General features: G+C 67.4%; 280 protein-coding genes, 2 tRNA genes, 2 pseudogenes and 1 riboswitch (1 of these 285 only partly in view). Of the genes and pseudogenes, 163 read left to right on the forward strand and 121 right to left on the reverse strand.

Annotated elements, in window-relative coordinates; all coding sequences use genetic code 11:
• Both BLP88_RS00985 and BLP88_RS00990 read left to right on the forward strand, forming a co-directional pair.
• Positions 1 to 895, forward strand: partial view of a PucR family transcriptional regulator gene (locus BLP88_RS00985; RefSeq protein WP_074586591.1) — the 3' portion only. The gene continues 851 nt to the left of window position 1, outside the view; only the last 895 of its 1,746 coding nucleotides appear in the window; its start codon lies beyond the left edge, outside the window; its stop codon occupies positions 893 to 895.
• Positions 896 to 1,076: 181 nt separating this feature from the next.
• Positions 1,077 to 1,781, forward strand: a complete 705-nt coding sequence (locus BLP88_RS00990; protein ID WP_245679725.1) for a hypothetical protein — start codon at positions 1,077 to 1,079, stop codon at positions 1,779 to 1,781.
• Here BLP88_RS00990 and BLP88_RS00995 read toward each other — a convergent pair.
• Positions 1,778 to 2,608 carry a GntR family transcriptional regulator gene (locus BLP88_RS00995; protein ID WP_074586205.1) on the reverse strand — a complete coding sequence of 277 codons (831 nt, stop codon included), beginning with the start codon at positions 2,606 to 2,608 and terminating at the stop codon, positions 1,778 to 1,780. The two genes, BLP88_RS00990 and BLP88_RS00995, sit on opposite strands and share 4 nt — an antisense overlap.
• Positions 2,609 to 2,878: 270 nt before the next feature.
• Here BLP88_RS00995 and BLP88_RS01000 point away from each other — a divergent pair, with 270 nt between their 5' ends.
• Positions 2,879 to 3,484, forward strand: a complete 606-nt coding sequence (locus tag BLP88_RS01000; protein ID WP_245679736.1) for a DUF1326 domain-containing protein — start codon at positions 2,879 to 2,881, stop codon at positions 3,482 to 3,484.
• 117 nt (positions 3,485 to 3,601) lie between these two features.
• Positions 3,602 to 4,327 (forward strand): DUF2182 domain-containing protein, encoded by a 726-nt coding sequence (locus tag BLP88_RS01005; protein WP_245679726.1) that lies wholly within the window; start codon positions 3,602 to 3,604, stop codon positions 4,325 to 4,327.
• Between the two features lie 49 nt (positions 4,328 to 4,376).
• Here the strand turns inward: BLP88_RS01005 and BLP88_RS18555 are convergent, their stop codons facing one another.
• Both BLP88_RS18555 and BLP88_RS01015 read right to left on the reverse strand, forming a co-directional pair.
• Positions 4,377 to 4,769 carry a hypothetical protein gene (locus tag BLP88_RS18555; protein WP_084110668.1) on the reverse strand — a complete coding sequence of 131 codons (393 nt, stop codon included), beginning with the start codon at positions 4,767 to 4,769 and terminating at the stop codon, positions 4,377 to 4,379.
• A gap of 45 nt (positions 4,770 to 4,814) precedes the next feature.
• Positions 4,815 to 5,246, reverse strand: coding sequence for a VOC family protein (locus BLP88_RS01015; protein ID WP_074586208.1), 432 nt, complete (start codon positions 5,244 to 5,246; stop codon positions 4,815 to 4,817).
• 122 nt (positions 5,247 to 5,368) lie between these two features.
• Here BLP88_RS01015 and BLP88_RS01020 point away from each other — a divergent pair, with 122 nt between their 5' ends.
• A complete protein-coding gene (locus BLP88_RS01020) occupies positions 5,369 to 6,052 on the forward strand; it encodes a P-loop NTPase family protein (protein ID WP_074586210.1) in 684 nt (227 codons plus the stop codon).
• Positions 6,053 to 6,066: 14 nt separating this feature from the next.
• Positions 6,067 to 6,438, forward strand: a complete 372-nt coding sequence (locus BLP88_RS01025; protein ID WP_074586211.1) for a GNAT family N-acetyltransferase — start codon at positions 6,067 to 6,069, stop codon at positions 6,436 to 6,438.
• Positions 6,439 to 6,527: 89 nt separating this feature from the next.
• On the opposite strand, the gene BLP88_RS01030 is transcribed toward BLP88_RS01025, so the two are convergent.
• The 3 genes from BLP88_RS01030 to sigK all read right to left on the reverse strand — a co-directional run bounded on the left by BLP88_RS01030 (position 6,528) and on the right by sigK (position 8,669).
• The gene (locus BLP88_RS01030; protein WP_074586212.1) at positions 6,528 to 6,980 is read right to left on the reverse strand and encodes a DUF4383 domain-containing protein; all 453 of its coding nucleotides are present in this window, start codon (positions 6,978 to 6,980) and stop codon (positions 6,528 to 6,530) included.
• A 173-nt stretch (positions 6,981 to 7,153) separates the two neighbouring features.
• Entirely contained in the window at positions 7,154 to 8,023 is an 870-nt protein-coding gene (locus BLP88_RS01035; RefSeq protein ID WP_139163259.1) for an anti-sigma factor, read from the reverse strand.
• A 1-nt stretch (position 8,024) separates the two neighbouring features.
• Positions 8,025 to 8,669: an ECF RNA polymerase sigma factor SigK gene (gene sigK / locus BLP88_RS01040; RefSeq protein WP_074586214.1), complete on the reverse strand. Its 645-nt coding sequence runs from the start codon at positions 8,667 to 8,669 to the stop codon at positions 8,025 to 8,027.
• Between the two features lie 294 nt (positions 8,670 to 8,963).
• Between sigK and BLP88_RS01045 the strand changes: the two genes are divergently transcribed.
• The 3 genes from BLP88_RS01045 to BLP88_RS01055 all read left to right on the forward strand — a co-directional run bounded on the left by BLP88_RS01045 (position 8,964) and on the right by BLP88_RS01055 (position 11,494).
• A complete protein-coding gene (locus tag BLP88_RS01045; RefSeq protein ID WP_084110669.1) occupies positions 8,964 to 9,275 on the forward strand; it encodes a hypothetical protein in 312 nt (103 codons plus the stop codon).
• Between the two features lie 154 nt (positions 9,276 to 9,429).
• Positions 9,430 to 10,245 (forward strand): glycoside hydrolase family 25 domain-containing protein, encoded by an 816-nt coding sequence (locus tag BLP88_RS01050; protein WP_074586215.1) that lies wholly within the window; start codon positions 9,430 to 9,432, stop codon positions 10,243 to 10,245.
• A 196-nt stretch (positions 10,246 to 10,441) separates the two neighbouring features.
• On the forward strand, positions 10,442 to 11,494 hold the full coding sequence (locus BLP88_RS01055) for a restriction endonuclease (RefSeq protein ID WP_074586216.1): 1,053 nt from the start codon (positions 10,442 to 10,444) through the stop codon (positions 11,492 to 11,494).
• 254 nt (positions 11,495 to 11,748) lie between these two features.
• Here BLP88_RS01055 and BLP88_RS18650 read toward each other — a convergent pair whose 3' ends face one another.
• On the reverse strand, positions 11,749 to 12,354 hold the full coding sequence (locus tag BLP88_RS18650; protein ID WP_139163260.1) for a hypothetical protein: 606 nt from the start codon (positions 12,352 to 12,354) through the stop codon (positions 11,749 to 11,751).
• A gap of 146 nt (positions 12,355 to 12,500) precedes the next feature.
• Positions 12,501 to 13,013, reverse strand: a complete 513-nt coding sequence (locus BLP88_RS01060) for a mismatch-specific DNA-glycosylase (protein ID WP_074586218.1) — start codon at positions 13,011 to 13,013, stop codon at positions 12,501 to 12,503.
• A 343-nt stretch (positions 13,014 to 13,356) separates the two neighbouring features.
• Between BLP88_RS01060 and BLP88_RS01065 the strand changes: the two genes are divergently transcribed.
• Both BLP88_RS01065 and BLP88_RS18655 read left to right on the forward strand, forming a co-directional pair.
• On the forward strand, positions 13,357 to 16,512 hold the full coding sequence (locus BLP88_RS01065) for a DEAD/DEAH box helicase (RefSeq protein ID WP_074586219.1): 3,156 nt from the start codon (positions 13,357 to 13,359) through the stop codon (positions 16,510 to 16,512).
• 316 nt (positions 16,513 to 16,828) lie between these two features.
• Entirely contained in the window at positions 16,829 to 17,506 is a 678-nt protein-coding gene (locus BLP88_RS18655) for a hypothetical protein (RefSeq protein ID WP_139163261.1), read from the forward strand.
• 98 nt (positions 17,507 to 17,604) lie between these two features.
• Here the strand turns inward: BLP88_RS18655 and BLP88_RS01075 are convergent, their stop codons facing one another.
• The 5 genes from BLP88_RS01075 to BLP88_RS01095 form a co-directional block, all read right to left on the reverse strand.
• Entirely contained in the window at positions 17,605 to 18,813 is a 1,209-nt protein-coding gene (locus BLP88_RS01075; RefSeq protein ID WP_084110670.1) for a DNA adenine methylase, read from the reverse strand.
• On the reverse strand, positions 18,810 to 20,210 hold the full coding sequence (locus BLP88_RS01080; protein ID WP_139163262.1) for a hypothetical protein: 1,401 nt from the start codon (positions 20,208 to 20,210) through the stop codon (positions 18,810 to 18,812). The genes BLP88_RS01075 and BLP88_RS01080 overlap by 4 nt, the downstream gene beginning before the upstream one ends.
• Complete coding sequence (locus BLP88_RS01085; RefSeq protein ID WP_084110671.1) at positions 20,210 to 22,252, reverse strand: helicase HerA domain-containing protein; 2,043 nt, start codon at positions 22,250 to 22,252, stop codon at positions 20,210 to 20,212. Before BLP88_RS01085 ends, BLP88_RS01080 begins: the two co-directional genes overlap by 1 nt.
• 305 nt (positions 22,253 to 22,557) lie before the next feature.
• The gene (locus tag BLP88_RS01090; RefSeq protein WP_074586226.1) at positions 22,558 to 23,829 is read right to left on the reverse strand and encodes a flavin-containing monooxygenase; all 1,272 of its coding nucleotides are present in this window, start codon (positions 23,827 to 23,829) and stop codon (positions 22,558 to 22,560) included.
• Positions 23,816 to 24,592: an alpha/beta fold hydrolase gene (locus BLP88_RS01095; RefSeq protein ID WP_074586227.1), complete on the reverse strand. Its 777-nt coding sequence runs from the start codon at positions 24,590 to 24,592 to the stop codon at positions 23,816 to 23,818. The genes BLP88_RS01090 and BLP88_RS01095 overlap by 14 nt, the downstream gene beginning before the upstream one ends.
• Before the next feature lie 134 nt (positions 24,593 to 24,726).
• Between BLP88_RS01095 and BLP88_RS01100 the strand changes: the two genes are divergently transcribed.
• The gene (locus BLP88_RS01100; protein ID WP_074586229.1) at positions 24,727 to 25,365 is read left to right on the forward strand and encodes a DUF6318 family protein; all 639 of its coding nucleotides are present in this window, start codon (positions 24,727 to 24,729) and stop codon (positions 25,363 to 25,365) included.
• Positions 25,366 to 25,381: 16 nt separating this feature from the next.
• A complete protein-coding gene (locus BLP88_RS01105) occupies positions 25,382 to 26,293 on the forward strand; it encodes a PKD domain-containing protein (RefSeq protein ID WP_245679727.1) in 912 nt (303 codons plus the stop codon).
• A gap of 5 nt (positions 26,294 to 26,298) precedes the next feature.
• Here BLP88_RS01105 and BLP88_RS01110 read toward each other — a convergent pair whose 3' ends face one another.
• A complete protein-coding gene (locus tag BLP88_RS01110; RefSeq protein WP_074586230.1) occupies positions 26,299 to 27,072 on the reverse strand; it encodes an alpha/beta fold hydrolase in 774 nt (257 codons plus the stop codon).
• 176 nt (positions 27,073 to 27,248) lie between these two features.
• Here BLP88_RS01110 and BLP88_RS01115 point away from each other — a divergent pair, with 176 nt between their 5' ends.
• From BLP88_RS01115 to BLP88_RS01130, 4 genes are all read left to right on the forward strand, one after another.
• Positions 27,249 to 28,097 carry a trypsin-like serine protease gene (locus tag BLP88_RS01115; RefSeq protein ID WP_074586231.1) on the forward strand — a complete coding sequence of 283 codons (849 nt, stop codon included), beginning with the start codon at positions 27,249 to 27,251 and terminating at the stop codon, positions 28,095 to 28,097.
• A 218-nt stretch (positions 28,098 to 28,315) separates the two neighbouring features.
• Positions 28,316 to 28,519 (forward strand): transcription antiterminator/RNA stability regulator CspE, encoded by a 204-nt coding sequence (gene cspE / locus BLP88_RS01120; RefSeq protein ID WP_074586232.1) that lies wholly within the window; start codon positions 28,316 to 28,318, stop codon positions 28,517 to 28,519.
• 160 nt (positions 28,520 to 28,679) lie between these two features.
• Positions 28,680 to 29,144 (forward strand): hypothetical protein, encoded by a 465-nt coding sequence (locus BLP88_RS18660; RefSeq protein ID WP_139163263.1) that lies wholly within the window; start codon positions 28,680 to 28,682, stop codon positions 29,142 to 29,144.
• 40 nt (positions 29,145 to 29,184) lie between these two features.
• Positions 29,185 to 29,445, forward strand: a complete 261-nt coding sequence (locus tag BLP88_RS01130) for an IS1096 element passenger TnpR family protein (protein ID WP_074586235.1) — start codon at positions 29,185 to 29,187, stop codon at positions 29,443 to 29,445.
• Between the two features lie 13 nt (positions 29,446 to 29,458).
• Here the strand turns inward: BLP88_RS01130 and BLP88_RS01135 are convergent, their stop codons facing one another.
• From BLP88_RS01135 to BLP88_RS01155, 5 genes are all read right to left on the reverse strand, one after another.
• On the reverse strand, positions 29,459 to 29,926 hold the full coding sequence (locus BLP88_RS01135; protein ID WP_139163264.1) for a hypothetical protein: 468 nt from the start codon (positions 29,924 to 29,926) through the stop codon (positions 29,459 to 29,461).
• 452 nt (positions 29,927 to 30,378) lie between these two features.
• A complete protein-coding gene (locus tag BLP88_RS01140) occupies positions 30,379 to 31,008 on the reverse strand; it encodes a DUF6318 family protein (RefSeq protein ID WP_139163265.1) in 630 nt (209 codons plus the stop codon).
• A gap of 56 nt (positions 31,009 to 31,064) precedes the next feature.
• Positions 31,065 to 32,459 (reverse strand): UDP-glucose dehydrogenase family protein, encoded by a 1,395-nt coding sequence (locus BLP88_RS01145; protein ID WP_074586238.1) that lies wholly within the window; start codon positions 32,457 to 32,459, stop codon positions 31,065 to 31,067.
• Positions 32,456 to 33,721: a glycosyltransferase family 4 protein gene (locus BLP88_RS01150; RefSeq protein WP_074586605.1), complete on the reverse strand. Its 1,266-nt coding sequence runs from the start codon at positions 33,719 to 33,721 to the stop codon at positions 32,456 to 32,458. Before BLP88_RS01150 ends, BLP88_RS01145 begins: the two co-directional genes overlap by 4 nt.
• Before the next feature lie 115 nt (positions 33,722 to 33,836).
• The gene (locus BLP88_RS01155) at positions 33,837 to 34,280 is read right to left on the reverse strand and encodes a MerR family transcriptional regulator (RefSeq protein ID WP_074586239.1); all 444 of its coding nucleotides are present in this window, start codon (positions 34,278 to 34,280) and stop codon (positions 33,837 to 33,839) included.
• 130 nt (positions 34,281 to 34,410) lie between these two features.
• Here BLP88_RS01155 and BLP88_RS01160 point away from each other — a divergent pair, with 130 nt between their 5' ends.
• The 3 genes from BLP88_RS01160 to BLP88_RS01170 all read left to right on the forward strand — a co-directional run bounded on the left by BLP88_RS01160 (position 34,411) and on the right by BLP88_RS01170 (position 35,811).
• Entirely contained in the window at positions 34,411 to 34,833 is a 423-nt protein-coding gene (locus BLP88_RS01160; RefSeq protein ID WP_074586241.1) for an Hsp20/alpha crystallin family protein, read from the forward strand.
• A 223-nt stretch (positions 34,834 to 35,056) separates the two neighbouring features.
• Entirely contained in the window at positions 35,057 to 35,437 is a 381-nt protein-coding gene (locus tag BLP88_RS01165) for a J domain-containing protein (protein WP_074586242.1), read from the forward strand.
• A complete protein-coding gene (locus tag BLP88_RS01170) occupies positions 35,434 to 35,811 on the forward strand; it encodes a hypothetical protein (RefSeq protein WP_074586244.1) in 378 nt (125 codons plus the stop codon). The genes BLP88_RS01165 and BLP88_RS01170 overlap by 4 nt, the downstream gene beginning before the upstream one ends.
• A 7-nt stretch (positions 35,812 to 35,818) precedes the next feature.
• On the opposite strand, the gene BLP88_RS01175 is transcribed toward BLP88_RS01170, so the two are convergent.
• The 3 genes from BLP88_RS01175 to BLP88_RS01185 all read right to left on the reverse strand — a co-directional run bounded on the left by BLP88_RS01175 (position 35,819) and on the right by BLP88_RS01185 (position 38,236).
• Entirely contained in the window at positions 35,819 to 36,061 is a 243-nt protein-coding gene (locus tag BLP88_RS01175) for a hypothetical protein (protein WP_074586246.1), read from the reverse strand.
• 6 nt (positions 36,062 to 36,067) lie between these two features.
• Positions 36,068 to 37,495 carry a flotillin family protein gene (locus BLP88_RS19205; RefSeq protein ID WP_074586247.1) on the reverse strand — a complete coding sequence of 476 codons (1,428 nt, stop codon included), beginning with the start codon at positions 37,493 to 37,495 and terminating at the stop codon, positions 36,068 to 36,070.
• Between the two features lie 279 nt (positions 37,496 to 37,774).
• The gene (locus tag BLP88_RS01185; protein ID WP_074586249.1) at positions 37,775 to 38,236 is read right to left on the reverse strand and encodes a DUF4383 domain-containing protein; all 462 of its coding nucleotides are present in this window, start codon (positions 38,234 to 38,236) and stop codon (positions 37,775 to 37,777) included.
• A 188-nt stretch (positions 38,237 to 38,424) separates the two neighbouring features.
• Here BLP88_RS01185 and BLP88_RS01190 point away from each other — a divergent pair, with 188 nt between their 5' ends.
• Positions 38,425 to 39,741 (forward strand): cell division protein PerM, encoded by a 1,317-nt coding sequence (locus tag BLP88_RS01190; protein WP_074586251.1) that lies wholly within the window; start codon positions 38,425 to 38,427, stop codon positions 39,739 to 39,741.
• On the opposite strand, the gene BLP88_RS01195 is transcribed toward BLP88_RS01190, so the two are convergent.
• A complete protein-coding gene (locus BLP88_RS01195) occupies positions 39,738 to 40,166 on the reverse strand; it encodes a hypothetical protein (protein WP_245679728.1) in 429 nt (142 codons plus the stop codon). The genes BLP88_RS01190 and BLP88_RS01195 overlap by 4 nt on opposite strands.
• Positions 40,167 to 40,204: 38 nt before the next feature.
• Here BLP88_RS01195 and purN point away from each other — a divergent pair, with 38 nt between their 5' ends.
• Both purN and BLP88_RS01205 read left to right on the forward strand, forming a co-directional pair.
• A complete protein-coding gene (purN, locus tag BLP88_RS01200) occupies positions 40,205 to 40,786 on the forward strand; it encodes a phosphoribosylglycinamide formyltransferase (RefSeq protein ID WP_074586254.1) in 582 nt (193 codons plus the stop codon).
• A 119-nt stretch (positions 40,787 to 40,905) separates the two neighbouring features.
• Complete coding sequence (locus tag BLP88_RS01205) at positions 40,906 to 41,844, forward strand: endonuclease domain-containing protein (protein ID WP_074586256.1); 939 nt, start codon at positions 40,906 to 40,908, stop codon at positions 41,842 to 41,844.
• Between the two features lie 98 nt (positions 41,845 to 41,942).
• Here the strand turns inward: BLP88_RS01205 and BLP88_RS01210 are convergent.
• The 3 genes and pseudogenes from BLP88_RS01210 to BLP88_RS01220 form a co-directional block, all read right to left on the reverse strand.
• A pseudogene (locus tag BLP88_RS01210) lies at positions 41,943 to 43,294 on the reverse strand (MFS transporter).
• 21 nt (positions 43,295 to 43,315) lie between these two features.
• Complete coding sequence (murQ, locus tag BLP88_RS01215; RefSeq protein ID WP_074586258.1) at positions 43,316 to 44,290, reverse strand: N-acetylmuramic acid 6-phosphate etherase; 975 nt, start codon at positions 44,288 to 44,290, stop codon at positions 43,316 to 43,318.
• Positions 44,265 to 45,215 (reverse strand): N-acetylglucosamine kinase, encoded by a 951-nt coding sequence (locus tag BLP88_RS01220; protein ID WP_074586260.1) that lies wholly within the window; start codon positions 45,213 to 45,215, stop codon positions 44,265 to 44,267. The genes murQ and BLP88_RS01220 overlap by 26 nt, the downstream gene beginning before the upstream one ends.
• 158 nt (positions 45,216 to 45,373) lie before the next feature.
• Between BLP88_RS01220 and purH the strand changes: the two genes are divergently transcribed.
• The gene (gene purH / locus BLP88_RS01225; protein WP_074586261.1) at positions 45,374 to 47,044 is read left to right on the forward strand and encodes a bifunctional phosphoribosylaminoimidazolecarboxamide formyltransferase/IMP cyclohydrolase; all 1,671 of its coding nucleotides are present in this window, start codon (positions 45,374 to 45,376) and stop codon (positions 47,042 to 47,044) included.
• A gap of 142 nt (positions 47,045 to 47,186) precedes the next feature.
• Here purH and BLP88_RS01230 read toward each other — a convergent pair whose 3' ends face one another.
• Positions 47,187 to 48,164, reverse strand: coding sequence for a trypsin-like serine peptidase (locus BLP88_RS01230; RefSeq protein ID WP_074586263.1), 978 nt, complete (start codon positions 48,162 to 48,164; stop codon positions 47,187 to 47,189).
• 382 nt (positions 48,165 to 48,546) lie between these two features.
• Here BLP88_RS01230 and BLP88_RS01235 point away from each other — a divergent pair, with 382 nt between their 5' ends.
• On the forward strand, positions 48,547 to 50,766 hold the full coding sequence (locus BLP88_RS01235; protein WP_074586265.1) for an NADP-dependent isocitrate dehydrogenase: 2,220 nt from the start codon (positions 48,547 to 48,549) through the stop codon (positions 50,764 to 50,766).
• A 91-nt stretch (positions 50,767 to 50,857) separates the two neighbouring features.
• On the opposite strand, the gene BLP88_RS01240 is transcribed toward BLP88_RS01235, so the two are convergent.
• On the reverse strand, positions 50,858 to 51,961 hold the full coding sequence (locus BLP88_RS01240) for an FAD-dependent oxidoreductase (RefSeq protein WP_074586266.1): 1,104 nt from the start codon (positions 51,959 to 51,961) through the stop codon (positions 50,858 to 50,860).
• A 110-nt stretch (positions 51,962 to 52,071) separates the two neighbouring features.
• Between BLP88_RS01240 and BLP88_RS01245 the strand changes: the two genes are divergently transcribed.
• Positions 52,072 to 52,539, forward strand: a complete 468-nt coding sequence (locus tag BLP88_RS01245) for a DoxX family protein (protein WP_074586268.1) — start codon at positions 52,072 to 52,074, stop codon at positions 52,537 to 52,539.
• Positions 52,540 to 52,861: 322 nt separating this feature from the next.
• Here BLP88_RS01245 and BLP88_RS01250 read toward each other — a convergent pair whose 3' ends face one another.
• Positions 52,862 to 53,941, reverse strand: a complete 1,080-nt coding sequence (locus BLP88_RS01250) for a Gfo/Idh/MocA family protein (RefSeq protein ID WP_074586607.1) — start codon at positions 53,939 to 53,941, stop codon at positions 52,862 to 52,864.
• A gap of 155 nt (positions 53,942 to 54,096) precedes the next feature.
• Between BLP88_RS01250 and BLP88_RS01255 the strand changes: the two genes are divergently transcribed.
• The 3 genes from BLP88_RS01255 to BLP88_RS01265 are packed head-to-tail and all read left to right on the forward strand — an operon-like array spanning position 54,097 to position 57,181.
• Positions 54,097 to 55,302 (forward strand): efflux RND transporter periplasmic adaptor subunit, encoded by a 1,206-nt coding sequence (locus BLP88_RS01255; protein ID WP_139163266.1) that lies wholly within the window; start codon positions 54,097 to 54,099, stop codon positions 55,300 to 55,302.
• A 2-nt stretch (positions 55,303 to 55,304) separates the two neighbouring features.
• Positions 55,305 to 56,003 (forward strand): ABC transporter ATP-binding protein, encoded by a 699-nt coding sequence (locus BLP88_RS01260; protein ID WP_074586271.1) that lies wholly within the window; start codon positions 55,305 to 55,307, stop codon positions 56,001 to 56,003.
• Positions 56,000 to 57,181 carry an ABC transporter permease gene (locus tag BLP88_RS01265; RefSeq protein WP_074586273.1) on the forward strand — a complete coding sequence of 394 codons (1,182 nt, stop codon included), beginning with the start codon at positions 56,000 to 56,002 and terminating at the stop codon, positions 57,179 to 57,181. The genes BLP88_RS01260 and BLP88_RS01265 overlap by 4 nt, the downstream gene beginning before the upstream one ends.
• Positions 57,182 to 57,225: 44 nt before the next feature.
• Here BLP88_RS01265 and BLP88_RS01270 read toward each other — a convergent pair whose 3' ends face one another.
• From BLP88_RS01270 to BLP88_RS01295, 6 genes are all read right to left on the reverse strand, one after another.
• On the reverse strand, positions 57,226 to 57,912 hold the full coding sequence (locus tag BLP88_RS01270; protein WP_074586274.1) for an ABC transporter ATP-binding protein: 687 nt from the start codon (positions 57,910 to 57,912) through the stop codon (positions 57,226 to 57,228).
• Between the two features lie 2 nt (positions 57,913 to 57,914).
• The gene (locus BLP88_RS01275; protein WP_074586276.1) at positions 57,915 to 59,342 is read right to left on the reverse strand and encodes an ABC transporter permease; all 1,428 of its coding nucleotides are present in this window, start codon (positions 59,340 to 59,342) and stop codon (positions 57,915 to 57,917) included.
• Positions 59,343 to 59,507: 165 nt separating this feature from the next.
• Positions 59,508 to 60,605: a substrate-binding domain-containing protein gene (locus BLP88_RS01280; RefSeq protein ID WP_074586278.1), complete on the reverse strand. Its 1,098-nt coding sequence runs from the start codon at positions 60,603 to 60,605 to the stop codon at positions 59,508 to 59,510.
• Positions 60,606 to 60,654: 49 nt separating this feature from the next.
• Positions 60,655 to 61,938, reverse strand: coding sequence for a multiple monosaccharide ABC transporter permease (gene mmsB / locus BLP88_RS01285; RefSeq protein ID WP_074586280.1), 1,284 nt, complete (start codon positions 61,936 to 61,938; stop codon positions 60,655 to 60,657).
• A gap of 45 nt (positions 61,939 to 61,983) precedes the next feature.
• On the reverse strand, positions 61,984 to 63,540 hold the full coding sequence (gene mmsA, locus BLP88_RS01290) for a multiple monosaccharide ABC transporter ATP-binding protein (protein ID WP_074586281.1): 1,557 nt from the start codon (positions 63,538 to 63,540) through the stop codon (positions 61,984 to 61,986).
• A gap of 210 nt (positions 63,541 to 63,750) precedes the next feature.
• Positions 63,751 to 64,941, reverse strand: a complete 1,191-nt coding sequence (locus BLP88_RS01295) for an ROK family transcriptional regulator (protein WP_074586283.1) — start codon at positions 64,939 to 64,941, stop codon at positions 63,751 to 63,753.
• Positions 64,942 to 65,126: 185 nt separating this feature from the next.
• Between BLP88_RS01295 and BLP88_RS01300 the strand changes: the two genes are divergently transcribed.
• Together BLP88_RS01300 and BLP88_RS01305 are read left to right on the forward strand one after the other, a co-directional pair.
• On the forward strand, positions 65,127 to 65,930 hold the full coding sequence (locus BLP88_RS01300) for a nitrilase-related carbon-nitrogen hydrolase (RefSeq protein WP_074586284.1): 804 nt from the start codon (positions 65,127 to 65,129) through the stop codon (positions 65,928 to 65,930).
• A 59-nt stretch (positions 65,931 to 65,989) separates the two neighbouring features.
• Positions 65,990 to 66,967, forward strand: coding sequence for a squalene cyclase (locus BLP88_RS01305; protein ID WP_074586285.1), 978 nt, complete (start codon positions 65,990 to 65,992; stop codon positions 66,965 to 66,967).
• Here the strand turns inward: BLP88_RS01305 and BLP88_RS01310 are convergent.
• Positions 66,964 to 68,703 carry a PucR family transcriptional regulator gene (locus tag BLP88_RS01310; RefSeq protein ID WP_084110674.1) on the reverse strand — a complete coding sequence of 580 codons (1,740 nt, stop codon included), beginning with the start codon at positions 68,701 to 68,703 and terminating at the stop codon, positions 66,964 to 66,966. The genes BLP88_RS01305 and BLP88_RS01310 overlap by 4 nt on opposite strands.
• A 187-nt stretch (positions 68,704 to 68,890) precedes the next feature.
• Between BLP88_RS01310 and BLP88_RS01315 the strand changes: the two genes are divergently transcribed.
• Both BLP88_RS01315 and BLP88_RS01320 read left to right on the forward strand, forming a co-directional pair.
• Positions 68,891 to 70,327: an amino acid permease gene (locus BLP88_RS01315; protein ID WP_084110697.1), complete on the forward strand. Its 1,437-nt coding sequence runs from the start codon at positions 68,891 to 68,893 to the stop codon at positions 70,325 to 70,327.
• The gene (locus BLP88_RS01320) at positions 70,327 to 72,045 is read left to right on the forward strand and encodes a flavin monoamine oxidase family protein (RefSeq protein WP_175453463.1); all 1,719 of its coding nucleotides are present in this window, start codon (positions 70,327 to 70,329) and stop codon (positions 72,043 to 72,045) included. Before BLP88_RS01315 ends, BLP88_RS01320 begins: the two co-directional genes overlap by 1 nt.
• 204 nt (positions 72,046 to 72,249) lie before the next feature.
• On the opposite strand, the gene BLP88_RS01325 is transcribed toward BLP88_RS01320, so the two are convergent.
• From BLP88_RS01325 to purU, 3 genes are all read right to left on the reverse strand, one after another.
• A complete protein-coding gene (locus BLP88_RS01325; RefSeq protein WP_074586287.1) occupies positions 72,250 to 72,768 on the reverse strand; it encodes a gamma carbonic anhydrase family protein in 519 nt (172 codons plus the stop codon).
• Between the two features lie 84 nt (positions 72,769 to 72,852).
• Positions 72,853 to 73,539, reverse strand: coding sequence for a class I SAM-dependent methyltransferase (locus BLP88_RS01330; RefSeq protein ID WP_074586288.1), 687 nt, complete (start codon positions 73,537 to 73,539; stop codon positions 72,853 to 72,855).
• 150 nt (positions 73,540 to 73,689) lie between these two features.
• Positions 73,690 to 74,553, reverse strand: coding sequence for a formyltetrahydrofolate deformylase (gene purU / locus BLP88_RS01335; RefSeq protein ID WP_218872618.1), 864 nt, complete (start codon positions 74,551 to 74,553; stop codon positions 73,690 to 73,692).
• Between the two features lie 31 nt (positions 74,554 to 74,584).
• A riboswitch (ZMP/ZTP riboswitch) is annotated at positions 74,585 to 74,670 on the forward strand.
• Between the two features lie 125 nt (positions 74,671 to 74,795).
• Between purU and glyA the strand changes: the two genes are divergently transcribed.
• Positions 74,796 to 76,091, forward strand: a complete 1,296-nt coding sequence (gene glyA / locus BLP88_RS01340) for a serine hydroxymethyltransferase (protein ID WP_074586291.1) — start codon at positions 74,796 to 74,798, stop codon at positions 76,089 to 76,091.
• 8 nt (positions 76,092 to 76,099) lie between these two features.
• Positions 76,100 to 76,996 (forward strand): bifunctional methylenetetrahydrofolate dehydrogenase/methenyltetrahydrofolate cyclohydrolase, encoded by an 897-nt coding sequence (locus BLP88_RS01345; RefSeq protein WP_074586613.1) that lies wholly within the window; start codon positions 76,100 to 76,102, stop codon positions 76,994 to 76,996.
• Positions 76,997 to 77,100: 104 nt separating this feature from the next.
• Here the strand turns inward: BLP88_RS01345 and BLP88_RS01350 are convergent, their stop codons facing one another.
• Positions 77,101 to 77,547: a CHRD domain-containing protein gene (locus BLP88_RS01350; protein ID WP_074586292.1), complete on the reverse strand. Its 447-nt coding sequence runs from the start codon at positions 77,545 to 77,547 to the stop codon at positions 77,101 to 77,103.
• Positions 77,548 to 77,714: 167 nt separating this feature from the next.
• Between BLP88_RS01350 and BLP88_RS01355 the strand changes: the two genes are divergently transcribed.
• The 11 genes from BLP88_RS01355 (at position 77,715) to BLP88_RS01405 (ending at position 87,281) form a co-directional block, all read left to right on the forward strand.
• Positions 77,715 to 78,878, forward strand: a complete 1,164-nt coding sequence (locus tag BLP88_RS01355) for a sensor histidine kinase (RefSeq protein ID WP_074586293.1) — start codon at positions 77,715 to 77,717, stop codon at positions 78,876 to 78,878.
• Positions 78,875 to 79,540, forward strand: coding sequence for a response regulator (locus tag BLP88_RS01360; RefSeq protein WP_074586294.1), 666 nt, complete (start codon positions 78,875 to 78,877; stop codon positions 79,538 to 79,540). The genes BLP88_RS01355 and BLP88_RS01360 overlap by 4 nt, the downstream gene beginning before the upstream one ends.
• 160 nt (positions 79,541 to 79,700) lie before the next feature.
• Positions 79,701 to 80,003 (forward strand): SHOCT domain-containing protein, encoded by a 303-nt coding sequence (locus BLP88_RS01365; protein ID WP_084110698.1) that lies wholly within the window; start codon positions 79,701 to 79,703, stop codon positions 80,001 to 80,003.
• A 245-nt stretch (positions 80,004 to 80,248) separates the two neighbouring features.
• Complete coding sequence (locus BLP88_RS01370; protein WP_074586296.1) at positions 80,249 to 81,178, forward strand: ABC transporter ATP-binding protein; 930 nt, start codon at positions 80,249 to 80,251, stop codon at positions 81,176 to 81,178.
• 28 nt (positions 81,179 to 81,206) lie between these two features.
• The gene (locus BLP88_RS01375; RefSeq protein ID WP_074586616.1) at positions 81,207 to 82,034 is read left to right on the forward strand and encodes an ABC transporter permease; all 828 of its coding nucleotides are present in this window, start codon (positions 81,207 to 81,209) and stop codon (positions 82,032 to 82,034) included.
• Positions 82,031 to 82,888 carry an ABC transporter permease gene (locus tag BLP88_RS01380; RefSeq protein ID WP_074586297.1) on the forward strand — a complete coding sequence of 286 codons (858 nt, stop codon included), beginning with the start codon at positions 82,031 to 82,033 and terminating at the stop codon, positions 82,886 to 82,888. Before BLP88_RS01375 ends, BLP88_RS01380 begins: the two co-directional genes overlap by 4 nt.
• A 137-nt stretch (positions 82,889 to 83,025) precedes the next feature.
• Complete coding sequence (locus BLP88_RS01385) at positions 83,026 to 83,598, forward strand: hypothetical protein (RefSeq protein WP_074586298.1); 573 nt, start codon at positions 83,026 to 83,028, stop codon at positions 83,596 to 83,598.
• A gap of 9 nt (positions 83,599 to 83,607) precedes the next feature.
• A complete protein-coding gene (locus BLP88_RS01390; RefSeq protein WP_074586300.1) occupies positions 83,608 to 84,441 on the forward strand; it encodes an exodeoxyribonuclease III in 834 nt (277 codons plus the stop codon).
• Positions 84,442 to 84,459: 18 nt separating this feature from the next.
• Entirely contained in the window at positions 84,460 to 85,542 is a 1,083-nt protein-coding gene (trpS, locus tag BLP88_RS01395) for a tryptophan--tRNA ligase (protein WP_074586301.1), read from the forward strand.
• 4 nt (positions 85,543 to 85,546) lie between these two features.
• Positions 85,547 to 86,251, forward strand: coding sequence for a 2'-5' RNA ligase family protein (locus BLP88_RS01400; RefSeq protein WP_084110675.1), 705 nt, complete (start codon positions 85,547 to 85,549; stop codon positions 86,249 to 86,251).
• Entirely contained in the window at positions 86,223 to 87,281 is a 1,059-nt protein-coding gene (locus BLP88_RS01405) for a YihY/virulence factor BrkB family protein (RefSeq protein WP_074586302.1), read from the forward strand. The genes BLP88_RS01400 and BLP88_RS01405 overlap by 29 nt, the downstream gene beginning before the upstream one ends.
• 65 nt (positions 87,282 to 87,346) lie before the next feature.
• Here the strand turns inward: BLP88_RS01405 and BLP88_RS01410 are convergent, their stop codons facing one another.
• The 5 genes from BLP88_RS01410 to sdhC form a co-directional block, all read right to left on the reverse strand.
• Positions 87,347 to 88,111, reverse strand: coding sequence for an alpha/beta hydrolase family protein (locus tag BLP88_RS01410; protein ID WP_074586303.1), 765 nt, complete (start codon positions 88,109 to 88,111; stop codon positions 87,347 to 87,349).
• Positions 88,112 to 88,224: 113 nt separating this feature from the next.
• On the reverse strand, positions 88,225 to 89,007 hold the full coding sequence (locus BLP88_RS01415) for a succinate dehydrogenase iron-sulfur subunit (protein ID WP_074586305.1): 783 nt from the start codon (positions 89,005 to 89,007) through the stop codon (positions 88,225 to 88,227).
• Complete coding sequence (gene sdhA / locus BLP88_RS01420) at positions 89,007 to 90,806, reverse strand: succinate dehydrogenase flavoprotein subunit (RefSeq protein WP_074586306.1); 1,800 nt, start codon at positions 90,804 to 90,806, stop codon at positions 89,007 to 89,009. Before sdhA ends, BLP88_RS01415 begins: the two co-directional genes overlap by 1 nt.
• 87 nt (positions 90,807 to 90,893) lie before the next feature.
• Positions 90,894 to 91,355 (reverse strand): succinate dehydrogenase hydrophobic membrane anchor subunit, encoded by a 462-nt coding sequence (locus BLP88_RS01425; RefSeq protein ID WP_074586307.1) that lies wholly within the window; start codon positions 91,353 to 91,355, stop codon positions 90,894 to 90,896.
• Between the two features lie 3 nt (positions 91,356 to 91,358).
• Complete coding sequence (gene sdhC, locus BLP88_RS01430; protein WP_074586309.1) at positions 91,359 to 91,739, reverse strand: succinate dehydrogenase, cytochrome b556 subunit; 381 nt, start codon at positions 91,737 to 91,739, stop codon at positions 91,359 to 91,361.
• A 240-nt stretch (positions 91,740 to 91,979) separates the two neighbouring features.
• Here sdhC and BLP88_RS01435 point away from each other — a divergent pair, with 240 nt between their 5' ends.
• The 24 genes from BLP88_RS01435 to BLP88_RS01550 all read left to right on the forward strand — a co-directional run bounded on the left by BLP88_RS01435 (position 91,980) and on the right by BLP88_RS01550 (position 117,045).
• Complete coding sequence (locus tag BLP88_RS01435; RefSeq protein WP_074586310.1) at positions 91,980 to 93,113, forward strand: mannose-1-phosphate guanylyltransferase; 1,134 nt, start codon at positions 91,980 to 91,982, stop codon at positions 93,111 to 93,113.
• 89 nt (positions 93,114 to 93,202) lie between these two features.
• Positions 93,203 to 94,402 (forward strand): amidohydrolase, encoded by a 1,200-nt coding sequence (locus BLP88_RS01440; RefSeq protein WP_074586311.1) that lies wholly within the window; start codon positions 93,203 to 93,205, stop codon positions 94,400 to 94,402.
• 126 nt (positions 94,403 to 94,528) lie between these two features.
• Positions 94,529 to 94,969, forward strand: a complete 441-nt coding sequence (locus BLP88_RS01445; RefSeq protein ID WP_074586618.1) for a MarR family winged helix-turn-helix transcriptional regulator — start codon at positions 94,529 to 94,531, stop codon at positions 94,967 to 94,969.
• Positions 94,970 to 95,013: 44 nt separating this feature from the next.
• Entirely contained in the window at positions 95,014 to 95,445 is a 432-nt protein-coding gene (locus BLP88_RS01450; protein WP_074586313.1) for an organic hydroperoxide resistance protein, read from the forward strand.
• Positions 95,442 to 96,458, forward strand: coding sequence for an NADP-dependent oxidoreductase (locus BLP88_RS01455; protein ID WP_074586314.1), 1,017 nt, complete (start codon positions 95,442 to 95,444; stop codon positions 96,456 to 96,458). Before BLP88_RS01450 ends, BLP88_RS01455 begins: the two co-directional genes overlap by 4 nt.
• 228 nt (positions 96,459 to 96,686) lie before the next feature.
• The gene (locus BLP88_RS01460) at positions 96,687 to 97,793 is read left to right on the forward strand and encodes a BMP family lipoprotein (protein WP_245679729.1); all 1,107 of its coding nucleotides are present in this window, start codon (positions 96,687 to 96,689) and stop codon (positions 97,791 to 97,793) included.
• A gap of 189 nt (positions 97,794 to 97,982) precedes the next feature.
• Positions 97,983 to 99,503: an ABC transporter ATP-binding protein gene (locus BLP88_RS01465; protein WP_074586317.1), complete on the forward strand. Its 1,521-nt coding sequence runs from the start codon at positions 97,983 to 97,985 to the stop codon at positions 99,501 to 99,503.
• Positions 99,493 to 100,824, forward strand: a complete 1,332-nt coding sequence (locus tag BLP88_RS01470; protein WP_074586318.1) for an ABC transporter permease — start codon at positions 99,493 to 99,495, stop codon at positions 100,822 to 100,824. Before BLP88_RS01465 ends, BLP88_RS01470 begins: the two co-directional genes overlap by 11 nt.
• Positions 100,821 to 102,110 (forward strand): ABC transporter permease, encoded by a 1,290-nt coding sequence (locus BLP88_RS01475; RefSeq protein ID WP_074586319.1) that lies wholly within the window; start codon positions 100,821 to 100,823, stop codon positions 102,108 to 102,110. Before BLP88_RS01470 ends, BLP88_RS01475 begins: the two co-directional genes overlap by 4 nt.
• A 2-nt stretch (positions 102,111 to 102,112) precedes the next feature.
• Positions 102,113 to 102,541 carry a cytidine deaminase gene (locus BLP88_RS01480; RefSeq protein ID WP_373366895.1) on the forward strand — a complete coding sequence of 143 codons (429 nt, stop codon included), beginning with the start codon at positions 102,113 to 102,115 and terminating at the stop codon, positions 102,539 to 102,541.
• Complete coding sequence (locus tag BLP88_RS01485) at positions 102,538 to 103,863, forward strand: thymidine phosphorylase (protein WP_074586321.1); 1,326 nt, start codon at positions 102,538 to 102,540, stop codon at positions 103,861 to 103,863. The genes BLP88_RS01480 and BLP88_RS01485 overlap by 4 nt, the downstream gene beginning before the upstream one ends.
• 22 nt (positions 103,864 to 103,885) lie before the next feature.
• On the forward strand, positions 103,886 to 104,503 hold the full coding sequence (locus BLP88_RS01490; protein WP_074586322.1) for a DedA family protein: 618 nt from the start codon (positions 103,886 to 103,888) through the stop codon (positions 104,501 to 104,503).
• Positions 104,504 to 104,737: 234 nt separating this feature from the next.
• Positions 104,738 to 105,397, forward strand: coding sequence for a DedA family protein (locus tag BLP88_RS01495; protein ID WP_074586620.1), 660 nt, complete (start codon positions 104,738 to 104,740; stop codon positions 105,395 to 105,397).
• Between the two features lie 130 nt (positions 105,398 to 105,527).
• On the forward strand, positions 105,528 to 106,673 hold the full coding sequence (locus tag BLP88_RS01500; RefSeq protein WP_074586323.1) for an adenosine deaminase: 1,146 nt from the start codon (positions 105,528 to 105,530) through the stop codon (positions 106,671 to 106,673).
• A gap of 106 nt (positions 106,674 to 106,779) precedes the next feature.
• Complete coding sequence (locus BLP88_RS01505; protein ID WP_074586621.1) at positions 106,780 to 107,367, forward strand: MazG nucleotide pyrophosphohydrolase domain-containing protein; 588 nt, start codon at positions 106,780 to 106,782, stop codon at positions 107,365 to 107,367.
• A gap of 120 nt (positions 107,368 to 107,487) precedes the next feature.
• On the forward strand, positions 107,488 to 108,768 hold the full coding sequence (eno, locus tag BLP88_RS01510) for a phosphopyruvate hydratase (protein WP_074586325.1): 1,281 nt from the start codon (positions 107,488 to 107,490) through the stop codon (positions 108,766 to 108,768).
• 158 nt (positions 108,769 to 108,926) lie between these two features.
• Positions 108,927 to 109,652, forward strand: a complete 726-nt coding sequence (locus tag BLP88_RS01515) for an FtsB family cell division protein (protein WP_074586326.1) — start codon at positions 108,927 to 108,929, stop codon at positions 109,650 to 109,652.
• A gap of 67 nt (positions 109,653 to 109,719) precedes the next feature.
• Positions 109,720 to 110,403, forward strand: a complete 684-nt coding sequence (locus BLP88_RS01520; protein ID WP_074586328.1) for a DUF501 domain-containing protein — start codon at positions 109,720 to 109,722, stop codon at positions 110,401 to 110,403.
• Positions 110,400 to 111,341 (forward strand): Ppx/GppA phosphatase family protein, encoded by a 942-nt coding sequence (locus tag BLP88_RS01525; protein WP_074586329.1) that lies wholly within the window; start codon positions 110,400 to 110,402, stop codon positions 111,339 to 111,341. The genes BLP88_RS01520 and BLP88_RS01525 overlap by 4 nt, the downstream gene beginning before the upstream one ends.
• Positions 111,341 to 112,738 carry a S8 family serine peptidase gene (locus BLP88_RS01530; RefSeq protein WP_074586331.1) on the forward strand — a complete coding sequence of 466 codons (1,398 nt, stop codon included), beginning with the start codon at positions 111,341 to 111,343 and terminating at the stop codon, positions 112,736 to 112,738. The genes BLP88_RS01525 and BLP88_RS01530 overlap by 1 nt, the downstream gene beginning before the upstream one ends.
• A gap of 73 nt (positions 112,739 to 112,811) precedes the next feature.
• Positions 112,812 to 114,260 (forward strand): NAD(P)/FAD-dependent oxidoreductase, encoded by a 1,449-nt coding sequence (locus tag BLP88_RS01535; protein WP_074586332.1) that lies wholly within the window; start codon positions 112,812 to 112,814, stop codon positions 114,258 to 114,260.
• A gap of 152 nt (positions 114,261 to 114,412) precedes the next feature.
• Complete coding sequence (locus BLP88_RS01540; protein WP_074586334.1) at positions 114,413 to 115,348, forward strand: N-acetyltransferase; 936 nt, start codon at positions 114,413 to 114,415, stop codon at positions 115,346 to 115,348.
• Positions 115,349 to 115,392: 44 nt separating this feature from the next.
• Positions 115,393 to 115,466 (forward strand) — tRNA-Leu (locus BLP88_RS01545).
• A gap of 226 nt (positions 115,467 to 115,692) precedes the next feature.
• The gene (locus BLP88_RS01550) at positions 115,693 to 117,045 is read left to right on the forward strand and encodes an ABC transporter substrate-binding protein (protein WP_074586335.1); all 1,353 of its coding nucleotides are present in this window, start codon (positions 115,693 to 115,695) and stop codon (positions 117,043 to 117,045) included.
• Between the two features lie 85 nt (positions 117,046 to 117,130).
• On the opposite strand, the gene BLP88_RS01555 is transcribed toward BLP88_RS01550, so the two are convergent.
• The 4 genes from BLP88_RS01555 to BLP88_RS01570 are packed head-to-tail and all read right to left on the reverse strand — an operon-like array spanning position 117,131 to position 121,172.
• Positions 117,131 to 117,916, reverse strand: coding sequence for an ABC transporter ATP-binding protein (locus BLP88_RS01555; RefSeq protein WP_074586337.1), 786 nt, complete (start codon positions 117,914 to 117,916; stop codon positions 117,131 to 117,133).
• The gene (locus BLP88_RS01560) at positions 117,913 to 118,914 is read right to left on the reverse strand and encodes an ABC transporter ATP-binding protein (protein ID WP_074586339.1); all 1,002 of its coding nucleotides are present in this window, start codon (positions 118,912 to 118,914) and stop codon (positions 117,913 to 117,915) included. Before BLP88_RS01560 ends, BLP88_RS01555 begins: the two co-directional genes overlap by 4 nt.
• Positions 118,911 to 119,882 carry a branched-chain amino acid ABC transporter permease gene (locus BLP88_RS01565; protein WP_074586341.1) on the reverse strand — a complete coding sequence of 324 codons (972 nt, stop codon included), beginning with the start codon at positions 119,880 to 119,882 and terminating at the stop codon, positions 118,911 to 118,913. Before BLP88_RS01565 ends, BLP88_RS01560 begins: the two co-directional genes overlap by 4 nt.
• Before the next feature lie 9 nt (positions 119,883 to 119,891).
• Positions 119,892 to 121,172 (reverse strand): branched-chain amino acid ABC transporter permease, encoded by a 1,281-nt coding sequence (locus tag BLP88_RS01570; protein WP_074586343.1) that lies wholly within the window; start codon positions 121,170 to 121,172, stop codon positions 119,892 to 119,894.
• 412 nt (positions 121,173 to 121,584) lie between these two features.
• Between BLP88_RS01570 and BLP88_RS01575 the strand changes: the two genes are divergently transcribed.
• Positions 121,585 to 122,550 carry a Bax inhibitor-1/YccA family protein gene (locus BLP88_RS01575; RefSeq protein WP_074586345.1) on the forward strand — a complete coding sequence of 322 codons (966 nt, stop codon included), beginning with the start codon at positions 121,585 to 121,587 and terminating at the stop codon, positions 122,548 to 122,550.
• Positions 122,551 to 122,616: 66 nt separating this feature from the next.
• On the opposite strand, the gene BLP88_RS01580 is transcribed toward BLP88_RS01575, so the two are convergent.
• Genes BLP88_RS01580 through galT form a run of 3 tightly spaced genes read right to left on the reverse strand, consistent with a single transcriptional unit; the run spans position 122,617 to position 126,228 of the window.
• On the reverse strand, positions 122,617 to 123,855 hold the full coding sequence (locus tag BLP88_RS01580) for an acetyl-CoA C-acetyltransferase (RefSeq protein ID WP_074586346.1): 1,239 nt from the start codon (positions 123,853 to 123,855) through the stop codon (positions 122,617 to 122,619).
• 43 nt (positions 123,856 to 123,898) lie between these two features.
• On the reverse strand, positions 123,899 to 125,086 hold the full coding sequence (gene galK / locus BLP88_RS01585) for a galactokinase (protein WP_074586348.1): 1,188 nt from the start codon (positions 125,084 to 125,086) through the stop codon (positions 123,899 to 123,901).
• A complete protein-coding gene (gene galT / locus BLP88_RS01590; RefSeq protein ID WP_074586350.1) occupies positions 125,083 to 126,228 on the reverse strand; it encodes a galactose-1-phosphate uridylyltransferase in 1,146 nt (381 codons plus the stop codon). The genes galK and galT overlap by 4 nt, the downstream gene beginning before the upstream one ends.
• An 80-nt stretch (positions 126,229 to 126,308) precedes the next feature.
• Here galT and BLP88_RS01595 point away from each other — a divergent pair, with 80 nt between their 5' ends.
• The 4 genes from BLP88_RS01595 to BLP88_RS01610 all read left to right on the forward strand — a co-directional run bounded on the left by BLP88_RS01595 (position 126,309) and on the right by BLP88_RS01610 (position 130,511).
• Positions 126,309 to 127,247, forward strand: coding sequence for an aldose 1-epimerase family protein (locus BLP88_RS01595; RefSeq protein ID WP_245679730.1), 939 nt, complete (start codon positions 126,309 to 126,311; stop codon positions 127,245 to 127,247).
• 62 nt (positions 127,248 to 127,309) lie between these two features.
• Positions 127,310 to 128,647, forward strand: coding sequence for an AI-2E family transporter (locus BLP88_RS01600; protein ID WP_084110677.1), 1,338 nt, complete (start codon positions 127,310 to 127,312; stop codon positions 128,645 to 128,647).
• Positions 128,648 to 128,650: 3 nt separating this feature from the next.
• Positions 128,651 to 129,889 carry a threonine ammonia-lyase gene (gene ilvA, locus BLP88_RS01605; RefSeq protein WP_074586353.1) on the forward strand — a complete coding sequence of 413 codons (1,239 nt, stop codon included), beginning with the start codon at positions 128,651 to 128,653 and terminating at the stop codon, positions 129,887 to 129,889.
• 13 nt (positions 129,890 to 129,902) lie between these two features.
• Entirely contained in the window at positions 129,903 to 130,511 is a 609-nt protein-coding gene (locus BLP88_RS01610) for a rhomboid family intramembrane serine protease (RefSeq protein WP_074586355.1), read from the forward strand.
• Between the two features lie 57 nt (positions 130,512 to 130,568).
• On the opposite strand, the gene greA is transcribed toward BLP88_RS01610, so the two are convergent.
• Together greA and BLP88_RS01620 are read right to left on the reverse strand one after the other, a co-directional pair.
• Positions 130,569 to 131,063, reverse strand: coding sequence for a transcription elongation factor GreA (gene greA / locus BLP88_RS01615; protein WP_074586357.1), 495 nt, complete (start codon positions 131,061 to 131,063; stop codon positions 130,569 to 130,571).
• A gap of 152 nt (positions 131,064 to 131,215) precedes the next feature.
• Positions 131,216 to 131,578, reverse strand: a complete 363-nt coding sequence (locus BLP88_RS01620) for a DUF4307 domain-containing protein (protein ID WP_245679731.1) — start codon at positions 131,576 to 131,578, stop codon at positions 131,216 to 131,218.
• Positions 131,579 to 131,799: 221 nt separating this feature from the next.
• Here BLP88_RS01620 and mca point away from each other — a divergent pair, with 221 nt between their 5' ends.
• The 4 genes from mca to BLP88_RS01640 all read left to right on the forward strand — a co-directional run bounded on the left by mca (position 131,800) and on the right by BLP88_RS01640 (position 135,777).
• Positions 131,800 to 132,705: a mycothiol conjugate amidase Mca gene (mca, locus tag BLP88_RS01625; protein ID WP_074586360.1), complete on the forward strand. Its 906-nt coding sequence runs from the start codon at positions 131,800 to 131,802 to the stop codon at positions 132,703 to 132,705.
• Between the two features lie 96 nt (positions 132,706 to 132,801).
• Positions 132,802 to 133,065 carry a hypothetical protein gene (locus BLP88_RS01630; protein WP_218872647.1) on the forward strand — a complete coding sequence of 88 codons (264 nt, stop codon included), beginning with the start codon at positions 132,802 to 132,804 and terminating at the stop codon, positions 133,063 to 133,065.
• On the forward strand, positions 133,037 to 135,271 hold the full coding sequence (locus BLP88_RS01635) for a thioredoxin domain-containing protein (RefSeq protein WP_074586624.1): 2,235 nt from the start codon (positions 133,037 to 133,039) through the stop codon (positions 135,269 to 135,271). The genes BLP88_RS01630 and BLP88_RS01635 overlap by 29 nt, the downstream gene beginning before the upstream one ends.
• A gap of 5 nt (positions 135,272 to 135,276) precedes the next feature.
• Complete coding sequence (locus BLP88_RS01640; protein WP_175453464.1) at positions 135,277 to 135,777, forward strand: DUF2087 domain-containing protein; 501 nt, start codon at positions 135,277 to 135,279, stop codon at positions 135,775 to 135,777.
• Here the strand turns inward: BLP88_RS01640 and trhA are convergent.
• Positions 135,774 to 136,412: a PAQR family membrane homeostasis protein TrhA gene (gene trhA / locus BLP88_RS01645; protein ID WP_074586364.1), complete on the reverse strand. Its 639-nt coding sequence runs from the start codon at positions 136,410 to 136,412 to the stop codon at positions 135,774 to 135,776. The genes BLP88_RS01640 and trhA overlap by 4 nt on opposite strands.
• 171 nt (positions 136,413 to 136,583) lie before the next feature.
• Here trhA and BLP88_RS01650 point away from each other — a divergent pair, with 171 nt between their 5' ends.
• Entirely contained in the window at positions 136,584 to 137,345 is a 762-nt protein-coding gene (locus tag BLP88_RS01650) for an isoprenyl transferase (RefSeq protein ID WP_074586626.1), read from the forward strand.
• Between the two features lie 378 nt (positions 137,346 to 137,723).
• Entirely contained in the window at positions 137,724 to 138,995 is a 1,272-nt protein-coding gene (gene phoH2, locus BLP88_RS01655) for an RNA 5'-3' helicase PhoH2 (RefSeq protein WP_373366910.1), read from the forward strand.
• A 268-nt stretch (positions 138,996 to 139,263) separates the two neighbouring features.
• On the opposite strand, the pseudogene BLP88_RS01660 reads toward phoH2, so the two are convergent.
• Together BLP88_RS01660 and BLP88_RS01665 are read right to left on the reverse strand one after the other, a co-directional pair.
• Positions 139,264 to 139,911: pseudogene (locus BLP88_RS01660) on the reverse strand (GNAT family N-acetyltransferase).
• Positions 139,912 to 139,941: 30 nt separating this feature from the next.
• Positions 139,942 to 140,661: a hypothetical protein gene (locus BLP88_RS01665; RefSeq protein ID WP_084110678.1), complete on the reverse strand. Its 720-nt coding sequence runs from the start codon at positions 140,659 to 140,661 to the stop codon at positions 139,942 to 139,944.
• A gap of 104 nt (positions 140,662 to 140,765) precedes the next feature.
• On the opposite strand from BLP88_RS01665, the gene BLP88_RS01670 reads away from it, so the two are divergent.
• Both BLP88_RS01670 and BLP88_RS01675 read left to right on the forward strand, forming a co-directional pair.
• Entirely contained in the window at positions 140,766 to 141,320 is a 555-nt protein-coding gene (locus BLP88_RS01670) for a prepilin peptidase (RefSeq protein WP_074586368.1), read from the forward strand.
• Between the two features lie 36 nt (positions 141,321 to 141,356).
• The gene (locus tag BLP88_RS01675; protein WP_074586370.1) at positions 141,357 to 141,833 is read left to right on the forward strand and encodes an NUDIX hydrolase; all 477 of its coding nucleotides are present in this window, start codon (positions 141,357 to 141,359) and stop codon (positions 141,831 to 141,833) included.
• A gap of 29 nt (positions 141,834 to 141,862) precedes the next feature.
• Here BLP88_RS01675 and BLP88_RS01680 read toward each other — a convergent pair whose 3' ends face one another.
• Positions 141,863 to 142,066: a hypothetical protein gene (locus BLP88_RS01680; protein ID WP_074586372.1), complete on the reverse strand. Its 204-nt coding sequence runs from the start codon at positions 142,064 to 142,066 to the stop codon at positions 141,863 to 141,865.
• A 143-nt stretch (positions 142,067 to 142,209) separates the two neighbouring features.
• On the opposite strand from BLP88_RS01680, the gene BLP88_RS01685 reads away from it, so the two are divergent.
• Positions 142,210 to 142,791: an META domain-containing protein gene (locus BLP88_RS01685; protein WP_084110679.1), complete on the forward strand. Its 582-nt coding sequence runs from the start codon at positions 142,210 to 142,212 to the stop codon at positions 142,789 to 142,791.
• Between the two features lie 129 nt (positions 142,792 to 142,920).
• On the opposite strand, the gene BLP88_RS01690 is transcribed toward BLP88_RS01685, so the two are convergent.
• The 3 genes from BLP88_RS01690 to BLP88_RS01700 all read right to left on the reverse strand — a co-directional run bounded on the left by BLP88_RS01690 (position 142,921) and on the right by BLP88_RS01700 (position 145,736).
• Complete coding sequence (locus BLP88_RS01690; RefSeq protein WP_074586375.1) at positions 142,921 to 144,360, reverse strand: class II fumarate hydratase; 1,440 nt, start codon at positions 144,358 to 144,360, stop codon at positions 142,921 to 142,923.
• An 86-nt stretch (positions 144,361 to 144,446) separates the two neighbouring features.
• Entirely contained in the window at positions 144,447 to 145,061 is a 615-nt protein-coding gene (locus BLP88_RS01695) for a carbonic anhydrase (protein WP_074586376.1), read from the reverse strand.
• A gap of 9 nt (positions 145,062 to 145,070) precedes the next feature.
• Positions 145,071 to 145,736: a DUF4245 domain-containing protein gene (locus tag BLP88_RS01700; RefSeq protein WP_308807298.1), complete on the reverse strand. Its 666-nt coding sequence runs from the start codon at positions 145,734 to 145,736 to the stop codon at positions 145,071 to 145,073.
• A gap of 212 nt (positions 145,737 to 145,948) precedes the next feature.
• Here BLP88_RS01700 and glpX point away from each other — a divergent pair, with 212 nt between their 5' ends.
• Together glpX and BLP88_RS01710 are read left to right on the forward strand one after the other, a co-directional pair.
• Positions 145,949 to 146,971, forward strand: coding sequence for a class II fructose-bisphosphatase (gene glpX, locus BLP88_RS01705; RefSeq protein WP_074586378.1), 1,023 nt, complete (start codon positions 145,949 to 145,951; stop codon positions 146,969 to 146,971).
• A gap of 148 nt (positions 146,972 to 147,119) precedes the next feature.
• Positions 147,120 to 148,124: an endonuclease domain-containing protein gene (locus BLP88_RS01710; RefSeq protein ID WP_175453465.1), complete on the forward strand. Its 1,005-nt coding sequence runs from the start codon at positions 147,120 to 147,122 to the stop codon at positions 148,122 to 148,124.
• Here BLP88_RS01710 and BLP88_RS01715 read toward each other — a convergent pair.
• The 5 genes from BLP88_RS01715 to BLP88_RS01735 are packed head-to-tail and all read right to left on the reverse strand — an operon-like array spanning position 148,121 to position 153,754.
• On the reverse strand, positions 148,121 to 149,056 hold the full coding sequence (locus BLP88_RS01715) for a lipid II:glycine glycyltransferase FemX (protein ID WP_074586381.1): 936 nt from the start codon (positions 149,054 to 149,056) through the stop codon (positions 148,121 to 148,123). The two genes, BLP88_RS01710 and BLP88_RS01715, sit on opposite strands and share 4 nt — an antisense overlap.
• Positions 149,057 to 149,059: 3 nt before the next feature.
• A complete protein-coding gene (gene manA, locus BLP88_RS01720) occupies positions 149,060 to 150,313 on the reverse strand; it encodes a mannose-6-phosphate isomerase, class I (RefSeq protein ID WP_074586382.1) in 1,254 nt (417 codons plus the stop codon).
• 32 nt (positions 150,314 to 150,345) lie between these two features.
• The gene (locus BLP88_RS01725) at positions 150,346 to 151,995 is read right to left on the reverse strand and encodes an LCP family protein (RefSeq protein WP_074586384.1); all 1,650 of its coding nucleotides are present in this window, start codon (positions 151,993 to 151,995) and stop codon (positions 150,346 to 150,348) included.
• Positions 151,996 to 152,009: 14 nt separating this feature from the next.
• Positions 152,010 to 152,573 carry a 5-(carboxyamino)imidazole ribonucleotide mutase gene (purE, locus tag BLP88_RS01730; protein ID WP_074586385.1) on the reverse strand — a complete coding sequence of 188 codons (564 nt, stop codon included), beginning with the start codon at positions 152,571 to 152,573 and terminating at the stop codon, positions 152,010 to 152,012.
• Positions 152,570 to 153,754, reverse strand: coding sequence for a 5-(carboxyamino)imidazole ribonucleotide synthase (locus BLP88_RS01735; RefSeq protein WP_074586386.1), 1,185 nt, complete (start codon positions 153,752 to 153,754; stop codon positions 152,570 to 152,572). The genes purE and BLP88_RS01735 overlap by 4 nt, the downstream gene beginning before the upstream one ends.
• 172 nt (positions 153,755 to 153,926) lie before the next feature.
• Between BLP88_RS01735 and BLP88_RS01740 the strand changes: the two genes are divergently transcribed.
• The gene (locus BLP88_RS01740; RefSeq protein ID WP_074586387.1) at positions 153,927 to 154,475 is read left to right on the forward strand and encodes a GtrA family protein; all 549 of its coding nucleotides are present in this window, start codon (positions 153,927 to 153,929) and stop codon (positions 154,473 to 154,475) included.
• Here BLP88_RS01740 and BLP88_RS01745 read toward each other — a convergent pair.
• Positions 154,462 to 155,229 (reverse strand): TIGR03089 family protein, encoded by a 768-nt coding sequence (locus BLP88_RS01745; RefSeq protein WP_074586389.1) that lies wholly within the window; start codon positions 155,227 to 155,229, stop codon positions 154,462 to 154,464. The genes BLP88_RS01740 and BLP88_RS01745 overlap by 14 nt on opposite strands.
• Before the next feature lie 369 nt (positions 155,230 to 155,598).
• Here BLP88_RS01745 and BLP88_RS19060 point away from each other — a divergent pair, with 369 nt between their 5' ends.
• The 3 genes from BLP88_RS19060 to BLP88_RS01760 are packed head-to-tail and all read left to right on the forward strand — an operon-like array spanning position 155,599 to position 161,172.
• A complete protein-coding gene (locus tag BLP88_RS19060; RefSeq protein ID WP_074586390.1) occupies positions 155,599 to 156,153 on the forward strand; it encodes a WhiB family transcriptional regulator in 555 nt (184 codons plus the stop codon).
• 29 nt (positions 156,154 to 156,182) lie between these two features.
• Positions 156,183 to 159,554 carry a glycosyltransferase gene (locus BLP88_RS01755; RefSeq protein ID WP_074586391.1) on the forward strand — a complete coding sequence of 1,124 codons (3,372 nt, stop codon included), beginning with the start codon at positions 156,183 to 156,185 and terminating at the stop codon, positions 159,552 to 159,554.
• On the forward strand, positions 159,547 to 161,172 hold the full coding sequence (locus BLP88_RS01760; protein WP_074586393.1) for a DUF5719 family protein: 1,626 nt from the start codon (positions 159,547 to 159,549) through the stop codon (positions 161,170 to 161,172). Before BLP88_RS01755 ends, BLP88_RS01760 begins: the two co-directional genes overlap by 8 nt.
• A gap of 21 nt (positions 161,173 to 161,193) precedes the next feature.
• On the opposite strand, the gene BLP88_RS01765 is transcribed toward BLP88_RS01760, so the two are convergent.
• Entirely contained in the window at positions 161,194 to 161,700 is a 507-nt protein-coding gene (locus tag BLP88_RS01765) for a metallopeptidase family protein (RefSeq protein WP_074586394.1), read from the reverse strand.
• Positions 161,701 to 161,906: 206 nt separating this feature from the next.
• Here BLP88_RS01765 and BLP88_RS01770 point away from each other — a divergent pair, with 206 nt between their 5' ends.
• From BLP88_RS01770 to BLP88_RS01785, 4 genes are all read left to right on the forward strand, one after another.
• Positions 161,907 to 162,281 (forward strand): DUF3499 domain-containing protein, encoded by a 375-nt coding sequence (locus tag BLP88_RS01770; protein WP_139163267.1) that lies wholly within the window; start codon positions 161,907 to 161,909, stop codon positions 162,279 to 162,281.
• A 106-nt stretch (positions 162,282 to 162,387) separates the two neighbouring features.
• A complete protein-coding gene (locus tag BLP88_RS01775) occupies positions 162,388 to 162,612 on the forward strand; it encodes a hypothetical protein (RefSeq protein ID WP_074586397.1) in 225 nt (74 codons plus the stop codon).
• Positions 162,613 to 162,661: 49 nt separating this feature from the next.
• On the forward strand, positions 162,662 to 164,140 hold the full coding sequence (ahcY, locus tag BLP88_RS01780) for an adenosylhomocysteinase (protein ID WP_074586398.1): 1,479 nt from the start codon (positions 162,662 to 162,664) through the stop codon (positions 164,138 to 164,140).
• A gap of 136 nt (positions 164,141 to 164,276) precedes the next feature.
• Positions 164,277 to 165,509: a L,D-transpeptidase gene (locus tag BLP88_RS01785; protein ID WP_074586399.1), complete on the forward strand. Its 1,233-nt coding sequence runs from the start codon at positions 164,277 to 164,279 to the stop codon at positions 165,507 to 165,509.
• A 4-nt stretch (positions 165,510 to 165,513) separates the two neighbouring features.
• Here the strand turns inward: BLP88_RS01785 and BLP88_RS01790 are convergent, their stop codons facing one another.
• On the reverse strand, positions 165,514 to 166,314 hold the full coding sequence (locus BLP88_RS01790) for an RDD family protein (protein ID WP_074586628.1): 801 nt from the start codon (positions 166,312 to 166,314) through the stop codon (positions 165,514 to 165,516).
• Between the two features lie 74 nt (positions 166,315 to 166,388).
• Here BLP88_RS01790 and BLP88_RS01795 point away from each other — a divergent pair, with 74 nt between their 5' ends.
• Together BLP88_RS01795 and BLP88_RS01800 are read left to right on the forward strand one after the other, a co-directional pair.
• Positions 166,389 to 167,381 (forward strand): stage II sporulation protein M, encoded by a 993-nt coding sequence (locus BLP88_RS01795; RefSeq protein ID WP_175453466.1) that lies wholly within the window; start codon positions 166,389 to 166,391, stop codon positions 167,379 to 167,381.
• A 135-nt stretch (positions 167,382 to 167,516) separates the two neighbouring features.
• Complete coding sequence (locus BLP88_RS01800) at positions 167,517 to 168,725, forward strand: TIGR01906 family membrane protein (RefSeq protein ID WP_074586400.1); 1,209 nt, start codon at positions 167,517 to 167,519, stop codon at positions 168,723 to 168,725.
• A 6-nt stretch (positions 168,726 to 168,731) separates the two neighbouring features.
• Here BLP88_RS01800 and BLP88_RS01805 read toward each other — a convergent pair whose 3' ends face one another.
• Positions 168,732 to 170,378, reverse strand: a complete 1,647-nt coding sequence (locus tag BLP88_RS01805) for a dolichyl-phosphate-mannose--protein mannosyltransferase (RefSeq protein ID WP_084110681.1) — start codon at positions 170,376 to 170,378, stop codon at positions 168,732 to 168,734.
• 75 nt (positions 170,379 to 170,453) lie between these two features.
• Here BLP88_RS01805 and BLP88_RS01810 point away from each other — a divergent pair, with 75 nt between their 5' ends.
• The 3 genes from BLP88_RS01810 (at position 170,454) to BLP88_RS01820 (ending at position 174,632) form a co-directional block, all read left to right on the forward strand.
• On the forward strand, positions 170,454 to 171,920 hold the full coding sequence (locus BLP88_RS01810; protein ID WP_084110682.1) for a peptidase M16 family protein: 1,467 nt from the start codon (positions 170,454 to 170,456) through the stop codon (positions 171,918 to 171,920).
• A gap of 153 nt (positions 171,921 to 172,073) precedes the next feature.
• Entirely contained in the window at positions 172,074 to 172,937 is an 864-nt protein-coding gene (gene rsmI / locus BLP88_RS01815; protein ID WP_139163278.1) for a 16S rRNA (cytidine(1402)-2'-O)-methyltransferase, read from the forward strand.
• A 213-nt stretch (positions 172,938 to 173,150) separates the two neighbouring features.
• Positions 173,151 to 174,632, forward strand: coding sequence for an NAD-dependent succinate-semialdehyde dehydrogenase (locus BLP88_RS01820; RefSeq protein ID WP_074586403.1), 1,482 nt, complete (start codon positions 173,151 to 173,153; stop codon positions 174,630 to 174,632).
• A 101-nt stretch (positions 174,633 to 174,733) separates the two neighbouring features.
• Here the strand turns inward: BLP88_RS01820 and BLP88_RS01825 are convergent, their stop codons facing one another.
• The 3 genes from BLP88_RS01825 to BLP88_RS01835 all read right to left on the reverse strand — a co-directional run bounded on the left by BLP88_RS01825 (position 174,734) and on the right by BLP88_RS01835 (position 179,807).
• Positions 174,734 to 177,109, reverse strand: coding sequence for a transglutaminase TgpA family protein (locus BLP88_RS01825; protein WP_084110683.1), 2,376 nt, complete (start codon positions 177,107 to 177,109; stop codon positions 174,734 to 174,736).
• Between the two features lie 139 nt (positions 177,110 to 177,248).
• A complete protein-coding gene (locus BLP88_RS01830; RefSeq protein ID WP_074586407.1) occupies positions 177,249 to 178,712 on the reverse strand; it encodes a DUF58 domain-containing protein in 1,464 nt (487 codons plus the stop codon).
• Between the two features lie 9 nt (positions 178,713 to 178,721).
• Positions 178,722 to 179,807, reverse strand: coding sequence for an AAA family ATPase (locus tag BLP88_RS01835; RefSeq protein ID WP_084110684.1), 1,086 nt, complete (start codon positions 179,805 to 179,807; stop codon positions 178,722 to 178,724).
• A gap of 150 nt (positions 179,808 to 179,957) precedes the next feature.
• On the opposite strand from BLP88_RS01835, the gene BLP88_RS01840 reads away from it, so the two are divergent.
• The 5 genes from BLP88_RS01840 to BLP88_RS01860 all read left to right on the forward strand — a co-directional run bounded on the left by BLP88_RS01840 (position 179,958) and on the right by BLP88_RS01860 (position 186,122).
• Entirely contained in the window at positions 179,958 to 180,872 is a 915-nt protein-coding gene (locus BLP88_RS01840) for a TatD family hydrolase (RefSeq protein ID WP_074586409.1), read from the forward strand.
• A gap of 280 nt (positions 180,873 to 181,152) precedes the next feature.
• Positions 181,153 to 182,286, forward strand: coding sequence for a resuscitation-promoting factor (locus BLP88_RS01845; protein ID WP_074586410.1), 1,134 nt, complete (start codon positions 181,153 to 181,155; stop codon positions 182,284 to 182,286).
• A 122-nt stretch (positions 182,287 to 182,408) separates the two neighbouring features.
• Positions 182,409 to 183,290 (forward strand): 16S rRNA (adenine(1518)-N(6)/adenine(1519)-N(6))-dimethyltransferase RsmA, encoded by an 882-nt coding sequence (gene rsmA / locus BLP88_RS01850; RefSeq protein WP_074586412.1) that lies wholly within the window; start codon positions 182,409 to 182,411, stop codon positions 183,288 to 183,290.
• On the forward strand, positions 183,287 to 184,261 hold the full coding sequence (locus BLP88_RS01855; RefSeq protein ID WP_074586414.1) for a 4-(cytidine 5'-diphospho)-2-C-methyl-D-erythritol kinase: 975 nt from the start codon (positions 183,287 to 183,289) through the stop codon (positions 184,259 to 184,261). The genes rsmA and BLP88_RS01855 overlap by 4 nt, the downstream gene beginning before the upstream one ends.
• 28 nt (positions 184,262 to 184,289) lie before the next feature.
• On the forward strand, positions 184,290 to 186,122 hold the full coding sequence (locus BLP88_RS01860) for an ABC-F family ATP-binding cassette domain-containing protein (RefSeq protein ID WP_074586416.1): 1,833 nt from the start codon (positions 184,290 to 184,292) through the stop codon (positions 186,120 to 186,122).
• A 400-nt stretch (positions 186,123 to 186,522) separates the two neighbouring features.
• Here BLP88_RS01860 and BLP88_RS01865 read toward each other — a convergent pair whose 3' ends face one another.
• On the reverse strand, positions 186,523 to 187,122 hold the full coding sequence (locus tag BLP88_RS01865) for a TetR/AcrR family transcriptional regulator (protein ID WP_074586635.1): 600 nt from the start codon (positions 187,120 to 187,122) through the stop codon (positions 186,523 to 186,525).
• A gap of 279 nt (positions 187,123 to 187,401) precedes the next feature.
• Here BLP88_RS01865 and BLP88_RS01870 point away from each other — a divergent pair.
• The 15 genes from BLP88_RS01870 (at position 187,402) to BLP88_RS01940 (ending at position 210,994) form a co-directional block, all read left to right on the forward strand.
• Positions 187,402 to 187,473 (forward strand) — tRNA-Gln (locus BLP88_RS01870).
• 143 nt (positions 187,474 to 187,616) lie between these two features.
• Positions 187,617 to 189,119, forward strand: a complete 1,503-nt coding sequence (gene glmU, locus BLP88_RS01875) for a bifunctional UDP-N-acetylglucosamine diphosphorylase/glucosamine-1-phosphate N-acetyltransferase GlmU (protein ID WP_074586417.1) — start codon at positions 187,617 to 187,619, stop codon at positions 189,117 to 189,119.
• Entirely contained in the window at positions 189,116 to 190,096 is a 981-nt protein-coding gene (locus BLP88_RS01880) for a ribose-phosphate diphosphokinase (RefSeq protein WP_074586418.1), read from the forward strand. The genes glmU and BLP88_RS01880 overlap by 4 nt, the downstream gene beginning before the upstream one ends.
• A gap of 246 nt (positions 190,097 to 190,342) precedes the next feature.
• Positions 190,343 to 190,942: a 50S ribosomal protein L25/general stress protein Ctc gene (locus tag BLP88_RS01885; protein ID WP_074586419.1), complete on the forward strand. Its 600-nt coding sequence runs from the start codon at positions 190,343 to 190,345 to the stop codon at positions 190,940 to 190,942.
• A 119-nt stretch (positions 190,943 to 191,061) separates the two neighbouring features.
• Positions 191,062 to 191,646 (forward strand): aminoacyl-tRNA hydrolase, encoded by a 585-nt coding sequence (gene pth, locus BLP88_RS01890; protein WP_074586420.1) that lies wholly within the window; start codon positions 191,062 to 191,064, stop codon positions 191,644 to 191,646.
• 148 nt (positions 191,647 to 191,794) lie between these two features.
• Complete coding sequence (locus tag BLP88_RS01895; protein ID WP_074586421.1) at positions 191,795 to 194,536, forward strand: helix-turn-helix transcriptional regulator; 2,742 nt, start codon at positions 191,795 to 191,797, stop codon at positions 194,534 to 194,536.
• On the forward strand, positions 194,523 to 197,231 hold the full coding sequence (locus BLP88_RS01900) for an AAA family ATPase (protein ID WP_074586636.1): 2,709 nt from the start codon (positions 194,523 to 194,525) through the stop codon (positions 197,229 to 197,231). Before BLP88_RS01895 ends, BLP88_RS01900 begins: the two co-directional genes overlap by 14 nt.
• A gap of 538 nt (positions 197,232 to 197,769) precedes the next feature.
• Positions 197,770 to 199,341 (forward strand): sugar transferase, encoded by a 1,572-nt coding sequence (locus BLP88_RS01905; RefSeq protein WP_139163268.1) that lies wholly within the window; start codon positions 197,770 to 197,772, stop codon positions 199,339 to 199,341.
• A 33-nt stretch (positions 199,342 to 199,374) separates the two neighbouring features.
• Entirely contained in the window at positions 199,375 to 199,830 is a 456-nt protein-coding gene (locus tag BLP88_RS01910; RefSeq protein WP_074586422.1) for an FAD synthase family protein, read from the forward strand.
• The gene (locus tag BLP88_RS01915; RefSeq protein WP_074586423.1) at positions 199,827 to 201,029 is read left to right on the forward strand and encodes a DUF1972 domain-containing protein; all 1,203 of its coding nucleotides are present in this window, start codon (positions 199,827 to 199,829) and stop codon (positions 201,027 to 201,029) included. Before BLP88_RS01910 ends, BLP88_RS01915 begins: the two co-directional genes overlap by 4 nt.
• A complete protein-coding gene (locus BLP88_RS01920; protein WP_074586424.1) occupies positions 201,026 to 201,847 on the forward strand; it encodes a CDP-alcohol phosphatidyltransferase family protein in 822 nt (273 codons plus the stop codon). The genes BLP88_RS01915 and BLP88_RS01920 overlap by 4 nt, the downstream gene beginning before the upstream one ends.
• Positions 201,844 to 202,617, forward strand: coding sequence for a hypothetical protein (locus BLP88_RS01925; RefSeq protein ID WP_074586425.1), 774 nt, complete (start codon positions 201,844 to 201,846; stop codon positions 202,615 to 202,617). The genes BLP88_RS01920 and BLP88_RS01925 overlap by 4 nt, the downstream gene beginning before the upstream one ends.
• Positions 202,614 to 203,579 carry a hypothetical protein gene (locus BLP88_RS01930; RefSeq protein WP_074586426.1) on the forward strand — a complete coding sequence of 322 codons (966 nt, stop codon included), beginning with the start codon at positions 202,614 to 202,616 and terminating at the stop codon, positions 203,577 to 203,579. Before BLP88_RS01925 ends, BLP88_RS01930 begins: the two co-directional genes overlap by 4 nt.
• Entirely contained in the window at positions 203,569 to 208,041 is a 4,473-nt protein-coding gene (locus BLP88_RS01935) for a PKD domain-containing protein (RefSeq protein WP_084110702.1), read from the forward strand. Before BLP88_RS01930 ends, BLP88_RS01935 begins: the two co-directional genes overlap by 11 nt.
• Positions 208,042 to 208,201: 160 nt before the next feature.
• Positions 208,202 to 210,994: a PKD domain-containing protein gene (locus BLP88_RS01940; protein WP_074586427.1), complete on the forward strand. Its 2,793-nt coding sequence runs from the start codon at positions 208,202 to 208,204 to the stop codon at positions 210,992 to 210,994.
• A gap of 84 nt (positions 210,995 to 211,078) precedes the next feature.
• On the opposite strand, the gene BLP88_RS01945 is transcribed toward BLP88_RS01940, so the two are convergent.
• From BLP88_RS01945 to BLP88_RS01960, 4 genes are all read right to left on the reverse strand, one after another.
• A complete protein-coding gene (locus BLP88_RS01945) occupies positions 211,079 to 212,113 on the reverse strand; it encodes a right-handed parallel beta-helix repeat-containing protein (protein WP_074586428.1) in 1,035 nt (344 codons plus the stop codon).
• Positions 212,114 to 212,851: 738 nt separating this feature from the next.
• Positions 212,852 to 213,784 carry a glycosyltransferase family 2 protein gene (locus BLP88_RS01950; protein ID WP_074586429.1) on the reverse strand — a complete coding sequence of 311 codons (933 nt, stop codon included), beginning with the start codon at positions 213,782 to 213,784 and terminating at the stop codon, positions 212,852 to 212,854.
• Entirely contained in the window at positions 213,781 to 215,328 is a 1,548-nt protein-coding gene (locus BLP88_RS01955; protein ID WP_074586430.1) for a lipopolysaccharide biosynthesis protein, read from the reverse strand. Before BLP88_RS01955 ends, BLP88_RS01950 begins: the two co-directional genes overlap by 4 nt.
• Before the next feature lie 6 nt (positions 215,329 to 215,334).
• A complete protein-coding gene (locus tag BLP88_RS01960; RefSeq protein ID WP_074586431.1) occupies positions 215,335 to 216,504 on the reverse strand; it encodes a glycosyltransferase in 1,170 nt (389 codons plus the stop codon).
• 144 nt (positions 216,505 to 216,648) lie between these two features.
• On the opposite strand from BLP88_RS01960, the gene BLP88_RS01965 reads away from it, so the two are divergent.
• The 5 genes from BLP88_RS01965 to sufU all read left to right on the forward strand — a co-directional run bounded on the left by BLP88_RS01965 (position 216,649) and on the right by sufU (position 223,096).
• A complete protein-coding gene (locus BLP88_RS01965; protein WP_084110686.1) occupies positions 216,649 to 218,250 on the forward strand; it encodes a tyrosine-protein kinase domain-containing protein in 1,602 nt (533 codons plus the stop codon).
• Positions 218,251 to 218,259: 9 nt separating this feature from the next.
• Positions 218,260 to 219,597: an O-antigen ligase family protein gene (locus BLP88_RS01970; protein ID WP_074586433.1), complete on the forward strand. Its 1,338-nt coding sequence runs from the start codon at positions 218,260 to 218,262 to the stop codon at positions 219,595 to 219,597.
• The gene (locus BLP88_RS01975; protein ID WP_074586435.1) at positions 219,594 to 221,171 is read left to right on the forward strand and encodes a glycerophosphodiester phosphodiesterase; all 1,578 of its coding nucleotides are present in this window, start codon (positions 219,594 to 219,596) and stop codon (positions 221,169 to 221,171) included. Before BLP88_RS01970 ends, BLP88_RS01975 begins: the two co-directional genes overlap by 4 nt.
• A 157-nt stretch (positions 221,172 to 221,328) precedes the next feature.
• Entirely contained in the window at positions 221,329 to 222,636 is a 1,308-nt protein-coding gene (locus BLP88_RS01980) for a SufS family cysteine desulfurase (RefSeq protein ID WP_074586437.1), read from the forward strand.
• Between the two features lie 7 nt (positions 222,637 to 222,643).
• Complete coding sequence (gene sufU, locus BLP88_RS01985) at positions 222,644 to 223,096, forward strand: Fe-S cluster assembly sulfur transfer protein SufU (protein ID WP_074586438.1); 453 nt, start codon at positions 222,644 to 222,646, stop codon at positions 223,094 to 223,096.
• Positions 223,097 to 223,114: 18 nt separating this feature from the next.
• Here the strand turns inward: sufU and BLP88_RS01990 are convergent, their stop codons facing one another.
• From BLP88_RS01990 to BLP88_RS02010, 5 genes are all read right to left on the reverse strand, one after another.
• On the reverse strand, positions 223,115 to 224,428 hold the full coding sequence (locus BLP88_RS01990; protein WP_074586440.1) for a UDP-glucose dehydrogenase family protein: 1,314 nt from the start codon (positions 224,426 to 224,428) through the stop codon (positions 223,115 to 223,117).
• 93 nt (positions 224,429 to 224,521) lie between these two features.
• A complete protein-coding gene (gene nhaA / locus BLP88_RS01995) occupies positions 224,522 to 225,859 on the reverse strand; it encodes a Na+/H+ antiporter NhaA (protein WP_074586442.1) in 1,338 nt (445 codons plus the stop codon).
• Between the two features lie 151 nt (positions 225,860 to 226,010).
• On the reverse strand, positions 226,011 to 226,232 hold the full coding sequence (locus tag BLP88_RS02000; RefSeq protein WP_074586443.1) for an SCO4848 family membrane protein: 222 nt from the start codon (positions 226,230 to 226,232) through the stop codon (positions 226,011 to 226,013).
• A 1-nt stretch (position 226,233) separates the two neighbouring features.
• Positions 226,234 to 226,731, reverse strand: coding sequence for a DUF2505 domain-containing protein (locus tag BLP88_RS02005; RefSeq protein ID WP_074586445.1), 498 nt, complete (start codon positions 226,729 to 226,731; stop codon positions 226,234 to 226,236).
• Between the two features lie 53 nt (positions 226,732 to 226,784).
• Positions 226,785 to 228,308, reverse strand: a complete 1,524-nt coding sequence (locus BLP88_RS02010) for an SDR family oxidoreductase (RefSeq protein ID WP_218871942.1) — start codon at positions 228,306 to 228,308, stop codon at positions 226,785 to 226,787.
• 111 nt (positions 228,309 to 228,419) lie between these two features.
• On the opposite strand from BLP88_RS02010, the gene mfd reads away from it, so the two are divergent.
• Together mfd and BLP88_RS02020 are read left to right on the forward strand one after the other, a co-directional pair.
• Entirely contained in the window at positions 228,420 to 232,049 is a 3,630-nt protein-coding gene (gene mfd, locus BLP88_RS02015; RefSeq protein ID WP_074586447.1) for a transcription-repair coupling factor, read from the forward strand.
• Between the two features lie 5 nt (positions 232,050 to 232,054).
• Positions 232,055 to 232,864: a metal-dependent hydrolase gene (locus tag BLP88_RS02020; RefSeq protein ID WP_084110688.1), complete on the forward strand. Its 810-nt coding sequence runs from the start codon at positions 232,055 to 232,057 to the stop codon at positions 232,862 to 232,864.
• Positions 232,865 to 232,925: 61 nt separating this feature from the next.
• Here BLP88_RS02020 and BLP88_RS02025 read toward each other — a convergent pair whose 3' ends face one another.
• From BLP88_RS02025 to BLP88_RS02035, 3 genes are all read right to left on the reverse strand, one after another.
• Positions 232,926 to 233,153 (reverse strand): hypothetical protein, encoded by a 228-nt coding sequence (locus BLP88_RS02025; RefSeq protein WP_074586449.1) that lies wholly within the window; start codon positions 233,151 to 233,153, stop codon positions 232,926 to 232,928.
• Between the two features lie 53 nt (positions 233,154 to 233,206).
• Positions 233,207 to 233,899, reverse strand: coding sequence for a deoxyribose-phosphate aldolase (gene deoC, locus BLP88_RS02030; RefSeq protein ID WP_074586451.1), 693 nt, complete (start codon positions 233,897 to 233,899; stop codon positions 233,207 to 233,209).
• 89 nt (positions 233,900 to 233,988) lie between these two features.
• A complete protein-coding gene (locus tag BLP88_RS02035; protein WP_074586452.1) occupies positions 233,989 to 234,885 on the reverse strand; it encodes an FAD-dependent oxidoreductase in 897 nt (298 codons plus the stop codon).
• A 349-nt stretch (positions 234,886 to 235,234) separates the two neighbouring features.
• On the opposite strand from BLP88_RS02035, the gene BLP88_RS02040 reads away from it, so the two are divergent.
• A complete protein-coding gene (locus BLP88_RS02040; protein WP_074586455.1) occupies positions 235,235 to 236,695 on the forward strand; it encodes an HNH endonuclease signature motif containing protein in 1,461 nt (486 codons plus the stop codon).
• Between the two features lie 365 nt (positions 236,696 to 237,060).
• On the opposite strand, the gene BLP88_RS02045 is transcribed toward BLP88_RS02040, so the two are convergent.
• The 10 genes from BLP88_RS02045 to nirB all read right to left on the reverse strand — a co-directional run bounded on the left by BLP88_RS02045 (position 237,061) and on the right by nirB (position 250,994).
• A complete protein-coding gene (locus BLP88_RS02045) occupies positions 237,061 to 238,404 on the reverse strand; it encodes a patatin-like phospholipase family protein (RefSeq protein ID WP_074586456.1) in 1,344 nt (447 codons plus the stop codon).
• A complete protein-coding gene (locus BLP88_RS02050) occupies positions 238,401 to 238,847 on the reverse strand; it encodes a hypothetical protein (RefSeq protein WP_139163269.1) in 447 nt (148 codons plus the stop codon). The genes BLP88_RS02045 and BLP88_RS02050 overlap by 4 nt, the downstream gene beginning before the upstream one ends.
• Complete coding sequence (locus BLP88_RS02055; RefSeq protein WP_074586457.1) at positions 238,844 to 239,326, reverse strand: DUF1772 domain-containing protein; 483 nt, start codon at positions 239,324 to 239,326, stop codon at positions 238,844 to 238,846. Before BLP88_RS02055 ends, BLP88_RS02050 begins: the two co-directional genes overlap by 4 nt.
• Complete coding sequence (locus tag BLP88_RS02060) at positions 239,323 to 240,276, reverse strand: acetoacetate decarboxylase family protein (RefSeq protein WP_245679732.1); 954 nt, start codon at positions 240,274 to 240,276, stop codon at positions 239,323 to 239,325. Before BLP88_RS02060 ends, BLP88_RS02055 begins: the two co-directional genes overlap by 4 nt.
• Entirely contained in the window at positions 240,273 to 241,316 is a 1,044-nt protein-coding gene (locus BLP88_RS02065) for an alpha/beta hydrolase (RefSeq protein WP_074586458.1), read from the reverse strand. The genes BLP88_RS02060 and BLP88_RS02065 overlap by 4 nt, the downstream gene beginning before the upstream one ends.
• Entirely contained in the window at positions 241,313 to 243,364 is a 2,052-nt protein-coding gene (locus BLP88_RS02070) for a hypothetical protein (protein ID WP_074586459.1), read from the reverse strand. The genes BLP88_RS02065 and BLP88_RS02070 overlap by 4 nt, the downstream gene beginning before the upstream one ends.
• A 10-nt stretch (positions 243,365 to 243,374) precedes the next feature.
• Complete coding sequence (locus BLP88_RS02075) at positions 243,375 to 246,026, reverse strand: GMC family oxidoreductase (RefSeq protein ID WP_084110689.1); 2,652 nt, start codon at positions 246,024 to 246,026, stop codon at positions 243,375 to 243,377.
• Positions 246,027 to 246,119: 93 nt separating this feature from the next.
• Positions 246,120 to 247,286 (reverse strand): uroporphyrinogen-III synthase, encoded by a 1,167-nt coding sequence (locus BLP88_RS02080; protein ID WP_074586649.1) that lies wholly within the window; start codon positions 247,284 to 247,286, stop codon positions 246,120 to 246,122.
• A gap of 28 nt (positions 247,287 to 247,314) precedes the next feature.
• Positions 247,315 to 248,349, reverse strand: coding sequence for a uroporphyrinogen-III C-methyltransferase (gene cobA, locus BLP88_RS02085; RefSeq protein ID WP_074586460.1), 1,035 nt, complete (start codon positions 248,347 to 248,349; stop codon positions 247,315 to 247,317).
• A 2-nt stretch (positions 248,350 to 248,351) separates the two neighbouring features.
• Positions 248,352 to 250,994, reverse strand: coding sequence for a nitrite reductase large subunit NirB (gene nirB, locus BLP88_RS02090; protein ID WP_074586461.1), 2,643 nt, complete (start codon positions 250,992 to 250,994; stop codon positions 248,352 to 248,354).
• A gap of 245 nt (positions 250,995 to 251,239) precedes the next feature.
• On the opposite strand from nirB, the gene nirD reads away from it, so the two are divergent.
• Entirely contained in the window at positions 251,240 to 251,602 is a 363-nt protein-coding gene (gene nirD, locus BLP88_RS02095) for a nitrite reductase small subunit NirD (protein ID WP_074586462.1), read from the forward strand.
• Here the strand turns inward: nirD and BLP88_RS02100 are convergent, their stop codons facing one another.
• From BLP88_RS02100 to BLP88_RS02110, 3 genes are all read right to left on the reverse strand, one after another.
• On the reverse strand, positions 251,603 to 253,372 hold the full coding sequence (locus tag BLP88_RS02100) for a phospho-sugar mutase (RefSeq protein WP_074586463.1): 1,770 nt from the start codon (positions 253,370 to 253,372) through the stop codon (positions 251,603 to 251,605).
• Positions 253,373 to 253,417: 45 nt separating this feature from the next.
• Positions 253,418 to 255,049, reverse strand: a complete 1,632-nt coding sequence (locus BLP88_RS02105; protein WP_074586464.1) for a glycoside hydrolase family 32 protein — start codon at positions 255,047 to 255,049, stop codon at positions 253,418 to 253,420.
• A 110-nt stretch (positions 255,050 to 255,159) separates the two neighbouring features.
• Positions 255,160 to 256,761, reverse strand: a complete 1,602-nt coding sequence (locus tag BLP88_RS02110; RefSeq protein WP_139163270.1) for a glycoside hydrolase family 68 protein — start codon at positions 256,759 to 256,761, stop codon at positions 255,160 to 255,162.
• A 778-nt stretch (positions 256,762 to 257,539) separates the two neighbouring features.
• Here BLP88_RS02110 and BLP88_RS02115 point away from each other — a divergent pair.
• Both BLP88_RS02115 and BLP88_RS02120 read left to right on the forward strand, forming a co-directional pair.
• The gene (locus tag BLP88_RS02115) at positions 257,540 to 258,208 is read left to right on the forward strand and encodes a hypothetical protein (RefSeq protein ID WP_074586465.1); all 669 of its coding nucleotides are present in this window, start codon (positions 257,540 to 257,542) and stop codon (positions 258,206 to 258,208) included.
• Positions 258,205 to 259,479, forward strand: coding sequence for an Ig-like domain-containing protein (locus tag BLP88_RS02120; protein ID WP_074586466.1), 1,275 nt, complete (start codon positions 258,205 to 258,207; stop codon positions 259,477 to 259,479). Before BLP88_RS02115 ends, BLP88_RS02120 begins: the two co-directional genes overlap by 4 nt.
• 30 nt (positions 259,480 to 259,509) lie before the next feature.
• On the opposite strand, the gene BLP88_RS02125 is transcribed toward BLP88_RS02120, so the two are convergent.
• Positions 259,510 to 260,328, reverse strand: coding sequence for a purine-nucleoside phosphorylase (locus tag BLP88_RS02125; protein ID WP_074586469.1), 819 nt, complete (start codon positions 260,326 to 260,328; stop codon positions 259,510 to 259,512).
• A 134-nt stretch (positions 260,329 to 260,462) separates the two neighbouring features.
• On the opposite strand from BLP88_RS02125, the gene BLP88_RS02130 reads away from it, so the two are divergent.
• On the forward strand, positions 260,463 to 261,878 hold the full coding sequence (locus BLP88_RS02130) for an NAD(P)H-quinone dehydrogenase (protein ID WP_074586652.1): 1,416 nt from the start codon (positions 260,463 to 260,465) through the stop codon (positions 261,876 to 261,878).
• A 27-nt stretch (positions 261,879 to 261,905) separates the two neighbouring features.
• Here BLP88_RS02130 and BLP88_RS02135 read toward each other — a convergent pair whose 3' ends face one another.
• From BLP88_RS02135 to BLP88_RS02150, 4 genes are read right to left on the reverse strand one after another with little or no spacing between them, the layout of a single operon-like run.
• Entirely contained in the window at positions 261,906 to 262,655 is a 750-nt protein-coding gene (locus tag BLP88_RS02135; protein ID WP_074586470.1) for an MBL fold metallo-hydrolase, read from the reverse strand.
• 19 nt (positions 262,656 to 262,674) lie between these two features.
• On the reverse strand, positions 262,675 to 264,243 hold the full coding sequence (locus BLP88_RS02140; protein WP_074586471.1) for an FAD-dependent oxidoreductase: 1,569 nt from the start codon (positions 264,241 to 264,243) through the stop codon (positions 262,675 to 262,677).
• Positions 264,240 to 266,495, reverse strand: coding sequence for a molybdopterin oxidoreductase family protein (locus BLP88_RS02145; protein ID WP_074586472.1), 2,256 nt, complete (start codon positions 266,493 to 266,495; stop codon positions 264,240 to 264,242). Before BLP88_RS02145 ends, BLP88_RS02140 begins: the two co-directional genes overlap by 4 nt.
• Position 266,496: 1 nt before the next feature.
• Positions 266,497 to 267,903 carry an MFS transporter gene (locus tag BLP88_RS02150; RefSeq protein ID WP_074586473.1) on the reverse strand — a complete coding sequence of 469 codons (1,407 nt, stop codon included), beginning with the start codon at positions 267,901 to 267,903 and terminating at the stop codon, positions 266,497 to 266,499.
• Between the two features lie 289 nt (positions 267,904 to 268,192).
• Between BLP88_RS02150 and BLP88_RS02155 the strand changes: the two genes are divergently transcribed.
• Positions 268,193 to 269,602: an MFS transporter gene (locus BLP88_RS02155; protein ID WP_074586654.1), complete on the forward strand. Its 1,410-nt coding sequence runs from the start codon at positions 268,193 to 268,195 to the stop codon at positions 269,600 to 269,602.
• Between the two features lie 113 nt (positions 269,603 to 269,715).
• Here the strand turns inward: BLP88_RS02155 and BLP88_RS02160 are convergent, their stop codons facing one another.
• The 10 genes from BLP88_RS02160 to BLP88_RS02205 form a co-directional block, all read right to left on the reverse strand.
• The gene (locus tag BLP88_RS02160) at positions 269,716 to 271,527 is read right to left on the reverse strand and encodes an acetyl/propionyl/methylcrotonyl-CoA carboxylase subunit alpha (RefSeq protein WP_074586474.1); all 1,812 of its coding nucleotides are present in this window, start codon (positions 271,525 to 271,527) and stop codon (positions 269,716 to 269,718) included.
• Between the two features lie 99 nt (positions 271,528 to 271,626).
• The gene (locus BLP88_RS02165) at positions 271,627 to 272,298 is read right to left on the reverse strand and encodes a Maf family protein (RefSeq protein ID WP_074586476.1); all 672 of its coding nucleotides are present in this window, start codon (positions 272,296 to 272,298) and stop codon (positions 271,627 to 271,629) included.
• A gap of 120 nt (positions 272,299 to 272,418) precedes the next feature.
• Positions 272,419 to 272,601 (reverse strand): hypothetical protein, encoded by a 183-nt coding sequence (locus BLP88_RS02170; RefSeq protein WP_074586478.1) that lies wholly within the window; start codon positions 272,599 to 272,601, stop codon positions 272,419 to 272,421.
• A 76-nt stretch (positions 272,602 to 272,677) separates the two neighbouring features.
• The gene (locus BLP88_RS02175) at positions 272,678 to 275,236 is read right to left on the reverse strand and encodes an MMPL family transporter (RefSeq protein WP_074586480.1); all 2,559 of its coding nucleotides are present in this window, start codon (positions 275,234 to 275,236) and stop codon (positions 272,678 to 272,680) included.
• Between the two features lie 25 nt (positions 275,237 to 275,261).
• Positions 275,262 to 275,918, reverse strand: coding sequence for a TetR/AcrR family transcriptional regulator (locus BLP88_RS02180; protein ID WP_074586482.1), 657 nt, complete (start codon positions 275,916 to 275,918; stop codon positions 275,262 to 275,264).
• 58 nt (positions 275,919 to 275,976) lie between these two features.
• Complete coding sequence (locus tag BLP88_RS02185; RefSeq protein WP_074586483.1) at positions 275,977 to 276,369, reverse strand: YbjQ family protein; 393 nt, start codon at positions 276,367 to 276,369, stop codon at positions 275,977 to 275,979.
• 110 nt (positions 276,370 to 276,479) lie between these two features.
• Entirely contained in the window at positions 276,480 to 277,907 is a 1,428-nt protein-coding gene (locus BLP88_RS02190; RefSeq protein ID WP_074586485.1) for a dicarboxylate/amino acid:cation symporter, read from the reverse strand.
• A 153-nt stretch (positions 277,908 to 278,060) separates the two neighbouring features.
• Positions 278,061 to 279,746 carry a DUF885 domain-containing protein gene (locus BLP88_RS02195; RefSeq protein ID WP_074586494.1) on the reverse strand — a complete coding sequence of 562 codons (1,686 nt, stop codon included), beginning with the start codon at positions 279,744 to 279,746 and terminating at the stop codon, positions 278,061 to 278,063.
• Between the two features lie 127 nt (positions 279,747 to 279,873).
• Complete coding sequence (locus tag BLP88_RS02200; RefSeq protein ID WP_074586655.1) at positions 279,874 to 280,104, reverse strand: acyl-CoA carboxylase subunit epsilon; 231 nt, start codon at positions 280,102 to 280,104, stop codon at positions 279,874 to 279,876.
• A gap of 11 nt (positions 280,105 to 280,115) precedes the next feature.
• The gene (locus BLP88_RS02205) at positions 280,116 to 281,699 is read right to left on the reverse strand and encodes an acyl-CoA carboxylase subunit beta (RefSeq protein ID WP_074586495.1); all 1,584 of its coding nucleotides are present in this window, start codon (positions 281,697 to 281,699) and stop codon (positions 280,116 to 280,118) included.
• 210 nt (positions 281,700 to 281,909) lie between these two features.
• Here BLP88_RS02205 and BLP88_RS02210 point away from each other — a divergent pair, with 210 nt between their 5' ends.
• The 17 genes from BLP88_RS02210 to BLP88_RS02290 all read left to right on the forward strand — a co-directional run bounded on the left by BLP88_RS02210 (position 281,910) and on the right by BLP88_RS02290 (position 312,143).
• On the forward strand, positions 281,910 to 282,812 hold the full coding sequence (locus tag BLP88_RS02210; RefSeq protein ID WP_074586496.1) for an SDR family oxidoreductase: 903 nt from the start codon (positions 281,910 to 281,912) through the stop codon (positions 282,810 to 282,812).
• A 47-nt stretch (positions 282,813 to 282,859) separates the two neighbouring features.
• Positions 282,860 to 283,732, forward strand: a complete 873-nt coding sequence (locus BLP88_RS02215) for a biotin--[acetyl-CoA-carboxylase] ligase (RefSeq protein WP_074586497.1) — start codon at positions 282,860 to 282,862, stop codon at positions 283,730 to 283,732.
• Complete coding sequence (locus tag BLP88_RS02220) at positions 283,725 to 284,300, forward strand: PH domain-containing protein (protein WP_074586498.1); 576 nt, start codon at positions 283,725 to 283,727, stop codon at positions 284,298 to 284,300. Before BLP88_RS02215 ends, BLP88_RS02220 begins: the two co-directional genes overlap by 8 nt.
• A 61-nt stretch (positions 284,301 to 284,361) precedes the next feature.
• Positions 284,362 to 285,456, forward strand: coding sequence for an adenylate/guanylate cyclase domain-containing protein (locus BLP88_RS02225; protein ID WP_373366911.1), 1,095 nt, complete (start codon positions 284,362 to 284,364; stop codon positions 285,454 to 285,456).
• 327 nt (positions 285,457 to 285,783) lie between these two features.
• The gene (locus BLP88_RS02230) at positions 285,784 to 291,912 is read left to right on the forward strand and encodes an Ig-like domain-containing protein (RefSeq protein ID WP_074586506.1); all 6,129 of its coding nucleotides are present in this window, start codon (positions 285,784 to 285,786) and stop codon (positions 291,910 to 291,912) included.
• Between the two features lie 123 nt (positions 291,913 to 292,035).
• The gene (locus tag BLP88_RS02235) at positions 292,036 to 293,007 is read left to right on the forward strand and encodes an AAA family ATPase (RefSeq protein WP_074586508.1); all 972 of its coding nucleotides are present in this window, start codon (positions 292,036 to 292,038) and stop codon (positions 293,005 to 293,007) included.
• 33 nt (positions 293,008 to 293,040) lie between these two features.
• Positions 293,041 to 294,420 carry a DUF58 domain-containing protein gene (locus BLP88_RS02240; protein WP_074586509.1) on the forward strand — a complete coding sequence of 460 codons (1,380 nt, stop codon included), beginning with the start codon at positions 293,041 to 293,043 and terminating at the stop codon, positions 294,418 to 294,420.
• Positions 294,417 to 296,885 (forward strand): transglutaminase TgpA family protein, encoded by a 2,469-nt coding sequence (locus BLP88_RS02245; protein ID WP_084110690.1) that lies wholly within the window; start codon positions 294,417 to 294,419, stop codon positions 296,883 to 296,885. The genes BLP88_RS02240 and BLP88_RS02245 overlap by 4 nt, the downstream gene beginning before the upstream one ends.
• Positions 296,886 to 297,154: 269 nt before the next feature.
• On the forward strand, positions 297,155 to 298,396 hold the full coding sequence (locus BLP88_RS02250) for an RDD family protein (protein WP_074586511.1): 1,242 nt from the start codon (positions 297,155 to 297,157) through the stop codon (positions 298,394 to 298,396).
• Positions 298,393 to 299,322: a PP2C family protein-serine/threonine phosphatase gene (locus BLP88_RS02255; RefSeq protein WP_074586513.1), complete on the forward strand. Its 930-nt coding sequence runs from the start codon at positions 298,393 to 298,395 to the stop codon at positions 299,320 to 299,322. The genes BLP88_RS02250 and BLP88_RS02255 overlap by 4 nt, the downstream gene beginning before the upstream one ends.
• Positions 299,309 to 301,252, forward strand: coding sequence for a hypothetical protein (locus BLP88_RS02260; RefSeq protein ID WP_074586514.1), 1,944 nt, complete (start codon positions 299,309 to 299,311; stop codon positions 301,250 to 301,252). The genes BLP88_RS02255 and BLP88_RS02260 overlap by 14 nt, the downstream gene beginning before the upstream one ends.
• The gene (locus BLP88_RS02265) at positions 301,249 to 302,994 is read left to right on the forward strand and encodes a serine/threonine-protein kinase (RefSeq protein ID WP_074586515.1); all 1,746 of its coding nucleotides are present in this window, start codon (positions 301,249 to 301,251) and stop codon (positions 302,992 to 302,994) included. The genes BLP88_RS02260 and BLP88_RS02265 overlap by 4 nt, the downstream gene beginning before the upstream one ends.
• Before the next feature lie 35 nt (positions 302,995 to 303,029).
• The gene (locus tag BLP88_RS02270) at positions 303,030 to 303,737 is read left to right on the forward strand and encodes an FHA domain-containing protein (RefSeq protein ID WP_074586516.1); all 708 of its coding nucleotides are present in this window, start codon (positions 303,030 to 303,032) and stop codon (positions 303,735 to 303,737) included.
• Positions 303,734 to 308,179: a type VII secretion EssC family protein gene (locus BLP88_RS02275; RefSeq protein ID WP_074586518.1), complete on the forward strand. Its 4,446-nt coding sequence runs from the start codon at positions 303,734 to 303,736 to the stop codon at positions 308,177 to 308,179. Before BLP88_RS02270 ends, BLP88_RS02275 begins: the two co-directional genes overlap by 4 nt.
• A gap of 132 nt (positions 308,180 to 308,311) precedes the next feature.
• A complete protein-coding gene (locus BLP88_RS02280) occupies positions 308,312 to 308,926 on the forward strand; it encodes a hypothetical protein (protein ID WP_074586519.1) in 615 nt (204 codons plus the stop codon).
• Positions 308,927 to 309,000: 74 nt separating this feature from the next.
• The gene (gene ligA, locus BLP88_RS02285; protein ID WP_074586520.1) at positions 309,001 to 311,322 is read left to right on the forward strand and encodes an NAD-dependent DNA ligase LigA; all 2,322 of its coding nucleotides are present in this window, start codon (positions 309,001 to 309,003) and stop codon (positions 311,320 to 311,322) included.
• Positions 311,319 to 312,143 carry an inositol monophosphatase family protein gene (locus BLP88_RS02290; protein ID WP_074586521.1) on the forward strand — a complete coding sequence of 275 codons (825 nt, stop codon included), beginning with the start codon at positions 311,319 to 311,321 and terminating at the stop codon, positions 312,141 to 312,143. Before ligA ends, BLP88_RS02290 begins: the two co-directional genes overlap by 4 nt.
• On the opposite strand, the gene BLP88_RS02295 is transcribed toward BLP88_RS02290, so the two are convergent.
• Complete coding sequence (locus BLP88_RS02295; protein ID WP_074586523.1) at positions 312,140 to 313,504, reverse strand: LLM class flavin-dependent oxidoreductase; 1,365 nt, start codon at positions 313,502 to 313,504, stop codon at positions 312,140 to 312,142. The genes BLP88_RS02290 and BLP88_RS02295 overlap by 4 nt on opposite strands.
• Positions 313,505 to 313,778: 274 nt before the next feature.
• Between BLP88_RS02295 and BLP88_RS02300 the strand changes: the two genes are divergently transcribed.
• Positions 313,779 to 314,291, forward strand: coding sequence for a GNAT family N-acetyltransferase (locus BLP88_RS02300; RefSeq protein ID WP_074586524.1), 513 nt, complete (start codon positions 313,779 to 313,781; stop codon positions 314,289 to 314,291).
• A 56-nt stretch (positions 314,292 to 314,347) separates the two neighbouring features.
• The gene (locus BLP88_RS02305) at positions 314,348 to 314,731 is read left to right on the forward strand and encodes a RidA family protein (RefSeq protein WP_074586525.1); all 384 of its coding nucleotides are present in this window, start codon (positions 314,348 to 314,350) and stop codon (positions 314,729 to 314,731) included.
• Positions 314,732 to 314,834: 103 nt separating this feature from the next.
• Here the strand turns inward: BLP88_RS02305 and BLP88_RS02310 are convergent, their stop codons facing one another.
• Complete coding sequence (locus BLP88_RS02310; protein WP_074586526.1) at positions 314,835 to 315,500, reverse strand: response regulator; 666 nt, start codon at positions 315,498 to 315,500, stop codon at positions 314,835 to 314,837.
• Positions 315,497 to 317,251, reverse strand: a complete 1,755-nt coding sequence (locus BLP88_RS02315; protein ID WP_245679734.1) for a sensor histidine kinase — start codon at positions 317,249 to 317,251, stop codon at positions 315,497 to 315,499. Before BLP88_RS02315 ends, BLP88_RS02310 begins: the two co-directional genes overlap by 4 nt.
• A 231-nt stretch (positions 317,252 to 317,482) precedes the next feature.
• Here BLP88_RS02315 and BLP88_RS02320 point away from each other — a divergent pair, with 231 nt between their 5' ends.
• Positions 317,483 to 318,946, forward strand: coding sequence for a CitMHS family transporter (locus BLP88_RS02320; protein ID WP_074586527.1), 1,464 nt, complete (start codon positions 317,483 to 317,485; stop codon positions 318,944 to 318,946).
• Between the two features lie 65 nt (positions 318,947 to 319,011).
• Here the strand turns inward: BLP88_RS02320 and BLP88_RS02325 are convergent, their stop codons facing one another.
• On the reverse strand, positions 319,012 to 319,638 hold the full coding sequence (locus tag BLP88_RS02325) for a GyrI-like domain-containing protein (RefSeq protein ID WP_074586529.1): 627 nt from the start codon (positions 319,636 to 319,638) through the stop codon (positions 319,012 to 319,014).
• A 144-nt stretch (positions 319,639 to 319,782) separates the two neighbouring features.
• Here BLP88_RS02325 and BLP88_RS02330 point away from each other — a divergent pair, with 144 nt between their 5' ends.
• The 5 genes from BLP88_RS02330 (at position 319,783) to BLP88_RS02350 (ending at position 325,145) form a co-directional block, all read left to right on the forward strand.
• Positions 319,783 to 320,628: a 5'-nucleotidase, lipoprotein e(P4) family gene (locus tag BLP88_RS02330; protein WP_217635126.1), complete on the forward strand. Its 846-nt coding sequence runs from the start codon at positions 319,783 to 319,785 to the stop codon at positions 320,626 to 320,628.
• Positions 320,629 to 320,940: 312 nt separating this feature from the next.
• Positions 320,941 to 321,237 carry an Asp-tRNA(Asn)/Glu-tRNA(Gln) amidotransferase subunit GatC gene (gene gatC, locus BLP88_RS02335; protein WP_070350810.1) on the forward strand — a complete coding sequence of 99 codons (297 nt, stop codon included), beginning with the start codon at positions 320,941 to 320,943 and terminating at the stop codon, positions 321,235 to 321,237.
• Positions 321,238 to 321,241: 4 nt separating this feature from the next.
• Entirely contained in the window at positions 321,242 to 322,804 is a 1,563-nt protein-coding gene (gatA, locus tag BLP88_RS02340) for an Asp-tRNA(Asn)/Glu-tRNA(Gln) amidotransferase subunit GatA (protein ID WP_074586530.1), read from the forward strand.
• On the forward strand, positions 322,804 to 324,312 hold the full coding sequence (gene gatB / locus BLP88_RS02345) for an Asp-tRNA(Asn)/Glu-tRNA(Gln) amidotransferase subunit GatB (RefSeq protein ID WP_074586531.1): 1,509 nt from the start codon (positions 322,804 to 322,806) through the stop codon (positions 324,310 to 324,312). The genes gatA and gatB overlap by 1 nt, the downstream gene beginning before the upstream one ends.
• A gap of 185 nt (positions 324,313 to 324,497) precedes the next feature.
• Complete coding sequence (locus BLP88_RS02350; RefSeq protein WP_074586533.1) at positions 324,498 to 325,145, forward strand: hypothetical protein; 648 nt, start codon at positions 324,498 to 324,500, stop codon at positions 325,143 to 325,145.
• On the opposite strand, the gene BLP88_RS02355 is transcribed toward BLP88_RS02350, so the two are convergent.
• Positions 325,142 to 326,407 (reverse strand): beta-ketoacyl-[acyl-carrier-protein] synthase family protein, encoded by a 1,266-nt coding sequence (locus tag BLP88_RS02355; protein ID WP_074586534.1) that lies wholly within the window; start codon positions 326,405 to 326,407, stop codon positions 325,142 to 325,144. The two genes, BLP88_RS02350 and BLP88_RS02355, sit on opposite strands and share 4 nt — an antisense overlap.
• 65 nt (positions 326,408 to 326,472) lie before the next feature.
• Between BLP88_RS02355 and BLP88_RS02360 the strand changes: the two genes are divergently transcribed.
• From BLP88_RS02360 to BLP88_RS02385, 6 genes are all read left to right on the forward strand, one after another.
• A complete protein-coding gene (locus tag BLP88_RS02360; RefSeq protein ID WP_074586535.1) occupies positions 326,473 to 327,087 on the forward strand; it encodes a TetR/AcrR family transcriptional regulator in 615 nt (204 codons plus the stop codon).
• Positions 327,088 to 327,321: 234 nt separating this feature from the next.
• On the forward strand, positions 327,322 to 328,389 hold the full coding sequence (locus tag BLP88_RS02365) for an ABC transporter permease (protein WP_074586536.1): 1,068 nt from the start codon (positions 327,322 to 327,324) through the stop codon (positions 328,387 to 328,389).
• A gap of 4 nt (positions 328,390 to 328,393) precedes the next feature.
• A complete protein-coding gene (locus BLP88_RS02370; protein ID WP_074586538.1) occupies positions 328,394 to 329,335 on the forward strand; it encodes a carbohydrate ABC transporter permease in 942 nt (313 codons plus the stop codon).
• Between the two features lie 42 nt (positions 329,336 to 329,377).
• Positions 329,378 to 331,039, forward strand: coding sequence for a type 2 periplasmic-binding domain-containing protein (locus BLP88_RS02375; RefSeq protein WP_074586539.1), 1,662 nt, complete (start codon positions 329,378 to 329,380; stop codon positions 331,037 to 331,039).
• Between the two features lie 51 nt (positions 331,040 to 331,090).
• On the forward strand, positions 331,091 to 332,131 hold the full coding sequence (locus tag BLP88_RS02380; RefSeq protein ID WP_074586540.1) for a LacI family DNA-binding transcriptional regulator: 1,041 nt from the start codon (positions 331,091 to 331,093) through the stop codon (positions 332,129 to 332,131).
• 24 nt (positions 332,132 to 332,155) lie between these two features.
• Positions 332,156 to 333,346: a Gfo/Idh/MocA family protein gene (locus BLP88_RS02385; RefSeq protein ID WP_074586542.1), complete on the forward strand. Its 1,191-nt coding sequence runs from the start codon at positions 332,156 to 332,158 to the stop codon at positions 333,344 to 333,346.
• Positions 333,347 to 333,353: 7 nt separating this feature from the next.
• Here BLP88_RS02385 and BLP88_RS18560 read toward each other — a convergent pair whose 3' ends face one another.
• Positions 333,354 to 334,436: a LysR family transcriptional regulator gene (locus BLP88_RS18560; protein ID WP_084110692.1), complete on the reverse strand. Its 1,083-nt coding sequence runs from the start codon at positions 334,434 to 334,436 to the stop codon at positions 333,354 to 333,356.
• 134 nt (positions 334,437 to 334,570) lie between these two features.
• The coding region (locus BLP88_RS02400) for an integrase core domain-containing protein (protein ID WP_139163271.1) at positions 334,571 to 334,919 on the reverse strand (349 nt) is incomplete at its 5' end.

A 334,919-nucleotide genomic window follows, 5' to 3' on the forward strand; every position in this document is an offset into this window, starting at 1 on the left:
GCTGCACATGCTCCGCGCCCGCAGCAGTTACGACCTCGCCCGCCAGCAACGCGCCGAACTCCTGCGCCGCCTCCTGGAGAGCGACAGCGACGCCCAGCTCGTGGCGGAGCAGCTGGCGCTCGGACGCCAAGGCCCGTTCGCCGTCGTCGCCTTCCAGGCGGAGGTGGTGCCCGGCTCGGAGGAGATTGCGCTGGCCCGCGTGCTGGACCTGGTGACCACGCAATGCGAGGCGTACCGGCAAGGAACCCAGTGCGTGATGATTGGCACCACCATCTACGCCCTGTTCACCGAGGCGGGGGCGGCAGCGCTGCCGCAGATCGGGACCCTGGCGCGGCGGCTGATCGATCGGGCCGCCGCGTCGCTGCGGCTGGAGCTGCGGGTCGCGCTGGGCACGCCGGTCGCCGCGGTGAACGAGATCAGCCGCTCAAAGTACGACGCCGACCTGGTGCTTCTGATGCTGGCCGACGGCGGGCGCGGGGCCGGGGCTGTTGGGGCAGGGCCTGCTTCCGGCGGCGGGACCGGCAGCGGGTTTGCCAGCGCGGCGGAGCTGCGCAGCCGCCTCACCCTGCTGGATGTGGCGGCGCTGTTCCGCAGCAAGCCCCGGCTGATGTCTCCGGCCGCGGCCGCCATGCTGGAACACGACGCCCGCTCCGGCACCGACTACGCGAAGACCCTGCGCACGTACCTGGCCTTCTCCTGCGACTCGGCCAAGACCGCGCACGCCCTGTCGCTGCACCAGAACACCCTGCGTTACCGGCTGCGGAGGATGGAGGAAATCTTCGGCATCGACCCCGCCCAGCCGGACGACATGCTGGTCCTGTGGCTGAGCCTGGCCGTGCAGGAACTCGATGGGCCCTGGTCCGCGGACATTCTGCTGGATCACACGGCTGGTTAGACCCGGCAGGCCCGGAACGGCGCGGCGTGCGCCGGGGTAGGCGCAGGGTGATCCAGCAGAATCGATTCGTGACCAGCCACAACGTTCGGATACCGATTGGATTTATGGCTTCTTCCGGCCCCATAACCGCCTCACAATTGAGGCATCTATTCGCTGGTCTCACGTGTCCAAGGAGACTGCCGTGCGCCACACGACCCGTTCCGTCGTAGCTTTGTCCCTCGTGCTCTTCCTGGGGGCGTGCGTCCAACCGTCGCCCGGGCCCAGCCCGTCGGGCGCTGACGGTGCCACGCCGGGAGGCTCGGCATCGGAGACTCCCACCACAGCGCCGTCGTCAGGTACGCCGGGGAACTCGGCGGAGACCTGGGCCGCTTACAAGACCAAGGACGACACGCTTACTTTCGAGCATCCCGCACGCTGGACGATCACGGACCCGGCAGGGCAAGCCGCAGCCGGTGGTATCTTCCTCAGCGTGGCGAACGAGGCCGGAAAGCAGTTGGCGACGCTGCGGACCAACATGGTTGCGGGCGCGGAGTGCACCACGCGGTCGCCGTACTCGCTGCTTGATTCGCAACCGCTCCCGGCGCTGGCGCAGAAGGGAACCACGCCCCGCTTCGTCTTCGAGGGCCGGCAGGGCACGGACCCGGCAACGCCTGGTCCCTTTGCCTACGGAATCACCTCGTCCCCCGCGCCGAGCGGTCCCGATGCCTGCCCCATCTTCCATTTCTTCACCTGGCCACCCAGCGGTGCCGCCTTTGGCGGAGCGTACAACCCGATGGAAGCCGTAGAGGGTGCGACGCCGGGACCGGATACACCCGAGGCCTACATGGAGACCCAGGAATACAAGGACATCAAGAGGATGATCACGTCCCTGCGGCCGGTCTCCTAGGAGGACTGCATGACCGACAAGTGCCCGGCCTTCGCTGCCACCAGGCACTTGGCCAGGTAGAAGGGTTTGCCCGCGCGGCGCACGTACTGGGTGAGGACCAGGACCGGGTCCGAAGGGCGCAGCGCCAGCAGCTTGGCACGGCTGGGGCCGGCGGTGCTGAGGCTGATTTGGCATTCGCCCGGGCCAAGGCTCATGCCGGGACGCTCGGCGAGGATCTCAAGGAGGGTCTTGGGAGCCAGGCTGGTGCGGCCGGCGGGGTCGGCCGCGGCGGCCAGCCAGTCGCCGTCGTCGGCTGTCTCGCCGGAACCGGCTTTCTTGCCGGAATCGGGCTCCCGGCCCGCGCTGATCGGTACGTTCTCCTGCAGGTGCCCGATCGCCTCGCCGTTGCGGATCAGCACGCTTTCCCAGAGCCAGCAGTCCTCGTTGGGTTCGACGCCGATGCCCGGGGCGACGAACTCTGAGGCCGGCTGGAACTCGGCCAGGGTGCGCTTGACCTGGACGTCCAGTTCGGAGCCGCCCAGGAGCTGGTCGAAGGGGCGGATCTTTTCGATGCCGATGCGGGGGAGCGAGTCCGCCACGAAGCGTCCGACGCCGCGGCGCGCCCGGGTGAGTCCGTCTTCCTCGAGCAGCATGAGGGCCTCGCGGATCACCGTGCGGCTGACGTCCATCATGACGCCGAGCTCGGTTTCGGTGGGCAGCAGCGAGCCGGGCTGGAGCAGCTTGGTGCGGATGGCTTCGGCGATGCGGGAGTACGCCGCCACGCGCAGGGGCTGGCCGGGCTGGGCAGTCAAAGGTCGGGACAGGAACTGGACGGCGGTGTCGCTCACGGGGCCTCGCTTGGATGGGGTATCGCCACTGTATCGGGGTTGTATAACTAATCAAATCCAGCCCTCGGACCGGGCAGGAAAGACGGTCGGATGCCGTCCAAATCGCGCCTTCGATTGACCCGCGGCGGCATATTGACTCGGTCTTGGGGCAGGCCTACCCTCTGCCTTAACGGGGGCTTGTGACCCCGTTTCTTCAGTGTTCGGCGCTGCGTCTGGGGGCGCTCCGGTCGGCGATAGAGCCAGCGAGGAGGGTCCTAAATGTCTTGGGAAATGTCGGGAAAGTATGTTGCAAGTTGCAGTTGCTCGTTGATTTGCCCGTGCCCGGTCGACGGCGAGCCCACCGGCCCGAACAGGGAATGTCGAGGCGTTGCCGTGTTCCATATTGAGGGCGGCAAACTCGACGACACAGATCTCTCGGGAGTCGATTTCGCTTTCGCCAACTGGTTCCCCTCGAACCTGTCGGCCGGCGGCTGGAAGGTCGGGGTGGTGGTTGATCAAGGGGCGGCCGATGGCCAGGCAACTGCCCTAGAGCGGATCCTGCACGGTGACGAGGGAGGCCCGTTCGCGGACTTTGCGGCGCTGTATGGGGAATGGCTGGGTGTCCAGCGGGCGAGCATCAGCTTCTCCGACAGCGACACACCGTCTGCTTCGGTGGAAGGGAGTGTGAGTTACACCTTCGAGCCGCTGCCCGGAATCGACGGCGGTGTCACAACAGTCAAGAACGCGATGTACGGTTTCGCTCCCGAGTTCATGATCGGGAAGGCACCTGCATCATCCACCCTGTTTGGCCTTGATTTCGAAGGCGTCTACGGCGAGAGCGCTGACTTCAGCTTCGCCAGCGAGATGCCCGAAGGCGCCGCCAAGGGCCGGGCCTGAAGGCCGGCCGCGGGTGAACGGGAAAGAACTGTGAACAGGAAAGGAATACCCGGAACCGGGGCGCGCACACCGCACGCCCCGGTTTTCCGGTTTGACCCACGCGCCATCGATTCCCGGGTGGCAGGCCTCGTCGCTCTCCTTCTGGCGCTCGCCGCCGCGAGCTGGGTTTTCTCGGCCGTGCAGATGAATGGCATGGACATGGGGCGTTGGACGGACCCCGGTCCGCTGGGCTTCTTCCTCACCACGTGGGTGGTGATGCTGGCCGCGATGATGTTTCCGTCCGTTGCCCCGATGGTGGTGGCCTATGACAGAATCCAACGCCACCGCCGCGGCTCCGGACGGTATGCTCCGCGGGGTTCCACGGCCCTATTCGTGGCCGGCTATCTCCTGGCGTGGACGGTCTTCGGCCTGGCGGCCTACGGGGCCTACGCCTTGCTTGTGGCAATCGTTCCCGGCGCGCTCACATCGGAACCGGGAGGCCGTTACGTGGCGGCAGTCGTGATCCTCGCGGCAGCCGCCTACCAGTTCACGCCAGCGAAGAACATCGCCCTGATGAAATGCCGGACGCCCATGGATTTCATCCTGCGCCGGGTGCGGTACGGCTTCGTGGGCGCGTTGCGCCTGGGGGTGGAACACGGTACGTGGTGCGTCAGCTGTTGCTGGGCGCTGATGATTGCATTGTTCGCGCTCGGCGTTATGAACCTTGGCTGGATGGCAGTAGTTGGAGCATTCATCGCCCTCGAGAAAATGCTCCCGTGGAGGCGCTTCGCGAACCGGGCCGTGGCCGTCGCCCTGGCCCTCATTGCGATTGGTGTTGCCCTCGTGCCGGGAATGGCGTCTTGACTACAGCACGCCGGTCTACCCGTACTTGACCGAGCCGGGGGCGTGAGGGCTAAGCGAGACCGAGGTCGCTGTCCGTGTAGGCCCCGGCGCGGAGTGCCGGCTCCGCCTGGCAGGTGCAGTTGCTTTCGACTTCGATTCGGATGTTCACCGTTTCACCACCCACAACACTGAGGATGACGGGCTCCTTTCCGGCGCTGGAAACTCGCAGGACGGTACTTTCTGGAGACGCTGTAGACATAGCGGAATTCTTTCGGATGAACGGGATGGCGGGGATCAGCCAGTCGCGTCGAGCACGCCGCGCACGGTGGTCGGCGCCCGCGCCCGCAGAGGCGAGGAGGGTGAGCAGAAGCTGGGCGGCGCGGGTGGGCACGAACCCGGCGGCAATGTCGCCCGGCACCAGCCCGGTAAGGCGGGCTCCGGCAGCGGTCAGCCACGTGGTCAATGGTAGCTCCGGGAGGACACCGGCGTTGTGTCGGACGTCATAATGTCAGCCGAGCGACACCTTCCCGTCCACGCCGACGGTCCAGCCGGGGTTGTGCGCGATCTCCCAGATGATGCCGTTGGGGTCCTGGACATGGCCGTGGAAGATCCCGCCGAACTCCCCGGCCTGTGCCGGTTTCAGCACCGTGGCCCCGGCCGCTTCGAGCCTGGCAATCGTGCTGGACACCTCGGCTGCGCTGGCCACGTTGTGGGAAAGGGTCACGCCGCTGACGCCTTCGTGTGTCCCGGGCCTGCCCAGGTCCTGGTTGAACTTCACGGAGTCGAACAGGCCCAGCACCAGGCCGGGCGCCACTTGGAAGAAGATGATTTCCCCGGGTACATCCAGCAAGGGTTCCCAGCCGAGGCCGTCCGTGTAAAACCCGCGGGCGCGGTCCAGGTCCTCGGTGGCGAAGGTGATGAAATGCAGTTTCTGCTCCATAGGGGGATCGTAACCGAGGGGCCGGACAGCCACGCCGGCGGCGCAAACCAAAGCCAAACCAAAGCCAAACCACGCCAATCCAGGACCTTGGAGGCGCGTCGGCGCGATGCGAGGATGAACGGGTGGAACCCTTCTTCGACTTCCTCGGAAACTACTGGTGGCTCGTTTTCCCCCTCGGCGGAATGGCCGGCGGGTGGGCGCGCCAGTGGTCCAAGGCGAGCGAGCGGCGGCACCGGCGCAAGGTCGAACTGCTCAAGCTGAAGAACCAGAACGCCGCGGCAGATCAAGCCAATAAAGCCGAGGTGGCCGCGTTGATCGCAGCCCACGATTCCGTGAACCACAAGTGGCTGGACTACGAGCTGGACGTCGGCAAGCTCATTGACTTTCCGCTGATGACGGACGTCCGCGAGCCCCTCACCGTCGCGTTCCTGCGGGCCAAGAAGGAGGCCGACGCCTTGCGACCGGCGGCCCCGGAAGACATCACGACGGCGGCCCGCCTGGCCGAATACCGCGCCGCCGTGCACGGCTTCGAGCTGGCGTTCGACGTCGCCGAACGCGAAGGCAAGCGCATCAAGGACAGCAATTTCACGGGCCCCGAGCGCCAACGCCTGGCGACCGCCCGGAAGCTCCTGCGGATCGCCGGGGACAGTGCCGCCACACCGGCCGAACGGCAGACGGCGTACAGGCGCGCCCGCAAGGAACTGGACGGGCTGATCGTCCTGCCGGAAGCGGCTGTCGCGGCGCTCGAAGAGAAAATCGCCGGCAGGCTCGAGGCCCGGAAGGACCCGGCCGGACCCTCGGCATGACGTAGATTCGGGGGATGACTATAGACATCCACCACAACCCCGATCGGGAACGCTTCGAACTGCAGGACGCCGGCCGCGTTATCGGCAAGGCCGCGTACAAGGATTACGAAGGCGGCGCCGGCACGGATTCGGAAGCCGCAGCCAAGCAGCGGATTTTCTACCACACGGTCGTCAACGAGGAATACGGCGGGCAGGGCCTGGCCGGGAAGCTTGCCACTGAAGCGCTGGACCAGACGGTCGCCGCGGGCCTGCGGATTGTTCCGGTGTGCCCGTTCATCAAAAAGTTCCTGGTCAAGCACACCGAGTACGAGGCCCACGTGACCAGGCCGACCCCGGCCCACCTCGGCTTCCTCGAGGACGCGCTCGCGCAACGGGTAAAGGCGTAAGATCCCAAAACAAAAGTCAGGGCTCCCGGAATTCCGGGAGCCCTGACTTTTTCTCCCCGGGCTTCGCGCCGGGAGCCTGTGAGTACGGGTTACGAACGCACGCTGTTGCGGCCGCGGGTGAGGATCAGGGCCAGGCCCACCATGCCTACACCCAGGAGCAGGTGCAGCACGTTGTCGAAGGCGTTCAGCGGCACGAAGTTACCGGGGGAATCCTGCGGGACCACCAGGCCGTAGATGAACAGGACGAGGTAGATGACGCCGCCGTAAAGCAGAAAGGAGCGGGAACCTGCGGCGCTGCGGGCCAGGAACAGCCCGGCTGCGCCGAAGAGCAAGTGGACGATGTTGTGCAGGGCCGAGACTTGGAAGAGGCCCAGCAGCATGGCTTCAGAGTGGTGTCCTGCGAAGTGCATCTGATCCATGCCGGCCGTGATGCCCGGAACAAAGCCAAGCACACCGACTAGCAGGAACACGGCGCCCACGGCCAGGGACGCCTTCTGGACATTGGTGCGGGCTGCGGTACTGGTAAGCGGATGAGTTGCCATGATGATCTCTCCTGTATGCAGTTGCTGCCTAAGGAGCAGCGGTTCTGATTCCCCCCAAAAGGGTTACGCCCGTTATTCGGGGCCGATCCCGGACCGGATGGGTGCATCAGGAAAAAACTTTGGGGCGCCCCGCTGAACGCGGGACGCCCCAGGAGACAAGGCTGGAAAACAGGCTAGGAATGCAGTGGGGCCGAGGCAACGGTCGGTGAGGTCGGCCGGGCGGATCCGCCTACGGGTTCCACCGTGACCCCCAGCGACGCGGCCCTCGCGATTCCCTTCACCACGGCGGGCTGGGACAGCGTCTGGGCATCCATGAGGCCCTGCGACTCCGGTGCCGACCCGTCCTGCGGGATCAGCCACATCTGGTACACCTTGCCCGCGGGCGGCGGAGGAACATCCTTCATCCGCACCACCACGGCATCCTTCGACTCCGAGATGGCAACGGTCGCCGTGCCGCCGCCGGTGACGCCCACCGTGGCTTCGCGGACATCCTGCGCCTGCAGGATCTGGGTGACCGGATCGTTCTGGCTGGCCACATAGCCGCCGATCCCCACCCCGCCCACGGCCAGGACAATCGCCGCCGCAGCGGCGAGCAGCCAGTTCCGGACGGCGGAAGGCCGGCGTCGTTCCTCACGCTTTTGCCGCGCGGCTGCCAGTTCATCGCCCGACGCCGGGAGGCCAGCGGGTGCCGCCGCCTCCGACGGCGTTGCTTCCGGCAGCTGTGCGGGCGTCTGTGCCGACGGTTGTACGGGCAGTTGACTCAGTGTCCGCTCGAGCAGCCCGGCGGGCGGTTCTTCCTCCGCGGTGAAGGCCAGGGCCAGGGTTTCCCGGGCCTGGCGGACGCGTTCGTTGAAGGCTGTGCGTTCTGCTTCGGGGGCGGTGGAGATGTACGAGTCGATGGCGGCGCGTTCGTCATCGCTGACGGCGTCCAGGGCGTAGATCTCCGCCAGCTCCACGGCGCGGCCGGCCTTCAGGTCGGTGGCAATATCGGCGGCGAAGCCGCGGGGCTGCGTGCCGCCGTCGTTCGTGTCCATGCTGTTCATCTCAACTCACCTCCAAACAGGTCTTCAGGCGGATCAGTCCGTCGCGGATCCGGGATTTGATGGTCGGTAGCGCGGAATTCAGTTGCTCGGCGACTTCCCGGTAGCTCAGGCCGCCGTAGTACGCCAGCCGGACGGATTCCTGTTGCGTTTCGGTGAGTGTCTTCAGGCACCGCACTACGGCTTCGGCTTCGAGGCGGCTGCCCACCTCGTCGGACACGGAGTCGTGGTCGATCTCCTGGCTGTCGGCGCCGTACCTGGCTTCGCGGTCGGTAGCTGCCTGCACGGAGCGGACCTTGTCCACGGCCCGGCGGTGCGCGATGGTCATCAGCCAGGCCAGCGGGCTCCCGGCCGCGGTGTTGAAGCTCGCGGCGTTCTGCCAGACCTGCAGGAAGACTTCCTGGGTGGCGTCCTCGCTGAGCTCCAGGTCCACCAGGATCCGCCGCGCCATGCCGAACACCCGGCGCGAGGTGAGGCGGTAGAAGTCCGCGAAGGCGGCGCGGTCGCCGTCGGCGATCTGTCCGAGGAGCGCGCCCAGTTGGGCGTTCAGCTCCTGCGCCGTGGCGACGCCGGGCTCAGCGGCACCAGGCGCGTCTGAAGCGGGCCCGGCGGCAGTCTCCGCCGTTTCGGAAGCATGGGGATTGTCCATTGCATTCCAGCATAGGCGTCCCAGCTGCGCCGTAGTCACGCAACCCACCTCCTGCCCTGTTTCCGTCTATGAACACAAAGCATTCGGTGCCGCGGGGGCTTTGGACGGGTCGCATTTCGTAGCTGTGAGCGTGCGGGACACAGGGTCGCAGCAGGATTTACCCAAGATTGGCCCAGTTTGCACCGTGGGCGTGAACTGCTGCGTATCTTCGTTTCGGGGGATTGCACGGCGGACCGAGAAAGCGGCGGCGGGAGTCACCCAAAATCACCGACACCGTCGTCGAAAGGTCTCAGAATGTCCCAGTCAAACTACAGCCAGTCCTACCAGTACCCGAATTACCCGACCGTGCAGCTGAGCAATTCGCTGGAGCACTTCCAGGGAAGCAAATTCAAGGAAAAGTCGATCATCTTCGGGGTCATCGGATTCTTCGTCCTGGGAATTGTCTTCGGTCCTCTGGCGATTTCCAACGCACGGAAGGCTGAGGCTCTTCATCATTCGGCGACCGTGGGCAAGGTCCTCGGCTGGATTGACACCATCTGCGCCGCGCTGGGAATTCTCGTGGTCCTATTCATCATGATCTCGGCGGCGTCTAACGCGGGGAGTTAGACGCCGTCGTTCCTGGGGGGAGCGTCGCCGTCGCGCGCCGGCAGGTCCGGTGCACGACGGCGGCCGCCCGGGAATTGCCGCGGATACGGCGGGTGCGCTGCCGAGAGTCAGCAAGTCTCGGTCCCGCAGCGTTCGGCGGGGACTACCATGGGTCATGGCCCGTTTCCCGATGAAGATGGCGTGCACGTTCCTGGCCCTTCTTGGGCTGCTGACCGCTGGGGCGGCCCCGGCGACGGCGGCACCGCCACCCCGTAGCCCGGAACCGGTGGGCAACGACGTTTCCTGGCCGCAGTGCGGCAAGACCCTTCCCACGGGGCAGGCCTTCGCGATCGTGGGAGTGACCGGCGGCCTGGCCAACAACACCAACCCCTGCCTGGCTGAGCAACTCGCTTGGGCGGCAGGCTCCACCGGGGGAACGGCCCAGCCCAAGGTGGCCTTGTATGTGAACACGGCCAACCCGGGGCATGCGGGCACGTGGTGGCCGACGTCTAACAGCTACGCAGGCCAGCAGGTTACCAATCCCTACGGGAGCTGCGGTGGCGCCGTCGATGCCGCCTGCTCCTACATGTACGGCTACGCGAAGGCCTACGACGACGCCACAATCCGCGGGGTCAGCAACCCCGGGAGCTATTTCTGGTGGCTGGACGTGGAAACCGGCAACAGCTGGCAGGCCAACACGGCCCTGAACAGGGCCGACCTCGAAGGCATGGTGGCCTACTTCAAGAGCATCACATCCGGCGTCAGCGGTGCCGGCGTGGGGATCTATTCGACCGGGTACCAGTGGGGGACCATCGCCGGGACCGTGCCTTCAAGCAGCTCGCTCACCGGGCTGCCGAGCTGGCTTGCCGGCGCCAAGACTTTGCGCGGAGCGATGTCGAACTGTTCCTTGCCCGGTCTGACGACCGGAAGCCGGGTGTCGGTAACCCAGTACGTGTCGGCGGGACTTGATTACGACTACTCCTGCCCCTGAGTGCGTCTTCGGGATTCATCGGTGTCGGAGGCTTGGGCACCCGAAGGTGCTTCGGTGAACTTTTGAAGACCTCGTCCATTAGTCGCGAGTCGGAAGACTCCTCATGCACGAAGGCTTATGAAGTTGGCAGAATGGCGCTGAGTGTACTGGCAGACCCTATTAAGAGCATGGCGAGCTTCGAAAGGCACGTGAGTAGATGACGGCATGGCTGATTCGGGCGGGAAGCACGGGGGAGCGGGAACAATGGGCTCTCAGTAAGTCGGTCACGGGCGCGGGGTATGGCGACGTGGAATCACTCCAAGACTCAGACACCAGGGAAAAGGTCTTTGCGAGAGTCGAAGCCGGAATTCCGGGCCAGAAGCTTGGCGCTGTCCGGAACTTCGCGGCGCAACTGTGGGCATTGCGCGGGCGGATGGAGATTGGGGACCTCGTGGTGATGCCTCTCAAACGCTCGGCCGTGGTCGCGATTGGAACCATCGAAGGTCCATATGAGTACGACTCCAACGAACCGGATCCAGAACGTCGCCATGTCCGCCGCGTGCGATGGGACGCTCCTGACATTGCGCGTTCGCGGATCAATCAGGATTTGCTTTACTCTCTCGGAGCGTTTTCAACGATCTGTCGTATCGAACGCAACGACGCGGAGTTCCGGTTACGCACTGCGATGTCGACCGGCAAGGACCCGGGAGCCCGGTTGGAGATGCAAGAAGCGCCTTCCAAAGATGGCGGCTTTTCGGTCGATGAAACAGAGCAAGAGAACGTGCCTGTAGACATATCACGTTATGCAGCTGATTCGATAGCAAGCCGTCTCATCGAAACTTTTGCAGGGCACAAGATGGAAGCAATGGTTGCCGAAATCCTCAAAGCCGATGGTTTTGTGTGTACCGAACATGGGCAAGGAACTGACGACGGCATCGATCTCGTAGCCGGGAAGGGACTCCTGGGCTTGGATAGCCCGCGTGTCATCGTTCAGGTGAAGAGTCAAGCCAGCCCAGTGGATTCTCCGACCGTATCCCAGCTGCACGGGTCGCTATCGATCCACAAGGCTGACCAGGGCCTCCTCGTAGCCTGGGGAGGACTTACCAGGGCGGCCCGAAAACTGGTGGACTCGCAGAGATTCGCCATTCGCGTCTGGGACGCGGACGAACTGGTGAATCAAGTCCAGAATCACTATGCGGAATTTCCTGCACGCGTCCGACAGGAACTACCGCTGAAACAAATTTGGACGCTAGCCGATGAAGCGGGCTGATATAGGGAGCAGAGATTTTGAGAACTCAAGAACCTGTCCGGCGCGCGAGCGGCAATGCTACGCGCAGCAAAGTTCTGCCTAACATAGAGTTTGAGCTATAGAAAGCGATGAAACAGTATTCCTGGATTTTTGGAATGCCACATCCGGTTTGCCCCAGAGAGGTCTGGAACATTCCGCTAAGAGAGTTTGAGCGAGACTCGCCGTGCGCGCCGGCAGCAGCCGCCGAAGTTTGGCCTTCTCCTGCGTGCTGTTATCTAGTCGGGCATTCTTTCCTTAGCCCACTGGAACAGTTCCCGATTTATTTCGAGAAGCGTATCGATATAATTCCGCGCTGCTTGTTCATTCACTTGAATTGAGTTCCCTCGAACATCGGTGGCAAAGGTTCGCGCTTCGTGGACAAGCTCAATCAACCCGGCCGGCGCCCCAATGCGTTTCAAAGCCACATGAGGTGCGACATGCCTAAGTTCTTTTCCTGATACGGCGGCTTTTCCTCCCAAGTGATATGCCACAGTACGAATGCCCAATCGTAGATCTGTATATGTTGAGCGGATCAGTTCAACCAGTGCGCCTGACGAAGCTGCTTGCGAGTTCTGCCTAGCCCACCTTAGGTTGGCCTCAACCTGCTTTCCAATGAAGTCCAGTAAGGAGGAACTATTCCGGCCTGAGGAGGATTCTTCGTATCCCTTGGGTGCATCGGTTTCTGTTGCGTCGGATTCTTCCTCCAACTCCTGGGTCCTGTCCTTGAGATCTTCAGAACGAAGAGTCCCTGCACGCTTTGCATTGGCGCCGAATCCAGTAACTTCTGAGACTTCGTCAATGAAGCGGCCGATCTGGTGGCGAAAGATGATTGCAATAGCCACCAGAACCAAGGGCCAGGCAATCGCGGCTATGGAGCTAAGGGTCGGGGTGAACCAATCTTCAGGCAATGTATCCCCACCCCTGTTTACTTGCTAGCGGTAGACGCTGTGCGGATAGTTGCGGTTCTCTCGGCGTTGCCGCCTGTAACTCACCCTTGAACAAGGTCGCCCAATTCTGCCCACCACGCCAGGCGCGTGTCACGCCCTTCGTAGCTAGACCGTCTGTTGGCGCCTGAGGAGCTCGGTAAGATGAACACCTTGCTCGTCGCTACTTTCCAGGTTTGGAGGCCCAGCATAGGTTTGCTGAATCCCTGTCCCTTTGCATATGCCGCCCCTGCAGTCTTCCCATTGAAAGCCACGTAGTTGGGCGAGAACTCCGATATCTTAGCTTCGAATTCACTAATGCCCTTGTTCAAGTCAAGATTTAGATCGTTTGATTGGACCACGTCTTTATTGAGATCCGTCATTCCGATCCCGTAGTCAGTCAGAAGACCATCTTGCTCCGCGGCAAGTAGGATCGGTGTGAAGCCGGCATTGAACAGCAAGAGCCAGAATTCGTTACCGACTCCCGAATAGTAGTGATGTCGGATTGCAGATCTGTTTCCTACCGCCGTGCCGACAAACACAACCCTCAGATTCGGTACGATGAGGTCTGGCAGCATTACTCCTCCAGAAACTCTGGCCCGGAGCCAGCGTCGTGGCTAGGGCGGAACCGGACGCTGGATGGTCATCCTTGACCAAAGGTTAGTGGGAACCAAGGAGGGTTACTAGGCTTCCAGCTGGTTCGCTTTCGCAGGGTTCTGGCTGTCGCCCCACGTATCTGGCAACTCAAGCTGACGAAGAGACGATTTTCCGTATTGATGCCCAGAGACGCTATCGACGCCGGGCTTTAGGAAGACTTCACCGTCGCGTCGACACCTGGGTGTCGGACTCTACGAATGGCTTTCGACTGAACCAATTGACCGGGCATTCGCCAACAGCATCCCGAACAAATACCCTGGCGCAATGGACACATTCGACGGGGGTACGGCCACGGAACAGTTGCCTGAAGGTTTGTACGAGCTGCTGAAGACAGCCTCGCTTGAGAGGCACCTAAGGACGGCACCGGACCTTCAACCCGGTTTCCTGGAAATCGGGGAGGAAGACGCCCCAGACATCCTCTCGCGGCACGTGGCCGATGTCGTCCGAGATGCGTTGATAGCAGCAAAACCCGCCGAGCGCGTGGCCCTGGCCAATCGACTGCTCCAAGCGCTGAGCCATGAAGACCGGGTCGCCGACGGCCCGAGCCAGCTCCTTTCCCTCCATCGTCCCGACGCACTAAAGAGACGCCAACTCCGCCGCCCCACCACGAGGCTGAGCGACTCGGCTCTACTGACCAACAGCAAGGACGATCCCAATCTCGCCGCAGAGCTCAGAGCTGAGATCGAGTCAGCGAACACAGTGGATCTCCTCTGCGCGTTCGTCCGCTGGACAGGCCTCAGGCTTCTTCAGCCGGCCCTTGAACAGCTGACCGACCGCGGCGTGAAGCTGCGGGTCATCACCACCACCTACATGGGGGCAACCGAGCGCCGCGCCATCGACGAACTCGTCAACCGTTACGGCGCTGAAGTCAAGATCAACTATGAAACCCAGGCCACCCGCCTTCACGCCAAAGCCTGGCTGTTCGGCCGGCACTCGGGATTCGACACGGCCTATGTTGGCAGCTCCAACCTGAGCCAGGCTGCTCTGTTGGACGGTCTGGAATGGAACGTCCGCCTGAGCTCCGTCTCCACTCCCGCTCTCTTGAAGAAATTTGAGGTCACTTTCGACAGCTACTGGGAACAGCGCGCCTTCCAGAGCTATGACCCAGAACGCGACGCAGCCAAGCTCGACGCTGCACTGGAGCGCAACGGCGGCAAACGCACGGCAGCTCCCGACGCTACAACTGGACTCGAGGTTCAACCGTTTTTGCACCAAGAGGAAATGCTCGAAGATCTTGAGGCGGAGCGCTCCAAGGGCTTCAACAGGAATCTGCTGGTCGCAGCAACCGGTACCGGGAAAACCATCACTGCGGCTCTGGACTACAAACGCCTGTGCGAGGCCGCTGGGCGGGATCTCAAGTTGCTCTTCGTCGCGCACCGTCAGGAGATCCTCGCGCAGTCCATGCGCACTTACCGGGATGTCATGCAGAACGGTGCCTTTGGTGAGCTCTACGTCGGTGCCCACAAGCCGTCCGAGTGGAGGCACATCTTCGCATCGGTGCAGTCTCTCAACGCCCGCGGCGTCCGGGAACTGGACCCGGAACTCTTCGACGTCGTGGTCATCGACGAGTTCCACCACGCCATGGCCCCGACGTATCGGTCCCTGATGGATCACCTGAAGCCACAACAACTGCTGGGGCTGACCGCGACGCCGGAACGCGGTGACGGCGTCGACGTCGCCCAGCAGTTCTTTGACGGACGTACAGCCAGCGAGCTCCGCCTTTGGGATGCACTGGACGCCGACCTTCTGGTGCCCTTCCACTACTTCGGTGTGTCCGACGACGTCGACCTCAGCCAGGTCGAATGGAAGCGCGGCAACTACGACACCGCTCAGCTGGACCGCCTGTACACGGGCAACGATGCACGTGCCGCGAAGGTTATCCGCGAGCTGCGGGAAAAGGTCACTAGCACCGAGGATATGCGCGCCATCGGCTTCTGCGTGTCGGTTCAGCACGCGCACTACATGGCTGAGGTTTTCAACCGGGCCGGCATTGCCTCGGTGGCCGTCGACGGCACAACCGATGACGCCGTCCGCGCTCAGGCTCTCCGACGGCTCCGTGACCGGGAGATCAACTGCATCTTCGCGGTAGATCTCTTCAACGAAGGCCTGGACTTGCCGCAGGTAGACACGATCCTGATGCTGCGGCCCACCCAGAGCTCCACCGTCTTCCTGCAGCAGCTCGGCCGCGGCCTCCGCCGTGCGGATGACAAGGCAGTGCTGACGGTACTCGACTTCATCGGCCAGCAGCGGCGCGAATTCCGCTTTGACCTCAGGTACCGTGCGCTGACCGGGTACGGCAGGAAGCAACTGGAAAAGGCCGTGGAGGAGGAATTCCCGTTCCTTCAGTCGGGATCGCAGATCGTGCTCGACCGGGTTGCGCAGAAGGTCGTCCTGGACAACCTCCAAGCTCAACTGAAATTCACGAAAAAGCAGTTGGTCCAGGACATTGCATCGCATGGGGAGACGGATCTCGAAACGTACCTTCGGGCTTCCGGCAATGAGCTGAAGACCATCTACCGCTCCACCAGGGATTCGTGGACCGGCTATCTGCGCCAGGCGAATCTCATCGACGGATTCTCGCCTCTCGAAGCCGTACTGAAGGATCAGCACTTCACGCTTTCCGATGCCGCGGAGAAGAAGCTACTCGGCCGCATGGCTGCGTTGATCCATGTGGATGATCCCGAACGCGCGGACGCCTACGCGATGCTTGTCGCCGCGGACTCTCCCCGCTACGCGGAGCTCGCTCCGCGCGAGCAGGTGTTCGCGCGCATGCTGTTCTACACGCTGTGGGATGACGCCAGCGGTTTCGCCTCGTACGACGCCGGGCTGGACCACCTTCGCGGCTACCAGTTTGTGTGCGCCGAGATTCAGCAGTTGGTGAGGCTGGGTGCGTCGTCGTCCAGGCATGCCGCCAAGGGTCTCGGCGCGGGACTTCAGCACATTCCGTTGCTTTCCCATGCCACATACCGGCGTGAGGAGATCCTTGCGGCACTCGGTTACGGTTCGCTCGAAATGGGCAAGAACGTCCAGCACCGTGAGGGCGTGGCGTGGTGCCCGGCTACCTCCACGAACGCCTTCTTCGTCACCCTGAACAAGGACGACAAGAAGCACTCGGCCACCACGATGTACCGGGACTACGCCATCAGCCCGGACCTGTTCCACTGGGAATCCCAGAACAACACATCACCAGCCAGCTCCGTCGGCAAGCGCTACCTGGACAGGACCAGCCATGGCTCGCAAATTGTGCTGTTCACACGGGACACAGCCGACGACGAGACCGGGTTGACGGTCCCATACACCTGCCTCGGCCAGGTCGATTACGTCCAGCACTCGGGCGAGAAACCGATCGCAATTACGTGGAAGCTGCACCGGCCGATGCCGGCAGATGTTTACGCAACCGCGGCTGCGGTGTCGCAATGACAGCCGTATTCTTTCCATCTTCGTGGAACGGAGTTGGTCCTAAATCTAGTCGTCAAGAATCCGAAGAAAAGTTCGCTCCATTCCTTGCAAAAATATATGTCATCAGCCAACAGCAGGACGCCTGGGCCTTTCGACCTTGTTGGCATAGGTGACTGCGGGTTGTATCTCGCCACCGCAAGCGAAGAAGCCGGATTTAGGACTTGGCGTGTAGTCGGCCGCACCGATGGAACTAGGATCGAGCTACCGGGCTCTATTTGAGTCGTAGTGGGTACTGTGTTTTCGGAGCTGCAGAGCTGCGACGAGACTAGGAGGGGTCTTGAGCCGAGAACTTGATTCCGTGTATCATCCGCCAGCCGACGAATACATTCGACCTGCAAAGAAGATGCTGCTTCGACCGGAGGGACGGGTTGATAGCCACTATGTTCGGGGAGCGCGTTTCCATCCGTCGGCCTTTTCGCGGCTTCACCATGGTCAGCGGGTGGAAGTTGAGCTTGTTCCGGAACCTGGAAATCCGCATGACCGATGGGCGGTTGCACTATATATCGATTCTGACCGCATAGGTTATATCGCATCCGAAATGGCGGGTCCGTGGCAAGACTTTGTCGTCACTTGTAATAGAAGAGGTACGGCAGTGTGTGCCCTTGGCGTGATCGATAAGGAACGAGGTAATGTGGCCGCCACCATCTTCCTGCCCTGGGAAAAAGAACTTGGGTCATTAGCCATGGAGGAAGGAGTTGTCCTCCAATGCGATCGATTGATCGCGGTCCTAGCTCCCGAAGAACGTCGAGAAATTGTCGCGACGGGCGGATGGAATGGCCTCACATCGAAGCACGCAAAGATTCTCCACAGGGCGAAGACCATGGCGCCAGATCTCAACTGGAAATCGAATAGCAAAGGCCATAAGTGGGACAGTATACCTAGTCAAATCGTCTGGCGAATTGAGTCGTTAAAGGACGGTGAAGAGAATTCTCGGCGACACTCAAAGGGTAAGTAAAGCTCATTCTTCTCGCATATGGGCATCCTGCACGGTCAAATCTTGAAGAATTTCTGCATATTTCTTTGGTTGTTTACCGCCGTAGCCGGGAAAACTCTCTAAGCCGGCAGCCTCCTCAGCTGATGGTCTACAGGGACTCTCGACGGTGGAAGTGTCGTGATGAGGAGTTCGTCGGCATTACGCTTGCCGGTCTTGCCACTAGCGGTATAGCGCACAGTCACTAAGCGTTTTGTCAAAGACCAGGAGCGAACACCAAGCGTCTCACGGTCCTCAGCACTAGGAGTCATGCGAGAGTGTGCATAGAGCCAAGGGCTATCGGTCAAGAGCGAATTGTTGTCATAGCTAAGCAGCCAACGGAACTGGGCTTTAGTGCGCAAATATTCGGCGAGCTGCATATGGAGCATGTGGTCGACTAGCCGCGCTTTTCCTGCCCCATCTCGCCCATATCCTCCACTGGGATCGAAGGAGGCACGGTAAAGGTGGGAGGCTTTCTCGAGGTATGGCGGATCGAGGTAGGCGATGACACGAGATGGGATCAGTTGAGGGTATTGTTCAGGTACATCGTCAAGCGTTTTTCTCCAATCCTTGCGCCAGACATCGACAAGGCGGCCGGTGTCATACAAGTGGCCGATGTATCGGAGCCGTTGCTCGATCGAGTCGGGATTCCAGCGGCATCCAATTCCGTAAGGGCTTTCTTGCTTGCGTCCCCCAATTGGACCGGCCTTGCCATGCAGGATCCCCGAAAATGTCGTGCGGTTCAGGAACAAACATTGCATTGCCAGACCGAGCCTGATTGTATTGGGCGATGCGCTACGTGCGGGCGTCCATGAACGCCAGTAGTCCCAGCGTTCAACTCCCGTGGCTCCGCCGGGCTTTACGTATCGGTTCCACTCATCGCGCATTCGGTCGATCAGCGTTTCCGTATCGGCGGCCGCAACCTGCCAGAATGCGGTCACCAATGGATCAACATCGGCGAGCAGCACTCGATCCACGATCCCCTGTCCGACGAGTCGCAAGGAGGCTGACGCCCCGCCTGCGAATGGCTCAACAAGTAGGCTGATCTTCGGCACCTCACGCGAGCCTTGGGCAGTATCCAAGACCCGGGCGATCACCGGGGCAAGGGAAGACTTTGCCCCTGGATAGCGCAATGGCGACTGATATCGGCCAGACGTCAGTGCGTGATTGAGGGTGCCGAGTGGCGAAATGAGTTGTCGGGCGTTGTCGAGGATGTGCGTCGGAATCGCGGGAGTGGCGGCAGGATTACCGCGAGTGATTGCGACCGCCGAAGTATCTAGATTCTGGCTCATGGGGTGGGCCGAGCCTGACCCGGTTCCCCTGCGGGCGAATCGAGGCCGAGGCGTTTGGTGGCCACAAGGCGGAGCACGTCTGTTCCCACACCGATCGGAAACGCAGCCTTCCCGTGGGCGGCCGCCACCGGGATGATTCCATCGACATACATAGAGGATCCTGTGCGGTCGATCACGTCGAGTATTGCTGACAGGGTCGGGTAGGACGCCGGGTCGGCCTGGCCACCGCTAGCGTCGTATGGTGCGCCTGTTGGTGGCGGTACGGTTGGGACGACAACGCGGCCATCGGGGGCGCGGTATACGAACTTACGGCCCCAGTAAGTTTCCTTGCCATAAGCACGTGCGTTGTTCGCGTTAACGACGCGGGCAATGATTTCTTCATCGCATACCAGCAGCTCGCCAGGCTGGAGAATATCGTGACGGGCAAGTTGGCGAGCGTAGTCCACGAGAGCTCCAGACTTCTCGATCCCACAAATGTACGGCGCCCGACCGGGAGCAGAACTTCCCATATTCTGGAAGTATTCCAAGGCCCGGCCGCGAAGCTTGGCTGGAGTGCCGAACACGGCCAGTGGACCATCGACGATAAACAAAGTCGTGGGAAGGGCCTTCTGCCGCGACTGCTCCCATAACAGAGTTGTCAGACCTACGAGTACGAGCAACTCTACGACAGACATCAGGCGCCCGAGCGCGGACTGGTTCGAGCCCTCCTCGCCCACCTCTTCGTGGATGCGAAGTACATCCGTTGGAAATAGATCAATACCGCATGCATCGCATATGAGGCCAGCGGGCGGCACCGGCACGTCCTTACTGCAGTTGGGAGTGGGGCAATTGACCGGAACTGTGGCTGCCGGCGTGCCGGGCACACCATGGAGCATGAAGAGTAAGTCGAGTAACGGCTGGTCGAGGCGGTTTACGTCGATCTTCTTTTGCCGAAATAGCGCGTTGATCGCCTCGCGCCACGAGGTTGCTATGTCAACGCCAGGGCGCGTATAAGCGCCCGCAACGGGTAGATCGAGGGTTACAAGCGCCGTGTTGACGGCGCGCTCTATTTGGTACGGGTCGACGAACTGCTCTGCTCGTTGAGATTCCAGAACGTTGAGGTCTAGGAACGCGGCGGCGGCTTGGGCGAAGCCATACATCACCGATGGCAGGCCGTCGCGTACCTGCTCGACGACGTAGGAACCGTCAATAGCCAGAGCTGACAGGAGACGCTCCTGCGAGGACGAGACCCCAAGGTCACTCCGTTGACGGATTCGCTTGCGGATTGCATCTGGGTCGTGGATCGTCTCCGCAGGAACGTGAAAGGTGCGTTGATCCGCGATAGCTTTTACGGCAGCCATTGAGTGGCTCAGTCGCGAGGCCAGTTCGTGAGCCCCGCCGATGGTCTCATATGGCATCAGGAACGTGTCCCGTCCAGCGTCAGCGGAGGGTCCCCAGCCGCGGCCCGTGCCTCATTCACCAGGGCGACGTCGTAGCGATCGATCTGAACAGGGACGATGTATGGCGATGACAGAGTCTTAAGTCGAACGTACCCACGGTCTTCGGACGCGATGATCGCGTCCGAAAACGACCCGAAGTCGTAGAACTTAGCCAACTCGTGCACTTCCGTCGTGTTGTTCAAATGCGCAACGACCCAATTAGCGGTGTTTGCCTTGACCTGGTGCGCGACGCCGGAGACCTCCTGGGTCGCGTACGTCATGCCGAGATTGAGTTTGCTGGCCTCTTTGGCGAGCTTGACCCACACATCGAGGTCGTCCTTGTACCGGTCGGATGAGAACAGGTTGTGCGCCTCCTCGAGCATCACCTGGATGTGCGGTGGCTCCTGCCCGGACGTGAACACCTCAGTCTGCCTGGAAAGGAGCCGACGCGTGATCGACTCGCTCAGCGCTTTAGTCACAGCCTCGGCGCCGACGTGCAAGTCAACGATCACAATGCGCCCACGGACCAACTCCTCGTAGATCTCGATCGCGGGGTCGTTCCGCGTCAGCGGACTGTGAAATGGACGTAGCGGGTTCAAGTTTCGCCAGCCTCGGACGTTTCGGTTACCGCTGCGAGTCGTGAAGATCGGCTCGACACTCTTCCACCGAACGTCCTTCGCGAAGTCATTCGCTTCTCTGTCGCCGGCGTCGCGCAGCCCCACGATCTTGTCGACGACGTCTTCGATATCGGCGGCCGCGATGGTGACGATGTTCGCAGTGGATCCAGCTTGCGTAAACGGATTTCGCCCGAGTTCAGCGACAACCTTCTGTTGAAACGTGCCAGCAATACTGATTCGCACGCGAAAGTTGGTCGGCACTGCGAACCCCGCTCGCATGAGGGCACCGTAGAGTACGAGCCGGGCGCGCTGTGCGTGTGTGGTGGCGGAGCGGTCGTCAGCGACGTCCGCGTAGGAGGTACCCGCGAAGTCCTTTACATAGCCGGCCTCGTCACTACTGAGGGTGTCGGAGATCAATCCCTGAACCGCGTCGATCTGGTTCTCGGAGAAGAAATTGATGTTGAGCGGCTTCACATGTGCCTGTGCACCGTCCGCCCCGAACTTGAAAATTCGGACGTGGTTCGCGCCGATAGCTGCGATCTCGGTGCCGTCCTGCGTGTTCGGGTTTGCATATTCTCCCTGTGGGTCGAAGATCAACTGGCCGATGGGGCTCCCGCCCGTTGCACGCTGCCGCTCGGAGACTGCGAATGTGCGCGCGATGATGATCTTCGCGGTATTCGACTTCCCCATCCGAGTCATGCCCAGTAGGGCGGTCTTATTGCCGATAAAGTCGCGGATGTTGACTTCGACCGCGGCGTTGGCTTGTTGGGAAGTCTTGGCGCGGCGGCGCGTCGCGGAGTACCGAACCGCCCCGATGCGCACGCGTTCGACAGGGCGCCCCGTCGGCTTGAGGTAGGAGGCAATCGTGGCGAGGCCGTCGCCGATCGGTTTCAGGACTCGATACGTGGACGTGGCATAGAAGTTGTCCACGTCAGCACCGAACTCAAGCACTCTCTGCCCGTCCACCTCGTCCTCGTAAAAGGTCCCGAGGATCTTGCACCGCACCCCAGTGAACGAAACTCGATTCTTGGTGAATGGATCAAGCTCCGCATCTAGTACGACAGATGGGGCCGGGTCCTGGTTGTTCGAAAGGGCCGTGCGCAGCGACTCCTCACGAACGGCATGCAAGTCGCGTTCTAGTGACAGTGGCGCCGTCCCCTCGACACGCAGGAGCAGTACTTCGTCGTCGTCAACGCGAGGGTCATTTACGTCCTGCGGGGTTGCCAGCAGAAAGGAGAATTGTGGGATACCGCCGGCGTCGAATTTCCAACGGTCGTGGGTCAGCACAACAGCTTGGCCATAGTCGATCTGCTGGATCGCGCCGATTCGCGTTGATCGATCGTCGGCGAGCAGTTCAGATCGCAAGAGTGACCCGGCTCCTACGCCAGGGATAAGTTCGTTCATGTTCTCCCCCTTAGGACGCGTTCGGTGCGCCCTTAGTCTATTGCAATGGGTGTCCGTACCAGCCCGTACTACCAGAGGCGCCGCGTGTCGGCTTTTGGCAGGGCCACCCCGAGATCTTCGGCAGCGCAGTCGTACCGCAGGCTGGGCTGCCTGGTTTCTTACTGTGCCCGGCCAGTATCGAGGTCGCCGCCTTCGAGTAGCGGCCGGCGCGTGCGTCCTTTGTTGTTCGTCTCATCATTTCAGTTGTCCACACGGAACAACCTAAGTGCACGCTCGGACATTCTTCGCGCGTCAGAAGAGATTTTCTAATTTCCCCCAGCAGCCCTTTCAGCAATCCGCCCCGCCAGATACTCCGCGTCCAGCCCCACGCCACCCAGCAGCGGAGAATAATGCCCTGTCAGCCACGGCAAGCCCACGGCAAACAGGCCCGGATACTCCGTAACCCCACGCGTATGCCGCGGGTAGTCCCACTCATCCAGGACTGGAATGTCCACGATGCTCATGTCGAGCTTGTAGCCGGTGGCCCACAGGACCGTAGTGATGTTCTCCGCCGCCAGATCCACGCGCGGCGAGGAAGTCTCAGGCAGCCAGTCATCCACCCTCGCCGGTTCGGCCGGCGGCGCAGAAATCCCCGCCGCCGCGATGTACGCATCAAACAGCGGCTGCATCCGCTGGCCGAACCCGGCCTCGACAGCAGCGAGGCGTTCGGGGAGGTCGTCCGTGAAGACGAGTCCGCCGTCGTGGACTGCTTCAAAGTGACCGTGCAACCGCATGCCTTGGCGGCCGAGGTCGCGCAGGTGGATGGCGTGGCCGCCGTCGGTGCCGGAGAGCAGCGGGTTGCAGGCGAAGCGGGCCGCGGGGGAGGGCAGCTGCTCCGTCCTGAAGGCGTTCAGCCCGTACTCGGGCCCGTGGATGCCGAGGTTCAGGATCCAGTGGATGAGGTCGTGCCCGCGGTAGCGGCGGGGCGCCTCCGGGCAGCTGGACACGGCCAGGTGGACCTGCCGGCCGGCCGCGTGCAGTTCTTCTGCGATCTGCCCGCCCGACTGCGCGGTCCCCACAATCAGGACCGCACCGTCGGGCAGCTGGCCGGGGTTGCGGTACTCGTGGGAGTGCAGCTGAAAGATGTGCGCGGGAATCTCCACGGCGAGGGTAGGGATCCTGGGTACTTGGAACGCGCCGGTGGCCAGCACGACGTTGCGTGCCCGCCAGCCGCCGTCGTTGGTCTCGACGGCGAAACCGTCGTCCGCGGGCGAGACTCGGGTGACGTCGGTGCCCGTGCGGACAGGTGCGCCGATCAGTTGGGCGTAGCGGCGGAAGAGGCTCACGACGTCGTCGCGCGGCATGAACGCCTCCGGCTCGGGGCCGTCGTACGGCATGCCGGGCAGGTCGATCGAGAAGTTCGGCGTGTTCAGGTAGAAGCCGTCCCAGCGGTCCTGCCAGGCGCCGCCGAGTTCCGTGCGCCGGTCCAGGAGCACGTGTTCGACGCCGGCCCGGCTGAGCCAGTAGCTCATGGCCAGTCCGGCCTGGCCGGCACCGATGATGAGGGTGTCGGTTTGCTGTGCGTCAGAATTCTGCATGGCTGATTCCTTCGGCCCGTTCCCAATGTTGGCGCAGCGATGCCGCGAGGCGCTCGGGCTCGATGCGGTGCGGCGGGTCAAAGTGGTGGCGATCTGCGAACACTTCGGTCCGGGTGTCGGGGAAGACCGTCGACAGGCGCTCGATGATTTCGCCGAAGTCGTCCGGGTTGCTCAGGCCGCCGAGGACCAGGAGCACCGGCTGCCGGAACTCTGCCAGTTTCTGGCGGTCCAGATCGTAGTTTCGGAACGTCTCGATGAAGGCACGGATGCCGGCCGGTCGCTTGGCCATCCACGGCGGCGGGTCACCGGTGAGCGGCGGCGGAAGGACGACGTCGGCCCTGACGGCCAGCTTCATGAACCCGGCCATGAATTGGTCTTGCGGTAGTTGGTTCAGGGCGTCGTATTGTTGCCACAGCCGTGCGTGCGCGGGACTCCAGTCCCAGCTGCCGGCCCAGGCCGGTTCGAGCAGGGCCAGGCTGGTGAGGCGTTCGGGGTGCTTCGCCGCGAAGGCGATGGCTGCCGCTCCGCCTCCCGAATAGCCCACGAGGTGAAAGGTATCCCAGTGGCGGGCGTCGGCCTCGCGAAGGAGGCCATCGACCTCGGTGTCCAGGCTCCAGCCCGGGGGAGGGGCGTCGCCGGCGTAGAGTTCAAGGTCTTTGGCGATGGCGCGCACCTCCGGTCCCAAGGCTTCGATGAGTGCGCCGTAGGCCGGCTGGGCAGGAAGGACGCTGCCGGGCAAGAGGATGGAACGGGTGGGCTCCATGGCAGAACTGTACGCCTGGTTCGTTGCGCTGGTGAGGGGAGCTGCTGTGGATAACTTTTTTCGAACGTGTGACAAATCCGTTATTCTCGAATTGACGCTTTTCCACTGTCTAGATGAATTCGTTGGGGATCTCGATGACTGAACGCTCCTTTTCCTTTGCCCGCGGCCGTGTTGTCGCCGCCCTTGTAGGAGCCGGTCTCTTGCTCTCCGCGTGCCAAGGAGGAAGCCCGACGCCGGGCAACTCGCCTAGCGCTTCGAGCGCCTCCGCATCGCCTTCGGCGACTCCGTCGCCGTCTCCGTCCGCGAAGTACGTTCCAGCTTCGGCCAAGGGTAAAGCCCAGAACGTCCCGGTTCCCGTGAAGCCCGCTCTGGCCGATCAGAACTCGAAGGCGGGGCTCGAGGCGTTCACGAAGTACTGGTTCGCGCTGCTGGATTACGGGTATGCAACCGGGGACCTCAAGACTTGGATTTCACTTACTGGTCCCAACTGCGAATTCTGCTCGGAGCTCAAAGAAGCCATTGATTCTGTGTACTCCTCCAAGGAGTGGATGACAGGTGGGAAGCTGACGACCCCGAGCGTCGAAGCAAAATGGAAGGCAGGAGCGGCAACACAGGGCGTGGCTGTCCAGGTCATACAAGCGGAGATCAAATACTTCAACGCAAAAGGCCCCGTGGATCGTGAACTTACGCCGGAATCTAACAGCGGAGTGGCATTGATCGCAGAGTTCCGCGGTGGGGCTTGGAAGGCGATAAGTCTTGGCCACCTGGGGTAATGCAGGGATAGCCTGCTTGGCACTTCTCTTGGGCCTAATCGGCTCGGCAGAAAGGGCTGATGCGGATTCGCACAAATCGTCTGCCGGTTTCAAGAAGTCGACGGCAGATGTCGAGCTGACCTACGTTTTCGATCCGGCCACTGGCACCATGATCGAGGCTCCCATTGGCTACGTCGACACCGATCCTTACAAATACGACTACTTACCGCTGTGCGACATCGAACGCGATGGTCTGGACAGCGGCTGTGAATCACTTGCGGTGAACTGCGAGCCGCGCACGCCCGGAGGTAAACGAGGTACTCCGGTTCAATGGCGCTTCGCCCCGAAAGCAATTGCCAATCCGACGTGGTCGGACTGGCAGTCGCAAGGCGGACCTACATGCCTCTACGACCCCGATCCCCAAGCAGTCCTGCGCGCTATTGCCGCGCGCATCGCGAACGACTTCAAGCAACTGCCGATCCAATCCGCGAAGGTGACCGTCCAGCCCGGGCCGCACACCCTCAAGGGAATGGAAACGAACGTCTTCGCCGCGGCAACCGAGCAGGCGTTCGACGTCGTGATCCTGGGACAGAATGTCCACCTGGAGGCGACGCCGGTCGAGTACACCTACAACTACGGTGACGGGACGAGCTTCGGCCCAACCATGTTCGCCGGCGGGTCGATTTCCGAAGACGAATGGGGCACCAAGACCCGGACGAGCCACATCTACAAGCAGACCGGCGACTTCCGACTCACCGTGACCACCGGGTTCCGCGGAACATACTCGGTCAACGGCGGACCGCCGCTTCCCATCACCGGAAACGGTCAGTTCGCCTCGCCCGCGCAGCTCGTCAGCGTGTGGCGAAGCGAGACACGCCAGGTCGCCGACAACTGCATCGAGAACCCCACCGGCTGGGCCTGCCCCAGCAGCGCCGGCAGCAACAAATAGGGCCCTTAACCCAGCCGCGCCCGGTTTTCCGACCTCTCCCAATGGGACAGCAACATTCCCGCCAGGCGCGCCGGTTCGATGCGGTGGGGCGGGTCGAAATGATGCCGTTCCTCGAACACTTCGAGGCGGAAGTCGCGGAAGACTTTCGAAAGCCGCTCGGCCACTTCGCCGTAATCCACCGGGTTGCTGAGCCCGCCGAGGGCCAGGAACACGGGGCGCGGGAACGACGCCAGCCTTTCACGCTCAAGGGCATAGTCCTTGAACGTTTGCATGAACGCCCTGACGCCGGCAGGCCGCTTGCCCATCCACGGCGGCGGGTCACCAGACGGCGGAGGCGGCAGGACGACGTCGGGCTTCACGCCTAAGCGCATGAACGCAGTCATGAACTCATCCGGCTGAAGCAGGTCCAGCTCGTCGTACTCTTCCCACAGTTGGGTGTGCTCCGGGCTCCAGTCCCAACTGCCGGCCCACGCAGGTTCCAACAATGCCAGGCTCTGCACGCTGTCCGGGTGTTTAGCGGTGAAAGCCAGGGCTACGGCGCCCCCGCCGGAGTATCCGAGCAAATGGAACGTATTCCACCTCCGGGCATCGGCTTCGCGCAGGATGCCATCGATCTCGGTATCCAGGGTCCAACCCGGCGGGGGAGCGTCGCCCGAGTAAAGCTCAAGGTCCTTGGCGACGGCATTGACGTCCGGACCCAGCGCTTTAACCAGTGCGTCATATGCCGGTTCGGCGGGGAGGACGGCGCCAGGCAGAAGGATGACCCGCTTCGGTTCCATGGCAGAACTGTACGCCCGCGGCAGCCTGCCCGGGAGGCATCGCAAACCCCGCCTGCCGGGCCCGTCCCACCAGCCCCAGCAATAGCTGATAGTCACATCTAGCCAACGCGCACCAGCAGGAGGAAACTTTCATCCAGCGGGTTCCGATCCGGAACTCTCAGTAGAAGGGTTGATTGATGTTCAAGAGACTTGTTGCCTCTTTGGCGGTCATGGGAACTGCCCTCTCCGCGCTCCTGATAGGCGTCCCCGCCGCCCAGGCCAGCACGGGCGGAACTCCCGACGGCGAGCTGCATCCCAGCGTCGGCATGATCGTCTTCTACCAGCCGGACGGACGCTTCCGGTGCAGCGCCACCCTGGTGTCCCCGACGGTCCTGCTTACCGCCGCACACTGCACCGAAGGAACTCTGGGCAAGACCTTGGTGACTTTCGAATCGGTGGTAGCGGAAGCGCCGCCGTCGGGCCTTCCTGTTGCCGCTGACCCGACCGTCGGCTACACCGCAGCGGACCTCGCCGGCCACATCTACGGCACCGCTTATGCGCACCCGAACTACTCGAACTTCACGGACCTGAAGAACTGGAACGACGTCGGCGTCGTGGTCCTGAGCGAACCGATCAGCAACCCGACGTCGGACCTCGCAGACCTCAACCGGCTTGACCAGATCCCGTCCGGCAGCCTGAGCAGGACGATCTTCACCGGCGTCGGCTACGGCACCGAAGTCCGCAAGCCGGACAGCGGCCCGCAGAAGCCTCAGCCGATGACCTACCCGCTCATCCGCCGCTACTGGGAGGTTCCCGGACAGAAGCTCACCCCGCAGATCCTGCAGGTCAACGGCAACCCCAACGACGTCCGCGGCACCGGTGGCAGCTGCTTCGGCGACTCCGGCGGCCCGCTGTTCCTGGATGGCCAGATCGTCGGCGTGACCAGCTACGGTTACACGGCCAACTGCCGCTACCTCGACGGCTACCAGCGCGTGGACATCCCGGTGGTGCAGGACTGGCTGGCAACCTTCGGGGTCACACCCTGAGTGGCACGGGACGAGTGGTTGCGGAACTGTCGGAAATTTCCTCTGGCCATCTGCGGAAACCTCTGTAGACTGGACGGTGTTGTTGTGTTTGGCATTTGGTAGTTCAGGCAGTTCCCGCGGCTCATCGCCCGCGACTTCTGAAGTAACGGTGGAGAACACCCCACACCGGAGGCCCGACAGTCGGGACAACCCTCCACCTTCAGTAAGGAACTGAAAAAATGGCTACAGGTATCGTCAAGTGGTTCAACGCCGAAAAGGGCTTCGGCTTCATCTCTCCCGAAGATGGCAGCCAGGACGTTTTCGCCCACTACTCCGCAATTAACTCCTCGGGCTACCGCTCCCTCGAAGAGAACCAGAAGGTTTCCTTCGACGTCGAGCAGGGCCCCAAGGGTCCCCAGGCAGTGAACATCCAGGCCATCTAGGTTTCGGATTCACTAAAAAGCAGGGCCGGTCGTTTCGACCGGCCCTGCTTTTTGTTTGCCTGCTTTTCGGGGTGGTTATCCACATAGCATCATTTGTCGGTGTTGCCCGGGGGCGGGCACTCCTACCGTGGTGGGAAAGCCGCCTTCCGAAGGAGCCCCGATGAACAGGATTCTCGCCCCCTTTGTACTACTCTGCTGCTTGGCGCTTGGCGGTTGCGTCTTCCCAGCCGGACCGCCGGAGGTGGGGCATGCGAGCGCCTCACCGACGGGCGAAGTCCCCGCCGCTGTGGAGGCAGAGGCCACGTCTAGCAATCCGCCGTCCGCGAGTGCCGAGGAAGGCCAAGCGAAAATCATGACGGCGGCCGAAACCTGCCGCGAATGGCGGAACCTTATGGGCTTCATCGCCTTTGGTGCGCCGACCGCCGAGGATGTTCTGATTCGTGCAACCAAGGTTTCGGCGGGAGCCCCGGCGGAGTTGAAGGCCGAGTCCGCTACCGCTGCAGAGGCAATTACTTACACGACGCTCAACAAGCACCTTGGCCGCGACATGGGCAACGCCGAACAGGCACTGGTGGAGCTACGGGCTGCCTGCAAAGCCGAAGCAAGCATCGACATCATTCCCTGACATTGCTTGGCGGCGCACTTCTGCTGGAAGCATTGACCCCATGGACGCACCCGCCAACATTCCCGGCATCGAACTTCGCATCAGCATTGCCGGCACCGATCCCCTCATTTGGCGTCAGTTGATACTGCCGGCGATTGCCACGGTCGCCGACTTCCATAGCGCGGTCCAGCGGGCCTTCGAATGGGAGGACCGCCACCTCCACGGCGTCCGCGCCGTCGACCGCGCTGGCCAGCCAGGGCTCACCGACTCCGGTATCAAGTTCCTGCTCGAAGTCCAACGCCGCATGGGCGACCGGAAGTAGGACTGGGATTTGCCTACTTTCCGGCAGTGCCCGGGCATCCGGCGCCGTTCGGGTTCTCCAGGCAGTTCTCCGCGTAGAGGTGCGTTTCCGTGCGCCAGACGCTAATGGGGACGGCGGGGCTGTTGACTTGGGCGGTTCCGATGATGGGGACCCAGGGTCCGCCGTCGACGGAGTATTCGCCGGTGTAGGTGGTGGAGACGGAGATGTGGTAATCTCCGGTCGCGGTATAGACGTGGCTCGTGCGGGTCTCGGAGTCGAGCTCGGCCTGGTCCGGCCGGAGTGGTCCGCCCTGGATGGTGAAGGTTTTCGTAGTGCCGTCGCCGTAGTTCCAAGCGAACGACGACGGGTGGGCCCTAACGCTAATGACCTTGCCGGCGAGCCGGGGTGAGAAACCTTGGTCGCTAACCTCGGCGTAGACGTTGGTGTACGCGCCTTTGAGGGTATGCCGGCCGGGCTGCGTGACGATCTTCGCAGGCTTCAATGCCAGGGAGCGGAACTCGGTGATGCTGAAGGCCGGACGGGAAGGGCCTACCGGGCGGTCGACTGGGTCACTCGGATAAGAACAGGCCTGTGTCTGAAAGGTTTCCCAATTTGAGATACCGTCATTCCGCTTGTAGTCCCAGTCCACCATCGTGCCGCCTGGTTTCTCATTGCATTTGGCATCCAGAAGTGTGCATTCGGCGATGGAGAGGGTGTCTTGACCGACCGCGCAGGTGGGAGTCTTCCTAAACAGGAAGGCGGGCTTTCCAGCAATATCCACCGTGTTCAGAACTGCCGTTTGTTCTGTCTTCGGCAATCCATTGCCAGCCTGGGCTACCGCTTTTCCTCCGTGGAGACTACCCGACTCATTCCTCGCGAGAGCTGCCGACGCTGGGGCGAATAGCAAGAAGACAACGAGGGCAATGACGCCTGTTTTGCGGACACGCTTGTTCATCATGACCCACTCGGAACACCGAAGTCTGCCACGATCCATGAGCCGTTCTTGAACCGTGAGTACATGACGAAGACGTCGTCGCCAGCGGCGTGCCCTTCGTTTTGGCTCACCTGCTTTCCTGTGGAGTCATACTCACGCATCGCGCCCTGCGACACGGTCATCAACGGTGAATAGGTGCCATTGATGTCAGCTTGGAACTTGTCAGAGTACTTCTCAATCTTTAGTTCTCCTCCAACAAACCACCCGTTCTTCTTGTAAGTCTCGGGAATGCCCTCCTGCACGTTCTTGCACGTTTTGCAGCCCGGGACGGTGAGCTTGTTGACGGGACCGTAATCTCCCGTGATGAAGCCGTAGTTCATCAAACTCAACCAGTAGTCCGCAAAGGCGCGGAGGCCTTCCTTCGTCTCCTTCGTCGCAGCCTCCGGCAGCTCCGGCACCGGGATGTTCCGGGCAGGGCCGTTGGACGACGCCGGAGTCGGCTTCGAGGCGTCCGGAGTCGGGGATGCGGAAGTCGCGCTCGGGCTTGCCGACGAAGACGGCGCTGGAGAACCCTGGCACGCGGTCAGCGCCAGCAGGGCAGCAAGAGAAGCGGCCGCAATGGGCGCAAGACGGTGCAGTTTGAGAGTCACGTGGACATCCCCCGAGTCGGTGTGGCTGTGGCGTAAAAGCCCGTTCCCACCCGATTTTACAGAATTGTCACACCGCGCTTTGAGTTATCCACAGAGATGACAGGCGCGGTCACCGTTGAAGCTTCAGCAGTGGCGCCGGTCCCTAGCCCCCGCACGGTCCACCCTGCGGCTTCCCAAGCCGCAGCGTCCAGCACGTTCCGCGCGTCCAGCACCGTCCGGCGTCGTACGAGAGCTCCAACAGCTTCAGGCGAGAGGGAGCGGTATTCCTCCCACTCGGTCAGCAGCAGCACCAGCTCGGCGCCCTCCAGCGCCCGGGTGGTGGAGGACTCGAAGCGCAGCTGCGGGTAGCGCATCCAGGCGTTGTTGATCGCCTTCGGGTCCGTGACGGTGACGTGGGCGCCGGCAGCGGCGAGCTGCAGGGCGACGTCCAGGGCGGGGGAGTCGCGGATGTCGTCCGTGTCCGGCTTGAACGCCGCGCCGAGCACCGTGACGGTGCGGCCGGAGAGGTGCCCGCGGCACAGTTCCCGGGCGACCTCGACGGTGCGGGCGCGCTGGCCCAGGTTGACCGAATCGACGACGCCCATCCATTCCTCCACAGAGGAAACGTCCAGGGCACGGGCCTGTGCTCGGAAGGAACGGATGTCCTTGGGCAGGCAGCCGCCGCCGAAGCCGAGCCCGGCGTGCAGGTAGCGGTTGCCGATCCGCGGGTCCAGGCCCATCGCCTCGCTGAGCTCGGACACGTCGGCACCGGAGGCGTCGCAGAGCTCGGCCATGGCGTTGATGAAGCTGACCTTGGTGGCCAGGAAGGCGTTGGCGGCGGACTTGATGAGCTCCGCCGTCGCGAAGTTGCAGACCAGCCGGGGGATGCCCGCGCTGATCAGGGGCTCGTACACGGCATCCAGTGCCTTCGTCACCGGAACCCCGGCTGCGGAGGAGTTGCCGCCGGGCACGCCGTACACCAGCCGGTCCGGCACGAGGGAGTCCTTCACGGCGGTGCCCTGCCGCAGGAACTCGGGGTTCCAGCCGAGCAGCACGTCGGGCCGGCGGGCCAGGACGCCGCGGAGCATGTCCACCGTGCCGACCGGAACCGTGGACTTGCCTACCAGGACGGCGCCCTTCGCCAGGTGCGGCAGCAGGCTCTTCGTGGCCGCGATCAGGTAGGACAGGTCAGCGGTGTCCGAGGTCTTGGACTGCGGGGTGCCCACGCAGAGGAAATGCAACGAAGCAGAGGCCGCGTCCTCGAACTCCGCGGAGAAGCTCAGCCGCCCGGTGGCGAAGCCGTCCTTCAGGAGCTCGTCCAGGCCGGGTTCGTGGAAGGGCGCGAAGCCCTTGTTCAAATGGGCCACCTTCTGGGCATCCACGTCGATGCCCACCACGGTGTGGCCCATCGAGGCGAGGGTGGCCGCGTGCACGGCACCGAGGTAGCCGCAGCCGATGACGGAAATCTTCATGAGGCAAGTCCTTTGCTGGAAGTCAGGGGCGAGGCCGGGAGGACAGGAACCGGAGGAGCGGGCAGTTCCGCGAGCTCCTCGCCGTCGATCACGGCTTGGTACTGGCGCACCAGTTCGGCGCTGAGGGCGGGCCACGTCCGGCCCTGGACCGAAGCGAGGGCCGCCGTTCCGAACGCGCGGCGCTTGGCGTCGTCGCCCATCAGGTCCTGGACGTAACCGCGCAGCTGGGCGAGGTTCCCCGGCTCGTACAGCCAGCCGGTGCGCGAATTCTCCACGAGGTCCAGGGGGCCGCCGCGGCCGGTGGCCACCACGGGAACGCCGGAGGCCATGGCTTCCTGGATGGTCTGGCAGAAGGTCTCGAATTCGCCCGGATGGACGAAAAGATCAAAGGAGGCCACGGCCTCGGCCAGGGCGTCGCCGCCCAGGAAGCCGGTGAACACCGCGCCGGGCAGGGCAGCCTCGAGGGCCGCGCGCTGCGGCCCGTCGCCCACCACCACAAGCCTGGTGCCGGGCAGGTCGGCGAGGACGGCCAGGTCTTCCACCTGTTTTTCGACGGCGAGCCGGCCGACGTAGCCGATGATCCGCTCGCGGCCGGGGGCCGGGGAGCCGCCGGGAGCTGCGGAGCCGCCGGGAGCCACGGAGCCGCCGGGAGCTGCGGAGCCGCCGGAAAGCACGGAGGTGCGCCACGCCGTCGACCGCTTCGCGGGATTGAAACGCGCGGTATCCACACCGCGCCGCCACATGTCCACGCGCAGGATCCCGCGGCCGCGCAACTGATTCAGCGCGAACGTGGACGGGACCAGGGTCCGGTCAGCCAGGAGGTGGATGTTGTCCACCCGGTTCCAGGCCCAGTTCTCCAGGAACGGCACGCCGTAGCGGCCGGCGTAGCTGGGAACCTCGGTCTGGTAGATGGCCACCGTGGGGATGCCGAGCTGGTGCGCGGCCTGCACGGCCCGCCAGCCGAGCACGAACGGGGAGGCGAGGTGAACGACGTCGGGGGCGAAATCGGCAAGGATGCGCTTGACCCGATTCACACCACCCAACGCAACCCGCACGTTCGTGTACCCGGCGAGCGGCACCGACGGCAGCCGGTGCACGTACGCGCCCTTCACGACGCTCGAAACATCGGTGTCCGACGTCGACGGCGCAATCACCATCACCTCGTCCCCGCGCTCCTGCAGATGCTCCAGCACCCGCAGGATGGAATGCGTTACCCCGTTCATCAGCGGCAGGAATGATTCGGCGACGATTGCGATCCTCACGCTGTCCACGCTCGTGGCGGCGGTTGGCGGCGCGGCGGAAACGGCGTGACGGTGCAGGAAAACTTTGGTGAACAGATGCCCGACGGCGGCGGGCACCGGGGCGGGCCGGCCGGTCTCAGTCCGGCTGGCTGCTGCCCCGCGCCCGCTTCAGATCCTTCCGGAGCCCGCGGTTGTCCGCCCGCAGTTCGCGGTTGTCTTCGGTCAGGCCGCGGTTGTCCTCGGCCAGCCCGCGGTTCGCGGCTTCGAGTTCCAGCACCAGCTTCACCCCGGCCAGGTTCAGTCCTTCATCCAGGAGCACGCCGATCCTGCGCAGCGTGACGAGATTGGCCTCGCTGTAGCGGCGCGTGCCGCCGTCCGTCCGTTCCGGTGTGAGCAGCCCCTTGCGCTCGTACAGCCGAAGGTTCTGCTGGCCCGTGCCGACGAGTTCGGCCGCGACGGAGATGGCGTAGAGGCCGAGCTCGTTGCGTCCGCCGGCCCAGCGGGCCGCACCGCCGTCCGCCCCGGCGGCCGTACCGCCGTCGTGCTCTCCGGCGGAAAACCCGCCACCCAAACCCGCCATGAAAACCCTCCAAAAATCCTCTTGCACCACCTTCTCACCAGTGCTATAAAAAATCTATACCAGCCACCACAGATATGGGGGCTGGGGAACCAACAGAATCAGCATCAAGATGTGAAGGAGTGAGAACCAAATGCTGATGCGCACTGACCCGTTCCGCGAATTCGACAGGCTCGCCCAACAGGTTTTTGGCACAACAGCACGCCCCGCCGGCATGCCCATGGACGCGTGGCAGGAGGGCGAGAAATTCATTGTTGCCCTCGACCTGCCGGGGGTGGCTCCTGATTCCATCGAGCTGGACGTCGAACGCAACGTCCTCACTGTCAAGGCAGAGCGGAAGTCGCCGGCGGGCGAAGACACCGAGATGATCGCCGCTGAACGCCCGCAGGGTGTCTTCAGCAGGCAGCTCATCCTCGGCGACACCCTGGATACTGAAGGGGTGCAGGCCAGTTACGACGCAGGCGTCCTGACGCTCCGCATCCCGGTGGCCGAAAAGGCCAAGCCGCGGCGCATCGAGATCACCTCCAACGAACAACGCCAGGAGATTAGCGCCTGACCCTGCCGCTCCGCCGGAGTTCGCCCGGGGGTGGCCCCGGCGGAGCACACGAACGGGAGCATCGGACCGGCCGCATCGGAAGAAGGGGTGCAGGCTTCGCGCCACACCACAGCGCTTGTTGCGCAGAGGAAACGCGGCCCCCGACGGTGTCTCCCAACGGGCGGCCCCTGGTGCCCTCCGGGGGCCGTCCCCAATTCCGTACCATTCTCACCGGGGGTCTGCCTTGGATAACGGCCACGCCGACTATTACGCAATCCTTGGTGTCCCGCCTGCGGCCACCGCCCGCGAGATCGCCCGGGCGTACCGCGGTTTGCTGCGCCGGCTCCATCCGGACACCCGCCAAAAAACCCACGACGGCGGCACCTCCGGGGCGGTCGACCTCCAGCAATTGCACGCCATTATGCAGGCGTACGTCGTCCTGTCCGACCCGGAGAAGCGGGCGGCGTACGATCGGGAGCTCCCACCGACCCGCCCGGCCGGGACACCCGTCAAGGTGCGGGTCCACCGGGATCCGGTACCGCGGGGTCCCGCCGGGCCGCTCAACTTCGGGCCAACCCGCTGGTCGCCCCCGCCCGGCAACACCTTTCCAAGGAGACCTACATGAGTGCTTGGCGCTCCTACGACAGCCACCTGATGCCCGCGTTTTACGAACGCTTCGAGCAGCGCTGGGGGAAAGGAACGGCGCCGTTCCTGGACCCGGAAGTGCACGAGCAACCCATGCCGCGGGCACAGTGGATCAACGTGGACACAGGCGCAGCCGTGGCCGTGGTGCCGATCTGGACCGACGATCCCGAGCATCGTTCCTTCGGCGTTTTCTACCTTCCACCGGCCGGCGACATCTGGATACTCCGCCCCGGGCCGACGACATTCACCGAACCGGGCAAGGGTGCCTCGCGCGAACAGGTCTCCCTCCGCAACGACGCCTTCAAGAAAGCCGTGAACCACGCCAAGGCGTTCATTTACGGCCCGCAACCGTAGGCGTCTCTCAGCTGTCGTGCCTGAGTTCCTCCGGCAGCTCATCCACGAAGACCGTCTGCGGCGGCTCGAAGTAGATCACCAGGACCTTCTCGCCCACAGGGAACTCGCTGCTCTTGTCGAAGGGGTGGGCGTGGAAGGCGCTGAGCCCGCCCCGGTACGGCAGCATCACCTCGCCGATGGTCCCGGGGCCGATCCGTCCCGTGACGCGGCCGATCCTGCCGGTGAGGCTGTGGTCGACGTTCTTATACATGGCGGCTCAGGACTTGGGCGTGGCCGGGGGACGCTTGGTGCCGTCCTTGCCGTTCTTCAACGCGGATGCCAGCGACGGCAGGAAGTTCCCCACCTGGGACAGGATCCCGCCAACCATGCTGTTCAGGCCCTCGCCGCCGTTCAGCACCGTCAGCTGCCCCACGTGCGCGAACGGCTCGGCGGCCGCGGCGACGATGGCCGGCATGTTCTCCGCCAGCTGCTGGGAAATGACCGCGTCCTGGTTCGTCTCCAGCGCCTCGCCGCGGGCCTTGATGCCCTCGGCCTCGGCGAGGGCCTTGGCCTTCACTGCGGAGGCGGCGGCGTCGCCCCGGGCCTTGGTGGCGGCGGCTTCGGCCTCGCCGGTGACCCGGGTGGCGCCGGCCATGGCGGCAGCGGCCGCCGCGCTCGCCTGCGCCTCCACTTCGAGCCTCCGGGCGTTGGCCTGCGCCTCGAGTTCGGTGCGCTTGGCGCGGGCCTCGGCGGCGCTGATGTCGGCCGCCTTCTGGGCCTCGGCCTCGGTGCGCTGGGCGTAGGCCTTGGCGTCGGCGGGCTTGCGGATGGTGGTCTGCAGCTTCTGCTCCTCGCGGTCGGCCTCGAGTTTCGCCACCTCGGTTTCCTGCACCACCACCTGCTGGCGGGCGGTGGCGTCGGCGAGCGGGCCGGCTTGTGCGGCGTTGGCGCGTGCCCTTTCGGCATTGGCCTGCGCGGCGGATTGCTTGATGGCCGAGAGGCTTTGCGCGTCGGCGATCATTGCCGCGGCCTCGGCTTCCTTCTCGGCGGCTTCCCGGTTCCTGGTGGCCTCGGCGATGCGGGCCTCCATCTTGACCTGGGCGATGTGCGGCTTGGCCAGGTTCTGGATGTAGCCGGTGGGGTCCTGCAGGTCCTTGATCTGCAGGGAGTCCACCACGAGGCCGAGCTTCTCCATCTCCACGCCGCTGGCGCTGCGGACCTGGGAGGCGAGCTTGTCGCGTTCGCGGATGATTTCCTCCACCGTCATGGACCCGATGATCGAGCGCAGGTGGCCTTCGAAGACGTTGTAGACCTGGCTCTCCATCTTGGGCTGCTGGCCCAGGAAGCGCCGGGCGGCGTTGGCGATGAACGCGGGGGAGTCGCCGATCTTGTAGATCACCACGCCTTCCACCACCACCTGGATGCCTTGTGACGTGACGCAGTTGACCTTCAGTTCGGTTTCGTTCAGCGTCAGCGCGAGGGTGCGCACCGTCTGCAGGCCGGGGACCACCAGGGCGCCCTTGCCGGTGACGATCTTGAAGTCCATGCCGTCCGTGTTTTCCAGTGTCCCGCGGGTCAGGCCGGAGATGATGAGGGCCTCGTTCGGCTCGGCCACTTTCCACATCGCCTTGGTCACGCCCCAGATGACGCCGACGGCGATCAGGACGAGAGCAATGACGATGATTACCGGAAGGAAAGCTTCCATGACCTGTCCTCTCAGGGTCAGTGAACAGGCATCGTGGTGGACCCCCATAGGCCGGGCTGCCGGTTCTGTAGACAGTCTGTGCAAGCAGATGCGTGGAAGTCCAGTGATTTTCGACGGGGACTGTGCGGTGCGCGCCGCACTACGCAAACGAGAAGGCTGGCACAGCCCCCGGCAGCTTCGCCGGACCAGCTGTGCCAGCCCTTTTGATGACTCGTTAGATTGAGCTGTGCTCGCTATTCATTGGCCACTCCTCATCGTCCCGGGATTGCCATGTCCGGGCTACTTTCTCCCATCGGTTTGACTGGGCCAGAACATCCAGCCGGCGGTCATCATCAGGATGCCGAGCACCAGGTGCGTCCAGTTGTCCAGGAGGTTCACCGAGAGGAAGTTCGCAGCCGATTCCTCCCCGACGCCCAGCCCGTACGCGCTGATCAGCACATACAGGGCGCCGAAGCCATACAGGAACGCCCGTGCCCCGGACGCCGTGCGGGACAGGAACCAGCCGGCCGTCCCGATGCCCAGCTGCATCAGGTTCAGCAGCATCGACACCTGGAACAGGCCCAGGAGCATGGCATGGGAGTCCGGCCCGAGGAACTGCATCTGCGCGTACTGGGTGGTGATGCCCGGGATGAATCCCAGCACTCCCACCAGCGCCACGAGCAGGGCCACGCCGATGCCTGCGATCTGGATGTCCTGGCGTCCGAAATGGACTCCTGTTGCATGTGACGCCGCGCTGCTCATATGCCCTCCAACCATTCCGTGGGAACTACTCCCCATCTTACGTCCGGGTGCCTGAAAAGGCGCCCGACGGCGGCCCGCGCCTCCCGCGGCAGGCTGCCGGTCCGCGCCGCGAGGGTGAGCGTCAAAACAGCCGTGCGCCAGCGCGCCCGACCGGCCCGGGCAGGGCCTTCGTGGCACGATGGATCACGATGAAATTGCGTGCTGACCAGACCGGAAACCGTGGCCTCCCGATGCCCCTGTGGCTGCAGGGCGCGCTCGAATCGGCGCAGGCCGCCATCATCTCCGCCCTGGTGGTGGTGCTGCCCCTCGCCGGGGTCTGGGCCACTGACGGATTCGAGAACCGCAAGGTCGATTTCCTGGCCCGGTTGGCGGGCCAGGCTTGGCTGCTGATCCACGGCGTCCCGCTCCAGCTGGCGTCCGTGAATGTCGGCACCGCGGCGCAGCCCGGCAGCGGAGTCCTCTCGCTTTTCCCCCTGGGCCTGACCCTCATTCCGTTCCTGCTGGCCTGGCGCGCAGGCCGCCGCCTCGCCCGGGCCTCGTACACGGACCAGCTGTGGCAGGCCTTCCTTGGCGCGCTCCTGGTCTACGGTGCCTTCGGCGCCGCCACCGCCTTCGTGTGCCGCACGCAGGAAGTGGTGATCAACATCTGGTTCGCCATGCTCCTGCCGCTGATTCCGTTCGGCCTGGGCATGGTGGTGGGCTCCCGCCGGGAAGCAGGCTCGTGGAGCAGGCTCATCGGCGTGGACGCGGTGGACTGGATCGCCCGGACCAGCCAGCACTCCCGTTGGGCGGGGTCCTACTTCGCCTCCGCCATCAAGGCCGGGTCCGTGGCCCTCATGACCTCCCTCGCCCTGGCCGCGGTGCTGCTCGCGGTGGACCTGGGCATCCACTGGACGGAGATCATCGCCGTCTACGAAGGGCTGAAGGCCGGCGCGCTCGGCGGCGCGGTGCTCACCATCGCCCAGCTGGGCTATCTGCCGAACCTGGTGCTCTTCACGCTGGCCTGGAGCTCGGGCGCAGGTTTCTCGCTGGGAGTCGGCTCGCACGCCGGACCGCTGGGGACCGCCGTCGGGCCCTTGCCGGCCATCCCGGTGTTCGGCGCGCTGCCCACCGGACAGCTGGATTTCGGGGCAGCCGCCCTGGTGCTCCCCGTGCTGGCCGGGCTGCTGGCCGGGTGGTGGTTCCTGCGCGAAGGCGAGAACCACTTCGACGAATGGCTCTCCATCAAGATCCGGGCCCGCTGGTTCACCGCCGCCGTGTCCACGCTGGTGCTCGGTGCGCTGATCGGCGCCGTCGCGGGAGTCCTCGCCGGGGCGCTGGCCTGGATGGCGCGGGGTTCGGCCGGGATCGGCCGCCTCACCGAAATCGGGCCCGACCCGCTGTGGACGGCGGCCTGGCTGGCCGCGGAGGTGGGGATCGGCGTCGTGATCGGCTACGCGGCCGGGCCGTGGCTGGAACGCCGGCAGAAGCTGCGCGAGGCGGACCTGGAAGCCGCCAAATACTAGAGTCCCGAGCGCAGGACTGGCGGCAGGGACCGGTCGAAGTCCGCCGTGCAGCTGCTCCGGGCCTGTTCGGTGAGGGCGTCGCGGGAGCATTCCTGGAAGGCGCTCACCTGCTTGAAGAACAGGGCCGAGAACACCACCAGCAGTCCCAGCACCGCGGACACCACCAGCCCGGAAATGGTGCCGAACAGCAGGATCCGGCCCTGCCGGAAACGCACCGCGCGGACCACCACCACAATCCCGAGCACCCAGGCGGCCAGGGTGAGGATGCCGCTCAGCCACACGTAGCTGACGTTCAGCGAGTAGATGAACGCCGCGCCCAGCACGGTGAGCAGGAAGCTGCGGAACAGGAGCTGGGTGCGGGACTGCGCGGCCTCCGCCTCCCCGTGAGCTGGCAGCTGGGGGCGGGGTCCGGCGTCGGAATTCATGTTTTCCAGCCTACGCGAGGCGGCCATAAGCTAGTGCAATGCGCATTGTTGTCCTCGTCTCAGGCACCGGTTCCAATCTCCAGGCGGTCATCGACGCCGTGAAAGCGGGGGAGCTCGACGTCGAGATCGCCGCCGTGGGTGCCGATCGCGAAGACACCTTCGGTGTGCAGCGCTCCGCCGACGCCGGCCTGGAAACCTTCGTGGTGAACTTCAACTCCTTCGAGACCCGCGCCGAATGGGACGCGGCCCTCACCGCCAAGGTGGCCTCCTACCAGCCGGACGTGGTGGTGTCCTCCGGCTTCATGCGGATCGTCAGCCCCGAGTTCATCGACACCTTCGGCGGCAAGTACCTCAACACCCACCCCGCCCTGCTGCCCGCCTTCCCCGGCGCCCACGGCGTGCGGGACGCGCTGGCCTACGGCGTGAAGGTCACCGGCTGCACGGTGCACTGGGCCGACGCCGGCGTGGACACCGGCCCCATCATCGCCCAGGAAGCCGTGACCGTGCTCCCGGAGGATGACCAGGATTCCCTCCACGAACGCATCAAGGTGGTGGAGCGCAGGCTTCTTGTGCAGACCCTCGGCGAGCTCGCCTCCCGGACGATTCCTTCCCCCAACTAGATCGCAGTTAATGTCCTTTTGAGGCCTGTAAAGGACATTAACTGCGATCCAGTTGGGGTGGCCGGGCGTCTGCCTGTGGATAACCCGTTGCGGGGCCGCAAGGTTTGCAACCATGGGGCATGAGGACCCCGCAACCCCTGCCGCAACCGTTTGCTGCTTTGCCGTTCACCTTCCAGGAAGCCCTCGACGCCGGAGTGACCCCCGGGCGCCTGCGGCACCGCGCGCTCCACAAGCCCAGCCGCGGCATCCGGATCCCGGATGCCTCCGATGCATCCGGGGCCGCGCCTCCGCTGCTCCGGGCCCTTACCGCGGTCACCGAATTCTCTGCTGTGTCCCATGCCTCGGCCTTCGTGCTTTGGGATCTCCCGGGGTTCCTCCCGGGCAGCGACGAACCGGGCATCCATATTTCGCGTCCGGATACCATGGCGATTCCCCGGCGGCGCGGGGTGGTGGGACACTACGGCCAATTCTTTCCGGACGAGATCACCAACCTGAACGGCCTTTTGGTCACCACCCGGGTGCGGACCTGGTTGGACGTGTCCCGAAAAATGAGCATCGATGAGCTGACCGTGGTGGCGGACCATTTGCTGCGGATCCCGCGTCCGGTGTTCGAGGGACGAAGCGAGCCATACGCAACCATCAGGCAGCTGGGCGACATGCTGGACCGGCACAAAGGAACGCCGGGGATCCGGAAAGCGCGGCTTGCCCTGGAACAAGCCAGGGTCGGCGCGGACTCTGCCCCTGAAACCAGGCTTCGGCTGGCACTGGAGCGGGGCGGACTGCCGGAACCGGAACTCAACGCTCCCGTGGACCTCGGGTCCGGCGTCGTACGCCATCCTGACCTGGCGTACCGCGAGTACCTCGTTGCGGTGGAATACGACGGCGAGCAGCATGCGGATCCTGCCCAGATTGTCCGGGACATTGCCCGCGAAGAGGACTTTGCGAGGGCAGGCTGGTCATCTGTCCGGATTTCCAAACGCCACATGGAGAACGGCGCAAGGGCAGCCGTGGCAAAGGTCCGGACGGCGCTGGCAGAGCGCGGATGGCGTCCCCGCTGACATCGCCTGCAGGGAACAGCCCAACTGGATCGCAGTTGATGTCGGAATAGCCCCTCAAAAGGACATTAACTGCGATCCAGTTGGGAAAAGGAGAGGCGTCAGCTCAGCGAACGCTGCTTGGTTTCCGGGGCGAAGAGACCCATCCAGATGACGGCCAGCAGCACCAGTCCGCCGGCCAGCGCGAACGAGGTGGCCAGCCCGAAGGTGGCCAGAAGAACGAGGCGAACACCAGCGGCCCGAAGCCGGCGCCGATCCGGGAAAACGTCGAGGCCCAGCCAAAGCCGGAGCCGCGCAGCTCCGTGGGGTACAGCTCGGACACGTAGGCGTACAGCACCGGAATTGCCACCTGCACCACGAAGCCAAACACCAGCAGCCAGAACACCGCGGCGGACGGAATGTCCACCACCAGCGCCACCACCACCAGCGTCAGTGCGGACAGCGGGCCGGTGACCGCCAGGATCCACTTGCGGCCCAGCCGCTCCACCAGCAGTGCTGCGGCCACCACGCCCAGGAGCCCGACGGCGGCCATTCCCGCCGTCGTCACGAACGCCTTGTACTCCTCGAACCCGGCTCCGATCAGGATGCGCGGCATCCAGGTCAGGCTCAGGTAGTACACGAGAAGGACGGTGAAGAACAAAGCCCAGGCCGCCGTCGTGATCTTCCAGCTGAACTGCCACAGTCCGCGCAGCTGGGTCCAGGCGCTCCCGGCGGAAAGCCGTGGCACGTCCTGCGGATCGGGCAGGCTGTAGGCGCGCTGCTCCGCTCCGGTGGCGGCCACGAGGGCGTCGATGACTTCCGCGGCTTCCTTGCGGCGGCCCTTGCGGATGAGGAAGAGCGGGGATTCGGGGACGCTGCGCCGCACCCAGAACACCAGCAGGGCCGGCAGCACCATCACCAGCATGGTCAGGCGCCAGTCCGCGAACGCGGCCACGAGCCCGGCGGACACGAAACCGCACAGGGCGGCGCCGACGGGCCACCAGCCGTCCATGGCGGTGAGCACCCTGCCGCGTTGCTTGCGCGGGGTGAACTCGCCCACCAGGGCGTAGTCCACCGGGATGCAGCCGCCCAGCCCGAAGCCGGCCAGGAAGCGGAAGAGGCAGAACCAGAGGAAGTCCGGCGCGAACGCACCCAGCACCGTGAAGATGGAGAAGATCAGCAGGGTGGCGGTGAAGGCCTTCCGGCGGCCGATGGTGTCCGCGATGGTTCCCCACGCGAAGGCGCCCAGGGCCATGCCGATCAGGTTGGCCGTGCCGATCCAGGCGGCGTCGGCGGCCTGCAGGGACCAGTGCTTGGAGAGCAGGGGAATGAGGATGCCGTTGAGCGTCACGTCCCAGGCGTCGAACATGAAGCCCAGGCCGCCGATCAGGAAAATCCGGCCCTGGACGCGCCAGCGCCACGGCAGTTCCTGGACCACCTGCTCGCCGCTGGGCACTGACGTGTACGTGTTCATGTTCCCCTCCTGGGGAAAACTTTAGCGGTGGTTTTCGACCGCTTTTCGCAGGAAGCCGCCCGCCTCGTCCAGGGCACCCTTCGCCTGCGCCGGATCGATCCCGGTGAGCAGCACGAGGATGGCCGCCTTGACGGATCCGCCCACCGAATCGAGGGCACGGATCGCGGTGTCCGCGTCCGCCCCGGTGGCGTGCTGGATGGTCCGCTGGGAGCGGGCAAGCAGCTTTTCGTTGGTGGCTTTCAGGTCCACCATAAGGTTCCCGTAGGTCTTGCCGAGTTTGACCATGGTGAGCGTGCTGATCGCGTTCAGCACCAGTTTCTGCGCGGTTCCGGCCTTGAGCCGGGTGGAGCCGGCCACGAATTCCGGGCCCACCACCACGTCGATCGCCACGTCCGCGAGCCTGCCGATGGCCGAGCCGTGGTTGCAGGCGATGGCCGCCGTGAACGCGCCCCGGCTGCGGGCTTCCTCAAGGGCCCCGATCACGTATGGGGTGCGGCCCGAGGCAGAGATGCCAATCACAGCATCTTTTTCCGTCACGTTGATGTCATGAAGGTCCCGGGCACCTGCCGTCGCGTTGTCCTCCGCGTACTCCACCGGTTTCTGGATGGCCTGCGTGCCGCCGGCGATGATGCCCACCACGAGGCCCGGGGGCGTGCCGAAGGTGGGCGGGCATTCGCTGGCGTCCAGCACACCCAGGCGCCCGGCCGTGCCAGCGCCCACGTAAAGCAGGCGGCCGCCGCGCGCCAGCCGTTCCGTCACGGCGTCGACGGTCTGTTCGATGGCGGGCGCGGCTTCCTCGACGGCGGCCGGGACGGTGCGGTTGACCTCGTTCATCGCCGCCACGAGTGCGGCGGTGTCCATGGTGTCGATGCTGTCCAGCCCGGGGGCCGGCTGTTCGGTCTGCAGGCCGGCGAGTTCGGAGCGGAGCCCCGCCAGCGGGTCGCCGTGCGGCGGAGTTGCGGCGGTGGGATCAGTCGGGCCAGTTTGTTCCGTCACGGTGGATGTACCTTTCCTGCAGGAGCCCGCGGCGCGTCGCAGCGAGGGCCGCCCCGTCCATGCCGTCACCGAGGGGCTCGACCACCTCCATCCCAGCCGAAGCCAGGGTCTTGTGCAAGAGGCCCGCGAAGAACACCGAGCTCGCCAGGCCGCCCAGGACAGCCACCCGGCCATGGCCGCCGTTGGCCCGTGTGACCGTGCCGGCGAGGATCCGGCAGGCCTCGTCCACGATGCCGCGGGCGACGGCGTCCCCCGCCTGTGCGGCGTGCAGCACCAGGGGAGCGAAACGGGCCATGCTCCGGTACGGATTCTCGGACCCGCCCAGCCAGGCGGGGAGCAGGAGCGGGTCCTCAACCAAAGCGCCCGCCGCGGCGCTCAGCGAAGTCTCCGGGCCGCCGTCGAACGCCTGCACTACCGCTTCCAGGCCGCGCTGGCCGATCCACCGGCCGCTTCCCCGGTCTCCCAGCAACGGACCCCAGCCGTCGGCGCGGTGCAGCTGACCGCCGTCGTCGAAACGGAACGCCACGGCGCCGGTGCCCACCACCAGGACGGTGCCCGGGGCTCCTTGCATGGCGCCGAGCTGGGCGGCGGTGGCGTCGGAGAGGACCGCGGCGGGGACGCCGAAGCGGCCGGAGAGCAGGCTGGCGAGTTTGCGTGAGCTTTCGGCGGAAGCCTCGACGCCTGCCACGGCCGCCCCGAAAGCGCTCAGCGGGGACCCGGAGGGGCCCGCCGCAGTCAGCTCCCGGGGCAGCATCGCGGCAGTGTCTTCAAGGAGTTCGAAGGCCAGGCGGGCGCCGTCCGTGACACCGAGTCCGGGGAAGCCATGCTGGTCCGCCCTGGCGAGCACCTCGTCCCCGGAGCGCAGTTCCAGCCGGCACCTGCTCTTGCCGAGATCGGCCACCAGTACCATCCCCAACGCATCCATGGTCCAACCCTATCCGCGTTGCGGGGCCCGCTCTACGTCCTTTCGAGCGCGGAAAACTGCCCCGCAACGCAATGAAACCGGGGGGCCAGCGCCGACGCGATAAACTGTGGCGTATCCCCACCATCTGCGAACCAACGCGATCCAAGACGGAGATTTTTGTGAGCTTCACGCAGCTTGACCGTGTCCCTATCCGCCGTGCACTCATCTCGGTATACGACAAGACAGGACTGGAGGAGCTCGCGAAGGGCCTGCACGCAGCCGGCGTCGCCATCGTCTCCACCGGTTCCACCGCCAAGAAGATCGCCGCGGCCGGCATCCCGGTCAAGGAAGTCGAAGAAGTCACCGGCTCGCCGGAAATGCTGGACGGCCGCGTGAAGACCCTGCACCCGCGCGTGCACGGCGGCATCCTCGCCGACCGCCGCGTCCAGGCCCACATGGACACGCTCGCCGCCATGGAGATCGAACCCTTCGACCTCGTGGTGGTCAACCTGTACCCCTTCGTTGAGACGGTCCGCTCGGGCGCCGGCCAGGACGACGTCGTCGAGCAGATCGACATCGGAGGCCCGGCCATGGTGCGCTCGGCCGCGAAGAACCACGCCGCCGTCTCCATCGTCACGGATCCGTCCTTCTACGCCTCCGTGGTGGAGGCCGCGGCCTCCGGCGGTTTCGACCTGAAGACCCGCCGCCGTCTGGCCGCCAAGGCCTTCGCGCACACCGCCGCCTACGACACCGCCGTGGCAACCTGGACGGCCTCCCAGTTCCTGGACGAAGACGGCGACGGCGTCATCGACTGGCCCGCCTACGCCGGCCTGGCCCTGGAACGCTCCGAGGTGCTGCGCTACGGCGAAAACCCGCACCAGCAGGCCGCCCTGTACGTGGACAAGGCTGCCCCGGCTGGCATCGCCCAGGCCGACCAGCTGCACGGCAAAGCCATGAGCTACAACAACTTCGTGGACGCCGACGCCGCCCTGCGCGCCGCCTTCGACTTCGCCGAGCCCGCCGTCGCGATCATCAAGCACGCCAACCCCTGCGGCGTGGCCGTCGGTTCCGCTTCCGCGGCGGACCCGATCGCCGACGCCCACGCCAAGGCCCACGCCTGCGACCCCGTCTCCGCGTTCGGCGGCGTGATCGCTGCCAACCGCACCGTGACCGCCGGCATGGCCGCCACGGTTGCCGGCATCTTCACCGAGGTCGTCATCGCGCCGGATTTCGAGCCCGAGGCCGTGGAGATCCTTTCCAAGAAGAAGAACATCCGCCTTCTCGCCCTGCCTGAAGGCTACGGCCGCTACCCGGCGGAAATGCGCCAGGTCTCCGGCGGTGTGCTGGTCCAGATGAGCGACAAGGTGGACGCCGACGGCGACAACCCCGCCAACTGGACCCTCGCCGCCGGCGACGCCGCCGACGACGCCACCCTGGCCGACCTCGCCTTCGCCTGGACCGCCTGCCGCGCCGCCAAGTCCAACGCCATCCTGCTGGCCGACAACGGTGCGGCCGTGGGCATCGGCATGGGCCAGGTCAACCGCCTGGACTCCTGCAAGCTGGCCGTCGAGCGCGCCAACACGCTGGGCGTCACGGTGGAGTCCGACGTCGACGGCGCCGGCGGTGCCTCCAACGCCTCCGGTGCCAACGCACCTGAGCGCGCCCGCGGTGCCGTGGCAGCGTCCGACGCGTTCTTCCCGTTCGCCGACGGCCTGCAGATCCTGATCGACGCCGGCGTCCGCGCCGTGGTCCAGCCCGGCGGTTCCGTCCGGGACGAGGAAGTCGTCGCCGCGGCCAACGCTGCCGGCATCACGATGTACTTCACCGGCTCCCGCCACTTCTTCCACTAGGAAACACACCTTCCTCGACTGCTGAGACACCGTCGTTTTGAGCCCTCAAAACGACATCTGCGCAGCAGCCGATGGAGAAGAACAGCGAAACGGCGGCCGCCCCCTCACGTAGGGGACGGCCGCCGTCGTTCGTTAAGCCAGCCTAGTTGGCGGAGGCGTTGTTGTAGGCCTGCTGGATGACCGAACCCCAGTACGGGCCGTACATGGTGGTGGAGCGGCTGCCGTAACCGTAGCTGTTGATCGAGTTCTGGTAGCCGCCGGAGCCGGTGCCGATGAACCAGGGGCCGCCGGAGGAACCGCCGGTCATGTCGCAGGGGATCCCCTGGGTGGTGCCGCCGGGGTTGATGGTGTCGTTGACGGCGGTGCCGCTGCAGGCCTTGAGGGACTGTCCGTCGAAGGGGCTCGCGGCGGGGTAGCCGAAGGCCTTGTAGGTCAGGCCGCGGGCGGCGTTGAACTCGACGCCGGAGGCGCCCACCGTGTCGGCGAGGGTCTGGCCGTTCAGGGGCGAGACGACGGCGAAGCCGGTGTCGTACTGGATGTCCCCGCCGGAGCTCCACTGGGTGGTGGTGTACAGGGCGCGTGCCGTCCACTTCCCGTACGGAGCCGCGCCGTTGAGGTACGCCGGGACGAAGACGAAGTTGGTGGCGAAGGCGCCCGGGCCTTCGTTGAGGCAGTGGCCGGCCGTGGAGACCGTGCTCTCGTTGGCCGAGGTGACGGAGTTACCGGAGCAGACGTAGTTGGCCCCGCCGAGGGTGAAGAAGACCTTGCCGATGTGCGACACGGGCGCTTCGTCGGTGTGCAGGGACGGCTTGCCCTTCCCGGCCTTGCCGGCGATCTTCGTGGCCAGGCCCTGCACGACGTCGGCACGCGAGGTGGTCCTGCCGCCGCGTTCCAGCGCCTTCTGCGCCAGGACATCGCCCGGGATTGCCGAGCGCATGCGTTCTGGGGTCCAGTAGTCCGCGACGCCGCTGGTCTGGAGTGTGGCGCTGACTGTCTGGGGCACCTCCTTGGTGTCGGGGGAGGCCGACGTCGCGGACGCCCCTCCCGCGGACGTGAAGGCGAACAGTGCGGCGGCGGAGAGACCGAGAAGGCTTGTGGCCAGGGTCTTGGTTCTTGTCACGATTGTCCTGACTTTCGATGGGAAAGTGGCCCGGGCGGAGAGGCCGCCGCGGGATAACGCAATGAAAATTACCCGCGCTGTGACAGCTTTGTAAAGAGATGTTTCACAATTTGTGATAGCTCTCTATGAAATACGACGGCGGCTGGCGCCTCGCGCGGGACAGCGCCTGCGGCGCGCCGCGCGGGACCGCGCCTGCGGCGCGTCATGCAAGCCCGGGAACCCCCGCAATTTAGGGGCGAAATGGCCCGCTGTGGCATAGTTGGAATGTTCCGCCGGGCATCATCCGGCAAACAACGCAAGGGGTTTGTGGTTCGTCCTGCGTGCCGACAGGAGCAACGGCGAAGTTGCAGCCCCGGGAGACCTTCAGGGAGACGCCCGAGCAATGGCCAAGATTATCTACACCCACACCGATGAAGCGCCGATGCTGGCCACGTATTCGTTCCTGCCGATCATCGAGGCCTTCGCTTCGACGGCGGGTGTGGACGTGGAAACCCGCGACATCTCGCTGGCCGGCCGCATCATCGCTGTCTTCGGTGACTACCTCACTGAAGACCAGCGCACCGGTGACGCCCTGGCCGAGCTCGGCGAACTGGCGAAGAAGCCCGAAGCCAACATCATCAAGCTGCCCAACATCAGTGCCTCCGTCCCGCAGCTGAAGGCGGCCATCGCCGAACTGCAGGGCCAGGGCTACGCCCTGCCGGACTACCCGGACAACCCCTCCTCGGACGAAGAGACGGACATCCGTTCCCGCTACGACAAGATCAAGGGTTCCGCCGTGAACCCGGTGCTGCGCGAAGGGAACTCGGACCGCCGCGCCCCGCTGTCGGTCAAGAACTACGCCCGCCAGAACCCGCACTCCATGGGCGCCTGGAGCAGCGACTCCAAGACCAACGTCGCCACTATGGGCGCCAACGACTTCCGTTCCAACGAAAAGTCCGTGGTCATCCCGGCCGACGACACCCTGCGCATCCAGCTGGTCCACGAGGACGGCACGGTCAAGACCCTCAAGCAGTCCATCCCTGTGCTTGCCGGCGAAGTGGTGGACGGAACCGTCATGCGCGCCGCCGCGCTGGATGAATTCCTCGCCGCCCAGGTCGCCCGCGCCAAGGAAGAAGGCGTGCTGTTCTCCGCACACCTGAAGGCCACCATGATGAAGGTCTCGGACCCCATCATCTTCGGCCACGTGGTCAAGGCCTACTTTGCCGACCTCTTCGCCAAGTACGGCAAGCAGCTCGAAGCCGCCGGCCTGAGCGCCAACAACGGCCTGGCCTCCATCCTCAACGGCCTCGACGAGCTCCCGGAAGACATCCGCGAAGAGGTTGCCGCCGCCATCAAGCAGGGCCTGGAAAACGGCCCGGCACTGGCCATGGTGGACTCCGACAAGGGCATCACCAACCTGCACGTTCCCTCCGACGTGATCGTGGACGCCTCCATGCCGGCCATGATCCGCACCTCCGGCCACATGTGGGGACCGGACGGCCAGGAAGCCGACACCCTGGCGGTCCTGCCGGACAGCTCCTACGCCGGCGTCTACCAGGTGGTGATCGACGACTGCCGCGCCAACGGCGCTTTCGACCCCACCACCATGGGCACCGTGCCGAACGTCGGCCTCATGGCCCAGGCCGCCGAGGAATACGGCAGCCACGACAAGACCTTCGAGATCCAGGGCGCCGGCAAGGTGCAGCTGGTTGACGGTTCCGGCAAGGTCCTGATCGAGCATGAGGTTGCCCCCGGCGACATCTGGCGCGCCTGCCAGACCAAGGACCTGCCCATCCGCGACTGGGTCAAGCTGGCCGTCACCCGTGCCCGCGCCTCCAAGACCCCTGCCGTGTTCTGGCTGGACGAAGAGCGCGCCCACGACGCCCAGCTCATCGCCAAGGTCAAGGAATACCTGAAGGACCACGACACCGAGGGCCTGCAGATCGAGATCATGTCCCCGGTCAAGGCCACAGCCTTCACCCTGGACCGCATCCGCAAGGGCGAAGACACCATCTCGGTGACCGGCAACGTGCTCCGCGACTACCTCACGGACCTGTTCCCCATCCTGGAACTGGGTACCAGCGCCAAGATGCTCTCCGTGGTTCCGCTGATCAACGGCGGCGGCCTCTTCGAAACCGGCGCCGGCGGCTCCGCCCCGAAGCATGTCCAGCAGCTGCTCAAGGAGAACTACCTGCGCTGGGACAGCCTGGGCGAGTTCCTGGCCCTGGCCGTCAGCTTCGAGCACCTGGCCACCACCGAAGGCAACGCCCGGGCCCAGGTCCTGGCCGACACCTTGGACCGCGCCACCGGCACCTTCCTGCTGGAGAACAAGTCCCCGGGCCGCAAGCTGGGCACCATCGACAACCGCGGCAGCCACTTCTACCTGGCCTCCTACTGGGCCCAGGAACTGGCCAAGCAGACCGCCGACGCCGAGCTGGCCGCCTCCTTCGCGAAGGTCGCCGAGGCGCTGACCTCCGGTGAGGAAACCATCGTGGGCGAGCTGCTCGCCGTCCAGGGTTCCCCGGTGGAGATCGGCGGCTACTACCGCCCGGACGCCGACAAGGCCTCCGCCGTCATGCGCCCGTCCGAGACCTTCAACACGGTGCTCGCCGGCCTGAAGTAGCCACGGCTTAACCCAACTGACTCGCAGTTAACGTCGTTCTGAGTCCTCAAAACGACAACAACTGCGAGTCATTTGGGTTTAAGCGCCACACTCAGCGGGACGCGGAAAAGCGCGGTGCCGCCACGCCGCCGTCGGCGATGTCCGCCAGGACCCGGCCGATCGCCGGGGTGAACTTGAAACCGTGCCCGGAGAAACCCGCGCCGACCACCAGCGGGCCGAAGGCATCGAGCACAAAGTCCTCGTTCGGCGTCGTGGTGTAGGTGCAGCTGATCGGCACCGCGGAGGAGGGGTCGACGCCGGGAAGCCACTCGCGCGCGTAGCGCACCAAAGCTTCGAGCTGCCGGGGTTCGGGCTGGAAGGTGCGGGCGTCCGGATCCGTCACGGGGCCCACGCCGTGCCAGCCGGCCTTGATGCCTTCGCCCGGCGTCATCATGCCGTAGACGGGGCTGTACCAGTAGGCGTCCCGGGGGTCGTCCGGATCCGGGTTGTGGTTGAAGCTGGGCCATTCCAGCGAGCCGTCCAGCGGGGTGAAGTGCGCGGGCTGTTCCTGGGTCACCACGAGCGGAGGCAGGGCGGCGAGCCCGTCGAGGACCTTGTCCGTCCAGGCTCCGGCCGTGACCACCACGCGGCGGGCCGTGAACTCGCTGTGGTCCGTCGCCACCAGGACGGAGTCCGGGCCGAGGACCCGGATGCTGCGGACCGGCGTCGAATATTCAAAACGGGCGCCACGGGCCTCAGCGGCCGCCCGCAGCGCACGCAGCGCCTCGGCTGCCCGCACCCGGCCGGAGCCGGGCACGAAGAGCACGTCGCCGCGGAAATTCATGCCCTGCCACCGTTCCCCGGCCTCGGCGGCGGAGATGAAGTGGCTTTCGATTCCGCGTTCCCTGTGGGCCTCGCGGACGGTGCGGAGCCTGGCCGCATTTCCATGGTTGGCCAGCCCGACGAGGTCCAGCAGCTGCGTCCCGGACTCGTCGGACAGTTCGTCCCACAGGGTGCGGGATTCGGCCAGGAGGTCCAGGTAGTCGGACTCGGCGTAGGCGGTGTTGAAGTTCCGGGTGGCGCCGTGCGAGGCGCCGGCATGGTGGCCTTCTTCGAACCGTTCCAACAGGACCACTGACTTGCCGGTCCGGGCCAGCTGCCAGGCGGCGGCCGATCCCATTGCGCCGCCGCCTACCACCACTACGTCAACATTCATGGCTTCCATTCTGCCGTTTCACCCCCAGGTAGCTCGCAGTTGTTGCCGTTTTGAGGGCTCAAAACGGCAACAACTGCGAGTCAGTTGGGCGGGGGCATAGATTGGGGTGCGTGAGTTTCCTCAATCCTTCCCCCGCGGCCGCTGCCCACGGGACCGCGTTGCTCCGAATCTGCGCCGGCGCCCTCATGCTCCTGCACGGTGTCCAGAAGCTCCTGGCCGGTCAGGAAGCGTTCGAAGCCTCCATCGCCGGCATGGGCGTGCAGAAGGCCGAGATGCTGTCCTGGCTGGTGATCGCCGGTGAAACAGGCCTGGGCGCGATGCTCCTGGTGGGGGCGCTCACGCGGCTGGCCGGCTTCCTGGCCGCGATGATGTTCGCCGCCATCTGGTTCGTCACCGAATCGGGTAAGCCCCTGCTGGCCGCCACGGGCGGGATCGCCGGGGAACTGCTCATCGTCTACGTCGTGGTGTCCCTGGCCTTCGTCTTCCTCGGTGCGGGCTCAGCCTCGCTGGACCGGAAGATGTCCGGCGTACGCTTCTCCGGCCTGAAGACGCCTGCTGGACAACGGGGCAGGCGCTAGCCCGCGTGCCAGGCCGCCGGGAGGTTCAGTATGGTGGCCCCGGCTTTAACAGGGACCGCACCGGGGCCACCACCTGAGCTCCGGCAGGACGCCACCCACCGGAGTAGTAGCCGTGGTTTCCGAAGCAGCAATGCGGCTTGCGCAGCTAATCTGACGCCCCCAGCCTCTGACTCAGATTCAACGGTTGCGTTCATGGTATGGCCAGGGAAATACCCGGTCCAGAAAAAGGGGAAATCTCTACGCCGATTGTCACGACTGGGACTGTGAATGACGGGAAGAGGGCGCCGGTACGGAATCCTTCAACGCCGTGTGACGCGTCCTGTCACACGCCCCTGGGCTGATCGTTGGCGTACCGGACCCCCAGCTGGGAACGGACGCCGTCGAACAGGCGCATGGTGTCCAGCGAATCGTCCCATGGCATCACCGGGCTCTCGGTGAGCCCCTGCTGGATGCACCGGGTCACCTCGCGCAGTTCGTAGCAGTAGCCCACGCCCACGACGTCGAAGCGCTCCACCCGCGGCTCGTCCCACCCCGTGCGGATATGCAGTTCGCGCGGATTGTTGATGGAGCCGTGCGTCTGCAGGAACCCTCCGGTGCCTGCCACCGACGCGCACCGCGGACCGTGCGCGAGCAGGGAGGACGTCAGCTGCGCGATGGCGCCGTTGTCATAGCCGAGAGTCAGGGCGTTCTGGGAATCCACGCCGTCGCTGTTCAGGGTGCCCACGGCGCTGACAGACTGCGGCGCCCCCAAAGTTCCCCAGGCCCAGAGCAGCGGATAGATGGTCAGGTCCAGCAGCGCACCACCGCCGTCGGCCGGCGACCAGATCCGTGCGGTGGGGTCGTACGGTGCCGGGAATCCGAGGTCCGCGCTGACCCATTTGACCTCGCCGAGTTCGCCGGAGGCCGCGATCGCGAAGGCCCGCTGCATGCTCGGCAGGAAGCGGCTCCACATGGCCTCCATCAGGAAGAGCTTGCGCTCGCGTGCCAGCCCCACCAGCTCGGTGGCTTCGCGCGCGTTGATGGTGAGGGCCTTCTCGCAGAGCACGTGCTTGCCGGCCTCGAGCGCCGCCTTGGCCACCTCGTAATGCTGCGCATGCGGGGTGGCGACATAGACGACGTCCACCGCGTCGTCGGCGAGCAGTCGCTGGTAGCCGTGCATTCCGCCGTCGTCCCCGTACGCCTTCCTGGCCCCGTGCGTCGCGGCGAACGCGTCCGCCGTCTCCTGGCGGCGCGAACTGACCGCGTAGAGTTCGGCGTCCTTGAGCTGGACCAGGTCCCCGGCGACGGTGTTCGCGATCCCGCCGGTAGCGATAAAGCCCCAGCGCAGGGTCTTCCCGGTGGCGGCCCGCGGGTCCTGGTCTTCCTGGCTGAACAGCCATGGCCTGGCGATGTGCTTGCTCATGCTGCCCATCCTCTCACTCCATTCCGGCGGCTTTCCTCCTCTTGGGCAGGGAACTCATCCTCCCGGCTAAACATACTTGGCGGTCGGTACGTTTAGGCTGGGTTAGTTCATCCCTCGCAGAGCGTTTCTGTGGGGAGTTACCGAATGGAGCAGGGATGAGTGTCTTTCGACGTGTCGTTTTGCCGGTGGCATGGCTGCTGGTCTTTGCAGTCATAGCTTTGGCCTTGGTCAAGATCGCGTTCATCGACGGCCTGCGGGCCGAAGAATCCGGGCCGGCCCCGATGGCGCAGGTGGGGACGCCGGCAGTACCCGCGGTCCGGGCCACTGTGACGAACACCGTGCAGATCAAAGCGACGGTCCAGAGTGATCCCGCACAGCCTGTCCGGAGCACCGCCGCCGGAACCGTGGTGCACATCTACCGGGACGCCGGGACCACCGTTGCCAAGGGCGAGGCGGTGATCCAGGTGCGGACCGAGCAGCCCCGCGAACCCGCGCAGGCCCCCGCACCGGGTGAAGAAGCAACCGAAGGGCAGAGCAGCGAACCGGTGTACGTTTACACGGATGTTCCGGCTCCGGCAGGCGGCAAGGTCAGCGAACTCGGTGTGCTGATCGACCAGCAGGTGACTGTTGGCGAAACCGTGGGCAAGGTGGACCCGGGGAGCTACACCGTGTCCGGCCCCGTGACCGCCGCACAGCAGTTCCGGCTGCTCGGCAGGCCGGGCTCGGCGGAGGTCGCACTGACCGGCGGCCCGGCGCCCTTCACTTGCCCGGCAGTCACGGTGAAGACCAACGCCTCCGACGCCGGTGCTTCCGGCGGCGGGACGGGTGGCGGCACCGGGGCCGCTGGCCTGGTTGTGCCTGCGGGCGGCCTGCAGCCGGCCGCCGTCGCGATTCCCGGCGGGGGAGGGGAAGCACCCCAGGACGGCGGACCGGCCACGGGGACCTTGAGTTGCGCCATCCCCTCCGGAACGGAGGTCTTCGCAGGCCTGGGCGCCACCATGACCGTCACGGCGGGAGAGTCGAAGAACGTCATTACTGTTCCGCTGAGCTCGGTGAAGGGCAGCGTCAAGGAAGGCATCGTGTGGCTGGCCGGGGAAGCTGTACCGGGCGCCGGGGCCGTGCCGGGTGCCGCGCCCGGAGCCCCCGCCCGGGAAGCCCAGGAAGTCCCCGCCCGGGAAGCCCAGGAAGTCCGTGAACCGGAGCAGCGCCGTGTGAAGCTTGGCCTGAACGACGGCTCCAAGGTGGAGGTCACGTCCGGCCTGGCCGAGGGGGAAATGGTCCTGGAGTTCGTGCCGGGTGCGGCCGCGCCTCCGGCGATGCCCGGCCCGGGCCAGATGGTTTACGGCCCGGCGGGCGGCTAGGCATGGAGACTTTGCTGAGCCTGCGCGGGGTCACCCGCTCGGTGGTCCTGCCCGATGACCAGGAACTGCACATCCTGCGGGGCATCGACCTTGAAGTTTTCAGCGGCGACCACACCGCGATCGTTGGCCGCTCGGGCTGCGGGAAGTCCACGCTCCTGAACCTGCTCGGCCTGTTGGACGTTCCCAGCAGCGGCGAACTGGAATTCCTGGGAACACCGGTGCAGCACATCGGCGGCAACGCCCGGGCCCGGTTGCGTGGCTCCACGGTGGGCTTCGTGTTCCAGCAGTTCAACCTGCTGCAGGGCCGCAGCGCCCTGGACAATGTCATGACCCCGCTGTACTACGCCAAAGGCAGGGACTTCTGGCGGCGCCGCGAACTGGCCATGGAAATGCTGGACCGCGTGGGCCTTGCCGCCCGGGCGGGAGCCAAGCCGAACATGATGTCCGGAGGCGAGCAGCAGCGGATCGCCATTGCGCGGGCGCTCGTGCGGCGGCCCCGGCTGATCCTGGCCGATGAGCCCACCGGAGCGCTCGACGTCGAAACCGGGCAGACCGTGATGGCGCTCCTCGATTCGATCGCCACCGAGTCTGCCGCGGCCCTGGTGACCATCACCCACGACCACAATGTGGCGGCACTGGCCAGGTCCCGGTACCGTCTCGACGCCGGCGTGCTGCAGGCAGTTGCGGAGGTTCCCGCATGAGCGGCGTCGTATCGGCCTTTGTGGAGGCCTGGCAGGAACTGCGCATCAACAAGGTCCGGATCCTGCTGGCATTGGTGGGCGTTGCGGTTTCTGTGACCGCCCTGACGTCCGTGGTCGGCGTGGGAGACCTCGCCCGCGAAGGCTTCAAAGTCCAGGCAGAACGCAGCCAGGGGCGCACGGCCACGGTCGCCTTGAGCGTCAACGGACCCACCACGCCGGATCCCGTACGGCTCGAGAAGGCCTACCAGGGGATCGTGGAGCGCTACGGGATCAGCTATTGGACCCACACCGGGCAGGCCCAGGCGCGCTTCCAGTTCCCGGGAGGCGTCCAGGACGTGCAAATGACGCTGGTGGATCCCGGCTACGGGGTCATCCACCGCACGGACGTCACCCAGGGCTCCTGGTTCGCAGACGACGACGAGCAGCGGCTGGCACCCGCCGTCGTTGTTTCGGAGGCGTTCTACAACACGGCCGGCAGGCCGGACCTCGTGCGGAAACCGCTGGCGAAGCTCATCGGGGAACAGGAGACGACGGCGGTGATCATCGGCGTCGTCCCCGATCTTTTCCCCCAGGCGCCGCCGTCGGCGTTCATGCTGAACGGGGCGGCACAATCCGCGGGGATCGCGAAGGGCTATGGCCAGTTCAAGGTGTGGGTGCAGGACGGGCAGGCCGCGGCGTTGATGCCCGCCATGCAGGCGGACCTGCAGATGCAGTTCCCGGACATGTACATCGACGCCACCCGCATGGACTACGCCGCCCACGGGGACCCGATCGCCGTCGCGCAGGTGGCGGTGGGCGCGGTGGCCGGGCTGGTGCTCCTCCTCGGAGCCATGGGGATGCTGAACATCTCGATGGTGACCATCCGCTACCGCGTCCGGGAGATCGGCATCCGCCGCAGCTTCGGCGCTACCTCGGGCCGGATCTTCGTGGGCGTCATGATGGAATCGCTGGTGGCCACCGCGGTGGCGGGGATCGTCGGCGTCATGCTGGCGGTGGCCGTCGTGAAGAATCCGTGGATCCAGCAGAAGGTGGCGCCGGCGCTGAGCGAATACCCGCCGTTTCCGCTCGAAGCGGCGATGCTGGGCTTTGGCGCGGCCGTGCTCGTCGGTGCGCTGGCGGGTGCGATTCCCGCCCTGGTCGCCGTCCGGATCAAGGTGATCGACGCGATCCGGTTCTGATGGATGCCAGCCGGCCGGCGGCATCCAGCAGAACGTTCCCGGCCTCAGTTCCGGGCTGCGGCCTCCTCGTTCAGCGCGCCCTGCAGCAGGCGGAACCTGCGGTCGGCCCTGCGGGCCAGGCTGCGGTCGTGGGTGACCACCAGGATGGTGGTGTTGTGGTCGCGGCTGAGCGAGCTCAGCAGTTCGATGATGTGCTCGCCGGTCTGCTCGTCCAGGTTGCCGGTGGGTTCATCGGCGAGGATCAGCTTGGGTTCGTTGGCCAAGGCGCGGGCGATCGCCACACGCTGCTGCTCCCCACCGGAGAGCCGGTTGATCCTGCGCTGGTGCTTCCCGGAATCCAGCTGCACCTGCGCCAGGAGTTCCCTGGCGCGCTGGGCCCGGGCCGCCTTGCGGAGGCCGGCAAACTCCATGGGGAGCATGACGTTGTCCAATGCGCTGAGGTTCGGGATCAGGTTGAACTGCTGGAACACGAAGCCGATGTCCCGGCGGCGGTACTCGGTCAGCTTGCTGTCGGGCAGGCCCGCCAGGCTGACCCCATCGACGACGACGTCGCCGCTGGTGGGCTTGTCCAGCGCGCCCAGGAGGGACAACAGCGTGCTCTTGCCGCTGCCGCTCTTGCCCACGATGGAGGCCAGGGAGCCCCTTTCGAGTTCGAAGCTGACGCCGTTGACCGGCTTGATGGTGCGGTCACCGGATTTGAACTGGCGGACCAGGTCCTTGACTTCAATCATGGCTATTCTCCTCGGAGGACTTCGATGGGGCGGATGCGTGCGGTGAGCAGGGCCGGCACCAGGGACCCGACGACGGCGACCGCGAACACCGCGGCGATACCGGCGGCGATCACGCCGGGGGAGGCGCTCGCCGTGACGGAACTGAGCAACTGGGTGGCGCCGCCGAAGGGACCGCCCTGGCCGCCGAAGCCGCCGCCGAACCCGCCCGGGCCGCCCTGGGCGGTGGCAGCCGTGGAACTGTTGGAGCTGATCAGTGCCGAGGCGATCCCGCCGCTGGCGAACGAAGCAATCGCTGCGCCGACGACGCTGCCGAGGGCCACCAGGACGAGCGCCTCGAGGACGAACTGCACCCCGATGGTGCGGTTCCGTGCGCCGATGGCCTTCAGGACGCCGATCTCGCGGCGGCGCTCGCGGACCAGCATGACCATGATGAGCAGGATGATGAGCCCCGCCGTAGCCAGCGCCGCGATGTAGGCCACCAGGGAGATGCCCTTGACGCTGTTGAGGGAGCTGACGGCGGTTTCAAGGTTCCGCTGGCCCTGGGTGACGTCGGCCTTGTCGGTCCCGAGTGCCGTCTGCAGGGCCGCCTTGGTGCTGTCCACGTTCTCCATGCTGTTGACCGTGACCACCATGCTGGAGAGTTCGCCGGGGGTCCCGGCGAGGGCCTGCGCCTCGGCCAGGGTCAGGTAGATGGCGTTGTTGCCGAAGGTGGTGCCGGCGTCGAAGGTGCCGGCCACGGTGAAGGTCTTACCGGCGATGGTGAAGCTGGAGCCGACCTTGAGGCTGTTCTTCTCCGCGAGTGTGGTTCCCACGAGGGCCTTGGTGCTCGCCGCGGCGTAGTCACCGAGGCCGGTGCCGCTGGTGATGTCCAGGGCCTTGCCGGTGCTATCCACTTCGGCGGCGGTGCCGGTGGCGGTGATCGGCAGCGAGAAGGCCGGTGCCTGCGCTGTGCCATTTGTAGCGGTGCCGTTCATGGTGCCGGAGTTGTTCCGGTTGCCGAGCGTGCCGGCGTCGACGGCGGCCGTCAGGCTGGTGGTGACGCTCGCACCCTGCCCGCCGGGACCGCCGGCGCCGGGCTGCGTGGCTCCGCCGGCAGCACCGGTGCTGTCCGTCGTCGTCGTGGTTTCCGTCCTCAGCCGGAGCGCCTTGGTTCCCACCACGGAGGTGACGTTGGGGACGGCCGCCGCGGCGGCCGCTTCCCCGGCCGTGAGTGGCTCGCCGCCGCCTTCGAAGCCCTGCCCGCCGGCGGGATTGACCGTCAGCGTGGTGCCTACGGAGGCATTCAGCTCCTCGATCCTGGCGCCCACGGCCTGGTTGGCGACGAGCATGGACAAGGCCAGGCCGATGGCCACGGCCAGAACCGCCACCACGGCTGCTGTTCTGATTTTGTTGCGGAAGGCGTTGCCGACGCTGCGGGCAAGGACGCTCACGGTTCTCCTCGGGATCAGGTGCCGGCAGGGAGTGCCGGCGTCGGATCCAACATTCGCGTCAGTGCCTGTGCGGGAAGAAGCACGGAGCTATGTTTGCGCGGTGAGGCTTAAACCAATGATGCCCGGCCCCTGTAGGGGCGGGGCATCATTCGTGTCAGTTGACGCTTACTTGGTGAGCGGGCCGAGCACCGGATCGTCCACGTAGGCCGTCTTGACGTTCTCCTTGGTGACGATCACCGGCGGCAGGAGGAAGGCGGGAACGGTCTTCACCGTGTTGTTGTAGGACTTGTCGTCATTGATCTCAGGCGTCTTGCCAGCCTGCAGGTCCTTGACCATAACGATGGCGTGCTCAACAAGCTTTCGGGTGTCCTTGTTGATCGTGGAGTACTGCTCGCCCGCCATGATCGACTTCACGGACTGAACTTCAGAGTCCTGCCCGGTGACAACCGGAAGCGGCTTGCCGGCCGCCTTGACGGAGGTCAGGACTGCACGGGCCAGGGTGTCGTTCGGGGACAGGACGCCGTCCAGGGATGCAGTGCCGTAGCTGCCGGTGAGCAGGGTGTCCATCCGGCGCTGGGCGTTCTCAGCCTTCCAGTCCTGGGTTACGGCCTTTTCAAACGTGGTCTGGCCTGAGAGGACCTTCAGCGTGCCGTCGTCGATCTTCGGCTTGAGGACCTTCATGGCGCCATCGAAGAAGACCTTCGCGTTGGCGTCATCCGGGGATCCAGCCAGAAGCTCGATGTTGTACGGACCGGCAGGCTTCTTGGCCTTCATGCCGTCCAGCAGCGCCTGGCCTTGGAGCTCGCCAACCTTGAAGTTGTCGTAGGCCACGTAGTAGTCCACATTCTCGGTGTTCAACAGCAGGCGGTCATAGGCAATGATCGTGGCGCCGGAATCCTTGGCCTGCTGAAGCTGGGTGCCGAGCTGGGAGCCGTCGAGGGCACCGACGATAATGACCTTGGCGCCCTTGGCGATCATGGCACTGATCTGGTTCTGCTGCTCCGCGACGCCATTGTTGGCGAACTGGACAGTTGGTTTGAAGCCGGCGCTGGTGAGGCCGTCGTTGAACAGCTTCTCCGCCAGGACCCAGTTTTCGCTGGTCTTCTTCGGAAGTGCGACGCCGATCGCGGCGTCCTGCGCGAAGCCGGCCGCGCCGGTGGTGCCGCCTGTTGTGCCCGGCTCGGTGCGCCCGCAGGCCGTCAGCGCCAGTGCCGCGATCGCAGCGATCGCTGCTGCCTTTCCTGCTTTACCAATCATTCGCATTTCTTGGTTCACTTTCTTTAGGGGTATTGGCTCCGGGAAACAGAGTGACTCAGGCTTCCCTGGAAATGGTTTCTTTGGTGGACGTGACCTCGTCCGGCTGGAGCGGTGTGCCGGGCCCGCCGGATGGACGGTTGAAGTTCTTCATCATCAGGCCGATGATCGATGCCCGGCCCTGCGTCTTGTTGTAGACGTCGATGGCCACGGCCACCAGGAGCACCAGACCCTTGATCATGGACTGCCAGTCGGCACCGACGCTAAGGAGCTGCAGGCCGTTATTCAGCACCGCCATCACCAAGCCACCGACGATCGAGCCGATCACTGTGCCCACGCCGCCGGTCACCGCTGCGCCGCCAATAAAGACTGCGGCGATGGCGTCCAGTTCCCAGCCGGTTCCGTCGGACGGGCCTGCTGAGGTTGAGCGGGCCACGAAGATCATTCCAGCCAAGCCGGCGATGATGGACATGTTCATCATGACCAGGAAGTTGATCTTTTTTGACTTCACGCCGGACAGCTCGGCCGCGTGGCGGTTACCGCCCACTGCGTAAACGTGGCGGCCCACAATGGTCTTTGAGGAGATGAAACCGTAGATCAGCACCATGACGGCGAGAATTAGGCCCGGAACCGGGAATGAGGTGCCCGGGCGGCCGGTGGCAAAAAGGTAGGTGGCGTACAGGATGGCCGCGCAGATCAGCACCAGCTTCAGGACAACCACCCAGGTTTCCGGCACCTCAGCGCCCAGGGCCTTGGCTGTACGGCGGCGCCGCACTTCGCCGTAGACAACGAAGGCGACCGCCGCGAGACCGATCAGCAGGGTCAGGTTGTTATAGCCGATATTCGGTCCGACCTCCGGGAGGTAGCCGGCGCCAATGTACTGGAACTCCCTCGGGACGGGAATCGAGTTTGACTGACCCACAAACTGCTGCGCCCCACGGAAAATGAGCATGCCGGCCAGGGTAACGATAAACGCCGGGATGCCGACGTACGCGGTCCACCAGCCATGCCAAGCGCCAATGAGGGCACCCAGGCCCAGGCCGAGCAGGATGGCCAGATACCAGGGAATGTTCCAGTCCCGCATCGCGATGGCCACCACCATGCCCACAAACGCGGCCACGGAACCCACGGACAGGTCGATATGACCGGCGATGATGACCAGCACCATGCCGATGGCAAGGATCAAGATGTAGGAGTTGCCATTGAAGAGGTTGATAACGTTGCCTGGAGTGAGCGTGATGCCGCCTGTGAGCCACTGGAAGAGAACTATCAGAGCCACCAAGGCAAATATCATGCCGAACTGGCGGGTATCGCCACCGAAGAGTTTCTTGAGCGCGTTCATTGTTTTCAGTCCTTGTATCTTGAAGGTTCTGGAAGGCTGCAGCGGTTAGGCGGCTTTGCGGGCGGAAGTCATGAGCTTCATCAGGCTTTCCTGGCTCGCTTCCTCCTTGTTCAGGACGCCGGTGATGGCACCTTCGAAGATGGTGTAGATCCGGTCTGAGAGCCCCAGCAACTCGGGCAGCTCGGAGGAAATCACAATGACTCCCTTGCCTTCGTTGGCGAGCCGCTGAATGATGCCATAGATTTCGTACTTGGCGCCGACGTCGATGCCGCGGGTGGGTTCGTCCAGTATCAGCAGTTCCGGTTCCGTGAACATCCACTTGGCCAGGACCACCTTTTGCTGGTTGCCGCCGGAGAGTTTGGCGACTCCTTCCTGGACCGAAGGGGCCTTTGTCCGCAAAGACTTCCGGTACTGTTCGGCGACCGCGAACTCCTTGTTGGTGTCCACCACACTGCGCTTGCTGATCTTCTCCAGGCTGGCCGAGACGGTGGTGGTCTTGATGTCATCCAGGAGGTTCAGTCCCAACGACTTCCGGTCCTCTGTGACGTAGCCGAGGCCGGCTTCGATCGCCTGGTGCACATTCCTGAGTGTTACTTCCTTGCCGTCCATGTAGACCTGGCCGGACACGAAGTGGCCGTAGGACCGGCCGAAGACGGAACGGGCCAGCTCCGTCCGGCCGGCGCCCATCAGCCCGGCGAAGCCCACAATCTCGCCGCGCCGCACAAAGAAGTTCGAGTTCTTGCAGACCAACCGGTCCTGGATCTGCGGGTGGCCGACAGTCCAGTTCCTGACCTCGAAGAAGACTTCACCGATCTTCGGAACGTGGTCCGGGAAGCGGGACTCAAGCGTCCTGCCCACCATCCCCTTGATGATCCGGTCCTCGTCCACGCCGTCGCGCTTGACGTTGAGCGTCTCGATCGACTTGCCGTCGCGGATGATGGTGATCTCGTCGGCGATCTGTTCGATCTCGTTGAGCTTGTGGGAAATGATGATCGAGGTGATGCCCTTGCCCTTGAGGCCGAGGATCAGGTCCAGCAGGTGCTGGGAATCCGATTCGTTCAGGGCTGCCGTGGGCTCGTCCAGGATGAGCAGCTTGACCGACTTGTTCAGGGCTTTGGCGATTTCGACGAGTTGCTGCTTGCCGACGCCGATTTCCTTGATGGGGGTGTCCGGGTCTTCGCGCAGGCCAACCCGGGCGAGCAGCTCAACGGAGCGCTTCCGGGCCTCTGCCCAGTCGATCACACCCCATTTGGTGGGCTCGTTGCCCAGGAAGATGTTCTCGGTGATGGACAGTTCCGGGATCAGCGCCAGTTCCTGGTGGATGATCACGATGCCCGCGTGCTCGCTGGCCCGGATGTCCTTGAACTGCTGCACCTCGGCCTGGTAGACGATGTCGCCCTCGTAGCTGCCGTACGGGTAGACGCCCGAGAGGACCTTCATGAGGGTGGACTTGCCGGCGCCGTTTTCGCCGCAGATGGCGTGGATTTCGCCCGCCTTGACCCGGAGGCTCACGTTCGACAGGGCTTTCACTCCGGGGAATTCCTTGGTGATCGAGCGCATTTCGAGGATTACGGGTTCCTCTTGCGTGGTGGGGATCGTCATAGGCCCTACGCCTCCAATGCCTGACGTCGTTGTCTCCCGGAAGAACTCCGGGCTGTCTGATGAAAAAGTAAACTGGATCACAGGTCTTGTAGTCAAGAGTTGAACGCAAGACTTTCGGGATCGTTGCCTAATTGCTGCTTTTCCGTGACCGGCCTGCGGGCGGGTGCGGCTGTTCCCGGAGCCCGGATGCGGGCGGCTCCGCGCCCGCGGTCAGCCGCTGCTGATGCCGGCGTGCTGGAACACCAGCGCGGCAGCGCCCAGGGCCTCTGCGCGGGCACCCAGCGAGGACATCGTCAGGGTAGTCGTCTCGCCGACCACCGGGACGGCGTGGCGGACCAGGCCGCGCCGGATCGGGCCCAGCAAGGTTTCGCCGAGCCCGGCGAGCGGGCCGCCCACCACGATCACTTCGGGGCCGATCAGGTTGGCCACGTTGCCCAGCGCGCGGCCGACCGCGAGGCCGGCGTCGTCGATCACCCGCAGGGTTGCGGGGTCCTTGGCGAGGGCGTTGCGCACGATGTCCTGCGGCTCCAGGCTCCGGCCCGCGGACTTGCCAAGGAGTTCGAGCATGGTGCTGGTGGAGGCCACCGTTTCCAGGCAGCCGCGGTTGCCGCAGCGGCAGATGGCGCCATACTCGTGGATGGTGGCGTGGCCGATCTCGCCGGTGATCCCCACCGCTCCGTAGTATGGTGCCCCGTTGACGATCAGCCCGGCGCCGATGCCCGAGCCGATCTTCAGGAACATGAGGTCGCTGACACCGCTGTGCGGCCCCCAGGTGACTTCGGACAGGGCGCCGAGGTTGGCGTCGTTGTCCACGTACACGGGCAGTTCCAGCGCCCGCTCCAGGCGTTCGAGGATCTGGAAACCGACCCATTCGGGCAGGATTGCGCCCTGCGCCACGGTGCCGCTCCGGCGGTCGATCGGCCCGGCGATGCCGGCTCCCGCGCCCACCACCGCCCGCCGTTCCACACCGTTTTGGCGGAGCAGTTTGTCGAGCAGTTCGACGGCGGCCGCGATGCCTTCCTCGGCATGGTGGCCCAGCGGCAGGGTGACGGTTTCCTCCGCGATTACCTGGTAGCCAAGCGAGGCCAGGACCACCCTGAGGTGGCGGCGGCCGAAGTCGATGCCGACGGCGACGGCGCCCTGGCTGTTGAGCCGCACGCTCAGCGCCCGGCGGCCCGAGCTGGTCACCGGTTCCGTGGACACGAGCCCGGCGCCTTGCATGATTTTCACGATGTTGGACACCGTGGCGGTGGAGAGGCCGGTCTGGCGGGAGAGCTCGGCCTGCGTGGCCGGGCCGCTGAGCAGGCACTCGATGAGGCGCTGTTGGTTGAGGTGGCGCAGAGCTGATTGCGAGCCGGGATTCTTGCTGTGGCTCGCGGCCGGGCGCGTCGTTGCGGGCATTTAAGAAGCGTGCACCAAAGAGACATTTGTAGTCAAGAAGTTAACACAAGCGGATGCTCTGCGGCGCCGCCAGTCCTGGTGCGTTCCGTCCTCTTGTGGGCGGCGCCGGGTCCAATCATCCCACGCTGCCGGCGGGCTTGCTGCGTATCGTGGGAGGACAACCGAGAGCCATTGAAGGGGTAAAGATGCTGCTGGCAGTGCTGCAGGCAAACGCCGCTGTCCTGGACACCGACGCCAACCTGGCGGCCATCGACGATGCAGCCCGGCGTGCTGCCGCGGCGGGTGCCGCCCTGCTGCTCACCCCGGAACTCTTCCCGGTGGGCTACGCACCCCTGCGCATCGATGCGGAATTCGACTATTCGGCACTGCCGGAACTCCGGCAGCGCCTCGCCGCGACGGCACGCAAGCACGGTATCGGCCTTGTTTACAGCCTTCCCGCCCGGGACGACTCCGGCGCGCACCGCATCACCGCCACGCTCCTGGACCGGAACGGCGCAACCCTGCTCGACTACGGCAAGGTCCACCTCTTCGGTGCCGACGAACGCAAGGCATTCAGCCCGGCGTCGGAGGCGCCCGCCGTCGTCGACTTCGAGGGACTGCGTGCCTCCCTGCTGATCTGCTATGACGTGGAGTTCCCGGAAACCGCGCGGGCGGCTGCCGTCCGCGGGGCCGAACTGCTCCTGGTGCCCACGGCGCTGTCCGCCGGGTTCGACGCCGTCCCGCAGGTGCTTTTGCGGGCCCGTGCCCTCGAAAGCCAGCTCACCGTTGCGTACGCCAACCACAGCGGGCACGAGGACGGCTGCGACTTCGCCGGCGGCAGCGTGGTGGCCGGACCCGACGGCGCGCTGCTGGCCGCCGCGGGCGAAGCTCCCGCCGTGCTGTTCGCCGAGGTGTCCGGGGAAGCCGCCCGGTCCGCCCGGGAGAAAGTTCCGTACCTGCGGGAGCGGCGCCCGGAGCTCTATGCGGAATGGGAAGCCGGCGCGCCCTGACCGTCACTTGATGTGTCCGGCCATGGACCGCCGCAGCGGCTGCTGGTAGCCTCCCCGCCATGGCCATCGACCCCGCCCTGCTTGACTGGCTCCTGGATTCGGACCCTGCCCTGCGCTGGCAGGTGGAGCGGGACCTCGCCGGTGCCCCGCCCGAAGTGTGGCAGGAGACCCGCAGCCGCGTTGCCACCGAGGGATTCGGAGCCCGCTTGCTCGCCCGGCAGGATCCGGACGGGCAATGGGCCGGCGGGGCGTACTTCCCGGCCGGCCATGATTTCGAATCCGAAGAACCAGGCCAGCCCTGGACCGCCACCACCTGGTCCCTCAATTCCCTGCGGGACTGGGGCCTGGACGCCGGGGCCCTGGCAGGCACGGCGGAGCTGCTGAAGGCCAACAGTCGCTGGGAATACGACAACCTGCCCTATTGGGACGGCGAAGTGGACTGCTGCATCAACGCCTACACGCTGGCCAACGGAGCGTGGCTTGGGGCCGATGTTTCCGGCCTCGCCCGCTGGTTCGTGGAACACCGGCTGCCCGACGGCGGCTGGAACTGCGACTGGGTGGAAGGCTCCAAGCGCTCGTCCTTCCACTCCACGCTCAATTCCCTGAAGGGCCTGCTGTACTACGAGCAGGCCGGTCTCGGCAGCGCGGAATTGACTGCGGCCCGCCGGGCAGGGGAGGAGTACCTCCTGGAGCGCCGCCTGCTCTACCGGCTGGCGACCGGGGAGCAGGTGGCCTACTGGGCCAGCCGCTTCGTGTACCCGTTCCGCTGGTTCTACAGCGTGCTGAACGCGACGGACTACTTCCGCTCTGCCGCGCTGTTTGACGGCACGACGCCGGACCCGCGCCTTTCCGATGCGATCGACGCCGTCCGCGACGCCCGCGGCCCGGACGGACGCTGGATCCAGGAGCGCCGCCACCCCGGTGCGGTGTGGTTCGAAGTGGACGTGCCGGCGGGAGAGCCATCCAAATGGCTCACCTTTTATGGCACGCGTGTGCTGGAGTGGTGGGACGGTGCCGTGGTGGGCCGAACCACTTAGTCCGCCATCCCGTCCACGTACTGCAGCGCGATCCAAAGTTCGGCACGCACTTGCGCGTCATTAAGGTCCCTGCCCAGGAGTTCGCCCACTTGGCCGATCTGCCGGCGAACGCTGTTGCGGTGCAACCCCAAACGCTTGGCAGAGCCGTCCCAGCTCCCGTTCTCCGCCAGCCAGCCGCGAAGGACGGCCAACAGCGGGTCCCGTTTCCCGGCGTCGAGCGCCAGCAAAGGTTCCAACAGGCGGGAGGCGAGCATGGTCCCTGCCTCGCGGCCGAGCAACCCCGTGACGCTCCAACTGACCTCGTCCACGCGGGCGCTGCGGCCGCTGGACTGAACCTTCGAGCGCAGCGAGGACACCCGCTGGTACGCGGCGGGCAGGCTGCCAAGCTCCGCCGCATCGCCGATCACCAGGCGCCAGCCCAGCTTCTCGACCTCGGCCACCAGGGCGTCGTCCACCTTCAGCCGGGTGACGGCCGCGAAGCCGTAGTCCGTGATCTCCACGAGCTTGGTGTCGAACAGCCGCCGCCATTGCAGCAGTTCGCGCACCGGGCTGTCCCCGGCGGGCCAGCCGGGCTGGTCCGCCTTGATGCCCTGCACCACGCGGACGGCGGCGGAGCGGCTGGAGGACAGGCTCTGCGCGAGGAGGTCCTTGAGGCCGTTGACGTGCCGGGTGCCGCCTGAAGCCAGGCTGTCCGGGTGCAGCAACAGTGCCGTGGCGAGCTGGCTGGGTGCGAGCGAACCGCTGGTGCGCTGCCGGACCAGCAGTTCCAGCAGGCCCACCACCGACTGCACCACGTTGTTCTGCGCCGGGGTGAGGGCCTCGTCCGAGCCCAGGATCAGCGCCCCCAGGTTGGCGTCCTTGGTGCTGCGCAGCGGGTGGCCGAACACCATGGCCGAGCCCGGCTGCTCGAAGCCGTCCATCTCCACCCGGGGTCCGCTGCCGGACAACAGCCGCTGCAGCATGGGTTCCAGCAGTGAAAGCTCGACGCCGGTGCTGCCGCCGGCGCTGCCCCTTTCGCTGGAGCTGTGCCTTTCGCTGGAGCTGTGCCTTTCGCCGGAGCTGTGCGCCCGCGCCCGGACCCGTCCGTCCGCGCCGAACAGCAGGGCCCACACCGGCACCCGCTGGACCAACGCGGCCAGCAGTTCGTGTTCGGGCCTGGGGGAGAGGACCGCCCGCATCAGCTGCCGGTTGATGTCCGCGAGCTGGCGGAACACGCGGGCGTTGTCCGATTCCAGCAGCTGGGAAAACTCCAGGCCGATCGCTGCGAACGGGATGGATTCCGGGACTTCGATCAGGGTGAGGCCGTGCCGGCGGCAGGCTTCCAGCAGCCCGTCCGGGACCTCATCGAAATACGGCCGGACGCCGAACCCCAGGGCCCGCACCTTTGCGTCCACCAGGCGCCGGACGTAGGCGTCGATGCGTTCCGGGGTGCCGCCGTCGCCCCGGAAGGGCAGGCCGGCGGTGAGCAGGAACTCACCCTCCGGGACGTACGGCGTGGGGTCCTCGAGTTCGCTCGGTTCCACCCAGCGCAGCGGCTCGGCCCCGCTGGTGCCTTTGCCGCCCCGGCCTGGACTGCCGCCGTCGTGCAGGACCCGTATGCCCGGAGGCAACTGGGCGAGGAGTTGCTCCAGCGTGACGGCACCCAGCGAGCCCTGGGGCTGCGCCGGGGAAGTGGCTCCGGACGCCCCGCCGGACGCCGGGGCAGCAGTCGCATCGTGGGGTGCATTACGTCTCATGCCAGTTGACTATAGGTCACTTTGCACCATCCTGAGAGGTGGCTCACAAGATACCGTTGACGGAGGAAAGCGCAATTACTTCGAAGGGACGTCAACGGTGACTGTGTCCGCCACCCCCGTAACAAAGGCCGGAGCCGGCAGGCCCGGCCTCGGCGCGCAGTTGCTGCGCCGCAAGCCGATCAGCCAGATGGTCGAGGAGGCCGGCAACGGCGAAGGCGGCGCCCCGCTGCGCCGCAGCTTCGGCGTCCTGCAATTGACGATGATCAGCGTCGGCGCCACCCTGGGCACCGGCATCCTGGTGATCCTCGGTGAATCCGTGCCCCTGGCCGGGCCCGCCATCTGGATCTCGTTCGTGATCGCCGGATTCGCAGCACTTCTTTCTGCCGTGTCCTACGCCGAGATGGCCGGCCTCGTCCCGGTGGCCGGCTCCAGCTACTCCTACTCCTACGCCACCATGGGCGAAGGGATGGCTTGGATCTGCGGTTGGTGCCTGGTCCTTGAATACGCCGTCTCCGTCGCCGCCGTCGCGGTGGGTGCGGGCCAATACGTCAACGAAACGCTCGGCGTCTTCGGCCTGGCCCTGCCGGACGGCCTGGCGCTGTCCCCGGCCGAGGGCGGCACGGTGAACCTCTCCGCCGTCGTGATCGTCCTGCTTGCCATGGTGCTGCTGGTGCGGGGCGCCCGCGAGAGCGCCTGGATCAACACGGCGATCGTCGCCGTGAAGGTGGGCATCCTGGTCTTCTTCTGCGCCGTGGCCTTCACCGCCTTCAACGCCGGCAACTTCGAACCCCTCCTGCCCATGGGCGCCGCCGGCGTCTCCGCCGCCGCGTCCCGCGTGTTCTTCTCCTACATCGGCTTCGACGCCGCCTCCACCGCCGGGGAGGAAGCGAAAAACCCCAAGCGGGACCTGCCCCGGGCCATCATGCTCTCCATGCTGATCGTCACCAGCATCTACGTCCTGGTGGCCGTGGCAGCCATCGGCGCCCGCCCCTGGGGCTGGTTCGACGGTACCGAAGCCGCCTTGGTGCAGATCCTCGAAGAGACCACCCACCAGCCATGGATCGCCTTGGTGTTCGCAGTCGGCGCCGTGCTGGCCATCGCCAGCATCGTGCTCACCGTCCTCTACGGCCAGACCCGCATCCTGCTCTCGATGTCCCGCGACGGACTGGTCCCGGCAATCTTCGGGCGTGTTTCCCGCCGCACCGGCACCCCGGTGGCCGGAACCCTGATCGTGGGCACCGCCGTCGCGCTCACCGCCGGCTTCATCCCGCTCGGCGCGCTCGCGGACGCCACCAGCATCGGCACACTCTTCGCCTTCGCGCTGGTCAACGTGGCCGTGATCTACCTGCGCCGCAACCGCCCGGACCTCAAGCGCAACTTCCGTGTCCCGCTGTACCCGCTCACCCCGGTCCTCGGCACCCTGATGTGCGCCTACCTGATGGCCAACCTCGGCGCCGAAACCTGGCTGGTGTTCGGGGCATGGATGCTCGTGGGGATTGCCCTCTACTTCGGCTATGGACGCCGCAACTCGAAGGTAGCTGCCCTCAGCGAGCAGGACTACCGTGAACTATCCGCCAGGGTCGGCGACGAAACCGACCCGGAAACCGTGAAGGCAGGACTCTGATGACCACCGCCACCGAACTGCCCGCAGACGCACGCCTCGCGTCCGTTCCCGGGGATGCCCCCATCACCATGCTGAACCCGGATTTCCCGTTCAGCTACGACCACTACCTCCAGCACCCCGCAGGGCTGGGCAGCGTCCCGGAAGAGCTGTACGGGACCGAAGTGGCCGTCGTCGGGGCCGGCGTGTCCGGGCTGGTCACCGCCTACGAACTGATGAAGCTCGGCCTCAAGCCCGTGGTCTACGAGGCCGACCAGATCGGCGGACGCCTGCGCACCGCCTCCTTCCCGGCCGCCCCGGGCGTGGTGGCGGACCTGGGCGGCATGCGCTTCCCGGTCTCCAGCAAGGCCCTCTACCACTACATCGACAAGCTCGGACTGGAAACCCAGGACTTCCCCAACCCGCTCGCCCCGCCCACCTCCAGCACCGTGATCGAGCTCAAGGGCGAGAAGTTCTACGCCGAAACCTCCGATGACCTGCCCGCCTTCTTCCACGAAGTGGCCGAGGCCTGGCGTGCCGCCCTGCGCGAGGACGCCCGCTTCGAGGAAATGCAGGAAGCCATCAAGGCCCGCGACACCGGCCGCATCAAGGAACTGTGGAACGGGCTGCTGGAGGACTTCGACGAGGAAACCTTCTCCGGCTTCGTCGCCAAGAGCCGCGCCTTCAAGGAAGCCGGCTTCGCGCACCGCGAGGCCTTCGGCCAGGTGGGCTTCGGCACCGGCGGCTGGGACACCGACTTTCCCAACTCCATCCTCGAAATCCTCCGCGTGGTCTACACCGACGCCGACGACCACCACCGCGGCATCGCCGGAGGAGCGCAGCGGCTGCCCGAGGCACTCTGGAACCACGCGCCGTCGGGCATGGCCCACTGGCCGGACGGCACCTCCCTGGCGTCCCTGCACTCCGGTTCGCCGCGCGGCGCCGTGGCGGGAATCGCCCGCGTGAAGGACGACGACGGCGTCCCCACCGCCCGTCTCGCCGTCACCGAACGCTGGGGGCGCACGAGCGAGTACGCCGCAGTCGTGACCACCTGCCAGTCCTGGCTGCTCTCCACCCGGATCAAGACCGAGGAGGCTTTGTTCCCGGCGGAGCTGTGGACCGCGATCGAGCGCTCGCACTACATGCAGTCGTCCAAGACCTTCGTGATGGTGGACCGGCCGTTCTGGAAGGACCGCGACCCGCAGACCGGGCAGGAGGTCATGTCCATGACCCTGACCGACCGCCTTACCCGTGGCACCTACCTGCTGGACAACGGCCCCGACCAGCCCGCGGTCATCCTTCTTTCGTACACCTGGAACGACGACGCCCTGAAGTGGCTGAGCCTGGACGCCGAACAGCGCGCCGACCTCATGATCCACTCCCTGGAGCAGATCTACCCGGGCCTGGACATCCGCAGCCACATCGTGGGCCAGCCGATCACGGTGTCCTGGGAATCCGACCCGAATTTCATGGGCGCCTTCAAGGCCAACCTGCCGGGTCACTACCGCTACCAGCAGCGCCTGTACACGCACTTCGAGCAGTCCACGCTGGACGACGCGCACCGCGGCATCTTCCTGGCCGGCGACGACGTCTCCTGGACCGCAGGCTGGGCTGAGGGTGCCGTGACCACGGGCCTGAATGCCGTGTGGGGCGTGGTGAACCACCTGGGCGGCTCGTCGGCGCCGGGCAACCCCGGCCCGGGTGAGCTATTGGCAGAGTACGGTCCGGTGAGCCTGGACTAGGGGCGGGGGCGCCGGGAACGGCCCTTCGCCGTCGCTTAGCGCGTAGGTCCCTTCCCAACACTCGCAAGCTCGCGTCGGGGCCCTCGGGACGACGCTTCGCCGCAAAGGGGCGCCTGCGGTCGCTGGGCGACCTTCAGCGCCCGTTGCGTCGCGATGCGCTCCTCTGCGAAGGCCCGCCGCCCGGCTGGTGCCTCGCCGATGGCTTTAGCCGTGCATCTCCCGGTGGGCCGCTGCCAGCTCCACGTAGTGGGCTGCGTTGTGCTTGACGCCGTCGAATTCCTCGTCGCTGAGTTCCCGGCGGACCTTCGCCGGGACGCCGGCCACGAGGGAGCGGGGCGGGATGACGGTGCCTTCGAGCACCACGGCGCCGGCGGCCACGAGCGAGCCGCGGCCGATCACTGCGCCGTTGAGGATGGTGGCGCTCATGCCGATCAGGCAGTCGTCCTCCACCGTGCAGCCGTGCACGACGGCGGAATGGCCCACGCTGACGCGCTCGCCCACGGTGCACGGGAAGCCGGGGTCGGCGTGCAGTACCACGTTGTCCTGCAGGTTCGAGCCTGCGCCCACGCTGATCGCGGCGGTGTCGGCGCGCACGGAGACGCCGTAGAAGGCGCTCGCGTTCTCGCCCAGGCTGGCCTTGCCGATGATCGAGGCGCTCGGGGCCACGAAGGCCGTTTCATGGATCTCGGGGGTGTCCCCGGCGAAGGTGTAAATGGGAGCCATGGTGGCAAGCCTAGTGGACGGCGCTGACCCAACTAGGTCGCATTTGATGTCGTTATGAGCGCTTATTCCGACATCTGCTGCGATCTAGTTGGGCGGGGCGGGAGTCCGCAACACCAGGAACTGGTAATGCTGCACCCACTGCCCGGCGCCGGGCCCGGATTCGGGGCCGACACCCTCCGGCCAGGTCTCGAAATGCTCCACCTTGCCGTGCCGCCCGAAAATCTCCTGCACGGCAGCGTCGCTCCGGCGGCTGAAGAAGCGCCGCGGTTCGATGTCGTCCTCCGGATTCAGGACCTCTTCGTCATCGCCTGACCAGAGCCCGACGGCGATCGGCGCACCCGGCGCGGTGACCCGCACGAGTTCGCGGACGACGTCGTCGATTGCGCTGTTGGGCACGTGCAGCAAGGTGCTCATCGTCCAGGCCGCCGGGAACGCGGCGTCGGCGAACGGAAGGGAGCGGCCGCTCGCGACTGAGGCCTCCAGGCTTTTGGCCCGGGCCAGGCGCACGCTTTCCTCCGAAAGGTCCACGCCGCAGTAATGCAGCCCGGCCTGCACGAACCCTAGTCCGTCGATGCCGGAGCCGCAGCCGAGTTCCAGCAGGGAGTGCCGGTGTTCGGACTTGAGGAAGCTGATGAACCAGTCCCGGCACGCCACCCGCCGAGGGGTGAGGGGCCGCGCGTCCCGGGCTGCGGCCTCGCGGTTGTAGTACGTCGCCAGGTCGGCCTCATAGTTGCCTGTTTCATGGCCAACAGGCCGTGGTTCCCCCTCCATGGTCCAAGGGTAGACCCAAGGCGGGAAGGGATGGCCTCGGTTTCGCCTCCCGAAATGCTGATGACCCGCCCAAATTTGGGCGTGCCCAAATTTGGGCGGGTCATCAATATTTCCCCGGGCGGGAACTCCGGGAACTGGGAATGCCGGGGGCTAGTTGAAGACGACCGTCCGGGTGCCGTCCAGCAACACGCGGTGCTCGGCATGCCACTGCACCGCCTGCGCCAGGGTGCGGCCTTCCACGTCCCGGCCCATCTGCACGAACTGGGCGGCGGTGCGGGCGTGGTCCACCCGGATGACTTCCTGTTCGATGATCGGCCCTTCGTCCAGGTCCGCAGTGACGTAGTGGGCGGTGGCACCGATCAGCTTCACGCCGCGCGCGTGGGCCTGGTGGTATGGCTTGGCGCCCTTGAAGGACGGCAGGAACGAGTGGTGGATGTTGATGGCCTTGCCGCTGAGCTGGGTGCACAGCTCGTTGGATAGCACCTGCATGTAGCGGGCCAGCACGGTCAGCTCGATGTCGTGCTCCTTGATCAGACCGAGCAGCTGCGCCTCCGCCTGTGGCTTGGTGTCCGCGGTAACGGGAATGTGGTGGAACGGGATGCCGTAGAACTCGGCGAGGCCTTCGAGGTCCCGGTGGTTGGAGACGATGGCCGGCACCTCGATGGGAAGGGTTCCGCTGCGCTGTTGGAAGAGGAGGTCGTTGAGGCAGTGGGCGTCCTTGGAGCCCATGATCAGGGTGCGCAGCTTCCGGTCCACGGGGTTGATTTCCCAGTTCATGCCGAACTCGGCCGCCACCGGCTCCAGCGCCGCTGCCAGCCCGTCCTGCGTGGACGACGTGGTGGCTTCCACCCGCATGAAGAAGTTCCCTGTGGTGGGGCTGCCGTACTGCTGGGAATCGGCAATGTTGCAACCGGCCTCGAGCAGGGCACCGGCCACGGCGTGCACGATTCCGGGCCGGTCAGGACAGGACAGGGTTACAACAAAAGACGCGGGAAGGGTGGAGTCAATCACCAGACAAGCCTACCGTCGCCCGCTGCTGTACTGTTAAGGCCGTCGCGACTGGCGTTGGGTGGTGAACCACCAGGGAGCGGCACGGATGAAGACCACGGATCGTACGCCTGGGCCGAGGGTCATGTTTTGCCCCTGGCTTGCCGCGCCTCATTACTTACAAGCTGCGTAATTATGAGGCACTCGGGATATGCCAGGCGGTAGCCTGACCTGTGAGTAGTACCAAGTTGCCTAGCCAGGAGATCTTTGTGTCGACCAACATCACCTCCGCGACCATCAGCAACCAGCCGCTAGCCGAACTCGACCCCGAGATCGCCGCCGTCCTGGAACAGGAACTCGGCCGCCAGCGCGGCACCCTGGAAATGATCGCCTCCGAAAACTTCGCCCCGCGCGCCGTCATGGAAGCACAGGGTTCCGTCCTGACCAACAAGTACGCCGAGGGCTACCCGGGCAAGCGCTACTACGGCGGCTGTGAATACGTCGACGTCGCCGAACAGCTGGCCATCGACCGCGTCAAGGCACTGTTCGGTGCCGAGTTCGCCAACGTCCAGCCGCACTCCGGCGCCCAGGCGAACGCCGCAGCCCTCTCCGCCCTGATCAACCCGGGCGACAAGATCCTTGGACTCTCCCTGGCCCACGGCGGCCACCTGACCCACGGCATGAAGCTGAACTTCTCCGGCAAGCTGTACCAGGTTGCCGCCTACCAGGTGGAAGAAGACACCTTCCGCGTGGACATGGACAAGCTCCGCGAGCAGGCCATCGCCGAAAAGCCGCAGGTCATCATCGCCGGCTGGTCCGCCTACCCGCGCCACCTGGACTTCGCCGCCTTCCGTTCCATCGCTGACGAGGTCGGCGCGCTGCTCTGGACAGACATGGCGCACTTCGCCGGCCTGGTCGCCGCCGGCCTGCACCCGAGCCCGGTACCGCACTCCGACGTCGTCACCTCCACCGTGCACAAGACCCTTGCCGGTCCGCGGTCCGGCGTGATCCTTGCCAAGGAAGAATTCGGCAAGAAGATCAACTCCAACGTCTTCCCGGGCCAGCAGGGCGGCCCGCTGATGCACGTCATCGCAGCCAAGGCCGTGGCCTTCAAGATCGCCGGCAGCGCGGAATTCAAGGAGCGCCAGGAGCGCGTCCTGGAAGGCGCCAAGATCATCGCCGACCGCCTCACCCAGGCCGATGTCGCCGAAGCCGGCGTCTCGGTCCTCACCGGCGGCACCGATGTGCACCTGGTCCTGGTGGACCTGCGCAACTCCCAGCTGGACGGCCAGCAAGCCGAAGACCTCCTGCACTCCGTGGGCATCACGGTCAACCGCAACGCCGTGCCGTTCGACCCGCGCCCGCCGATGGTCACCTCCGGCCTGCGCATCGGCACCCCCGCCCTGGCCACCCGTGGCTTCGGCGCTGCCGAATTCACCGAGGTCGCGGACATCATCGCCACCGCCCTCAAGGCAGGCTCCGCCACCGACGTCGAGGCCCTGCAGGCCCGCGTCGACAAGCTGGCTGCCGACTTCCCCCTCTACCCCGAGCACGAACAGTGGTGAACGCATCGATGGCACAGACCGCCAAGATCCTCGACGGCAAGGCAGCTTCGGCCTCCATCAAAGCCGAATTGACCGAGCGCGTCGCCGCGCTCAAGGCCCGGGGCGTCACCCCGGGCATCGCCACGGTGCTGGTCGGCGCCGACCCGGCCTCGCAGCTGTACGTCGGCATGAAGCACAAGCAGTCCAAGGCGATCGGGATGAACTCGATCCAGAAGGAGCTGCCGGCGGACGCGACCCAGGAGCAGGTTGAGGCCGTCATCGACGAGCTCAACGCGGACCCGGCCTGCCACGGGTACATCGTGCAGCTGCCGCTGCCGAAGCACCTGGACACGGACGCCATCCTCGAGCGCATCGACCCCGCCAAGGACGCCGACGGCCTGCACCCGACCAACCTCGGCAAGCTCGTGCTCAACGTCAACGGGCAGATCGACACGCCGCTGCCGTGCACGCCCCGTGGCGTGATCGAGCTGCTCCTGCGCAACGGTTACGACCTCAAGGGCAAGCACGTCGTCGTCGTCGGCCGCGGTGTGACCATCGGTCGGCCGATGCCGCTCCTGCTCACGCGCCGCGAGGTCAACGCGACCGTGACGGTTGTCCACACGGGTACCCCCAACATGTCCGAACTGCTGAAGCAGGCTGATGTGATCGTGGGCGCCGCGGGGGCGAAGCACATCGTCAAGGCCGCGGACGTCAAGCCCGGTGCCGCCGTGCTGGACGTGGGTGTGACGCGTGAGACGGATCCGGAGACCGGGAAGAGCAGGATCTACGGCGACATCGAGCCGGCCGCGGCCGAGGTCGCGGGCTACATTTCCCCGAACCCGGGCGGCGTCGGACCGATGACCGTCGCGCTGCTCATGACCAACGTGGTGGAAGCCGCGGAACGGGCAGCCGCCGCCAAGGCCTGAGCACCAGAGCAACCGGACGCACCGCTGTGCGTCCGTCCGCCCCGGCGACGGCGGCAGCCAGCCCGGCTGCCGCCGTCGCCGTTTAAGGGAACTTTGCGTCAGCCTTACTTCAGTTGCCCGCGGATCTCACCACCCGGGAAGGTGGGGGTGTGCACGTTGACGTAGTAGCTGCGGGGGCTGGCCGCGATCTCCGCGAGGAGTGCGGGGTCGGCTGTGGTGCAGGCGTCGAGCGTCCACGTGGTTCCGCTGCCCACGGCAAGGGGCACCACCACGGGTCCGGCCACGCCGCGCGGAGCCACATGGATGTGGGCCGCGACCGCCGGGAGCGAAAGATCGCGCGCCGTGAGCGTGTAGCAGAGCTCCCCGCCGTCGATCGTGTAGCTAAAGAAGCCGCTCGCCCCGGTGTTCGAGCCTGTGACTTCCTGTTCGGTGTTCAGCGGGATCGCGGGGACACCTCCCGGCTTTGCGGTGGCTGCGCCGGCACCGGCGGCCGCAAGCGCGGCGGCGATACCCAGCACGGCGAGTGGTTTGAGTGTGCGAGTGGCTGGCATATCTGGTCCTCCTTGTAGACAAGCTGTTTTACCGGAAGCCCCCATTGCTGATCACGGTACGCCCGGGCCGGGCCGTACAACAGGGGCGGCAGCTACTCCCGCGGGAGTACGCAGGCTGCTCCCTGGACCGGACGACGCCGCGGGCTCGGGGGACTAGGCTCGGAATCATGCAGCGACCGTACGGCTTCAGGCGCAAGGGGCCGCCGACGTCCTTCATTGCCATTGCGGTGGCCCTGGTCCAGGTGCTTGGGACGGTTTTCGCGGCCAGCCGCCAGGACGGCGCCCGGTCCCTGGATGCCCTCGCCTTCCTGCTGCTCCTCGCCGGTCCTGCCGTGCTGCTCCTGCGCCGCCGGATGCCGGTGCTGATGGTGCCCCTGACGTTCGCCGCCGCCCTCGCCTACCTCCTGGCCGGCTACCCTTGGGGCCCCGTGGTGGTCTCCTTCGCGGTATCGCTCCTGCTGAGCGCGGCCGCGGGTCTGCGCTGGCTCGCCTGGCTCGGCGCCGGCAGCGCCGCGGTCACCGTGCTGCTCTGGTCCCTCCTGGGTAGTGACGAGTCGTGGCCGCTGCGTGTCTCCGCCGCCGCGGCCTGGGCGGCCATCTTCGTGCTCCTGGGCGAAGGGTTCCGGCGGCGGAAGGAACGGGTGGCCGAATACCGGCGCCGCCGCGCCGCCGCGGAACAGGCCGAACGGGACGAATACCGTCTCACCCTGGCCCGCGACATCCACGACGTGGTGGCCCATTCCCTGTCCATGATCAACGTCCAGGCCTCCGTGGCGCTGCACCTTGGCACGAACGAACCCGAGCGGCTCCGCCCTGCACTGGAGGCCATCAAAGCGGCCAGCAAGGAATCCCTCGCGGAGGTCCGGCAATTGCTTGGCGTGCTGCGCGACGACGCTCCGCTGCATCCCGGAGCGCGGCCCGGGCTGGCCCGGATTCCTGAACTGGTGGAACACGCCCGCCTGGCCGGCCTGCGGGTCGAGCTGGCCAACCCGGTGGATCCGGCGGGGGTGGGCGAACAGCAGCAGGAAGCGGCCTACCGGGTGGTCCAGGAAGCGCTGAGCAACGTCCGTCGGCACTCCGGTGCGGCGGCCGCCGTCGTCCGCCTTGCGGTTGTGGGGAACACGCTGCAGGTGACGGTCGACGACGACGGCGCGGGGCTGGGCGGCTCGGAACCCGGCAACGGACTCACCGGGATGCGGGAGCGGGTGGAAGCCCTCGGCGGCAGCCTCGCCCTGCTGCCGCCGGACGGTCCTCGGCCGAACAAAGGCCCGAATAGGGGCCTGCGCGTGGAGGCCCGGATCCCCCTGGGCACAGAAGGGACCGGACCATGATCCGCATCCTCCTGGCCGACGACCAGACCCTCATCCGCGCCGGGTTCCGGGCCCTGCTGGACGCGGAGCCGGACATGCAGGTGGTGGGCGAGGCCGGAACCGGAAGGGACGCCGTCGGGCTGGCGCTGCGCGAGGCGCCGGACGTAGTGCTCATGGACATCCGCATGCCCGACGGCGACGGCCTGGACGCCACCCGCCGGATCATGGCGGAGCCGCGCCTGGCCGGCACCAGGATCATCATCCTCACCACCTTCGAACTGGATGACTACATCGCCGAGGCCGTCCGCGCCGGTGCGGCGGGCTTCCTGCTCAAGGACACCGAACCAGCGGAGCTGATCCGTGCCGTGCGCGTGGTGCACGACGGCGACGCCCTCCTTTCGCCCTCGGTGACCCGCCGGATAATGGCCCAACTCGCCGTGCACAGCCGGGCGGCCGTGGAACCGCTGGCGCTGGAACAGATCACCGCGCGGGAGCGGGAAGTGCTGGCCCTGGTGGGCGAAGGGCTGAATAATGCCGAGATCGCGGAACGGCTCTTTATCACCCCGCTCACCGCGAAGACCCACGTTTCGCGGATCATGAGCAAGCTCATGGTGCGGGACCGGGCCCAGCTGGTCGTGCTGGCCTACGAGTCCGGCCTGGTACGGCCCGGCTGGAGCAGTTGAGGCTTGCCGGGGGCCTCCCGGGGGAGTAGGCGCCCAATCCGGATTGCCTCCCGGTGGCAGACGCGTCCGGGCGCCCGGAAAAACAGACTGGATGCAGAGCCGCAAGAGCTCGGACGGCCCGGATGCACCGGGCCCGACCGCCAAGAGTTTGGACCCTGACATGTTCACAACACTGAGCACCACTGTCGGCGCATTGGCAGCCAACGTGCCCGCCGCTGTCGCCGCCCACGGGCCGTGGGACGGAGGAGGAGGCTTCTGGCCGTTGTTCCTGCTGATCCCGCTCTTCTGGATCCTGGTGATCGGTTTCTTCATCTTCTTCGCCCGCCGCACCTGGCGGCACAACCACCACTGGGCTGCCGCCCAGGGAGCCGAAGGCGTGCTGCGCGAACGCTACGCCCGGGGCGAGATCGACGAGACCGAGTACCGCCAGCGTCTCGAAGTGTTGCGCGCGAACCCGAAGTAGCCGGCACATTCTGCCGGATCACCCGGCAAACAGGCCACCGGGACCCCCGGAACCGCGCCGTTCCGGGGGCCCGGCTCGTGTGGTGATCCAGCAGAATATGCGCCCCGGAGGTGACCGGGCGAAAAACGGGAGAATTGTTCCAGAAATTTGTGCAATAGCTCTTTCACGTTTTTCAAGGCTCAACTAAGGTGCTGAGGGTGCACAATGAAGCAACCCGCTCCGCAACCACTCCAGCTAGTGCCCACATGAACCCTGATGCAGTGATCCGTGCCGAGCAGCTGCGCAAGCACTATGGCGACGTCGCCGCCGTCGACGGCATCTCCTTTGAGGTGCCCCCGGGGGAGTCGTTCGGCCTCCTCGGACCCAACGGTGCGGGCAAGTCCACCACCATGAAGATGATCGGCGGCGTCTCGCAGCGCAGCTCCGGGAAGCTGAGCATTATGGGCCTTGACCCGGACGTGAACGGCCCTGAGGTCCGGGCACACCTGGGCGTCGTCCCGCAGCAGGACAACCTGGACGAAGAGCTCAAGGTCCGCGAAAACCTGATCGTCTACGGGCGCTACTTCGGCCTGCCGCTGAGCTACCTGCGCCCCAAGGCGGACGAGCTGCTGGAGTTCGCGCAACTGACGGACAAGGCGAAGTCCCGCGTGGATGCCCTCTCCGGCGGGATGAAGCGGCGGCTCACCATCGCGCGCTCACTGATCAACGAGCCCAAGATCCTGCTCCTGGACGAGCCCACCACGGGTTTGGACCCGCAGGCCAGGCACATCCTCTGGGACAGGCTCTTCCGGCTCAAGGAACAGGGCGTCACCTTGATCCTCACAACCCATTACATGGACGAGGCCGAGCAACTGTGCGACCGGCTCATCGTCGTGGACAAGGGCCGGATCATGGCCGAGGGCTCGCCGGCCTCCCTGATCCGGGAACACTCCACCCGCGAGGTCCTGGAGTTGCGATTCGGATCCGAACGCAACGCCACCATCGGCGCCGAACTCCAAGGTGTCGGCGAACGGCTGGAAACCCTGCCGGACCGCGTACTGATCTACGCCGACGACGGCGAAACCGCCCTCGAGCAGGTCTCCGCCCGCGGCCTGCACCCGCTGACCTCGCTGGTGCGCCGCTCCTCGCTGGAGGACGTGTTCCTCCGGCTGACCGGACGGAGCCTCGTTGACTAGCGGAACGGACAAGCAGTTCCCGACGGCGGTGCCCGCCCTGCGCGCGCACCCACCTTCCGTCTCGGCCGCCCGGGCCCGCCGCTGGGGCGCCTTCTTCTACGCCGAACAGGTGCTGCGGGTGATGCGCGGCTACTCGTGGTCCTTCATCATGTACAGCATCGCGCAGCCCGCAGCGTACCTTTTCGCGATGGGCGTGGGCCTGGCAACGCTCGTGGACGCCAACGGGGCGGCGGCGTTCGGCGGGGTGACCTACCTTCAGTTCATCGCGCCGGCCCTGATCGTCTCGGCGGCGGTGATGACGGCGTCGGGGGAGTTCTCCTACCCGATCATGGACGGCTTCAAATGGCGCCGGGTTTTCTACGGCCCGCACGCCTCGCCCCTGGTGCCGCAGCAGATCGCCGCGGGCCACGTGCTCGCCGTGACCCTGAAGTTCCTGATCCAGTCCGTGGCCTATTTCGTGATCGTGGCCCTGTTCGGCGGCTCACCCGGGGCCTGGGGCTGGATATCCGCACTGGTCGCAACGTTGGCCGGGCTTTCCTTCGGGCTTCCGCTCATGGCCTACGCCTCCAGCATTACCAAGGACAGCGGTCAGTTCGCCTTGGTGCAGCGCTTCATCGTGGTGCCGCTGTTCCTGTTCTCCGGGACGTTCTTCCCGCTGGACTCCCTGCCCGTGGCCGTGCGCTGGATCGGCTGGATCTCCCCGGTGTGGCACGGCACGGAACTGGGACGGGTCTTCACCTACGGCATGGAGGAAAACCCGGTGCTCACCATCGTCCACGTGGCCTATCTGCTGGGCGCGGCCGCGGCCGGCTGGATCCTCACCCGCCGGCAGTTCGTGAAAAGGATGGGCCAATGAGCACGGTCGCCGCAGGCCAAGGCGGTACTGCGAGCGGGCCGCACAGCGTCACCGAGGCTGCCCGGCAGCGGAACTTCGGTGCCCTCTATTCACGCAACGTCCAGGCCGTCGTCGCGCGCGGCCTCATGGCCGCCAAGAGCAGCACCTGGCTCATCCTTGTCTCCGGCTTCTTCGAGCCGGTGCTGTACCTGATCGCCATGGGCGTGGGACTGGGCACGATCGTGGGCGACGTGGAGGGCCCCGGCGGGCAGATGATCAGTTATGCGGCGTATATCGCACCCGCCCTGCTGGCGGTCTCGGCCATGAACGGAGCTGTCTACGATTCCACCTGGAACGTCTTCTTCAAGATGAACTTCGCCAAGTTGTACCAGGGCATGCTCTACACCTCGCTCGGCCCGCTGGATGTGGCCATGGGCGAGATCTTCCTGGCCCTGCTGCGCGGGCTCCTCTACGCCACCGGGTTCACCGCCGTGATGGGCGTGATGGGACTGCTCACCACGTTCTGGGCCGTGTTGATGATCCCGGCCTCGCTGCTGATCGCCTTTGGTTTCGCGAGCCTGGGCATGGGCATCACCAGCTTCATGAAGACCTTCCAGCAGATGGACTGGATCAACTTCTTCATGCTGCCCATGTTCCTGTTCAGTGCCACGTTCTACCCGCTGAGCGTCTACCCGGGGGGCATCCAGTGGCTCATCCAGGCCATGCCGCTTTGGCATGGCGTGGAACTGCTGCGGCAGATCAGCGTGGGCGCCTTCAGTCCTGCCACCGCGGTCCACATCGGCTACTACCTGGTAATGATCGTGGTCGGTGTCGCCCTCACCACGGGCCGCCTGCGCAAACTGTTCCTGAAGTAGCACCGGCAAGGGAGGCCGGGCCCGTCGTGGCGGGTGCCGGGAGCCCGTCCGGCGGCCGTGCGCAGCCTGCTCCGGCACCGTGTTCGCCGGAGGTGGAAGCGGCCCGGACCGCCCGCGGAGTTTGCGACAATAGGGGAATGCGATCTCTTGGCGATTCTCCCTCCTCCGTTCCGTCCCAGTCCCCGGGTCAGGGCCTGTTCCAGGGCTTCCGCATCGGCGGACTCGGCATGACCGTGGTGCTCATCGCCTTCCTGGTGGCCGTCATCTTCGCGGCCAACCAGAACGACGTGGTGGGTTGGATTGTGGCGGTGGTTTCCCTCGGGTGGCTGCTGCTCGCCGGTTTCGTGGTGTTCAGCATCCAGAAAGCCGCACGCCGGGCCGGCCAGAAGTTCACGGAAGCACAAAACGCCTTCAACGCCGCTGCCGGCCGTGCGCCGTCGTCGTCGAGCGCTGACCACGGCGGCACGCGCGTGGTCTCCGAACGCAGCGAAGCGGAGGAGATCCGGGACCTCAAGCTGGACCACTCCTTCAAGATCGTCCAGGTCCAGGTCCGCGTGATCGAGGATGAGCGCGCCAAGGGCGGGGCCGCCAACCAGGACACCATCAACCGGGCGCTGGAGACCATCGCCATCACCTCCGCCAACGCACGGGACATGATCAAGGCCTCCGGTGACTCCGGCGAGCCCGTGACCGGCACCATCATCGATTAGAGTAGGCGGGTGAGTTCGGCATTGAAGAAGGATTTCCTTCGCATCGCAACGGTCAACGTCAACGGCCTCCGCGCCGCCTACCGCAAGGGCATGGCCGAATGGTTGGAGCCCCGCGAGGTGGACATCCTGTGCATGCAGGAAGTCCGGGCACCTGACGCCATTGTCCGCGAGCTGATCGGCGAAGGCTGGCACATCCTGCACGCCGAAGCCGAGGCAAAGGGCCGCGCAGGCGTGGCCATCGCCTCCCGGCAGGAGCCCGTGGCCACCCGTGTGGGCATCGGTGACGACTACTTCGCCACCGCGGGCCGCTGGGTCGAGGCCGACTTCGCGGTGAAGACCGCTGCCGGCGAAGACACCACCCTCAGCGTGGTCAGCGCCTACGTGCATTCCGGCGAAGTGGATACCCCCAAGCAGGTGGACAAGTACCGCTTCCTGGATGTCATGATCAGCCGCCTGCCGGAGCTGGCCAAGCACAGCGACCACGCCCTGGTGGTGGGCGACCTCAATGTGGGCCACACCGAGTTCGACATCAAGAACTGGAAGGGCAATACGAAGCGGGCTGGCTTCCTCCTCGAGGAACGCGCCTACTTCGACCGCTTCTTCGGCGAGGAAATCGGGTGGAGGGATGTGCACAGGGGCCTGTCGGGAGCGATTGACGGCCCCTACACCTGGTGGTCCCAGCGCGGCAAGGCCTTCGACACCGACACAGGCTGGCGCATCGACTACCACATGGCCACTCCGGGACTCGCCGACGCCGCAATCGTGGCGGTTGTGGACCGGGCTGCGTCATGGGACACCCGCTTCTCCGACCATGCCCCGCTGGTAGTGGACTACCGGCTCTAAGCTCCCGAAAGTTCTTTCATGACAAGCTCCACGACTGAAACCGTTGCCGTGCCCGCAACGTCCACCAAACTCGCCGCAGGCCAGAAGCACCGCGTGCTCTCGGGCATGCAGCCCTCCGCCGACTCCCTGCACCTGGGCAACTACATCGGTGCCTTGGTGAACTGGGTCCGGATGCAGGACGAGTACGACGCCATCTTCTTCATCCCGGACCTGCACGCAATCACCGTGCCGCAGGACCCGGCGGAGTTGGCCAAGCGCACCCGGGTGACCGCGGCGCAGTACATCGCCGGTGGCGTGGACGTGGACAAGTGCACCCTGTTCGTCCAGTCCCAGGTGCCCGAACACGCCCAGCTGGCGTGGGTGCTGAACTGCATCACGGGCTTCGGGGAGGCCTCCCGGATGACCCAGTTCAAGGACAAGGCCCAGAAGCAGGGCACGGACCAGGCCAGCGTCGGGCTCTTCACCTATCCGATCCTGCAGGCCGCGGACATCCTGCTCTACCAGCCGCACGGGGTTCCCGTGGGCGAAGACCAGCGCCAGCACGTCGAGCTCAGCCGGGACCTGGCGAACCGGTTCAACTCCCGCTTCGGCGAGACCTTCCAGGTGCCGGAGGCCTTCATTCAGAAGGAATCGGCCAAGATCTACGACCTGCAGAACCCCACGGCGAAGATGTCCAAGTCCGCCGAATCCCCAGCGGGCCTGATCAACCTGCTCGATGATCCCAAGACCACCGCCAAGCGCATCAAGTCCGCGGTGACGGACACCGAAACGGAAATCCGGTTCGACCGTGAGGCCAAGCCCGGGATCTCCAACCTGCTCACCATCTACTCCACCATCAGCGGACGGCCGGTGGAGAAAATCGTGGCGGACTACGAAGGCAGGATGTACGGCCACCTGAAGGTGGACCTCGCCGAACTGGTCACCAACCACCTCACCCCGATCCGGGAACGGGCCCACGAGCTCCTCGCCGACCCGGCCGAACTGGACCGCCTCCTGGCCCACGGCGCGGACAAGGCCCGCGAGATCGCCTCGGCCACCCTCGCGGACGTCTACGCCAAGGTCGGCTTCCTGCCCTACGGCAGCCAGCAGGGAGCCCGCTAAACCGATGTACCCTGCCAGCAAGCTCACGGCCGAGGCCGGCTCCCACACCACGGGAACCGGCCCCGCCAGCGGCGCCCTGGCGGATACAGTGGCCGGGGACTGGGACGAGAACCCCAGCGTCGGCGTCATCCTCGGGTTCCCGCCGCACATCGCCGCCGAACTGCAGCAGTGGCGCGCATCCTTCGGTGACCCCATGGCGGGCGTCATCCCGGCGCACATCACCCTGGTCACCACCACCCCCGCGAAGGACTGGGACGCCACCACCCGGCACGTCCGCAGCATCGCGGGCCGCCAGGCACCCTTCACGGTCACGATCTCCGGCACCGGTTCCTTCCGGCCGGTCTCCCCGGTGGTCTTCCTCAAGGTCGAAGACGGCTTCGGCGAATGCGTCAACCTGCACGAACAACTGCAAAGCGGCCCGCTGGAACGCGAGCTCCCCTTCCCCTACCACCCGCACGTCACGGTCGCCCACGACGTCGCCCCCGAAAACCTGGACGAAGCCGAAACGGTGCTGAAGGACTACAGGGCCACCTTTGCTGTGGCTAGCATGGGACTCTACGAGCACGACAGCAACGGAATCTGGCAGCTACGGGAAGAATTCGACTTTGGTGGCGATACTGACGAAGCAGAAGAGGACCAAGCGGCGACTGTCCAAGCAACCCACGCCGCACACGAGGAGCGTGCACCGGGCAGCCCCGAACGGGGCTGAGGAAACGCCGCTGCCCACCGAGCTTGCCAAGCTCAAGGTAGTCCTGATCCGCCGCAAGGTTGAGTGGGGCAAGGCCCGGCGCTCCGGGCAGGGGATCACGGCCCGCCCGCTCGCGCTCCTGCAACTCCTCCTGGCCCGGCTCAATGTGTTCCGGCCCATGCGCGCCTGGCAGCACTACAGCCTCGCCCACGGCCCGCTGATGAGCGCGGGAATCGGCTTCACCATGTTCTTCTCGATCACCGGCCTGTTGGCCACCGGATTCTCGGTCGTCGGCCTGGTGCTCACCGGGCAGCCTGCCCTCGTGGACGCCATCATCGCGAACATCGCCGAAAGCGCCCCGGGTCTGCTGAAAACCGACGGCGGCGAAGGACTCGTGGACCCGAGGGACCTGCTCAATCCGGGCGGGCTCGGCCTGACCGCGGTAATCGCCGCGGCCGTCACGCTGTTCACCTCACTCGGCTGGATCGCGGGCATGCGCGACGGCCTGCGGGGAGTCGCGGACGTGCCCCCGCTGAAGCGGAACCCGCTGCTGTTGAAACTGTCCGACGCCGGCACCCTGCTGCTGCTGGGCGTGGCACTTGTTGCCAGCTCGGGTGTTTCGATCGTCTTCGGTACGGCGGCCACCTGGCTGATCGGTCAGTTGGGCCTGGACGAGCGCGTCGCGGAACCCGCGGCGGCGGCCGTGAAGCTCGTGGTGCCGCTGCTGCTGAACTGGGCCACGGCCGTGGTGATGTTCCGGCTGGCCGGCGGGCTGAAGCTCGTGAAACGGGCCTTCCTCGAGGGCACGATCCTGGCAGCCGTGGGAACCACGGTGCTCCAGGTGTTCAGCACCGAACTGCTGGCCCGCGCCGGCCAGAACCCCATCCTGGCCCCGTTCGCGATCATCATCGGCCTGCTGATCTGGTTCAACCTGGTCAGCCAGGTCTACCTGTTCTCCGCGGCGTGGTCCGCCATCCGCGAGGCTGATCTTGGCGCGGCGGAGCACAAGAAGACCCAGACGACGCTCGGCTCCCGGCCCGTCCCCCTGTAGCTCTGGGCCCACGCCGCCCGGGTTCCCTGGCCGCAGCGAAGCGGAGGTTAGGGAGGCGGTGGGGATTAGCCGTCCAGGTACTGGCCCGCCCAAGCAGAGATGATCCGCGCCACCCGGGCCGCCTGCCCCTTGCCCGTGAGCAGGTGCTCGGTGCCTTCCAAGGACACGAAACTGCGCGGGTGCCGGGCGGTCTGGAAGATCTCACTGGCGTTCTCGATCCCCACGGTGTTGTCCGTGGGGGAGTGGAGCACCATCAGGGGCCGGTGGAGGGTGCGGATGCAGTCCCGCAGGTCAGCCTTTTCAATGTCCTCCACAAAGTGCCGCCGGATCTCCCTGCGCCGGCCACCCAGGTTCACCTCGGCACTGCCTTCGCTGAGGATGGTGTCCACCTCGGCGTCGAACATGTGCTCCACATGCTTCGGCTGGAACGGCGCGGCCACGGTGGCCACCGCCGCGACCTCAGGCAGGCTGCCCGCGGCCGCCAGCACGGCCGCACCGCCGAAGGAGTGCCCCACCAGGAGCGAGATTTGCTTGTCCTGGCTGCGCATGAATTCCGCGGCCTTGATGGTGTCCGCCACTTTCACGCTGAAGGAACCGTCCGACCAGTCACCGGCCGAGCCTCCCAACCCCAGGTTGTCGAAGCGGAGCATGCCCACTCCCTGTTCGGCGAGGCCCTTGCAGATGCGCGAGGCGGACGGGCTGTCCTTGCCGAGGGTCAGCCCGTGCGAGAAGAGGCCCCAGCCGCGCACCGGGCCTTCGGGGACGTCCAGGATGCCGGCCAGCAGGGCGCCGGTGCTGCCTTCGAAACTGACCTTCACGGATGTGGACACCTGTCCGCCTTTCCTTGTGTTTATCGCCCCGGGCAGGGGCTTGGGTGATTAAACGCCGACGACGGCGGACCACCGGAGGGTGGGACGCCGTCGTCGGGCTGTACTGCTGTCCGCTAGATCTTGCGGCCGAGGATGGCCTGCTTGACCTCGGCGATCGCCTGGGTGACCTGGATGCCACGGGGGCACGCCTCGGAGCAGTTGAAGGTGGTGCGGCAGCGCCACACGCCTTCCTTGTCGTTGAGGATCTCCAGGCGCATGTCGCCGGCGTCGTCACGGGAGTCGAAGATGAAGCGGTGTGCGTTCACGATCGCTGCCGGGCCGAAGTACTGGCCGTCGGTCCAGAAGACCGGGCAGGAGGAGGTGCAGGCCGCGCAGAGGATGCACTTGGTGGTGTCATCGAAGCGCTCACGGTCCTCGATGGACTGCAGGCGTTCCTTGGTGGGCTCGTGGCCCTTGTTGATCAGGAACGGCATGACCTCGCGGAAGGACTGGAAGAACGGCTCCATGTCCACGATCAGGTCCTTCTCGACCGGCAGGCCCTTGATGGGCTCGACCGTGATGGGCTTGGACGTGTCCAGGTCCTTGAGCAGGGTCTTGCAGGCCAGACGGTTGCGGCCGTTGATGCGCATGGCGTCGGAACCGCAGATGCCGTGGGCGCAGGAGCGGCGGAAGGACAGCGAACCGTCGATCTCCCACTTGACCTTGTGCAGGGCGTCCAGCACGCGGTCCGTGCCGTACATGGTCAGCTGGTGGTCTTCCCAGGCGGCCTCTTCGGAGACCTCAGGGTTGTAACGGCGGACCCGCAGGGTGATGTGGAAGGTGGGGATTTCCCCGCCCCCGCCAACGCCCGCGGGAAGTTCGATCTTGGAGGCCGGCTCAGCCATTTCGGTCGTCATTAGTACTTACGCTCCATAGGCTCGTAACGGGTGAAGACAACGGGCTTGGTCTCCAGACGGATGCCCGCGACGGACTCGGCCGAGGACTCGGTGGTCACCGAGGAATCCTTGTAGGCCATGGAGTGCTTCATGAACTTCTCGTCGTCACGGTCCGGGAAGTCTTCGCGGTAGTGGCCGCCGCGGGATTCCTCGCGGTGCAGGGCACCCACGGTCATGACCTTCGCCATGTCCAGGAGGAACCCGAGCTCAACGGCTTCCAGCAGGTCCAGGTTGAAACGCTTGCCCTTGTCCTGGACAACCACGTTCTTGTAGCGCTCCTCGAAGGAGGCGATGTCGCTGAGGACCTTCTCCAGGGATTCCTTGGTGCGGAACACCTGCATGTTGGCGTCCATGGTGTCCTGCAGTTCCTTGCGGATCTGGGCCACGCGCTCGGTGCCGGTGCCGCCCAGCAGGCCGTCAAGCATGCCGCGGGTCTGGGCTTCGGGGTCCTCTGGGAGTTCCACGAAGTCCGCGGTCTTGGAGTATTCCGCGGCAGCGATGCCGGCGCGCTTGCCGAACACGTTGATGTCCAGCAGGGAGTTGGTACCGAGGCGGTTGGAGCCGTGGACCGAAACACACGCAACCTCACCGGCGGCGAACAGGCCCGGAACAACGGTGTCGTTGTCCTGCAGGACTTCGGTGGCGATGTTGGTGGGGATGCCGCCCATGGCGTAGTGCGCCGTCGGGAACACGGGGACCGGGTCCGTGAACGGTTCCACACCGAGGTAGGTGCGGGCGAACTCGGTGATGTCCGGAAGCTTGGCTTCGATGTGCTCCGGCTCCAGGTGGGTCAGGTCAAGGAGCACGTAGTCCTTGTCCGGGCCGCAGCCGCGGCCTTCCCGGACCTCGTTGGCCATGGCGCGGGCCACGATGTCACGGGGCGCCAGGTCCTTGATGGTGGGGGCGTAGCGCTCCATGAAGCGCTCACCCTCGGAGTTGCGCAGGATTGCGCCTTCGCCGCGCGCACCTTCGGTGAGCAGGATGCCCAGGCCGGCCAGGCCGGTCGGGTGGAACTGGAAGAACTCCATGTCCTCCAGCGGGATACCGCGGCGGAAGGCGATGCCCATGCCGTCACCGGTCAGGGTGTGGGCGTTGGAGGTGGTCTTGAAGACCTTGCCGGCGCCGCCGGACGCGAACACCACGGACTTGGCCTGGAAGACGTGCAGTTCGCCGGAGGCGAGGTCGTAGGACACCACACCGGCTACGCGCTTCTGCTTGTAGGGGGTGCCGTCCTCGCGGACCGCGTCCTCTTCGACCAGCAGGAGGTCCAGGACGTAGTACTCGTTGTAGAACTCCACGTTGTGCTTGACGCAGTTTTGGTAGAGCGTCTGCAGGATCATGTGGCCGGTGCGGTCGGCTGCGTAACATGCACGGCGCACGGGGGCCTTGCCGTGGTCGCGCGTGTGGCCACCGAAGCGGCGCTGGTCGATGCGGCCTTCGGGCGTGCGGTTGAACGGCAGGCCCATCTTTTCCAGGTCCAGCACGGCGTCGATGGCTTCCTTCGCCATGACCTCCGCCGCGTCCTGGTCAACCAGGTAGTCGCCACCCTTGATGGTGTCGAACGTGTGCCATTCCCAGTTGTCTTCTTCAACGTTTGCCAGAGCAGCACACATGCCGCCCTGTGCTGCACCCGTGTGGGAACGGGTGGGGTAAAGCTTGGTCAGTACCGCGGTGCGCGCACGCTGACCGGATTCGATCGCGGCGCGCATGCCGGCGCCACCGGCACCGACAATAACGACGTCGTACTTATGGACCTGCATACCAGATGCTCTTTCTCTCAAAGTCAGATGGTCGGCGGAGCAGCTCCGCCGATGTGGGCGCCGCCCAGGGGCAGCGCCGCAGGAGCGCTACGGCGCGGGGCAGAAACCGCCCGGCAGCTGGACGCCGTCCACCACGGGGCACGGGTTGAAGGTGAAGATCACCAGGGTGCCGAGGATGACGATGACTGCGCTGGCAGCGTAGAGGACCACCTTGAGCCAGAAGCGGGTGGCGTCCTTTTCGGCGTAGTCGTTGATGATGGTGCGGACACCGTTGGTGCCGTGCAGCATCGCGAGCCACAGCATGGCGAGGTCCCAGAACTGCCAGAACGGATCGGCCCACTTGCCGGCGACGAATCCGAAGTCGATGGCGTGGATGCCTTCGCCCACCAGCAGGTTCACGAAGAGGTGGCCGAAGATCAGCACCACCAGGACGACGCCGGAAAGCCGCATGAACAGCCAGGCGAGCATTTCGAAGTTGCCCTTGCTGCCGCCGCTGCGCTTGTACTGCGGCGCGATCTTGCCGGAACGGGGAGACTGGATGGCGGTCATGGCTTAGTGGCCTCCCAATGCGAGGGACAGGTGGCGGATGGCGAAGCCTGCGAAGGTGACCAGCCAGAGCGCGAGCACAACCCACAGCATCTGGCGCTGGTACTTCGCGCCCTTCTTCCAGAAGTCGACGGCGATCACGCGCAGGCCATTGAAGGCGTGGAAGATGATCGCTGCGACAAGGCCGGTTTCACCCAAGGCCATGAGGGGGTTCTTGTAGGCGCCGATGACGGCCGTGTAGGCCTCGGGGGACACGCGCACCAGTGAGGTGTCCAGGACATGGACCAACAAGAAGAAAAAGATCACAACACCGGTAATACGGTGTCCAACCCAGGACCACATGCCTTCACGGCCGCGGTACAAGGTGCCAGCTGGTTTTGTCGGCACTGAATAAACCTTCCTGCATCACAGCGGCGCTGGCACGGGACCATGCGGGGGAACGCCAGCTGCGAGAGCACTCGTAGCTCAGCCTAAATCTAGGCTTCGCTCACAGCTTATTCAATTCAGGTTTCCCTACCCCGCAGGCGGAATGGACAGTTTCGTGCCTTGTTTTCAGCCTTTTGCATGCCCCGATGAGACGAACACCACAAAGGCGTCGATGCGGGCATGGTCGGATAAGGTAAGGCGGTGAGTACAGACAATGCTTCCCGCCCCGCATCCCCGCTGAACCGCTTCCACGCGGTCATTCCGGCCGGTGGAGTCGGGACGCGCCTGTGGCCCCTTTCGCGGGCCGCCGCGCCGAAGTTCCTCCACGACCTGACCGGTTCCGGCAGCACCCTGCTGCGCTCCACCTACGACCGGCTCGAACCCCTGGCCGGCAACCGCGTCCTCGTGGTCACCGGCGTCGCGCACCGTGCAGCCGTCTGCCGCCAGCTCCCGGAGGTCGGCGAGGACGAACTGGTGCTCGAAAGCGAGCCCAAGGATTCCGGCGCCGCCATCGGCCTGGCCGCCGCGATCCTGCACCGCCGCGACCCGGACACCATCATGGGTTCCTTCGCCGCGGACCAGGTCATCAGCCCGGACCAGGTCTTCCAGGACAGCGTCCGGGAAGCCATCCACACCGCGGCCAGCGGCAAGATCGTCACCATCGGCATTAAGCCGACGCACCCGTCCACGGGCTTCGGCTACATCCGCACCGGTGAACTGCTCAAGATTGACGGCGCACCGAGCGCCCACGCTGTGGTCGAGTTCGTGGAGAAGCCCAGCGAGGACGTCGCCAGGAAGTACCTCGAGTCCGGCGAATACGTCTGGAACGCCGGCATGTTCGTCGCCCCGGTGGCGCTGATGCTCAAGCACCTCGAATCGAACCAGCCCGAACTATTCGCCGGGCTGCAGGAAATCGCCGCCGCCTGGGACACCCCGCAGCGCGCCGAGGTCACCGCCCGGGTCTGGCCGACCCTGCCCAAGATCGCCATCGACTACGCCGTGGCCGAACCGGCCGCGGCGGCGGGCGATGTCGCCGTCGTGCCCGGCGCCTTCCGCTGGGACGACGTCGGTGACTTTGCCGCCATCGGCCGGCTGAACAGCGCCGGCGACGTCGACGAGGTCACCGTGCTTGGTGAAGGCGCCCGCGTCTTCACCGAGAACGCCAGCGGCGTGGTGGTGTCCGACACGAAGCGCGTGATCGCCCTGATCGGCATCAAGGACGTGGTGATCGTGGATACCCCGGATGCCCTGCTGGTCACCACGAAGGAGCACGCCCAGCGGGTCAAGGGCGCCGTCGACGCGCTCAAGGCCAGCGGCGACACCGACGTCCTGTAGCCGGATAACGGCGGCCGGAGAACGGCACGATCCCGTAACCAAGAGACGCCTTTCGTTCCGCCGCCCGCCGGGATGGCTAGAGTTGTGAGGTGCGCAATTTCACTACTGAAACCGAGCCGACTCCCGTGGTGGGACCGTGGCTCGAGGAACTCCTGCCGGACTTGATCGAATTCCGAAGGGACCTGCACGCGCACCCGGAGCTTTCCTTCAAGGAATTCCGCACCACGGACAAGCTCGTGGAGCGGCTCGAGGCCGCGGGGCTCAAGCCCCGCCGGCTCGAGGGAACGGGCCTCACGGTGGACGTGGGGGAAGGGCCCATCTCCACGGCATTGCGCGGCGACATCGACGCGCTGCCGATCATCGAGGAAACCGGGCTTCCCTTCGCTTCCAAGAACCACGGCGTCACCCACGCCTGCGGCCACGATGTCCACACCACCACCATGCTGGGCGTGGCGCTGGTGCTGCACGGCATGCACCAGGCCAAGCCGCTCGGCGGCACAGTGCGGATCATCTTCCAGCCCGCTGAGGAGACCATGCCCGGCGGGGCCCTGTCCTGCATCGATCAGGGCGTGCTCGACGGCGTACCCCGCATCATGGCGCTGCACTGCGACCCGCGCATCAACGTGGGCCAGGTCGGTACCCGCATCGGCGCCATCACGTCGGCCTCGGACACCATCAAGATCGAGCTGACCGGCCGCGGCGGGCACACCTCGCGCCCGCACCTCACCGAAGACCTCGTGTTCGCGTTGTCCCAAATCGCCGTCAACGTTCCCGCGGTGCTGTCCCGCAGGGTGGATGTGCGCAGCGGCGTCTCCGTGGTCTGGGGCCAGATTTCGGCCGGTTCGGCGCCCAACGCGATTCCCGCGAACGGGTACATGGCCGGCACCATGCGCTGCCTGGACCGTGACGCCTGGCACGACGCCGGCGAACTGCTCGACGAGGTCGTGCGCGAAATCGCCGCGCCCTACGGAGTGGACGTCCACCTGGAACACACCCGCGGCGTTCCGCCCGTGGTCAACTCCGAGGACGAAACGGCCATCATCGAGGCCGCGGCACGCGCCGAACTCGGCGAGCACGCCGTGGTCCTGACTCCGCAGTCCATGGGCGGGGAGGACTTCGCCTGGTTCCTCGCCGACATCCCCGGCGCCATGATGCGCTTGGGCACCCACACTCCCGGCGGCGAGGAGTACGACCTGCACCGCGGCGACTTCATTGTGGACGAGCGTGCCCTCGGCTACGCCGTGCGGGTCCTCGCCGCGGCCGCCCTGCGCACCCTCCGCGACCTCTAGCCTTTCCAGCGCGAACGTACAGTTGGGGCCCTGAATCCGACGATTTTAGGGCCCCAACTGTACGTTCGCGCTTCTTTCGGGGCGATTGAGTTGTGCACAATTTAATTGTGGTCTATCGTTTTCTTCATGAGTGACGCACCCCGGCTGAACCACCAGGTCTGTTTCGCGCTGTACTCCGCCTCGAAGGCGGCGACGGCGGTCTACCGGCCCGTGCTCGAATCGCTCGGGCTGACCTACCCCCAGTACCTCGTGATGCTGGTGCTCTGGGAAGAGGAACCACGCACCGTCCGCGAACTGGGCGCCGCGCTGGGCCTGGATTCCGGCACGCTGTCCCCGCTGCTCAAGCGGCTCGAGGCGCTCGGCCTCGTGGACCGGCGTCGTGCGCTCGACGACGAACGGCGCGTCGAAGTCCATCTCACGGAGACCGGCCGAGGGCTCAGCGAAGGCGCCGGCGCCGTGCCCAAGAGGCTCGCGGACGCCGCGGGGCTGGACGCCGCCGAATTGGCCCAGCTGCACACAACCCTCCTGCGGCTCACCGCCGCCCTGCAGGCCGCGGACAAGTCTTAAGCCCCCACGCTCTCCGGAACCGGAACAAACAGAACGGAAGACCCATGAAGACCCTTTACACCGCGGAGGCACTGGCCTCCGGCGAAGGCCGCGACGGAAACGCGCGCAGCAAGGACGGCAAGCTGGACGTGGCGCTCGCCAGCCCCGTGGAACTGGGCGGCAACGGACAGGGCACCAACCCGGAACAGCTGTTCGCCGCCGGCTACGCCGCGTGCTTCCACTCGGCTCTGCGTCTGGTGGGCCGCAAGGCCCGCGCGGACCTCAGCGATTCCGCGGTGGCGGCGAAGATCCATTTCGGTGCCCTTGAGGACGGGGAAGGCTACGGCCTGGCCGCCGAACTCGAAATCGCCCTGCCCGCCCTCGACCGGGAAACGGCCGAGCAGTTGGTGGCCAAGGCGCACCGGATCTGCCCCTACTCCAACGCAACCCGCGGGAACATCGACGTCGACATCACCCTCGTGGAGGTGGCCGCATGAGCCGCGCCCTCCCATTCAGTGGCCGCGAGATCCGGCTCGCCTCCCGACCCCAGGGCCGGCCCGTTCCGGAAAACTTCCGCCTCGCCGAGGCGGGCGTCCCCGTGCTGGAAGAGGGGCAGATCCTGGTCCGGAACGAGTTCATTTCCGTGGACCCCTACATGCGCGGCCGCATGAACGACAGCAAGTCCTACTCCGCGCCCTTCCGCCTGGATGAAGCGCTCGACGGCGGCGCGGTGGGTGAGGTGATCGCGTCCCGTTCGGACGCGCACAAGCCGGGCGACGTCGTCGTGCACCAGCGCGGCTGGCGCGAGTACGCGGTGGTGGACGCCGCCGCCACGACGCCGGTACCGTCCGGGCTGGCACCGCATTCGGCGTTCCTCGGGGCGTTGGGCATGACCGGGCTGACCGCCTACGCCGGCCTGCTCAAGGTGGCCGAATTCAAGGCCGGGGACGTCGTGTTCGTCTCCGGTGCCGCAGGTGCGGTCGGTTCGATCGTGGGACAGATCGCCAAGGCCATGGGCGCCGCGAAGGTAATCGGCAGCGCCGGGACGGCGGAGAAGGTGGAACGCCTGCTGGAACTGGGCTTCGACGCCGCATTCAACTACCGCGATGCCCCGGTGCTGGAGCAGTTGGCGGCGGCCGCGGGGGAGGGCGGGATCGACGTCTACTTCGACAACGTCGGCGGCGAACACCTGGAGGCCGCCCTGGCGCTGATGAACACCGGAGGCAGGGTCGCCATGTGCGGGGCCATCGCCCAGTACAACTCCACCGAGCCGCCGGCAGCGCCCCGCAATCTTGCCGTCGCGATCGGCAAGCAGCTTACCCTGCGGGGCTTCCTCGTGGGCGGGCAGCGCCAGCACGCCGCAGAGTTCGCCGGCCGGATGGCGGGCTGGCTCGCGGACGGGACCGTGCGCTACGACGAGACCATCGTGGCAGGGCTGGAGAACGCGCCGCAGGCCTTCATCGACCTCCTGGACGGCGCCAACACCGGCAAGATGCTCGTGCGGATCTAAGTTCCCGCCCCGCCGGCTACTGCAAAGTAACAAAAGCCCAACAATCCGCGGATCGTTGGGCTTTTGTTATGCCCGGGTGTGGCCTGCGCCACTAGTGTTTGATGCATAAGTGCGCTCCGGCGCATGCTGCGAAGCATCAGTGAAAACAGAATTTCAGGCTCGAGTCTTCGAAACGGACACTCATTGACCCACCGTCGTAGCATCAATCACTTTCTTCCTGGAGGAACATTGAAGCAATCACTGCGTGCCACCCTCAAGCGCGGTTCAACGGCTGGCGTTGCCACAGCAGGCGCCGCCGCGCTCCTGCTCACAGGCTGCGGAGCGGCCCCGGAAGCCGGTACCGGCACGAACACGGCGAGTGACTACACCGCCTGCATCGTGTCCGACTCGGGCGGCTTCGACGACCAGTCCTTCAACCAGTCTTCCTATGACGGATTGAAGAAGGCCGAAAAGGACCTGGGCATCACGGTGAAGTCCGCGGAGTCCAAGGCCAACAGCGACTACGAGACCAACCTCAACGGCATGATGAGCGCCGGCTGCAAGCTGACGGTCACCGTCGGCTACCTCCTCGGCGACGCCACCAAGAAGGCCGCAGCGGACAACACGGACAAGCACTTCGCCATCATCGACTTTGCCTACCCGGCACCGATCGCCAACGTGAAGCCTGTCATCTATGACACCGCCCAGGCCGCCTACCTCGCCGGCTACGCTGCGGCCGCCACGTCCAAGACAGGAAAGGTCGGCACTTTCGGCGGGGCCAAGATCCCCACGGTCACTATTTTCATGGACGGTTTCTATGACGGCGTCCAGGCCTACAACGCTGCCAAGGGCAAGAAGGTCCAGGTAGTCGGTTGGGACAAGGCCTCGCAGAACGGCTCCTTTACCGGCGACTTCGAGAAGCAGGACACCGGCAAGCAGGTCACCAAGAACCTGCTGGACCAGGGCGCGGACATCATCCTGCCCGTGGCCGGACCGGTGGGCAAGGGCGCCGGCGCGGCACTGAAGGAAGCCAAGGCGGCAGGCAAGGACGTCAAGCTCATCTGGGTCGACTCGGACGGCTACCTGACGGCCCCTGAATACAAGGACCTGATGTTCACCTCCATCGTGAAGAAGATGGACGAGGCTGTGGAAGGCCTGGTCAAGGACGACAAGGACGGCAAGTTCTCGAACGAGGCCTTCGTCGGCACCCTTGAAAACGGCGGCGTCGCGATCGCTCCGTTCCATGACTTCGATTCGGCCGTCTCCGCTGAGACCAAGTCCGAACTGGACGCCCTGAAGGCGGACATCATTTCCGGCAAGCTGAAGGTTGAATCCAAGGCGAGCCCGAAGAAGTAGACACTCCACCGAACACGCCGCCGGTACCGTGCCCTCGGTACTGGCGGCGTGTTTTTGCCCAAACTAGCGCCTATCCCGCTCCCAAAGTTCGCTGCCCTCACTTCGGGGCCCTCGCGAGATAGGCTTGGCTCACGCGCCCCGGTACTGGCAGCGTGGCCGTCTTTCGGACTCAAAAGAACGGTGGGAGTTGTGAAACTCGAATTGAAAGGGATCTCGAAGGCCTTCGGATCCTTTTACGCCAACCAAGACATCGACCTTGTGGTCGAATCCGGCCAGATCCATTGCCTTCTCGGTGAAAACGGAGCCGGAAAATCCACCCTCATGAACGTGCTGTACGGGCTGTACGAGCCCACCGCGGGCAGGATCCTGGTGGACGGGAAGCCCATGAACTTCCGCGGCCCGGGCGACGCCATGGCCGCGGGAATCGGCATGGTCCACCAGCATTTCATGCTGATCCCCGTATTCACGGTTGCAGAAAACGTTGCCCTCGGCGCCGAACCGACAAGCCCTGGCGGCATCCTGAACCTGGAGAAGACCCGGAAGGAAATCCGCGAAATCTCCGAACGCTACGGCTTTGACGTCGACCCCGACGCCCTCGTGGAGGACCTGCCCGTCGGAGTGCAGCAAAGGGTGGAAATCATCAAGGCGTTGGTCCGGAACGCGAAAGTGCTGATCCTGGACGAACCCACCGCCGTGCTGACGCCGCAGGAAACCGACGAGTTGCTGGACATTATGCGCCAGCTCAAAGCGGCCGGAACATCGATCGTGTTCATCTCGCACAAGCTGCGAGAGGTCAAGGCTGTCTCCGACGTCATCACCGTAATCCGCCGCGGCAAAGTCGTGGGGGACGCTCCGCCCACGGCCTCGCCCACCGAGCTGGCGTCCATGATGGTCGGTCGGCCGGTCAGCCTGAGCCTCAACAAGGCCGCCGCCCAGCCGGGGGAAACCACCTTCGTCGTGCGCGACCTCACGGTACGCGCGGCCAACGGCACCAACGTCGTCGATGGCATCAGCTTCGAGATCGCCAAAGGCGAAATCCTCGCCGTGGCAGGAGTGCAGGGCAACGGCCAGACCGAGCTCACCGAAGCGATCCTCGGGGTCCAGGAGCATGTGGCCGGATCCGTCATGCTCGACGGCAAGGAATTGCTCGGCCTGCCGGTCAAGGAGGTGCTGCGCTCCGGCGTCGGATTCGTTCCGGAAGACCGCACCCATGACGGCCTGGTAGGGCCCTTCTCGGTGGCGGAAAACCTGGTGCTGGACCTCTACGACCAGGCGCCGTTCGCCAGGGGCGTGAGCATGAGTCCCGCCAAGGTCTCCGGCAACGCCGAAGCCAAGATCAAGGAATTCGATATCCGGACCCCCTCAGCGGGCTCGGCGGCGGGAACGCTGTCAGGCGGCAACCAGCAGAAAGTGGTCATGGCGCGGGAGCTGTCCCGGCCACTGCGGCTCTTCATCGCGAGCCAGCCGACACGCGGCGTCGACGTCGGGTCCATCGAGTTCCTGCACCGCAGGATCATCGCGGAACGCGACGCCGGAACCCCGGTGATGATCGTCTCCACGGAACTGGACGAGGTGGCCGAACTGGCCGACAGGATTGCCGTGCTGTACAAGGGCAAACTGGTGGGCATCGTGCCCGCCGGAACCCCGCGAGACACCCTCGGCCTGATGATGGCCGGCGTAGGCCCGGAAGGAGGCTCCAATGACAACTAAGGACAGCAACCCACCCGTGGATCCGGACAAGGAAACCGTCGAGGAGGTCCAGGCCGCCGACGTCGCACTCGACACGGCGGGCGGCACGCTCGAACCGTCGCTGGTCCCGGTCTCCACGCAAAGCGGGGACACCGGCCACCCGCAGGGCAGCGTGCTGCGCCGGATCGTCATGGGCAATGGCTTCGTGTCGCTCCTCGCGGTCTTCGTGGCCCTGGTGCTGGGCGGCATCCTGATCGCCAGCACCGATCCCGCCGTCGCCAGGACCGCCGGGTACTTCTTTGCCCGGCCCAGCGATTTCCTGTCGGCACTGTGGAGCGCCATGACGAGGAGCTACGTTGCCCTTTTCCAGGGCTCCGTGTTCAACCCGCGCCAGGGATTCTCGCCGCTGCTGGAAACCATGACGGTGGCCACGCCCCTGATCTGCGCCGGCCTCGGCGTGGCGCTCGCCTTCCGCGCGGGCCTGTTCAACATCGGCGCCCAGGGACAAATCATCATCAGCGCCACGCTGGGCGCCTACGCCGGCTTCGCCTGGCACCTGCCCCTCGTGCTGCACCTGCTGGTGGTGATCGTGATGGGCGTGATCGGCGGCGCCGCCTGGGGCGCGGTCGTCGGCCTCCTGAAGGCACGCACCGGCGCCCACGAAGTCATCGTGACCATCATGCTGAACTACGTGGCGCTGTTCCTGCTGGACTTCCTGCTCAATACCGAGGCTTTCCGGCGTCCGGGGGACGTCAGCCCCATCTCGCCGCGGCTGGATGAGTCCGCTGTGTACCCGCAACTGATCCCCGGCTCGCGGCTGCACCTGGGCTTCCTCGTGGCCGTCGCGCTGACCGCCGGTGTCTGGTGGCTGCTCAACCGCTCCACGATCGGCTTCGAATTCCGGGCCGTGGGCGCGAACCCCGCGGCCGCGCGGACCGCCGGCGTCAACGTCCAAACCGCCACCATCCTGGTGATGGCAATGGCCGGCGCCCTGGCCGGTTTCGGCGGCATCGCGCAGGTGGCCGGCACGGAGAAGGTCCTCACGGGCGGAGTCGCGGCACAGATAGGCTTTGATTCCATCACGGTTGCCCTCCTTGGCCGCAGCACGCCGTGGGGAACGTTCTTCGCCGGCCTGCTCTTCGGTGCCTTCCGCGCCGGGGCCGTGCAGATGCAGATCCAGACCGGAACGCCGATCGACATCGTCCTGGTGGTCCAGTCCCTTATCGTCCTGTTCATCGCCGCTCCTCCGCTGATTCGCTCGATCTTCGGGCTCAATCCCGGCAGGAAGAAGCGCGCCAAGGCTGCGGCGAAGGCCGCCGTCGCCACCGGAGGTGCCAAATGACCACCGCAACCAAACCGGCGCCGGTCCCCGCAGGGCCGACGACGGCGCTCCGCCCGTCACTGAAGGTTCCCGTTTCGCTTGGGGTGCTTTCCCTCGTGGCCCTGGTGTTTTTTGGCTTCCTCGGACCCTCCAAGACCGCGGAAATGAAGGTCAGCGAGCAGGGCGACGCCATGGAGCTCCCGGCCATCCTGATTCCCGGACAGGGCGGCGGAATCGCACTGGCCATCCTGCTGCTGGCGATGGCCGCCTACTCGGTGTACCTCTGGTCGAAGGGGGAGCGCTCGCCCAAATGGCTGCCCATCGCCTTCGCAGTAGTGTTCGTGTTCGCCCTGCTGGTGTGGATCGTGGCCGGCGCCCGTGAACCGTCCATCTCGTTGGCCGGGCTGATCGCCGGGTCGGTGACGCTCGCCGTGCCTCTGGTCTTCGGTTCCCTCTCAGGCGTGCTCTGCGAGCGGGTCGGCGTCGTCAACATCGCCATCGAAGGCCAGCTCCTGGGCGGCGCCTTCACCGCCGCACTCGTGGCGACCGTGACCCACAACGCCTACGTCGGGCTGCTGGCCGCCGCCGCGGCCGGAGCCCTCGTGTCGATGGTGCTGGCCGTATTCAGCATCAAGTACCTGGTCAACCAGATCATCGTGGGCGTGGTGCTGAACGTCCTGGTGTCCGGCTTGACGGGCTTCCTCTTCGGCACCGTCATGGCCCCGGACAAGGAACTGTTCAACACACCGGCCCGGCTGGACATCCTGCCCATCCCGTTCCTGTCCGACATCCCGATCATCGGACCGATCCTGTTCGAGCAGTCGGTGGCCGGCTACCTGATGTACGTGGCCGTTGCCGTCGTCTGGGTGGGGCTGTTCAAGACCCGCTGGGGCCTCCGCGTCCGGGCCGTCGGCGAGCACCCGCAGGCGGCCGACACGCTGGGCATCAACGTCAATGCCACCCGCTTCTGGAACGTGACCCTGGGCGGTGCGATCGCCGGCATCGGCGGCGCCATCTTCACCCTGGTGACCATCGATTCCTTCACCAAGGAGATCTCCGGCGGCCGCGGCTTCATCGCCCTGGCGGCCCTCATCTTCGGCCGGTGGAACCCGATCGGAGCCTTCCTGGCGTCCCTGCTCTTCGGCTTCGCCTACAACCTGCAGTCCATCCTGGGCATCATCGGCACCCCCGTACCCAGCCAGTTCATGGCGATGCTGCCCTACCTGGTGACGATCTTCGCCGTCGCCGGGCTGGTGGGCAGGTCCAGGCCACCGGCGGCCAGCGGCATACCGTACGTCAAGGGCTGAGCGTGGCGGACATCAACTGGAAGGCCCTGGAAGGCGCTGCCGTGGCCGCCATGCGGAAAGCCTACGCACCGTATTCGAAGTTCCCGGTGGGGGCCGCGGCCCTCACCGAGGACGGCAGGATCGTTAGCGGCTGCAACGTGGAGAACGCCAGCTACGGGCTGACGCTGTGCGCCGAATGCGCGCTGGTGGGGGAGCTGCACATGAGCGGCGGTGGACGCCTGGCGGCGTTCTACTGCGTTGACGCGAACGGTGCGGTGCTGATGCCCTGCGGCCGCTGCCGGCAGCTGCTGTATGAATTCCGGGCGCCCGGCATGCAGCTCATGACCAGCAAGGGCATCCGGAGCATGGACCAGGTGCTGCCCGACGCCTTCGGCCCCGAAAACCTGGAGCCCGAAAACCTGAAGAACAGCCGTTTGGAGGACACGCAGTGAACAGCAACGAGGCGTTCGACGCCGAACCGTTTGACGCCGTCCAGATCATCACCATCAAACGGGACAAGGGAACCCTGACCCCGGAACAGATCGACTGGACCATCGACGCCTACACGCGCGGCGTGATCGCCGACGAGCAGATGTCCGCCCTGAACATGGCCATCCTGCTCAACGGGATGAACCGGGAAGAAATCTCCCGTTGGACCGCGGCGATGATCGCCTCGGGCGAGCGGATGGACTTCTCCGGCCTGCGGCGGCCCGACGGCGGCGTGAAGGCCACCGTGGACAAGCACTCCACCGGGGGCGTGGGGGACAAGATCACCCTTCCGCTCGCGCCCCTGGTTGCGGTATTCGGGGTGGCCGTGCCGCAGCTCTCCGGCCGCGGCCTCGGCCACACCGGCGGAACCCTGGACAAGCTGGAGGCCATCCCCGGCTGGCGGGCCGCGCTGAGCAATGAGGAAATCCTGGCCCAGCTGCAGGACACGGGCGCCGTCATCTGTGCCGCGGGCAGCGGCCTGGCCCCGGCGGACAAGAAGCTCTACGCCCTGCGTGACGTCACCGGAACGGTGGAGGCGATCCCGCTTATCGCCTCCTCTATCATGAGCAAGAAAATCGCCGAAGGCACGGGCTCGCTGGTGCTGGACGTCAAGGTGGGCTCGGGCGCCTTCATGAAGGACGAGGCCCGCGCCCGGGAACTCGCCGAAACCATGGTCGCCCTGGGCAAGGACGCGGGGGTGAACACCGTGGCCCTGCTGACCAACATGGACACCCCGCTCGGCCTCACCGCGGGCAACGCCATCGAAGTGGCCGAATCCGTGGAGGTGCTGGCCGGCGGCGGCCCGGAAGACGTCGTCGAACTCACCGTCCGGCTCGCCGAGGAGATGCTCGCCTGCGCGGGAATCCACGACGCCGATCCCGCCGCCGCGCTCAACGACGGCCGGGCGATGGACGCGTGGAACCGGATGATCGAGGCGCAGGGCGGCGACCCGAAGGCCGCGCTTCCCGTGGCGAAGGAATCCGAAGTCGTCTACGCCCCGGCCGACGGGGTCCTCCTGGAACTGGACGCGCTGTCCGTGGGCGTCGCGGCGTGGCGTCTCGGGGCGGGCCGGGCCCGGAAGGAAGACGTCGTGCAGGCCGGGGCGGGGGTGCGGATGCACGCCAAGCCCGGCGCCTATGTCCGGGCCGGCGAACCGCTCATGACCCTGTTGACAGACACCCCGGAAAAGTTCGAACGCGCCAAGGAAGCGCTGCAGGACGCCGTAGTGATCGGGCCGGAGGGCTCCCGGCCGGCACAACAGTTGATCATCGACCGGATTGCCTGAGGACCGGATAGCCTAGGAAACCGTGCAGGCAATCAACGACTTCATCCTCGCGGCCGCGGGGCAACCCTGGGTCCTGTTCCTTGTCCTCGCCTGCTGCCTGATCGACGGCTTCTTCCCGCCGATCCCCAGCGAATCCGTGGTGGTGGGCCTGGCGGCAGTGGCCGCGACGGCGGGCGTGCCCAACCCCTGGCTGCTGATCGTGGTGGCTGCCATCGGGGCGTTCAGCGGCGACAACATCGCCTACCTCATCGGCCGCAGGATGGGCACCCGGCGCTGGCGGTGGATGCGGACCCAGCGGATGCAGGGGGCGTTCCGCTGGGCCGGGCGGGAGCTCCGCCGTCGGGCAGCCTCGCTGATCCTGGTGGCGCGGTTCATCCCGGTCGGCAGGGTGGCCGTCAACCTCACGGCCGGCGCCACGCATTTCCGGCACGGGGAGTTCATCTCGCTGACCGCTGTGTCCGCCGTGCTCTGGGCGGGGTACTCGGTGGCGATCGGCGTGTTCTTCGGCCAGTGGTTCGAGCACAACCACCTGCTGGGCGCCGTGATCGCGATCGTCGCCGCCGTCATCCTGGGCGTCATCGTGGACCGGATCATCAGCAAGGTGCGCGGCCCTCTGCCCGAGGATCTGGACAGCGCCTGATCCGCCCCCCGCTCAACCCAGGGTATGAGCCTCCCGACGCCGGAAAATCAGCCCGCGGGAGGACCATCGGAAGCAGCCGCCCGGGATACCGTTGAGACCGTGATTCCCGCGGTCGGGGCGTAGCGAACGACGCACCGGCCGTGGGACACTTGGACAAGCTGTCCAGCCCTTATTCCCCCGGTCAGATCGCCCGGTCAGTACTAGGAGCCGTCGTCCGTGGAATTCCTGAACCAGATGCTTGAGCACGCCGCCGGGCAACCGTGGATTTACCCCGTTCTCCTGGTGTTCTTTTTCATCGACGGCTTCGCCACGATCCTGCCCAGCGAAACGGCCATTGTGGGGCTGTCCGCGCTCTCCCTGCACCACGGGCAACCGAACCTTTGGATCCTGGGTATCACCGCCCTGATCGGCGCCATGGCCGGAGACAACATGGCCTACCTGCTGGGCCGCAAGATCGGCCTGGACCGCTGGAAATGGATGCGCCGGCCCAAGGTGAAGAAGATGTTCGCCTGGGCCCAGTACGAACTCGGCAAGCGCGGGGCCGTGCTCATCTTCACCGCCCGCTACATTCCCTGGGGCCGCGTCGCCGTCAACTACGTGGCGGGACAGACCGGGTTCCGGCACCGCACCTTCTTCTGGCTGGACGCCTTCGCCTGCGTCACCTGGGTGGGCTACTCCATCGGCGTCGGGCTGCTCGCCGGGCAGTGGGTGCACAACAACCCGCTGCTGGGCGTCGGCATCGCGGTGGCGTTCGCCGTCGTCCTCGGTTTCGTGGTGGACCACGCGCTGCGCTGGTGGCACAAGTACCTGGAACGGAAGGACGCCGCGGCGGCGGCCATGGAAGTGGACGCGCAGGACGAGAAGGAAACCGCCAGGATCCCGGACGCCGGCTGACCGCGTTAGCGACTAACGCGCCCCCCGGCCTCGCAAGTCCCCATTGGCTCCCGGACCTCGCTTCGCTCGGTCAGGGTCCCTCGCCGGTGTGGGCCCACGCCCGGGGACCCCTGCGCGTTACTCTTAGTCCGTGACTGAACCCATTGTTGATGCCGCCCCTGCCCTCGACTTCGATCTGAAGAACCTGCCCAAGGTTTCCCTCCACGACCACCTGGACGGCGGGCTGCGCCCGGCCACCATCATCGAGCTGGCCGAGGCCGTCGGCCACACCCTGCCTTCCACGGACGCTGTGGCACTGGGCGAATGGTTCCGAGAGTCCGCCGACTCCGGCTCCCTGGTCCGTTACCTCGAGACCTTCGACCACACCATCGCCGTGATGCAGACCAAGGAAGCCTTGGTGCGCGTCGCCAAGGAATTCGTCGAGGATCTCGCGGACGACGGCGTCGTCTACGGTGAGGTGCGCTGGGCGCCGGAACAGCACCTGCAGAAGGGCCTCACCCTGGACGAGGTCGTGGACGCGGTGCAGGAAGGCATCGACGCCGGCGTGGAGGCCGTGGCCGCCACCGGCCGCGACATCCAGGTGGGACAGCTCATCACCGCCATGCGCCACGCGGACCGCAGCCAGGAAATCGCCGAGCTCGCCGTCCGCCACCGGGAAAACGGCGCCGTGGGCTTCGACATCGCCGGCGCCGAGGACGGCTTCCCGCCGTCGCGCTTCAAGGACGCCTTCACCTACCTGGCCGAGCAGCACTTCCCGGCCACCGTGCACGCCGGCGAAGCCGCGGGCCTGGACAGCATCCGCTCCGCACTCCTCGACGGCCGCGCCCTGCGCCTGGGCCACGGCGTGCGGATCGCCGAGGACATCTCGGTGGAGTTCGAGGTGGATCCGGAGAACGACGGCGAGGAAGCAGTGGGCATGGTGACCCTCGGCGAACTGGCCGCCTGGGTCCGGGACCGCGGCATCGCCCTGGAAATTTGCCCGTCCTCCAACCTGCAGACCGGCGCGATCGCGGAATTCGGTGAAGGCATCGAAAGCCACCCGATCGACATGCTGTACCAGCTGGGCTTCAACGTCACGGTCAACACTGACAACCGGCTCATGAGCGGCGTGACCCTCACCAACGAATTCGAACTGCTGGTGGAAACCTTCGACTACGACCTCGACGACCTGCTGGAGCTCACCCTCAACGCCGCCGAAGCCTCCTTCCTGTCCCTGGACGAGAAGGAAGCACTGGTCGAGTACATCAACGACGCCTACGCGAACCTTGCCGGCTGACCATCCCGTAAGCAAGGAGCACGGCTCCTCCGGTGGCGCCGCCCCCGGAGGAGCCGTGTCCCGGCTCGTGGAAGTGATCGCCGCCCTGCGCGAGCACTGCCCCTGGATGGGTGCCCTCACCCACGAATCCCTCGTGGAGTACCTGATCGAGGAAGCCTACGAAGTGGTGGACTCGATCGAGGCGGGCACGGAGGCCGAACTCGCCGGGGAACTGGGCGACGTCCTCCTCCAGGTGGTGCTGCACGCCCGGCTCGCCGAAGAGCACGGCCGCTTCGACTTCGACGACGTCGCCTGGGCCATCACCGCAAAGATGGTCCGGCGTAACCCGCACGTCTTCCGGCCCGACGGCACGCTGCAGGATTCCTTCCCGGCCACCGTCGAGGAAATCGAGCAAAAGTGGGATGCGGTCAAAAGAGCCGAAAAGCCCGGCCGCAGTGATCCGTTCGAGGGCATTCCGCCGCACCTCCCGGCGCTCTCCCTCGCGCAGAAATCCCTCGACCGGGCCCACAGGGCAGGGCGCGCCGGAAAGCCGGATCCCGCCGTCGGGCCCGTCCCGGTCCACCCGACGGAAGCCGAACTCGGCGACTATCTGCTCGCCGTTGCCGCCGCAGCGCGGGAGCAGGGATTCGACGCCGAACGGGCCCTGCGCGGCGCCGTGCGCCGCTACCAGGGGCGGGAGGAAGGAAGCCGCTGAGGTGCCTTCCAGGAAACCGTTCCGTAACCTTGGCCACTCTCGACTAGGCTAGTGCCGACGAGGACGTCGAGACTTTCCCTCTAGATTCCCAGTAAATCGCTTCACCATAAGGAGCAATCCATGGCGCTTATCGATGCCATCCACGCCCGCGAGATCCTTGACTCCCGCGGAAACCCGACCGTAGAAGTAGAGGTCCTGCTCTCCGACGGCCAGATCGGCCGCGCCGCGGTTCCGTCCGGCGCTTCCACCGGTGAGCACGAGGCAGTCGAACTCCGTGACGGCGACAAGGGCCGTTACCTCGGCAAGGGTGTCCAGAAGGCCGTCGACGCCGTCATCGACGAGATCTCCCCGGCCCTGATCGGCTTCGACGCCACCGACCAGCGCAGCATCGACCAGGCCATGATCGACCTGGACGGCACCCCGAACAAGGGCAAGCTCGGCGCCAACGCCATCCTGGGTGTTTCCCTGGCCGTGGCCAACGCTGCCGCAGCCTCCGCCGACCTGCCGCTCTACAAGTACCTGGGCGGCCCGAACGCCCACGTCCTGCCGGTCCCGCTGATGAACATCCTCAACGGTGGCTCGCACGCCGACTCCGATGTGGACATCCAGGAATTCATGATCGCCCCGATCGGTGCCGAGACCTTCTCCGAGGGCCTGCGCTGGGGCGTCGAGGTGTACCACAACCTCAAGTCCGTGCTGAACGAAAAGGGCCTGGCCACGGGCCTGGGCGACGAGGGCGGCTTCGCCCCGAACCTGCCCTCCAACCGTGCTGCCTTGGACCTGATCCAGGAAGCCATCACCAAGGCCGGCTACACCCCGGGCAAGGACATCGCCCTGGCCCTGGACGTCGCTTCCTCCGAGTTCTACAAGGACGGCGCATACCAGTTCGAAGGCAAGGCCCTCAGCTCCGCCGACATGAGCGCGTACTACGCCGAGCTCGTCGCCGACTACCCGCTGGTCTCCATCGAAGACCCGCTGGACGAGAACGATTGGGACGGCTGGAAGATCCTCACCGACACCATCGGTGACAAGGTCCAGCTGGTGGGCGACGATCTCTTCGTCACCAACCCGGAGCGCCTGCAGCAGGGCATCGACGCCGCCACGGCCAACTCCCTGCTCGTCAAGGTCAACCAGATCGGTTCGCTGACCGAGACCCTCGACGCCGTGTCCCTGGCACAGCGCAGCGGCTACACCACCATCACCTCGCACCGCTCCGGCGAAACCGAGGACACCACCATCGCCGACATCTCCGTCGCCACCAACGCCGGCCAGATCAAGACCGGTGCCCCGGCACGCTCCGAGCGCGTTGCCAAGTACAACCAGCTGCTGCGCATCGAAGAGGAACTCGACGACGCCGCACGCTACGCCGGCCGCAGCGCGTTCCCGCGTTTCAAGGGCTAGCATCCGCGAAAACGGCTGACCGGTGGCTATGGTGGAAAGACCATGGCCACCGGTTCCGTTTAACGGAAACACCCGCTCCGTGCGGCCGTGCGGAACGTTGAACGCAGCAGGCCGCCGGGCATGCACCACGCAGTACAAGCAGGCAGTACAGGAGTGTCATGGCAACCCGCCGTCCCAAGGTCCCCCGCGCTGACGCCCTCGGCCGGCCCCAGCAGAAGGCCGACGGCGGCGACGTCATCCGGGCGGATTTCGGCGACTCCCGCAAAGCCCCCGCAGCTGCTGAAAACAGTGGTCCGGCAGCTCCGGCGTCACCCGCCGCTCCGTCCGCTGGGTCCCCCGGAACGAAGAGCCCGGCGGTAAAGGAGGGCGGTCCCACGGCCGCCAAGCCCAAAGGCGCCGTCCCGAAGGCGAACACCGCCAAGGCCGCACCGCAACCCGTGATCTCCAAGACGGGCGGCACCACCGGCGGCCCGGCGAAGGACGGCGAGGACCCGGTCCCGGCCAAGGCGTTTTCCGGGCGCATGCTGGCGCTGGCCGTCGTCATGATTGCCATCACGGTGCTGCTGGCCCCGACGGTGAAGATCTTCCTGGAAAAGCGCGCCGAAATCTCCGCCCTGGAGACCGAAATCGCCAACAAACAGGCCGAACAGGATGACCTGAAAAAGCAGCTTTCGCGTTGGCAGGACCCCAACTACGTCAAACAGCAGGCGCGCGACCGCATTAACATGGTTATGCCGGGTGAAACGGGCTACTGGGTATTTGGTGCGGATGTTCCCGCCGGAACCCCGGGTGGCCGCACCGGCAACGGAGCGTCCGGAACCCCGGGAAACCTGCCCTGGGTGGATGGCCTGTGGGAGTCGATCCGACGCTCGGCAACAGACTAGACGCGGTGCCCGCCGCCGTCGTGCCCTGGAGGGGACGGCAGAACAGGGCAGGAAGGTGGCAGCGCCAGTGCAAGAGAACACGGCCCCTGCGACGGAGGAATCCCGCACGCCCTCGGCACATGACCTGGACGTCCTGAGCCGCCAGCTCGGCCGGCCCGTGCGCGATGTGGTGGAAATTCCCGCCCGCTGCGTCTGCGGCAACCCCCTGGTGGCGGCAACCGCGCCGCGGCTGAGCAACGGCACTCCGTTCCCCACCACGTTCTACCTGACCCACCCGGTCATCACCTCCGCCGTCTCGCGCCTCGAAGCCGGCGGAACCATGAACGAGATGAACGACCGCCTCGCCGCCGATTCCGGACTGGCAGAGGCCTACCGCGGCGCGCACGAAGCCTACCTGCGCGCGCGGGACGAGATCGCCGGCCGCTCCGGCACCGGCGACGTCCCGGAAATCGCCGGGGTCTCCGCCGGCGGCATGCCCACCCGCGTCAAGTGCCTGCACGTGCTGGTGGGCCATTCCCTTGCCGCCGGCCCGGGCGTCAACCCCCTCGGCGACGAGGCCCTGGACGCCATCGCCGAGTGGTGGACCAAGGACCGCTGCTACTGCGCCGGCGCCTGGGAGACCGAAGGCGAGGCCCCGTCGAAGGACCTCAGCCGCCACGGGCCGCAGGGGCTGCCCGGCATCGTGGGCCGGCCTGCACCGGTCCGCAAGTCCCAAAGCACGTCCCCGACCACGGAAGAAGGCACTGCATGAAGCGCGTAGCTGCGATCGACTGCGGCACCAACTCCATCCGCCTGCTGATTGCCGACGTCAACGGCGGCGGCACCGGAGCCCCGCTGAACGACGTCGTGCGCGAGATGCGCGTGGTGCGCCTCGGCCAGGGGGTGGACGCCACGGGTGAACTCGCCCCCGAAGCCCTGGAACGCACGTTTGCGGCGAGCCGCGACTACGCCCGCCTGATCGAGGAACACGGCGCCGGCGGAGTCCGCTTCGTTGCCACCTCGGCCAGCCGTGACGCCCGCAACCGCCAGGTCTTCGTGGACGGCATCCGCGAGCTGTTCGGCGTGGAACCGGAAGTGGTGTCCGGCGATGAGGAAGCGGCGCTGTCCTTCGCCGGCGCCAGCAGCGTGCTCCCCTCGCGGGGCAAGGATCCCGTGCTGGTGGTTGACCTGGGCGGCGGCAGCACCGAGTTCGTCCTCGGCGACGCCGACGGCGTGATCGCGGCCAAGTCGGTGGACATCGGCTGCGTCCGGCTCACCGAACGCCACCTGCGCAGCGATCCGCCCACGGCGGCGGAAATCGCCGCGGCGGAGGCCGACGTCGACGCCGCCATCGACCTCGCGGCGCAGACGGTCCCTCTGGAACGCAGCACCGCCGTCGTTGGGGTGGCCGGCTCCATCACCACCATTACGGCACACGCCCTCGGCCTGGAACGCTACGAACCGGGCAGGATCCATGGTGCCACCCTTGATCTCGAACAGATCAGCAAGGCCGCCACGGAACTGCTGGAAATGAGCCGCGAAGAGCGGGCGAAGCTGCCGTACATGCACCCCGGACGGGTGGACGTCATCGGCGCGGGCGCCCTGGTCTGGCGGCGCATCCTGCAGCGGCTCGCGCAGGGCAGCTCCATCGCTGCTGCGACCTCGAGCGAACACGACATCCTCGACGGCATCGCGCTGAGTATCCGCTGATGGCGCGCCTGTTGACGGCCACCGGATTACGACGGCGCCACCGCACCTTTTCCGCCACCCTGACCGCCCTGCTCGCCACCACCGGGCTCGCTGCCGCCATGGCGGCGGGCGGCCTGGCCACGGCGAGCCCGGCCGCCGCCGACGCCTGGCGGGACAAGGAGTACTGGCTCAAGGAATCCGGGATCTCCGAAGCCTGGAAGGAATCCAAGGGCGCCGGAGTGAAGGTCGCGATCATCGACAGCGGCGTGGACGGACGGCATCCGGACCTCAGGGGGGCCGTGGTCGGCGGAACAGACGTCTCCGGCTCCGGAAACCCTGACGGCCAGAAGTCCATCGGTGCCAAGCCCGAACACGGCACCCTGGTGGCCACTCTGCTGGCCGGCCGCGGTCACCAGCGGACAAGTTCCTCCTCCCCGCCCGCCTCCGGAACCAGCAGCGGGGGACCGGACGGCATCATCGGTGTCGCCCCGGAGGCGGACATCCTCTCCGTCTCCACCTGGCTCGGCTCGCCGAACCCCGCCGGAAAGACTGACCAGGAACAGATCCCGGTGGCCGTGCGCTGGGCCGTGGACCATGGCGCGAAGGTCATCAACATCTCACTCGGCAGCACCTCTCCGGAGTGGCCGCAGAGCTGGGACGCGGCCTTCCTGTATGCCGAACAAAAAGACGTGGTGATCGTGGCAGCCGCAGGCAACCGCATCGGCGGGAACGTCCAGGTCGGTGCACCCGCCACGATCCCCGGTGTGCTGACAGTGGCCGGCCTCGACAGGGACGGCAAGGCCAGCGTGGACTCGTCCTCGCAAGGCATCAGCATCGGCGTGGCCGCCCCGGCGGAGGAACTGATCGGCGGCATGCCGGGCGGACGGTACGCCGAATGGGCGGGAACCTCCGGAGCCACGCCCATCGTCTCCGGCGTGGCCGCCCTGATCCGTTCCAAGTGGCCGGACATGAGCGCCAAGCAAGTGGTGAACCGGATCGTCACCACCGCCAAGGACGCCGGCGTCAAGGGCAAGGACCCGATCTACGGCTACGGTGTGCTGGACGCGAAGGCAGCGCTGTCCGCCACCGTTCCGGAAGCGAAGAGCAACCCGCTCGGCTCCATCAACGAGTGGATCCGCGTCCACCGGCGCGGCGATTTCAGCACCCCCACCCAGGAGCCGAGCCCCAGCAAGAAGGCAAGCGCCAAGCCGACCCTCCAGGATCCCACCGTTCCGGCCGCCAAGGCCCCGGCAGCGGCCGGAACAGCACTCCCCGGGGTGGTGATCATAGGCTTCGGGGCGATCTTCATCGGCATCGTGGCGGCGGCCGGTGTGCAGCTGCGCCGGGTGTACCGCAAGACGCCCGCCGAACCTGACACGGGCACCCTCGACAAGGTGGAACCAGGCACCGGAAAGTAGCCTCACACGCCCTGCGGGAGAGGCCTGGGAAGCAGTTAGTGAAGATTTTCACAAAGTGCGCTATTCTGGATTCATGGCACCCACCCCTGAGCTTATTGACCGTCCCCGAGTCCTCGTTGTCGGCGGCGGTTACGTCGGCCTCTACGTCGCACTGAAGTTGCAGAAGAAGATCGCAAACGCCGGTGGCATCGTCACCGTCGTCGATCCGCTGCCCTACATGACCTACCAGCCCTTCCTCCCCGAAGTGGCCGGCGGCAACATCGAGGCGCGCCACGCTGTCGTCTCCCACCGCCAGCACCTCAAGCAGACCGAGCTGATCCAGGGCCGCGTCACCAGCATCGACCACGCCAACCGCACCGCGGTTGTCGCTCCGGCCGACGGTGGCGCCCCGTTTGAGATCCCGTACTTCGACGTCGTCCTGGCCGCCGGTGCCATCACCCGCACCTTCCCGATCAAGGGCCTGGCGGACAAGGGCATCGGCCTGAAGACCATCGAGGAAGCCGTTGCGCTGCGCAACAAGGTCCTCGAGCGCATCGAAGCTGCTTCCACCATGACCGACGCCGCCGAGCGCGCCAAGGCCCTGACCTTCGTGGTCGTCGGCGGCGGCTTCGCCGGCATCGAGTGCATCACCGAAATGGAAGACCTCGCCCGCGCCGCGGTCCGGAACAACCCGCGCGTCAAGCAGGAGGAAGTCCGCTTCATCCTGGTCGAGGCCATGGGCCGCATCATGCCCGAGGTCACGGCCCCGCAGGCCGAGTGGGTTGTTGAGCACCTGCGCAGCCGCGGCATCGAGGTGCTGCTGAACACCTCCCTCGACAACGCCGAGGGCACCCTGAAGCTGATCAACATGCCGGACAAGTCCCCGGCCGAGGAAGTTGCCGCGGACACCCTGGTGTGGGCCGCCGGTGTGCAGGCCAACCCGATGGTCCGCTCCACCGACTTCCCGCTGGAACCGCGCGGCCGCGTCAAGGTCCTCCCGGACCTGCGCATCGGCGGCGACGAGGGCATCGTCGAGAACGCCTGGGCCGCCGGCGACATCGCCGCCGTCCCGGACCTCACCGGCAAGGGCCTGCCGGACGGCACCTGCGTGCCGAACGCCCAGCACGCGCTGCGCCAGGCCAAGAAGCTCGCCAAGAACCTCTGGGCTTCGCGCTGGGACAAGCCGCTGGCTGACTACAAGCACAAGAACCTCGGTGCGGTGGCCGGCTTCGGCGAGTGGAAGGGCGTTGCCAACATCAACCTCCTGGGCCGCATCGGCCTCAAGGGCGGCCTCGCCTGGCTGGCGCACCGTGGCTACCACGGCCTGGCCATGCCCACCGTCGAGCGCAAGGTCCGCGTGATCTTCGGCTGGATCCTGGCCTTCTTCGCGGGCCGCGACACCACCCAGCTCATCGACTTGGACAACCCGCGGGGTGCCTTCGTGGCCGCCGCCACTCCGGCCCCCAAGCCCGCTGCCGCTCCGGCGCCCGCGGCCCCGGCCGAGGACAAGGACAAGGCGCCGGTCACGGCCGACGCCAAGTAAATCCCCACCGCCTCCCTAACCTCGCTGGCGCTCGGCCAGGGAACCCGGGCGGCGTGGGCCCTGCAAACGCACGACGGCGGCCGTCTCCCACCCGGGAGGCGGCCGCCGTCGTCGTATCCGCTGCACACAAGCCCGGCCATAGACTGTCTGCCATGGCAGGCGAAACTGATCTGACGGCGCTCCTGGCGTCCATGAACCCGGTGCTCCGGGAGGGTGACTACGTCTACGCGCTGTGGCCGCACGGCAAACCGCTGGAAGGCGGCATCGAGGCCGCCGTACGCGAAGCAGAAGGCCTCACCGTGGTGCTGCACCGGGACGAGGCCGAGCGGCTGGGCCTGTCCTACGACTTCGTGGCCGCCTGGATCACCCTGCAGGTCCACTCCGCGCTCGAAGCGGTGGGCCTCACGGCCGCGGTCAGCTCCGCCCTCGGCGCGGCGGGCATCAGCTGCAACGTCCTGGCCGGCTTCCATCACGACCACCTCCTGGTCCCCACCGGGCAGGGAGCGCACGCACTGGAGGTCCTTTCCCGCCTGCAGCAGGGGCTGGTGCTGCGCGGCGAAGTTCCCGCGGACCGCGACGCGATCCTGTCCCTGACCGCGTCGGCCTTCTCGATCAGTCCAGTGACGGGCCTGCCGGTGGACGGGATCCCGGCCGAAGTGGGGCTCCTGGAGGAACTGTTCGACTGCGATGAATACCTGCCCGAGTTCAGCATCGTGGCCGAGCTGGGTGGCGAGATCGTGGGACATGTGATCAGCACCCGCGGCGCCGTGGACGGGCTCGCCTTCCTGGGGCTCGGTCCCATCAGCGTGGAGCCGCACCTGCAGCGGCGCGGGATCGGCTCGGCCCTGCTGCGCGAGACCGCCCGCCGTGCCGAGGCCGCAGGGGAGGCGGGCATCGCCCTGCTCGGCAGCACCGTGTTCTACCCGCGCTTCGGCTACGTGCCCGGCGACTCCGTCGGGGTCCAGTCCCCGGATCCGGCCTGGGGGGATCACTTCCAGGTGCTGCCGCTGTCCGGAATGCCGGACGGCGGCCGGCCCGACGGCGGCCGGGGAACCTTCCGCTACGCGGCGCCTTTCGAACGGCTCTAATTTCGCCCGGCGCCGCACGGGCGCTGGGTTACGATTGTGCGGGCGCCCCAGTAGCCCAATTGGCAGAGGCAGCGGACTTAAAATCCGCAAAGTCAGGGTTCGAGTCCCTGCTGGGGCACAATAGCCGCGGCATTTCCGCCGCCGTCGCATTCCCGGATTTCCGCAAAATTCAGACGATACTCCCGCGCCCTGAAAAGGATTCCCCACAGGCAACGAGTGTTATAGGGATGTGACCTGATTCACTTATCTTCCCGGTCTGATTGCACTAGTTTGAGTCGTATTCAGGACTACCTGATCTATCGCATCAAAGGCAGTTCGCACCTTTCGATCGAGGAGACAAACATATGTTTGACCTTTCCCACGCGGCTCCGCGTGCAGCCAAGCTCACAGTGCTTGGCATCGGTGTCGCGTTCCTGGCCACGGCCTGCGGTGGTTCGCCGAGCCCCAGCGCAACCTCGGCCACCACTCCGGCAGCAGGAGGCGTCTCCTGCCCGGCGCCGACCGCAAGCGCCAGCGCAAGTGCAAGTGCAGCACCCTCCACCGGGGCGGTGCCGCCGTCGAGCACAACCACCGACGTTCCCCTGAAGCTCGGCTCCCTGCTGCCCACTACCGGCAACCTGGCCTTCCTCGGCCCACCCGAAATCGCCGGCGTGAACCTTGCCGTCAAGGAGGTCAACGCCGCGGGCGGCGTGCTGGGCAAGCCGGTACAGGTGACCCACCGGGATTCCGGTGACACGAAGACCGACACCGCCACGCAGTCAGCCACCGCGCTGCTGGCAGGCGGTGCGCAGGCCATCATCGGTGCCGCCTCCTCGTCCGTGTCGAAGACCGTGATCAACCAGATCACCGGCGCCGGCGTCATCCAGTTCTCGCCCGCCAACACGTCCCCGGACTTCACCGCCTGGGATGACAAGGGCCTGTACTGGCGCACCGCACCGTCGGACGTCCTGCAGGGCAAGGTCCTCGGCAACTACATCGCAACCTGTGGGGTCCAGACCGTTGGCATGATCGTGCTTAACGACGCTTACGGAACCGGCCTGCAGAAGTACGTGAAGGAATCCTTCGAAGGTGCAGGCGGCAAGGTGGTGTCCGAGGAGCTCTACAATACGGGCGACTCGCAGTTCCAGGCCCAGGTGGACAAGGTGGTGGCAGCCAAGCCGGACGCCATCGTCCTGATCACCTTCGACGAAGCGAAGTCCATCATCCCGCTGCTGACGGCCAAGGGCATTCCCGGCAAGCAGCTGTTCCTGGTGGACGGCAACACCTCGGACTACAGCAAGGTCTTCAAGCCCGGCACCATGACCGGGGCCCACGGCACCTTCCCGGGTACCTTCACCAAGGATGAGTTCAAGAAGTCACTCCTGACGGCGGACCCGAAGCTGAAGGACTTCACCTATGGTGGCGAGTCATATGACGCCGTGAACCTGATCGCGTTGGCCTCCGAAGCCGCCAAGAGCACCAAGGGCGTGGACATCGCCAAGAAGCTCAAGGAAGTTTCCGAGGTCGGCGAGAAGTGCACCGACTACGCTTCCTGCGTCACCCTGCTGCGCAACGGCAAGGATATCGACTACGACGGCAAGTCCGGTCCGGTCACGTTCTCCGATGCGGGCGACCCCACGGAAGCCTACATCGGCATCTACGAGTACAAGGATGACAACACCTTGAGCCCGGTCCAGGAAGAGTTCGGCAAGCTGTAAGCCGGCCCCTCCAGCCAACAAGGAAGCCCCGGAGCGAATGCTCCGGGGCTTCCTTGCTCGTGTACGGGCTTCGTGTGCGGCGGCGTTACTGGCCTTCGCCCTCCACGGTGTCTGCCAGCGTACCGAGGTACAGCTGAATGACCTTGGGGTCCTTCATCAGTTCCCGTCCGGTGCCCGTGTACGCGTCCTTGCCCTGGTCCAGGACATAGCCGCGGTCGCAGATCTGCAGGCAGCGGCGGGCGTTCTGCTCCACCATGATCACGGACACGCCCGCGCGGTTGATCTCGTGGACCCGCAGGAACGTCTCGTCCTGCTTCACGGGGGAGAGGCCGGCCGAGGGTTCGTCCAGCAGCAGCACAGCCGGGTCCATCATCAGGGCCCGTCCCATGGCCACCATCTGGCGTTCCCCGCCCGAGAGCGAACCGGCGCGCTGGGCGCGGCGCCGGCCGAGTTCGGGGAACAGTTCGGTGACGAAGTTGAAGCGCTCGGCGAAGACCTTGGGCCGCTGGAACAGGCCCATCTGCAGGTTCTCCTCGATGGTCAGGGCCGCGAACACATTGTTGGTCTGCGGGACGAAGCCCAGGCCCTGCGAAACCAGCTTGTTGGCCTTGAGGCCCGTGAGGTCCTTGCCGTGCACCACCACCGAGCCCGAGTGCACTTTCACCAGGCCAAACATGGCCTTCAGCAGCGTGGATTTGCCGGCGCCGTTGGGTCCGATGATGCCAATCAGTTCGCCCTTGCGGGCCTCGATGCTACAGCCGTTGAGGATGTTGACGCCGGGCAGGTAGCCCGCCACGAGGTCGGTAACCTTGACGACGGCGTCCCCGGCGGGTGCGTTGCCCGCCGCCGGCATGGCGCTGGTGGCGCTCATTTGCCTTCCTCCTCTTCCAAGCGGGCTTCGATGGCCTCCGGCGCGATGATGCCGGCGTCCTCGGTGCCCACGATCGATTCTTCGTCCGCTTCCAGTTCGGCCTCGAGTTCCCGGATGCCTTCGGCGTCGCCGAGATCGACGTCGTGGTGGGCGCCCAGGTAGGCGTCGATCACGGCAGGGTCTTTCATGACCTCCGCGGGGGGACCTTCCGCGACGATCCGTCCTTCCGCCATCACCACCACCCAGTCGGCGATGTGCCGCACCATGTTCATGTCGTGTTCGACGAACAGCACGGTCATGCCTTCGGCCTTGAGGTTCTTGATGTGGTCCAGCAGCGACTGGGTGAGGGCCGGGTTGACGCCGGCCATCGGTTCGTCAAGCATCACCAGCTTGGGCCGCACCATCAGGGAGCGGGCCATTTCCAGCAGCTTCCGCTGTCCGCCGGAGAGCGAGGCGGCGTAGTCGTCCTTCTTGGTGTCCAGCTTGAACTTCTCCAGCAGGACATCGGCGTGCTTGGTGATCTCCCGTTCCCGGCCGCCCCAGATGTTCTTGAAGAGGGCCTTGGACAGCCTTTCCCCGGGCTGGTTGGCCGCGCCGAGCCGCATGTTTTCCATGACGGTCAGCTTGCCCATCACCTTGGTCAGCTGGAAGGTGCGCACCATGCCCATCCGGGCCACCTTGTAGGAGGAGACGCCGGCGATGTTGTTTCCTTCGAAGGTCCACGACCCGGAATTGGGGGTGTCGAAGCCGGTCAGCAGGTTGAACAGCGTGGTCTTGCCGGCGCCGTTGGGCCCGATGAGCGCGGTGATCTTGTGGCGCGGGATTTCCAGGTGTTCGACGTCGACGGCGCTGATGCCACCGAAGTTCCGGGTGACGTTGTCCGCCACCACGATCGGGTCGCGCTTCTTGCAGCCGGGCAGGTTTTCGCCGACGGCGATTGCCCGGGTGTCGGTCATGTAGTCGATGTTGTCAGGGTTCTGACCGTTGGTCCCGCTCATGCGAACGCCAGCTCCTTTTTGTTACCGAAGACGCCCTGCGGCCTGAAGATCATCAGGAGCATCAGCGCGATGCCGACCAGGATGAAGCGCAACTGGCCGGCCTGGACGATCGAGAGGAAGGTGATGGCCCCGGACTCGATGAGGCCTGCGAGCAGGTTTTGGGTCAGGGACAGCACCACCCAGAAGATCATGGCCCCGACAATCGGGCCCAGTACCGTGGACATGCCGCCGAGCAGAAGGACCGTCCACAGGAAGAACGTGAGTTCCGTAGCGTAGTTGGCGGGCTGCACCGATCCGCGGGGAAGGGTGAACAGCAGCCCGGCCAAGGCGCCAAGGATGCCGCCGATCACCAGCGCCTGCATCTTGTAGGCATAGACGTTCTTGCCCAGGGAACGGACAGCGTTCTCGTCCTCGCGGATGCCCTTGAGGACCCGGCCCCAGGGGCTGCGCATCAGCAGCCAGACAATCACTGCACAGAGGATGACGACCAGCCAGCTGACCACGCGGACGTAGAAATCCCGGTTGCTCCAGCCGAAGATGTAGGTCCCGGGCGGGAACGGGTTGAAGGAGTCGAATTCCCGCTGGAAGGTGGACAGACCGTCGGCGGAGCCGGTGATCCGGAACAGTGTATTGGTGGTGACGATGTACCGGATGATTTCCGCCGCGGCGATGGTGACGATGGCCAGGTAGTCGGCGCGCAGGCGCAGCGTAGGCACGCCGAGCAGGAGGCCGAAGATGACGGCGCTGAGCAGTGCGATCAGCAGACCGACCACGAACGGGACCTTGAAGGTGAGCGTCGAGATCGCGAAACCGTAGGCGCCCACCGCCATGAAACCGGCCTGGCCGAAGTTCAGCAGGCCCGAGTAGCCGAAGTGCACGGCGAGGCCGAGCGCGGCAAGCGCGTAGGCCGCCGTCGTCGGTGTGACGATTTCGCCGAGGGCGAGAGAGAGGATATTTCCGAAGTCCATTGCTTGTTCCTAACCCACACGCTCACGCCGGCCGAGGATGCCCTGCGGACGGAAGAGGAGGACAACGATCATGACGACGAGTGCGCCCACATACTTCAGGTCCGGCGGCAGCACGAGGCTGGTCAGTTCGATGAAGATGCCGACCACCAGGGAGCCGACCAGGGCGCCGAAGACGGTGCCGAGGCCGCCGAGGGTGACGCCGGCGAAGATGGCCAGGAGGATCTGCGTTCCCATGTCCCAGGTGACGCCGGGGCGGTAGTACGCCCAGAGGATGCCGCCCAGGGCGGCCAGGAAGCCGCCGACGACCCAGACGATCCGGATGACGCGGTCCACGTCGATGCCCGACGCCGCGGCGAGTGCCGGATTGTCCGCCACCGCACGGGTGGCTTTGCCTAGCCGGGTCTTGAGCAGCAGGAGACCCAAGGCAGCGATTACCACGGCGGCGATCAGCAGAGACCAGAGGGTATTCGGGGAAATGGAGATCGGCCCGAGCTGCACGTCCGTGACCTGCGAACCGGGGAGCTGCTGGGTGTCGCCGCCGAAGAAGAACTGGAACACATACCGGGCGGCGAGGGCCAGGCCGATCGAGACGATCATCATCGGCACGAGGCCCGTTCCGCGGCGCCGCAGCGGACGCCACAGTCCGGCGTCCTGGACGTACCCGAACGCGGCGCCCGCCACAAGGGCCAGCGTGATCGCGAGCCAGACCGGCAGACCCCACGCGTTGAAGGCGAAGACGCCGAGGGCGCCGATGGTCACCATCTCGCCGTGGGCGAAGTTGGTCAGGCCGGTAGTCCCGAAGATCAGCGACAGGCCCACGGACGCAAGGGCCAGCAGCATGCCGAAGCTCACCCCGGCTACGAGGCGGTTGAGCAGGTTCTGGCCGAAGTCCTGGCCTTGCACCACAATGCCCTTGCCGAAGGCGAAAATCACCGAGAGGTTTGAGGTCTGGCTGAAGGAGACGTCCCGGGGATTCTGCTGGCCGTCGGCCAGCTTGATGCCTTCCGGCAGGGTGGAGGTGTCCAGCTCAACGGTGTAGGTTCCCTTGGCCGGCACCGGGATGGTCCAGGCACCGTTGGCGCCTGAGGTTGCCGAGCCTTCGAAGTTGTTGCCTTTGACGGAAATCCGGACGCCGGGAATCGGAGCGCGGGCATCATCACGGAGGAATCCGCTGATGTTGTTCTGGAAACCTTGTTGAGCGGGCGACGGCGAAGGCGACGGGGTGGTTGCCTGCGCCGCGGGGGCTGCCAGCAGCAGTGCTGCCACGAGGGCCGCGAAGAACGCCCCCACAACTTGCTGCAGTCCCGCATGCGGTCTCTTGGACCGCTTTCTGCTTATGCTTCTCAAAATGGAAAACCTTCCACATTGGGGGTGGTCCCGGTGCGCCATTGCAGCCGGTGCGAACGGTCATGGGCTCGGCGCACAGCTTCCGTAGCCTCTGCTGTGTGACTTGCATCACCCATGCGTGCTTATGCTACCGCCGAGCGAGCGCGAATAATGCTGTGCGCAGGGCTCCGGAGGTAGCGATCAGATAACAACTGTGAAGCCTGAGGCAACAAACAAGGCCGGGACGCAGCCGGAAATCCACTGCCCAAAGACGTTTTCGAACCGTGATCATCGGCCGGAACTTTCTCTCCCCGCCGGGCGTGGGAATTGGTAGCGTAAATTATCACAACGCCCTTATTCAGGAGGACATCCCACCATGGCACTCGGCGGCAACCCGATCTTCAACGGAAAGAATTTCCGTGGGGCTACGCAGGCACCGCCTGTTCCCGCCCATCCGTACGGCCAAAACCCGTACGGCCAAAACCCGTACGGCCAAAATCCCTACGGACAGGCCCCATATGGCCAGAATCCCTATGGCCAGGCCCCGTACGGCCAGGCCCCGCAGGGCCAGCCCGGCTGGGGGACGCCGCCACAGGGCATGAGCCGCGAGCAGCTCGAGCAGATGTACAACCGGCCCGCCGCCGGTCCGGCTGACACCGGCCGCATGACGTTCGACGACGTCATCATCAAGACTGCGGCCTGCCTCGCCGTGGTGGTGCTCGGCGCAGCCGTGACGCTGTTCGTTCCGATGGGTACCGCCAGCCTCCTGATGATCGTCGGCGCGCTCGGCGGCTTCGTCCTGGCGCTGGTCAACACCTTCAAGAAGCAGCCCTCGCCGGCCCTGATCCTGGCGTATGCCGGCCTCGAAGGCTTCTTCCTGGGTGGTCTCACCCGGATCCTGGATGGCATGTTCCCCGGCGTCGGCCTGCAGGCCGTGATCGGCACCGTCGCGGTGACAGGTGTGACCCTCCTGCTTTTCAAGAGCGGCAAGGTGCGCGCCACACCCAAGGCCATGCGCTTCTTCATGATCGCCCTCATTGGTTACGCGGTCTTCGCGCTCATCAACATGGTGATGATGTGGACCGGCGCCGTGGATTCGCCCTTCGGCCTGCGCACGGAGGTGGAGATCCTTGGCATTCCGCTGGGTGTCTTCATCGGCCTGCTGGCCATCGGCCTGGCCGCGTTCTCCCTCATCATGGACTTCACCAGCATCGAGGAAGGCGTCCGCGCCGGCGCTCCGGAGCGCTATTCCTGGACCGCAGCCTTCGGCCTGACCGTCACCTTGGTGTGGCTGTACGTGGAAATCATCCGCCTGCTGGCCATCCTGCGCGGCGACGACTAGCTGTAGCTAACAGAAGATGAGGGCCCCGCTTCGGCGGGGCCCTCATCTTGTTAAGCGAAGCCCCGCTCAGCTCAGCCGCTCGAACACCACGGCCATGCCCTGCCCGCCGCCCACGCACAGGGTGGCCAGGCCGAATGTGCCGTCGCGTTCCTGCAGGCCGTTGAGCAGGGTGTTGGTCATCCGGGCCCCGGTCATGCCGAAGGGGTGGCCCAGGGCAATTGCGCCGCCGTGGACGTTGAGTTTCTCCGGATCAATTCCCAGCTCCCGGGCGCTCGCCACCACCTGCACGGCGAAGGCTTCGTTCAGCTCCACCAGGTCGATGTCCGCCATGGTCAGCCCGGCCAGGTCCAAAACGCGCCGGGTGGATTCCACCGGGCCCATGCCCATGATCTCGGGGGAGAGGGCGCTCGCGGCAGTGGCCACTATGCGCGCCAGCGGTGTCAGGCCAAGCTCCCGCGCGCGGGAGTCGCTCATGACCACGACGGCGGCCGCGCCGTCGTTCAGCGGGCAGGCGTTCCCGGCGGTGACGGTTCCGCCGCGGCGGAACACCGGCTCCAGGGCACTGACGGCCTCCATTGTGACTCCCGGCCGGGGCGAATCGTCCCGCTCCACCACGGAGCCGTCGCCCCGGGTGTACGGGGTGATCTCGCGGCTGAAGAATCCCGAGGCAATCGCGGCCTCGGCCCGGTTCTGGCTGAGCACGCCCCATTCGTCCTGTTCCGCGCGGCTGATCCCGTAGGTGGTGGCCACGTTCTCGGCCGTCTGGCCCATGGCGATGTAGATGTCCGGCAGGCGGTCCCCGAGCCGCGGATCCGTCCACGGCGTGTTCGACTCCGCCCGGACGGCGGTGCGCTGCTTTGCGGACTGGAAGCGCGGGTTGTGCACCCCGGCGTCGCTCTCGCCGGCGCCGGCCCAGTTCTGGTAGCGGGACACCGCCTCAACGCCCCCGGCTACGAAGGCGTGGCCTTCGCCGGCCCGGATGGCGTGGAAGGCCATGCGCAGGGTCTGCAGGCTGGAGGCACAGAAGCGGTTGACCGTGACCGCGGGAACGTAGTCCAGCCCGCTCAGCACCGCCACCACGCGGGCCATGTTCGAGCCAGCCTCGCCGCTGGGTTCGGCGCACCCCAGGTACAGGTCGTCCAGTCCGAGCCCAGGGCCCGCGCCGGCGTCGAACGCCGGGATTTTGCCCAGGGCGGCGGTGACCATGGCGGCGGCCAGGTCGTCCGGGCGTTCGTCCTTGAGGGAGCCTTTGAAGGCCCGGCCGATCGGGCTGCGGGCCATGGACACGATGACAGCCTCAGTCATGGGGCCAGCTTACGCCCGCGCCGGGCTCCCGGACCGCGGCCGTTCAGGCCAGGCGGGAGGCCCCGGCGGCCGGGGTCACGGTGAAGATGTCCGGTGCGGTGTGGCCGGCCTCGGCGAAGGAGCGCACGACGGCGTCCCTCACCTGCTGCCCGAGTCCCACCGGGGTCAGGGCGATGGCGGAGCCGCCGAAACCGCCGCCGGTCATGCGCGCGCCGATGGCGCCGTTGGCCCGGGCGGTATCGACGGCGAGGTCCAGCTCGGGGCAGGAAATTTCGAAGTCGTCGCGCATCGAAACGTGGCTGGCGTCCAGGAAGCCGCCGATGCTGCCGGCGCCGTCCGTCGCCAGCCGCTCCACTGTCTCAAGCACGCGCGCGTTCTCCGTCACCACGTGCCGGACCCGGCGGAAGGTGGTGTCGTCGAGAACCCGGGCGGCGTCGTCGAGCTGTTCCAGCGCGAGGTCACGCAGTGCCGGGACGCCCATGAGCCGGGCTCCCAGCTCGCAGGACGCGCGGCGCGAGGCGTAACCGCCGTCGGCGTGCGAGTGCGAGACCTTCGTGTCGATCACCAGCAGGACCAGGCCCGCGGCCTCGGCGTCGAAGGGGACCAGCTGCACGCTCTGGTCCCGGCAGTCCAGGAACACCGCCTTTCCCCTGCTGCCGCGCAGGGAGGCGGACTGGTCCATGATGCCGGTCGGCGCGCCGACGAAGCTGTTCTCGGCCTGCTGGGTGGCCAGCACCATCTCTTCGGCGGACAGCCCGGCGCCGAGGAGTTCGTTCAGGGCGCTGATGACGGCGCATTCGATCGCGTGGGAGGACGAGAGGCCGGCGCCCAGCGGGACGTCGGAGTCCAGGAGCAGCTCGAAGCCGGGCACCGTGATTTCCCGCTGCTGCAGGGCCCAGGCGACACCGAGGGGGTACTTGCCCCAGCCTTTTGTTCCCGAACCGGGCGCGAGGCCCGCCAGCTCCGCGTCCACCATGCCCTGGTCACCGAAGGTGGACAGCAGCCGCACGGTGGAATCGTCGCGCAGGCGGACGGCCACCTTGGCGGTCTTGTCGATCGCGAAAGGCAGCACGAACCCTTCGTTGTAGTCGGTGTGCTCGCCGATCAGGTTCACGCGCCCCGGTGCCTGCCAGACGCCGTCGGGCGCTGCTCCGAAAGCCTCCTCGAAGCGGGCGGTGAGCCCGCTGCGGAGCTGCCCGTCTGGGTGGTCAACGGCCCGGGTCCGGGTCATGCGCGTGCTCCTTCCGGGAGGGTGTCCTTGAGCGCGGGGCTGGCAACCGTCCTGAGCCTCTCGGCGACGGCTTCGGGGGTGGTGTCGTTGATGAATGCTCCCATGGCAGCCTCGGACCCGGCGAGGAACTTCAGCTTGTCGGCGGCCCGGCGCGGGGAGGTCAGCTGCAGGTGAAGCTGGCCGGACGCCCGCAGGGAGGGCTCAAGAGGTGCCTGGTACCAGGCCGAGATGTACGGCGTGGGAGTGGGGTAGAGGCGGTCCAGCCTCTTGAGCAGCTCCAGGTACACCGCGGCCAGTTCGTCGCGCTCGGAGCCGTTCAGGGCGGCGAGGTCCGGGACGTGCCGGTGCGGGACGAGGTGGATTTCCAGCGGCCAGCGCGCGGCGAAGGGGACGTAGGCGCTGAAGTGTTCGGCTTCCAGGACCATCCGGCTGCCGTCATTGCGTTCGGCGCCGAGGATGGATGCGGCCAGGGTCTCCGTGCCGCCGCTGCGTTCAAAATGTGCGGCGGCGGCGGAGGCCAGGACTTCCGCGCGCGGGGTGATGTAGGGGTAGGCGTAGATCTGCCCGTGCGGGTGGTGCAGCGTGACGCCGATCTCCGCGCCGCGGTTCTCGAAGGGAAACACCTGCTTGATGCCGGGCAGTGCGCTCAGGGCGTCGGTGCGCTGCGCCCAGGCCTCGATCACCGTGCGTGCCCGCTGCTCGCTGAGCTCGGCGAAGGAGCCCGTGTGCTGCGGAGTGAAGGACACCACCTCGCAGCGCCCGTAGGCTGGCGCGCTGTGGCCCCAGCCGCTGTGGCCGGCTGCCTCCGGCAGCTTCCCCGTGGCCGGGCCGAGCGAAGGGAAGCGGTTTTCGAAGACCACGACGTCGTAGTCCGGCGCCGGGATCTCCGAAGGGTTCTCCGGCGTGGTCGGACAGATGGGGCACTGGTCCGCCGGCGGGAGGTGGGTGCGGCTTTGCCGGTGGGCGGCGACCGCCACCCAGTCCCGGCTCAATGCGTCGAAGCGGACTTCGCCTGGCTCGGCGCGGGGCGGCAGCGCGCGGTGGTCCTCCAGGGAGGCTGGATCCCGCGGCGCGGTGCCGGCGTCGTCGAAATACATCAGCTCCCGGCCATCGGCGAGGAAAGTGCTGCTAAGGCGAGTCATGTGACAATCATCGCACAACTGACCAAAAGTGCAAATTAATTAACAAAACATCACATCCGGCGATGCAGTACGGTGGTGCCATGCCTTCCGAGTCCGCCGGTGAACAGACCGAATCCCGCCGCTTTGCCAGCGGCCGCCAGTACGAGCTCCGCCGCGGCGACGCGCTCGCCATCGTCACGGAACTGGCCGCCGGCCTGCGCCTGTTCAGCCGCGGCGGCGTGCAGCTGACCGAAAGCTATGACGGCGACGAACTCCCGCCCGGCGCCACCGGCATCACCCTGGCGCCGTGGGCCAACCGCGTGGAAGACGGCGTCTGGTACCTGGACGGCACCAAGCAGCAGCTGGACATCACCGAAGTGGGCCGCAATAACGCCAGCCACGGCCTGCTGCGCAACGCCTCCTACGCCCTGGTGGACGAGGACGAATTCTCGGTCACTCTCGAAGCCGTGATCTTCCCGCAGCACGGCTACCCGTTCCTGGCCCGGCACCGGGTGCGCTACGAAATCGACGCGGAGCTCGCGCTGCGCGTCTCCCAGACCCTGATCAACGATTCACAGGACGCGGCGCCCTTCGTGCTGGGCGCCCACCCGTACTTGCGCCTGGGCGACACCGCCCCGGAGGAACTGCGGCTGACCGTCCACGCGGCCACCCGGCTGGTTGCCGACGAACGGCTCATCCCGCGCGGCGCAGCGCCAGCGGACGGCGAATACGCCCTGGGCGGCGGCGCCGCGGTGGCGGAACTGGATATCGACGTCGCCTACACGGACCTGGAGTTCGACGGCGGTACGGCCCGCCACGTGCTCAGCGCCCCGGACGGGCGCAGCGTGACCCTGGAACAGGACGAGAACTGCGGCTACGTGCATGTCTTCGTCACGGGCAACTTCCCGGGCCGCAGCAAGGCCGTGGCGATCGAGCCGATGACCGGCCCGGCGAACGCCTTCAACTCCGGCGAGGGCCTGCGCTGGCTGGAACCCGGCGCGTCCTTCACCATGCGCTGGGGGATCTCGGCCGCGCTCTGAGTGGATTCCCGCCCCGGAACCGGCGGTTTCCCATCCGGGCCCGCCTGGGGAATTATGGGGGCATGACGCCCACACCAGACGCCACTCCCTCCCGTCCGTCCGCGCGCCCCGCGGAGGCTCCGCCCCGGTTTTCCGAGAAGCAGCTGGCGCAGGACATCCCCTACGGGGTGCGGATCGCGGCGGCTTGGGCCTGGCGGATCGGGCTGATCCTGCTGGTGGCCGGGGCCCTCATCTGGCTGCTGTCCAAGGTCAGCTTCCTCATCATCCCGCTGATGGTCGCGTCACTGCTCGCCGGCCTGCTGCATCCGGTGGTGGCCTGGCTGCGCAAGGCCATGCCGCAGGGCCTGGCCGTGGCGATCACGGTGCTGGGCTTCATCGGGCTGATCGCCGGCGCCCTCGCGCTGGTGGGCCGGCAGCTCGCCACCGGCTTCGGCGAACTGTGGCAGCAGGCGCTGACCGGGATCCAGCAGGTCCAGTCCTGGCTCGCCGACGGGCCGCTGCACATCACGGCAGACCAGATCGACAAGTACATCGAGGACGGCGTCAACGCTCTGCAGAACAACAGCAGCAGCATCCTCAGCGGCGCCCTGTCCTTCGGCAGCACTGCCGGCCACTTCGCCGCCGGACTGGTCCTGGCCCTGTTCATCCTGATCTTCTTCCTGCTGGAAGGCTCACGGATCTGGAGCTTCCTGGTGCGGCTCCTGCCCAAGCGGGCCCGGGCAGCCACCGACGGCGCCGGACGCCGCGGCTGGGCCTCGATGGTCAGCTACGTGCGCATCCAGATGTTCGTAGCCTTCGTGGACGCCGTGGGCATCGGCGCCGGTGCCGCGATCATCGGCGTTCCACTGGCGTTGCCGCTGGGCGTGCTGGTGTTCATCGCCTCCTTCATCCCCGTGGTGGGTGCACTCGTCACCGGCGCGATCGCCGTCCTGCTGGCCCTCGTGGCGAACGGCTGGGTCAACGCCCTGGTCATGCTCGGCATCGTGCTGCTGGTCCAGCAGTTGGAAAGCCACATCCTCCAGCCGATCGTCATGGGCAAGGCCGTTTCCCTGCACCCGGTGGCCGTGATCCTTTCCGTTGCCGCCGGTTCCTACCTCGCGGGGATCCCCGGCGCGCTCTTCGCCGTGCCGCTGCTGGCCGTAGCAAATACGGCGGTGCGCTATATTGCCGCCCGGACGTGGGAACATGATGAAGGACTGTCCGCCTCCTACAGGGAGGTCGGAGCCGAGATGCAGGACCCTGACGAGGACCCCAACATCAAGGACACCCGGCCTGCCGCCCTGCGGCCTGCGCACGGCGGCAAGCAGTCCCCGGGCGGCAAGGATGCCCCCACCCATGAAGCGGCCGCCCGGCCAGGCTACGGCCAGGCTCCGGCAGCCGAGACCGACAAAGGAGAGTAATCCGTGAACACCCTCGAAACCCTGCCCGTCACCCTGGACGATGTCCTTAAGGCGCAGGAACTGCTCGAGGGCATTATTACGAAGACTCCGATTGAAACGTCACGGGCACTGGGCACCATGGTGGGCGGCGAGGTGTTCTTCAAATGCGAGAACCTCCAGCGTGCCGGCTCCTTCAAGGTGCGCGGCGCCTACGTCCGGATGGCCCGGCTCTCACCCGAGGAAAAGGCCCGCGGCGTGGTGGCTGCCTCTGCCGGCAACCACGCCCAGGGCGTGGCCGTCGCCGCCAAGAGCCTGGGCATCAAGGCCCGCATCTACATGCCGCTCGGCGTCGCCCTCCCCAAGCTCGCCGCCACCCGCAGCCACGGCGCCGAAGTGGTGCTGCACGGGCACAACGTGGACGAAGCACTCGCCGAGGCCCAGCGCTACGCGGACGAAAGCGGCGCCGTCTTCGTGCACCCCTTCGACAACGTCGACGTCGTGGCCGGCCAGGGCACCATCGGCCTGGAGATCCTGGAGCAGGTTCCCGACGTCGATACCATCCTGATGGGGGTCGGCGGCGGCGGGCTGCTGGCCGGCGTCGCGGTGGCCATCAAGGCCAAGGCCAAGGAACTTGGCCGCGAGATCCGGATCATCGGAGTCCAGGCCGAGAACGCCGCGGCCTACCCGCCTTCCCTCGCCGCTGACGCCCTGGTGCCGCTCAAGAAGGTGTCCACCATGGCGGACGGCATCGCCGTCGGACGTCCCGGACAGCTGCCCTTCAGCATCATCCGCGAACTGGTCGACGACGTCGTGACCGTCAGCGAGGACTCCCTCGCCCGGGCACTGATCTTCCTGCTCGAACGGGCCAAAATGGTGGTTGAGCCAGCCGGCGCGGTGGGCGTGGCCGCGCTCATGGACGGCACCATCGAGAACCCGGGCAAGGTGGCCGTGGTGCTCTCCGGCGGCAACATCGACCCCATGCTCATGCTTAAGGTGATCCAGCGAGGCCTGTCGGCGGCGGGACGGTTCATGACGGTGCGCATGATGCTCGACGACCGTCCCGGCTCGCTGGCCACCATCGCCCGCATCATCGCCGAGAACGACGCCAACGTCACAGGCCTGGACCACACCCGGGTGGGCGGCGCCATCAGCATGGGCGACGTCTCCATCACCATCAACCTGGAAACCAAGGGCCACGAGCACGGCAAGCAGGTGCTCGAAGCGCTCCGCGCCGAAGGCTTCCAGCCGATCGTGGTCCACTGACGGCGGAGGCCTGATGGCTTACCTCGGCGGCAGGACCCCGGAACCGCCGGCGCCCGGGAAGGAATCACTCGCTGCGCGCGCCAAGGGCGGCCTGCTCCTCATGGGCGGATTCGTCGCACTCCTGGCCGTGATCGAGCTGATCAACACGCTGCTCCTGCACGGGCTCAACCGCACCTTCGGCCTCCGCCCCAGGAGTGCGGACGGCGTGTTGGACATCGTGACCTTCCCCTTGCTGCACGCCAACTTCGGACACCTGTTCTCCAACGCCCTGCCGCTGGTCATCTTCGGCTTCCTGGTGTTCCTGTCCGGGCTCCGGGTGTTCCTGACCACCATGGCGCTCAGCTGGCTCGGTTCCGGGCTGGCAGTCTGGCTGATCGGCGGCGGCGTGACGGTCGGCGCCTCGGGGCTCGTCTTCGGCCTGTTCGCCTTCCTCCTGGTGCGCGGCGTCCTGAACCGCAGCTGGTGGCAGCTCCTGCTCTCGGTGGTGCTGTTCCTGGCCTACGGCGGCATCCTCTTCGGCGTGCTGCCCAGCGTGATGGGCGTGGTGTCCTGGCAGGCGCACCTGGGCGGCGCCATTGGCGGAGTCCTGGCCGCGGTGCTGCTCCGGCCCAAGGCTGATTAACGCAATACGCCGGCCCTCCCGCAAAAGGGGAGGGCCGGCGTCGTGGGGTAAACGCTCCTAGCCGGTGAACGGCTTGGCGGAGACGATCTCCACCGGGATTTCCTTGCCGTTGGGGGCGGTGTAGCTGAGCTTGTCGCCCTCCTTGTGGCCCATGATGGCGACGCCGAGCGGGGACTTCTCGCTGAAGACGTCCAGGTCGGAATCGCCGGCGATTTCGCGGGAGCCGAGCAGGAAGGTTTCCTCATCACCGGCGATGCGGGCAACCACGAGCATCCCGGGTTCGACGATTCCGTCGTCTGCCGGGGCTTCGCCGACCTGGGCGTCGCGCAGCAGCACGGTCAGCTGGCGGATGCGGGCCTCGATCTTGCCCTGTTCCTCCTTGGCCGCGTGGTAGCCGCCGTTTTCCTTCAGGTCGCCTTCCTGGCGTGCAGCTTCGATCTTCTGGACGATCTCCGCACGGCCGGCCCCGGACAGGTGCTCCAGTTCGGCCTTCAGGCGGTCATATGCGTCCTGGGTAAGCCACGCTGCAGTTGCGCTGTTGGTGGTAGACACGGACTTCTCCTTATGGATCTGCAAGCAAAAGACCCCGCCGTGGCGGCCACTTATGGAACTCAGCAACCAGTTCAGCGGGGTAAAGGTATTGATTCAGTGTAGTCAATCCTGTGGACAAACCAAAAGCGAAAGGAGTCGCGGGTCACACCGCCTCAGTGGCCGCTGTCTGTGATCCAGCAATTGTCCACCACGCCGGAGACGGCTTCGGACTCGGTGCGCAGCGCCAGCCGGTGGATGGTGGTGCGGCCGCCGTCGGCTCCGACCTTGGGCTCGTTCGGGCCGATCTCCACGACCTTCCAGCCGACCACCGCGAACTTCGAATCCAGGGCCTTCACCGCGCATTTTGCCGTGGCCCCGGGGTATTTGGCGACCTGGAAATCCACTTCGATCTGCGTGGCGTCGGTGGTGTGGTAGCCGATGTCCTTGAAGGTGACAGGTGCGGTGGCGCTGGTGGTGGCGATCCAGGCCATGAACCCGATGCCCAGCAGCAACGCCACGATAACCAGGTTTCGCATCCCCTTGCGCCCCAGGCGGCGCTTTTGGCCGCCGTAGCGATTGGCTAGGCTGTTACTTGCCGGCAGCGCGGTAGCCGAGGGGTCGTCCGAAGTCACCCATCCAGTTTAGTGCGCTTTCGGTGGCTCCCTTGCATCAGTCCATCTCCTGCCACCCCGCGCGCAGGACAATGAATGCCGGCACCACCCCGGCCGGCAGCACCAGAAAGAGGAACGTCCGAAGGATGAGCACATCCACCAGCTCCGCCACTCCGCTCCGGCTGCTCGCTGTCCACGCGCACCCGGATGACGAATCCAGCAAGGGCGCGGCGACCATGGCGATGTACGCCGCGTCCGGCGTCGAAGTGATGGTGGCGACGTGCACCGACGGCTCCCGCGGTGACATCCAGAACCCCGGCATGGAGGACGCTCCGCACCCCAAGCGGGACATGGCCGGTGCGCGCCGGTTGGAGATGAACGCCGCCGCGAAGGTGCTGGGCATCCGCCAGCAGTGGCTCGGGTTTGTGGACTCCGGACTGCCTGAGGGCGATCCGCTGCCCCCGCTTCCGCCGGGCTGCTTTGCCCTGCAGCCGCTGGAACGCGCCGCGGCGCCGCTGGTGCGCCTGGTCCGGGACTTCAAGCCGCACGTCATCCTCAGCTACGACGAGAACGGCGGCTACCCGCATCCGGACCACATCATGGCGCATAAGGTGGCCGTCGAGGCCTACCATGCGGCAGGGGACCCGGAACGATACCCGGGAATCGGGGAAGCCTGGGCGCCGAGCAAGCTGTACTACGACCGCGCCTTCAGCCCCGAGCGGTTCCGTGCACTGCACTTCGCCCTTGAGGAGGCGGGCCTGCAGTCGCCGTACGCTGCCCGCCTGGCTGCCTGGCTGGAGGCCGACGCCGAAGGCCATACGGCGCCGGGGCCCGTCCACCAAACCACCACCCAGGTGGACTGCGGGGACTACTTCGACCTCAGGGACGACGCGTTGCGGGCCCACCGCACGCAGATCGATCCCGAGGGCTTCTTCTTCGCAGTCTCCCCGGAGCTGCAGCGCACGGTATGGCCCTGGGAGGACTACACCCTGGTGCACTCCCGGGTTGAGGCCGAGCTGCCCGAAAAGGACCTGTTCGCGGGGCTAAGATAGAAGGTGCCGGCGATTTCTATGACACGTAGAAATCAGGCGGGAACCATGCCGCCCGGCAGCCAGCACCTCCCACAGAAGGTTTGAACAGTGCACCACATGCTCCTCGTCCTGGCCACGACCCCGGCGCCTTCGCCGTCTCCGTCCCTGCGCCCGGGCCTGTCGGAGGACCAGGTGACGCCCGGAACCTGGGGCTTCATCCTGACCGCCTTCATCGTGGTGCTCACAACCTTCCTGATCGTGGACATGGTCCGCCGGATCCGCCGGGTCCGGTACCGCGCCCAGGCCGAGGAAGCCCGCCTTGCCGCCGAGGGCGGCCCCGATGCCGAGGCCGATGGTGATGGCGGCGCAGCAACCCGCTGAGCAGCACCCCGCCTCCGGCCCTGCTTCGACGGAGCAGGGGAGCTTCAACGCCCTCGGCTCCGAGCCTTCGGCCTACCTGCGCCAGCATGCCCACAACCCCGTGCACTGGCAGCCTTTCGGGGATGACGCCTTCGCGCTTGCAGCGGCCCGCGACGTTCCCGTGTTCCTCTCCATCGGCTACGCGGCCTGCCACTGGTGCCACGTCATGGCCCATGAATCCTTCGAAGACCAGGACACCGCCGACTACCTGAACGCACATTTTGTGGCCATCAAGGTGGACCGCGAGGAACGCCCGGACGTCGATTCCGTCTACATGGCCGCCACGCAGGCCATCAGCGGCGAAGGCGGCTGGCCCATGTCCGTCTTCCTCACCCCCGAGGGCCTGGCCTTCCACGCCGGGACGTACTTCCCGCCCACTCCGCTTCCGGGCCGCCCGTCGTTCCGGCAGGTGCTCGAAGCGGTCCGCGAGGCCTGGCTGGAACGCCGCGACGCCGTCGAACAGAACGCACGCAACCTCGCCGCCGGGATGGCCGACGCGCAGGCCGGCGCCGTCGTCGTCCTCGACGGCATGCCGCAGGCCGTTGACCCCGCGCTGCTGTCCACTGCGGTTCGGGGCCTTGCGCGCACTGAAGACCCCGACGGCGGCGGCTTCGGCCGGGCGCCCAAGTTCCCGCCGTCGGCGGTGCTGGAGTTCCTCATCCGGCATGCCGCGGTGCCGTCGGCGACGTCGGACGCCGCGCGGGACCTGGCTGGCCGCACCCTGGCGGCAATGGCCCGTTCCGCGCTCCGCGACCAGCTGGACGGCGGCTTTGCCCGCTACTCCGTGACGGCTGACTGGTCGGTGCCGCACTTCGAGAAAATGCTCTACGACAACGCCCAGCTGGTGCGGGTCTACGCCCACTGGGTCCGGCTGGGCGGCGACGCCGTGTTCCCTGCGGAGGAAGCCGCGGCGGTGGCCTCGGAAGCCGCGGCGTGGATGATCGACGCGCTGGGGATCGGCACTGCTGCGGCCGGCGGACTGGCCTCCTCGCTCGACGCCGATACCGTGGTGGACGGTGTCCATCACGAAGGCGCAGCCTACCTGTGGAGCCCTGCGCAGTTGCGGGAAGCCTTGGGCCCGGAAGATGGCCCGGCGGTGGCGCGGCTGATGAACGTGCGCGAGCGGGGCACGGTGTCCGCGCACGGGTCGCCGCTGCATCCCGGCCGGAGTTTCAGCGCGGCCGACGCGCTGCTGTGGGAGCGTTCGCGCCCTGTGCTGCTGGCCGAACGCGGAAGCCGCAACCAGCCCGCACGGGACGACAAGGTGGTGGCAGGCTGGAACGGACTGGCCGTCGCCGCCCTGGCCGAAACCGGGGCCATCCTCGGTGAGCCCCGGTTAGTGGAGGCGGCGGAGAACATCGCCGGCTACCTGGAGCGGGTGCATTGGGACGCCGGGGAGCCGCGCGACGGCGAACCCGGGCGGGCGCGGCTCACCCGGGTCTCCCATGACGGGACGGCCCGCGGAATCGGCGGCCTGCTGGAGGACTACGCTTTCTGCGCCGACGGCTTGCTGGCGCTGTACGCCGTCACGGGCCGCGTCCGCTGGTACACCTTCGCCCAGGAGCTGCTTGCGGAAGCCGCCGACCGCTTCGCCGCCGGCGGACGCCTGACCGATTCGGCGGGGGAGTCCGGGCAGGTGCTCCGCGCGTCCGGCGAGCAACCGTCCCTGGACCCCTTTGACAACGCCGCGCCCAGCGGTGCGGCCGCGTTCGCCGGCGCCCTGCTGACATCGTCCGCCTACTCGGGCTCGCACGACCAGCGGGCCATGGCCGGGAACATCCTGAACCTCCTGCCGCCCATCGCAAGCCGAGCGCCGCGGGTGGCCGGCTGGCTCCTGGCCACGGGGCAGGCAGCCCTTGCTGGCCCGCTCGAGGCCGCGGTGGCCGGGCCGGACGGACCCGCCCGACGGGAACTGCACCTGGCACTGCTGCGCTCGCCGAGCCCGGGAATGGTGGTCGCCGTACAGGAAAATCCCGACGGCGGCCGGCAGGGTCCGGAACAGGAACCGGTTGCGCTGTTGGAGCACCGCGGCGCCGCGTCGGACGGTTCGCCCCAGGTGTACTTGTGCCGGGGCATGGTCTGCCAGCGGCCGGTCACCTCGCCCGCGGAACTCGGGGAACAGCTCGCGGCCATGACTGGCAGCCGGGCGGACACGGGGGAGCGATGAGCGGCGTGGAATGGCGCGGTCTGATCGCCCTGCTGCTCAATGAAAAGACCAGGATTGCGTTGGCTGAAGTGGTCCTCGAAGAGGCCGAACGGGAGGGCAGGCGGCTCTCCGCCTTGGAGCGGAGCAAAGCGCGGGCGGCCCTGACGGACGCCGGAGTGCTTGCCGGTGCCGAACCCGCTCCGGGCGTCAGCCGGGATTACCTTCAGCGGTTTCTCCGGCGACCCGGACGTGCGGACGGGGCCGGACTTGAGAGGTTCCTGCGGAGCGACGGGCGGATCGACAGGTATCCGGCGAATCAGGAACAGCGGCGTCTGCTCCTGGCTTGGGTCGCAGGGCAGGTCCTCGCACCGGGCGAGGTGATCGATGAGCGGACGTTAAGCGCCCGGCTCGGGGAGTACAGCGACGACCCGGTCCTGCTGCGGCGCTACCTGGTCGACGTGGAGCTGGTGGAACGGGCGCCGGACGGCAGCGCGTACTTCCTGCCCGAGGGCGGGACGCGGGATTAGCGCAGAACCGCGAACATGATCGCGATGAAATGCGCCGCGAAGCCGAAAACCGTGAAGACGTGGAAGAGCTCGTGGAAGCCGAAGACCCCGGGCCGGAAGTTGGGCGCCTTCAGCCCATAGAACACGGCTCCCGCGATGTAGAACACACCGCCGGCGCAGATCAGCACCACCGCCGGGACGCTCGCCGCGAAGAACTGCGGCAGGAAGAATACCGCGGCACAGCCCAGCGCTACGTAGATCGGCACGTACAGCCAACGCGGTGCATGCGTCCACAGCACCCGGAACAGCACACCGAGGAGGGCGCCCGCCCAGATCAGCCACAAGAGCAGCACCGCCGTGGGGCGGTCCAGCAGGGACCAGGCCAAGGGGGTGTAGCTGCCGGCGATCACCAGCATGATGTTGCTGTGGTCGAGTCGCTTGAGGAGCAGCCGCCGCTTCTCTGGCCAAGTGCCCCGGTGGTAGACGGCGGAGACGCCGAACAGCAGCGCCCCGGTGACGGCATAGATCGCGGAGGCAATCTTGCGGTCCGGGCCGGGTGCCAGGGTCACGAGCACAATTCCTGCTGCGACGGCGAACGGGGCGGCGACGGCGTGGATCCAGCCGCGCCAGAGGGGTTTGGCCAAGAGCTCCGACATTGTTAAAGAATAGGCTACGATCCGGTAGGTTACCAACGAGTAACTTCTGGCAGCTTCGCTTCACGACTGTGCGTGCACGTCCATTCCGGCCCGGGGCGGTAGCCTAGGTGATGCGCCTGCGGCACCTCGCCCGGGTCTGTGGTGAGTGAAGGAAGTCAGGTGAAGATCCGGATGGAGCTGCCCGGGATTCTCTACGGCTTCTACGAACGCAAGCTGCTGCGCTCCCTTGAAACGGACAAGATTCCGCGCCACATCGGCGTGATGGTGGACGGCAACCGCCGCTGGGCACGGCAGTTCAACGCGCCCACCAGCGAGGGCCACCAGGCCGGCGCGGATAAGATCCACGAGTTCCTCGGCTGGTGCCAGGAACTCGGCGTCAAGGTCGTCACCCTCTACATGCTCTCCACGGACAACATGAGCCGTTCCGGCGAAGAGTTGGACCTGCTCATGGGCATCATCGCCAACACCATGGACCGCCTGGACGAGGCCCCCGATATTTCGGTCCACGCCATGGGCGCCCCCGAACTGCTGCCCGACTACCTCGCCGAACGGCTCAACAAGCTCACCGCCCGCACGCCGGTGCGCGAGAAGCTGCACGTGAATGTCGCCGTCGGGTACGGCGGACGCCGCGAAATCGTCGACGCCGTCCGCGAACTTTTGCATGACGCCGTCGCCAAGGGCCGCGACATGGCCGAGGTCGCTGACGAACTTGATGTGGACGACATCTCCCGCTTCCTCTACACCCGCGGCCAGCCGGACCCGGACCTTGTGATCCGCACCTCGGGCGAGCAACGGCTCTCCGGCTTCCTGATGTGGCAAAGCGCCTACAGTGAGTTCTACTTCTGCGAAGCCCTGTGGCCGGCCTTCCGCAAGATCGATTTCCTGCGGGCCCTGCGCGACTACGCCGGCCGGCAGCGGCGCTTCGGCACCTGAATGCGTGAATTTTCCGTGAGCTGCCGTTCACGGGAAATTCACGTCCCGTCGACGCGAATCGCCGTCAGTGGTCACCGGAAATGTAACTGCGCGGGAATACGTTAATCCCATCAGCAGGCAAAACCGCCCGCTGATCGGGGAGGCCAGTAGATGGAGCGAAACATCGCACCTTATACGTGGGGGGCCGAGCCCGGCCTTCCGGCCGAGCCGCCTCACGAATAAGCCGGGCGAACGCCCGGGGCTGGAGTCGATGTGGCTATTTCTGAGCAACTGCCCGTAATCGTTTCCGACGGGGAAGGTGCAGCTACCTCTCGCAGCAAGCGGAGCCCCCACGCCAAGGCTCCGCGGGCCGGCAAGGCAGCCGGCCGAAGCTATGTCATTGACACCTCCGTGTTGCTCTCCGATCCGCGGGCACTGCTGCGCTTCGCCGAGCACGAGGTGATCGTGCCGATTGTGGTCATCACCGAACTCGAAGGCAAGCGCCACGATCCCGAGCTTGGCTACTTCGCCCGCAAAGCCCTGCGGCTGCTCGACGAGCTGCGCGTGAAACACGGCGGACTCAACACGCCCATCCCGATCGGCAGCGACGGCGGCACCCTCCGCGTGGAGATGAACCACATTTCCACCGAGGTTCTCCCGGCCGGATTCCGCGGCGGCGACAACGACAGCCGCATCCTTGCCGTCGCAAAGAACCTGGCCAATGAAGGCCGGAACGTCACGGTGGTTTCCAAAGACCTGCCGATGCGCGTCAAAGCCTCCGCCATGGGCCTGCTCGCCGACGAGTACCGCAACGAACTCGTCAAGGACTCCGGCTGGACCGGCGTGGCCGAGGTGGAAGCCAGCGAAGAGGAAATCAGCACCCTCTACGGCCACGAACCCGTTTTCATCCCCGCGGCCGCCGAACTTCCCGTGAACACCGGGCTGGTGCTCCTGTCCAACCGCGGCTCTGCCTTGGGCCGGGTGGGCGCGGACAAGCAGGTGCGCCTCGTCAAGGGCGACCGCGACGTCTTCGGCCTGCACGGACGTTCCGCCGAACAGCGGCTCGCCATCGATATGCTCATGGACCCCTCCGTGGGCATTGTCTCCATCGGTGGCCGCGCCGGCACCGGCAAGTCCGCGCTCGCGCTCTGTGCAGGCCTTGAAGCCGTCCTGGAACGCCGCGAACACCGCAAGGTGATCGTCTTCCGGCCGCTGTACGCCGTCGGCGGACAGGAACTGGGCTACCTGCCCGGCTCCGAGTCGGAAAAAATGAACCCGTGGGCGCAGGCGGTCTTCGACACCTTGGGCGCGTTGGTGTCGCAGGAAGTAGTTGAGGAAGTCATGGACCGCGGCATGCTCGAAGTCCTGCCGCTCACCCACATCCGCGGACGCTCCCTGCACGACGCCTTCGTGATCGTGGACGAAGCCCAGTCGCTCGAGAAGAACGTCCTGCTGACCGTCATGAGCCGCATCGGACAGAACTCCAAGATCGTCCTCACCCACGACGTCGCCCAGCGCGACAACCTCCGGGTCGGACGGCACGACGGCGTTGCCGCCGTCGTCGAAACCCTCAAGGGCCACCCGCTGTTCGGCCACATCACTCTCACCCGCTCCGAACGCTCGCCAATCGCTGCGCTCGTTACGGAGCTGTTGGAAGGGGCGGAGATTTAACCCGGCTGTCCTAAAAACGGGAGCGGCACCCGCCTTGGGTGCCGCTCCCTTGCTTTTGGTGCCTGTTCGTGGCTGGGTTCACCGGGAGACGGCCCTTCGTCCTCGCTTAGACACGACGCATAGGCACCCCTTCGGTCGCTGGGCGACCTTCGGGGTCCGATGCGCCGCGATGCGCTCCTTTACGAAGGACCGCCGTCCCGTCTCGCAGGCAAGTCACCTTTGGAATCCATTCGCCGTCCCGTCTTGTGCGGCCGACGCTTTACGCTCGCTAATCGAGCCCGAGGAACCTTGCCCAGGGTTCGTGGCCTTCCACTTTCAGGGTCCAGTTGGGGCGCTTGAAGGTTTCCGGGGTGAGGCGGACGCGTTGGACTTCTTCGACCTTCGGCCCCCAGTTGGTGCGGTAGGTGCCGTTCAGTTCGTAGCCGAGGGCGCGGGAGACGCCCAGGGATTTCTCGTTCCAGGCGGCGGCCTCGGATTCGGCAATGTCGGCTCGGAGGTGGTCGAAGGCGTAGCTCACGACGGCGGCGCGCATCTCCTTGCCGAGGCCGAGGCCTTGGGCGGACTGCTTGAGCCAGGAGCCGGTGCTGACGGTCTTTAGGACGCTAAAGTCCTTGGCGCCGATGTCCTGGCAGCCGATGATTACGCCGTCATACCAGATGCCCAGCAGCAGGGTCCAAGCCTCCGGGGTGGTGATGGAACGGCAGCTCCAGTGCCAGCGGGCCATGTTCGGGCCGAGCTCCTCCGCGGGCACTTCGGTTCAGGGAGTGCTGAAGGGGCTGCGTCCTGGTTCGTGGATGCCGCTGCGGGCGGCGTCGAGCAGGGCCGGGAGGTCCATGTCCTGGACCGGTTTCAGCTGCAGGCGCGGCGTGCTGAGCACAAGGCCGAACGCCGGCCAGATGTCCGTGAGCGAGGTCATCGGCCCAGCCTAGTCTCCGGCTGCAACGGTCTAGGCACCGGGCTCCCAGGTAATGTGCTGGCGGACATCGCTCAGGTTCATCGATTCAGCCAGGAACAGGTCGTCCAGCATGTACTCGTCCACGCCCAAGATGCGGATCCAGTGCCCGGTGCCGGCGGCGCCGTCGTCGAGCGCCTCGCTCGCCACGCAGACGCCCGTGGCGGTGTCGATCCGGAGCCGGGTCCGACCCGGCAGGCACAGGGGAGAACCGGGGTCCGCGGGGGAGTAATTAGGGCCGGGGACCACCACGGATTCCAGGGCCGGGCGGCCCTCGTGGTCCACTTCCCGCACCGCGCCCAGCGCCACGGGATTGCTTTCCGGGAACTCGATCGGCACCGGCGCATTGCCGGCAAGTTCCACCGGATCCAGTGCCGCGGCCAAGCGGCCGTTCCCGAAGGACGGCTCCCCGTACGCGGCTTCCGGCCGGCGGCGGACCAGCCCGGCGCCGTCGTACACGGGAGTGACGAGGTGCGCCGGCAACAGCCAGGAACTGCGGCTGGACCGGACATAGAAACTGTCCCGCGAATCGTTGATCCCGGTGGTGCTGTGCAGCAGCACGCCGTCCGCGTTCTCGAGGCGCAACGCTCCGGGTCGGCGCAACCACGCCTTGAGCGGGCCGCTCCCGTCCCCGGGAAGATCGCGGTACTCAAAGCGGAGGCTGGTCCATTTCCAGGGCGAGGACCGGCAGAGATTGCGGAATGTGGAGGACATGTCGGGGGAAATTCCGGCCCCGGATTCTGCACTGTAGCGCCCCATATCCACATAATACGGCCAGCATCGAGCGGCCCCGCCGGCAAACCGGATAGCATCCGAGGGTGATCCGACGACTCAGCGAACTGTGGAGTGCCAGCCCCGTGGCCTTTTGGCTGGTTGTGGCCGCATGCCTCTACTTCGCCGTCATGGCGGTCCGGCTGACCATCATCGACGTCCGCCATCACCTGCTGCCCAACCGGATCGTGTTCCCGTCCTACGGGGTGGCCGGGGTGCTGCTGGCGGGGGCCGCGCTCGCCGTCGCCTTGTCCGGCGCCCTCGGGGACCTGCCCGACGCCGGTGCGGTCCTGTTTGGGGTGCCGGTCCTGGGGATCGTGGCCGGGGGAGCGGCGCTGTGGCTCTTCTACTTCGTCCTGCGGTTGATCCACCCGCCCGGCATGGGATTCGGGGACGTCAAGCTGGCCGGGGTGCTGGGTCTGTACCTGGGCTACCTCGGGTGGGGCCACATCTTCGCCGGGACCTTCCTGGCATTCCTCTTCGGTGGTCTGTGGAGCCTGTTCGTCCTGGCCGCCCGCCGGGGCACCCTCAGCTCCGCGATTCCCTTCGGGCCATTCATGCTCGCCGGCGCCGCCGCGGCCATGGCGGTGCTGCCCGCCTGAGCCGGGGAACACAGTACCGGGCCGTAGGCTGGTCCCATGCCGGCACCCGACTACGTCCTGAAACTGCGCGAGAAGATCGGCCACGACCCGCTGTGGCTCCCGGGCGTTCGGGGTGTGGTCGTCAACGATGCCGGCCAGATCCTGCTCGGCCGGCGCGCCGACAACGGGAACTGGGCGCTCATCACCGGCATCCTGGAACCGGGTGAGGAACCGGCGGCCGGGCTCGTCCGCGAAATCGAGGAGGAAACCGGGGTGGTCGTGGAGGTGGAGCGGCTCCTGGATGTGGTGGTCAACGGCCCCGTCACGTTCCCCAACGGCGATGTGTGCACCTTCCTCAGCGTGGAGTACCGGTGCCGCTACGTTTCAGGCGAAGCGAAAGTCAACGACGACGAAAACCTCGAGGTGGGCTGGTTCAGTCCCCGGGACCTCCCGGACCTCGGCCCGGGCCACCTGGCGTGCGTACGACTCGCTGTGTCCGAGGAGGCACCGGCTGACGCTGAAGATGACCGCTGAGGAGGAAACCGGCCAGGGCAGCAAAGGAACTAGGAACGGGCCCGTGCGGCGCTGACGGCGCGGTAGCCTGCGAAGCACGCGGCGGCCCCGCAGAGCACAGCGCCGGCGATCATCGCAGCGTTGCCCGCTGCTGTGAAGGTCATGGAAACCGCGAGGAGCGCACACAGGACGGCCCCCAGCCCCCAACGGACGGCGGGGCTGGTGGTTGTCGATTCATCGGGATCCGGGCTCACCGTTCAAGCCTAACAAGGCGCGGCATCCGTTTTCCGGCCGTGACCTTCCGCCGGAGAATGCAACGCGGCTGTGCTTCCGGTGCTGCGGCTCCCGGAGCAGACTGGTGCCCTGGCAAGGAACCAGCAGAACTTCGGGGGCTTTCATGAACGTGCGCACTCGACTGTCACGGCACGCGGTGCCGGTCCTCCTCGTGGCCCTGAGCGGAACGGTTGCCGCCTGCGGCAACGCCCCCGGGGCGCCCGACCCCGGCGGCCGCGGCACCACCAGCCCCACCCAGATGAGCCCGACGGCACCTGACGAAGCTCCCTCCGCCATCCCCACGAGAACCACCCCAGTGCCCGGGCCGGTGTGCAAGGGCAGCCCACTGGGCTGCCGGATCTACCGTTCAACCGGCGGGAGGGACGGCACCGGCGAACTGGCGTGGCTGAAAAGCAAGCCCCTGGAAGTCTCGATGTACTACGTCAATGAAACCTGGACCGTGGGGGTGAAGACGCCCTGCAATGGCCTCGGTGTCGAGGTCAAAACCGAGGCAGGAAAGTGGATTCCCGGAAACATCATCGCGACCGCAATGGGCTGCCCCGGCCCGGAAAGCGGCTACGAGAACTGGACGCACGAGCTCTTCAAGCAGCCGGTCACCTGGAAACTCGACGGCACGAAGCTGGTGCTGCACAACAGTCACGGCACCGTCGAACTCCGGGACGCGGGTCGCAACCCGCACATGTAGCGGACCGCTCCCCGGTACTTCGGTCCCGGAAAGTTTTTCGGGCCGGAAAGGCCGACGGCGGCCGGCGCCTTCCGTGCGGAAGGCGCCGGCCGCCGTCGTGCTCTTGCTGCCTCTGGGAGGCGGCGGGAGCTAGGCCTTGTGGGCCGGGGAGGTCATGGTGGTGACGTCCAGGGCCTTGTCGAGGTCGGCCTCGGAGACCTTGCCTTCGCCTTCGCCGACGAAGCCGAGCTTCTCGGTGGCCTGGCGGATGGTCAGGCCTTCCTTGACGGCGGTCTTGGCGATCTTGGCGGCGTTCTCGTACCCGATGTACTTGTTCAGCGGGGTGACGATGGACGGGGAGGCTTCGGCCAGGAAGCGGGCGCGCTCCACGTTGGCGGTGATGCCGTCGATCATCTTGTCGGCCATGACGCGGCTGGTGTTGGCGAGCAGGCGGATGGACTCGAGCAGGTTGGCGGCCATCACGGGGATGCCGACGTTCAGCTCGAAGGCGCCGTTGGTGCCGGACCAGGCGATGGCGGTGTCGTTGCCGATGACCTGGGCGCACACCATGATCGAGGCTTCGCAGATGACCGGGTTGACCTTGCCGGGCATGATCGAGGAGCCCGGCTGCAGGTCCGGGATGGCGATTTCGCCGAGGCCCGTGTTGGGGCCGGAGCCCATCCAGCGCAGGTCGTTATTGATCTTCATGAAGGAGATCGCGATGTTGCGCAGTTGGCTGGAGCCTTCGATCAGGCCGTCGCGGTTGGCCTGGGCTTCGAAGTGGTCGCGGGCCTCGGTCAACGGCAGGCCGGTGTCGGCCGCCAGCAGTTCGATGACGCGCTCCGGGAAACCTGCCGGGGTGTTGATGCCGGTGCCGACCGCGGTGCCGCCGAGCGGAACTTCGGCGACGCGGGGGAGGGCGGCATTGATGCGCTCGATGCCGTAGCGCACCTGGGCTGCATAGCCGCCGAATTCCTGTCCGAGGGTGACAGGGGTGGCGTCCATGAGGTGGGTGCGGCCGGACTTCACGATGTCCTTGAACTCCACGGCCTTGCGCTCCAGCGATGCCGCCAGGTACTCAAGTGCCGGGATGAGGTCGTTGATGAAGGCCGAGGTGGCGGCGACGTGCACCGAGGTGGGGAAGACGTCGTTGGAGGACTGCGAAGCGTTCACGTGGTCGTTCGGGTGGACAACCTTGTCGCTGCCCTTGGCGGCCAGTGCGCGGTTGGCGAGTTCCGCGATCACTTCGTTGGTGTTCATGTTCGAGGACGTGCCCGAACCGGTCTGGAAGACGTCGATGGGGAAGTCGCCGTCGTACTTGCCGGCAGCAACCTCGTCAGCGGCAGCGGCGATCGCCTGGGCGAGCTCATCGTCGAGCACACCGAGTTCGGCGTTGGCCAGTGCGGCAGCCTTCTTCACGCGGGCCAGCGCTTCGATGTGCGTGCGCTCGAGGGTCTTGCCGGAGATCGGGAAGTTCTCCACCGCGCGCTGCGTCTGGGCCTTGTACAGGGCGTTCACGGGAACGCGCACTTCACCCATGGTGTCGTGCTCGATGCGGAACTCAACGTTCGTTTCTTGAGTGGAAGTCATGGGGCTAGCTTATTGCGGGCAGCGGCTCCAGCCGAAACCCGAACGGAAGGCTACGGCGGCCCGTGACGGGCCGCCGTCGGGCGTTCCTAGAGCTGGCCGATTCCGGAAACCAGCGCCGCGCGGCCCTCGTCCAGCTTGTAGGAGAGGCCGATGACGGCGGTCCGGCCTTCCTCGATTGCGTCCGAGATCACACGCGAGCTGTCGGCCAGGCGGGCGGCCGTCTGCTTCACGTGCTCCACCACCATGTCGTTCACGTCGTGCTGCTCGTTGCGGATGGAGGTCAGCACCGAGGGGGTGATCCGCTCGACGAGGTCGCGGATGAAGCCGGCCGGCATCTCGCCGGTCTCGACGGCGGCCTTGGTGGCGTTCACCGCACCGCAGCTGTCATGGCCGAGGATCACGATGAGCGGGACGTGGAGCTGGGAGATGCTGTATTCGAGCGAGCCGAGCACGGCGTCGTCGATCACCTGGCCGGCGGTGCGCACCACGAAGGCGTCGCCGAGGCCGAGGTCGAAGATAATCTCCGCGGCGAGGCGCGAGTCGGAGCAGCCGAAGATCACCGCGAACGGGTGCTGGTCCTCCACCAGGGAAGCGCGGCGGGACGCGTCCTGGTTGGGGTGCTGGGATTCGCCTGAGACGAACCGTTCGTTTCCTTCGCGCAGACGGCGCCAGGCAAGTGCAGGAGTCAGATAGGTAGCCACGCGGCTACTTTACGGGGTGCTGGAGGGGGCGGGTGAAACTGTGTCGGCGGACTTTACGACGGCGGCGGCCAAGGTGGAGAGCTCATCGATCCCGGCCGGGCCGCTCAGGATGATCGTGGTGCCTTTGTATTCCAGGACCAGGCTGCGGTTGCCTTTTCCGGCGTCGCGCAGTTCCCATTCCCGGCCCCCGGCGTTCCGTTTTCCGGTCACGGGGGCGTTGTTCGTCTGCTGCAGCAGCCAGGTGGGGTTGGCCTTGCGGGTCTGGACCAGGCCGATGAACGATTCCTTCGGCGTCAGGAAGCCTACTTCCCAGGTGGGCACGCCGCTGGCGCTGCCGGATTCCCAGCGGGCGTAGTTCGGACGAAATGTGTCGCCGGGTTCGGGGGCCACCGGTGTGAATCCGGCCACATCCTTCGCGTTCGCGGCGATGGCGGCAACGTCGATGTCGGCACGGTAGCCGTCGCTCTTCGGCGTCGGGTTCATGAGCACGATCGGCAGGAAAGCCAGGACGCAGACCAGCAGCGCGATCACCATGCCGATCACCGAGGCGTTGGCCCGCTTGGCCGCTTTTGCGGCGATAACCGGCTTGACTGCGGGCTGGCCGGGGTTTTGGGGGTCGGTTGCCGTCGCGTCGGGTACAGACTCGGCAACCGGGGTGTCTTGCTTTTCGCTCACCCTTCCATAGTCCCTTATCCGCAGCATGAATACACATCCGGTCCGATGGGGGAAGTGGCGTTCCGGGGCGTGGACACATCGTGGCTGCTCCGTGGCGGCCAGACTATGATCGAACCCAGGGAAAGCATCGAAGTTGCCAAGCGGCTGCTCCTGGTCCCATGAGATCGGTCCCATGAATCGTCATCGAAGAAGAGGTTCACGTGTCAGCACCAATGTCCCAGCAGTATTCCACGATCTCCCCGGCCCTGGCCGTCGGGAGCGATGAGCCGGACCGCAACCTCGCACTGGAACTCGTCAGGGTCACCGAAGCCGCCGCCATCGCCGGTGGCCACTGGGTGGGTTTCGGCGACAAGAACAAGGCCGACGGCGCCGCCGTGGACGCCATGCGTTCCTTCCTTCACTCCGTCCACTTCAACGGCGTCGTGGTCATCGGTGAAGGTGAAAAGGACGAAGCACCAATGCTGTTCAACGGTGAACGCGTCGGTGACGGCACCGGCCCGGAGTGCGACGTCGCCGTCGACCCCATCGACGGAACCCGCCTCACCGCGCTCGGCATCAACAACGCCCTGGCCGTCCTGGCCGTGGCCGAACGCGGCTCCATGTTCGACCCCTCCGCCGTGTTCTACATGGAGAAGCTGGTCACGGGTCCGGAAGCCGCGGACATGGTCGACCTGCGCCTGCCGGTCAAGCAGAACCTGCACCTGATCGCCAAGGCCAAGGGCGTCAAGGTCAACCAGCTCAACGTCATGATCCTGGACCGTGACCGACACCGCCCGCTGGTGGAGGAAATCCGCGAGGCCGGTGCGCGCACCAAGTTCATCATGGACGGCGACGTCGCCGGCGCGATCGCAGCGGCCCGCTCCGGCACCGGCGTCGACGCCCTCATGGGCATCGGCGGCACCCCGGAAGGCATCGTGGCCGCCTGTGCCATCAAGTCCCTCGGCGGCGTGATCCAGGGCCGCCTGTGGCCCACCAGCGACGACGAGAAGCAGAAGGCCATCGACGCCGGCCACGACCTCGAGCGCGTGCTGTCCACCAACGACCTGGTCACCAGCGACAACTGCTACTTCGCCGCCACCGGCATCACGGACGGCGACCTGCTCCGCGGCGTGCGCTACCAGAAGGACCGCGTGGTCACCCAGTCGATCGTGATGCGTTCGAAGTCCGGCACCGTCCGCTTCGTCGATGCCGAGCACCACGCCAGCAAGTGGGAAGGCTACGCCCGCAAGAGCTAAGCTCTGCCCCGCTCTTCCTTGAGCGCGAACGTACAGTTGAGGCCCTGAATCTTCCGGATTTGGGGCCTCAAGTGTACGTTCGCGCGCCGGACTGGAAAGTGCCTGTGGATAACCGCGCAGCGTGTTCCCGCGTGGGTCAAACTAAGGCATGCCACGTAAGCCCCTACCGGACGGATTGCAGACCGGATCGTTCACTTCCGCCACCGCGAGCGAGCTCGGTGTCGGCCGAAAACGGCTTCGGCAGCCCGACGTTTTCATCCCCTCGCGTGGAATACGGTTGCCCTTGTATGGCGCCGCCGAGCCCTCCGCCAACCTTCGTGCGTACACCGCCCTCGACGGCTCCTCGGTGGTGACCCACCAGTCCGCTGCGCGGGTTTGGGATGGCGCCTTACCTGCCTGGATGCAGGGTGACTGGCGGATCCACGTGACGAGGAGCCGCGACGACGGCAAGCCCCGGCGTCGCAATGTGGTCGGTCACCGGTTGACCTTCCTGCCGGGGGAGGTGGTGATGCACGACGGCGTCCGTATCACCTCGCCCGCCCGCACCTGGCTGGACCTTGCAGCCTTCCTCCAGGTGGACGAGCTCATCGCGTTGGGTGACTCACTGGTTGTGTCCCATGACCAGGATTTTCCGTACCCAAGAACAGCAACCGCGACCATCGAAGAGCTTCGCAGAATGATTGCGGCGCATCCCGGCATGAGGGGAATGAAGACGGCGCGGCTGGCAATGGCGGGAATCAGGGTTGGTGCGGACTCAGCGCAGGAGACCAAGATGCGTTTGATTCTCGCGAGGACCCGCCTTGGAGAGCCCCTCCTGAACCACGTCATACGGAACGAGTGGGGCCAGGCCGCCGTGTGGCCGGACGCGGCCTATCCGGAGCAGAGGATTGCCCTTCAGTATGACGGCGGGCACCACGGAGATCCCCGACAGTACCTTCGCGACATCAGGCGGCAGGCGACGACAGAGCGCCTGGGGTGGCGGGAGATCCGGGTCTCCAAGGAAGACCTCGAAGGCGACAAGCCGTTTCTGGTGGAGAAGGTCCGCGCTGCGCTTGGTGGCATCCCGCGCGAACGTACACTTGGGGCCCCGAAAACGACGAAATCAGGGCCTCAACTGTACGTTCGCGCCGAGGAAACCGAAGCGACGGCCTAGTGGAGCTTGTCCCGCAACTTGCGCGCCAGCTGGTAGGCGCCGTAGCGCAGCTTGTTGACCGGTAGGTCCCACGTGCCCGGATACGCCACTTCGCGGCCGCCGAAGGACTTCTTGAACGCGGTGAAGCCCGCCCATTTGTGGTCGGGCTGGTCTTCGGGAGCGACGCCCCACAGGTCCACGTGCTTCAGGCCCTGGTCCTTGGCGTCGGCCATAAGGGTGACGAGCAGCGGAATGCCGGCGCTGAGCTTGCGGTGGGTGTCATCCAACGCGGCATGGGCGTAGGTGCGGGTGTCAGCGGAGTCGTAGGCGAATGCGGCGGCAATCGGCGTGCCCTCGAGTTCGGCGATGAACAAGGTGCCCGCCCCCGCCGGGAGCAGGGAGGCGGCCACGGTGCTCAGGTACTCATCGCTCTGGGGCTTGAAACCGTTGCGTGCCGCCGTCATGTGCAGGAAGTCCAGCAGCACCGAAATCTCGGCGGGATCCTGTGAGGATCGGAATGTCACGCCCTTTTTGTGGATATTCCGGTACAGGTTGCGGTTGGTGGGCTTCATGCTGGCCAGGACGTCCTTGAAGTCGCCCTCCAGGTCCACGATCCAGCTCAGTTCCGGCTGCTGGTTCGCAGGCGCGGGCTGCATGCCGCGGGCTGCCAGCAGGGCCGGCGCCTCGTCAACGCCGAAGCCCGCACTGACAGGTTCCAGCCGCACGAAGACGGCCCCGCTGCGGCGGGCGATGCCGCGCAAGGCGGCCAGGGCGGCGTCGAACGCTTCCACCGATTCGGCAACCGGGCCGTAGGGCGCGTAGAGCACCTTGCCCGCCGGGTTCTTCTCCTCCACGGCGAGGAAGTGCCAACCCGGCCCGGACTCCTCGTGGACGGTCCGGCCCAGGGCACGCTGGACGTCGGCCCACGCGGGGCTTTGCAGGAAAAACTCCATGGCTCAGCTTTCCAGGCTCGTGGTGATGGCAAACGCGACGCTGTCCTCCGACGCCCCGGACTCCGCGTGCACCATGACGGGGTTCTCCGCCGCCGGGATGAAGGCGCTGCCGCCGCGCACCAGCCGCAGTTCGCTCTTGGGGGAGTCCAGCAGCACGGCCCCGGAAACCACCACGACGACGGCGGGCCCGGACTGCGCGAGCGGCACCGGTTCCGCCCCGGGAGCCAGTTCGATGCGCTGGAGCCGGAACTCGCGGAACGGCGGCACATAGAGTTCCTGGCCGAGCACGGAGGTGCCGGCTTCGACCCGGGGAACGCCGATCGGAGCGAACTCCACGGTCTTCATCAGCTCCGGAATGTCGATGTGCTTGGGGGTGAGCCCGCCGCGCAGCACGTTGTCCGAGCTCGCCATGACCTCCACGCCCAGGCCCTTCAGGTAGGCGTGGATGTTGCCGGCGGGCAGGTAGATCGCCTCGCCCGGGGCCAGGGAGACGAGGTTCAGCATCAGCGAAATCAGCACGCCGGGATCGCCAGGGTATTCCCTGCCGATGCCAAGCATGGCGGAGAGTTCCGCCGCGTGCGGCTCGAGGGAACCGGAGGGGGCCCCGGCCACGGCTTTCACGGCAGCGGACACGGCCGCGGTTACCCCGCCGCCGCCGGCGATGAGAGTGCTGAAGGCACCGCGGAGGGCCGCGGATTCGTCCGGCGCGGAGAGTTCGCCCGCGACGTCCCGGAGCGCCGAAGCCTCGGCGCCGGAGGCCTCCACCAGCCCGGCCAGGTGCTCGAAGGCCGCCCGCGATTCCGCCGCCGGACGGAAGCCGCACAGTGCCTGGAACGGGGTGAGGGCGAAGATCATTTCGGGCTTGTGGTTGTCATCCCGGTAGTTGCGCTCGGGGGCATCCGGAGCGACCCCGGCGGCGTTCTCGAGCGCGAAGCCCGCCCTGGCCTGCTCCAGGCTCGGGTGGACCTGCAGCGAGAGCGGCCTGTCGGCGGCCAGCAGCTTGCCGAGGAAGGGCAGCCGCGGACCGAACGCCGCCACGGACTCTGCGCCCAGGAAATGCTCCGGGTCCTCGGAAATCAGCGCATCCAGGGCGAGCGGCGCGGCCCCGGCACGGCTGGCGACGGACGGTGCGCCGGGATGCGCGCCGATCCACAACTCGGCTTCCGGCCCGCCCGAGGCGGGGGTGCCCAACAGGGCGGAGATCGCCGTCGTCGATCCCCAGGCGTAGGGGCGCAGGACGTTCTCAAGCTGGTACACGGGCGATGATCCTTGTCGCTGAAAGAAGGAAGTTACAGGGGACGGCACTGGCCGTTGTTCGCCAGCAGGAGTTCAAGCGTCGCATAGTCCTGGATGTCGTAGAGCGAGTTCAGGTAAGCCGCCGTGATCGGCTGGCCGTCCGGGCGGGTGGTCACCGGGGTGAAATCCTCCGACGGCGTCTCGGCAGCCACCCGCGTTGAAACGGGCCCGCCGGCCTGGGGGCCGTTCCCCGGGGCGGACTGCCCGACGCCGGTCAGGGAGTCATCCTGCACGGCACCGGCCTTGGGGTCCGCCTTAGTCTGCAGCAGCTTGCGCACGCGCTCATGGATGACGGTGAAGTCCGGCACGGTGGAGAACCCGGGGTCGAAGTCCGGCGGGCCGATGGTCAGGCGCGACACGGGCTGGCTCTTGGACTTGATGGCCAGGTCCACGAAGCTGCCCAGCTGCGAGGAGGAAATGTTGGACTCCACCACCTTGGTGCCGGCGTCGGCGATGCCTTCGAACTTGGACAGCAGCGTGGCCGGATCCAGTTGTTTGAGCATGGCCTGCTGGACGCACTGCTGGCGCGAAATCCGGGCGAAGTCATCGACGTTCTCTCGGGACCGGCTGTACCACTGGGCCTGGAAACCGTTGAGCTTCTGCTCGCCGGCGGGAATCCACCCGTCGGGCTTGACGTGCCGGCTGTCGCTGCCCGGCAGCATGCCGCCGCTGATGGGGACCCAGCCGCCGGCTTTGATCCGGATGCCGCCCATGGCGTCGATCAGTTTGGAGAATCCGTCCATGTCCACCACCACGTAGGCCTGGATGGTGATGCCGAGGCTTCCGGAGACCGCCTCCATGGTGGCCTGTGCCCCGGGATCGGCGACGCCGGGGTAGAGGTCCGCGTACTTGGTGCTGACCTCGGTGTTGATGGCGTTGATGAGGCATTCGTTGCCGCAGTTGTAGCCCTCGGGGTAGATCTCCCGCATGGGGGAGTCCTCGCTGAACTGGGCGTTCTGGAGGTTGCGCGGCACCGAGATGATCGCGCTGGCGCCGGTTTCGGCGTCGACACTCATGACCGAAAGGCTGTCCGGGCGGCGGCCGGTGCGGCCGTCGCCGGCATCGCCGCCCATCATGAGGAAGTTGTACCGCCCGTCCACGGGCTCCAGCGCCGGACCGTTGGCGAAGATGCTGCCGATGGCGTTGCGGCCCACGTTCAGCACGTAGGCCAGGTAGCTGAGGCTGCCGCTGCCGATCACCAGGGACACCACCAGGGCGACGGCGACAATCGGCCGCATGCCCGGCGCCAGCAACACCGGGCGGATGATCCGGAACGTGTTCACGAAGAGCAGGGCCCAGCCGGCGGCGAGGGCCAACAGGAGCACGATCAGCACCAGGGACGCCACCGGGTGCGTGAACAGCGCCAGGAGCAGGGACCTGTTGAACAGGGCCAGTACCAGCAGCAGGAGCGCCACGGCCCAGACAGTAAACGTGACCCGGAGCGCGATGCGCCCGAGTTTCCGGTCACCGGCCACCACCTGCGCACTGCCCGGCAGGAGCAGTGTCATCAGGAGCAGGACGAAGGCGCGCTTGGTCCGCACCGGCGCACTCGCGGCGCCCGGGAAGCGGACCGGGTCGGTGAGCGTCGCGGTGCTCGTGTTTTGGCTCGGGCTGGACGGGCTGCCTGGGTGGCTCCTGGTCATCGGCACGGCCTCCCTTAGCGGCCGCTCCGGGCGGACACGTTGTCCTGGGAGAACACTTCGGCGACCTTGTCGCGCAGTTTCGCGCCCTTGGCAGAAGCCACGTTGTTGAGCTCCTGCGCGAAGTTGAGCAGCTCGCCCTGCAGGCGCGAGGCCAGTTCGTCGGAGCCGGAAGCCAGCATTCGCACGGCGAGCAGGCCGGCGTTGCGTGCGCCGCCAATCGAGACCGTGGCCACCGGAACGCCGGCGGGCATCTGCACGATGGAAAGCAGGGAGTCCATGCCGTCCAGGGTCTTCAGCGGCACGGGCACGCCGATCACCGGCAGGGGCGTGACGGAGGCAAGCATGCCCGGCAGGTGGGCCGCGCCGCCGGCACCGGCGATGATCACCCGGATGCCACGCTCATGGGCGGTCTGCCCGTAGCGGATCATTTCGGTGGGCATCCGGTGTGCCGAGACGACGTCGGCTTCGAAGGGGATGCCGAACTCGGCGAGGGCGTCCGCGGCGGCTTCCATGACCGGCCAGTCGGAATCCGAGCCCATCACGAGGCCTACGATCGGGGCGGCGTTCTGGGCGCTCATGCGGTCTCCTCGGGGAATTCAGCCGGCACACGGCCGTCGCGGATAATGCCGGCCACCACGGTGGCGCGGCGTCGGAGGGTGTCGATCTCGGCGACGGAATCGCCCACAAGGTTGACGTGGCCGATCTTGCGTCCGGCCCGCACGGACTTGCCGTAGCAGTGCACCTTGGCGGCGGGCTCGTAGGCCAGCGCCTGCGGGTAGGCGCTGAACAGGTCCTGGTTGTCCCCGCCCAGGAAGTTCTTCATCACGGCAACCGAGCCCAGGACGTCGGTGGCGCCAAGCGGAAGGTCCAGGACCGCACGCAGGTGCTGTTCGAACTGGCTGGTGACCGAGCCGTCCTGGGTCCAGTGGCCCGTGTTGTGCGGGCGCATGGCCAGCTCGTTGATCAGGAAGCCGACGCCGACTCCCGGGGTTTCGAAGAGTTCGGCGGCCATGACGCCGGTGACGCCGAGTTCTTCGGCGATCCGCAGTGCGGCTTCCTCCGCCGCGGCGGCGACTTCCAGCGGGATGTCCTGTGCGGGCGCGATCACTTCGTCGCAGACGCCGTCCACCTGGATGGTGTGGGCCACCGGCCAGGCGCGGGATTCGCCGCCGGGGGTCCTGGCCACCAGTGCGGAGAGTTCACGGCTGAAGTCCACCTTGGCTTCGGCGAGCAGCGGGCTCATCGATTCGAACCAGGCGCCGGTCTCCCCGGCCTCGGCGGGGGAGTGCACAATACGCACGCCCTTGCCGTCGTAACCGCCGCGCGGGGTCTTCAGCACCACAGGCCACCCGGTTTCGGTGCCGAAGTCCACGAGCTCGGCGATGGTGTGCACCGCGGCCCAGGCCGGGTTGGGCAGGCCGAGGCGGTCGATGGCGGCGCGCATGACCAGCTTGTCCTGGGCGTGGACCAGGGCGTCCGGGCCGGGCTGGACATTGACGCCGGCGTCGATGAGCGCACGCAGGTGGTCGGTGGGCACGTGTTCGTGGTCGAAGGTCATCACGTCCAGGCCCTTGGCGAACTCAAGGAGGGCGTCCAGGTCCTTGTAGTCACCCACCGGTGCCGTGGCAACCGCGCGGGCCGCGGAGACGTCCTCGCCTTCAGCGAGAACACGGAGCTCGAAACCGAGGGCAGTGGCTGCCGGGGCCATCATTCGTGCGAGCTGGCCGCCGCCAACAACGCCAATAACAGGAAAAGTCACAGGGTTCAGCCTACCGAACAGCAGGGCGGATACGGGATTCCTTGCCGTACGGGGCACGCTTTTGGCGGCGGAAAGCGGCCTGCCTCACTTTTCCTTGCAGCGGGCGCGCAGGAAACGGCGCTAAAATGGTGATTCGGCCCGTCGGCCCCAATTCACCAGGCCATGGAGGGTCATGATCAACACACTTGCAGATCGCATTCGCGGCTTTGCCTCGCTCTTCTGGCGCGAGGTGGCCAAGTTCGGCGCTGTCGGCGGTGTGGCGTTTGTCATCGACAACGGCTTGACCTACTACCTGATGCACGGGCCGATGTCCGACAGCCCGTCCAAGGCGCGCTTCGTCGGTGCACTCCTGGCCACCGTCTTCTCCTGGGTCGCCAACCGGTTCTGGACCTTCCGGCACCGCCGGCAGGACAACGTCCTGCGCGAATTCGTGATGTTCGCCATCATCAACGGCATCGGCATCGGCATCTCCACCGGGTTCACGTTCATCGCCAATTACTGGCTGCACATCACCGACAAGAACCTGCTGTTCGCCGCGGGCGTTGTCGGCATCCTGGTGGCCACCGTGGTCCGCTTCTTCGCCTACCGCTTCCTGGTATTCAACAACGAACTCGACGAAGAGCCCGAGTTCTCCCACGACCACGAGCTCATCGAGCTCCACCACAAGGCGAAGTCCGAGGCCGGCCAGGCCGGCGACCAGGAGGCCCTCAAGCGCCGCTGACGCGTTCGTTCTGGAGCAGGTGCTCCGTCACCTCGACCTCCGGGTGGACCAACACGATCGAGCCGCCGCGGTCCCAGCAGCCGAGGGCTTCGGCCAGGGCGGCATCCAGTCCGTCAGCGGCCCGCACCAGAATGCGTGCACCTTCCGCCGTTTCCGCTTGGCCGCCTGCCGAAGCGGGTCCCGCGGCGGCGAAGTCCGTGAGCAGTTCGGCATGGCTGAAGCCCCGGCCCGGCAGGCGCAGCGCGGACAGGCCAGGCTCCGCTTCCGCGTAGGGCATGAAGACGTCGCCGTGGGAGCGCACTTCCGCGGCGTAGTCCAGGACCCCGGGCGGTAGCGTCCCCGGCCAGCGCATCGCCAGCGCGGCAAGCGGGACCGCGACGACGGCGTCAAAACCGGCGGTGGCTCCCTCGCCGGCGGCTGTGCCTGACCCGCTACCCGGCCCGCCGTCCCCGGGAGCGGAGGTGGCGAGCAGATCCGCGGGGCCGCCGTCGAGCACCAGTTCCATGCCCAGCTGCCAGGCGGCCAGCGCCCACACCAGCGACTTCCAGTGGGCCGGCAGTTCAAGCCGCAGCGAAATGCCCGGCCCCGCGTCGAGTTCGTCCTGGAGGAGGTTGGCTGTTTTCGCCACCCAGTTGTCCAGCACCCGGCCGGACAGTTCGATCCGCTCGGAATCGGGGCCGTACCAGGTCAGGCGGGGAGACGTGGCGTGGCCGGAGCGAAGCGCAGTCATCAGATTCATTGCCGGGATGCTCATGGCTAAATCTTCCCACGGGGCACGCCGCCGCGCGCTGGCGGATCCCCCTTCACAAATGCTGTGATTTGCACCACGCGGTTTTGCGCCGCGGTGAACCGGGGACATTCCGCCATCCGCGGAAATTCAGCGAACACCCAGGTTAAATGGAATTCAGCTTCCGTTTTCCCGGCATGGTGCGGATCGGGGCGGAAAATTCCCGGGCGTGGCGCGCCGCACCAAGTGGAGGTGTGGTGATTATTATCCCGGCGCGGCTTGACGCCCCCGTAGTTACACGCGTGTAATTAGTAATCAATCGCCGCTGCGCAAATATCGCGTACATACCGAGTACCGGACCAATCAGGCAGCGGCTGCAACATCAGGAGGGACGCCATGGGGCAAGCGTTGAGAATCCAGGAAGATGCAGCCGTCGCAGAACTTGCGTCGGTGAAATACCGTTCAAGGGAAGTTCCCGGGGATTGGTACGTGGATCCTGCCGATCCTGCCGCGGCGGAACGGTACCTCGAAGCGACGCGGGAATCGTTGGAGGACCAAGCCACGGCGCTGCTGGCCGAACACGAAGCACACGACAACGAGGGACTGCTTGGCGGTGACGACGCCGCCGACGGTCTCGACGACCCGCCCATGGAGCTCCACCGGCCGTCCGGCACGCCGGGCCAGCCGCTGTGGATCGGACTCCCGGGCCTGGCCGACTTCGACGACGAGGGAGAACTGGGATGGCAGGGCGACGCGCTCTGCGCACAGACCGATCCCGAGGCGTTCTTCCCCGAAAAAGGCGGATCTACCCGCGATGCGAAGAAGGTCTGCGGGGCCTGCAACGTCCGCGCGCAGTGCCTTGAATACGCGCTGGCCAACGATGAACGGTTCGGCATCTGGGGCGGACTCTCGGAGCGGGAGCGCCGGCGGTTGAGGAAGCGAGCAGTCTGATTCTCCAAGCAGTACACGTTACTGCCGTTGTGGTCTCCCACAACGGTGCTAGCTATCTCCCCAGGACCTTGGCGGCTCTGCTGGACCAGACGCGTCCGGCAGATGCCGCCATTGGCATTGATGCAGGCTCGCGGGACAACTCGGCGGAGTTGCTGGAACAGGCGCTGGGCAAGGCCAACGTCACCTCATCCAGCCAGCCGAAGACCGGATTCGGGGGCGCCGTCAAGGCCGGCCTCGAGGCCCTCGCCCCGGAAAAGGGGCGGGCTTCGGAATGGATCTGGCTGCTGCACGACGACGCGGCCCCGGCACCGGACGCCCTCGCCGAACTGCTGCACGCCGTCGAACGCGCGCCGTCGGTGACGGTGGCAGGCTGCAAGCAGCTCGACTGGGACGCCGAACGCCGGCTGATCGACGCCGGCCTGTCCACCAGCCGCTGGGCCGAACGCCTGACCCTCATCGAAGCCGATGAACTCGACCAGGGCCAGTACGACGGGCGTACCGACACCTTTGCCGTGAACTCCGCAGGCATGCTGGTCCGCCGTGACGTCTGGGAACAACTGCAGGGCTTCGACCCTGCCCTGCCCGGAACCGGCGACGACGTGGACCTCTGCTGGCGCAACTGGCTGGCCGGCAACCGCGTGGTGGTGGTGCCCTCGGCCCGGATGTACCACATTGACGGCCGCCCGGGGGCCCTTGCCACTCCGATGGCCGCGCGCAAGGCCCAGGTCCACCTGCGGCTCAAGCACTGCCCGGCATGGGCGGTGCCCCTCCACGCGGCAGGCGCACTGCTCGGCAGCGTCCTCCAATTTGTCCTCAGCATCCTGGTCAAGGAACCGGGGCGCGGCCTGGCCGAGTTGGGAGCCACGCTTGCCGCCCTCATCCGGCCCGCGGCGCTGCTTCGTGGCCGCCGGACCGCCGCGCAGACCCGCAAGGTGCGCCGCTCCGTGATCCGAGGCCTCCAGACCTCCCGGCGGGAAGTCTGGGCGCACCGGCGCACCCTTGTCGAGGCCATGGGCATCGAGGAGGACGAAGACTCCTCGCCCGAGCGGCTGTCCACGAATCTGCTGAACAGCGAACCCACCGGCGACTCCGCCGACGACTTCGCAGCACTCGCCACCAAGGAGCGGGGCTGGATCGGCACGGGTGCCGTCTCCGCCGCCGCGCTTGCCCTGGTGGCGTCCGTGGCGGGACTGCTCGGCGTGTTCGGCGCCTCGGCCGTCACCGGGGGAGCCCTGCTTCCGCTGTCGCCGGATCCGGCCACTATCTGGCGCACCGCCGCCAGTTGGTGGACAAGCCTCGGCCCGGGCCTGCCCGGCCACGGCGACCCGTTCGCCTATGTGCTCTGGCTGCTGTCCGTCCTGGGCGGGGGCAACGGAAACGCGGCCATGTCCTGGCTGCTGCTGCTTGCCATGCCGCTGTCCGCGCTCGGCGCCTGGTTTGCCGCGGGTGCCCTCACCGGCCTGCGCCGCTTCCGCTTCATCGCCGCCCTGCTGTGGGCCGCCGCCCCGGCGCTGCAGGTGGCCCTGAACCAGGGCCGCGCGGGGGCGCTCCTCGCCCATGTCATGATGCCGTTGCTGCTCCTGGCCCTCCTGCGCGCCACGGGCTCCGCCCGGGGCCGCCGCACCCAGGGTGCGGCCGCCAAAGGCCGGGCACGGGGCAGCCGTCCCGCGAAGGAGCTGCCCGGTAAACCCGGCAGCAACGGAACGCCGTCCTGGACGGCCGCTGCTGCCGCCGGACTGGTCCTGGCGGTCGTGACCGCCTCGGCGCCCTCCCTGTTCCTGCCGCTCGCCTTCCTGATCGTCCTGTGCGGGATCCTGCTCGGCCGCCGCGGCCGGACGGTCTGGTGGGCCCTGCTCCCGGCGGTTGTACTGTTCCTGCCGTTCGGCATCTCCGTGCTGGACCGGCCCCGCGCCCTCCTGGCCGATCCCGGCGTGCCGCTGGGTTCGCAGGCGGCCCCGCTCTGGCAGCAGTTGCTTGGCCAGCCCTTGGAATTTTCGCCCGACGGCGGACTGGCCAACCTTCCGCTGTTCGGTCCCTCCGCAGTGCCCTGGTCGCTGCTGCTGGCGTTGCTGGTGGGCGCGCCGGTGCTCCTCATGGCCGTCGCTGCGCTGTTCGTGCCCGGCCGGCGCACCCGCGTCACCCGCATGCTCTGGCTCGCGGCCCTCCTGCTGCTGGCCTGGTCCTGGGCCGCAGGACACGTGGCCACCGCACTCGTCGGAAATACGCTCGTCACACCATTCAGCGGCCCCGCTGTTTCGGCGGCTGCCTGCGCGCTGCTGGGGGCGGCCCTGATCGGTGCCGGGAACCTGCTTCGGCTTTCCGAACGCCCCCGCCGCGGGTCCGGAAACCCACGGCCTGCGGTGCTTCCATGGCTGTCCGGCCTGGCAACCCTGCTGCTGGTAGCCGGCCCACTCGCGGGGATGACCGTGTGGGCCGCCCAGAACGCCATTCCTGACGTGGACGGCGGTTTCACCGCCGCGGCGCTCGGCACCGAACGGCTCCTTCAGGCTGCGCCCGAGCGCACCTTGCCGGCCACCGCCGTCGACCACGGGCAGGGGCCGGAGCGGAGCAACACCTTGGTCATTACGCCTGACGAGCAGGGCGGGTACGCCTCGGCCCTCATGCGTGGGGCCGGAACAACGCTCGATTCCCTCTCCACAATTGCCGCGGCCCGTCAGATCAGCGGCCCGCCCGGCAAGGAGCAGGTCCGCAAGGACGATGACGCCACAGCGTCCATCCGCACTGCCGTGGCGACCATCGTGGCCGGCGCCGGTGTTGACCCGCGGCCCGCGCTGGAGCAGCTCGGCGCAGGCTTCGTGGTCCTGAAGGCTACCGACGCCGCCGCACAGCTGACCGCGAACAGGATCGACGCAGTGCCAGGGCTCGTGGCCGTCGGCCAGACGGACTCCGGCTGGCTCTGGCGGATCACCCCGCTCAACGACGCCGCTGCCAAGGACGCCGAGACCGCGCACCGCGTCCGGATCATCGACTCCAAAGGCGCCGCAACGGTGCTGCTTCCGTCCTCGGGCAACAACGTGGGCGTGGCCATCCCGGACGGCGCGGCCGGCCGCAGGCTGGTCCTCTCCGAGCGATTCGACCCGGGGTGGACAGCCTGGCTTGACGGGCAGCGCCTGACCGCCACCGCATCCGGCTGGACGCAGTCCTTCACCCTGCCGGCCCGTGGCGGGGAACTCAAAGTGCGCTACGTCAGCCCCTGGGAGCCGTGGCTGGGAGCCCTGCAGGTGCTGGTGATCGGCCTTACCGCCCTCCTGGCCATCCCCATGCCCGCACGGCGCCCGAAGCCGGCCCGGTCCATCAACAACCGGACCGGCCAGAAACGGTCCAGCCAAAAGCGGGGCCCGGAAGAGCACCCCGCCCCCAAGGAGCGCAGCAGTGTCTAAGGACAACAGCACCGAAGCCCCCAAGGCCGCCCCGAAGCCCGGACGGAAGCGGCAAAGCCGCGGAATCGTGGGTGGAGTACTTTCCGCAGCCCTCCTGCTCGCCGGGGGAGCTGGTGTGGTGTCCGCTGCCTCGATCCTGCCTCCGGCGGCCGGGAGCCGGATCCTCCAAGCGGGACTGACAGATGTTCCCGCAGGCCGCAGCACCATGGTGTGCCCCGGCCCGGCGGTGCTGCCCGAAGGCACGGCCGCCGGCACCGACCCCCAGTTCAGCCCGGTTTCGCGCACGGCGAAGAACAGGCTGGATGCCCTGGTGCTCAGTGACGCGGCAGGGGTACTGCCCGCGAGCCGGGTGGCCGCCCTGGACGGCAGCGGGGCCAGGACCGTGTCGGAAGCACCGAAGGAAAGCCCGGCACCGGCCCCCGGCCCGCCGGCACTCAAGGCAGCAACGGTTGCGCAGGACGCAGGCAGGATTACGGTGCTGGGCGCCGAACCGACGGGCAAGCAGCAGGCCGCCCTGGCCGCCGTCGGAAGCTACTCCGCCACGGACGGCGACCTGCGCGGCCTCGCAGCGGCGCAATGCCAGCAGCCCTCCAACGACTTCTGGCTCCTCGGGGCGGACACCACGGTAGGGCGCACCGCCTTGCTGAACCTCAGCAATGCCTCCGGGACGCCGGCCACCGTCAACCTCGAACTTCTCGGCGCCAAGGGACGGATCCAGTCGCCCGGCAGCCGGGGCCTCCTGGTGCCGCCGGGTAGCAGCCGCACCATCAACCTGGCCGGCCTGGCCTCTGACGAGGAACATCTCTCCGTCCACGTGCGCAGCAGCGGCGGCCCGGTGGCCGCAACCGTCCAGCAGAGCGTGTTGCGCGGCCTCGTCTCCGGCGGCGTGGAGCATCTGGCGCCGGGTGCCGCGCCGGCGGACTCCCAGGTCATGACCGGCGTGGTCATCCAGGACCCCAAGACCATCAACGCCCTCAGTAGCCGGGACGGTTTCGCCGATGCCGTGCCCGCCGTGGAAGTCACGGTCCCGGGTGCCGCCGACGCGGTGCTGGATATCAGGCTTTTCGGACGAAACGGACAGCAGGCGCTGGCCGGCGGGGGAGCCGTCACGGTCAAGGCGGGTTCGGTTGCCGAAATTCCGCTGAACGGTGTCCCCGCAGGGACCTACACGGTCAGCGTCACTTCGGACGTGCCGTTCGCGGCGGCCGCCCGGCTGCTTGGCAGCCCCCGCGAATCGGCGCCCATGGACTTCGCCTGGTCTCCGGCCGCCGTCCGGCTGGGCAGCCAGCACGTGGTGGCGGTACCCAGGGACGGGCGCCGTTTCCTGAGTTTCGGTGTGCCGGACGGCAGGGCCACCGTGAACTACACCCCGGTGACGGTGAACGGCAAGCTCGGCAAGACCGAATCAGTGGACATCGCAGGGGGAACGACGACGGTCATCGGCGTTCCGGACACGGCCAAGGGGCCCGCGGTGATCGGCTACGTGGTGGCCGCCTCGGGCGATCCGGCCTACGGCGCGGTGCTCCTCGGCGAGCAGGAAGGCCCGGGGATCTCCACGGTGGCCGTCCAGCAAGGCGCGCTGGGGCATGAGAAAGTCGCGGTAACGCTGGGCTACTAGACCCGGCCCGCCACGAGGCAGCTACTGGTAGCGGCGGCGGTAGACAGGGTCCAGCGACTCGGGCGGGACGCCCAGGTACTCGGCGGTGTATTCCACCACCACGTCATGGATCAGGTCCTGGAGTTCGTCCCGTCCACCCGCCGTGTGCTCCACCACGCGCCGGTACACGGTGATGAGCGGGCCCTCACTGCCGCTGCCGCGGCTGCACGCACCCAAGGGGGCGGCTCCGCCTTCGGCGAGCAATTGCTCAAGGTTGGGCGGGATTTCCTCAACGGCAAAGGCGACGCCGTTCAACTGCTGGCCCCACATGTCCTGCAGGCGTTCCGCCGAATCCAGGACCAGATCATCAAAACGTTCGGCCCTGCTGCGGTACCCGGGAAGGGTGGGAAGCATGACTTCCCCGCGCTGTCCGCGGCCGTGCCGGTTCCGCCGGCGCTGCCTGAAGCTGCGCACCGGAGCCCCGGAAGTGCTGCCGCCGGTTTCGCCCAGGCTGACCGTGAAGCCCGGACTGTGGTGCTGTGACTGCATATACAGACTCTAGTCCCCAGCGGCTCCCAAATCTCGCTTCGCTTCGATTCGGGGCCCTCGCCGCTGTGGGCCCACCCATCTGCTCCTAAATCTCGCTTCGCTTCGATTCGGGGCCCTCGCCGCTGTGGGCCCACCCAGCGCGACATAATCCGCGCTGGGCGGCCAATGCGCCGCCTGCCGCCCTGCACCCGCTAATCTGGGATGTTGTGGGTGCTATTCGCCAATGTTCCAGGTCAGCCTGCCGCCAGTCCGCGGTGGCCACGTTGACGTACGTTTACGCCGAATCGACGGCCGTGCTGGGGCCGCTGGCGATGTACGCCGAACCGCACTCCTACGACCTCTGCACCCAGCATGCAGACTCCCTGACTGTGCCGCGCGGCTGGGAGGTCCTTCGCCTGGCGATGCCCTCCACCCCGCCGGAACCCGGCCCCGATGACCTGCTCGCCCTGGCCAACGCCGTCCGCGAAGCCGCCGCGGCTCCTGACGCTCCGGGACAGCGCACCTCCCGGCCCGCCGTCGAACCCCCGCTTGTGGAGGGGGCACGCCGGGGCCACCTGCGCATCCTGCGCGAGCCTTCCTGAGGCGTAAACACAATCGTTCCAGCTGTTGCCGGGCTGTACGCTGGAAGCTGCATATCCGGTCCGCCACCGGCACCCGTGCGACGGTGCCATCCAGGGAGCTACAACCATGCCAAAGGTCAGTCCTGAACTGTTGTCCATTCTGCGTTGCCCGGTCACCGGTTCAGCGCTGGTCCAGGAAGGCGAGGAACTGGTAGCTGCCGAGGCCGACGCCACGGGCAACAAGCCCCGCTACGCCATCCAGGACGGGATCCCCCTGCTGCTGCCGCCGGAACTGCTGGCCGCGGCAGACGCCGCTCCGTCCGGCCAGCACGACGGCCCCGCCAAAGCCTGACCCGCCCGCACCTGTTCCAGACGTACACCGGTTTTATCTAAGGACACCCATGACTTTCGACTTCAAGGTTGCCGACCTTTCCCTGGCCGAGGCAGGCCGCCACCAGATCCGCCTCGCCGAACACGAAATGCCGGGCCTGATGTCCCTGCGCGCCGAATTCGGCCCGAGCCAGCCGCTCAAGGGCGCCCGGATCGCAGGATCGCTGCACATGACCGTGCAGACCGCTGTTCTCATCGAGACCCTCACCGCCCTCGGCGCGGAAATCCGCTGGGCCTCCTGCAACATCTTCTCCACCCAGGACGAAGCCGCCGCAGCCGTCGTCGTTGGCAACGGCACCCCGGAAAACCCGCAGGGCGTTCCCGTCTTCGCCTGGAAGGGCGAAACCCTCGACGAATACTGGTGGACCGCTGAGCAGATCCTCACCTGGCCCGGTGCCGACAGCAACCCGGAGCTCGGCCCCAACATGATCCTCGACGACGGCGGCGACGCAACGCTGCTCCTGCACAAGGGTGTCGAGTTCGAGGCAGCCGGAGCCGTCCCGGAAGCCAGCGACGACGATCCCGAGGAATACGCCCTCATCCTGGGCGTGCTGCGTGCCTCGCTGGCCAAGGACCCGCAGAAGTGGACGCGCATCGCCGCCGGAATCCGCGGCGTCAGCGAAGAGACCACCACGGGCGTGCACCGCCTCTACCAACTCGCCGAACAGGGCAAGCTGCTGTTTCCGGCGATCAACGTCAATGACTCCGTCACCAAGAGCAAGTTCGACAACAAGTACGGCATCCGCCACTCCCTGCCCGACGGCATCAACCGTGCCACCGACGTGCTGATGGGCGGCAAGGTCGCCGTCGTCTGCGGCTACGGCGACGTCGGAAAGGGCGCGGCGGAAGCGCTCCGCGGCCAGGGCGCCCGCGTGATCGTCACCGAAATCGACCCCATCTGCGCACTGCAGGCCGCCATGGACGGCTATCAGGTGGCCCGCCTCGACACCGTGCTGGAACAGGGTGACATCTTCATCACCACCACCGGCAACAAGGACGTCATCATGGCCGAGGACATGGTGCGCATGAAGAACAAGGCGATCGTGGGCAACATCGGCCACTTCGACAACGAGATCGACATGGCCGGCCTGGCCAAGGTCGAGGGGGTAACGAAGGTCGAGATCAAGCCTCAGGTCCACGAATGGGTCTTCGACGCCGGCACCGGCACCGAACGCTCCATCATCGTGCTCTCCGAGGGACGTCTCCTGAACCTCGGCAACGCCACAGGCCACCCCTCCTTCGTGATGAGCAACTCGTTCGCGAACCAGACCATCGCCCAGATCGAGCTGTGGACCAAGCGCGACCAGCCCGAAGGCGAACGCGAATACGAAAACCAGGTCTACGTGCTGCCAAAGATCCTGGACGAGAAGGTGGCCCGGCTGCACCTGGACGCCCTCGGCGTCGAACTGACCGAGCTCAGCAAGGAACAGGCCGAATACCTGGACCTGGACGTAGCCGGCCCGTACAAGCCGGAGCACTACCGCTACTGACGGCCAGTTTGCGGCGCGGGTTGTCACATGCAGCCCGCGCCGCGCCGTTTGCCGCCCCGGCGCGGCTAGAATTGACTGGTTACTTTGACAGGCCCGTTTCGATGCCGGCCTGCACGTGGGGATGTGGAGACGGAACATGGGGAACAGGGCGAAACGCCGTACCGGAAAGATCCTGGTTGTGGCCGGAATCTGCGCAGCGGTCGCAGTCGGCGGAATCGGGGTCGCAACGGCGCCTTCATGGCTGGACCGCGCCCCGGAGTCTGAGGCGGGATCACCGCAACGCAGCGAAGTGGGGCTCGCCTCCGCCGTCGTCAAGGCAGTGGAACTGGGCATCACGCCCCTGGACGGTGCACGTGAAGTGAACCCCGCCGTCGGGCCGACCGTAAAGGCCGTCAACGGCACCCTGAAGGACGTCGTCCTGGCCCCGGCCGACGGTGGCACTGCCGTGAAGGGCAGCGTCAGCGCCGACGGCAGCACCTGGAGCACCCTGGAACCGCTGAAGTTCAACACGAAGTACAGCTACTCCTTCACCGTGGTGGACGGCGCCGGGCGGGAAACCAAGAAGACCCAGAGCTTCACCACGGTCTCCACACCCAACGAAGCCGACGCCTCGGTCTACCCCTTGGACGGATCGGTCATGGGCTCCGGCCAGCCGATCGAGATCAACTTCAGCGAGCCGGTCCTGAACAAGGCGGCGATGGAGAAGACCGTGAAGATCTCGGTCTCCTCCAAGCAGAAGGTCGCCTGGCGCTGGTACTCCGACCAGAAGGTCCGCATCCGCCCCGAAAAGTTCTGGGCGTCCGGCACCAAGGTCACCGTGGACCTGCCGCTTTTCGGCAAGGAATTCGGCAACGGCATGATCGGCAACTCCAACGTCAAGGTGTCCTTCACCACCGGGCCCCAGCGCGTGGCCGTGGTCGACGACCTCACCAAGACCATGAAGGTGTACTTCGACGGCGTCCTGGTCCGCACGGCTCCTGTGACGCTTGGCAGCCCGGACTGGCTCTCACCCACCGGCTACGCGGTGATCATGGAACAGCAGCGGTACTCGAAGTTCAACGCCGGCAGCATCGGCCTCAAACCGGGCGACAAGGGCTACTACCCGCCGCTGACCGTTGAACATGCCAACCGCCTCACCAACTCGGGCGTCTATGTGCACCAGGCACTGCCCTCCGCCTACGGGGCCGTGGGTGTGGCGAACGTGTCCCACGGCTGCGTAGGTCTGCTTCCGGCGGACGCCGCCTGGTTCTTCAACAACATGAAAACCGGCGACCTCGTCCAGGTGCTCAACACCGGGGCGCCCGCGGTGGAGCCGCTGGAGGGCTTCGGCGACTGGAACATCCCCTGGGCCTCCTACGCCCACCGCTGAACCGTCAGCCGCTGAACGGCACCCGGCCGAGGCGCTCCCCGACGCGCCGGCTGCGTTCCTCGGCGCGCGTCAGCCGCCGGAATTCGCGGTCCCGCCGCTCGCCGAGCACCGCCCACAGGTAGTCTTCCGGGAGGGTTCCCGGGGGCGGCGGCGGGGCCACATGCGCGGACATTTCCGCCGCCAGGGACAGGGCCATGTTGATGCGCGACGCCGGAGCCATCCTGGGTGCCTGCTGCACGAACTGGTTCGCCCGGCGGGCTGTCCCGTCCGGGATCCGGCCGATGTCGGCGAGGGCCGCCCAGCCCTGCAGATACGGAGGTGCGAAGGGGAAAACCTTCACTTCCTGCTGGACGCGCTGGCGCAGCGAGTACGTGCCGGCCACGATGTCGCCGAGCCTTTTCGACTTGTCGTTGAACAGGGCCACCGCCACGGCCAGGCCGCCGAAAGTCAGGAAAATTTCGAGGAACCCGATCAGCCCCCGGATCAGGGCGTGCCGGAAGCGGATGGACCCGCCGTCGTCGCGCACGATCCGCAGGCCCGCCGCGAACTTGCCGACGGAGCGGCCGCGGCTCAGGGTCTCGACGGCCACGGGGACCACCACCAGGCACAGCACCACGCTGCTGAGCATGACGGCCCGGGCGGCGGCGTCGTCGAGGTCCGGGAGCAGGCCGGTGACGAGCAGCATCATGAAGAACAGCAGCACGAAATACACCAGCAGGTCCAATGCCAGGCCGAGGGCCCGGGCGGCGAGCGATGCAGGCCGGAGTTCAAGGACCACTGCCTCGCCGGTAATGATTGAACTCACGGATGCCCCCAACTGTGATGGATTGTCCTCAAAGTTTAGGCCTTCCTGGGGGGAGCGGGGGTTAGGGTAGTGCCGTGGATATCGACGCCTTCACCGCGGTGCACGCTGCCAAATGGGCGCGCCTGCATGACCTGGCGCACCAGCGGCGCTTGAGTGGCGACGAGGCCGACGAACTCCTGAAGCTGTACCAGACGGCGTCCTCGCACCTCTCGCTGATCCGGTCCGTGGCGCCGGAAGGGGCGCTGTCCGCGTCCTTGTCCGCGGCGCTCGCGCAGGCACGGACCCGCTTCACCGGGGCACGCTCGAACTTCATGGAGGACCTGGCTGTATTCTTCGTGGTGTCCCTGCCGGCCGCGTTCTACCGGCTCCGGTGGATGACTTTGTGGTGCGGGGTCTTCTTCTGCCTCGTCGGCGCCGCCTACGCACTGTGGATCGGGACCTCGCCCGACGCCCTGCGCGCCCTGGGCAGCAACTCCAAGGTGCGGCAGTATGTGGACGAGGACTTCATCGACTACTACTCGGAGAACCCCGCAGCGTCCTTCGCCGGGGCCGTGTGGACCAACAACGCCTGGATAGGGGCGCAGGCCGTCGCCCTGGGCATCACGGGGTTCTGGGTGCCCATGATGCTGGTGGCCAACGCCCAGGGCGTCGGCATCGCCGCCGGGGTTTTCGCCGCCACCGGCAAGCTGGACGTATTCTTCAGCTACATCCTCCCGCACGGACTCATGGAGCTTACGGCGGTCTTCATTGCCTCGGCCGCGGGGCTGAAGATCTTCTGGGCCATGGTCTCGCCGGGTCCGCGGCGGCGCATCCAGGCCGTTGCCGACGAAGGCCGTTCGTTGATCACCGTGGCCCTGGGGCTGGTGCTGGTGCTCTTCATCTCGGGGCTCGTAGAAGCCTTCGTGACGCCCAGTCCGCTGCCGGTGTGGGGCAAATTGGTGATCGGCGGTCTGGTCCTTGCCGCCTACTGGGTGTACACGCTGGTGCTGGGCGGCCGGGCTGTCCGCGCTGGAGCGACCGGCGACCTGGGCAGCAACGACGCCGGGTACCGGGCGTTCGCGGCCTGACGGACGCTCCGGATTCCGGCGCTCGCCGGGGTGGCACGTCGCCCGGCACAAGGGCTGACGGTAGGCTCGAATACAGAGAATATTGCCGGTGACCTGTTTTACACCGGCATGCGAACCGAACGGAAGCGAAGCGACGTGAGTGACAAAACCCCGAACCCCAGTGAGCCGGACGTGGAAATCGACGACGACGGCGAGCCGGCTTTCGAGTGGATGAAACCTGCCGCCAAGGCTGAGTCCCGGCAGGCGCCGTCCGCTTCGCCCGCCGCCACTGCGGATTCCGCTACGCCCGCCAAACCTGCCGGAGCCGGTTCCGCGCCCGCCAAGGCGGCCGAACCCGCCAAGACTGCTGTGGCAGGCAAGTCTGCTGAACCAGGCAAGTCTGCTGAGCCAGGCAAGTCTGCTGAACCAGGCAAGGGCCCGGTGAAGCAGCCCGAAAGCCGGGCTGACCGCAAGGCCGCCGAGGCTGCCGGCGCCGCACCCGAACCGGCGCTTTTCGCAGAGCCGCTTCCGACGTCGGCCCTTCAGGTCCGGCCGCCGGAAGCGGAAGTGGAACGCCGCAACGCCGAGCGCGAGCTGGCAGCCAACGCCAAGCCCGTGGCCCCCCGTGTTTTCCAGGTGCTCCTGGGCGTGTTCTACCCGGTGGTGCTGCTGGTCCTGGCCATCCGGGCCGTCACCAGCCCGCTGTTCCTCTGGGTGGAATACAACCGTCCGGGCTTCCCGGGCGACGGGTACGGGTTCAGCACCGATGACCGGATGAGCTATGGCTCCTACGCCGTGGACTACCTCAGCAACTGGGCAGGCCCGCGGTACCTCGGCGACTTGGTCCACGAGGACGGCACGAAGTTGTTCAAGGACAGCGAAGTGGCGCACATGGCCGATGTAAAGCTCGTGATGCTTGCGTCGTTCGGCGCGGCCGCGCTGATGGTCGTCATCGGCATCATCGCGATGCTGTACCTGCGCAAGCGCAGCACCGGCGGCATTCGCCGCGGCCTCTTTGCCGGGTCCATTGCCACGCTGGTGGTGATCCTGGCCCTGGGCACGCTCGGGGTCCTCGGCTGGCAGCAGTTCTTCACCGAGTTCCACCGGATCTTCTTCGCCAGCGGGACCTGGACCTTCGCGATGGACGACACGCTCATCCGCTTGTTCCCCGGACAGTTCTGGATGGATGCCGGCATCGCCATTGCGGCGCTGGTCTTCCTGGCCGCCCTGCTCACCCTGATCCTGACCTGGCCTACGCGCCGCCGCCGCGGCCTGCCGCCCCGGAACGCGCCCAAGGACACCGGCACCGATGCTGACGAAAGCGGCGCCGCCACGAAGGACCGCGACGCCGGGGCCAAGGCCTAGAAGCCGCTAGATCCAGGACGGCATCCACATGCGCATCCGCCAGTCCTGGTAGCTGATGGTCTCGGCGGTCCAGACCGGGTAGAAGTACGCGGACACCAGGACCGCCAGGACCACGATCAGTGCCACGAGGTAGAGGCCTGACAGGCGCCGCCACTGCGGGTCGCCTGGCCGGCCCAGGATGCGGCCCAGTCCGTACACCAGGGCGAGGACGAGGAACGGCTCGAAGGACAGGGCGTAGAAGAAGAACATGGTCCGCTCGGGATACAGGAACCATGGCAGGTACCCTGCGGCGACTCCGGCGAGGATGGCGCCCGCCCGCCAGTCCCGGCGCCCGGCCCACCAGAACAGCAGCACCGCGAGGGCGATCGTGGCACCCCACCAGATCACCGGGTTGCCCACCGAAAGGATCGCGGTGGTGCAGGTGGGAAGCTCGCAGCCTGCGGTGCCCAGCTTGGGGGACTCGTAGAAGAAGGACGTGGGCCGGCCCATTACCAGCCAGCTCCATGGACTAGCCTCATAGGGGTGGTCCGCGCCCAGGCCCTGATGGAACTTGTAGGCCTCAAGGTGGTAGTGCGCCAGGGAACGCAGCGGTGCCGGAATCCAGTCCCAGCCCGACGCCGGCTGCTTCTCCGCCCACCCGCGGAAATAGGCGTCCTTGGAGAGGAACCAGCCAGTCCACGTTGACAGGTACACGGCGGCCGCCACCGGGATCATGCTGAAGAACGCCGGCACGCCGTCCTTGAGCACCGCGGCGCTGGCCCAGCTCCGGATGCCGGCGATCCGCCGCGCATTCATGTCCCACAGGACGGTCAGCAGGCCGAACACGGCAACGAAGGCCAGAGCCGACCATTTCACGCCCACGGCCAGGCCAAGGCACACGCCGGCAACGAGACGCCACCACCGCAGGCCAAGGAACGGCCCGGCCACCAAGGTCCTGGCCGGAGGCCGGCCGTCCCCAAAGGCTGTGGCAAGGCGCGCGGCAAGGCGGCGCCGGCCGTCGTCCCGGTCCATCAGCAGTGCGCCGAAAGCCGCGAGGACCCAGAACATCAGGAAAACGTCCAGGATGGCCGTGCGCGACATGACCAGGTGGTGGCCGTCGACGGCGAGCAGCAGCCCGGCCACCCCGCCCAGCACGTGCGAACGGAACAACTTCAGGGCGATCAGCGAAACCAGGAAGACGGACAGGGTCCCCGTCAGTGCCGCCGCGAAGCGCCACCCAAACGGATTGTCCGGGCCGAAGAGACCCATGCCCCAGGCAATCATCCACTTGCCGAACGGCGGATGCACCACGTACTCCGGGGTGTCCAGGGGCAACACCGGGTTCCCGGCCTTGAAGGAATCGTTGGCCTTCTGCGGCCAGTTCCTTTCGTAGCCGCTCAGCAGGTACGAGTACGCGTCCTTGACGTAGTAGGTCTCGTCGAACACCAGGCTATGCGGGGTGTCCAGCCGGACAAAGCGCAGGATCCCGGCGATCACCGCGGTGACCGTGGGAATCAGCCAGAACCACAGACGCAACGACGGCGGATAGTCCCGCCAGCTCTGGATCCCCCCGATCAGCCGCTCCCGGAGAGCCGGGGCGGTGAAGGCTCCCGCGGGCCGCACCAGCCAAGCAGGGGAGGCGGGGCGCACGGCGATCTCGGTCACCTGCCCCATGCTACCGCCGCGGGCTGTGGGCGCAGGCCGCGGGCTTGGCCCGGGAGCCGGGAGTTTTCTGGGAGACTGTCCGCCATGACGCAGAAGGTGCACAAAGGCCTCCACCATGGCATCCCCACGTATTCGCTCGACGATGGAGGCCCCTGCAACGGGAAGCTCCATGTCGGCGTTGGCATGCGGGATGAGCCTGCGGTGCTGGCCGGCATCACCCACCTGGTGGAACATCTCCTGCTCCGCATGGTCCAGCCGCAGACCGTGCTGCATGGCGGGACGACCGGCACGGAGTCCGTGGAGTTTTGGGCCAGCGGGGAGCCGGAGGACGTCGCTGCGTTCCTCAATGCCATCGCCGCGGCCGTGTGCCGGTTCCAGGACGTGTCCGGGGAGGACATCGGCCGGGAGAAGGCTGTGATCCAAGCGGAGGACCCGAACAAATTCCGGGCGGTATCGAGCGGGCTCTACGGCTATCGTTTTGGGGCCGCGGATCTCGGGAACGCTCATTTCGGTGCCCCGGCAACGGAAAGCCTCGGCATGTCTGAGTTGCTGTCCTGGGCGCGGCAGTGGTTCGTCGCGGAAAACGCTGCCCTGACCTTCACCGGCGAGGTCCCGGCGGCCTTGGACGTCAGCATGCCCCCGGGCAGTATCCCGGAGCGGAGCGTGGCAGTTCCGCTCATCACCGAGCCGACGCTGGTGGTCTCCCGGAAGGACGGCGTGGCTTTGTCCCTGCTGGTCCCGGACGCGGACGCCGAGCTGCTTGCTGAGGCACTGCGCTACGAACTGTGTGCTCGTCTCCGCCACGACTACGGTCTGGTCTACTCAGTGGTCGATTTCCAGGCTCCGATGGACGCCGACACGGTGCAGCTGGACCTCATCCTGGACCCGACGTCGTCGAACATCCCGGCAGCCTTCGACGCCGGAACCGCGGCTCTCCACGACATCGCCAGCACCGGTTTCAGCGTGGAAGCACTGGACTACACGCGCAAGGCTCGCGCCTCCGATCTGGAGTACGGACGGTCCGTGCCCGACTGGCACCTCGACCGGCTGGCCGTGCGCGGATTGCGCGGGTGGAGCACGCCCGGCCTGAAAACGGTCACCCGGCATACGGACTCGACGACGGCGGTCAGCCTCGCTGCGTCCCTGGCGGCAAGCATGGAAAGCCTCATGGTTGCCGTCGCCGGATACGCGAAGCCCCGCCGGAAACACGCGGCCGCCCAGGGACTCGCCTTCGAGAGTTTCCTGATCTGGCGGGACACAGCACCTGCAGTGCCGAACGGGCACAGGGCCTGGCAGGCGAAGGACTCGGAAGCCGTCCTTTGGCTCACTCCGGACCGCCTGCTGAAGCGCAGCGGCAAGAAAACCAAGGCGATCGAACTCGCGGACATCGCAGTCGCGGGCGACCGAAGCTGCGGCTGTGTTTGCCTCCTGGACCGCCACGGCCGGAGCCTGGACTTCGACGTCACCGAGTGGAGGAAGGGCAAGGAGCTGCGCAGCTCCTTGCTCGCGGCCGTCCCTGAGGATACGGTCCGCGTCTTCCCGGCGGACTAGTTCGCGAGGGCCCTGATCTGAGCGAAGCGAGGATTGGGATCGAACTGGGCGCTAGCCGCTCCGGGTACAAGTACGCTTGGTCGGGTGAGTGAACAAGCAGAGCCCCAAGCCGACGTCGACGATTCCGCCCCGGAAGCCCGCACGGAAGACGCCCTGACCCGCGACCTCCTGCCCGTGACCCCGGGTGGCGGCCGGATCGTGCTCGCCGCGACGCCGATCGGCAACGTCGGCGATGCCTCCAGCCGCTTGGTGGAGCTGCTGCAGACCGCACACATCATTGCCGCTGAAGACACCCGCCGGCTGCACCGGCTGGTGCACGCGCTCGGCATCGAAGTTTCCGGCCGGGTCATCAGCTACCACGAACACAACGAAGCCACCAAGACCGCGGACCTCCTGGAACAGGTCCAGGCAGGAAAAACCATCCTGATGGTGAGCGACGCCGGCATGCCCGCCGTCTCGGACCCCGGCTTCCGGCTTGTTGAGGGAGCCGTGGCGGCAGGCCTGTTCGTCACCGCCGTGCCGGGCCCGTCCGCTGTGCTGACGGCGCTCGCCCTCTCCGGACTGCCCACCGACCGCTTCTGCTTCGAGGGCTTCCTGCCCCGGAAGGCAGGGGAGCGCAGCTCCCGCCTGGCAGAGCTCGACGGCGAACGCCGCACCATGGTGTTCTTCGAAGCCCCGCACCGGCTCGAAGCCATGCTCCGGGCGCTGCACGACCGCTTCGGCGCTGAGCGCAGGGTCGCCGTGTGCCGGGAACTGACCAAGACCTACGAAGAAGTCCTTCGCGGTACGGTCCAGGAACTCCTCGAATGGGCGGAAAACAACGAAGTCCGCGGTGAAATCGCCGTGGTGGTGGAAGGTGCCCCGGAAAAGGCGCCCGGCACTCCCGAGGACCACGTGGCGGCCGTCAACGAACTGGTGGCGCAGGGAATCCGGCTCAAGGAAGCCGTGGCCGCGGTGGCCGAAGAAGCCCGGGTCAGCAAGCGCGAGCTCTACTCTGCCGTGCTCGCGGCGCGTTAAGGCCGTGCTCGCGGCGCGGAAGGCATGGCCCGCAGAGGCCCCGGCGCCGGCTGTGCAAGTGCACAGAGAGCGGCGGTGGCGGCAGTGCGCGAAGGCGTAGACACTCTTTTGATTCCGGCAGTACCGTGGCAGTTAATCCCCGCAATAATGCGACCCACGTAACACCAAGGGTTGGTGCATTTCCACAATGCACCGCCTGACGAAGGAGTCACTGTGACTGTCACCGCAGAACGCGAAGCAGAACTGCTCGCCAAGGTTCCCACCGGTCTGTTCATCAACGGTGAGTGGCGCGACGCCTCCACCGGCAAGACCTTCGATGTCGAAGACCCGGCCACCGGCAAGGTCCTTCTGAGCATCGCCGACGCCACCAGCGAAGACGCCCTCGCCGCCCTCGCCGCGGCCGACGCCGCCCAGGCCGCCTGGGCCCGCACCGCACCGCGCGAGCGTGCAGAGATCCTCCGCCGCGCTTTCGAACTCGTCACCGAACGTGCCGAAGATTTCGCCCTCCTCATGACCCTTGAAATGGGCAAGCCGCTGGCCGAGTCCCGCGGTGAGGTCACCTACGGTGCCGAGTTCCTGCGCTGGTTCTCCGAGGAGACCGTCCGCGACTACGGCCGCTACGTCACCACCCCCGAGGGCAAGAACAAGATCCTGGTCCAGCGCAAGCCCGTTGGCCCGTGCCTGCTGATCACCCCATGGAACTTCCCGCTGGCCATGGCCACCCGCAAGGTCGGCCCGGCCCTCGCCGCGGGCTGCACGGTGATTATCAAGCCCGCCAAGTTCACTCCGCTGACCACCCAGCTGTTCGTGGCCACCCTGGAAGAGGCCGGCGTGCCCGCCGGCGTGGTCAACGTGGTGTCCTCCTCGAGCGCGTCCTCGATCTCGGGTCCGATCATGAAGGACTCCCGCCTCCGCAAGGTTTCCTTCACCGGCTCCACCCCGGTGGGCAAGCGCCTGATCGCCGACGCCGCCAACAACGTCCTGCGCACCTCGATGGAGCTGGGCGGCAACGCACCGTTCATCGTGTTTGAAGACGCCGACCTGGACAAGGCCGTCGAAGGCGCCATGGCCGCCAAGATGCGCAACATGGGCGAGGCCTGCACCGCCGCCAACCGCTTCCTGGTCCACGAGTCCGTAGCTGCCGAATTCACCGCGAAGTTCGCAGCCGCCATGGGCGCCCTCACCACGGGCCGCGGCACCGAAGACACCACCAAGGTGGGTCCGCTGATCGACTCCGGCGCCCGCGACGACGTCCACGCACTGGTCACCGCTGCCGTGGCCCAGGGCGCAACGGTCGCCACCGGCGGTGGTCCCGTGGACGGCGACGGTTACTTCTACGCCCCCACGGTCCTCTCGAACGTCCCGAACGACGCCGACATCCTTGGCTCCGAGATCTTCGGACCGGTGGCCCCCGTGACCACCTTCGCCACCGAAGAGCAGGCCATCAAGCTGGCCAACGCGAGCGAATACGGCCTGGCATCCTACCTCTACACCCGCGACTACGCCCGCATGTTCCGCGTGGCCGAGCAGATCGAATTCGGCATGGTCGGCTTCAACGCCGGTGTCATCTCGAACGCCGCCGCACCGTTCGGCGGCGTGAAGCAGTCCGGCCTGGGCCGTGAAGGCGGCGCCGAAGGCATCGCCGAGTACACCACCACCCAGTACATCGGCATCGCCGACCCGTACGCCGGCTAGGCAGCCAGCTCCACGCAACAGGCGAGGGCCCGGCTCCGGAACACTCCGGAGCCGGGCCCTCGCCGTATGCGGGCTCGGCTTTGATCAGTTACTGCGTTTGTTCAGTTACCGCGACGCAGCGGGCGGACAGCCTTCCGCAAGTTCCCGATGAACGCGCCCGCGCGCACCGCGCCACGGCCGGCCCAGCGGAACGGCGCGGAAATCGTCCGGAACCACCGGGACAACAACGACGGCGGGAACCAGTCCGCGCGCAGGCGCACCAGCCATGACCTTCCGCGCCGCAGCATCGCCCGGACCGCGGACAGCCGGTCCGCGGTGAGCCGGGCCCCGGCGCCGGGTGCGCCGCCATCCGCGGGACGGCCGTAACGGTGCCGTTCGAAATCGGCGGTGAGCGCGTGCACCGCCCGCATGCCGGCGTCGTCGGCGAGGGCCGAAGGGATGGACCCCTGCAGGCCGGCCGCGAAATGCCGCGGCGTCTCGCTTGGCCGCGGGACGTGGCCGTAGTCCCGGGCCAGATCCTGGAGTTCATCCCACGCCAGCGCGGGGGGGACCGCGGGGCCGGCCTGTCCCGGCGGGCGGACCTCCCGCAGGCGGCGGGCCCGTATCCCGGCCCGGAGCAGGCGCGGTGACGCCAGCAAGGCTGCCGCAAGCAGGGCGCCGGCCAGGACGAAGACCGCCTGCGGAATCCCGGTTCCGGCACCCGTCCCGGTGCCCGGCAGCGGGGCTGGCGCAACGGCGCTGCTGCTGGGCAGCGGGGTCTGGTTGGGGACCGGGATGTCATCCTCGTCCAGGTTGCTGCCGCTACCGCCGGGGGTTACGGCATCGGCCGCGTAGTCCGGAACCGAACCCCGCGACGGGGTGGGCTCGAAAGGAACCCAGCCAAGCCCCTCGAAATAGAGCTCGGGCCAGGCGTGTGCGTCGCGGGCATCCACCGAAAACTCGGTGAGCGGATCGCGCCCGCCCACGGCGATGTTGTTCCCGGTGGGATGGCCCGGTGCGTACCCGACGGCGATCCTGCTGGGGATGCCCGTAACCCGGGCCATGACGGCCATGGCCGAGGCGAAGTGCACGCAGTACCCGCTCTTCTGCTGCAGGAAATCGGCCAGCACGGACAGGCCGTTGCCGTCGTAACCGCCCTGGACCGGGGCCTGCAGGGAGTACGTGAATTCCGCCGAACGCAGGTACCGCTGGATGGCAAGGGCCTTGGCGAAGTTGTTCCGGAGACCCGTGGTCAGGGTCCCGGCCGTGTTCCGGACGATTTCCGGAACGTTGCCCGGAACCTGGGTGAACTCCTCGGAAAGCTCGCCGTCAGCCGGGGATGCTGTTCCCGCCTGCGTCAGGGCGGCCGCCGTGATCCGGGGGGAGACCGAGACCACCGTGTAATGCTGGTTCCGGGACGTGCGGTCTTCGCCCCGGATACTCAAAGTCAGCGGATCCCAGGACCAGCGGCCGTTGAGCCCGTTGACGGCCGCGGGCGTATACGGGACGGGGAGGTAGGGGCTGGTGAACTGGCCGGTGTCGATGATCGTCAGGTCACGGACGAGCTCCTCGGGAAGCGTGTATCCGGGAACGATTTGCCCGGTGCCGAGCCTGCGGCTGGAGGCCCTGTCGTCGGGTGCCCAGCTTTCGCCCTCGAAGCGGTCGATAGTGACCGACCGCAGGTAGACCGGGGTGCTGGAACTCGTGGCGTAGGTGATCCTGCCGTCGCCAGTGGGCGTGCGCAGGCTGTTGCCCAGGGTGATCATGGGGTTCAGCCCGTTGGAAGGCCCCCAGGGATTCAGGCGTGACCCCACCGGGAACGTGCCCTGGTCGAAGCCGGGGACGGCCAGGGGGAGGACCAGGCCCACGGCGAGTGCGGCGCCGCCAAGCACCACGGAGCGCCGGAGCTGGCCCTGCCCGCGCCCCGTTCCGGACTGGAGCCGGGCGTCCGGGGCGAACCACTGCGCGCACCCCAGGAGCAGGATGAAACCGGCCGATGCCGCCAGGAATCCGGCCAGCCCGGCACCCTGCGGCTTGATCGTGGCCGGGACCACGAGCACCGCGAGCAGGCCCAGGCCCGAGGTGGCCGGCAAGGCCAGGGGGACGGCCAAGGTATCCATCAGGAGCACCACGAGGCCCAGGCACAGGCAAATCAGCAGCACGATTCCGGTGTTCGGGGCCACCGGCGCGGTTTCCGCATAGACGGTCTCGCCGGCCCGGTCGAACAGCACGAAAGCCTGCTTGAGGGTGTCCGGTCCCGGGATGAAGCCGGCGATGCTTTCCTTCCTGAGGAACGTGTTGCACAGGATGAACACGAGCGCGGCGAAACCGCCCAGGGTGACCAGGGCCGCCGGTGCCCGCAGGGCCCGCAGCACCGCCATGGCCAGGGCCACGACGCCGACGGTGATGATGACAGGGCTCAGCCAGGCCCAACCCCTCAGGACGCCATTGAGTGACAACGATGCGCCGATGACGGCGGCGGCGATAGCACCGGCCATGGCCCACGGATAAGGGCCGACGGGCCTCCTAACGGGCCCCGGACTGCGGGACGGCGCGGCTGCACTGCCCGCGGCCGCACCGCGGACCTGTCCGGGCACCGCGGCTCCGCCGCGCTGCCCGCTCATCGCCTCACCGCACTCATCGCTCCACCGCCGCACCGCGCCGCACGTCCATGGCGGCGGCGGCCGCCGCCATGATCTCGCCCTGGTCGAACGCGGACCAGGCAGCCGTCAGCTGCGTGCGCGGAGTGACGGCGAGTGCCCGCCAGCCGCCCAGGCGCAGCGCGTCCACCGCGGCCTGGGCGCTGCGGGGATGTTCGGTGACCAGCAGCGCGAAGGCATTCGCGCCGAAACCGGCAGCAGGGGCAAGGGCGCGGGCCTCGGCCTCGCCCAGCGTGCCCAGCAGGGCGAGCACCGGGCCGCGCAGCCGGTGCGCCGCGAGCTTGTCCATCAGCCGGTCATCAAAAGCCGCCTCGCCGCCGTCGGGATTGCCGCCGTCACCGCGCTTGCCCTCACCGCCCTTGGCGTCATTGCGCCGGATGTCACCGCGCCTGCCCTCGCCGTGCGGGTGCCGGGGGCCGTCCAATTGGATCGCGGCCAGGCTCTCGCCGATGGACTGCAGCCCGCCGCTGCCGCTGTATTCCTCGGCATCCGGGAACGGTGCCGAGCGGGAACCGTGGAACGCGGGGTTGCCGGCGGCGTCAAGGAACCGCAGCGAGTAGTTGCGTTCGGCGAGGTGCGCGCTGATGGACATCGCCGCCGTCACGGCCCACTCGAAGCTGTCGCTGCTCAGCAGTTCGAACGAATCGTCGTGGACAGCCGGGAAACGGGACCCCGGCCCGATGGCGAAGGAGGAATAGCGGTGGTCCATGATGATGGTGGCCTCGGGGGTGGTGACGGATTCCTCCTGCCTGACCATCAGTTCGCCGTGGTGGGCGGTCGCCGCCCAGTGGACCCGGCGCATCGGGTCGCCGTGCCGGTACTCGCGCGTCATCACGTCGTCGTCGCTCGGGTTGGCCCGGATCCGGGTGGCCGTGACGCCGTCGTTGCCGCGCGCGCCCGCCAGCCCGGTCGCCGGAAGCTCGACGGCGGCCGGCGTCACCGTGAGCAACTCGCCTTCGTCGATGGTGTGCCGGTGCAGCGACAAGCCGAACGGATCGCAGAACTCGGCGGTCACGGGGCCGATCTTGAACTGGCCGCGCCTGCCCGAGCGCAGGTGGTATTCGTAGCGGCTGGTGCCTCCGCTGGCGGACCGGGCGGGGAAGCGGAACGCCGGCGGCTCGCCGAAGCGCGGAGGCAACTGCTCTTCCATGATCACTGAGGCGTTCGAGCTGCCCGTGCGCGCCACGGCGAGGCGAACCGTCGCGGTGGACGAGGTTTCCACGGTGGGCGGGATGAATTCCCGGAACACCTGGAACTTCGGCTTCAGGACCCGCACCCCGGCCAGGGACACCAGCGGCAGCACAATAAGCAGGATGCCCAGGGCCAGCAGGTCACGGCGCCCCATGATCTGGGCGAGCAGGAGCGAAGCGGTGCCCGCGGCCAGCAGGCCCCAGCCCCGGGTGGTGAACAAATGCTTCGGAAGCAGTTCCAGCAGGGCCATGGCTGGCTCCTACGCGCGGCGGGCGTCGGCCGCGGAGTCCCGGCTCACCGGCAGGGAGGCCAGGATGGCGCGGATGACGCTCTGCGGGGTGTCGCCCGCACCGGCGGCCTTCCGCTCGAGGATGATGCGGTGCGCGAGGACCGGTTCGGCCACCGCGACCACGTCGTCCGGCAGCACGAAGTCGCGGCCGTCCAGGGCAGCGGTGGCCTTTGCCGCGCGCAGGAGCTGCAGCAGGGAGCGCGGGCTTGCGCCGAGCCGGAGCCGGGCACTGTCGCGGGTGGCGTGCCCGATCGCCACGGTGTACTCCTTCACGGCCTGGGACACGTACACCTGCTGCACTGCCGTGATCATGGCGGCGACGTCGGCAGCGGTTACCACCGGGGTGACCTTCGCCAGCGGGGACACGGCCTGGTGGGTTTCGAGCATCTCGATTTCGGAGGCCTGGTCCGGGTAACCCATGGAGATCCGGGCCATGAAACGGTCCCGCTGGGCCTCGGGGAGGGGATACGTCCCCTCCATTTCGATCGGATTCTGGGTGGCAACCACCATGAACGGTTCGGCCATCTTGTAGGAGGTGCCGTCCACGGTGACCTGGTGCTCCTCCATGCATTCCAGGAGCGCGGACTGCGTCTTCGCCGAAGCGCGGTTGATCTCGTCGCCGATGACGATGTTGGCGAATACCGCGCCCTTGCGGAACTCGAACTGCCGGGACGACTGGTTGTAGATGGACACGCCGGTCACGTCCGAGGGCAGCAGGTCAGGGGTGAACTGGATTCGGCTGACACCGCAGTCGATGCTCCGGGCGAGGGTCTTGGCGAGCATGGTCTTTCCCACGCCGGGAACGTCTTCCACCAGGAGGTGCCCCCGGGCGAGGAGCACGGTGAGGGCGAGCTTGGCGGCCTCTGCCTTGCCGTCGATCACCTGGTTGATGGCGGCCAGGATTTTTTCGCTGGCGGCGTGGAACTCCGCAGCGGGCATGGCGGCGTGCCTGTGCCCGTTGGGCGATCCCGGTTCGGCAGTGGACTCTTCCGCACGGACAACGCTTTCGCGGACGATGTCCTGGTGCCGAACCGTGCTCTGATGCTGTGAATCCATGGACAACCCTTCAGCCATGACGGAACCCCGCTGGCCTGCGCCGACGGGATGCTCCACCCCCTGATACCAAGACTACCCAGCCGGTGCCCGCCGCAGACAGGGGCCAGCGCCGCGTCCAATGCGCGGACCGCGGGCCGCTAGGGTTGACGCATGTGCAATTCCCTTCCGCCGCTTTCCTACCGCGCGCCCGAAGACGTTGCCGGCGACGCCGAAGAAACCCCGGGCAAGCGTGCCCGCAAGGAGTACCCGCCCGCCCCGGAGCCGCTGCCCGTCCCGGTGATGGACAACCACACGCACCTGGACTTCCGGCACGGCCTGCTGGAGGTCTCGGTGACCGATGCGCTGGACGCGGCGGCCGCCGTCGGGGTCCAGGGCGCGGTGCAGGTGGGCTGCGACCTGGAGTCCTCGCGCTTCACGGTGGAAGCCATCGAAGCGGACCGGCGGCTGCTGGGCGCGGTGGCCATCCACCCCAACGATGCGCCGGCCTATGCCGGGCGGGGCGAGCTGGAGTCCGCGCTCGCCGAGATCGAGGAGCTGGCCGGGCACCCGCGGGTGCGCGCGATCGGTGAAACCGGCCTGGATTTCTATCGCACGCACGGCGACGGCCTGGCCCACCAGCGCTATTCCTTCCGGCGGCACATCGACATCGCCAAGCGGCTGGGGCTGACCCTGCAGATCCACGACCGGGACGCGCACGACGACGTCGTCCAGGTGCTGCGCGAAGAAGGCGCTCCGGAGAAGGTGGTGTTCCACTGCTTCTCCGGGGGAGCGGAACTGGCGCGCATCTGCAACGAGAACGGTTGGTACATGTCCTTCGCGGGCACCTTCACCTTCAAGAATGCCGACAACCTCCGCGAAGCCCTGCTGATCGCCGAGCCCGAACTGATGCTGGTGGAGACCGATTCGCCGTTCCTGACTCCGCACCCGCACCGCGGCCGGCCGAACGCCAGCTACATGGTCCCGTACACGGTGCGGGCCATGGCGGACGTTGCGGAAAAAGACCTTGCGGGGCTGTGCGGACAGCTGGCCGGGAACACCCTCGCCGCCTATGGATCGTGGGACTGACCCGCCTGCGGACGGCCGCGGAGTACATACCGGGTATGCACAATTTCTTGGCCGTTTTATAACGCTTCGGTTACAGTGGGTAACCAGTAGCCGGGGTCGGGGAAGGCCAGCGGATACGAAAGCTCCGTTCGCACTGGAAATTTTCACGTAGATCGGCAGTGGCAGCGCAGTTGCTCCACCGCGGGATACCCCCGTGCCTTTGGCACTTGGGCCGTCCCCGCGGCAGGTAGGCAACTGCGTTTTTCCCCGTGCCCGGATGGTCCAACAGTTACGGGCAATCATGGTCAAGTTCTTCACCACGGACGGCAAATTCAGCTTTCCCAAGGTCGCTGCGCAGTTGCTGGTGCTTTCGGCACTGGTGCTCGGGATTGTCGCCTTCACCGGCAACAACAAGACAGTGACCCTCAACGTCGATGGAAAGGTGAGCTCCGTCCAGACCTTCGGCAGCACGGTTGACCAGGTGGTCAAGGCGGCGAAGGTCGAGCTCAAGCCGGCGGACCGGGTCAGCCCGGCGCTGGATGCTTCGGTGCAGAACGGCTCCATCATCAACGTGAACCTGGCCAAGTCGGTCTCGGTCACCCTCGACGGCACGCAGCGGACCGTCAACACCAACTCCCCGGACGTCGCGGGCCTCATCACCGAACTCGGCGTGGCCAGTTCCTCGGCTGTCTCCGCCGACAAGGACATGCAGCTTGCCGTCTCCGGCTCCGTCGTGTCGATCTCGACCCCCAAGAAGGTCACGCTGATCGCGGACGGCAAGAGCTCGGTGAAGACCACGACGGCGGCCGACGTCGCCACCGTGCTGAAGGACGCCGGCGTCAAGCTTGGCGCGAACGACCGCGTCTCCCAGCCCCGGCACGCCCCGGTCATCAAGAACATGGTGATCAAGGTGTCCCGCGTGGACCTCTCCAAGACCGCCACCGTCACCGAGAATGTTCCCTTCGAGACCATCACCACCAAGAGCTCCACGATGTACACCGACGAGGAAAAGGTCACCCAGGAAGGCGTATTGGGCCAGGTCAGCAAGAAGTTCAAGCTGGTCACGGTCGACGGCCGCGAAGCCTCCCGCACCCTGCTGTCCTCCACGGTGACCGTCAAGCCGGTGGCCGAGAAGGTCACTGTCGGCACCAAGGAACGCCCCGCCCCCGAGGCCTCGAGCGGCCCCACCGGCGCCCCGAACGAAGCCATGTGGGACCGCATCGCCCAGTGTGAGTCGGGCGGCAACTGGTCCATCAACACCGGCAACGGCTACTACGGCGGCCTGCAGTTCGACATCCAGACCTGGCTCGGCTCCGGCGGCGGCGCCTATGCACCGAATGCCAGCCTGGCCACCAAGGCCCAGCAGATCGACATCGCCAACCGCGTGTACGCGGAGCGCGGCCTGCAGCCCTGGGGCTGCGGCTGGGCAGCCTAGGCGGCACTGCGAAGCACGACATGAGGCCGGGTCCGGAATTTCCGGGCCCGGCCTTCGTCATGTGTGGCGCCCCGGCAGCCGCACGGAAAGTCCTGCCACCGGGCGGGCGATAGGATACCTAGGTGACTGACGCGAATTCCGAACCTGCCGCCGTCGCGCCCCTCCTGGGAGCCGCCGACATCCGACGGCTCGCCGAGGAAATCGGTGTCCGCCCAACCAAGACGCTGGGCCAGAACTTCGTCATCGACGGCAACACGATCCGCCGCATCGTCTCCGCCGCGGGCGTGGACCCGGAAGAAACCGTCCTCGAGGTCGGCCCCGGGCTGGGCTCCCTGACCCTGGGACTGCTCGACGCCGCCAAGCAGGTGGTGGCGGTGGAAATCGATCCGGTGCTGGCGGCCAAGCTGCCCGAAACCGTGCGCGCCTGGCGCCCCGACGCCGCGGACGATTTCCACCTGGTGCTCTCCGACGCCATGAAGGTCACCGACCTTCCCGTCCAGCCCACGGCCCTGGTGGCCAACCTGCCCTACAACGTCGCCGTGCCGGTGGTGCTGCACCTGCTGGAACACTTCCCGGGCCTGCGCCACGGCCTGGTCATGGTCCAGGACGAAGTGGCGGACCGGCTCGCGGCCACGCCGGGGTCCAAGATCTACGGCGTCCCCTCCGTCAAGGCCGCCTGGTACGGGCACATGCGCAAGGCCGGAGTGATCGGCATGAACGTGTTCTGGCCGGCGCCCAAGATCCACTCCGGACTGGTGGCCTTCACCCGGCAGGAAGCCCACAACACGCACGCCACCCGCGAGCAGGTGTTCGCCGTCATCGACGCCGCGTTCGCGCAGCGCCGCAAGACCCTCCGCGCCGCCCTGGCCGGCTGGGCCGGCAGCGCCGCCGAAGCCGAACGCTGCCTGGTGGCCGCCGGCGTGGACCCGACGGCCCGCGGCGAGGTGCTGGACATCGGCGCCTTCATCCGGATCGCCGAGGCACGCCACCCGCAGGCCGCATGAGCCGCCCCGTCTCCGCACACCAGGGCCGTTTCGTGCCGCGCACCGTGAAGGTCCGCGCCCCCGGCAAAGTCAACGTCTCCCTGAAGGTGGGCCCGCTGCGCCCGGACGGCTACCACTCCGTGGCCAGCGTGTACCTGGCCGTTTCCCTCTACGAGGAAGTGGCCGCCACCAGCACGCCGACGCCGGGCATCACCGTCAGCATCAGCCCGGACAGCACGCTGGAGCTCGACGGCGTCGACATCCCGCTGGACGAACGGAACCTGGCGTACAAGGCCGCCGCGATCATGGCCGAGGTGTCCGAGAACCCCACAGGTGTGCACCTGGAAATCACCAAGCGGGTGCCGGTGGCGGGGGGCATGGGCGGCGGCTCCGCCGACGCCGCGGCCACCTTGCTGGCCTGCGACGCCCTCTGGGACAGCGGCCTGTCCCGCGAAGAACTGGCCCACCTGGCGGCCGAGCTCGGCGCGGACGTGCCGTTCTCGCTGCTGGGCGGCACCGCCGTCGGACTGGGCGTGGGGGACAAGCTCTCGCCGGCGCTGGCGAAGGCGCAGATGGACTGGGTGCTGGTCTGCGCCGATTACGGCCTGTCCACCCCGGAGGTCTTCCACACGCTGGACCGGCTCCGCGACGCCGAAGGGGTGGACGCCGCCGAGCCGAGCGAAGTGGATGCCCAGATCCTGCAGGCCCTGCGCGGCGGCGACCCCGAAGCGCTGAGCCGCGTCCTGGTCAACGACCTCCAGCGCGCATCGATCGAACTCGCCCCGCAGCTGCGGGACACCATCGGCCTCGGCGAGTCCAAGGGTGCCCTGGCCGGCTTCGTGTCCGGCTCCGGGCCCACCGTGGCGCTGCTGGCACACAACCAGGCCGAGGCCCGACGGCTGGCCGAAGAACTCGGGCACCTGGGCCACACCGCACTGGCCGTCCACGGACCCGTTCCCGGCGCGCGGATCACCTCCGATACCCTGCACTAGTTCAATTTCCCCAAGAAAGTAGTACCCAGTGGCCCACCTGCTCGGCGGTGAGAACCTCACCGTTTCCTTTGCAACCCGCACCGTCCTCGACGGCGTCACGCTCGGATTGGAGGACGGCGACCGGATCGGCATGGTGGGCCGGAACGGCGACGGCAAGTCGACCCTGATGCGGCTGCTCGCGATGCGCTCCACCCCGGACTCCGGCCGGGTCACCAAGCGCGGCGACGTCAACATCGGCTACCTGGACCAGTCCGACGTCCTGGACGGGGACCTCACCGTCGGCGCCGCGATTGTCGGCGACCGCGCCGACCACGAATGGGCAGCCAACCCGAAGATCCGCGAGATCATGGGCGGACTGGTGGGCGACGTCGACTGGCACGCCAACGTCCACGCGCTCTCGGGCGGCCAGAAGCGCCGCGTGGCGCTGGCGAAGCTCCTCATCGAGGACCACGACGTCATCATGCTGGACGAACCCACCAACCACCTCGACGTCGAAGGCGTCGCCTGGCTGGCCCGGCACCTGAAGTCGCGCTGGCGCGCCAAGCAGGGCGCCTTCCTGGTGGTCACCCACGACCGCTGGTTCCTCGACGAAGTCTGCAACCGCACCTGGGAAGTGCACGACGCCATGGTGGACCCGTTCGACGGCGGGTACGCCGCCTACGTGCTGGCCCGCGCCGAACGCGACCGCATGGCCGCCGTCGTCGAGAACAAGCGCCAGCAACTGGTCAAGAAGGAACTGGCCTGGCTGCGCCGCGGTGCGCCCGCCCGCACCTCCAAGCCGAAGTTCCGCATCGAGGCGGCCAACGAAATCATCGCCGACGTCCCCGAGCCCCGGGACTCCGTGGCCCTGAACAAGATGGCCACCGCCCGCCTGGGCAAGGACGTACTGGACCTCGAAAACGTCTCGCTCGCCTTCCAGGGCGGCGACGCCGGGCAGAAGCTCTTCAACAACGTAACCCTCCGGCTGGCGCCGGGCCAGCGCCTGGGCCTCGTCGGCGTCAACGGCGCCGGCAAGTCAACCCTCCTGCGCCTGCTCAACGGCGACATCACCCCGGACGCCGGGAAGGTCAAGCGCGGCAAGACAGTGGTCACGGCCGTCCTCAGCCAGGACGTCAAGGAGCTCGACGAGGTCAAGGACCTGCGCGTCGTCGAGGTCATCGAACGCGAGAAGCGCTCCTTCAACGTGGCCGGCAAGGAACTCACCGCCGGGCAGCTCGTGGAGCAATTGGGCTTCACCAAGGAAAAGCAGTGGACCCCCGTGGCGGACCTCTCCGGCGGTGAACGGCGCCGCCTGCAGCTGCTGCGCCTGCTGGTGGGCGAACCCAACGTCCTGATGCTCGACGAACCCACCAACGACCTCGACACCGACACCCTCGCCGCCGTCGAAGACGTGCTGGACGGCTGGCCCGGCACTCTCGTGGTGGTCAGCCACGACCGCTACCTCCTGGAGCGCGTCACGGACTCCCAGATGGCGCTGCTCGGGGACGGCAAGCTGCGCGACCTGCCCGGCGGCGTCGACCAGTACCTGGAACTGCGCGAGGCAGCGCTCGCTTCCGGCAGCGTCAGCGGCGGATCCGGTTCGAGCCCGACGGCGGCCAGCGGCACTTCGGGCGCCGCACCGGCGTCGGGCCCCACCGAAGCCGAGAAACGCGAAGCCCGCAAGGAACTGAACCGGATCGACCGCCAGCTGGGCAAGATCGCCCAGCAGGAAGAAAAGCTGCACACCCAGATGGCGGCCAAGTCCGAATCCGGCGACTTCGACGCCCTGGCCGAACTCAACGCCAAGCTCCAGGACCTCCTCTCCGAAAAGGAGGGCCTCGAACTCGAATGGCTCGAAGCAGCCGAGGTCCTGGGGGAGTAGGGCTTCCTCTCCCCACCTTCCCAGTGGTCGCCTTGGGTGGCGGAGACGGCCCTTCCGCGTCGCTTAGACACGATGCAAAGGGGCGCCTGCGGTCGCTGAGCGACCTCCGGCACCCGATGCATCGCGATGCGCTCCTTTCGGAAGGACCGCCGTCCGCCATATTGCGCGCCTTGGGTGCCCGCTGACGTCAGTGGAAACGGGACGATCGGCAAGCAGACTGCGGGTCTCCGCAGAGGAGCGCATCGCGGTCGATCGCGTCGTGGAGGTCGCCCAGCGACCGGAGCGGCGCCTATCGGCTGTGTCTAAGCGACGGCGGAGAGCCGTTGTCTGCGTCTCAGGTGACCAGGATCAAGGTGAGCGACGCAGAAGGCGAGGGCACCGGTACGGCGGGACGGGACACTTACGCGTCGTCGCGGAGTTCCGGGTCTTTTTGGAGGCCGGTGAGGCCGTTCCAGGCGAGGTTGACCAGGTGGGCGGCGACTGCGCGCTTGTCCGGCGTGCGGCTGTCCAGCCACCACTGGCCCGTCATCGCTACCATGCCGACAAGCATCTGGGCGTACATGGCGCCGTCGGCGGAGCTGAAGCCGCGGCGGGAGAATTCGTCGGAGAGGATGTGCTCCACGCGGGCCGTCACGTGGGACAGCAGCGTGGAGAATGCGCCTTCGGGCTGCGACGGCGGGGCGTCGCGCATGAGGATCCGGAAGCCGTCGGTGCGGTCCTCGATGTAGCCGAGCAGGGCCAGGGCCGCGCGTTCGACGAGGACGCGCGGCTTGGCTTCGACAGCGAGCGAATCGTTGATGGAATCGAGCAGGATCCGGAATTCGCACTCCACCACTTTGGTGTAGAGGCCTTCCTTGGAGCCGAAATGTTCGTAGATGACCGGCTTGGAGACGCCCGCCGCGGCAGCGACTTCCTCGATGGTGGTGCCGTCCAGGCCGCGGGCGGCGAAGAGGCCCCGGCCGACGTTGATCAGCTGTGAGCGGCGCTGCGGACCGGTCATCCGGGAACGGACGGGGCGGCCGGTGGAGGCCTCCACGGCGCCTGCTGTTCCACCGTCCGGACCGGAAACCCCTGTGCTCTTGCTCACCCAACCATCATGCCTCATGGCACGGAGGCCGGATTCCATGGCGCCCGGCCCCGGCGGTTTGCCGGGAAGGGACGGGTCACTGGCGGAGCGAAGTCGCGCGGAAGCAAACGGTCATGGCAGACTTGATACCTGTGCGCGCCACCCGGTCAGCCGGGAAACCGCAGGCCACGGCCTGCCGGCAAGCGCGCACGGTCCGCTCTGGTGTAACGGCAGCACCCCGGCCTTTGGAGCCGTGGAGTATAGGTTCGAATCCTATGGGCGGAACTCGTCGGTTATCTGCCGGCACTGTTTTTCCGGAGCTGTACCGCTGAACCGCGGCGACGGCGCCATCCGGAGCCAGAGTACGATTGAGCAGATGCCGCAGCCGGGTCCACCCCGGTGGTTACCCGAACAAGGAGAGCGACTTAGTGAGCCCCGCCGCAACAGGCCCTGCCGCTGTAATCGTCCTGGCCGCTGGTGCGGGCACGCGCATGAAATCGCGCACCCCCAAGATCCTGCATCCCATTGGTGGAAAATCCATGGTGGGACATGCCCTCGACGCCGCCCGGGGCATCAGCCCCGACCGCCTGGCCGTGCTGGTCCGGCACCAGCGCGACCTCGTGGCCGCCCACCTGGCCGACATCGCCGCCGACGTCTTGGTCGTGGACCAGGACGAAGTTCCCGGCACCGGCCGCGCCGTTGAGCAGGGCCTCGAAGCGCTGGACAAGCAGGGCACCGTGGACGGCACCGTCGTGGTGACCTACGGCGACGTCCCGCTGCTCACCTCCACTCTGCTGGCGGAACTCGTCGCCGAACACGAAGCCGGCGGCAACGCCGTCACGGTGCTGACTACCGTCCTGGACGACGCCACCGGCTACGGCCGCATCCTGCGCGCCGAGGACGGTTCCGTCCTGGGCATCCGCGAGCACAAGGACGCCAGCGAAGACGAGCGCGCCATCCGCGAGATCAACTCCGGGATCTACGCCTTCGACGCCGCCGTGCTGCGGGACGCCCTGGCCCACGTCACCACCGACAACGCCCAAGGCGAGAAGTACCTCACCGATGTCCTCGCCATCGCCCGCAAGGACGGCGGCCACGTCGCGGCCGTCGTCACCGGCGACCGCTGGCAGGTGGAAGGCGCCAACGACCGCGTGCAGCTTGCCGCCCTCGGGGCCGAACACAACCGCCGCATCGTCGAGGCCTGGATGCGTGCCGGCGTCACCGTCGTCGATCCCGCCACCACCTGGATCGACTCCACCGTGACCCTCGACGAGGACGTCCGCCTGCTGCCCAACACGCAACTGCACGGCAGCACCACCGTGGCGCGCGACGCCGTCGTCGGCCCGGACACCACCCTCACCGACGTCCAGGTGGGCGAAGGCGCCAAGGTGACCCGCACCCACGGCTCGGGCTCCACGATCGGCGCCAGGGCAAGCGTTGGCCCCTTCACCTACCTGCGCCCGGGCACGGTCCTTGGGGAGACCGGCAAGATCGGCGCCTTCTACGAAACCAAGAACGTGACCATCGGCCGCGGTTCCAAGCTCTCCCACCTCGGCTACGCCGGTGACGCCGAAATCGGCGAGGACACCAACATCGGCTGCGGCAACATCACCGCCAACTACGACGGCGAGAAGAAGCACCGCACCGTGATCGGCTCCGGCGTGCGCACCGGGTCCAACACTGTGTTCGTTGCTCCCGTCAGCGTGGGCGACGGCGCGTACAGCGGCGCGGGCACCGTGATCCGCAAGGATGTTCCCGCCGGCGCCCTGGCCGTCAACGCGGCCGGGCAGCGGAACGCCGAAGGCTGGGTCATCGCCAACCGCCCCGGCAGCAACTCCGCCCTGCTGGCCGCCGCCCGCCTGGCGCAGGACGCCGGCACCCCAGACTCCTCAAGTACTCCGGCAACCACAGAAGAGGGCACACAGGCATGAGCGAAATTACGGCACACGGCGAGAAGAAACTGGTCCTTGCCGCCGGGCGGGCGCACCCCGAGCTCGCGCAGGAAATCGCCAAGGAGCTGGAGACCGAGCTCCTGCCCATTGATGCCTACGACTTCGCCAACGGAGAGATTTACGTCCGCTCCGCCGAAAGCGTGCGCGGCACCGACGCCTTCGTGATCCAGGCGCACCCGGCACCGCTGAACAACTGGCTGATGGAACAGCTGATCATGATCGATTCGCTCAAGCGTGCCTCGGCCAAGCGGATCACCGTTGTTTCCCCGTTCTACCCCTACGCCCGCCAGGACAAGAAGGGCCGCGGCCGCGAGCCGATCTCCGCCCGCCTGGTGGCCGACCTTTACAAGACCGCCGGCGCGGACCGCATCATGTCGGTCGACCTGCACACCTCCCAGATCCAGGGCTTCTTCGACGGCCCCGTGGACCACCTGATGGCCATCCCGCTGCTGGCCGACTACATCCGCACCAAGGTCGAGGCCGACAACATCACCGTGGTTTCGCCGGACACCGGCCGCGTCCGCGTCGCCGAGCAGTGGGCCGAGCGCCTGGGCGGCGCCCCGCTGGCCTTCGTGCACAAGATGCGTGACCTCACGGTGCCCAACCAGGCGGTGTCCAAGACCGTCGTCGGGCAGATCGAAGGCCGCACCTGCGTGCTCATCGACGACATGATCGACACCGGCGGAACCATCTCCGGCGCCGTGCAGGTGCTGAAGAACGCCGGCGCCAAGGACGTCATCATCGCCTGCACCCACGCCGTGTTCTCCGACCCCGCCGCGCAGCGCCTTGCCGAGTCCGGCGCCCGCGAAGTGGTGGTCACCAACACCCTGCCGATCCCGGCCGAGAAGCGCTTCCCGCAGCTGACCGTGCTGTCCATCGCGCCGCTGATCGCCCGCGCCATCCGCGAAGTGTTCGACGACGGTTCGGTCACCAGCCTCTTCGACGGCAAGGCCTGAGCCGCAGGCCCCAGCCGTTGAAGGACCCGCGGACTTGCTCCGCGGGTCCTTCCGTTTAAGCCCGACGGCGGCGGGTCTGCTAGGATGGAACGTCACCTTGGCGAGGGGACTGCTTTCCTGCGGTCCCGTTATCGACTGGGTCCTGGGCTCCCAAGCCGGCCTTACGGCCGCCGGGCGGCCGGACGAGTCCCGCCGCCCACCTGGCCCGGCCACGCGCCGTCGGCCATCAAACAAGAGGAGCCTCTTATGTCTGAGCAGAAGCTCGCAGCAGAACTGCGCACCGAATTCGGCAAGGGCTACGCCCGCCGCGCCCGCGCAGCCGGCCAGATCCCCGCCGTCATCTACGGCCACGGCGCAGAGCCGCTGCACGTCAACCTTCCGGGCCGCGCCACCACCCTGGCCGTCCGCGTCTCCAACGCACTGCTGTCCCTGGACATCAACGGCGAAGAGCACCTGGCCATCGTCAAGGACATCCAGCGCGACCCGATCAAGCAGATCATCGAGCACATCGACCTCCTGACCGTCCAGAAGGGCGAAAAGGTCACGGTTGACGTTCCCGTGCACGTTGTCGGCGAAGCCGCTTCCGGCGTTGTTGCCAACCAGGAAGCCACCACGGTTTCCCTCGAGGCCGAGGCCACCCACCTGCCCACCGCCATCGAGGTCAGCATCGAAGGCCGCGAAGCCGGTGCTCACGTCCACGCCTCCGACCTCGAACTGCCCAAGGGCGCTGCCCTGCTGAGCGACCCGGAGACCCTGGTTGTTAACCTCTCCGAAGCCGCTGCCCCGGCTGAGGAAGAGGCCGGCGAAGAAGCAGCTGCTAAGGAAGCCGCTCCCGCCGCCGAGTAGTCCTTGCCGGCTCCCGGAAACGCGGAGCCGGGGCAGGAATGCCTTGGAAGTGGCCGGAACCCGCACGGGTCCCGGCCACTTTCTTTTTCCTACCACCCCCTGATTCCTAGGATGAGTCCATGACAGAAACCTGGTTGGTCGTCGGCCTCGGCAACCCCGGCACCCAATACAGCAGCAACAGGCACAACGTGGGCCAGATGGTCCTCGACGAGCTCGCTTCCCGGATCGGGGGAGGCTTCAAGACCCACAAAGCCCGCGCCCAGGTGCTCGAAGGGCGGATCGGGATCGGCGGGCCCAAGCTCGTGCTCGCCAAGCCGATGTGCTACATGAACGTCTCCGGCGGCCCGGTCTCGGCGCTGACCAAGTTCTTCGGGATCGAAGCCGATCACGTCATCGCCGTCCACGATGAAATCGACATTCCCTTTAACACCGTCAAGCTCAAGATCGGTGGCGGCGAAGGCGGCCACAACGGCCTGCGCGACATCTCCAAGGCCCTTGCCACGAAGGACTACCTCCGGGTCCGGGTCGGGGTCGGCCGGCCGCCGGGCAGGATGGACACCGCTGACTTCGTGCTGCGCGATTTCGCCACCGCGGAGAAGAAGGAACTGCCGTTCCTCCTCGATGAGGCAGCGGACGCCGTCGAGATGCTGGTTTCGAGCGGGCTACTGGCGGCCCAGCAGAAGTTCCACCCGGCCAAGAACTGATTTCCGGCACCGGAACTACTCGCTCTACTCGTTCTGTCAGTGCCTCCTTCCAGACTCTACTTACTTGGAAAAGGAGGTAGTACGCTACTCGTTAAGTGGCGTCCGGGCACCGTTCGGCCCCCGCCACCTGACATTGAAGGACAGATAGATGTCAAGGGAGATGCAGCGCTGGGGCGATGCTTCGAAGGCATTCGACCCTGGCAAGAAGGATGCCGGGACGGGCAGCCACATGCAGTGGTCCGTCGCGGCGCGGGGGCGCGAGATGGCGCGGGTCAAGGACGCCCTTGGCCGGCCTGAGGTACTCGGCGTTGTGATCACGGGCGCCCAGGGCGTGGGAAAGAGCTCCATGGGCCGCCTGGTGGTTTCGTCACTCGACAACGACCCCTACGTCATCCACTTGCGGAGCGCCTCCACGGGAGAAGGCGCTCCGTACAGCTGTTTTAGCTTCATGCTCGCCAGGCTGCCGCAGAAATACCTGGCGTCGCCCACCGGAATCCTGCAGGGAATCACCTCGCTCATCCGGGAGGACGCCGGCGGACGCGACGTCATCCTGGTCCTGGACAACCCCGGCGGAACCGATGAAATGAGTACCGGTGTACTCATGAACATCCTGCTGACAGGTGCAGCCCGGATCATCGCCATCGCCCAGCAGCCCAGCGACCTGCCCGTGGACTTCCACTGGTTCCTGCAGGAAGGCCGGCTGGCGGAGGTCCAGCTCGAGACCCTGGGCCATGAACAAACCGCCGAAGTCCTCGCCACCATGCTCGGCCACAGGATGACCGCCGCCCTCGTCAGCCGCCTGCATACCGCCTCCGGCGGCAACCCGCTCCTGCTGGAGTCGCTTGTCGCCGAGCAGCGCGCGGCCGGCAACCTGGTGCTGCTGAATTCGGTCTGGACCCTGCGCGGCGACCTCATGGTGGAAAGCGCCCACGGCCTGGAAGAAGTCGTCAGGGCACGGTGGGCCAAAGAAAGCCCCGAAGCCCGCGAGATCGTCGAAATGCTGGCCTGCGCGCGCCAGGTGCCGCTTGGCCGGCTCGCGGCAGTTTACGACGCCAAGATCCTGGCCGACATGGAGGATTCCGGGCTCCTCGCCGTGGATGACACCCCGGAACGCTGGACGTCCCTGCGGCAGCAGTATGTGGCCGATATTGTGCGGTCGTGGTTGACAGTGCCCCGCCGCAGGCAGCTGCGGGCAACCCTGCTGGACGGGCGCGAACCCGATGCGGCCGATATGTCCGAACAGGAAGTCCTCAGCTATGCTGCCCTGTCCCAGGACGCCCAGGTGCCCCTCAGCCCTTCCCACGCCCTGGCGGCCGCCGGCGCGGCCGTCCGCCATTTCGACCCCATCTTTGCCCTGGACTGCGCCGAAGGAATCCGCCGGGACGATCCCCAGTGGGTGGCCGGGCAATGCCGGAAGGCCGAGGCCCTGATCCTGATGGCCGAATACGACAAGGCCCTCACGGTGGTCGAGGACGTCGCCCCGGAACAGATCGATGCTTTGCCCGCCCGCGGGCTGGCTGCGTACTTCGCCGCCCGCGGAAACGCCATGCGCTGGGCGCACGGCGGGGCAGAGGAGGCAGCGGCCGTCATGAAGGAAGCACGGGAACGCCTGGCCGCGATCCGGGACCGTGCGTCCGATGGCCCGGCCGTCCAGGAGGAACTCGCAGCGGCCGAACGCCGGCTGGACTTGGAGGAATTCGTCCACGCCGCCTACCTCGGAAACTACAAGGACGTCATCGAGGCCCTGGAAACCGCCTCGGCGGACCAGGACCCATCCCACCTTGAGCACAGCCTGGCCTGCGCGGTCATCCTCATCGAGGCCTACTCAGTCACGGGGCGGGAAACGGATGCGCTGCGGCTGGTCGACTTCGTCGGCCAGCGGATGGAGGCCCTTCCCGAAACGCACGGGCTGCGCAACTACTTCCGCCTGACGGCCTTCTGCGCGAACCTGCTGGCGGGCCAGTGGCGCAGTTGCCTTCGCATGCTGGGCTCCGGGCCCCTCGCGTCGCCGTCGGAACTGCAGTACCGGGGCGCGGCATTGGAACTCGCCGTCGGACTGGCGAATCTCTTCGCCGGCCGCGGAGCCAAAGCCCTGGATTTCCTGCTTCCCGCAGTTGCCCAGCTGGAGCACCGCTCCGTGATGGGACTGCTGCAGCTTGCCTATGCGGCCACCGCCTTCGCGTACGCCCAGCTGGGTGACTCGCCGAATGCTTACAGCTACCTGGCGATGGAGAACGACGCCGGAAAGTCCGGATCGTTCCTGTCGGACCGGGGCCGGGAGTTCTGCTCCGACATGGCAAGGCGCTGGCTGGGCGAACCCGAAGCCCGGGAGCGGCTGATCACCGCGGCCCGTGAGGATCTCGCCCATGGCCGCTACACCACCGCCGGACTGAACGTGGTGGGCGCAACAGTCAACGGCCGGGACGAAGACTTCCGGTTGATGGAGGAAATCGCCGGGCACAGGCAAGGCCCGCTCGCGCGGCTGTCGGCCCTGCTGGCGAAGGGCTGCCTGGCCCACAGCCCCCGGATCATGATGGAAGCCGCGGACCTCGCCGTGAGCCTGGAACTGGATGCGATGGAGGCGCGTTGCGTCGCCCTCGCCCTGGACTACTCCCGGTCCGTTTCAGACCACACCACGCTGCGCCAGGCACAGGCCAGGCTGGACAGGCTTTCCCAGCTGCTGGTTGAACTGCCTGTCGTACCGCAGGGCAATGCGCCCCTGCTCACCGAACGGGAGCGGCAGATTGCCAGGATGGCCGGCCACGGTGTGTCCAACCGGGACATCGCCAAGGACATCGGAGTCTCCGTCCGTACCGTTGAAGGCCATCTCTACCAGGTTTTTGCCAAGCTGAGTGTGTCCTCGCGACGTGATCTGCTTGGCCTCATTTAACAGGAGCAGCGAAGGCCCGGGCGGCCTCGCCGACGTCAACCCGGTACGGACCCGGCCCCTCGTCGGCCGGGCCCACGAACTTGACCTGGCAACCCAGGCCCTGCGCAGCGGGTCCACCGCGGCGGTGCTCCTCGTAGCCGAGGCCGGGGCAGGGAAGTCCACCCTGGCCGAGGCGATCGCCGCGGCGTTGTCCGAAGAATTCATCGTCATGCGGGTACATGGCAGCCCGTCCCTGTCCAACGTTCCCTACGGCGTGCTGGCGCCCTACCTCGTGGACCTTCCGGAAGATCCAACGAGCTCCCACATTGCCATCCTCCGCGCGTTCTGGGCGCAGTTCGAACGCCTCCGCGAAGGCCGCAAGCAGCCGCTGCTCCTGCTGGTGGACGACGCCCACGAACTGGACGAGGCCACCGCGAACGTGATCGTGGACCTGATCACAGCGAACTGGGCGAAAGTGGTGGCCTCGGCGCGCCCCCGCCCGGGCCTGCCGGCCCCCATGATGCAGCTTTGGTACGACAGCATGGCCGAACGCATCGACCTGGGGCACTTGGGGCGGGACGACGTCGGCGAAGTCTGCGAGAACCTGCTCGGCGCGCCCGTCCTGGCCAGCACGGTCCAGTTCCTGTGGGCGGCCTGCGAAGGAAACCCGTTGCTGCTTACCTGCCTTGTGGAGGACGCCCGCGCGGCCGGGATCCTGGCCAAGCGCAACGGGGTCTGGATCCTGAACGGCGCACTCGCAACCGACGGCCCGGCCCTGACCGGATTCGTGCGGAACCAGCTGCTGCGCAGAACGCCCCAGGAACGGGACGCCCTGACGATGATCGCCCTCGCCGAACCCGTCAGCATGGAGGCGCTGGAGGAGGACTTCGGGGTCGACCTGCTGCAGAACCTCGTGGAGAACCAGCTCCTGGCCGCCTCGGGCGGGGGAGACATGCTCCGGCTCCGGCACCCCATCTACGCCGAAGCCATCCGGAGCATGGTCTCGGCGTCCCGGAGCCTGCAACTGCACCAGCAATTGGCTTGGCGCCTGGAACAACACCCGAGCTCGGACGCGGCACTGCTGCGGCGGGTGACCTGGTCCCTGGAATCCGGCGTGAAGGTTCCGGAGCGGCAGCTGCTCCGGGCCTCGGTGCACGCGGCCCGGACGTTCCAGAACGATGCCGCGATCTCCCTCGCCACGCTGCTGGCGGAAGGCCCGGCCAGGGCCCACGCCCAGTTGGCCGCCTCCCGGGCGCACTTCAATGCCGGCCGCTATGCCGAAGCGGGCAAGGCCTATGCCGAAGCAGCCAAGGCCCTCTCGGAACCGGTCCGCGCCCCGGAGAACGGCAAGTCCAGCAGGCGGAAGTGGACCGGGGGCGCCGCGCTGCTGCATTCCCTGTTGGACCACGTCCTGGAATCAAGCAACGGCACCGGCAAGGGTTCCGGCCTGGCGCCGCAGGAGCGGGAGGCCGGGGAGGTGATGGCGAAGCTGCTGTCCCTGGACCTCGCCGGGGATTTCGAGGGCCTGGCGGGCCTGCTTGAAGCCCCCGAAACCGCCGCGGCGGTGCCCGACGACGGCGGCCCGGCACGGGCCTTCCTGCTCGCCCTGCGTGCCGATGTCCTGCGTGCCGGCGGTGATCCGGTACAGGCCCACGGCCTCGCGCAACAGGCTGCAGCCTACGCGGACATGGATCCGGAGGAACTGTTCTTCTATCCCGAGTTCGTGCTGTACCGGAAGGTCGCGGCGGCCCTGGACGCCGGCGACTGGCTCGGCGCGGAGGAGTACCTGGCCGCCTACGAGGCGGAGTCCGGTGCCGGGCTGATGACGTTCGGCGGCACCGTCCAATATTTCCGGGGATTGTCCCGGCTCCGCCAGGGGCACCACGGCGAAGCATTCAAGGTGCTGCGTCCCGCCGTCGAGATGCTTCGGCTGAATGACCCGCAGCAACTCCTTGAGCCGGCAACCGCGATGGCAGCCTACGCCGGCGTCCGCTCCGGTGAGACGGGCAGCGCGCGGGCCATGCTCGAAGGCTTCGGCGACCCGGCCAGGGGCGGGAGCGGCCCGGACGCCCTCCTCGCCCCGGTCTTCGCCGCTGCCGCGAAGGAAGCCCTGGACCGTGACGGCGCGGGAATCCAAAGCCTCCAGAACCTCGTGGTGGGGGAGTGCGGAAGGCTGCCGGCCGGCGTCGAACTCCAGGCATTGTCCCTGTGGCTGGAACTTGGCAGCGCGGCCGCCGCGCAGCGCACCGTGGAACACGGCGGCACGATGAGCGGCGCGTGGGCATCGGCCTGGACCCGCTTCGCCACGGCCCGCGGAAGCAAGGACGTGCGGACTGTGCTGTCCTCCGGGGATTACCTGCGGGCGCTTGGCCAGATGCGGCTCGCCCGCGACTGCTACTCGCTGGCCTTGTCCCTGTCCGAAAGCAGCGGGGACCGGGCGGCGGCGAGGCAGGCGGCGGCCGGCAAGGAAGCGTGTGACCACGCCCTGGGGGAGAAGAAGAGCACGCCCGCGGCGGAGGCGCCCAACCCGGGTACCGTCCAGCTGACGCGCCGCGAGCGGGACATCATCGCCCTGGCGGCATCGGGCCTGAGCGACCGGCAGATCGCGGACAAGCTGATGGTGTCCGTGCGCACTGTGGAGGGCCACTTGTACCGCAGCTACGCCAAGCTGGGCATCCGGAGCCGCGAGGAACTGTCCGCGGCAGGCAACCTCTAGCCAGATACTCAGCCTCCCTGAGACCTGAACTGAGTACTTGCAGAGCACCCGAGTGGTTATTCAAGTGAATTGACTAATTGGAGCGAGTACAGCCAAGTAATGCTCCTTCCATCCCGCCCTGAACTGAGTACCTGAGCCACATTCCGGGTGCCGCAGGCCCTTCGAAGTCGAGTAGTGGCTACGGATGTGCCGGGCCGCGCCAAACGGTTGACTGAATTCCAGCCACTGGAAAACAGCCAAAGGGTCTCACGATGCGCCAGCTACCAGCTCGACTCGACGATCATGTGTCGCCGAACACCGTGCTGGAAGCATTGGCGCTCCCAGGGGTTACGCACCGGAGTTTGCGGTGCGCTGACGATGGGGGGCAGCCGGCCGGAGTGTCCGGCCGGGTGTCCGGTTCATCGTATACTTCCGGTTTTCACTGGCGCCGCCGGCCTGGGTCTGGCGGCACCCCAAAGACGGAGCCGGCGGCGTTAGAGTCTTCTGAGACCAAGGCTCTACCCCCAGCCGCCGCCGGCTCCCTGAACTTGGTCTCGGCATGAGCGCTATCGACGACTTCCACGCGCGCACCGTTAGCCACTCCGCCTACTGGCGGCAGAGCGGCGCTGCGTCCCTGAGGGGGCACCTCCCCAACCGGATGTCATGGGATCCTGCGCTCCTCGCACCGGCGTCATCCGCGGATTCCGGGACGCCCTGGGCCAAGCGGTACCGCCGTTTCCTGCGCATCACCGACATCGCGATCGTGCTGCTCACGGTGGTGGCCGCCTACACGTTGCGCTTCGAGCCGGCCGATGCCCTGAACTCGGCACCGGATGCCTCCTACCTGATCGTCAGCGCGGTGATCCTGGTGCTCTGGGTGCTCGCCCTGGAGGTCTACCACACCCGTGACGACACGGTGCTGGGCATCGGCTCGGACGAATACAAGCGGGTGCTCGATGCCACCATCAGGGTTTTTGGCGGGATGGCGATCCTGATGATCGTGCTGGACGTGGACGTGGTCCGCAGCTATTTCGCGATTGCGATGCCCGCGGGCGCGTTCCTCCTTGTGCTCAGCCGCTGGCAATGGCGCGCGTGGCTGAGCCGGCAGCGGCACTTCGGCCACTACTTGTCCAAGGTCCTGGTGGTCGGTGAGCGCGGCGACGTGGAATACGTGATCCGGCAGTTCGGCAAAGTCTCCGGAGCCGCCTACGAGGTGGTGGGCGCGGCCCTCCCGGCGCCCGAGGCGGACAGCCGCCTCCAGCTTTCCGACAGGAACATCCCGGTCATGTGCGGGCTCGACGCCGAGGAAGTCGCCGCAACCGCCCAGCGCACCGGAGTGAACTCAGTGGTGGTGGCAGGCTCCCTGCCCGGGGGTACGAAGGCCATCCGGGAGCTGGCCTGGACTCTCGAATGCACCGACGCCGGGCTTGCCCTGGCCTCGAGCCTGACCAACGTTGCCGGGCCGCGGATCCACTGGCGGCCGGTGGAGGGGCTTCCGCTCATGCACGTGGAGCTTCCCCAGTTCACCGGCGGCAAGCATGTGCTCAAGCGGGCCGTGGACATCATGGTCGCCGGGCTGGCGCTGCTGCTGCTGTTTCCCCTCTTCGCGGTGCTCGCCCTGATTGTGATGCGTGACGGCCCTGGCCCCGTGTTCTTCAAGCAGGAAAGGGTGGGCCGCAACAGCGAGCGGTTCCTCATGTACAAGTTCCGCTCGATGGTGGCTACCGCCGAAGAGGACCTGGCCGGCCTGGCGGACCAGAACGAAGGTGCGGGACCGCTGTTCAAGATCAAAGAAGATCCACGGATCACCCGCTCCGGGCGCTGGCTGCGCAAGTACTCCCTCGACGAACTGCCGCAGCTTCTCAACGTGCTGCGCGGCGAAATGAGCCTGGTAGGGCCGCGACCCCCGCTGCCCCGCGAGGTGGACGGTTATGAAACCCACGCCCGACGGCGGCTCCTGATCAAACCGGGCATGACAGGCCTGTGGCAGATCAACGGGCGTTCGAACCTGGACTGGGACGAATCCGTCCGCCTCGATCTCTACTACGTCGAAAATTGGTCGCTGACCGGCGACATCATGATCCTTTGGCGGACGGCCAAGGTGGTCCTGAAACCGGTTGGTGCCTATTAGCGGGACTGCCGCACCGGAAGGGGTGTTTGCGTCATGAGTCTCAGAATCGGATATGCGCCCGGCGCCTTCGATCTATTCCACGTGGGCCACCTGAACATCCTCAAGCACGCCAAGAGCCGCTGCGACTACCTGATTGCCGGCGTTGTGTCCGACGAAATGCTGGAACTGGTCCGCGGCCGGGCCGCCGTGGTTCCACTCGCCGAACGGATCGAGATCGTACGGAACATCGGTTACGTGGATATGGCTTACGCCGAAACAGTGCCGGACAAGCTCCAAGTCTGGGAACAACTGCATTTCAACCTGTTCTTCAAGGGCGACGACTGGAAGGGGACGCCCGAAGGCATGCGGCTGGAGGAAGCCTTCGGAAAAGTGGGCGTCGAGGTGGTGTACTTCCCCTACACCGTGCACACCTCCAGCTCCGCCCTGCGTGCCGCCTTGGAACTGATCGGGGATCAACAGGACTTCCGCCACACAGGGAGCCGGCCATGATGCGGATCGCCATGCTGGGAACCCGCGGCGTTCCCGCCCGGTACGGCGGCTTCGAAACGGCCATCGAGGAGATCGGCCGGCGGCTGGCTGCACGCGGACACGAGGTCACCGTGTACTGCCGGCACAGCAACGGCAGCCAGGAGGCGGACCTGGGCGAGTACCTGGGCATGAAGCTGGTTTTCCTGCCGGCACTGCGCAAGCGGGCCCTGGAAACCCTGAGCCATAGCGGTCTTTCCGTCGCGCACCTGATGGCGCAGCAGCTGCACCGGCGCAGCGACGCCGCGATCGTCTTCAACGCCGCCAACGCCCCTTTCCTGCCGCTGATCCGCGCCGCCGGCATCCCGGTGGCCACCCACGTGGACGGGCTCGAATGGAAACGCGCCAAGTGGGGTCCCGCGGGGCAGAAGTACTACCTGCGGATGGAAGCGCTCGCGGTCCGCTGTTCGGACCTGCTGATCGCCGACGCGATCGGCATCCAGGACTACTACAGGGAAAAGTTCGACGCCGACACCGTGTACCTGGCGTACGGCGCCCCGATCCAGTCCAGGGGAGAGTCCGCGAAGCTGGCCGGGCTGGGCCTGGAACGGCACGGGTACCACCTGGTGGTGGCGCGCTTCGAACCCGAAAACCACGTGCACCTGATCGTGGACGGCTACGTTCGCAGTGCCGCGAAGACACCCCTGGTAGTGGTGGGATCGGCGCCATATTCGGACGAGTACACCCGGTCGGTCCATGCCCTGGGCGACGAGCGCGTGCGTTTTGTCGGCGGTGTGTGGGACCAGGACCTCCTGGACCAGCTCTACGCCAACGCGCGGATCTACTGGCACGGGCACTCAGTGGGCGGGACCAACCCGTCCCTGCTGCGCGCGATCGGATCCGGCACGGCGACCAACGCCTTCGACGTCGGCTTCAACCGCGAGGTGCTTTCCACCGCCGGGCGCTACTTCAGCAGCCCCGACGAGGTGTCCGCGCTGGCCGACGACGCCGAAAGCGGGGAAGGGCTCGCCGAACGCGGCAGGCTCGCCCGGGCCTTCGCCCGCCGCTACGACTGGGACCAGGTGGCAGACGGCTACGAGCAGCTGTGCCTGGACCTCGCCGCCAAACGCGGCAGCGCCAAACGCGGCGCGGGACGGCAGGTCAAGCAGCAAACAAGCAAACAGGGTTCCAGCAAGCACGGAACAGCGAGGGTGGTGCGGTGAGCGTCAGGGCGGCCTTCAATGCCGGGGGATTCCCGGCGTACCGAAGCGCACTCGTCCAACTGGGCGGCGCGCAGAAGAAGGCTGCGCGCAGCGCACCGGCCTACTCGCGTTACGTCAACCGGCGGCTCGGACGCTACCTCGCGGCCCTGTCCTTTGCGGCCGGCCTTTCGCCAAACGCCGTGACCGGGATCAGCGCCGTGTTCACCTTCGCGGGGATCGCGCTGCTCATGCTCTTCCCGCCGTCGCTGTGGCTCGGCGTGGCCGTGGCCCTCCTCCTGGCCACCGGCTACGCCCTGGATTCCGCCGATGGGCAGCTGGCCCGGCTGACGCGGACCGGTTCCCCGGCAGGGGAATGGCTTGACCACATCGTGGACGCGGTCAAGACCTCCCTGCTCCCGCTCGCCCTCGCGGTGGGCCTCTACCGCTTCGACGCCGTTCCGAAGCTCATGCTGCTGGTGCCCCTGCTCGCGGCATTGGTGTGCGCGGTCCTGTTCTTCAGCATGATGCTGACGGAACAACTGCGCCGGCAACGCGGCGTCGAATCATCGGCCGACGATTCCCGCCGGCCCTCCTGGGTGCGCTCCGTGCTGGTGGTGCCCATGGACTACGGATTGTTGTGCTGGGTCTTTGTGCTCTACGGGGCAGTGCCGGTGTTCATGACTGTGTACACCGTGATTCTTGCGGCGACGGCGGCCTTCCTGGTCTTGGCGTCGGTCAAATGGTTCCGGGAGCTCTCAGTGCTCCCCGACGCGCCGCGCGGCAGACACCTCCGGGAAAGTGGCCCGGAAACTCCATCGGATGCTGGGGGTCAGCAATGAAGAATTCCTCACGTTCCGGGCCGGCGCCCGGAAGCGGCGCAGCCCGCCGCGCCGGGCCTCGGCTGCGCGCGGCACTCCTGGTCGCCGCGCTCGCACTTCCCGGTGCCGGCCTCGTCGTCTGGGCAGCCACCCAGTCCGGCATGCCCGGCGGAACGCCGCAGGGCAGCCAGGGGGCGCCGTCCGCGGCAACCGTCCCCGGCGGAACAGGAAGCACGACGCCGGGCGGCACCGCGACTACGGCGGCACCGCCGTCGGGAACTGAATCACCGGCCCCGGCACCCACCGCGAAGGCGACCACCCCCGAAAAGGACCCCGCCCCGGTGGACCGCAAGGGCAAGACGGAGCAGGAACTGGCCACGATCGCCCAGCCCGTGGCGCCCGCGGTGCCGCTGACGGCGAAGAAGACCGTCAAGAGCGGAATCACCGCGACCATCACGGAACTGCAGGCTGTGGACGGGGAAGCCAGGGGCATCGGCGAGATCGCAGGGCCGGCCATCCGCTTCAAAGTCACGGTCGTCAACGGCACCACGGCCGCGGTGAAGCTCGGCACAGCGCTCGTCACCGTCACCTACGGCAACGACGAAACCCCGGCCAGCTCGCTGAGCGGCCCCGGAGCCACGGAGTTCCCACTGACGGTCGCCGCCGGGGCAAGCGCCTCCAGCACGCTGGTGTTCGGGGTGCCCAAGGACCAGCGGGCCGACGTCCGGATCTATTTCAGCCTCGACGCGCTCACCCCGATCGCAGCGTTTGAAGGGCAGGCCCCGCAATGACCGGCACCATCACCGGGCCGGCACAACGCGGACCGGCCCACCTCCCAGAACCCGCGCGCAAGGTTGCCCGCCGGGTCCGCAAGGCGTCCAAGCGCTTCGGCGCCCACACCGGGCTGGCCATGCTGCGGCTGCGCAACCTCCTGGTGCGCAGCAGCGCCACCGGCACCGCCGACGTCGTGGTGTCCATGACCACCTACGGGGAACGCATCCGCACGGTTGCCGTGGCCCTGGAGTCGATCGCCCGCGGCGAAATCAGGCCCCGGCGGATAATCCTCTGGCTGGACGACCCCCGGCTGATGGACACCGAACCGGCAGCCCTGCGCCGGCTTCGCCGCCGCGGCGTGGAAGTCCGGCTCAGCAGCAACTACGGTCCCCACACCAAATACTTCCCGTACGTCTCGGCACCGGAGCTGGAGGGCTACCCGCTGGTGACCGCCGACGACGACATCATCTACCCGGCCAACTGGCTCCGGGTCCTGTATGAGGCCAACCTGGCCCACCCGGACATGATCCACGGGCACTGGGTGAGCACCATCGGAGTCAACAACGGCAGCATCACCCACTACGAAGCCTGGGGGCGGCGGCGGGACACCCGGCCGGCCTTCAACAACTTCGCGCTCGGGGTCTCCGGGGTCATCTACCCGCCGGCCATGCTGCGGGAACTGCGCCACCGGGGAACGCTCTTCATGGACGTCTGCCCCGGCGCGGACGATATCTGGCTGCACTGGGTGGCCCTGCGCGCCGGGATCCCAATACGCCAGGTGGACAGGATCCCACGGCACTTCCCGATGATCCCCGGCAGCCAGTTCACACCGTTGAACGAACTCAACGTGGACCAGCACCGCAACGACCACTGGATCCGCGGACTGTATTCGACTGCAGACATAGACGTCCTGGCTGCGGGTCAGGAAAAAAAGACCACTACCGCAAATCTCTGGGATGGGGAAAACGATGCGCACTAAGAATCACCCGGATGGCACCGGCTTCTGGCCGCGGAGCAGGAACTTCCGGAAAGCGTTCCTGGCCGCCCTGCTCAGCACGGCGACGGCGGTATCGATAGCCGTGCTGGGAACTGTCCCTGCACGGGCGGACACCGCCCCCGTCAACCCCAACGACCCCGCGACTCCGGTGACGGTCGCCGCAGACGGCCTGCCTACCGCCCAGATCAACGGGGTCGCCTGGGCCCAGGTAATCATCGGCAACACCGTGTACGTGGGTGGCAACTTCACCGAAGCCAGGGCCTCTGGCGCCGCACCCGGCACCGGGGTGGCCCGCAGCAACCTGCTGGCTTACAACCTCACCACCGGCGTCCTGATCAACACCTTCGCGCCCACCACCAACGGCGAGGTCACTGCGCTGGCCGCTTCGCCCGACGGCTCCCGCCTCTACGTCGGCGGCTCCTTCACGAACGTGAACGGCTCCACCGTATGGCGGCTCGTGGCGCTGAATCCCAGCACCGGTGCCATCATCACCAGCTTCCTGCCCAAACCTTCGGCGTCGGTCCGCGCCATCGTCGCGACGGCGGACACGGTCTACTTCGGCGGCCTCTTCGACGCCGTCGGCTCGGTCAGCCGTGGCCGGCTCGCCGCGGTGACGGCAGCCAACGCCACCCTCCTGCCGTGGAACCCCATCGCGGCCGGCGGCCGGGTCAACGCCCTGGCCCTCGCGCCCGACGGTGCGAGCATGGTGGTGGGCGGCGCCTTCACCACCTTGAACGGCTCCTCCAACCCGGGCTTCGGCCTGGGCCGGGTGGATACCAACACTGGCCTGAACCAGGCGTTCCCCATCAACAACGTGGTCCGCAACGGCGGCACCACCGGCTCCATCACCACCCTGGCCACGGACGGCACCAACGTGTACGGGGCCGGTTACACCTTCGGCCGCGCCAGCACCCTGGAAGGCATGTTCTCGGTGAACTGGTCGGACAACACCACCAAGTGGATCGAGGACTGCCACGGTGACACCTACTCGATCACCCCGATGGGAGACGTCCTCTACCTTGCCGGACACGCCCACTACTGCGGCAACGCCGGCGGCTTCCCCCAAAAGCAGCCCTGGGAGTTCAACCGCGGCCTCGCCTTTAGCAAGGCGGCCACCGGCGTCCTGACCCAGGAAAGCCACGGCTACACGAACTTCGCGGGCACGCCCCGGCCGGAGCTGTTGAACTGGTTCCCGATCCTGGACGCCGGTTCCTTCACCGGGCAGGACCAGGGTCCCTGGACCATGGCGAGCAACGCGGACTACGTGGCGATGGCCGGAGAATTCACCATCGTCAACAACCAGCCCCAGCAGGGCCTGACCCGCTACGCAAAGAGCAGCATTGCGCCGAACCTCCGCGGGCCGCGGGTGGACGGCACCAACCTGAACCCCACCCTGTCCACCCCGGCGGCCGGCCAGGTGCGCGTGCGCTGGCAGGCCAACTGGGACCAGGACAACCAGAACCTGACCTACCAGGTGCTGCGGGACAGCAACGTCATCAGCACGGTCCAGCAGACCTCGACGTTCTGGGACCGCCCCGGCATGACCTTCCTGGACACCGGCCTCGTCCCCGGGCAGGAATACCGCTACCGGGTCTACACCCGCGATCCCTTCGGCAACGAGGCCCGCAGCGATTCGGTGACCATCACCGCCAGCGGTGACTCGCCGCCGTCGAGCGGCTATGCGGCATCCGTGCTGGCAGACAGCCCGTCCAACTTCTGGCGCCTCGGCGAGGCGACCGGCAGCACCGGCGTTGACCTGGCCGGCAAGGACGACCTCAAGCTCATGCCCGGCGTGACCTTCGGTGCCGCGGGCGCGGTGATCGGCGAGACCGACACCGCCGGCGCCTTCAACGGCACAACCTCCGGCGTGGCCTTCAACCCCACCCTGGCCAAGCGGCCCAACGTCTTCAGCACCGAAGCCTGGTTCCGCACCAACACCGGTAGCGGCGGCGAGATCATCGGCTACGGGAACTCGGAGAGCGGTGTGTCGGCCGACTACGACCGCGTGGTCTACATGTCCAATGTGGGCCGGCTCTACTTCGGCGTCCAACCGAATGGCGGCGCCCGGCAGACCATCAGCACGCTGGGCAGCTACAACAACAACCAGTGGCACCACGTGGTGGCCACCCTCGGAAGCAACGGCATGCAGCTGTTCGTGGACGGCGTGCTGCAGGCGAGCCGGACCGACGTCACCACCGCGTGGCCGATCGACGCCTACTGGCGGATCGGCGGCGACAACCTCGGCAACTGGACCCAACGTCCCAGCAGCCGCTACCTGAACGGCCAGATCGACGAGGTGGCCATCTACCCGACCGTGCTGCCGCTCTCGCGGGTGCAGGCGCACTACGTGGCGTCCGGGCGCACAGTGATCGCCCCGCCGGCACCGCCGGTGGCCCGGTTCACGTATACCACCGACGGGCTGACCGTGAATGTGGATGGCACCACCTCCTCGGACGCCAACGGGCCGATCAGCTCCTACGCCTGGAACTTTGGAGACGGCGGAACAGGCACAGGTGTGACGGCGCAGCACACGTACGCGGCCGGAGGCACCTACAACGTGCAGCTCACGGTCACGGACAACACCGGGTTCACCAACTCCGTAACCCACGCGGTGACCGTGACGGCGCCGCCGCCCAACCAACCGCCGGTCGCGGCCTTCACCTCGACGGTCACCAACCTCGCGGTCGCTTTCAACGGCTCCGGGTCCAACGACCCGGACGGCACCATCGCCTCCTACGCCTGGACCTTCGGCGACGGCGGCACGGCCGGCACGGTCTCGCCGAACCATTCCTATGCCGCGGCGGGCACCTACCCGGTGACCCTCACCGTCACCGATGACGACGGCGACACCGGCACCCTCACGCAGGACGTCACCGTGACGGAGCCGCCGGCCGACACGATCCTCGCTGCGGACGACTTCGGCCGGACTGCCACCGGGGCTTGGGGCAGCGCCGACACCGGCGGGGCCTGGACCATCGCCGGCGGCAACAGCAATTTCGCGGTCAACAATGGCAGCGGGGCCATGACGGTCGGCACCGCCGGCCAGAGCCGCAGCGCCCTGCTGAACTCCGTAACCACGGCTGACGTCGACGCGCGGGTGGAAGTGTCCGCGGACAAGGTCGCCAACGGCGGAGGCTACTTCGCCTCCCTGCTGGGCCGGCACGTGGGCAGTAACGACTACCGGGCCAAGGTCAAGGTAGCCAGCACCGGCGCCGTCTCGCTGTACCTCACCAGGGTGGTGGGCGGCGTGGAAACCACCATTGCCGGGCCGGTCAACATCGCCGGGCTGACCGCGGGGGCGAACGACCCGCTGGTCCTCCGGCTGAAGCTGGAAGGCATCAACAACACCGCCGTCAGCGGCAAGGTGTGGCGGGCAAGCGCCACTGAACCCGCGGCCTGGCAGCTCACCGCGAGCGACAATACTGACGCCCTGGAAGTTCCGGGCGGCGTGGGCCTGGTCAGCTACGTTTCCGGTTCCACGACGAATGTGCCGCTGGTGCTGCGCTACGACCGGCTGAACGCCACGGCCGGCGGCAACCCGACGCCCAACGTCGCGCCGGTGGCGGCCTTCACGTCCTCGGTCACCAACCTTTCGGCCTCGTTCAACGCCGGCGGTTCCTCGGACAACGACGGCAGCATCACCGGCTACGCCTGGACCTTCGGTGACTCGAGCACCGGAACCGGCCAGACGCCGTCGCACACTTACGCGGCGGCAGGCACCTACCAGGTGACACTGACCGTCACGGACGACGACGGCGCCACCAACGCGGTGACGCATCCGGTGACCGTGAACGACCCGCCGCCCGCCGCACCGCTGGCCGCCGACGCCTTCGGCCGGACAGTGTCCGGCGGCTGGGGCAGCGCGGACAGCGGCGGCGCCTGGACCATCGGCAGCGGTGCCACGAACTACAACGTGGCCGGCGGCGTCGGAACCATGCTGCTCGGGACGGCGGGTGCTTCCCGCTCAGCCAGCCTGAACGGGGTCAGCGCCCCGGACACGGATGTGCAGGTCAAGGCCTCCCTGGACAAGATCGGCGACGGCGGCGGCACGTTCGTGAGCATCACCGGCCGACGGGTGGGAACGGAGGACTACCGGGCCAAGCTGAAGATCGCGGCCAACGGTGCCACAACCCTCTACCTGACCAGGACGTCGGGCGGCACCGAAACCACCTTGGTGTCCGCCAACGTGGCGGGCCTCACCCTGGCCGCGGGCGACGCCGTGCAGATCAGGTTCCAGGTCACGGGGACAGGCCCCACCACCCTCCGCGCGAGGGTTTGGCGGGACGGCGCCGCGGAGCCGGCAAGCTGGAACCTGACGACGACCGACAGCACCGCCACACTGCAGGCAGCGGGCTCCACCGCGCTGATCGCCTACCTCTCCGGATCGGCTACAAATACGCCCGTGACAGTTCGCTTTGACGACTACCTCGTGCGTGTCCCGTGAGAGTAGCCTGAGGGGGACAGGTGTACGCAGGCAATAACAAATTCGCAGGCAATAATAACGAAGCCTCCGGCAGGGCATCCTGCCGGAGGGATACGTGAGCGGCTCAGCGCCCACTCCGCAGTCAGTATTGGGGGAGTGGATTTGGGGGAGGAACGCGCTGATGACCCCGGCGAAGCGGATGTTCCGCAGACTCATTGCATGTCTTGGACTGGCCGCCCTCTTCGGCGGCATCCTCACCGCGCCCGCCTTGGCGGACTCGGCGCCCGTGAACCCCAACGATCCCAAGACCCCCGTGACCGTGACGGCGGACAGCCTCCCCACGGCCCAGCACGACGGCGTCGCCTGGCAGGCCGTGACGGTGGGCAACACCGTGTACGTGGCCGGCAGGTTCAACAACGCCAGGCCCTACGGCGCGGCCGCCGGAACGCAACTCGTGGCACGCCGGAACATCCTGGCGTTCGACCTCGCCACTGGCGTCCTCAAATCCAACTTCGCGCCGAACCTGAACGGCCAGGCGCTCTCCATCGCCGCGTCACCGGACGGCTCGCGGATCTACGTGGGCGGCGACTTCACCACGGTCAACGGGGTGCAGCGGCTCCGGATCGCCGCGCTTGATCCCGATGACGGAAGCCTCATCTCTTCCTTCGCTCCCAAGGTCGCCGCCAGCGTGCGCGCGATCGTGGCCAGCAATTCCACGGTGTGGTTCGGCGGCACGTTCAACGCTGTGGGTTCCGTCGCAAGGAACCGCCTTGCTGCCGCCAGCGCCTCCACCGGCGCACTCCTGGCATGGAACCCCAGTGCCGACGATTCGCGCGTCAACGCCCTGGCCTTGTCACCCACGGCAGACCGTGTGGTGGTAGGTGGCGCCTTCACCACGCTGAACGGCTCCAACCGGCCCGGCTACGGGTTGGGCATGGTCAACTCCATGTCGGGCGCCACCCTTGCCATCCAGGTGAACGACGTGGTCCGCAACGCCGGCGACCAGTCGGCCATCCTGTCCCTCTCCACGGACGGCACGCAGTTCTACGGCACCGGCTACATCTTCGGCACCGGCGGCAACCTCGAAGGCGCCTTCGCCGCCAACTGGTCCGACGCCAGGATCAAGTGGATCGAGGACTGCCATGGCGATTCCTACAGCGCCTTCGCGAACAACACCGCCGTCTATGTGGCCGGGCACCCGCACTATTGCGGCAACCTGGGCGGCTTCCCGGAAACCAGTCCCCGCACCTGGCACCGGGCCGTTTCGTTCAGCCGCGCGGCTACCGGGTTCCTCACGCGGGACATTTATGGCTACCCCTCCTTCACGGGCCAGCCGGCGCCGTCGATGCTCAACTGGTTCCCGGACATGGACACCGGCACCGCCAGCGGCCAGAGCCAGGGGCCGTGGTATGTGACAGGCAACAACAGCTATGTGGTGATGGTGGGCGAATTCCGCAACGTCAACCAGAGCCCGCAGCAAGGCCTGTCCCGGTTTGCCGTCAAGGAGATTGCCCCGAACAACCAGGGCCCCAGGGTCTCCGGCTCCGCCTTCGTCCCCACGCTTAGCAGCCCCGGCGCAGGGCAGGTCCGCGTGCAGTGGCAGGCCAACTGGGACCGGGACAACTCGAACCTGACTTACACCGTGCTGCGCAACGGCAATCCCGTGTACAGCGTCTCCCAGCTGTCCACCTTCTGGCAGCGGCCCACCCTGGTCTTCAACGACTCCGGCCTGCAGGGCGGCACGCAAAACTACCGCATCCGGGTCGAAGATCCCTTCGGGAACACGGTCACGGGGGACACCAGGAGCATCACGATCACCGGCACCACGAATGACCCGCCGGTGGCGAGCTTCACCAGCAGCACCAGCCTGCTCACCGTCAGCGTGAACGCCTCCGCTTCCTCCGACCCGGACGGCAGCATCAGCAGCTATACCTGGGGATGGGGCGACGGGAGCACCAGCACCGGAGTCACCGCGCAGCACACCTATGCCGCGGCCGGCACCTACACGATCAACCTCACCGTGCGGGACAACAGCGGCGCCACGGACGTCGCCACGCGCTCGGTGACGGTGAGCGACGGCGCCAACCAGCCGCCGTCGGCCGTTTTCGCCGTCACGGCGAACCAGCTGAGCGTGACCGCCAACGCCTCCGGCAGTTCCGATCCGGACGGCACCATAGCGTCCTATGCATGGAACTTCGGCGACGGCGGCACCGGCAGCGGCGTAAGCGTCCAGCACGCCTACGCGGCGTCCGGTACCTACACGATCACCCTGACCGTCACGGACAACGACGGCGCCACCGACGTCGCTACGCAGACCGTCACCGTGGCGTCGGATCCGGGAGCGGCACTTGCCTCCGATGCCTTCGGCCGCACCGTGGCCTCGGGCTGGGGGACCGCCGACAGCGGCGGGACTTGGACCGTGGGGGGAACTGCGTCCTTCTACTCCGTGTCCGGCGGTGACGGACGGATGAACCTGGCGGCAAGCCGCGGGACGTCCGCCTACCTCGGCGGCGTGTTCAGCAGCGGCACCGACACCACCGTCACTGTGGCCCTGGACAGGATCGGCAACGGCGGCGGCACGTTCATGGGTGTGATCGCCCGCAAGGTGGGCACCGCCGAATACCGAGGCAAGATCAAGGTGGCTGCGGATGGGGCGGTCACGGTCCAACTGACCCGGCTCTCGGGGACCACCGAAACCACGATCGGACAGTTCGTCACCGCGCTGAGCGTGACGGCGGGCCAACAGCTGCAGCTGCGGGTCCAGGCCACCGGCACCTCGCCGACCACCTTGCGGGCCAAGGCCTGGCGCACGGGCACCGCCGAACCGGCCAACTGGCAGCTGAGCACCACGGACAACACCGTGGCGGCCCTGCAGGCTCGGGGGAATGTCGGCCTGTTGGCCTACCTGTCCGGCTCTGCGACGAATGCGCCCGTCAACGTGCTGTTCGATGATTTCGCGGTGCAGCCGCTGTAGCCCTGCCCGCGGGGCCCAAAACGCGGAGTGCCCCGCACCGCTTGAGGCGGTGACGGGGCACTCCGGTTGCGAAGCTGCTGCCGCTTAGCTGTCGAAGCGGATGCCGAGGTCGCGGCCTTCGGCGAGGTACACGTTGTTGTCTTCCCAACGGTTGATGTACAGGCCGGTGACCTTGCTCTTGGCACGGCTGATGATGCGGATGGGGTACTTGGAGCCATTGCCGTAGTCGTACTGGTTGCGGCCCAGGAAGTTGCGCTGCACCGTCACCACGATGTCCGCGTACTTGCTGCCAACGGCGATGTTGATGGACGTCTGGCCGTCATCCACCCAGTTGCGCTCCACGAGCACGTTGGCGAGCTTGGCGACGTTCTGCTGCAGCATGATGGTGCAGCCGCCGTGGGTGCCGCGCGGGCTGGGCGCACTGCCGGCACCGGTGACGATGGAGCCGACCACGGTGTTGCCGACGATCCGGATGTTCTGGCCGCCCTGGACCTGGATGCCGTCGTTGTGGGTGCCGTCGCTGTGGGCGGGGTCGTTGCTCCAGTAGGTGAGCTCGTTGATGTAGTTGCCTTCGATGACCACGTTGGCGTACACCGAGCCGCCCGGGCGGTTGAAGACGCCGATGCCGTCGTTGCTGCGCTTGATGCGGTTGCGGCGGGCGGTGAACTCGTGGCCCACGATGCCGTCACGGTAGTAGGACGGGCGGTCCGGGATGATGGTGCAGTCCTGGACGAGGAGGTTGTAGCAGTACGCGCTGTTGGCGTCCACGATTCCGGTGTTGGCGGACGGGATGTGCTTGCCGCCGCGGAGGCGGCAGTTGCGGATGACCACGTTGCGGGCCCGGACCTTGATGTCGCCGTAGATGTCCAGGTTTTCCAGGAGGGTGCCGTCCTTGGTGATGACCAAGTCGGCGTAGCTGGTGTTGTACGGGGTGAGGGCGGTGCCCGCGATGACGCCGGTATTCAGGCTGGTGGGCTTGTATGTGCCCGGGATGAGGTCCGAACGGCTTGCCGCCGAGGCGGGTGCAGCGACGGCGTAGCTCGCAGCAACGGCTCCCACGACACCTGCGGCGCCGAGACCGAGAGCTTTGCGGCGGGATAGTTCAGTGCTTGGCTTCAATGTTCATTCCTTGGTTGGGGTAGTGGGCGTCCTTCGGTACCGCGGCCCCCAGCGGCCGTGGAAAACCGGGACTGCCCATCGAAAAATGGAGCGCTAGCCGTTGCAGCGTATGGCGCTGCGATGGTCCTGGCGAGGCAATGCGAGCGTGTCGCATCGGCGGAATTCCCGGATGACCGCGGGGAGTGCTTCATGCACCCCGGGTGTCGGGACGAGACTCATGGAGCCGGTGTCGATGCCTTCGGACCCTCTCAGCACGGCGGCACAGGTTCCATTGAACCGGCCCCGATCGGGTGGACGGCAGGCATCGCGGCAGGCTTCGGCCGGGTGCTCGCTCGTGGCGTGTGGTGGATCGCCATGGTTGTTGCCCCTGCGTTTTCGGACTCCGGGCACGGGGAAACGCACCGTTGGCCCAGGCTGCAAAGCAACGCCGGTCCGGCGACATGTGCGGTGCCAGGCGTAGCGGAAGACTACGTCCGGCGTTTCCCGTAGGCATCCCCGACCCCGGCTAACGGACACCAACGCTAGTAGAGCCTCGACTTTTGTTGCAAATCGATAACGGCCCAAGATCGCCCCCCTCGCGATGATTTCGACTTGATAACGGTGCTTGGAAAAGTTGCGACACGCCGGGATAATCCGCGTGATTCCGGGAAAGTTGCGATAGGTGCGCGGGCGGCCCGAAAACTTTCCAAAAATTCTTTAACCGACGCCCCGGCAGGGCCCCCCTGCCTGTGTTCGGTGTCACTTCCGCTTGTATTCGCTGTACACATAACCGAACGCTCCTGACGCCATGCCGGTCCCGCGGGCGATCGTGCGCAGCCCCCGCGCCCGCAAGGACATGGACCCGGTGACCGTCCCGGCCAACAACCGGGCGCTGCCACCGGCGATCCGCACCGCTCCGGACACCAGGTGCCGGCCGCGCACGGCAGCCTTTTCGACGGCATTTTCCGCCAGTTCCAGGCTCACCCGCGCCGCCGAATTCCCGCTGCGCAGGGCCCTCCGGAGCACCCATTCGCGGCTCAGCCTGGACACCGGGACACGGTCGATGACGGCAGCCTCATCGCACCACAGCATCACACCGCCCAGCCTGACCAGCTTGCGGGTGAAGAGCGTGTCCGAGCCGCCGCTCAGGCCGAACCGCTCGTCGAAGCTGAGGCCGAATCGGCGTATCTGCGGCAGGTCCAGGAGGAGGTTGTTGGTTGCGGCCACCGTGAGCCGGGTTCCGGTCTTGAGCCGGCGGCGGTCAAAGAACCTGCCTTCCTGGATCCAGCGTTCCGGGGTCCTGGCGTACTCGCTCACCACGGGGCCCACGACGGCGGCCGCGCCGGTGGACCTGTGCAGGGACACCAGGGTGCGGAGCCAGTTCTCCGTGGGCACCTCATCGTCGTCGATGAACACCAGCACCGAATCGGCGGCGGACTCGGCAAGGGCCCGGTTCCGTGCGGCAGCGATCCCTGGCCGCGGTTCGTGGACGTAGCGCACCTGCGGGGAAGCGAAGGCTTCCACGGCGGTCCGTGCGCTGGCTGCGGGGTCGTTGTCCACCACCAGGATCGAAGCGTCACCGCCGGCGCCGTCCAACTGTTGTTGCAGGCGTGGGATGGCCAGCGCCAGGTCCTCCGGACGCTTGTAGGTCAGTACCGCCACGACGAGCGATCCTGCGGGGGCCTGGCTCATGGTTCCTCCTTCACGAGGGGTTCTTCCGTCATGGCCGGCCGCTCACCGTTGTGGCGGACAAAGAGCGACCTGGCCTGGGAAAAGAACAGCTTCAGATGCTTGCGGTGGAACAGGAACAATGCTGCGGCGCCGGCGATGATGAATGCCAGGAGCCCCGCGGCGGCGGTGGCCGGAGCCGACCAGCCGAGCACCCGAAGAGCCAAGTAGGCCGCAGCACCCCACAGCGAGGAATGAACCGCCGGCATCAGCACGCCCAGCAGCTCGCGGACCCTGCGGCCGCTGAGGCGGGACTGGATGGCCAGCAGGACCGGGACGAGGAGGAAGCCGAAACCCACAAGGCCTACAGCGACCCCCAGCAGGCCGAACTGCAGGCCCACCACGATGCCGCCCACCTGGACCATCGCTGCCAGGACCTCGTAGCGGACGATCAGGCGGCCCTTGCCCAGCCCTTTCATCAGGGACGGCGTGATGTAGAAGAGGGTTTCGCGGATGCCGCCGATTGCCAGCACCGTGACGATCGGGGCAGCCGGCGCCCACGCGTCGCCCAGGACCACATGCACCAGTTCCGGGGCCGCGCAGGCCACATAGGCCATTGGCGGGGCAGCAAGCATGGCCACAACCCTCGAAGCGGACAAGAGGTGCCCGGCAACCATCGCCGTGTCCCCGGCGGCCCGGGAGAACGCGGGGAACATGATCCGGTTGACGGTCTGCCCCACCAACTGCACCGGCACCACCATGATCCGGTAGGCCATGCTGTAGAGCGAGAGCGGGAGCACCCCCAGGAAGCGGCCCACCAGGATGTTGTCCACATTGCGCGAAAAGTAGGCGAGGAAGTCCGTGAAGAAGACGCTCATGCTGAAGGCCAGCAGCGGCCGTACTTCGCCGAGGTGGAAGTTGGGCCCCGGACCGCGCGATGCCAGGAGCAGCAGCAGGGCCGTGAGCAGGTCCGTGGTGATGACCTGGTAGGCGAGCGCGAAGTAACCGGCGCCCAGCAGGGCGGCGGTGATTCCCGCCGTCGCGCCCGCTGCCGCGGCGATGATGTCCGCGCGCGCCACCTGGCGCAGCAGGAGCTCCCGGGACAGCATGGCCCGCGGCGTGATGGCCAGGCCCTTGAGCGGAATGGCGGCGGCCAGTGGCAGGAGCAGGGCTGTCACGCCGGGGGCGTGGAAAAAGCTTCCCGCCCACGGCGCCAGGACGACAGTGACGGCGCCGATCAGGACGGCGAACATCAGGTTCACGGTGGCGGTGGCGCCGGCCGCGCGGCGGCTGACTTCGGGGCGCTGGATCAGGGCCGAGGAAAGGCCCTGGTCCAGGAAAAGGGCGGCGAACGTGGTGTAGACGGTGGCGGCGGAAATGATGCCGTAGCTTTCCGGGCCCAGCAGCCGGGCCAGGACCACAGCGCACAACATCTGGAAGCCCTGCCTCGCGAGCACGGCCGAAAGGCTCCACCGCACGCCGCTGACCGCGGTCCGTCCCGAGAACGCCGGGGTTCCGCCCTCCGGGGGGCCGGGCGCGGGGACCTTGGCGGCGGGACGGCGGTGCACGGCGGTTCAGGCCTTCCCGCTCCGGACGCCGACGGCGGCAGCCACCTGCCGGGCCATGTTGTCTCCGTAGCCTTCCGGACTGTGCCGTTCCCGGGCCAGTTGCGCGTCGGCAAGTGCCCGTTTGCGGTAGTGCGGCCAGCCGGCGTGCACCGCGGAGAGGGCGTCGGCCAGGGCAGTGGCTTCTCCGGGATCGACGAACTGCACTGAGCTGTACCCGCCGGCCGCCTCACGCAGACCCGAGGTGTTGCTGGCTACCACCGGCCGGGCCGCGAGCAGGGCCTCGACTGCCGTGTTGCCGAACGGCTCATCCAGCCGTGAGGGCACCACCGCGACGTCGGCCGCGGCCAGGAACGGCCAAACCGTGTCCTGGAAACCGTGGAAGGTGACGAAGTCCGCAGCCCCGCTCCGCGCCACCTGCTCCCGCAGTTGGTCCTCGTAGCTTTCATTGCCGGGGAACACGGCGCCCACCAGGGAGAGCGTGGCCGGGACGCCCCGGTCGCGGAGCCGCAGCACGGCGTCGATCGCCACGTCCACACCCTTGCGGTGCGACAGGCGCCCCAGGTACACCACCCGCAGGCCGCCCTCGAGCCCCTCCCTGGCCGGCACCACCGCGTCCGGACCCGGCACCCCGTTGTAGACCACCGTGGCCCGGCCCCGCAGCCGGGGGAGGGACGCGGCGAGGGTGTCGGCGCTGAAACTGCTGTTGGTGACGATGTCCGTGGAAAGAAGCAGGGGCAGCGCCAGGGCGGCCCGCAGCGGGCGGGGCGCGCTGGACTCGGCTTCGTGGACGTGGGTGAGGACCGGGATCCTGAGCAGCCGGGCCAGGACGGTCCACAGCGGCACGGTGATGGTGTTGGCGAGCACCAGGTCGGGGCGGCTGCCGCGCAGCAGGGCGACTCCGGCAAGGCCGCCGCGCACGGCGGCCACGGCAAGCTTGAGTACCCCCGCGGGGGAGAGGAAGCTCTTGCGGAGCACCGGCGTCGGGCAGAACACGACGTTGACGCCGCGTGCCCGCAAACCTGCCACCAGCGGTCCCGGGGCGGGAACGGTCACCAGCACCCTGGCGCCATGGCGCAGCAGGCCGTCGACCGTTTCCAGCAGGACACGGTCCGAGCCGTAGAGATCGGCGCTCGGATGGGCCACCAAAACCGAAGGCCGGGGTTGGGAAGTGCGCACGTTTCTCCTGTCCGCACGGGCCGCCCGTGGTAGCAGAAGCTTAGGACCGCCGGTAAGGCTTTGACCAGCACTTCGGGGCCCCTGGGGCACTCCCGGGAAAGGCCCGCCTCGGAATGCTTCCGCAGCGGCCCCGGGCGTTCAATAATGGTGCAACAAACAAGGCAAACGGGACCGGGCCAACGAGCGGAACAGCCCCGGACGCCATCTGGGGGCGGCTCTTTGGAACTGTCAGAGTATCTCCGCGCAATAGTGCGCGGATGGTGGATCGTGCTGGTGTGCGCGGTGGCCGGACTGGGGGCTGCCGCGATCGTCACCGAGAACATGCAACCCCAGTACCAAAGCACGGTCCGCTTCCTCGTGGTGTCCCCGCCCGCCACCGGCCAGTCGGCCCTGCAATCGGACGAACTCTCCCGCGGCCGTATCGCCACGTACGCCGCCCTGGTCAAGAACGACCTCTTCGTGGAGCGGATCCTGAGGGACAGCGGCGTCCCGGTCGACGGCGCGCAGGCCCTGGACGCCATCAGCGCCTCCGGCGACCGTGACACCCTGCTGCTCACCGTCGTCGTGACCATGCCGGACGCCAGCGACGCCGTTGCCGCGGCGTCGGCCATCGCCAAGAACTTCGGGCCCGCGGTCAACGAACTGGAGGAGGGACGCAGACCGGAAGGCTCGTCCCAGACCGTCCTGACAGTGGTGTCCGGCCCCACTCCGGAAGACGCCCCGGTGGCGCCGCGGGTGGGCCTGAACCTGGGGCTCGGCCTGTTGCTGGGCGTGGCGCTGGGGATCGGCATCGCCGTCGGCCGCCGGCTGATGGACCACTCCCTGCGGACCCCCGAGCAGGTGGAGGCCGCAACGGGCCTGCCGCTGCTGGCCCGTATCCCGCACGCTTCGGCCGCCCGCAGCTTCGAGAAGCTGCTGCAGCGCCGGTCCGATTCCCTGGTGGATGAGGCGGGGCGCAGGCTCCGCACCAACGTGGACCACCTGTCCCAGTCCCAGCACCTGCATTCGGTGACCGTCACGTCCGCCACGGCTGGTGAGGGAAAGACGACGGCGGCCCTGCTGCTCGCGAAGGCCTGGGCGGAGTCCGGCCACACCGTGCTGCTGCTGGAGGCGGATCTCCGGCACCCGGAGCTCGCGCTTGAACTGGGCCTGGCGAAGACCACCGGCCTGTCGAATGTGCTGTCCGGGCAACTGCCGCTGGACAAGGTGATCCAGCGGACAGCCTTCGAAGGCCTCCACACCATCGGCGCGGGCACCGTTCCCTTGCAACCCACCGAACTGCTGAGCAGCAAGCAGACGCCGCTGGTGCTGGCGGCGCTGAAGGAACGGTACAGCCGGATCGTCGTGGACGCCACGGCCCTGCAGCCCCTGAGCGACGGCGCCCTGATGGGCTCGCTCACCGACGGCGTGGTGGTGGTAGTGCGCCACGAAAGGGTCACACGGCAGATGCTGGCCCTCGCCCTCGACAACCTCCGCGCAGTGGACAGCCGTATCCTCGGCGTGGCCCTGAACGCCCTGCCTGACCGTTTCGCCGAAGCCCACCGGCGCGGGGCACCGCGCACCCGCCGCGCCCACCGCGCAGAAACGGTCGATCCGGGCCGGGTGCGCGGCTGGCCGGAACCCGGGGAGGCGGCCCGTCACGACGACGGCGGCTCCGGGCCCGGGCGCGAGAAGGACCGGGGTTCCGGCGGCTCGGCCGCCGACGACCCCGATGGCGCGGCCCTGCCGCCACCGCGGCGCGGATAGCGGTGCGCCATGTTCAGGCTGGTCCTGTGGATCGCATGTTGCTTCGGCTTTGCGTGGTTGTTCCGCCGGCGGATCCGCTGGGCCTTCGCCGGGATCCTGGGCGTCTGGATGCTGGTGCCCACCGTCGGCAGCCCGCTGATCACCGGAGTGGACAGTGGCGCCCTGTCCATGCACGCCGCGAGCTGGCTGATCTTCGCGGTCTTCACGGTCCGGCTGCTCCACGACCCCGTGTCGCTGCGGCGGGTGCTGGGCCGCGAGTTCTTCTTCTTCATGGTGCTGGCGCTGGTGGTGCTGGCCGCCTTCCTGGCGTCACGAAGCTCGCCGGACGGCGGCGGCATGGTGCTCCTCGTCGACCAGATCCTGGCCCCGGTCCTGTTCTTCCTCATCCTCCTTTCCGCGGCCCTCGACGACCCTGACCTGGTCACGGCGCTGCGGACCATGCTGCTGACCCTGGTGGCCGTGACCTGCGTCATCGCCCTGATCCAGTGGCTGACCCACAGTGTGCTCTTCTATGAGGAGGGCTTCCTTACCCAGTACTGGTTCAACCCGGAAACCGACCGCTGGATGGGCACGCTCGACCAGCCCCTGGCGTTGTCCCTGGCCATCTGCGTCGCCGCGCCCCTGGTTGCCGGCCTGAAACACAATTTGCTCCAGGCCCTGTTGCTCCTGCTGATGATCACCGGCGTGCTGGTCACCCAGTCCAGGGTGGGCCTGTTCGTGGTGGGCTTCTCCGTGGTGGCCGTGGTGCTCTTCGCCAAGCGCCGCGTGTGGGTGAGGATCGTCTTCCTCGTGGTGCTCTCGGTGGCCACCTGGTTCATCGTCCAATCGCCGCTGGTGGCCGGCGTTGCCGAACGGCTCGAGGACGACACGGGATCGGCCGAGGCCCGCGCCCGGGCCTTGGAATACTTCGTGGCCCACTGGTCCGACTACTTCATCGCGGGCCAGGGGATCGGCGCGAGCTACAAGGTGGCGGTGCAGGGCGGCCTGCAGACCAGCTTCGAAAACCCGCTGGTGATGTACAGCATCGATTTCGGCATCCTGTTTGCCTTGCTGTACTTCGGCGCCATGGCCTACCTGGTCCTGAAGCACGCGCCCAGGCACCACTTCCGCGGCCTTACCCTGGCCGGACTCCTGGCCGTCGTGGTGCCCCAGACCTACAGCTCCCTGGCGACCCGTTCCGCCGCGGCCATCCTGATCTGGACCGTGTTCGCCATGCTCGTCATGGCCGGCGATGAAGTCGTGCGGCAAGGACAGCTGCTGAGGGAGGCACAACGGTACCCGGAGCTGCCGGCCGCACCGTACGAAGGCGCTGTCCGCGAAAGGGACCAGGCAGGGAGGCGTCCGTGAACAGCGGTGCCTGGGGGGCCGCCGTCGGGCGCCGCCGCTTCCTGGCGCTCGCGGCACAGGGCGCAGTGGCGGCAGGCAGCGCCCTGGCCGTAGGAAGCACGCTCGCAGGCTGCGCGGGCTGCCCGCAGGCCGCAGGGACAGGCACCGCGGTACCCACGCTGGCCCCGGTCCCGGACGTCCCGCTCCAGCCGGCCGGGCCGTACAGCATCGGGAACCTGCTCTCGACGAAAAACTTCTACATCGCCCACCGGGGTTCGGGCGACAACTGGCCCGAACACACCATGCTGGCCTACTCGCAGTCCGTGGCCCTGGGGCTGAAGGCGATCGAAGTGTCGGTGTGGGCCAGTTCGGATGGCGTGCTGCTGTGCCACCACGACGCTTCCACACTGCGTACCACCGGCCACGACTTCCAGATCCCCGCCACCCCGTACGCGGCCCTGGCCCAGCTGAGGGTGGACGCCCGCGCCTGGCTGGGACCGGCTACTGCGCAGGAACCGATTCCCCGGCTGCGGGACGTCCTGGACGCCTTCGCCCGCAGCCACGTGATCTTCCTCGAGGACAAGGGCGGCACCAACGCCGATGCGATCATCACGATGTTGCAGGACTACCCGGACAGCCGGGACCACATCGTGTGGAAGCAGCCGGCCATGTCCCCGGGTCACCTCTACGCCCGGCAGCGCGGCTACACCACCTGGGGGTACTTCACGAGCAAGGAACTGGACCGGGCCGCGGACTTCCAGGACCGGGTGGACCTGTTGGGCGTTCCCACCCTGGCCGCGGAAGCGCCGATCCGGCAACTGGTGGCCTTGGGGAAGCCGGTGATCGCCTGGGAGGTGCACCGCAGGTGGGAGCGGGACCGGCTGCAGCGGCTGGGCGTGCGCGGCATGATGTGCTCCAACGTGCCCTACGTGCTGCAGCGGCTCGCGCCCGCCTCAACCGACAGCCTGGGCCAGGGCAGCCGCGCCGCCGGGGACCTGCCCTGGAAAACGGACAGCGACTGGGCCGAGCAGCCGGCCTTCGTGGACGATGCGCTGCGTTTCGGCGGTGCCGCCGGTTCCTACACCGTGGGGTCCATGGCACCGCTGGCCGCGCCCGGCTGGCGGCTCGACGTCGAACTGCGCTGGCCGGACGGCGGAGGAACCGGCGGGCAGCGGGCCGGAATCGCCTTCGCTCTTGGCGACGATTCCCCGGTGCTCCCCGTCACCAACGGCGCGGCGCCGGCGGCCACCCAGGGCGGATACCGGCTGGAGATCGGAGCGGACGGCTCCCTGGAACTCGGCCGGACCGACAAAGGCCAGGTGCAGCCCGTGTCCCTGGCCTCGGCGGCCGGCGGAGCCGGGAGCGGGCAGTGGCTCCGGGTCCGCGTGGAAATGGCACCGGTGGGTATCCGCGCCAGCGCATCGGCCGACGGCGGACGGACCTGGAGCGTGCAAAGCAACGACACCGCGTTCCGGGGCGGTTATTTCGCCCTGCTTTCGGGGACCGGTACGCCAGGGAACGACGGCGGAGCTGCCGTCGAGTTCCGCAACTTGGCCGTGACGGCGCTCAGCGTCCAGGAGATGTGCCTTGTCTGAGTGAGGGGCGCCTTAGTGAGCGGCGCCTAAGTGTCGCCGGGGCCGTGGGATAATTAGGATCAGTCAGTGTGACGTAATTTGCCCCTGTTTCCGGTAGAGCTGTTTTCCGGGACGCGGGCCGCGCCGCATGCCCTACCGGTCCACCCAGGAGTACGCCATGGTTGCCATCCCCACACATCTGCTCCACTCGGCAGCAACCCTCGACAACGACGAGGTGCGGCGGATCCGCAATGACTTCCCGATCCTGCACCAGCAGGTCAATGGCCGGGACCTGGTCTACCTGGACTCCGGAGCCACCTCGCAGAACCCCTTGAGCGTCATCGAAGCCGAGCAGGAGTTCTACGAACAGCGCAACTCCGCCGTGCACCGCGGCGCGCACTACCTGGCAGTGGAAGCAACCGAATCTTTCGAAGCGGCCCGGGAAACGGTGGCCGCGTTCATCGGCGCCCGCAGCGACGAACTGGTGTGGACCTCCAACGCCACCGAGGCCCTGAACCTGCTCAGCTACTCCTTCCTCAACGCTTCGCTTCCCGGCGCCCCCGCGGAATCGGCGCCCTTCGCCCTTCGTGACGGCGACGAGATCGTGGTGACCGAGATGGAGCACCACGCCAACCTCATCCCGTGGCAGCAGCTGGCCATGCGCACCGGAGCCACCCTCCGCTACATCCCGGTGGACGACGCCGGTGCCCTGGACCTTGAAGAAGCCGCACGGATCATCGGCCCCCGTACCCGGGTGCTGGCCTTCACCCACGCCTCCAACGTGCTGGGCACCATCACCCCGGTGGCATCGCTGGTGGACCTGGCCCGCGCCCAGAACACCCTCGTGGTGCTGGACGCGTGCCAGTCCGCGCCGCACATGCCCCTGGACGTCAAGGCCCTGGACGTCGACTTCGCCGTGCTCTCCGGCCACAAGATGCTCGCGCCCACCGGCATCGGAGCCCTCTACGGCAAGGCCGCCCACCTGAACGCGATGCCGCCGTTCCTCACGGGCGGCTCCATGATCACCACGGTCACCATGGAAAAGGCCGCGTTCCTGCCCGCGCCGCAGCGCTTCGAAGCCGGCACGCAGCGGATCTCCCAGGCCATCGCCCTTGCCTCGGCCGCGAACTACCTCACGGAAACCGGGATGGCCCGGATCCACGAGTGGGAAACGGTCCTCGGGCAGCGCTTGGTCAGCGGGCTCAGCGCCCTTCCCGGTATCCGGGTGCTCGGTCCGGCCGCCGGTGAGGAACGGATCGGCCTGGCTGCGTTCGACGTCGACGGTGTGCACGCCCACGACGTCGGGCAGTACCTTGACGACCGCGGCATCGCCGTCCGCGTCGGCCACCACTGCGCCCAGCCGCTGCACCGCCGGCTCGGGCTGACCGCCACCACGCGCGCCAGCACCTACCTGTACAACACCACCGACGACGTCGACGCCCTCCTGGAAGCCGTTGCCGGCGTGCGCTCGTACTTCCGAGTTTGAGGAACCCATGAGTCTTGACGCCCTCTACCAGCAGATCATCCTGGACCATTCGAAACTGCGCCACGGCGAAGGGCTCGCGTCCGAACCGGCGCCGGTGGGCGCCAGCTGCGGCGAATCACACCAGCTGAACCCCACCTGCGGGGACGAGATCACGGTGCGGCTCGCCGTCGTCGACGGCCGGATCAGCCAGCTCCGCTGGGACGGCGACGGCTGTTCCATTTCCATGGCCTCGGCCTCGGTGCTCACGGATCTCGCCGAGGGCATCGACACGGAGGAACTCCGCCAGCTGATCGAGACGTTCCGGGAAATGCTGCGCTCCCGCGGCACCATCACGGCCGACCCGGAAGTCCTGGGGGACGCCGCCGCGTTCGAAGGAGTGGCGCGCTATGTGGCCCGGGTCAAGTGCGCCATGTTGTCGTGGGTGGCCGCCGAGGACGCGCTGGGCCAGGCGACCGCCTAGTTCCTTGCAGGCGCTTCCTTACGGCCGCCCCAGGCCCTTGTACGTCCACCCGGCCGCACGCCACTTGGCGGGATCCAGCACGTTGCGCCCGTCGAGGATGCGGCGGTTGGCCACCAGCGCCGCTGTCTCGTGCGGGTCCAGCTCGCGGTACTGCTTCCATTCGGTGAGCAGTAGCACGGCGTCTGCCCGGTCCAAGGCAGTCTCCATGTCCGGCTCCAGCGGCAGCTCCGGGAAGCGTTTCGCGGCGTTGTCCAGCGCCTGCGGGTCGGTCACCGTCACCACGGCTCCCTGCAGCTGCAGCTGAGCCGCGGCGCTCAGGGCAGGGGAGTCCCGCACGTCGTCGCTCTCCGGCTTGAATGCCGCGCCCAGCACCGCGATCCTCTGGCCCATGAGCGTGCCGCCGCACAGCTGCCGCGTCAGTTCCACCACACGGGTGCGCCGGCGCATGTTGATCGCGTCCACCTCGCGCAGGAACGTCAGGGCCTGGTCGGCGCCGAGCTCGCCCGCGCGGGCCATGAACGCGCGGATGTCCTTGGGCAGGCAGCCGCCGCCGAAACCGATACCGGCACTGAGGAACTTCGAACCGATCCTGTCGTCCACGCCGATCGCCTCGGCCAGCCGCACCACGTCCGCGCCCGTGGCCTCGCAGACTTCGGCCATGGCGTTGATGAAGGAGATCTTGGTGGCCAGGAAGGAGTTCGCGGCCGTCTTGACGAGCTCGGCCGTGGCAAAGTCCATCACCATCCGCGGGGTCCCGGCGGCGAGGGGTTCCGCGTAGACCTCGTCCAGGAGGGCCACGGCGGGGTCGTCCTCGGAGCCGGAGTCCACGCCGTACACCAGTCTGTTCGGGTTCAGGGTGTCGCTGACGGCGTGGCCTTCGCGCAGGAACTCGGGATTCCAGGCCAGCATCGCCGCGGGCTGGCTTTCGCGCACGATGTCCGCCAGCCGTGCCGCGGTCCCCACCGGGACCGTGGATTTGCCGGCCACCAGTTCCCCGGGGCCCAAGTGTGAGGCCAGGGATTCGACGGCGGCGTCCACGAAGCGCAGGTCCGCGGCGTTCTCGCCGCGCTTCTGCGGGGTGCCGACGCAAATGAAATGCACCTGGGAGCCGCGGGCTTCGGCCATGTCGGTGGTGAAGCGCAGGCGGCCGGATTCCTCGAGCTGTTTGAGCAGTTCGTCCAGGACCGGTTCGTAGAAGGGCGCGTGGCCGTCCGAAAGTTCGGCCACTTTGGCGGGGTCCGTTTCGATCCCCACGACGTCGTGCCCCAGTTTCGCCATGCAGGCGGCATGGACGGCACCGAGGTAGCCGCAACCAATGACTGAAATCCGCATGCAACCCCCATGGTCGACGCACCGATGAACACACAGTACGACGATCGGCGGCGCGGCGCACCGGGTGCGCCGCAAGAACTTTCGGGGGCTGCCTCAGGCCTTGCGTTCGGGGGCGGAGAAGACGTCCGGGACGCCGTCGCCGTCGTCGTCACGCTGTTCCTCCAGCTCCACCGCGCGGTAGTGCCTGTTGCGTGCCCGGAGCACGACGGCGGCGAGCACCGCCGCGCACACGGAGCCTGCCAGGATGGCCACCTTGGCGTGGTCGTTGTGCGCGGAAGCGGTGCCGAAGCTGAGGTCGGCGATGAGCAGGGAGACCGTGAAGCCGACGCCGGCCAGCAGCGCCAGGCCCGCCACGTCGATCCAGGCGAGGCTGCTGTCCAGGCGGGCTCGGGTGGACTTGGTCAGGATGAACGTGGTGCCGAAGATACCGAGGGTCTTGCCCGCGACGAGGGCCGCGACGATGCCTAGCGCCACCGGGTCCGTGAAGGCCGCGCCCAGGCCTCCCGCCCCGCCGAGAGCCACGCCGGCCGAGAAGAAGGCGAACACCGGAACGGCGAAACCGGCGGAGAACGGGCGCAGGCGGTGCTCGAAACTCTCCGCCAGGCCGTGCTCCGGCTCGCCCTTCCTGCCAGAGGAAAGCACCGGGACGGCGAAGCCCAGGAGGACGCCCGCCACCGTGGCGTGAATGCCGGAGGCGTGGACGAACGCCCAGGTGGCCGCGGCGAGGGGGAGCAGCAGGTACCAGCTGCGGACGCGTTTTTGGACCAGGAATGCGAAGGCGGCGAGCGGGACCAGGGCGGCGAGCAGCATGAGCGGTTCGAGCCCGGTGGAGTAGAAGAAGGCGATGATGCCGATCGCGATCAGGTCATCGACCACGGCGAGGGTCAGCAAGAAGGTGCGCAGCGCCGCCGGAAGATGCGTGTTGATGACAGCCAGCACCGCGAGGGCGAAGGCGATATCAGTGGCTGTGGGAATGGCCCAGCCTTTGAGGGTTTCCGCACCCGACCCGAGGTTGAAGAGCACATATATGAAGGCGGGGAGTGCCACGCCGCCCGCGGCGGCCGCCACCGGGACCACGGCCTTCGCCGGGTTGCGCAGTTCACCCGAGACGAATTCCCGCTTGAGTTCGAGACCGGCAATGAAAAAGAACACCGCGAGCAGGCCGTCCGACGCCCAATGGCCGATACTCAGTTCGAGGTGCCAGGGGGCGTAGCCGAGTTTGATGTCCCGGAGGGTGAAATAGCTGCCGGCCCACGGGGAGTTGGCCCAGGCAAGGGCGGCCATGGTGGCGAACAGCAGCAGGGCGCCGCCGACGGTTTCGGTCCGGAGGATGGCCAGGACCCGCTGGTATTCGGGGAAGCTGGCGCGCCCAAACACGCTGCGCACGGGAGACTGGGGAGGCTGCGGTGGGCGGGGCGGGTGCGGGCTCATGCGGCTCCTTTGCGGGGGTCGGCAAAAACGTTGCCGACCAGACTTCCCGGCGCACCTTGTGTCCCATCCTACCCAACTGGCTCGCAGTTGTTGTCGTTATGAGCGCTCAAAACGACAACAACTGCGAGTCCGGTGGGCTGCGCCGGGGGCGTCAGCCGAGCAGGCCCGCGACGCCGATGGCCGCCGTCGCGAGGCCCAGCACCATGGAAATGCTCACCAGCACCACGTGCACGGTGAGGAACCGGGTGGCCTTGCCGGAAGCGTCCCGGGCCCGTGGGTCCTTCATGACGCGCTTGAGGAATTGCGGCCACACCGCCAGCGACCAGGCGCCGGCAATGACCAGCACCCAGCCGAGGATTGCGGGCAGGTGCATGCTAGTGGCTTTCGAGCCAGGCCTGCGCCTGCTGGGACTGGATGTTCAGGGCCTTGCCGACCATGGGCTCTGCGGCCTCGGCGATCTTGCCGCCCAGGAACGGAACCGAGGAGGTCACGTTGCCTTCCAGTTCGATGCGGGTGCTGGCGCCGTCAGCCACCAGGCGCTGCGCGGCGGTGACGTCCAGGGGAGCGCCGGCAACCTTCAGGGAGATGGTGCTGCTGCGCGAACCGTCGGCGGCCGGGGCTGCCCACTGTTCGGTCTGGGTGACGGTGAGGCTCTCGCCGACGAACTTGCGTGCGATGTCGGGCAGGCGGGTGGTGGGCAGGGTGCGCACGGTGACCGTGCTGAATGCGCCTGCGGGGTCGCCTTCCACGTTGAAGGATTCGAGGCTTCCGCCCACGAGTTCGCTGGTGTGCTTGAGGAAGTCTTCGTTCACAAAGACCGCGGCAACGCGGTCAACGCTGTGCGGCAGGGTGGTGGATGCGGCCAGGGGCATGGGGTGTCCTCCATGGAAATATCGGTTGAGAGCTTCTGGGGCTCCAAACCATCCTATGGGGTGTCGCCCGCCACTTTTGCACCGGCCGATCCCGCGGACGTCTCCTGCAGGGCGGCCGCGGCGGCGGAGATGTTGCGGGCCATGGAAGGAAAAATGATGCCGTGGAACGGGTAGACGCCCAGCCAGTAAAGCCTTCCGCTCAAGCCGCGGGGAAAGAAAATGGCGCGCTGCCTGTAGAGGCTCCCGGCGCCGTCGGGCTCCACCGACAACTCAAGCCAGGCACGGCCGGGCGCACGCATTTCCGCCCGGAGCCGCAGCAAGCGGCCGCGGTCGATTGTCTCGACCCGCCACCAGTCCACCACCTCCCCGGTGCCCAGGGTTTTGGGGTGGCGGCGTCCCCTCAGCAGCCCGGCGCCGCCCTGCAGCTTGTCCAGCCAGCCGCGCAGCCGCCAGGCGAGCGGCAGCGAGTACCAGCCGTTGCTGCCTCCGATTCCCTCGATCACGGTCCACACGTGCTCCGGGGCGGCCTCGCTGTGGAAGGTCCGCTCGTCGAGGAAGACCTTGTATCCGGCCCAGTCGGGGTCGCTCGGGAGCGGATCGGCGTCGATGCCGGCGTTCGCCCACGTCGTCTCCACTTGTCCGCCCCGTTCCTTGCCCAACGCCAGGGCGACCGCGCGCCGGTAAGGCGTCAGGCCGCCGTCGGGCTGGGGAATGTAACGGTCGACGTCGTGCTCCCGCGACACCGCGTCGTGCTGCAGCGACTGCACCAGGGGGAAGGACATGGACAACGGGATGGGCGTGACCAGGGCCACCCACAGGCCGGCGAGCTTCGGCGCGGGCACGGGCAGGGCGATGACCAGGCGGCGGGGCAGCCCGCGCTCCGCGGCGTACTCGTTCATCATGTCCTTGTACGTCAGCACGTCACGGGAGCCGATGTCGAAGGTCCGGTTCAGCCGGTCCGGGAGCGCAGCTGCCGCCACCAAGTAGTGGAGGACGTCGCGCACCGCGATGGCCTCGATGCGGTTCTTGACCCAGCTGGGTGCGGGCATCACGGGCAGGGTGTCGGCCAGGTGCCGGATCATCTCAAACGACGCCGACCCCGAACCGATCACCACACCGGCCTGGAACACGATGGAGTCCACCGGGGATTCCAGGAAGGCCCGTCCCACCTTCTCCCGGGAACGCATGTGGGTGGAAAGCAGCGCATTGTCCGGATGGAGCCCGCCGAGATACACGATCCGGTCCACCCCCGCGCCGGCGGCGGCCCCGGCGACGAGCCGGGCCATGGCTTCTTCCTTCTCCTCGAAGCCGCTGCCGGCGGCCATGGAATGGACCAGGTAGTACAGGACATCCACGCCCTCCAGCGTCGAGGTGAGCCGGCCGGCGTCGTCGAGGCTGTCCTGCAGCACCTCCACCTGCCCCCGCCAGGGAACGTCCGCGATCTTCTGCGGTGAGCGGACCAGGACCTTGACGGTGTGGCCGGCCTCGAGGAGCCGGGGAACCAGGCGCCCGCCGATATAGCCGGTGGCGCCCGTGACGAGCACCGTCCTGGACTGGCTGGCATCCGATGGCTGCAAAGCGGCCTCCTGGTGATGGCGGGAGGGGTAGGCTGGAATGACCCGGCGTTCGTCTGAATTTCCGGGCTTTTCGTGTTGCCCGCCCTTGGAACCACCCTAGGAGTTTCAGCCATGAGCCTCAACGGTCTGCGCCGCGCACTGGCGGAGGACGGGACTTTCGCGCGCGTCCGGAAGGAAGCCGGGCGTTCCTTCGAGGCCCGCAGCACCGATTACCAGATCAGCGCCCCGACCGGCATGCGGGCGGTGTTGCTTGCGGAAATGGCCGACGGCCTTGCGTCGGAGGACGTCGCTGCCGACGGCGGTGCCCCCGTGGTCCTGGCCGTCACCGCCACCGGCCGGGAGGCCGAGGACCTGACGGAGGCCCTTGCCTCCTACCTGCCGGCGGACTCCGTTGCCGCCTTCCCGAGCTGGGAAACCCTGCCGCACGAGCGGCTCTCCCCGCGTTCGGACACCGTGGGCCGGCGCCTCTCGGTGCTGCGCCGCCTCGCCCATCCGGAAGCGGCCTCGCCGCTGCGCGTGGTGGTGGCTCCCGTGCGGGCCGTGGTCCAGCCCATCGTGGCCGGCCTGGGCGACCTGGTTCCCGTTACGTTGAAGGTCGGCCAGGAAATGCCCTTCAGCGACGTGGTCCGCAGCCTGGCCGACGCCGCCTACGCCCGGGTGGACATGGTGACGCACCGCGGCGAGTTCGCGGTGCGCGGCGGCATCATAGACGTCTTCCCGCCCACCGAGGACCACCCGGTCCGGGTGGAATTCTTCGGCGACGAGGTGGACCAGATGCGCTGGTTCGCCGTCGCCGACCAGCGTTCCCTGTCCTCGCCCGGCCTGCACCACCCCACCGAACTGCACGCCCCGCCCTGCCGGGAAATCCTCATCACACCCTCGGTGATGTCCCGGGCCGCAACCTTGAAACCGCAGATGCCCGCCGCGGCCGACATGCTGGAAAAGATCGCCGGCGGCATCGCCGTCGAGGGCATGGAGTCCCTGGCCCCGGTGCTGGTGGACGCCATGGTCCCGTTCGTGGAGCAGCTCCCGGCGGGTTCGATCGCGGTCGTGATCGAACCGGAAAAGGTCCGCACCCGCGCGCACGACCTCGCGGCCACCAACGAGGAATTCCTCGAAGCGGCCTGGTCCACAGCCTCCGACGGCGGTGCGGCGCCCCTTGATCTCGCCGGGCAGGCGGCCACGGACCTGCACGCCGCGAGCTTCCGCTCCCTGACCGACACCCGCGGTGCGGCCCTGGGCCACGACGTCTCCTGGTGGTCGATCACCTCCCTGGCCACGGACGAGGACCTGGTGCTGGACATCGACGTGCTGAACCTGCACGCCCGGGAACCCCGCGGCTACCAGGGCGATGTGTCCGAGATGCTCGAATTCATCGGCTCCCACGTCCGGGACCAGTGGCGGATCGTGGTGGCCACGGACGGCCCCGGCCCCGCCCAGCGGCTCGCCGAGCTGTTCCATGACGCCAACATTCCCTGTACCCGGGTGGACTCCCTGGTGGAGGAGCCGCAGCCGGGCATCATCGAGGTGACCACGGCCGCCGTCGGACGCGGCTTCGTCCTGGACGGGCTCAAACTGGGCTTGCTCACCGAAGCGGACCTGCTGGGCCGCGCCTCAGCTGCGTCCACGAAGGACATGCGGCGCATGCCTTCCAAGCGGCGCAACGCCGTCGACCCCCTGCAACTGCACGCCGGGGACTTCGTGGTCCACGAACAGCACGGCATCGGCAAGTTCGTCGAGCTCATCCAGCGGAAGGTGGCGGGCTCCTCGGCCGGGGATTCCGGGCTGCGCGAATACCTGGTCCTGGAGTACGCCTCGTCCAAGCGCGGCGCACCCGGGGACCGGCTCTTCGTGCCCACGGACCAGCTGGACCAGGTGACCCGCTACGTGGGCGGTGACACCCCGGTGCTCAGCAAGATGGGCGGTGCGGACTGGGCCAGCACCAAGTCCAAGGCCCGCAAGGCCGTCAAGGAAATCGCCGGCGAACTGATTCGCCTGTACTCGGCCCGCATGGCCTCCCGCGGCCACGCCTTCAGCCCGGACACCCCGTGGCAGCGGGAACTCGAAGAAGCCTTTCCGTACGTGGAAACCCCGGACCAGCTGACCACCATCAACGAGGTCAAGGCGGACATGGAGCGGGAAATCCCCATGGACCGACTGGTCTCCGGGGACGTGGGCTACGGCAAGACCGAGATCGCCGTGCGTGCCGCGTTCAAGGCCGTGCAGGACGGCAAGCAGGTGGCCGTGCTGGTGCCCACCACGCTGCTGGCCCAGCAGCACTACGAAACCTTCACCGAACGCTTCTCCGGCTTCCCGCTGCGGGTCAAGCCGCTGTCCCGTTTCCAGAGCTCCAAGGAGGCCAAGGAAACCGCGGAGGGCGTGAAGTCCGGCGCCGTCGACGTCGTGATCGGCACGCACCGCCTGTTGTCCAAGGACTTCGAGTTCAAGGACCTCGGCCTGGTGATCGTGGACGAGGAGCAGCGCTTCGGCGTCGAACACAAGGAAGCGCTCAAGAAGATGCGCACCAACGTGGACGTGCTGGCCATGTCCGCCACCCCGATCCCGCGCACCCTGGAGATGTCCCTGACCGGCATCCGCGAAACCTCCACCCTGGCCACCCCGCCGGAGGAACGCCACCCGGTGCTGACCTACGTGGGCCCGTACACGGACAAGCAGACCTCGGCGGCGATCCGGCGCGAACTGATGCGCGAAGGCCAGGTGTTCTTCGTACACAACCGGGTGTCCTCCATCGAACGGGTGGCGGCGCAGATCCGCGAGCTCGTCCCGGAGGCCCGCGTGGAGGTGGCGCACGGGCAGATGTCCGAAAGCCGGCTCGAGAAGATCATCGTGGACTTCTGGGAGAAGCGGTTCGACGTGCTCGTGTGCACCACCATCATCGAGACCGGCCTGGACATCTCCAACGCCAACACCCTGATCGTGGACGGGGCGGACAAGTACGGCCTGTCCCAGCTGCACCAGCTCCGCGGCCGTGTGGGCCGTGGCCGCGAACGCGCCTACGCCTACTTCCTGTACCCCTCGGAGAAACCCCTGGGCGAGGTGGCCCTGGAACGGCTGAAGGCCGTGGCGGCCCACAACGAACTCGGCGCCGGCATGCAGCTGGCCATGAAGGACCTGGAAATCCGCGGCGCCGGAAACCTGCTGGGCGGTGAACAGTCGGGCCACATCCAAGGCGTGGGCTTCGACCTGTACATCCGGCTCGTTGGCGAAGCCGTGGCCGAGTACCGCGGCGATGCCGAGGAGAAGGCCGCCGAAATGAAGATTGAGCTGCCGGTCAACGCCCACTTGCCGCACGACTACGTGCCCGGGGAACGCCTGCGCCTCGAGGCCTACCGGAAACTGGCCGCCGCCGTCACGAACGAGGCCATCGACGAGGTCCTCGCCGAACTCGTCGACCGCTACGGCGAGCCGCCGCTGCCGGTGCAGAACCTCATAGCCGTGGCGCGCTTCCGGGTCACGGCCCGCGAAAGCGGCCTGTCCGACGTCGCGCTCCAAGGCAACTTTATCCGCTTCTCCCCGGCGAACCTGCCCGAATCCAAGGTGATGCGCCTGAACCGCATGTACCCCGGTTCCCAGGTGAAGCCTGCACTGGACGCCGTGCTGATCCCCAAGCCCAAGACTGCGAAGATCGGCGGCAGGGACCTGCAGGACGCCGAAATCCTGAACTGGGCCAACACCGTCATTGAAGCGATTTTCACCGACGTACCCGTAAAGGCTGGCTAACTTCAATGATGGGAGGACATCACGCCGCGTCAGGAGCCGCGGCGTGGATCGCTGTTGCCTCGACCGGGCCATACGCCCTGGGCTGGTACCCGCTGGATTCCACCGGGATCCTGATCGGGGCGCTCACGACGGCGGGAACCGCCTTGGTGTGCGACTGGGACCACCGTTCGAGCACCATCGCCCATTCGCTGCCGCCGCTCTCGCGGCTGATCGCCGTCGGGATCGAGAAGGCCAGCGGCGGGCACCGGCAGGGAACGCACTCGGTGCTGGGGGCTGCCGCGTTCGTGTTGCTCGCGGGCATGGCCGCGCAGTTCCAGCTGGACACCCCGGTGGGCCGGCTTTCGGTGGGCGCCGGGCTGCTGTGCATGTTCATGATCAACCTGGCGGCCAAGGCGCTGAAGCTTTTCCCGGAGCACGGCTGGCTGGCCAACTGGGTGTTCGCCCTGGCCGCGGCAGGGCTCGTAACCTGGTTCGCCCCGCAGCAGTGGGCCTGGCTGCCGCTGTCCATGCTGACCGGCGTCGTGGTGCATATCGTGGGGGACCTGGTCACGGTTGGGGGAGTGCCGCTGCTGTGGCCGATCGTGATCAAGCCGCCGAAGTTCTGGCGGAAGCTGCCGCTGGTCAGCGGGATCTGGAAGGCCAATGGTGCGCTGTCCATCCCGCTGCTGGGCAAGGCCGGTTCGCGGCGCGAATGGCTGCTGCTCATCCCGGTCAGCGGCTACGCCATGGTGGGGATCTGCGCCGCGGCCTGGGGTATGGCGAAAACGCACTGGCCTGCAGTCATGGCGGCATTCGCCGATTTCGCGGGACGTTAGGGACGGAACTTAACGATGTGAGGCCCGGGCGATTGCCCGGGCCTCACTCTTCGTTTTCGCGTTAGTTTTCGCCGGCCGAGTCGGAGCGGCCCAGGATGGTCTGCGGAATCCAGAAGGCCAGGGCGAAGAGGCCCAGGCAAACGGCCATCGGCCACGGATTGTCCAGCGTCAGGAAGGACAGCGAGTAGATGGCGCCGAGGAACATCACGATGAAGACCACGAACAGCACCAGGCTCTGGGCCAGGTTGTTCTCTTTTTCGATGACCTTGCTGCCAGTGTGCTGGGACATTCTTTCCTCCTCGGCCCCTCGGGGCTCAAATTCCAGGGCTGCTTCGGGGCTCGTCAGTAGGTGGATGAACCCTGTTCACCCTTGACGATGGCAATCCCGGAGCTCGCGCCAATACGTGTTGCACCAGCAGCAATCATAGCCTGCGCGTCGGCGAGGGACCGCACCCCGCCCGAGGCCTTGACGCCGAGGTCCGGGCCCACGGTCCGGCGCATCAGGGCCACGTCTTCCACAGTGGCGCCCCCGCCGTTGAAGCCGGTGGATGTTTTGACGAAGTCGGCGCCGGCTTCCACCGCGGCTTCACAGGCCAGCACTTTCTGCGCATCGCTGAGCAGCGCTGTTTCGATGATGACCTTCAGGATCGCCTCGCCGGCGTGCACGGCCTCGGCGACGGCGGTGATGTCATCCACCAGAGTGCCCTTGTCGTCGGCACGCGCTGCGGCGATGTCGATCACCATGTCGATTTCCTCCGCCCCGTCCAGCACGGCGCCGCGGGCTTCGAAGGCCTTGACGTCGCTGGGCGTGGCGCCGAGGGGGAAGCCCACCACCGCGCAGGTCAGCACACCGGAACCCTTGAGTGCCTTGGAGACGGTCTTGACCCAGATCGGGTTCACGCACACCGATTTGAAGCCGTATTCGATGGCTTCGGCGCAGACTTGGCGGACATCGGCCTCGCTCGCCTCGGGTTTGAGGAGGGTGTGGTCGATGTAGGAGGCAATGCTTGCTGCGGTAGCGGCGTCGTTGCTCATGGCAGTCCTTCCGTGGCGGGCCGGGTGGCCGCTTGGTGGCTCGTCAAAGGACCATCTTGCCATAGCACCCGGGCCCGCCGGCCGCGGCGTCAGGCTGCCGCGGAGACCTGCATTCCGGACGGTGCCGGCCGTCCCGCAGCCGCGGCCGAACGGGCGTGTCCGGCCAGATATGCAGCGCAACGGGCGGCGGCTTCCTTGGCCGAGAGCACCAGGCCCAGGCGCAGTCCGTCGCGTGCCGCGGCGTCGCCGATCGCCCAGATGCCCGGCACGGAACTTTCGAATCCGCTGCCCACCAGGATGCCGCCGTCGGGAGCGGTCTTCAGCCCGGCGCTCTCGGCAAGGGTGCTGCGCGGGGTTCGCTCCTCGGCGAGGACAACGAGGTCCCCGTTCATGATGCTGCCGTCGTCGAAGACGATTCCGGCGGCAGCCCTGCCGGACACGGGGGAGGACACGACGGCGGCCGGACGCAGCGTGGTGCGGACCGGACGGACTCCTCGGGCGCGCAGGACCGCCTCCGCCTGGCCGGCGGAGGGGCCGGTGCCCACGAGGATACCCAGCGGCCGGCGGCCCAGGGTGTCCGTGATTTCCTTGACCTGGCTGCCGAGGCGCTCTGCGTCGTCGATGGTGGAGTACGCCAGCGCGTGTTCGGCACCATGCACCGGGGGCTCTACCGGGGCCGAGCCGGTGGCGATCACCAGCTGGTCGTAGGAGAACTCGAGGCCCTCCGTGGTGGTGATCTTCCGGTTCGTCGGGTCGATGAAGCTGGCCAGCTGGCCGAAGCGGACGGACACCATGGAGTGCGCGGCGGTCTCCAGGAGCGCCTCCGGGCATTCGTCCCGGTTGCTTAGCACGGTGATGCGGCCCTCGAAGGTCGCTGCCGCGGAGCCCTGCTGGATGATGCTCTCCATGCCTGTGAGGTGGCGCAGGAGGGCCTGGGCCGCCGGGCCGGCGCCTGCGATGACGAGGTGGGTGGAGGTGTCCGGCATGGCGGGTCCTTTCGCTTCATGGGCGTTTTCCGAGCGGCGCCCGGACGGTGTTTCGCGGTTGCCTTTAGCCTAGGAGCGCGCCTTTTCCGCAGTGTTTCCCGGGGGTTGCAGTTTTTCCCTTGCGCGTTCCCTGACCGTTACTGGGCGGTAATGAGGTGGGTCACAGGGGCGGGGCGGCGGCTGGATTCGGTCAGCTCGTTCTTGGCTTTTTTGACCAGCTTCTTTGCTGAAGAATTTCTCCGGTCGGAAGTCGCTCCGGTATGGGGGCTCTGGGCCGCTCTGGAGGGCAATCAGCCAGACTGGCCGCCGGCGCCCTTATTTTGTCAGACCCCCTTGCTTGAATTGGTTCATGAAGCAGACCACGGCATTGGCCCAGGCAACGGGAAAGCACGTCCTTCCCGTCGATGCGCTGGCCGACCTCGTGTCTTCTTTGGAATCGCTGGAGCGCGTGCAGTCGCGTTTGCATGCGGTGCGCGAGGGGCTGCTGGTCATGGCCTCGCAACTGGCGGAGGCGATGGAGGACGACGGCGGCGTGTCGGGTTCCCGGTGGCGGCCGCCTGCGCGGGAGCTGGCTGAGCGCTCGGTGGCGGCGGAGATCGCTGCCGCGACCCGGATGAGTGACCGGACGGTGCAACGACAGATGGGCCTGGCGGTGGAGCTGGCCGATCGCTTCCCTCTGACGTTTCAGGCATTGTCGGACGGGCGGATCAGCCTGGCGCATGCCCGCGTGATCCAAGACGCCGGGGCAAGCCTGATGGATGATGAGGCCCGGGGCCGGTACGAGGCCGTGGTGGTGAGGTGCGCGGAACGGCAGGCGCCCGGGCGGGTGCGGCGCGTGGCGGTCCGCGAGGCCGAGAAAGCCCAGTCTGAGCCGCTGGCCGAACGTCATGAGCGGGCTCGGGAAGAGCGCCGCGTCTGGGTTAACCCCTTGCCGGACGGCATGGCCGAACTCGGGGCCGTGCTGCCCGCGGTGGTGGCCTACGGGATCCATGACCGCCTCACCCGGATCGCCCAGGCTTATGCAGACGCCCACAAAGAACACGACTCGGCCACAGAAAACGGCGCGGGCGCCCACGGTGGCCAGACCGCCCAGGGCCCCCAGACCGGCCAAGCCGGCCGGGGCGCCAGCGCTTCCCGCACTATGGACCAGCTCCGTGCCGACCTGCTCGCGGACGTGATGTTGCGTGGCGCCCCGACCGGGCACGATACCCCCGAAGGCATGCTCGCAGCCATTACGGCGAGGGTCGATGTCACCGTCCCGGCGCAAACACTGATAAAGGGCGAAGGCCCGGATGCAGATGGCGCCTCCCGCCTCCTGGCCGAACTCGACGGGCGGCACCCGCTCGATCCGGACACGGCACGGCTCCTGGCGGGAGCGGCTCCGGGCTGGAACCGGGTCATCACGGACCCTCTCAACGGCTCCGTCCTGGCCGTGGACAGGTACCGGCCCGGTGAGGACCTGCGGCGGCTGCTCCGGGCCCGCGATTCGCGTTGCCGTTTCCCCGGATGCGGCATCAAGGCCCGCGAGCTGGACCTCGACCACACCGTGGACGCCGCACTCGGCGGCGCCACGGAGGCCGGCAACCTGGCGGGCCTGTGCCGGCGGCACCACCTACTTAAACACCATTCCGGCTGGGACGTCCGGCAGGCCGGGGCCGGGGTTCTCGAATGGACCAGCCCCACCGGCCGCACCTATTCCGACCAGCCGCCTGCACCGGCAACACCCACCACACCCGACGGCCGGAGGCCCACACCCGCCACCCAGCGGGGAACCGGCACTTCCCGCGACCCGGACCCGCCACCGTTCTGATCTCGAGCCGCCCAATGACTGGAACCAGGGCGATGGCTTCGTTCAGTTGCGGTCCTACCTGCGGCGGTCCAAGCTACGGCGGTCCAACCTGGACGGTTCGGCCCCGGCCGGGAGGCCGAGCGACTGTGTGCTTGCCCAGCGGTTTTCCGCCCGCGGAGCGGCGAGTTAGTTGTGCGCCTTCAGTCGCGCCGCCTGCGTCGTTCGTACGCCTCCGCGCCACCGCGCCCCCGCGCCGCCTCCGCGCCCGCGGCGCCCGCGCCGCCTCCGCGCCCGCGGCGCCCGCGCCCGCGGCGCCCGCGCCCGCGTGCCTCCCGCGCCCGCGCTCCCGCGCCCGCGCCCCGCGCCCGCGTGCCGCCCTGCCGACCTCAGTACCGCTCCAGCAACTCCCTCAGCCCGTTGCTGATGAAGCCCGCTGCCGCGGAGGCCCGGTCAAGGAAGCCGTGCGAACCCACCGGCTCCACCGAGGCGATCAGGGCTGCGGCGTCGCCCAGGGCCATCCGGAGCTCGGCGGCAGGGAAGCCTTCGAGTTCCAGGACGGCGCTGCGGGAGTCGGTCCACGCGTCCGGACCGGGGTCGTCGTGGAAGGTGCGCGTGACCGTCAGCTTGTGCCAGCCGCCGTCGAGCAGGATCTCCGCGCGGTAACGCAGCATGTCTCCGGATGCCTCCACCCGCCCTCCGGCCAGGAAGCGCCGGGCACCGAACCGTTCCGAATCCAGGAACCCGGACAGCCGGGCGCCGGTGCCTCCCGCGGGCATTTCGACGACGGCGGTAAGGCCCAGTTCCTGCCCGTCCAGGCTGCCGCGGAGCCGGTCCGTGTACCGGACGCCGGGGGCCGGTTCACTCATGGCGGTGCAGTGCTCGTCCTTGGGCAGGCCCTCGGCCACCCGGGAGGCCAGATATTCCCGGGCATCCCGGTAGCCCATGGCCACGAGGGCGTCGGCGCTGATCCTGCCGAGGTAGAACTCCGGGTCCAGCGGCAGCGGGTGCGCGGGACGCACCACGTGGAGCACGAAGTCCCGGCCGGCCGCCCGGGCGGCGTCGAAATCGGCCAGGAGCGCGCCCATGGCACTCATCTCGATCATGTGCACGTACTGCTCCAGCGGCCCCTCGCCCCAATAAGGGGAGTTGCCGATGCACCAGATCAGCCACACCTCCTCGGCTCCCCGGCGCAGGGCCTCCTGCACGTTGGCGTCCCGGACCCACACGGCATCGGTCCAGATTTTCCCGTCCCGGCGCAGCGGCGTCAGGAAAATCGGCAGGGACATGCCCGCGGCCATCAGTTCAGCGTCGATCTCCGTGGCGTCGATCGGGTGGCAGCGCTTGCCGGTGAACTCCACCACGTTGAAGGAACCCCCGACGGCGCCCGGTTCCGCCGCGCGGGCCCGGATTGTTGCGTCGTCGATCCCCAACGCCGGGAAGACCTTGTTGAGCAGCCCGTCGGCATCGCCGAGCGCGGGCAGGGACCAGGGCCCCTTGAGGTAGTCGCCGAACGGCAGCGCCGAACCGAAGTCCTTGACGTCCACGGCGGACCAGCGCGCGCACATGTCCTCCGGCCCGATCCCGGAGAGCAGCATGCCCGCGGTCAGGATCCCGCCGGACGTGCCGTCCACATGGTCGAACTCGAGCCCTTCCTCGGCCAGTGCCCGCACCACCCCGGCCTGCCAGGCAACCCGCATCCCGCCGCCGGCCAGCACCAGTGAACGCTTCATGGACGCAACACTCCCCGCCAATAGACCCCGCGCCAATACACAAAACAAAGCACCGCCGTCGCCAGGTCGAAAATGGCGACCGCCAGCGCCGGCGCCGCGAACACCCCGTTCAGGACCCCGAGCCCGACGGCGGCGAACGCCCCGGACTTCTGCACCCCCGCCCAGAAGATGACCTCCGGCGCGGGGGCCTGCTTGAGCAGCGTGTGCAGGAGCAGCCCGCCCACCACGATCATGAACATGCCCACCGTGCCGAACAGTTGCAGTGCCACCGGCGTCGGCTCAGCGCCGAGCAGGGGCAGGATGAACCAGCCGAAGGGGATTTCCGCGACGCCCGTCAGCACCGTGATGACCGCGATGATCGCCAGCACCGCGCGCAGGGGATCGGCCGCGGCCCAGGCGAGGTTGCCACGCGCTGGCCCGCCGGCGACTGCAGGCCCGTTCACAGGTAGGACTCCAGCAGCCGGCCGCGGTCCACGATCAGCCAGAGCATGGCGAGCCAGACAAGCGTGGAGACATAGAAGCGGATGTCGTTGAGGAACATCCAGCGCCGAAGCAGGGCGCGCAGTTCGGCGTCGTCCTTGAAGTCCCCGCCCCGGATGCGCACGTTGATGGGAATGATGATGCCCTGCCCCACCAGGGTCAGCGTGATGATGCCGAGCAGGCAGATGGCGGCCGGGATCAGCCGGATGCTTCCCCATTCGCTCCAGACCAGGATGGCGCCGGAAATGAACATCGGCGGCACCACCACCGTGAAGAACTTGGTGGCCTGCCGGGTGGGGATGCCGAAATGCATGTCCACGTTGCCCCGCTCCAGCGACTCCCAGGTGGGGTAGAGGAACCACTTCAGCACCCACATGGTGCCCACATACATGGTGGCTCCGAACAGGAAGTAGAGGAGGTTCAGGAGCAGCAGCCAGTTCACGACGACGCCCTGACGTTCCCGGGGATCCTGCTGCGGTCCGGCGGTTCCAGCCACTCCTGGCCCTGGCCCAGGCCCGCCACGCTGTCCAGCATCTCGCCGCCGCGCAGGGCCGCGGCCTCTGCAGCGCTCGGAGCGGTGAGGAACCAGGCCTCGTAGTGGTCGTCCAGGACGCCGTGGGCCTCTGGCAGCCAGGCGGTGAAGATGGGCTTGTCGGCTACCTGAAGGGTCTTCAAGGAAGCCACGCCGGGAGCGTCGCCGAGGACGAGCCGGGCCTTCGCCGCCTTGCCGAGGCCGAGGTCCCCGGTGGCCTCGAAATAGATGTCCGACTTCCAGAGCATTCCCCGGAAGGCGCAGTAGTTCGACGCGGCAAGTTTCAGCGGCAAGCCGGCGGGCTCGGGCCGTTCGATTTCCACGAAGCAGCCCAGTACGCCGTCCTTGTCGTACTGGGCGGACACGGTGGAGTCGGTCACCACGAAGTCGAGGTTTGCCTGGTGCTTGGGCATGCCCCAGATGCCCTTGCCGCCCTTGACGGAAATTTCCGTGCTCACCGGCAGGTCCACCACGAACTGGCCCAGGCCGAACGTCTTCTGGAAAAGCAGGGGCAGCAGCGGGGGCACGGGGCGCCTGCCGTGGGTGATGGCGATGGCCAGGGAATATTCGATGTACTTGCCGATGTCCGTGGACTTGTAGTTCACCACGGTGACCACCAGCAGGCCCTTGCCGCCCAGGCTGAAGGGCCGCATCTCTTCGCCGGGCAACAGGGCCGCCGCGGCGCGCTTGTTGATGGGGAAGGCCGCCATGAGCACGGGGGAATCGTCCGAGTTCACCGGCATGGAATAGGGGATGCCGTCCGCCTGGGCGAAGCGGCCGCGCAGTTCATTCTGCCGCCGGGGCAGGGGAGAAGGCATGAGCCGGAGAATGGAGGCCAGCAGCCCGTTGAGCTTGTTCACGAATTCAGCTCCTTGACGATGATCGGAAAGGTGTCACGCCAGGCCTGGGCGCCGAAGAAGACGTCCAGGTGGCCGTAGCCGGGGAGGATATGGAGCGTGTCCTTGCCGGGGCGGTGCTGCTGGAAGAAGCGGAAGGTGCGTTCCTGGCTTTCGGGCAGGAAGCAGCGGTTGTCCTGGCCGGCGAGGAACGCGAAGCGTGCATTCGTCCGGGGCGCCTGGGCCTCGTAGTTGTCCGGCAGTTCCGGGTGCGAGCCGGCGGCCACCATGTGCCCTGCCCGGATGCTGTGGCCCATTTCCTCGAAGAAGCTCACCGGGACCTCCGCGAACTCCCCTTTGATCCATTCGTGCGTGGCGTCGTCGAGGTTCCCGTGCGACCATAGCGCCGGCCTGCCGCTGCCGTAGGTGAAGCTGACCAGTTTGCAGACTGTGTTGTCGCATTCGCGATGCGTGGCCTTGACCAGGGAGCGCAGGAGACGCGAGAAGTAGCCGTTGGAGCGGTTGCCCCAGGCCGGGGAGAGGTACGGGGTGAAGGCCTTCACGATCGGCGTGAAGTGGTCGATCTTGAAGCGCGAGAAGGCCGGCACCACGGGATGCAGGGACACTGCGTTGGAAATCACCGTGTCCACCCGGGGCAGCAGTCCCGCCGCGGCGGACATCGTGAACGAGGTGGACCCCTGGCAGTGCACCACGGCCTTGAGGGTGTCTGCCCCGGTGGCGTTGAGGACGTGCTCGACGGCGGCCGGATGGTCGTGCACGGCGGCGTCGCCAAGCGTCCAGGACAGCGGGTCCAGGTCGATCGAGGCACGCCAGTTCAGCATCCAGACGTCCCAGCCGTCCTCCAGCAGCACGTCCACGAGCGTGGTGCGGATGGGCGGGCGGAAGAGTTCGGCACGGACCCCGGAGCCGTGCACCAGCAACACGGGACCCTTGGCCGGCTCCACGGGAGAGGTTACGTGGACGAGGTTCAGCGGCACGCCGTCGCCGGCCCGGAAGGGAATGACCTCGCTGCGGTGTTCGGCCCGGGTGATGGTCGTGGTCATGGGTGGCTTCCTTCCCCCTGGACGGCTGTGGGCTGGACGGCTGTGGGCTGGACGGCTGTGGGCTGGACGGCTGTGGGCTGGATGGCTGTGCGCTGGACGGCGGTGGGCTGGACGGCGGTGGGCTGGACGGTGATGGGCTGTTCAAGCAGCCGGACGGCCGGCAGGCCCCCGGACGGAACTGGCCGGGCGCCGTCGTGCGTGTCCTCCAGCTCCCAGTCCCGGCACACGGTCTCCACCAGGAGGGGGTGGACGGTGAGGCTGCCGTCCGGGGCGAGGCGCATCCGCAGGAAACCCTTGTGGTCCTCCACGGCCTGGCCGGACATCTTCCAGGAAGCCACCTCGCCGCCGGGAGTGCGCAGGATGTACAGGGCGAAGGCTTCGCTGCCCAGCACCCAGCCGGAAACGAACACGACGCCGAGGACCAGCAGGGCTGCCGGTCCGCTGGGCAGGGGGAGCCAGGACGCCATGACTGCCAAGCTGAGCCCGGCACCGAGCGCCGTGAGCTGGTATAAGAGGCCGCGGAGGAAGGTGAGTGTTCCGCCCCGGTCCCGGAACCAGTCGCGGAACCAGCGGATCCTGCCGAGGAGTTTCCAGCCCAGCACCAGCAGCGCGAGGGCGAGCAACGGGCCGAGCACACCGAAAAGCAGTGCCCGGGCCAGGCCCACACCCTCGAGCGCCTCCATGAGGGGCCGGTTCCGGACGCTGCCGTAGATGACCCACCCCGCCAGGAAGACCATGGCATGCAGCAGGCCGAGCAGGGGGCCGAATGCGGGGTTCCGGGCGGGCAGCCAGTAGGGCGAAAACGGATTGGCCAGGCGGAGGGCCAGCTGCCGGCTGATGTTGGTGGCGGGGTGGCTGCCGGGAGCCCGGACGAAGCGGCGGGCGGGGCTGGAAGAACGGCCGGAGCTGGAAGAGCGGGCAGGGCCGGGAGGGCCGCCCGGCAGGCAGATTTCCGGCGGCAGCCAGTGTGTCTCGGACAGGTACGCCCCGCCCAGGCCGCAGGTGATCAGCTGGGCCGGCCCCGCGCCGTCGGGCGCCGCTGCTGGTGAGTATTCCTCATACCGCGAGTAGTGGTGCAGGTCCCCGCTCAGCCACAGACGGATCTCGGCGCCGGTGTCCTCGAACAGGCCGGTCTGCGGATTGAAGCGGCGGCGCAGGTAGTCCTGCTCGAAGAAGTCCGCCTGATGGAAGGCGGGGTCGCCGGCGGTTTCCGAGTACACCCACGACGGCGAGGCGAGGCAGAGGATGATCGAGTCGCCCTTGATGAGCTGGCTGGTGACGTTGCGGTAGAAGTACTCCAGCTGCGGTTCGTCGATGTACTGTCCCAGCTGGCTGTCTAGGCCCAGCAGCCACCAGCCCGGGGTGCCCGCCCCGCCGGAGAGCCGCACGGCGAAGTAGCTGCGGTTCTGGATGGTGCGCCAGGAGCCGATGCTGCGATGCCGCGTGAAGATGCGGATAAAGGAGGTGAGGCCGTCGTACCAGTCGTGGTTGCCGGGCAGTGCAAGCATGACGGTGGCTGGCGGGCACTCCACAACGGGCGGGCCCGGCGCGCCAGGAGCCGGGAAGGCCTTGCGGTACGGGCCAAGCATGCGGTCCTCGTACTGCCCGGGCGAGGCCACCGGGTACACCTCGTCCCCGCCGAGCACCAGGATATTGCCGCGCTTGAGCTCCATCCCGTCAACCGCAAGGCGTTCCTGGGCGAGGAGGAAGGCCACGGTGTACGTGGCATCGAAGCCGTCGCCCAGGTCGGCGGCGAAGTCCAGCCACAGGCCGTCGTCGGGAACCCGTAAGGGGACAGGGACCCGCAGCTCCTTCTCCGTTGCCGGCGGCTGCCCGGCCTGGCCCGGCAGTGGCAAGCGGCCCAACTCGAGGGGCGTGCCGGGAAGGCCCGCCTCCAGTTCGCGTTTGTCTCCGAAATCGGCGAAAACGGTGGCCGTCATGACCTTCAGCGCAGTGCGGGCTAGCGCGATCGGGGCGAGCCAGCGCACGGCTTCCCTGGGCGTGAACCCCAGGTCCTTGCTGTGCAATGCGAGCTCGTGGCGTTTCATGGCAGGCGCTTCATCGCCGGATCCGCGACACCCGGTTGCCGTAGACCTTCCAGAGCTCCCCGAGGAAGAAGTTCCCAAAGCTTGCAAGCGCCGGCAGCGGGGCCGGGCCCACCGCCCGGAAGGTGGTGAGCTGCCTGGCGAAGTCCAGCGGGCGGATGCGCAGGATGCCCGACCCCGCCACCGCGGCGGGATCCGGGGGCGCCCATTCGGCTGCCGGCGGCCGGCCGGGATCAGGGGGCGGGACATGACCGCGCACCACCGTGGCGTACAGGGTGGTGGTGTCCGCCCAGGAATCCAGCCCTGCCTCGTTATGGATGAGCTTGAAGCCGGTGAACGTGAGAGGTGTGCCGCCCGGATCGCGCAGCCACAGGCGGTAAAGCATGCGCCGGGCCGGCCGTGCGTCCGGGGAGGTGTCCGTCACGAACTGCTTGAACCAGCCCTGCTCCACCGGCATCCGGCCGCCGAACTGGTCCGCCAGCACGTAGCCTTCGGCCGTGGCCCGGTGCAGGGGGTCGGCCACGAAAGCGTCGATGTCCGGGGCTGTGATGGTCAGTTCGAACATGATCCTGCGGTCCCGGTCCCGGCCAAGGGCGTGGCCCTTGGCGGGATCGGACTGCCCGGGACTGAACCAGCCGTGCATCTGTTCCGTGAAACTGACGGAGGTGGCGGAGGCGTCGGTGTCCGCTTTGGCCATGCCCGGTGCCAATCCCCGCGTTGTCGCCGCCGGCTTTGGCGCGGCCGGCCGTTCGGGCTTGGCGGCCTTTCCCTTCGTGGCATCCGGTGCCAGGAGGCGCAAGGACTCCGCAGGGGAGTCGACGACGGCGCCGGGCGCCTCCCGTACGGACGTCGCCGGCGCGTCCCGTACGGACGTGACCGGGCCGCCGTCGTGCTGTGACTCCGGTGCGATCCCGCGGGCGGCGGGCCGGGCGCCTTCCAGCAGACGGCGGCAGGCACGCTCGGCGAACGCCGCGATGGTCAGGGACGGGTTGGCGCCCACCGGGCCCGGCATGGCGGCGCCGTCCACCACGAACATTCCCGGGTAGCCGAACACCTCGCCGTAGGAATCGACTACGCCCTCCGCAGGGTTCCTCCCGGCCGGGGCGCCGCCGATGGGGTGCACCGTGATGACACGTTTGGCCCACCAGAGCGGGTTGTCCACGAAGTCGCCGCCCAGTTCGCCGGCGATGTCCGCCATGGTCTTGCGGACCCGGCCGAAGTACCCCGTGGAGGTGGCGAGTGTCCAGTCCACGGCGAGCCGGCCATCCTGGAGGCTTAGCACGCCATCCGGGACATCACGGCCCATGCCCAGCAGCGGCAGCGAACTGGCCGAGAGGCTGCCGTCGCCCAGTGCCGCGGCGAGGTCGGCGGAGATGTTGGAACGGCGGGCCTCGAAAAGCCGGTCCTTGAGCAACTGGCCGGCCACCCGGGCGGTCCTGCGGACCACCCGGCCCAGCTGCCCGGTCTCGATCAGCCAGTTCATGAAAGCCGGATAACCGGCGTCTTCGACGTAATAGCCGCGCCCGCTGCCGCCGTCCTCGGTGTCCGGCACCCGGATGGCGGTGGTGATGACGGGCCCACGGCTTCCGGAGAGGGTGCGGGTTGCCGGTACCTTGCCTTCGTTGTGGATCTTGGCGCCCATGACGAAGGTCAGCAGGTCGCCGTTGCCGCTGAACCGGCTGCCGAGGGTTTCGCTGAGCGCTGGCAGGGAGGCCCGGTTGCGCAAGAGCAGGAAGTTGCTGCCGAAGGTCCCTGCGCCGAGGATCAGGTGCCGGCAGCGGATGATCCGCTCAAGCAACGGAGCCTCGGGGTTCTCCGGATCGTGCACCACGTAGCGGACCTCGTAGCCGGTGCCGGAGCCGGTGCCGCCGAGCGGCCGGATGCCGCGCACGTCGTGCAGGGTGCGGAGATCGGCGCCCGCCCGCTGTGCCGCGGAGAGGTAGGTGTGGTCCAGGGAGTTCTTGGCCCCGGAGTTGCAGCCGAGGTCGCATTCGCCGCAGAGGGTGCAAGTGGTCCGGACGGCGCGCTCGCCGTGGACGCTGCCGTAGGGTGCGGCGGCCAGCGGCTGGTTGGTGCCGGGCTCCGCGCCGGGGGCGGTGGTGAAGGTGACGGCGATCGGCGGCCGCTTGATGGCCAGCCCCAGGGCGGCGGCGCTGGCTTCCATGGCCATGGTCTTGGGGGTGTCCCGGTACGGATACGGGACGGGCTGCAGCATGTCCTCGGCGTCCTTGTAGAAAGGCTCCAGGTCTTCGTAGCTGAAGGGCCAGTTCTCGTAGCCGCCGCCGGGCACCGGGGATTCCTTGACGAACCACTTGGGGTCCTTGCGCAGCAGCACGTTCGCGTAAATCAGCGAGCCGCCGCCCAGCCCGCTGGAGACGAGGCCTTCGGTGCCGCGGAAGGTCCAGGCATCGAAGAGGCCGTAGAGCCCGCGGTCCGGGTCCCAGAAATTCCGGCCCATTTCCGCCGGGCTTCGTGCGAAGCTGCCGGGCGGATAGGCCTTTCCGCGCTCCATGACCACCACGGATTTGCCGGCTTCGGCCAGGCGCAGGGCCGCCACCGAACCGCCGAATCCGGTGCCCACCACCACGGCGTCAACGGTTTCGGGCGCGCCCCCGGAATCAGGTCCGGAAGGGTCATCCTGTTGATACTTCCCCGGCAAAGTCATGGCCGTTCCTTAGGAGCAGCTGCGGAATATAGCGACATGTTCCCACCGGCCGCGCAATCTGTCCATGCCTTGGAGTAATTGCCGGAACAGCGCCTAGACGCGCAGGCGATAGCCCCGTTTCACTACGGTTTCCACGAGGCTTCCGTCCGGCAGGGCGGAGCGCAGCCGGCTCACCGTCATGTCCAGGGCGTGCACGGAGCCGCGCAGTTCCAGCAGTTCCGAGAGCGACTCGCGGGAGAGCACCGCGCCGCCGGCCCCGAGCAGGGCCCGCAGGAGCAGCAGGGGAGCGGGGGCAAGGTCCACCACGTCGCCGTTGATCTTCAGGCAGCGGCCACGCAGCTCCACGTCCCCGGCCTTGGTTGCCAGGCGGCGCACGTGGTTCAGGGCCAGGTGCTCGGTGACCAGGCGGATCAGCGCCCCCATGCGGTAACGGTCCGGGATCAGGGGCGACAGCCCGGCGTCGAGCAGCGGCTGGGCGGTCACGGGCCCGACGGCGGCCACGGTCACCTGCGTCCTGAGCGCCTCGATCAGCTGCTGGTACATGCCCATCTCGTGGGCCGTGCTCCACAGCGCGTCGACGGCGGGGGCGCTCGTGAAGGTGAGCACGTCCAGCTTGCCGCCGCAGGCGGCCTCGATCAGGCGCGGAAGCTTGTCGCTGCCGTCCGGCTTCACCCAGCGGTACGGGGTGACGGTCAGGACTTTCGCGCCGGACATGCGCAGCCGTTCGAGTTGGCGGAAATCCGTGTAACCGTGCAACTGGACGGCCACCGTCTTGCCGCGCACACCCTCGTGGAGCAGCATGTCCACCAGGGTGGCGGTGGTTTCGTCGCTGCTGATCCCGACGTCGGCCAGGCCGGCCGCGCGGACGGCACCGCGGGCCTTGGGGCCACGGACGAACATGCGGGTGGCCGAGAGCACCTCAAGCAACTGTTCGCCGATGCCAAAGGAGTCCGCGGCCTCGCACCAGCGGCGCATGCCGTAGGCGGTGGTGGCGATGCAGATGTCCGGGCGCGCTTCGATGATGGTCTTGGTGTCCTCGATGAGCGCAGTGTCCTCCTGCACCGGAGCGATTTTCAGCGCGGGGGCGTGCAGCACCTCGGCGCCGCGCCGTTCGAGGGCTTCGATCAGGTCGCGGGAACGGCGGTGCGATGTCACACCGATCAGGAAGCCGTCCAGCGGGGTGTCTGCGGCGGATTCGACGGCGGCAAGCGGCGTGTTTTCCTCCACGGGCGTGTTAATCGCGGCTCCGTCGGCGGTCATGGTGGACGTGGTGCTCATGTGGGTCCCTTCAGGCTTCAAGGAGCGAAGCCGCGAGGCGGTTCAGGTCAGCGGAGGCAGCGGCATGATTGCGGCTGGCCATTGCCACCCCGACCACCTCGCCGATGACCAGGACGGCCGGATTGCTGCAGCCCGCGGCCGCATTTTCGATCGTACCGAGTTCGGCGATGGTGGTCCGCTGACCGGGACGGTAGCCCCGTTCGACGACAGCCATCGGCATGTCCGCGCGCATCCCGGCGCGGCGCAGGCCGGCCGCCAGCTGGGGCAGCGTGCCGATGCCCATCAGCACCACGATGGTGCCGCCCAGGCCCGCCAGGTGGGTGTGCTCGTCTTCGGTCAGCGGGGCGTGGCCGGACACCACCGTGAACATGTGGCTCACTTCGCGGTGCGTCACGGGAATGCCGGCGGCTGCGGGGACGGAGATGGCGCTGGTGACGCCCGAAATAACGTTCACCGGGACACCGGCGGCCACGCAGGCGGCCACTTCCTCGCCGCCGCGGCCGAACACGAACGGGTCACCGCCCTTGAGGCGCACCACGTTCTCGCCGGCCAGGGCGGCCTCGACCATGAGCTTTTCGATGTCGCACTGGGTGACCTTGTGGTGGCCGGGCTGCTTGCCGACGTCCACCAGCCGGCCGCTGCTGAGCCGCTCCAGTTCCTGGTAGGGGGCCAGACGGTCGTAGAAGACGACGTCGGCGTCCCGCAGGGCGTTGACGGCACCGACGGTGAGGAGGTCCGGGGTACCGGGGCCGCCGCCGACCAGCGTCACGTGGCCCGCAGCGCCCGCGGCCGGCTCGACGGCCACCGGGATGCCGGCTTCCCCTGCACGCCGCAGCAGCGGCTCCCAGCCCGGTTGGCCGTCGTCGACGGCGGCGATCAGGAAGGGGTGCTCGGGCAGCGGACCGTCGCCGGCGGCTCCCTCGGGAACGGTCAGGCGGAAGACTTTCGCACCCGCTGCCTCGTAGCGGCGGACCGCCTGGCGGGCGGCAGTTTCGGATCCCGTGACCAGGACGTCACGGCCGGTGAGGTCGATGCTGAGCTGCATGGTCAGTTCTCGCTTCCGTTGGTGGAGCGGACGGGGATGGTGGACGCGATGAGTACGCTGCCCTTTTCCTCGTTGGTGGCCGGGCGGATCTGGCCGCGCTCGTCCGGGACGAAGGTGATGGAGTCGTCCTTCTGGTCGGGGGCGTTGACGAAGGAGCGGAAGCGGCGCAGGCGCTCAGGATCCTTGAGGGTGTCTGCCCATTCGTCCACGTAGGTGTCCACGTGCTTGGCCATGGCGGCCTCGAGGTCCTCGGCGATGCCCAGGGAATCCTCTACCACGACCTGGCGGACGTGCTCCAGGCCGCCCTCGAGTTCTTCCTGCCAGCGGGCGGTTCGCTGGAGGCGGTCGGCGGTGCGGATGTAGTACATGAAGTAGCGGTCGATGTACTTGATGAGGGTGTCATCGTCCAGGTCCTTGGCCAGGAGCTGCGCGTGGGCGGGGGTGGCGCCGCCGTTGCCTCCGACGTAGAGGTTCCAGCCGTCGGCGGTGGCGATCACGCCCACGTCCTTGCCGCGGGCTTCGGCGCATTCGCGGGCACAACCGGACACGCCCATTTTGAGCTTGTGCGGGCTGCGCAGGCCGCGGTAGCGCAGTTCCAGGTTCACGGCCATGGCCACGGAATCCTGCACGCCGTAACGGCACCAGGTGGAGCCGACGCAGGATTTCACAGTGCGCAGGCTCTTGCCGTACGCCTGGCCGGACTCGAAGCCGGCATCGACCAGTTCCTTCCAGATTTCCGGGAGCTGTTCGAGCCGGGCGCCGAACATGTCGATCCGCTGCCCGCCGGTGATCTTCGTGTACAGGCCGTACTTTTCCGCGACGGCCGCGATCACGCCGAGCTTCTGCGGAGTGATCTCGCCGCCGGCGATGCGCGGCACCACCGAGTAGGTGCCGTCCTTCTGCATGTTGGCCAGGGCGCGGTCGTTGGTGTCCTGCAGGGTGCCGCGGCCGGCGTCCAGGACGTAGGCGCTGTTCTGGCTGGCCAGGATGTTGGCGATGGTGGGTTTGCAGATGTCGCAGCCGGCGCCGGTGCCGTATTTGGCCATGATTTCTTCGAAGGAGGTCAGTTCCAGGATGCGGATGGTTTCGAACAGTTCCTGGCGGGAGAGGCTGATGTGCTCGCACAGGGCCTTGGAAACCTCGACGCCGGACTTCTTCAGTTCGCCTTCGAGCAGCTTCTTGAGCATCGGCACGCAGGAGCCGCACTGGGTTCCGGCCCGGGAGCAGCTCTTCAGTTCGCCCAGGTCCTGGACGGGGGTGTTGCCCTCGCAGGAGCCGCAGCCGTTGATGGCATCGCGGATGGAGCCCGCGGCGACGTTGTTGCAGGAGCACAGGATCGCGTCGTCGGGCAGTTCGGTTTCCGGGGCCTCGCCGCCGCCGGCCGCGCTGAGGAACGCACCGGGTTCGGCCGGAAGTTCACGGCCCAGCAGCGGGCGCAGGCTCATGTACGGGGTGGCGTCGCCCACGAAGATGCCGCCCAGCAGCGTCTTCGCATCATCGGTGGTGACGATTTTCTGGTAGACGCCGCGGGCGGGGTCGGCGTAGACGATTTCCAGGGCGTGCTCGGTCTTGGCGAAGGCGTCGCCGAAGCTGGCCACGTCCACGCCGGAGAGCTTGAGCTTGGTGGCGGTGTCAAAGCCGGGGAAGGTCGCCTGTCCGCCGTGCAGGCGGTCCGCCACGATCTCGGCCATCGTGTTCGCCGGAGCCACCAGACCCATGCACATGCCGCCGAAGTTGGCCACCTCCCCGATCGCCCAGACGTTCCCGACGGCGGTGCGGCAGTGATTGTTGATGACCACACCGCCCTTGGGGCCGAGCTCGAAAAGGGGAGACCCGCCGTCGGGAGCGGTACCGTCCGCATCGCGGAACAGTTCGTCGCGGGGACGGATGCCGATCGAGGCGATCACCATGTCCGCCGGGATGACCGTGCCATTCTTCAGCAGCACGCCGGTGACCTGGCCGGCGTCGTCGGAGAGGATTTCGGCCGGGTAGCTGCCGGTGTGGACTTCCAGGCCCTTGGCGGCGACCAGCCGGCCGAGCGCCTGGCCGGCGCCTTCGTCCAGCTGCGCGTTCATGAGCCAGCGGGAGCCGTTGACGATCGCTGCCTCGGCGCCGAGTTCCATGGTTCCGGCCGCTGCCTCCAGGCCGAGCAGCCCGCCGCCGATGGTCACGGTGCGGACCTTCCGACCCAGCGTGGCGCCGAGTTCGGCAACGGTTTTGTTGATGGTCCAGACGTCGTCCAGCGTGCGGTAGACGTGGGCCAGCTCGCCGCCGGGGAAGGGAAGCTTCGCAGCATCGGAGCCGGTGGCCACCACCAAATGGTCGTAAGGGTAGCTGGCACCCGTGGACGTGGTGACCGTCTGAGCGCCGGTGTCCACCGAGATGACCCGCTCGCCGGTGCGCAGCGTGATCGATTCGTGGTCCCACATGGCGGTGTCGCCCATGGTCAGGTCGTACTCCATGTCGCTTAGGGCCTTGCTCAGGGCGACGCGGTCGTAGGGGAGGTGGACTTCCTCGGCAAGGACCGTCAGATGCCAGCCCTCGAGACCGCGGGTATGCATGGCATCCGCGAAGCGGTGGGCGGCGGGGCCGCCTCCGGCGACGACGATGCGCCGGGTCTCTGGGGCGTGGGTGGATCCGGTCATTGCTGGCCTTTCGCAGATGTCGCGGAATGTGGTGCTCCGCAGCTGGTCATCCCAGCGTAGGGATGGCCAGTTTCGCCTCAGTTTCCCGATTGTTTCGTGGGTTTAACTTCTGGGTCACGCTTGGATTTCGAGCGCCGTGAGCACTCTTTTACGTGCCGGACACACGGCGGGCCTTCCGGTGAAACGTCCCGGGCCTAGCTTTTTCTTATCCCGCAGCAAACCCGGCAAGGCGAGAGGAAAAGATCATGACGGTAGTCCTGGAACGCGAAACACGCACCGCCCCTGCGGCCGGCTGGCACCGCGTCTGCCCGCTGAATGAACTCGAGCCGGCCTGGGGCGAGGCGGCATTCATCGACGGCCTGCAGATCGCGCTGTTCCGGCTGCCCTCCGATGAGGTCTACGCCGTGGCCCAACAGGACCCGGCCACCCTGGCCAACGTCATGGCCCGCGGCATCATCGGCTCCCGGGGCAGCAGCCCCACCATCGCCTCCCCGCTGCACAAAGAGGTCTACGACCTGCGCACCGGCGAATGCTTCACCAAGCCCGAACTCCGCCTGGCAACCTACGGCGCACGGATCGTTGACGGGTATGTCGAGGTGGAGCTGTAGCTACAGCCCCAGAGCCTCCCGCACATCGGCGAGGATCCGGTCCAGGGAAGCCCGTGCCGCGGCGCGGGCTTCCGGCAGTTCGGCGGCTGATTCCACGGGAACGATCACTTCCAGGTAGCACTTGAGCTTCGGCTCGGTGCCGCTGGGACGGATGATGACCCGGCTCTGGTCCCGGGTTAGGTACAGCAGGCCGTCGGTGGGCGGAAGGTGTTCGCTGCCTTCGGACAGGTCCGTGAACTGCTCGACGGCGGAGCCCCCGAACCCTTCCGGCGGATCGGAACGCAGCCTGTTCATCATGGCGTCCAGCAGGCCAAGGTCTGCCACCCGGATGCTGAGTTGGTCGCTCGCGTGCAGGCCGTGCATCAGATAAAGCTCGTCCAGGGTGTCGAAGACCGTCTGGCCCGCGGCCTTCGCCGCCGCGGCGAGTTCGGCGATCAGCAGGGACGCGGAGATTCCGTCCTTGTCCCGGACCAGCTCCGGAGCCACGCAGTAACCCAGCGCTTCTTCGTAGCCGTACACCAGGCCCGGAACGCGGGAGATCCACTTGAAACCGGTGAGGGTTTCCTCGTGGGCCGCGCCCGCAGCGGCGGCGATCCTGGCCAGCAGCCGCGAGGACACGATCGAGTTGGCGAAGACCCCGGGCGACTCAACCGGCTCGGAGCCCGCGAGCGACCGCGTCACCACGTGTGCCCCCAACAAAGCCCCCACTTCGTCCCCGCGCAGCATCCGCCACGCCCCGCTTTCCGGGTCACGGGCAGCGACGGCGGCCCGGTCGGCGTCGGGGTCGTTGGCCAGCACGATGTCTGCGTCGAGCCGCCCGGCGGCGGCCAGCGCGAGGTCCAGTGCACCGGGTTCTTCGGGGTTCGGGAAGCTCACGGTGGGGAAATCCGGGTCCGGCAAGGCCTGTTCCTCGACCAGCGTCACGTCGTGGAACCCGGCATCCTTGAGCACCGAGACGGCGGTGTCCCCGCCCACGCCGTGCATTGGCGTCAGCACGATCTTCAGCTCCCTAGCGGGGAAACGTCCGGGATCGGCCAGGGCGACGACGGCGGCACGGTAGTCGTCGGCGATCGACTCAGGCAGTACGGTCCAGCCGTCCCCGGCCAGCGCGATGTCCTCCAGGCCGCCCACCGCTTCGATGTAGCCGGCGATCCGGGCATCGTAGGGAGCCACGATCTGGGCGCCGCGTCCGCTCTCTTCCACTGCGCGTCCGCCAAGGTACACCTTGTAACCGTTGTCCTGCGGCGGGTTGTGGCTCGCGGTGACCATCACGCCGCCGTCGCAGTCCAGGGCCCGCACCGCGTAGGCGAGCAGCGGAGTGGGCAGTGCCGAGGGCATCAGGAAGGTTTCGATCCCGGCGGCGGCGAAGACGGCGGCAGACTCCGTGGCGAAGACGTCTGAGTTGTGGCGGGCATCGTAGCCGACGACGACGCGCGGCCGGGAGCCCGGGCCGGACGCGGACACGGCGTCGTTCAGGAACGCCGCGAAGCCTGCCGCGGCCCGCCTCACCACCACTCGGTTCATGCGGTTCGGGCCGGGACCGAGCGCGGCGCGGAGGCCGGCGGTGCCGAACTGCAGGGTCCCGTTGAAGCTGTCTTCGAGCTGCTGGCGGGCCGCCGGGATTCCCTCAGCGGCCTGGTCGGCAAGCTCCTCCAGCGCCGCCGCGGTCACCGGGTCCGGGTCCTGCCGGGCCCAGGTGCGGGCTGCGGAAATCAACTGGTCCACCTGCACGGTGTTTGACGATTCGGGGGCCGCGTCGCTCGAAGTCATAGGTACAAAACTATCTGTTTTGCCTTCTTAACTGGCAACGCGGGGTCAGGGTGCGGCGGAGCTGACCCTGACCTCCGCCGCGCCGCCGCGGCTGAATGCCAGCGTTTCGGTGTCGTCCCAGGCCGGGAAGAAGGTGTCCGTGATGGCCACCGTACTGTCCGGCGTGAAGACCTCCACGGAGGAGGAATCCAGCAGGATCCGCAAACGGAGCTTCCCGTCCCGCAGCGGAACCTTGGCCTGATGGTACGGGCTGAACAGCCGGGAGAAGTTGCCGGTCCCGGCACGGGAGCGGTCCACCTTCAGGGTCCCGGTTGCCCGCTCGTAGGAGACCCGAAGTCCCGAGCTGCCGTCCGCGGAGCTGCGCAGCACCAGTCCGGTCTCGGCAGCCTCTCCCGGTTCGAGTTCGACGTCGAGCAGCTGGCTGCGGGCGGTGAAGTCCCCGCCCAGCGGCTCCGCGCCGCCGTCGACGGTGAGGTTCCTGCGGCGGACCTCACCGCCGGCGGCCTCGCCGAGGGCCCCGGAAGCAGCGGCAGCGATGCCCGAACGCAGGGCGTAACGCCCGCCGTCGCGCAGCAGCTCCAGCTCACGGGGAACGGCCATGGCACCGCGCCAGGGCGTGGTGGGTACGTCCTGGGCGTAGTCCCAGTTGCCCATCCAGCCCAGGAGCACGGGCTTGCCGCCGGGTGCGCCGCTGATCGAGTTCGCGGCATAGTAATCGGCGCCGTAGTCCAGCCACTGGGAATCCGTCAGCGGGGCCCCGGGCTTGGCGGCGTTCTCCGCGGTGAAGGTCCGGCCGTCGAAATCGCCCACGAAGTACTGCATGCCCGAGCCGCCGGCGATCCCGCCCGGATTGATGCTCAGCAGCATGACCCACTTCTTCAGGCCGTTGCCACCCGCGACGTCCATTTGCAGCAGTTCGGGGACTTCCCACAGCCCGCCTTGGGCGCCCACTCCGGAGAAATCGCTTAGGTGGTCCCAGTGCAGCAGGTCCGTGGACTTGAACAGCTTGACCACCTGGGCGTCGGCCACCACGGTGGTCATCACCCAGTAGCCGCCGGGCTCGTACCAGGTGACCTTGGGGTCGCGGAAGTTGTTGTTGCTCGGGGCAAGATCCAGGACGGGGTTGCCCTTGTACTTCTGCCAGGTCTTGCCGTGGTCCAGGCTGTAGGCCAGCGACTGGGCCTGGACGCCGGCCGGGCGTGCCCCGCCCTTGCCGTAGGCGCTGGTGTACAGGGCCACCATGGGCGGGTTCCCGGCGGTGCCGAGACCGGAGGCGTTCTCTTTGTCCAGCACGATCGCGCCGGAGAAGATCTCCTCGGCCTCGCTCGCCTCCATGGCCACCGGCTGCTGCGTCCAATGGATGAGGTCGGTGCTGGTGGAGTGGCCCCAGGACATGTTGCCCCAGAAGTTGCCGTGCGGGTTGTGCTGGTAGAAGGCGTGGTAGGTGCCGTTTTCGTACACCAGGCCGTTGGGGTCGTTGATCCAGTTCCGTTCCGCGGTCAGGTGGACGGCGGGACGCCAGGGATCCTGGGCGGAGGGTGCCGCGGAAGAGACGGCAGGCGGGGCGTCCGGGGTTGCGGGTTTCGGTCCGGTGCACCCGGCAGACAGGGCGACGACGACGGCGGCTGCCGCGCAGAGGGCGGGACGGAGGGTCTTGAAGGGGTTCTGGAGAAGCATGGGGGAATCCTGGGGGGTGGAAAGTGGTGCGGGGACCTCCGGTGGTGGTGGAGGTCCCCGCGGTGCGGGGCAGACGGTTCGCAGCGCCTGCCCCGCGGCTTTGTTGCGGCCTACTTGTAGAGGCCTTCACCGCCAACGCGGACGTTGGTGGGGAGGTAGCCGAACGGGCCGAGGCCGTCCTGGCCGAAGCTGCGGTCAACCTGGGACACGCCGCCCTTGAAGTTGATCTTCACGGTCGGGGAGAGGGAACCGCCGCGCACGCCGTTGACGTTGTCGATGAACGACTGGACGAGGCCGTTGGGCTGCACGTAGTGCGAGTAGGCCTGGAACTGGCGGCCGTTCTGCTGACCCGAGATGGTGCCGCTCGGGTTGTTGGCAGGCAGGTTCAGGTCGGTCGGGGAGCCCAGGGCCAGGCCGCTGTTGTTCACCGGCTGGTAGTCGGAACGGATGCCGTCGCCGACGAAGCCGTAGACGCCGTCAGGGCCGCGCATGCCTGCCGCGTAGGTGAACTGGTGGCTGATGGTGAACAGGTAGTACTTGTTCTTGCCGTCTTCGTTCTGGATGAAGATCTGCGGACGCTCGGTCTGGTCGTTCACGCAGTTGGCGGAGAGAAGCGGGGGCAGGAACTTCCACTTGGTCAGGTCCTTGTTCTCGGCCACAGCCAGGCCCACGTTGGCGGTCTGGTAGTAGGCGCCGGTGTTCTGGACGTCCTGAACCTTTTCGGCGTGGGGGTCGCCCGGCTTGTAGCCGAGGTCCTCGGCCTTGCACTCGTATTCGCCGCGGTTGCCGCCGGTGTTGCCTTCGAAGACCATGAAGGTCTTGCCCGGGTGGGCCGGGTCGGCAAAGGTGTACGGGTCGCGGAAGGCGAAGCCCGGGTTCTGGGCCTTGGTCTGGTACATCTTTCCGTCCGGTTCCAGCAGCTTGGTGTGCTTGAAGCCGTCGAAGGTAACGCCGCTCTTGTCGGCGTGGATGTTGCCCAGGGCCTTGGCGATCACGGCATCCGGAGCGATTCCGCCGCCGCCGGCGTTGCGCTCGGCAACGTCGTAGAAGGTGGTCGCGGTGTAGAACACGTTGACCTGGTCGCCCTTCATGAGCCGGGTGGAACCGGACCATTCGGTGTTGCCGATGGAGCTGTTGGGCAGGAACAGGTGTCCGCCGTAGTTCCACTTGTCCTTGGCGGGGTCCGCGTTGGTCTTGCGGAAGAAGTAGCCAATCCGGGCGTTCCAGTGGCGCTGGTCGAAGCCGTACCCTGCGTGGCGGTCCGCGACCAGCGAGAAGATGACGTCCCAGCCCTTGTAGCTGATCTGGTTGGCGTGCTCATCGGTCAGGGACCAAGTGTCCCAGACCCACACGTCGTCGTTCATGGCCGGGAAGTCCTCCGGGATTTCCGGCATGGTGACGTCGGGGCTCATCGAGTTTTCGCCGGGGGCAACGTTGGGGTTGCTCTGCGCCATGATCTGCTTGGCATCCGCGCGGGTCCACTTGGCCGTGAAGTCGGCGGCCGGGTCGTAGGCCTTCTGCGTGTGCTCGGTAGGCAGCGGGAAGCCGGCGGTGGGTGCCGGCATGCTGCCCGACGGCGGATCGGCCGGGATGTTCGCCTGTGCGGCCGCGGAGGCCAACAGGATGGAGGCCACGACGCTCGCGGCCGCCGTGGCTGACACGGCGGTCCGCAGGCGGCGCCGCGGCCGTGCGGGGGTTGAGTGAATGCTCATTTGTGCTCTTCTCGCGGAGTTGTATTTCGTGGAAGACGGGCCGGAGCCCTGGAACCGGTCCCTGCCGCGGGGACACGCCTTGGATGTTGGGAGCGGCGGCGCGGGACCGGGTACCGGCGGCCTCCCTGCGGAGGCCGCCGGCCGCGTCGGACAGGGGTGTCCGGCGCAGGTCTGGGGGAGGCAGGCGTTCAGGCGGCCTGGAAGTTCATGCTTTCGCTCTTCTCGCGGAGTGTGGACATCGGATCCGGGCGCAACTGCCCGGGGTCAACTCCGGCTCCTCGATAACGGTGATGCCGCCTTCGAAGGACGCCATCGTATCGAGTGGCGTTGGCCGTCCGGGGACCGCCAACGTTTGCGTTCCGGCGGGGAGGCCGCCGGAACGTTGTCAACGCTTGCACGTTCCCGGCGGAGGGATCAAACCCTGTTTCGGCGGGTTCGGACCCGCCGGGGCGAGATGTCAGACAAATATGCGCAAGCGCTTACATTCCTACATCGCGCGCGTGCCACACCCTGCCGGTCGATGCAAATGTTTCGGACAAATCTGCTTTATTTCAAAGTGTTCATGCACCGTTAACTGCGGTGCCGTTTGACTTGACGGCCTCCCGGTTTTCTGCGGTCCAGCTGGGGATTTGCAGCCTCCGGCGGCACCGCGGCCCGCCCTTCTGAAGTCCAATCGATGGACGTAGAATGTGGATGCGGATCTGCCGCTGAACCGGGCCGGCACCGCGTACACATCGTGAGCTGGTGCAGCATGTGTGAATTGCCGAAACGGCGTTTCTTGGCCTCCCTGAACCCCCTGCGCCTGGTGCTGGCCGTCCTGGCCGTGGCTGTCGTCGCCGCGGGATGGCTCCTTCCGGAACTTGTCTCCGCGATTCCGATCGGCGCCGGATTGCTGACGCTGGTGGCGGCGGTCCTGCTGCCGGCCGTAAAGGAGATCGAGTTCGGCCTGTCGCCGGGTTTCAAGCTTTCACCGGCGCTCAAGGACCGCGAGGCCGAACTGCGCAGCGTCTTCGAGCTCCAAAGGGGCGACATGGAGTACTGCGCGCACCTGCTGTGCCCTGATCCGGAAACCGCCCGTGAGTTGCTGGAGGCTGCGTGGTCCCAGGCAGCGGCCGCTTGGCGGGGACCGGTCACGCCGCAGCTTCGCGTGTACACGCTGTGTGTCCTGATCCGCCTGATCCGCAAGGATGAAATATGGCGGGGAGCGGGGCGCGGGCCACTTCCCGAAGGGGACCTACTTACCAGCCTCGCCCTGGAAGAACGCATCGTGGTGGTGCTGCACGAGTTTGCCAACCTCACCTTTGCCGAGATCGCCGGCCTGACAGACCGGACGACGGCGGAAGTCCTCGGCTCGTGGGCCGCGGCCCACGCTTTGACCCGGGGTCCTTCCGCCGACGGCAAGCCGGCGCTCGAAGAGAGACCGTCGCCGGATGAGGACCTGAAATGAACCGGGAACTGAGGCAACGGCTCCTGGACGAAGCGGACGTCAGGTCAGCCGGGCACCCCGCGGACCTGGCAAGCGCCGTTGGCGCCGGCATGGCCCAGGTGCGGCGGAAATTCATGTGGGCCAGCGTGGCTGCGGTGGCCGCCGCCCTGGCCCTCACGGCGGCCTTCGTGGCCTGGCGCATCGCGGTCATGCCGCCTCCACCGCCGACCCTCGAATCGATCGCCGTCACCTCTGCGTCGCAGTCCTTGCGTCCGGCGGCCACCATCCCCCTCACGGCCACGGGCCGCTACAGCGACGGCTCGAGCAGGCGCCTCAGAGACGGGGTGGAATGGGCGTCCAGCAACCCTGCCGTCGCAACGGTGGACGGAGCCGGCGTCGTGACGGCCGTCGCGGCAGGCACCGCGGAACTTACGGCGACGCTGACAGGAGTCTCAGGACAGTTGGTCCTCGTCGTGCAAGCAGACGGCGCGAAGCTGACGGGCGTGCACGTGTCCCCGGAGACGGCCACCGTGGACCAGGGCGGAATCCTGCAGCTGCTGGCCGAAGGAAGCTACAGCGATGGTTCCCGGGGAAAGCTGAACGGTCCGGTGCTTTGGACCTCCAGCAACCCCGGCATCGTGGCGGTCGACGGCACCGGGATCGCCGCCGCCGTCGCGCCCGGTACGGCAACCATCACCGCATCGCAGGCCGGCCTGCGGGGCACGTCAGTGATCACCGTTCCGCCGGCGCCGAAAGTGGTTACCGCGCTCTCCGTCAATCCCGCGGAGCTGACCTTGAAAGAAGGACAGACGGCGCAACTGGAGGCAGTCGCCACCTATTCGGACGGCAGCAGCGCCACCGTCGGCAATGTCACCTGGGAAACTTCGCCGCCGGGCTCAACGGTCGGCGAGGTCGATGCCACCGGCCTCGTGACGGCCCGCGGCATCGGAAGCACCGCCGTCGTCGCCACGCTGCCCGGTGCCGGCGGGCAAATATTGCGGGGCCAAGCGACGCTTACGGTGGTCCCGACGGTGAAGAGCATCAAGGTGACGCCGTCCGGCCCGCTGCAGCCCGAGCCCGGCGGAAGCGTGCAGTTGAGCGCCGTGGTGACCTACAGCGACGGCACCACGGGTTCGGACGTCGAGTGGGCCTCGAGCAGGCCGCTCATCGCGTCCGTCGACGGCTCGGGCCTTGTCACCGCCATCAAGGAAGGCGACGCCGAGATCACCGCCACGGCGGACGGGGTAACCGGAAACGCGGTGACCGTCCTGGTCCGGACGAGTCCGGACTGATGTGAGGGTCCGGACGAGCCCGGTCTGAGTTCAGAGCCTGGCGATGATGTCCGCGAGGAGCTTCGAGATCCGCGCGCCGGCGGCCTCTCCGGCCTCGATGACTTCCTGGTGGCTCAGTGGTGCAGGGCTGATGCCCGCGGCCAGGTTGGTGACCAGCGAGATGCCGAAAACCTCCATGCCCGCATGGCGGGCGGCGATGGCTTCGAGGGCGGTGGACATGCCCACGAGGTCGGCGCCGATCCGCTTGGCGAACTGCACCTCGGCGGGGGTTTCGTAGTGCGGGCCGGTGAACTGGACGTAGACGCCCTCGTCCAGGGTGGGATCCACCTCGCGCGCCAGGCCGCGGATCCGGGACGAATACAGGTCCGTCAGGTCAACGAAGGTTGCGCCTTCCAGTGGTGAGGTTGCGGTGAGGTTGATGTGGTCGCTGATCAGCACAGGGGTGCCGGGTGACCAGGCTTCGTTCAGGCCGCCGCAGCCGTTGGTCACCACCAGGGTCTTACAGCCGGCCGCCGCGGCGGTGCGCACACCGTGGACCACCGCGCGCACGCCCTTGCCTTCGTAGTAGTGGGTGCGTGCGCCGAGTACCAGGGCCCGTTTGCCCTCGTTGGTCAGCACCGAGCGGATTGTCCCTACGTGGCCTTCGACGGCGGGTGCGGAGAAGCCGGGTACTTCGGCCGCAGTGAGGGTCGCGGTGGTGTCGCCGATGAGATCCGCGGCGGCGCCCCAGCCGGAGCCGAGCACCAGGGCAACATCATGGCTTTCGACGCCGGTCTCCGCGGCGATGTAGTCCGCGGCGTCCCGCGCGGCTTCGAAGGGATCGGTGTTAAGCAGCTCACTGTTACTCACTGGTACAAGCTACAGGGAGCCCCGCGGCATTGAACAGCGGCGGGGCGGTGATGGCGCGGCGGGCAGTGAGGTACAGGCCACTCAGGCGGGGCTTAGTGGCAGGCACCCCCGGCAATGCGTAACAATTGTTCTTTGTGACCATGCATCCTGACTTCAGTTCGCCCCGTATTGCAATTCTTGGTGGAGGTCCTGGTGGCTACGAAGCCGCCATGGTCGCAGCGGCCCTCGGGGCGCAGGTCACCATCATCGAGCGCGCCGGCCTCGGCGGCTCAGCCGTCCTCACCGACGTCGTACCTTCCAAGACCCTGATCGCGACGGCGGACCTCATGACCCGCGTCGGCGAGGCGGGGGAGTTGGGAGTCAAGTTCGCCGTCGACGGGGGCGACGTCGCCCCACACATGCGCGCGGACCTCGGTCACATCAACGACCGCCTTCTCAGCCTGGCCCGCGAACAGTCCGAAGACATCCACGAGGCCTTGGACCATGCCGGTGTGGAGATCGTCATAGGCTCCGGCAAGCTCGTGGACAACCACACCATCGAGGTCCTCACCATCGACGGCACCAGGACTGTCACCGCCGACGCCATCCTCCTGGCGGTCGGCGCGCACCCCCGCGAACTGCCCACCGCCAAGCCGGACGGCGAACGCATCCTGAACTGGGCCCAGCTGTACAACCTCGAGGAACTGCCCGAGGAACTGATCGTGGTGGGCTCCGGCGTCACCGGCGCCGAATTCGCTTCCGCCTACAACGGCCTCGGCTCCAAGGTCACCTTGATCTCCAGCCGCGACCAGGTGCTCCCCGGCGAGGACACCGACGCCGCGGCGGTGCTGGAGGACGTCTTCAAGCGCCGCGGGGTGCGCGTCCTCTCGCGTTCCCGGGCGAACGCCGTCGTGCGCACCGAAAGCGGGGTGGAGGTCACCCTCGGCGACGGCACCACCGTGACCGGCAGCCACTGCCTGGTGTGCGTGGGCTCCATTCCGAACACGGCCGGGCTCGGCCTGGAGGAAGCCGGCGTGGCGCTTTCCGAATCCGGGCATATCAAGGTGGACGGCGTCTCCCGCACCACCGCCCCCAACATCTACGCCGCCGGCGACTGCACGGGCGTGTTCGCCCTGGCCTCCGTGGCCGCCATGCAGGGCCGCATCGCCATCGCGCACTTCCTGGGCGACAGCGTCACCCCCATCAAGCTGCACCAGGTGGCGTCCAACATCTTCACCTCCCCGGAGATCGCCTCCGTGGGTGTCTCCGAGGCGGACCTGGAATCCGGCAAGTACCAGGGCGACGTCGTCATGCTGTCCCTGCTCGCCAACGCCCGCGCCAAGATGCGCAACACCAAGGACGGCTTCGTCAAGATCATTGCCCGCAAGGGTTCCGGCACGGTGATCGGCGGCGTCGTGGTGGGTCCGAACGCCTCGGAACTGATCTTCCCGATTGCCGTGGCGGTCACCCAGAAGCTGCACGTCGACGACGTCGCCAGCACCTTCACGGTCTATCCGTCACTGACCGGGTCCATTTCCGAAGCCGCACGCCGCCTCCACGTGCACATGTAGCTGGCGGCGCGGACGAGGCTGCGTGCGCTACTGGCCGCGCAGCTCCGCCAGGGCCGCCGCCAGCGGCATGTGCAGCGCTGGGCCGTGGCCTGGCAGGATCACCGAGGCATCCACGCCGTCGAGCCGGCGGGTCGCTTCCAAAGCCGCGGCCGGGTCCGAGTGGTACATCCTGTGCAGCATCTGGGGTCCGGCGGCGCGGCTGATCGGGTGCGCGGTGACGAACGAATCGCCCACAGCGATGGACCCTGCCGCGGGAAAAAGGATTGCCGCATTCCCGGGGGTGTGGCCCGGCAGCAGGAGCGCCTCGGGCGCGCCGGGCAGGACCCGGAGACGGGCGGGATTCCAGGCTTCGGCTCGGGTGACGGGTTGTGCCTGCAGGGCCTTTGCCTTGATGACGTGCAGCATCCAGCGGAACACCCTGGGACGCCAGGCACGGACGAGCACCTGGCCGAAGGTCACTTGGTGCTTCTCGCGGCCCTGGACGTGGGCCAATTCCTCAGGGGAGCACAGCACGGGCGTGCCGAAGGCCTCGGAGAAGTAGGCCGCTGAGCCGGTATGGTCCACGTGGCCGTGTGTGATCAGCACGGCGCGTGCATCCGCCGGATCCAGGCCCAGGGAACGGATGGAGCCAAGGACGATGTCACGGTCGGCGGGATAGCCGCTGTCGACCAGTATGTATCCGGTGCCGTCGCGGACCACGATCCAGTTCGAGGCCGGTCCTTCGACAAAAAAGACGCCCGGCGCGGTTTCCTGGATGCTGGGTGAAAGGTCGGTCACCGGCCCATCCTAAGGGGCACTACGCCGCTACGGCCCCTTGGAAATGTTTTTCGATGATCCCCTTGATGTCCTCGTGGCAGCCGCCGCAGCCGGTCCCGGCCCGGGTTGCCTTGGACACCTCGGGCACCGAAGAACAGCCGGACGCCACGGACTCCTCGATCGCGGCCCCGCTGACGCCTGCACAACGGCAGACCGTGCGCGCGGGGTCGTTGTTGGCGCCGGCGGGCTGGTCGGTGCCGTCCAGGCGCAGCAGCAGCGAACGGTCGGCCGGGAGCTCGGCGCCGCGTTCGAACAGGACCACCAGTTCGGCGGCGGTACGCGGCATCCCCACGGATACCAGCCCCTGCAGGACCCCGCCGCGGGTGGTCATCTTGACGTAGCGGCCGTGGCCGGGATCCGCCCACTGGGCCACTTCCCTGTGTTGTAGCCGATCGTGCGGCAGCCCGTCGGGAGAGGGACAGAGAATGTCATCCCACGGTTCAGCGGAGTTGTCGCCGGCGACCGCCAGGTTGATGCCGCGCGCCTTCAGGACCACGACGCCGGGCGGTTCCTTTGCCAGCGGCGGCAGGCTGTCCGCTGCCTCCTGGCCGTCTTCGGCAAGGGCTTCCAGGTAACCCGCCAGCCATTCGGCCTGCCGCCATCCCGGACCGACCAGGCCCGACGGCGCGGTGGCACCTTTGCAGTCCGGGCACCCGGAGGACCCGCAGCGGACTTCGGCGCAGTCGCCGATGGCGAACATGTGCGGTTCGTGGTGGGTGCGGAGCCGGTGGTCGACCAGGATGCCGGCCGCAACCGGAAGGCCGCAGCCTTCGGCCAGTTCGATCCGCGGCCGCACTCCGCAGGAAAGCAGCAGCAGATCGCCTTCGATCCGGGAGCCGTCGTCGAGCAGCAGCGCGGAGAAGTTGCCGTCCGGGCCGTTGTGCTCGACGGCGGTGGAGCGGGCGTTGCTCACCACCGAGACGCCGGCGGTGCGCAGCGCGGCGTTCAGCACGGCGCCGCCGCCGCGGTCGATGTTCCGGCCCATCGGGTGGGGCCCGCTGTGCACCACGGTGGTCTGTGCGCCTTCTTCGGCCGCGGCAAGCGCCGTCTCCAGGCCGAGGACGCCGCCGCCCAGCACCACCACGCGCTGGCGGGCGGTCACCGCACGGTGCAGCATGGCGGCATCGCGGAGGTCGCGGAGGGCGGTGACCCCGGCGGGCAGCACGGGGTGCGCCGGATCCGGGTTGATGCCGGTGAGGTTCGGGATCACGGGACGGGCACCGGTGGCGAACACGAGACGCTCGTAGCCCTCCGTGCTGCCGTCCGAGAGCACCAGCCGCTGCCGGGCCCGGTCCACCCGCTTGACGGTGACGCCGAGCCGCACGTCCACGCCTTCGGCAATGAGTTCGGCGGCGTCGGCAATTGCGAGGGCTTCCGCGGTGCTGCGCCCGACACCGAGTTCGGCGACCATCACCCGGTTGTAGGCGGCCTCGGTTTCCTGGCCGAGGACCATGAGGTTCACGCTGCCTCGGCGCACCGCCGGGAGGAGGCCCTCCACCAGGCGGGCTGCTACGGGCCCGAAACCAACGACGACGACGCGCTCGCTCATGATTCCTCCTTGCGGTGCGATGACACAGCTGTTGCGGCCAGGGCCGGTTCCGGGACCGCCGCGGCGGACCGGACCCATACCCGGCTGGTCTTGAATTCCGGCATGCCGGAGATGGGGTCTGTGGCGGCCTCGGTGAGGCGGTTGGCGCTGCCGGCGCCGGGGAAGTGGAAGGGCAGGAACACGGTGTCCGGCCGGATCGCGGTGCTCACCTCGGCCCGGACCTGGACCTCGCCGCGTTCGTTGCTGACGGTCACCAGCCCGCCGTCGGCGATGCCCCGGCGGGCCGCCGTCTCGGGGTGCAGCTGCAGCCGGGCTTCGGGCTGGGACGCCGAGAGTTCGGCGACCCGGCGGGTCTGGGCCCCGGACTGGTAGTGCTCCAGCAGGCGGCCGGTGGCCAGGGCCAGGGACTCCGGCTCGGAGGCACTGGCGAAGCTGCGCTGCGCACGCTTCGAGGGCGTGACGGCGACCATGGCGGCGCGGCCGTCGGCGTGCGCGAACCCTTCGGCGAAGAGCCGCGGCGTGCCTTTGCCGCCGGCCGGGTAGGGCCAGTAGGCGGCTTCGCCGGCGTCGAGCATGTCGTAGTCGATGCCGGAGTAGTCGGCCAGCCCGCCGGCGGAGGCCAGGCGCAATTCCTCGAAGACGGTGCGGGGGTCGTCGCTGAAGGTGGAGGGTGCCTCGAGCAGTTCGGCAAGCCGGGTCATCAGCCATAGTTCGGTGCGGACTCCCGGGGGCGGGGTCAGCGCGCGGCGGCGCCGGATGACGCGGCCTTCGAGGTTGGTCATGGTGCCTTCCTCTTCGGCCCATTGGGCTACGGGGAGCACCAGGTCCGCTTCGGCGGCGGTCTCGGACATGAAGAAGTCGCAGACCACCAGGAAGTCCAGGCTGCGCAGTCCCGCGATCACGGCGCCGGCGTCCGGGGCGGAGACCGCCACATTGGCGCCGTGCACGAAAAGGCAGCGGACGCCGTCGGGCTGTCCCAGGGACTTCAGGAATTCGACGGCGGGCAGCCCAGCACCGGGGATCAGGGATTCGTCCACGCCCCACACCTTCGCCATGTGGGTGCGGGCGGCGGGGTCGGTGATCTTCCGGTAGCCGGGAAGCTGGTCCGCCTTCTGGCCGTGTTCGCGGCCGCCCTGCCCGTTGCCTTGGCCGGTGAGGGTGCCGTAGCCGCTGCGTGCGGAGCCGGGCAGGCCCAGCAGCAGGCTGAGGTTGATCGCCGCGGTTGCGGTGTCGGTGCCGTCCACGTGCTGCTCCACACCGCGGCCGCTGAGGATGTAGCAGCCGCCGCGGCCCTCGTCCTTGGCGAGGCGGGCGCTCCTGGCCAGGCGGCGCGCGGTTTCGCGGATCAGGGTGGCGGGAACGCCGGTGATGGACTGTACGCGCTCGGGCCAGAATGCGTTGAGGCTGCGCAGCACGGCCTTGTGCCCGTTGGTCCGGCCTTCAAGGAACGCGGTGTCTGCGAGGCCTTCGTGGACCACCACATGGGAGATGCCCAGGATCAGGGCGAGGTCCGTGCCTGGGAGGGGTTGCAGGTGGATGCCGCCGCCGTTGCCCGTGAACGCCGCGGTGGCCGACCGTCGCGGGTCCACCACGATCAGCCCGCCGGCGTCGCGCGCGCCCTGCAGGTGCTGGACGAACGGCGGCATGGTTTCGGCCACGTTCGAACCGAGCAGCAGGATCACGGACGCCGAATCGAGGTCTTCCACGGGGAAGGGCAGGCCGCGGTCCACGCCGAAGGCCCGGTTTCCGGCCGCCGCAGCCGAGGACATGCAGAAGCGGCCGTTGTAGTCGATGCGCGAGGTGCGCAGGGCCAGCCGGGCGAACTTGCCCAACTGGTAGGCCTTTTCGTTGGTGAGGCCGCCGCTGCCGAAAACGCCCACCGAATCGTGCCCGTGGCGTGCCCAGCTGTCCTTGACCGCCGCCGCGACGAGCATCAGGGCCTGTTCCCAGCTGATCGGCTGGTGCACTCCGTCGGAGCCCTTGAGCAGGGGCTCGGTGACCCGGCCCGCGTGACCCAGCAGTGCCGCCGAGGTCCAGCCCTTGCGGCACAGCCCGCCCCGGTTAGTGGGGAACTCGCGGCCGGCCACCTCCAGGAGGGGAGCGGCGGACGCGGCGGGGCCGCCCGGCGTCGGGAGTCCAGGCGTCGGGACGTCCGCGGCCGGGAACCCCGCCCCCGGCTTGGCGGCCGGGGACAGGGTCATCGCGCACTGGAGGGCGCAGTACGGGCAGTGGGTGGCGGTACCGGAGGACATGTCAGATGTGACCCATCGAGGTGTTCTTGGCTTTCCGCAGATAGAAGGTCCAGCAGACGGTGAGCATGACTACGTAGGCCGCAACGAAACCGTAGAAGGCCGGGGTGTAGGAACCGGAAGCCGTGTTGGACGCGTTCAGCACCTGGGGGATCACGAAGCCGCCGTAGGCGCCGATCGCGGAGATCAGGCCGAGGGAGGAGGAGGCGAGCCGCTGGGTGGCTGCGGGGGAGGCGCCGTTGCGGGCTGCGCGGCTGGAGGTGGCGAAGATGACCGGGATCATGCGGTAGGTTGCACCGTTTCCGAAGCCACTGGCAACGAAGAGGAACAGGAACAGCACCAGGAAGAGCCAGAAATTCTTCAGCGGCAGGGTCCAGATCATGGTGAGGGTGATGATCGCCATGGCGGTGAAGGAGGCGACGGTCATCCTGGCCCCGCCGCGGCGGTCTGCCATGCGTCCGCCGTAGGGCCGTGCCAGGGAGCCGACCAGCGGGCCGAGGAATGCCAGGGAGAGCGCGACGGCGCCGACGTGGATGGCGGAGAAGTCCGGGAAGTAGTCCTTGATGAGCTTCGGGAAGACACCGGCGAAGCCGATGAATGAACCGAAGGTGCCGATGTACAGGAACGCCATGATCCACAGGTGCGGTTCCTTCAGGGCCGCGATGGAACCGGCCACGTCACCCTTGGCGCTGGTGAGGTTGTTCATGTACTTCCAGGCGCCGAAGGCGGCCAGCAGGATGAACGGAACCCAGATCAGGCCGGCGAGCGGCAGGTTCGCGGTACCCGCGGCGAGCAGGGTCACGGCGATCGGGACCACCAACTGTGCGACGGCGGCACCCATGTTTCCGCCGGCGGCGTTCAGGCCCAGCGCCCAGCCCTTTTCGCGGGCGGGGTAGAAGAAGGTGATGTTCGCCATGGAGCTGGCGAAGTTGCCGCCGCCGAAGCCTGCGAGGGCCGCCACCAGGAGCATCACGCCGAACGGGGTCTGCGGGTTGGAGACGCACATGGCCAGGCCGACGGAGGGGATCAGCAGGAGCAGCGCGGAGATGATGGTCCAGTTGCGGCCGCCGAACTTCGGGACCATGAAGGTGTACGGGATGCGCAGGGTCGCTCCGACCAGGCTTGGCATGGAGATGAGCCAGAAGATTTCCGAGGTGCTGAGCTTGAATCCGGCGCCGGGGAGCTGGACCACCACGATCGACCAGAGCTGCCAGACCACGAAGCCCAGGAACTCGGCGAAGATGGACCAGTACAGGTTGCGCTTGGCGATGGAACGGCCTTCGGCCTCCCATTGGCCCTTGTTCTCTGCGTCCCAATTCGCGATCCAGCGGCCGGGGCGATGTTCAAGTACGGGTACTGAAAGTTTGGTGGCCTCGTTGCCTTGGGTCTGTGCGCTTTGTTCGACAGTCACGGGATGCCTCCTTGGGGGGACTAGGTACTTCCAAGTTAGGGAGGGCTCGTTTCGGCGACCGGCGCGGTGTGTAAACGTGCTGTGACATTTGCCTATCCGAGGGTGTCGGGGCCGCGTGAGAAGCGGTGAGGGTTAGTGTGGCGTTGACCACATTGTGGGATGTTCCAAAAGGTCCATATTCCGGACCGAATGTCCATTCAGTGGATAGCCGGAACTATTCTTGAACCCTCAATAAACTTGCCGGGCAGGCCGCAGGCGCCGGACCGGTGTGAACGAAAGCTGCTACTACATGTCGTCCACCGCTACATCCAAGGAAGGCGAGTCCACTCAGCCAGTGAACTCGCGGGGCAAGGTGATCTTCGCGAGCCTGATCGGCACGACGATCGAGTTCTACGACTTCTACGCCTACGCCACCGCGTCGGTGCTCGTCTTTCCCAAGCTTTTCTTCCCCGATGCCACTGACATCAACGCGCTGCTTAGCGCCTTCGCCATCTTCGGCGTTGCCTTCTTCGCCCGTCCTATCGGGGCAGTGGTCTTCGGGCACTTCGGTGACAAGATCGGTCGCAAGGGCACGCTGGTTGCTTCCCTGTTGACCATGGGTATTGCGACCTTCCTCATCGGGCTGCTGCCCACGGCCTCCATGGCTGGGTGGGCGATCCTGGCGCCGGTCCTGCTGGTGGTGCTGCGATTCTTCCAGGGCCTGGCTTTGGGCGGGGAGTGGTCCGGCGCGGCCCTGCTGGCCACCGAGAACGCGCCCGAGGGCAAGCGCGCAATTTACGGCACGTTCCCGCAACTGGGTGCTCCAATCGGGTTCATCATCGCCAACGTGATCTTCATCTGGATGAACGTGACCCTGAGCCCCGAAGAGTTCCTTGCCTGGGGCTGGCGCGTTCCGTTCCTGCTCAGCGCGGTTCTGGTCATCGTGGGCCTTTACGTCCGCTTGAAGCTGGTGGAAAGCGCGTCCTTCACCAAGGTGATCGTCCAGGAAAAGGTCCAGAAGCTGCCCCTGGCCGCAACGGTCAAGAACCACTGGCGGCCGGTGCTCGCCGGCACCTTCATCATGCTGGCCACCTACGTGCTCTTCTACATCATGACCACGTTCACCCTGTCCTATGGCACCAAGCCCACCCTGGCTGGCGCGCAGGCAGCGGCCGAGAAAGCCGGCAAGCCCATGACGGCCGAGCAGGTCGCGGCGTTTGTCCCCGGTTTGGGCATCAGCCGGTCCGACTTCCTCTGGATGCTGATCTTCGGCGTTGTCTTCTTCGGTATCTTCACCGTGGTCTCCGGTCCGCTGGCCGAAAAGTGGGGCCGCCGGAAGTTCCTGCTCGGCGTCACAGCCGGCATTTTCGTGTTCGGTGCGCTTTGGTTCACGATGTTCGGCCCGGGCCAGGCCGCCGCGATGGTCGGCCTGATTGTTGGCTTCACCCTCATGGGCCTGACCTTCGGACCCATGGCGGCCATCCTGCCTGAACTGTTCCCCGCAAACGTCCGCTACACGGGTTCGGCAGTGGCATACAACCTCTCGTCCATGATTGGCGCGGCTCCCGCGGGATTTGTTGCCATCGCACTCTGGTCTGCGGCCAACGGAAGTACGTGGCTGGTTGGCGCTTACATGGCAGTTGCAGCGGTAATCACCTTCATTGCGCTCTGGCTGACCCGGGAAACCAAGGACACGGACTACGAGAACAACGTCGCCTGACAGTCGTCGGGGAAGCCACCCGGCAACAGCGAAAGGCTCCGGCCCTGCACCACATGGTGCGGGGCCGGAGCCTTTTCATGTCGGTCGCTGGCCCGCCAAGGGGCCCTCGCGAACTAGTCTTCGATCGTGGCGATCACAGCGCCGGCGGACACCGTCTCGCCGGCCTGGGAAACCAAGCCGTGGATGGTGCCGGCGCGGTGGGCGGTGAGCGGCTGCTCCATCTTCATGGCTTCGAGCACCACAATCAGGTCGCCTTCGGCCACCACGTCGCCGTCGGACACGGCCACCTTGACGATGGTTCCCTGCATCGGGGAGGTCAGCGCATTGCCGCCGGCGGCCGCGCTGGACGCACCGGCGCCGCGGGCGGCGCGCTTCTTGGCTTTGCCGGCCTTCGGCGTGGCGCCGTTCACGGCGACGGCTCCGAGCCCCGCCGGGAGGGCGACCTCAAGCCGCTTGCCGCCCACCTCGACGACGAAGCGCTGGCGCTCACCGGCGTCGGGGGCTTCAGCGGAGGAGGTGGCACCCGACCAGGCCGGGATGTCGTTGACGAACTCAGTTTCGATCCAGCGGGTGTGGACCGAGAACGGGCCTTCCGCGGGGGCGAAGGCGGGGTCGGACACCACCGTACGGTGGAACGGCGTGACAGTGGGCATGCCGGTGATTTCCAGCTCGGCCAGGGCGCGGCGGGAGCGTTCGAGGGCCTGCTTGCGGCTGGAGCCGGTGACCACGAGCTTGGCCAGCATCGAGTCGAAGTTGCCGCTGATCACCTCGCCGGCCTGGATGCCGGAGTCCACGCGGATGCCGGGGCCAGTGGGGTAGCGGAGGGTCTCCACGGTGCCGGGGGCGGGCATGAAGTTGCGGCCCGCGTCCTCGCCGTTGATGCGGAATTCGAAGGAGTGGCCGCGTACTTCCGGGTCGCCGTAGCCGAGTTCTTCGCCGCGGGCCAGGCGGAACTGCTCACGGACCAGGTCGATTCCGGTGACTTCCTCGGACACGCAGTGCTCCACCTGCAGGCGGGTGTTGACTTCGAGGAAGGAGATGGTGCCGTCCTGGCCCACCAGGAACTCGCAGGTGCCCGCGCCAAGGTAGCCGGCTTCCTTCAGGATGGCCTTGGACGATTCGTACAGCCGGCGGTTCTGCTCTTCGGAGAGGAAGGGCGCCGGGGCTTCCTCCACGAGTTTCTGGTTGCGGCGCTGCAGGGAGCAGTCTCGGGTGGAGACGACGACGACGTTGCCGTGGGCGTCGGCCAGGCACTGGGTTTCGACGTGGCGGGGAGAGTCCAGGAACTTTTCTACGAGGCACTCACCGCGTCCGAAGGCGGCCAGGGCCTCGCGGACTGCGGATTCGTAGAGTTCGGGGATCTCTTCAAGGGTGCGGGCGACCTTGAGGCCACGGCCGCCGCCACCGTAGACGGCTTTGATGGCCACCGGGAGGCCATACTCCTGGGCGAAGGCGACGATCTCGTTGGCGTCCTTGACGGGATCCTTGAGGCCCGGTGCCAGCGGGGCGCCGGCGGCCAGGGCGATGTGCTTTGCCTTCGCCTTGTCGCCGAGGGCGTCGATGGCTTCGGGGGAGGGGCCGATCCAGGTGATGCCCGCCTCGATCACGCGGCCGGCGAATTCGGCGTTCTCGGCCAGGAAGCCGTAGCCGGGGTGGATGGCGTCGGCGCCGGACTGCTTGGCGACGTCGATCAGCTTGTCGATGACGAGGTACGACTCGGCGGCGGTGTTGCCGCCCAGGGCGTAAGCCTCATCCGCCAGTTGGACGTGCAGGGCGTCCCGGTCCGGGTCAGCGTATACAGCCACGGAGGCCAGGCCTTCGTCGCGGGCTGCACGGATAATGCGGACCGCGATCTCACCGCGGTTGGCCACCAGTACCTTGGTGATCGAGTTCGAAACGGGCTGCGCCGGCTGTGCTGTCAACATGACTCCTTCTGTCCTCAAAGGAGACTAGCGTGATTGGGAGGGTTCCGCCCATATTGGTGGGGGAATCCGTGCGTGCGGCGCCTCCTCTTTGTAGGGTTGCTACAAACCGGCCGGGTCCCCGTCCAGGGCCCACAGCTCGGTGATGCCCACCCGTGCCTGGCCGAGCAGTTCGCGCAGCGTGGAGACGGACAGCCCGACGACGGCGTGCGGGTCCCCGTCGACCTTGCGGATGAACGCCCCGCCCAGCCCGTCGATGGTGAAGGAGCCCGCGCAGTGCAGCGGTTCCCCCGTGGCGATGTAGGCGTCCACCTCGGCCTCGCTCATCGGCGTGAAGTGCACTTCGGCGCTGGAGACCGCGCCAAGGGTCGCCCCGGTGCCGTCGGCACTTTCCCCGTCCTCGACGTCGGCGGCAGTTTCGCGGCAGTCCACCAGCCAGTGTCCGGTGTGCAGTACCCCGGAGGAACCGCTCATGCGGAGCATGCGCTCCTTGGCGACCTCGGCGGTGTACGGCTTGCCGTGCGCCTCGCCGTCGAACTCGAAGACCGAATCGCAGCCGATCACCAGGGCACCTTCGGCCTCGGGCAGCGCCGCGACGGCCTCGGCCTTGGCGCGCGCCAGCAGCAGGGCGGTGTCGTGCGGATCGGTGACCCCGTAGCGCGCCTGGACGGCGTCCTCGTCGACGTCGGACACGAGGATTTCGTGCCGGATGCCGGCCTCCGTGAGGAGCTTGGTGCGGGCGGGGGACTGGGAGGCCAGGATAAGTCGGGTCACGGATTCAAGGGTATCCGCTGCCGGAAGGCGCCGGAGGACGCGCTGGACGCTTTACCGACCGCGCTGCCGGCAACGCAAAAGGAAGGAACGCCCGTGCGGGACGTTCCTTCCTTTCAGCGGCTACACCCGCTCGCGGCTGCGGTCGATGACCGGTTCACGCGGGGCGGAGAAATCGCGGCGCCGGCGCGGGAAGGCCCAGAAGGTGCCCTTCGCGTCAACGTGTGGTTCCTTGCGCTCTTCGGTTTCCCGCGAGGCATCTTTCTTGGTGTCCCAGCGGAAATCCTTGCTGTACGGGTAGCACATTACAGACCTCCTTTTGGTGACTGCCTCTTAATCCTCCTCCTGATCCGGCAGCGCGTCGAGGCCAATTCAGGCAAGCTCAGGGCACCAGTTCCTTCGCTTCGCCGGCGTCGTCCGGGGCACCTGCCCGGGCCCCGGCCCGCTCAAGCGAGGCGCCTTCGACGTCCACGTCCGGCAGCACCCGGTCCAGCCAGCGCGGCAGCCACCACGCCTTCTCGCCGAGCAGGTACATCGCGGCGGGCAGGATCGTCATGCGGACCACGAACGCATCCACCAGCACACCGAACGCCATCGCGAAGCCAAGCGGCCGGACCATGGTCAGGTGGGAGAAGATGAAGCCGGCGAATACGCTCACCATGATGATCGCGGCGGCGGTGACCACGGCGGCGGCGTGGCTGAAGCCGCTGCGCACCGCCTGCCTGGCGTTCTCGCCGTGCATGTACGATTCCCGCATGCCCGAGGTGATGAAGACCTGGTAGTCCATCGCCAGGCCGAACAGCACACCGATCAGGATGATCGGCAGGAAGCTCAGCACGGCGCCGGGATTCGCGACGTCGAATACGGCGCCCAGCCAACCCCACTGGTACACGGCGACCACGGCGCCGAAGGCCGCGGCCAGCGAGAGCAGGAAGCCGCCGGTGGCCAGCAACGGGACCACCACCGAGCGGAACACAAGCAGCAACAGGATCACTGACAGCCCGACGACGATCGCCAAGTAGGGCGGCAAGGCCGCGCCGAGCTTTTCGGACACGTCCACGTTGCCGGCCGTCTGCCCGGTCAGGCCGATGGTGACCCCGGTATCGGCGGCGATGTCGCTGCCCTTGGCGCGGAGTTCGGAGACCACGTGGACGGTGCTCTCGCTGGCCGGCCCATCCTGCGGGATCACTTGGAACACGGCGGTGCGGTGTCCGTCGCTTCCGGTGGCCGGGCTCAATGCGACCGGCACGGCTGCCACCACCTTGTCCACGCTCCGGAGTTCCTCGGCAACGTCCAGCTGCTTGTTCACCGCTTCGCTGTCGCTGAGCCCGCCGGGCAGCTCGCCCACCACCACGATCGGTCCGGTGACGCCTTCGCCGAAGCTCTTGCGGGTGAGGTCGTAGGCCTGGAAGGCCTGGGACTCGACAGGTTCGGAGCCGCCGTCGGGCAGCGCCAGCCGCAGCTGGGAGGCCGGCAGGGCGAGGACGCCGAGCAGTACGACGCCGGCGAGCAGCGACCAGACAGGATGGCGGGTCACCAGCCCGCCCCAGCCGCGGTTGCTCTTGGCCGCATCGGCGGCCCGGTCCGCGCTCTCGTGGCCGGGCTCGGCGTTGTGCCTGGCGGCCTTCGCCCAGGCGCGCCTGGAGATCAGGCGGGGACCAATCAGCGAGAGGACCGCCGGGGTCAGGGTGAGGGAAACGACGACGGCGACCGCCACCGTGGCGGCGGCGGAGAGGCCCATCACGGCCAGGAAGGGCAGGCCGGGGACCACCAGGGCTGCCAGGGCGATGACCACGGTGAGGCCGGCGAACAGTACGGCGTTGCCCGAGGTGCCGGTGGCGAGGGCCGCGGATTCCTCCGGGTCCATGCCGGCGAGCAGTTGGCCGCGGTGCCGGTTGACGATGAACAGGGAATAGTCGATGCCCACGGCCAGGCCGAGCATGAGGGCGAGCATCGGGGAGATGGAGCTCATGTCGATGACGCCGGTGAGGGCGAAGGTTCCGCCCACGCCGACGGCCACGCCGACCAGGGCCATGAGCAGCGGCAGGCCTGCGGCGATCAGGGTGCCGAGCATCACGATCAGTGCCAGGGCGGCGACGGCGATGCCGACGATCTCGGCGACGCCGAACAGCTGCGAGACGTCCTCGGTGATTTCCTTGCTGGCCAATGCCGTTACCCCGGCGGAGGAGACCTCGTGCGAGATGTCCTGGACTTCCTGGCGGTCGGCAGGGGTGAGGGCGTTGATGGAGGTCTTGAACTGGACCTGGGCGATCGCGGCCCTGCTGTCCTCGGACACGAAGCGCATGCCCTCGGAAGCCTGAAGCTGGCGCTTGGCCAGGGCGAGCTTTTCGGCGCCCTCGGCGGCCTGCTTCCGGCCGGCGTCGAGCTTTGCCTTCCCCGCGGCGAGCTGGGCCTTCTGCGGGCCGAGCTGGGCGTCGATCGCGGCGGCAGGCAGCCCGGCCGCCGCCATCTGCTCCTCGGCGGCCTTGAGTTGTGCCTCGCCGGCAGCCAGCTGCGCCCGGGCCTGCTCAAGCTGGGCGTTCCCGGCTGCCGCCTGCTTTTCACCCTGTTCGACGGCGGCGGGCGCCTTGTCGAGTTCGGCCTGCGTTTCGAAGGGGTTGACGGTGGACTGCACTGTGGGCAGTTTCTCCAGCTTGGCCAGGGCTGCTGCGACCGCGTCCTTCCCGGCCTGGTCGAAGCCGCTGGAGCCCGCTTCGAAAACGATGCCGGCGGATCCGCCGGAGGCCTCCGGCAGGTCCGCCTTGAGCTTGTCCAGCATCCGCTGGGTCTCGGTGCCCGGGATCTGGAAGTTGTTGGACATGGTGCCGTGGAAAGCCGCGGCGGAGCCACCCACGGCGACCAGGACGGCCAGCCAGAGGGAGATCACCAGCCAGCGGTGCCGGTAGGAGAACTTGCCAAGACGGTAGAGCAACGTAGCCATGGTGGAACCGATCTGTTCTGGGTGGTCAGGCTGTGGCGGGTGCGTTGAAGCCGGTGGCCAGCAGGCCCACGGCGGTGACGAGGTGCTGGCGGAAGACCGCCAGGGAGTCCGGGGAAAGGTCGGCGCCGCGTTCTTCGAACCAGACGCCCATCGCGGCCTTGCCGCAGGCGATGATCGAGCCGGCCATGGCCCGCAGAGCGAGTTCGTTGGCGCCTTCGCCCAGCCGCTCGCGGGCCGCGGCGATGATCTGTTCGGTGCAGTGCTCCCAGGCCTCGAGCTCGCAGCGTCCGAGGGCCTGGCTGGAGTTCGTCAGGCTGAAGAGTTCGGCGATGGGGGCGGCCGTCATCGGATCCGCCAGCTCCAGTAGCGCAACCCGGGCGGATTCCAGGACCGGCTCATCCGCGGGGCGGAGGCGGAACTGCTCCAGGACGTTGTCAAGGAAGCGGTCCGCCAGGGAGGCAAGCGCAGCGTCGACGCCGGTGAAGTAGTTGAAGAAGGTCCGCCGCGACACCCCCGCCTCGGCGGCGATGTCTTCCACCGTGAAGCCGCCCGCGCCCCTGCTGCGGAGGAGTACCAGCGCGGCATCGGCGATGGCGCGGCGCGTGGCGGCCTTGTTCAGTTCCCGGCGGGACTCTGCCTTGGCGGTGTCAGGGGACGTTTTGGCGGTATCAGTTGACGGCACATATTTACACTAAGTGCATTTTTGCACTCTGCGCAAGTTAAATCCGGGGGAGCGGGGGCTATGCCTGCTGTTGCTGGCCCGCGGTGCTGTTCAGGTAGATCGACTGGCCCGTGGCCCCGGCCTCGCCTTCCTTCAGCGGGATGGCGAAAACGGCCGTGCCGTAGGCGCACACCTCGGTCCAGTTCGTTCCCATCTCGGAGGTGTCGAAACGCATTGCCACAATGGCGTTGGCGCCCCGCTGCTGTGCCTCGCTGACCATGCGGGCCATGACTTCCTGGCGGCTTTCATACAGCGCCCTGGTCATTTCGGGAAGTTCGCCGCCTCCCAGGGAGCGGAAGCCGGCGAGCATCTGGGAACCGATGTCCCGGGACCGGACCGTGAGGCCCATGACCTCGCCGAAGACGGCGTCGATGCGGTGGCCGGGGATATCGTTCGAGGTGACAATCAGCATGGGCCGAGCCTACCGGCAGGCGCCCGTTAAACGGATGAATCCCCGGGGAACTCCCGGGGATTCATCTGCAAGGCGGCGCGGTTGTGGACGGCGCGCCCTGGGTCGGCGTGCTAGGACTTGGCGGCCGCGAGTTCGCGGTCCTCCGCAGGCGCGCCGTCCCGGGTGTCCGCCGGTGCCGCGGACTCGTCCGCAAACGCCGTGCCGGTACGCGGTGCGTTGTACAGCTCCTCGTCCAGGATGCCCTGGCGCTTGGCCACGATGGTGGGCACGAGCGCCTGGCCGGCCACGTTGACCGCGGTGCGGCCCATGTCCAGGATCGGGTCGATCGAGAGCAGGAGGCCGACGCCCGCAAGCGGCAAGCCCAGGGTGGACAGGGTCAGGGTCAGCATCACCACGGCGCCGGTGGTGCCTGCCGTGGCGGCGGAGCCGAGGACCGAAACAAGGGCGATGAGCAGGTACTGGCTGAAGTCCAGGTTGATGCCGAAGAACTGGGCCACGAAGATCGCGGCGATGGCCGGGTAGATTGCGGCGCAGCCGTCCATCTTGGTGGTGGCACCCAGGGGCACGGCGAAGGAGGCGTAGCCGCCCGGGACGCCGAGGTTGCGTTCGGTGACACGCTGCGTGAGCGGCAGGGTGCCGATGGAGGAACGGGAAACGAACGCCAGCTGCACGGCCGGCCAGACGCCGGAGAAGTACTGCTTCACGGACAGGCCGTGGGCGCGGACCAGGACCGGGTAGACGGCGAACAGCACCAGCGCCAGGCCGACGTAGATGGCCACTGTGAACTTGCCCAGCGAGCCGATGGTGTCCCAGCCGTAGATGGCCACGGCGTTGCCGATCAGGCCGATCGTGCCCAGCGGCGCGATCCGGATGATCCACCACAGGACCTTCTGGATCACGGCCAGCGCTGAGGCGTTGAAGGCCAGGAAGGGTTCCGCCTGCCTGCCCACCTTGAGGGCGGCCACGCCGACGGCGATCGCGATCACCAGGATCTGCAGCACGTTGAAGTTCACCGCGGTGGTGACGGCGTCATCGGCAATCGTCGTGCTGGCGCCGAGGCCCAGGAAGTTCTTGGGGAACAGGCCGGTGAGGAAGGCCCACCAGCTGCCGACCTTGCCCGGGGCTTCGCCCTGGCTGTCGATTCCGGTGCCGGTGCCCGGCTGGAAGACGACGCCCAGGCCGATGCCGATCAGCACGGCGATCAGGGAGGTGATGGCGAACCAGAGCAGGGTGTTCCAGGCGAGCTTCGCCGCGTTGGAAACTTGGCGGAGGTTGGCGATGGAGCTGACGACGGCGGTGAAGATCAGAGGGACGACGGCGGTCTGCAGCAGCGAGACGTAGCTCGAGCCGATGGTCTGCAGTGTGGCGCCGAGGCCGTTGGGGGCCGCCTTGGTGCTGCCGGTGTACTTGGCGATGAGGCCGAGCACCAGGCCGACGATGAGGGCGGCGATGATCTGGACGCCGAAGGACGTAGCCCACTTGGGAAGTCGGGAAGCGGTCTTCCCAGCGGACGGCGAAAGGTTGGATGTTTTGCTCACCCGGACAACGTAGAGGGAGCTGGGATACCAGAGCGAGCAGACGTTGAGAAATATTACGCAGAAATGAACGTGACGGCCATCACTGGGATACCAGCGCTGGCCGCCACGTCAATGAAGCTTCAAGTTATTCCAGCCCCCCATGTGGCATATGTCTCAGCCGAGCAGTGCCCGGCGCAGCGTGTCGAGGCCCACGGAGCCGATGTTCAGGGCGTCGGTGTGGAAGGCCTTGAGCTCGAAGCCGTCCCGCTTTTCCAGCTCCGTGCGGATCTCTTCCCAGAGGCGCTGGCCTACCTTGTAGGAAGGCGCCTGGCCCGGCCAGCCGAGGTAGCGGGTGAACTCGAACTTGAGCTGTCCCTCGCTGATGGGCAGGTTGGCGCGGAGGAAGTCGTACCCCTTCTCCGGTGTCCACGTGCCGCTGCCCCAGGCCTCCGGGATTTCCAGCTCAAGATGTACCCCGATGTCGAAGACCACGCGGGCGGCCCGCATCCGCTGCATGTCCAACATGCCCATGTGGTCGCCCGGGTCCTTCAGGTAGCCCAGCTCCAGCATTAGCTTCTCGGCGTACAGGGCCCAGCCTTCGCCGTGCCCGGAGACCCAGGAGATGTTGCGGCGCCAGTTGTTCAGCAGCTCGCGGCGGTAGACGGCAGTGGCCACTTGCAGGTGGTGGCCGGGAACCCCTTCGTGGAAGACCGTCGTGGTTTCCGCCCAGGTGGTGAAGGTGTCTTCGCCGGCCGGCACCGACCACCACATCCGGCCGGGCCGTGAGAAATCGTCCGCAGGGCCGGTGTAGTAGATGCCGCCCTCGTCGGTCGGGGCGATCTTGCACTCCAGGGTCTTCATGACGTCCGGGATGTCGAAGTGGACGTCGGCGAGGTCGGCCACCGCGCGGTCCGAGAGTTCCTGCATCCATGCCTGGAGGGCGTCGGTGCCCTTGATCTGGCGGGCGGGATCGTTGTTCAGGATCTCCTTGGCTTCCTCGATGCTGGCGCCGGGCTTGATCTGCTCCGCCACCCGCTCCTGCTCGGCGATGAGGCGCTGCAGCTCCTGCACGCCCCAGGCGTACGTTTCTTCAAGGTCAACGGTGGCGCCGAGGAAGGTGCGGGAGGCGAGTGCATAGCGTTCGCGGCCCACCGCGTCCTTTTCGGGCGCCAGCGGAAGCAGTTCCCCTTCGAGGAAGGCGGCCAGGTCTGCGTAAGCCGAACGCGCGACGGCGGTACCGGCGTCGAGCTTCTCCTGCAGTTCCGCCGGGAGCGGCTTGCCGTCGATCGTTGCGTCCGCGGCGAGCTTGGCAAAGAAGCCGTCTTCGGCGGCGTACTTGCCGGCCTGTTCGACAACGATCCGCACTTGGCGGGCGGCTGAGACTTTTCCGGCGTCCTTGGCCGCGCGCAATGACGCGATGTAGCCCTCGATGGCGCCGGGCACGTTGCCGGCGCGGCCGGCGATGTGCTCCCAGTCCTGCGGCGTGGCCGTGGGCATCAGGTCGAAGATCGCACGGATGTCCTGGGCGGGGGAGGCGATGTTGTTCAGCTCCGCCGCGTCCCAGCCGGATTCGTGGAACTCGAGCTGCAGGCCCAGCCGTTCCCGCATGGCGTCGAGGGTGATGACGTCCGATGCGTCGGCGGGCTCCAGGCCGGAGAGCTTGTCCAGGGCATCGCGGGCCGCGGCGGCGAACGCCGCCGTCCCGGCCGGGGAGAAGTCCTGGTACTCGCTTTCGTGGCCCGGGATGCCGAGGGTGGTGGCCAGGCTCGGATTCAGCGCCAGGAGCGTTTCGGTGTACTCGTCAGCTGCGGCGTCAATGGCTGTCCGGGAGCGTGCCGGGGTGGTGTTTTCAGTAGTCACCCGACGAGCCTATCGGCGGACGCGCTTTCCTGAAAGGGTTGCTGAACACTCCCCGCCGCCTCCCTTGGCTCGCAAGCTCGCAAAGGGAACCCTCGGCGGCGTGGGCCCCCGGACCTTTTCCGGCTGTTCAGCCTTTGCTGCGCCGCCAGGCGCCCGGACCCGGGGTGGGGGCCAGGCGGAGCTGCTGCTGCCGTACCCAGTGGCGCACCGTCGGCTTGGCGGGCGCCGGGGCGGCGGGGGCCGAAAGCGAAGCGACGACGGCGGTCAGCGCGGCGAGCTCTTCCGGCGTCGGGTCCCCCTTGAGCACCGAAAGCAGCGGCGCCTCCGGCGTTCCGGCGTCCGTGGTGTCCTGGTTCATGGCAGCCGTGCTCACAGGGGGATGTTCCCGTGCTTCTTGCTGGGAAGGCTGGCGCGCTTGTCCCGCAGGGCGCGCAGGCCCTTGATGATCTGAACGCGGGTATCGGAGGGCGCGATGACGGCGTCCACATATCCGAGCTCTGCCGCCTGGTACGGGTTGAGGAGTTCCTCTTCGTACTGCTGGATGATCTCCGCGCGGCGGGTCTCGACGTCGCCACCGGATTCGGCGACGCCGGCGAGGTCGCGGCGGTACAGGATGTTCACGGCGCCCTGCGCGCCCATGACGCCGATCTGGGCGGTGGGCCAGGCCAGGTTGAGGTCAGCGCCCAGCTTCTTGGAACCCATCACGATGTAGGCGCCGCCGTAGGCCTTGCGGGTGATGACGGTCAGCTTCGGGACGGTGGCCTCTGCGTAGGCGTAGAGCAGCTTGGCGCCACGGCGGATGATGCCCTGGAACTCCTGGTCCTTGCCGGGCAGGAAGCCGGGGACGTCCACCAGGGTGACGATGGGGATGTTGAACGCGTCGCAATGGCGGACAAAGCGCGCTGCCTTTTCCGATGCGGCGATGTCCAGGGTGCCGGCGAACTGCATGGGCTGGTTGGCCACAATGCCCACCGTGTGCCCTTCAATGCGGCCGTAGCCGATGGTGACGTTGGGGGCGTAAAGGGCCTGCATCTCGAGGAAGTGGGCGTCGTCGACGATCTGCTCAATGACCTTGCGCATGTCGTACGGCTGGTTGGCCGAGTCCGGGATGAGCGTGTCCAGGGCGAGGTCGTCGTCGTCGAGCTCCAGTTCCTGCTCGTGCTCCAGCACGGGCGCCTCGGAGAGGTTGTTGGAGGGTAGGAAGTCCAGCAGTTCGCGGACGAACTCGATCGCATCGGCTTCGTCGCTGGCCAGGTAGGTGGAGGTACCGGTGGTGGCGTTGTGCTGGCGGGCGCCGCCGAGGGTTTCCATGTCCACGTCTTCGCCGGTGACGGTCTTGATGACGTCCGGGCCGGTGATGAACATGTGCGAGGTCTTGTCCACCATCACCACGTAGTCGGTGAGGGCGGGGGAGTAGGCAGCACCGCCGGCGCAGGGGCCCATGATCAGGGAGATCTGCGGGATGACGCCGGAGGAGTGGACGTTGTTGCGGAAGATGTCCGCGAACATCGCCAGGGAGGCCACCCCTTCCTGGATGCGGGCGCCGCCGCCGTCGTTGATGCCGATCATCGGGCAGCCGTTGCGGAGGGCGAATTCCTGGACCTTGACGATCTTTTCGCCGTTGACCTGGCTGAGGGAGCCGCCGTAGACGCTGAACTCCTGGCTGTAGATGGCCACCAGGCGGCCGTCCACGGTGCCGTAGCCGGAAACGACGCCGTCGCCGAGCGGCTTCTTCTTCTCCATGCCGAACGCGGTGGAGCGGTGGACGGCGAGGGCGTCGAACTCGACGAAGGAGCCTTCGTCCAGGAGCAGGTCGATCCGTTCACGGGCGGTGTTCTTGCCGCGGGCGTGCTGCTTTTCGATGGCCTCGGGGCCGGAGGGCTGTTCCGCACGCGCCTGGCGGTCGCGGAAATCGGCAATCTTTCCCGCTGTCGTGGTCAGATCGTGGCTCATCAAGTGTCTCCGGCTCTGTAGCTGTTTACGCTGGCACTGCATTGCTGGGCATGCGCGCTTAAGTAGCATCCGTACAAAATGCGGACCCTGGTGGCTAGTCTAGTGACGCAAAACCCGGATACCGCTGTAGAAACCCTACAATTTTCCGTCTTCATGTCGAGCGTCCAGCCATGTTACCCATGAGTAACTTAGATCGGTTACAGTGTCCTCATGACCTCAAGCAACGATGCTTCAGCACGTCCCTCCAGCCCCTACCGGGCGGCGGGCACCCTCAAGGGCCGCACCATCCTGATGTCCGGCGGCAGCCGGGGAATCGGCCTGGCCATCGCGCTCCGCGCTGCCCGTGACGGCGCCAACATCGTGCTGATGGCCAAGACCGGCGAACCCCATCCCAAACTTGAAGGCACTGTGCACAGCGCGGCCGCGCAGCTCGAAGCCGCCGGCGGCCGGGCCCTCGCCCTCGTGGGGGACGTGCGCAGGGACGAGGACGTCGCCGCGGCGGTGGACGCCGCCGTCGGGCATTTCGGCGGTATCGACGCCGTCGTCAACAACGCCTCTGCCATCGACCTGTCCCGGACGGACGCCGTCGACATGAAACGCTACGACCTCATGCAGGACATCAACGTCCGTGGCACCTTCCTGCTCTCCAAGCTGGCCCTGCCCGCCCTGCGCCGTTCCGCGCAGGACCGTCCCGGGCACGCGCACATCCTGACCTTGTCCCCGCCGCTGAACCTGGATCCAAAATGGGCCGGCATGCACCTGGCCTACACCATGGCCAAATACGGAATGAGCCTGACCACCCTGGGACTCGCCGAAGAGCTCAAGGACGACGGCGTGCTGGTCAATTCGCTCTGGCCCTGCACCCTCATCGACACAGCGGCAATTCGGAACATGCCCGGCGGTGAACGGATGGTCCAGGCGGCCCGCGGGCCGGAGATCATGGCCGACGCCGCCCACGCGATCCTCAGCGGGGGAATGGACGGCGCCGGCGCAGTATTGAGCGGAAACTTCTACACCGACGAAGAAGTGCTCCGTGCCACCGGCGTCAATGACTTCAGGCCCTACAGTCTCGGCGCTCCCGAAGAGCAGCTCGTGCCCGACATTTTCCTCTAGGCAGAAGGGCTACGTCGGTGGTGGCCGGGATCGCTAGGATTCAAGGTATGGAACGGGCAAATCTCGACAAGGACGCGCTGCTCAACGGGGATTTCCTCGCAAACACCGGCATCGCCCGCCTTGAGGTCGTGGAGACCACCGGCTCTACCAACGCGGACCTCCTCCGGGCAGTCACCGTGGAGCCCAAGGAATGGCCGGACATGTCCGTGCTGACGGCCGAACACCAGACCGCGGGGCGGGGACGCCTGGAGCGGCACTGGGAAGCGCCCGACCATTCCGCCGTGTCCGTGTCGATCGTGCTGCGGCCCGTCAACGCCCAGGGCCTGCCGGTACCCACCCAGAGCTATTCCTGGCTGTCGCTGCTCGCCGCCCTGGCCCTGCGCGAGACCCTGTTGGAGTACTGCGGCCTGCCCGCGGAGATCAAATGGCCCAACGACGTCCTGGTGCGGGGCCGGAAGATCTCCGGAATCCTGGCACAACTGGGACCGATGGGAGACGGCACGGTTCCCGCGGTGGTGCTCGGCACCGGGCTGAACGTCAGCCTCGCCGAAGACGAGCTGCCGGTCCCCACCGCCACCTCCCTCCTCGTGGAAGGCGCGGAGACCCTGGACCGCACCGCCATCCTGCAGAATTACCTGTCCCGTTTCGCGGTCCTCTACCGCAGCTTCTGCAATGCCGACGGCGATCCCGCCGCCGGACTGGCCGGCGGGCCGTCCCTGCACAAGCGGGTGGAAGCGGTGCTGGTGACGCTGGGCCGCGAAGTCCGTGCGCAACTTCCCGGCGACCACGAACTGGTGGGCCACGCCTCCCGGCTGGACGAATACGGTTCGCTTCTGGTGGTGGACCACGGCGGCCGGGAACACGTGGTGACGGCCGGGGACGTTGTGCATCTGCGGCCCACCGATGGCGGATATGCGTAAACAGCTCCTGCCGGGAGAGCAAGTGATCGTGGTGACCCGGCAACAGGCGCGCCGGCTCTTCCTTCCGGTGGCCGCCTTCATCCTCACTCCGGCGTTCGCTGCTTTCGGCTGCGCCTGGATCGTACAGGGCGGCCCGGCCAGGGTCCTGCCGGTGATGAGCGGCGGCGAATGGACCTTCTGGCTGCTGCTGGCCTGCGTTTTCCTGGCCCTGCTGGTGCTCCTCGGCTACTGCCTGCCGAAATACCTTGAGTGGCTGGCCGTCCAGTACATCCTCACGAGCCGCCGGATAATTGCCCGTTTCGGAATGCTTCGGCGCCACGACTGGCAGCTTTCGCTCGCGGCGGTACGTAACGTCGGTCTCAGGCAGTCCCTGATCCAGCGGACATTGCGCTCGGGGAATATATCCTTGGATACCGGGCAGCCCGGAGGAACCCTGATGCCCGATGTTCCGGAGGCCGCACGGTTCCGGAGCTTCATCCTCGAGGCGATCGACGGCCTGCCGCCGGCACCGGCGAATGACAGCGGAAACACGTGGACACGGAGAGAAGGTGGACAAGATGGATGGTGACCAGCCCTGGAACCCGGAGGACGGCAGCGATTCCTTGCCGGAACCTTCCCTTGACGAGCCCATGACCAAACCCCTCCCGGTGATTCCCCAGGCCTCCCCGCCCACCGGCGTGATGTCCGCCGAGCGGATCGCCATGAAGGTGCTCGAAACCAGGCTGCTGGGGGGAGAACGCACGCTCCGCCGTCGTGAAGTCGCCGCCGCCGCCGGCGTCTCATTGCTGTCCGCCCGCAAGCTCTGGCGCGCCCTCGGGTTCCCCAACTTCGGGGACGAAGACGTGGCCTTTACGGAGCAGGACCTTTCCGCGCTGTCCACCATCCTGGACCTGGTGCGTGCCGGGAAGCTCACGGAGGAAGCCGCCATCTCCGTGACCCGCGCGATCGGGCAGATGACGGACCGCATGGTGGTTTGGCAGGTCGAAGCCCTGATCGAAGACATGGTGATGCAGCAGGGAATCCCCGACGCCGTGGCCCGCAAGCGGCTTGTCAGTGAACTGCCGAACCTCCTGGACGCCATGGAAGAGATCCTGGTGTACTCGTGGCGGCGCCAGATGAACGCCGGCGTGCAGCGCCTGGCAGTCCGCGCCGAAGCCGGGCTGCGGGCCAGCGAAGCCGGCCGTGAAGGCGACGAGGACGACGCCCCGCTGCCGCTGGCGCGTGCCGTCGGCTTCGCGGACCTGGTGTCCTACACGAGCCTGTCCCGCCGGATGAACGAAAAGACGCTGGCACAGATGGTCCAGCGGTTCGAGAACAAGTGTGCCGAGATCATCTCGGTGGGCGGCGGACGCCTGGTCAAGACCATCGGGGACGAAGTGCTCTACATCGCCGAAACCCCGGCGGCCGGCGCCGAAATCTCGCTGGCACTGTCGCGTGCGTTCAGCGAGGACGAGATCCTGCCGCAGGCCCGCGTTGCGATGGTGTGGGGCCGCATTCTGTCCCGCCTTGGCGATATCTACGGGCCCACTGTCAACCTCGCCGCCCGTCTGACAGCCCTCGCCGAACCGGGTACTGTCCTGGTGGACCAGACCACCGCCGCGGCTCTTGGCCAGGATGAGCGCTTCGTCCTCGACCCGCAGGCCACAGAGAATGTGCGCGGATTCGGTGAAATCACCCCGGTGGTGCTCTCGCCGGGCCGGGGCAAGGGTCTCGTCCTGGACTGACCGGCCGGAGCGGATGCTGCGGCGGCCTGGCCGGTCGGAACCTGGCGATAACTCCTGGTTCAGCCAATTGATAGACTTTTCCGCGGGCGTTCCCTGTCCCGGGATCGGGATGGGGACTTATGCCCATCGCACCTGCCACTGCTCCCGGCCTATTCTGGAGCGCCGGCCGGTGATGCGTCCCCTTGGTAACCGGGGACGCCCGTGCGATAGTCGTAGGGACAAATTCCGCCGCCGTATGGGGGTACGGCGGAATCGCATGATCACCGGTCGGAGGCCGTGAGGTTCGAGGCTGCCTGGGGGCGGCCGTGATGCAAGGGAATTGAATCTGTGACGTCTTTATTCGGCAAGCTGGGGCTTAGGAAACGCCGAAACAAGTTCATCGCCACCACCGGATTCACCGCAGCAGCTGCGCTGTTGGTGACCGGTGCTGTGCTGTACCCGGGCTTTAAGACCGCGGAACTCGAACTGAACGACGGCGGCGTGTGGGTGGTCAGCAAGACCAAGAACGCCGTGGGCCGGCTGAACTATCCCTCCCGGGTGCTCGACGGCGCGGTCACCCCCGCCAGCACCGCCTTCGACGTGCTGCAGAACTCCAGCGACGTCTTCGTCGACGACAGCACGGGATCCACGGTCAACCAGGTGTCCGCGGCCAACCTGCGGCTGGGCGGGGACAAACAGCTCCCGTCCTCCTCGAAGGTCAGCTTCGGCGCCCAGGTGCTTTCCGTCACGGATCCCGTCAAGGGCCGGGTCTGGGCCCTGTCTCCGTCCACGGTGAACAGCTTCGACGAAGAAGGCACGCAGCCGGTGCTGCTGGCCTCCTCCGGTGCGGTTTCCGCCGTCGGGCAGGACGACCGGATCTACACGGCCGATCCGCAGAAGGGCGAAATCACCGTCACCTCCGTGGACGGCAACGGCGAACGCCAGAACTCCGAAACCACCAGGATCGACGAGCTCAAGGGCGCCGGCGACATCCAGCTCGCCGTGGTCGGCGACAAGCCGGTGGTCCTGGACGCCGCCCGCGGCAACCTCTTCCTGCCGGGCGGGCGCAAACTCCAGCTCCAGGACGCCCGGGAGGCCAAACTCCAGCAGACCGGCGAAGCCAGCGGCTACGCCGCCATCGCCACCCCGAAGGCCCTCATCAAGCAGCCGCTCGACGGCTCCACCGCGGCCGTGGTGAACTTCGGCGGCCAGGGCGTCCCAGCGGCACCCGTGCAGGTGGCCGGCTGCACGCACTCGGCCTGGGCCGGCGCCAACAAGTACGTCCGCGACTGCACGTCCGACGCCGACGACAAGACCGCCGATGTGCCCAAGGCCAGCGGTGCGCCCAGCTACGTCTTCCGGGTCAACCGGGACCTCGTGGTCCTGAACGACGTGAACTCCGGCAACGTCTGGATGGTCAACCAGAACATGCAGCTGGTCAACAACTGGGACGATGTCATCCCGCCGAAGAACCAGTCGGACGACCAGGACGAGGACTCCGCGGACGAGAACACCATCAACGTGCTGCCGGACCGCACCAAGCCCAACCGGCCGCCGGAAACCAAGCCGGACGAGATCGGCGCCCGCCCGGGCCGGACCACCGTGATGAGCGTGCTGGACAACGACTCCGACCCCGACGGCGACGTCCTCACCGCCTCGATCGGCGGCAACCCGCCCAAGTCCGGGTCCATTGAGAACATCTACGGCGGCTCCGCCTTCCAGATCTCCGTTCCCGCCGACGCCAAGCCCGGCACCGAGACCATCGACTACAACGCCTCGGACGGCCGCGGCCTGTCGGCCGGCGGCAAGATCACCCTGCACGTGGTGGGTCCGGACGAGAACAAGGCACCGGTCTTCAAACGCGCCAGCCCCACGACGCTGCTCGTCGAACAGGGCAAGACCGTCAGCCAGAACGTCCTCACCGACTGGATGGACCCCGACGGCGACGACCTCGTCCTCATGGACGCCAAGGCCGACAACCCGCAGGACCAGGTCAAGATTCGCCGCGACGGGCTGCTGACCTACCAGGACTCCGGCGCCACCGCCGGCAAGAAGAACGTCACCATCTCCGTCTGGGACGGCCGCGCCACGGCCACCGGACGCGTGGTCATCAACGTCCAGCCGCCGGGAGCATTGCAGCCGGTGGTCAACGCCGACCACGTGACCGCCGTCGTCGGGCAGGACCTGGTGATCGCCCCGCTGAAGAACGACGTCGACCCCAACGGCGGCGCCCTGCGCCTTGCCCACGTGGAGGCGGCCGGCCCGGCCGAGCTCGGCCCCGTGACCGACGGCGGCACCTTCACCTTCCGCAGCAACACCCCCGGCCCGGTGTACCTGACCTACATCGCCAGCAATGGCCCGCAAAGCACCCAGGGGCTGATCCGGGTGGACGTCGAGTCCGGCAAGGACGCCGGCAGCCCGGTGGCGGTGCACGACGTCGCGCTGCTCCCCGTGGGCGGCAACGTCCTCGTGGACCCGCTGGCCAACGACTCCGACCCCTCCGGTGGCGTCCTGGTCCTGCAGTCCGTGACCCTGCCGGAGAACGCCTCGGTGTCCGTCAGCGTCATTGACCACAGCGTCCTGCGGGTCACCGACGTGCTCGGCACCCAGCAGCCGGTCATCTTCCGCTACACGATCTCGAACGGGCACAAGTCCGCCACCGGCACGGTCTCCGTGGTCCCGGTGCCGGCCCCCGCCGTCGTCGAGGCCCCGCAGCCGAAACCGGACGAGGTGAACGTGCGCGTCAACGACGTCGTCACCGTTCCGGTCCTGGCCAACGACACCCACCCGCAGGGCGAAAAGCTGCACGTGGACCCGGTGCTGGCGCAGACCGTCCCGGAAGCCGACGGCAAGGCCTTCATCTCCGAAGACAAGCTGCGCTTCATCGCAGGCTCCGTGCCCAAGACAGTGCGTGCCATCTACAACGCGGTGGACCCGCAGGGCCAGAAGAGCGCCGCGGCGGTGACCATCCACATCCTGCCGTTGGACGGGACGCAGAACTCCCGGCCGCAGCCGCAGAACCTGACCGCTCGCGTGGTGGCCGGCGGCACCGTCCGCATCCCGGTCCCGCTGGACGGCATCGATCCCGACGGCGACTCCGTGCAGCTGACCGGCATCGACAGCACCCCCGGCATGGGCACGGCCACGGTGGGCAGCAGCTTCATCGACTTCGTGGCCGCCGGCGACGGGGCGGGCACCGACACCTTCCGGTACAAGGTGATCGACCGGCAGGGCGCCGTCAACTCCGGGACCGTGACCGTGGGCATCGCGCCGCAGGGCGAAAACAACCAGAAGCCCGCCCCGGTGGACGACACTGTCTCAGTGCGCCCCGGCCGGCAGATCGCCGTCGACGCCCTCGCCAACGATTCCGACCCCGACGGCGACCGGATCGCCATCAAGTCCGACGGCATCGAAGCCGATTCCGCCCTGCAGGCCAGCGTCAGCAAGACCAGCGGGCGCATCATCCTGACCGCACCCGGGAAGGAAGGGATCGTCAACCTCCGGTACGCGGTGGTGGACGAGCGCGGCGCCACCGCCGGTGCCACCATCCGGGTCAACGTCAAGGGCGACATCCCGCTGCTGGCACCGATCGCCCGCGACGACCGCGTCACCTCGGCCCAGACCATGGGCAAGAAGGCCGTGGACGTGCCTGTCCTGAAGAACGACGAGGATCCCGACGGCGTCGGCGAGAACCTGAAGATCGCCACCGCCGTGGAAACCGCCAAGCCCGGCAACGACGGCAACGTGGTGATCCAGCTGACCGACGGCCCGCAGCTGGTGCCCTACACCGTGGAGGACGTGGACGGACAGAAGTCCACCGCGATCATCTGGGTCCCGGGCATCGGCCAGCAGGTTCCCACCCTCGCCAAGGACGAGGTCATCGAGGTCATCGCCGGCCAGTCCGTCACCGTTGACCTCAACGAATGGGTGAAGGTCCGCGACGGCCGCAGCCCCCGCCTGAGCCAGGCCGACCGCATCAAGCTCATCGGCGCCGACGGCGGAGAGCCGGTGGCGAACGGCGGCACCGCCATCAAATACACGGCGGGCAAGGACTACGTGGGTCCCGGTTCCATCACCTTCGAAGCCACCGACGGCACCGGCCCGGACGACCCGAGCGGGCAGAAAGCCACGCTGAGCATCCGCACCAAGGTGCTCCCGGATCCCAACCGCAACCACCCTCCGGCCCTGCTCGGCAGTTCCCTTGAGGTGCCGCAGAACGATTCGGCCAGCATCGACCTGGGCCGCCTCACCAGCGATCCCGACGGTGAGGAGGCGGCGAACATGAAGTACGAGGTGGTGGGCGGCAGCCCGGCAGGTTTCGATGCCCGCATCGACGGCAAGGAGCTGCGCGTCGGTGCCAGGGGCGAAGCGAAGCCCGGCGACGCCGGCAGCGTCCAGGTCAAGGCCAAGGACCCCCGGGGCCTGGAGGCGACGGCGACGTACAAGCTTTCGGTGACCGCGTCCAACCGCCCCAAGCCGGTGGCGAGCGACGACGTGGAGCCGGACGCGGCCGCCGGGAAGCCGGTGACGGTCAAGGTGCTCGGCAACGACTCCAATCCGTTCCCGGACACCCCGTTGAAGATCGTCAATGCCGTGACCGAGACGGGCCAGGGCTCAGCGGTGGCCAACGGCGATTCCGTCACGGTCACTCCGTCCTCAGGGTTCACCGGCTCGATGATCGTCGCCTACACGGTGGCGGACAAGACGGGCGATCCCTCCCGCCAGGCCACGGCCCGCATCCGGTTGAGCGTCAAGGACAAGCCGATGCCGCCGGCCACCCCCCAGGCCCAGAGCGTCGGGGACCGGACCGCCCTGCTGACCTGGACGGCTCCGGCCGACCGCGGCTCGCCCATCACCAAGTACACCGTGCGGGGCGAGGGCGGATTCCAGCAGGACTGCCCGGCCAACACCTGCACCCTCAACGGGCTGACCAACAACGTGAAGTACCACTTCACCGTGACGGCCACCAATGCCATCGATGAGTCGGACCCCTCACCCGCGTCCGCCGAAGTGCGGCCCGACGTCAAGCCGGACACCCCGCTGGCGCCTGGCCTGAAGTTCGGCGACAAGCAGCTCACGGTCACCTGGACTGCCCCTGCAAGCAAGGGCTCGCCGATCAAGTCGTACGACCTGGAGATTTCGCCGGCCCCGGCAGGGCAGAACCCGCAGATCCAGAACCTGACCTCCACCAACTACGTGTGGAAGGGCCTGACGAACGGTGTCTCCTACAAGGTGCGCGTCCTGGCCCGCAACGACGCCAAGGACCCCTCCGAGTGGAGCCCCTACTCCGCGGCCGAGGTGCCCGCGGGCGTTCCGGCGACGCCGTCGGCGCCCACGGTGGCCAGTGCCCAGCCAGTCGGCTCACAGAGCCAGCTCAGGGTGACTTGGACCGCGCCGGACAACAACGGTGACGCTGTCTCGGCATACACCCTGACCACCCTGCGCGGCGGTTCAGTGGTCAGCAGCCAGAAGGTCGGAACGACGGCCCAGAACGTCGTGGTTGACAACTCGGAGGCGGACTACACCTTCACGGTTTCCGCCACCAACAAGGCCGGCACCAGCGGCACCAGCCAGTCATCGGCGCCCACCCGCGCGGCGGGCAAGCCAGGCACCGTGAACAGCGGCACCGTGGCGCCCACCGGCAGCAGCGGGCAGCTGCGGCTGACCTTCACTCCGCTGACCGCGGCCCAGCGCAACGGTTCGCAGGAGAGCGAGATCGAATACAGCTGGCGCACCGCCTACGGCTCCGGGCCCATCGCGCCCGGCGGCGGCACCATCGGAGGCCAGCCGAACGGCACCGACGTCACCGTCAACATCGTGGCCCGCTCCATCAAGGCCAACATCTCCGGCGACGCCAAGGCCATTGGCAGCGGCAACCCCTACGGCCCGCCCGATGCGCCGAACGTCAACGGCGGCAAGTCCGCCACCGGTGACGGCGAGGTGCACTGGACCTGGAACAACCCGAACATGAACGGGCGTCCGCTGGACCACTTCGAGGTCAGCTACGACGACGGCGGGTGGATCAATGTGGGCAAGGCCAACCGCTACGACCGCGGAGGCGGCGGCTGGGACCAGCAGCACAACCTTAAGGTCCGTGCGGTGACAGTGGTGGCCGGCGGCATCGGCAGCGCCAATGCCACCACCGGCAACGATCCGACCCCGCCGCCTCCGCCGAACCGCGTAGCGGTCAACAATGACGGCACTTACAACAGCTGCACCGAAGTCACCGGCGGCAACGGGTACGACGGCGGAACACCGAAGCGCTGCTACGGCGTGGCCAGCCCGGGCGGTCCCGGGGCCCCGTCGCCGTGGCTGAGCACCACCGACGGCGGCACGCCGGTGGACCGCTGCGGCAGCCCCTGGGGCGGCAGCGGCTGGTACCACATCAGCGGCGCCTCGGCCTCGGGCAAGAACCTCAGCGGCCGCTGGGTCCGGGCCAACACCGTGCACTTTGTGTCCGGGAACTCGCCCTGCTAGCCCCGCGGTTGGTGCCGGACATGCCGTCCGGCACCAGCCGCGTAAACTTGTACACCGAATTGAATAACCCGGCCGGGGCCGCCAGGACAGCCGCCCGGACACCACTACCGAAGGATCCACGACATGACTATGACAAGCGAGCAGGCTGCCTGGTTTGCGGACACGTTTGAAAAGCTGGTGGGCAACGTCGGCCAGGCAGTGCTGGGCAAGTCCCACGTCATCCGGCTGACCTTCACGGCCATGCTCGCCGAGGGTCACGTCCTCTTCGAGGACGCCCCCGGCACGGGCAAGACCTCCCTGGCCCGGGCCCTCGCGGCCACGGTCCAGGGATCGCACAACCGCATCCAGTTCACCCCGGACCTGCTGCCCTCGGATGTCACCGGCGTGACCATCTACGACCAGAAGACCCAGAAGTTCGAATTCCACAAGGGCCCGATCTTCAGCAACATCGTCCTGGCCGACGAAATCAACCGTGCCTCGCCGAAAACCCAGTCCGCGCTCCTGGAAGTCATGGAGGAATCCCGCGTGACCGTGGACGGCACCACATACGAGGCCGGCCGCCCGTTCATGGTGCTCGCCACCCAGAACCCGATCGAACAGGCGGGCACCTACCGCCTGCCCGAGGCCCAGTTGGACCGCTTCCTCATCAAGACCTCCATCGGGTACCCGGACCACGCCTCCACCGTGCAACTGCTGGGCGGAAGCAACCTGAAGGACCGTTCGCGCGACCTCAGCCCGATCATCACCACCCAGGCGGTGGCGGACATGGCCGACCTCGCCGCCACCACGCACATCGATCCCGCCGTGCTGGAATACATCTCCCGGCTGTGCGAGGAGACCCGCAACGCCCCGGAGACCCGGCTGGGCGTTTCCGTCCGCGGTGCCCTGGCCATGGTGCGTGCGGCCAAGGTGTGGGCGGCCGGGCAGGGACGCAACTACGTGCTGCCGGACGACATCAAGGAACTGGCCGGGGTTGTCTGGACCCACCGCTTCGTCATGGACCCGGAAGCCGAATTCTCCGGCGCCACCGCCGAGGCCGTGCTACAGCGCGTCCTGAACGAGGTCGCCGCCCCGCAGCAGCGCGCCAACGTCTGACCCTCCCGGTTCCGCAAAACAAAAGGTCTCAACATGTCTACCGGCACACCCTTGAAACGGGCTGCTGCAACCGTGAAACGCTCCCTGGGTCCGCTCGGGGAGCGTCTCGGCGCCCTCGGGGGAGGGGCAGCCAAACTCCCGGGGAAAGTCCCCTCGAAGCTCCACCCGGCCGCCGTCTGGCGTGAAGCCTCCCAGACCCTGGCCGAATCGCTCGCGCCGCTCTGGAAGCAACTGCGCCGGCTCTGGTTCGCCTACGCCTGGCCCGTGCTGTCAGTGGTCAGCATCCTGGGCTGGGTGGTCCTGGGCGCCACCGTCCTGCTGTGGATCGCGGGCCAGGCGTGGGGCTGGCAGGAGGCAAAGTCGGCGGCCTTCGTGGCTTTCCTGCTGTTCCTGTTTGCCGTGGCCTTCATCCTCGGCCGCTCCGCGTACGGCGTGCTGCTGGACCTGTCCCGGACCCGCGTGGCGGTGGGCGATGACGCCGTCGGCAGCATCGCGGTCTCCAACACCTCCACCCGTCCGCTGCTCCCGGCAGACCTTGAACTGCCGGTGGGCAGCAACACCGCGGTCTTCCACCTGCCGCGGATGAAACCCGGCCAGGTGCATGAGGACCTTTTCACCATCCCGACGGCGCGCCGCGCCGTAATCGTCGTGGGCCCGGTGCGTTCGGTGCGGGCGGATCCGCTGCACCTGCTGCGCCGCCGCGTGCTGTGGACCGACCCGGTGGACCTGTATGTGCACCCGAAAACCACGGTCCTTGCAGGCTCGGCCGCCGGCTTCATCCGCGATCTCGAAGGCATGCCCACCACGGAGCTTTCCAGCGCGGACGTCTCCTTCCACGCCCTGCGCGACTACGTGCCGGGCGACGACCGCCGGCACATCCACTGGAAAACCACGGCACGCACCAACAAGCTGATGGTCCGCCAGTTCGAGGAGACCCGCCGCGCACACCTGGCCATCTCCCTGTCCATCAACACGGACGAGTACGAATCCGAGGCCGAGTTCGAACTGGCCATCTCGGTGGCTGCCTCCATCGGGCGCCAGGCCATCCGCGAACAGCGGGAACTCGACGTCCTCACGCAGAAGGGGCCGCTGCGCTGCGAAACCGGCCGGAACCTGCTGGACGACATGACCCGGATTGTCGGGGCACCCATGCGTCGCACCGCCGTCGACCTCGCCCGGACTCTCGCCGACACCGTCCCGAACGCCTCGGTGGTCTTCTTCGTCGTGGGCAGCGGCGTCACCGCCACCCAACTGCGTTCGGCCGCTGCCTCGGTTCCCGCAGGCGTGCGCAGCCTCGCCGTGCGCGTCCAGGCCGGCGCGGCCCCCGCCCGGGCCAACATCGCAGACCTGACTGTCCTGACCATCGGCGATCTTGACGATCTCGCCCTGGTACTCCGGAAGGCAGCCGCATGAGCTCCACCCAGACTTCCCGCCCGCGGCGCGCTGCCCGGAAGCAGCCCGCACAGTCCGCCTTCGCGGACGGCCGTCCGCTGTGGCACACCGCGCTCGACGCCGGGGCCCTGGTCCTGCTGTTGGGCCTGGGCGTGCTCGGGTTCAGCCAGAGCTTCGGCGGCGATCCGCACTATCTGCTGGCCGGGTTCGGCGGCATCGTGACCGGCCTGGCGATCGCGGCGGTCAACGCGCATTACCGCCTGGGCCTGCTCATCACCGTTGCCCTGGCCTTCGGCGCCTACATGCTCCTGGGTTCGGCCCTGGCCGTGCCGGATGCCGCCATCGCCGCCGTGCTGCCGAGCCTGGACTCGCTGCGCACCCTGTTGCTGGGCGTGGTGTTTGCCTGGAAGGACATGCTGACGGTCGGGGTCCCGGTGGGCACTGCCGGCGGAATGCTGATCGTGCCCTTCCTCAGCGCCCTGATCTGTGCCTTGGCCGCCGGTCTCCTCGCGTGGCGGCTGAAGAGCCCGTACTGGCCGCTGCTTCCCGTGCTGGCCCTGTTCGTCACCGGCATCCTGTTCAGCACCAGCGCGGCCTTCCTCAACGTTGAACGCGGCGTGGGCGTCGCCATCGGCGCCATCGTCTGGGCCACCTTCCGGCGCGATGTGCTGCGGCGCAACGACACCCGCAGGGTGTCCGCGAACCGTCCCGAAACCGACGCCCGGGTGGCGCGGCGCGGGCGGGTGCGGCGGCTGGGCATGGCGGCGGCGGTTATCGCGGCCGCCGTCGGGATCACCGCCGTCGCCTCGCCGCTAATCACCGCAACGGACGACCGGAAGGTGCTGCGCACCAGCATCGTTCCGCCGTTCGACCCGCGCGACTACATCACACCCCTGGCCAGCTTCCGGGAATTCGTCAAGGACAAGAAGGACGACACCCTCTTCACCGTCAAGGGCCTGCCCAAGGACGGCCGGGTGCGCCTTGCCGCCCTGGATTCCTTCAACGGCCTGAACTACAACATGGACCCGAACGGCTCGGGCAGCTTCAACAAGGTGGGCGACGCGCGGGCGCTGAACAGCCAACCGGAGAACGCCGCGGCGGGAACCACCTACACGCTGGACATCACGGTGGGGGACTACCAAGGCTACTTCGTGCCCGGCGGCCGGCACACCACCGGCATCAGCTTCGCCAACGGCTCGCAGGCCGCTTCCGGCCTGTACTTCAACGCCGGCACGGACACCGCGGTGACCACCAAGGGCCTGAGCCAGGGCGACAACTACACGGTGCGGGTCTCCGATCCGGGCACGCTCGAGCACGGGCAGCTGACCCAGTACGACTTCGCCAAGCTGACGCTCCCGTCTCCCGAAGAAGTTCCGCCGGTGGTCGGGTCGCAGGCCAACGAGTTGTCCGCCGACGCACCCACCGCGATCGACCGTGTGCGCCAGATCGAGGCCCATTTCCAGAAGTCAGGCGCGTTCAGCAACGGCCTGGTCGCCGACGGGCAGCTGCCCAGCCTGCCCGGCCACAGCGCCGCCCGCATCCGCGGCCTGCTGACGGCCAAGCAGATGCTCGGCGACGACGAACAGTACGCCGTGGCCATGTCCCTGATGCTGCGCCACCTGGGCATCCCGTCCCGCGTGGTGATGGGCTTCTACCCGGACCCGAAGAGCCCCGAGAACGGTGCGGCGGACATCCCGATCAAGGGCAAGGACGTGCACGCCTGGGTCGAGGTCGCCTTCGACCGTGTGGGATGGGTGGCATTCGACCCGACCCCGCCCAAGGACAACGTGCCGATCCCGCCGGACCCGCAGACCAAGTCCAAGCCCAAGCCGCAGGTGCTGCAGCCGCCGCCCCCGCCGCAGGAGCCGGCGGACCTGCCGCCGGACTCCACGCCGGATGCCCTGGACGCGGATGAGAAGAAGAACAACCCGTGGCTGTTCTGGGGTGCCCTGCTGGCTGCGGTGGGCACCGCGCTCATTCCGCTGGTGGTCCTCGCCCTGCCCCTGGCATTGATCCTGCTGCTGAAGCTGCGGCGCCGGAAGAGCCGCCTGAACACCGGCCACCCGGCGCAGCGCGTCGGCGGCGGGTGGAGCGAGGTGGTCAGCCTCGCCACGGACATGGGTGCCGCGATCGACGGCAAGGCCACCCGCCGGGAGTCGGCCGGGGTGATCGCCGAGGCGTTCCCGGTTAACAGTTCGACGACGACCATGCTCGCCGGCCGTGCCGACGCCGCGATCTTCGGGGCGGGGCAGCCCAGCGAAGAGGAGGTCCGGAAGTACTGGGAAATCGTGGACGGCTCCCTCAAGGACATCACCGGCAACGTCGGCTTCTGGAAGCGCCAGCAGGCCCGGTTCTCGCCGCGGTCCCTGCTGGCCGAGGCCCGCACGGCGATCCGGGACGGCAACCTCAAGCCGCACCGCCTTCGCGCCGTTTTTCGCAGGAATACGGACAAGGAAAACGGCGCAGGAAAGGAACAGCAGCAGTGACCAGCGGCCCTGAGGAACACTGCCCCGCCTGCCGCCAGGCCGTGAAGCCGGGGGCATCGTTCTGCACCAGGTGCGGTTCGCCGCTGAGCAACCGCGGTGCCCGGATCGAGCGCAACATCAGCCAGGCCCAGATGGCCAGGATGGATCTGGCCGCCCCGCAGCCCGAGGGCGATGCCGGTAGGATCGCCATAGCGCCCACGCCGCCTGGACCCGCAGGACCCGGCCCGGCGGGGCGCCGGATGCCGCACGTGCCAGGGGGAGGGACAACGATGGACAACAAGGCTGAACTGGTTCCGGCGTCGGCGGGTAAGCGGCTGGGCGCCGCGGTGCTCGACTGGCTGGGACCGGCGGTAGTCCTGGGCATTGCCTTGGGCGTCGGTGCCGCCGGGATCACTGAGCGGCGCAGCAACGGCTTCATCGTCTACGACACCGGGCTGCTCGTGCTCCTGGGAAGCATCGCCGTCGGGCTGACCCTCGTCTACACGCTTGTGCTGCTCGGCGTCGAAGCCCGCAGCGGCAATACGATCGGAAACCAGCTGATGGGCATCCGCAGCGCGGACGCCGACGGATACGCCCCAGGCGGCGGCATCGTGTTCCTGCGCGGCCTCATCACCGGCGGGGTGCTGCTGCTGGCTATCCTGGCCGCCATCCTGCTGCTGGTGCTCGGCTGGTTCGGCCTTGCCGTGTTCATCCTCGGCCCGCTCTTCGTGCTGTCCGTCGCGTGGGCGGTGCTCGTGGTCGTTTCCAATGCCTGGGACAAACAGGGCAAACTGCGCGGCTGGCACGACAAAGCGTCCAAGGGATTGGTGTTCGATGTTTCGGCCGGACGCAACCCGGTGAAAAGCGGCGGCATCGCCGGCGAATACAACTTCGCGCCCATGGACCTGCCGCCGGTCCAGCAGGTGGCCTCGCCGGTGGCCATGCCGGCCGCCCGGAACCCCGTCCAGCAGCCCGGGCAGCCCCTGCAGATCCCGCAGCCCGGAGGTCCGGTGGGCGGCGCGCCGCACGCAGCCCCGATGCCCCTGCACCCGACAGCGCCGCACAACCCGAACCAGTGGCAGCCGCCGGTCGCCGCGCCGCCCTGGACGGCTCCGGCGGGGGAGCCGGCGCCGGTTTCGGCGCATCCGGACGACGACGTCGAACGCACCCAGTTGCGCCCGGGCGTCCAGGCAGCCGCCCCGGCGGTGCTGCGGATCCGGCTCGACGACGGCCAGAACGTCGAAGTAGGCGCATCCCTGCTGATCGGACGCAACCCCGCCGCCATGGCCGGGGAATCCGTTGAGCAACTGGTCCCCGTGTCCGATCCGGGGCGGTCGATTTCCAAGACCCACCTGCAGCTCCGCCGCGAAGGCGACGGCGTCTGGGTGACGGACCGCAACTCCACCAACGGCTCGGCCGTCACCACCCCGGACGGCATCCAAAGCAGGCTGGTTCCGGGCGAAGCCGTCTTCGTCCGCCCCGGCTCCACCGTCCAGTTCGGCGACCGTTTCTTCCACCTAGGACAGGCATGAATTCACAGCCCGCAGCCGCAGCTGCGACCGCCAACGAGTCCGGATTCGGGCTGAGCTACGGCTACGGCACGGACCGCGGCCTCCGCCGGGAACTCAACGAGGACTCGTTCATCGCCTCGGATCCGGTGTTCGCCGTGGCCGACGGCATGGGCGGCCATGAGGCGGGCGAGATCGCCAGCGGCCTGTGCGTCCGCACGCTTGGCAGCTACCCCCAACTGGCCTCGGGCGTCCGCACCGCAACCGCCGCCGAAGTGCAGGATTGCCTGCTGGCCGCGGACGGACGGATCCGCAGCGCAACGGGGGCCCGGGCTGGAACCACGCTCTCCGGCGTCGTGGTCGTGGAACAGATGGGGCTGCCGTACTGGCTGGTCATGAACATCGGCGATTCCCGGACCTACCTGCTCAGCCAGGGGGAATTCGCCCAGGTCAGCGTGGACCACTCCGAAGTGCAGGAAATGGTGGACGCGGGGAGCATCACCGCCGAGGAGGCGAACGTGCACCCGCGCCGCCACGTGGTCACCCGGGCGCTGGGCACCGGGGACGAGACCGAGGCCGACTTCTGGCTCCTGCCCATCCACGAAGGCGACCGGATTCTGGTCTGCTCGGACGGGCTCACCGGCGAGCTCAATGACGAGTACATTTTCCGGATCCTGAGCACGGTGGGCCATCCCCAGGACGCGGTTGATGCCCTCATCCAGGCAGCATTGCGATCGGGCGGACGGGACAACGTGACGGTGGTGGTGGTGGACGCCAAGAACGTCCTGAACGACGCCGGCGTTGCCACCACAGCTCCCCGGCCGGGGGCCGATGCGGAGGACGAAGACACCCTGCCGCGCCATGAGTTGCCTGCCGCGGGCGCCGACGACGACGCCGGCGCGTCCGGTGCACCGGACGGAAACGGGGACGGCGGCAATGGCAAGGAATAGTTACGCACCCGGTGACTGGTTCGGCGTCGTCCGCTCCGGCACCGTGGTGGTGCTGGGACCGGGAACCGGGCGGGAGCTCGTTGATTCCCTCTGGGCCCTGCTGGAACGCGGCCCGGAGATCCACGAGGTCCTGAATGAAGTCACCGAAGGCTTCGGTGTCTCGCTGACCCGCATTCCCGCATTCGGCATCGTCGAAGCCAAGGACGCGCTGCGCGTTGTGCTGCGCGGCGACCTGGACCTGGATACCGCGGACGGCGCCATCAATGGCCGCGACGTGACCACCTGGACCGAGCGCCGCATGGAGCTTCCAGCGTTCTACCGGCTGCGGATCGGTGCCGCCGAGGGGGCAGGCACTGACACCGCCGCTGGCGTTTCCTTGCCGTTGCAGGAAGGCGTGGTGCTGCTTTCCGGCCTGGAAGCCGTCCTCGCTCCCGGCGCACCTATTCTTCCGGCCGCGGTGGTGTCTGCGGACGCAGTGCCGTCCGCAGTGCCGTCTGCCGTGCCGGAGCCGGTGATGGCGGAACCGGCGACGGCGTCCGCTCCTGTCGCCGTCGAAACGATCCTCGCGTTCGAGCCCGAACCCGAACCCGAACCCGTCGCCGAGCCCGCCGCCGCACCCGGACCCGTCGCCGCGACCGGGAGTGCAGAACCCGGAAGCACCGAGCAGGACCACGACCAGGTGCTGGCGGAGCAGGAAGACCTGGAGCTCACCATCGCGCCCGGCCATCTTCATGACGAGCCCGGCGACGGCGACGCCGCCGGGCCGCGCACGGACAACCCTGCCACGGAGAGCGTGCCAACGGAGGGCACGGCAGCGCCGGAGGAAAGCGGTGCGGACGATCCCTCCGCGGCGGAGGTCGGTGTGGACACGGGTGCAACCACTGACGAAGTGGTCCGGACCCTGGAGCAGACCAGCAGCTACGACCACTTGTGGGAGCGGACCGTCATCCGCAACATCGAGGACGCCGCGGTGCGGGTGGACCCGGACGCCGAGGACCACGAAGAACCTGCCCCGGCCACTCCGGCCCCCATGCTGCCGGAACCTTCCCTGCAGGAACCGTCCCGGTCGGAGCCGGAGGCCCGGTCGGACCTTCCCGGGTCGCAGCCACAGACTCCGGAAGCCCACCCCGAACCGCAACAGCCGCCGGCCGTGCCGCAAAGCGGGGGACTGATTTCTTCGGTGCCCTGGCTGACCGGGAATTCGGCCCGGCCCGCAGCCCCTGTACAGCCCGTGGTTCCTGTACAGCCCGTGGTTCCTGTACAGCCCCCGGCCCCCGTGCAATGGTCTCCGCCCGCGGGTCCGGCCGTCGTCCAAGCCAACGGCGCGCCCGCCGGCGACGGCGGTGGGGACGGCGACCACGACGGCCACACGGTCATGAAGAGCAGCCTCGCGAACCTGCCTTCGGCCCCGGTCCCGGCCCCTGCCCCTGCCTCATCAGCGGGAGCGGAGCTGCTGCCGGACGGTACGAAGCGTCCGCTGGTCCTGGCCCGGGTATGCCCGCAGGGCCACGCGAACCCGCCCACCTACGCCCTCTGCCCTTCCTGCGGGAGCGCCCTGTCCGGCGACGGCGTCCAGGTTCCGCGTCCGAGCCTGGGCAAGGTCCGGTTGTCCTCCGGCGAGGTCATCGAACTGGACCGTTCGCTGATCATCGGGCGCCAGCCCTCCGTGTCCCGGGTCCAGGGCGGCGGCATGCCGGCGCTCGTCCAGGTGGAGAGCCCGGGCGGCGATATTTCACGGTCGCACGTGGAGGTCCGGCTTGAGGGCTGGCACGTCATGCTCTGCGACCTCAAGGCCACCAACGGCACCGTCCTGGTCCGCGAAGGCCAAGCGCCGCGCCGGCTTGCCCAGAACGAGATGGCCATTGTCCTGGACGGCGACATCGCCGAGCTGGGCGAGAACATTTCATTGCGTTTCGAGGAGATTCTGTGAGTTCCAAGCGGCCCCCTGCACCGCCGCCGCCCCTTCCCGGTTACCAGTACATCAGCCACCTTGGCTCCGGGGGCTTCGCAGACGTCTACCTCTACGAACAGGACCGGCCGCGCCGGAAGGTGGCCGTCAAGGTGCTCCTCTCGGACCTGAAGACCGAAGACGCGCGCCGCCGCTTCGAATCCGAAGCCAACCTGATGGCGCAGCTGTCCTCGCACCCGTACATCGTGACCATCTTCGAAGCCGAGACCACCGGCGACGGCCACTCCTACCTCGCCATGGAGTATTGCTCCCGGCCGAGCCTGGACGTGCGCTACCGCCGCCAGCGCTTCAGCGTGGACGAGGTCCTGGCGGTAGGCATCCAGGTGGCGTCCGCCGTCGAGACCGCGCACCGGGCAGGCATCGTGCACCGCGACATCAAGCCTGCGAACATCCTGGTGACCGACTACAACCGCCCTGCGCTGACAGACTTCGGCATCTCGGGCACCATCGGTGACGACAGCGACGACGAAGCCGGCATGTCCATCCCGTGGTCGCCGCCGGAGCAGTTCCGCGGCGGACCGGTGGAGGGCGTCCCGGTGGACGTCTGGGCCCTCGGCGCCACCCTCTACACCCTGCTCGCGGGCCGCTCGCCGTTCGTGATGCCCGGGCAGGACAACTCGCAGCGGGAACTGATTTCGCGCATCACCAACTCGCCCGTGCCGCGGCTCGGCCGGGCCGACGTTCCGGAGTCGCTGGAACTGGTGCTGTCCACCGCGATGGCGAAGGCCCCGGGATCGCGGTACTCCTCGGCGCATGCTTTCGCGCTGGCGCTGCAGCGCATCCAGGCGGAACTGAACCTGTCGGTGACGCCCTTCGAGGTCCTGGCCGAGCCCGGCGGCGCCGATGACATCCACCCGGACGATTCCTTCGAGGAAACCCGGGTGCGCAGCGTCGCCTCGATCGATCCCGACGGCGGCACCTCGCCTACCGGTTCCGCGCCGACCTTCCCGGCCCGGACCTTCCCGAACGGGCACCACGAAACACGGTACCCGGCGCCCGCGGCGCAGACCGCGCCGTCGTCCTTCATCGGGGTCCGGCCCGAGGTCGCGCGGCCGGCACCGCAGGCGCCGCCCCGGGCAACTCCGCAGGAGGAGCAGAACGAATCCACCGTGCTGCGCGGTTGGACCCCCAGCGCCCCGGAACACAGCGCCCCGGGCCACAGCGCTCCCGGGTACACTCCGCCGGCCCCGCACCTTTCCGAACCGGACCTTGCTGCCACGGTCAACCGGCCGGCGGCAGTGGCAGAGGACGACGGCGCGGAAACCGCGGCACCGGACCACCGCAAACGGAACCTCGTGCTCGCCGCTGTCGGTGCGGCGGTGCTGGTGGTCGCCGTCGTCGTCGGAATTGTGCTGGGCGCCACCGCGCCCCAAAAGGCGCAGCCGATGGAAACGAACAGCAAACCGCCGGCGGATGCCCTGGACAACGGGGTCGTGCCGGATGTCGCTAACTTGGCGGCGAAGCGCACCGCGGCCGGCAAGCTCCGCTTCACCTGGACGAATCCGCAGCCGCAGGACGGCGACACCTACAAGTGGCGGCGCGCCTTCACGGCCGACGCCGACTACCACGCCGCGAAGGCCCCCGCGATGGAGATTACCGAGAACTCCACCGGACGGACGTGCATCCAGGTGATCATCGTCCGCTCGGACGGCAACGCCTCACCGGCCGGTGACAGCTCCATCAACTGCTATGTCGGGAAGTAAATGACTTACACATACGAGGTCCAGGGAGGCTTTGCATGGGAGATCTAGCAATAGATTTCTGCGGGGAATGGCACGAACCCTCGGACGAGGACGTTTTCAGCATCGGCCGCGAGGGTGACCTGGAGGTCGACGACAACCCCTACCTGCACCGCCGCTTCCTGCAGATCGCACGCTACGACGGCATCTGGTGGCTGAGCAACGTGGGCAGCATGCTCTCGGCCACCATCGCGGACGGCTCCGGCGGCATGCAGGCATGGCTGGCGCCGGGCGCGCGCATCCCGCTGGTGTTCAGCCATACGAACGTGATCTTCACCGCCGGCCCCACCACCTATGAGTTCGCTGTGCACCTGAAGACGCCTTCCTTCCGCCAGGAAGCCCGCGACGACGACGACTCGGCCGGCGACACGACGATCGGCCCGGTGGTGTTCACCGACTCGCAGAAGGCACTGATCGTGGCGCTGGCCGAACCGATGCTGCGCCGCGACGGGACGGGCTTCAGCTCGATCCCGTCCTCGGCGGAGGCCGCCAAACGCCTGGGCTGGGCGCTGACCCGTTTCAACCGCAAGCTCGACAACGTCTGCGACAAGCTGGACCGGGTGGGCGTGGTGGGCCTGCGCGGCGGCGGCGGGAAGCTCGCCACCAACCGGCGCGCCCGGCTGGTGGAACATGCGGTCACGTCACACCTGGTCACGGCCGAGGACCTGTATTTGCTGGAAAAGATGAGGGGCGTTGACGAAGGATGAAGTTCCGCCTGACTTTGCGCCGCGACCCGGCCGTTGCCAAGGACCTCGCGGTCACCGTTGACGGCCGGGCCACGGTCGCGGATATCGCCGGCGAGCTCTGGGCCGCCGATCCCGACCGTCAGGGCACCGCGGTCCCGCCGAACCTGTCGCTCAAGGTCGATGAAGCCTTCGTCGGGGCGGGCATGAGCGGCATTGTGCTCGATCCCGCGGGGAACCTGCTGGAGTCCGGGCTGCGCCCGGGGTCCACGGTGTCCCTGACCCAGGTGAGCGAACAGTTCGCCACCCCGGGCGGCAACCGCGGCCCGACGGCGGCGACCCTCCGCGTGTTTTCCGGCCCGGATTCCGGGAGCGAGTTTTCGCTGCCGTTCGGCACGAGTTACATCGGCCGGGACCGGGACGCCGACATCCGCCTTAGCGACCCGATGACCTCCAAGCGCCACGCCCGCATCACCGTCGCCGAGACCGTGGAGATCGCGGACACCAATTCCGCCAACGGCCTGCTCATGGACGGCCTGCCGGTCGCGCGGGCAACGCTGAACTCCTCGGACACCGTCACCCTCGGTGACACCACCGTCGGCGTCGTTGCCCTGTCCCGGAACCACGGCGCCGCGCCCAGTTCCCCGCTGGTCGACTTCAATCGTTCCCCGCGCGTCGTGCCGCGTTTCGACCCGCCCAAGCGGGTGCTGCCGGCCGGCCCGAAGCGCCCGGACCACCAGGCCTTCCCGTACATCATGCTCATGGCCCCGCTCCTCATGGGCGGCATCATGTTCGCGGTCACCCAGAACATCCTCTCCGTGGTGTTCATGATGATGATGCCGCTGTTCATCATCGGCCACTACGTGGACCACAAGGTCCAGTCGAAGCGGCAGATGAAAGAGGCCATCAAGCACTTCCGCGCCGCGATGCTGGCGTTCCGTGAAGACATCGCCGAGCAGCAGAACGTTGAACGCTCCGTGCGGCTGCAGGAATCGCCGTCCGTGAGCGACACCGTGGACGCGATCTACAAGCTCGGTCCGCTGCTGTGGACCCACCGTCCGGAACACAAAGGATTCCTGGGCGTGCGCTTCGGACTGGGCACGGCGCCGTCGCGCATTCCGTTCGAAGAACCCGGCAGCAACGACACCGAAGCGCAGTACATGCGCGAGATCCAGGAATGCCTCGAACAGGTGCGGATGATCGACGGCGTGCCGGTCGTCTCCCAGCTGCGGACCTCCGGTTCCTTCGGCATCGCGGGGGAGCGCGGACTGGTCGACGACGTCGCCCGCGGCATGGTCCTGCAGCTGGTGGGACTGCATTCGCCCGCCGAACTCGTGGTCACCTCGCTGACCTCCGGCCGTTCCCGGGAGCGGTGGAACTGGCTGCAATGGCTGCCGCACGTCGGGTCCGGCCACAGCCCGCTGTCCGGTGACCACCTCGCCGCGGGGCCCGGCGCCGGCTCCTCCCTGCTGTCCAAACTCGAAGACCTCGTGGAACAGCGCGAGGCCGCCTCCAAGGATCCGCGGCCGCAGCCGCGCCCCGAACTGGCCAACGAGCACGGCGAGCTCGCCGGCCCGGTGCTGCCCACTGTCCTGGTGGTCGTCGAAGACGACGCCCCCGTGGACCGCGGCCGACTCACCCGCCTGGTGGAACGCGGACCCGATTCCGGCGTCCACGTCATGTGGGTCGCCGCCAACGTGCAGTCCCTCCCGGCCGCCTGCCGCGACTTCATGGCCGTCGACGGCGATCACGGCACCACCACGGGCCAGGTCCGGCTCGGCCGCCACACCTACCCGGTGAGCTGCGAAAGCGTCGACGCCGGACTCGCCACCCAGCTGGCCCGCATGATGTCGCCCCTGGTGGACGTGGGCAAGCCGGTCGACGACGACTCCGACCTGCCGCGAGCCGTGTCCTACGTGACCCTGGTGGGCAAGGACTTCATGGACGTTCCGCAGTCCGTGGCCGAACGCTGGCAGGAGAACAACTCCGTGCACTCCAGCGCCGTGCCCAACCGCAAGGACAACGGCAGCCTGCGCGCCCTGGTGGGATCCAAGGGCGTGGAACCGTTCTACCTGGACCTGAAGAACGAGGGCCCGCACGCCCTCGTGGGCGGCACCACCGGTGCCGGCAAGTCCGAATTCCTGCAGTCCTGGGTGATGGGCATGGCCTCCGCCTACAGCCCGGACCGGGTCACGTTCCTCTTCGTGGACTACAAGGGCGGCGCCGCGTTCGCGGACTGCGTGAAGCTCCCGCACACCGTGGGCCTGGTGACGGACCTTTCGCCGCACCTGGTGCGCCGGGCGCTCACCTCCCTGCGGGCCGAACTGCACTACCGCGAGCACCTGTTCAACCGGAAGAAGGCCAAAGACCTGCTCGCCCTGCAGCGCGAAGCCGACCCCGAGGCGCCGCCGTACCTGATCATCATCGTGGACGAATTCGCTGCCCTGGCCTCGGAAATGCCCGAGTTCGTGGACGGCGTGGTGGACGTCGCCGCCCGTGGCCGGTCCCTGGGCGTGCACCTGATCCTCGCCACGCAGCGCCCCGCCGGCGTCATCAAGGACAGCCTGCGCGCGAACACCAACCTGCGGGTCGCGCTGCGCATGGCCGACGAGGACGACGCCACGGACATCCTTGGCGTGCCGCTGGCCGCCTACTTCGACCCGTCCATTCCCGGTCGCGGCGCCGCCAAGACCGGTCCCGGCCGGATCCAGGGCTTCCAGACCGGTTACGCCGGCGGCTGGACCACGGAGAAGCCGCAGCGTCCCCGGATCGACATTGTCGAGATGGCCTTCGGCTCGGGGACGGTCTGGGAGGCGCCCGCCCCGGTGGACGCCGCCAAGGAAGACCCCGCCGGTCCGAACGACATTTCGCGGATGACCACCAACATCATCCGGGCCGCGGACTCACTGGGCATCAACCCGCCCCGGAAGCCGTGGCTGAACGAACTGGCCACCACGTACGACTTCTCCAAGCTGCCCAATCCGCGCACCGATGAACGGCTGCTGCTCGGCGTGGCCGACGACCCCGTGCACCAGGACCAGCCCACCGTGTTTTACGAACCGGACAAAGACGGCAACATGGCCGTCTACGGCACGGGTGGCTCGGGCAAATCGGCGGCGCTGCGCGGCATCGCCATCGCCGCCGCCGTCACCCCCCGTGGCGGGCCGGTGCACGTCTACGGCATCGACTGCGGTTCGTCGGGCCTGAAGATGCTCGACGGCCTGCCGCACGTGGGTGAGATCATCGGCGGCGACGACGTCGAACGCGTCGGACGCCTGCTGCGCTGGCTCCGGGACATCGCCGAAGACCGCTCGGCACGCTTTGCCGACGTCCGGGCCTCCACCATTGTGGAATACCGGAAGCTGGCCAACCGGCCCGATGAGAAGCGCATCTTCGTCCTGGTGGACGGCATGTCCGCGTTCCGCGAGGCTTACGAATACAGCCGGCTGTCCGCGCTGTGGGACATCTTCCTGCAACTGGCCACGGACGGCCGCCCGCTGGGCATCCACCTGGTGGTCAGCGGGGACCGGCCGAACTCGGTGCCGGCGTCGCTGCTCGCCTCGATCCAGCGCCGCCTGGTCCTGCGCCTGAGCTCCGAGGACGACTACATGACCCTGGACGTCCCCAAGGATGTGCTCGGTCCGTCGTCGCCGCCAGGCCGCGGCCTCCTGGGGGACCTGGAGGTGCAGCTGGCCGTACTCGGCGGGAACTCCAACCTTGCACTGCAGGCCCGCGAAGTCACCAAGCTCGCCCAGGCCATGCAGCGCCAGGGCATGGAAGAGGCCCCGCAGATCCAGCGCCTGCCGGAACAGGTGGACCTGGACATCCTGCCCGCCGGCAGCCCCGACCAGCCGGTCATCGGCGTCGACGACGAGACCCTGGACCCCGCGTCCATCGCCGCCAGGGGCCCTCTTCTGGTGTCCGGCCCGCCCGGTGCCGGGCGCACGGTGGCGCTCGTCACCATGGCCTACGCCCTGCGCCGCTCCAACCCGGACATGGAGCTCGTCTACATCGGAGCGCGTCGCTCTGCCGTGGCCGGATTGAAGGTCTGGAACCGTTCCCTGGTGGGGCCGGACGAGGTGGAGGAAGCCGCCTTCGACCTGACCGAACGGTCCACGGAACGCCCGGGAACCATGGCCATCTTCATCGAGGGCCTGACCGACTTCACGGACTCCCTGGCCGAGATGTCCATTAACAGCCTGGTCACTGCCTCCATCAAGGCTGACCAGTGGGTGATCGGGGAATCGGAAAGCTCCACCTGGTCCCAGGCCTGGTCGCTCGCCCAGCCGTTCAAGTCCGGGCGGCGCGGCCTGCTGCTCAATCCCTCGGACGTGGAAGGCGACAGCCTGCTCAGCACCTCGCTGGGCCGGATCAGCCCGGACTTCATCCCCGGACGCGGCTACATCGTAGGCCGCGGCAAGGTCCGCAAAATCCAGGTGGCGCTGCCGCCGGAGAACCGCAGCTAACAGCGGTTCCCCGGCGGGGGCCGTCCCGCCGGTTTTGGCCAGCGAATGGATTTTGCGGGGACGGGGCGGGCATAGGAAAATTCCGGGACCATCCCCAAGTCCGGGCAGCACCCACTGCCCTTCGAGGCCATCATGACCGTTCGCCCCACCCCGAGGCACCATGGTGCCGCCCGTGCCGCCGCACGGGCACCCTTCGCCGCGTCCCTGGCGGCGATCCTCCTCGCGCTGCTGCTGTGCGCCTTCCCGTTGCTGTCCGCCCATGCGGAAGAGCCGGCCAAGGCGTGCCCGCCCGGGCAGGTCTGCGACGTGGTTCCGACCCTTCCGACCGGCTCCGTGAATCCGACGCCGGCCCCCGCGCCCAGCGAGACGACACCGGCCGACCCTGCGCCGATCATCCAGGAGCCGGCCCCGGCCAAGCCTCCCGTCGTGACCCCGGCACCGGTGGTCCGGGCGCCCAGCCCCAGCGCGACGGCGGAGCAGGCAGCGACGGTCGGGCCGTCGCCGTCGTCGTCCATGACACCGACTCCGATCCGCTGGACCCCCAGCGCGAGCGCGACGGTCGACTCTGCCTGGACCAAGCCCATCGACGACGGCAAGGAAGCAACCCAGGCCGCGCTCGTGAGCGCCAAGCCGTCAACGGGCATGGGTTTCTTCGGGATCCTCGCCATCATGGCGGGTGTGCTGCTGCTGGGCCTTGGCGGCCTGGCCTTCGCGCTGTGGAGCAGGAACCGGATCGGCGCCCACTGAGCATCCGGCTTCCGGTTCTCCGCCCTCTATTCGCTCTGCCGTGAAATGTCGGGGCTTTACGGCAAGATAGGAGGGTGAGCACAACAGAGAGCGTCAGTGGAAGCACGCCCGGAACCGTGGAAGCCGTCGAAGGGGAAGTCCCCGCCCAGTCGGTCCGCGAAGAGTACGACAACCTCGCGGACTTGGTCCGCAAGCACCGCTACGCGTACTACCAGGAGGACGCGCCCACCATCTCGGACGCGGAATTCGACGCCCTGTACCGCCGGCTCGAAGAGTTGGAGGCGCTGCACCCGGAACTCGTCTCCAACGACTCGCCCACCCAGGAGGTGGGCGGCGAGGTCTCGGCCGCCTTCGCCGCCGTCGAACACCTGCAGCGGATGTACAGCCTCGAGGACGTGTTCTCCCTCGAAGAGCTCGAGGCCTGGGTCCGGAAAGCTGAAGCCTCGGTGGAGAAGCTCGGCTCGGGCGTCCCGCCGATCGCCTGGCTGACCGAGCTCAAGATCGACGGCCTGGCCGTGAACCTGCTGTACCGCGATGGCAAGCTGGTCCGGGCCGCAACCCGGGGCGACGGCACCACGGGTGAAGACATCACCCACAACGTCCTCACCATCAAGGAAATCCCGCGCGAGCTCAGCGGCTCCCGGTTCCCGGCCGAGGTGGAGATCCGCGGCGAGGTGTTCATCCCGTCCAAGGACTTCGCCGAATTCAACGAGGCCCTGATCGAAGCCGGCAAAGCGCCCCTGGCCAACCCCCGCAACGCCGCGGCGGGTTCCCTGCGCCAGAAGGACCCGGCCGAGACCGCCAAGCGTCCGCTGCGGATGTTCGTGCACGGCATCGGCGCCCGGGAAGGCCTGGCCGCCACCAGCCAGTCCGAAACGTACAAGCTGCTCGCCGACTGGGGCATGCCCGTCAGCCCGTACCTGAAGGTGCTGCCTTCCTTCGAGGAAGTCCTGGACTTCATCAAGCACTTCGGCGAGCACCGGCACGACCTCCTGCACGAGATCGACGGCATCGTGGTCAAGATCGACGACTTCGCCACCCAGCGCGCCCTTGGCTACACCTCCCGGGTTCCCCGCTGGGCCGTGGCCTACAAGTACCCGCCGGAGGAAGTCCACACCAAGCTGCTGGACATCCAGGTCAACGTCGGCCGCACCGGCCGCGTAACGCCGTTCGGGATCATGGAACCGGTGAAGGTGGCCGGCTCCACGGTGGGGATGGCCACCCTGCACAACCAGGACGTCGTCAAAGCCAAGGGCGTCCTGATCGGCGACATCGTGGTCCTGCGGAAGGCCGGCGACGTCATCCCCGAAATCGTCGGACCCGTGCTGGCGCTGCGCGAGCAGCAGGACCCGCCGGTGCGCGAATTCGTCATGCCCACCGAATGTCCTTCCTGCGGGACTCCGCTTGCCCCCGGGAAGGAAGGGGACGTGGACATCCGCTGCCCCAACTCCCGGTCCTGCCCTTCCCAGCTGCGCGAACGCGTCTTCCACGTCGCGGGCAGGGGAGCGTTCGACATCGAGGCGCTCGGCTGGGAAGCAGCAATCGCGCTCACGCAGCCTGCCGCCCCTGAGGTGCCGCCGCTGGAGAACGAAGCCAGGCTCTTCGACCTCACGCCCGAGGACCTGCAGGATGTCATGATCCGCCGTGAGAAGCGCAGCAAGGGCGTGGGCACGGGGGAGTGGGAGCTCGTCCCGTATTTCTGGACCAAGCCCACCGCGAAGACCCCGTCCAAGCCGAGCGCCAACACCCAGAAGCTCTTCAAGGAACTGGAGAAGGCCAAGACCCAGCCGCTGTGGCGGGTCCTGGTCGCCCTATCCATCCGGCACGTTGGCCCAACCGCCTCCCGTGCGCTGGCGACCCGCTACGGTTCCATGGATGCCCTCCTCGCCGCGCTCGACGCGCCCGACGCCCGTGAGCAGCTGGCCGAGGTGGACGGGGTGGGCCCGATCATCGCCGACGCCCTCATCGAATGGTTCGCGGTGGACTGGCACCGGGAAATCGTGCAGCGGTGGAAGGACGCGGGCGTGCGCATGGCGGACGAGCGCGACGGCTCCGTGCAGCGCAACCTCGAAGGCCTCACCGTCGTCGTCACCGGAACCCTGCCAAACTTCAGCCGCGATGAGGCCAAGGAAGCCATCATCATCCGCGGCGGCAAGGCTGCCGGCTCGGTCTCGAAGAACACCAGCTATGTGGTGGCCGGTGAAAGCGCCGGGTCGAAGCTCGACAAAGCAGAGCAGCTCGGCATCCCGGTCCTGGACGAGGACGGCTTCCGGGCGCTCCTGAACGGAACCCTGACGGGCGGGGAAACCGCTGACGAGGCCGCAGACCCCGAGGCGACTGCGGAAGCCGCCGCAACCACCGGGGCCGCCGAAGCCACCGGGGGATCGGCGGAATGACCGACGTCCTGGAGCTCCTTGCCGTCGCCAAGCGGGCCGCCGCGGCGGGCGCTGCGGTGCTCGCCACCCGCTCCGCCGCGGGAAGCAGCGGTGCGGGCCTGGAGGTCAGCAACAAGGGCGACGCCGGCGACTGGGTGACGGCCTTCGACGTCGCCGCCGAGGAAGCCGTCCGTGCCGCGATCACCGCCGCCCGGCCGCACGACACCATCACCGGCGAGGAACACGGCACCACCCGGCCGAAGGAACCCAGCGGCTACCGCTGGTCCATCGACCCGCTGGACGGCACCACCAACTTCATCCGGAACATCGTCTACTACGCCACCTCCGTGGCGGTTGCCGGTCCCGACGGCGCCTGGCTGGCCGGCGTCGTCCACGCCCCGGCGCTGGGCAGGGTCTATTCCGCCGCGCGCGGCCACGGCGCCTGGCTCGAGGTCGGCGGCCAGGCGAACAGACTGACCGGTCCCGTCCCCGGCCGTGCCGGACTCATCCTGGCCACCGGATTCAGCTACGACCCCGCCACCCGGTCCAGCCAGCTCGGCAGCCTGCCCGGCATCATGGACGGTTTCGCCGATGTCCGCAGGCTGGGATCCGCGGCACTGGACCTGTGCCTCGTGGCGGACGGCAGCCACGACGCGTTCGGTGAACGCGGGCTCAATGAGCACGACTTCGCCGCCGGCGCCCTGATCGCCGAGGAAGCCGGCTGCTGGGTCCGCCGCCCCAAGCTGCAAAGCCCGGTGGACGGCGGACCCGAGGACCACGACCGTCTCTCGGCCTGGACCTGCGCGGGGCCGCTGGAGCTCTCGGGCAAGTTCCCGATTTAGAAGCCCGAACCGATCGAGGTCAGCTGCGGCGCTTCGATTCCGGCGTAACGGCTGGCCGGCCGTTCCAGGCCGTAGTGGCCGCGCAGCGTCGAGGCCGTGTATTCGCGGCGGAAGAGGCCGCGGTCCTGCAGCACCGGCACCACCTGGTCCACGAAGGTTTCCAGGCCTGAGGGGAGCACCGGCGGCATGATGTTGAAGCCGTCGGCCGCTCCGCCGTCGAACCATTCCTGGATGGCGTCCGCCACCTGTTCGGCGGTTCCGGCGAAGGTGCGGTGGCCGCGGCCGCCGCCCAGGCGCCCGATCAGCTGCCGCACCGTGAGCTGTTCCCGGCGGGCGAGTTCCACGATCAGGGTGTAGCGGCTCTTGGCTCCTTCGATCTCATCCTCCGAGGGCAGGTCTGCCGGCAGCTGCCGGTCCAAGGGCAGGTCCTCGGGGGCCACGCGGAGGGTTTTAGCCAGCTGCTCCCGGGCGTACTCGGGCTTGATCAGCTCATCCAGTTCGCGCTCCAGCTTCAGGGCCTCGGCCTCGGTGGCGCCGATCACCGGGACGATGCCCGGCAGGATCTTGATGCCTTCCGGGTCGCGCCCGACGGCCGCCGTACGCGCCTTGAGGTCGGCGTAGAACGCCCGGGCGTCGGCAAGGGTCTGGTGGGCCGTGAAGACCGCCTCGGCGCAGCGGGCCGCGAGATCCTTGCCGCTCTCGGACGAGCCGGCCTGCACGATCAGCGGGTGGCCCTGCGGGGAGCGCGGTACGTTCAAGGGCCCGCGGACCCGGAAGTGCTTGCCTTCATGGTCGATGGTGCGGATCCTGCCGGCGTCGCCCCACACACCCTCTGCCTTGTCGGCCACGATCGCGTCGTCGTCCCAGCTGTCCCAGAGCTTCCGGGCCACCTCAATGAACTCTGCCGCGCGCTGGTAACGGACGGCGTGTGCCGGCTGGTCGTCCACGCCGAAGTTCCGGGCGGCGTCGGGCCCGGCCGTGGTGACAACGTTCCAGCCTGCTCGGCCGCCGCTCACCCAGTCCACGGAGGCGAAGCGGCGGGCCAGGTTGAAGGGCTCGTTGTAGGTGGTGGAGGCGGTGGCGATGAGCCCGATCTTCTCCGTGGCGCCCGCGATGGCGGTCAGCAGCACGGTGGGCTCCAGCTTGCCCGCGGGCCGGCGTCCCACCTCGCCGAACAGCACGGGGGAGTCGGCGAAGAAGATCGAGTCCAGCTTGCCGCGCTCGGCGATGCGCGCGAGCCGCTGGTAATGCTCCACCTTGGTGTTGGCGATGGGGTCGCTTTCGGGCAGCCGCCAGGAGGCTTCATGTTGGCCGGTGCTCATGAGGAAGGCATTGAGGTGGAGGGTTCGTGGGGTGCTCATTGGGTTCCTTTCCTGGGTCCTGGCCGCCAATCAACCACGCCCGCGGCGGCCAGCGCCAGCAGCCCGGTCGTTTGGCGAAACAGCGGGAAACGGGGCTTCACGGCCCGCAACCGGACTCAACACGGCGCCACGCGAGGCAACACGGGAAGCCCCATCGCAAGGCAACACGGAGACGCTCCGGAAGGGCCGCCGTCGGGCTCGCACAAGTGATAGATCGGTCACGGAAACCCCCGTTTCGACGGTCCGTGCGTGGGCGCGCGACTACCATGGATCGGTGCAGTTACAGATCACCGTCCGTCCCGCCAGGCCCGCAGATTACGACGACGTCGCCCGCATCACGCTCGACTCATACGTCGCCGCCGGCTACTACGGCGATCCGGAACACCCGTACCTGCGCCAGCTCCGGGACGTCGCCGGGCGGGCAGAACACGCCGACGTCTGGGTCGCCGAACGCGGCGGGACGGTGATTGGCTCCGTGACGGTGGCTTCGGCGGGCGGCCCCTTCGCGGACATCGCATACGAGGACGAACTCGAAATGCGCACCCTCGTGGTGGACCCGGCCGTGCAGCGCTCCGGCGCGGGCAAGAGCCTGGTCAAGGCCCTCGTGGACCACGCCCGCTCCCGGGAAGGGATCAACGCCGTCGCCCTGACCACCGGGGCCACCTGGGAGAGCGCCAACGCCCTGTACCGGGCCACCGGCTTCGACCGTGTGCCGGAGCGGGACTGGTTCGTGCCCGGCACCGACATAAAGCTGCTCGTTTACCGGCGCGAGGTCGGCCAGTCCTAAAGTTTCACCGTAGACCCCGGCCACCGGGCCGGGCGCGGCGACAGGAGCAGCGCGGCATGCGCAAGACTTACGGTACGGGTTCGGTCTGGGAGCAGTCCCTCGGATACTCGCGTGCGGTGCAGGTGGACAACACCCTTTACATTTCCGCCACGGCAGCCTCCGGCCCGGACGGCATCGTGGGCGATGACTTCTACTCGCAGAGCAAATACATCCTCGAGAAGCTTGGCACCGTGCTGGAAGACGCGGGGTTCTCCTACGAGGACGTGGTGCAGTCCAAGCTGTACTTGACGGACATCAGCAAGTGGGAGGACGCCGGCCGCGCCCATGGTGAGGTCTTCGGCGGGATCCGTCCCACCCTCACCCTCGTGCATGTGCTGCCGTTCCTGGACCCGCAGATGCTTGTGGAGATCGAACTGGTCGCCCAGAAGAGCGCCAACTAGCTTCCAAGCCCGCGCGAACCCAGCGCGAACGTACAGTTGAGGCCCTGAAATCCGCGATTTCAGGGCCTCAACTGTACGTTCGCGCGTGTGGGAGGGGTGCCGCTCAGCGCCGGCCGGGCACCCCGTAACGGTGTTCCGGACGGCCGGTGGTGCCGTAGCGGAGCTGGATCTCGACGGCGCCGTCGTCGGCGAGCGTGGATAGGTACCGCTGAGCGGTTGCCCGGGAGACGCCGACCCGCTCCGCAACCTCCGCGGCCGAGTACTGCTCGCCGGGCTCCAGGGACTCCAGCACCGCCGACTCGGTGGCCGTGCGTTGCCTTCCCGACGACGAGACCTCCCCGGCGAACAACGCCCGCCGGGCTTTCTCGATGGTTTCCTGGTCGACGGACTGCTGCCGGTCCAGGATCCGCCGGTAGCGTGCGTATGCCCGCAATTGCTGCGAGAGGGCATCGGCGGTGAAGGGCTTCAGCAGGTACGCCAGGGCGCCCCGCCGGGTGGCCGTGCGGATGGATAGCGCATCCGAGGCCGCGGTGAGCATCATGGTGTCCACGTCCAACTGCCCCAGCAGGTCCAGGCCGGAACCGTCCGGAAGATAGACATCCAGCAGTACCAGGTCCGGGCGCAGGCTGTGCACCGACTGCAGGGCCTGGGCGGTGGATCCGGCCGGGGCCAGGGCCAGGAACCCGGCCACCGAATCCACGTAGGCCGCGTGCAGCCGGGCCACATGGAAGTCGTCGTCGACAATCAGCACCCTCAGGTCCGTGCTCACTTTTCCTCCTTCGTTTGCTGTGCGGCGGTGGTGCCAGGCAGGGAGGCCATGAAGACCGCCCCCGGTCCCCCCGGGGACCCCGGGTCCAGCAGCCGGACGTCGCCGCCGCGGCGGCGCGCCAGCTTGCGGCTCAGCGCGAGCCCCAGGCCGTGGCCGCCGGGGCCGGTGGACCCTGCCTGAGTGCCGCGCGGTTCTGCTGTGGTGAACCCCTCGGCGAACACTTCTTCGGGCCCGCTGCCGCCCAGTCCGTCCCCGGAGTCCGCGACGACGATGTGCAGCGTGCCGCCGTCGTCCCCGTCCCCTGCGATGGGCGGTTCGTCGAGCAGCTCCACTTCCACCCAGCGGTCCGTGGCGGAACCGGCGACGGCGGCGTTCACGGCGTTGTCGATCAGGTTGCCCAGCACCGTGGTGACGTCCTGCGGGTCGGTGACCGTACCGCGCACCAGGGTTTCGGGGCCGATCCGCAGCACCACGCCACGCTCATCCGCTCCCACGCTCTTGGCCCCGATGAAGGCCTGCAGGTAGGGGTCCTGGAGCAGTCCTGCCTGCTGCACCGGGAAGGTCAGCGGACCGGTCTCGGAAATCTTCGCAAGGTACTCCTTGGCCTGTTCGCTGTGGCCGATGCTCAGGAAGCCGGCGATCGTGTGAAGCTGGTTGGCGAACTCGTGGCGCTGCGCGCGCAGGGCCGTGGACATGGTTCCCACCGCGTCCAGCTGCCGGGTGAGCTGCTGCAGTTCGGTTCGGTCGCGCAGCATGACCACCCAGCCCAGGTCCTCCTTGCGGTGCAGCGCCTTGCGGGCGTTGACCACCAGCACCCGCCCGGCGGCCAGGATCTCCACCGCTTCGGCGTCGTGCATGGCGTCCCGGGTGAGCGCCTTCAGTTGTTCCGGTACGACGGCGGCCGCCCACGGCTGCCCGACCCGCACCGACGCGGCGGCAGGGGAGTCCGGGCCGCCGTCGGGCCCGTCGTCGGGAATGTCCAGCAGGCGCCGGGCGGCGGCGTTGAACACCGTGATGCGGCCGTCCGCGGAGATGCCGATGACGCCGTCGTCCACGCCCTGCAGCACCGCCACCTGGTCGTGGACCAGGGTGCTGATCTCTTCCGGTTCCAGCCCGAGGGTGAGCCGCTGCAGCCGCCGGCGCAGCAGGAACGAGGCGAGCACGCCTGCCAGCAGGGCCCCGGCAGCGGTGAGCGCGATGGAGGGGATGTCCTGGCTCAGGCTCTGGCCCAGGGACTCGATGGAGTAGCCCACGCTCACTTCGCCCACCACGTTGCCGGAGCCGGGCGCGTAGACGGGGACCTTGGCGCCCGCAGACGGGCCGAGGGTTCCGGTGTTCCGGGTGGTGACTTCCTTGCCGGCCAGGGCTTCGGAGGGGTCGGTGCTGACGCGCTCGCCGAGCCGGTCGGGTTCCGGATGGGCCAGCCGCAGCCCGGTTTCATCGGTCACCACCACGAACAGGGCGCCCGTGCGTGCGCGGGCGGCCTCGGCCGCCGCCATGATGGGCCCCCTGGCCAGGACGTCCGCCGGGGGAGTGCCGCTCTGCCTGCTGATCGCGTCCACTTCGGCACGGATCGCCGGGGCGGAGGCGACGGTGCGGGCCAGCGTGAGTGCCTGGTTCTCCGCTTCGGCGCCGATCCGCTGGTACACCAGCCAGGCGTGCACCGCGCCGCTGAGCAACACCACCAGGAGGACGACGCCGAGCTGCAGCAGCAGAGTCTGCGTGGAGAACCGCATGGCGAGCCGTGGCATGGGCAACCTTTCCGCCTGCGTGGACTGTTTCCAGGCCGGCGGAGCCTTCAGCGGCGGCGCTGGCACGGGTGGGACTTCATCTCCATTGAATCACTGAGCAAAATGAGCAAAATGCTGGCAATGAGCAGTATGCCAATCAATTCCGGCAAACCCCGGGATGTGATGCAGCTCGCCCTACATTCGTAATGCGCACCACACCGATGTGATGCCATTCATAGTTAGGAGCCGGCCGTGCTGGTACTGCTTGGATTCGCCATGATCGCGGTTTTCATGGCGCTGATCATGACGAAGAAGTTGACGCCGGTGCTGGCGCTGATCATCGTCCCCACCGTTTTCGGCCTCTTCGCAGGCGCCGGGCTCGGCATCGGCGACATGGTCATGGATTCGATGAAGTCCATGACCTCCACGGCCGCCCTGCTCATGTTCGCCATTGTGTACTTCGGCCTCATGATCGACGTCGGGCTGTTCGATCCGCTGGTGAAGTTCATCCTCCGCAAGCTGGGCAACGACCCCGCCAAGGTGGTCCTCGGCACGGCAATCCTCGCCGCCGCGGTGTCCCTGGACGGCGACGGCTCCACCACCTTCATCCTCACCACCGCCGCGATGCTGCCGGTCTACCTGCGCCTGAAGATGAGCCCCGTGGTCCTGACCTGCGTGGCCGGCCTGGCCAACGGCACCATGAACATCCTTCCGTGGGGCGGCCCCACCGCCCGCGCCGCCACTGCCCTGAAGATCGACGTCAACGACGTTTTCGTCCCGATGGTCCCGTCCCTGATCGCCGGCCTGCTGGTCGTCTTCGCCTTCGCCTGGGTCCTCGGCCTCCAGGAACGCAACCGCCTCCGCGCCACCGCGCCGGAAATCTGGGGCGAGCTCGCCGACCTCGATGACGCGTTCGACGGCGGCACCGGCACCCGCGCCGATGGCGGCACCTCCCGCGGTGGCGCCGGCGCCCGCCCCTCCGGTGGCGGCTCATCCGGCAACGGCGGCGTGGCCGTCCTGGAACGCACCGAGCTCCTGGTGGATGACCATGACACCGCGATGGCCGACACCGCCCTGGACCCGAACCGCCCCACCCTGCGCCCCAAACTGTTCTGGTTCAACCTCGGCCTCACCGCCGCAGTCATGGTCATGCTGGTCCTGGACCTGGTTCCGCTGCCTTACGTCTTCATGGTCGGCTCCGCGATCGCCCTGCTGGTGAACTTCCCCAAGGTCAAGGACCAGGGCGCCCAGCTGATCGCGCACGCACCGTCGATCGTCGCCGTCGTCAGCATGGTCATGGCCGCCGCCGTCCTCACCGGCGTGCTGAACGGCACCGGCATGGTCAAGGAAATGTCCTCCTGGCTGGTCCAAATCATCCCCACCGAGCTTGGCCCCTTCATGGGCGTCATCACTGGCCTGCTGAGCATCCCGATGACGTTCTTCATGAGCAACGACGCCTTCTACTTCGGCGTCCTGCCGGTGCTGAGCGAAACGGCCGCCCACTACGGCGTGGGCGCGGCCGACATGGCCCGCGCCTCGATCACCGGCCAGCCCTTCCACATGCAGAGCCCCCTGGTTCCGGCCATCCTGTTGCTGGTTTCCCTATCCAAGGTGGAACTGGGCGACCACCACAAGAAGGTCCTGTGGCGCTCCGCCGTGGTCTCCGTCGTCATGCTCGGAGCGGGCATGCTGACCGGAGCCATCGGCATCGGCTGATCCGGGCTCCCTGAGCCAGCAGCGCGAACGGACACCTCTTTCGGAGGTGTCCGTTTGCGTTGGTCCTACCCGGCATTGCCGGTGACCGGTTGACGGAGGATGGTCCGCATCTTTTCCGGTGCCGTCCTGCGGGGATCGCTGAAATAGATCTCGTGGTGCCGGCCCGTCATGGCCAGGCCGTGGCGGGGGATGTACTCGTGGTGCATCCGGGCCAACAGCGGGGCCTCGTCATCGAAAGGACCGATGTGCAGAGTCTGAACGCAACGTCCTTCAGACAGGAGCGCCAAGCGGACGTCGGCCAGGCGGGCCGGACCGTCCTTGGCCCCGGCCTGCGCGACGGCGGCGGCGAACATCTCTTGGTTGATCCACCCCGGCGCCAGGATCATCATGGTCCAGTGCCATTGTGACTTGTCCCTCGCCGAGGTGAAGGCGTCCATGTCGTCCGCCCACCACAGCCCCTCCAGTGGCGGAACGACGTAGTCGCGCCCTAACTCCCGCTTGCTGGCGAACTTGAGTTTGAAGGCCACCGGATAAAGGGCCCCGAGCGCACCGGCATAGTCCGGTGACTTGTTGGGGTCTCCATGGCCGTCGATCATGAGGAAGTTCATGTCGGGCACGTCGACCACCCGGAATTCGCCCGGCTTCGCCTGATAGGAATCGAGGCTCTTTTTGAAGTCGGTCTTTTCAGTCATCGGGCACCTCCATGGCTCGATGCCAGAATAGTCGGCTGATTCCCTGCCTGGGGCTGACATATTCCAACCGAATCTGGTTACTCCTAATACACATTGGTTTACTAACGAGCGTGACAATGAGGTCACCGTGATCAAGGAGGCTCAATGGGTATCGAACGCCGGACCATGCTGAAAGGGCTGGGCGCAGGGTCAGTGGCAGGAGGGCTGGCGATGTTCGCCGCCGGGCCGGCCAAGGCCGACGCATCGCCGGACGTGCACAGCATTCTTTCCGCCGCGGTGGCATGGCGGGTCACCGCCGCCGAGCGGGACATGCTGTACCGGCAGGCCTTCAACATCGCCTGCGAAAAGCTCGACAGTGCACTCCGGGGCGTCGGGCAGCAGCGGCGCGGAGCCAGGCCGCTGGCATTCATTTCCGACGTCGACGACACGGTGCTTTCCTCCAACTCCTATTGGGAGTTGCTGATCGCCGCCGGCAAGCAGGCCTTCGACGACGAACTCTGGGACGCCTGGGTCAGGGAAAACGGTCCCATCGCCACGCCCGGCGCCGTCGAATTCACCCGCTACGCGGAAAGCCGTGGCGTGGAGGTCTTCTACGTTTCCCAGCGCGACCAAGGACCGGACACCCAGCAGATCGGCGTCGCGAACCTGAGGCACGCCGGTCTCGCGTTCGCCGACGACGCGCACGCGGTCTTCCAGCGCGAATCCTCCAACAAGGAACCGGCCCAGCAGGCCATTGCGGACAAGTACGAGGTCATCGCATACCTCGGCGACAACCTCAACGACTTCCGGCGCCGCTACTACGTCAAGTCGGTCGAAGAGCGCCGCACCCTTGCCACCGAAGACGCCGACCGCTTCGGCCGGGACTTCATCCTCTTCCCGAACAACACAGACGGCCACTGGATGCGGGCCATCTTCGGCACCAGCGAACCGGCAGACACCCCCGAATACCGCGCCCGGATGCTCCTGGCAGCCCAAGGCAAGGTTCTCTAGCCCCAAAAAACAAAAGCAGGACGGCAAGCGCAAATGGTGCGCTCGCCGTCCTGCGATGTTTGGTGGGAGGAGAGGCGCCGCGCGCAAAGGTGAGGCGCGCACCGGGCAAAAGGCGACAAAGGCACACCGGCTGCGGGGCAGGCATCCGGAAGCGTGCGTCAAAGCGACGAAGGAGCAGCACGCGGAGGATGGCTGTTCTGCAGCCGGAAGGCGACCACCTGCAGAGCGCCGGAAGGCGCAAGCCCGCGCGGCAGCGTCGTGCATTCAAAGTAGACTGGTCCGGAAAACCATTTGAACTTGCAGGGGAGATCCATGGCTGCGATCAACCGTGACGATGTGGCGCATCTTGCGCGGCTCGCTCACATTGAAATGAGTGCCGAAGAGCTGGACCGGATGGCGGGCGAACTCGCCGTCATCGTGGACTCGGTGAAGTCCGTCAGCGAAGCCGCCGGGGACGACGTCCCGGCCACGTCCCACCCGATCCCGCTGAGCAACGTCTTCCGCGAAGACGTCGTAGGCCACACTTTCACCGCCGAGCAGGCGCTGTCCGGCGCACCGGACGCCGCGGAGGACCGTTTCAAGGTTCCGGCCATCCTGGATGAGGACTAAGACGATGACTGACACCAACGAACTCATCCGCCTCTCCGCCGCGGACCTCGCCGCGAAGCTGTCCGCCGGCGACGTCACCTCCGTGGAAGTGACGCAGGCGTACCTGGACCGCATTGCCGCCGTCGACGGCCAAGTCAACGCCTTCCTGCACGTCAACGCCGAGGAAGCGCTCGCCGTCGCCGCCGAGGTGGACGCCATCCGCGCCGCCGGCGGGGCCGCCGCTGAGGAACTGCACGAACTCGCCGGCGTGCCGATCGCCGTCAAGGACCTGATTGTCACCATCGGCCAGCCCACCACGGCCGGTTCGAAGATCCTCGAAGGCTGGCACAGCCCGTACGACGCCACCGTCATCAAGAAGCTGCGCGCCGCGAAGATGCCGATCCTGGGCAAGACCAACCTGGACGAATTCGCCATGGGCTCCTCGACGGAGCACTCGGCATACGGCCCCACCCGCAACCCCTGGGACCTGGAGCGCATTCCGGGCGGTTCCGGCGGTGGCTCCGCTGCCGCCGTCGCCGCTTTCGAAGCGCCCCTGGCTCTCGGCACGGACACGGGCGGTTCCATCCGCCAGCCCGGCGCCGTCACCGGAACGGTCGGCGTGAAGCCCACCTACGGTGCGGTGTCCCGCTACGGCGCCATCGCCATGGCCTCCTCCCTGGACCAGATCGGCCCGGTGTCCCGGACCGTGCTGGACTCGGCGCTGCTGCAGGAAGTCATCGGCGGCCACGACCCGCAGGACTCCACCTCCCTGACCGACCCCTTCGACAACCTCGTGGCCGCCGCACGCACCGGCAACGTCGAGGGCATGAAGATCGGCATCATCAAGGAACTGCACGGCGAGGGCTACCAGGCCGGCGTCGAGAACCGCTTCAACGAATCCCTGGAGCTGCTCAAGGACGCCGGCGCGGAAATCGTCGAGGTTTCCTGCCCCAACTTCAAGTACGCCCTGGGCGCCTACTACCTGATCATGCCATCCGAGGTGTCCAGCAACCTGGCCAAGTTCGACGGCGTCCGCTTCGGCCTGCGCGTGCTGCCGAAGGAAGGCCCCATGACCATCGAGCGCGTCATGGGGGCCACCCGTGCCGCCGGTTTCGGCGACGAGGTCAAGCGCCGCATCATCCTGGGCACCTACGCCCTGAGCGCCGGCTACTACGACGCCTACTACGGCTCGGCCCAGAAGGTGCGCACCCTGATCCAGCGCGACTTCGACGCCGCGTTCGCCCAGGCCGACGTGCTGATCTCCCCGACGGCGCCCACCACGGCGTTCAAGCTGGGGGAGAAGCTCAACGACCCGCTGGCCATGTACCTCAACGACGTCGCCACCATCCCGGCGAACATGGCCGGCGTCCCCGGCCTGTCCCTGCCCGGCGGCCTGGCCGACGAGGACGGCCTGCCCGTGGGCATCCAGCTGCTCGCCCCGGCCCGCGAGGATGCCCGCCTCTACCGCGTGGGTGCCGTCCTCGAATCGCTGCTCGAAGAGAAGTGGGGCGGCCCGCTGCTTGATCGTGCCCCTGAACTGCAGGCACCCGCGCTCGACGCCGCAAACACTGTGGGAGGTTCCAACTAATGTCTGCCGACACGATCCTCAGCTTCGAAGAAGCCATGGAGAAGTACGATCCCGTCCTTGGCTTCGAAGTCCACGTGGAACTCAACACCAAGACGAAGATGTTCTCCTCCGCGCCGAACGTCTTCGGTGACGACCCCAACACCAACGTCAACGAAGTGGACCTCGGCCTGCCCGGCGTTCTCCCGGTGGTGAACAAGGCCGCCGTCGAGTCCTCCATCAAGATCGGCCTCGCGCTCAACTGCAAGATCGCCGAATCCTGCCGCTTCGCCCGGAAGAACTACTTCTACCCGGACACCCCGAAGAACTTCCAGACCTCCCAGTACGACGAGCCCATCGCGTACGACGGCTACCTGGACATCGAACTCGAAGACGGTACCGTGTTCCGCGTCGAGATCGAGCGGGCGCACATGGAAGAGGATGCCGGCAAGCTCACCCACATGGGCGGCGCCGCGGGCCGCATCCAGGGCGCCGACTACTCGCTGGTGGACTACAACCGCGCCGGCGTGCCGCTGGTGGAAATCGTCACCAAGCCGATCGAGGGCGCCGGCAGCCGCGCGCCGGAACTCGCCAAGGCCTACGTGGCCGCAATCCGCGAAATCGTCAAGAACCTCGGCGTCTCCGACGCCCGCATGGAACGCGGCAACGTCCGTTGCGACGCCAACGTCTCGCTGCGCCCGCACGGCCAGGAGCGCTTCGGCATCCGGTCCGAGACGAAGAACGTGAACTCGCTGCGCGCCGTCGAGCACGCCGTCCGCTTCGAGATCCAGCGCCACGCCGCCGTCCTCGATTCCGGCCAGCCGGTGATCCAGGAGACCCGCCACTGGCACGAGGACACACGCACGACGACGTCGGGCCGCGCCAAGTCCGACGCCGACGACTACCGCTACTTCCCGGAGCCGGACCTGGTTCCCGTCGTCGCCTCGCGTGAGTGGGTGGAGGAACTGCGCGCCACCCTGCCCGAGCCGCCGGCAGAGCGCCGCAAGCGGCTCAAGGAAGCCTGGGGCTACTCCGACCTGGAGTTCCGCGACGTGGTGAACGCCGGCGTCATGGATTCCATCGAGGAGACCGTCGCCGCCGGCGCCAGCGCCTCCGCCGCCCGCAAGTGGTGGATGGGCGAGATCGTGGGCCGTGCCAAGACGGCCGACGTCGATCCAGCCGAGCTCGGTGTGAGCCCGCAGACCATCGTTGAGCTCAACGGCCTGGTCGAAGAAGGCAAGATCAACAACAAGATGGCATCCCAGGTCCTGGACGGCGTCCTCGCCGGCGAAGGCACCCCGGCGGAAATCGTCGAGAAGCGCGGCCTCGCCGTCGTGTCCGACGACGGTCCGCTGCTCGAAGCCATCGACGCCGCCCTGGCCGCCCAGCCGGACGTCGCGGAGAAGATCCGCGGCGGCAAGGTCCAGGCCATCGGCGCGATCGTCGGCGGTGTCATGAAGGCCACCCGCGGCCAGGCCGACGCCGGCCGCGTGCGTGAGCTCATCCTGGAGAAGCTCGGCGTCGAAGGCTAAGGCCGCGCCTTTTCCCAACTGGGTCGCAGTTAACGTCGTTTTGAGCCCTCAAAACGACAACAACTGCGACCCAGTTGGTTTTGGATCCACAGTGTGCGTACAGCTTCCGGGCGCATCATGGAGTCATCAGTTCTTTGCTGCCCGCCCCTTGCCGGACCGGGGAGGAGCGGAGAAAGGATCAGGCCATGTCCACCATGACTCCGGGCGTCCGCAAGGCTCTCATCGCGGGCGGTATCGCCGTCGTCCTGAGCGGCGGCGGTGCGGCCACGGTCTGGGCCGCCAGCCAGATCATCCCTTCCTACCTGACCGCTTCGCCTGCGGGCACGGCCTCGCCCAGTCCCGGCGCGACGGCGCCTGCCACCCCGCAGCCCGGCACCCCGTCGCACGGCAACGGCCGGCACCTCCCCGGCCTGTTCCACGGGTTCGCGGGCCGGGGGATCCACGGCGAGGTCACCGTGAAGAACAACGACGGCAGCTACACGACCATCCTGATGCAGACCGGCACTGTGCAGTCCGTCAGCGATTCGGCCATCACCGTCAAGAGCGACGACGGCTTCACCCAGAGCTACGCGATCGCGTCCTCCACCTCCATCGCCAGGATCCCCGGCTCCGGGACCGGCACCGAGTCCCGGAAGTTCCCGCTTGAAACCATCAAGGCGTCCGACTTGAAGGCAGGCGACACCGTCCGGGTATCCGGAACAAAGATCGGCACGACGGTCACTGCCACCCACATCATCGCCGGGACCTGGCCCGCGGGACTCGACAACCCGGGACTCAACAAGATGCCGCCCGGTGACCGCGGGCGTCGGCACCACCCGGGCGGCAACGCCTAGGAACTGCCAGGTGTATGAGCCATGGCCTTGTGGTCTTGCGCACTCGTGAAAACGAGGGAAACATTCTGCCCGCCGAAGCCGAAGGAATTGCTCAGGACCGCGTGTTGAGGGAGGTTCCGCAGCTCGGTGGCAATGTCGAGGCTGATGTCGGGATCGATGCCCGCCGGGGTGAGGTTGCGGGTGGGCGGAACGACGCCGTGTTTCACGCTAAGTACAGCCAGTAGAGCCTCGATTGCCCCGGCAGCCCCGAAGAGATGCCCGAGGGCGGCCTTGGGCGCGGTCACAGTCGCGGGGCCAAATAGTTCGCTGATCGCACGGGCCTCGGCTGCGTCTCCCACCGGAGTCCCGGTGGCGTGGGCATTGATGTGCCCGATCTGGCCAGGCGCAAGGCCGGCTTGCGCGAGTGCCTTCCGCATCGCGGAGATCTGACCGCCGCCATCGGGGGCAGGGGCTGTGATGTGGTGCGCGTCTGCCGCGATCCCGGCCCCGGCGAGCACCGCGTGGACGCGTGCGCCGCGCGCAGCGGCGTGTTCGGCACTTTCAAGCACGAGGACGGCCGCGCCTTCTGCAAGGACGAATCCGCTGCGGTCCGCGGCGAACGGTCGCGACGCCGAAGCCGGCTCGGCGCTGTACTGCGACAGCGCCTGGGTCTGCTTGAAGCCGGCGACCGTGATCGGGCTGATGGCGGCTTCCGTTCCGCCAGCGATGACCACGTCTGCTTCGCCCGAGCGGATGAGTCTGGCCCCTAGCGCGATCGCCTCGGCACCGGATGAACAGGCGGAGACGGGTGTGTACACTCCGGCACGCGCATCGTAGGCGATGCTGATCAGCGCAGCAGCTGCGTTGGGCATGAGCATCGGGACGGTCCGCGGCGAGACGCGCCGGGCACCCGAGCGTTCAAGAACGTCGTCTTCCTTCAACAGGGTCTGTATCCCGCCGATCCCGGTGCCGACCGCCGAGGCAAGCCGCTCCGGGTCCACTTCGGGGGAGCCGGCGTCGGCCCAGGCCTCGGCGGCGGCGACGAGTGCGGCCTGCTGCGAGCGGTCCATGCGCCTGGCCTGTACCGGGGACAAGTGCTCCGCTGGGTCGAGCGCCATCGTCCCGGCCACGGTGCCGGCGAGTTCGCCGTCGACCTGCCCGTGCAGAACATTGCCACGGATTCCGGACTCACCAGCCAGCAGGGCTTCCCAGGTCGACCCGACGTCACCACCGAGCGGCGTGATCGCGCCAAGTCCGGTCACGACAACTTCGTTCCTTCGCATGCCTTCGACACCTCTCTTGTATGCCATACAACTATCATCACTTTTGTATCACATACAATTGGGAGGTGGCACAGAAGCGAACCGATCCCGTGGCGGAGACCTCGACATTCGAGCGCGGACGCGCGACCCGGAGGCGACTCATCGAGACCGCCGCCCGGCTCGGCAGGGAGCGCCACGGAGTCCAGCTCAGTGTCGCCGAGATTGCAAAAGCGGCAGGTGCGTTCCCCAACCAAGTCACCTACTACTTCGGTTCAAAGGACTCGCTACTCGTGCACGCCGCCTTCCTCGCGCTGCTGCACGACACGCGGCGGATCGAGCGAATCGGCCGCCAGGCCCCCGATGCGGCGGCTTTTCGGCGCAACATCGCTCGCGCCGTCCTCGCCCTGCCCTCTCTTCCCTCGGTCGCAGGGGCACTCGCGAGCGGAATCGCCAAAGCTGAACTTGCCCCCGTGATCGATCAGCACCTCCATCTGCTGTTCCGGCAATCGGAGCGCTTCGTGAGTCAGCTCGTCGACAGCCGGGGGTGGAGCCTCGGGCGGCCCATCGATGTCGAAGCCAGGACGTTCTGGAGCGCCGCACTCGGTGCTGCGCTCCTCGCGCACGCCGGGGCCCACGGCACCGGCGCGGACCTCGACCTCGCCGGGACGTTGACGGTGCACGACCAGGGCGGCCGCGCTTAGCAGCTCGCCCCGCGATAGGGGCATGGGTCCCCTCGCGTCTGCGGAGCCGCCGCATGCGTGAAAACTGACCTTTTCGATCTATTTCAATCATGATCTTGCAAACATGGCGTGCGTCACCTATGGTTTGTTAAACGGTTAACGAGCGTGGCGCGGATCACAGCGCGGATCGCATGGCGTGCAGAGCCGTCCCCGACCCGGCCAGACTGCATCGCGGCATGAGCAAGAGGAGAACGCATGAACTCGACGACGGAAGCAGCTCCGGCCCTGCCGGACGCGGACCGCGTCCCGGCACATGCCGAAGGGCGTGTCCCGGGCCGCGGGAAGGGAAAGCCCGGCAAGGGGAAGCCTGGCCGGGCGACGCGCAGCAAGCCGCGGGACCAGCACAAGCAAAGCTTCGGTTCCCGGCTGCGCCGGGACAAGCAGATGCTGCTGATGATGGTGCCCGGCATCGCCTTCCTGCTGCTGTTTTTCTACATCCCGATTCTCGGCAACGTCATCGCTTTCCAGGACTACCAGCCGTACCTGGGCATCGGGGACAGCATGTGGGTCGGCTGGCAGAACTTCGTGGACCTGTTCGCCAACCCGGACTTCCTGCGGGCGTTCTGGAACACCCTGTACCTGGCCGCCTGGCAGCTGGTTTTCCTGTTCCCGGTGCCGCTGGTCCTGGCCCTGATCGTGGACTCGCTGATCAGCACCCGCGTGCGCCGGGTCTTCCAGAGCATCGCCTACCTGCCGCACTTCCTGTCCTGGGTGCTGGTGATCGCACTGTTCCAGCAGATGCTCGGCGGTGCCGGATTCATCAACAACTCCCTGCGGCAGTTCGGCCTGGACCCGATTCCCTTCATGACGAACCCGGACACCTTCCCTGTCCTGGTGGTGGTCCAGATGATCTGGAAGGACGCCGGCTGGGCGATGATCATCTTCCTTGCCGCGCTGGCCAGCATCGACGCCTCCCTGTATGAGGCGGCAGCGGCCGACGGCGCCGGGCGCTGGCGCCGGATGTGGCACATCACGCTCCCGGGACTCCGCTCGGTAATCGTGCTGCTGTTGATCCTGCGGATCGGCGACATCCTCTCGGTCGGCTTCGAGCAGTTCATCCTGCAGCGGGACGCGGTTGGCGCGGGAGCCGCAGAAGTACTGGACACGTTCACCTACTACACCGGCGTCGTGGGCGGCGGCTGGAGCTCCGGCGCCGCCGCCGGCCTGGCCAAGGGCGTGGTGAGCGCCCTGCTGATCTACGCCGCCAACAAACTTGCCCACCGCTTCGGCGAAGACGGCATTTTCGCGAAGAAAGTCGGTTGAGCAGATGGCGATCACACAATCCGCGGGAAGAATCCTGCCCGGCCGCAAGCCGAAGGAACTGAACTACAACCCCAAGCGCCCGGTCTGGAAGGAGCGGCCCTCGCCCCTCTACCAGACCATCAAGACCCTGGTCCTGGTGCTCTTCAGCGCCTCGATCATCGTGCCGATCCTGCTGGTGGTCTCCACCTCGCTGGCGGACAAGGAACAACTCGCTAAGGCCGGCGGCTTCGTGCTCTGGCCCGAGCGGCCCACCCTGGAAGCCTACGAAACCATCTTCAACGGCCCCATGGTCCTGAATTCCCTGGGCGTCAGCGCCGTCGTGACGATCGTCGGCACCATCCTCGCCCTGTTCGTCACCATCACCATGGCCTACGCCACCAGCCGGCCGGTGCTGTTCGGCCGCCCGGTGGTCCTCGCGGTGCTCTTCACCCTGCTGTTCGCCCCGGGCCTGATCCCGTCCTTCCTGATGATCAAGGAGCTCGGCCTGCTGGACAGCCTGTGGTCGCTGATCCTGCCCGGCATCTTCGGGGCCTTCAACTTCGTGGTGATGCGCTCCTTCTTCATGAACATCCCGCAGGAGCTGATTGAAAGTGCCCGTATCGACGGCGCCAGCGACTGGACCATCCTGTGGCGGATCGTCATGCCGCTGTCCAAGGCCGTGATCGCCGTCGTCGGGCTGTTCTACGCGGTGGGCTTCTGGAACTCCTTCTTCAACGCCCTCCTGTATATCAACGACCACAGCAAGTGGCCCATCCAGCTGCTGCTGCGCAACTTCGTGGTCCAGGGCTCCGGCGCCGCCGACGGCCTGGGGATCTCCTCGGTGCCGCCGGGCCAGTCCATCCAGATGGCCGTCGTGGTGGTGGCCCTGGTCCCGATCCTGATGGTCTACCCGTTCCTCCAGAAGCACTTCACCAAGGGCGTCCTCACCGGCGCGGTGAAGGGCTGAGTCTTACCGAGTTGTCCATACCCAGTTGAAAGGCATGAACACATGAGTGCATCACCCCTTAACCCGGGCTTCAGCCGCCGGGGTTTCCTCGGCCTGGCCGGCCTTGCGGTTACGACGGCGGGCCTCGCCGCCTGCGGTGGCGGCGGCACCTCCGGCGGCAGCGGCGGCGCCGCGGCTTCCGCCGGCGTCAAGGTCCCCACCTACAAGGAGTTCACCGGGGTCACCGCCGACCTTCCGGGCAACTCCAAGGGCCTGCAGGCGGCATTCTTCAAGCTGCCCGAAGGCGTCACCTCGGTCAAGGAAGCCCCGCTCAAGGGCAAGGTCACCGGCCTCACCGAAACCTTCGAAACCATGAGCCCGGGCATGAAGGACAACCCCTTCTGGCAGCGGCTCAACGCCAAGCTCGGCGGCGAACTGGAACTGCAGATCGCCGAGGACATCGGCGACGGCTACCCGGCCAAGTTCGCCACCGTGCTGGCCAGCGACGACCTGCCGGACATGATGTGGGTCCCGCCGAACCAGGGCATCCCCAATGTCGGCCCCATGCTGGAGGCCAAGTTCCAGGACCTCACCAAATACCTCTCCGGCGACGCCGTGCTCGAGTACCCCAACCTTGCCGCACTGAAGCCCGATTCCTGGAAGACCGCCGTCGTGAACGGCAAGATCTGGGGTGCCCCCATCCCGAGCACGCCGTTCGGACAGATCATGTCCGGCCGCCGCGACGTCTGGGAGAAGGTGGGCGGCTTGAACGCGGCCTCGGCGGATGAATTCCTGGACAAGGCCAAGGAGCTCACCCGGCCGGCGGAGCGCAAGTACGCCCTGGAACCGGCCTACGTGAACGTCCTGCACATGGTCACCGAATGGTTCGGCGCGCCCAACTCCTGGGCCGTCAACAAGGACCGAAGCCTGACGCACCTGTTCGAGACCCCGGAATACGCGGCCGGCGTCGAGTTCACGGCCAAGCTGTTCGCGGCCGGTGTCTTCTACCCGGACACGAACGTGCCGGACATCCGCAACCGGGTGGCCAACGGCAGCGTTGCCGGGCAGGTGCTGGTGGGTCCGCACGACATCAAGGCCTACCGCGCCTTCAACAAGGACCAGGCGTTCGACATCCTCGTTCCGTTCAGCGCGGACGGCAAGGTCAAGCCCACCTACGACATGGGCTACGGCACCGTCGGCTTCACCCCGTTCAAGAAGGCCGATGAAGGCAAGATCCGTGAACTGCTCGCCCTCATCAACTACCTCTCCGCCCCCTTCGGAACCGTGGAGTACATGCAGAAGAACTTCGGCGAGGCCGGCAAGGACTACTCCCTTGACGGCCAGGGCAACCCCCAGCTCACCGAGTCCGGCAGCACCAACCTGCCGGGCCTGGTCTCGGCGCTGAACATCATGTCCAGCCCGGAGAACGTGGTCTTCAACCCAGGCTTCGACGACGACACCCGGTATGTCAACGAGCAGCAGAAGAAGCTCCTCGAACTTGCCTGGCGCAATCCCACCAACGGAACCTACTCGGACACCAACTCCAAGGTGGGCGCCAAGATCACCAAGCAGCTGCGGGACAAAGTGGTGGACATCATCACCGGGCGCGCCAAGATGTCCGAGCTGGACGCCGCCGTCAAGCGCTGGAAGTCCGGGGGCGGCGACAAGATCCGCGACGAGTACCAGGCGGCACTGCCGTCCGACGTCCCGGTCTTCCGCGCCTAGCCGGGCACGACACGGCAAACTGGGGCTCTAACACAGCAGAAGGGGGAGCACATGGCAAGGACGGCAGGCAGCGGGATACGTCCGACCATCCGCATGGTCGCGGCGGAAGCAGGAGTCTCCACGGCAACGGTGTCCTACGTGATGTCCGGCCGCCGCGGCGAGGGCGGGCCCGGGGTTTCGGATATCACCGTGGAGCGGGTGCGCGCCGCGGCCGAACGGCTGGGCTACCGGCCCAACCAAGCGGCGCGGGCCATCCGCACCGGGCGGACCAACACCGTGATCCTGTCCCTGACCATGCTGTCGGACCCCTGGTCCCTGTCCGTCATCGAGGCCGTGCAGAAGGCGGCCGCGCCCCTGGGGATCACGCCGCTGATCCTCGGCGACGCGGACTGGGTGAAGGTGCTCCAGAGCCACGACGCCGACGCCGTCTTCGTGGACGCCGTCACGCCTGAACAGCGAAAGCCCCTCGAAGGCCTTGCCGCCCGCGGCACCACGCTGGTGGTGTTCGACGAGCAGCTCGAGGCCGCAGGCTTCGACGTCATCCGCTCCGTCGCCGGCCCCGGCTGTACCCTCGCGGTGGAGCACCTGCTGGCAGGCCACCGCAAGGTGGGCTGCGTGGTGCCCGTCCGTGGGGAGCGGCCTCCGGCCGGGCGACGCTATGAGGCCTACACTTCCGCGCTCGCCGCGGCGGGGATCGACCTCAACGAGGACTACGTGGGCGCCTTCGACGGCACCACAGCGGGAGCCTACGCGGCCACCATGCGGCTGCTCGGCCGCGACGACCGCCCCACGGCGCTGTACGCCACCACGGATTATGCCGCCGTCAGCGCCATCAACGCCGCCCAGCGGCTCGGGCTGACGGTCGGCCGGGACGTGGACATCATCGGCGTCGGCAACGCCATCGAGGGGGAGCGGATGTCCCCCTCGCTGAGCACGGTGGGTCCGGTGGACTTCTTCGATCGGGTGGCCCGGCTCCTGCTGAAGCGGGCCGTCGACGGCGGCACACAAGTCCCGGAAGTACTGGACTTCCCCTGGCAGCTCTTCGTCAGGGAATCGGCCCCGCACCGCAGTGCGGCCAACAGACTTTACTGAGAACAGAAAGAAGCACGAAAACACATGGGAAGCGAAGACTTGAAGATCGGCGTGGTGGGCTTCGGCCTGCGCGCAGGGCTGTGGCGCCACGCGCACAAGCCGGGGCAGGGATCGGAGGTGACCATCGTCTGCGACACCAGTGAACGCGGCCGGGCCGATGCCGCGGCGCGCATCCCTACCGCAAGGGTGACCGGTGAGCTTCAGGAACTGATCGACAGCGGTATCGACGCGGTCCTGGTGCTGACCCCGGACAACCAGCACGCCGCCGTCGCCGTCCGCACGCTCAAGGCGGGCATTCCCACCTTCTGCGAAAAGCCGCTGGACATCACCATCGAGGCCGCCGACTCGATCCTGCAGGCCGCCTACGAAAGCGGCACCCGCCTCTACGTGGGCCACAACATGCGCCACATGCCGGTGGTGGTCCAGATGCGCGAGCTGATCGAACAGGGCCGGATCGGCGAGGTCAAGGCGGTGTGGTGCCGGCACTTCGTGGGCCACGGCGGGGACTACTACTTCAAGGACTGGCACTCCGAGCGGAAGAACGTCACCTCGCTGCTGCTCCAGAAAGGCGCGCACGACATCGATGTCATCCACTGGCTGGCCGGCGGCTACGCCAGGCGCGTGTCCGCCGTCGGCGAGCTCGCGGTGTACGGCAAGGTGACGGACCGCAGTGACAACAGCACCAAGCGCATGGGCGAGTGGTTCTCGCTGGAGAACTGGCCGCCCACCGAGCAGCATGGGCTGGCCGAGCGGATCGACGTCGAGGACATCTCCATGATGAACATGGTGCTGGACAATGGCGTGCTGGCCTCCTACCAGCAGTGCCACTTCACCCCGGACTACTGGCGGAACTACACAGTGATCGGCACCAAGGGCCGGATCGAGAACTTCGGCGACGGGTCGGGGGAGCGGATCGGCCTCTGGACCAAGCGCACCCCGGGATATGCGGAGCCGGACGAAACCTTCACCATCCAGGACGGCGAAGGCGGGCATGGCGGGGCGGACCCGCGCCTGATCGCCGAGTTCCTGCGTTTCGCGTCCGACGGCGGTCCGACGCAGACCTCGCCCGTCGCCGCCCGGCAGGCGGTGGCCGCCGGCGTGCTGGCTGCCGAGTCGTTGCGGTCCGACGGCGGTGCCCGGGAAGTGCCGGCGCTCCCGGCCGGGCTGGTGGCGTACTTCGAAAGCGGCCAGCCGGCATCCGTGCCCAGCAGTTGAGCTGCGCTTATCCGGGGGAGGAGACGAGCTCGTCCACGACTTCCCGCAGTAGCTGAGCAACCCGCTGGACGGCCTGGCGGCGGGCGTTTTCCGGGCGGATCAGCATGTCGATCCGGCGCCGGGTGGCGATGCCTTCGAGCGGCCTGAGGACCACGCCCTGCGAGAGGGCCGCGGCGGCGGCGGTGTGCCGGGGCAGCAGGCCCAGGACGCCGCTGCCCGCCACCACGGCGGCCACGGTGGCGTAGTCGTTCACGCGGTGGGCGATGTGCGGTGCCCGGCTCGCCACGGCGGCGACGGCGGCCAGGACGTCCGCGGGTGAGTAGCCGGGGCGGCTGGAGACCCAGCTTTCGCCGGCGACGTCGGACGGGCTCAGGGAGTTCTTGGCCGCCAGCGGGTGCCCCGCGGGGAGCGCGACGTCGAAAGGTTCCTCGGCGAGCGGCAGCACCAGGATCCGGTCCGTGGGCCAGTCTTCGCTGTGCGCCATGCGGTGCGCGAGCACGATGTCGTAGCGGGCGGTGAGGGCCGGAAATCCCTGCTGGGGGACGTCCTCGTCGGCCAGGCGCAGGCGGGGCACAGCGCCGGTGCCTGAACCGCCGCCGTCTGAACCGCCGTCGCCCGTGCCGCCGTCGTCTGAACCGCCGGCGCCCGTGCCGCCGTCGCCCGTGCCGCCGTCGTCTGAACCGCCGGCGCCCGTGCCGCCGTCGTCTGAACCGCCGGCGCCCGTGCCGCCGTCGTCCTCTGCCGTGGCCGCGAGCCGGCCGGCCAGGCGCCCGAAGATGGCCTGCCCGGCGCTGTGGAAGGCACTGACCGACACCGTGCCCGCGGGGTCGTCGTGGTAGCCGCCAATCGCCGCGTGCGCGTCGGCCATGGCGCGGATGACGGCCCCGCCGGCGTCGGCGAGCACGCGGCCCGCATCGGTGAGCACCAGGTTCCGGCCGTCCTTGCGGGTGAGCGGAACCCCTGCGCTGCGCTGGAGGAGGGTGAGCTGCTGGGAGACGGCGGAGGGCGTGACCATCATGGCCTCGGCAACGGCCTTGACGCTGCCGAGCTCACCGAGTTCACGCAGCACCTGAAGCTGGCGGACATCCATAAGCCAATCCTAAAGTGTGCGCCAGGTCGATGTAGCCAGCGCTGAATCCGGACACGCGCGAGCGTACAGTTGCGGCCCCAAAATCCACGATTCCGGGGCCGCAAGTGTACGTTCGCGCTTCAGGGAGGGCCCGCCTAGATGTGATGTTCAGGCAGGTTGTTGAGTCTGCTGATGGGTGGGGCTCCGATTGCGGAGTGGTGCCTGTGGTGATTGTAGAAGTGGATCCAGCCTGGCAGCGCGTCGCGGCGTTGGCTTTCTGAGATGTAGAACTTTGCGTAGGCCCAGCCGTCAGCCAGTGTGCGGTGGAACCGTTCGATTTTGCCGTTGGTCTGTGGCCGGTAGGGGCGGGTCCGTTTGTGGGTGATACCGAGCTCGGTGCAGGCGTTTTTCCAGGCGTGGGAACAGTAGGCCGAGCCGTTATCGGAGAGCACCCGCTCGATGGTGACGTTGCGCTCGGCGAACCAGGCAACGGCGCGGTGCAGC

Source organism: Arthrobacter cupressi, from assembly GCF_900099975.1.
Taxonomy (GTDB): domain Bacteria; phylum Actinomycetota; class Actinomycetes; order Actinomycetales; family Micrococcaceae; genus Arthrobacter; species Arthrobacter cupressi.

Coding starts and splice junctions, on each gene's coding strand:
- BLP88_RS01805 (WP_084110681.1), bottom strand. CDS start 170,378: ATGGGGCAGGTGACCGAGATCGCCGTGCGCCCCGCCTCCCCTGCTTGG.
- BLP88_RS02120 (WP_074586466.1), top strand. CDS start 258,205: ATGAACCGGGAACTGAGGCAACGGCTCCTGGACGAAGCGGACGTCAGG.
- mmsB (WP_074586280.1), bottom strand. CDS start 61,938: ATGAACGCGCTCAAGAAACTCTTCGGTGGCGATACCCGCCAGTTCGGC.
- BLP88_RS01495 (WP_074586620.1), top strand. CDS start 104,738: ATGCTTGAGCACGCCGCCGGGCAACCGTGGATTTACCCCGTTCTCCTG.
- BLP88_RS01065 (WP_074586219.1), top strand. CDS start 13,357: ATGGACACATTCGACGGGGGTACGGCCACGGAACAGTTGCCTGAAGGT.
- BLP88_RS01085 (WP_084110671.1), bottom strand. CDS start 22,252: ATGAACGAACTTATCCCTGGCGTAGGAGCCGGGTCACTCTTGCGATCT.
- mfd (WP_074586447.1), top strand. CDS start 228,420: ATGAGCCTCAACGGTCTGCGCCGCGCACTGGCGGAGGACGGGACTTTC.
- BLP88_RS01035 (WP_139163259.1), bottom strand. CDS start 8,023: ATGAACAGCATGGACACGAACGACGGCGGCACGCAGCCCCGCGGCTTC.
- cobA (WP_074586460.1), bottom strand. CDS start 248,349: ATGCAGCTCAGCATCGACCTCACCGGCCGTGACGTCCTGGTCACGGGA.
- BLP88_RS01425 (WP_074586307.1), bottom strand. CDS start 91,355: ATGACCGCCATCCAGTCTCCCCGTTCCGGCAAGATCGCGCCGCAGTAC.
- BLP88_RS02035 (WP_074586452.1), bottom strand. CDS start 234,885: ATGCCGGACACCTCCACCCACCTCGTCATCGCAGGCGCCGGCCCGGCG.
- BLP88_RS01330 (WP_074586288.1), bottom strand. CDS start 73,539: ATGGAGGGGGAACCACGGCCTGTTGGCCATGAAACAGGCAACTATGAG.
- BLP88_RS02225 (WP_373366911.1), top strand. CDS start 284,362: ATGACCAAACCCCTCCCGGTGATTCCCCAGGCCTCCCCGCCCACCGGC.
- purN (WP_074586254.1), top strand. CDS start 40,205: ATGCGCATTGTTGTCCTCGTCTCAGGCACCGGTTCCAATCTCCAGGCG.
- BLP88_RS02250 (WP_074586511.1), top strand. CDS start 297,155: ATGGACAACAAGGCTGAACTGGTTCCGGCGTCGGCGGGTAAGCGGCTG.
- BLP88_RS01535 (WP_074586332.1), top strand. CDS start 112,812: ATGGCACCCACCCCTGAGCTTATTGACCGTCCCCGAGTCCTCGTTGTC.
- BLP88_RS01635 (WP_074586624.1), top strand. CDS start 133,037: ATGGTGATGGCGGCGCAGCAACCCGCTGAGCAGCACCCCGCCTCCGGC.
- BLP88_RS02200 (WP_074586655.1), bottom strand. CDS start 280,104: ATGAACCAGGACACCACGGACGCCGGAACGCCGGAGGCGCCGCTGCTT.
- BLP88_RS01130 (WP_074586235.1), top strand. CDS start 29,185: ATGGACGCACCCGCCAACATTCCCGGCATCGAACTTCGCATCAGCATT.
- BLP88_RS01775 (WP_074586397.1), top strand. CDS start 162,388: ATGCCAAAGGTCAGTCCTGAACTGTTGTCCATTCTGCGTTGCCCGGTC.
- BLP88_RS18660 (WP_139163263.1), top strand. CDS start 28,680: ATGAACAGGATTCTCGCCCCCTTTGTACTACTCTGCTGCTTGGCGCTT.
- BLP88_RS01910 (WP_074586422.1), top strand. CDS start 199,375: ATGAGTCTCAGAATCGGATATGCGCCCGGCGCCTTCGATCTATTCCAC.
- galK (WP_074586348.1), bottom strand. CDS start 125,086: ATGACCCGGACCCGGGCCGTTGACCACCCAGACGGGCAGCTCCGCAGC.
- ahcY (WP_074586398.1), top strand. CDS start 162,662: ATGACTTTCGACTTCAAGGTTGCCGACCTTTCCCTGGCCGAGGCAGGC.
- BLP88_RS01925 (WP_074586425.1), top strand. CDS start 201,844: ATGAAGAATTCCTCACGTTCCGGGCCGGCGCCCGGAAGCGGCGCAGCC.
- BLP88_RS02260 (WP_074586514.1), top strand. CDS start 299,309: ATGGCAAGGAATAGTTACGCACCCGGTGACTGGTTCGGCGTCGTCCGC.
- BLP88_RS19060 (WP_074586390.1), top strand. CDS start 155,599: ATGGGGCAAGCGTTGAGAATCCAGGAAGATGCAGCCGTCGCAGAACTT.
- BLP88_RS01380 (WP_074586297.1), top strand. CDS start 82,031: ATGAGCACGGTCGCCGCAGGCCAAGGCGGTACTGCGAGCGGGCCGCAC.
- sigK (WP_074586214.1), bottom strand. CDS start 8,669: ATGGACAATCCCCATGCTTCCGAAACGGCGGAGACTGCCGCCGGGCCC.
- BLP88_RS02305 (WP_074586525.1), top strand. CDS start 314,348: ATGCGCAAGACTTACGGTACGGGTTCGGTCTGGGAGCAGTCCCTCGGA.
- BLP88_RS01895 (WP_074586421.1), top strand. CDS start 191,795: ATGTCAAGGGAGATGCAGCGCTGGGGCGATGCTTCGAAGGCATTCGAC.
- BLP88_RS01630 (WP_218872647.1), top strand. CDS start 132,802: ATGCTCCTCGTCCTGGCCACGACCCCGGCGCCTTCGCCGTCTCCGTCC.
- deoC (WP_074586451.1), bottom strand. CDS start 233,899: ATGAGCAACGACGCCGCTACCGCAGCAAGCATTGCCTCCTACATCGAC.
- BLP88_RS02270 (WP_074586516.1), top strand. CDS start 303,030: ATGGGAGATCTAGCAATAGATTTCTGCGGGGAATGGCACGAACCCTCG.
- BLP88_RS01250 (WP_074586607.1), bottom strand. CDS start 53,941: ATGAGCAAGCACATCGCCAGGCCATGGCTGTTCAGCCAGGAAGACCAG.
- BLP88_RS01000 (WP_245679736.1), top strand. CDS start 2,879: ATGTCGGGAAAGTATGTTGCAAGTTGCAGTTGCTCGTTGATTTGCCCG.
- BLP88_RS02315 (WP_245679734.1), bottom strand. CDS start 317,251: ATGCCACGGCTCGCCATGCGGTTCTCCACGCAGACTCTGCTGCTGCAG.
- BLP88_RS01550 (WP_074586335.1), top strand. CDS start 115,693: ATGTTTGACCTTTCCCACGCGGCTCCGCGTGCAGCCAAGCTCACAGTG.
- BLP88_RS01320 (WP_175453463.1), top strand. CDS start 70,327: ATGACCACCGCCACCGAACTGCCCGCAGACGCACGCCTCGCGTCCGTT.
- BLP88_RS02155 (WP_074586654.1), top strand. CDS start 268,193: ATGTCGTCCACCGCTACATCCAAGGAAGGCGAGTCCACTCAGCCAGTG.
- BLP88_RS01915 (WP_074586423.1), top strand. CDS start 199,827: ATGATGCGGATCGCCATGCTGGGAACCCGCGGCGTTCCCGCCCGGTAC.
- BLP88_RS01360 (WP_074586294.1), top strand. CDS start 78,875: ATGATCCGCATCCTCCTGGCCGACGACCAGACCCTCATCCGCGCCGGG.
- BLP88_RS01265 (WP_074586273.1), top strand. CDS start 56,000: ATGAGCGGCGTCGTATCGGCCTTTGTGGAGGCCTGGCAGGAACTGCGC.
- BLP88_RS01845 (WP_074586410.1), top strand. CDS start 181,153: ATGGTCAAGTTCTTCACCACGGACGGCAAATTCAGCTTTCCCAAGGTC.
- BLP88_RS01155 (WP_074586239.1), bottom strand. CDS start 34,280: ATGGCGGGTTTGGGTGGCGGGTTTTCCGCCGGAGAGCACGACGGCGGT.
- BLP88_RS01095 (WP_074586227.1), bottom strand. CDS start 24,592: ATGGAGCCCACCCGTTCCATCCTCTTGCCCGGCAGCGTCCTTCCTGCC.
- nirD (WP_074586462.1), top strand. CDS start 251,240: ATGACGGTAGTCCTGGAACGCGAAACACGCACCGCCCCTGCGGCCGGC.
- BLP88_RS01305 (WP_074586285.1), top strand. CDS start 65,990: ATGGCCATCGACCCCGCCCTGCTTGACTGGCTCCTGGATTCGGACCCT.
- BLP88_RS01475 (WP_074586319.1), top strand. CDS start 100,821: ATGACCACCGCAACCAAACCGGCGCCGGTCCCCGCAGGGCCGACGACG.
- BLP88_RS01865 (WP_074586635.1), bottom strand. CDS start 187,122: ATGACCGGTCCGCAGCGCCGCTCACAGCTGATCAACGTCGGCCGGGGC.
- BLP88_RS01575 (WP_074586345.1), top strand. CDS start 121,585: ATGGCACTCGGCGGCAACCCGATCTTCAACGGAAAGAATTTCCGTGGG.
- pth (WP_074586420.1), top strand. CDS start 191,062: ATGACAGAAACCTGGTTGGTCGTCGGCCTCGGCAACCCCGGCACCCAA.
- BLP88_RS02145 (WP_074586472.1), bottom strand. CDS start 266,495: ATGTCCTCCGGTACCGCCACCCACTGCCCGTACTGCGCCCTCCAGTGC.
- BLP88_RS02275 (WP_074586518.1), top strand. CDS start 303,734: ATGAAGTTCCGCCTGACTTTGCGCCGCGACCCGGCCGTTGCCAAGGAC.
- BLP88_RS01030 (WP_074586212.1), bottom strand. CDS start 6,980: ATGGCAACTCATCCGCTTACCAGTACCGCAGCCCGCACCAATGTCCAG.
- sdhA (WP_074586306.1), bottom strand. CDS start 90,806: ATGCAGGTCCATAAGTACGACGTCGTTATTGTCGGTGCCGGTGGCGCC.
- BLP88_RS01110 (WP_074586230.1), bottom strand. CDS start 27,072: ATGGAACCGAAGCGGGTCATCCTTCTGCCTGGCGCCGTCCTCCCCGCC.
- BLP88_RS02100 (WP_074586463.1), bottom strand. CDS start 253,372: ATGACTTCGAGCGACGCGGCCCCCGAATCGTCAAACACCGTGCAGGTG.
- BLP88_RS02020 (WP_084110688.1), top strand. CDS start 232,055: ATGATGGGAGGACATCACGCCGCGTCAGGAGCCGCGGCGTGGATCGCT.
- BLP88_RS01310 (WP_084110674.1), bottom strand. CDS start 68,703: ATGAGACGTAATGCACCCCACGATGCGACTGCTGCCCCGGCGTCCGGC.
- BLP88_RS01930 (WP_074586426.1), top strand. CDS start 202,614: ATGACCGGCACCATCACCGGGCCGGCACAACGCGGACCGGCCCACCTC.
- BLP88_RS01025 (WP_074586211.1), top strand. CDS start 6,067: ATGACTATAGACATCCACCACAACCCCGATCGGGAACGCTTCGAACTG.
- BLP88_RS01255 (WP_139163266.1), top strand. CDS start 54,097: ATGAGTGTCTTTCGACGTGTCGTTTTGCCGGTGGCATGGCTGCTGGTC.
- BLP88_RS01600 (WP_084110677.1), top strand. CDS start 127,310: ATGACGCCCACACCAGACGCCACTCCCTCCCGTCCGTCCGCGCGCCCC.
- BLP88_RS01315 (WP_084110697.1), top strand. CDS start 68,891: ATGGTCGAGGAGGCCGGCAACGGCGAAGGCGGCGCCCCGCTGCGCCGC.
- BLP88_RS02380 (WP_074586540.1), top strand. CDS start 331,091: ATGGCAAGGACGGCAGGCAGCGGGATACGTCCGACCATCCGCATGGTC.
- BLP88_RS02140 (WP_074586471.1), bottom strand. CDS start 264,243: ATGAGCGAGCGCGTCGTCGTCGTTGGTTTCGGGCCCGTAGCAGCCCGC.
- BLP88_RS01190 (WP_074586251.1), top strand. CDS start 38,425: ATGAAATTGCGTGCTGACCAGACCGGAAACCGTGGCCTCCCGATGCCC.
- BLP88_RS01565 (WP_074586341.1), bottom strand. CDS start 119,882: ATGGACTTCGGAAATATCCTCTCTCTCGCCCTCGGCGAAATCGTCACA.
- BLP88_RS01220 (WP_074586260.1), bottom strand. CDS start 45,215: ATGGATGCGTTGGGGATGGTACTGGTGGCCGATCTCGGCAAGAGCAGG.
- gatA (WP_074586530.1), top strand. CDS start 321,242: ATGACTGACACCAACGAACTCATCCGCCTCTCCGCCGCGGACCTCGCC.
- BLP88_RS02370 (WP_074586538.1), top strand. CDS start 328,394: ATGGCGATCACACAATCCGCGGGAAGAATCCTGCCCGGCCGCAAGCCG.
- BLP88_RS02210 (WP_074586496.1), top strand. CDS start 281,910: ATGACCTCAAGCAACGATGCTTCAGCACGTCCCTCCAGCCCCTACCGG.
- BLP88_RS01185 (WP_074586249.1), bottom strand. CDS start 38,236: ATGAGCAGCGCGGCGTCACATGCAACAGGAGTCCATTTCGGACGCCAG.
- BLP88_RS01370 (WP_074586296.1), top strand. CDS start 80,249: ATGAACCCTGATGCAGTGATCCGTGCCGAGCAGCTGCGCAAGCACTAT.
- BLP88_RS01885 (WP_074586419.1), top strand. CDS start 190,343: ATGTCTGAGCAGAAGCTCGCAGCAGAACTGCGCACCGAATTCGGCAAG.
- BLP88_RS01530 (WP_074586331.1), top strand. CDS start 111,341: ATGGCGCGCCTGTTGACGGCCACCGGATTACGACGGCGCCACCGCACC.
- BLP88_RS02375 (WP_074586539.1), top strand. CDS start 329,378: ATGAGTGCATCACCCCTTAACCCGGGCTTCAGCCGCCGGGGTTTCCTC.
- BLP88_RS02350 (WP_074586533.1), top strand. CDS start 324,498: ATGTCCACCATGACTCCGGGCGTCCGCAAGGCTCTCATCGCGGGCGGT.
- BLP88_RS01050 (WP_074586215.1), top strand. CDS start 9,430: ATGGCCCGTTTCCCGATGAAGATGGCGTGCACGTTCCTGGCCCTTCTT.
- BLP88_RS01715 (WP_074586381.1), bottom strand. CDS start 149,056: ATGGAGTTTTTCCTGCAAAGCCCCGCGTGGGCCGACGTCCAGCGTGCC.
- BLP88_RS01830 (WP_074586407.1), bottom strand. CDS start 178,712: ATGGCCCTGCTGGAACTGCTTCCGAAGCATTTGTTCACCACCCGGGGC.
- BLP88_RS01195 (WP_245679728.1), bottom strand. CDS start 40,166: ATGAATTCCGACGCCGGACCCCGCCCCCAGCTGCCAGCTCACGGGGAG.
- BLP88_RS01175 (WP_074586246.1), bottom strand. CDS start 36,061: ATGTATAAGAACGTCGACCACAGCCTCACCGGCAGGATCGGCCGCGTC.
- eno (WP_074586325.1), top strand. CDS start 107,488: ATGGCGCTTATCGATGCCATCCACGCCCGCGAGATCCTTGACTCCCGC.
- BLP88_RS02215 (WP_074586497.1), top strand. CDS start 282,860: ATGGAACGGGCAAATCTCGACAAGGACGCGCTGCTCAACGGGGATTTC.
- BLP88_RS02245 (WP_084110690.1), top strand. CDS start 294,417: ATGAGCTCCACCCAGACTTCCCGCCCGCGGCGCGCTGCCCGGAAGCAG.
- BLP88_RS01825 (WP_084110683.1), bottom strand. CDS start 177,109: ATGGCCGGTGCTATCGCCGCCGCCGTCATCGGCGCATCGTTGTCACTC.
- BLP88_RS01365 (WP_084110698.1), top strand. CDS start 79,701: ATGTTCACAACACTGAGCACCACTGTCGGCGCATTGGCAGCCAACGTG.
- BLP88_RS01555 (WP_074586337.1), bottom strand. CDS start 117,916: ATGAGCGCCACCAGCGCCATGCCGGCGGCGGGCAACGCACCCGCCGGG.
- BLP88_RS01060 (WP_074586218.1), bottom strand. CDS start 13,013: ATGCTGCCAGACCTCATCGTACCGAATCTGAGGGTTGTGTTTGTCGGC.
- BLP88_RS02385 (WP_074586542.1), top strand. CDS start 332,156: ATGGGAAGCGAAGACTTGAAGATCGGCGTGGTGGGCTTCGGCCTGCGC.
- BLP88_RS02040 (WP_074586455.1), top strand. CDS start 235,235: ATGAAGCAGACCACGGCATTGGCCCAGGCAACGGGAAAGCACGTCCTT.
- BLP88_RS02065 (WP_074586458.1), bottom strand. CDS start 241,316: ATGACCACGACCATCACCCGGGCCGAACACCGCAGCGAGGTCATTCCC.
- BLP88_RS01515 (WP_074586326.1), top strand. CDS start 108,927: ATGGCAACCCGCCGTCCCAAGGTCCCCCGCGCTGACGCCCTCGGCCGG.
- BLP88_RS01740 (WP_074586387.1), top strand. CDS start 153,927: ATGATCAACACACTTGCAGATCGCATTCGCGGCTTTGCCTCGCTCTTC.
- BLP88_RS02110 (WP_139163270.1), bottom strand. CDS start 256,761: ATGAGCATTCACTCAACCCCCGCACGGCCGCGGCGCCGCCTGCGGACC.
- BLP88_RS02025 (WP_074586449.1), bottom strand. CDS start 233,153: ATGTCCCAGCACACTGGCAGCAAGGTCATCGAAAAAGAGAACAACCTG.
- BLP88_RS01905 (WP_139163268.1), top strand. CDS start 197,770: ATGAGCGCTATCGACGACTTCCACGCGCGCACCGTTAGCCACTCCGCC.
- BLP88_RS01205 (WP_074586256.1), top strand. CDS start 40,906: ATGAGGACCCCGCAACCCCTGCCGCAACCGTTTGCTGCTTTGCCGTTC.
- cspE (WP_074586232.1), top strand. CDS start 28,316: ATGGCTACAGGTATCGTCAAGTGGTTCAACGCCGAAAAGGGCTTCGGC.
- BLP88_RS01980 (WP_074586437.1), top strand. CDS start 221,329: ATGGTTGCCATCCCCACACATCTGCTCCACTCGGCAGCAACCCTCGAC.
- BLP88_RS01710 (WP_175453465.1), top strand. CDS start 147,120: ATGCCACGTAAGCCCCTACCGGACGGATTGCAGACCGGATCGTTCACT.
- BLP88_RS01300 (WP_074586284.1), top strand. CDS start 65,127: ATGCTGCTGGCAGTGCTGCAGGCAAACGCCGCTGTCCTGGACACCGAC.
- BLP88_RS02240 (WP_074586509.1), top strand. CDS start 293,041: ATGTCTACCGGCACACCCTTGAAACGGGCTGCTGCAACCGTGAAACGC.
- nhaA (WP_074586442.1), bottom strand. CDS start 225,859: ATGAGCCCGCACCCGCCCCGCCCACCGCAGCCTCCCCAGTCTCCCGTG.
- BLP88_RS01240 (WP_074586266.1), bottom strand. CDS start 51,961: ATGAATGTTGACGTAGTGGTGGTAGGCGGCGGCGCAATGGGATCGGCC.
- nirB (WP_074586461.1), bottom strand. CDS start 250,994: ATGACCGGATCCACCCACGCCCCAGAGACCCGGCGCATCGTCGTCGCC.
- BLP88_RS02325 (WP_074586529.1), bottom strand. CDS start 319,638: ATGACTGAAAAGACCGACTTCAAAAAGAGCCTCGATTCCTATCAGGCG.
- BLP88_RS02330 (WP_217635126.1), top strand. CDS start 319,783: ATGGGTATCGAACGCCGGACCATGCTGAAAGGGCTGGGCGCAGGGTCA.
- BLP88_RS01145 (WP_074586238.1), bottom strand. CDS start 32,459: ATGAAGATTTCCGTCATCGGCTGCGGCTACCTCGGTGCCGTGCACGCG.
- BLP88_RS01170 (WP_074586244.1), top strand. CDS start 35,434: ATGAGTGCTTGGCGCTCCTACGACAGCCACCTGATGCCCGCGTTTTAC.
- BLP88_RS02290 (WP_074586521.1), top strand. CDS start 311,319: ATGACCGACGTCCTGGAGCTCCTTGCCGTCGCCAAGCGGGCCGCCGCG.
- BLP88_RS02000 (WP_074586443.1), bottom strand. CDS start 226,232: ATGCACCTGCCCGCAATCCTCGGCTGGGTGCTGGTCATTGCCGGCGCC.
- BLP88_RS02075 (WP_084110689.1), bottom strand. CDS start 246,026: ATGACTTTGCCGGGGAAGTATCAACAGGATGACCCTTCCGGACCTGAT.
- BLP88_RS01415 (WP_074586305.1), bottom strand. CDS start 89,007: ATGACGACCGAAATGGCTGAGCCGGCCTCCAAGATCGAACTTCCCGCG.
- BLP88_RS01080 (WP_139163262.1), bottom strand. CDS start 20,210: ATGCCATATGAGACCATCGGCGGGGCTCACGAACTGGCCTCGCGACTG.
- BLP88_RS01970 (WP_074586433.1), top strand. CDS start 218,260: ATGTTCAGGCTGGTCCTGTGGATCGCATGTTGCTTCGGCTTTGCGTGG.
- BLP88_RS18560 (WP_084110692.1), bottom strand. CDS start 334,436: ATGGATGTCCGCCAGCTTCAGGTGCTGCGTGAACTCGGTGAGCTCGGC.
- BLP88_RS01115 (WP_074586231.1), top strand. CDS start 27,249: ATGTTCAAGAGACTTGTTGCCTCTTTGGCGGTCATGGGAACTGCCCTC.
- BLP88_RS19205 (WP_074586247.1), bottom strand. CDS start 37,495: ATGGAAGCTTTCCTTCCGGTAATCATCGTCATTGCTCTCGTCCTGATC.
- BLP88_RS02235 (WP_074586508.1), top strand. CDS start 292,036: ATGACTATGACAAGCGAGCAGGCTGCCTGGTTTGCGGACACGTTTGAA.
- BLP88_RS01765 (WP_074586394.1), bottom strand. CDS start 161,700: ATGCAGTCACAGCACCACAGTCCGGGCTTCACGGTCAGCCTGGGCGAA.
- BLP88_RS02170 (WP_074586478.1), bottom strand. CDS start 272,601: ATGTGCTACCCGTACAGCAAGGATTTCCGCTGGGACACCAAGAAAGAT.
- BLP88_RS02005 (WP_074586445.1), bottom strand. CDS start 226,731: ATGCCCCTGGCCGCATCCACCACCCTGCCGCACAGCGTTGACCGCGTT.
- BLP88_RS01055 (WP_074586216.1), top strand. CDS start 10,442: ATGACGGCATGGCTGATTCGGGCGGGAAGCACGGGGGAGCGGGAACAA.
- BLP88_RS01880 (WP_074586418.1), top strand. CDS start 189,116: ATGAGCGAAATTACGGCACACGGCGAGAAGAAACTGGTCCTTGCCGCC.
- BLP88_RS02105 (WP_074586464.1), bottom strand. CDS start 255,049: ATGCTTCTCCAGAACCCCTTCAAGACCCTCCGTCCCGCCCTCTGCGCG.
- BLP88_RS02355 (WP_074586534.1), bottom strand. CDS start 326,407: ATGCGAAGGAACGAAGTTGTCGTGACCGGACTTGGCGCGATCACGCCG.
- BLP88_RS01855 (WP_074586414.1), top strand. CDS start 183,287: ATGAGCCGCCCCGTCTCCGCACACCAGGGCCGTTTCGTGCCGCGCACC.
- BLP88_RS01385 (WP_074586298.1), top strand. CDS start 83,026: ATGCGATCTCTTGGCGATTCTCCCTCCTCCGTTCCGTCCCAGTCCCCG.
- BLP88_RS01450 (WP_074586313.1), top strand. CDS start 95,014: ATGAAGACCCTTTACACCGCGGAGGCACTGGCCTCCGGCGAAGGCCGC.
- BLP88_RS01260 (WP_074586271.1), top strand. CDS start 55,305: ATGGAGACTTTGCTGAGCCTGCGCGGGGTCACCCGCTCGGTGGTCCTG.
- BLP88_RS02160 (WP_074586474.1), bottom strand. CDS start 271,527: ATGTTGACAGCACAGCCGGCGCAGCCCGTTTCGAACTCGATCACCAAG.
- BLP88_RS01580 (WP_074586346.1), bottom strand. CDS start 123,855: ATGACTGAGGCTGTCATCGTGTCCATGGCCCGCAGCCCGATCGGCCGG.
- BLP88_RS01650 (WP_074586626.1), top strand. CDS start 136,584: ATGGAGCTGCCCGGGATTCTCTACGGCTTCTACGAACGCAAGCTGCTG.
- BLP88_RS02045 (WP_074586456.1), bottom strand. CDS start 238,404: ATGAAGCGTTCACTGGTGCTGGCCGGCGGCGGGATGCGGGTTGCCTGG.
- BLP88_RS01350 (WP_074586292.1), bottom strand. CDS start 77,547: ATGCCAGCCACTCGCACACTCAAACCACTCGCCGTGCTGGGTATCGCC.
- BLP88_RS01965 (WP_084110686.1), top strand. CDS start 216,649: ATGGTGCAACAAACAAGGCAAACGGGACCGGGCCAACGAGCGGAACAG.
- BLP88_RS02070 (WP_074586459.1), bottom strand. CDS start 243,364: ATGAAACGCCACGAGCTCGCATTGCACAGCAAGGACCTGGGGTTCACG.
- BLP88_RS01620 (WP_245679731.1), bottom strand. CDS start 131,578: ATGCGAAACCTGGTTATCGTGGCGTTGCTGCTGGGCATCGGGTTCATG.
- BLP88_RS01675 (WP_074586370.1), top strand. CDS start 141,357: ATGCCGGCACCCGACTACGTCCTGAAACTGCGCGAGAAGATCGGCCAC.
- BLP88_RS01280 (WP_074586278.1), bottom strand. CDS start 60,605: ATGCGAATGATTGGTAAAGCAGGAAAGGCAGCAGCGATCGCTGCGATC.
- BLP88_RS01235 (WP_074586265.1), top strand. CDS start 48,547: ATGGCCAAGATTATCTACACCCACACCGATGAAGCGCCGATGCTGGCC.
- sufU (WP_074586438.1), top strand. CDS start 222,644: ATGAGTCTTGACGCCCTCTACCAGCAGATCATCCTGGACCATTCGAAA.
- BLP88_RS02175 (WP_074586480.1), bottom strand. CDS start 275,236: ATGGCTACGTTGCTCTACCGTCTTGGCAAGTTCTCCTACCGGCACCGC.
- BLP88_RS02365 (WP_074586536.1), top strand. CDS start 327,322: ATGAACTCGACGACGGAAGCAGCTCCGGCCCTGCCGGACGCGGACCGC.
- BLP88_RS02280 (WP_074586519.1), top strand. CDS start 308,312: ATGACCGTTCGCCCCACCCCGAGGCACCATGGTGCCGCCCGTGCCGCC.
- BLP88_RS01075 (WP_084110670.1), bottom strand. CDS start 18,813: ATGAGCCAGAATCTAGATACTTCGGCGGTCGCAATCACTCGCGGTAAT.
- BLP88_RS02255 (WP_074586513.1), top strand. CDS start 298,393: ATGAATTCACAGCCCGCAGCCGCAGCTGCGACCGCCAACGAGTCCGGA.
- BLP88_RS01270 (WP_074586274.1), bottom strand. CDS start 57,912: ATGATTGAAGTCAAGGACCTGGTCCGCCAGTTCAAATCCGGTGACCGC.
- BLP88_RS01745 (WP_074586389.1), bottom strand. CDS start 155,229: ATGAGCATCCCGGCAATGAATCTGATGACTGCGCTTCGCTCCGGCCAC.
- BLP88_RS01355 (WP_074586293.1), top strand. CDS start 77,715: ATGCAGCGACCGTACGGCTTCAGGCGCAAGGGGCCGCCGACGTCCTTC.
- BLP88_RS01940 (WP_074586427.1), top strand. CDS start 208,202: ATGACCCCGGCGAAGCGGATGTTCCGCAGACTCATTGCATGTCTTGGA.
- gatB (WP_074586531.1), top strand. CDS start 322,804: ATGTCTGCCGACACGATCCTCAGCTTCGAAGAAGCCATGGAGAAGTAC.
- BLP88_RS01325 (WP_074586287.1), bottom strand. CDS start 72,768: ATGGCTCCCATTTACACCTTCGCCGGGGACACCCCCGAGATCCATGAA.
- BLP88_RS02185 (WP_074586483.1), bottom strand. CDS start 276,369: ATGCTGATTGTCACCTCGAACGATATCCCCGGCCACCGCATCGACGCC.
- BLP88_RS01525 (WP_074586329.1), top strand. CDS start 110,400: ATGAAGCGCGTAGCTGCGATCGACTGCGGCACCAACTCCATCCGCCTG.
- BLP88_RS01045 (WP_084110669.1), top strand. CDS start 8,964: ATGTCCCAGTCAAACTACAGCCAGTCCTACCAGTACCCGAATTACCCG.
- galT (WP_074586350.1), bottom strand. CDS start 126,228: ATGACTCGCCTTAGCAGCACTTTCCTCGCCGATGGCCGGGAGCTGATG.
- BLP88_RS01810 (WP_084110682.1), top strand. CDS start 170,454: ATGACGCAGAAGGTGCACAAAGGCCTCCACCATGGCATCCCCACGTAT.
- BLP88_RS02205 (WP_074586495.1), bottom strand. CDS start 281,699: ATGAGCCACGATCTGACCACGACAGCGGGAAAGATTGCCGATTTCCGC.
- BLP88_RS01090 (WP_074586226.1), bottom strand. CDS start 23,829: ATGCAGAATTCTGACGCACAGCAAACCGACACCCTCATCATCGGTGCC.
- BLP88_RS01400 (WP_084110675.1), top strand. CDS start 85,547: ATGTACCCTGCCAGCAAGCTCACGGCCGAGGCCGGCTCCCACACCACG.
- BLP88_RS01015 (WP_074586208.1), bottom strand. CDS start 5,246: ATGGAGCAGAAACTGCATTTCATCACCTTCGCCACCGAGGACCTGGAC.
- BLP88_RS01835 (WP_084110684.1), bottom strand. CDS start 179,807: ATGGATTCACAGCATCAGAGCACGGTTCGGCACCAGGACATCGTCCGC.
- BLP88_RS01690 (WP_074586375.1), bottom strand. CDS start 144,360: ATGACTTCCACTCAAGAAACGAACGTTGAGTTCCGCATCGAGCACGAC.
- BLP88_RS01990 (WP_074586440.1), bottom strand. CDS start 224,428: ATGCGGATTTCAGTCATTGGTTGCGGCTACCTCGGTGCCGTCCATGCC.
- BLP88_RS01345 (WP_074586613.1), top strand. CDS start 76,100: ATGGCACAGACCGCCAAGATCCTCGACGGCAAGGCAGCTTCGGCCTCC.
- mca (WP_074586360.1), top strand. CDS start 131,800: ATGAGCACATCCACCAGCTCCGCCACTCCGCTCCGGCTGCTCGCTGTC.
- BLP88_RS01840 (WP_074586409.1), top strand. CDS start 179,958: ATGTGCAATTCCCTTCCGCCGCTTTCCTACCGCGCGCCCGAAGACGTT.
- gatC (WP_070350810.1), top strand. CDS start 320,941: ATGGCTGCGATCAACCGTGACGATGTGGCGCATCTTGCGCGGCTCGCT.
- BLP88_RS01455 (WP_074586314.1), top strand. CDS start 95,442: ATGAGCCGCGCCCTCCCATTCAGTGGCCGCGAGATCCGGCTCGCCTCC.
- purE (WP_074586385.1), bottom strand. CDS start 152,573: ATGAGCGCCCAGAACGCCGCCCCGATCGTAGGCCTCGTGATGGGCTCG.
- BLP88_RS01505 (WP_074586621.1), top strand. CDS start 106,780: ATGGGTGCCCTCACCCACGAATCCCTCGTGGAGTACCTGATCGAGGAA.
- BLP88_RS01595 (WP_245679730.1), top strand. CDS start 126,309: ATGCCTTCCGAGTCCGCCGGTGAACAGACCGAATCCCGCCGCTTTGCC.
- BLP88_RS02080 (WP_074586649.1), bottom strand. CDS start 247,286: ATGACCGCCGACGGAGCCGCGATTAACACGCCCGTGGAGGAAAACACG.
- BLP88_RS01540 (WP_074586334.1), top strand. CDS start 114,413: ATGGCAGGCGAAACTGATCTGACGGCGCTCCTGGCGTCCATGAACCCG.
- trhA (WP_074586364.1), bottom strand. CDS start 136,412: ATGTCGGAGCTCTTGGCCAAACCCCTCTGGCGCGGCTGGATCCACGCC.
- BLP88_RS01950 (WP_074586429.1), bottom strand. CDS start 213,784: ATGAGCCAGGCCCCCGCAGGATCGCTCGTCGTGGCGGTACTGACCTAC.
- BLP88_RS02295 (WP_074586523.1), bottom strand. CDS start 313,504: ATGAGCACCCCACGAACCCTCCACCTCAATGCCTTCCTCATGAGCACC.
- BLP88_RS01935 (WP_084110702.1), top strand. CDS start 203,569: ATGCGCACTAAGAATCACCCGGATGGCACCGGCTTCTGGCCGCGGAGC.
- BLP88_RS01470 (WP_074586318.1), top strand. CDS start 99,493: ATGACAACTAAGGACAGCAACCCACCCGTGGATCCGGACAAGGAAACC.
- BLP88_RS01610 (WP_074586355.1), top strand. CDS start 129,903: ATGGCTTACCTCGGCGGCAGGACCCCGGAACCGCCGGCGCCCGGGAAG.
- BLP88_RS01295 (WP_074586283.1), bottom strand. CDS start 64,941: ATGCCCGCAACGACGCGCCCGGCCGCGAGCCACAGCAAGAATCCCGGC.
- mmsA (WP_074586281.1), bottom strand. CDS start 63,540: ATGACGATCCCCACCACGCAAGAGGAACCCGTAATCCTCGAAATGCGC.
- BLP88_RS01785 (WP_074586399.1), top strand. CDS start 164,277: ATGGGGAACAGGGCGAAACGCCGTACCGGAAAGATCCTGGTTGTGGCC.
- BLP88_RS01445 (WP_074586618.1), top strand. CDS start 94,529: ATGAGTGACGCACCCCGGCTGAACCACCAGGTCTGTTTCGCGCTGTAC.
- glpX (WP_074586378.1), top strand. CDS start 145,949: ATGTCCCAGCAGTATTCCACGATCTCCCCGGCCCTGGCCGTCGGGAGC.
- BLP88_RS01160 (WP_074586241.1), top strand. CDS start 34,411: ATGCTGATGCGCACTGACCCGTTCCGCGAATTCGACAGGCTCGCCCAA.
- trpS (WP_074586301.1), top strand. CDS start 84,460: ATGACAAGCTCCACGACTGAAACCGTTGCCGTGCCCGCAACGTCCACC.
- BLP88_RS01560 (WP_074586339.1), bottom strand. CDS start 118,914: ATGAGCGGGACCAACGGTCAGAACCCTGACAACATCGACTACATGACC.
- BLP88_RS01685 (WP_084110679.1), top strand. CDS start 142,210: ATGAACGTGCGCACTCGACTGTCACGGCACGCGGTGCCGGTCCTCCTC.
- BLP88_RS01725 (WP_074586384.1), bottom strand. CDS start 151,995: ATGACCAGGAGCCACCCAGGCAGCCCGTCCAGCCCGAGCCAAAACACG.
- BLP88_RS01100 (WP_074586229.1), top strand. CDS start 24,727: ATGACTGAACGCTCCTTTTCCTTTGCCCGCGGCCGTGTTGTCGCCGCC.
- BLP88_RS02220 (WP_074586498.1), top strand. CDS start 283,725: ATGCGTAAACAGCTCCTGCCGGGAGAGCAAGTGATCGTGGTGACCCGG.
- BLP88_RS01665 (WP_084110678.1), bottom strand. CDS start 140,661: ATGTCCTCCACATTCCGCAATCTCTGCCGGTCCTCGCCCTGGAAATGG.